A 461373-nucleotide genomic window follows, 5' to 3' on the forward strand; every position below is an offset into this window, starting at 1 on the left:
CCTTGGTGATGACCATGGCATCATACCAGGTATTGGTTCCCTGCTGCGGAGTATAATAGCCAAGCTCTGGATTTTCGCTTATAATATAGGAAGCATCTCCGGAATAAACAACCGCCATTGCCTTGTTTCCTGAAATCATGTTGTCGATCACATCATCACCTGCATAGATCGGATCCATGGTATCTCTCTGCCGGATCAGCCACTCATAAGCCTGCTGGATCTCATCAAGATTTTTTGTGTTCATGGAATACCCCAGCGCTTTCAGGGCGATCATAAAGGAATCCCTTTCGGAATCATACATATAAAGATCTCCCTTATATTTTTCATCGCAGAGAATATTCCAGCCCTCTTTGTCAAGATCCTCCTGAGAGACTACATTCTTATTATAAAGGATTCCTACAGTTCCCCAGAAATACGGACAGGAATAACGATTTCCCGGATCATAGTCCTTATTCTGTACCTCGGGAAGAAGATTTTTGCTGTTTGGGATCTTTTTCCAGTCAAGGGCCTGAAGATATTCCTCCTTGATCAGTCTTTCGATCATATAATCTGACGGAACCAGAACATCGTAGGTTTCACCACTGGCCAGCTTGGTGTACATCATCTCATTGGACTCGAAGGTTTCATATACAACAGTACAGTTATACTGCTTCTCAAATTTGTCCAGAAGACTCAGGTCCATATATTCTCCGGCATTATATACACGAAGCACGTGGTTTCCCTGGCTTACGAGCGTCCACTTTCCCAATACCAGAACAACCGCAGCAGCTGTGACAACCGCAACGATCCTTCTTTTTCTCGGATCCATTTTTTTCACGGTGGAGGCCTGAAGCTTCGGCATGATCAGATTTGCAAAAAGAAGCACCAGTACAATGACCACGATCACAATGGTAGAAAGGGCGTTGATGGTGGGATTGATGCGCTTTGTCATATTATATACAACAATGGATATATTTTTTACTCCGTTTCCGGAAACAAAGTAGGAAATTACGAAATCGTCAAAGGACATGGTAAAGGCCAGGAGCGCTCCCGCAAAAATCCCTTCTTTGATCATGGGCACGATAACCTTGGTAAGTGCCTGATATGGCGTTGCCCCAAGATCCATGGCTGCATTGGCAAGGTTCGGATCCAGGCTTCGTACCTTCGGATATACACTGGTGATCACATAGGGCGTACAGAATGCGATATGTGCCAGCAGCATGGTCAGATAGCCTTTCGTCATTCCCAGCGAAGAAAACAGCAGCATCAGACCAATCGCGGTTACGATCTCCGGATTCAGAATTGGAAAGTTATTGATGGTAAGGACCATCTCTTTCAGCACCTTTCTGGATTTTGAAAGTCCGATGGCTGTGATGGTTCCCAGCACTGTGGAAATAACAGTTGCCAGAATTGCCACTGTGACCGAAACATAAACTGCCTTACTGATCTCCATGTTGTTTATCAGCTCTCCGTACCAGCGCAGGGAAAATCCTGTAAATCTGGTCAGGGACTTGGATGAGTTAAAGGAAAAGATCATGGTCACAAGGATCGGCAGGTAAAAAAATGCCAGACACAGCACTACATATAATTTTGAAAATATGGTATTTTTTCTTTTCATCTCCTGCCTCCTTTAATCGTCCTGAGTATCCATCTTCTTCATCAGGCTCATAAAGATCAGGATGATCACTGCCAGGATCAGAGAGATGGCACTTCCGAAGTTCCAGTCACCTACAGAAATAAACTGTGACTCGATGAGATTACCGATCAGCATGTACTGGCCGCCGCCGAGAAGTTTCGGAATAACGAAGGTTGATATGGACAGAAGGAATACCATCATGATACCATTGACCACACCTGGCATGGAAAGCTTCCAGGTGATCCTCCAGAAGGTCTGGAAGGGATTGGCACCAAGGTCGTTGGCCGCTTCGATCAGTGACTTGTCCATTTTACTTAAGGATGTATGGATCGGAATGATCATAAAGGGCATAAAGTTACAGACAAGGCCCACGATAACGGAAAAATCTGTATACATCATGGTGATCGGTGAGATTCCCAGCATTTTCAGAAGGTTGTTCACCAGACCATTGTCAGAAAGAATGTTCATCCATGCATAGGTACGGAGAAGCATGTTGATCCACATGGGAATGGTGACCATAAGGATCAGAAAGCTCTGCACCTTTTCGGAATATTTGGAGATAATGTATGCCAGCGGATATCCGCAGACCAGGCAGATCAGTGTGGTCAGGATACCCAGTCGGAAGGATTTCAGGATAACACTTAAATATGTAGCTTCCAGAAATTTTGCAAAATTCGCCCATGTAAAATGCAGGGTCAGAACTTCATTTCCATCTGAGGTAAATGCATAAAGCACGATCAGGATCAATGGTACCACGATCAGGATCGAAGCCCAGATGATATACGGCTTGATCAGATGCTTGAACTGTTTCATTAGTATCCTCCCATTCTGCACATAACATGGATATCCTCAGGACCAAACTTCAGTCCCACTTCACGTCCCACTTCTGCATAATCGGTAGTATGCACCATGTATGTGCGAAGCTCCGTCTCGACCAGGATCTCATAATGCACGCCCTTGAACGTAATGTTCCGTACCATTCCTCTGATCTTGGCCTGATCCGGTTCCACAATATCCAGATCCTCCGGACGGAGAACAACCTCAATGGCTTCGTTGTCCTCAAATCCCTTATCTACACATTCAAACTGGAATCCGTCGAACTCCACAAGGAAATCCCTGATCATCGTTCCTTCTATAATATTGGACTCTCCGATAAAGCCGGCAACAAAACGGTTCTCCGGCTCATTATAGATATCTGTCGGGCTGCCGATCTGCTGGATCTCACCGTTGTTCATGACTACTACCGTATCAGACATGGAAAGTGCCTCCTCCTGGTCATGGGTAACATAGATAAAGGTGATCCCTACCTCTCTCTGGATCTTTTTCAGCTCGATCTGCATCTGCTTGCGGATCTTGGCATCCAGTGCACCGAGTGGCTCATCCAGCAGAAGAACCTTCGGCTCATTGACAAGAGCTCTGGCAATGGCAACTCGCTGCTGCTGTCCACCGGAAAGAAGTGTAACATCTCTTTTTTCGAAGCCTTCCAGCCCTACCATTTTCAGCATTCTTTTTACCTTCTGCTCAATAACAGATTTATCTACCTTTTTCAGATTCAGGCCGAAACCGATATTGTCCATAACATTGAGATGCGGAAACAATGCATATTTCTGGAATACCGTGTTGATCTCTCTTTTATATGGAGGCAGCTTGGAGATCTCAATTCCGTTAAACAGTACCTCTCCGCCGCTTGGCTCCTCAAAGCCGGCAATGATCCTTAAGGTTGTTGTCTTTCCACAGCCGCTGGGTCCCAGAAGCGTAAGGAATTCGTTTTCGTGAATGTCCAGATTAATGCCCCGGAGCACCTGCTGGTCATCAAAGTTTTTTGTGAGATTTTTTAACTCGATCAGTTTATTGCTCATCTTTTATATTCCCCTTCCCGCATTTTCCTGCGATCAGATATACTGCCAGTACCAGAAGGATCACTCCCAGCATTATGGTACAAAGTGCATTGATCTCCGGCGTAACGCCTGTTTTCATCTGTGTGTAAACTTTTATCGGCAGCGTGGATACACGTGGCCCGGTTACAAAAATACTGATCACCACATCGTCCATGGACATGGCAAAGGCCAGCAGAGAGCCGGATATAACAGCCGGCATGATCAGCGGCAGGGTAATGTCCCAGAAGGCCCGAAAGGAACCGGCGCCAAGATCTCTGGCTGCCTCTTCCAGGGACGGATCCATTCCCACAAGCCTTGCTTTTACCTCCATCAAAATATAGGGCACGCAGAAAACCGTGTGTCCGATCAGAAGTGTCAGCATTCCAAATGGCAGGTTCAGCATATAGAAAAATGCCATCAGTACCATTCCCAGAATGATCTCCGGGATCATCAGAGGCAGAATGGAAATATACTCCATCACCCCTTTTGTTTTCCAGTGGATCCTGGAAAGTCCTACAGCCCCCAGTGTTCCGATCACTGCAGATACCCCACAGCTGGACACCGCCAGGATCAGACTGTTTTTCAATGCCTGGATCAGATCCCTGTCCTGAAACAGTTCCTGATACCATTTCAGGGAAAAACCGGTAAAGCGCACCGGAAGTCTTGCTTCATTAAACGAAAATACCACTACCACACCAATGGGCAGATACATAAGGAAAAACAGAATCCCCAGATACAGTCCTGAAAGCTTTGAGTTCTTTTTCATCCGATTCCCTCCAGTTCCTTAACATTGGTAAGCTTCCGATATAATACGATCATCAGAGTTGTCAGTATCATCAGTACCACAGCCAGTGCTGCGGCAAAGGGCCAGTTATTGCCTCTTGTCATCTGCTCCTGGATCAGGCTTCCCACAAGTACGATCTTGTTTCCACCCAGGATATCCGCAATAAAAAACAGACCCATAGACGGAATAAATGTTAGTATCACTCCGGAAAGAAGTCCCGGCAAAGTCAGCTTAAAGGTGATGCTCCAGAAGGCCTTCCATCTGCTGGCTCCAAGATCTCTGGCAGCCTCCACAAGGGACCAGTCCAGCTTTTCCGCACTGGAATATACGGACAGTGCCATAAACGGCAGCAATACATAGATCATACCGATCACGATCGCCGGATAACTGTACAGGGTTTTTAAGGGCTCCTGGATGATGCCAAGCTTCATCAGCAGATAATTCAGAAGGCCCTTTTTCTGGAGAATGATGATCCAGCCATAAAGACGGATCAGGGAGTTCACCCAGAAAGGCAACATCAGGAAAAGCATGGCCAGCTTCTTTTTGCCCTCGGAAAGCTTTGCCATAAAGTATCCGAAGGGGTAGCCCACCAGACAGATGATCAAAGTGCTGGTGAGCGCAAGGCGGAAGGATCCCGTAAAGGTCTGCAGGTATACAGGCTCCAGGATCTGCTTGTAATTATCCAGAGTAAATTTCCAGTTCACGCCGTAGCCGCCGTCTGCTGTGGAAAAGCTCAGTGCAGCTACATACAGAAGAGGCAGTGCGACGAAGATCAGTGTAAAAAGATACAGCGGCAGGATCATCCATACGGAGCCTGCTCTGTGCTTACGCATGGGTACCTCCTGCACAGGGACCTGACTGATCCGGCAATACTTCTTCTGATCTTTCTTCCTGATCTACCAGCACTGCATCTGAAGGAAGAAAACAGCAGCGCACCTTTTCTCCTACACTGACATTTGTATCAATGCCGTAACGGCTTGCCACGATTTCCTGACCTTCCGAAGTTTTCAAAACAACACGGAGCTGGCCGCCGGCGAAGGTTTTTTCAACGACTTCGGCGGTTAAGCCATCGCAACTGTCATCTGTGTTTTTTTCTGCGGGCTCCTGTACACTCTTTTGTGTGTTTTCTGATGTGCAATTCGGCGTGCTTTGTTGTGCATTTTTTTTATTTTCCTCAAACCGGATATTTTCGCTTCTTACTGCGATGGTAACCTTTTCTCCTTTTTGTGGGAAATATCCTCTGTCAGATGTAGCTGCGGTGTCCATTGATACTTCTACTTTTCCGGCATCAGTTCTTACGGTGATCTGAGCGGAAGTACCGTCAGACTCCTCTTCCGCAATGCTTTCCACAATACCGGTCAGTATATTGGCATTTCCAACAAAGGTTGCCACATAGCTGGTCTTCGGATGATTATAGATCTCATCCGGCGTCCCGATCTGCTCAAAGCGTCCGTGGTTCATCACAGCGATCGTATCAGACATGTTGATAGCTTCTTCCTGATCGTGGGTGATATAGATAAAGGTGATCCCCAGCTTCTTCTGCAGGCGCTTCAGCTCGTGCTGCATGGCACGCCTCAGCTGCAGATCCAGTGCACCAAGGGGTTCGTCCAGAAGAAGTACCTCCGGATTGTTCACAAGTGCTCTGGCTATGGCCACACGCTGGCGCTGACCACCGGAAAGCTCCGACGGCTTACGCCTCTCAAAGCCCGGAAGCTGAACAAGCTCCAGCATTTCTTTGACTCTTCTGCTGATCTCCGCTTTCGATGTTTTTTTCAATTTCAGCCCATATCCAATGTTATCTGCTACATTCATATGGGGAAAAAGTGCATAATTCTGGAACACTGTGTTCACATTGCGCTGATTCGGTTCCAGGGATGTCACATCCTTTCCATCCAGAAAAACCTGGCCGGAATCTGGCTGTTCCAGGCCTGCAATGATCCGCAGTGTGGTGGTTTTTCCACAGCCGGAAGACCCCAGCAGAGTGACAAATTCTCCTTTTTTTGCTGTAAGACAGATGCTTTCCAGGACGTCCTCACCTTTCTGGAAGCTCTTTTTTATGTTTTTCAGTTCTAATGAAATTTCGGACATTTAGTTCTCCTTCTGTTTGCTATGATATCCGCACCCTGCATGGGACTTTCCTGATATAAGATTGCTTATTGTACTCTCGCAGGGGATTCTTCTGATCCAAGATTGCTTATTGTACCCCGCATGGGATTTCCTGATTCAAGATTGCTTATTGTATCCTCATAGGACTTCTCTGACTCGGTTAACTACTCATTTTCATGAAAATTATCTCGTATATACTGACAATAAGTTTCTTTATTAAATACAGGTTTAAATTCCCGACAGATTTTTTTTGCTTCTTTTGCCTGATCACAAAGAAGACGATACGTAGTCAGTGCCAGAAGCTTGGCTGGTTTGATATATGCCAGTTCTTCATCCATGATCTTAAAATCTGCTCCGTGAAGTTTTCCCGCAAATCCTCCGAATGTAAAATTCAGCACTGGAAACAGATGGGTCAGGTCTCCTACGTCGGTACAGGCGTTGTTAAAATCTGCCGGCTTTGAACATCGGTATGAAGCATCCAGAAGCTTTACGGATTCTTCCATCACTTTATCCGCACCTCTGTGCAGGATCGGCATATATCCCTGAAGCGGTTCTCTTTCGATCGTACCACCGAATGCATAGGCAGCTCCGTCATAGGCACGGTCCATTTTTTCCTGTGTTGCCCGGATCGCATCCAGAGACGCTGCACGGACTTTTGTTTCGATCACCGCTTCGTCCGGAACTACATTGATCACATCTCCGGCTTTTCGGATCACGTTGTGAAGACGCACATGGTCTTCCTCCCGGAAGGTTTCCCGCATCAGTCCCATCATCTGGATGGCACTGGAAGTAATACTTAATGCATTGACACCATCCCATGGATCAATGGCTGCATGTGCGGCTTTTCCTCTTACTGTCACCCGTTCTGCGGAAAATCCATTGCAGGCCGCATTCCCCAGGTAGAAGTCTTCCTCCACCTGCATCATGTGCACGTGAGTTGTCAGAATAATGTCAGAATGGTCAAATTCTCCAAGACGGATCAGTTCGCTTTTTCCGGATGCAGGAAAGCCGATTCCCTCTTTACGAAGCCATGCACGTTTATCTGCATCGATGTATTCTTCCGCCGGAACGGCAAAAAAAGATACGGACCCAGACAGAGAGGCTTGAACCTCCTCATTGGTCAGTGCCAATGCTGCGCCGATCATGGCTGCAATCTGTGCGTGGTGTCCGCATGCATGTGCTGTCCCGTTAACGGGATCAGCCATCGGATGCGACTTACATCCGATGGCGTCAAGTTCTCCGATAATAGTAACGTTCGGTCCGTCCTGTTCCATCCACTCAGCGCGAACCCCTGTGCGTGCAAGTCCCCCATGTACACGGAGTCCAAGGCCACGCAAAAAAGCCGCTACGTGTGCGGCTGTTCTCTCCTCATAAAACCCTGGTTCCGGATGACTCTGGATATCCTTCGCAAGAGCTATGATTTCTTCTCTATGTTCATCTATAGTCTGAATGATTTTTTCTTCAATATGATTCACGTTTCGTAACCTCCTTTTTCCGCAGGTTAAGCTATATGATATCATAAAACAGTTGGTTTGGAAATAGATATTTTTGGGAGATACTTCCATCACCAAAAACAACTAATCTGTCACATTCCAGTTTTTGTTTTAGCTGCAAAGCAGCCTGCGCTTTGGATGCTTTTTGCGGCATGATCTCCAGCCACTGCTCTCCTGTGTAGATAGTTTCATTTTTTTCTCAAAAGAGTTCCATCGAGATCTGATACGTATAATGTTTTCATAAATAAATCCTTTCGTTTTGCTATGGACTGTGAATAGAGAAACTTTTTTCAGTTTATAGGGAAATCGATGGTAAAGTATTTCTTTATTATAGCACAAAAAAAGTGGCTGTTTAAGCCACTTTTTTACGATTGTATATTCAAAACTACATACATGTTCTGTTGATGATCGTTAATCTTTTTTGAATCAATTTTAACCTGCGTACCGATTCACCTTTTTTCACGGGCTCGCAGCTAAAGCTGCATCGCCTGTTCTTTTGGCTACTCCAGCGGTGGTCATCTCACGACTCCGTCGTTCGATGTCATTTGCTTCGCAAATGTTCAGTCTGTACCATAAATGGTTCTCCACAAGCAAGCTTGTTCCGCCCCATTTCTGTTACATCCCGCCCGCTTCCTCGGCTTTTTGGTCAAGCCCTCACCCGATTAGTAACAGTCAGCTCCATGTGTTACCACACTTCCACCCCTGCCCTATCTACCTCGTCGTCTTCAAGGGGGTTTACTTCATAAGAATGGGATATCTCATCTTGAGGGGGGCTTCACGCTTAGATGCCTTCAGCGTTTATCCCTTCCGGACTTGGCTACCCGGCCATGGCTTTGGCAAGCCAACCGGTCCACCAGCGGTCCGTCCATCCCGGTCCTCTCGTACTAAGGACAGCTCCTCTCAGATATCCTGCGCCCACGCCGGATAGGGACCGAACTGTCTCACGACGTTCTGAACCCAGCTCGCGTACCGCTTTAATGGGCGAACAGCCCAACCCTTGGGACCTACTACAGCCCCAGGATGCGATGAGCCGACATCGAGGTGCCAAACCACTCCGTCGATGTGAACTCTTGGGAGTGATAAGCCTGTTATCCCCAGGGTAGCTTTTATCCGTTGAGCGATGGCATTCCCACTTAATACCACCGGATCACTAAGCCCTACTTTCGTACCTGCTCCACCCGTCGGTGTCGCAGTCAAGCTCCCTTCTGCCTTTGCACTCTTCGAATGGTTTCCGTCCATTCTGAGGGAACCTTTGGGCGCCTCCGATACCCTTTCGGAGGCGACCGCCCCAGTCAAACTCCCCGCCTGGCATTGTCCCACCGCCGGCTAACGGCGGCTGGTTAGAAGCCCAATATCACAAGGGTGGTATCCCAACAGCGGCTCCGCGGCAACTGACGCTACCGTTTCTCAGCCTCCCACCTATCCTGTACATGCAACACCGGACCCCAGTGCCAAACTGGAGTAAAGCTCCATGGGGTCTTTCCGTCCTGGCGCGGGTAGCCAGCATCTTCACTGGCACTTCAATTTCACCGGATGTATTGCCGAGACAGCGCTCAAATCATTACGCCTTTCGTGCGGGTCGGAACTTACCCGACAAGGAATTTCGCTACCTTAGGACCGTTATAGTTACGGCCGCCGTTTACTGGGGCTTAAATTCAAAGCTTCGCGTTACCGCTAACCTCTCCTCTTAACCTTCCAGCACCGGGCAGGCGTCAGCCCATATACCTCACCTTTCGGTTTCGCATAGACCTGTGTTTTTGCTAAACAGTTGCTTGAGCCTATTCTCTGCGGCCTGCTCCCGCAGGCACCCCTTCTCCCTAAGTTACGGGGCCATTTTGCCGAGTTCCTTGGCAATACTTCTTCCGCCGGCCTTAGGATTCTCTCCTCATCCACCTGTGTCGGTTTACGGTACGGGTACAATATGAACGATAGCGGCTTTTCTTGACGCATGGCTCACGGGCTTCGCTACTAAATTTCGCTCCACATCACGTCTTCCCATTGCATGGCGGATTTTCCTACCATACTGGTACCTCGCTTGTACCGGGCTTTCCATTCCCGGCTCCCGCTCTCCTTACGTGTCCCCACAGTTCTGTCATACTGCAGTACAGGAATATCAACCTGTTGTCCATCGGCTACGGCTCTCGCCCTCACCTTAGGTCCCGACTCACCCAGGGCAGATCAGCTTTACCCTGGAAACCTTGGATATTCGGCCTAGAGGATTCCCACCTCTATCTCGCTACTCATTCCGGCATTCTCTCTTCTATATAGTCCACAGCTCCTTACGGTACTGCTTCTTCCCATATACAATGCTCCTCTACCAATCTTTTCAGATTCCTTAGTTTCGGTGGCGCGTTTCAGCCCCGGACATTTTCGGCGCAGGACCTCTCGACCAGTGAGCTATTACGCACTCTTTGAATGTATGGCTGCTTCTGAGCCAACATCCTGGTTGTCTTCGAAATCCCACATCCTTTTCCACTTAACGCGCACTTTGGGACCTTAACTGTAGGTCTGGGCTCTTTCCCTTTTGACCGCCCAACTTATCTCGTGCAGTCTGACTCCCGGTGATATCTACACGGCATTCGGAGTTTGATATTCTTCGGTAGGCTTTGACGCCCCCTAGGAAATTCAGTGCTCTACCTCCGCAAGACTCACACCGAGGCTAGCCCTAAAGCTATTTCGAGGAGAACCAGCTATCTCCGGGTTCGATTGGAATTTCTCCCCTATCCACACCTCATCCCCACCCTTTTCAACGGATGTGGGTTCGGTCCTCCACTACCTCTTACGGCAGCTTCAACCTGGACATGGATAGATCACCCGGTTTCGGGTCTACTCCTACTGACTCTGGCCCTCTTAAGACTTGGTTTCCCTACGGCTCCACACCTGAAGTGCTTAACCTTGCCAGTAAGCGTAACTCGCCGGACCGTTCTACAAAAAGTACGCGGTCGTGCTCATAAGGCACTCCCACAGCTTGTAGACACAGGGTTTCAGGTTCTCTTTCACTCCCCTCCCGGGGTCCTTTTCACCTTTCCTTCACAGTACTATGCGCTATCGGTCACTAAGTAGTATTTAGCCTTAGGGGGTGGTCCCCCTTACTTCCCACAAGGTTCCTCGTGTCTCGTGGTACTCCGGATCCTGCTCAGTCAGCTCTGCTTTCACGTACGGGGCTTTCACCCTCTCCGGCCGGCTTTCCCAAAACCGTTCTGTTAACTTCGCTGAATCTTAAATGCAGTCCATGACCCCGGCATGCACGCACACCGGTTTAGGCTCCTCCGCGTTCGCTCGCCGCTACTTACGGAATCGATGTTTCTTTCTTTTCCTCCGGGTACTTAGATGTTTCAGTTCCCCGGGTTCCCTTCCATACGTTATGGATTGGCGTATGGATGCATGAGGTCTGCTCATGCGGGTTTCCCCATTCAGAGATCTCCGGATCACGGGATATTTGCTCCTCCCCGAAGCTTTTCGCAGCTTATCACGTCTTTCATCGGCTCTTAGTGCCAAGGCATCCGCCCTGTGCCCTTATTGCTTGACCTTTTGCCTTAGCATGCAAGTGGATCTTCCTGTGGATGATCTGCTTGCCGCTTAACATCACCCTAGCGTAGGTGATGCGGTCTCTTGATTCTCGTGTTACTACAGTAAGTGCTTTCTTCTCACGAAGTTTACACTCACGTTCGTAACGTATGTGTTTGATTACTCTGTTCATAACAGATAAATCGATGTCTTCCTATCTTTGCGTTTGCATTAATTTCTTAATACTTTGCGTTTAAGGATATTTGATTAACTTAATCAAATTTCATGTATGCAGTTTTCAAGGTACAATGCTGACTGATGTTTTATCAGCCATCTGAAAGGAAAATAGCTTTTTCTCTCAGATCACTGGTAAAACCAGCATCTATCTCATCAGGTTTCCCTGTTCTTCTTTTTTTGATCTGGCGCCCACCTGCTCTCCCACACCGTCTCCAGTGCAGTACCATCGGCCGATTGGGTCTTAACCGTCGTGTTCGGGATGGGAACGGGTGTGTCCCCCAACCGCATCGGCACCAGAAATCTTTCAGCTTGATAGCTAAACAGTAAAACACATTTCAATTACTCTACTTTTTCCTTAGAAAGGAGGTGATCCAGCCGCACCTTCCGATACGGCTACCTTGTTACGACTTCACCCCAGTCATCGGTCCCGCCTTCGGCAGCTCCTCCCTTGCGGTTAGGTCACTGACTTCGGGCGTTACTGACTCCCATGGTGTGACGGGCGGTGTGTACAAGACCCGGGAACGTATTCACCGCGGCATTCTGATCCGCGATTACTAGCGATTCCAGCTTCGTGTAGTCGGGTTGCAGACTACAGTCCGAACTGGGACGTTATTTTTGGGATTTGCCCACCCTCGCAGGTTCGCTTCCCTTTGTTTACGCCATTGTAGCACGTGTGTAGCCCAAATCATAAGGGGCATGATGATTTGACGTCATCCCCGCCTTCCTCCAGGTTATCCCTGGCAGTCTCCCCAGAGTGCCCACCTTAAATGCTGGCTACTGAGGATAGGGGTTGCGCTCGTTGCGGGACTTAACCCAACATCTCACGACACGAGCTGACGACAACCATGCACCACCTGTCACTTCTGCCCCGAAGGGAAGGAACGGTTAAGTTCCGGTCAGAAGGATGTCAAGACTTGGTAAGGTTCTTCGCGTTGCTTCGAATTAAACCACATGCTCCACCGCTTGTGCGGGTCCCCGTCAATTCCTTTGAGTTTCATTCTTGCGAACGTACTCCCCAGGTGGAATGCTTAATGCGTTTGCGGCGGCACCGAATGACTTCGTCACCCGACACCTAGCATTCATCGTTTACCGCGTGGACTACCAGGGTATCTAATCCTGTTTGCTCCCCACGCTTTCGAGCCTCAACGTCAGTTACCGTCCAGTAAGCCGCCTTCGCCACTGGTGTTCCTCCTAATATCTACGCATTTCACCGCTACACTAGGAATTCCGCTTACCTCTCCGGCACTCAAGACGGGCAGTTTCCAATGCAGTCCCGGGGTTGAGCCCCAGCCTTTCACATCAGACTTGTCCATCCGTCTACGCTCCCTTTACACCCAGTAAATCCGGATAACGCTTGCCCCCTACGTATTACCGCGGCTGCTGGCACGTAGTTAGCCGGGGCTTCTTAGTCAGGTACCGTCCTAATTCTTCCCTGCTGATAGAAGTTTACATACCGAGATACTTCTTCCTTCACGCGGCGTCGCTGCATCAGGGTTTCCCCCATTGTGCAATATTCCCCACTGCTGCCTCCCGTAGGAGTCTGGGCCGTGTCTCAGTCCCAATGTGGCCGTTCACCCTCTCAGGCCGGCTATGGATCGTCGCCTTGGTAGGCCGTTACCCTGCCAACCAGCTAATCCAACGCGGGTCCATCTTATACCACCGGAGTTTTTCACACCGAGCCATGCAGCTCTGTGCGCTTATGCGGTATTAGCAGTCATTTCTGACTGTTATCCCCCTGTATAAGGCAGGTTACCCACGCGTTACTCACCCGTCCGCCACTAGAAACCAGCTAGATCTGCCGAAGCTTCAATAAAAGGTTTCCCGTTCGACTTGCATGTGTTAAGCACGCCGCCAGCGTTCATCCTGAGCCAGGATCAAACTCTCTGATAAAATGTGTTAGCAATTCAGTGATGCTCGCATCAACTTAATTGCGACTCACACTGATTAAGCCAAAGGCTTAAGAAGTGTTTGATTCATTTACTCAAGACAACCGTTTGGCTATCTCTCGTTTTTACTGCTTTTGGTTTGTTTAAACCGTTCTTTAAATGTAAAGAAATTTTCGAGAATCGTATGTGTTTCACTGTTTAGTTATCAAGGTTTGTTGTGTCTGTCTCTCAGACAGCTCGTTTATTTTATCTCATCTCTTTTTGTTTGTCAAGCACTTTTTTGAGCTTTTTCAAACATTTTTGAGTTAAGATTTTGTTGTCGTTTCGTTGACGACTTGGATACTTTATCATATCTTCTGTCTTTTGTCAACTGTGAATTCTATTTTTCTGAAATTCTTTTTAATTGTTTGTTTTTTCGAAAACAATTATTTGCGACAGCTTGGTTATAATACCACTGGGAGTTATGCTTGTCAACCATAAATTTCAATTTTTTTAGATTTTCCTGGAAGTTTATTTTTATAGGACAATTTCTTTTCTGCTATCATTCATCCATTATGCTATTATCTTCCTGTTTATTATTTTATATGTGTTGTTTTTTAATAAGACTCTTCGCTGGATGACGCTACGCCGGTCGCATTTTCAATGCGGTAAGTGCGAGGGAAGGCGATCTCAGAGTTCCGCAGCCCGAACGCAATGCCATTTAGTTAGAACATAGTATTCCAAAAGATTGCAATGTATGGTAAAAAAGAATTATACATTGCAATCTTTTTTTATACAAAAGGAGGCTCGCTTATGAACTCTACTTTTGCTTCCAGTTATGAATTGCTCCTGTCTGCTATTTCTGAATTAGAACTTCAGAAGGATTCTTTTGTCCTTCACCCTGGCGTTGATTTTTCGAGAAAACGTAAGATTTCTTTTCGGGATACGATCCTCTCTCTTTTAACCATGCAGGGTGGCTCTCTTTCTACTACATCCCATGACTTTTTCCAGCACAGGCTTCCTGCTGATATCCCTTCTCTTTCCGCTATCCACCAGCAAAGGGCCAAGCTTCTTCCAGATGCCATGAATTACCTGTTTTATCATTTTACACAGAAACTTCCGGCAGGACATACTTATGATGGATTTCAGCTCCTGGCTTGTGACGGATCTGATCTGAACATCTGTTATGACCCTGCGGACAAAGAAAGCTGTAAACCTTCCGGCAATGGAAAAAGAGGCTCCAACCAGCTCCATCTCCATGCGCTGTATGATCTTTGTAATAAAAGATACACAGATATACGGATCGAAAAGACAATGGTCAGCAATGAATCCCGTGCCCTGGTACAGATGCTGGGAAATATCAGCACCCCTGCCAGAACGATCATACTGGCTGACCGGGGATATGAAACTTATCACGTTTTTGCCCATATCATGGCAAAAGGCCTGTCTTTTGTTATCCGTACAAAGGATATCTCCCGCAGGGGAGGGATCTCGTATGGTTTCCGGCTGCCTGACAGGGAACTGGACGAAGACCTGGATTTTTTTATCACACGGAGCACGGTACATTCAAAAAAAGATCCTGTCCACTATAAAAAACTTTCCTCAAGCTCCGTGTTTGATTTCCTGGATCTGGAAAAAGACGGAAAACAGGCAGTCTATCCTATGAGATTAAGAATGGTACGGTTTTTACTGGATACCGGTGGATACGAATGTATCGTTACGAATCTTGAAAGAGAAGCATTCCCTCCGTGGAGGATCAAGGAATTATACCATTTGAGATGGGGAATCGAAACATCATTCCGAAAATTAAAGTATAGCCTGGGGCTTTCCCAGCTTCATTCAAAAAAGGCGGGATACGTAGAACAGGAGATATACGCGCGCGTCATTCTGTATAATTTCTGTGAATCCGTTACCCCACATGTAAGTACTCATCAGAAAAAAACAAAATACGCTTACCAGGTGAACTTCACCATGGCTGTACATATCTGTAAAGCTTTCCTTCAAAAAAGCAGTCCTACGATCTCGCCTCATATCGAGACACTCCTGTTACGCTACCTGGTCCCGGTCAAGCCCGGCCGGAAATTTCCCCGTACCAAAAAGAGGAAAGGCTTTGTAAGCTTTGCATACCGAGTGTCCTAATATAAGAATACTATAACTTTTTTTGGATAAAAACACAAGTTATTTAAAGGATAAAAGTACGATTTCTACCCCAAAGGGGAAGTTTGCGTATTTTTTCCTCTCAAAGCACTCCAAATATCAAAACATTACAGAATGTAACATAAAGAATCATCTACAAAATGTTCTATCTAAATGGCATTGGCCCGAACGCCCTCCCTCGCGCTCCCACCCCGTTGGGCACGGAAAGAGTTCTGCGTTGTTGTGTGTGCTGCGTTGTTGACTTTTGTCTGTATGCTGCGGTACTCAGAATGGAACGTTGTGCCGATCTGGTTTCTGTATTCTTCGGTACTTATGGTGGTACGCTGTGCCGATCTGGTCCCTGTATTCCTCGATATTTATGGTGATACGCTGTGCCGGGCTGCGATCTGGTTCTGGGATTCTTCGGTACTTATGGTGGTACGCTGTGCCGATCTGGTTTCTGTATTCTGAATTCTTTGATGTTTCTTTGATGTTTGCTTCTGTCCCATGCTCTGGCTTTTTCCTGTCGGCTGGAAGCGTCAGCCAGAGGAAGGTGGCATCGGGCCGGGCTGCTGCGGAGGAGGGGTGATTACTACTTGGGCTGCGGGAGACGGCGTTATTGCGGCAGGGTCTGCTGTCTGAGCCGGAGGCGAGTTCTGACCCTGCCGCAATGCTTTTAGCCGTCTCACGGAGCCCTAGTAGTATCCCCCGACGTAGTCCCTGCCCGGAGCGATGCCACCTTCCTCTGGCGTCCCTCTCCATCCTTCTCACAAAACCTCAAAAGCATCCCCGACTGTATCCACCGAGCGATGCCACCTTCCTCTGGCGTCCCTCGACCACATCCATACACACAAAAAAAAGCCCGGCATCTTCATATTCCAAAGACACCGGACTCCCATCAGTCATATATAAGCTGGAAATGAGACTCGAACTCACGACCCCTTCATTACGAGTGAAGTGCTCTACCGACTGAGCTATTCCAGCTTGTGCTAAACACAACTGATATTATACCGTATTTTACAAAAAATGCAAGCACTTTTTCCTACAATCCACTCAAATCCTCTCCACCCCAATCACCCCCCAACCATATTCCCATTTAATTCACAAACCATCACTCATCCCCGGAAGCCCCCTTCCTGCGAGAAGCCACCCTTTTCACAACCTTTACCGCATCCTTTACAGCCACAGATTTTTCAACCACCGTCATTTTCGCCTTATCCATACGCTTTCCCCTGCTTTTCCCCACAGTCTTTTTCACATTTCCTTTCTTTACAGAGTTTTTCTTCACATCCCCCTTCTCCGGTGTACACCCAAATACCGCCACACCATAAGCCGGAAGCTTCAGCTTCAAAGAAAACTCCCTGTTATCACACTCCATATGAACAGCCGCTTTCGCCCGTGCGTTCACCACACCCTGTCCGCCAAACTTTTCACTGTCACTGTTGAAAATTTCCTTATATTTCCCCGCAAAAGGCACACCAACCCGGTAACTGTCATAAGATACCGGTGAAAAATTACACACCGCAAGAATCGTTTCTTCCGGCTTTTCCGTCTTACGAAGAAACGCAACCACATTCTCATCATAGCTGGTAAACTGGATCCACTCAAACCCATCCGAATTACCATCCATTGCATACAACGCCGGATGATTCCTGTAAAGTTCATTCAGATCATGCAGATACGCCCTCATTTCCGGCCCCACATCCCCATCCGGCGCAGTCATCTTCACACCCGGATGAAGCATCAGATAGCCATACGCAGCACGCAGCTGAGCATCCTTCTGCCTTGAAGATCCCGGAAGCTTCTCCAGAAACTCTTTTAACGTACCCACATCTCTCTTCCCCAGAGTCAGTACATAATGCTCACTATATGCATACATCATGGAAAGCGTCAGCTGATCATAATAATTTCGTCTGTCCAAAGGCTCTGCTTCCAGGTAAGAAAGAAGATCCTTTGTCCAGCCACCACTCCATTTATAGTCAAACCCCAGATGATCATTCTCCACACTGTCTGTAAGCTGCGGCCATAAACCATCCTCCTGTGCGATCAGAAGAATCCCCGGATACTGCTTCTTCACAATAGAATTCAGATGCTTCAGAAACTCCAGTGCCTGAAGATTCTCATTGGAACTATAAAGATTAGCCGTCCACTGTCCCGCCTCTCTTCCAAAATCCAGATACAGCATCGCATCTACATCATCCATCCGAAATCCGTCCACATGAAATTCATCCAGCCAGAAAAACGCATTGGAAATAAGAAAATCTTTGACCATAGGACTTCCGTAATTATAAAGCATGGTGCCCCACATCGGATGAACGGCCATAGCCGGATCCTGTACTTCATAAAGAGGAGTTCCGTCAAATTTCTCAAGCCCTGCATCAAACCGCGGAAACTGAGCCGGTGTCCAGTCCAGGATCACGCCAATCCCTGCCTGATGAAGATCCTCCACCAGTGTCCGGAAATCTGCCGCAGTCCCAAAACGGGTAGTCACAGCATAATACGCAGACGTAGAATATCCTCCTGAACTTCGGTCAAGATACTCCATCACCGGATGAAATTCTACATGCGTATAACCGGTTTCCTTCAGAAACTCCACCAGTTCACCACTGTTTTTCCACTCTGTTACATCCGTTTCATAAATGGAAACCGGAACTTCACGGCTGGCAAACCTTTCACGTTCTTTCATCCACGCTTCATCCTGCCATAAAAAATCCCCCAGCTCTGTTACAACAGAAATCACAGACGGCGCTCCCTGGGTTCCATTTCCGTAAGGATCAGACTTCCGCTGTACATTGCCGCCTTTGATCTTGATCTCATACTGGTAAGAGGCCCCTGCCTGTACACCTGGAACAAAAATCTCAAAAATTCCGGACATTGGCATCCGATGCATCGGAAGACGCCTTCCATCCCACCTGTCAAAATCACCGACCACACTGACACGGATTGCATTGGGTGCCCAGACAGCAAAATATGTTCCTTCTACCTCGCCACAGGTCCCCGGATGCGCTCCCAGCTTCTCATATGCCTTGTAATAGACACCGGCACAAAAAGCTCGTTCCTCCTCTTCCGTGATCTGGCATGGACATTCATACGCATCGTAAAAAGTCTCTTTCCTGCTTCCTCTTATCACACGGAAACGATATTCCGGAATCCTTTTCAGCGGAAGCATTACAGCATAATAACCAGCCTCATCTTCCAGGATCATCGGATAACTCTTTTCCCCTACAACAACCTCTGCAGCATCCGCTCCCGGAAAAAATCCCTGGATCAGAACGCCATCCTCTGTTACCCTTGGCTGCATCACATCACGAGGTGATGCCTCCTCCCCATAAACGATTGCCTCGATCCGGGGCCAATCCATATATTCATACGCTTTATCAGCCATAATCGTCTCCTCCATCGTATTTGTTGTTTTATAGACTAAGTTTACCACCATTTTACAGAAAAATAAAGATAACAGTTCTAATCTTCGCAAAAAATACCACAAGTAACCGGTAACAGAACAGAAAATAATTCGATTTGGTCCTTCCCAAAATCATGTGTAACGATTATAATTATGAAGCAGAATATGAAACAAATAACTTATCAGGAGGAATCATCAATGGAAAACAGACAGTATGATGTATCAGCTCTCGGCGAGCTTCTGATCGACTTCACAGAAAACGGTGACAGTTCCCAGGGAAACCCTACTTTCGAGGCAAACCCGGGCGGAGCTCCCTGTAACGTTCTTGCCATGCTGAACCGTCTTGGCAAAAAAACTGCATTTATCGGAAAGGTCGGAAACGACATGTTCGGCAAGCAGCTGAAGGCTGCCGTAGAAGAATGCGGCATTGATACCAGAAATCTTGTCATGGACGATGAAATTCACACTACCCTTGCTTTTGTACATACTTACCCGGACGGAGACCGTGATTTTTCTTTCTACCGTAATCCAGGTGCAGATATGATGCTGACAAAGGATGATGTAGATGCCGATCTGATCCGCAATTCCAGGATCTTCCATTTCGGCACGCTTTCTTCCACACATGAGGGTGTCCGTGAAGCAACCCGCTATGCTCTTGACGTGGCAAAAGAAGCCGGATGCATCATCACCTTTGACCCGAACTTACGCCCTCCACTCTGGAAGGATCTGAACGATGCCCGCAAAGAGATCGAATACGGCATGGAACGCTGTGATGTACTGAAGATTTCTGATAATGAAGTGAAATTTCTTTTTGACACAACAGATTATGATAAGGGTGCTGCCCTTATCGAAGAAAAATATCATATCCCGCTTGTGCTGATCACAATGGGAAAAGACGGAAGCCGCGCTTATTATCGCGGACGGAAGGTCGAGGCTGCTCCTTTCCTTCAGGAAAAAACCATTGAAACCACCGGTGCAGGAGACACCTTCTGTGCAAGCACCCTGAATTATGTGCTGGAACACGGTCTTGAGGATCTCACTGACGAAAACCTCGCAGAGCTGCTTACTTTTGCAAATGCAGCAGCTTCTCTCATCACAACAAAGAAGGGAGCACTCCGCGTAATGCCTGAAAGAGATGAAGTTCTTGACTTCATTGCATCCCGCAAGTAGTGTATGTTTTTCTTTTATTGAATTATTTTTTTGTTTATTGGCTCTGAAAAGCTGAGAAAACACCGCAGGGGGAGAAAGCACTCAAAGTTACGAAGCCCTTTTTTCTCCCCCTGCACCCCCCTCTTTCCGGGCACGTACCGCGGAAACGACGCTTCGCGCCTATCCGCCAATTGTTGTGTGTTCTACATATTTTCCCTGTTATATCATATATTTTTATTAATATCTTATCGTACAAAAATTTACAGCCAATACCGTCACATACCTACAACGGCCTCAAGACTTTTTCACTCTCAACAACCCCTTCAGGCCGTTCTCCTCCATCGGCTCAGACTTTCGTTCCCAGCACCGTCGCATACAGACACAAGTCAATAAAACTCCCGTCCTCCACAACCAAGCACTCCTAAAAAAAAGCCCGAGGGGTGTGCAGAGGGGCCGCGGCTTTGCGGCCCCTTTGCGGTTTTCCTTTTTCCTCAAAAAAATACTGCACGCCATTCGCCAAAAAAGCAAACGCCACACAGTATTTAAAAAAGAATATTTCTAACCTCTTGTTACTTTACTTAACAACACGCACCCTGTACATTCCCTCAATCTCCTTGAGTTCATCTAACGCCTTAGCAGACGCCGCACTCTCAAGATCAATAAGAGTATAGGCAAACTCCCCTTTACTCTTATTCGTCATATCCGCAATATTCAGTCCCTCAGATCCAAGGATCTTGGTAACCTGACTGATCATATTCGGTGTGTTGCTGTGCGCAAGAGAGATTCTTCCAACAGCCACACAGGTACCCATATCACAGTTCGGATAATTAACTGAATTTTTGATATTACCATTCTCAAGGTAATCGCGGATCTCCTTTACAGCCATCTCTGCACAGTTTTCTTCAGATTCCTCTGTAGACGCACCAAGATGCGGAGTTACCAGAATACCCTCGCGTCCTGCAACTGTCTCATTTGCAAAGTCAGTTACATACTTCTTAACCTTGCCACTCTCAACAGCCTCGATCAGCGCATCCTCATCAACAAGAAGATCTCTTGCAAAATTCAGAAGAACTACGCCATCCTTCATCTTATCGAAAGCTTCTTTGTTGATCATCTTCTTAGTGCTGTCAAGAAGCGGCACATGAATGGTGATATAATCGCACTGGCTGTAGATCTCATCCAGGCTCTTGCTGTGCTTGATGGTTCTGGACAGGTTCCATGCCGCATCAATAGAAAGATATGGGTCATAACCATATACTTCCATGCCAAGACCGCATGCTGCGTTTGCCACCATGGCTCCAATGGCTCCAAGACCGATGATACCAAGCTTTTTACCGCTGATCTCGCATCCTGCGAACTGTTTTTTCTGCTTCTCGGCAAGCTTGCCGATGTGCTCTTTATCTTTCTCCTGTGCAACCCACTCGATACCTCCTACGATATCTCTGGATGCAAGGAGCATACCTGCAAGTACCAGCTCTTTTACACCGTTTGCGTTGGCTCCAGGCGTGTTGAATACAACAACGCCCTTCTCTGCATACTCCTTAACCGGAATATTATTGACGCCTGCACCTGCACGTGCAACTGCACAAACGCTCTTCGGCAGCTCCATGTCGTGCATTTTTGCACTTCTTACAAGGATTGCATCACACTGGTCAGCGGTCTCTGTTTTTTTATAATTATCGCCAAAAAGTTTCAGACCTTTTTCAGCGATAGGATTCAGGCAATGATACTGGAACATTATGCATTCTCCTCCTCGAATTTTTTCATGAATGCAACCAGTGCCTCTACGCCGGCCTTTGGCATGGCATTGTAGATGCTGGCACGCATTCCGCCAACAGTACGGTGTCCTTTCAGGTTTACAAGTCCTGCTTCAGTTGCCTCTTTAACAAACTTGGCATCCATTTCCTTGTCACCGGTTACGAACGGTACATTCATAAGAGATCTGTCTTCCGGAACTACAGTTCCTTTGAACAGCTTGCTGGAATCCAGGTAATCATAAAGGATTTTTGCTTTTTCCTCATTGCGCTGTTTCATCACTTCCAGACCGCCCATCTTCTTCAGCCATTTAAATACTTTTCCGCATACATAGATGCAGTAAGCATTCGGCGTATTGTAAAGAGAGCCTGCGTCTGCATGTGTCTTATAAGTAAGCATGGTTGGGGTTCCCGGAAGAACATCCTCTGTGATCAGGTCCTCACGGATGATCACGATAACCATGCCTGCCGGTCCGATGTTCTTCTGAACACCGCCATAGATAATACCATATTTGCTTACATCCACCGGCTCAGACAGGAAGCAGGAGGATACATCTGCTACCAGAGTCTTACCTTTTGTGTTTGGAAGTTTTTTGAACTTTGTGCCGTAAATGGTGTTGTTCTCACAGATGTATACGTAGTCTGCATCCGGGCTGATCGGCAGATCACTGCAGTCCGGGATATAGCTGAAGGTTTTATCTTCAGAAGATGCGATCTTGTTTGCTTTTCCGTATTTCTGAGCTTCCTGATAAGCTTTTTTTGCCCACTGTCCTGTTACGATATAATCTGCGACCTTGTTTTTCATAAGGTTCATCGGGATCATGGCAAACTGCTGGGATGCTCCTCCCTGAAGGAAAAGTACCTTGTAGTTATCCGGAATGTTCATAAGCTCGCGGAGATCTTTCTCTGCAGTATCAATGATCTCCTGAAAAGCTGCACTTCTGTGGCTCATTTCCATAACAGACATTCCTGTGCCGTTATAATCCATCATCTCATCCGCTACTTCTTTGAGTACTTCCTCTGGAAGCACTGCCGGTCCGGCAGAAAAATTATACACTCTACTCATGTTTCTTCATATCCTCCTCGTCAAATACATCATCAAGGTTCGCACCAGCCGGTACCATCGGGAACACACTCAGATCCTGATCGATCCAGCAATCCAGAACGACAGGCCCCTCTGCTGCCAGTGCCAGCTTAAGTGCAGGCTCCACATCCTCCATCTTTGTCACACGAATGGCTTTTGCACCCAGCGCCTCTGATAATTTCACAAAATCAACGGCGTCATCCAGTACTGTGGAAGAGTATCTCTTTCCATAGAAGAGCGTCTGCCACTGACGCACCATTCCCAGTACATGATTGTTCATAACAATCTGGATCAGCTGTCTTCCACAGCGTGCAGCTGTTGCCAGCTCATTCATATTCATACGGAAGCATCCGTCACCTGCTATATTTACAACTGTTTTTTCCGGTCTGCCCATCTTCGCGCCAATTGCAGCGCCAAGGCCGTAGCCCATGGTTCCAAGGCCGCCGGAAGTAAGAAGAGTTCTCGGCTCTTTGTATTTATAATACTGCGCCGCCCACATCTGATGCTGTCCAACATCTGTGGAGATGATCGCATCACCGTTGGTCAGCTCATAAAGCTTCTCTATAATATACGGACCTGTAAGCTGTGTGTGATCATAATTCAGCGGATATTTTGATTTCAATTCCTGGATATGTGCGATCCACTCCGGATGTTCTTTCTTCGGAATTTCCTCCAGAAGGCGTTTCAGCACTTCCTTCACATCACCGATCACACTGGCATCCACTTTGATATTTTTATTGATCTCCGCAGCATCCACATCGATCTGAAGGATTTTTGCATTATGTGCAAAAGTTTTGGTATTTCCTGTTACACGGTCACTGAAGCGTGCACCGAGAACAATAAGAAGATCGCACTCTGTTACGCCAAGATCGGAAGCCTTGGTTCCGTGCATACCTACCATACCTGTATAGAGAGGATCTTCTCCCGGGAAGGTACCCTTGCCCATCAGAGTATCGCAGACAGGAGCCTGGATCCTGCGAGCCAGCTCACGTACTTCCTGGTCAGCACCGGAGATCACACATCCGCCGCCAACAAAAATAAACGGTTTCTCTGCCTCTCTGATCATGTCCAGTGCCTGATCAGTATCTTCTTTACGGATACTTTTGATCTCACGGTTAACCGTAGCCGGATGGCATGGCTCATATTCATATTTCATTCCTGTGATATCCTTCGGGACATCCACAAGCACCGGGCCGGGTCTTCCGCTTTTTGCAATATAAAATGCTCTTCTTAACGTATCTGCAAGATCTTCGATATTCTTTACGATGAAACTGTATTTTGTTACAGGCATTACGATACCTGCGATATCAACCTCCTGGAAAGAATCTCTTCCCAGGAGTGGTCTTCCTACGTTTGCAGTAATGGCTACCATCGGTACGGAATCCATGTATGCAGTCGCGATCCCTGTTACCAGGTTAGTTGCTCCTGGACCGGAGGTTGCCAGGCAGACACCTACCTTTCCGGTCGCTCTTGCATAACCGTCAGCAGCATGGGATGCACCCTGCTCGTGGGAGGTCAGCACATGTGTGATCTCATCTCTGTATTCATATAAGGCATCGTAAACATTCAGGATCGCGCCGCCCGGATATCCAAATACGGTATCAACGCCCTGTTCCTTCAGACATTCTACGATGATCTCTGCACCTGTAAGCTGCATATCTTTCGTTCCTCCTTATTTTGCTTTCGGTACTTCCAGGATCGCACCACGGTTTCCGGATGTTACCATGGAAGCGTATCTTGCCAGATATCCGGTTGTCACCTTCGGCTCTCTTGGCTGCCATTTTTCTCTTCTAGCCTGCATCTCTTCATCTGAAACCTTGATCTCCAGTTTCAGCTCCGGAATATTAATGCTGATGATATCGCCTTCCTCAACCAGTGCGATCGGGCCGCCTACTGCTGCCTCCGGTGATACGTGTCCGATAGCGGCTCCTCTGGATGCACCGCTGAAACGTCCGTCGGTGATCAGGGCTACGGAAGAACCAAGTCCCATTCCCACGATGGCAGATGTAGGGTTCAGCATCTCTCTCATTCCAGGGCCACCCTTTGGTCCCTCATAGCGGATAACCACAACATCTCCCTCTACGATCTTACCGCTCTTGATGGCAACAATTGCGTCATCCTCGCTGTCAAATACACGTGCAGGACCTTCATGTACCAGCATCTCCGGTACAACTGCAGAACGTTTTACAACACCACCATCCGGTGCAAGGTTTCCTTTCAGTACGGCAAGTCCGCCTGTCTTTGTATACGGATTGTCGATCGGGCGGATAACATCCGGATTCAGGTTTACACAGTTTTTGATATTCTCACCTACTGTTTTTCCGGTTACTGTCATACACTCTGTATGGAGAAGTCCCAGCTTGTTCAGCTCATTCATGACCGCATAGACACCACCGGCCTCATTAAGATCTTCCATGTAGGTCGGGCCTGCCGGTGCAAGGTGGCAAAGGTTCGGGGTCTTCTCACTGATCTCATTTGCAAAGCTGATATCAAAATCCATTCCGATCTCATGTGCGATAGCCGGAAGATGAAGCATACTGTTTGTGGAGCATCCAAGTGCCATATCTACTGTAAGCGCATTTAAAACTGCCTCTTTTGTCATAATGTCTCTTGGGCGGATGTTCCTTCTGTACATTTCCATTACCTGCATTCCTGCATGCTTTGCAAGACGGATACGTTCAGAGTATACTGCCGGGATGGTACCGTTTCCTTTCAGTCCCATACCGAGAACCTCTGTCAGGCAGTTCATGCTGTTTGCAGTGTACATACCGGAACATGATCCGCAGGTCGGGCAGGTTTTTTTCTCGAATTCTTCCAGATCATCTGCAGTGATGGTTCCTGCTGCATAGGAGCCTACTGCCTCAAACATACTGGAAAGACTGGTTTTGTGTCCTTTTACATGACCGGCAAGCATCGGGCCGCCGCTTACGAATACAGTAGGAACGTTGATCCTTGCTGCTGCCATCAGAAGGCCAGGTACGTTTTTGTCACAGTTGGGAACCATGACCAGAGCATCGAACTGATGAGCCAGTGCCATGGCCTCTGTGGAATCTGCGATCAGGTCACGTGTTACAAGGGAATACTTCATTCCAACGTGTCCCATTGCGATTCCGTCACATACTGCGATCGCGGGAAATACAACCGGTGTGCCGCCAGCCATTGCAACGCCGAGCTTTACAGCATTTACAATTTTGTCAAGGTTCATATGTCCCGGTACGATCTCGTTATAAGAACTTACGATTCCTACCAGTGGTTTGTCCATTTCTTCCTTTGTCATTCCAAGGGCATTGAACAGGGAACGATGTGGTGCCTGCTGTGTGCCTTTTCTTACGGTATCACTTTTCATTTTCAGGGTCTCTCCTTTTTATTCTTTACGATAGGATCCGGTATCTGTTTATAGACTTCCTCTTCCAGGTACCGGTTTTTTCTGTTCTGTTTCGTTTTCTTCTCTCTGTCCCGCTTTATTTATGCAATGGCATCTGCGATCAGATCGCCCATCTCTCTGGTTCCGACAAGCTTGCATCCGTCAGACATGATATCTCCTGTTCTGTAACCCTCTGTAAGAACCTTCTGTACTGCTGCTTCCACAGCATCTGCTTCTTTATCAAGATCCAGGGAATATCTCAGCATCATAGCAGCGGAAAGAATGGTTGCGATGGGGTTTGCCTTGTTCTGTCCTGCGATATCCGGTGCTGAACCGTGACTCGGCTCATAGAGCCCAAGCTTTGTCTCATTTAAGCTTGCGGAGGAAAGCATTCCGATGGAACCGGTCACCATACTTGCCTCATCAGAGAGGATATCTCCGAACATGTTTTCTGTAAGGATAACATCAAACTGCTTCGGATCACGTACCAGCTGCATTGCACAGTTATCAACCAGCATATGCTCCAGTGTTACATCCGGATAATCCTTTGCCACATCCTCCACTACACTTCTCCAGAGTCTGGAAGAATCAAGAACATTGGCTTTATCTACACTTGTAACCTTATTTCTTCTCTTACGTGCGATCTCAAATGCCTTAATGGCAATACGGCGGATCTCATTCTCATTATAAGAAAGAGTATCTACCGCTGTGCGGACTCCGTTCTCCTCAGTAGTCTTTCTTGCTCCGAAATAAAGACCTCCTGTAAGCTCTCTTACGATGATCATGTCAAAACCATCTCCGATGATCTCATCACGGAGCGGGCATGCATCACGAAGCTCATTGTAAAGATAAGCCGGACGAAGGTTTGCAAACAGGTTCAGCGCCTTACGGATCGCAAGAAGACCTGCCTCCGGGCGTTTGGACGGCTCCAGCTTGTACCACGGGGATGTCTTGGCATCACCGCCAATGGAACCCATCAGTACTGCATCCGAAGCTTTTGCCTGGGCAATGGCTTCCTCTGTAAGAGGTACTCCATGAGCATCAATGGATGCCCCTCCTAAAAGAACCTCTGTGTATGAAAATTTATGACTGTATTTCTCACATACTCTGTCTAAAACTTTTTTGGCCTCGGCAACAATCTCCGGACCGATTCCGTCTCCCGGAATCAGGGCAATCTTGTACTCCATTTTATTCACTCCTCCGATTTCCCCTGTGCTGTAAAATTTTAACGCACTGGTGTGGATAATTGTTATTATCATAACGCACTTTTCGACGGATTTCAACCTATTAAATAGATAAAGTTATTTCCGGAATGCAAAAAATAAACGGCAATTCCCTGTTTCTGCCGCCACAGAGACATACTTTCGCACACAGAAAAAAGAAAAACTGCCCTACCATTCCGGTACAGCAGTCTTTCTTTTTTTATCATATTCTGTTTTTCCTGATGATATTCTCAGAATTTCCCGCTGGAACCACCGAAGGTATCACCGGAAGATGAGGTATGGGTGCTGGAACCACCGTTACTGTCCTCATTTTTCGGTTTTGCGGATTTTGATACCGTACTGTAGAGGTAAAAATCATTACTTCTGGTCACATTCATACTGCCCTGCCGCACATAAGAAGCCGCCCGTTCCTGTTTTCGCACAGTTTTCAGCTTTCTTCTCATATTTCCGGTCACCAGTAATCCTGCCACAAGCCCCACAGCAAGAGCGATCAGCAGGTTTATCCCAACCTCAAAAGGCTCCTTCGGAAGATTTTCCACATCATATGGCTCTGCCTCATCTGCCTGCGTGATAAAATCATCGCATTCCGTGGCAAACTTATGAAACGCTTCGTTATAATCACCGTCACTTAAATAAGGCTTCACCTGATCCATAATGTAGGACTGTCCGGCATCCGTAAACACTTCTATCGCATATCCGTGTGTTGCAATGGCCCAGTTACGGTCTCCCATATCCAACAGGAATAAAATACCGTCACCATTTTCCCCCTGTCCATATCCATGGTCAATAAAATAATCCTCCGCATACGTCTGGGCTGTTTTTCCCTCAAGACTGTTAACGGTAACGACCACAACATCTACCTGATCCCGCTCACTGATCTCATCCAGAGTACTGCTCAGGCTCTCCTGCTGCTCTGCATCCAGAAGTCCCGCCTGGTCATCCAGACGGCTTACGGTGCCTGCCCATACCGGAAAAGCACATGCCAGACACAAAAGGATCGATATCAAAAATACAGATATTCTTTTTTTCATGGCATCCACCTCCCTACAAAGCCCAGATCAGATACAGGATAATATAAGTGATCACACCCACGACCCCCGTTGTTCCCAGGAACCATCGTGCAAAAGCGTTCTTGTCTGTAGGCAGATTTCCCACAAATTTCCCTGTCTGACCATTCATGGCAAATATGTAATTATCACCCTTCCACTTCGTCTGCAGGATCCATACGGGATATAACGCATATTTCGTTGTCCCGTTATGAAGCCGGATACTGGTATTCTCCGGTACCACACTGGCGTATCCTCTCACCGTATCCCGGAATGCAGCCTCTGTGCTTCGGCGGATACGCTCATTGGCACGTTCCTCACACTCGCTGGCTGTCACATCATATTTATCTGCAAAATATCCAGCCAGATACGCAGTCTGAAAATCCACCGCTTCTTTGAAATCAAAAGGCTCTATAGACTCCATCAGATCATTTTCCATACTGGCAGAGCCATCCACCGGTACATGATCAAAACCAAGAGAACCACTTCTGTGTACTGCATAATAGCTGGTCTCCGTATAATCATAATCACTATCGCTCCAGAACCGGGTCTTTGTTGCACGGTAACGGATATCTGCGTCTGCGTCTGTGTCATACAGCCAGAACGGAACGTAGATACCCTTAACCTCGCTGATATGATTCTCCGACTTAAACGCTTTCGGCAGAAGCCTCTTACCGGTAAGATGCTTTTTCAGCCTCTCCTTTGCCACTTTCTTGTCCAGCTTAAACGGGATCACATAATCCGGCTTCAGTGCACCGGACAGCTGCCCGGTCATTACCACCGGACTTCCGCAAAACGGGCAGGCCGTTGCTGCCGTATTGGCATCTCCCACGATCTCACCGCCGCAGGACTTGCACACATAGGTACGCAGCCCCTCACTCTCCCCGTCCTGCCATTCACTGCCGGCCTCATCCGACCAGCTCATATCCTCAGGCTGCTCTTCCTCCACAGTCTGGGCATATTCCGATAACGTCCCGACATCAAACTCCGTATCACAAAACGGACACTTCATCTTCTGCACAGAACTGTCAAACTCTATGGAGCCACCACAGCACGGACACTTAAACTCCTGCATCTTCGCCATATATTCACCTCACTTCATCATTCTGTATCCAACAACCGGCAGGAGTTACCCTGCATTTTGCTCCTGACCATCTCTCTTTCTGATCTATACTGCATCCTCCGGTCCGAACGGATCACCGCACTCCGGGCAGAATTTCGGTGGATTCTCCGGATCTGCCGGTTCCCATCCGCACCTGCTGCAGCGATACTGCATCTTCCTCTCCGGCTTCTTCGCTCCGCAGTTCATACAGAACTTTCCTTTATTCACCGTACCGCAGGAACAGGTCCAGCTGTCCTCCACCGGACGCGATGCACCACACTCCGGACAGAATTTCCCCGAAGAAACCGCACCACAGCTGCAGGTCCAGGAACCAGCCACAGCCCCTGCTCCGTTCCCTGCCGGCGAAACCGGCTGCGCTGCCTGCTGCTGTACACTCTGCTGCTGCGCCTGCTGCTTCTGCCCCATCTCAAACAACTGCTGCGCATTCAGACCACCTGCATTCGCAGCCATATCCATGCCCATAAAGCCAGTCATAGCCCCTGCTGAATTAGAAGCCGCAGCCTTCATAGCATCCGCCTGAGCCCCGGTCAGAGTAGCCGCAGCCATAGCAGGATCACGCATCATAGCCGTACGCTGAGCCTGCTTGATCATCTCGGCATCCTCATCCGGCAATGTCACAGAACCAAGTGCCACACTGACCACCTTAAGCCCACGAAGCTCCTCCCACTTGGCAGAAAGCACCTCATTCATGGCATTCTCCAGCTCCGTATTATGAGTCACGATCTGATTCGGACGCATCTCCAGCTCCGAAAGCCTTCCGAAAGCAGGCTGCAGCGCACTGATAAACTCCGCCTTCAGCTGTCCGTCCAGCTCCTCTCTGGTATACTCCCGCTCCACATTTCCACACACATTCGTATAAAAAAGAAGGGGATCCGCGATCCTGTAGGAATAAACACCATGACATCGCACAGCCACATCCACATCCAGCCCGATCCTGGAATCCACAACCCGGAACGGGATCGGATTAGCAGTACCAAACTTGTTATCCACAAGCTCCTTGGTATTAAAATAATACACCCTCTGATCCTTACCCGTATCACCGCCAAAAGCAAACCTCTTCCCGATCGTATCAAAGGTCTTCCTGATTCCGTCACCCAGACTACCTGAAAAAATACTCGGCTCCGTAGAGGCATCATACGTATACTCTCCCGGATCCGCACAAACCTCAACAACCTTTCCCTGCTCCACGATCATCATACACTGACCATCCGCCACAGCGATCCCGCTGCCGCTGGAAATAATATTATCACTCCCATGCTTATTGGAAGACCTGGAAGAAGACCTCTTCGTCCCCTTTACAACCATCACTTCTTTATCCATAGCCTCACAGTAAAAAAACTCCTTCCACTGATCCGCCAACGTACCACCCGCTGCACCCACAGCCGCTCTGATAAGACCCATAAATCCAACCCCTTTCTGAAAATTCATTCTTATTTACAATTTTACGATATTCCAAAGTCATCGTCACTCTCATTTCTGATAGTAACATCATTATTACACGAATATTACCAAAAATCCACTTATTTCTATACAATATTACAATTGTCATATTCCCATCACATCCACACAGTCCGTCTGCGCTGGCATCAAAGACTATTCTCCCATCACATCCGCAATTCTAGGCACATCCGCAATCCAGGCTGACAGCGCAGCGCCTCAGCCGTCCCCCCAACCAAACACAAACTCAGCCATTGCAGTCGTCCAGCGCAGCGCTGACGACCCACAACCAACCGTCAAACGACACTATTTCTCACCGGAAGCACCAGCCGGGGAAGGGGATGCTGGATGGCTCTGCTTCTGCAGGATGGGAGCTGATTCTTGGACGGCGGGAATCTGCGTTGTTTTTCAAAAGTCCGCTGTCTGAGCGGCAGCAGGCCGCGAGTTCGGACTTTTTAAAAACGCTTTTAGCAGATTTCCGGCGTCCTAGAAGCCAGCCCCCGACGAAGCCGCAGACCAGCCAGCATCCCCTTCCCCGGCGTCCCTTCATCCGTTCATCCCCCATCCAAACAAAAAAGGCACCACGTCACAAAAAAACGCAGTGCCTCTCTCATATTCAAGTTATTGCGAAAAAAGCATCAAGCAGAAGCCTGATCAGCCTTCTCAACCTCAGCAATCGCCTGCTTCCTCATAGGAATACGGCAATTCTTATTATTACCAAACTCAACAATAACATCTTCCTCAGTCATATCAATAACAACACCATAAAAACCACTGGTAGTAACAACACTGTCACCAACCTCCATGCTGTTCAACATAGTCTGAGTTCTCTTCTGTTCCTTCTTCTGCGGACGGATCATCATAAAATACATAATTCCAAACAGAACTACGATCCAGACAATACCAAGACCCGCGCTAAGTCCGCCAGCTGCCGCTGTAGATGATGCGATCATTTCAAATTCCTCCTGCTAAAAACAAATAATCTGCGGTACCCCCGCCGTTACTGACCTCTAAAAGTGTCACTTCGTACTATCATACACAAAAACCAAAAAACCTTCAAGAGTTTTCTTATAAAATCAAAGTAATTTACACAAATTTTATAAATAAAACTTACCGGTTCCCGTTGATTCTGCCTTCCTCAAAGCCTTCCAGACGCATCTTCTTATAAGCCGCAAAATTCCCTGCATCCAGCGCATCCCGGATCTCTTCCATCATATGATTATAGAAATACAGATTATGCAGAACACAAAGCCTCATGCCAAGCATCTCCTTCGCCTTCAGAAGATGACGGATATACGCTCTGCTGTAATGACGGCAGGTCGGGCACTGGCACTCCTCATCGATCGGTTTGGAATCCAGCTCATACTTTGCATTAAAAAGATTCATCTTGCCATGGTTGGTATACACGTGACCATGACGGCCGTTACGGCTGGGATATACACAGTCAAAAAAGTCAATACCACGCTCAACCCCCTCCAGGATATTGGCCGGGGTACCAACCCCCATAAGATACGTCGGCTTGTTCTGCGGCAAATGCGGAACCACCTCATCCAGGATCCGGTACATCTCCTCATGACTTTCACCAACTGCAAGGCCGCCCACTGCATAGCCGTCCAGATCCATCTCCGCGATAGCCTGGGCATGCTCAATACGGATATCTTCATAAACAGCCCCCTGGTTAATGCCAAAAAGAAGCTGGTTCTTGTTAATGGTATCCGGCAGACTGTTCAGACGAGCCATCTCATCCTTGCATCTTTTAAGCCAGCGTGTTGTACGCGCTACCGATTTCTGTACATAATCCCTGTCTGCCACACTGCTTGGGCACTCATCAAAGGCCATTGCAATGGTAGAGGCCAGATTTGACTGGATCTGCATGCTCTGCTCCGGTCCCATAAAAATCTTATGACCATCGATATGAGAGTTAAAATACACGCCCTCTTCCTTGATCTTACGAAGCTTCGCCAGCGAAAACACCTGGAATCCGCCGGAATCGGTAAGGATTGGTCTGTCCCAGTTCATAAATTCATGAAGACCTCCCAGCTGCTTTACCACCTTGTCGCCAGGGCGCACATGAAGATGATAGGTATTGGACAGCTCTACCTGTGTACCGATCTCATGAAGATCCACAGTGGAAACTGCGCCTTTAATTGCTGCAATTGTTCCTACATTCATAAAAACAGGAGTCTGGATCGTTCCATGGACCGTCTTAAACTCGCCCCTTTTCGCTCTTCCTTCTGTTGTGATCAGTTTATATTCTGCCATTTCATTTCCCTTCTAAAAACATTTTAAAGTTGTCTCTGCCCGGCATCTGCGTCGCAGATACAGCCATAACCAGCTGCCGATGCAAATAACTTTCAAAACTTTTAGTCAATATCATAACACATTTTTTTCTTTACGGCTACTGATTGTTAAACTTTTACATTGCCATTTTTTAAACGATATCGTATAATATAAAATATTCGCTTAAAAATCCTTTATAATAAGAAGAAACAACTCCCATCTGACAGAAATGTCAGAGTCGGGCAACCCCTATATAGATACAACGAGGAGGAAATCAATTTTTTATGAAGAAACACACACTTGGAATTGACATTGGTTCCACCACTGTTAAGATTGCGATCTTAGACGAAAACGATACGCTTATATTCTCCGACTATGAGAGACATTTTGCAAATATCCAGGAAACCCTTGCAGATCTTCTTCAGAAAGCTGAGGATCAGCTTGGTGAACTGACACTCTGTCCGGTCATTACAGGTTCCGGCGGACTGACACTTGCCAATCATCTGGAAGTACCTTTTGTACAGGAGGTTATCGCCGTATCCACTTCCCTGCAGAAGCTGGCACCAAAGACGGATGTTGCTATCGAGCTTGGAGGCGAGGATGCCAAGATCATCTATTTCGAAAACGGAAATGTAGAGCAGCGTATGAATGGCATCTGTGCCGGCGGTACCGGTTCCTTCATTGACCAGATGGCATCTCTGCTCCAGACCGATGCACCAGGTCTTAATGAATACGCCAAACATTACAAGGCACTTTATCCCATTGCGGCACGCTGCGGTGTTTTCGCAAAAACAGATATCCAGCCACTGATCAACGACGGAGCAACTAAGGAAGACCTTTCTGCCTCCATTTTCCAGGCAGTTGTCAACCAGACCATTTCCGGTCTTGCCTGCGGTAAACCGATCCGCGGACACGTTGCCTTCCTTGGCGGGCCTCTTCACTTCCTTTCTGAGCTGAAGACTGCTTTTATCCGAACCCTGAAGCTGGATGATGAACATATTATCGCACCGGACAACTCTCATCTGTTCGCAGCCATCGGCTCCGCCCTGAATGCAAAGCAGGATGTTACCGTTTCCCTGACTGAACTGAAGGAACGCATGCGGACCACCATCAAGCTGGATTTTGAGGTAGAACGTATGGAGCCGCTTTTTGCCACAGAGGACGACTACCAGGCTTTCCATGACCGTCAGAGTGCCTACAGGGTAAAAACCGGAGATCTTTCCACCTATAAGGGAAAATGCTTCCTGGGGATCGACGCCGGCTCTACCACAACAAAAACCGCGCTGGTAAGCGAAGACGGAACTCTTCTTTATTCCTTCTACAGCAGTAACAACGGAAACCCGCTGAAAACCACCATCAACTCCATCAAGGAGATTTACAGCCTTCTTCCGGAAGATGCAGAAATTGCTTTTTCCTGCTCCACCGGTTACGGCGAAGCCCTGATCAAAGCAGCACTTCTTCTTGACGAAGGTGAAGTCGAAACCGTTTCCCATTATTACGCAGCTGCTTTCTTTGATCCTGAAGTAGACTGCATCCTGGATATCGGCGGTCAGGATATGAAATGTATCAAGATCCGTAACCAGACTGTTGACAGTGTACAGCTCAACGAAGCATGTTCCTCAGGCTGCGGTTCCTTTATCGAAACCTTTGCAAAATCTCTGAACTACACAGTACAGGACTTTGCAAAAGCAGCTCTTTTTGCAAAACATCCCATTGATCTTGGAACACGCTGTACTGTATTTATGAATTCCAAAGTTAAGCAGGCCCAGAAGGAAGGCGCTGAGGTTTCCGATATCTCCGCTGGTCTTGCCTACTCCGTTATCAAAAACGCCCTCTACAAGGTTATCAAGGTTTCCGATGCTTCCGAGCTTGGCAGGCATATCGTTGTACAGGGTGGTACCTTCTATAATGACGCAGTTCTCCGCAGCTTTGAGAAGATTGCCAACTGCCAGGCCATCCGCCCGGATATCGCCGGGATCATGGGTGCCTTCGGTGCTGCTCTGATCGCAAGGGAGCGCTATCAGAAGGGTAAAAAAACCTCCATGCTTTCCATCGATCAGATCAACAGCCTCCAGTACACCACCTCCATGGCAAACTGCCGCGGATGTACCAACAACTGCCGTCTGACCATCAACAAATTCTCCGGCGGCCGTAAATACATCAGTGGGAACCGCTGTGAGCGCGGACTTGGAAAGGAAAAGAACAAGGATCATATCCCGAACCTTTTCGATTACAAATATAAGAGGCTCTTTTCCTATGAACCACTTTCCGCAGATAAGGCTACCCGTGGACAGGTTGGTATCCCACGTGTTCTGAATATGTTTGAAAATTACCCGTTCTGGTATACCTTCTTTACAGAGCTGAAATACCAGGTGGTACTTTCTCCTACTTCCACACGTAAGATCTACGAGCTGGGTATCGAATCCATCCCAAGTGAATCCGAATGCTACCCGGCCAAGCTTGCTCACGGACATGTCACATGGCTGATCCGTAACGGTGTGAAATTTATCTTCTACCCATGCATCCCTTACGAACGCAACGAGTTCCCGGATGCGGTCAACCATTATAACTGCCCGATCGTTACTTCCTATGCGGAAAATATCAAGAACAATGTGGACGAGCTCAGTGATCCATCCATCACTTTCCGCAACCCGTTCCTGGCATTTACTTCCGAGGATATCCTGACAAACCGCCTTGTGGAAGAATTCCAGGATATTCCTGCCGCCGAGGTCAAAGCTGCTGCCCATAAGGCCTGGGAAGAACTTGCAGCCGTACATACGGATATCCAGAAAAAGGGTGAAGAAACCCTGCAGTACCTGAAAGAAACCGGCCGCCGCGGAATCGTTCTTGCAGGCCGTCCATACCATATTGATCCGGAAATCCACCACGGTATCCCGGATATGATCAACAGCTACGGAATCGCCGTATTTACCGAAGACTCCGTTGCACACCTTGGACATCTGGAGCGTCCCATCCGTGTCAACGACCAGTGGATGTATCACTCCCGTCTCTACTCTGCCGCAAATTTTGTAAAAACAAGAGAGGATCTGGATCTGATCCAGCTGAATTCCTTCGGATGCGGACTTGATGCCGTTACCACCGATGAGGTTTATGAGATCCTGGATGGAAGTGACAAGATCTACACCTGCCTGAAGATCGATGAGGTCAACAACCTGGGTGCGGCAAGGATCCGTATCCGTTCCCTGATCGCCGCTATCCGTGCAAAACAGGCACAGAATAAAAAAAGGAACATCAAGCCGGCTTCCATTGAGAAGATATCCTTTACCAAGCAGATGCGTAAGGAGTACACCATTCTCTGCCCGCAGATGTCTCCATTCCACTTCGGAATCTTTGAGGCTGCTTTTAAGGCATCCGGCTATAACCTGGAAGTCCTCCCCAACGACAACAAGCATGCTGTTGATGTGGGGCTTAAATATGTAAACAACGATGCCTGCTATCCGTCCCTGATGGTTGTGGGACAGATCATGGATGCTCTTCTTTCCGGCAAATATGACCTGAACAAAACTGCAGTCATCATGTCTCAGACAGGCGGCGGCTGCCGTGCCTCCAACTATATCGCATTCATCCGCCGTGCTCTGAAAAAAGCCGGCATGGAACAGATTCCGGTTATCTCCCTCAACTTAAGCGGACTGGAGAGCAACCCTGGCTTTAAGCTGACACTACCGCTGATCAAGCGTATCGTTTACGGTGCCGTATTCGGTGATATCCTGATGAAATGCGTATATCGCATGCGTCCTTACGAGCTGGAAAAGGGTATCGTAAACCGTAAGCACAAGATCTGGGAGCAGCGCGTCATTGCCTTCGTAACAGGCAGCAGCGTCAGCCATGGTACCTTCAAAAAAATGTGCCGTGAGATGGTCCATGATTTTGATACGATCCCGATCTCCGATGAGAAAAAGCCTCGCGTTGGTATCGTAGGTGAGATCCTTGTCAAGTTCCTGCCTGCTGCCAACAACCACCTGGCAGATCTTCTGGAGGCTGAAGGGGCAGAATCGGTTGTTCCGGATCTTATCGACTTTATCTGCTACTGCTTCTACAACCAGAACTTCAAGGTTGAAAAGCTTGGATTCAAGAAATCCAAGGCAACCATCGCAAATCTTGGCCTCAGAGCCATCGACTGGCTGAGAAAAACAGCAAATGAGGCCCTGGAGCAGAGCCGCCACTTTACACCGGCCGCAGATATCCGTGATCTTGCAAAAATGGCTGCGCCCATCGTTTCTGCCGGAAATCAGACCGGTGAAGGATGGTTCCTGACCGGAGAGATGATGGAACTCATCCACGGCGGTGTCCCGAACATCGTCTGCATCCAGCCTTTTGGATGTCTGCCGAACCACATCGTAGGAAAAGGTGTCATCAAGGAAGTTCGCCGTGAGCATCCGGAAGCCAACATTGTTGCCATCGACTACGATCCAGGTGCCAGCGAAGTAAATCAGCTGAACAGGATCAAGCTTATGCTTTCCACAGCACAGAAGAATCTGCATAAAGACGATAAAAAAGACGCATAACAAGAAATGCAGGTTACAAACATCTTTTTCCCAAAAAACAAATTCAAAGCTGCACAGCCGCAGGATCCCTGCCGGCTGTGCAGCTCTTTTTATTTCAGATATGATTCCTGTCAGACAGATTTTTTCTCTGATCCATCACTCTTCACAGGAGGCTTTGCACGGAGCATCAAAGCTCGGGTTAAAGGCATAGAAATTTTTGGCATCCAGCTGCTCCTGCACGGATCTCAGTGCTTCACCGAAACGCTGGAAATGAACCACCTCTCTTGCCCGAAGGAAACGGATGGGATCTGCAACCTCCGGGATATTTTTCACCACCCGGAGGATATTATCGTAGGTGGAGCGTGCCTTCTGTTCTGCTGCCAGATCTTCAAACAGATCCGTGATCGGATCACCCTTACTCTGGAATTCGCAGGCATTAAAGGGCACTCCACCTGCAGCCTGCGGCCAGATTCCCACCGTGTGGTCAATATAATACGGCCCAAGCCCGCTGTTCTCGATTTCTTCCATAGAAAGATCCTTTGTCAGCTGATGGACAATGGTGGACACGATTTCCAAATGTGCCAGTTCTTCTGTTCCCACATCATTGAGCACTGCCGCGACCATCCGGTTCGGTGCGGTAAAACGCTGGGAAAGATACCGCATGGAAGCTCCTATTTCTCCGTCCGGCCCGCCATACTGGCTGGATATAAACTGTGCCAGCTTTGCGTTGGGCGTCTTGATATTTACAGGATACTGGAGTCTTTTTTCATAATTCCACATACCTTATCTGCACCCTCCTTCCTGTTCCCATGGAAACGGCTGTTCCATCCACTGCCATGACTTAAGATCGCTGTCGTTTCCGGTATCAATGGTCAGCGGTCCATAAAATTTTGCATATTTTTCCAGGAGCTCATTTCTTCTGACTGAAAGCTCACTGTAATATTCAAGAGCTCTTTTTTCTTTTGGATGCGTATCCAGAAAAAGGAGAAGATCGTCAATGGCAAAGCTTACCTGGTCAATAAACTGCAGCAGTTCTTTTTTGGAAGTACAATTTCCGGACATCATCGACTTCCTCCTCTCCTGCCGCAGAACGGCTTGCAAAGCTCAGGGAAAATAGTTCCGACCTGAAGAGCTTTTTTCAGCTCAAAGGTAGGCGCAAATTCCTGGTATGGCACATACGCCATTGCAGGAACCTGTTTTGCCATATCAGAAAATGATCGATCCGTCCGGCCTGCCATCCCGCTATTCATCCCACAGGTATACTGATATGGCCGGCAGCCCGAACGATTCATCTGAAATCGGTCCATAATCGAAATCCTTTCATTCATGATCACGCTATATTTTATGACCGTTTTTTAAACTTGTGAAAACAGGAATGTTCACTTTCCTTCACATATATCTATCTTTCTGCCATTTTTTTCTATATATACAGGAAAATATTACTGTTTAAAAATCAGATATACAGTGCTATAATATCCTTGCCTATCTTTACACGGATGGGCGCTTTTACTTATGATTTGTAGCCCTGACCGGCTATTGAAGGAGGAAATTATGCAGGTAATTATTGTAGGCTGCGGAAAAGTCGGTAGAAATCTTGCAGAGCAGCTTCAGGCAGAGGATATTGATATCACTCTTGTCGACGTTATTGCCGACAAGATCGATGATCTCTGCGAAAATATCGACGCCATGGGAATCGTCGGTAATGGTGCCAGCATCAATACTTTAATGGAGGCAGGCGTTGATACTGCAGATATCCTGATCGCTGTTACCGCTTCTGACGAGCTGAACCTTCTCTGCTGTCTGATCGCGCAGAAGGCCAACCACTGTCAGACCATCGCCCGCGTCCGTAACCCCATTTATGAAAAAGAAATCGGATTCATCAAAGAACGTCTTGGTGTTACCATGATCATTAACCCGGAGTTTGCCGCTGCCCAGGAAATTTCACGGCTTCTTCGTTTTCCATCTGCGATCAAGATCGACACCTTTGCACGTGGCCGTGTAGAACTTCTCAAGTTTAAAGTTCTCCCGGAATTCAAGCTGGATGGAATGAGCGTTTCCCAGATCTCAGATGCTTTCCGAAGTGATATTCTGGTCTGCGCGATTGAAAGCCGTGACAATGTATCCATTCCTGGTGGTGATCACATTATACACGACGGAGATATGGTTTCCATTCTGGCCTCTCCGCTTAATGCAGCGGCATTTTTCCGTAAGATCGGTCTCAAGACCAATCAGGTCAAAAACTGTATCATCGTAGGTGGCGGAACCATTTCCTATTATCTTGCCCATGCACTTCTGGATATGAAGATCGGTGTCAAGATCATCGAGCAGAACAAAAACCGCTGCGAGCACTTAAGCGAACTGCTTCCGGATGCAACTATCATCAATGGTGACGGAACGAACCGTTCTCTTCTTCTCGAAGAAGGACTTTCCGAGTCCGAATCCTTTGTCACACTGACGAATCTGGATGAGGAGAATGTGTTTCTTGCCCTCTTTGCCAAAAGCATCTCCGATGCCAAGCTGGTTGCCAAGGTCAACCGTCTGGAATTTGATGATGTCATCGACTCCCTGGATATCGGAAGTGTCATCTACCCGAAAAATATCACTGCTGATTATATCCTGCAGTATGTCCGCGCCACTCAGAACAGCATCGGCAGCAATGTAGAAACTCTTTATCATATTCTGGATGGCAATGCAGAAGCACTGGAATTTGCGATCCGTGAGGAATCTGCCGTAACTTATATCCCTCTTGCAGAGCTGAATCTCCGCAAGAATCTTCTGTTGGGATGCCTGAACCGCAACGGCCGCATCCGCATTCCCCGTGGTCAGGATATGATCCAGGTGGGAGATACCGTGATCATCGTAACCACTCACAAGGGGCTTCGCGACATCACAGATATACTTGAAAAATAGAGGTACTGACAAATGAATTATTCGATTATTATTTATATCCTGGGATGGATCATGAATGTGGAGGCTGTCTGTATGCTGGTTCCCGGCATCACCGCCCTTATCTACCGCGAAAAATCCGGTATTGCCTTCCTGATCACGATCCTGGCATGTCTGGCCATCGGTGTTCCTCTGGTCAGCCGCAAGCCCTCCAAAAAAGCATTCTACGCCCGTGAAGGTCTTGTTACCACTGCCTTAAGCTGGATCGTTCTCAGTATTGTCGGTGCTGTGCCTTTTGTACTCAGCGGAGCTATACCCGATCCGATCGATGCTTTTTTTGAGATCGTTTCCGGTTTTACCACAACCGGTTCCAGTATCCTTTCTGATCCGACACAGATGCCTTACTGCATCAACATCTGGAGATGCTTTTCCCACTGGATCGGCGGTATGGGGGTTCTGGTATTTATCCTGACACTGCTGCCCCTGGCAGGTGGCTATCATATGAACCTTATGAAGGCAGAAAGCCCCGGTCCTTCCGTAGGAAAGCTTCTTCCAAAAGTCCAGTCAACTGCCAAGATCCTGTACAAGATCTACATTGCGCTCACTGTTGCACTGATCATCCTCCTGGTTCTTGGAGGGATGCCTCTTTACGACAGTCTCTGTGCAGCATTTGGAACTGCCGGAACCGGTGGGTTCGGAATCAAACCCGACAGTATGGGAAGTTACAGCTTATATATTCAGATCGTCATCACTATCTTTATGATCCTGTTTGGCGTTAACTTCAATGTCTATTTTCTTCTTCTCACCAGGAAGTTTTCTCAGGCATTGAAATCTGAAGAGGTCCGCTGCTACTTCTTTGTGATCATCGCTTCTGCCCTGATGATCACTTTCAACGTCCGGCATCTGTTTGACAATGTGTGGGAAGCACTTCAACAGGCATTTTTCCAGGTTGGTTCTATTATCACTACCACCGGTTATGCCACTACGGATTTTAACCAGTGGCCTGCGGTATCCAGGACGATCCTGGTACTGCTTACCTTCTGTGGTGCCTGTGCCGGCAGTACAGGCGGCGGAATCAAGATTTCCCGTCTTCTGCTTCTTGCAAAATCCGTCCGCAAGGAACTGCATCTTTATCTGCATCCCAATGCAGTAAAAAAGATCAAAATGGACGGAAAAGCGGTGTCTCACGAAGTTATGCGTGCCACCAATATTTATATGATCGTTTATCTGATGATCATGGCTGCATCTATCTTTATCATCAGTTTTGATGAATTTGATCTTGTAACAAATTTCACAGCCGTAGTCACCACTTTAAACAATGTGGGTCCCGGTCTTTCCCTGATCGGTCCTACAGGAAACTTCGGGATCTTTTCTCCGCTGTCCAAGCTGGTCCTTTCTTTCGATATGCTGGCCGGCCGACTGGAGCTATTTCCGATCCTGATCCTTTTCCTTCGTGAAACCTGGAAGAAATTCTGATAAATATTCGTCATATTTTGCTATGTTTATGGCATAAATTGTTCTTTTCACATTTATTTCAAATGTTAGACACACTTTCTTCACATTTTTACTGTATATTGTAGACCATAGAAGGTGATGAACTTTCTATAATATTTTTCTTTTTCATACGCGCCGGTACGAAAGTACCGGCCTCCTTCCATTTATGGAGTATTTTTTTCCACTCCCTCATAATCGAAATCCGGAATAAAGCTTTCTGAAGCAGTTTCTCCTTCTTGGATAAATCCATTCTGAATCCCCATATCCACAGCAGCATCCAGAACTTTTTCATACTCTCTTTTTGTAACTTTCCGGTTTAATTCCTTAAATTCCACAAATTTTCTCACCGGCGTATACTGATTCATAATACTGATATAAATATCTTCCCCATAGGTTTCATGAAGATACCTCAGAGCCTTTATGGAATTTCCTGTATGTCCCGGCAGGATCAGATGACGGACAATGGTTCCTTTCCGGATGTATCCATCCTCTCCAAACTCACATTTCCCGGTCTGACGCACCATCTCTCCAATTGCAGCCTTTGCAGCCTGCACATAATCCGGCGCATAAGAAAATTTCTGTGCAAGCTCCGGATTCAGATATTTCAGATCCGGAAGATAAATGTCCACATATCCTTCCAGAAGCTTCAGGGTTTCTGTTTTTTCATACCCGCTGGAATTATACACCACCGGAATATCCAGCCCCTTCCTCCGGGCCATATCCAGGGCCTCTATGATCTGTGGTACATAGTGTGCCCCTGTTACCAGATTGATGTTTGCAGCTCCTTTTTCCTTCAGTTCCAGAAAAATCTCTCCAAGCCGTTCCACACTTACAGCCCGTCCCCTGCTCCCCATAGCAATATCATGATTCTGGCAGAAACAGCAGCGCAGCCCGCACCCGGAAAAGAACACTGCCCCGGAGCCTTTTGTTCCGGAGATACAGGGTTCCTCCCACATATGAAGTGCAGCCCTTGCCAGATAAATTCTCTCATCCATGCCACAGAAGCCTTTTTTCCCTGCACCCCGGTCTGCCAGGCATTCTCTTGGGCAAAGAGCACAAGCTGACATAATTTCTTCCGTACAGTGCGCGCTCCCTGCCATACTGCTGATTTTATTTTCATTCTCCACTTTCACTTTTCTCCTGATTTTTCTTCCATTATCGTTATTTTCTGTTATCTAGTACCAGTTTAGCACATCACGTCTGCTGCCAACAAGGCTTTCTCTGTTTACACTATATCCTTAATATAGTACAATGGATTTCATGGAATCTTAAGAATTTACCCCTTTCGTCTTAATTTCCGACTGCTATTCTAATAACATCAGGGAGGTACAAAAAAGTGGCTAACATACTTGTTTGCGATGACGACAAAGACATCGTGGAAGCTATCGAAATCTATCTTACGCAGGAAGGCTATCACATTCTGAAAGCCTATGACGGACAGGAAGCACTGGATATCCTGAACAGCGAAACTGTAGATCTGCTGATCATCGATGTGATGATGCCCCATCTCGACGGGATCCGGGCAACGGTCAAGATCCGGGAAAGCAATCCTCTGCCCATCATCATCCTGTCCGCAAAATCTGAAGACACGGACAAAATCCTGGGCCTTAACATCGGTGCAGATGACTATATCACCAAACCTTTCAATCCTCTGGAGCTGATCGCCAGGGTAAAATCCCAGCTGCGCCGGTACACACAGCTTGGCTCCGCTGCACCGGCAGCATCAGAACACATCTACACAACCGGAGGTCTTACGGTAAACGATGACAAAAAAGAGGTGCTGGTAGATGGAGAAGCGGTACGGATGACGCCCATCGAATATAATATCCTGCTTCTTCTCATGAAAAATCCCGGACGTGTTTTTTCCACCACACAAATCTACGAGAGCATCTGGAATGAAGATGCTCTGGCCGCGGATAACACGGTAGCTGTCCACGTCCGTCACATTCGCGAAAAGATTGAGATCAACCCCAGGGATCCCCGCTATCTGAAAGTTGTCTGGGGCCTGGGCTATAAAATCGAAAGACTGAGCCGGTGAGCCAGCCGGCCATGAAGTATCTGTACTTCAGAAAGGGGTATTATGAATAAAAATAAACATACGGAAAAAAAACGTTCATTTATGCGCATTCCTGCTCTTGTCCTTGCCCTTATCCTGCCTCTGATCATGGTCTTTTCAGCGGCACTGGTGATCCAGGCAGGTATGCAGATGGACTCTGCCGAGGATCTTAAAACAAAGGATTATTTCCAGACCTCTGCTTTTGCTGACAGCTTTTACTCAAAAGCTTCCACAATCCTGTCCGGAATTTCAGCCAAGGAAATCCTGGATAAAACAAACGAAGATGCATACATTGATCTCGAAGAGCTTTATAACGGAGATTCTCTCTCCTTCAAAAACACCTCCGGACTAGCCTATTCCTTCAATGATCTTAAGGAATGGAGCTCACAGACCATCCATTCCAATGATGACTGGATCGTCCTGGGCCTTACCACCCCGGAGGGTGAAACAAAATATATGTACTATTCCGATTTCAAAAAGGCTCTGGAAGACGGAACCCTGCAGCTAAATGCCAACTCCGGTGCCCTGAAATACGAGGGAATTTCCCAGAAAGACTGGACTGAGCGTATTCTTTCCTCTCTGAGCGCCGAATATGCAGACGGCGGCATACAGTCACAGGAACCTCTGAAAAACATCACAGACAAAAACGGAAACGTGGTTTACACAGATGTGGCAAATATGCTCACTCCGATCCTTGAAATCCCCTGTGCACCGGAAGGTTACGACAGTCTCCTGGATTACATGAATTCCACTTCATCCAAAACCAGGAATTTCAAAGGGAACCTGAACGATGCCTTTGAGCAGCTGGATAATGCCCGGGATCTTTTTTCCAGCTGGACAGAAGCTGCTCAGACACTGGATGAGTACAGCAGTGGTAATTCCAATATCCATTATGCCTATACGGATAACACCTCACAGAAAATCTTCACAAATACAGATGCAGCCTATACTTCCGACCTGACTGATATTTCCGGTTTTTCAGACAAAAAGCCTTACGTGTTCCTAAGTGTCAACGAAGCTGCCACAGATGAGAAAAATGCCCGGAATGGTCTTATGAATCTGAACCTTTCCGCTGCTGCAAACTCTTCTGTAGGAAGCTGGATCGATCTCCTTCGAAACTCCACATACGATGAAAACTGCAGTTTTCTTGCCTGGATCGATGATACCAGCCTTCCTGTACAGGATTCCATTAAAACTGACAGACAGCATTTCCTGACTTACCGTACTTTATTTATCCCGGCTGCTGTGATCACCATGATCAGTTTTCTGCTCTTTATCATAGATTTTATCTGGCTTACTGTCCACACCGGAAGAAGAAATTCCGATAGCAGTAATACAGACACGGCTCAGCCAGAACTGAACTTTTTTGACAGGATCTATACGGAAGCAGCAGCCGGACTTGTGTGTATCCCGGCACTTGTTGTATTGACCGCAGGACTTAGCATGCAAGCTTCCACCTATAACCTTGTCTCCTCCCTGATCATCCTGGGTATCACGATTCTCCTGATCACGTGCCTGTTCTGGATCGGCTATTTAAGCCTGATCCGCAGGATCAAAGCGCACACCCTGTGGAAAAACAGCCTGCTTCGCAAATGTCTGAAGCTTCCCCGTCTGTGTCTTTGTAAAGCCGGTAAACTGATCGATTTTTTCTCCAGGAATACCATAAGCAGAATACGTATGGTAGTGGGACTTGGCGTATTTCTATTCCTTGAATTTTTCTTCAGTGCCCTGCTCGCGGCATCTGATGGATGGTTCCTGATGTTTTTGCTTCTATTTCTTCTGGATCTGGGCGCGCTTTTCTGCGTCTACAAAATTGCTCTTGGGCGGGAACTCCTCCTTGATGGTCTGAAACGTATCACCGATGGAGAGCTCACTTACAAGATCCCGGAAAAGGAACTCCGTGGTGATCAGAAGGCAATGGCACAGTATATCAACCGCATTGGTGACGGGCTGGACGCTGCCGTGGAAAAAAGCCTCAAAGATGAGCGTATGAAAACCGAATTGATCACCAATGTCTCCCATGATCTGAAAACGCCGCTGACTTCCATCATCAATTACATTGATCTGCTGAAAAGGCTGAACCTCAAAGATCCGGAAGCACTGAAATATCTTGAGATCCTGGACTCAAAGGCACATCGTCTGAAAAGTCTGACCGAAGATGTAGTGGAAGCTTCCAAAGCCAGTAGCGGAAATCTTTCTCTGGAAATGACGGAACTGAACTTTGTGGAAATGCTTTACCAGGTGATGGGTGAATTCGAAGAACGGATGGAAAACAGACATCTGACCCTGATGACACATCTGCCTGATTCTCCTGCCATGATCTATGCCGATGGCAGACGGATGTGGCGTATCCTTGAAAATCTTTTCGGCAATATTCTGAAATATGCCATGGAGAACACAAGGGTCTATGCAGAAGTTCTTCTGGAAAAAGATCAAGTCATCTTTACCCTGAAAAATATTTCCGCACAGCCTCTGAACATTCCGGCTGAAGAACTGACCGAACGTTTCATCCGCGGCGATGTTGCCAGAAATACAGAAGGCAGCGGACTTGGATTATCCATCGCACAGAGCCTTACCCAGCTTCAAGGTGGCACCTTTAAACTTTATCTGGACGGTGACCTTTTCAAAGTCTGCTTAATTTTTCCACAGAAGATCTCTCCCACAGCCTTATCCGCACCGGAAGATCCTCATTCCGAAGCACATTCTTAACCATTCATAAAAAACAGCAGCGGAAGCCCTGATGATATGATGAATCAGGAGCCAGGCTGCTGTTTTTCTCTTATTTTTGTTCTCTTTTACACTTTAATGGTGATCTCACGGTCTGTCCGGTTATATTTATAATACCGGACTCCGGCTGCATCCAGCATTTTTTTGGATGCGATCACCGACGGAGTATCTGCATATTTATCACAGTCGTATACGATAGTCCTGATCCCTGCCTGGATAATAGCCTTGGCACATTCGTTGCAGGGAAACAGGGACACATAAAGCTTGGCACCTTCCAGACTTCCTCCCCGGTAGTTCAGGATGGCATTGAGCTCACTGTGTGTCACATAAAGATATTTGGTATCCAGCGGATCTCCTTCTCTTCCCCAGGGAAACTCATCATCGGAGCATCCCTTTGGAAATCCATTGTACCCCATTGACAGGATCTTGTTATCTTCACTTACGATACAGGCACCAACCTGTGAATGCGGATCCTTGGAACGCATACCGGAAAGCATGGCAACACCCATAAAATACTCATCCCAGGAAAGATATCCCTGTCGTTTCTGTCCTTTTTTATCCATACAGAATCCTCTTTTTCTATTGGTTTCTTACTGATCGATCAATCCTCGATCATGTTGATCCTTCTGATATGACGCTCATCCCCGGAAAAAGGTGTATCCAGGAATGTATCCACGATCTTCAGAGCAAGCCCCGGTCCTACTACACGACCGCCCATGGCCAGAATGTTGGCATCGTTATGAAGTCTTGTTGCCTCTGCAGTAAAGCAATCTGTACAAAGTGCAGCACGGATTCCCTTGAATTTATTAGCAGTGATGGAAATTCCGATACCTGTTCCGCAGATCAGGATTCCTTTCTCACACTCACCGTCCACGATCGCCTGGGCTACTTTCTTTCCATAAACAGGATAGTCTACAGATTCCGGACCAGTGCATCCAAAATCTTTGTACTCCAGTCCTCTCTCTTCCAGATGCTTCTTTACCTCCTGCATCAGCTCATAGCCGCCATGATCACATCCCAGTGCTATCATTTTCTTTCTCCTCCTCAACGTTGATAATTTTATGACCAGCCGCTTTCAGTAAGCGGTTCATGATCGCCTGTCCCATTCTTGGTGTAAAAAATGCCTCTGAATAAATGGCACTTACATTACAGCTGTCAAAATCACGCAGGACCTCGTACAGATGATGCGCGATGGTTTCTTCCTGCTCCCGGCTTCCGATACTCTTTACGATTCCATGTGAATATCGGCCTTTTGTTTCATCTGTTGCGATGATCCCCACCGTCAGTCCCTTCTCCTCAGCCTCTCCGGCTCTTTTTTCGATCTCCGCGATCACACCCTCTGTGGGTCCCTCCACAATGGCAAGATCTGCCTTTGGTGCATAATGACGGTATTTCATTCCCGGTGCTTTTGGATGGACCTTGCTGTCCGGTTTGATCAGCCCCTTATCCATCCTTACATCTCCAAGTGTTTCCCGGAGCATTTCCAGGGAAATATATCCCGGCCGCAGGACTACCGGTATGTTTTCTGTAAAATCTACGATCGTAGATTCCAGACCGATATTTACCTGTCCTCCATCAATGATCATATCAATGGCTTCTCCCAGATCCTCTGCCACATGTCCCGCTGTCGTAGGACTTGGTCTTCCGGAAGTATTGGCACTTGGCGCTGCCACATATCCGCCAGCCGCAAGGATCAGCTCCTGTGCGATAGGATCACTTGGAAAACGTACTGCCACACTGTCCAGTCCTCCGGTTGTTTCCTTTGGCACGATATCTGCCCTGGGAAGGATCATTGTCAGCGGACCCGGCCAGTATTTCTCAGCCAGTACTCTGGCTTTTTCAGGAACCTCCGTAACGATCTTATCCAGGTCACGGATATCTGCGATATGTACGATCAGCGGATTGTCCGAAGGTCTTCCCTTGGCTGCATAGATCTTCATCGATGCTTTCGGATCCAGGGCATTTCCTCCAAGACCGTATACAGTCTCTGTGGGAAATGCCACAAGCCCGCCGTTTTTCAGGATCTCGCCACCTCTGGCAATTGCCTTTCTGTCTATATTCTCCGCTGTCATAACTGCTATTTCTGCTTTCATTTTACGCTCCATTTACTGTCTGATATAAATCCCCTGCTCTTCAATAAAATCTTCCAGGTCCTGAAGGGCCTCCTGTGCCCAGGTTTCGGATTTCTGAAAAATCTCCGGAAAAAACATGTCTTTTACTATTTTTTTACCTGTTTCTGTTTTAAAGATCTTCTCTGCACTTTTCTTTATATGTTCTTTATCCAGTCCATCTTCAAAATAATTAACCAGAAAATCAGCTTCCACAAGGATCTGATAATCCAGCCCGTCAATATCCTTATAGGTATGATGATGTCCTACCAGATATTCCACTCTGCGGATCACCCTCTCCTGAAAGCCCAGTGCGGTAAGCATCTCTCTGGCAGCTGCCGGACCTTCTGCTTCCTGCGTCTTTCCATCAGAGCGTCCGTATTTTTCCATACCGACTTTGATCCCGATATCATGAACGAGAGCCGCAGCTTCCAGAACATACATCGTATCTTCATCCAGGCCCTCACTCTGGCCGATCAGCCTTGAAAGATCATGCACCTTCACAAAATGCTGGATATGCTTCGGATCCCCCTGATAATAATGGATCATTTCCATATAAAGTCTGTCGATTCTGTTCATAATATCCTCCTCTCTGCTGCCATCCTGCAACTGTCACTTTTTTCTGTATACTGCTCAGCAGAAATCTCCTGCTGAGCATATCCGTTAACAGATAGCTACATAATAGTTACATTATAGCGTTATTATGGAAAAAATGTCAATCCTGCTCCACTTTCACAATGTAGGTTCCTGACATATCATCTTCAAAGACAATGCTTCCCAGACTCTGAAGAACACTGTCATTAAGCCCTGTTCCGTATTTTTCTTTTTCCTGTCCTCCTACAAAGATATAGGAAATATCATAACGGCTGATCAGTTTTTTTACCGTCTCTGCATCTGTAGCTGTATAAATAGTCTGGATGTCCGCACTTTTTTCATTGAGGTCAGGTACATTATTTCTCCAGAGCCATTCATGCACATACCATCCCAGTACGGTCGGAAGCCCCGTAGATGCAGAAACTCTCTCATATCCGGTATAGCTGTCCCCGTTAGCCTCGAGCACCACAGGAGAGCCCTTGATATTCTGCTTCAGCCAGCGGATCGCCGACGCATCCTGAGGAAAATCCTGCTCAAGAAATGTAGTTGCATCCAGTCCCTGATACTCCGAAACCTTCCAGACATCCCCAAACCAGGAATGCACGGCATTTCCGAAATAGCCCACGGTCCAGAGCAGTACAAAAAGCCCCACACCTGAAAGGATCCGGATGATCTTCTGTCTGGATATCACCAGCATACGATAAATCCCATATCCCATTGTCATTCCGAAAAGTATATATGCCTGATACGTCAGCTTGAACATAGTATTGGCTCTGGCATTTCCATTTTCATAAATATCCCGCACATATACAAGCTCCGGGATCAAAACCAGTCCGATTGCACATAAGCCCATGATCACTGCAAAAAGATCCGGAACTGTGATCGCCTCCAGCAGCCTGTAAAGACTTTTATGCTTCAGTCCCTTCATTTTTTCTGTGATGACAGACAGGATCAGCAAAACAGTGAGGAGCACCGGAAGTCCCCAGAGGATCAGAAGCTGATACCACAGTGAATGATGCTGTGCCAGTGCCACCCCCTGTACCATCGTATCAAATTTCAATGTAAAGGGCAGGATCACCAGATAAGAGAGACCTATGATCTCCACTGCCTGTACGATCGTCACTGCCAGGATCCTGATTATCTTTCCCTCAAATCGTATGATATTTGCGATCAGGACAACTCCACCGGTCACTACAAAATAGATCACAAAATCCCAGTAATTGGTCCACTGGAACATGCCAAGAAAAACTGACGCCAGAAGGATATGCGGCATCAGAAGCTGTCTCAGCCAGAAAACACTGCGTTCCTGTTTTTCAGGCTCAGGCCCTCTTTTCCGGATCATTTTCAGCCATGCATAGAGCATTCCCACCAGAAATGTCACAAACATCACATTTACCACATGGGCATGAAGATCTCCCAGAACAAAGGAATAGCATGGGAATTCATGTATGGTCTTATCACTGTCATTCACCGGATTATACCCTATGTAACGAGTTGCATCCGGGAACCAGTAGCTGGCTGTTTCTGCCACTCCCTGTATCTTCCGGATCAGCGGCAGTACACAACGGTAGACGATATAATGTACATTTCCCGCGATAGATACTGCAATACCTGCAGTAACTCCTGCCAGTGGAGGAATATATTCCTTCTTTCCATCCAGTCGTCCATACAGCCTGTCCTTCGTCATCTGACGGACCAGGGAAAACGGATACACAAAGGCAAACGCTGCCACAAAGGTACGCATCAGATTATAAGTCACTTCCACTCTGCTTCCTGTAAGCTTCGTAAGAAACACTGCAAAATACTGCCCGCCATAGTAATAATTGATGGTTCCCTGTGAATACCAGAGATCACGTGCAGGAAGAGTTTTGCTCCGCATCATGGCCTCCATGAAGCCATAATCCATAAATTTCTCTGTTCCATATGCCTGTGGCCGGAATCCTGCCAGATAAGTCCACAGCAGAAAGATCCCAAAAAACAGAAGCTCCTCCCGAAAGATCAGCTGCATCTTTCCTGACGGATAACATTCAATGCCATGCTTCAGCTGAACATGAAAAATTACAGCACATAAAATGCCAACAGACACAGATACTCCTACACACACTGCTGCTGTAAAAGAAAGGATTCCCACCGCTACCAGAAGCCAGGTGAGAAATCCGGTAACCGCAATGGCAAGTACCTTTGAAAAAAGCCATCCCCGGTCTTCAAAACCACCAAAAAGCCTTCCTGTGACCGGCATTGCCACCATTCCCATGAACAGTGCAAGCAGCCACCAGGTCCAGAATGTCCATACATCTCCTCCCAGGAGATACGCAGAAAGTACTGTCAGGAGCACTGCTGCAGTCAGCTCCGGAAATAATTCTCTGATCTTTTTTTTCATCCTTCTGTTCCTCCTGTATCAGATCCTGCCCCGCAGACGGATAAAGTCCGCAAATGCCTGTCTTCCGATCTTTATGATCCGTTTCATGTTGATAGAATTTTTTCCGGCCTGTCTCGGTCGGAATGTGATGGGGATATATTCCACATAAAGATGATGTTTTTCATAGATCACGGTCATCAGCACATTGGAAAGGAAAAATCCGCCTGGGATACGCTTCAGTACTTTGGCGAGCTGTTTTCCATCCATCAGCCGATATGGCGTATTTGCATCTTTTACCCAGGTTCCAAAAATAAGGAAAAGCACAAGCCGCAGTATTCTTGTCACAAAAATCCTGGAAAGCCCATCCTCTCTCTTCTTCCGGTAACCGATAAGAAGCCCGCACTTTTGACGTTTTTCCCAGAACTGCCAGAATTCCTCCGGAAGTGTCTGGCCGTCTGAATCCGTCTGAAAAATATAATCGGCACCTTTTTCTACTGCGTAACGATATCCCCTGAGTATTGTTCCTCCATGTCCTTCATTCGGTTTATCGATTCCTATAAGACGGTCATAATTTTTCTGATAATTCTGTATTTTTTTGTAGGTAGCATCTTTGCTGCCATCATTCAGGATCACCAGGCGGCTGTCCCCGCCGATCCTCTCCACTACCGGATACCATTGCTCGATCACGGTCCCGATATTTTTTTCTTCATTATATGCCGGCATAATGATATATAAGCTGTCATGTTTCATAGATTCTTATTCTCCCATCCTCTGAGGTATACACCAGTGGATATGTCTCCCTGATGATATCCTCACGACATTCCTGCTGTTCAAATTCCATATCCTCCTCAAACAGGATATATGTGATCTTTTCCTGTTTTACGGTAGCTTTCAGTAGCTCTGGATCATCCGTGGTATATATGAGCACTGCCTGGCCGGCACGATAGCCCGTATCGTACCCTGCAGACCATGCATAATAAGGCCATCCGCAATACAGCATGGCACCGGACATGGTGACCTCGTTCATGGTATATTCCGGTGTCAGCAGAAGATCATTTTTCTTAAGATTTGCACTGAGCCAGTCCGTCAGGCTGCTTTCCATATTTACAGTCATCCTGTGTGCGGAATCGTTGTCTCTTAAGATGATCACGTAATCATAGATCCCCGTTGCACTAAGACAGATACAAAGGACCGCTGCCGCTGCGCGACCGGCCCATTTCTTCCAGCTGTTTTTCCCTGCAAGGAAAACACATCTTACGATCCATCCCCAGAAAACTGTCACAAAGGCATAGGAAATCATCACATATTTATGATTGACATTGATGTCCGGAGTCAGAGATACCAGAAATGCAAATGCCATTGGAAGCAAACAGCCCATCAGCACTGCCCGCTGACCTCTCTTCAGAAATACTGCTGCCACGATCATTCCCACAAAGAAAAATCCACTGATCTCCACCAGATACCAGAGTACACCGGAAATGCTTTTATTGTCTGCCAGAAAGCCCCAGTAAAAGGATGGACTCATAACACTTCCCGACACAAAGATCTTCGACTGCAGTTCCGAAAAAAGCACCGCCAGTCCGGCACAGATCACATAATCCAGCTTACCGTCAGAAAACACTGCCAGTCCGGCAAGGATCAGAAGTCCGCCGATCAGCGCAGCTCCGTTCCAGAAGGCAGTTAATCCCAGAAACAGTCCCAGAAGTATCGCCGTATCCACATTTCTGCAGATCCAGGCTTTTTTTGTAAAAAAACGGTTACGGACCCACAAAAATCCCTGCTCCTTGTGACTGCATCCGGCTTCCACCCAATCCATAAAGGTCCATACCGCTACAGCTGCCATCAGAAGGCCGAAAGCCAGATGACGCTGGTTCAGATATACATTGAAATTCCATAATCCCCAGTTTTCATTGGTAGTATAACCGATAAACGCCGTATTTTCTTCCAGAGTCCGTACAAGGTCCCCCGCCTGAAGATGTTCCCACAGATAACGCCAGAACGCTGTTCCGCTGCGGAAAAAAAAGAAAACAATGGCAGCTGCCCCGGCCCAGAAGCTTTTGAACATCCGGTAGCTGATCCCGTAAAGCACCATAAGAAATCCCGCCAGAGACAGGATACTTACCAGATTATATCCCAGATCAAGACGAAGGCCCAGATACTCCAGATTTCCTACAAGGAACTGGAACATAAAATGATATTTCACATCCTGCCCGCCATAATGCGGATACTGGGTAGGAAAATTATTTCCCCTTGAAAAAGATCGCATCATTGCCGTGTGGGGTGCATAATCTCCGTATACCGAAAAGCCGGAGTACAGAATGCCGTCTTTCATATGGAAAACATAAAACATCATCCAGATCACAAAAACTGTCAAAATGCCAAAAAGCAGAAGCTCTTTTTTCAGGATCCATTTTCTGCTGATCATCCGTTCGGATATCACAAACATTTTTTGCTGTTTTTTCTTTTTCCACCGGAAGATTCCCGAAAGCAGCAAGATATCTACCAGAAATACGATCAGATTTCCATAAAAAAGAGGATGCTCCGCCCCCGCGCATATGCTGAACATCCAGGAAAGAATATAGACTGCCCAGGTCAGCATCAGGATTCCCATCCCAAACGCTGCCGGCAGGACCACCCATATCCTGTTTCCTCTTTCAGTTGTTTGACGCGGAAACAGACATCCTGCCATTTCCATTCCTGTTAACATACATAATATAAGATAAATGATTCCAAGCATAGGATTCTCCTTAATTCACGTAAAGTATAGCAGAATCACCTTCCTATGAAAAGGCTATTCACATTTTTTTCAATTATTTTCGTTTTCCTTCTGTTTTTTCAGATATGTAACGATTCCATCAGCCACAGCCTCTGCTACCTTTCTCTGATACTTCTCTGTCTGAAGCAGGGCGGCTTCCTCCGGATTTGTAAGAAATCCACATTCTACGATATTGATCACCCCCGGACTTCTCTTCAGAAGATAATAGGTTCTGTTTTCTTTTGCCACCCGCGGCCGTGCAATGGAAAGCTTCCGGTTCATGTTTTCCTGGATCGCAAGTGCCAGTTCTTTTCCGCCTTCCGAATCCTCATAATAAAATACCTGCGGACCTTTTACTCCGGGGTCACTGTAGCTGTTCTGGTGGATACTCACAGAAAGCACCGGTTCATATTTCCGGATCTGTTCAATACGATTCTGCAGATCCTGTGCTTTCATATTTTTTGTACCATTTTCATAAAGACCTTTATCTTCTTCCCGGGTCATTACTACGGCAAGGCCTTTTTTTTCCAGGATCGTTTTTAGCTTCATGGCAATATCCAGATTGATTCCTTTTTCCTTCAGTCCACCGATTCCCACCATTCCGGAATCCACACCGCCATGACCGGCATCCACCAGGATCACCTGATCTGCTTTTATATTTCCGGATACATCTATAAGTCTGCCTGCAGTTTCTGCCGCTTCCCATGACAGAATATAAAAACAGACCAGCATAAGAACTGCCATTGCCAATTCTATGAAATGTTTTTTCAACACAAAACACCCCCGGCATATTTATTTTAATATATGTTGCCGGGAGTGTTTTTAGCATTGTGAAGATCACAATGTTTTCTTCTGTTTATGACAGGTTTTCTGTGATCACGCTCCAGATCCCGCTGTTCTCGAATCCAAGCTTCCACTCTGCCACACCTGCCAGTTTGTATTTTTTGATCAGTTTAACCTTTTCCGCAATAGACTTAGAGTCCTCCAGCCAGATCTGGTATGTGGCACCGTCCCCTTCATAGGTTCCGTAATTCTGACTTGTCTTCTTGTCCCAGTAAGTTTCTGCTCCGTTATCACTGATCGTCTGCTGTGCCTGATCCATACCGATGGCCTCACTTGTCAGTGCACCGCCATCTGTAGTCTTCCAGAGCCTTGTGTAGAACGGGATCGCAAGGATCGTCCGTTGAGCCGGTACTTCTGAAAGCGTATCCTTAACACCCTGTTCTACCCATGGCAAAGATGCCACGGAACCTGCGTCGGAGCCTACGTAATGCTCATCATAGCCCATAATGATCACATAATCTACAACCTTGCCCTGCTCCGCACGGTCATAATGACTGGTAAAATCTTCCGGAACCGGATTATCTACAGACAGTACCAAATTATTGGCGTGACACTGGATAGAAAGCTCTCTTAAAAACTGAAGGAAATGGATTCCTACTCCTTCGCTCAAAGATTCAAAATCAACATTGATTCCATCCATTCCTGCTTTCAGTGCATAAGTGATCAGCCGATTCTCCAGATTCTGCCTTGAACTGGTTTTTGAAAGAACTTCTTTGGTATTCATGTTCTCATTAAAATTATCCACCAGTCCCCATACCTTCAGTCCTTTTTCATGTGCCTGCATCACATACTCCCCAGATGCAAGGCTTGAAATATTTCCGGAGTTATCTGTTACAGAAAACCAGGTTGGAGAGATCACATTCACGCCTGTCATATTCTGTACCGCATCTGCGAAATAGCTGTTTGCATCTGTGCTGGTAACCTGGTGCCATACCAGGTTCACCGGCTCATCCATAGTAAGATATGTATAGGACTCTGTCTTAAAATCCCGTTTATAATCCGTTGTGTCCACAGCACTTACTTTTTTCTTCTGCACATAACCGATGTAACCGTCATCGGTTGCCACCTGATCCCACTCCTCACCTTCATTCATCAGCCGGAGAACTGTATTCTTCGCCAGCTTGGAAAGGATCGGCGCCTTGATCCCGCCCCGGTAACGGACCACGGTATCCTTCTTTGTGGTCACTGTCTCCACATTGGTAAATTTGTACTGTATCGCAACCCTTGCAGGATCCTGCTCTATATAAGAATCGATATCTGTATACTTTTTTACATAATCCAGTTTCAGATAAACCGTGTCATCCTTCAGCCACACGTTTCCGTCTGCCTTATCTGAAGCCGGTTCCTCTGTGAGCCTGGATGGTGTTGCATACAGTATCTTCTTGTTTTCGCTATCCCAGTAATATCTCTGATTCAAATATCCGTTCACTACATCCAGCGGAAGATATACATCTTCTCCTGAGATAAGTGCCTTCTCTTCCAGTTTCTCAGTTCCAAGTATCAACGCAGCCTCACCGTCTGCATTCTGGCCGTAGTATTCTGTCAGATCCATCTGTTTCCTGCTTGGTATAAGCTTATTAATCCCGTAAACAGCCCCTCCGGCAAGAGCGACCAGAACGATCAGCAGACCTACCACAAAGACCGGTATGTGTTTTTTTGTCATGTTTTTTTCCTTTCGGTATAAAATGTTATAATTTGTTCCATTATAACATATCTTGTCTACATTTCGTTATAAAAATCGACTTTTAATAATTTTTCACAATTTCTTTAGAATTTCGGTTCCCCGCATGGTATGCATGAGTGCAGGGGATGATCGTTATCCGGGGAACCGTTTTTTCTTATGTACGGTCATTCTTTGCGAATAAGATCAAAGCTTACACAGGCGATATGGCCGTCTTCATCTTCCGTATAATCCCGCATATAGACCCCGTTTTCCGCAATCTGACAGGCTTTTGCGATTTTTTTCGGAGTGCTTGGTGCTCCATTGAGATAAAGAGAAACTCCGTTCTCACGATAAAGCTCCAGCTCCCTTCGAAGGGGTTTTGCGGATTTCTTTTTTTCCTGTGATATATTTGGCGTATCCCGACCTCCTTTCCTGGTTAGATTTTCAGAAAACACCAGCAATGGTTCTCGAAAAGCTGCAACTTCCCTGTTAGGATGATACTTGTAATAAAATATAAATAATAAAATGGGGGGAAATTTCTCTGTGTACCGACAGACTCGCCGATGAATTTCACACAGAATCCTTATCTTCAGAAAAATATGACTTTAAGTTATCGTTACTGTCTTCTTGCTTCCGGGAGGAGACAGCTTTTCTGCTTTTCATTATACCTGATTTCCCTTCAGATGCAAGTCTTTTATAAAAGAATCAGAAATTTTCTTCTTTCTCCGGTTTCTACATCTTTACATCTTGTGTATAACTGTTATATAATACAGTATGTAAAAGATTAAATTTATTTACCTATAGGATGTGATCATATGAAAATAGAAAAAATCAATGAAAATCAGATCCGCTGTACCCTGACGAAAGAAGATCTGGACAGTCATCAGATCCGTATCAGCGAACTTGCATACGGTACCGAAAAAGCCAAACGTCTCTTTCGTGATATGATGCAGCAGGCACAGATACAATTTGGTTTTGAAGCAGATAATATTCCTCTGATGATCGAGGCTATTCCTGTCAATGCCGAAAGTATTATCCTCATTATCACTAAAGTGGAAGATCCTGAAGAACTGGATACACGTTTTTCCAAATTTGCACCCTTCAAGGGCAACAAACCTTCCGATACCGTAGAGATCGATGGCGCTGACAATATCATCGATATCTTCCAGAAGCTCTGTGAATCCAAGCTTAAGGATCTTTCACAGAAACCGGAAGAAAAAAGGGCGGAAACTTCCGCCTCTCAGGCAACAGAAACTCCGGATGCATCACAGCAGTCGGCTGAGAGTTCTGTAAAGCTTATACGCCTGTACTCTTTCCCGGGGCTGGATGATGTTATTGCCGCATCTCATGGTATGAATGGGTTCTTTACCGGTGATAATACTCTCTATCGTGAAGGAGAAGACGGTGTCTATCAGCTGGTACTTCATCAGTCAGACTGTACACCTGAAGAATTTAACAAGGTCTGCAATATCCTTTCCGAGTATGGCATCGGCCGCGCATTCACACCAGCCGGTGAAGCCTACCTCAGAGAGCACTGTGCACTGATTGCTGATCATGCACTTCAGAAGCTTCTGAATATCTGACAAACCAAATATCCTACAGACAAACAAACCGCTGTCGGAATGCGATCCATATGATCTGCATTTCCCGACAGCGGTCCTTTTGTTTCAGCAAAAAAGCTTCTGTTTATTACTCACCAAGAAAATCATTGATCTGAGCTACGAGGACATCTGCGTCCAGGCCATGGACCATTGCTGCTTCTTCCAGAGATTCCATCTGTGAAGACGGGCAGCCAAGACAATGCATTCCTGCTCTCATCAGGATCGGTGCGATATTCGGGTCTACAGTGAGCAGTTCTCCGATCAGCATGCTCTTTGTAACTTTTGCCATGATTGTATTCTCCTTTACTGTTTTATCGAAATATTTTCATTCCGTTCTGCTATTATAATACGAATCCGGAATGGAATCAACGGGTTACGGATTTTCAGTTTTGTTTATAAATTTATACTTGTATTCTTTATGCAGATATATTAAAATGTGGATAGAATCCCTGGTAGGGGATACATACAATACACAATTTAAAAGGAGGATATCAATTATGGCATATGTAATTTCTGACGAGTGCGTTAGCTGTGGAACATGTGAGGGTGAGTGCCCGAACGAGGCTATTTCTCAGGGAGACGAGCATTATGTAATCGACGCAGACGCTTGTGTTGACTGCGGAACATGCGCTGAGGCCTGTCCAGTTGGTGCTATCTCTGCTGAGTAATGCATCATTAGCTTGATAAGCTGCTATAATGAATGAGGCTGCCGGTTTACCGGCAGCCTTTTCTGTTTTTTTTATTCTTTTTTCCCTCACAGGAAGCTGCCGCTTCTCTTCTTGCCTGCTGCTGCCTGCGGATCGCTTCATCCAGAGAACGACACCGGTACTCTCCTTCTTTCTTTCTCTGCATTTCCTCACGGATCAGGCGTTCCATGATTTCCTGAAACTCCAGTATCTTATCGTTATCTGCTCCGCACTTCTCTGTATTCCCGGATTCCGTTTTTTCCATGAATTCCTTTTCAGATCCCGTTTTTTTCATTGGGATATCTTCAAGCTCAACAGCTTCTCCATCCAGGATCCTGATACCAGATTCTGAAAAATCCGGTGTATCTGTCTTTCTTACCTCCGGTGGGATCAGTGTACGGATTGCTTTCAACTGAAGTCCTTTACTTTTCAGCTCATTTATTTTAAGAAAAAGCTGGATATCAAACGGTGTATAATAGCGATGTCCCAGTTCATTGCGTCCGATCCGAAGCTCCAGTTCTTCCTCCCAGTAACGCAGGACATAAGATTTCACTCCGGTCAGTGTTACGGCCTGTCTGACTGTATATCTTTTTTCCATTGTGAACGCCCCCTTATATAGAGATTCACTGCTGCTGTCTACAGTATAACCCCTGAGATCAGGAAATAGCAAGAATAATCGGTTGACATAATTTTACCAAATATGACTCTTTGCCTATATCCATAGCATCCCGAACTCCACGATCACACAGACAAAAATACAAAAAGCCATCAGGATAACTGTAAGCTTTCATCCTGACAGCCTTTCATTTACCGTCTGCACGGCTCTATTTTTTCATATTTACAAACTGGGTATATCTCGGCAGCCATACCAGCTCCACAGTTCCGATAGGACCGTTTCTCTGCTTGGCTATGATAATTTCCGCAATGTCTTTCTTCTCGGTATCTTTGTGATAATAATCATCTCGATAGATAAACATGACCACATCCGCATCCTGCTCAATAGCTCCGGACTCTCGAAGATCCGAAAGCATTGGCCTGTGATCCGGTCTCTGTTCCACTGCACGGCTAAGCTGTGATAACGCAATTACCGGTACATCGATCTCTCTTGCCAACGCTTTCAGCGATCGTGAAATATCTGAAATTTCCTGCTGTCTGGAATCCGATTTTCCACTTCCGCTCATCAGCTGAAGATAATCGATCATGATGATCCCCAGATTATGCTCAAGCTTATATTTTCTGCATTTGGAACGGAGCTCCGCAATGGAGATTCCAGGTGTATCATCAATAATAAGATTGGAGCCACCGATAATATCCGCTCCTTCTACCAGCTTCGTCCAGTCCTCATCTTTCAGATTTCCGGTACGGAGATTCTGGGAATCCACGTGAGATTCCATAGCAAGAAGACGGTTTACCAGCTGCTCCTTGGACATCTCCAGACTGAAAATAGCCACGGTCACATCTTTACGAAACGCCATATACTGGGCAATATTCAATACAAAGGCAGTTTTTCCCATGGAAGGTCGGGCTGCGATCAGTACAAGATCGGACGCGTGCATACCGGAAGTCTTATAATCCAGATCCACAAATCCGGTCGGGATCCCGGTAACGGAGCCCTTCAGCTTGGAAGCCTTCTCAATATTGCTGACTGCATTCAACACAACCTGCTGGATCGGCACATAATCGCTGCCATTTGTTCTCTGCAAAATATTAAACAGCTTTTTCTCGGATTCCTCAAGTATGGTTTCCGTACTGTCCTTTTCCAGATAACAGGCATTGGCAACTTCTTCCGTAGTCCGTATCAGCCGACGGAGAACTGCCTTTTCGCTTACGATATTGGCATAATATTTCACATTGGCTGATGTAGGAACTGCTGCGATCAGATCACGGACATATTCCATACTGCTGATGTCCGGCGGAAGCTCTTTCTCCCTGAGACGATTCTGCAGAGTGATCAGATCTACCGGCTGTCCTTCATTACAGAGCTCCACCATGGCATCAAAAATGATGCCATATTGTTTTTGATAAAAATCATCACTGGTCAGGATCTCGGAAGCCACCAGGATCGCATCACGATCCAGGATCATGGATCCGATCACTGACTGCTCTGCCTCAATGCTGTGAGGCAGAATCCTCTTGATCAGTGCTTCTTCCATTGATTACGCCTCTTTTACCCAGACTTTGAGACTTCCGGTTACCTTCGGATGAAGTCGTACCGGAACATTGGTAACACCCAGGTTACGGATTGGATTCTCCAGCTGGAGCTTTTTCTTATCGATATCAAGATTCAGCTGTTTTTTGGCTGCCTCTGAGATTTCTTTTGAGGATACAGAACCGAATGTTCTTCCGCCTTCACCTACCTTCAGAGTAAGGATAACCTCCTTTGTGGAAAGCTCCTCTGCAAATGCCTTGGCAGCGTCCAGGTTTTCCTGGGCAACCTTTTCTTCATTTGCCTTACGGAGTTTCAGGTCATTGAGATTCTTGGATGTAGCTTCAACACCAAGCTTTTTTGGCAGGATCATGTTTCTTGCATATCCGTCACTTACATTTACGATCTGTCCCTTTTTACCCAGGGATTTAACATCTTCCAGAAGAATTACTTTCATTTCTATTTGTCCCCTTCCTGATATAACTGGTCTATAATTTCTTTCAGCATTCTTTCGGTCTCATCCAAGGTGTCTTTCACCTGTGCACCGGCAATATTCAGATGTCCGCCGCCGCCCATCCGTTCCATCATGACCTGTACATTCACTTCATCAATGGCTCTGGCACTGATGTAAACCTCATTATTATAGCTGGTAAGAACAAAAGATGCCTTGACTCCTGCGATATTGAGCAGCTCATTGGCCGCCTGTGCTCCTACAACGGTAGGACTTTCCAGACCTTCACTCGGACATCTTGCAATGGCAAAATAATCTCTGTAGATCTCCGCAGTACGAACTGCCTCCGCTCTCGCCTTATAGGAATCAATATTATCCCGGAGCATCTTACGTACACGTGTCACATCTGCTCCGCATCTGCGCAGGAATGCTGCTGCCTCAAAGGTACGCACACCCGCTCTTGTTGTAAAGTTGTTGGTATCGATCATGATACCCGCATAAATACAGTCCGCCTCAATACTGCGAAGCTTCAGCCCGTCTGCAAAATACTGCAGGATCTCTGCGATCATCTCGCAGCTTGAGGATGCATATGGCTCCACATAGGACAGAACTGCATTCTGGATCACCTCGCTGCCGCGGCGGTGATGATCCAATACCACAATGGTCTTTGTCATATAGAGAAGATCCTGGCATTCGGTATAGCTTGGCTTGTTGGTATCCACCACAATTACTACCGTATTGTTATCCACCAGTTCTTTGGCCTGATTACTGTCCACAAACATGGACGGCTCATAATCCGAATTCTCCATAAATCCACTCATCAGCGGCCGAATGGATGTGGTCGGATCATTGATCACAATATGCACCGGCTTACCAAGAGTCTTACCGGCACGGTAAATACCGATCCCAGCTCCCAGAGCATCCACATCTGTGATCTTGTGTCCCATAACCACCACTCGATCCTTGGTGCTCATAAATTCCTTCAGAGCCTGAGCCTTCACTCGTGCCTTCACTCGGGTTGATTTCTCCATCTGCTGTGCCTTGCCGCCAATGTAGGTAATATTATTTTCATTTTTGATCACTACCTGATCACCGCCACGGCCCAGTGCCATCTCAATGGCAATTCTGGCATATTCGTAATTCTGGATATACGTAGAAGCATTCAGACCGATTCCGATACTTAATGTCACAGCCATTTCATTTCCGATGTTAACCGTCTTAACCTCATCCAGGATATGAAAACGCTGTTCCTTCAGTGTTTCCAGTGAACTCTGGCGCATGATCAGAAGATATTTATCTTTCTCCAGTTTCTTCACAAGGCCGTCAAAGTTGTAAAAATACTTGGTGATCTTTCGGTCGATCAGTGCGATAAGCAGAGATCTTCTCACATCCTCCACGCTCTCCAGTGCTTCTTCATAATTATCCAGATAAGCCAGTGCTACAACAAGCTTGTTATCCTCATTTTTCTGGATGTATTCCTTAAGCTCTGTTTCATCATAAAGATACATGGCGATCAGACTGACATTCTGGGACATATTCTCCAGAATATCCGCATGGCTGACTACTTCACCCATAGTCACCCGCTGCATGGAAACCCGATAGATCCGATCCCCGAAATGTATACTCATCTCGGAAATTTCCGGTTCATCGGCTACAGGAAGCTTGTCCGGAGTAATATCCGGAAAAACTGTGCTGATATTTTTTTTATAAAACTGATCTCTCCCCGTGATCTCTGAAAAAATACGGTTGGACCAGATCATGCGGCCTTCCATATCCATAATGGCATAAGGAAGCGCCAGTTCTTCCAGCATCCGCTTTTCTACCACATCATACTGATTTGCAAATGCAATCATATCATTGATGATCAGCGGTTTGTGATATCGAAAAAGCTGTACTGCGATAAAAATATAGATCACAGTACCTACAGACACCAGAATTCCGGCCTTTACACTTACAATAAACACCAGCAGGTCCAGCAGCACGACCAGGACCGAAAGGTACAGCGGCCAGCGCATGAAGTGTTTCATAGGCCCATTGAATTTAACTTTGTTGTTCATTGCTTTTTCCTGTTCTTAATGTAATTTAACCCACAAGTTATTTAACATTATACCAGATTTCTTATTATAATTCCATAGCAATGATAAAATCTGTTTTGCTCATAAAAAAACAGGACCGCTGCCTCCAGATGACTGCTCATCTGTTTCGCAACGACCCCGTATAAGATCAGAATTAGTCCTGAACATATGGCATCAGGGACATATGACGTGCTCTCTTAACAGCAACTGTCAGTGCTCTCTGATGTTTCGCACAGTTACCTGTAATTCTTCTCGGGAGAATTTTACCTCTCTCGGAAACATACTTTCTTAACTTTGCTACATCCTTGTAATCGATCTCGTTATTCTCTTTACCGCAGAATACACAAACTTTTTTTCTTCTGCGTCCGCCTCTTCTCTTCATCGGAGAATCTGGTCTCTCGCCTCTATTGTAAGCCATGATTGTTTCCTCCTATCTTATTCGTCTCATCTGTCTTGATCAGATGTTCTAATTGAACGGCAGCTCCTCATCAATTCCATCTGGAATGTTCATGAAGCCGTCGGCGCTTGCTGCGCTCGGACTCGGCATAGACGTTGCAGGTGCTGCCTCTGTTCTCGGATGAGCTGCTGCATAGCTGTCGCTTGATGCTTTGCTCTCAGCAAATTCCTGATCCTCAACAACAACCTCTGTCGTATAAACCTTCTGTCCCTCACGGTTCGTATAGCTTCCTGTCTGGATACGTCCCGTAACTGCAATTTTCAGTCCCTGTCTGAAATACTTTTCCGCAAATTCTGCTGTACGTCCGAAAGAAACACAGCTGATAAAATCAGCACTTGCCTCTCCGTCACGACGGAATCTGCGATCAACTGCCAGTGTATATCTGGCGATTGCCAGGGCATTTTCTCCTGCGGAATATCTTACCTCAGGATCTCTTGTCAAGCGTCCCATTAATATTACTTTGTTCATCGTTCTACCTCTCTTATGATTTCACTTAACTGAACAGGTTCTTAATGGTGTTTTCGAAAATCCGCTGCAAAAATTATGCCTCTTTCTTGACAACCAGGTATCTTAATACATTGTCCATGATGCGGACATGTCTCTCGATCTCCGCCGGGCACTGAGAATCTGCTTCAAACTGAATAAAATAGTAGAAGCCTTCATGCATTTTCTGAATCTCGTAAGCTAATTTCTTCTTACCCCATTCTTCAACTTCTGTGATCACGCCGTTGTAACGTGTGATGTAGCCTTTTGCTTTCTCAACTACAGCGTCACGTGCTTCGTCCTCAAGCTTAGCGCTCACAACTAATGCTAACTCGTACTTGTTCATGCTTGTCTTAACCTCCTTATGGTCTTTTGGCCCTTTGCCTGTCAAAGAGCAAGGATATGAAATATATCACGGTTGTTGATTTTAACACATCTCTCCCGTGATGTAAAGCATAAATTTAATTTTTTTCAATTTTTTTCAAATCTCGTGTATTTTTCTCAACCAGCTTACGCGCCACCATGATCTGATGTCCGCAGCCCTTGCATTTCAGGCGGAAATCCGCTCCTACGCGAAGGATCTCCCATTCTTTACTGCCACAGGGATGAGCCTTCTTCAGTGTGACAATATCTCCAACTTCATAATTTAATCCCATTTGTTACTCCTCATTTTTATTTTTGCAGATCATCCCAGGTTCCCATATTTTCAGACTCTTATCTGAGAAAACACCTGCCCGATTGGTTCTTTAATAAGAAGATCCGCATATTTATCCCTCGGTGTCGGTGCCTTGTTGACCACCACCAGATGATTTCCCCGGAAATAATCGATCAGGCCTGCTGCCGGATATACCGCCAGAGAAGTTCCCCCGATGATCAGCACCTCCGCCTCCGAGATCACTCTTACTGATTCCTGGATCGTATAGTCATCCAGCCCTTCCTCATAAAGGACCACATCCGGCTTAATCATGCCACCGCAGCTACACCGCGGAACACCTTTCGATTCCTTCATATATTTAAAATCATAGAATTTCCCGCATTTCACACAATGATTTCGGTAAACGCTTCCGTGAAGCTCCAGGACCTTTTTACTTCCTGCCATCTGGTGAAGATTATCGATATTCTGAGTGATCACAGCCTTCAGCTTTCCTGTTTTCTCCATCTCCGCCAGCTTCAGATGTGCCGCATTCGGCTTTGCAGTATCACAAAGCATCTTATCTCTGTAAAATTTAAAGAATTCCTCAGGTTTTCGCATAAAAAATGTATGGCTTAAGATTGTTTCCGGCGGGTAATCATATTTCTGGTTATACAGTCCGTCCTGGCTTCGAAAATCCGGGATCCCGCTTTCTGTTGAAACACCTGCACCGCCGAAAAATACAATATTTCTGCTCTCATCAATGATCTTTTGTAATTTTTCTATCTCATTTCCCATATCATTTCCTCCCAAACTTATCCGCAAAAGCTCTACTGTGGGTTCACCGCATTCACTCTTTTTCCCTGTACCACAAAACGTGTTGCCTGATTGCCGGTACAGGTTGATAATGTAACGATCTTATCCTTCACATTGGCTTCACTTGCAGTGGCATCTGTTCTGATCTCCGAATTCTGGAACATTTTTTTCTCATATTCCAGAAACTCTTTGCCAGGTCCCTTAAATAAGGTATACGTATCGCTGTTCACAGAAGTCGTATACGCTGCAATGATCTCATACCGGTAATCTTTTTCCGGTGTGAGGATCCAGAAATATTTGCTGGCATTGTAAAGCGTCTCATCAGCTCTGTATTTTTTCAACATTCCAAACATGGAACCATTCTTCATGTTGTGTCCGTACACCAGGGTATTACAATCGCTGAAATCCCTTCTGTTCTCATAATCAATAAAGATCGTTCCCGCAAAATTATAATTTTTCTCATATGTCTGGTGCAGATAAAAATTATTATCCTCTCCCTGTACCACCGGATAACTGATCTCAGGCAATGCCTCCATATAGATCCAGCCGATCACATCCTCATTGATACTCCTGAGAGAATCAAAATCAACACGCACAGGTGCTACAGGCTGTTCATCCGGCTGATTCATCTCTTCCACCTGGTCCGGATCACGTTCTGTCACTGCCATTTCGGAAATGCTGTTATATTCATCGGTTCCTTTTTTATATTCTGTATAAATATGATAAAGGTTAAAAGCTGCATAACAGAAAATACAGATTGCCACGATCAGAACGATCGTCAGAATATGATCTCCAACTGTTTTTTTCTTTTTCACCTTGTTTTTCCTGCTCATAATCACACTCCTTTAAATCTGTCAGGATCATCTGGTTTCTGTATTTATTATAAATATCCCTCCGTTTTCTTGCAACCGTTTTGTTTTTGTCCTGTTTTATACAGAAAGAAGCCGCCTCGGAATGGGCATCCGAAGCGGCTTGTAAGGTATGTTCTATTTCAGAGCTGCTGTTATTTTCAGGCCAGTTCTTTTCCTGTAAGCATTTTGTATGCCTGGAGATATTTCTCGATAGTCTTGTCAACGATCTCCTGCGGAAGTGTCCAGTCGTTGTCCGGATTGGCTTTCAGCCAGTCACGTGCAAACTGTTTGTCAAAGGATGGCTGACCATGTCCTGGTTCATAGCCTTCTGCCGGCCAGAAACGGGAGCTGTCCGGTGTCAGCATCTCATCACCGATGACCATGTTTCCGTCCTCATCAAGACCAAACTCGAATTTTGTATCTGCAATGATGATTCCCTTGCTGAGTGCATACTCTGCACATTTTTTGTAAAGAGCAATGGTGTTGTCACGAAGCTTTTCTGCATACTCGCGTCCTTTTCCCGGGAAGTATTTCTCAAGATGATCGATACTCTGCTCAAAGGAAATATTCTCATCGTGATCACCGATCTCAGCCTTGGTAGATGGTGTGTAGATCGGTTCAGGCAGCTTGTCGGATTCCTTCAGTCCCTCCGGAAGCTTGATGCCGCATACAGTGCCGTTCTCCTTGTAGCTTGCCCAGCCGCTTCCTGTGATGTATCCACGTACGATACACTCAATCGGCAGCATGTTCAGTTTACGGCACATCATGGATTTTCCTTCGAATTTCTCCTGCTGAAAAAACTCCGGCATATCCTTGGTATCTACAGAGATCATGTGGTTCGGAAGAATGTCCTCAGTCATGTCAAACCAGAATTTGGACATCTGGGTCAGTACAGCACCTTTCTTTGTAACTTCGTTATTCAGAATTACGTCAAAGCAGCTGATACGGTCTGTTGCAACCATGATCAGACTGTCTCCATTGTCATAGATCTCACGTACTTTACCTTCTTTGATTGGTTTTAATTCCTGCATGTTCTCACACCTCATCATTCGGTTATTTGATTTTTGTTTTCGACACCGTTACCGTATCACCTCACAAGCCCTCCTGTCAAGATATCAGGCCCCTTTCAGTCATAAGTATTCGTTAAGGGATCATTCATATTTCTAATAGTGATGCACATTCCTCCTGAAGCTTTTTCTCCTGTTTCCGGTAAAGAAGCTTCTCACTGCAGGCAAAATAAGGATCACAGCCATACTCCCGGATAAAGGCCGCCGCATGACTGTTCCGGGTCAGTCCGGTGACAAAAAGCACCGTTTCCTGTCCGTCCCCGAAGCATTCCTTCATAAATGTAAATGCCTGTTCCAGCTCCCCGCTGATCTTTTTCGCACAGGCCTTTCTCTTCTCCGCCATTTCCGTAAAAAGCTGCCGGATCCGTTCAAAGCCAGCCTCTGTTTCTGTGACATGCTCCTTTCGGATAGTAAGGCTGAATTCCTCCAGAGTGCGGATCACAAGCTCTTCCGTAGTCTGCTGATCTGCGGTAAGAAGCTCCGCCTCCAGACGGACAGCCAGACTTTTCTTCTTCATATCTGTAAATTCATCCAGCGCTGTCATGTCCTTTTTATCCTGAAGAAAAGCTTTCAGATGCAGAAGTTCCTGATAAACAGCGCCTGTCTCACCATCCATCTTCTCATAGGTCAGAAAACTTCCGTTCAGACCGTCAAGCAGAAGCCCTGTCACAAGGAAGCGTTCCTCAAAGGAAGCATCCTTCGCCATTTTTACCTTCTTCTGCTGTTCCTCCTCCGGCATCTCTCCGGAAAGCAGGCGTCCCAGGCCATAGTCCTCTCCGTACTTCCGGTACAGCTGATAGCTGGCAAAAAAGCTTCTTGCGATCTCCTCTCTGCATAAATACTCCCCGACCAGATTCTCTGTGATCTCCACACCCAGCTCCTCATAAGCCTTCAGGATCTCAGACAGGTCTTCCCAGCCTCTTGCTGTCACGAAGAATTTCCCGTCCACTGTATTCTCCACAGAATAAAAATGATCCTTTTTCATACCGAGATAAGCCAGGATCGATCCGTGGATCTCCTTTTTCCAGGCATACTCCATCCACACCTCAAGATCTGCCTCAATATCCATCCTCCGCACACGGTCCAGTGTTACAATATCAAACTCCCGGACTGATTTATTATATTCCGGAGGATTTCCTGCTGCCGCGATCAGCCATCCTTCCGGCACGCTGTGGCTTCCGAAGGTCTTGTTCTGAAGGAACTGCAGCATGGTAGGCGCAAGTGTCTCGGAGACACAGTTGATCTCATCGATAAACAGGATTCCCTCCTTCTTTCCGGTACGTTCCATACAATCATACACAGAAGCAATGATCTCGCTTAAGGTATACTCTGTGATGCTGACCTCTTTTCCGTTGTAGCACCGGGTCACGATCCTTGGCAGTCCTACCGCACTCTGTCTTGTATGATGGGTAATGGTATAGGCTACCAGACCTACATTACATTCCTCTGCCACCTGCTCCATGATCGCTGTTTTCCCGATTCCTGGAGGCCCCATAAGCAGGATGGGACGCTGTCGGAGTTTGGGAAATGTATAGCGCCCGGCTGCATCCTTCCGGTTGTAAGCCAGTAAGGTATGTTTGATCTCTTCTTTTGCCTCTTTTATGTTCATGTTCTGTAACGCACTCCTTCCTGCTCTGCCACAAGCCGGATCGCCCAGGGCGGAACAAGCCCCATTTTTTCTGTTTTATGTAAAAATACAAAGGCCGTTTCATAATCCGGTTTGCTTCCTGGATATATCCCGTCCCCGTCTGTAAAATAGATCAGAGCCTTAAGACTGCGGATTTCTTTTTTCTCCTGCTGCTCCTTCACATACCGGAACACCGGCCGGAAATCTGTTCCGCCCCGGCCCTGTATGGTGATATTTTTGCTGTATTCCTTCCATTCTTCCTCGGAATGGATCACCTTAACATCCTGGATACAGCAGTCACACTGGATCAGGTACACCTTCATTTTATGGAAAAAATTCTCTTTTTCACTGAGAATGGAATACGTTTCTCCAAGGAATCTCCGCACAGTCTCTCCATCACAGGAGCCGGAAGTATCAATGGCGATCACCAGCTCCTCCAGACGGTTCACTTCCTTATATTCCAGCGGCTCGATCAGCGGAAGATTTCCATAATGCTCCATCCCGTAATTATAAAAAATATAATCAAAGCTTTCCGTATCCAGCTCCACCTCTTCCCGCAGCACAGAAAACTGACGGAGAAATTTTTTGTAATCGTACCTTCCGGAGCTTACCGTTCCTGCCTCTTCCTTCTGGTCCCCTTTCTGGCTTCCCCGCCGTTTCCGGTGATCCTGACGGTTTGCGGCAGTATAGGAAAGAAGCTTGTTCCATTTTTCCTTTGTTCTTTTTCCCTTTTCTCCTGTGCAGATATCCCACAGGGTGTGGTCATCAAAATGAAAGGCTTCCTCCAGTTCTTCCAGGTGAAACGGAAAAGCCTGTTCCTTCAGCTTCCGGCATATCTTTTCTGCGGAATCCGACCTGTCTCCCAGAATATGAAAAACCTTTTCACGGATTTTTTTCGCATCGCCGCCTGTCTCCAGAATCAGGATCTTTTCCCTGGAAATGATCTGTTCCACCGCAATATCACAGGCCAGGTTCCATAAGCGTCTGTCCTCCTGCTTCTCCCGAAAAAGGTGCAGATACAGACAGTGCAGCAGCATATGCAGATAACCTCTTCGCACTGCCTCCGGCTTTTTTACATAAAGCTTCAGAAGATATTCCGGGGAAAAAAGAAAAAAAACTCCATCTGTTCCAATGGTTCCGGTCTGCTCTGAGCCCTTCCCGGAAATGCAGGCAAAAGCACCGTCCAGATATGGAAAATAGTAGTACAGTTCGTTCCTTATATTTTCCAGGATATGTATTCCAAGCTCTTCCTGCCTCCGTTCCACCGAATCCGCCTCCATTCCCGATTTCCTGAAAAAATCACAGCTCGAATTTCTTCTCTTTAAATCCATAATTTGCTTTTTTCAAATGGAGAAGTCCCATCAGCGCTGCAGGTCTCCTCCACTCTTCAGCCAGTTTCAGGAACACCTCCAGCTCCTGTTCCCCAAACCATTCGTTCCCATAAAGCTTCTCGATCTTTTCCCATTCATCTTCCAGGATCAGGCGTTCCACAGCCGGACGGATCCTTTTCTTAAGATATGCTCCATAATGCGCGCGTTCCTCTTCCTCCACACCTTCCTCCAGAAAATATCCCCGCAGGGCAGCTGCCAGCCGCAGCGGCTCCTGCTTGGTACTTCCGAATTTCCGGTAAAGATGAATGGCCTCTTCTTTGGCATCCTCGTTCTCTGCCCTCATTTCAAGAGCAGTGGCAGCAACTTCCACATCTTTTTGAAAACGGCTTAATTCTGTCATAATGATCCCTCCTGTCTGCTGTCTGTTTATAGTGTTCGAGGAAATGCTTTTGTATGACATTATCATATCACGTACCGCTTTGTTTGAACATTATTTTTTGATAAAAAAGAAGCCGCCACTGCCTTTTTTCTGACAGTGACGGTCCGAAATTATTTTCTCAGATTCCCTTTTTATAAAGAATAAATGAATAGATCATTGGCACAAGGATGGCCAGCAAAATTACCGCAAAAACAATTTCCGTTTTCAGGAGCAGCGAATTCATAAGAAAAAGCAGCCCTGACAGGATCAGTATCCAGCCTGTCATACGGTTGGTACGGTTCCAGTTCTCCTCGCTGTTCAAGGTCCAGGGAAGCTTCACTCCCACTGTATAATTCTGTTTCACCTTATGAACGTAATTTCCGAGAATGATAAACATGCTCCCCACCATGATATTCACGATCACACCTATATCAATGTCCATACCCAGAGCAAGACCATAGATTGACATGCAGGTGATCACAGACACCACCGGAACCAGCCACAGGACCATGGTAAAAATACGCCTGTTGATATTTTTTCTCTTTGGATCATTGGCTGTAAAAAACACGCAAAACAGATGGATCAGCAAAAGCAGAAACGGAATTCCAAAAACTGCCATCGGCTTGCTGCTCCAGCCGTTGGCCAGATTATGCTGATCAAAATGTGTTGCGATCTTCTCCGGCAGACGGTTCCACAGCAGGATCCCTGCCAGTGACGGTGAGATCGTAAGGATACTCCCGGAGATCAGGGACATTTTATATTCCTTCAGAAACTCTTTTCTTTCTTCAACTTTCATCATTCTTTCCCCCTTTCAGATCACTGAGCCACAGAAGCAGCTCATCAACAACTGTGGTATTCAGTTCGTAATACACGAAATTCTTCACCTTCGTCTCCCACACAAGATCTGCTTTCTTCAAAATTTTCAGATGATAGGATATGGTTGCGCCTGTCATGTCAAAATGTCCTACGATCTCACCGGCTGACATTTTCCCGTTTTTCAGAAGCTGCAGGATTTCTCTCCGCACAGGATCCGAAAGCGCCTTGAAGGTTTCCGCAAACGCCATCGTGTATATCTTCCTCCTTTTGGATAGTATTTAGAAATATTTCTAAATAGAATATAACATTTTCGGATTTCCCAGTCAATAAGTATTTAGATTTTTTTCTAAATACTTACCTTTGTCATCTATAAAAAAATGAGGATACCGACCATCGCCTCTGCGACCTTACGATACCCTCATTCACCATCGATCAACCATTATTTATTTTTTCCCCTCTTAAACCTACCTCATGCAAAAACCAAGACTGGATGTGATCTCCGGCGCAAGCTCCGGCACATGTGCACAAAAATCCATCTCTCTGCCAAGGCCAATGGATGCAACTCCAAGAATGGATTTGCCATTTACTGTTCTGCTTCCCCTTTTCAGATCCACTGCAAACGGAAAATGCTCTGTCACATCAAGAAAACGGTTCACTTCATCCATGCTCTCAAACTGTACTTTTCTTACTGTCATCGTTTTTTCACCTCTTTTCTCTTCCTATACTATTATATTACTATGATATAACCATTTGCATAGAGTATTTTTTTTAGAAAAAAGGTGATTTTTTTAGATGTTATCTTCTCCTATTTCTGTTACAATATAAAAAACAACACACAGGAGGTATCAGAATGTCAAAAAAGAACCTTATCGCAGGACAATCCGGCGGACCGACCGCAGCTATCAACAGCAGTCTTTACGGTGTGGTATCGGAAGCACTTAAACATACAGAGGAGATCGACCACGTTTATGGTATGGTCAACGGCATTGAGGGATTTTTAAACGGAACAGTCCTTGATTTCCAGGAAGCACTTCCGGGAGAGCAGCTTCTCGCTCTTACCTGGACACCCGGCGCCTATCTCGGCTCCTGCCGTTACAAGCTTCCGGAATCCCTGGAGGATCCGGTTTATCCGAAGCTTTTTCAGAAATTCGAGGAGATGAACATCGGCTGGTTCTTTTATATCGGCGGCAACGATTCCATGGATACCGTCAGCAAGCTTTCCCGCTATGCTGAAAAGATCGGCAGCGACATCCGTATCCTCGGTGAGCCGAAGACCATTGATAACGACCTTGTAAACACCGACCATACTCCCGGATTCGGAAGTGCTGCCCGCTACGTAGCCTCCACCGTCCGTGAGATCACCCTGGACGCCTGTGTCTATGAGAAAAAATCCGTCACCATCATCGAGATCATGGGACGTCACGCAGGCTGGCTCACCGGAGCTGCTGCCCTTGCCCGTAAATACGTTGGAGACAATCCGCTTCTCATTTATCTTCCGGAAACCGATTTCGATGTAGATGAATTTCTCCAGAAAGTTCATGCTGCCTTCGAGAAAAACTGCAACGTCGTAGTCTGTGTATCTGAGGGAATCCATGATAAAGACGGCACTTTCATCTGCGAATACGACAGCGCTGCCGGAACCGACGCCTTCGGTCACAAGATGCTTGCTGGCTGCGGTAAATATCTTGAGAATCTTGTACGCAGCCGTCTTGGTGTCAAAGCCCGCTCCGTAGAGCTCAATGTAAGCCAGCGCTGCTCTGCAGCCATGCTCGCCGGAACAGACCAGCAAGAAGCCATCCTCGCCGGTGAATTTGGTGTACAGGCTGCCCTGAACGGCGAAACCGGAAAGATGATCGCATTTAAACGTCAGAGTGATTCTCCGTACTCCATGAAATGTACACTGGAGGATGTCAACGTTATCTGCAACGAAGAAAAGACGGTCCCTGTGGAATGGATCACAGAAGACGGCTCCGATGTCACAGAAGACTTTATCCGCTATGCCCGCCCGCTGATCCAGGGAACTGTAAATGTTCCGGTTGGTGAGGATGGACTGCCGGCGTTCGTGTATCGGAAATAAGATTTGTGGTAATGCGGATAAAAATATCCACATTTGCTGCGTAACTCTGTCCTGAGTAACTGTTTATCCGTCATTCGATAAAAAATGCACCGGGAATTCCTGATAGTTCCCGATGCATTTTCTTTATTTCTCTATATATTTTCTTTTTTATTTCTTACTGCGGTATGCTTCTGCCTCCCAGTGTGTGATAAAATATGTGATCTCATCAGTCATCTGCAGCGGGCCGCCAAAGCTCTCTGCATACACTGCAAGCTTGATTGCATCCTTTACCAGAAGCTGTGCCTTTGCTGCCTTTCCTTTGTCATCTTCCATGATAAATGCACCAACGCCCTGTACCAGGATCAGTCTTGGCTCTTTCTCATGCTCTGCCATAAATGCATCCAGCGCATTTTTCGCCTCATCAATATTTTCTACAAATAACGGATAAGGTCCGCAATATACAATATGATCCGGAGTAAACGGCTTCAGAAGAGGTGCCGCAGCAGTTTTATCTTTTACAAAATTATCCGCCTCCGCAGCCGGTACGACTTCCACCGCATGTCCGAGCAGACTGGAAAGCTTCTGTGCTGCCTGCTCTTTTTCAGGTGTAACCGCATCACTTACATCCGCAGTTCTCTTTACCTGCTTTTCCAGCTTTCCGATCACACCATCGAATAAAACGCCGATCTCCTCTACAGTATCAGCCGCAACAAAAATTCCGTGATTCTGAAGCAGAAGAACCTGCACGTCTTTTCCTGTTTCTTCTTTATAGGCATTCATTTTCTCGAAGCAGATACGGGCAAGTGTGTATCCCGGTTTGCAGATATCGATCCAGAGTACATCTTTTCCAAGAAGCTCTTCGCAAAGAGCCTTTGCGCCCTTTCCGCAGGTCAGTCCATTGATAAGTGTCGGATGAACATGCAGGACATACGTATAGGCAAACAGATTGTGGAGCAGTGCTTCCACGCTGGGACGTTTGGTTTTATCCTCATCGGTCACTGCCGCCATTACATCTGCAAGATATGCAGATTCACGCTTCACATCATCCGCCGGATATTCCGTTTTCATGATCTCATTCAGACGGGCTCTGTCCATTTTGACAAATTCCTCTGCCTTAATGGTAGCAAGCTGTGTACCGGATCCCTTTACATACAGTGTTGTATCGTCTTTTACAGAAGTATTACCGCCTCCTGCCAGAACATAGGCCGGATTGCTTCCGTAAGTGTTTGACATTTTTACCAAAGTTGAAAGCTCCATAAGTAAAATTCCTCCCTGTTGTGTCATTATATGATTTTTCCATATATTTATAGTACACGATACAAAGTGAATTATCTATATGAATATTTTTTCCAAAATTAGTACTTTCGTATCCTTTTATTATTTTTCCAAATGTAATATCTATGCATCTTGTGCATCTACTCTTTCCAAAGGAAATGATCTGTTTCTGCTTTTCATATTTTTTCCAGCTCTCATCCTCTCACGTCAGCAGTTCAAAGGTATGATACAGATCCACCTTCCCGTACCCCCACTCCGGGTTTGGGTACTGCATGTTTTCTTCTCTTCTTGCGCCTCTCTGCAGATAATATTTCACGCTGCTCCCGGTAAAAAACGGCTGGTTATCCCGTATGATCGCCCATTCAAACAGAAGTGCCGCGATACCGGCGGTCTGTGCGGCGGAGATACTGGTCCCGGAGTGGGTTCCAAAGCCGCCTCGTACCAGCGGCACTTTTACGTTAACGCCAGGAGCTGCCAGATGTGGAGTGATCATGCCATCTGGCGTATAGCCTCTGCCTGCTGCAATGTAGATGCTTCCGTCACGATGCTGGTAGGCAGTTGCCGTAATGCTGTTCCTGGCGTCTCCCGGCGCTGTCACCGTGGTATAGGGGGATGGTTCCAGAAAATAGGTATCCTGGGAGATCAGCCCTTCCACAGGAAGCCATATATGGAACTGTACGTTCTGGTGATTTCTTGCCTGGGTAAAAATTTTCCAGATACCGGACGCCGGATGGAAAAATCGGATATACACCAGGGAATATCCGGTCTGACGCTCGATCAGGATATAATTCACATACACCTTTGTTTCCACAAAAACAAATGACAGCTCCTGGGTTCTGGAACCGATGGAACTGCTGACTTCCAGTATCTCACCGGTTGGTGACTGGATGGAAAGCCCATAGATTTCCGGCGGTTCTCCCCAGAATTCCATGGTAAAGCCCTGCTCTCTTTCCGCCACACGGAGTTCTGTCACGATCTGTTCCCTTCCCTGAGAAAAAATCCCCGTACTGTGGTTTCTTGTATTTCCTTCGTTTCCTGCTGCCACAGATACGGATACCTGGGAAAAATTTGCCACATAGTCCACATACTGGCTTAACGCATTGGTCCCCAGATGCGCGCCCTGGCTGCTTCCGATCCCCAGGCAGATAGAAAGTGGCATCTTCAGTTTTTTGGCCTGGGAAATTGCAAAAGCAATGGCCATCATCACATCATTTTCCTGAAAAGCTTCTGCATCCGGAGGATAAAGATAAAAATTCCGGAGATATTGTTTTGCCGGCTTTACCTTGATGATGATCAGGGTTGCCTCCGGCGCTGCTCCGGTAAAATTTTCTCCGGGTACCATATTTCCGGCAGCAATACCTGCCAGTGCCGTGCCATGGCCGTTGGTATCTCTGGATGGCACGATGGCAAACGGCTCCTCGGAAGCCAGTGCCCGGTCGATATCCTCTTTCCGGAATAATTTGCCATATGGAACTTCTGTATCTGCTATATCATCCCCCGGCAAATTATCTGCATCTCCATTTTCAGCTTCCAACTCCCGTCCAGACTGATTTTGTTCTTCCTCTTCTATGGACTGATCCCATAAATAAGCGATTCTGGAGCCGCCTGCATTTCGAAACACTTCATTCTGATAATCAATCCCCGAATCGATCACCGCCACCGCAGTACCTTTTCCACGCAGCTTCAGATAAGGGTGATCGTGCAGCCTGTTGATCCCTGATTCCCCTGCTGCCTCCATATCCATGTAGGTATAGCATTTCGGGATCGAATTATAGGAAGTTCCCGTGACCTCGATCTTTCCCATACTTTCCAGCGGAACATAAAGAACCCCGAAAATTTCATTGATCGCCCGAAAAGATGTCCCCGGAAAAAGTTCCATAGTATCCTGGACATTCTGCATATATTTCACGATAAAATCCCCGAAGCGCTGACTCTGTGCCGGATTTTCCGTCTGCGCTCCGGGGATCTTATCCTCTGTTTTCATATTTGGTTCAAAATCTTCTTTTCTGAGCATGACAGGCCTGCTTTCGCCTTTTTCATAGATGTATGCAGCGAAAACCTGTCCTTATACCACTATTGTCCAACTTTTTCCTGATACATGGGACTTCCCTGATCCGTTTAAACACTGCTCTTGCTGTCTCTTTTTTTCCTGATCCGTATCAGCAGCACGATCCCCGCAATCCCTGTAAAAATACTGATAAACTGGGAAGTCGACAAAATTCCCACACTTCCACGGATAATATCCCCACGGAAAAACTCGATCACAAACCGTCCAATGCTATAAAAGATCAGATAACAGGCAGTGACCTGACCATCTTCTTTTTTGTTCCGTGCGATCAGCAACAACAAAAGGAAATGCAGAAAATCCAGTCCGCCGGAATACAACTGCGTCGGGATCAGCGCCACGTGATTGGGCGCATATTCGGAATTCTGAAATATCACAGAAAAAACACTCTCTGTCTCTTTTCCATAACAGCAGCCCGCCAGGAAACATCCGATCCGTCCAAATCCCTGGGCCAGTGCCACAGATGGCAGGATCACATCCGCATATTTAAAAAATACAAGCTTTCTGATCCTGCAATACAGAAGCCCCGTCAGTATCCCGCCGATGATACCGCCAAACACCACAAAACCGGAGCTTAAAGTTTCCATTATAAATCCCGGATCCTGAACAATTGATTTCCACTCTGTGATCCAGAAGAGAAGCTTTGCACAGAAAAATCCACCCACCAGGCACCACAGGATCATTGGAAAGATCTGTTCACTGTCAAGCTTCTGTTTTCCGGCTCTGTATTCTGCAGTCAGGCAGCCTGCCACAATTCCAATGGCGATCATCAGACCATAACCGTATACCGTAAATGGCCCGATGGTAAGAAGTTCATTTTTCATCGGTTTCCTCCTGTTATCTCATTCTTATTTCCGTCATGATCTTCGCTCCCGTATGCGGACAGAAAACACTCCATCAATGCAGCATTGGCCCGGTCATTCAAGGCGCTGTTTCCAGATTCTGCCACATCACATTCACCACAGATATCCACGCCCAGGATCCCCTCTGCACATATTTCTCTGACTCTCTTCAGACATTCCAGCATCGTATTCAGGCGCATATCCCCCTGGCTCCAGTTCGTGTCCGCATCATCCTTGCAGAGAACATCTTTATCCACAGAAATGTACAGCGGCAGCTTTCCCACATGCTTGCTTACAAACGCACACACCTGCGCCTCTTCCATTTCCAGAAGCTTCTCTCTGCTCAAGAATTCCACCTTTTCCTGAATCTCCGGTTCCACTCTGGAAAAAGCTTCCTCATCCGGGCCGATCAGGATCACCCTTTTAAGCAATGGAAGTTCCATAACAGAATCGTAGATCCATCCTCCGCAGGAAAGCAGACCTCCGAATGCCGGCGGCTGCATATCCGTGTGATTGTCAAATACAAGAAGCGAGAAAGGCTCCGATATCTTTTCCAGCCAGATCCTTGTCATATAGTGATAGTTTCCAGAATCAATAAAATGGATTCCTCCGGAAGAATAAGGGGCAATACGGCTGCGAATGGCATGCATCGCATCCTCATCACAGTAGCAGTTGGTTCCGGGAATGTCCCTGGCCTCCACCCGGGATACTTCTTTTCCCCTCCAGAACTGCTGATCCTCATATATTCCGGAAAAATCCATCATCAGTATCTTTATATTTTTATCTGTATTTTTCATGTGCACATCTTACCACGGAATGGCAGATGATGCAAGAGAAGGGTCAGTCCTTCCACTCTTCCAGTTCTTCATCGGAACCGTCCAGAAGATCCTTCAGGCTGCCGGTTTCCGCCTGGTCTTTGCCTACAGCCCAGAGCTTCATCTCCACATTCTCCGGTTCTTTTTCCCAGCGGGAATCCTCCTGCTTTTGCTCTTCTTCCGGTTCTGTGGATTCTTCTGTCTCTTTTCTGTCCGCAGAATATCCGTCTGCATCCTGCGCCAGCATAGCCGATGTAGTCTCTGCTGTAGTTTCTGTTGGATATTCTGTTTCCTTCCCACTCTGCTGCTCACCCGGCGCGTTTTCATCCTGGGTTCTTGTATCATTTGTCACATCCATATCTGCCGTTTCATTTACAGCATCTGAACTGTCCGCACCAGAATCTTCCTTCTCTGTCTCTGCTTTTTTTGCGATCTTTCGAAGCCCCAGCTTCATAATAATATAGAATACGATATCCGCAGCTCCGTCACACACCAGCACCCAGCCGGAAAAGATCAGCAGAGTCATGATCTTCGGAAATCTTCCAAACAGCATCACGATTCCAAGTGCAATGAAAACAAGACTTCCGATCAGAAGCACGCTCCATGCGCCGTTTCCTCCTTTTTTCAGAAGAAAGGCTCCTTTAAACTTCCACAGACTGTCAACCAGTACAAATGCGCTGAGCATCCATGGAAGCAGTTTGATCACGATAGACGGTGTCATAAAAAGAAACACCCCCAGCACAAAAACAACCACACCACTTAGAAGATCCATGATCGTAGCTTTCGCTCTTCCACGTATGTAAATATAGATATGATAAATGCCAGCTCCGATGAGGATCAGCCCGAATACTACTTTGCAGATCACGTCCACCGTCTGCGTGGGGATCAGGATCAGGCAAAGTCCCAGCAGTATATAAAATACTGAGGAGATGATCTCACCCTTCAGAATGTTGTTGATTTTTTCACCCATGTTCCTTCATACCTCCTCTGTTATTCCAACAGTATAGCTCTTTTCCACTGGTCAGTCCACCCTGAACCGTCAAAAAAATTTCTTTTTTCCAGAAAAATATTCTTATAATTCAATACAGCCCGAAGGACTTTTCCGGCGTCATTTCGCCTTGTTCCTTCAGGCTGTATTTTACTTTTTATGTTTCTTCTTTTTTGTCATAAGACCACCGATCCGTCCGGTTTCTTTTGCAGAAAGGCTTTTCCACCCGTCTTTGATCACTTTATCCAGAACTCCCATCTCATCGGCAATCTCGTATTTCAGTTTTTCCGCCTGGGAAAGCTTTCCCTCAAGATATGCTTTTACTTCTTTCTCTCTGTTCATCTTCCACACTCCTCATCTTTTTTATGGAGTATGGACGATTTCCGGAGAAATTATGCATTCTGAAAAATATGTCCGCCCTTTATGGGTACTGTCATTTTTAATCCGGGATAATGATCGCCGCAATGATATATGCCAGGATTCCGGCTCCGCCCATCAGCGTGATGATCACCCATACCAGCCGTACAAGAGTCGGATCGATATCAAAGTATTCCGCGATTCCGCCGCAGACACCACATAACATACGGTTTACTGATGATTTGTATAGTTTTTTGTTACTCATAATGCTTCCTCCTTTAGTCTTCTTCAAATTCAACCTGAACGTTTCCCATTCCGCAATCCAGTTTTATATTTTTCGTGGCACCTTCATTTGTGATCTGTTTATTTCCGGAAGTGATGGATGTTTCCAGAGAATCATCCACCTCCAGATTTCCAAGACCACATTTCAGCTCATAATTATACTCAGCAGCTTTTCCTGTAAGTGTAAGCTCCATATCTCCCATACCACAGCTTCCTTTTAAATTCTCCACCTGAAGTTCACTGATGTCGGCAGTTCCCACTCCGACTGTAAAATCTGCTTCCTTTATATCCAGGCTGCCGGAATTTTCAATGGTTCCGGCCCCCACATTTACTTCCATCTGTTCCGCTTTAAAATCACCATCCAGTTCGATGGTTCCGGCTCCCATCTGAAGTTTTATCTTCTGAAAGCTTAAGTTTTCCGGGCAAAAAATTTCTATGGAACGATTTCTCACTTTTTGATTGCTTGCAATTCTCAGACTACCGTTGTCATTGCTGATCTGAACGTGATTGTGATCCTTCCCTGAAACTTTCACCTGGACTTTATCCTCATTCCATGTTTTCAAAACCAGTTCTTCGCATCTCAGATCACAGGAAAGTTCTGACACAGCCGAAGCCTCATATACTTTCGTATATGCGGAACTGTCTGCACTGTCTGCCAGAATGCCCTTCTCATTTACCGCTCTCTCTGCAGCTGCCTGAAAATCATCCTCCTGCTCATCCATATCTTCCTCGGAATCTTCCACTTCCCAGCTGTCTTCATGATCCAGAACACGAAGCACCTGCGTGATTCCATGATTCAGAACACTCACATCTCCCATAGTCGCTCCCATGGCAGCTCCGCCGGCAGTAAGTCCCAGGCCTGCCACACCAAATACTGCTGCAAGGATCAGGATTACCTTCAGAAAATGTTTCATATTTTTTCCGCCTTTCTTCCATTCAGGAGATTGCTGCAGAATCCCGTAAATTTCCGCAGGATCACCGGCAGTATCTTACCTGTAAACCACACCGTCAGTGCCAGTAACAAAAGTCCAAGTGCCATCATCAGGCATCCAATGCCGATCGTCAGGATCCCGGCCGGCGGAAGAGACACCGCCATGGCAATTCCAACAACAATACACGCAGCTGCACCGATCACAAGGATGATCGATCCCGCTCCCGCAAAAAATGTCAGCAGGAAAGGCAGCAATACCAGTGTCACCAAAATCCCCAGTACTCCGCCAAATAATCCTTTTATCAGAGGAGCCGCAAAAACAAGAACGATCAGCGCAAGAATGATCCCTGCCTTATTCTGCTTTTTCTCTGCGTGATAGCCGCGCTGGGCACGTCTTTTCCTGCGGTCTTCGAAATTTTCTGTATTTCCCGTATCACGATGAGCCTCTCCCTGTCCATTTCCGTATACGGTTACTTCTGTATAATGGTCCGGCATTTCCCCGTTCTCTTTCACACGGGTATCCTGATATCCGTTCTCTGTGTATTCCCCGTAATCTTCACTGTTCTCCTGAAGATCTGCCTTAATGATCGCAGCAACCTTCCCCGGATTTCCCAGTTCCCGGATCACTTCTCCTTCATTCTCAGGACCTGCATCATCAAAATATCCTTCATAATATTCCAGTGCTTCCTGTCTCTCTGCCTCTGAAATATCGGAAAGCAGCCGTTCAAGCTGTTCCATAAACTGCTTTCTGTCCATAATTACACTCCCTCCTCAAACATCCTGGTGATCTTGGATGAATAGATCTCCCATTCACTTCTGTAAAGATTCAGCTGCGCTGCGCCCTTATCCGTCAGCTTATAATATTTCCGGTTCCTGCCTGCATATTCCATATTGTAGGCTTCCAGACATTCATCCTTCTGAAGCCTGCGAAGGACCGGATACAGCGTAGATTCTGAAACCTCCAGAACACTTCGCACATCCTGGGTGATCTTGTACCCGTAGGTACCGTCCTTCTCTCTGGAAATAACAGCCAGGACGATCGCATCCAGGAGGGCTGCTCCTGTATTAAATACCATCTGCTCACCTCTCTATGACCTGTAAAACGGACATTCCCATTCCGTCTTACTACATGCTGATGAACGCGATCACTTCACGATCCAACGCTCACATGATAAGTCATGTAATATTGTTCTGTGAATAATACTATATATCGTATAATATAGTTTTGTCAATAGTATTTAGAAAAATCCCTCTATACTTTATAATATTTTTCGGAAACCACTCTTTTCACACAATATCCGAAAGAGTCAAGTTTATATTATGGAGGAAATTATGACAGATTCAGATAAAATACAGACATTACCGCTTCCTTTTCTGGAGCGTATGAAAGAAATGCTGGGAGATGATTATGATGCTTTCCTGAAAAGCTACAAAAATCCCCGCACCTACGGTCTACGTGTAAACACCGCCAAGCTCTCCTGCCAGGATTTTCAGGCGCTTTCCCCTTTCCCTATCCGGCCGATCCCGTGGATCAATACCGGATACTTCTACGAGGAGGAAAGCCGCCCTGCACGATGTCCTTACTACCAGGCGGGTCTTTATTATCTCCAGGAACCAAGTGCCATGACACCGGCTTCCAGGCTTCCCATCGAACCTGGAGATTTTGTCCTGGATCTCTGCGCAGCTCCCGGAGGAAAAGCCACTGCCCTGGGTGCAGCCTTAAATGACACCGGATTTCTCCTTGCCAACGATATCAGTACTTCCAGAACCAGAGCCCTTCTTAGGAATCTGGAGCTTTTTGGCATGAAAAATATGCTCGTCACCGACGAAAAGCCCACCAAACTTGCCCAGCGTTTTCCTGCTTTCTTCAATAAGATCCTTCTGGACGCTCCATGCTCCGGGGAAGGCATGTTCCGAAAAGAGGAAGCCCTTGCCCGCGACTGGACACCGGAAAAATCTGCTGAGCTTTCTGATATCCAGAAAGACCTGGTCTTAAAAGCTGCCGATATGCTCCGTCCGGGCGGAATGCTGCTTTATTCCACCTGCACTTTTTCCCCATGTGAAGACGAAGAAGTGGTAGCCTATCTTCTCAGACAACGCCCGGATATGGAACTTATGGAAATGCCAGGATATGAAGGCTTCTCCAGCGGCCGCCCGGAATATGCCGGCACAGCAGACACTTCCGATTCCGAAATCGCGTTAAGCTTAAATGCATTTAATTCGGAAGAACTTCAAAAATGCGTCCGAATCTTTCCACACAAGATGGATGGCGAAGGTCATTTTCTCGCCCTGTTCCGCAAAAAAGGTGACTCTCTTCCACCCGTTTTCCGCTTTTCCGAAAAAGGACCGGACAAAAATACCCGGAAATGGCTGGAGGAATTTTTCTCTGAGGTCGGCCTGAAAACCATTGGCGGTCAGGAATTTGACTGGAACCGTGTGGAAGTCCGCAAAGATAAAGTATACTATCAGCTGCCCTTCCCGCTGGATCTCCGAGGAATCTCCTTTCTTCGAAACGGCCTCTATCTGGGTGATCTGAAGAAAAACCGTTTTGAGCCGTCTCAGCCTCTGGCGCTGGCTCTTCATAAAGGAGATGTGGAGGCAGTTATCTCCCTACCGGTTTCCGACGAGCGGCTTACCCGTTATCTTAAAGGCGAAACTCTTATGATCGAGCCGGAAGAGGCCGCTCACAAAAAAGGCTGGCACCTTCTCTGTGTGGACGGTTATCCTCTCGGCTTCGGAAAGCTTGTAAACGGGATCCTGAAAAACAAATATCCTGCTGGCTGGAGAGTGTAATCTCTCCGCCGCAGGATATCTGCCCACATTAACATATCATTTCATTTTCAGATCAGAGACTGAACGCTTCTCCAAGAGTAAACGAATAAACATACCGTTCCTTCACCTTCCGGCCTGTCATCCGTTCCAGCGCCTGGGCGTAATCCTCCAGCTGTACATGATAACGGTCGATCAGCTTCTGTTCTTCTCCACGTCTCACAAAATCCGTTTTATAATCCACCAGAACGATTTCTTCATCCTCTATAAAATACGCATCCATGATTCCCTGTACCAGAACATTTTCCTCACACTGCCACTGCGGATCAAGCTCCGAAGCTTTTCTTGCGATCACAAAAGGCTGCTCCCGGAACAGAAGTTTCTTCTCTGAAGCTGCTTTCATCCGCTGTCCGAGAGGTGTTTCCACAAAATTCCAGATATCCTTTACCCGGACCGACTCAGCCTCTTTTCTTTCCATCTTCCTGGCGTCAACCCATTCTCTCAGCTGTCTGCGGATCTCATCCCTGTTTGCTGTCTTCTGATAGTCCAGGCATTCCATTACACGATGATAAGCCGTTCCACGAAGTGCCCCTGTATACCCTTCCTCTTTCTTCTCCTCGATAAATCGGGGAACCAGCGGCTGGATCTCTTCTTCCGTCTCATAATCCACCGTTTCTTCCAGATCCTGCTCACTGTGGTAGCTTCGCTTTTTCAGTTCTGATACACTCACCTTCACAGGAAGATCTTCCAGATATTGATAGGGATATACAAAGGAAAAACGTCTCTGGATCTCCTCCCGGATCTCACTGTCAAAAACTCTGCCCGGATTCCAGTTCTCCAGTGTTTCCTTCTTCATTTCCCGCTCTGCCTGTTCCATAACCTCACTTTCTGTCAGTTCCCGTGCTGTGACCCGTGTAACTTTGAATTCTGCCGGATCTTTGTACAGAGGATTTGCGGTATTCATAAAGATGCCATATTCATGAAATAATGGTGCCATGCAGCGATGTCTTGCCAGTGCCGGAAGCACATAATCCCAGTAAGTCTTCCCGCCAAGCCTCCTTCCCAGAGAAAGCAATGGTTCCTCACTGTCCCTTAATGCGGACAATTTCCCCAATTCCGGATGCAGGGCTTCAATGGTTCCGCTGAAGATCAGTTTTTCCTTTGCACGTGTAAGCGCTACATAAAGTACTCTCAGCTCCTCTCCGAGGCTTTCCATCAGGAGCGCTCTCCGTATGATCTGCCTGCACAGGGATGGAGCGATGATCCTCTTCTCCGGCAGGATCGCATCCGCACCGATCCCCAGCTCCGGATGGATCAGGATACTTGCGTTCATATCCCGGAAATTAAAGCGTTTTCCCATTCCTGCTGCAAACACTACCGGAAACTCCAGTCCCTTGCTCTTATGGATCGTCATGATCTGTACCGCACTTTCCCCGGTTCCGGAAAGATTTACCTCCCCGTAATCCACCTGATACTGCTGAAGCTTCTGGATATATCTTACAAAATTAAAAAGGCCTCGATAGCTTGTCTTCTCATATTCCATTGCCTTTTCCACAAGCATGTTCAGGTTTGCATTCCTCTGTTCACCATTTGGCATTGCCTTTGCATGGTCTCCATATCCGGTACGTGCAAGTACCTCCAGGATCAGCTGATGGACCGGCGTGTAAGCCGCCTTATCACGAAGTGTATTCATGGTGTCCATAAAACAGGACAGCTTCTCTCCGAGGATTTTTTTGTTTTCCTCAAAACTCCCATGCTTTCTGTAGTCCTCCACAAACCTGCACACACATTCATAGATCATTCCTTCCGGATATGCGATCCGAAGCTCAGCCAGCTCTTCTGTGGTACATCCAACGATCGGTGAACGCAGTACGCCGGTCATGGGAATATCCTGCAGCGGATTATCCAGGATCCGGAGATAATTCAGCAGTGTCACAACCTCTGTTGCAGAAAAATATCCGGTTCTGGAGGCCGTATATACCGGTATCCCTCTTGCACTCAAAACCTCCCCGAAGGTTTCAGCCCAGCCTGAAGCAGATCGGAGCAGGATCACGATATCTCCATATTGAAGAGGTCGATACTCTCCCGTTTCCTTATCCAGCACCCGTTCATGCCCTACCATAGATTGGATACTTCCTGCAATGGCAAGGGCCTCCAGCTCTCTCTCATTCTCCGTTACTTCTTCATCCTCCTCTTCCAGCAGCGGACTGTATTTATCCACAAGAAGGATCTCTGTTTTTACAAATTCCGGATCCTGGCCTTCCGGAAAAGAAGCTCCGGGATACAGAGCTGCCGCCTCGTCGTAGGCAATTCCTCCCAGATCTTCCCCCATGATCTGCCGGAAAATAAAGTTGACACTTTCAAGGACTTCCGGTCTGCTTCGAAAATTTTTGTGCAGGTCGATCCGCTGTTCCGGACTGTCTTCCAGTGAATAGCTCTTATATTTTTCCATGAACAGTTCCGGACGGGCCAGACGAAAACGGTAGATGCTCTGCTTTACATCTCCTACCATAAAGATATTTTTGCGTTCATTGACCCAGCCGGAAACTGTCTGCATCAGGATCTCCTGGACCAGATTACTGTCCTGATACTCATCCAGCAGGACCTCATCATATTTTTCGGAAAGCTCTCTTGCCGCCTGGCTGGGCGTATAGGTTTCTCCTTCCTTTTTCAGAAGGATGTCCAGTGCAAAATGTTCCATATCCGAAAAATCCAGAACATTTTTTTCACGCTTCTTTGCCTGGAAACGTTCTGCAAAATCCTTTGTCAGCTTTACCAGCATCTCCAGCGGTGGTGCAGATGCTTCTGTCAGTTCCGTCAGCTCAGCCAGATTTCCGTAAAAATATCGGATTCCCAGTTCCTTCAGATTATCTTTTGCATCTTCGCGAAGAGCTTTTACCAGATTTTTCAGCTGCTCCGATACTCCCTCCATTTTTTTTGAGGAAAGTCTTGCAAACTTCAGATTCCGGAGATTCTGCGCTATCTCATCATAATCCCTTTTAACGGACAGTTGTTTTAACTGCCGGATCAGTATCATATCCTTTTCCAGAGCCTCCATATAAATCTCCGGTCCATCCTGGAGCTGACAGGTCTTCATTGCGGTTTCTGTAAGCTCTTCTGCTTCTTTCAGTGCACAGTCTGCAGCCTCCCACAGATATCGGAACCATTGCGTTCCCTCAAGACCTTTTTCCGGATCCAGATGATAATTCTCCACACAGCTGTCCAGCCATTTTTCGGGCCATGGATTACTCATCGCAGCATTATAAAGCTCCAGCACATGTTCCTTCAGTCCTTCATCCGTTTTTCCTGGCGCATAGCATTCCACAAATGCAGTAAAATCTGCCTTTCTTTCTGCATAATGATCCTCAAAAAGCTCCTTCAGCACATCTTCCTGCAAAAGCTTCAGTTCACCCTCATCTGCAGTCCGGTAACCCGGATCCAGTCCGATCAGATGAAAATAATTTCGGATCACATAGGCGCAAAAGCCGTCTATGGTAGTGATCTGTGCCGTATGGATCAACGTCATCTGTCTCTGCAGATGCTCATTATCCGGATCTTCAGCCAGTGCCTGATCCAGTCCACGTTCGATACGTTCCCGCATCTCTCCCGCTGCCGCCCTTGTAAATGTCATGATCAGAAGACGGTCAATGTCCACCGGTTTCAAAGGATCCATGATCTTACTTAAGATCCTCTGCACCAGCACTGCAGTTTTACCGGAACCGGCTGCTGCGCTGACCAGAATATTCCGGTCCCGGAGCGTGATGACCTTTTTCTGCTCTTCAGTCCATTTCACTGCCATTCTCTTCCTCTCCCTTCATGATCTTTTTCCACAGTGCATCTTCTTCTATGGACGACAGCCTGTGAAACTCATATCCCGGTATCTTCCTGTCGAAGCCGCACACAGTAAGATACGGACAATATGTGCAGGCATTCTTTTTTCCAAGTTCATAGGGTTCCACTGCCGCATTTCCATCCAGGATCGATTCCCTGATGTCACAGATCTTTCTCCGCACATACGCTCCCAGAGCATCAAACTGCTTCCTTGAGGCAACAGAAGATCTTTTGCTGAAGCTTCCGTCCCGGTTCAGGGATACCGGTATGGAGGCCATAGTGCTGTCGATTTTGGTACTCATATTATCATCTGCCTGTACAAGCCCGTTCATTTTCATTTTCTTCAGCATCTGCTCATTGATGCTTTCCATATCCGCATGGATCTTCTCCTGTATCATAGGATCCTTCACATTATAATAAAACACACCGGCCGGAACGATCTCACGATCCGGATACTTCCGTTTTTCCACCTGTAATGCTCCATCCAGATAGACCATCAGCTGAAGCTGAAGGCCATGATACAACGCCAGCAGATCAAACGAAGTATTTCCGGTTTTATAATCGATCACCTTCACATAGACCCGGTTGTTCTCCGGCTCTTCCATGATATCCACACGGTCGATCCTTCCGCCCTGAAACCTCACCTCAAATCCTTCCGGCCGGAATGCTCCATGCTTCAGCTGTTCCTGCAAAGCCCACACGGTACGCCGCAAAATACGTCTGGTCCGTTCGATCATATATTCATTTCTCGCACTGCTTTTAAGGATCGTATTTCCGTAATCTGCGGAAACCTGATCCAGACAGCTGTCTATGATACGGTTTCGCTCTTCTTCCGTAAGCTCTGCCCAGTCCAGTCCCTCTTTTCGGACTTCCGCCGCAAATTTTTCCAGTGCCATATGCATGACATTTCCCATATCCATAGCCCGGAACTCATACTCTGCACGTTCTGTAACCTTCAGGCCATACTGCAGAAAATGTGCAAATGCACAGGCCGCAAAACGCTCCAGCCGGGTAGCACTGTACGGGGAAATTTCTCCATAGAGGATCTTTGCCACTGTTTTTCCAATCTTGTCTGACGGTCGTTCTGAAAAAGATGCCTCTGTAAGTTTTTTTACAAGGATCCGGTATTCCGGGCTCTGAAGATACCAGCTGTACAGTTCCTGGAAGACCGCATTATCCTGGTAAGCTTCTCCTGCAAGCCCTCTCAGGAAATAATCCAGGCTGATTCCCGGAAGCTCCAGTAATTCCATAGGTTCCTGCATATCTCCGCACTGCCGGATCTCCATTTCCGGAAACATCTCCCGGATATTACTGACAAGAAAGGCCGGACTCAGGGCTTTTCCCTGGCTGTCGGACTGACAGAAGGACAGACAGAGCAGTTCTCTTGGCTTGGTCATGTTCAGATACAGATAAAATCGCTGCATGTTCATCAGTTCCTTTGGCCCCGGTGCAAGCTGGATCCCCTGATCTTTAAAAAATTCTCTGTCAATCTCCGTAAGCATTCCTCCACCGGATGTATTCTTCGGAATATTCCCTTCATTTACTCCCACAAAAAACAGTGCACGGATATCCTTCAGCCTGGTTCTCTCCATATCTCCCACAAGTACCTGGTCCATACTTGGCGGGATCAGAGCCACCTTGGCCTGGTTCAGTCCTGTTTCCAGAAGCTGACGGAAATCCTGGCGGTTCACGGTTTCCTCTCCAAGGATCTCCACCATATTATCCAGAAGTTCCATAACAATTCCGTAGATCTGGGCATATTCCTTTTCCATGGCCTTGTCGCCCTGTTCCTTGAATTTCAGTTCCTGATGCTTCAGTTTCTGCTGCACCTGGCTCCGCACTGCAAACTCGTAGAGAAAAGTACAGTATTCCCGCACCGTCTTTTTCCCACCTTTAAAGCTTAGCGCAAGCTCTCTGGTCTCATCTGCGAACCGCTGCCGGATCTCATTAAGCCTCTGAATGCTTTCCGGCGGCATTCCCCGGTAAATACGCACCCACACTTCATCCCATTTCTTAAATCCACGGATACCAAGAGCCAGCACATAATTCTCCAGAAGGTCTGCTTCCTCCCTGGTCACACAGGACATTCCGCACCGGAGATACCGGAATACACTCTCATAGGAAAAATCCTGCACTGCCATCTCAAGTGCTGCCCGGAAATATTCTACAGACGGATTCATCAGGACCGTATGCTTCTCATCAATGAAATACGGGATCCCTGCTGCTGTAAATACCTGCTTTGCAAGATTTCCATACTCCTCCAGGTTACCTGTGATCACGGCGATCTCACCGTAACGGCAGCCCTTTTCCCTTACAAGTCTGGCGATCCGGCGGGCAGTTTCTTCCATTTCCTTCTGCGGGTTCACTGCCGAAAACATGCAGATCTCATCCTGCGCTTTTTTATATATATTTTTTCGGTAACGGAAGATATTTTTTTCAAGGAAATGAAGGGCAGGTGCCTGGGAAAAGCGGGATTTTCCCACATCCTTCAAAAGAACCGGTGTCTCGATCTCCCTGGTCAGCTCCGAAAGCCCGTGGATCATCTGACGGCTCATATAAAAAAGCTGATAAGGTTTTCCTCTCATGCTCAGATTCTCATCCGCATCCATGGTCACCGTTACCATCACCTTCTCACAGACAGCAAGAAGTTCTCCCACAACACGCATCTGAATAGGCGTAAAACCGGTGTAACCATCCAGAAGGAGTACACTGTTTTTCATTTTTTCAGAAAACGGAAGAGCTTTTTCCAGCGCATCCATTACTTCTTCTCCTGTCATATAATGATCCTTCAGATATCCGGTAAATGCCTGGTAAAGAACAGCTACGTCTTTCAGCTTCATCTGAAGTAACGCTCTGTCACCGGAATCCTCGATCATCTCCTGGATCTCACTGTCCCGGATATCGTACTGCATAAACTCCGACAGGATAGACTTCACTTCATCCAGGTATCCCGCTTTACGCATCTGACCTCCCAGATAGGAAAGCTCCTTTCCATGCTGCTGTACCATCTTCTGCAGCACCATACTCTTACCGGTTTCTTCCAGAAGGATGCGGCTGTCTCCTCCAACTTCCTCCAGAACACGGTATGCAAGACGCTCAAAGCTCAGGATATCAATATTCAGGATTCCCCTGCCCGGACTCATCTCCACCAGTGTCTTCTGGGTCTGCATGGTAAACTGCTCCGGCACGATCACATAAAAAAGCTTCTCAGGATGCAGCCCTGCCTGTTCTATGATATTCTGATAAGCATAACAGGATTTTCCGCTTCCGGAACTTCCTATGATAAACTGTAATGACATCTTCATCCTCCCGATCACTTGCAGATTTTCAGTCATTCCGGCGCCATCCTGCGCCTGAAGTATTCCTATCATACCACAAATTCTGCTCCTATAGAACGGTCGTTCTCTATATTCTGAAATATCTGCCTGCTCTTTTCCTTATTTTTCCAGGCACAGTATCGGATAACCTGCGCACAGCTGTGGCATAAATCCTCCCTCCCGATAATAAACTATATAAAAAGCTTTGGGAGGCGTGCGCCATGAGTTCCAAAACCAGGATCATCGTCCTACATATGAAAGAGATCATTTACACAGCTGTCTTTCTGGCTCTCGCTGTTGTTCTGGCTGTCGTTCTTTTCTTCATGTTCGGTCCCGGAAAAAATGCCAGTCATACAGCCAGCGAAAAATCCCGCTACAAGCCGGGCGTCTATACCTCTTCCATCACCCTGAACGAGAATACCTTCGATGTGGAAGTTACTGTAAATGCTGACAGGATCAAGGCCATCCGTCTGGTGAATTTAAATGAAACCACAAAAGCTTCCTATCCTCTTATGGAACCGGTTCTGGATTCTTTGGCAAGTCAGATCTATTCCAGTCAGTCCCTGGAAGACATTCAGTATGCAGGAGACCGGAAATATACCTCCCAGGTACTCCTTTCAGCTATCACGGATGCAGTAAAAAAAGCGGAGAACACTTAAGCTCTCCGCTTTGCAATCTACGTTCAGATTTCAATCTTCTCCAGCACATCCTGCCAGATCCTTGCACTTGCATCACTTGGCATTCTGAGATCTCCTCTTGGAGAAAGTGCCACACTACCTACCTTCGGGCCATCCGGCAGACAGGAACGCTTGAACTGCTGGGCAAAAAATCTCCGATAGAAGGTTTTCAGCCATTTCAGGATCGTCTCTTTATCATAAATCCCCTCAAAGGTCAGGCAGGCAAGCCTGTAGATCTTATCCGGTGTAAATCCTGCACGCAGCATGTAATACAGATAAAAATCATGAAGCTCATAAGGTCCTACCAGATCCTCCGTCTTCTGGGCAATCTTGCCATCCTTAGGAGGAAGAAGCTCCGGGCTTACCGGAGTATCCAGGATATCCAGAAGAACCTCCTTCAGTTCCTCATCTCCGCAGGTATCCGCATAATAACGTACCAGATGACGTACCAGTGTCTTCGGGACAGAAGCATTCACACCATACATGGACATGTGATCGCCATTATAGGTTGCCCAGCCAAGAGCCAGCTCGGAAAGGTCTCCGGTACCCACAAGAACGCCGCCTTCCTTGTTTGCCGTATCCATCAGGATCTGAGTACGCTCACGTGCCTGGCTGTTCTCATACGTCACATCGTGGATCTCCGGATCATGTCCGATATCCCGGAAATGGATATTTACCGCCTCTTTAATATTTACCTCGGTAAGCCTTGCACCAAGGCAGCGGCTTAACTTGCAGGCATTCTGATAGGTTCTGTCTGTGGTTCCAAAGCATGGCATGGTCACACAGTGGATCTGTTCTCTCGGCATTCCCATCTGGTCAAAGGCACGTGCCATTACAAGAAGTGCCAGGGTAGAATCCAGTCCTCCGGAAAGTCCTACTACCGCACTCCTGCTGTGGATATGCTCCATACGTTTCTTAAGTCCCATAGCCTGGATGTTCAGGATCTCCTCGCAGCGCTCATCACGCTCTTCCTTCACAGACGGAACGAAGGGATACTGTGGATATTTTCTGGTAAGTCTTGTTTTCTCCTCTGCTACGGAAAAATCAACTCTTGTATGACTGCAGGTAGAAACTGCCCGATACGTGGACATTCTTCTTCTCTCATCAGCCAGTCTCTGCACATCGATCTCACTGTAAATGATGCCGTTCTCAAAGCGTCTGCTTTCCGCAAGCATGGAACCGTTCTCTGCGATCATATTCTGTCCGCCAAACACGAGATCCTGGGTAGACTCCCCTTCCCCTGCACTGGCATAAATATATCCGCAGATCAGTCGTGCTGACTGCCCGCTTATCAGAGTTCTCCGGTAGGAATCCTTACCTACCATCTCATCACTGGCAGAAAGATTAACGATGATATGCGCACCGTTGACGGCATGACGGATACTTGGCGGCGCAGGGACCCAGAGATCCTCACAAAGCTCTGCTGCAACGGTGAATTCCGGAAATTCCTTACATTCAAAGATCAGCTCTGTTCCAAAAGGAATTTCATCCCAGAACTCATCCTCCTCATTTTTCTCGCACTTCAGGAAGTCCACAAATTCCACATCTTCTTCCTCTGCACCTGCAAACTGTCTCTGCTCATAAAACTCATTATAATTCGGAATATGAGTCTTCGGCACAAATCCCACGATACGGCCATGATTCAGAGCTGCTGCCACATTATAGAGCTTGCCTCTGTGACGCAGCGGGAGTCCCACAAAGATCAGGGCGTCCGTCTCCCTTGTCTCCTCTGCAATATGCAGAAGCTCATCCCACGCACTGTCCAGAAGACATCTCTGGAGAAAAAGATCGTGACAGGTATATCCTGTGATACAAAATTCCGGAAATACCATCAGCTTGACATGTTCCTTTTCCATTTCATGAATGGCCCTCAGGATTTCCTCTCCGTTTGCCTTGCAGTCTGCAACGGTAACTCTCGGCGTTGCCGCTGCCACCTTGATAAAACCATGCTTCATTTTTTCTTCCTCCCGAGTTTTATCGCTTGCACTCTCTTATGATCCTCTTAAGATCTTCCACGGTAAAATTATAATTCTTATTGCAGAAATGGCAGTTCATCTCAATGTCCTTGCCTTCCTGGATCATCTCGTTAAGTTCTTTTCTTCCGATGCTGATCAGCGCTTTTTCCACACGCTCTCTGCAGCAGTTGCAATGGAACTGTGTAGGCAGTGTATCATTGATCTCTATGTCAAAGCCTTCCAGTACTTTTTCAAGAAGACTTTCCGGTGTGTGCCCCTGCTCCAGAAGATTGGTAACAGAATCGATCTTTGATACGTTTTCCTCAAGCTTTGCGATCACCTCTTCCTCTGCAAAAGGCATCAGCTGTACAATAAAGCCTCCCGCCTGACGGACTGTATTATCCTTATTCATCAGCACACCCAGTCCTACCGCAGACGGAACCTGCTCGCTGGTTGCAAAATAATAGGTGAGATCTTCTGCGATCTCGCTGGTCTGAAGAGCAACCTGTCCCACATATGGCTCTTTCAGTCCCATATCCTTGATCACATCCATAAAGCCTACGCCGACAGCTCCCGCAACATCCAGCTTGCCTTTGCTGTTTGCCGGGATACATACATCCGGATTCCCCACATAGCCCTTTACATTTCCGTGAGAATCTGCAGTTACTGTGATTCCCTGCAGTGGTCCGCCTGCATGGATCCGAAGTGTAAGGAGATCCTTTTCCCCTTTCATCATAGCTCCCATCATGGCACCGCCGGTAAGGAGACGTCCCAGTGCCGCTGTTGCCACCGGACTGGTGTTATGATTCTTTCTCGCTGTCTCCACCATATCGGTTGTAACAGCCGCAAATGCACGGATCTGGCTGTTTGCTGCTGTTGCTCTTACAATATAATCACTCATATAAAAAATTTCCTCCTTTATTTCTTGTCTGACGGAATTTCCTTTCCATGTTCTCTGGCCACAAAAGTCAGTCTTCCGCTGTCCGGCTTCGGTACCTCCCTGGTGTATGCGTCATAAACCGCCAGCGGGATCAGGCCTGCCTTTTCAAGAAGTTCCCTTACTTTCTCCGGATCATAGGCCTTCTGGTAATGAATTTCCTCGTCTCTCTCATAAAGACCATCTTCTCTCGGAAGAAACAGAGTCAGATCATACACATTGATCCCGGTCTCCTCATCAAATTCATTTTCCCAAATAAAGCTTCCCTCTTCCCGATTCTCTGCAATAGTCGTATTTCCAAGCATTTCCCGGTATTTATACGGGGTGTTCATATCAAATATGAAAATTCCATCCGGATCAAGATAATTGTTCACCAGTTTAAATACAGTAAGCAGATCCTTCTCCTCTGTGATGTAATTCATACAGTCACAGACGCTGACAACAGCACGTACCGTTCCATAAAGTTCAAACTCCCGCATATCCTGTTCCAGATAAAGGATCTCATGACCGGATTCTGCACGTTTTTCCATGGCTTCGCCAAGCATTTCCTCAGAGTTATCCACACCGATCATATCATAACCGGACTCAGCCAGAAGCTCTGTCATCACTCCGGTCCCACAGCCAAGTTCCAGCACGATCCCGTCTTCAATTCCGTATTCTTTAAGACTTCCTATAAGATATTCCGCCCATTTTTCATATTCCACATTGTCCATGAAAATGTCATAAACTCTGGCAAAATCACTGTATGCTTCCATAAAAACCTCCAAATATTTTCCGGGCGTTCCATCGCCCGCAGCGTTCACATTATACCATGTCTTCCTGTATAAGTATACGCCTCTGACATAATATGACACAAAAAATCCGGGACCGCAGCCACAAAAGCTGTGATCCCGGAATTCTTATCTAACCGAATCTCCTGCTGCTCCAGGCTTTACTGTACAGGCATATAGTATACGTCTGCAGCCTCACCGTGCCAGTAGAAGCTTGTTCCATCCTCTTCATATACATCACAGTCATACTGAGAAGAGAAGGTGAAACGGTTTCCTTCGTTATCCATCCATGCACCGTTTCCGTCCGGAACGATAACACGTGGTTTACCATCGGAGTTTCTGTAAATAGTTCTTGTCTCATCTGTGTTGCCAAGCTGCTCATCTGTAAATCCGCCATTTACGATAGCACCGGAGGAGCTGCTGTCAGTGGATGCAGTTCCATCGGAAGAACCGTCAGATGTACTGCTTCCGTCTGTAGATGTTCCGTCAGATGCTGCACTTCCGTCTGTAGATGTGCTTCCGTCGGCAGCTGTAGTTCCATCTGCTGCTCCGGCAGAAGAGGCTGCGGCATTACCATCTGCAGATGCACTTCCGTCAGAGGAAGCTGCGGCATTACCTTTACCGGCAGTCTTGGCTGCGGAACCATTTGCCGCACTCTTCAGAGTGGAATCACCAAGGATCGCAAAGCTGTCGACAGACTCCTGAACCTTTTTCAGAGCATCCTCTTTTTTAACAGATGCCACAATGCTGTAATACTCGCTGTCATTTACAAAGTATTTATTGATAGCATATACATAACCGTCACTCTTGGTCGTATCCTTATATTTCACAGTATAGGAATAAATGTTGATTCCGTCTTTCTGATCTGCCTTGTAATCCTGGATCTCAAAATCGGTTCCATTTACCATGTTCTCTGCCTGTGTCATGGAAACTGCCATATCCTGGGAGTTCGGGATCACTGCGGATTCCAGATCTGCGCCGGATCCGTGAAGGATCAGGATCCTGCCCTGGTCCGGAGACTCGAAGCTTACCATATCTGTCTCGTCGGACTTGTTGGTCCAGGTTGCATCCGGAAGCTTGATCGCTACGGATTTATCCTTGGATGTATAGGTTGTATTCTGTGCGTCTGCTGCAACAGTCGGTGTAACCTTCGCTTTTTTCGCCGGTGTCGGAGTAGGAGTAGACTCCACAACCACGCTGTCCTCTTTTCCTCTTCCGAAACTACATGCCGTCATGACACCAGAAAGAGCAACAGTCATAGCTAAAAGTGCAATAAATTTTTTATTCTTCATAGTATCCTCCTCATAATCATCATCAGTCACAAAGTGTGTCCGGAATATTCACTTCTGAACACACTCTTTGCTATAGTTTACGATTTTATTACAGCTTTGTCAATTGATTTCTCCCTATACTTTATGAATATCCTGCTCCGTACAGGATTTTTCTAACATTATAATCTTCCCGGATATATCTATCTTATTCTCTTCTTCTGCTGATCCTGTATTTCCCGTTTTACGCCTTCATTACGAAAGCTCTGTTTATTCCCCCATCAAGTAATCCTCCTGTTTTAATGACAAATATCCCAATTGAATCTGTCCCTTCTTTTTTTTCTATAATTGTGTCTTTATTCATGCACACTCATGTTGTAAAGTATACCCAACCAAAAATATATGAAAAGAGGACATCCATACATCGATGTTTTCAGGAAAGGATCTATCACTATGGAAAAAGCAGTTCAGACATCTCAGAGAACTGACCAGGAGCTTTCATCTGTTCAGTTTCTCACCATTACAGCCGCATTTATTGCACTGACTTATATCTTCACCGCATTTATTAATGTTAAGCTTCCGATCGCAGCCAACGGCGGACTGATCCACCTTGGAAATGTGCCGTTATTCATCGGTGCCATTTTATTTGGAAAGAAAACCGGAGCCATTGCCGGTGGGATCGGAATGGGTCTCTTTGACCTTCTCTCCGGATGGACCCTGTGGGCACCATTTACTCTGATTATTGTAGGGATCATGGGCTTCACAGTAGGTAAGCTCACAGAGGATCCCCGGCACCAGAACATGAAATGGTATGTGATCGCCATTGTCGCAGCCTGCGTGATCAAGGTTGCAGGATACTACCTTGCAGAGGTTATCATCTATGGAAATCCACTGGCACCGGTATCTTCCATCCCGGGAAACCTGGTCCAGATCGGTGTTGCAGCTGTCATCGTTCTCGTAGTGATCACACCATTAAACCTTGCAGCAAGAAAAACCGGATTAAAAAAACAGCTGTAACAGCTGCCGTAATTTGCGGAAATAATATAAAGATCAAGAGGTGAGCTTATGTATAAGATCATGACACCGGGACCTACACAGGTCGCAGAAAACGTCCGTCTGGCAAGAAGCATGGAATGCACAAATCCGGATCTGGACGAAGATTTTGTCGAATTTTATAAAGAAACCTGCGAGAAGATCAGCACTCTTCTCCATACCTCCAACGAAACCCTCATCTTAAGCGGTGAGGGTATCCTTGGACTGGAGGCTGCCATTGCTTCCATGACTGAGCCCGGAGATAAGGTTCTTGTTCTGGACAATGGTATCTACGGAAAAGGCTTTGCCGATTTTGTTTCCATGTACGGAGGCAGACCGGAGCTTTATACCAGAGATTATCAGAACACTCTCGATGTAAAGGAACTGGAAGCCTTCCTTGCGGATAACCATGACTACAAATACGCAACCGTAGTCCACGGCGATACTCCAAGTGGCATGCTTAACGATGTAGCTGCCATCTGCCCGCTTCTTAAAAAATACGGGATCCTTACCGTTGTAGATTCTGTCTCCGCTTCCTTCGGCGAGCCCCTGAACATTGATGCATGCCAGATCGATATCATGTGCGGCGGATCGCAGAAGGTGGTATCTGCACCTCCGGGACTTACCTTTGTTGTAGTCAGCAGCGATGCAAAAAAGGCAATGACTGAAAGAAAGACACCTATTGCTTCTTTCTATGCAAATCTCACAACCTTCGCACATTATTATGAAGAAAAATGGTTTCCATATACCATGCCGATCAGCGATATCTATGGCCTGCGGACTGCTATCGACAACATTGCCGATGATCCGGAAATCCTTACACGCCATGCAAAAATCGCTGAAGCCTCCCGAAAAGCCATTACAGGCGCAGGCCTGAAACTTTACCTGCACAGCGGATATTCCAGTACAGTTACTGTTTTTGAAGTACCGGAGGGCACAACAGCCGAAGCGATCCTTGAGGGAGTAAAAAAAGACTACAACATTATGCTGGCAGGCTCCTTCGATGTCCTGGCTGGCAAAGTGATCCGCATCGGACATATGGGAAACAACGCTGCATTCTATAATGTAAGAGAAGTTTTTGCAGCCCTGGACGGAACTTTACGCAGGCTTGGCGTTCCGCTTAAGGCTTCCATGGAGGATATCTTCTGCAAAAACATGCAGTAATTTCTGAGAGCTCTATAGTAAAAAGCACTGTAAGATGAATTCAACTTTTCATCTCGCAGTGCTTTTTTATAATTCCTATAATATTTTTCTTTATTCTTTTACCGCACCGGATGTCATACCACCTACAATGTATTTCTGGCCGATCATGTAAACAAGGATAACAGGGATACAGGTAAGTACGATATCAGCAAAAATGTAGTTCCAGTAACTCTTGTTCTTTCCGAAAAACTGATATACAGCCATTGTCATCGGGAATAGTTTACTCTTACTTGACAGATACAGAGGTGTAAGGAAATCACTCCATACTCCCATAAACTGAAGAATAAAACATGTCACCATAGTTGGCTTCAAAAGAGGCATGATAACCTTGAAAAACAGACTTAACGGACCTGCTCCATCAATAACGGCAGCCTCATCCAGCTCAACAGGAACTGAAATCACGAAATTTCGAATCGTAAATATACAAAATGGAATCATCGCGCTGGTGAACACCATAATAATACCGGCTCTTGTATCATTCAGGTGAAGTGTACTGAGTACACGTACCAGAGTTACATAGTTGACCGGGAAAAACAGTCCGCAGAGCACAAAATAGTACAGAAATACATTTAACTTTGTTCTCTTACGGCACATAACAAATGCAGCCATTGCACAAAGTACAACGCCAAGTGTTGTAGCGATCAGCGCATAAGAAAAGCTGTTCAGAAATCCCTGGATCAGACTTCCTTTTTCAATAACCTCAGAGTAGTTGGAAAATACCCACTCTGTAGGGAGTGCCAGACTCATTCTGGCTGCCTCTGCTTTTGTCTTAAAAGAGTTGATCAATACCATATAAAATGGAAGCACGACACATAAACAAAGCAGGATACATACAACATGTTTTAATATATTCTGAATTCTTTTTTTTGCCATTACTGCTGTACCTCCTGTTTACTTAATGTCTTAACAATAAATACACCTATGATTGCTGTAATTACAAGAAGAATAGTATTCAATGCTGAAGACATTCCATACTGTCCTCTGGAATAAAGCTGGAATGCATAAGTTGTAAGAACCTCTGTTGCATGTCCAGGGCCGCCGTTTGTAAGTACATAAACAATATCGAATACTTTCAGACCATATGTAACACCAAATACAAGGTTGATCATGATAGCACCACTCAGCATCGGAAGTGTCACATAACGAAGTCTCTGCCAGAAGTTTGCACCATCGATCTGTGCAGCCTCATAGTAAGATTTCGGAATCGTATTCAGACCTGCAAGAAAGATAGTCATAACATAACCAATACCTCGCCATGCATCTACGCCATAGATAGATTTCCATACAATAGCCAGATCAGACAGCCATTTCTGTTTGAAAATTCCAAGATGGAAAGCATCAAGAAGTGTGTTTAAAAGCCCGTTGTTATAATTCAGGATGGACTTAAATACAAGACCAATGATTACAAAAGGCAGAATAGACGGCAAATACAGCAATGTTCTGTAAACCCCTTTGCCTTTAAGTCCCTCCTGAAGCATAATCGCGATCAGAAGAGCCGGAATCAGCTTAACGATGTTTGAAATAATAGTAAACTTCAATGTATTGCCAATACCACTCAGATAATTCTTATCAGATGTAAAAATTTCCGCAAAATTCTGCAGTCCCACAAAATGAGTACCATTAAGAACACTTCTGGAGTTCCAGTCTGTAAAGGAGTAACCAACACCCATTACACTGGGAAGCAGGAAAAAAATGATATATAATGCCAGTGGCAGTATCAGAAACCACTGTGGATAGATTCTCTTCTTATTCACAGAAAGCACCTCCTGTTTTTAAGTTAAAACAGAGCCGGCAAATACCGGCTCTGCCTTCAAGTCAACTAGTTTTAAGTTCTGTTATTTATTTCCAGTTTTCATCACCTACAGTTTTTGCTGCCTCAGCACGGTTGGTATCCATGTTCTTGAGAACATCGTTCGCTTCCATCTCACCCTGGCAGAACGCAACCATATCCTGTCCAAACTGCATCCAGTAGTCGTTTGTATATTTTGTACCAGTCTGAAGTGTTACAACAGTCTTCTTGTCATCCGGAACTGTCTTGAGGAATTCCTGCTCCTCCGGCAGCCAGTGCTGCTCAAGCTTGTCATCGTTTACATCAAGGTTTGTGTATGCAGGAGAGTTATCAAGGATTTCCTGAAGGCTCTCTGTTGTTGTAACGAAGTTGAAGAATTCTTTTACAAGATCCTCATGCTCTGTTCCCTTGTAACCGAACATTGTCGGGCCTGAGTTGCTGCTTGGATACCAGGTGTTATCACCAAGTGGCTCAAGGAACATTCCAAACTCATCAGATGTGCCTGTATCTTCCTGAATCTGTTTGATAAAGCTGGAGTTTGCAAGTGCCATCGCACAGTTTCTGTCACCAAACTCATTGGAAATATTTGTACTGTCTGTTCCGATCCAGTCCTCACCGAAATATCCGGCATCAGAAAGTTCTTTGAACTGATTCAGAACTTCAAGCATTTTCTCATTGTCTGCAAATGTTGCTTTGTTTTCATTTAATGCGTCATAAAGACCAGGTGTTGCTTCTTCATAAACGCCACCAATCTGGAAGAATGCCAGCTGATGCTGCCATCCATCTGCACCAGGCATGAACCAAGGTGTGATTCCTGCATCCTGGATCTTACCGCAGAGTTCTTTCAGCTCATCATATGTTGTCGGTACTTCCCATCCGTTCTCTTCAAACAGTGTCTTGTTGTAAACCATTACATACTCCGGAGATGCGTTCCAGATCTGAAGTCCGTACAGTTTGTCATTGTATACGCAGGACTCTTTTCTTGTCTCCGGCATAACATTCTCCCAGGAAGCTCCTGTAAAGTCGATGCAGTATTTCTCAGGATCAACGATAGTAGACTCGATTGCAAACGGATTGGACTGGATCCAGAAGATGTCTGCACAGGAATCTGTAGCAAGCTTGGACTGAAGAAGATCTGAATACTGGTCAGCAGGAATTGTCTGAAGGTCTACGGTAACATCGTAGGTATCCTCAAAACGTTTAATTGTCTCATCGTAACGGTTATCCATCCATCCTGCTGAAACCAGGATGCTGAGCTCCTCACCTGCGAAATCGCTCTTTTCATCCGCTGCAGATACGTTCACTGCAAGTCCTGTCGTCATGGAAGCGATCATTGCTGCTGCACAGGCTACTGCCAGAAATCTCTTTCTTTTCATTATTGTTTCCTCCTTTTTGTTTGAACTTTAATTAATCGTTCGTTCCCTCATTTGATGATAACATTTTATCATCTGCTTTTTTCAAAAGCTATGGATATTCTCGCCTTGCATTTGTACTTTTTTCACATTTCATTATACTATTTTCATATTTATTTTATTGAACCTTACCCTCTTCCGTCAGGATAGCTTTTTCCTCCTTGTGCAAATTGATGCTGATCACTTTTCCACTGCATATTTCATCGTCTCTTCCAAATTCATATACTATCTTTACCGGTTTTCCTGGCCATGGATTTTCAATTTTACAGATATGGCCTTTATGGCTCAGTACTGTCACCTGTTCTATAACACCATTTTTCAAGCCGGCATCCACTTCAAATCCTCCCCATGCACGAAATCCTCTGAAATAAGCATTTGGATGATTTTTTCTTGGCCATACCGGGAAGATACGTATAATCCCTTCGTAACTCTGCATCATCATTTCCTGGATTGCATCCGTGACCGTATTCAGCTGCTCGATTCCATGTGGATTTTCTTTCAGAAATCCATTTGGAAGTCCTCTTTGAAGAATCATATCTTTCATTTCATTCCAGATAATATCAGGATCATACCCAACCCTCACTGCTGCTGTAAAAAACAGGCAGCTGAGATTAGAAGCATTAAATGCGCCCGCTTTATAAAAATGCTGATTTTTTTCAGGAACTGTACCTGTTTTTCTGCATTCTTTTTCATATTCATATTTTCCCAGGGCATTTTCTGCCATAGCATGGATATGGACAGTATTTCGAGCCACTTCAAGTTCTTCCGGAATGCTTCCAAGACCTATTGCACTGCCGGGATAAATCTGCATGATATTTCCCGGAAAATGAAATGACCATTTTCCTCCAATCCCCTCATCATAAAAAATTTCTTTATCCAGAAGTTCTTCCGGAAGCAGTTCTTCCAGTTTCACATCTACTTCTTTCCACAAAGTAGGATTATTCTGGATATCCCGAACTGTTCCCTTAGGATAAGGTGCCAGATTTTCCGATATTGTTCTCCATTTATCTCGTTTTTCCGCATCCAGATTCAGTGCTTCACTTATTCTTGGCATCCAGGAAAAAAATGTTTTCAGGTATCCCAGAGTATTTACCGGATCTTCCGGCTCTCCGTTTTCACGTATATTTTCCTCTGTACGTTCATGCATTCCATCCCCTGTCACATGATAAACACCATCTCTCAGAACAAGATCTTTTTCCCAGAAATCAGCAACTCCCCGAAGAAACGGATATACTTTTTCAGCATAATCCTCATCCTCCGTAATTCCATATCGAAAGATCATATTTAATGCACCATGAAGTGCCGGCGATTTCATATGTAAGATCAGAGCCTCGCTTACCATTCCATGTGGCCCCAGTCCCAGAGGATAATACAGCCCGTCATGCTTAAGAAGCCTTTTGCACATTTCATCTGATATTTCCATAAGCTTCAGATATGGTGCATCATGAGGATCAGACTGTGCAAAATGCCCGGAAACCATCAGATTCAGATATGGTGACTGATGATTGTAATTTATTTTATAATTTCCGTTCCAGGCCGGACGGTCAAATGTACTTATACCCAGAATATTCGGAGGATATTCCGGATCTCTCGACAGACTTGCAAGCATGTACTTTGACAGATAATATCTTTGCTCAATTATCGGATCATCCAGGGAAATTTCGGAAACACTCCAGAATTTTTTCCACCAGGCCAGATGTCTTTCACGGAGATCTTTGATATTTTCCCCGTTTATCCACCTTGCTCTGGAAAAAGCATATTCATACGGTCTGCTGCATTTTGCCCATGAACGCACTGGCAGGACAAAAATGGCTTTTTCTCCTTTTTTCAGCTTTTTACAGGTATTTCTGTCACGCATATCTATTTTATCAGGATTTTGTTCTTTCAGGAAACATCCCGCAAATCCGGCCTTAACAGGCATATCCACATAATCTGAAAACTGCCTGTATCCGCTAACGATTCCTCCGCCGATCTTCTTCACCTGAAGCGGTTTTCCGGTTACAAGTCCCACAAACATCCCATTCTGAATGTTATCCGATTCTCCATATCCCCATATATCTGCCGCGGTCTCACAGCCTTTTCCCAATTCATCAGGAAAATAAAAATCATACTCTATTTCCAGATCTTTTTCTGTTTCAAATTCTATTACGAGAATATTTTCAACTGCTGCAGCCCAGCTTTTCATGAAACATCGTTTTCCTTTTTTATCTGTCAGTGTCGTTACTGTTGTCGCTGTAGAAAACTGCTGCTCTGTATGCCACTGAGCTCCTTCCATTTCAGGAATATCAAATACCATTCTTCCTATTGGTCTGGGACTTCCTCCCCCTACTGCCGGATCACATTTTGCCACACTGTTGTCATGAAAAAATTCCCAGTTTGCCGCACTTTCCATTTGCCAGAAATCATTGGTGGAAAACCATAACTGCGGATATCTCGCATTTCCCGCCACTGCTGCCAGCAAGTCACCATTTCCCAGTATCGGTGCATCGATTTTTGTCCCTGCATTCTGCCAGATTTTCCATCTTCCACCTCCTGAAACATCCACATTACCATCCGGCACTGCCACGGGTGGTGTCAAAAAAACTGACTTATTCCTCTCTATCGTCATACTTATTATCACCTTTCTGCTGATTATTCTCATATTTTCATAACATTTTGGTAGTCTATCATCTGCCCTCTGTTATGTCTATAGATATTTCGTCCCTGTATTTGTATTTTTTTTATATTATTCTTCCGCTGTACGTATTCTATATATGAATTTTTATTTAATATCTCAAATTTCTCCTGTCATGATTTGTACTTTTATTACAAATATGCTATACTTTTGCCTGATATTTTATGCGATCTTTTAAAGGCAGCGGAAAGGAGCTTTTTATGAAAACACACAGTCTGCAATCAAAACTGTTCAGTGCCTATCTCGGTATGGCCTGCCTGATCCTTTTTTCTTTTGCTGTATTTTTTTATATATTTACATCCAATCAACTAAAAGAAAGTCAGCTCAGTGCCATGACTACACTAAATTCCACCTTTCAGACACAGACTGATTCCGCAATCCGGAATCTGGATACTGTTTCTGTAAATATTAATTACAGCAGCATATCAAAAACTATTCTGAATCAGACATTTGATCTTAATATATCCGATAAAATGCTTTCTGACATGTCCAATCTTTTTATCTCTTTAAGTGGAACAGAATTAAAGGCTGATCAGGTGAATTTATACGATTTTTCCGGATATGTACTTCAATCCGGTCTTTCCACCATGGTAAAAAAAACCGATGCTTCACAGAACGAATGGATTGAAACAGCTAAAAACTCTCACGGAAAAAAAGTAGTCACCGCACCTTACAGTACCTGTGTTTATACAAAATCAAACCGTTATCCCCAGTGGTTCATCTCCCTCTACCGTTCCTTCACCAACCAGTACGGCCGTGGTGTAGGTGTGATCGAGACAGCGAAACAATGTAAATCCATCTTCAAAAGCATTATCTCCTATGAGAAAAAAAATCGCGGAAATGCTGCCAGTGTATACGTTTTCAATGAGTCCGGCGATCTTATCTATCCTTATGATATCACCGAGGACAAGGCAGATAATATTTCCAGATACTACAGTCTTACAGACTCTGATCAGGATATTATCACTGTACAGAGTCCCATCACAGATCAGAAGGAATACGTCTCCAGACTGAATTCCGCATATACAGGCTACACTTATCTGACTATCCAGCCGGAATCTGTGATCCTTGCCCCTGCATACAAAATGCTGAAGATCCTTCTGGCTGTTGTTGCTGCTTTTCTTGCCGCAGCAGTAATCGTTTCCTACAGGCTTTCCCGCTCTGTAGTAAAACCGGTGAAACACCTGAAGCACATTATCCAGCGTATGGAACTGGACACTCTCGGCCAGGAAAAAGTCACTTCCTATCCGGTTTCCGTCAATGAACTGGAAGAACTGTATCAGGCATTCCAGCTGATGAGCGATAACCTGAAAGATTCCATGACTCAGCTTAACGAAGCCAAGGATCAGGAAATGAAAGCACGCAGCATGGCTTTGCAGAGTCAGATTAATCCTCATTTTTATTACAACTCTCTTTCCAGCATTATGGTGCTTGCAGAAAACGGAGATACGGATACCGTGGAAAAAATGTGCCGCAATCTTTCCAGGATCATGCGTTATATTACCAATACTGCTGAAACAACTGTAACACTCCGCGAAGAGCTTGATTATGTCCAGAAATATCTCTACTGCATGAAGGTCCGCTACCAGTCCAGTCTGAATTATTCCATTGATGTGGATGAATCTCTTCTGGATCAGCCGGTTCCGAAGCTGATCATCCAGCCTATTGTGGAAAACGCCATCAAATATGGTTCTGACTGCGAACCACCATGGACTATCACCATCAGCAGTACAATAAACCAAAACAGCTGGCAGATCGATGTCACAGACACAGGACCGGGATTCACTGAAAAAGCCAAGAAAAAAATAAATTCAGATATCATGAATGTCATTCGAAATCCCGGCATGCCTGCTTTGAAGATCAACGGTCTTGGCACTGTCAATGTATTTCTCCGCTGGAAACTCTTCTGCAAAGATGATATCATTTTCAGGTATGGAAATACGGCGGACGGCCACGGAATTGTTTCTATTGGACGGTATTTTCAGACATATGCGGAGGAATAATACTATGAACTATACTGTTATTGTGGCAGAAGATGAAGAACTTCTTCTGAATAATCTGGTACATAAGATTGAAAAAGCAGATCCTGATTTTCAGGTGATCGGCACAGCACAGACAGGTGCACAGGCCCTCTCGCTGGTGGAACAGATGAGCCCGGATGTGGTATTTACGGATATCAGGATGCCCGTCATGGACGGAATCGCCCTGCTCACCAGGATCCGTGATCAGTTTCCCTTTACGAAATTTGTGATCACCAGCGGATTTTCTGATTTTGAATACGCAAAAAAAGCCATCACGCTGAAGGTTTCTGATTACCTTCTGAAGCCTGTAGATCCGGACGAACTCCAAAATGTTCTCTTTAAGATCAAACAGGAACTTCAGATCAAACGTGATGACTACGAAACCGTATTCGCCCCAGGTGCTTCCTGCATGTCACCGGGACAGATTGCAGAGCTTCTCAAGAACTTCATGGTACAGAATTATGCAGAGGATATCAACCTGAACCTGATTGCAGGAACCATGAACTACAGTCCCAGCTACCTGACCAAAATCTTCTGTCAGGTCTATGACTGCACCCCTACCAAATATCTGATCAATCTCCGGATGAGCCATGCACAGAAGCTGCTGATCCATGAGCCTTCCCTTTCTGTAAAACAGATCGGTGAAATGTGCGGCTATCACGATCAGGGATATTTCAGCAGGATCTTTAAGAAACATACAGGAAAAAGCCCTCTGGAATATAAAGATGAGGGAGAGATCCAGCAGATCAGTTAATAAATTTTTCCAGGTATATATAAACAAAAAAGTCATTTCATGAAGTCCGGTTATGCTCTGTTCCCAAAGCATCCGGCTTCTGAAATGACTTTTTATATTTTATTTCACAACTTCATACATATACAATTCATGAAGAGCTCTCGTCGCCGCAATATATCTCGCCCGCTCCACGATCGGACTTCGGTCTTGCCCAGGAAATACAGAAAATACCTGATCAAACTCCAGACCCTTTGCCATGTAGAATGTTGTGACAGTCAGGCCTTTTTGGAAGTTTGTGCTGTCTCTGTGAAGAAGGGACAGACGCTCCTTGGTATCAAAGCCTTCTGCTTCCAGCTTCTCCTTCAGAATGTAGTAAGTTTCCCTTGCTTCATCTGCAGTTCTTGCGATCACTGCTGCTGTTTCATATGAAATAATATCTTCAACACCTTCATCTGCATTCTCAGCTATGACTGCCTGCTTCTCAAGCCGCAGCTCTCTCACTACGCTCTCCAGTGCCTCCTCAAGCCCCGGAAATTCTTTTTCCACAACAGGTTTTCCATGACGTTCAAAAAGCTCCACTTCCGTAATTCCCGCCAGTTTATTGGCATAAGACGCAATCTCAACAGTATTACGGTAGCTCTTGTCCATCACGATCCTGCGTATATCTTTTCCAAAGATCTTAGGCAGAAATGTCAGCACATCCTGTTGCTCGCCGTCCATAGTCTGTTCTCTGTCCCCAAGAATAGTCATCCTGCATTTAAAGAGTCTCTGAATGATCAGATACTGGATCATGGAATAATCCTGCATCTCATCCACGATCAGATGGCGCACACCGGAATCCTCCTGCTGGGTTTCCAGCCGGTATTTCAGATACAAAACCGGATACACATCCTCATAGCGCAGCTTTCTTTTTTCATACTGAACCTGCGGAAGAGAAGGAAAACCTTCCTGTTTCAGGAAACGGTTGTACAGCACATAGAGATCTCTTGTCTCATACATCCGGTAGAAACGGCTCTTCACAGCCTCCCTTTCCTCATCCGGAAGATCGAATCCCTTAAGAGTCTCCACCTCATCAATGAAATATTCTGCTACTGCATCCATTCTGGAAAGCAGCGGGATATCCATGAATTTAAAGTAAAAAAGCTCTATGATCTCCTGCTCTTTTTTGACCACGCCTCTGTGTTCCACATCACGGAAGTTCATAAGGCTGTCCTCAAGCTCCACCAGATATCCTTCCATACGATCCAGAAAATCCCGTGACAGTTTCTCTTTCAGAAGCTTCTCATCGCATAATCCTGCAATCTGACGCTCGATCAGATCATATCTGTCTTCACAGTCAGAAACAACTTTTTTCAGTCTCTTGTATGCAAAAAGGTCAAAGCTCATCTCCCGGATATTCTCCTCGCCAAGCTCCGGCAGGATATGGGAAATATAATCCGAGAACACCCCATTTGGTGAAAGCACCAGCACAGAAGAAGAGTTCAGATTTTTCCTGTCATGATACAGGAGATAGGCGATCCTGTGCAGGGCAATGGAAGTCTTTCCGCTTCCTGCTGCTCCCTGGATCACCATGATACGATCCGAAGTGTTTCGGATGATCGCATTCTGCTCCTTCTGGATCGTACGGATAATATTCTTCAGCTGTACATCACCATTGCTTCCAAGCTCTGCCTTCAGGATCTCATCGTCAATCTTCACATCACTCTCAAACTCATAGATCATTTTTCCACCGCGGATCTTGTACTGCCACTTGGCAGCAATATCCCCGTGGATCTCGCCAAGCGGAGCCTGGTAGGAAGCCGGTCCCTTGTCAAAATCATAGAACAGTCCGGACACAGGTGCTCTCCAGTCATAGATCAGCGGAGGTCCGCCGTTCTCCTCAGCCAGGTTCGCAATTCCGATATAAAATATCTCCGGCTCATCTTCTCCTTCATAGCAGAAATCCACCCTTCCGAAAAAAGGTGAATCCACCATCTTCCTGAATCTCCGACGCAGTTCGATTTTCTCATTGCTGGCATTGATCTCATGGAGAAGTGCCTGCTGGTTATCAAAATTTTCATATCCATACTGGTCCATCTCTGTATAGTTTTCCCAGTAGTATTCGTGCATACCTTCGATTTCTTTCTGCCCGACCTCTATGGATTCATCCAGCTGTGCGATCCTGTGTTTCAATGTCTCTGTCACATGTAAAAGGTATTCACGTCCGTTTTTTACCGCTGCCATAAGCCTTAATCCACCACTACAGCAGTTCCGCTTGCTGTTACCATCAGCATTCCATTATCTGCACCAAGCACTTCGTAGTCAATATCCACACCAATCACTGCATTAGCTCCCATTGCACCTGCACGCTGCTCCAGCTCTGCCAGGGCTTCTTTTCTGGCTTTCTGAAGTTCTTCCTCATAACCGGCGCTTCTGCCGCCAAAGAAATTCCGAAGACCTGCTCCAAGATCTTTCATGAAATTTACTCCTGTGATCACTTCTCCGAATGCGATTCCTTTATATTCACGGATTGCTCTTCCCTCTACAGATGGCGTTGTTGTTATGATCATGGTAAAATCCTCCCGTTTCTGTTGTTTTTTCTCAGGCATAAAAATGCCTTATTACAGAATTATACCCGAAAGCCGTCACGATGTATAGAGTAAAAAAAGGCTGCCCAAAGAGATGCCAGGCACCTTTTCAGACAGTCTTTCCTTATTATCGATTATTTTATTTTACAACTTCAGTCACGTAGGAAACTTCTTCCATTCCCGGATAACTTCCCTGACGCCCGCCAACAGTCAGAGTTCCTGTTTTATCATCCCAGGTAAGCTCTGTTGTTGCATAAGCACCGTTTTCAAAATTGTAGTTATTTCCCTCATCCTCATAAATAGTGAACTTGCAGTCTTCACCTGGATATACCATAAGTTTCACCGGCTCCTCAGGTTTCTGGGAAGCATATACAAGTCCCTCTGCAACAGGAAGGATACTTCCTGCTTTTATAAAGATCGGCATCCGGTCGATCGGAGCATCTACGGTTACGTACTGGCCGCCTTCATACTCCTTGTTTGTCCAGTAATCGTACCATTTCGTACCTGCCGGGAGATAGCATTTCCATGTTTTCTCTCTATGGAGCTCAGTACTCTCCGGTCCGTAATACATCGGCTCTGTAACAGCACAGATCAGAAGGGACGGTCCGAACATAAACTCATTCTCAACCTTGCGTGCTTCTTTATCCTCCGGGAAGTCAAAGAGAAGGCTTCTCATAATCGTATAATCATTAAAATGTACAGCACCTGCAAGGGAATAAATATACGGCATCAGATGATAACGGAGCTTGATAAACTTCTCGATGGCATCATAGAACATGGTTCCTTTTTCACCGAAGTTCCAGATTTCTCTTGGTGTATCAGTTCCATGGGAACGGAACATCGGAAGGAAGGTTCCCATCTCCAGCCATCTTGTATACAGCTCACAGTATCCTTTATCCTTCACGCCTTCGTTATATTTGCCCTGCCAGAACCATTTCGGCTCCGGATCTGTGTTGCAGCCGCATCCACGGTTCTGCCACTTATCAGCAACTGTAAAGAAAGCGCCGATATCCAGTGTCCAGTATGGATATCCGCTGAGTCCCATATTCAGGCCTTCCACGATCTGTGTCTTAAGATTATCCCAGGATGCACAGGTATCGCCTGACCACAGCATTGCAGAATATTTCTGGCCGGAAGCATAGCCGGAACGTGTCAGGTTAAGAACTCGTTTCTCTTCTGTAGTTTTTCTCTGATTCTCATAAATTCCCTTTGCATGCATCAGTGCAAAAGCATTGGCAACAGCAGGATCCAGATATTTCTTGTGCTCACCGCCGACAAGCTCATATCTTTCCCATGGCTCTCTCTTTGCTGCACCACTCCAGTCAGGACCGGAAAACGGTTCTGTGGAATCGCACCACCAGGAATCAAAACCCTGGTCAAAAAGTCCTTCCTGTGCCTGTTTCCAGTACATTTCTCTCGCTTCTTCATTAAAAGCATCATAAGTCGCATAATCATAAAGAAGATGACCAGTCTTAAAAAACTCTGTATGGTTCTTGCCGCCTGCATTCATATTCGGCCATACGGAAACCATGGTATGGGCATTCAGTTTGTGGATTTCCTCCGCACATTCTTTCATATCTCCGTAACGCTTCTGATCCAGGATCTTCTCGCCCCAGTTTCCAGGATTCCAGGTATTCCAGTCCTGTACCACACAGTCAAGCGGAACCCCGATCTCACGGTAGTGGCGAACGATCTCAAGAAGCTCTTTTGCCGTGTAATACTGCTCTTTGGACTGTACATAGCCATAAGCCCATTTCGGCAGCATCTGCGCCTTGCCTGTAAGATAACGGTAATCATGGATGATCTCATCCATAGTATGACCGCCCATAAAATAATAATCGATCTGATCTACAGTATCCAGAAACAGATAGGAATCTTTCAGATCATCATTAAAAGTCATAAGTGAACAGCAGTCAACAAGAATTCCATATCCTTCTGTGGAAACCAGAACAGGCATCGGGATACGCATGTTATGCTGATATAAGTACTGGCAGTGACCTCTGTAATTGTAAATACCTTCCTCTGCCTGGCCAAGCCCATGGATTTCCTCATCCTCTTTCCATGTGAAGAACAGTTTTCCACGATATGCTGTTCTTACTTTCTCAGATTTCAGATTCTGGATAAAATTTCTCTCACCGTCAACTGTCTTTACACGGTTGATGATCGGCTCCTCATCGCCTGTATTATAGTGGATCACATCTGTTTCAGTCAGTTCCGGTTTCTTCTGGGAAAGCCACTTGCTTCCGTCTGCATGCTTCCAGATGATATCACCGGATGCAGTGTTGATCTCTGCACAGACTTTCGCAGTTTTCACAATGATATTTCCTGCATTTTCCTCTGCTGAAAAATCAACCTCCGGGTATTCTTTTTTCTCAATGATCAGAGAATCCTGTGACTCTTTGATCTCTTTTCCGGAAACAATTACACGGATGATCTCCTCTGTCACCGGAACCACCCGGTATGTCAGCTTTCCTGCTTCAAACTGTACATAGCTATCTGTTTTAACCATAATTTCCCTTCTCCTTATCTGTCCGGTAAATCAGACATTAATATTCCGTTTCTGATATCGGAGCCTTTCTAATAAAAAAGCTCCGATATCAGGACAAAATTTCTTACTTTTATCCTAACATCGAAGCCTGATTTCCGTCTATGACTTATCCGCTCATGAATTTTAACTATTTTTACTGTTTCTTCTGCTTCTCATCTTTCGGCGGTTTCCCCACGTGTTTTTTGTAAAGTCTGTAAAAATTGGAAATATTATTAAATCCGCATTCCATGGCGATTTCCGTAACATTTTTATCTGTTTCCCGAAGAAGCTCACGCGCATGGTTGATCCTCATCCTTGTGACATAATCGCTGAAACTGATATTTGTCACCTTACGGAAATAAGAAGAAAAATAGTTGGAACTCATATATACGGAAAAAGCAACTTCTTCCAGAGTGATCTTCTCACAGTAATGATCATCTATGTAATTAAAAGCCTGCTCAAGACGCTTCATTGCATTTTTCTTCTCACGGAGCATTTCCCCGGACTTGCTCTCATCCTGATAAGCCCGGATCAGCATGGTAAGGATACGAAGTACATTCGCCTTGATCATCAGCGGATAGCCTTCTTTTTTCTGCTGCCATTCGTGATAGATCTCCCGGATACTGGAACGGATCTCTCCGCTTACCTCTTCTTCCCTGCCGATACGGTTCTTAAAATTACTTCCTCTCTCAACAAAAGGCTTCAGATATTCCGTATCAAAAATACTCAGCTTTTCGGCCACGAATTCCGGTGAAAAAATCATCACAAGAAGCTTCATGTCTCCACCGATCAGCTTCCATCCATGAGGCTCCACATTATTGAAGATGATAATATCATCTTCTTCCATTGTATATTCCTGCCCGTTTACAAAATAATTTCCCTTGCCCCCCAACACACAGGTGATCTCGAAATAGCTGTGCCAGTGATAACTTCCAGGCCGACTGTTCTCCGGTGTCAGTTCCACCTCTGAAATCTGAAAAGGAAATTCTTTGTCAAGGGGTATGTTGTCTCTCTCTAATCGCAAATTCTGCCTCCTGTAAACGCAGACACTGTCATCGCATCAGCTGTTTCCGGCAGGACCGGCAGCCTTTCCAGTGTCTTCTTACGCTCACAATATTATAGCAGATATTATTTTTCCATGCAATCTGTGATAGTTCGTTCTAACTCTTCCAGCTGATCTTCGTGCTTCCCATGGACAGCAATGCGGAAATAATCATTACCCTGAATTCCTTTTATCATATAGTAATCGCTGTCAATCTTAAAAAACGGCTGTTTCAGCATATCAAGATATGTGAATCCCCCCAATGGTCTCAGCTTCAGAATGAATTCCCGCTCTACCGGTTCATCCAGAAGATAATCCCAGGCAAACCAGCCGGATTCTGCACATTTTTCCCTGGAAGGCTGTTTTCCTATTATTTTCATAATCGTGTATTCCCCTTTCCTTTACAGGCAGATTTCCCGTGGATCTGCTGTCTGCCCTATATGACTGATTCCTATGATCGTTCTTCGTAATACATCCGTATAAATTTGCTCTGTAACTTGCCTGCTAAATATTCCGTACCACAGATGCTGCTATTTCCTTCGCAGCTCCTAAAAATTCCTTTATATCCTTCTCCTCCGTAAACCACGAAACACTTACTCTCACAGTTCCGCCCTCTTCTGTTCCCATTGCCTTATGGATCAATGGCGAACAGTGAAGCCCTGAACGGACAATGATCCCATATCCGCTTTCCAGAATATACGCGGCATCCGAAGCTTTCAGTCCCTGAAAATTCAGGCTCATCACAGGTCCTCTGCATACGTCATGGTTTCCGTAGATCCTTACACCCTCTATCTGTTCCAGACCACAATAAAGCATTTCCATCAGACGAGCTTCTTTTTCCATAATTGCCGCAAGTCCTGTCTGCTCAATAAACTCCGCCCCAGCCAGAAGTCCTGTGATTCCCGGCATGTTCTGAGTTCCTACTTCATACTCATAGTCTTTGTTCTCGTAGGTAAGCTGTGCGCTGTTTCTTCCGGTTCCTCCATATTTCAGTGGCTTCAGCTCAATTCCGCTCCTGACATAAAATCCGCCGGTTCCCTGAATTCCCATCAGGCTTTTGTGGCCTGTAAAAATAAGCGCATCTGCTTCCCATTTATCTGCATCAACAGGGATACAACCAGCACTCTGCGACACATCCACGATCAGGATCAGCCCATGTCTCTTTACAAATTCCCGGATCATCTCCATATCCTGCACACAGCCTGTCACGTTGGAACAGTGGTTCAGGATCAGCACACGGCTGTCCGGTCGTACTGCTGTTTCCAGGGCTTCTTTCGTCACTATCCCGTTTATCGTACACTTCACTACCAGCACCGGATGCTCTCTCAGCTGTTCCAGATTATATACCGGACGTAGCACACTGTTATGCTCTGTCTGCGTTACCAGGATGCTACTGCCTTTTTCACCGTAGTCCAGCCCCCCAAGGACTGTATTCATGCTTTCTGTTGCCCCTGATGTAAAAAATATTCGCTCTGTTTCCCTGATTCCAAGGAGCTGTCCCAGTTTTTCCCGGCAAAGTACTTCCACATCTTTTTTCATGATCGATCTGCCGCCCCGGAACTGCGAAGCAGGCGTGCCGCTAAGACACGCCTGCACAGCTTCCGAAACAGCAGGGGGCTTCGGCCAGGAAGTTGCCCCGTTGTTCAGATATATCATCCAATCATCCTTCCAGAATATTGAAGTTCATAATTTTTGCAATCTTCTTGATCATCTTTGTGTAATCACCGAAGATCAGCACCTGATGATGTCCGAATCCTGCAAGATTGTGCATGAATTCTCTTGCATCGTCCATCTGGATGTAGTAGAACGGACTGCAGTATGTATCTGCATATTCAGAACGGATAACCTTGCCTTTCTTGATGCACATGGTATCGCCTGCCGGATTGAAACGTCCAAGTGTGATATAATCATCATCGTTCTCTGTGAAGTCAACCTGCAGTTTTCCACCGAATCCCTGGCCTGTGAATGCCCAGAGTTTGTATGCCAGCGGTTTTGTTCCATAACCGTTCATCTGAAGAGCCGGTACTGCATGGTGGATGCGGAGAAGCTCGTCTGTCTCGTGGTTCGGGTTACCCATGAATGCCGGACGTTTTCCGGCATACTGCATGATCAGCATGGCCATCAGTGCATTAAGATCTTCCTCACATCCGCTTGGAATTCCCTCGTCTTTCATGATGGAATGGCACATACATGGTGTGAATTTACGGTTCTGCGGGATTTCTGTTGTACAGAGCTCATGACATGCGGTTGAGAAAGCGTTGCAGTCATAAATATCCATCATCTTTTTGGCAGCCAGATAATATTTCACGTCATTGATAAACCAGTCTGTGTTTACCTGTGTATCGGTAGATCCTGCAATGATCTTATCTGCAATCGGTTTTGCTTCCTCATCTGTGATCTCATCCATATATTTGAAAATGGATGTAAATGGAAGCTTCACCACTTCAACTCCGTAACGCTGACGAAGGATCTCCGGATCACGGATCAGACTCTGGATTCCGAATGTAGGCTGAGATCCTGCTGTCAGTACAAGCGCCCTTGTATTGCGAACTGCTTTTCTTACCCAGAGAATATGCATGATCTCATTCACATCCTGAAGATCCATACATACATATGCCTCTACTCCGATGGAACGGCAGTATGCTGCAAAATCAATTCCTTCGTTTCCGTTCTGCCAGATAACGACCGGCTTTCCGAAACGCTCAAGCTTAGGAATTCTCCATCCCATGCAGAGGAAGCAATCGATCTCATCAACATCCTCTCCGATTTTTGCAAAAAGGTCTTTATCTACAACAAAAGACTCATTATAGCGGACATCCACAGGCTCCGTGAATTCTACCTCATCAATAACCCCTTGTAATCCCTTAACTGAATTTTTGAATGCCTCATCAGCTGCTTTTGTCTCAGCTTCAACAGTCATATCCTCTTTATGTCCGGCACGACATGGTCCCTCCCAGAAATGTGTATGTGTCAGACAGCCAACCAGCGGTTTTACTACAAGTTTCATATCCATTGCTTTCTGTTTCATAATAAAAATACCTCTCTTCTCTTTAACATTCCGCATTTTCCGCATTATATAGTTTGTAGTTTTTCCACACACTCGATATATCCTATTATACTGTATGAATCATGGAATTCCTCTTTATTCTTCCGAACAGACTGTACTTTCTTACGATTTTTGTGCTATTTTTATATAATTTATATTATTATTCCTATCATTTTTATATGAATCACACAATATTTATTCACCACATTAACCTGAAAAAAATCCGCAAAAAAAGCACCGGAAACGTGGCCGATCCGTTTTTCGGATGGAAGTACATTTCCGGTGCTGTAATCCTGCCCAATACTCAGGTTATCTTATGCCTGAGCCTCTTTCAGCAAAGCAGACATTCGGAATCCGCTTCGCTACTTCCTCATGAACAAAAACAGGATTATGCCTGTTTTTGTTCAAACTGACTGTTATACAGATCCGCATAAAATCCCTTACGTGCCAGGAGCTCTTCATGATTTCCCTGCTCAATGATATCTCCATCCTTCATTACCAGGATCAGATCTGCATCCTTAATAGTAGACAATCTGTGGGCGATAACAAAGCTGGTCCTTCCCTTCATCAGGTTATCCATAGCCTTCTGGATCTGCATTTCTGTTCTTGTATCAACGGAAGATGTGGCCTCATCCAGGATCAGGATCTTATTGTCTGCCAGGATCGCTCTTGCAATGGTAAGCAGCTGCTTCTGCCCCTGAGAAACATTACTGGTCTCCTCATCCAGGACCATCTGATAGCCGCCGGGCTGCTGCATGATAAAGTTGTGGATATGAGCCGCTTTTGCTGCTGCGATCACCTCTTCATCCGTTGCGTCCAGTCTTCCGTAGCGGATATTTTCCATAATGGTTCCGGAAAACAGCCAGGTGTCCTGCAGCACCATTCCGAACATCTCACGGAGATTGCTGCGGTTGAAGTTCCGGATATCATGTCCGTCAACCTTGATGCTTCCGCCGTTTACATCATAAAAACGCATCAGCAGCTTTACGATCGTCGTTTTTCCTGCACCCGTAGGTCCTACAATGGCAATCTTCTGACCGTCATGCACATCTGCGGAAAAATCATTTACAATGATCTTATCCGGGTTATAACCGAATTTCACGTGCTCAAACTGTACATTTCCTTCCAGTCCCTCAATGGAATCCGGGTTCTCCGGCTGAAGTTCTTCCTCCGGCTCCTCCAGAAATTCAAATACTCTTTCAGAAGCTGCCGCCGAGGACTGCAGAAGGTTTGTAACCTGGGCGATCTGCTGAATCGGCTGTGTAAAGTTACGGATATACTGGAAGAAGGACTGGATATCTCCAACCTCTATAGTTCCTTTGATGGCAAAAATCCCTCCGAGAAGTGCCACCATCACATATCCTAAGTTGCCCACAAACTGCATGATCGGCATCATCATTCCGGAAAAGAACTGTGACTTCCATGCAGACTCATAAAGTTTCTGGTTGTCATGCTCAAATTCCTTCAGCACATCCTGCTCTTTATTGAATACTCTTACTACATCATGGCCGCCGAAATTCTCTTCCACCTGACCATTTACTTTTCCCAGATACTCCTGCTGTGCCTGGAAATATTTCTGGGAGCGTTTCATTACTTTATTAATGATAAGCATGGAAACCGGCAGGATCAGCACTGCTGCCAGTGTCATCCACACGTTTATGGAAAGCATCATGATAAACACACCGATCAGTGTTGTTACGGATGTGATCAGCTGTGTCATGCTCTGGTTGATGCTCATCTGCAGGGTATCCACATCATTTGTCACCCTGGAAAGGATCTCACCGTTTGTTCTGCTCTCGAAATAATTCATTGGCAGACGGTTGATCTTCTTTGAAATATCCTTTCGGAGATTGTATGTAACATCATTGGAGATCCCCGTCATGACAAATCCCTGGATCAGGGAAAAGCATGCACTTGCCACATACAGTCCCAAAGTCCACAGAAGGATCATTCCGATCTTACTGAAATCAATACCGCCTGTACCGTTTACCTTGGCAACCAGACCATTAAACAGCTCTGTGGTAGCTTTTCCAAGGATCTTCGGGCCTGCAATATTAAACGCTGTACCTGCCACTGCAAAGATAAACATCAGGATAAAACGGAATTTATATCTGCCCATATAGCCAAAGAGCTTTTTCATGGAGCCTTTGAAGTCCTTGGCCTTCTCTGTTGGCTGCATTCCGTGTCCGCCCATAGGGCCTCTTCTTCTCTGCTGACTCATGCCAATTCCTCCTCTGATAACTGACTCATGGCAATCTGGCGATATACCTCGCAGGACTTCATCAGCTCCTTATGGCTTCCGATCCCTGCCATATGTCCATCGTCCAGTACAAGGATCTTATCTGCATTTAAGATCGTACTGATACGCTGTGCCACGATAATGGTTGTTGCTTCTTTTGTATGTTCTTTCAGCGCTTTCCGAAGTGTACTGTCTGTTTTGAAATCCAGTGCGGAAAAGCTGTCATCAAAGATAAAGATCTCCGGATCTTTTGCGATAGCTCTCGCAATGGAAAGCCTCTGCTTCTGTCCACCGGAAACATTGCTTCCTCCCTGTGCGATCGGAGTCTTATATCGCTCCGGCTTGGTGTCGATAAACTCCGTAGCCTGTGCAACCCCTGCTGCTTTTTTCACTGCATCCTCCGAAATCTCTGTCTTTCCGTAACGGATATTGGAATCAATGGTTCCTGAGAAAAGTACACCCTTCTGCGGAACGTAACCGATCCTGTCACGGACATCCTTCTGTGTCATTTTCCGGACATCCACACCATCCACTTTCACAGATCCTTCTGTTGCATCATAGAAACGCGGGATCAGATTGATCAGTGTACTCTTACCGCTTCCTGTACTTCCGATGATCGCTACTGTCTCACCTTTTTCTGCCTTGAAGGAAATGTCCGTGATAACATTCTCTCCTGCCTCCGGATATGCGAAGCTTACATGATCAAATTCTACAGTACCCTTCACATCCTGGGAAGGCTGTACCGGATCCTCCGGATCCTGGACACTGACTTCTGTCTCAATTACCTCGTTGATACGGCGTGCAGATACATTTGCTCTCGGCAGCATGATAGACATTGCTGTGATCATCAAAAATGACATGATGATCTGCATTGCATACTGGATAAATGCCATAACATCACCAACCTGCATGCTTCCGCTGTCTACCGCATAAGAACCGCTGTAGATGGTCAGTACGGAAACTGCGTTCATGATCAGCATCATCACCGGCATCATAAATGTCATACAACGGTTTACAAAGAGGTTTGTCTTCGTCAGAGTGATATTTGCATCCTCAAAACGCTCCTCCTCGTGTTTTTCCCGGCTGAATGCACGGATAACCGGAATACCGGTAAGGATTTCTCTTGTTACCAGGTTCAGCTTATCTACCATGGTCTGCAAAGCTGTAAATTTCGGCATTGCGATCCTGAACAGAAGTCCCATAAATGCCATGATCAGTACAATGGCCACCCCAAGGATCCATGTCATGGAGGAATCTCTCTGAAGCACGCGGATCACACCACCGATTCCAAGGATCGGCGCGTAAAGCACGATACGGAACATCATAGCCATTACCTGCTGGATCTGCTGGATATCGTTCGTGCATCGTGTGATCAGGGATGCTGTTGAAAACTTATGGTACTCTCTGCTGGAAAAACCTATGACTTTGTTATAAACCAGTCCACGGAGATCATGTCCCATAGATGCAGCAACTCTGGACGAAAGAAATACCACACATACTGCAGCCATCATAGTGACCAGTGCCATCAGCACCATGCGGATACCTGTTGACTTCATGTAATCCATCTGTATGGCATCCACATCTTCACCCATAGCTTCATATTCTGCACGAACATAGGAAACACCTGCCTGTGTGATGATGGATTCCTGCATCTTGTCGATCTTTTCTCCGACCTGCTCCTTCACAGCAGCCAGAGCCTCTGCAGGCATCTGAGAAAGAGCCGCCAGTGGATCAATCCCTTCCGGGATTCCCATTTTTGCAAGAACTGCCTTTGATTCTTCACTGTCGGACGTCAGAGTAGAAACGATCACCATCGGTTTGCCGAAGATATCGTTGAGTTCTTCTCTGTCTTCTTTGGAGATTTTATCCTTTAATACCAGATCATCTCCCTCTTCCTCATAAAATCCATCCACAGTTTTCGCATCATCCTCTTCCATAAACAGCTTCAGACTGTCCATGGACGTCTTTCTGATCTTCTCAGGAACACTGTCTTCAATACCGTTCTGCTGAATTCCCACATTAATGATATTGGATGTGTAATTCGGCAGAGACAGATCACAGTATGCCTGAAGAAAAAGAAGCGCAATGATGAGCATGATGTAACCTGCAGATCGTTTCAGATATTTCATCAGTTTAATCACGTTTCTGTTCCTTCCTTTCTGTCATTTCATCCGGATGAAGCTTTTCTATGGCTTCCTCCGGCTGGATCTTTTCAATATTTGCAAGGATCTGCTCCAGAAATCTCCGAAGCAGGCACTGTTCTGCCTCACTGAAGCCTTCCAGCATCACTGCTTCATTTTTATGGATCCGCTCCAGTGCCTTTGCCTTGGTCTCTTTTCCTTTTTCTGTCAGGTAGATCCTGGTCACACGCTGGTCTTTTTCATCCGGCTTTTTATAAAGAAAGCCTGCCTTCTCCAGTCTCTGTACGGAAACATTTACCGTGGGCGGCTTGATATTCAGGATCTTCGCAAGCTCCCTCTGGCTTAAGCCATCCTTCTTGGCAACAAGTCCCAGGACCGGGATCTGTCCCGGATAAATGCCAAGCTCCTGCATCTGTCCAAAACATTTCGTCATAAAATGTCGGTCTACCTTCATAAACAGAGATAAAAAACTGCTCTGCCTTTCTTTCTCATCTTCCTCCTTACAAAACACGCTATCACTCCCCTCTCATCCGATCAGACACCTGCTCCCTGTTAATGATATACGAAGCAATGGTTATTTTCTTTTAATTAGTCGGCTAACTATATATAATATACATCTTCACAAAAAATGCAACTGGTTTTTGTGGATTTTACACTTTTTTAAGATTTATTGTTAATTTATCACAAATCAAATCTACTCTGATTAATTTGTTGAACTAACTATTTTATTGCATAAAAAAATACCCGGTTGGAATTTTCTTTTCCATAACGGGTATTTCTTGTGAATTCTATCTGTTCTTTATATTTCTTCTAACAGCACATCCACTTTACTCTGAAATTCCTCAAATTTACCAATATACTCATCAACAATGATATGACAGTATTTCTTCACGATAACTCCGTCATAATCATGCGCAAGCTGATTACGGACTTTCAGCATATCCATCCATTCATCTCCCTGGATCAGTTCTGCCTTAAATGATTCTCTCAAAACCTCTCTCGGTGATCCTGCAACAAAACCGGTCATTGCATAATACTGAACCAGAATATCTTTCATTACTTTCCAGCCAAGATCAAAGGTAATGCTAAATTTCGCACTTGTACCGCTTAATACAAAAGAATCTTCCATATCGCGTTGTTTCGCCTCAGTTAATGAAGCAAGAGAATTCCTAAAAGATTCATACCTCTTCGTAAATTTTTCGTCCATATTGCTCTATATCCTCCAACAACAACTGATTTTCACAGGTGTCCAGATCTACCAGATCTACCGTATATAAAGTCGGGATATCCTCGATTTCTTCCTGAAGTTTTTCCATATCATGAACTCCACATACAGCAATATCTATATCGCTCCTCTCCCGCGCAGTCTCCTTAGCTCTGGAACCAAAAAGAATCACCTTTGAAGCTCCATTTCTCCTGCATATCTCTATTATCTTCCGAAAAACTTCTTCTAATATCATCGTCACTATTTCCTGTTCCTGATTTTCTTATACAAACTGATTCACAGCCGGATCATAAGCATAATCAATCATATCAAGCTTATCCTCCAGGTCTTTCCGGTTAAGTCCTCTGTCCTCACAGAAAGCATCCAGGGATCTGTAAAAATCCCGCAGCTGTGTATTTACGTAACTTAAAAGCATTACCGGGTCCTTTGGTATCATAATCTGTTTCCATCCTTTTGTCTGATATTTATAAGCTGCTTCCGGACAGCCTGATGACTGTCACTTGCAAAACATTAAATTTACTATCTTACCATTATCCTTTTTTGTCAAGTGTCCAATTAAAGTTTTTTCCATATTTGAAAGAACTGCCAAATTCTGATTTTCATTCTAAAACGGATTTCTATCAGAACCGACAGTTCTTTTCACAGTCAATCTATCTGTAATTTTATGGAGTTATTTTTTACTTCGTGCTGACGGTAAACGCTCCGTCCTTCACATCCAGCACAATGGTATCTCCGGCATGTACATCACCGGAAAGGATCTTCTTGGCTGTCAGTGTCTCCACATAATTCTGGAGATAACGCTTCAGAGGACGCGCGCCGTAAACCGGATCATAACCGTTATCCACTACCATCTGTTTGGCAGCATCTGTAAGCTCCAGAGAAAGCTCCTGGTCAGCCAGACGGTCGCTGAGCTCTCTGACCATAAGATCTACGATCTTACCTACATTATCCTTGGTCAGCGGCTTGAACATGATGATCTCATCCAGACGGTTCAGAAATTCCGGACGGAAATGACCACGAAGATCATTCATAACCTGTTCCTGTGCCTCCGGTTTGATATCTCCCTTCTCGTCGATACCGTCAAGAAGGTACGGAGAACCAATGTTGGAAGTCATGATCAGGATTGTATTCTTAAAATCAACCGTACGTCCCTGTGAATCCGTGATACGTCCATCGTCCAGTACCTGCAGAAGTACATTGAATACATCCGGGTGAGCCTTCTCGATCTCATCAAAAAGAACAACACTGTACGGTTTTCTTCGAACGGCCTCTGTCAGCTGTCCGCCTTCCTCATATCCGACATATCCTGGAGGCGCTCCAATCAGACGGGACACGGAATATTTCTCCATGTACTCACTCATATCGATACGGACCATATTCTGTTCATCGTCAAACAGTGTGGCAGCCAGAGTCTTGGCAAGCTCTGTTTTACCAACACCGGTTGGTCCGAGGAACAGGAAGGAACCGATTGGCTTTGTGGGATCCTTGATTCCGGCTTTGGAACGAAGGATCGCATCTGTTACAAGACGAACACCCTCATCCTGTCCTACTACACGTTTGTGCAGCTCATCCTCAAGGCCCAGCAGCTTGGTTCTCTCACCTTCTGTCAGCTTGGTTACCGGAATACCGGTCCATCTGGAAATGATACGTGCGATCTCATCATCTGTGACAGCCTCATGTACCAGGCTTCTGTCACTCTCCTTAACCTGCTTCTCCTCAACCTCCAGCTGCTGCTGAAGCTTCGGCAGCTCGCCGTACTGCAGCTCTGCTGCTTTCTCCAGATCGTAATTCTGTTTTGCTTTCTGGATCTGTTTATTGATATCCTCGATCTGCTCACGTAATTTCTGAAGTTTCTCTACGGAATGCTTCTCATTATCCCACTGAGCTTTCTGGGTATTAAAAGTATCTCTCAGCTCTGCAAGTTCTTTCTGCAGATCAGCCAGACGCTCTTTACTTAAGTTGTCAGTTTCTTTTTTCAGGGCAGACTCTTCAATCTCCAGCTGCATGATCTTACGTCTCTGCTCATCCAGCTCTGTCGGCATGGAATCCAGCTCCGTCTTGATCAGCGCACAGGCTTCATCAACAAGGTCGATTGCCTTATCCGGGAGAAAACGGTCTGTAATGTATCTGTGTGAAAGTGTGGCAGCTGCAACCAATGCACTGTCTGTGATCTTAACACCGTGGAATACCTCATATCTTTCCTTCAGGCCACGGAGAATGGAAATGGTATCTTCCACTGTCGGCTCATTTACCATAACCGGCTGGAAACGACGGGCAAGTGCAGCATCCTTCTCAATGTACTGTCGGTACTCATCCAGAGTTGTTGCACCGATACAGTGCAGCTCACCTCTGGCAAGCATAGGCTTCAGCATGTTTCCTGCGTCCATGGCGCCGTCTGTCTTACCTGCACCCACGATCAGATGAAGCTCATCGATAAACAGAATGATCTGTCCTTCGCTCTTCTTCACTTCCTCAAGTACCGCTTTCAGACGTTCCTCAAACTCACCACGATACTTGGCACCTGCAACCAGCGCACCCATATCCAGGGCAAAAATCTTCTTATTCTTAAGACCTTCCGGTACATCTCCTGCCACAATACGCTGTGCCAGTCCCTCGATGGCTGCTGTTTTACCAACGCCAGGCTCACCGATGAGAACCGGGTTGTTCTTGGTCTTACGGGAAAGGATACGGATAATATTCCGGATCTCCATATCACGGCCGATCACCGGATCAAGCTTCTGGTTCTTCGCCTTCTCCACAAGATCCTCACCGTATTTATTCAAAGTATCATAGGTTGCCTCCGGGTTGTCACTGACAACTCTCTGGTTTCCCCTGACTGTAGATAATGCCTGAAGAAAACGCTCTCTGGTGATTCCGAATTCATTGAATAGCTTCTTCATGCTCGGGCTTGGATTCTTCAGCATGGAAAGAAAGAGATGCTCAACCGATACATACTCATCTCCCATAGCCTTCGCTTCGTCCTCTGCACTGACCAGTGCCTTGTTCAGATACTGACCAAATCGAAGCTCTCCACCGGAAACCTTAACTCTGGCATCCAGTGCCCTCTTAACTGTGTCAATAAAATATTCCTTCTGGATTTCCATCTTCTCGATCAGCTTGAGGATCAGGCTGTCCTCCTGTGTCAGCAATGCATACAGAAGGTGTTCCTCCTCAATCTCCTGATTGCCATATTCATAAGCAACCTTCTCAAGATCCTGGACAGCCTGTACGGATTTCTGTGTAAATTTACTGATATTCATAGGCTTTCCTCCTATTCTATGAAAAGCATTTTCAATATTCACATACCGGAAATGCTGTGCTTTTTTCTTGTTCTAGGAGAACTATAACACTATTTGTTAGCACTGTCAAGAGGTGAGTGCTAATATTTTTTATATTTTTTTGCAAACCCTTTAAAATCAATGGTTTGCAGTATCTTATTTCTTTTGAAATTGTGATTTTTTCTGTTTTGACACCAATTTGACACCAATTTTTGTTTTTTGGTGTCAAGCGTTTAACGCCATGCTATCCAGTCTTACGACGTGAAAAGTGGTTATCCCTCTTTCCGCACCATATAGGGAATGGCAGGTGTGATTTGCTAAGTTGAAGATAAAAATTTTTGAGTATAAAAAAAGCCCGCACAAAACTTGTTGTTTGTACGAGCTAAAATATTGATATATTCAATTATAAATTGTGTTTCGATAAATTGTATTTTGCTAAATAATCTTCTTAAAACGTTCCATAATGCAATCTTACCTTAATGATAAAACATTGGTTATCAACAATTTTAATATATGTACGGAAAAAGTTTGTATGTTTTTTCTCTATATAAGCTATATCCTTTGAAATATTTTTGTAAAACTGCTTCTTCAACATTTATTCTTATTTGATAGCAAACAAAGCTACAAATAGCAACTATCAATATAGCAGGGATATTCTTTAACGCAATACTCACGCCCAATAATGACAGAATACTTCCAGTGTAGGCAGGGTGGCGGACTAATTTATACATGCCATTTGTTATTAGCTGTTGTTCTTTACTAATCTGAACATTTAATGTAAATGCCTTTTTTAAAGTTAAAACAGCTTTTATACGAATACAAATCCCGACTGCTATAATTAACATACCAATTTTTGCAAAGTAAGCAGGCAACGTCAATTCTCTTATGTAAAATGGAGCTTTTTGACTGACACATAGAAAACTAATTATCAAACAAAATACCAAATTTAAATATAACAACCATTTCGTTCCTAAATCTCTAGTGTCAATTTTTTCAGTTCTATTTTGCTTTGAACGTGTATAAAAGAAAATAAATATTTCGGAAATAAGTAAACACATTAGCAACACATTAAATATATAATATTCAATAGCACTATTAAATTTTGTCATATCGCCCATTACTATTACCTCTTATTCCTTAATTTTAAAAAATTGTTTATTTCATCAGCTTGTCTTTTGGAAATATGATAAAAATAGCAATGAATAGCTATCATAATTAAAATATAGACACATGAATACCATGTAATGTTAATTGCACTAAACGCAAACCATTTACCTATAAATGCCACACCAATGGTTATTGGGTATAATATAATCATTTCAGCAATAAAGTGATGTATATATTTGCTAAAATCTATAAATGATAGAAGCCAATCGACAATCACTGACACCATAAGATAAACAAACACCTGCAAAATAAAGAAACAAAATCTGTCTTTAGAATATCCTACTATAATATTGCTTATTGTTGCATACAAAATAATAAATGTAAATGCCATAGAAAATGCAGGAAGATATGTCCTTAAAAATTTATTCATAATAGCCACTCCTTATCTTATCTCTTAGAATAGGAATATATTTTCTTGAAACAATCAGATTTTCTTCATTGTTAAGTTCTGCCAATAATCTGTGGTTAGGGTAAGGTTTAACACAGACCAGACAAGAAATATTCAATAAGGCTGTTTTGCTTATCCTTACAACATTTGACCTTATTAAATCTTGTTCAATAGCAGAAAGTGTCATTTTACATTCAAATATTTTGTGATGAGTGTACATAAATGTTTTTTTATCAACGGTTTCAAAATACAAGACTTCATTTAATGGTATCTGATACAGCTTTTTTTCAAAAATTCCTTGTATAAGATATTCCTGTTGACGGATATATTGAACAATCCGATTTAAAGGTTGTGTCATACTTGAATATCGTATATCTATTTCCGTTTCAGTCAAATCTTTTTTTTCCAATAGTTGCAGTTTCAATGTATTTCCCTCCATTACTTCGAGAGAAGTTTAATATTTCTCTAAAGCAATTGCAAGCACTTTAAGCTCAAATACCCTTAACAGCATTTAAAATACCCACATTCCACTTTGTTCAGTTACAGAGCATACACCGTATGACGCAAGCCTTGTTCATTATCCCACAATCTTCCAGTTGCTATCTTTATGTAGCACAAGCTCATACTGCGATACCTGTATCGCTTTTTTCTGATTATCAAGGAATTTCACAGCAACCTTGACTTTCACATTATCCCCGTCCTTTGTAAAGATAGGGTTTACCAATTCAGAATAAAGGTAGTCCCTGCCGATAGATTCAATCACATTTCCCGATACATAGTAGGCAAGCTCTTTTTCTGTCGCTGTCGGGTACAGCTTAAAGAATGTTTCCAGAAATGCGGTAGCGTCATTGACAGTATCAGCGTCTACACTTGCGTCTGTTTCTGGTGTCTTTGGCTCATAGTCTGATTTTTCGATTGCTGGTGCAAGGGTAGGGTTCTGAACGATTACCATATCCCCGTCAGCGTCCACATGGACTTTTACGGTATAGGTTGCTTTCACATTGCTTGTCTGTTCTCCCTCTTTTATCTGCTGATCTACTTCGTAGGTACTCTGGCAGTTCAAAGACAGCGTGTTCCGTTACAAGATAGCGTCTAATTTCCAATAAGTGAGAAGCATAGGCTTCAAAGTCAAAATAGTAGGCTTGACAGTCCTCGGACAGATGTTTGAACGTCGGGCCGCTCATCAGCTTTTGCCTTGCAACATCAATCATGCTTTTGCAGTCTGGATAAACGGTAATCACGTCCCTGCAAATATAAAGTGCTTCTAAATTCTCAAATACCGTAAGAAGTGCTGTATATTCTTCCTGCATATCACTTGAAAGCTGGTGGTACATAAAATCTAATTCGTTGAGCCGGTACACGCTTGTATGTTCGTGGACTTCATCAGCATAAGGCAACACCTTTTCGATAATACGGTAATCTTGACTTTCTGCACCGACACCTAACTTTTCTTCAAACTCGACAACATCTATCGGCAGGTCGAACCAGTATGATATTGTTTCTTCGCCAGTTGTTCCTTTCGTTTCCACCAGCACCCTTGTTTCCTGCATTGTTCCTCACGTCCTTTCTGTTGTTTCATCACTCCAATCTGAAATTCAGGTACGAAAAAAGCAGTCAATCCTAAGACTAACTGCTTTTTGTGTAAATATTTTGTTAGCACTAGAGAAAAATTCTCCAGTTGAATAATAGAAATTCTCCTAAAACTGCAAGAGTTAAATATACAATAGGTTCTAGTTTAGAAAGAGAAATAGATTTATGGTTAATATTTTTAAATAACCTTTTTGTCAATTTCCAAATAAAATATCCAATAACTGCCCCTAGCGTATTCATCATTAAATCATCAATATCTGTATTTCTCCGATTGAATAACTGGCAAAGTTCAATGGATAATGAAAAACCGAAGCCTATCATAAAAATTTTCAGAGGATTTCTGTATCGTTTCCAAATTAAAGGAATTAAAAAGCCCAGAGGTAAAAACATTATAATATTTAAAACATAAGTCATTATCCCCTCAGACTGAAACGGTAATAAATTGATTTCCTCTAATCTTATAATCTTATCATAATCTCCAATATCCCAAATACTACCTATACCTGCAACAGAGAACGTCAAGTAGATATATAACAGAAAAACATATACCCATACAAAATGAATTGCTTTGTTTTCTTGTTTTTTGTTTTGACGCTTGCAAATAATAAGCTGATATAAGGAACAAGGAACTATAATACATAGCAAAGCATAAATTGTAGATAACATAGTAATCGTCCTTTCACAGTAATTTTAAATAAAATGATACAGTAAAAATCTTAAAAAGCACGAAAGAATGTATTTTGTTTTTATGAAAGATTTTATGTTATCATATCATTTTTTGCTCTGCAATTAAAGATAATTTCAATATTTTATGCACCGATAATCTTATTGAACAGCTCTAACAGTACATCTTTCACACCGCCAGCATTGAATACCAAGCCGACAGCAATTAAGGCAACTACCAAGAAGCCGATAAGTTTGGAAAACTCACGCTTGAAACCGGGAGTTTGACAGTTGAATAATTAAAAATCACCCTGCAGGCCTTATAAAACCTGCATTTTTTATGTCAATTTTTACGTTTTTATATGTACTTGTTTGTAATAGTGTGGTATAATAAAAGAAAAAAGGATTTATTTATCATGTATATCGCAATCACAGGCAGTAAAAATAATAAAGATGTATATATTTATCGTTCTTTCCGCAAAGAAAACGGAAAAGCCTCTTCATGTATTTATAAAAAACTTGGGAAGTACAATGCCCTTCTGGAACAGTTTGATGGGAATGAAGACAAGTTGATGGTGTGGGCAAAGGAACAGGCAGCAAAAGAAACAGAACTTTATAAGCAGCATACCGGAAAAGTGTCTGTAGAGTTCTCCAAAGCGGCAACTATCCCTATGAATGAGCGTCGTTCTTTCAATGTTGGATATCTGTTTCTTCAGGAACTGTGCACTCAGCTCCGTTTAGACAAAGTCTGTCGAACAATCAAAAGCAGACATAAATTTAAATATGATCTGAATGCGATACTCACAGATCTCGTTTATGCCAGGATTCTTTCCCCAGCCAGCAAGCTAGCCAGCTATGAGTACTGTCAGTCTTTGTTGGAACCGCCTAAATACAGTCTCCAGGACGTATATCGTTCTCTTTCCGTGATTGCAGGGGAATCTGATTTTATACAGAGTGAACTTTATAAAAATACAAATTTCCTCTATCCAAGAAACGATCGTGTCCTTTATTATGACTGCACGAATTATTACTTTGAAATCGAAGAAGAAGATGATTTCCGACGCTATGGAAAAAGTAAAGAAAACCGTCCTAATCCAATCGTAACTATGGGATTGTTTATGGATGCAGACGGTCTTCCTCTTGCCTTCGACATCTTTCCGGGTAACCAGAACGAACAGACGACTTTGAAATCATTGGAGTCTAAAATCCTTCAAGATTTTAATTGTAGTGAATTCATTTACTGTTCGGATTCGGGACTTGGAAGTACATCCAACCGAAGATTCAATTCCTTAGGAAACCGTGCTTATATCATCACACATTCTTTGAAAAAAATGAAAAAAGAGGATCGTGAGATTGCTCTGAACCCGACTCAGTTCCGCAGGATCGGAGCGGATAAATTTATAGACATCCGTACGCTAGACGAATCAGATGAAGAAGTCTATAACACGATCTACTACAAGGAAGTACCAGTTGTTACAGGGGACATGGATGAGACTTTAATTGTCACTTATTCTCCTAAGTACAAAGCCTACCAGCGAAAGATCCGCACCCGACAAATTGAAAGGGCTGAACGGATAATCACAACACCTGGGTGCAAAAGAAAAGGGAAGAGCCAAAACGATCCTATGCGTTTCGTGAAAAAGACTTCCGTTACTACTGATGGTGAGATTGCTGAAAAACAAGTTTATGATCTTGATGAAGAACAGATCCAGAAAGAAGAAATGTATGATGGGTTTTATGCAGTTATCACAAACCTGGAAGGTGATGTTTCAGAGATCATAAGGATCAATAAACAACGTTGGGAAATCGAAGAAAACTTCCGGATCATGAAGACAGAATTCGAAGCAAGACCAATCTATGTCGGAAGAGAAGATCGGATAAAAGCCCATTTCATGACTTGTTACATCAGCCTTTTACTCTACCGTCTACTGGAAAAGAAACTTGGGAATCTTTATACAGCAGACCAGATATTGGAAACATTACGCTCTATGCAAATGACTCTGCTGAACACAGCGAGCGGATATATCCCCTCTTATACAAGAACCGAACTAACCGATGCCTTACATAAAATATTTGATTTTAGAACGGATCATGAATTCATTACTAAAGCAGATATGCGGACTCTCATCAAGAATACAAAACAGATAAAATCAAAGCAAGGATAATATAGTACATATCGCTGCAAAAAGAAAAACGGCCACAACACCCATATTTACTGGGTTTGTAGCCGTTTTGTCACCTTACAACTGTCAAAGATAGGATTATATTGCCTCTTTTTCAAAAAGTCAAACAAAATTTTTCTTACATTGCCGCAACCAACTTTCCCGCAGTAAGTGCAGCTCCATATGCAGCCTCTTCTTCATATTCAGGAATCTCCATCGGCATTTTGAACATTTCTTCTGCCAGTCTTCTCATCAGCGAGTTTCGGCGAATTCCGTTTCCGGAGCCAGTCAGGCGTGTGGCCTTTTTTCCGGTGAGCTGACACATCTGCTCATATTGCTCATGCAGTTCGTTAAGGATCCCACAGATCACACCGACTGTCAGTGCACTAGGATGAAAATTCTCTACACCGATTCCTGCGATCATGCCCCTGTGAGACGGATCACTTCTTGTCCCTGAAAAAGTTGTATCTACTTTCCATGCAGCTTCTTTTCCGTATTTTTCAATAAATTTTTCTGCCTGCTCCTGCATCCGGGAATACAGTCTTTCTTCAGTTTCTGCAGCTTCTCTGTAAAACTGTTCCAGCATCGCATACGCACGACCACCACACAGGGAAGCTCCCACGAGGATATAGCTGTTTTCGGTACAGGGGCGAAGCTCCACACTGCCGCTGCATTCTATAAACCTCTCTGTCACTAAGGAAACCTGGCTGCCGGTTCCTACATTCAGGAGCACAGTATCTTTAAGATCCCGGACGGAACCAAACAGACTCGCCTGATTGTCACCGATCGATCCCATTACCGGTACACCGGCTCTTGTTTCTCCGACTAAAAAATGTCCCTTTCTTACTTCCGGCAGATAAGAAGTATCTACGCCGGCCTGCTCCAGGGCTTCATACAGAAACTCCTGTTTTTGCAGGTCAAAGCAGCCCCAGCTTGCCGCCATGTCAAGTCCGATAACAGGGACAGTATTTTCACACAGCCGCATAGCAATATAATCACTGATCGTCGTCATCCTTACAGCATCCTTCGGGATCTGACCTTTATTCTGAAGATAAAAATGTGTCACTACACCATATCCGGACGCCGCCGCACCTACTCCCTGCAAAAGCTCTGCACAGGTTTTTCCGTTTTCCAGCGGAATCTCTCCACTTCCATCCTGCCAGGTATAGAGAGGACTCACTGCCTTACCGGAAGCATCCACATACAGCATTCCATGCATCTGCCCTGTAAACCCCATTCCATCTGGCAAGCCATTCTCCTTCTGCTGCTTTATAAGAAGCTCCCGGACGATCTCATAGATCCGTTCCGGATCCTGCAGCTTCTGTTCCGGCTTACTGCTCTGCAGAAAGGAATTATGCTCCACTGTTTCCCTTGCAAGCAGCTTTCCCGTTTCTGTGTCTGTCATTGCGACACTGACTGTTGTTGTGCCGATATCAATCCCCAGGATCTTCATCGTCTGTTTCCGTCCTTTTCTATGATTTTTACTATAGAAACTGTCATCATATGAGAGGATTATATTATCGTTTGAGGATTAATGCTATCTTTTTTGGTTTCCTGCTCAGGTTTCTCGATCCTGAGCATGCGATATCCGATTCCAATGTGCGTCTGGATATATTGTACACCGTTTTTTTCAGGCTCCAGTTTTTTCCGCAGTGTTGCCATAAAAACCCTGAGAGAAGCAACATCGTTTTCCGAGCAGCGTCCCCAGATCTGCTGAGTAATATATGTATGTGTCAATACTTTTCCAACATTACGGGATAAAAGGCAGAGCAGCTTATACTCAATGGGCGTCAAATGCAGTTCTCTGTCCTTCAGGAATGTGCAGCCAGCCGTGTAATCTATCTTTAATCCACCATTTTCAAAAACAGATGTTTCCGACTGTTTTCCTGACTGCGTTATGGCAAGCCGCCTTTGGCTGACACGGATACGCGCAAGTAATTCTTCTACTGAAAATGGTTTTGTGATATAATCATCTGCACCCGCATCCAGTGCCTCTATTTTGTCCATATCTTCACTTCTGGCACTGATCACAATGATAGGCATATTCGACCAGGTACGGATTTTCTTTATTACCTCTACTCCTTCCATATCAGGAAGGCCCAGATCCAGAAGAACGATATCCGGATTGTGTGATGAAGCCTCCAAAATGGCTGATGCCCCATTTTCTGCAGCCAGATATTTATAGTCATGTGTTTTTAATGTGGTAACGATCAGGTTCCGTATAGGTCTGTCATCCTCAACCACCAGAATTAATGTCTTATTCATTTAATGTCACCTCGCTTAATGGTAAAGTAAAAGTAAAATTACATCCATGCGGAGCATGATCTGAAAGAACCAGTGTTCCATCGTGGGCTTCTATGATAGAGCGGCAAAGTGCCAGGCCAAGCCCCAGACTCCGTTGGCTGTCTGCAACGGTTGTTTTCCCGGTATAAAACATCTCAAAAATATGCGGCTTCATTTCATCCGGAATTCCGGGGCCGTTATCTTCCACGCTTACCTGTGCTTTCCCGGCTTTTTTGACCCCCCGAATGCTGATGACAGAGCCTGACGGCGTATATTTTATCGCATTATCGATCAAATTTACCAGAACCTGTATAATAAGATGCACGTCCATACGTGTAAGGACAAGTTCTTCACAGTCCGCCACGATCTTATACGCATCATGCTTCCGGCTGATATGCCGAAGTGATTCTGCTATCACCTCATCCAAAAGCTGATCCGTAAATTTAAACTTCAATCTTCCATCATTGAGTCTGGTAATGGAAAGCAGATTTTCCACAACTCCGATCAGCCACTCTGAATCATCATGAATGTCCGTGTAGATCTGATACCTTGTAGCTTCATCCAGACGGTCACTGTTACTGAGAAGCATATCTGCATTTCCGGAAATAGAACAAAGCGGAGTACGCAGGTCATGGGAGATCGCCCGAAGAAGATCGCCACGCAGCTGCTCATTTTTTGCTAAAACCGCATTTCTCTCTTTTTCTATGGCATTTTGTACATTCTCCATTGCAAGTGCGCATTCATTTATTACAGACAGCAGGATGCCGTATTCAAAAGAGTCCAGTGTTTCTTTTTGCATCGGGATCCCAATTACGCCATAAACATTATTCCCGCTTCGAATTGCCAGATATAAGCATTTTGCCTGTGAGAAATACTGTGTGGATGCGCCGGCACGCTGTCTGTTTTCATAAGTCCATCTGGCCGCCTGTTGTTCTTCCTGTGTCAGAAAATTCTCTGTGCTTTCTTTTTCCCCGGAAAAAAGCTTTCCTTCTGATAAAGTTCCATTTTCCACAACATATGCTGTGATGCTGCGGTTTAACAGGCGTATCAGCTGTGTACAGGTAACTCCGAGGATTTCTGTCTCACTTTTTGCCTTTTGCAGCAGACGATCCGTATCAAACAGAACCTGTGTGCGAAAGGCAAGCTGTGAAGACAGCTTTGCATGCATTTTCAGCTTTGCCGCAAGGGTTCCTGTAAGTACGGACGAAATAAGCATTATGAAAAATGTCACCGGATATCCCACCGCATATGTCTTAAAAGACATCCTTGGCTCCATCAGGAAAAAGCAAAATAAGAATACACTTAAAAAGGAGCCGGCTACACTGCAAAGATAACCATCTGTCACGATCGAAGTGATCAATACGCCCAAAATGTATATCGTTACAATATTTGTATCTGTAAGATCCAGTTTCTGAAACAGCAGGCCGATCAAAGTGCATACTGCAAATATAAAAACCGTCAGCAAGTAATCTTTTGCAGACGGTTTTTCCACATAACATGTAAATGGCCGTTTCGGACAGGTTCTGTTTTTTACTGTATCCTCCATTTTCAAGCTCATTCTTTCATTCTCCTTCTGCTGCTGTTTTCTGGAATTATATCACGCAGCTGTTCTGTGGTCAAAATTTTTTCTTCATGGCAATGAGCTATATGCGGAAGCACTTCTGAAGAGCTCTGTATTCTCCTAATACCAGTAATTTATCGTTTTCTGCAAAACATGTTTCCGGTGAAATTGCAATACTGAATTCCTCTTCATTTTTTACTGCCAGAATATTAATATTGTAGCGTTTTCTGATGTCAAGTCCACCCACTGTTTTTCCAACCCATTCTTCCGGCACTTCCACTTCAAAAATTGCATGGGAAGCGTCCACCTCCATATAATCCAGTATATGATCATCTGTATAACGGATGGAGGCCCATTTTGCCACCTGCTTTTCCGGATAAACCACCTTATCGGCACCATTGCGTAAAAGAAATTTTTCCTGAACATCACGTTCTGCTCTGGATATCACCAATTTTGCCCCCAGTTCTTTTAGAAGGGATGTTGTTTCAAGAGAATTCTGAAAGCTATCTCCAATGGTCACAAAACAAATGTCGTAGTTTCCAATTCCAAGGGACTGTAAAAATTCAGCATTGGTGCTGTCACCAATCTGAGCATTCGTCACAAATGACAGTACTTTGTCCACTCTTTCTTCCTTCCAGTCAACTGCCATAACTTCATGCCCCAGCTGATTGAGCTGCATGGCGATATGTCTTCCAAACCTTCCAAGTCCAATAAGCAATACATTTTTCATAATATTATTTTTCTCCTTCTTATCCAACTGTGATTTTTTCCAGAGGGAGCTTTGCATTTCCCTTATTTCTTCCGGAAAATACCGCATAGATCAGGGTCAGACCACCTACACGTCCCAGATACATCAGTATGATCAACACGACTTGTGAAAAAACATGAAGTTCCGGTGTGATTCCCAGAGTCAGACCTACCGTACCAACAGCTGAAGCAGCTTCGTACAGACAATCTAAAAGCGGAAGGCCTTCGTACACACTGATCGCTATTCCGCCGCCAAAGAACAAGACAAAATATAACATGGCTATTGTCGCTGCATTTTTTATCACATGATATTCAAGTCTTCGCCCAAAAGCTCCTGCATTTTCCTGACTTCGAAATGTCGCAATTGCATTTAAAATAAGTACTGAAAAAGTTGTTGTTTTCATTCCACCTGCTGTAGATCCCGGTGAACCACCAATTAGCATTAACAATATCATAACTGCTTTTGATGCCTCACTCATCTCTGAAATGTTTATAGTATTAAATCCGGCAGTTCTTGTCGTTACCGATTGAAATGCTGCTGCCAGCAGGCGTTTTCCCATGGACAATTCTTTCAGATCGCAGACATAGAAAAACACCGACGGAAATAAAATCAGACATGCTGTAGTTATAAGAATGATCTTGCTTTGCATGCGGTAGCGTTTAAAGTTCAGTCTGTTTGTATAAATATCATCCCAGGTGAGAAAACCGATTCCACCTATAATGATCAGCAACATGATCACTACATTTATAAGTATATTTCCGGAATACTCTGTCAGTGATGGAAAAGAACCGGAGGCTGTTCCCAAAATGTCAAATCCGGCATTGCAGAAGGCAGAGATCGAATGAAAGACTGACATCCAGATTCCCTTTTTTCCATAATCTCCCATAAAAACCGGCAGCAGCAACACCGTCCCTGCAGCTTCGATCAAAAATGTTCCCCTCAAAATAAACCTTGTTAGTCTGACGATTCCTCCGACTTTTGGAGCTGAAATTGCATCCTGCATGGTGCTTCTTTGCATGAGGGATATTTTCTTTCCGGAAAGAAGGGAAACAGACGCAGCCACAGTCACTACTCCAAGCCCACCTGTTTGTATGAGTGCAAGAATGATCGTCTGGCCTGCCAGGGACCAGTAGCTTCCAGTGTCCTTTACCACAAGACCTGTAACACATACCGCCGAAGTGGCTGTAAAAAGTGCCTCATGAAACGGTGTGATCACTTTCTCCGCAGAAGAAAATGGAAGCATCAGCAGAACGGTTCCAAAAAGGATCACTCCTGCAAACCCCATGATAATCAGCTGAAAAGATGTCATATGTTTTTTCTTATATGATTTTTCCGGCATAAATGATCAGAACTCCTTATTAATAATCGTAACATTTCTATCCTCGTAACGCATTTTATTATATATAACTGCTTTCAAAGATAGTATAAAAGTCTCTGCTTCCGTATTAAGATTTTATAAAGATATGATATTGAAGTGAGAATTGAATCAAGGAAATTACCTGCTTTGATAAGTCCGAGCAATACCTTAATACTACAGTTTTTAATTGTAAACTTATATTATATTCATAGTTGACAATTAATATTTTTATGTGATAAAGTGATACCCGTACAAAAAAGCTCAAAAGGAAGGTATTGACATGAACACTGCAGCATGCGAAAAAGAAGCTCCATCGCTTTCCAGAGATGAAGCCATTGCAATTTTAGATACTCCGGACGAAGAACTTGAGGCACTGATCGACCGTGCCAGCAGTTTACGTTACAAATATAAGGGAAACCGGGTAAGCATCCACATCCTTACCAATGCCCGCAGCGGCAACTGTTCCCAGGATTGTGCCTACTGTGCCCAGTCATGTCGTTCCACTGCCGATATTGATAAATACAAATGGGTAGATGAAGACAAATTATATCAGGATAATGATTTCGTAAATGATTATCATTTATCCAGACACTGTATCGGACTGAGTGGTATGAAATTTACAGATAAAGAAATCGAGGAGCTGGCCCGCAGGATCCGCAAAATGAAAGAACAGGGAACCCATCTCTGCTGCTCCATAGGCTTTCTCACAGAGCACCAGGCAAAAATGCTCAAAGAGGCTGGTCTTGACCGGATCAACCATAACCTGAACAGCAGCCGTTCCTTTTATCATAATATCTGCAGTACACATACCTTTGACCAGCGTGTCCGGAACATCCATATGCTTCAGGGACTTGGTTTCGAGATCTGCAGCGGCGGTATCATTGGCATGGGTGAAAGCAAGGAAGACGTTGTTGACATGCTTCTGGAATTACGTGAGATCCAGCCGGAAGCACTGCCGATCAACTTTCTTCTTCCGATCAAGGGAACTCCTCTCGGAAATGCAGATATTTCCCAGCTGACAACAGAATACTGCATGAAAGTCCTCTGCCTGGCCAGACTTCTTGTACCTAAAGCAGATATCAGATGTGCTGCCGGAAGAGAAGTTTATTTCAAAGACGAAGAAAAAAAACTGCTCAGTGTAGTTGATTCTATTTTTGCTTCCGGTTATCTTACAGAAGGTGGCCAGGGAATCGAAGACACTCTCAAAGCCATTACGGATGCAGGATTCACCTATGAGATCGAATCTGCGTAAGCATCCTTCTGTACATATGATCTGTCATACACACTTACAGCATTTCATTGCTTACCCGAATCAGTAAATATATTACCTTTTTCAAAGGAGGCTCTTTCAAAATGAATCAGACAAATACTGTCTCTGCACCACGTACAAAAACCTACGAGATCACCATGACCGCTCTTATGGCAGCTGTCACCTGTATTCTTGCGCCGCTGTCCATTCCGATCGGTCCGGTTCCGATCTCATTTACCAATCTTGCCATCTACCTGTCCCTGTATCTTCTCGGATGGAAAAAAGGAACCATCAGCTATCTGATCTATCTTCTGCTTGGCCTTGTAGGTCTTCCGGTATTTTCCGGATTTACCGGCGGTCCTGCAAAGCTGGCCGGTCCTACAGGCGGATACATCATCGGCTTTATCGTTATGGCTGTTATTGCCGGACTGGTAATTGACAACTGCCATAAACCTCTGATCCAGCTCGTTGGTATGATCGCAGGAACAATTGTATGCTATCTTTTCGGAACTGTATGGTTCTGCATCGTTGCAGATTCCACTTTCAAAGCAGCTCTTGGAATCTGTGTAATTCCGTTTATCCCGGCAGATCTCATAAAAATGATCATCGCCATGATCATCGGACCAATGATAAAGAAACGAATCCGATAAGCTGAAGCTCTTTATCACGTTTCATTTTTCTTATCTGAGTTTTTTCTTCAGTTCCTGGATCAGTTCAAAATAATCTCTGTGCTTCATCTCAGGAAAAGCCTTAATGATTCTTCCCTGGCCGAATACGGTATGGTTTGTAATAGAGCTTGACAGCTCATCAAACTGTGCCTGAAGCTCCGCTTTCTTCATCCGAAGCATTTCGGCAGATTTTTCTCTCTGAGCCACAGTCGCTTCTCTGAGCTCTGCCTTAGCAAGAGCAACCTGAACCTTTCCCTCTCCCACCTTCTGTGCTGTATCAATGGTAGTTGTTGCCAGAGTATCACTGAGCTTATCGCTCACGATCCGCAGATCCGCACGTACCTTATCCAGTCGGGTAAGCTTCTTGTTCAGTCCGCGGATCACCGCTACTGTTACAATAAGATCTGCCAGATACACCGCATACAGAATTGCCATAACAACCCATTCCAGTGTGGAAGGTGTATGAGAAGCCTGACGCTCCACATACTTCTGAAAAACCTTTACGACCATCACAATGGCAAGTCCCCATATCAGGGAAAACTCAAGGCAGATATAGCCGTGAAAATTCAGCGGCTTATTGGAATAATCCCACCATCTCGCATGAAAGCATACATCCAGAAGCCATCCGGCAACCAGCTCTACTGCAGTTGCAAGAACGATTCCAAACAGAAAGATCATTCCCTCACTCATCTGATGTCCGCCGCTCTGAAGCGTATTAAGCAATGCAAACACGGAAAGTACACCAAATCCGTACACCGGGCATACCGGACCGTTGAGAAATCCCCGGTTTATAACTTTTCCCAAGGTTACTGCATGGAAGATAACTTCAACGACCCATCCTCCAAAAGAATAAACCAAAAAATACAGACATATCTGAAAATACGTCATCCCGAAAATCATCCTGTACTCCTCCTTTACAGCTGTCAAGATTCCGGCAGCTATTTCAGGGGTCAGTGCCATCACCTCTGCCGGGGTGATTCTGATTATATCATATCACCCCGGCATTTACATCCTTTTATCCTTCTGGAGCACTTCTTTTTTTCTATCATAGAGTAACGTTTTTATTGATCTATGTTTCTTTTAATAATGCTTTCTCATCCTTCAGACCAAATTTTCGTTCCACCAGTTCCTCAATAAACTGTGCAGTAGCATTCCATCCAAAAAGGCTGCTGTTCAGGAGAATATCACGGGTATGTCTGTCACCACGTTTTTTGCCGGTGATATACTCATGTCTTGCATGCTGGGATTTTTCTACATTTTCCCACTCTTCCTCTGCTTTATGCTGGTTTAAGCCACTCCTTTTCATAACTGCCGAAATTTCATCCTGCTTCGGCGCATAAATAAATACATTCATAACATCCGGGCTGTCTTTCAAAATGTAATCACTGCTTCGACCTACGATCACGCAGGAATTTTTTGCAAATTCATGGATTGCCTGGAACTGGGCATCAATAACACGGTTTGAAAGGTTTGCATAGCGGACACCGTAAGAAGTATCAAACGCATAACGGACACCGATCCTGGTATCTGCTTCTTCTACCAGACCTTTATCAACACCGATTTCCTGTACAACTTTGTCTACCAGATCACGGTCATAATACTCGATTCCGAAATAATCCGCAATCATACGTGCAATCTCCGGCCCACCGCTTCCACATTCGCAGCCAACAGTGATAACAAAATGTCTGTCCGGATATTTTGCATCCGGAAGTACCATCGGCTCTTCCGGGGCAGCTTTTGCTTCTTCTACAATAAAGATATCACGGCCATAGCACCGACAAAGCCACCAGCTTTTACTTTATAAGGTCTTTCCATATCCGGTCTCTTTTTCCTGAGGATGCAGAAAGAGATAGAAACAAACATATACGCAATAACACATCCGAAAGATGCCGCATCAACCAGCCATACCAGAACTCCTCTTCCGAAGAACGGAGCTACTACACATGCAACACCACACAGGATAATGGCAGCTTCCGGTGTTTTATTTTTTCCAAGCTTTCCAAACATTTTCGGGATCATCAAGGACTCACCCATAGAATAAAGAACACGACTTCCGCCCATGAGGAAAGAATTCCAGGAAGTAATAATTCCACATAAACCTCCGATGATCAGAACCTTCCCCATCAGCGATGACCGGAAAGCGATCTCAATAGCTTTTGCTGAAACCAAACCATTCTGCGAGTTCATTTCCTGTGCAATACTACTCTGAGGCATGATATAGCAGACTGCAAAGATGATCAGTAAATACCATGCTACTGCAAGGAAAATAGACAGAAGCATGATCTTTCCGATTTTTTTATAAGGCACATTGATTTCCTCAGCTGCCTGAGGAATAACATCAAAACCAATGAAAAGGAATGGTGTCATGCAGGCAACCTTGAATACACTTCCCAATGTATTTCCTGCGCCGCTTTCCCACATCTGTCCTGTGATATTTGATGCATCGCCGTTTACTGCTGAACCTACTACCAGAAGAATTCCGGCAATGGCAATGATCGCAGTCAGTACAGTCTGGAGAATTGCTGCTGTTTTTGCACCTTTGATATTGATGAACGTAATAAGAATCGCAACACCAACTCCAAGGATGATGGTTGTCAGATAGATATCCTTTCCTGCAATGGAATACAGGTATACCAGGCTCCTGAGTTGATAACCCAGCCCCATCCGATCATAGCACCAAAGGCAATGACCAGGATGTCCCAGGCTCCCATTACTTTGTCAAATTTTGATTTCTGTTCCATATAAAACCTCCTCTTTTCCCTCTCTTGTAAATCAAAAATCCGCTGTCCTTTTTCCTGCATCCTCGCAGCCAGAACAGCGGATTTATATTTTTCTTACATCAGACGGATCTTTCAGATCCGTATTTATCTTCTTTATGCTTCCAATGCTTCTTTCAGAGAAGCTTCAAATATCTCAAGACCCTTCTCCATCTGCTCATCGGTCATGGTAAGCGGTGCAAGGAAACGTACCACATTGCCTGCAGTTCCGCAGTTCTCAAGAAGGAGACCTTTCTGTATCGCATTCTGGATCAGTTTGGCGGTAAGCTCTGTTGCTGGCTCTTTTGTTTCTTTATCTTTTACAAGCTCGACACCGATCATTGCACCAAGGCCTCGTACATCACCGATCACCGGATATTTCTCTTGAAGCTCTTTGTAGCGTTTCATAACGGTCTCACCGATATGTCTTGCTTTCCCTGCATAATCATCACGTTTCATCACATCCATAACAGCCAGTGCTGCTGCACAGGATACCGGGTTTCCACAGAAGGTTCCTCCGATGGTTCCTGCTGGTGCCGCATCCATGATCTCGGCTCTTGCTGTGATCGCGGAGATCGGAAGTCCTGCGCCAAGGGATTTCGCAGTTGTGATGATATCCGGTGCTGCGCCTGCTTCTGCCCAGTACTCGGATGCATAATATTTACCTGTTCTGCAGTTACCACACTGAACCTCATCTGCGATCATCAGGATTCCGTTGTCATCGCAGATCTTGCGGACTGCTTTAACCCACTCGATGGGTGCCGGGATAAATCCACCTTCGCCCTGGAACGGTTCAACGATCATGCAGGCGATTTCACTTGCAGGTGCGCCCTCGTCAAAGATCCTCTGAAGCTCATCAATGTAATACTGGATTGCCTCTTCCTCTGTATATCCTTTTGGTGCACGGTATACATATGGATATGGTGCACGAAAGATTCCTGCCGGGAACGGTCCCATGCCAACTGCATAGGCTTTTTTTGCTGTCAGTGCCATGGTCAGGTTTGTTCTTCCGTGGAAAGCACCTGTGAAGCAGATCACACCGCTTCTTTTTGTGAATGCTTTTGCGATCTTGATGGCGTTCTCATCGCACTCTGCACCGGAGTTTGCGAAGTATGTTTTTTTCTTGTCACCTTTACATGGCATAATCTCGTTCAGTCTCTCTGCCAGTGTTACATAGCCATCATGTACATATACGTTGAAAATGGTATGGAAATATTTTTCCGTCTGTTTTTTTACTGCTTCGATCACTTCCGGATGAGAATATCCGATATTCAGGACTCCCACACCGCCGACCCAGTCGAGGAATTTATTTCCGTCCATATCTTCAAACATAGCTCCAGATCCCTGCTTGATGCAGATCGGATATGTTTTTCCGCAAAGTGCTTTCGGGATTGCCCCGTCTCTTCTGTCAAGAAGTTCTTTTGATTTCGGTCCCGGAACCTGTGCGGTTACGATCTCCGGTAATGCGGTTGCTAATTCTGCTGCTGTCATAATACTTCTCCTCCTTTATCTGGTCACGGTTTTTCTGCCTGCCGGACTCCTCTCGGAGTTCTCTTCGGAAGCAAAAAAACAGACGCCGGATGTATTATCATCCGACGCCTTTGTCGTTTATCTGCTATGTTGTTTTGTTTTTTGATTTAGGTAGATTATAGCATTTTCCGGTATGAAATCAATAGGCTTTATGTTGCATGTTTTTTGTGCACGGTGCACAACTTGCAATCTCAGTTTTTTCGCATATCCAATCCGTAGATTTCCCACTCACATTCTGGATTTTTACACCTGCTGTCTAAGATTTATTATTCTGCCAGCCACGGCTTCCCGGATTTCTGTTATCCACGATACCGATATCTCCAGATTAAAAATGCCAGCTTCAATTCCAGACAGGTATCCAACTTCTCAAGATCACAGTCCAGAATCTCCCGTATCTTTTTCAGCCTGTAATTTAATGTATTTCTGTGGAAAAACATCTCCTCCGCTGTCTTTTTTGCATTACAGCTGCAGTTCAGATAATTTTCCAGTGTTTCGCTTAATTTTCCATCGTTCAATTCATCTGCCTGCAACAGTTTTCCAAGTTTTTCTTCCACATAGGTATCCAGGATTCTGATATCATCCACATGAGAAAGCAATGTATAAATTCCCTGGTCCCTGTAAAAAAATATCTTCCCTTTCAAGCCGGAAACTTCTGCCGCCCGAAGTGCTGCGGAAGATTCGTTTCTGCTTTTTTTGATTTCGTCCAGATATGCCTTGCTGTTTCCAACACCGATTCGAAGATCCAGGCCATATTCCCGCTGTGCACGGTCTACAATCCCTGAAAAAATTTCCTTTATACAGCTTTCTGTTTCCTCTCTGTCCGGGATCAGTGCGAGGATAGAGCCTGCCTGGGGAAGGATTAGGATGTCCTGCTTTATGAAGCTGGAAAATTCAGCACGGAGCATCCGCTTCACATTTCTCCCTGCTGCCAGAGAATCATCGTCCTCCCACCCGCTTTCTGTGTTTTCGGAAGCAAACGCAAATTCCGCTACAAAAAAGCTGCCTTCAAGATCAATGTTCAGATATCTGGCCTGCGCCATTACCCGCTCCCTGCTTAAATGTTCTGCATCCAAAATGGACGAAAACAGCTGCTCTGCGGCGTTTCTGTCGTTCTCTTCCAGCACGAGTTTCCGGCAGATGATCTGAGAGAGATCGATCAACGGATACTTTTCCGACAGTTCAAACAATGGAAGATTTTTTTCTTCGCAGTATCTCATCAGCTCCTCGGAAATCTGACCTTCGTTGATTCCAAGTGCCGTGATTCCATGTTCATACATCTGGCGGATCAGTTCCAGAAGTTTCCGGCTGTCATCTGTGACACTTGGGTTTGTCAGAACTACAAATTCTCCTCCATGGATATAGCTTTCAATCCTGTATTCACTTTTGACGCACTGCAGGCAGTCTGCAAAATAGATCCATCGAACAGACTGCTCCAGACCGTTTTCCCCTGCTTTCAGCTTCAGAACTTCTGTAAGCTCCGGGATCTGCATCATATCTCTGCAATTCATAAAACACTACTCCTCCCACTGATGCTGCTTCATATCCACGCATCCATTTGCCTTAAATCCCACACCCTCATCTTCCAGAAGCATCTTCTGCTCTCTCCAGCCTGGTGCAGTACGCCCTGCATGGTTCACAACTCTGTGGCAGGGATACTTTCCGTAAAATTCTGCCATACCTAAGACTTTTCCTACAAGACGTGAATTTTTATCCCGCCCGATCAGACGTGCGATCTGTCCGTAGGAGGCCACTTTTCCTTCAGGTATCTCTTCCACCACGGACAGTATCTCGTAGATTAAATCTTCATCCAGTATTTTTCCCATAATTATTCCTCCGAAATCCTGCTGGCAATTTTCATAGCATGCTTTCATAAATAAAATATCTGTCTTTTCGTGGACGCCTGCACCAGACCGTCCTCTCAGCCTGAGTTTTACAGTGCAGTTCCTTTCTTTGGAACAAACAAACGGCTCATATCTGTATGTTCCAGCTTAAGAAGTGAAATTTTTTTGTCAATTCCTCCGGCGTATCCCGTTAAGCTTCCATTTGTTCCTACGACTCGATGGCAGGGAATGATAATGGAAATTTCATTATGTCCAACCGCACCGCCTACTGCCTGGGCGGACATATGGGAAGTGTTTTTCATCACTGCAATTCTGCGCGCAATTTCTCCATATGTGATCGTCTGTCCGTAGGGAATCTCCAGTAAAATCTGCCACACTGCCTTTCTGAATGTTGAACCGTTCGGATGAAGTGGTGGAGTAAAGTTCGGTTCTTCACCGGCGAAATATACATCCAGCCATTTTTTTGCTTCTGTGAGAATTTTCGTTTCCTGTGGAACATAATCTTCCGGAAGTGTATTTGCAAAATATTTCTGTCCTTCAAGCCACAGACCGGTAAGTCCGATTTCATCTGCGGCAAGTAAAATATCTCCGATTAGCGATTTATATTTGCATGTGTATACCATATTTTTCCCCACATTCATTTATCTCTACATTTTTTTCTATAGCATTCCTTTTAACTACACTATATTTTATCACCCCTGTAAAGAGATTGCATTATTATAGTATAAGAAAAAGCGGCAGAACCTCTATTTCTGCAGGTTCTACCGCTTTTTATCTGAATTCCCCTCAAAAACTAACTCTCTATACTTTATATCAGAACAGTCCTGTGATCTTACCGCTCTCGTCTACGTCGATCTTGGTTGCTGCCGGTACTTTCGGAAGGCCTGGCATGGTCATGATCTCACCTGTCAATGCAACAATAAAGCCTGCACCTGCGGAAATCTTAAGATTTCTTACTGTTACCTCGAAATCTGTCGGAGCACCAAGCTTTGTCTGGTCGTCTGTTAAGCTGTACTGGGTCTTAGCTACACAGATCGGGCAGTTGCCAAATCCAAGTGCCTCCAGCTGTTTCGCCTGCTTCTGGGCATTTGCTGTAAGAACCACTTTCTTTCCACCGTAAACCTTCTGTACAATCTGGTTCAGCTTATCCTCGATGGAGCCTTCCAGTTCATAAGCATATGTGAAGTCATTCGGCTCTTCAACAAGACGGATTACTTCCTCAGCGAGCTTGATTCCGCCTTCGCCACCTTTTGCCCATACCTCGGAAAGTGCTACGTTTACGCCAAGCTCCTTGCATTTTGCTTCCACAAAATCAAGCTCTGCCTTGGTATCGGTCGGAAATGCGTTAATAGCTACCACACATGGAAGCTTGTATACATTTTTGATATTGCTTACATGCTTCAGAAGGTTCGGGATACCTTTTTCAAGAGCCTCAAGGTTCTCATTGTTAAGATCTGCTTTTGCAACGCCACCATTATATTTCAGAGCACGTACGGTTGCTACGATAACAACGGCACTTGGTGTAAGACCTGCCATACGGCACTTGATATCCAGGAATTTCTCTGCTCCAAGGTCAGCACCGAATCCAGCCTCTGTGATGGCATAATCAGCAAGCTTCATAGCCATCTTTGTAGCGGTTACGGAGTTACATCCGTGAGCGATGTTTGCGAATGGTCCGCCGTGAACGATCGCCGGAACATGCTCCAGTGTCTGAACAAGGTTTGGTTTCAGGGCATCCTTCAGAAGTGCTGTCATAGCACCCTCTGCGTGGAGATCTCCTGCTGTTACCGGTTTCTGCTCAGCAACTTTGCCGTAAGTATATCCGATGATGATTCTGGAAAGTCTCTCTTTCAGATCCTTGATATCACTTGCCAGACAGAGAACTGCCATAATCTCAGATGCTACAGTGATGTCATATCCGTCTTCACGCGGCATACCGTTTGTTCTTCCGCCAAGTCCGTCTACTACATTACGAAGCTGACGGTCGTTCATATCCACGCAACGTCTCCATGTGATCTTTCTCGGGTCGATATTCAGCTCATTACCCTGGAAGATATGGTTGTCGATCATTGCTGCAAGAAGGTTGTTTGCCGCACCGATCGCATGAAAATCACCGGTAAAATGAAGGTTGATATCCTCCATCGGAACTACCTGTGCATAACCGCCGCCTGCCGCACCACCTTTGACACCGAATACCGGTCCCAGGGATGGCTCACGAAGAGCTACCATAACATTTTTTCCAAGTCTCTGCATTCCATCTGCAAGACCTACCGTTGTAGTTGTTTTTCCTTCCCCGGCCGGTGTCGGGTTGATAGCTGTTACAAGAATCAGTTTGCCGTCTTTTTTGTCTGTTTCTTTCAGGAGATTATAGTCGATCTTTGCTTTGTATTTACCATACTGCTCCAGATACTTGTCATCAATACCTGCTTTCTCCGCAATCTTGGTAATTGGCTCCATTGTGCACTCCTGTGCGATCTCGATGTCACTTTTGAATCCCATAATGTTCTCCTTTCTCCACAGCAACCGTCCGGATCTTTTTATCCCATAAAAAAGAGCAGTATCTGAATTTCTTCAAATACTGCCCAGACGGTCGACTCATCGAATCTCCGGCTCCCTCGTGGTTATCCCACAATTCCGTCAGTCACCGAAGACTTTATTAATTTGATGATTGAATACTAACATATTTATTAGTACTTGTCAAGAAATCGTCAAATTATTTTTTCACTTTTAAAGTGAGTTCAATCTAATTTTCTGAATCATTTCAGTTTTCCGTACTATTCATCAGATACTGAATGTTATAAGGAAAATTCTGTTTTTCGTCAATTCCATGATAATTTCCTCTTTGCCCAATCCGGAAATATGTCTTTACTTCCAAACGTACTGTTCACAATAACAACGGCACTTGATATCCGGAAATTCACTTTTAAAGTAATTCAGGTCTGATTTTTGCCTGCAAACCCACACCGGATCGCCTGTGTCGGACATATCTTTTTACATCTTCCACATCGGATGCATTCTGTACTGTTTGGATTTTCCGTCGGATCGACCTCCATCTGGCAGATATTTCTGCATTTTCCGCAGTGAACACATTTTTCTTTATCTACTCTGTAACGAAAAACGGAAACTTTATTAAATACCGAATAAAAAGCTCCCAGCGGACAGATATACTTACAGAATGGCCGGTATATCATAATTGATAAGATAATGGTGATCACCAGGATTGTATTTTTCCATATGTACAGCCAGCCTACTGCACTTCGCATGGATTTGTTCAGCAGCACCAGCGGGATACCTCCCTCCAGCGTTCCTGCCGGGCAGATCAGCTTGCAGAAATATGGTGCTCCCTGGCCCATGATATCTACTACAAACATGGGAAGTATGATCACAAATACAAGAAAGATCACATATTTCAGTTTTCGCAGAAGCTTATCTCCCCGAAATGTCCGGATCTTCTTTGGAAAAGGAATCTTGTTCAACAGATCCTGGATCAGTCCAAAGGGGCAGAGAAATCCGCACACCAGTCTTCCAAGCAGCGCTCCCACAAAGATCAGAAATCCAGCTACATAATATGCCATCTTGAAGTTCCAGCTTCCGATCACAGCCTGAAGGGAACCAATGGGACAGGCCCCTCTTGCCCCGGGGCAGGAATAACAGTTCAGCCCCGGAACACATACATTTTTCAGTTTTCCGGTATAGATCTTTCCAGTTATAAACCCTGATATGTGACTGTTTGTAAGGGCCGCCCACAATGCCTGGATCCCATGCCGCGGCCATTCATTTATTTTCATCTTCTTATTATCCAATGCCAATACACTCCATACAGATGTTGATCGCTTTTGTAAAAACTACAGACACCTCGCCCCTGCAGATTCCCAGTATCATCAGTAAAATTCCCAAAACCGCCAGAGCAGGTCCGATCCACCTGGATTCTGTTATTTTCCGAATCATTTTTTCACTCTCCGTAATGATCATCTTTTACTTTGAAACGTTTTTAAGCTCTTTTTCCACGATTTCCTTCCATTCGTCCAGTGTATGGCTTCCTGTATAGGTATCGCCTACAATGTTTCCATCTTTGTCAACAAAAAATGTTTCAGGAAATGCGGAAATCCCCTGCAGACGGCCATTCATCATAGTAGTATCCGGTATCAGGAACGGATATTTTGCTTTTGTTTTTTCCTGAAGAATGCCTGCTTTTTTTACAGCCTCCTCGTCCTGATTTCCCTTTTCATCTGTAGTATCAAGCACCACGCCTGCTACTCCGACGCCTTTATCTTTCATTTCTTTATAAAGCTCCTGAAGTTCCGGAATTTCTTTTACACATGGTGAACACCAGGTTGTAAAAACATTTACCAGCGTCAGGTCATAGTCACTGAATACTTTTTCTGTATATGTTTTTCCATCTATTCCTGTTGTTTCAAATTTTCCTACAGATTTTACATCCTCCGGGTTGACGCTGGTATCCTGTGGCTGGTCAAACACGGAAATATTCTGATACGGTGCCATTTCCGTAATGTCGGTTTTGATCTTTCCCAGCTCCTTTGTCAGCTTTTCATCTGCATCTTTGTTGGTGCTCAGATAATATTTGTATTTCCCGTCACTGCTGCTTCCAAGCTCTTTATGCTCTGTACAGCCAGTGATCTCATCCAGCTTTTTCTGTGAAGCTTCGTCATAAACGCCAATTGTGCCAATTCTGTCCAGACTTGCCACCCAGTCGTCATATCCTGTTCCCATCTTCTGTATTTCGGCGTTTTTCTGTTCCTCTGTCATTTTGCTCCAGCTTACATAAGCATATGTCACTGCATTGGTCTGATTCTCAAGATCTTCCGTGGTAAGCATTGCAATGCTCTGGTCCTTGATCTGCTTTAACAGCTCCTTCGAAAGCGAAAGCTTCAGTCCCAGAAACGGATATTCATAAGAATCCTGTGCCTTGCAGGTTACATCGGAAGGCTTAAATGTACCTGCTACCAGATCTGATGAAACTGCATCTCCATCCACCGCCATTGCCTCTCCGATATCTGCTGTTTCCGTGCTTTCCGCCGCTGTTACCGGTACGCTTCCAAATGCAGATATTCCTAATACCGCTGCTGCCATAAGTGCTGTTATTTTCTGTGTTCTTAATTTCATTGTTTATATTCTCCCTTCTGATATCACCGGCCCCTACCCGGAACCGGCGTATATTTTATATGTAAATTTTGTTCTCTGTAGCCTTACTATATCATCCCCTGTATAAAATCTCTGTTAAGAAACAAAAAAAATTTACAGGAATTTTATGCTATACATGATATAATAGATAACAAAGCAAAATCAACTGTTTTTTAGGAGAATTTATTATGCATATATTGATAATCGAAGATGAAAAGCAGCTCTGCCAGTCTATTGCGGAGGGACTTCGCATGGATGGCTATGAAGCGGACACATGTTTTGACGGGGAGGAAGGACTGGAATTATGTCTGGTGGAAAATTATGATCTCATCCTTCTTGATCTGAACCTTCCAGGCGTGGATGGGCTGGAAATCCTGCGCCAGTTTCGGGAATCCGATACCTCCACTCCCGTTTTGATCCTCTCTGCCAGAGGACAGATCCAGGACAAGGTTGAAGGGCTTGATCTCGGTGCCAATGACTATCTCACAAAGCCTTTTCATTTTGAAGAGCTGGAGGCACGGATCCGAAGTCTGACACGAAGAAAATTCATCCAGCAGGATGTGTGTCTGCAATGCGGACGTATCAGCTTTGATACCCGTACAAGAAAGGCCAGTGTCGATGGACTTCCCCTTTCTCTGACCCGAAAGGAAAGTTCTCTTCTGGAATATTTCCTTCTTCATCAGAACCGTATCATAAGCCCGGAAGAAATGATCGAGCATATCTGGGACGGAAGCGTCAACAGTCTCAGCAATTCCATTCGTGTCCACATTTCTTCTCTTCGAAAAAAGCTGCGCACGGCTCTCGGCTTTGATCCGATACAGAATAAAATCGGCCAGGGTTACATTTTAACGGAGGTTATACAATGAAAAAAATAACCGGAAAACTATCTCTTCAATGGCGTCTGACACTGATCACTGCACTGCTTATGACAGTCACCTGCATTCTGATGTATTTTTTTATCAGCCAGTCCGCAGTTGCCGGAATGGAGGATCTGGGAGATTACATGATACGGATCGATAACACAGATTCTGCTCCCATCACCTTTAATATGAATCCCTCCGTCTTATTTCCGGAGCTTTCCGATCAGCTGCAGTTAACCAAAAAACTGTTTCTCACCAAAGGACTCATGGTAACAGGGATCATCATCCTTCTCAGCAGCATCTGCACTTATTTTATCAGCCGTCAGGCATTACTTCCCCTGCGCAGACTCAGCCAGGAGGTAAACAAAATAGAGGTCCAGAACCTTTCAGAGGCTCTTGAAGTTCCTGCTACCAATGACGAGATTTCCCGCCTGACAATTTCATTTAACAAAATGCTCGCACGCCTGGATGAGGCATTTACTGCCCAGAAGCAGTTTTCTGCCAATGCAGCCCATGAGCTGAGGACTCCTCTTGCTGTTATCCAGACAAATCTGGAGGTCTTTGCCCGCAGGGAAGCACCTGCTTTAAAGGATTATCAGGAGATTTTTGCCATGCTCCAGGAACAGACCGGGCGACTTTCCCATCTGGCTGAAATCCTCCTGGATATGACCGGTGTACAGACTGTTGAACGTTCCGAAAGTATCTCTCTGGCAGCACTGACGGATGAGGTTTTCTGCGACCTTGCTTCCGTAGCGGAACAGAAAGAAGTTGAACTGATCCAGCAGGAGGGAGACTGCATCATTACCGGAAGCTATCTGCTGCTGTATCGCGCTGTGTACAATCTTGTGGAAAATGCGATCAAATACAATCACTCCGGTGGAAAAGTAACCGTAAATATCCACCTTTCCGGAGAAATAACAGATACATCCACATCTGTCAATTACGTCTTTCTTGAAGTCTCCGACACCGGAATCGGCATTCCTCCTGAATATCAGGAAAAAATCTTCACCCCGTTCTTCCGTGTGGACAAATCAAGAAGCCGCGCTATGGGAGGTGCCGGCCTGGGGCTTGCACTTGTCAGTGAAATTGTCAGACAGCATAACGGACAGGTAAAAGTACTGGAAAGCAGCAAAAAAGGCAGCATAATCGCAATTATGCTGCCAGTCTGAACATGTTTGTATTACATTTACTTTATTTGCTTCTGTTTCGCTTTCTCTCTCATAATGCTTCCCTGTACAGTGCCAGGATATCCTCCTGAACGGTTTTCTGAGGATTTACCGCAATGTTTCCACTTTTCATGGCATCCTCTGTCATCTGCGCAAAATACTCATCCGTAACCCCTGCGTCCGATAATTTCGCCGGGATCCCAACCTGGGCGTTCAGCTCACGGACTGCCTGCTCCAGCATTCCTTTTGAAAACTCAGACTCACATTTCTTTTCCGTGGAAATATAATTATAAATCTTCTGATATTTTCCGAAGGCTGCCTCTTCGTTATATTTCACGATATACGGAAACAGGATTCCGTTTGCAACACCGTGAGGTACATTGAAAAAAGCACTGACCGGATGGCTCATGGCATGGATATTTCCGAGTCTTGCCCAGGAAAAAGCAATCCCGGCAAACAGAGAGCCTGCAAGCATATCGGAAGCTGCTTCCAGATTGCTGCGGTCTGCCACGTAAGTGCGGATGCTCCGGCCGATCAGCTCCATTGCTTTTTCGCTCATGGCCTCGGAAAATGGGGATGCGTCCAGAGAAACGTAGGATTCCTCTGCGTGGATCAGCGCATCGATCCCGCAGGCAGCCGCCACGGAAGCCGGTGCGGAGGTGAGGAGCAGCGGATCCAGAAGTGCATAAGCCGGGATCAGCTTATAGGAAAATACTGTAAGCTTGTAATTTCGTCTGTGATCGGTAATAACAGAAAAAGCCGTAACCTCTGAACCGGTTCCGGCAGTTGTAGGAATGGCGATCAGCGGGATGATCTCCCCCGGAACCTTGTCTGCACCTTCATATTCTGTGATGCTGCCGCCGTATTTCGCCACAACGCCTACGGCTTTTGCCACATCCATAGGGGAACCGCCGCCAAGAGCAACAATAAAATCTGCCCCGCTTGCCCGGAATGCTTCTGCTGCACGTTCCACAGTCTCCACGGATGGATTTCCCTCTGTATCACAGAAGGTGCTGACTGCAATGCCGGCCTGTGTAAGGATTTCTTCACACTGCCCGACTACGCCAAGTCTGTTCAGTGTGGGGCCGGATATGATAAAGCCATGTTTTCCGCCAAGCTTCCCGGCTGCCCCGGGAAGCTCCTTTAATACACCTTCACCAAAAAGAATATTCTGTGGTACGGAAAATGTAAATCTTTTCATGCTGTCCATCTCCTCCGCTTATTCTGAAAGTGCTTTTACTGTCTCTTCAATGATGGCAGCCGCCTGATCGCAGTCTTCCTCTGTAATGATCAGCGGCGGTACCATACGGATGGTATGTGCTCCGATGGCCGTGATCAGGAGATGTCTGTCCATACAGCCATGCTTTACATCCACACCGGAAATAGTATCATCAAACTCCACACCTACCAGGAGCCCCTGTCCACGAACCTCTTTTACATGAGGGATCTTTGCAAGCTTTTCCATAAAATAGGCGCCCATTTTTGCTGCATTGCCTGCCAGATCTCTGTCGAGAAGTTCACCAACCTCGGCCAATGCCGCCGCACAGGAAACCGGATGTCCGCCGAAGGTTGTTCCGTGGGAACCAGGTGTGAACGCTTTTGCCACTTCCTCTGTAGCACAGATCGCGCCGATCGGCATACCGCCTCCAAGTGCCTTTGCCATGGACACGATATCCGGTTTGATCCCGTAATGCATATAGCTCATCACCTTACCGGTTCTGCACCAGCCTGTCTGGACCTCATCAATAAGAAGAAGCATATCATTCTCATCACAGAATTCCCGAAGTCCCTTCATAAATTCCATGGTCGCCGGATGAACACCGCCCTCGCCCTGTACAGGCTCTATCATAATGGCAATGGTATTTTCCGTGCAGGCATCCTTGAAAGCCTCAAGATCATTGTACGGTGCGTAGGAAAATCCGTAGGTCATGGGACCGAAGCCGACCTGGCATCCGTTTCCCGGCTGTCCGGTGGCGGACATGGCACCAAAGGTTCTTCCATGGAATCCCATTTTTGCAGTTACAATATGATAACGGTTCGGACCATATTTTTCGATTCCGTATTTTCTTGCCATTTTGATCATGGCCTCATTTGCCTCTGTACCGGAGTTCTGGAAAAAAATCTTATCCATTCCGATGGTTGTGCAGACCTTTTCAGCAAGAAGTGCCTGGGGAATGGTATACGGATAGTTGAAGGTATGCATCAGTGTCTGTGCCTGGTCTACAACCGCTTTTACTACCTTCTCATTGCAGCTTCCTGCGGAGTTTACTGCGATACCTGCATAAAAATCCAGATATTTTTCGCCCTTCTCATTGTAAATATACTGGTCTTTTGCACTTTCTGCCAGAAAACCCATTCTCTCATAGGTCTCGATCATGTATTTGTTTACTTTTTCCTTGATATCCTCAAATGTCAGTCCTGTTTCTTCCAGCTTCATTTCTTTTCCTCCCCTTTTGTGATCTGTTCTGACAAGATCTGTTCCCGTGTGATCAGACCCTTCATCACCAGATATTCTTCGATCATCTTTACGCATCCTGCAATTCCGACTTTTTCACTGTTCAGCGTCATATCGTAATTGACGGGATTAGTCCAGTAATTTCCTTTTGTATAATATTTATAATAGTCCGCCCTGTACTTATCTGTGTTCTCAATGGTGGCTGCTGCCACATCTGCGGATACCTTCATCCTCTGCATGGTCCGCTCCAGACAGAAGGCACGCGGCGCTTCGATATAGATACTTACCACATTTTCCCTGCCCTTCAGCACATAATCCGCGCATTTTCCGACGATCACGCAGGATTCCTGATCTGCCAGGTTTCTGATGATCTGTGACTGATACTCAAACAACCGGTCATCAGAAACAAATTTTTCATTTCTTGCAATGTACTGCCTGGATCTGGGCAGCCCTTTAAGGAATCCTGTAAATCCTCCGTTATTGCGGATACGCTCATTGATATCCAGGAAGAGCTTTTCATCCAGTCCGCTCATCTGGCTTGCCAGTGTCAGGATACGGTTTTCATAGCAGTGAATTCCCAGATCTTTTGCCAGCATGGAGGCGATTTCCTTTCCGCCGGTTCCAAAACCTCTGGCAAAGGTTACAATAAAATTTTCCATTTTATACTCCTTCCTATCCTGCCAGATAACGTCTCAAAAATTCTCTGGTACGGGCATTTTTAGGATTTTTAAACAGCTCTGCCGGAGGTGCATCCTCTACAATGTAACCCTGATCCATAAAAATCGTCCTGGTGGAAACATCTCTGGCAAATGCCATCTCATGAGTCACAATGATCATGGTAAGGCCTGTGGTCGCCAGCTCCTTCATAACATTTAAAACCTCGCCTACCATCTCCGGATCCAGTGCTGATGTAGGTTCATCAAAAAGCAGGACCTCCGGATTCATGCAGAGCGATCTTGCAATGGCAACCCTCTGCTTCTGTCCACCGGAAAGCTGTGTGGGATTTGCATTGATAAACGGTGCCATTCCTACCTGCTTCAGATGTGTAATCGCCCGGTCAAAGGCTTCTTCCTTTGACAGATGAAGGACTTTTCTTGTACAGAGCATACAGTTCTGGAGAACTGTCATATTGTTAAAGAGATTAAAGGACTGAAATACCATGCCGACCTTTGACCTATAATCATTGATCTCCTTCTGTACTGCTCCGATCTCTTTTCCATGATAGCGGATCTTTCCGCTGGTCTGGGTTTCCAGCTTGTTGATACAGCGAAGCAGAGTGGATTTTCCGGAACCGGAGGAACCAACGATACAGATGATCTCGCCCGGCCCCACGTTGAAGTCGATTTTTCGCAGTACCTCATGATTCCCGAATGCTTTACTTAATTCCTCAACGGATATGATTGCATCACCCATTATTTTTCCCTCCTTACGGATTTTCCATATATTCCACTGCCAGTGCGTAGTTCTCTGTTTTCTTCATCTTCTTTTCAAGGAATGTAAACAGACGGTTAAATACAAAGCAGAGTACAAAATAGATCACTGCAATAACAAGATAGGATTCAAAATATTTATAATAATTTCCACCTACAGTCTTTGCTGCCATAAACAGCTCCTGAACTGCGATAACATTCAGAACGGAAGTCATTTTCAGATTTGTAAGAAATGTATTTGCCATCTCAGGGATGATGTTTTTGAAGGCCTGCGGAAGCACTACATAGATCATGGTCTTCATAGGTGACATTCCCATGGCCCAGGCACCTTCCCTCTGTCCCATATCGATGGAACCGATGCCGGCTCTGACAGTTTCTGCCATGTAGGCTCCGGTGTTCAGTACCGTTACCATAACACCTGCAAACAATGGTGTAATATTCACATTTGCCTGACGGATACCATAATACAGGACCATTGCCTGAACGATCATTGGCGTATCCCGGAAAACCTCCACATAGATCCTGCAGATTGCCTTTAAGATTTTAAAAATTCCTTTTTTCAGAATGCTGTCGCCTTCATTGATACGGATATCCTGGATGATACCGATGATATAGCCCAGCAGGAAACCAAGAATGGTTCCTGCTACAGCTATATAGAGAGTCAGCCAGGTTCCTTCCAGAAACATACCGGAATATTTTTTCGCCAGAAATATCATCCATTCCAGGGAATTGGACGGATCTGTAATTGAAAAGCCTAACATATCTCCACCTCACTTGAACTAGTTCGCTGCCGGCTGCTGTGTCAGAACAGTATCCATCAGCTCATCCATTTTCTCTTTATCGTTCCAGCCGATGTCATCCATGGCACCCTGCAGCTTATCTCTCAGCTCTGTGTCATCTTTTCTTGTTGCAATGCAGACATTGACCATTTCATCATCATTTTTAAAGGTATCCTTCTCATCCAGATTGATGATCTTCAGATCCTTGTTTGTCAGGGCTGCTGATTCTGCTGTAGGAACATCTACAACGCAGACATCTGCAACTCCGTTGGAGATTGCCATAAAGCACTCGGAGGTTGTCTCATAGTTTCCGGACTGCTCTGCACCGTCGATCTGATCCAGAAGCGGTACCCATCCGGTTCCAAGCTGTGTGGTAACCTTGCAGCCTGTTCCTGCAAGATCGGAAAGGCCTTTGACATCGTCATATTTGCCGCCTGCCTTTACCACGATACAGTTATCTCTGTAATAATATGGTTCTGTAAAAGCATATGATTTTTCTCTTTCTGCCGTTTTTCCCATACCTGCGATGATACAGTCATAATCACCGGCATCCATGGAGATTCCGATGGAGGACCACTCAACCTTGTGGATCTCCAGCTTCATTCCAAGCTGCTCTGCAAGCTTCTGAGCTACTGCCACATCGTAGCCATATGTGTAATAATCACTGCCGTAAATAGGTTCTGCCTTGCTTCCGTCCGGGGTTGTATCTGTATCCTGGGTCCAGTTGAACGGTGCATATGCACATTCCATACCAACCCTTAACACATCCTTATCTGATTTGTCTGCTGCCCATGTGGAAGCTGCTGTAGATGCTAACATTGCTGCGGAAATAATACCTGTGATCACCATTTTGCCTAAAAGATTTTTTTTCATATTCGTTTCCTCCTCTTCTACATAGCTGGCACAAAACATATTTAACTGGTCGACCTGAACGTTTTCGCCTGTAAACAAAAAGGGCGCTGAAAGAAATTTTTCATTTCCTTCAACGCCTTTGTTGTTTGATAGACTTCATTATACTCAGGAGAAACTTTTCGTCAACTTTCATTTTGCACAAATTAGCTGTTTATTTTGCACAGTGTTGTATTTGTAGGAACCTGTTTTTCAGGAAAACATCAGCTGTTTGATCAGGATACAGTTTATCATATCCAGATATTCCATATAGTCATCCAGTTCAAAATCTATCAGCTCCTGGATCTTATTCAGCCGGTACTGCAGGGAATTTCTGTGAATAAAAAGTTCCTTCGCCGTTTTTCCGACGCTGAACCCGTTCATGTAATAGGCAAGCAGGGTATCCAGGAGAAACGTTCCGTTGGCATGATCATATTCCTCCAGCTTTCCCAGCCGTTCATTGCAATAATTCAGGATCTCATCATGGTTGTCGTTATTGAACAGATACTGATAAATTCCCATGGCTGTTGCACTTAAAACTTTCTTGTGCTTGGGATTTGGAAGTATGTCTTTTTTGGGGATCAGACGCTTTGCCTCCTGATAGCTGGTGCCAAAATCTGCCGGATTGGTATAGATACCGCCCAGGATACAGGTGCTTCGGATCGTTCCGTGAAACTGCGGACTGGCATCGATCTTCTGCAGAACCTTTTCCAGCTCATGTTCAATGCTTTTGTCTTTTTTTGCCTCAAAAAGAAGGACAAATTTGTTGAGAAACCGGAGGAACATGGGCTTTCCTTCCATTGTCATGACTTCCTGGTTCAGATAATTGGCATAATACTCGTAGATATGCTCATCCTGCTCCAGATTGATGCCGTACTTCCGATCAGCCACAATGATCCCTACTCTGCAGGGTGTGGTAAAGTTGATCCCGAACTGCTGGGAGATTTTTTCGATATAGCGGTCATTAATATCATAGCCAAACAGAAGATTGTAAAGATAATCTCCCATCCGCCTGTTCTGCATTTCATATTCCAGGATGATCTTTCCCACACTCTGGGCAATATCCACAAAAGAAGCTCCCTTCCACCGGATGTAAAACAGCGGGAGCTGAAGCGCATTGGCTTTGTCGATCATCTCCTTCGGGACGGGTTCTTTGTCATCGGTGATCGAAATCCCAAAGCCGGAAATTCCAAGCCCATACAGTTCTTCCATGGCTTTCCCGGCTTCTTTCAGGTCAAACCGGACATAGTCTACCACACACAGGGCAAAATTCCCCTGGTTCATATGCTCCTCAAAAGGCCGGGTCTGCACCATATAGGTCCATGTGACAGGTCTTGTGAGCCCCTCTTCTCCGGCGATCAGCTCCACTCCGTCCAGCTGCTGCTCCAGTATATCCTGACAGGTGATCATATGCATCAACTCCTTATTTTTGCAGTATTTCACACGCTCTCATCCATAAACAGGCAAATACGATATCTGATTTTCTCATCCTTCAGTTATCCTAGCAGAAATATCTGATTCCGGCAACTCAAAAAAAGCCTGGAAGAAATCAGCCACAGGCATTTTATTTCTTCCAGGCTTTTCTGTTTTCTGATTCTCAGTCAGCTGTCTTTGATCCGGCAGCTGATACAGCTCTGCATCCAGTTACATTCAGACTTATTCTGCCTGTGGTTTGCTTACCTGTGCTGTATCATTCTTTACTCCGGCAGATTTTTCGGCATGCTCTTTCACAAGATTCCGTCCAAGCAGAGTCAGGCATACAAATGCGATCACTGCCACGATCAGTACTCCTTTGATGCAGACGATCCTTCCCACTTTATCTGCCAGTGTCGGAAGCACCAGTCTTGCTCCCGCATTGACAATGGATCCAAGCATAACTGCGCTGACTGCCCCAATGATCAGAAAGGTTTTCTGCACGCCCTCTGCCTCCAGCAGCTTTCGGCTCAGCGGCGCCAGGAAAAATCCGCAAAGTCCGTTGGCAGTTACCACAACACCGGAAGCAAATCCGGTACGGTCCGGGAACCATCTCTGCACAGTTGCCAGGATCACCGTGTAGATCATTCCCTTTCCAAATCCCTGCATCACGCCATAGGACAGATACATAGGAAGCGGTGTGGGAACGATCAGAAATGCGGATGCCAGGATTCCTGCCGCAAAGATCCCGCCTCCGATCCATACAATCGTCTTTTCCTTAAAGCGGTTCTGCATCCTTCCGCCTACGATATTTCCGAATACAAAGGTGCTCAGTGCCAGATGTGTCAAATGCGTGTTAATTATGTTGTGTGTATGTTATCACACGCAGTCTTATTAATTATACGATATAAATTTGCAGCTTTTTCTGTTTTCTCGTTTTTGTCCAAATTTTCCTGTTATTTCTTTGCATATTATTCACAATGCCATTCTTTTAGGCACGCATGTGCACGCATATATTTTTTATTTAAAATACCGTCTTTATCTGTTTTTTCTATTTTATATTTCTTTATTTGTGCAAAAAGCACGCCATGTTGCAGACGTGCTTTCGTAATTTTCTATGATTTCTGTTTCTTATTTGATTATCTTCAGATCATATTCCCTGATTCCCAGGCCAATCTTTTCTGCCTGATCCAGAGTTGCCTTCCACTCAATATTCGGATTGGAATCCTTAAAGTGGTCATGGTGACAGTGCCATCCCGGCTCTGCCAGATGCTCTCCAAGCTGGCTGTTGGCGATCGGTGTTGCCTTCAGGCAGGCATCTGCACAGGCCTGATCCAGTGCAACCGGGTCAAAGCTTGCGAACATTCCGATATCCGGAAGGATCGGCGCATCATTTTCACCATGGCAGTCACAGTTAGGGCTGATATCCTGTACCAGTGCAATATGGAAATGGGGACGTCCGTGACAGACAGCCTGTGCATACTCTGCCATCTTGCGGTCAAGAAGCTCGTTTGCACTGCTATTCGGATTGTATACGGCATCATAGCTGCAGGCACCGATACAGCGGCCACAGCCTTTGCATTTATCGTAATCGATAACTGCTTTCTTGTTTACATATGTAATCGCATCACTTCCGCACTCTTTCGCACAACGGCGGCAGCCACGACAGACATCTTCATGAATGGCCGGCTTTCCGCTGGCATGCTGCTGCATTTTTCCGGCACGGCTTCCGCATCCCATACCGATATTCTTCAGAGCACCGCCAAAGCCGGTTGCCTCATGTCCCTTGAAATGGCTGAGACTGATAAAAATATCTGCGTCCATGATAGCATGTCCGATCAGGGCAGTTTTGCAGTATTCTCCGTTTACTACCGGAACTTCTACTTCATCGGTTCCTCGAACTCCGTCACCGATGATGATCTGGCATCCGGTTGTGATCGTGTTAAATCCGTTAAGATTTGCACAGTCCAGATGCTCCAGTGCATTCTTTCTGCTTCCCGGATAAAGAGTATTACAATCTGTCAGGAACGGCATTCCGCCCTGCTCCTTACAAAGATCTGCGACTACCCTTGCATAGTTCGGACGAAGGAATGCCATATTTCCAAGCTCTCCGAAATGCATCTTGATGGCTACGAATTTTCCATCCATATCGATATCTTTGATTCCTGCGGCAACACAGAGTTTTTTCAGTTTGTCCAGCTGGCTGGTTCCCACCGGACAACGAAAATCAGTGAAATAAACTGTTGATTTTTCCATTCTGGTTTTTCTCCTGCTGATTCTTTTTATGTAATTACATTTATTTAAACTCTACACGTTTTTTCTGTTTCTGTCAACGGATACTCGCATTCGTAAAACTCCATCTACTTCTCCCATATTCCTTTACAAAATCCTTCATCTTACCCCTGGAAAAGAACCTGGGAAAAATAACGGATCATTCCGTCGCTGGTCCAGCATAGCATTCCTGCAGCGTCTGCCATTTTCTGTGCATCCACACAGTAAGCGGACATGCAGGAATTATGTTTATAAGGTCCCGCACTCATGATCAGAAGATCCGTTATTCCCTCTTCTTTCATCTTCTCTGCCAGCTGTTCTGTCAGTTTGTTATGAGCAAGTTTTGCCTTTTTGTAGTCCATAAGGCCATCCTGCATTGTCTGGAGTATCAGCGTTTTTTCGTATTTCAGCGCATGCTCTTTCATCTCCTCTACAGTGCCGCTCTGTGGTGGACATGCCGGGTTTTTATCATAATTCCCGCAAAGATTGTCCTCGCAGAAAACCCGGTATTCCGGCACAAATACAAGCTGATCGGTACTTATGACCGCTGCATCGGAAAAACCAAGAGCTTTTGCTTCTTCAATAAGATTCATTTTTTCTCTCCTGTGTTTTTTTCTTTTATAGTGCCACATTTTATTTGTTTTTACAAGCTCTGGCTTTCACTCTGCCGCCAGGCGGATAAACTCCTCCATCTCTCTTGTCTTAAACTTGTTCTTATGGTAAAAGATCTGCCGGTACATGGATATCTCCACATCTTCCACATGTAAAAGGGCAATTCTTCCTTTCCGGATATCCCGCTCCACAGCCAGATAGGGAAGAAAGGAAAGTCCGTGGTTCTTTTCCAGCATGCGGATGATAAAAGCGGTATCGCTGATCTCCAGTACCGGTGACAGGGCCTGCTTCTTAAGCGCCAGCTGCTGCTCCAGAGCCTGCCGATAATTGGCATTCTTTTCCGTGAGAAAAAAAGGCTCTTCCAGAATATCCTCCATCTTCAGCGTCTTTCCCGCAAACTCCGAATCTGCAGAGGCAACAAATACTACCGGCTCCGCCTTCTCCATGACCTTCACCCAGTTCTGGTCCCACCTTGGGGTATCCAGTATATAAATAAGATCCAGCCCGTTATGCTCCATCATCCGTATCAGCTGCTCCGGTGTATCAATAGTCACCTGCATATTTACTTTCGGGTGAAACTCACGAAATTTGCTGAGAACAGCCGGAAGCTTTGCTGTGCAGAGAGATTCAATAGTCCCGATATGCAATGGATTTTTCAGTTCCGCATCGTCATTCATTGACTTTTTTGCTTTATTTACATCATATAAGATCCGGCTTGCATGCTCCATAAACTCTTTTCCGGACGGAGTAAGCACCACACGCTTTCCGGTTCTGTCAAAAAGTCTTGTTTCCAGCTCATTTTCCAGAAGACGGATCTGGACAGTGATCGCTGACTGGGTGTATCCCAAAACCTCTGCTGCCCTGGAAAAGCTCTGAAGCTGTGCTACATGTACAAACGTCTCCAACTGACGGATTTCCATGATTTTCTCCCTTTTACTATGAAATTTTTTCATCGTGATGATGAAATCTGTGAATTTGCCTTATTTTTATGTCAATGTTACAATACAATCACGAGGACGTCAATCGTATTTTTGTGCAAAATGAATAAATTCATACTTAGGAGGAAAGAATCCAAATGGAAAAGAAAAAAATCAAGATCGGGCTTGTGCCGAAGCTGATCATTGCCATCATCGTAGGTATCCTGTTCGGCCAGTTCCTTCCGGAAGGCTTCTGTCGCTTTGTTGTAACCCTTTCCGGATTTTTCAGTACCTTTCTGAAATTCGTCATCCCGCTGATGATCCTTGCCTATGTGACCATGGGTATTGCGGATCTTTCACAGGGTGCAGGGAAGCTTCTCCTGATCACAGTGGCTCTGTCTTATGGCTCCACTCTGATCGCAGGTTCCGCATCCTATCTGGTATCATCCAGCCTGTTCCCGCACTTTATGAGTGAAGGTGCGCTGGATCAGATCGCAGCTACCGCAGACGCATCCCTGACACCATTTTTCTCCATCACACTGGAGCCGGTCATGGATACTCTTTCTGCTGTTGCACTTGCCTTTGTCATGGGACTGTGCCTCTCTTCCATGCGTGGAAAAGAAATGGGAAACAGCCTTTATAACGGAATGAGTGACTTTTCCAAGATCATTGACAAGGTCCTTCATACCATTATCATCCCGCTGCTTCCGCTTTACATCTGCGGAACCTTCACAGATATGACTATTTCCGGAAAAACCTTTGCCATCTTAAGCATCCTCTGGAAGGTATTCCTTGTTGTTATCATCATGCACCTGATCTGCATTACGATCCAGTTTGTGATCGCAGGTACTGTCAGCAAAAAGAATCCTTTCACTCTGATCAAAAATCAGATCCCGGGATACACAACTGCTCTGGGAACCCAGTCTTCCGCAGCTACCATCCCGGTCAATCTGGAATGTGCCAAAAAGGACGGCGTGTGCGAGCAGATCCGCAACTTCGTAGTACCGCTCTGTGCAAACATCCACATGGCCGGTTCCATGATCACCATCACAGCCTGTGCTACTGCAGTCTGCCTTATGAACCAGCTGCCCATCAGTCTCGAGATCATCGTTCCGTTCATCATGACTCTCGGTGTTGCCATGGTTGCATCTCCCGGTGCTCCCGGTGGTTCCATCATGACTGCCCTTCCATTCCTTTACATGGTATTCGGAGCGGAAGCCGGTGATCCGGACGGTGCCATCTGTGCTATCATGGTTGCCCTTTACATTACCCAGGATTCCTTCGGAACTGCCTGCAATGTATCCGGTGACAACGCCATCGGCGTGATCGTTGACACCATTTATAAGAAATTTATTGCAAAAACACCACAGGAGAATTAAGCAAAATGTCTTTTATCAGTGTATTTGACGTTATGGGTCCCAACATGATCGGTCCTTCCAGTTCTCATACCGCAGGGGCTGCACGCATTGCTTTCCTTGCCCAGAAGATGATCACGCCGCCCCTGAAAAAAGTGGAATTCATCCTTTACGGTTCCTTCGCCAGAACATACAAGGGACACGGTACAGACCGTGCCCTCCTTGGCGGGATCATGGGCTTTTCCACAGATGACATGCGTATACGGAATTCTTTTGATATTGCCAGGGAACAGGGGATCGACTTTTCCTTTACTCCAAATGAAGCGGAAACCGATGTCCATCCCAACACTGTAGATATCCATATGGTCAATGAACAGGGACAGGAAATGACAGTCCGGGGGGAATCGCTGGGCGGCGGCAAGGTCCGCATTGTGGAGATCAACCACGTGAAAGTGGATTTCACCGGCGAATACAGTGCCATCATCGTGATCCATCAGGATACTCCCGGTGTTGTGGCCTACATCACCAGATGCTTAAGTGAACGTAACATTAACATTGCCTTCATGCGCCTCTTCCGTGAATCCAAAGGAACCACAGCCTATACGATCGTGGAATCCGACGGTCATCTCCCGGAAGATATCGTAGAAAGCATTCACCGGAACACCAACATCCATGATGTCATGGTTGTTCAGATGTAGGGAAAAGGAGGATGTGTTTTATGGATTTCAAAAATGCCAAGGAACTTCTTGCTCTCTGCCAGAAAAAAAAGCTTCCGATTTCCGAAGTAATGCGCCAGCGTGAGATCCTTCTCGGTGAAACCACTGCTGAAATCGTGGACCAGCGCATGGACCGTGTTCTGGAGATCATGAAGGATGCTGCTTTTTCCCCCATCAAAGATCCGGTGATATCTATGGGCGGACTGATCGGCGGTGAAGCCCGAAAGCTCTGCGAATTTCATAACCTGGGAAAAAGCCTGTGCGGAAATGTTCTCGGAAAGGGGATCACCTACGCTATGGCAACCCTTGAGACCAACGCTTCCATGGGACTTATCGTTGCCTCTCCTACTGCCGGCAGTGCCGGGATCGTTCCCGGAATGATGCTTGCTCTTCAGGAGGTCTACGGCTTTTCCGATAAAAAAATCCGCCAGGCACTATTTAATACAGGCGCGATCGGCTATCTTGCCATGCGTAATGCAACAGTTGCCGGTGCTGTTGGCGGATGTCAGGCTGAGGTCGGAATCGCTTCTGCAATGGCTGCTTCCGCTGCTGTTGAGCTTCTTGGCGGCACTCCGCTGCAGTGTACCTATGCGGCTTCCACCGTTCTTATGAATATGCTCGGTCTTGTATGTGACCCGGTAGGCGGCCTGGTGGAATATCCCTGCCAGAACCGTAATGCAGCCGGTGTCTCCAATGCCCTTATCGCAGCCGAAATGTCTTTGGCCGGTATCACCCAGTTCATCCCGCTGGATGAGATGATCGATGCCATGTATACCGTAGGCAAAAAGCTTCCTGCAGAGCTTCGTGAAACTGCTCTCGGCGGTTGTGCAGCCACACCGTCTGCCTGTGAGAAGTGTCATCTTTGTAGTTAACTAACACTAACAGAGTATAACACATAATAAACAGAGCTACGACCGAAACAACTCAAACAACAAAACGGAGAATTCCCGAACTTCTTTTTCCAGGAATTCTCCGTTTTCTTTTTTATAAATCCTAATTTATAATTTCATGTGTAAATATCTTTTATTTCTCCAGCAACGGGATATCTCCCACTCCATTCAGGATCAGTCTCGGTCTGTACGGGAACTTGTCTACAGTTTCTCTTGTGGATACACCGGAAAGTACAAGGACTGTGTCAAGACCTGTCTCAATACCGGCGATCACATCGGTATCCATACGGTCACCGATCATCACGGCTTCATTGGAATGTACGCCCAGGATACGAAGTCCGGTACGCATCATCAGAGGGTTTGGTTTGCCAACATAGTATGCCTGTTTGCCTGTAGTAGCTTCGATCGGTGCCACAAATGCACGGCAGGCCGGTGCGATCCCGCCTTCGATAGGGCCTGTGATGTCTGTGTTTGTTGCGATCAGCTTGGCTCCCTTGTTTACCAGGTTCATGGCACGTAAGATGTGCTCATAGCCGTATGTAGTAGTCTCACCTACAACCACATAATCCGGTGAAACATCGTCGATGGTGATCCCTGCGTCATACAATGCATTATAAAGACCATGATCTCCGATCACATAAGCGCTGCAGCCCGGAGCCTGGCTCTGGAGGAATTTCGCAGTTGCAAGTGCACTGGTATAAAAATGCTCTTCTCCGACATCCAGTCCCATGCGTAAAAGCTTCTCGTGAAGTTCTCGTGGTGAACGGCTGCTTGCGTTGGTAAGGAAGAGAAATCTCTTATCTTCCTTCTGAAGCCACTCCACAAATTCCTTTACTCCGTCAAGAAGCTTGTTCCCATGATAGATCACACCATCCATATCGCAGATAAATCCTTTTTTGGATCTTAATGTTTCCATAAATTCCTCCCTGTCTGATGCGGACATTTTACATCTCTGCTGTTTTCTATATATCAGATCTTCTCGATCTTATTTCTCAATTTCAGCATTCTGTAATCCAGATTTGCAATTTCTTCTGCATATTTTTTTAATTCTGATTCTATTTCCGCATTATCTCTTTTTTTATAATACAATTCATATTCTAACACAGACCAGTAATCCATTGCAATGGTCCGAAGCTGTATTTCCACCATTTCCTTCTGCTCGCCTTCTGCCGAATAGATGGGGACTTTCGCAATGAGATGCAGGCTTTTGTAGCCGTTTTTCTTTGGATTTCTGATATAGTCCTTGATCCGGATGATCTCGATATCTTTCTGCATTTCTAAGAATTCTGCCACCTGGTAAAGCTCATCCTCAAAAGGGCAGACCACACGGATGCCGATGAGATCCTTCAGGTTTTTCCTGGCTGTCTCAAAATCCGGTTCCAACCCCTTTTTCAAAAGCTTCGCATAAATACTTTCCGCACTTTTGATCCGACTGGTAGTCTGACTGATCACAGTACGTTTTTTCTGCCCGGAAAGCTCTGCATTGATCATTTTCAGTTTTGCCATAAGGATATCAATGGCAGCCTTACAGCGGAGGCGGTAGTCCGGATCCTTGATGTAACTTGCGATGGCTGCTGTTTTTTCTGCTGCCAGCTTCTGATTTTCTGGTTCTATTGTCTCCGGACCTCTGCTCTGATCTGACTTCTGAGCCGGAACATCCTTTTTGGGATTCTCCTCCTGCTCTTCTTGGTCCTGTCCGAATCCATCTTTAATGGATTTCTGTTTTTTTCTTATTTTTTTCTTTGATTTCTTTTTTGTCATGTCTGCCTTATCTATTATTTTTAGTTTTCGTGTACATCTTATATATTATACTGGCCACATGCTATTTTTCATCAAATCAACGTAAGACTATTGTTAAATCTGTGGTAAAAAAGTCCTCCGGAAAATCTCAAGATCATATCTCCTGATATCTCTGCGACTTCCCGAAGGACTCTTTCACACATAATTTACATATTAATAAAACAATTTACAGAAATTCCGACTGCAGCGCATCGTATCCGATCTCACCTGTACGGATACGAACAGCGTTACGGATCTCATAGCTGAAGATCTTTCCATCGCCGGGATCACCGGTAAACGCTGCTTTCTGCACAGCATCAATGACTTTGATCTCCCAGTCTTCCGATGATACCACGATTTCAAACTTGATCTTCGGTTTCAGAAATACATCGATCTTGGAACCACGGACATACTCTGTGTAACCACGCTGTGTTCCGCAGCCCATGATCTGGGTTACTGTAAAACCGTTAACCTGGATCTCATTTAACGCTGCTTTGACATCTTCCATTTTTTCTTCTCTTACGATTGCTTCTATTTTTATAAGCATACGATTTCCTCCATTTTCACACGATCATTGCCGGACAAATTCTTTTATCAGTCAAATCCATTAAATGACGGATATGCATTCTCGCCATGCTGGGATGCATCCAGCCCGACCATCTCTTCCTTCGGATCTACACGAAGCGGTGTAAAGATCCGCACGATCCCGATGCAGATCAGCGTTCCCACAATGGCAACCGCAATGGTGATCACAATACTCAATACCTGCGCCAGAAACAGACGATGATCTCCAAACACAAGGCCGTCCCATTTTGCAACAGAGTTAATGGAAGTTTTTCCGAAGAGACCTGTTGCGATTCCTCCCCAGATACCACCGATACCATGGCAGCCAAAAGCATCCAGGGCATCATCGATCTTCAGCTTCTGTTTCAGAAGGATCACAGTAAAGTAACAGATCGGGCTTACCAGGATCCCAATGATAAAGGATGCCCATACCGGTACGAAACCCGCTCCCGGTGTAATGGCTACCAGTCCGATAACAAGACCTGTGGATGCACCAACCAGTGTCGGTTTTCCCTCACGGATCACCTCGATCAGCATCCAGGTCAGCAGTGCGCAGGCAGAAGAAATACTGCTGGTCATAAAGGCATGTGCCGCAAGGCCGTCTGCCTTCAGCGCACTTCCTGCATTAAAGCCGAACCATCCGAACCACAACATGGCTGCCCCGAGAAATACAAACGGGATATTGTGCGTACGATAGGTTGCTTTTGCATAGCCTCGTCTCTGTCCAAGATAAATGGCAAGAACCAGTGCACTGACACCGGAACTGATATGTACCACATTTCCTCCTGCAAAGTCCACAGAGCCAATGGCTGCCAGAAATCCACCGTCTCCCCAGACCATATGTGCCATTGGATAATACACGATCAAAGACCAGATCGCAATAAAGAAAAACAGCGCCTTAAAACGCATTCTTCCAACCACGGCACCGGTGATCAGTGCCGGTGTGATCATGGCAAACATCATCTGGAACGCCACAAATACCAGATGCGGGATCGTATCCGCATAAGGTCCCGGCTCCCAGCCTACGCCATTCAGCGCAAACCAGCGAAAATCTCCGATAATCCCGCCATGATTTCCTCCAAATGCCAGCGAATATCCAAACAATGTCCACATAACTACGGACAGTCCCATGATCGCCCCACAGGCCATCATGGTATTTACCACATTTTTCCTGCGGACCAGTCCCCCGTAGAAAAACGCAAGCCCAGGTGTCATAAAGAACACAAAGGCTGTACAGATCAGCATAAAGCCGGTATCTCCTGCATTCATCATTCATTTCCTCCTCGATTCCCTCAATTATTCTGCAACGCAAAAAGCGCCTGGAAACTCAATTTCCAGACGCCTTTGTCATGTCAGTTAGCATAGCAGATAATTTGTGGGTTTTCAAGAGTTTTTTCGCTATTTTTCTGTTTTCTTACAGAATTACTATGTTTTATGTGGATATGAAATTTATTTTCGGCAATCTATCCGTTTATAAATATTGGAGAGATTTTATTTTATCTCTTACTGTACTATAACACGGATTATGCTCAGGATCAGCAGATGTGCCGGATAAAAAATATAGAAAAACCACTTGGAAAACTTCGGTGCTTTTTCGGATTTTTTGCCATTATAGAAGCACAGGATGATGATTCCTGATGCCACGATCCCTAATGCCGAAAGCAAAGCATGGATCATTGCCGGTCCGGCTGCCATTTTTTCCACATAGGAGCTGTAGTTAAACAGCACAAAAAGGACAGCACCGACTCCGTACGCTGTTATCATCCTCTTTCGATTCCCCCAGCCCCCATAAAACCAGAGGGTAAAAACCGGTGCCAGGATTGCCCAGTCCGAATAAATAGATAGTAAAAGAAGCAGGATCAGAAGAGGAATTCTCCATTTACTTGCCATCATCTTTTCCTGAACAACCAGGATCATAAAGCAGATAAACAGAGTAAAGATCATATTCAGCTGTGAATTCCCAAAGGCTATCATATAGGGAACCTGGGAGATTCCGGCAAAGATCAGAAGCCTTTCACCGTATTTTCTCCGGGAATGTGTATAGTAAAAACCTTCCACAAGAAAATAGCACATGGTAATGGCTGTGAAGTAGCCAATGTCTATAAACATTTCCCACAGGATCGTGTTTTCCGGCAGAAGCACGTTGGCGATATGGTTCAGAAGCATGGTAAAAATTGCCAGATATTTAATGGCATCCCGGGTCAGTCCCGGCTTTTCTGTTGTTGGCATGATCTTCTCCTTCTGTGCAGAAAAATTTTCAGACCTTTCACATCTTCTGCACAATATAATACATTTATCTTACACTGATTTTCTGACTCATACAACTTTTTTTGTTATTGCTGGTCACCAAAAGGACAGTTGCCTTTTTCGCAAGGTAAGCTTATACTGTAGAAAGCGTGCTGTATTTTATATGGCAAAACTTCTCAGCAAACGCTGTAAAACAATAAATTCGGAAAGGAATTATCGATCATGATCCAGGATATCGCACCACATACCTATCACAATGAGTACAAACCTGTGGCCCCGGATAAAGAAAGCCACATCCTCGCCTATGAAGAAGGAAAGATCCTTATGAAAAAAGCTGGTAAGACTATGACTCTTCCAAGCTTTGGAGAGCTGGAAGGAAAAGTTGAAAATCTCTATGAGAATTATATCTATCTCTTCTCCATTGACGAAGAGCATTTTTATCTGATCCCGGATCTTGACACCAGTCTCCTTCCTGGTTATCAGTTTGAGATCACAAGAGTTCTCCGCACAGCGGAGCCACAGTATCTGGCTTTCGCAGGAATCACCGGATATCAGCTCTTTCAGTGGTACAGCAAGCGCCGTTTCTGCGGTTGCTGCGGCAAACCGATGGTACATGATAAACATGAGCGCAAGATGATCTGCCCTGCCTGTGGGAACGGTGAATATCCGGTGCTTTCTCCGGCTGTGATCGTAGGCGTTACCAACGGTGACAAGCTGATCCTCTCCAAATATGAGGGCCGAAATCACACCCGCTACGCCATGATCGCAGGTTTTGCCGAGATTGGCGAGACCATCGAGGAGACTGTCCACCGTGAAGTTATGGAAGAGATCGGCGTAAAGGTCAAAAATCTCCGCTACTACAAGAGCCAGCCATGGTCCTTCTCCGGAACACTTCTGTTTGGCTTCTACTGTGACCTGGATGGCGACGACACTCTGACTGTAGACCACGATGAGCTTTCCATGGCCTCCTGGTTCAACCGGGAAGACATTCCGGATGAAGGAGATAATATCAGCCTTACCAAGGAGATGATGATGGCATTTAAGCATGGAAAAGCCTGAAGTATCGCTTGCCTGATTCCGTAAACAATTTTTCGCAACCAATTTCACAAAAAAACACCGGCCATTCATCTGTACCATGTCCTGTCCAGGCTGCCAGATCATCTCTGACATCTCAGCCCCAGTACATATTCCAATGAATGCCGGTGTTTTTATTTTCTATTTTTCTATTTTTCTTCCGAGCCGGGGCAATCTGCCTAAAACCGTTTTATTTCTCCGGTGTCAGATGCCAGATATCTCTGTTGTACTCTTCGATGGTTCTGTCTGAAGAGAAGTATCCTGCTTTTCCGATATTTACAAGCATTTTCTCTGCCCATGCGGTTCTGTCCTCATAATCGGACAGTGCCTGATCTTTCACCTTCGCATAATCCTCGAAGTCAAGAAGAGTCATGAACCAGTCTTTGCTTACGATCTCATGATGCAGTCTTCTTAAATGCTCCTCACTTCCAATGGAAAGAAGATCGTTTCCTACGATAAAGTCTACTGCACGACGGATGCGCTCGTCTTTCTCATAAAAATCTCTGGAGCAGTAATCAGCCTTTTCATAATGTTCGATAACCTGCTCACTGGACTCTCCGAAGATATAGATATTATCCTTGCCTACCAGCTGGCTGATCTCCACATTTGCACCATCCATGGTTCCCAGTGTTACAGCACCGTTGAGCATGAACTTCATGTTTCCTGTTCCGCTGGCCTCCTTTGAAGCAAGAGAGATCTGCTCGGAGATATCGCAGGCAGGGATCAGCTTCTCTGCTGCACTTACGTTGTAGTTTTCCACCATAACAACTTTCATGTACGGGGAAACCTCCGGATCATTGTTGATAAGCTCCTGTAAGCAGAGAAGCAGGTGGATAATATCCTTTGCGATAACGTATGCAGGAGCTGCCTTTGCACCGAAGATAAAGGTTACCGGGCGCTGCGGCTTCTCGCCTGCTTTGATCTTCAGGTAACGGTCAATGATGTAAAGTGCGTTCAGCTGCTGACGTTTGTACTCATGAAGACGTTTGATCTGGATATCATAAACACTGTGTGTGTTGATCTCTTCACCTGTGTTGGCTTTGATAAACTCCGCACATCTCTTCTTTGCATCCTGCTTGATCTTAAGGATATTTGCAAGAACGTCCTGATTTCCCTTGAAGCCAAGCATCTTGTCAAGCTCAAAGGAATCCTTGCGGAAGCCGTCACCGATCATGGATGTGATGTACTCTGTCAGCGGATGGTTGCAGTGAAGGAGCCATCTGCGGAAGGTGATTCCGTTTGTCTTGTTATTGAATTTCTCCGGATAGATCTCATAGAACTGATGAAGCTCTGTCTCCTTCAGGATATCGGTATGAAGGGATGCAACACCGTTGATGGAAAATCCGTAGTGGATGTCCATATGGGCCATGTGTACCAGGTCGTTCTTGTCGATGATGGCAAGATTTTCCTGCGGATATTTTGCTTTGATACGCTCGTCCAGCTTGCGGATGATCGGCATCAGATGCGGAACAACCTCCTCAAGATAGGAGATCGGCCATTTCTCAAGTGCCTCTGCAAGAATGGTATGGTTGGTATAAGCGCATACATGAGATACGATCTCGCATGCCTCCTCGAACTCGATTCCACGCTCTGTGAGGAGACGGATAAGCTCCGGAATTACCATACTCGGATGTGTATCGTTGATCTGGATCACTGCGTAATCGGCAAGGTCATGAAGATTGCAGCCTTTTGCTGTTGCCTCATCCAGAATCATCTGTGCCGCATTGCTTACCATGAAGTACTGCTGATAGATACGAAGCTTTCTTCCTGCATCATCGCTGTCATCCGGATACAGGAACAGTGTCAGGTTGTGGAGCAGATCCCTCTTATCAAAGGAGATTCCCTCGCCTACAATGCTCTCATCTGCAATATCAATATCAAAAAGGCGAAGCTTGATCGCTTTGTTCTCATAGCCTGCAACATCAATATCATACAGTGTGGATTTCAGCATAAAGCCCTTAAACGGCACGTAATAGGAAACGCCTGCATCTGTAAGCCAGCTCTCCGGCTGGATCCACGGATTCGGTGTCTCAAACTGAAGATGATCCTTAAACTCCTGTTTGAAAAGTCCTAGGTGATAATTAAGTCCGATTCCTTCTCCCGGAAGTCCCAGAGTTGCAATGGAATCCAGGAAACATGCTGCCAGACGGCCAAGTCCGCCGTTTCCGAGAGATGGCTCCGGCTCGATCTCCTCGATCATGGAAAGCTCTTTTCCGTTTTCTTTAAGATATTTCGCAACTTCATCATAAACGCCCAAATTGATCAGGTTGTTGGAAAGAAGCTTACCGATAAGGAACTCTGCGGAAATATAATAAATTTTCTTTTTTCCTTCCTGGTAGCCACGGCCCTTCAGCTGCTCCTTTGTCCAGGAGAGAAGTCCGTGATAGATTTCCTCGTTTGTACAATCTTTTACATTTTTGTTATATTTGTCTTCAAAAACTTTGCTTAATGTTTCCATTTTGATCTCCTTTCATGGATCTTGATGGGATGAAATATGTTTTTACAAGGTTGTTTGCTTTGTTTTTGATGATATTAGGATATCACGCATTTCTTTTCAAAAATATAACAATCCTGTCATGATATGCAAGATATTTGTCAGACTGTTTTTCACTTTTTACGGTAGCTCTGCATAAAAACGTAACCGATACATATGCGGTTGCTCCGGGAGCTTTCTCAGATCTGTCTCATACTCTTCCTGTACTTATGCGGTGAAACCTTATTGGACTGCTGAAATTTCTTTATAAAATAACTTGTACTGTTAAATCCCACCTGCATGGCGATCTCCGTCACAGGTGCATCGGAATGCGTAAGAAGATACTTCGCCTTCTCCATACGGAAGTCATTGATGTATTCCACCAGGGTTTTTCCCGTATACTGGCGGAAAAGCTTCATAAAATAATACTCACTGTAATTGGAAAGTCCGGAAAGCTCTGAAACGGTAAGATTCTCCTGGTAGTGAAGGCTGATATGATCCAGCACTTCCTTTACTGCTGCAAGGCTCTTGTTCTGCTCTGTGCTTACCGGGATAATATAATGCTTCGTCAGCATCTCATAAAAGAAATCAAAGAACAGCATTTTCAGCTTCACATAGAAATATGGCTTCTTCTCCGTATGACAGTCATGGATCTCCAGAAAAATTTCCCGCAGCTTCTCATATCCGGAATCTCCTTCTTCTATATGATGGCAGAATTCTGCCTTGTTTTCTATTAATGGTGATACCACACATTCCTGGCAGATATCTCCCGGCTGGCCTGCAAGGAAGCCCAGGCTGAAAACCACACTCTTATAATAAAGAGGCTTCTTAAGATCCGTGCGCATACTATGGAGAACTCCGCAGTTCACGATCAGGATATCCCCCTTTTTCAGGCGGATGCTCTCCCGGTTCAGTCTGGCAAAGCCACTGCCTTTTTCAATATACATGATCTCCATCTCACTGTGCCAGTGGTCATACAGTGCATGAAAGATCTCACAGTTCGCCATATAGGTTTCCACCGGCAGCTCAAAGGAACCGTGAGGGCTTAATTCTTTTAAATTATCATCCACTTCGGATACGTGAAGAGGATTTTTTGCGGATGTGTCTGTTTCTGGCATGATTTCCTCCGTGATCAATATCTATCCTGCGAACATTTGCCTTACGCTGGATATACAATCCTTGCATAATAATTCTGTTTGACTCCCTTAGTGTAAAGGATATTTACAACCATGACAATATTATATTTTCCTGTTTTCTTTTTTATGACGTTACGGTTACTCTGTTCTCAGCAACACGCTTCGCGATGCACTTCCATAAACGGCAACCTTGACTTTTCCCCTTCCAACTGCTATATATAATATTTAGAATAAAATAATTTGACTTTAAAAAGAACGAAAACTACCCAGTATGGACTGTGCAAAAGCCACAGCAGCCCGCATTGCCAAGCCACACCAGTCTCTTGCTCAGATGAAGGGAATCCTCTGTACCCGGTTCCTGTGCTGATGGATGCCGGCGAACTTGAAACACTGTATTACAGACTGATGCCTCCGGCAGGCAATTGCTAAAACAGCAATTGGCATAGAAAGATTTTTCGATATTTCGAATACAGTTTTTTCAGAAAGGACTACAATTCCATGGAAAAAGAACAGATCAACCAGCTTTTAGATAAACAGCGCCAGTACTTCTACTCCGGCGCAACTCTTGACCTTGATTTTCGCATCAGCGCCCTGAAACGTCTTCGCGCTTCCATCCGGAAACACGAAGATCAGATCCACGCCGCGCTGAAAAGGGATCTGGGAAAAAGTAATTTCGAAAGCTATATGTGTGAGACCGGACTGGTGCTCTCCGAGATCACACATATGCTGAAAAATATCCGCTCCTACGCAAAAGAACAGACCGTTCCAACTCCACTGGCACAGTTCCATTCCCGCAGTTTCCGCAAACCATCCCCCTACGGTGTGGTTCTCATTATGAGTCCGTGGAACTATCCGTTTCTTCTCACCATAGAACCACTGGTAGACGCCATTGCAGCCGGAAACACAGTCATCCTGAAACCAAGTGCCTACTCACCGGCAACAAGCGAAGTGATCCGTCTTCTCATCCATGAATGTTTCGATGAAAAATACGTTGCAACTGTCACAGGCGGACGTGCGGAAAACACACATCTTCTCAGTCTGCACTTTGATTACATCTTCTTCACGGGAAGCCAGTCTGTGGGAAAAGAGGTCATGAGAAAGGCTTCCGAACACCTCACACCAGTCACTCTGGAGCTGGGTGGAAAAAGCCCCTGCATCGTGGACAAAACAGCCAATCTCCGCCTTGCGGCAAAACGTATCGTATTCGGCAAGTTCCTGAACTGTGGCCAGACCTGCGTGGCTCCGGACTACATCTACTGTGATCCGGAGATCAAAGAAGCCCTGGTCGCAGAGCTTCGCAGACAGATCACACGCCAGTATGGAAAAGAACCACTGAAGAACCGGAATTATGGAAAGATCATCAACGAAAAGCATTTCGACCGTATCAACAGTCTGATCGATCCTTCCAGAACTGTCTGCGGCGGTGGTTCCAACCGTGAAACACTTCAGATCGAGCCGACGGTTCTTGATAACGTAACCTTCGAAGATCCGGTCATGCAGCAGGAAATATTCGGCCCGGTACTTCCGGTCCTCACCTATGACTCTCTCGGAGGTGCCGTAACAAAGATCAATTCCATGGCACATCCGCTGGCTCTTTATATCTTCACCGAAGATGAAAAAAATGCCCGGGAAGTTACTTCCCGATGTGGTTTCGGCGGTGGCTGTATCAACGATGTCCTCATACATCTGGCAACCAGCAATATGGGCTTCGGCGGCTTTGGGGAAAGCGGCATGGGCTCCTATCATGGCATCGACGGCTTCCGGACATTCTCTCATTATAAGAGTATTGTAGATAAAAAGACCTGGATCGATCTCCCTATGAGATATCAGAAATATCGGAAGATTTATGAGAAAATGGCACGGTTGTTTATGCGTTAGATATAAAGGGAGGGCGCTGCCTGAGGCATCGCCCTCCTGTTACTTTAGATTTTCTTATTATTTTTCCCAGATGATCTTTACCGGCATGATCCCGGTCAGTTCTTTGCTTTTTTCATCCGGCTGGCTGCAGCTTGCATAAATTTCAAATTTCTTTCCTTCTTCCATCCGTTTTCCTGTTTCATCTACTACGGTGAGTGCTTTTTCCCATATTGGGATTTCTATTTTCCGGCATTCTCCCGCCTTCAGGAATATCCGCTGAAAACCGGCCAGCATCGGATTGGGAATGGCATTTTTGCTGTCGATATTTTTTACATAGATCTGAACAACATCCTCTGTATCATATGCGCCGTTATTCTGCACTTCTACCTCCACGTTTATCTTCTGTCCACATGTTTTGACCTCTGCTTTATCTACTGCCACCTTACTGTACGTCAGACCATATCCAAAAGGAAACTGTGCTTTTCGTTCCATATAGCGATATGTTCTGCCTTTCATGGAATAATCGGTAAAATCCGGAAGTTCTTCCAGGCTTTCATAAAATGTCACCGGAAGTTTTCCTGATGGCGAGATTTCTCCAAACAGTACCTTTGCCGCTGCCTTCCCGCCCTGGCATCCAGGGTACCACAGCATCATGACGGCATCAAATTTCTCTGCCGCATATTTCAGATTAAGGTCACTTCCTGCCAGCAGACAGAATACTGCCGGTTTTCCGGTGTCTGCGATTGTTTCCATCAGTTCTCTTTGTACTCCGGGAAGTTCAATATCTTCTTTATCTCCCGATACATAGCTGTTTCCGGTGTCTCCCTCTTCTCCTTCCAGTGTCTCATCCAGTCCCATACATAAGATCACCACATCGCTGTTTTCCGCAACCACCTTTGCTTCCGCAATACGATCTCTGGTAAACGCAAGGTGCTCCGTCCGGTTCCGGAACAGATCACAGCCTCTGGAAGTAAGGATCCTTACATCGTCTCCCACATAATCCTGGATGCCTTCCTGTATGGTAATATACCTGGAAGCTGTCCCGTGATAATTGCCGATCAGCGCCTGTCTGCTGTCCGCATTTGGTCCGATGATCCCTATTGTTTTCAGTTTTTCTTTATCAAGCGGAAGAATCCCGTTATTTTTCAGCAGAACAAAGCTTTTTTCCGCTGCTTTCTCCGCTGCATCCAGATGCCTGGGAGATTCCACCTCCAGATAGGCGAGATTGTCATATTCGCTTCCATCAAACAACCCCAGCAGATACCTTGTGGTGAAAAGCCGCACTGCTGCCCGGGTTATGGTTTCTTCTGTGACAAGCCCCTTTTCGTATGCCTTCATAATGTGAAGATAGGTATTTCCACAATTCAGGTCACAGCCATTATTAATAGCCAGTGCTGCAGATTCAACGGCTGTATCCGTTACCATATGGTGTTCATGAAAATCACGGATTGCCCAGCAGTCTGATACAAAATGCCCCTGAAATTTCCACTCGCCTCTGAGTTTTTTCTGTAATGTGGGACTTCCGCAGCAGGGTTCCCCGTTTGTCCGGTTATAAGCTCCCATAACCGCTTCTACTTTCGCTTCTTTTACCAGACCTTCAAATGCCGGCAGATACGTTTCTTCCATATCTTTTGCGGATGCTTCCGCATCAAATTCATGACGGAGTGCCTCCGGCCCGGAATGTACTGCAAAATGTTTGGCACAGGCTGCTGCCTTCATTGTATCCCCATTTCCCTGAAGTGCTTTTACAAAGGAAACTCCCAGTTCTTTTGTAAGATACGGATCTTCCCCATAAGTTTCATGGCCTCTGCCCCATCGTGGATCACGGAAAATATTGACATTAGGAGACCAGAACGTCAATCCCTTATAAATATCTCTGTCACCGTTTACGGAATATGCATTATACTTTGCTCTGCCCTCTGTTGCCACGATACCGGCCATCTCTGCCACACTTTTCCGGTCAAAAGCAGCCGCCATTCCGATCGCCTGTGGAAAAACCGTTGCCTGCCCTGCTCTGGCAACACCGTGAAGTCCCTCATTCCACCAGTTATATGCCGGAATTCCCAATCTTTTTATTGCAGGTGCATCGTACCTTAACTGACTGGCTTTTTCCTCCAGAGTCATCCTGGCAACCAGCGCTTCTGCTTTCTTCTTTGCTTCTTCCCGATCCATCCCCAATTTCCTCCTCACCTTTTTTTATATCATCTATCATTTGGTCTCTGACTGTCAAGTAGATATTTCCTGCAATTTTTCCGGCCTCTGTTCAGAACAGAAAAAAAATCTGCTTTACCCTTTCTTTGGGATAAAGCAGATTTTTATTACACTTTGTGATCTGTGTTCCGATTTCAGCCGGGAACTTATCTGATCGCATCCTTCATCTCTTTCACATAAGCCTTCACCTTCGGCACGCAGTCTTTGCCGTAGGCACCACAGAGCTTCACGATCGCAGATCCTACAATGGCACCGTCTGACTGATCTGCCATTTTTTTTGCCTGCTCCGGTGTGGAGATTCCGAATCCTACTGCACATGGAATGTCTTTCTGGGCTTTTACCAGCTTCACCATAGCTCCGATATCTGTGGTAATGCTGGTACGCATTCCTGTTACACCAAGGGAAGATACGCAGTAAACAAAGCCTTCCGCCTCTTTTGCGATCATGGCGATCCGCTCATGGGAGGTCGGTGCGATCAGGGAGATCAGGTCAAGGCCGTACTGTTTGCACACAACATCAAACTCTTCTTTTTCCTCAAACGGAACATCCGGAAGGATCAGTCCATCCATTCCAACTTCCGCTGCTTTCTTGATAAAACGCTCTGTTCCGTAAGAAAATACTACGTTTGCGTAGGTCATGAATACCATTGGGATTTTTGTATTTTTACGGATTTTTTCTACCATTGCAAAAACTTTATCTGTAGTCACACCGCCTGCAAGTGCCCGGACATTAGCTTCCTGGATCACAGTTCCCTCTGCGGTAGGATCTGAGAACGGGATCCCCAGCTCGATCAGATCTGCTCCTGCTTCTTCCATTGCATAAACCAGCTGCTCTGTTACCTCCAGAGACGGATCTCCGCAGGTTAAAAAAGGAATAAATGCTTTTCCGTTTGCAAATGCTTCTGTAATTCTCTTATTCATGAATATCCTCCCCTCTGTAGCGGGCAATTGCCGCACAGTCCTTATCTCCACGTCCTGAAATGGTAACTACCATGATCTTGTCCTTTCCAAGTGTCGGTGCGATCTTTTTCGCATAGGCCACTGCGTGGGCACTTTCGATCGCAGGAATGATTCCTTCTGTTCTGGAAAGATATTCAAAAGCATCTACTGCTTCGTCATCTGTAACAGGAACGTACTCTGCTCTTCCGATATCATAAAGGTGTGCATGCTCCGGACCTACCCCCGGATAATCAAGACCTGCGGAGATGGAGTATACCGGTGCGATCTGTCCGTATTCATCCTGGCAGAAGTAAGATTTCATACCATGGAAGATTCCGAGACGACCGGTTGCGATGGTTGCCGCAGTCTCCGCAGTATTCACGCCACGTCCTGCTGCCTCACAGCCGATGAGACGAACGTCTTTGTCCTCAATGAAATTGTAGAAGGTTCCGATAGCATTGGAACCGCCGCCCACACAGGCCAGGACAACATCCGGAAGTCTTCCCTCTTTTTCCAGCATCTGTTCTTTGATCTCCTTGGAGATCACTGCCTGGAAATCACGTACGATAGTCGGGAACGGGTGCGGTCCCATAACAGATCCCAGTACATAATGGGTATCTGCAATACGGTTTGTCCACTCACGCATGGTCTCGGAAACGGCATCCTTTAAGGTTGCGGTTCCGCTTGTGACTGCATGGACCTTTGCTCCGAGAAGACGCATTTTGTAAACATTCAGTGCCTGACGTTCCGTGTCTTCTTTTCCCATGAATACCTCACATTCCATTCCCATCAGTGCTGCTGCAGTTGCAGTTGCAACACCGTGCTGGCCGGCTCCTGTCTCTGCGATGACACGGGTCTTGCCCATTTTTTTTGCCAGGAGCACCTGACCAAGTACGTTGTTGATCTTGTGGGCTCCTGTGTGGTTTAAGTCTTCTCTTTTCAGATAGATCCTGGCTCCGCCAAGGTCCTCGGTCATATGTGCCGCATAGTAAAGACGGGATGGTCTTCCTGCGTATTCATTGAGAAGCTCTGTGAGTTCTCGGTTGAATTCCGGATCGTTTTTGTAATGGTTGTATGCTTCCTCAAGCTCCAGAACGGCGTTCATCAGTGTTTCCGGGATGTACTGTCCGCCATGGATGCCGAATCTTCCTTTTGACATGTTATATTTCCTCCTTTATGTTTCTTACTGCGTATACTGCTTCTAATATTTTATCCGGGTCTTTGTGACCGTCGGTTTCTACACTGCTGCTTAAATCTACTGCCCAGGGGTGAAGCAGATGTATGGCCGATTCCAGATTTTCACAGCCCAGACCTCCTGCCAGAAACCAGGGACGTTTGATCGCCGGTACCAGACTCCAGTCGAAAGTTTCTCCTGTTCCTCCTGCTCCCTGATCCAGCAGAATATAGTCTGCTTCCGAACGGATCGCTTTCTTTATATCTGCTTCTGTTTTTATGGAAAAAGCCTTTATCAGAAGCTGGTCTGTCATGGTCTTAAGCTGTCTGATATAATTCTCGTCCTCCTGGCCGTGAAGCTGTGCCAGTGCGATGGTTCCTTCGTTTAAAAGCTGTGCGGGAAGCTCCACCGGTGCATTGACGAATACGCCTACCGGCAAAATGCTATCATCCAGCTCTTCCCGGAGAGCCTTCAATTGCTCCACAGTGACGTTTCTTCTGCTTTTTGGGAATTCTACAATGAATCCTGCAAAGTCCGGTTTAGCCTGGTTCACGGCCTGGATATCTTCCGGGTGGGTCAGGCCGCAGATCTTGATTCTGGTTCTGCTCCCATGTTTCAACGGTTGTTCTCTCATATTCAGCCAATCCTGCCCTTTCTGTCTGACCCTGCCTCTTCCTGTTTCGTTACTATTTGCTGCTGGTCAGCTCTGTTACTTATTTACTCTATTCTTTCGTTTGGCCTTTATACAAGCGCTCCACCATTCAGATTTTCCAATGCTGCTTTCTTATCCGGGCTTCGCATCAGGTTCTCACCGATCAGGACTGCACCTACCCGGTTTCTTTCCAGGATAACGATATCACCTGCGTTTTTGATTCCGCTCTCAGACACAAATACCACATTGTCCGGTGCCAGGTTTCGAAGACGGATGCTGTTATTCATATCAACCTTAAAGGTTTTCAGGTCACGGTTATTTACACCGACGATCTTTGCACCTGTCTTTAATGCTCTTGCCACTTCATTCTCGTCATGAGCTTCCACCAGTGCATCCATTCCCAGAGTTTCTGCAAGCTCTCGGTATTCCAGGAGTTCCTGGTCATTTAAGATAGCACAGATCAGAAGTACAGCCGCTGCGCCGAATGCTTTTGCCTGATAGATCATGTACTTATCCACCGTGAAGTCCTTCCGGAGGACCGGAATATCCACTGTTTCTGTGATCTCACGGAGATAAGTGTCACTTCCCATGAAATAAAATGGCTCTGTGAGGCAGGAGATCGCAGATGCACCTGCTGCCTCGTATTCTTTCGCAATTTCCAGATACGGAAATTCCGGTGCGATCAGCCCCTTGGAGGGGGAAGCTTTTTTTACTTCACAGATGTAGGACATACCCGGCTTTTTCAACGCTTTCAGAAAGGACGGCTGCTGTGGCGCTTTTTCTGCCAGGGTTTTCAGCTGATCCAGGGGAAACTGACGTTTTTCCTTCCGGATACGTTCTCTTGTTTTTTCTGCGATTTCCTCCAGAATGTTTTTTTCGCTCATTCTTTGTTTCTCTCCTTGATATTTCAACACTCATTTGGCAATTTCAAAAAGTCTGACAGATTAATGTTTCCGTTCATATCTCTTCCGATAGGGATTGCCGATTTCTCTTCTGCCGCTATTATTTTCAAATCTCGTTACTTAATTTGATAAATTCCGCAAGCTTGGCAGCAGCTGCACCACTGTCGATCAGGTTTTCAGCCATCTTCACGCCATCTTCTATAGTCTTCGCCTTTCCTGCGATATAAAGTGCTGCACCTGCGTTCATGCAGACCGCCTGACGCTTCGGGCCTTTTTCGGTTCCGTTTACAATGGCTTTTGTGATCTCTGCGTTCTCTGCCGGTGTGCCGCCTGCCAGATCTTCTTTGCTGCAGCGTGTATAGCCGAACTGCTCCGGTGTGATCTCATAGGACTGGAACCATCCGTCCTTGATCTCGCACACAGAAGTCGGTGCGCTCATGGAGATCTCATCCAGCTTATCCTGCCCGAAAACTACCATTCCGCGGTTCACGCCAAGCTTCATCATAACCTGTGCCAGCGGCTCTACCAGAGACTGGTCAAAGACTCCCATCAGCTCCATGTTTGCGCCTGCCGGGTTGCTTAATGGTCCGAGGATATTAAATACCGTGCGAATTCCCAGCTCTTTACGGATCGGTGCCACATATTTCATGGCAATATGATAATTCTGTGCGAACAGGAAACAGATGTTGATCTTTTTCAGGATCTCTGCACTTTTTTCCGGCGGGACGGTGATCTTTACGCCAAGTGCTTCCAGAACATCTGCTGCACCGCTCTTGGAAGATGCTGCACGGTTTCCGTGTTTTGCTACCGGAACGCCACCTGCTGCGATCACAAGAGAAGATGTCGTGGAAATATTAAAGGAATTTGCTCCGTCACCACCGGTTCCTACGATTTCCAGAACATTCATATCGTGGAGAAGCTTGATGCAGTGTGCACGCATTCCGGCTGCTGACGCAGTGATCTCATCAATAGTCTCTCCTTTCAGGGAAAGTGCAGTAAGGTAGGATGCCATCTGTACCGGTGTTGCCGCTCCGTCCATGATCTCATTCATTACGGCTTCTGCTTCGTCATATGTAAGATCTTCTTTTTTTGAAAGCTTGATGATTGCTTCTTTGATCATTGTTGTTTCCTCCTGTTCTGTAACGATTCTATCTTTTATGGATTGCTGTTCTCTGTCTTATCTGTCTCTGATAACCTTCATAAAGTTCTTGATCATTGTTTTTCCATCCGGTGTCATAACAGATTCCGGATGGAACTGTAATCCGAATATCGGATATTCTTTATGCTCCAGTGCCATCACCTCTCCGTCCTCAGACTCAGCGGTAACAACCAGTTCCTCCGGTAAGGTATCCCGGATAGCTGCCAGTGAGTGATATCTGGCTGCCGGAAAAGTTTCCGGAAGCCCTTCAAACATCCGGCTCTTTCCAACTTTATGTATCTCTTTCTGCTTTCCGTGCATCAGCTCTTTTGCGTAGGATACTGTCCCTCCGAAGGCTTCACAGATGGACTGATGTCCAAGACAGATGCCCAGGATCGGCAGCTTGTCTTTGAAATATTTTATGGATTCAATACAGATTCCCGCATCCTCCGGTTTTCCCGGACCAGGGGAAAGTATCAATGCCTTCGGCTTCATGGCCGCCAGCTCTTTGATGGTCACTTCATCATTTCTTACCACTTTGATATCCGGCTCCACAGAACCGATCAGTTGGTAAACATTGTAGGAAAAGCTATCATAATTATCGATCAGTACTATCATTCCAGTCCCTCCTGTGCAGTTTCGATTGCCTGTACAACGGCTCTTGCCTTGTTGCAGCACTCCTGAAATTCACTTTCCGGAATACTGTCTGCTACGATCCCTGCTCCTGACCGGATACAGATCTCACCGTTTTTCTTATAAACCAGGCGAATGGCAATACAGGTATCCAGGTTTCCGGCAAAATCCAGATATCCGATAGCACCGCCGTAAATGCCTCGCTTACTCTGTTCCAGTTCCTGGATGATCTGGCAGGCACGGAATTTCGGTGCTCCGGAAAGTGTTCCTGCCGGAAGGATGGCATCCACTGCATCCACCGCATCCCTGTCATCCCGGATCTGGCCGGTAACTGTAGAACCAATATGCATCACATGAGAAAAACGCTCGATGCACATATATTTTTCTACGTTCACGGTACCGATCTTACTGATCTTTCCGATATCATTTCGACCAAGATCCACCAGCATGTTATGCTCGGCACGTTCCTTCTCATCAGCCAGGAGTCCTTTTTCCAGCGCCAGGTCTTCTTCTTTTGTCTTGCCTCTTGGTCTTGTTCCTGCTAACGGAAAGGTACTCAACTCTGTGCCGGTAAGCTTTGCAAGTGTTTCCGGTGATGCTCCGGCGATCTCAATATCATCACTGGAAAAATAAAACATATATGGAGAAGGATTGGTAGCCCGAAGGACACGGTAAGTATCAAACAGGCTTCCCTCGGCTTTTGCTCTCATAGGATTGGAGAGGACTACCTGGAAAATATCTCCTTCGTGGATGTAATGCTTCGCTTTCTCAACCATCTCACAGTATTTTGCTTTCGGGAACTGCGGCTCAATGGAAGATTTCAGTTTCAAAGACGGAAATTCCTTCTGTTTTCCGTTTCGGATCAGATCTGTCATCTCTTCTAATTTTGCTTCCGCCTTCTGATAGGAATTTTCCGGATCATCCGTCATCACACCGGTGATCAGAAGCACCTTCTGTCTGTAATGGTCAAAGGCGATCACCTGGTCAAAAAGCATCAGATCCATGTCCCGGAAATCCTGTACTGTTTCGTCAGTAAGCTCCAGCTTCGGCTCGCTGTACTTGATGTAGTCGTAGGAAAAATATCCTACCAGACCTCCGGTAAAGGTCGGCATATTTTCCAGCACCGGGCTTTTGTATTCTTTCAGGATCTCCCGAATGGCATCTCCCGGATGCTTCACCTGCTGTACGGTTTTTTCTTCAGTTCCGTCCTCATGGATCCTGCGGGTCTGAAGCTTTCCGTCTGTACAGGTGATCTCCATGGATGGCTCATATCCCAGGAAGGAATAGCGTCCCCATACCTCTGTCTGGCTGGCACTTTCCAGAAGATAGCAATGTCTGCTGGCTGTGCGTAAGGTCCTCATGACTTCTACGGGTGTATAGCGGTCGGAATACAGCTCTCTGCATACAGGGATTCGCCGGTATTCGCCTGACTGTGCGAGTTCTTTGATTTTTTCTAATGTTGGATACATATACAGACCCTCCTGAGTTTTTCATTCCTTACCGGAGGACGGGACATTCGTGATCTGCATTCGCTGCTTGCTCATAAAATCAAGAAAAGCCCGTCTCCGACAGAATCTGGTTCTGTCAGGGACGAGCTCTAAATTCAAAATTACCCGCGGTGCCACCCTGATTCACGGTCTGACCCGTGCACTTGGCGGAATACCTTCATATTCCCGGCAACTGACGTATGCCCTCACGTCACAGAATACTTGATACCCGAAAATATCTTTCCCTGTGCCCTCTGCGGTCCATTTGATAAACTGCCTCTCGACCCGGCTCTCACCCTCCCGGACTCTCTGTGCGCGCATGAATATCTTTATCTCCGCTTCAACGGTTTAGTGGTTTACTCAATTAAATTTTTTCTATAAAATAGCACAGCTTTTCTGATATGTCAATACAAAAGTTGAAAAAAATATCATTTTGTTCTATAATTGTATAAAAGTAATTGTTATAAATATCACATAAGAAAGCTTCCTGTATACTTTAAATAGGGCAAGAGATTGACACAAAAAAATACCTCAAGTAAATTTGGATTATTACTGACTTGGCCGGTTGGTAAAATCCAGAGAATACAAGAGGTATCTAACATGAATCTTAAAGGCACAAAGAAGAAAAATCAAGTATCAAATGCAAATATTTTTGAACAGCAGGAGCTTCTGAAGAAAATCGAGGTGGTCAGAGAAAATTTAACAGCTTCAACCTGGCATGAGTTGGAAACCAAAGGGAAGTTCGATAAGAATGCAAAACTCAGTTTTATCTGTGATGACATGCTTATTTTAGGATGCGATGTAGGCAGTGAAACACACTATCTGAGGGCAATTGACACCAGAGGCAGAGAACTCAGTAAGTCCGCTTTTTCATTCAGCAATAATGCAGATGGATTTAGCAAGGCAAAGGAATGGGCAGTAAAGATAGCAGCCGAATACGATAAAAAACAGATTGTTCTTGGTCTTGAACCAACCGGCCATTACTGGTTCTGCCTTGCGACCTGGATGATCTCAAATGGGATCAGTGTAGTTCAGGTAAATCCGTATGCAGTAAAGCAGACAAAAGAACTTGAGGATAACAGCCAGCTGAAAGATGATACAAAAGATCCTAAGCTGATTGCAAATCTTGTAAAAGATGGAAACTTTGGAATGCCTTATCTTCCAGAGCAGCTTTATGCAGATCTGCGACGGTTATCCATGTTTCGTGATCAGCTGAATGAGGACAGGATCCGGTCGATCAACCGACTGCACCGGGAACTGAAAATATATTTTCCAGAGTACAAAGAAGCACTTGGAAAAACAGAAGGCACATTCAGCCTTGAACTGTTGAAGCAGGCACCATTTCCGGATGATCTGGCAGCTTTGAAAGAAGACGGAATCAGGCAGATCTGGCATAATGCGAAACTTAGAGGACGCGGGTATAGCAGAGCTGGAGAAATCTTGGAGTACGCCAAGGCGAGTGTTGGCATCCGTGAAGGAAAAGAAACAGGGAAACTGGTTGTACAGTGGTTTGTTCAAAAAATCCTGGAACTGGATGAGGAGCTTGCATTGATAGAAACGCAGATTAATCAGAAATGTCTGGAAATTCCCCATACGGATAAAGTTTTGGAGATATGTGGAATCGGGGAGAATACCCTATCCGGTATGGTGGCAGAAATGGGAGATATTTCCAGATTTGACGATGTAAAGGAGATCCAGAAATTAAGCGGACTTGGGCTTGTGGCAAGCAGTTCCGGCAAGCATAAGGGTGAAACCAGGATCAGTCACAGAGGGCGTAAGTGCCTCAGATATTGGCTGTTTCAGGCGGCAAAATCAGCTGTAGCACATGCGGAAGAATTCAAGAAATTGCATGTCTATTATACGACCAGGGAGCAGAATCCACTGAAAAAGATGCAGTCATTAATAGCAATCGCCTGCAAACTCCTCAGGATTATTTTTACGATTTTGAAGAAGGGAATCAAGTATGATCCCCGGAAGATGTTAAAAGATATCCGGCGGGAATCCAGGCAGGAAAGCCTGGCTGCATAAGAAGTATAAAGCAAAGCAGTATTCCAGAATCCTGCTGAGGTTCAGAAACTTCTGAAATTGAGCAGGGTTCTGGAAAAGAACCTGTTGACCCAGATCCATGGAACGTGGATCATAACGAAACGACTGGTTGAGAGATGCAGGGTAAGCGTCCGCGGGAAACCGCACCTTGCAGAATCATAAGGTCAGTAAGAATCAAACGACAAACAAGAGCTGTAGCTTGCGGTAGTTCACTCCATAGGGCACGACCCTGTTAGAAAGCTTGGCAAGCACTCGGTGTATGAACAGGTGGGACGAAGGAAGTTGGGACAGGATCCCATTAGACACGGAAGGTTCACCCTCATAGCTAACAGAGGATTATAGCCTTAAAAAGCCCCATTACCAGGACGCTTTATAAGCTATACCCTTTTATGGCTGTTCAGTACAGGATACGATGACTGTCGTACACCTTTAGCTCTGTTTTGAGAGGTAATATTTAAAGAAAAAGCCCGTAAAATCAATACTTTAGGGCTTGACATTATAGGAAGGAGTCTCACCAGAAAAACACTATGGCTGAAAGAAATACAAACACCTGGCTGGATACCCCCGATCCACAGGTTTTTATCAAAAATTCCGCAAAATTTAATGATCTGATGATGATGTATCGATGTACGGTCCGTGAGGTACGCACCAAGCTGGAAGTCCTCAACGATGAATTTTCATTGGAATATAAACGTAACCCGATCTCCTTCATCAAAACAAGGATCAAAAAGCCGGAAAGCATTTACAAAAAGCTCAAAAAGCTCGGCTATGAGTTTACTGCGGAGAATATTCAGAATCAGCTGAATGACGTGGCAGGCATCCGTGTTGTCTGTGCCTTTATCGATGATATCTACACCATTGCAGACCTGATCACCAGGCAGGATGACATTACCGTCATCCAGGTAAAGGACTATATCAAAAATCCAAAGCCAAACGGCTACCGCAGTTATCACATGATCGTGGAAATCCCCGTATTCTTCTCCAAGGGAAAAATTCCCATGCGTGCAGAGATCCAGATCCGTACCAACGGTATGGATTTCTGGGCAACTCTGGAGCATCAGCTGCGTTACAAGCAGAATATCGAAGAAATGGACGGTTATGAGGATGTCAGCAATGAACTGCTGAACTGCGCCCGCGCTGTGATCGATATGGATAACGAAATGCAGCGGATCAAAAACAAGATCGGACAATTCCATGATATTTAAAAAACAGGTGAGGCTGTTACAGCCTCACCTGTTCTTTCTCACTGTTTTTGACCCGGAACGCCCGTGGTGTCATGTGATAATGTTCCTTGAATACCCGATGAAAATAACTTTTATTTTCATAGCCTACAGCCGCAATGATGTCACTGACAGGCAGATCAGTTTCACACATCAGCTCTACAGCCTTGTTCAGACGTTTTCTCTGAAGAAGTTCCTTGAAATTAAACCCTGTGCTTTTCTTGATCATCTTACTGAGGACATGCATGGGAAGATGCAGACGACCACAAAGCTCCGTCAGCGTAGCAGTCCGGTATTTCTGTTCAATATAATCCAGTGTTGTCATAGAGATCATATTTTCGTACTGATTGGGCAGACGCATCTCCACATACTGCACCGATTCTATCAGATACATGAATATCAGGCCCATTGTGGTCTGATTGATCCGCTCTCTGTTCTCCTCACCGTTTACAAGAGAATAGATGATATTTTCCAGAAGATTCTGGATCTGCAGCACTTCCGCAACCTTAAAATGAAGATATTCCCCACGCTCTTCATCCTGTCGCAGGACATTCACCAGAAAATCTGCCAGCATATTGTCATTGCCCGCCATGGAATAGGCCACATCAAAAAACTCCGGCAGCACCATAAAATTGATCGCAATATCATTCTGCCCCGCTTTCAGAATCTCATGCTTCGTAAACTGATTGAGAAAAAGCAGCTCACCTTTGTTAACTATGACTTTTTTTCCGTCAATGATATTCGTCAGAGATCCCACACACACATACAGCACTTCCACAAAATTATGCCTGTGAGCCGGAAAATACACAAAACGGGTGTGTGTACGCACAGCGATCAGCCTGCCTTCTTTCAGCATCTTACGGCTGTCCACGGTAAAGTCCCGACCGGATGTGTAGAGATCTCTATCGACCTCTGCTTCTCCATCCAGGATTTTTCTCTCTTCCTCTGTGATCTTTCTCAGCTGATCCAGTAATGCCTGCTGCATGTGTTTTGCTCCTTCATCTGTTCATGGTTTTCTATTCTGCTGTCCTCATTTTAACACCGCAGCCATAAGAGTACAACCAGAATCAAAAGACTGAAATTTTTTCGGAAACCTTCTATACACCAAATTCAAATATACGAAACAAGGCGGAGTCCGAAGACTCCGCCTTGTCCCGAAAGGATTTATCATATGATTATACAGTCAGTCTGAGGATTGATTAGTACAGCTTAGCCATCTCCTCGATGTTGCTTGTATCGAATTTCAGAGGTGCACCAAGAACAACCTCTGTACCGCCGTCATCTGCCTCTGTTACTGTGTAGTCACCAAGATCACCAGCTGTGAATTTGTCATCTTTAGCACCTGTGATGTCACCGTTGATCAGAGCGATTGTTGTGTAAGCGCTGAGTTTTCCAAGGCCCTGCATATCCCACAGATAGAAGTATGGGCAGGAATGAGAATCATCATCACCTGTGTACTCCTGCATCTCGGATGGAAGTCCAAGTCCTGTCAGCTTGCAGGAAGATCCGTTATCCTGAAGATATTTAGCTGCTGCTGCGATACCAACTGTTGTAGGTGCGCAGATAACCTTCAGATCCTTGTAGTTCTGAAGAAGAGCTGCTGTCTGGTCTGTGGATTTCTGCGGCTCATCATCACCGTATACAACGTCTACAAGCTCAAGCTTGCTGTATTTGTCATCGCCTTCCATGATGGTCTTCATTGCATCGATCCATGCATTCTGGTTAGCGGACTGAGATGTAGCGGAAAGGATAGCGAACTGTCCTTCACCACCGGAAATATCAAGAACTGCATCCATAAGTGCCTGAGCAACTTCTTTTGTACCAGCCTGGTTTACGAAAATCTCACGGCTGTCTTTGTTCGGTGCGGAGTCGAAGGAAGATACCTTGATTCCCTCATCCATAGCTTCCTCAAGCTTAGCCTGAAGAGCGTTAACATCGTTAGCGGAGATACAGATTGCATCGAAGTCCTGGGAAATCAGGTTGTCAAGAACCTTGATCTGCGCATCAGCTGTAGCTGTCTCAGGATAAACGACCTGAACCTCGCCGCCTTCAGCCTCTACTGTCTCCTGGAAAGATTTCGCTGCGATCTCGAAGAATGCGTTACCGGCTGCTTTACCAACCAGAGCGATCTTTTTGTCTTTTGCGGAATCGCCAGCTGCTGCTTCTGTCTTAGTATCATCTTTTTTGTCATCTGCTGCGAGAACCGGGCAAACTGTACCAAGAACCATTGCTCCACAAAGGATTGCGCTAATTACCTTTTTTTTCATTGTTGTTCCTCCCTATAAGAATATAATGTTTTTATATGCTGCTGCCTCCGCTACACCAATGGAGGCAGCTAACAATCATATGGGTTTCAAAAGTGATATTTAGTTTTTCTTCATTGCGACTGCTTTTTTCACATCGCCGATGATATTCGGAAGAGCTACTGCTGCTACCAGAAGTACACCGATGATGAGAAGGATCACCTGTGCATTTACGTTCTTCTGTCCAAGTCCAACTCGTAAGCATACGATGATGAATGCAGAAATGATACCGCCGGCCAGGTTACCTTTACCACCTGTGGAGGAAATACCTCCGAATACTGCCATTGCAATGGCATCCATCTCAAATCCGTTACCGGTTGTTGTATTTGCACCGTAGGAAGAGGATACCAGGAATACTGCACAAAGTCCGGACATAAGTCCCATAACTGTGTAGATGATGAAACGGATCTTCTCTACGTGAACACCTGCGTAATAAGCTGCCACACGGTTTGTTCCGATCGCATATGTACGGCGTCCGAATGTGCTCTTTCCAAGAAAGATTGCAAAAAGTACACCAAGGATCAGCACCAGGAAAAGAATATATGGAATATTTCCAACCTTTCCACCGATAGCACGGAAGCCATCTGTGTTTGTGATTGCAATACTTCCGCCGGCTCCAAGTGTTACCTCAGCGATACCACGGAAGATGATCTGTGTTGCCAGTGTTACGATCATTGGAGGCAGCTCCTTGAAACGGGTAAGGATAAATCCGTTAACCGCACCACAGAGGGCACCAACAACCAGTGCTGTAAGTACTACTACAATGAACGGAGCGTTTGTGTTGCAGACCATACAGCTTAAGGTAGCGGAGAGACACACGATCGCACCTACGGAAATATCGATCTCGCCTAATACCAGGATGTACGCCATTGGAAACATCATGAATACCTCTGCAAGGTAAACCGGCATCTGACGAAGAACACTCTTCATATTATAAAACTCAGAAAATGATGCGCAGAAAATATTTACCAGGATAAAGAGAATGACCAGGATGCCTTCCCAACTGAATATGATGTGTTTCATCGGATTTTCCGGCACATTGTTAATACTTCTTCCAGATTTTCCAGCCATGATTTACATCTCCCTTCCCTTTAATGCGTTTTTATCTGCGATTCTCTGCAGAACAACGTTGATCACAACTACTACCAGGATGATAACACCCTTAATCATGTTCTGCCACAGTGAACTGATACCTACAAGCGGAAGAGCTTTTGCGATCGTTGCAAGGATAATGGAACCGAGGAATGCACCTACTACGGTTCCACGTCCACCGCTCATGCTTACACCACCGATAACGCAGGCTGCGATAACATCCATCTCACCGCCGTACTGCATATCAGGCATTGCAGAAGCATAAACAGATACCTGAAGTGCTCCGCCAAGACCTGCGAGGAATCCCATGATCACATATACAAGAAGGTTGATATTCTTTACATTGATACCGGAAACCTGTGCTGCGCTTGCATTACTTCCTACTGCGTAGATCCTTCGTCCTGTTCTTGTCCATTTCATAAAGAAGAAGAATACCACATAGCATACGAGGATCACCCAGATAACCTTGTTGATCCCAAGGAAGCTGGTTGTTGCAAAATTCTTAAACTCACCAAGAGCTGCGGCACTTGCCCACTCACCACCGTGTGAAACAAGATAACCCATTGCTCTGTAGATGTACATAAAGCCCATGGTTGCAATGATAGGCGGAACGTTTGCTCTTGAGATCACAAGACCTACAACCAGTCCGCAGGCAATACCGATCGCCATTGCAATGATGAAAGCAAGTAATGTACTTGTGATATGTCCGTATTTCAGGAGCATACCGATGGACATACCGGAAAGTGCCAGAGTTGACATGATGGAAATATCGATTCCGCCTACCAGCATGACACACAGCATACCAAGTGACATTACCATTGTTACTGCATTATTTTTCAGCATCTCCATGAGTGACTTCGGCGTAAGGAATGACGGGCTGATCACTGTGACAACGGCAAACAGCACGACCACAATAATTGCCAGCAGAGCCTCTCGGGAGCCTGTAATCTTCTTGATAACAGATTTCTTTTCCATTATTTAGTCCCCTTTCCAGTGCTCTTTTCCATGGACAGCTCAAGGATTCCTTCCTGTGTTGCCTCTCCCCTGTTCAGTTCACCTGTCTTACGGCCGTTGCACATAACGACGATACGGTCAGACATTCCAAGGATCTCAGGCATCTCGGAAGAGATCAGGATGATGGCATAGCCCTTCTTCGCAAGATCTCCCATGATCGCATAGATCTCGGCTTTTGCACCAACATCGACACCCTTTGTCGGCTCATCCATGATAACGACCTTCATTTCCTGAGCAAGTGCCTTGGCAACAACAACCTTCTGCTGGTTACCACCGGACAGTGAGCTTGCAGGCTGGAAAATATCAACAGCCTTGGTATCTACTTCTTCAAGAAGCTTCTTGGAAAGCTCTCTTTCTGATTTCTCGTCATTGAATCCGCATTTTGCATATTTGCTGATGATCGGAAGGGTTACGTTTCTTCCAAGGCCCCAGCTCATGACAAGGCCCTGCTTCTGTCTGTCCTCAGGAAGAAGGATGATACCTTTTTCCATTGCTTCGGAAGGAGTCTTGATATAAACCTCTTTTCCCTCAAGGAAAACCTTTCCTTCGTCCGGATGGGTGATTCCGCTTACAGCTTCCATAACCTCTGTACGTCCTGCACCGACCAGACCGGTAAGACCTACGATCTCGCCTGCACGTACATTGAAGGAAACATCCTTGAAAAATCCTGTTCTGGAAAGATGTTCGATACGAAGCATCTCATCTCCCAGCTTAACCTCCGGCTTCGGGAACAGATCATTGATCTCACGTCCAACCATTGCCTTGATCAGATCTGCGTTTGTGATCCCGTTTACATCATAGGTTCCGATATACTGAGAATCACGGAATACGGTAACTCTGGAAGCCAGACGGTACATATCCTCGAAACGGTGGGAAATAAAGATAATGGAAACGCCATTCTCTTTCAGCTTATCAACCAGTGTGTAAAGCTTCTCTGACTCGTTTCTGGTAAGTGCTGCTGTAGGCTCATCCAGAATGATGATCTTTGCATTTGTGGAAAGCGCTTTGGCGATCTCAACCATCTGCTGCTGTGCAACAGAAAGAGTTCCCATCTCAGCGGTTGCATCAAAATCTGCATCCAGCTCACCTAAGTACTTGTTCGCCTCCTGATTCATCTCTTTCCACTGGATCATATGGTGTTTGATGATCTCGTGACCCATAAAAATATTTTCTGCAACTGTAAGGTGCGGATATGATGTCGGATGCTGATATACGGCTGCAATACCTGCCTCCTGGGCATCCTTCGGACCCTTGAAGTCAACCTTCTGTCCGTTCAGGAACATCTCACCCTCTTCTGCTTTATGTACTCCGGTAATAACCTTGATAAACGTAGATTTACCAGCACCGTTCTCACCCATCAGTGCGTGAACCTCACCAGGCTTGAGCTGGAACTGTACATTATTCAGAGCTTTGACACCGGGGAATATCTTCGTAATACCTTTTAATTCAAGAACATATTCTGACACGGCTCTTTCTCCTCCCTTTCCTTTAATCTGATTATATTCTATCATCCGACCCACAGGTTGATAATGGGAATATTTTTGGATAAGGGTAAAATATTCTTCTTTTCCCTGTAAAATATTACTCATAAACCATTGTCCCATTCTCGTATTTCTATATACTTTATGCTATAATGATAACGCTGACGTTACAGTTTTCTGGGAATATAAACAGAGCTGTAAACGTCCGATTTACGAAGCTATAAAGCTATGCTCGATTGGAGAATTGTATATGAAATTACTGATCGTCGATGACGAAGAACTTACGCGTACCGGACTGATCTCATCTATCGACTGGGATTCTCTGGGGATCACCGAGATCCTTCAGGCAGATGATGGTGTGAACGGACTGGAAATGGCCAGACTGTATAAACCTGAGATCATTCTCTGCGATGTACGGATGCCGCGGATGACAGGCATTGCCATGCTGGAACGTCTGGAGAAATTCCTGCCGGACAGTATCCCTATCTTTATGAGCGGATATTCTGACAAAGAGTATCTGAAAGCTGCCATCAAACTAAAAGCCATCAATTACATCGAAAAGCCTCTGCATCCCGAGGAAGTACAGGCTGCAGTTCTGGAAGCGCAGACTCTTTACAAACAAAAGCTCCGCTCCCATCGTGGCGAAGCGATCCATTCTCAGGAAATCGCCACCCGGCTGGCACAGCAGCTGACTCTTCCACCTTCCGATAACAACAAAATTGCAGATCTCTGTCTGGAGCTGGGACAGCCGGAGCTTCTTGAGAACGGCATGAATTTTATCTCTGTGATCGTAAAGCTTAATGAATCTGTGGAGGCTTCCGGTATTTTCCTGGAAGATCTCCAGAACGACATTTCCTGTTTTCTGGAGCATTACCATCTGAAATGTCTTTTTGTGGAAAAAAGAGTTCAGTATCTGGTCCACCATATATATGGAAGGAATGCCCTTTCCCCGACTACCCTTTCCGCAGTGGGAAGCTATATTTCCAGACAATATGACACCTGCGGAAAGCATCTGATCGCAGCCGGAAATACCGTAACGGATATTTTCAGGGTTTATCAGTCCTACGCTTCTGCCGTGATCCTTCTGCAGAACTGTTTTTTCTTTCCGGAAAAAACATTTCTGACGGAAAATGCCATCCGCCTGCTTTCACCGAAGGGACCGGTTCCGGATTCCCTGCATTCACCGGAAAATACTTTTTCCAAATATCTCCTGGCCGGAGAAGAAGAACCCTGTTTTCAGTTTCTTGATGATCTTTTCCGGTATTATAGCTGCAATCACACATTTATGCCTAACCAGATTCGTGATCTTTATTACCAGCTATTTAATACACTTTCGGCTTCCCGTAAAAAAAATCAGCTGGAAACCGAACTTCATGAAAAGCAGGATCTGATCGTAGATACGTTAAACAACGCCTTCACCTACGAAGAGCTTCACAAAGCTCTGAAAGAAAAAACCGCCCAGTATTTTGAAGATGCGAAAAATTCCCAGCCGGAAAATTCCACGATCTTTATGATCAAGGATTATATCAGCCGGAACTATATGAACGATACACTTTCCGTAAAAGATATCAGCGGTCATGTATACCTTTCCGCATCTTATGTATGCACTTTTTTCAAAAGTGAGACCGGACAGACTCTCAATCAATATCTGACAGAATACCGAATGGAAAAGGCCAAGCAGCTGCTTTCCGATCCCAGATACAAGATTTCCGAGATTTCTTCCAAGGTAGGCTATACGGATGGCAATTACTTCGGAAAAAGCTTCAAAAAATACTCCGGCTTTTCCCCGTCTGAATACCGGGAGAAAATGTCATGAGGGCACTCTGGCGCCATTTCAAAAACGGCTACCTGAATTTAAACCTGCAGACAAAATTCACCATTGCCCTGATCAGCATTGTGGTAGTTCCTGCCTGTCTTACCGCCTTTCTTTTTTATGGACGACTTTATAGCATGGTGGTTTCCAATACCATCCGGCAGGAACAGGACGCCTCCGCAAAAACTGCACCTCTGATCGAACGGACTATGGATACGGTCCTCGCTACTACCCGGAATATTACAGGACAGAATTTTTTTCAGGAACTTTTTTATATGCCGGTCAGCGATTCAGCAAAACAGCTTGCAACATCTAACCATGCCACTGATTTTAAAAATGCCGTTCAGCGTCTGACCACAGATTCCATTGTTACCGATGTACAGATCTATGTGGATTTTCCTGATGATCTGAAGACACTGGATACTTATCCCAACACTGAGAATATCCTTGCTCCATTAAGTCAGGCGAAAGGTACCTACTGGTACGGTATCTTTCAGGGAAACCGGAACACCCAGGAAATGTTCTGTCCTTCCTTCTATCTTGGTCCCAGGGAAAAAAAGAATTATGGTGATATGGCATATATCTGCCCTTTAAGCCTTTATTATCACTCCACTGCCTATAAGGCTTATCTGGCAGTGTATTATTCCGATGACAAGCTTACTTCCATTCTTTCCGACAATCTATCTCTGGAAGGAAGTGTTTCATATATTGTAAACGAACGTGATGCCATTGTTGCTACCTCAGATCTGTCATTATCCGGAATCTACCAACTGGATTACGACACCATCAAGGCTTCCTTTATGTCTTCCAATAACTTCATTGAGCGAAACATTCTGGACACAAAGGTTTATGCAGGTTTTTACAGCATTTCCAATACGGACTGGTTTATGGTGACGGTCCTTCCTTCCCCGCCGCTGATCCATGAGAGCAACCGACTGATGATCCAGATCGTACTGATCTATGCAGTTTTTCTGGTTCTGGCACTTGTTTTTGCCAATGTACTGGCTCATTCCATTACCGGAAGACTTTCTTCTGTGATCCGGCAGATGCAGACCGTCCGCCACGGCCCGCCTACTCCTATGGAAAGTCCACAGGCACATGATGAGATCGGTAATCTTATCGATACCTACAACTATATGACTCGAAAAATGGAGGAACTGATGGAGAAGCAGGCTAAGGCTGCAGAAGATCTCCGGATCGCAGAATTCAATTCCCTCCAGGCACAGATCAATCCGCATTTTCTTTATAATACCATGGATATGATCAACTGGATGGCACTGCAGGGACAGACCGATGAGATCAGTCACGCAGTGCAAAGTCTTTCCCGTTTTTATAAGCTGACTCTGAGCCGCAAAAAAGGAATCTCTACCATTGCAAGGGAGCTGGAGCATGTAACCATCTACGTGCAGCTTCAGAATATGCGCTACCACGACAGCATTGAGCTGATCACGGATATCCCGGATGAGCTTTCAGAATACCAGATCCCGAAGCTGACTCTTCAGCCTGTTGTGGAAAATTCCATTCTTCACGGGATCCTGGAAAAAGAATCAAAATCCGGAACTATTGTTATTACCGGATGGATGGAAAATGAGGATATTGTTCTTCTGATTTCCGATGACGGTGTTGGGATTTCGCCGGAAATCCTGTCAACTATCCTTTCCGGAAAGGGAAAAAGCCAGTCCGGCGGCACAAATATCGCAGTTTATAACACCCACCGGCGTCTTCAGATTCTTTATGGAAAGAATTACGGACTTACTTATTCCAGCAAGCCTGGAGAGGGAACAGAGGTTGAGATCCGGTTCCCTGCACATCGTGAAAAGTAACTTATGTTCCAAAAAAATCTTTATTCAGAAATGAGGTATGACACTATATGAATACACAGCCAGAAGCTCTTTTATATAATTTTAACGACCCGGAACAGCTTCGCCAGATCCGCCGCTATCTGAACCGTCAGAAGGTTAAGACACGGATCGTCACTGCGCCGGAATTTCTTCATCCGCTGGGATATCTTTTTGAGATTCCGGGATTTCATCCCTCATCCCAGTTTAATCTGGGAAGCAATTTCAGTGATGAGATGATCGTGCTGAAGGATTTTTCCAGTGCACAGATGGATGGTTTTCTTGCTTTTTTCCGTGAAAACCAGATCCCGCCTGTTGCACTGAAGGCCATGCTCACACCGGTAACTCAGCACTGGTCTTCCGTCCAGCTGCACGATGAGCTTTCCAGGGAGCACACACTTATGCATAAAAAATAACTGCAAAACCAAAATCTGCCGAATCTGCATGCTGCATTTCCGGCAGATCTTTTTTATCTTATTTTTCCCACGGAAAAAGGAGACCGCTCCGCGCAGTCTCCTTTTTTGAATATGTTTTAGGTTGAATACATAAGAAAGAATTTATCTTGTCACGATATCTACCGGTACGTTAAAGATTTTTGCAACCTTCAGGATCGTATCGATGTGTCTTCCTGTAGCAGCTGCCATATGATGTGTCGGGCCAGCCTCGCTCCAACGGTTAACGAACTCTCTTGCTCCGCATGTGAAGCGTGTTCTCATGTTTGTATCACCGAAGGAAAGGATCGGTCCCTCCTCGTTTACGCCCTCAGCTACAACGAATTTGAAGTTTCCGTCTTTATCCTGAGTGATCGCAAGGTAGGTCACCGGACCTGTGTACGGATAGAACTGTGTCAGATATCCGCCGCCTGTTTTGCCATGGAATACTTTTACGATCTTCATGGTTGGCTTCTTGTCAGAGATGTCCGCGTCACCGCTTCCGGAATGTCCGATGATGCAGATGTCATCATTGAAGTCGATGGAGTACATCTCAGAAAGCTGACCTGTACCGGAAATTGTCTTTAAGATACTCATTGCCATGGCAACCTTCATGTCACCCTCTACCGCACATGCAGTACCCTGTTTGATCAGCATGGAGAATGCCGGGATCAGCATACTGTCAAGGACACCTGCTTTACCCTGTGCAAATCCGTCGTAATGAGAAGCGATCATTCCAAGATGCTCGTCTTTTACCCATTTCTCAAAAGCAACAACGTATTTGGCCATATCCCATACTTTCTCAATGGTGCCGCCGCCCTCAATATCGAATGTATCAAGGATATCCTGTGCTTTTGCACGGATTGCCTCCTCATCTGTAATATCATCAGCGATCGCCCACATCTTCTCCCAGTCGAACTGTTTTGTGTAGAGGAACATTCTGTTATAGAGGTTTGTCTCATCAATATACAGATCCATCATACCCGGGTATGGTCTTCCGATCTGTGCAATGTTAGTTTCACGGAATCTTCTTCTTACCTGAGCAGCCTTGCACCAGTCTTCGATCTCAGCCTGAACTGCAGGATCTCCGCCTTCTACAACGCCTGTGATAACCGCATGTCTCTTGCCTGCTCTCTCAAGGTCAGCAACTGCCTCGCCTACAGCACCGCATGCATAGCCTTCACCCAGCCAGGAGGCAATGTCAGTGTGCTCATAATCCAGCGCTTTGATCTTCTGAACGTTTACAAGAACAACCGGAACATCCAGATCACGGATCGCCGGAAGCATGTTGTAGGATGTTGCGTATGTCAGCATCTGAAGAAATACAAGGTCAACATCTGCTGCACGGAACTTATCTCCTGCCACCATTGCCTGCTCTTTTGTTGTCACCATTCCGCCGTCAACGATCTCTACTGTATCCGGGATCGTTTTCTTGAATGCGTCGTACTGTGCCTCAAATTCCGGCACCAGTGACGGAAACTGCGGAAGATATGCGCCTAAAGCAATTGAAAATACACCAACTTTTGCCTTTGTGTTAACTAACATAATAAGACCTCCAATAATTTATGCTTTGTATACTTTAATACCGAAGGACTCATGGATGGTTGTACGAGCCTCCTCGATCGTTTTAAACTCCTCGGCCTTCAGCATCTGTGCTGTGATATTACCGATTGCAGTAGCCTCACCAGGGCCTGCATGGATTTCTTTCTTTGTAGCTTTTGCAGTCAGCTCATTTAAGTATCCTGCATTGGAACCACCGCCTACGATATGGATACGGCTGTAGGTTCTTCCTGTCATCTCCTCGATTTCTTTTGCGATCTTAGCGTAGCAATCTGCAAGGCTTGTATAGATAACGGTTGCAATCTCGCCAAGAGTTTCCGGAACCTGCTGTCCTGTTCTGCGGCAGTAGTCCTGAACCTCTTTTGTCATGTTCTCAGGAGAAAGGAAGCACTCATCGTTTGCGTTTACTCTTGACGGGAAATCCTTAGCCTCCTCAGCCATCTCGCAGATCTGTGCAAAGCTGTACGCATCATCAAACTCATGACGTACAGACTGGATCATCCAGAGACCCATGATGTTCTTCAGATAACGGAAACGTCCTGCATATCCACCCTCGTTTGTGAAGTTCATCTCACAGCTCTTCTCAGAGCAGTCTGCTTCTTTTCTCTCGATTCCCATCAGAGACCATGTTCCGGAACTGATATAAATGAAATCGTCATCATTTGCAGGCACAGCCAGAACTGCAGACCCTGTATCATGTGTAGCCGGTGCTACAACCTCAAGATCAAAGCCAACTGCTTCCTTCACTGCGTCTGTTAAATGTCCGATGCTTGTGCTAGGCATGATCAGCTTCTGGAAGATCTTTCTTGGATATCCCAGCATATCGATCAGCTCATAATCCCAGTCCTTGGTTGTCGGGCATACAAGCTGTCCTGTGGTTGCCTCTGTGTACTCGCAAGTTTTTTCGCCTGTAAGAAGAAAATGGAAGTAGTCCGGTACATGAAGAAGTGTCTCAGCCTGCTCCAGATACTCAGGATGTTTCTTCTTCACTGCCATCAGCTGATATACTGTATTGTAGATCGCTTTCTGGATACCGGTTCTTGCATACAGGTCCTTCAGGGAAATTGTCTTATAAACTTCCTCGTCCATTCCCTCTGTACGATGATCACGATAGCCTACCGTGTTGCCAAGAACCTTGTCATCCTTGTCAAGAAGCACAAAGTCAACACCCCAGGTATCAACACCCATGCTTACCGGGATCTTGCCGATTTCTTTACATTTCTTAAGACCGTTTACGATCTCGTTGAAAAGACGGTCAAACTCCCAGCAGAGTTCTCCGTCTTTCTTGACCATACCGTTCTCAAAACGGTAGATTTCTTCCAGGATCATTTTTCCGTTTTCCATATGTCCCAGAATGTGACGTCCGCTGGATGCTCCGATATCTACTGCTAAATAATATGTTGCCATTTTTAAATCCTCCTCAATATGTAAGCTTCTGATCACTTTCATATCTGATGTTGTATTTATCATACATCAGGATCCTTCCGGTGATAAGAACCTCTTTTGTCAAAAAAAGTGTCTTTATTTGCCAATAATACAGCGATTATTTATGAACTACTGCATTATTTATTTAAAAAATCCGCTGACTGAATCAGCCAGCGGATCTCTTATTTCATACGTCCGTGAACGCAATCCGCGTTCATTATAACTTCACGATCTTATCAATTATATGATTTGATTAGTCATAAAGGTTAGGTGCGATATTCTCGTCTTCCATATTTGTTGCATCATACCAGTAACCCTCTGTAGGAACATCCTCAAGCTTCTGGCCGTTTGCTGCTGCTGTCAGAGCGTAGATTGCATAGTATCCCATCATAAGAGGAGACTGTGTAACAGCACCAACTAATGTGCCATCTTTAACAGCTGCTTTGATGATAGAACCAGCATCGAAACCAACACCGACCACATCGCCGTTTGCCGGGTCAGAACCAAGAACGTTAAGGTTAGCATTTGCTGCAAGAACACCCTCTGCGGAAACCTGGTTGGAACCGAAGATTGCGATACAGTTCTTCTGGGAAAGGATTGCCTGTGCCTCTGTGGAGCAGAGCTCTACAGTTGTCTGTGCCGGAACAGCTACCTGAATAACAACGTCAGCGTCTTTAGCGTCTGCGTCAGCACCCTCTGCTGCGTTTACATAGAACTCGTTGCCGCTTACTGCAACTGTCTTTCCATCAGCCTGAAGAAGCTCGATCATCTTGTTGATGAATCCTGTACCACGCTGCTGGATGTTCTGAGCTGTTGCATCCTGGTTAACCTCACCGATCACAACCTGTCCATCAGCATCTTTAACAACGTCTTTAATGCTGTTGTACATATTCTCAGCTGCTACTGCACCAGCCTGATTGTTATCTGTACAAACCTCGCATACTACAGATCCCTCTGGAGCATCAGCGATACCTGTATCGAATGTTACAACCGGGATTCCCTTTTCTGCACATGTCTTAAGTGCATCTGTAACGGAAGATGTATCACAAGCTGCAAGTCCTAATCCAACAGGATTGGAAGCGATAGCTGTGTTGATCATGTTAACCTGGTCAGCGATATCGGACTCACTGTTCGGTCCCTGTGGTTTATAAGTAACGCCCAGCTCCTTAGATGCTTTCTTCATACCTTCCTGAGCTGCATCCCAGTATGTGGACTGGAAAGATTTAACCATCATCGGGAACTCATAAGCTTCGTTTGCTTTCAGTCCGTCGAACTGTGCGGTAGGATCTTTAGCTGCTGTGGAATCTGCGGACTCCTCTGTTGCTGCATCTTCTTTCTCCTCAGCTGCAAAAGCTGCAGTTGCGCTCATGCTTGTTACCATTGCTGCACAGAGCATTAATGCCATAACCTTTTTTGCTTTCATATAATATTTCCTCCTTAAATATATTATATAGTTTTTTATGTTCATACGCCATTGCTACCCCTTGGCGTTTCACATCTTTGATTATCGGATACTGTTCACATTTCTCTGTGAACAGCACCCTTACTTATTATACCACACTTCTTAATATCAGTGTGCTGCTTTTTTCTCTTTCAGGATATCGATCAGAACGGCTACGATCAGAACGATACCGGTGATGATCTGCTGCCAGTTTGCCTGCAGGCCGATATATGGAAGACCTGTTTTCAGAAGCATGATGACGAAGATACCAACGAATGTACCGATCACGGAACCATATCCACCGGTAGCTGCTACACCACCAACGAATACACCACCGATAGCATCCATCTCAAGTCCGGCACCAGTACCAGGCTGTACAGTAGGTGTTACTGCTGCGTATGCGATCGCTGCAAGACCTGTAAACAGACCGCAGACAACGTATACCATTACGTGATAGAACTTTGTATTGATTCCGGAAAGGGCTGCTGCCTCTTTGTTGGAACCGATCGCAATTGTATAACGACCGAATTTGGTGTGGTTCAGGATGTACTCCATAAGAAGAACCAGAATGACCATCCACAGGAATCCAAGCGGATAACGGGAAGCACTTCTTCCTGTACCAACAGTTACTTTAAAGATTGTGTGGAACCATCCACCATCCTGTGTAAGTCCCGGCCAAGGTGTCGCACTGCAGAGAGATCCGGCACCACGGGTAATCATACAGGTACAAAGTGTTGCCAGGAATGGCGGCAGGTTCATAACACCGATCAGTACACCGTTCAGTGCACCGACTGCGATACCAAGAACAATACAGATCAGCATTGCCAGAGCTACCGGGCAATTGTTGTTTCTGATCAGGGTTCCGCCGATCAGTGCGTATGCTACCATACCAGTTCCGATTGACAGGTCAACACCACCAGTGATAAGCGGGAATGTAACTCCGATCGCCATAAGAAGATCGTAATATGAGAAATCCAGCATACTCAGGATCGTGGTGTACTGTCTGAATTCTTTACTCAAGCCTGAGAATATTGCACACAGGACAATGATAACGAGCAAAACAATAAATCTCTGATCACTTAAAATACTTTTTTTCTTCTTAGTCATGACTTTCCTCCTTAATCGATATTCCGTGTGGCCTTGTCCATGATGTTTTCCTGGGTTGCCTCGGAGATATCAATACATCCGGTAACTTTACCCTCACACATGATGATGATACGGTCACTCATTCGGAGAACTTCCGTCATCTCAGAAGAAATCATGATAATGGATTTGCCTTCTGCTGCCAGTCTGTTCATTAATTTGTAGATTTCGTTCTTGGCACCAACATCGATACCTCTTGTCGGCTCATCGAAAATAAGGATATCGCTGTCTCGTGTCAGCCATTTTGCAATAACAACCTTCTGCTGGTTACCACCGGAAAGGTTAACTACCAGCTGGTCTGTAGTAGGTGTCTTAGTTGCAAGTTCGTTTACATATTTCTCAGCAACTTTTTTCTCTTTTGCTTTGTTGATAAAGATACCATTGGTAAACTCTTCCATTGTTGCCAGTGTTGTATTCTCTGTTACAGATTTCTGTACAACACAGCCGTATCTTCTTCTGTCCTCTGACAGATAACCGATACCATATTTAACAGCATCCTGCGGGCTGTTGATGGTCACCTCATGAAGCTGACCGTCTTTACCCATAACGGAGATCTTACCACTCTGCTTCGGATCTGCCCCGAACAGTGCTCTGGCTGTTTCGGTACGTCCTGCACCCATCAGTCCTGAGAAGCCAAGGATCTCGCCTTTTCTCAGCTCAAAGCTTACATCCTGGACCATCTTGCCTGCGTTCAGATGCTCAACCTTCAGAACTACCGGTGCATCTGCCGGAACTGCACTCTCCTGCTTCGGATCCTCATAAATAACACGACCAACCATCATGTTGATGATATCTTCTTTTGTACTGTCTTTTGTGATGAGAGTTCCTACGTAACCACCATCTCGCATGACTGTTACACGGTCTGTGATGGTTTTGATCTCATCCATACGGTGTGAAATATACACGATACCAAGATTTTTCTTACGAAGGTCACGGATGATCTCGAACAGATCCGCGATCTCTTTCTCGGTAAGTGCTGCGGAAGGCTCATCGAAGATGATGACCTCAGCTTTATGAGAGATTGCTTTTGCGATCTCACACATCTGCTGTTTTCCGACTGTCAGGTTTTTCATCTTTTCCTTCGGATTGATCTCAATGTTCAGATCCTGGAAAAGCTTCTTTGAATCCTCGATCATCTTTTTGTCATCAATGCGGAAACCTTTTTTCGGCTCACGTCCGATGAAGATGTTCTGAGCAACGGTAAGATCACCTACCATGTTCAGCTCCTGATGTACGATTACAACGCCGGCATCCTGTGCCTCACGTGTATTGTGGAATTCTGTTTCCTGTCCTTTGTAAACGATGGAACCTGAATCCTTCTGATAAATACCGGTAAGAACCTTCATCAGTGTTGATTTACCGGCACCGTTTTCTCCCATAAGTGCATGTACTTCGCCGCGTTTTACTTCGAAATTAACGTGATCCAGAGCATGAACTCCAGGAAAGGACTTATCAATGTCCTTCATAGTTAAAATAACTTCACCCATTGTCGCATCCTCCCTCTAAGATCAGTTCTTTCTGCGTCTTGCAGAAACGTCGATATAAACTGCAACGATAACGATGATACCTGTGATGATCATCTGCTGTCCTTTACCAAGGCCAAATGCCATGATACCCTGCTGAAGAAGAGAGATGATAAATACGCCGATTACAGTACCGCCGATGGAAGCAAGTCCACCAACCATGGATGTACCACCCATAACGCAGCCTGCAATAGCCTCATTGTTGTACTGATCGCCATAACCAGGCTGAACAGTTGTGTATGTAGCTACAAAGAAGAGTGCTGCAATACCTACCAGGAATCCGCAGATCATATAAGCAAGCATTTCCCATTTCTTTGTGTTGACACCGGAAAGACGGACAGCCTCTTTGTTAGATCCAAGGCAGAGGATGTAACGTCCTGGTTTTGTGTTGTAAAGAACGATACCGCAGATAACTGCCATTACCAGGAAAATAACAATTCCTACAGGGAAGCCGTTTACGGAAACGATATTACGGAACCAGCCGTTTGCATCGCTAGCTGCCGGCCAGCTTACGGACTGTGTTTTTGTGAATACAGAAGCAATACCTTTTGCAATGTTCATGGATGCCATGGAAATAATGAATGGTGGCACTGACATGTAAGAAACCATCCAGCCATTGAAAATACCAAAGCAGAGACCGATCAGAATGCAAAGGATCATGGCAGCTGCACCTGGAACCTTGTAAGATGTCATGCAGTAACCGGATACCAGTGCACAGCAGAACATTACAGGTCCGATGGAGAAATCAATTCCTCCTGTAGCGATTACGAATGTAACGCCAAGTGACAAAAAGCCCAGGAAGTACACATAGTTCAAAGTAGACTTGATACTGTCAACAGCCGGAAACTTGTTTCCAAGAACTACTTTAAAAACCAGGAACATAAGAATCAGAACACAGACAAGAAGTATTCTGTTCAATCCGAGCTTCTTAACGATTGGATTTTGTTTTAAGTTTTCCAATTTTTACCCCTCCTCACGTTTTGCACGTATCTTGTGTTTTCTTGGTTATTATAATACCGTCAAAAATCAATAATTGTAATAGAATATCTTTCAAAAAAAGGTTAAATATTTACTGTATGGTAAATATTTAACCCTTTTTTTTGTGCATTTATGACTATTTACGATATAAGATCACCATATGTTTTTAACGTATTAAACGGAAAAAGCAGTTTTTCGATCTCACTGGTATACATATTGTCAGGAGTCACCAGCTGGCACCCGGAATTAATATTCTTCTTATAGTCTTCTCCACGCAGCATCTTAACAGTTTCCCGAACACCCATATACCCCATTTTAAATGCCTTCTGTACAACGATTCCCTGGAAGATTCCGTGTTCCATCAGCTGGACGGCCTCCTGTGAGCTGTCTACTCCCACCACCCTGATCCGATTCTCTGCTTTTGCTGCCTTTACTGCTCTTGCAGCACCTACAGAGGAATATTCATTCATTCCCGCGATCATCTTGAGATCCGGATATTTTTTCATCAGCTCTTTTGTAAGCTCATAGGACTTGTCATACCGAGAATCACAGTATACCACATCTACGATATTATCCTTCAGACTGCCAAGTCCTGTCCGGAAACCTTTTTCTCTTTCAACTGCCGTAGATACACCCTTTACATGTGAAACAATCGCAATCTGATCATCCGTTCCCACAAGATCCTTCGCAAACCTGCCAAGGATCTGTCCCGCTTCCAGATTATCGGTCGCAACGGTAAGATCCTGGACCTCTTCCTGTGTGTAGGAATCAATAAATGCGATATGTATTCCCTGTTCCTTTGCCTTCTTCAAAAGCTGGTCGGATTCAGTGAAGCTGGACGGCGAGATCAGGATCGCGTCCGGTTTTTCTTCTGTTGCCCTTTCGATCAGCTTGTTCTGCCCATCCACATCATTCTCTTCCTCAGGTGCCCATACGCGGATATCTGCATTATATTCCTTTGCAGCCATCTCCGCCCCCTGGATCAGTGATGTCCAGAAATCGTTGGTACCGTCCACAACCTTCGGAATATAGATCAGCGATAGTTTTCTCTCTTCTTCTACCTGTTTATAATAGACTATTCCGGCTACAAGCCCTGCCACAAGGCAGATGACCACTCCAAAAGTCAGGAGTTTTCTGTGTTTTTTCATATTGATTCCTCCTGTATTCCCGGAATGGTGATCGTGGCAGTGGTTCCGACACCTTTTTCACTTTCATAGGTGATCCCGTAATTTTCTCCATAATAAAGCTTCAGACGTTTCTGTACATTGTAAACACCCACACCATTGGAATGATAATTCACCTTATGCTTATCATAAATATGTGACAATGTTTCCTCATCCATACCTACACCGTTGTCGATCACCTGAAGAACTGCATTTCCGTCCTTCATAAAGCCTTTTACCTGCAAAAGTCCCTTACTCTCTTTATATTTCAGTCCATGATAGATGGCATTTTCAATGATCGGCTGGAGAACCAGCTTGATCAGAGGGATATTTAATATAGAAGGTTCTACATCGATCTCGAATTCCAGCTTGTCCTTGTAACGCATCTTCTGGATCGTAAGATAACCCTTGGCATACTCCACTTCCCTTGCAAGAGGAACCACTTCATCTTCATTACTGATGCTCTGACGAAGAAGACGCGCCAGGGATGCTGTCATCAGAACAACCTCTTCGTACTTTCTGCCCTCTGCCATCCAGATGATCGAATCCAGGGTATTGTAGAGAAAATGAGGATTGATCTGGGACTGAAGGGCCTTAAGCTCACTTTTTCTCTTTGCTTCCTGTTCCTTCACGTTCTGCTCCATAAGATCCTGTATCCTATGTGTCATCACATTGAAAGATTTCGTCAGGCTTCCGATCTCATTCTCTGAATCGATCTCCACATCTGCTCCGTCAAAATGCCCTTCCTGTACTCTGGACATGGAATCTCTGAGACGCTGAAGAGGATATGTAAGACTCTTTGCCAGAAATCTGGAAAAAAGCAGTGCCACGATCATCAGAAGTGCGGAAATAAGCACATAAATACTCTGTGCCTGATTGCTTTTGTGCAGAAGCTCGCCGACGCTCATACAGCCCACAACGGTCCATCCGGTTTTATTTGATCTGGAAATGGAATACAGCTTTCCTCTGTTTCCCTTTTCGGTACGCACCGTATCTTCTTTTGATTTCACGATCAGGTCGATATTCTCAGTCTGCAATTCATTGTAAAGCTGCTGCTGTTGGGGATGGTATACAATATTTCCGCTTTCATCCAGAATGAATGCGTATCCCTTTTTCCCGATCGTATTCTGATCACAAAGTTCACTGATGGCACTGTAATTCAGATCAATAAAAAAGACTCCCTCATTCTCACCACTGTTGGAAAAATTACGGATTCCCCTGCTTAAAGTGATCACCCACGGACGCTCTCCGCTGATGATATGCTGTACATGAGAAGATGTAAGAAGCGGGCCTTCCGGCTTCTGTAAAGCTTCCAGATACCACTCCTGGGTGGAAAGCTTCAGATCCGGATTCACAGACTGTTTGCCGTCGTTGATCAGCTTCCGTCCATTACTTCCAATGATCCCAAGATTTCGAATATCACTTCGGCCGTCCAGAATAGTCTTGAACTGATTGATCAGACGCTCTCTTGTTCCATCGTCCACATTTTCACCAAAAAGATATTGCTGTACATCCTCGTTACTGGAGATCATATAGGCTATATTTTCCATGTAATCAATATAGGAATCAATATTCTGATTCATCTGCTGCACGATATTCTGGGTGTAGACAGCAGAATTTTCAAAAATAGAATTGCGGGTATATCTCATGGAAACACCTGTTATGACCAGCACCGCACTTAAAAGCAGCACCGTCACTACCGCAAAGATCGCACTCTGGATACTCTTAAATTTTCCTATGATCTTTGCCGCAAACCGGATATCTCTCATTTACGTTTCTCCCTTGCATATTCTGTTGGTGTGCAGCCGGTCATTTTTTTGAAGGAGATCCCAAAATAATGGGGATCTGCAAATCCGACTTTCTCGGCAATTTCATAATTCTTCATAGTTGTATTCTCCAGAAGTTCCTTCGCCTTCTCCATGCGGGTACGGATCAGAACCTCTGTAAAAGTCTCTCCCGTAAGATCCTTAAAGATCGTACTGAAATAGCTTGTACTGATATTCAGATAGGAACAGATACTGTTCAGGCTTAAATCCGGATCCATATAATTCTTCTGGATATAATCCAGGGCAAGTCTGGCCTGACGCTGTCCGCTGGAGCTGTTTGCATCGGAAAGTGTCTGGAAAATCTCTCCGATATGATTCCTGACCAGTTCAACAGCACTGTCAAAAGAATTCTGCTCCGTAACCTGCTGCAGAAGTGCTTCTCTTTTGGAAAAAAGCCTGTTGTCCGGAACCATATCCTCACAGGTCTCATCTGCTGCACGGATGATCTGCTGAAGATACACGCAGGCACGACTCTTATCCACCCGCGCTTCCTTGATCTCAGAAGAGATCTGTTCCAGAATATGCCCAGCATCTTCCTTTTTACCCGCTTTCAGAGCAGCTGCCAGCTTCTCTACATAAGCTTTAATGGAAAGATTTTTTTCCTCCGGCTGTTCTTTCATATCAATAAGAAGGCTTCCTCCAAGAAGATAACGATATTCAATAGCTTTCTCTGCAAGTTCATGGGATGCACGAAGCTCCTGCTGAGTTCTGGCCCAGCTTCCCACACCGATAGAAATATCCAGCGACATCAGTTCCTTCAGCTTATCCTGGATCGTCCTGCAGATCTCCATGATCTTGTGTTCAAACTCTCTGGTACGGTTTCCCATGAAAAGAGCACCGACCTTGTTATTTCCGGCCTGATATGCCACTCCTGCTTTTTCTTTGCTGATGATCTCATCACTGATATTAAAAAGGACAAAAGACATCAGTGCACTCTCCTGGCGTTTCTCCGCAGTAAGCTGACTGCCGTCCGAATACAGATCCAGATCAAAAACGGCCACACGATAGCATGCTGCCTCAAGATCGATTCCCAGTGCAGCAAGCTCTTCCAGACTTTCCTGCCGTGTCTTGATATTATCCACAAAGCCCTGCAGCGCTCTGGAACGGATCACAATGGCGTTTTTCTGATAATTCTCGGAAGTCTGTGTCAGACGTTCCAGCTTCTCTTTTTCTTTTCTTTGCTGGTCCACCTTCTCCTTCATTTTTCCGATAACATTTCTGAGTTCCATGGCTGTCACCGGCTTCAGCATATATTCACTGACACCATACTGGATCGCCTTCTTGGCATACTCGAATTCTCCGAATCCGCTGAAGATCACGATCACGATATCCGGATAATTATCATGGAGAAAACGGCTCAGTTCCATACCATCCATATATGGCATAAGGATATCTGTAAGCACGATATCCACCGGATGGTTCTGTACAAATTCCGCTGCTGCTTTCCCGTTATCACAGTCTCCTACCAGCTCACAGTCCATTGCTTTCCAGTCAATATTCTCCCGGATCGCATCTCGAACAAGTATCTCATCATCTACCAGTAAAATACGATACATAATTTCTGTTGTCCCCCTCTGATCAGTTTCTGTTGTTTTTATTGCACATCCCCCTGACAGATCCTTCCCCCCGTCTCTGTCATTTTCATTGGTAAGATTACTGTCCTTTCTGTGAACAATAACTGTTAATTCTTTTTATATGTTAACATGTTTGGTTAAAATTTACAACGGAGTTTCTTAGTCCAAATTAAATACAAAGAAATCCCGCATCCAACATATGGAACACGGGATTTTCCTGCATATTTTTATTATTTTACGATAACGCCATCCTCGTCCCAGAGGTCATGCCAGTCCCTGGCACCATGCCACAGAAATACCTGTCCTTTTACAAGACGGTTGCCTTTTTCCAGAGTTGCGATGGTTGCCATTTCTTTCTCTGTAAGGGGATCCTCTGTGACACATTTCAGGTTGCTTGCATAGTTGTGCACAGAGAACGGAATGGAGATCTCGCCTCTCTGATGTGCCCATTTCAGAGCGATCAGAGCCGGATGAACACCATGTGCCTTTGCGATCGCCTGCATCTCCGGAACCTCCAGATCCGCAACATCCTCCGGGCAGATATCTCTCTCCGGTCTGCGTGGAGAACCGATTGGCATATAGCCTACCGGCTGAATGTTATGCTCTACCAGATAATCATAAAGCTCCTGCTGCTGGAAGCATACATGAAGCTCAAGCTCACAGGTTGCAGGTTTGATCTTCATAAGCGGAAGAACTGCCTCAAGCTTCGGAATGGTCATATTGGAAATACCGATGTAACGGATCTTTCCTTTTTCTACCAACGCCTCACACTGGCGGTATGTATCCATAAACTCCTCCACACTGAAGGGTTTGGAATCCGGATTTCTGGAATCCACATCACATCCCGGTGCATGATAGTTCGGGAATGGCCAGTGGATGAAATACATATCCACATAATCGCACTGAAGATCCTTAATGCTCTTATCACAGGCTTCCTCTACTCTTCTGTGCATGTCGTTCCATACCTTTGTCATGATAAAAAGATCCTTACGTTCTACAACACCTTCGTCAAAAGCGTCCTTAAATACCTGGCCGATCTCATGCTCGTTTCCGTAGCATGCGGCACAGTCAAACATACGGTAGCCACTGCGGATCGCGCCTGCAACAGCTGCGGATACATCTTCTGCGGATACACGGTCGGAACCGAATGTTCCCATTCCGACACACGGAACCTGCTCGCCGGAAGGAAGTGTCACTTTCGGCACAATTGCCGGATTGATAACTTCTGCCATCTTTACATCTCCTTTTTTATAAAATTTTTTTTATTATAAGCTTATCTTATAAACGCCTGATCTCGATCTTCGGAAGAAGAGCCTCCATATCCTCCATCACAAAGAATCCCGTTTCCTCACGCATGGCTGCCGCCGCTGAGATCGCACTGGCTCTTTGCAGAGTCTCTTCCAGGGAAAGTCCCTCACTTAATCCAAGGGCAAAGCCTGCGATCATGGAATCTCCACAGCCTACGGTATTTACCGCATCAATCTTCGGAACCACCGCACGGAAAATCCCTTCCTCTCCGACTGCCAGGGAACCATCTGCTCCAAGCGAGACCACCACGATCTCCACACCACCGGCATGGATGGCTTTCGCTGCTTCAATGATATCGTTGATATCGTCACAATGCTTGCCTGTCAGCATACGGATCTCATCAATATTAGGCTTGATCAGTGTCGGTGCTGCCTTGATCCCCTCTTCCAGAAGCTTGCCGCTGGTATCCAGGATCACCGGTTTTCCGGCGTCTTTCACAATCTTCACGAGGCGCGGGTAGGCACTTCCGTCAAGTCCCTTCGGCACGCTGCCGGACATTGCCACAACAGAAGCGTCTTTTACAAGCTGGCGGAATTTTTTCTCAAAGCCCTCAAAATCTGCCTCTGTCAGTGTAAATCCCGGCTCCAGGAATTCGGTCTGTACATGATTCACCTCATCCCAGATGTTGATACAGGAGCGGCTCTCTGCCTCCACATGGTAAAAAGCACTCTTAATGCCAAAGGGTTTCAGGGCAGCTTCTATATAATTGCCTGCGTGGCCGCCTGCAAAGCCGGTGGCAACCACTTCAGCACCGTAAATGGACGCCGGCTTGGAAACATTCAGTCCCTTTCCGCCGGGAACGTAGGTACATTCACGCACACGGTTCACTTCGCCCACTTTAAAATCATCCACTACATAACGCTTGTCAATGGCAGCGTTTAAGGTTACTGTCATGATCATATCAGTCTTCCTCATTGGAAAGAAGGATCTTTCCTTTTACAAGACCCGGTGTCTTGAACAGCTGGAAGGCCTCCTGTGCCTGGCTCATCGGGATTTTCTTATAGATGAAGCCCGGGTCAAACTTCAGCTGGCCGGTTGCAAAATAATGCGCCGTCAGCTCCCACTCACGTCCCGGATACGGGGCACTGTAGGACATCCAGGAACCGGTAAGCTTGAACTCCTTACGGTTCATGTTCTCCCACTCCTTCGGTGTAAAGGTAAGGTTTTCATGAGGAGTACCGATGAAGCATACATGTGCCTTGTTTGCCGCAAGCTCAAATGCCATATGCATGGTAGAAACCTGTCCGGCTGTCTCAAATACGAAGCCGTAGCCCTTTCCACCTGTAATGGCCATGGCTTTTTCCATATATCCCTCTTCCTTTGTGTTGATGATCTCATCTGCGCCGAGACGCTTTGCAAGAGCAAGTCTCTCATCGCTGATATCAAAGACCACTACCTTCTTGGAGCCGAAGATCTTTGTCCACTGCATGGTGAACATACCAACCGTACCGCCGCCAAGGATCGCCACATACTCACCGCCGTGGTAATCGTTCTGGAATACACCGTGGATAGCTACGGTTGCAGGCTCAAACATGGCTCCCTGCTCATATGGAACATTGTCTGCGAATGGTACTGCATTCTGCTCAGGAACCACTACATAATCTGCGTTTGCTCCCTGCTCTCTGGAACCGATGAAGCTGTAATGCTTGCAGAGAGAGAAATTACCCTTCTGACAGTCGTCACATTTCATACAGGGAAGAAGCGGTGCACCGGATACACGGTCGCCGACCTTCACCTTGGTAACGCCTTCTCCCACTTCCACCACATCGCCGGAAAATTCATGTCCAAGCACGATGGGATAAAAATGTACGCCGTGATTTAATACACGCGGGATATCAGATCCGCAGATCCCGGAATATCTTACCTTGATCTTCACATGGCCCGATGTTACCTGCGGTTCTTCCACTTCCTGATATTGAACATCCTCATTTGCTACTACTACTGCTGCTTTCATGATCACTTTTCCTCCTCATTTCTCATCATAGGTTCAAGAGATTTATAGAGATTTAAATAGGTTTTATAGGTTTTCTCATAAACGTCCCGGTTTTCCGGGTTCGGTTCATGTCTTCTTGTTTCCTTTACCGTAAGACGGATGGCCTCATCATAATCCTGATACATTCCAACACCAACACCTGCCAGAATCGCTGCACCAAGTGTTGTTGCCGTATCAGAGGACGGCACTACGATGGGTTTTCCTGTGATATCGGATTTGATCTGTGTCCAGAGAAGAGAATTTGCAGAGCCTCCCATTGCACGGAGAACTTCCACATCTGCTCCTGCTTCCTTTGCCACCTCAAGGTTGTGTTTCAGAGAAAGTGCTACGCCTTCCATACAGGCACGTACCATATGTCCCTTGGTCTTGGCAAAATCCAGTCCGTAGAATACGCCCTTCGCATTAGGATTCCAGATCGGGGAACGCTCACCGGACATATATGGAAGAAATACCACTCCGTCACTGCCTGGTGCGACCCTTTCCGCGATCTCATTGAGCTGATTCAGAGAAGAGCCTTTTTCCCCTGCTACAGAGCGCTCATAATCTGCAAACTCACGTTCAAACCAGCGCATGACACCACCACCTCCGGTGGTTCCTCCCTGAAGGAGCCACTGTCCCGGAACCACGTGATAGCCAAGGATCAGTCTGGGATCTGCCTTGTACTCATCCATGCAGATGCTCATTCCGCCGGCCTGTCCGCCCTGCTCCTGTGTCTCACCCGGATGGATCACTCCGGCTCCCAGTGTTCCGCATGCCGCATCCAGACCACCGGCAACAACCGGTGTTCCCACAGCAAGGCCGGATTCCTCCGCCGCCTTCTCTGTAACTGTTCCCACAACATGATCACAGGCACAGATCTCAGGAAGAAATTCCTTGGGAATCCCAAGCTTTCTGCACATATCCTCATCCCAGGCTGCCTTTCTCATGTCAAAGCAATGCAGGCCATAGCCCTGGGAAACATCCTGGCTCATCACACCCGTCAGCTTATATGCAATGTAGCTGTTAGACTGCAGGATCTTGTAGATCCTTTGGTACACCTCCGGGAGATTTTCTTTATACCAGAGGATCTTTGCAGTTGTGTAGGACGGCTGAAGGGAATTACCGGATACTTCAAAAATCTGCTCTGCCCCGATCTCTTCATTCAATCTGTCACAGATAGACTGTGCTCTGGTATCCATCCAGATCGGAGTGTTTGTCAGTACATTTCCGTCCTTATCCATGGCAATGGCTGACCAGCTCTGGCCGTCAATACCGATGCCTGCGATCTCCTCAGGTGCTATCCCCGCTTTTTGGATGGCCTTCTTTACCGCCTGACAGACAGCACTCCACCATTCTTCCGGATTCTGTTCTGCCCAGCCCTCCTTCGGATAGTAAACCGGATAATCGCCGTTGGCCGCAGCCACAACCGTTCCCGATTTTTCAAAAACCGCAACCTTACAGGCACTGGTGCCGATATCAATACCTAATAAATATGGTTTCATTATAGATTCTCCTTCTCGTCCAGCACACGGACGGATTTTCCCATGATGATCTCTGCGCCAAGCTTCTCCGTGATCGGTTCTGTTTCTTCACTTGCAGTCCCTTCCAGCCGTTTCAGCATGATCCCCGCCACTTCTCCGGCAATCCCCTGTGTAGGCTGTGCCACAATGGTAAGCTTGGGATTGCATGCTCTGGCAAACTGCAGATTGTCAAAACCGATCATAGACAGCTGTTCCGGGATCTTAAGCCCCAGCTCATTCATCCCGATCACCGTCCCCATGGTCATCTCATAGTTGGTAACAAACACAGCCGTCATATCCGGATTGTCCGCAACAAGCTTCTCAATTCCCTGCACACCGCCCTGAATGGTATAATCGCCGTGATAGATCAGAGATTCCCGTACCGGTATATTTTCTTTTTCGTATGCATTGCGGTACCCCTGGAGACGTTCCTGAGCTGTGGAAATTTCCTCCGGTCCGCCAATGATCCCGATCTTACGGTGTCCTGCCTGAAAAAAAACTCTCATTGCATCCTCAGCCGCCTTCTCGTTGTCTACAAGAACACTGTCACAGGAAAGCTCCCGGATCCTGCGGTCAATGAGTACGATGGGCTTTCCGGTTTTCTGGAATTTTTTCAGATGATTACCTTCCGCATCCACCGGCATGCTGATGATCCCGTCCACACGCTTCCGGCTTAAAAACTCCACTGCATCCCGCTCCAGTCTCTTATCGGTACGGCAGTCACAGACAATAGTCGCATATCCGTGACTCCTTAAGACATCTTCCATCCCTGTGATGATCTCCGCGCAAAAGGTATTGTTAAGCTCCGGGATCACCACGCCGATGGTCTTGGTAGCATTAGTCTTAAGCCCTCTGGCCACCTCATTGACCTCATAATGCAGCTCCTGAATGGCCTCCTCGATCTTTATTCTGTTTTTTTCTCTTACGTTTCCGCCGTTAAAATAAGAAGAAATCGTTGCGAGCCCAAGTCCGGTCCGCCTGGCAATATCTTTCATGGTTGCTGCCATACTGATCACTCCGTTTCTGTTTTTTTACAGAAGCTCATTCTGCCTTTCCATCACAGCCGCAAACCTTCATACGCGCCTCAACCAGCTCCTTCACTGCCTGGATCGCTTTCTTTCCGCAGGCCTTCGGATCGATGGTGTTCTCATTCTCTGCAAAGGTCTCCTTCACTGCCCTGGAATATGCAGCACGAAGCTCTGTTGCAAAGTTAACCTTGCAGATACCACGTTTTACACAGTCGCTGACATCCTTATCACTGAGTCCGGATGCCCCGTGAAGAACAAGGGGGATATCTACAACTTCACGGATCTCGCTTAAGCGTTCCTTGTCAAGAACCGGTGTTCCCACATAGAAACCATGTGCGGTTCCGATGGCAACTGCCAGGGAAGTAACACCTGTACGCTCCACGAATTCCTTCGCCTCCTGCGGGTCCGTGTTAGTGTCTGCCTCAGCCTCAAGATCATCCTCTTTACCACCAACCTTACCGAGCTCAGCCTCACATGGGATATCCAGGGCTGCTGCCACATCCGCAACTCTCCTGGTCTCTCTGATATTATCCTCAAAATCCAGCTTGGAACCATCGATCATCACAGAGGTATAGCCTGCATGCATTGCCTGCATCGCAAGCTCAAAGCTGCTGCCGTGGTCAAGATGAAGGCATACCGGAACGGAAGCCTTGGCTGCCTCTGCTGCTACGATCGCAGCGTAAGTCTCAACCGTACCATATTTAACAGTAGAAGGTGTTGTCTGGATCATAACCGGTGCTTTCAGCTCCTCAGCTGCCTGGATGATCGCCTTCACCATCTCCATATTCTCTGCGTTGAATGCTCCTACTGCATATCCGCCCTTCTGTGCCTTTAACAGCATTTCCTTCGATGTAACCAGTGGCATAATCTTCTCCTCCTTGGAATCATTGTGTTTGTTTTGTATTATTTTCTCATTTGGTTCAGAAACCGAAACGTTTCTGTTTGAGTTCATCATAGCGCTCCATACGTTTTCTGTCAACCATAAAATTTTCATCATTTACAGGAAAATATTCCCTTGAAAAGAATACCAACTACCGTTAGATTAATTAACAAGAGTTCTAAAGCCTGTGGCCGGGCAGGTCTGTCTGATACTACCGGCGTCATAACAGTTTCGGAAATCCATGTATCCTGTTCTGATCACCTGAACCTGATGCAGAAATTTCCGGAAATACTGTAAGTACACAATGATCTTAGGAGGATATGAACTATGTTAAAAGGAATTCCAGAAATCTTATCACCAGAATTACTGAAGGTTTTATGTGAGATGGGACACAGTGACCGTCTTGTTATCGCTGACGGAAACTTCCCTGTAGAATCCATGGGAAAAAATGCCATCACCATCCGTTGTGACGGACATGGCGTTCCGGAGATCCTGGATGCCATCCTGAAGCTCTTCCCGCTGGATACTTATGTAGAGCATCCGGTAAACCTGATGGAAGTAATGCCTGGCGATACTGTGGAGACACCGATCTGGGATACATATAAAGAAATCGTTTCCAAACATGACGAGCGTGGCGAAAAAGCCGTCGGAAACATTGAGCGTTTCGCATTCTATGACGAAGCAAAAACTGCATACTGCATCATCTCCACAAGTGAGAAAGCACTTTATGCCAACATCATGCTTCAGAAAGGCGTTGTGATCAACAACGACTGATTTTTTTTGAACTGCCTGATATAATCATATATAATACACATATTCAACCAAAACATAAAACGCCCGGATCTGGATTGAAACATTCCAGATCCGGGCATTTTATATTTTGACACGTTTATCTCTTTGCTGCTTTTGCGGCATATCCTCCGCAGAGTACTTTTCCACCGGAGGTTTTTATCCCTGCACGCACCGCATAGTAATACGTTGTTCCCTTTTTTGCGGTCTTATCCTCAAAGGAGGAGCTGCTGCCTCCGGAAACTGTACTGATCTTTTTCCATGAACCCTTTCCGGTCTTACGGTAAATCTGATAGCAATCTGCTTTCTTCTGCGCTTTCCAGCAGATCTTCAGCCCCCTGGAGGTCTTCCTGACACTGGATATCTTCTGAAGTTCCGGATAGGACAGGATATAGCTGCTTGCCTGATATCCTCCGAAAACTTTTTTTCCGTCTACATTCTTATAGGGCCTCACAGCATAAGCGTAGGAGGTGATTCCTTCAATCTCCGTGTCCTGCCAGGATAATACTTTGTTGTTCACGGTTCCGATCCGAACCCAGCTTTTCCCCTGGAGCTTCCGGCAGATATGATAGCCACTGGCTCCGGAAACCTTCTTCCAGGATACCCGGTTACATGGTCCGCTGACAGCTTCAGCCACTGCACGGGCCTTCCCCAGCTCCGCTTTTGCTGATAACGGCGAAGATGCGGCTCCATAAACAGTCTTCTTTCCGGAACGTACATAAGAAGCCCGGATTCGATACGTATAAGTGCTTCCTGTTTTCACTGCAGTATCCTGCCAGGTCACTACATCTGCTGTCACAGTTGCCATTTTTTTTGAATTTCCGCTTTCATCCCAGCGATAGATAGCATAACGATTGCAGCCGGGAACTGCTTTCCAGGAGATCCGTATCCTGTTAAATGCCTTGGAAACCAGTTTTACACCTGTTGTCTGACGAAGCTTCACCGTAACCTTACAGGCAGCCCGGATCCCCCTGGCATTTTTTCCGTAGCAGGTTATGGTTGCTGTTCCCGGATTTTTTGCAGTAACAACGCCGCTTCCATTTACAGCAGCCACACTGGTATCTGAGCTTTCCCAGACAATGCCGGAAGCATCCATCTCGGATCTGGTAGCCGAAGCATTCAGTGTTTTCTGATCTCCGGAATACAGACTTATCTCAGAGGAAGAAAGCTGCATCCTGGCCGCACTGCTCAGAGTCCTGGTATGCGCCTTGATCCTCGGCGTTACCGATGGATTAAATTCAACCGCATCCATCCAGGTATCCTCCGCGTTATATCGCAGAAAGCTCTGACCGGATACGATAGACGGAGAAAAGCTGCACCAGCCATAACTGACCTCTGCCTCCACACAGTATTTTATATATGTGCTTCCTGCATTTGTCACCACAATAGAATACAGACTGTTCTGGCTGAGCAGAACCTCCGGGATCTGAAAGGTCATAACCCCAGCCATCGGCTGACTGCAGGAAACCGGTGTGGAATATGCCGGTGTTCCACTGGTAGGGTCACTGGCATCCTTCAGATTTGTGTATACCTGCACAGTATAGGAATTATTGGCAGACATGGAGCTGAGAGTCACCTCGCCAAGCGATTCCGCTTTTCCGTTTCCTGCACTGGCACGAAAAACCGTAGACAGCTGTTCCCCTGCATACATGCGGATAGAACCAAGGCCCGACGTTCCGTCATAAAAATAATTGTTTCTATATTTCGGTGTATTGACAGCCGTAGCCGCAACCAGCTCACTGACAGACTTATCCTCATAGGACATATAAAAATATCCGGATTTTCCCCAGCCTGTACCCCAGCTGTTCTTGACGATCCAGGCTCCGTCTCCCTTTACCTTGGAAGATGCCCGGAAATTCTTTGCAGAATAATTGTCATCCCACCCCACCACTGTAACTACATGATTCACGTTCTTGGTGCTGGTAGGATAGGAATAGGCCGCTGTACTTGCATTGTAATAGGCATTCTGTGCATTATACATCACAGTAACTGAATTATTTGCAACCAGAAGCTTCTTCATGGCATTTACGGAATAATCGGAAAAATAGGCATTTTTCAGATAAGCAGCTGCATTGTACGCCTTGGATGCCGCCGGAGTCACACCGGTTTTCTGTGTATGCGTGGAATCTGTTGCCAGCGGCACATCCCCTTCTGTTGTCATTCCGGACCAGGTACTCAGAAACATGGAAGCCAGAAGATCATTTCCGCCCTCATGATAATCTGCGTTTCCTTTATCATCTGTTCCCATATGCTTATTGACATCCCCGTAGGTATTTCCAAGCGGGTCATTCTTTCTGTTTGCAAAAAAATACGCCAGATGCTCTTCCGACAGATCATAAGTTCCAAGGCCCTGGGTCAGAAACGAAGTTTCCAGAAGAGAGGCCATTCCAAATGCCCAGCACATACCGTAGGGCTCCTGATTCTTTACGGAACTGACATATCCCTGATCCGCTGCATTATAATAGGACGGATAGGCCGCAGCTCTTCCCATCGGTACCTCATCCACATCATTTCCGATCTCCACGGCGGTGGAATAAGAGGTCAGATTATCAAAGGGTGCCAGCTGTTCCTGCTCCTCTTCCTCCGTAAGCGGACGGCCCTTGATATATTCGATGCCGGACTCACCACTGTCTGAGGCATCCCCGAAGCTCTCCTCACCGTCACCAAAGGTATCCTCCTGGGAATTTGAAGACAATCCTTCTGATATTTCGGGAGTTTCTGTATCCTCCCTTGAACTCTGCAAGGCTATATCCTCGGAATCCCCGTCGGCTGCCTCTGCAATATCCTCTGTCTGTTCATCCGGGATACCGGTGTTCTCTGTGGTATTCCCTGTGGTGTTCTCTGTGGTATTCCCTTCTGCGGTCTCCGTCGTATCCTCTGCTTCCGCCGACTGCGTCTGTGTATCTTCTGACCATTCTTCATTGAAGCCTTCCGCAGAATCACTGTAGCCTCCCACGTCGGCTGCCATGACCGGAACCTGGCTGCCCGCAACTGCCACACACAGAAGAAGCGGCAGTAATTTCTTCCTGACAAGCTGTAATCTCTTCACAAAATTCTCCACTTTTCTTATATTGATCTGGTTTATCTGTTAACGTTTCTTCAAATGATAACCCAGAATTCCGATTACTGCAAGTGCTGTTGCGATCCCGATCCAGATAAACGGACTTTTATACCAGGAATTTTCTTCTTTAAAGGATGTCGCAGCTGTGCCATTGACCGGCTTGGTGACAGCTTCATCCGATTCCCCACCTTCTGTTGTTCCATCCGCTGCAGGCGGTCCCTGGACTTCGCCTCTCTGAGCCTGAGAACTCCCTGTGCTGGCCGTCCCTGCAGACGCTCCCTGTCCTTCGCCATTCTGAGCCTGAGAGCTGCCTGTATTGTCCGTCCCTGCAGACGTTCCCTGTCCTTCGCCATTCTGAACCTGAGAGCTGCCTGTATTGTCCGTCCCTGCTGCTTCCCCCTGAGTCTCGCCGGCTGCGGAATCCTGCGTATCGGATGCGTTTCCCTGATTCACTGCAGAAGTCTCTTTCTCCGTGCTCCCTGCGATTCCGGCCTTCGCCAGCTCCGCATCCTTTGAGGGCCGCAGCTCCTCCAGCGGCACATAACCGTATCTGCCATTATACTCTGTATATCCCCAGGTCTCACCATTCTTCTCTGTCTCCCCTTCGATATGCAGGACAGTACCATCCCTTACCGTCTTATCATTGAGCTTTTCACCTTTTCCGTCGGTGGACGGATAGATATCCACACCAACTCCACCGGAATCCACCGTCATATAATAATCTGTGGTATCTGCCGGAGCTTCCACCTTCACCACAACCGACTTGTCCGCATACACCGGAACACTCATACTCAGCACCAGCATTCCTGTCAGAAGCACACCTTTGCACCTTTTCATTGCTCTTTCCTCCCTCAAAAAATCTCACTGCCATTCTATGCATAAAATCCCCTTATATTTCTCTTTTGCCTTGGCTCCGAAATATAAGAGGATCTTATCATTAGTTATATCCAGTATCTTTTTTATGCAAGCTCCCGCTCACACATATCCAGCGCAGAAGCGATCACCGCATCCATGTCATAATATTTATATTCGCCAAGACGGCCGCCGAAGATCACCTTCGGTTCCTTCTCTGCAAGCTCCTTATACTGTCCGTAAAGCACTCCGTTCTTCTCATCATTGACCGGATAATACGGCTCATCTCCCGGCTTCCACTCAGAACTGTATTCCCGGCTGATCACCGTTATCGGAAGATCATTACCCTCCTCATCCTTTCCGAACTCAAACCATTTATGCTCGATGATACGGGTCCACGGAGTCTCCACATCCGTATAATTCACTGCTGCATTTCCCTGGAAATTAGGTTTATCCAGTGTCTCATTCTCAAAACGCACGGAACGATACTCCAGAGTACCCAGCTTATAGTCAAAATACGCGTCAATGGCACCTGTGTAGATCACTTTCTCCGCCATTGCATCGTACTGCTCTTTTTTCTCCAGATAATCCTCATTCAGCCGTACCTCGATACCGTCCAGCAGATTGGCAACCATCTTCGTATAACCACCCACCGGGATTCCCTGGTACAACGCATTGAAATAGTTATTGTCAAAGGTCAGACGCACCGGAAGCCTCTTGATGATAAAAGCAGGAAGCTCCGTACACGGACGTCCCCACTGCTTCTCCGTATAGCCCTTGATCAGCTTCTCATAAATATCCGTACCTACAAGGCTGATAGCCTGTTCCTCCAGATTCGAGGGTTCCGTGATCCCTGCAGCCTGCCGCTGCTCCTCGATCTTTGCCGCAGCCTCCTCCGGAGTCACCACGCCCCACATCCTGTTAAAGGTATACATATTAAACGGAAGACTGTACAGCTCCCCGTGATAATTGGCAACCGGACTGTTGGTAAAACGATTGAAGGTGGCAAACCGGGTGATATAATCCCAGACCTTCTTATTATTGGTATGGAAAATATGTGCACCGTATTTATGCACGTTGATTCCTTCCACCTTCTCTGTATATACATTTCCCGCAATATGCGGACGCTTGTCGATCACAAGCACTGACTTCCCGGCACGCTTCGCCTCCTGTGCAAAAACCGCACCGTAAAGACCGGCACCTACGATAAGATAATCGTACATTGATTTCATTCTCCCTGTTCTTTCATTGATACTGTTATTTTAACACCGGAAAAGGGCAGCTGGCAAGAAGCCACTGTAAAATCCCGGTAAATCTTATGTAAGAATGTTGTCTCCGCAAGCTACAAAAATGATAAAATATCAGATATCCGCTTCTCAAACACCCAAATGTATGATACCCTGTAACTGAATCAGATAATAAACTACTCTGATCACATAAACAGATCGAAGGTGGTGAAACCTATGGGTACAAAGGATACCATCACCAAAGATTACATGGCTGACAACCGCGTTTTTGCGGATGTGTTCAACCATATGCTGTACAAAGGAAAAAACGTCATAGACCCTGACACTCTTCATCCACTGGATACCACAGCTCTTGCTGTCCCCTACGGATCCGGCACTTCAGAAGTTCCTGTCCAGAAATTCCGGGACGAATTCAAATCTCTTAATGTTATGCATGATGATTCCAGGATCTACCTTCTCCTGGGGATTGAGAACCAGTCGGAAGCGCACTACGCAATGCCGGTCAAGAACATGGTCTATGATGCATTAGAATACGCAGGGCAGGTAGAAAATTCCGCCAGGTCCCACAGAGAAGCAAAGCAATGGCCTTCCACATCCGGAGAATATCTCACCGGTTTCTACAAGGATGACCAGCTCATCCCGGTCATAACCACGGTCGTGTACTTCGGTTCCGACACCTGGAACGCTCCCAGGAGCCTCCACGAAATGCTCTCTGTCCAGGACCCCGAAATTCTTTCCATGGTCCCGGATTACCGGATCAATCTCTTCTCACCTGCCGAGATAAAGGATGAAGAACTTGATAAACTCCAGAGTAATCTCAAAGAAGTCATGCTCTTCATCAAATATTCCAAAGATAAACGGAAGCTCCAGGAGCTTACCTCAAAGAGCCCCGGTTTCCGCTCACTCGAGCTCAAAGCAGCCCGGGTCATCGACTCCATAACCGGTATCAACTTACGTTTCACAGAAACAGAAGGGAGTGTTAATATGTGTCAGGCTGTTCAGGAAATGTGCGATGATGCACGTGCCGAAGGCCGTACTGCCGGACTTGCGGAAGGCCGCACAGAAGGCCTTCAGGAACAAGCTATGCTGACAGCACAGCGTATGCTTCAGGATCCAAGATTTTCCCCTGAAGACATCTCCAGATTTTCAGGCCTTTCTCTTGAGGACGTGCTGAAATTACAGAAGAAATAGTTCGTATTGAAAATGTTGAAAATGCTCAGATCCTTTGTGGGGGATCTGAGCATTTTGCTATTTTACAATACCAATATTACTTTATATCACAGAACTCTTAACTTCCTGTAAAATTAACTCTCGTCAGACGCAAACAGCACATTATGCGTAAGCGCCTCAAAAGTAAACGGTAGAACCTAAGTACCTTTTCATACCTGTAAACTCGTGCCATAATTATATTCAACAAAATCAAATAGTCAAAAAAGTTTAGTACTCAACTTTTTTAACTTGCTATGATCAGGAGGAATGTTATGGCTATACAAACCAGCCTTGTGGCTCAGCAGGTCAGACTCCAACAGTGGGCAGAGCAGATCCGCAACTGCCAAAGTCGACCGAAGGGAATGGATGTTGAAACCTGGTGTGCCCAGAATAATCTTACAAAAGCAAACTATTACTACCGTCTTCGTCGTGTCCGTGAAGTATGTCTGGAGCAGGTACAGGGGACGGCTGCTACTGCTTTTGTAGAATTACCAGTTCCAACGACTGCTTCAACCGAACTTCCCAAAATTCCGCAAACCGTTACTTCCGATGATACAGCTCCTTTAATACGAATTAAAAATACTAAGGGACTTTCAGCAGAAATATTTTCTGGTGTGTCACCGGAAATGCTGCGTCATCTTATAGGGGCATTCAGCCATGTTGAATGATGCGGATGCTTCCGGTTTCAAAAAAGTATATCTTGCCATGGGATTCACAGATCTCAGGCGCGGGATTGATGGCCTGGCAACAATCGTGCGTTTTCAGTTCAAACGTGATCCATATGATAAAAATACATTATTTTTGTTTTGTGGAAGAAGATCTGACCGTATCAAAGCTTTACTATGGGAAGGAGATGGATTCCTTCTTATGTACAAAAGGCTTGATAATGGTGCGTTCCGATGGCCGCGCTCTGCAGATGAAGCAATGTCTATCACTAAAGACCAGTATCGTATGTTGATGCAGGGACTTGAGATTGTTGCCCGGTATCCAATTGAAGAGTTAAAAGAAACGCCAAGTATCATATAGTTTGTGCAGAATGCTGAAAATAAAAAAGTCAAAAAGACATCTGAACAGAGGCTGTCCACTCAAACCTAAAGGTTGTCCACAAACAGGCAGACCAGGCAGGATGCATCAGCAAAGAGCTGGTTTGTCTGTTGTGGATAATACATCTGAAATGCTGTAAAACAACAGCTTTTCAGATGTATTATCCACCGTCATTATGCTGAAGAAGCTAATGACCGGAATTGGCGGTAATACAAAAAATCTGTTATAATCAGAACCAGTATAAAGACAGGAGTTCCGGTTATGGCATTTAAGTACACAGAAGAACAACTGAATAAACTTGACAAAGAATTGTTGATCCATCTATTCCTGGGAATGCAGGAACAGATGGAAGAACTGACAGGACAGACACAGTCATTAAATGATAAGATGCAGCTGATGATGGAACAACTGATCCTCTCCAAAAAGAACCGTTTCGGAAGATCCAGTGAAAAGATGTCCGATCCAGAACAGATTTGTTTTATGGAGGTTGATGGAACGATTGTGTTCTTTAATGAGGCAGAAGCTGTCTGTGACCTGGATGCACCAGAACCAGATGATCTGGAAGTGAAAATGCCAAAGAAGAAAAAACAGCCTGGAAAAAAAGCTGCCGACATAGCATCCCTTCCTGTCAACCGTATCGATCATTACATGAGCAAAGAGGAACTGACTGCTGAATTCGGTGAGAATGGATGGAAACAGCTTCCAGATGCAGTCTCAAGGTGCTATAAATTTGTTCCGGCCCGCGTCGAAATAGAAGAACATCATATCGGTGTGTATTCAAGCAAGCTTGATGAACATATGGTAAAGGCTCCTCATCCTCGGAATCTGCTTCGTGGAAGTCTTGTTTCACCGTCCCTCGCAGCAGCAATCATAAACGGTAAATATGTAAATGCGGTGCCGTTGTATCGTCTTGAAAAGGAATTCGAGCGGTATGGTCTTGCCATAACCAGACAGAACATGGCAAACTGGATGATCCGGCTGGGGGAAGAATATCTGGGAGTTTTGTATGACCATCTACATAAGCTTTTGTATGATTGTCACGTAATACAGGCCGATGAAACTCCGGTCCTCGTCAATAAAGACGGACGTTCTGCCGGAAGCAAGAGTTATATGTGGGTCTACCGGTCAGGGTTTATGTATCCGGAGCGTCAGATCGTCCTCTATGAATACCAGAAGACGCGTAATGCATCACATCCCAGAAATTTTTTAAAGGATTACACTGGGATCTGTGTTACGGATGGATACCAGGTATATCATACGCTTGAAAAAGAGCGTGAAGATCTGAGGATTGCCGGCTGCTGGGTTCACTGCAGACGTCGCTTCTATGACGCGTTAGAAGTCATCCCGAAAGCGCATCAGAAAGAATCTATCCTGCATCTGTTTATAAAACAGATACAAGCCATTTACCGGGAAGAAGGAAAACTAGCAGGTCTTTCATCAGAAGAAAGGCTTGCCCAGCGTCAGCTGGTGGTGAAACCACTAGTGGATGCTTTCTTTGCGTACCTAAAACAAAATGAGACTAAAGTTCCAAAAAGCGGAAAAACAAAGGAAGCTTTTACCTACGCTTTAAATCAGGAACGGTATCTTAGAGTGTTTCTGGACGATGGTGATGTTCCGATCGATAATAACGCCAGTGAACGTGCAATCCGAGGTTTCTGTATTGGAAAGAAGAACTGGGAGATGATTGATACGATCAACGGAGCAACAAGTTCAGCAATCATCTACAGTATCGCAGAAACAGCAAAAGCGAATGATCTGAAGCCTTATGCTTATTTTGAATATCTGCTGACAGAGATCCCAAAGCATGCAGAGGATAAAAGCACTGACTTTCTAACGGAACTTCTGCCATGGTCTGCGTCTTTGCCTGAACATATCCGGAAGCCTAAGAAAGCAGTTGAAAAATAATATGGCCGCTAAAAGCGGCCTGATATTTGTCAAGGTACTCAGGTTCTATCGTTTACCTCCAATTGATATATATATCCCTGTATAACATGAATAGTTTTAACCAACGCCGCAGATGTGTGTAAAATCTCACCATAACGATAAATACATATGTTGTCTTCCATCCAAACCACGATGTCGACCCTCTGGTGACTTTGGGATTTCGGTGCTCAATAGCTATCCCTGTTATCTTGCTGTCTACGCTTAGCCTGCAACGTTACCGCAACAGACTCAAGACTCGCTTCAAATGCTGTGGTTAGCAGCTTATTTGGTGTGGATTCCACCCACCGGACTATATACCCTTAGCTGGACGCACGGTCTGACCCCAAAATGTGGTCCCAATGAATGCGTGTAATCAAAAAAACAAAATCATTTTTTGACATGAAGTATCTCTAAAACCAATTTTACCGCTTGATTCTTCATTATTAAAAGTACAAGCATATAGGCAACAACAGAGGCAATTACTGAAAAAAATGTAGAAATTAATACTGAACTAATATATTTCTCTGTCATAGAACATATAATCCATATTGCCATGCAACCTATAGCAACGGAACCAATGTCCTTTTTAAGAAAACTAACCTTAAAATACTTTCTTCCATACCACCATGTTATAACCATTGACAATAACTCTGCAATAACCGTAGTAAATGCTGCAGCATTCTGATGGAATGTTGGAATAAGAATAAAATTCAATCCAATATTAACAAGTGCTGCAACGATCGTTGCCATCAAAACCTTATTTTCACTTCTATACGGTATTAAAATGCACGATGTATAAAACCAGCTAAAAATGCTAAAAAACAATGCAACGGAAAGAATCTTGAGCGAGATGTTTGCATCAACATATTCTTGTCCTGCGATAATAAAAACTATGTTTCTACTTAATGCGACCATTCCAACCATTGCTGGAACAACAATAACAACAAGTGCATTTAAAATTTGGTTTGCAGTTTTATTAAAATCGTCTATTTTTTTTTCTCCCAGATAAGCAGATAATCTCGGAATTGAAACAATAATAATTGCAGCCAACATTTGTTTTACAATAGTATAGATTTTGGTGGAAACAGAATACAATCCAACAGATTTATTTCCTGAAAGAAATCCAAGCATTGTAGTATCTGCATTCGTATATATTGTTGTTGCCACTGTTGTTGCAAACAAAACTAGTATTGGAGACAAATGCGTTAGAACTTTTGCATTAATAACAAGTCTTATCTTGCAATATTTTCTTCTCGAAATAGCATTGAGTATATTAGCACCACTGATTGATATAATTGTAATCCATACATAAGCAAACAAATCGCTACTATTCTTAACGAATGCAAACATAAGTATTAACGAAATACATTGAAACAGGATACCTCGAATTGTGATATATTTATAATCCTCATAAATTTGAAATATCCATTCACTTCCAACCAGTGTAAATATTATACTTATACTTAGTGCTGCCATTATTTTACTGTATTGACCAAATCTTGGAATCAATAAGATGCAGGCTCCTAAAATTAGATATGAAAGAACTGTCGAAATGAAATTAATTGAAAAAACTTCGGAAGCAAATAATGACATCTTTTCTTCATCGTCTCGATATCTTGCTCCCTCCCGGATAGCGTAAGTGCTAATTCCTAAACCTGCCAGCAATGAAAAGTAAGAAATAACAGATTGGCAGAAATTGTAAATTCCTATATTTTCAACATGAAGAACTCGCGATACATACGGAAATGTAATCAATGGAAAAATTACCTGACATGCTGTTCTAATCATGTTAAGTCCCGCATTGACACCAATAGATCTTTGGTTTTTCATTCTTTCTCAACTCCTTCCGTAATTTTTGCATAAATCGTCATTAATACACTACGTTATGTAATTGTCCTTTTAAACAGCTATCCAGTATATTTTACATATCATCCTTTTTATAAGCTGCTTTATCGACGAAAAAGAACGATATTGATTCATCAGCTTTATAAAATCCTTTTTATATTTTCTTTGTTCTTCTCTATTCAAACTTTTCCATGCCATCCGTGAGTACATCGTCACTAATGAACTCATGCTTTTATTTAATAGTTCTCGATCAACATAGTCTTATAAATGCCTATCGGATTACTTTTAATATATTTTGACCCCGCAAAACAATTCAATCTGTTCACATCTTCTACTATATCAAAAACAAAGTCTCCCTTTTGGAAAAGGCAGTTACAAACTTTTCCACCTCTTTCTATAAATGTTCTTGCCAATTCCACCAGATGCAGACTTCATTCGAGTTTTAGCGTCATATGCCCAACCTTGTTTCCAAATAATCGGTGAACGTAATTGCGGTAAGTTCTTTTGTTGACATACTTTCTCACACATACCGCAATTAATACATGTATCCTCATCAATCACTGCATTAAAAGCATCAATAGCATCAACAATGTGTATGGCTTTCTTCGCACATATATCTATGCAAGCCATACAGCCTGTGCATTGATTTTCATTACAAACTGTTTTCATATTATTTCCTATCTACTCATTGTATTTTACTCTTTACACATCATGTTACAATTTATTCATGTATAATGTTAGTATTGCGCATTTCATATTTTTTCCTCTTTCTTTGGACAATACATTTAAATAGTGTTTTACTATATACAAGTAAAAGAATCTGCACTTTTTCTTTAAATGTTAATTTAGGCATGCCAAAAGCCTTGATTCTGTCAAGCACAATCTTTTTAAATTGTTCAATATATTCCTCGCATTTCGGACTCGCCGAGCTCATATATGATTGCGCTATACATTCTTTAAAAATTCTACTTTGAATTGCCATACTCAATACTCTATTTTTCTTTATGAAATCAAGATTCTCCATCTTCTTAAGTGCCTGAATACTGCTAAATATTTTATCACTGTATTGACTATTTGTTACACTATTCGAATTAATGTAATAGGAGTATAACGAATCATTAAAAAAATCGATTCGTTTTGCCTTAATCATCACTTCAACATTAAACAATGTATCTTCATAGCAATGAATTCCTTCCACAAAATTAATATCACCAATGACTTCCTTTTTATAAAGCTTATCCCATACATGTCCCGTAAATCTAGCATTATGCATTTTCGTTAACTCTAAAATTGCCGCTTCTGAGGAAAAAACGGCTTCATATTCAGAGCCAAGGTATTTTGTAGGATTTACTACTTGATAATTGTCATATACAAACGAATAAGCGCAGACCACAATATCAGAATCTAAGGAACAGATTTTTGACACCATAACCTGATACATATTTTCAGAAATAAAATCATCCGCATCTACAAATCCTATATATTTACCTTTTGCAGCTCTCAAACCAATATTTCTCGCATAGGAAACGCCCTTTGATCCACCCGTCAACTTTATACAAACAATATTTGCGTGTTTATTTTTTAAATCTTGTAAAATATCATATGTTAAATCAGTCGAATTATCGTCGACTAATATTATCTCTATATCTCGATAATTCTGATTTAATATACTGTCAACGCAACGTTTTATAGTTCTTTCCCCATTATGTACTGGCACAATTACCGACACCAATCCCTCATTTATGCCAATATTCATTCGATTTTTCACTCTCCCTTAGTAGAATTTCTTCAAATCTATCAAAAGATTTTTTCCACTCAAATCTTTTACTTTCCTCATATCCATTTTCCGAAATTTTCTTTCGTAAAACACAATCAGATATTACTTTTTCAAGATTATTTTCAAGTGTATTTAAGTCATGTGCGTCAGATAACATTGCCGTATCTTCATGACGTCCAATATCTATTAAACAACCAACTCTATTTCCAACAATAGCGCATTTACATGCCATTGCCTCTATTACGGTAAGTCCCCATCCTTCCGACCAGCTTGGAAAAAGATATATATCTGATGTTGCATATAGCTCACGAAGTTCTGACTTCGAAGGAGAACAGTGAAACTCCGCATAACTTGGAATTCCATCAAATTTTCCAGTACCAAACATGATTAAACGAATCGGGTACTTATTTTTTAACCTTTCAAATACTTCAATTCCATCTTTCATTCCCTTCAAGTCAATAGGATGTGCTAAAAGTAAAACTTTGATTGTTTTATTATCATATTTCTTATCAAATCTTGGATAAAATTCATTTAAATCAATACCATTATATACAATATCAACTTTGCTTTGTTTAAACTGATTCACCATTAACTGCTTAAGCCATCCAGCAATAACTATCTGCTTCAATGGCAACTTATAAGATTCATCAACAACATCTTTATGGCCACTCCATGTTTCATAATGTTGAATAAAGTATACTTTTTTTCCTTTTTCTTTACTCAGATTTGCCACATCATACGCAGTCGGCCATGCAGTTGCAATGCTTATGTCCGCATCTCGAACTGTAAAATTGTTAATTCTATACACCAGTTTATATGGAGCTTTCAAGTCAAACCAATCTACCTTCCATTTACCTCGAATAATTCCTTTAGCCATAGATCTCACAAATTTTTCAACATACTTAATGCCAGTCATATCCATCGCATATGGAATAAATGGATAATAGATTTCAACATCATGTCCGCGACGGACTAATTCATTCGCATATGTAAAAGCAATTTTAATTCCTCCTGTTAATTCGACAAACGGCACTATAATATTAATTTTCATCTTCTACTCTTTTCCCTTCTCTAGCCAGAAACAATGTCCATAAGGCAAAACTTGAAATAAACATTGGATATAATAAGTTTGTTTCAAAGAAAGCTGCATATAATACTGTCAAAAGTGCAGCCGCTAAACATTTGTTGTACATGTTTTTTTGCACGATTTTCTTGCAAAAATGAATGACAAACCTTATCATAGGGACAAATAATACTATACATCCAATAACTCCTGTAGAGAGCAAAACATACAAGTAGAAATTGTCGACATATATTGAATCAAAAACAGAGTTTTTTAGTCCAAAATATCCTGAATCCACAAAGCCAAGGCCTGTTATCCAACTATTAAACTTTGTCAACAAAGGAATGTTATGTGTAAAATTAAAAAGTCTATTAGACTTTAATAACAGCGCAGATATATCCGCTGTCCACATAAAGCCAATGACTATTATTATCAATACTACCGCTTGTATAAATCTCCATATTTTTCCATTTTTCTCCCAACTAACTATAAACAAGTACATCCCGACAAACACAAGGGTAGATGTTATTGCATTTCTAGATCCAGTAGATAGCATCATTAGAATCGCTATACATGAAACAAGAATAATAAATATTTTTGCTGTTTTTCTCATTTTTCTTCTCTTATCATAATAGCTAGCAAGAAGTAGTCCCACAGACATAAGAAAAAACCAGCACAAGTTACCCGTTGCATTAAAATGATATAATCCGTAGCTAATTCTATATCTACTGTCTGCATCACTTGAAAACATATTTGATAAGTATTTTAATACTTCTAATCCATTAAAATCAATTATATATCGCCATAATAAAAACAGACCAATGATTATTATATTTGTGGAAATAAATTTATCTTTTGCACTATAGGTTTTGACAATTCTTGCACTTAGGAATACATTCGCATAAAAGACAATGCTTTCTCTCATATGACTATAAACTGCAATCTTATCTAATGCGCCTAGCCATCCATAAATTATGCCCCATAGAATCCAAACTGTAAAACCAATAATGATCCCTTTTTCATATTTACCAAATACACTTTTCTTAATATAAACATTTATAACAAGAAGACTTAAAAGGAACAAAATTGAAATGGGCGTATAAAAACTATGCTCCCAACCATTCACATAACTAGTTAGGCGACTTATTAGGAAAAAACAATATATAAACTCAAAAAAATTTATTTTATTCACCCTTATCTTCAATTACCTTATCTCCTCTCCAAGTAATATATGTGCAACAGATTTAACACACTATTCTTAAAATTATATTTCTGGACAATTCCAATTAATTCAAAACACAAATTCCTTAAGTCTTCAAAATTTCTTTTTTTCTTGTCCAGTAATTTTTGATTACTTCTTTCTCTTTTTTGCAAACTCAAGATAATTCCCAATTATTTTAGCCGGGACACCTGCCACGATTACGCCGTCGGGTATATCCTTAGTTACTACTGTCCCCCCCCACAATAACACGATTGCCAATACTTACCCCCGGCATGATCAGACTATTGGCACCAATCATGACATTATTTCCAATTGCAATACCCTTTTTATAGTAAGGATATTCTCCTGTTCCAATATCTCTTTCTAATTCCTTGTCATGTCCCAAAAGAGCATAAGACATATCATGCGTAATTAATTCAACACCTTTAGAAATAACAACATTGTCACCCATTGAAATTAATTTACTTTCTGACGGTATCGTAAACGGATGATAATAGCAGTTTTCACCGATATGTCCAAACAATCTGTTTTTGCGAATATATTCTGCTCTTGCAAATCCTTCTCTTTTCAGAAATAGTATCATCATAGACCATATACGACTCATATAAATATCCTCAATTCTTCTTGTATAACTCAGTTACCTTCTTTGCAATATCATCCCAAGAATATTTGGCTGCAATTTTCTGACGTCCAGCTTCTCCCATCTTTTCAAAACGCTCTTTCTCAGCCACTGCTCGTCCAATTGCCTTTTCAAGGCTCTTCACATCGTTTGGCTGACACAGATAACCTGTAACACCATCCTCTACAATCTCCATAAATGGTGCAATTGCAGTTGCAACTGCTGGCTTTCCATACGCATACACAAGTTGAATCACTCCACTTTGATATACATCAAGATACGGCATCATCGCAACATCACAGGCTGAATAATAAAATCCAACTTCATCGTCTGGAATAAATCGAATATCCGTTTTTAACTGGGAATCATTCAACCCATTTCTTTTTATAATTTCTTGATACGGTTTAAAATCATCCTTCCAAACACTGCCTGCAATAACCAAATATAAATCATTTCTATGCTGAGCTAACTGACCGAAAGCTTCTAGCAACACACCTACTCCCTTAACTTTTTTTATTTGACCAAAGAAGAGAAGAACCGTTTTATCAAGTGGAATATTCAAATGTCTTCGGGATTCTTCCATTCCATGTTTGTCCGCAAAGTCCAAAAAATGTCCGTGGGGAATAAAATTAACTTTATCACTATCTTCTGGAAACAGTTCATCAAACCGTTCGATATTTGTTTCTGCCTGAACAATAATTTGATTACATAAGCCGTATATTTTTTTATGGAATGTTAAATCATACTTTTTCTCATTAAAAGGAAGAATATCATGAACGCTAACAACTATCTTAATTCCATTATTTTTCAATTTTCTCAAAAAATAATAATCCACTGGTGAAAACTGAAACCATTGTACATGAACAACGTCAAAATGTTCAGATATTGCTTTTTTCACTATAAACTGATATGTTTCAACATAGTTAAGTAGCTTCTTTACTTTTCCAATATCTTTTCTAGAAGTCAAAAATTTATTAATACATTTGCACTGGCAATAATCATTATCTTTTTTATCATCGATGATGAGTTCCACTTCATTTCCGCATGCTTTCAAAGCATTTGCTAAACTATATGTATACTTATAATCGACCACAGCGATTTGACTTAATAACAAAACTTTCATTTTATTTCTCCTTGTGCTTTTCCTGTCTCACTCCGACTAAATGCTTTCACTCCGTCCCTAAAGTATTTAAAACTTTGCTCATTTTTTAAACAGCGAAATAAAAACTGCGTTGTACAATACAGATAGGCTGTCACTTTGTTTATGCCTTTAAAATGCATTTTGATCAAAGAATACTTATTGCGAACAGAATAGTATTGACTCATCGGTGATCCAGTTCCCGTACTAGAGCTCACCTTGTGATATATAACTGAATTTGGAACATATAAAATATCAAAACCCGATTCAATTATTCGATAGCAATAGTCAGCATCCTCTTCATAAAGGAAAAAGTCTTCATTTAGCATGCCAACCCTTCTAAGCACTTTTTGAGAAATACACAAACAACAACCACTCGCAAATGTCACCTTTTGAACCGATTCTTCTTTATTAATGTCTTTCTGATTAAAACAATAATGTTCACTTCGAGCAGTTCTTTTATCGAAACTACCGCCTGCATACCAAATTGTATCCGGTTGAGAATAATACAATATTTTAGATATAGCCGCACCGCATCTTGGATTACTTTCCATTGCATAAAGTAATTTACTTAAAAAATCAGGTTTAACCACAGTATCATTGTTAAGTAATAAGAAATAATCTGCATTCTTAGCATACTCAATTCCAATATTGTTCCCTGCTGAAAAACCGTTATTGTACTCTGATTCTAGTAAGTTAAACTTTGCAATTTTTTGAAATTTCTTTAGTCTGTTTACTGAATCATCAGTACTTTTATTATCTACTACAATGATCTCGTATGCAACATCCTCAATTGCGGAGAGACTTTTTATACATTCAATCGTGTCCTCTGCACCATTATAATTCACCAATATGATTGCTACCATTTTTTCTCTCACTCTACACAAGTTATATTTAATCTCCAAAAAATTCATCTTCAAGCATCAGGCATAGGCAGTGGTACACCGGCAGATGCAGCTCTTGAATCATATAAGTTTCAGTCTGCGGAACTTTAATGCACACATCACTCATCTGCTCCAGTTTGCTGCTTTTTGCTCCCGTAAGGCCAATGACTTTCATGCCCTTTGCATGAGCTGTCGTTGCTGCATATAGCACATTCTTACTATTACCACTCGTAGAAATGCCCAAAAACACATCTCCCTCTTTTCCATAGCCGTTTACCTGCTGTGCAAAACACAGAAGCGGCTCACAATCATTCATGTACGCAGTAGACAATGCCGGATGTCCATCCAACGCAATAGCAGGAAGTGCACCTTGCAGGTTTTCTGCCAGAACAGTTCCAAGCTCCTTATTTTCTTTAACAAGTTTACCTGCGAAATCCGCATCTGGTTTTCTGGGGAGTTTGAATCCTTTCATCAATTCTCCAACAATATGTTCTGCATCCGCAGCAGATCCACCATTTCCAGCAACCAGCAATTTACCGCCGTTCTTATATGATTCTGCAAGCAAAAAATATGCTTCTACAATTTCTTCCTTAACGGATTCTAGCGCAGGATATCTCTCACAGAGAATCACAATATGCTTCGCAATGTTTTCTTTCAGCCCTTTCACTTTCTTTTTCCTCTCAAACTTCAATCTTCACATCATGCGGCTAACAAATTCCTCTAACGACTTCACAGTTTCCGTCTGTCCATAATTTTCATCATTATCGCTCAAAAGCACAGTCTTGCATCCAGCATTACTACCAGCTTTAACATCATTTTCACCATCGCCAATCATCCATGACTGTGACAAATCAATGTTAAAATCTTCTGCCGCTTTGAATAACATTCCTGGCTTTGGTTTACGACAATCACATTCAATCTTCAATTCCGGACGTTCTCCCTCATACCCCTTATGAGGATGATGCGGGCAGTAATAAATTGCATCAAGGTATGCACCTTCTTTTCCAAGAAGTGTTTCCATCTTGTTGTGAATTTCTTCCAACTCTTCAAAGGAAACTTCGCCGCGAGCAATAACCGGCTGATTTGTCACGACAACAGCAAGATAACCGGATTCATTGATTTTACGGATTGCTGCTGCCACACCATCGATCAACTCGAACTCATCTATGTTTCTAAGGAACCCAACATACTTATTGATTGTTCCATCTCTATCAAGGAAGATCGCTTTCTGCTTATGCTTTAGATTCTTTGCCGAAATTCTTCCTTCTTTGCAGTCTTTACATACGGAATAATACCGATCTGGAGTGCCCATGTCTTTAACATACTCAGGACTGTCATAGCAGAACATCTTTCCCGTTCCTGCAAGCGTTTTTAACAACTGACGATCCAAATCGACTTTTACAGGCTTACCATCCTCGCCAATCTTCCCTACCGAATCGGCATCAATACCGGCCAGCTCTAATACTTCAGGATTGATAACATGTAATCCTGCATTCACACGATTTCTGTAGTACTGTGGCCGTGCATCTTCCTTGGCCAACCACTTTTCGACTGCGCCACTTTTATCCGCGATAATTAGTCCACTATCATATGGATGACTGTTCGGATGTGTAAAGAGCGTAACTGATCCACCGTGTTTCTGATGAAAAGCAACAAAACGGTTGAAATCCACATCAAACATTGCATCAGCATTCAAAAGGAGGAAATCCGATGTCAGCTTATCCTTAATTTTAAATAGAGCACCTGCATTGCCGAGTGGTTCTTTTTCAAAATAGTACTCAATATGTACGCCAAACGGCTTACCTGTTGCCGGAGAGTTTCCAGAACCATCACCAAAGTAATCCATAATGATATTTCCAAGGTGACTTACTGTCATGATAATGTCATTAAATCCTTGGTTTTTCAGACATTCAATTTCTCGTTCCAGCACTGAAATGCCTTCAATTTTTATCATCGGCTTTGGAATGTCACTCGCTACAGAAGAAATACGAGTTCCCTTCCCGCCTGCCATAATCACAACCTTCATGTCTTTAATCCTTCGGTATATAATCTTCTGGTGTATAATGAATCACACGAGTTCCACCATCCTCAAATTTGAACGGAATGTAGAGCAAGTCACGCATCGCCCAGCGAACAGCATCCTGTCGTTCCGGTTGTACATAAAATACAAGGAATCCACCACCGCCGGCACCAAGGAGTTTTCCACCCAAAGCGCCTGCGGCAATACCCTTTGCGTAAAGTTCATCAATGCTATTTGTGGACACCGCAGATCCTGTCTGGCGTTTCAGCTTCCATGTGTGGTCCAGCATTCTACCAAAATCGTCCAGATCATGTTCTTTATCCGTCAAGACTTTTTCTGCATCGTCCACAAGCGACAGCATTTCTTTTAACTGTGCCGTTTTATCGACTTTACCCGCAGCATTTGCTTTCTGCACATCGGAAGAAAAGCGAGTAAAGCCGGTAAAGAACATCATCAAATTCTGGTTAAGTTGTTTCTTTCTCTCTGGAGAGATAATCACAGGAAGAACTTCATAACCGTCCGCATTGAAGTTGATACGGTTAAGGCCTCCAAACGATGCTGCAATCTGATCCTGCCAGCCGCCCGCCTCCTGGCACAGATTCCGTTCCAGATAAATAGCTTCATCTGCCAATTTTTTCTTGTCGGCATATTTGCCTTTCAGAGCATAAAAGGCATTCAGCATTCCAACTGCAAAGGAACTTGATGTACCTAAGCCGGAACGTGCCGGAAGGTCTGCTTCATATGTAAGCCGAATTTCATACATATCCAGCATCTTCATCGCATTACGAATTGCTGGATGCTGAATATCGTCTATATTTGCCACACGTTCTGTCTTTGAGTAAGACAGCTCCGTAGAATAATCAAAGAAACGTGGCAGATGACGCACATTCACATAGCAATACTTGTCAAATGTGGTTGACAGAACTGCTCCACCGTGTTCCCTAAAAAAATTCTCCATATCTGTTCCACCGCCAAAAAAAGACATACGGAACGGCGTCTGTGTAATAATCATTTATTCGTACCTCGCTTACTTTGTGAATACTTCTTCATACTGCCCGCAGATCTTATCCCACGTATACTCTTCCGCCACACGCTTCTTAGCTCTCCGGCCCATCTCTGTAATTTCATCTGTACTCATCTGATCAGCCTTATCAATGAGCTTTGCAAGGCTCCCCGGCTTGCGACTCCAATAAAGCGCACAATCTTCTGCGACTTCTTTATTAAAGCCAACATCAACCAGAAGGTTCATATCTGTACTACCAAGAGCTTCAATCAGCGACGGATTCGTACCGCCAACCGTATGGCCGTGGAAATAAGCATATGCATTCTCACGAATCTTCTTCAGCAGTTCCTGATCGTAAACAGTGCCGACAAATTTGATTCTCTTATCGCTCTTGAAATGAAGTTTCTCTTCCAATTCATTCAAAAACTTGTCATTTACATTTGTGATAATGGCGAAGTTCTTTTTGCTCTTACTTTTCATGAACTCTCGAATCATAACTTCAAAAGAGTTCTCCGGTACAAAACGACCGACGACAAGGTAGTAGTCCTTTTTCGTCAGTCCTTTTTCTTTATACCAGTTCACCAGCTTCTCATCGTCATCAGCTAACTTACTAAGGGTCAAATCTGCGCCATACGCAATAAATGTGGTCTTCGGATTTCTGCCCTTGATGCCTTTGCCGTCATAGCACTCGTGGATATACTTCTCGATATTCACTGAGTCACAGATAGCAAGGTCACAGTATTTAACCATCATCTGCTCAGAAATCTTCCAGTATTTCTGAATCGGCGCAGACCATTTTGCTCTCATCCATTCGTGTCCGTCCGGATTCAGGTACACAGTACCACCCAGCTTATGGATTTCTTTATAGAAATGACCAGCAAAAGGTCCGATACGGCAAGCCATAATATAAACGATTGGATGCTTAATCCGATGTTCCTTTATGTACTTGCAGCAAGCTTTCAATGCTGCAACATCATAATAAATTGCCTGTGCAGGTCCAATCTGAGGAATATCTATCTTGAAACAATGTGCATTGTGGAATTCAAACTCATGATCATTGATTCTGGTCGCACCATCCACTTTTGTTTCATCCATGTAGCCGTCACCGTTAGCCTTACACGCCACATGATATTTAATATTTTTCTTGTTCTGGTGGTACTCTGTGAGCTTATAAACAAAAGTCTCGTATCCGCCATAAGCACCTAAGCTCTTAGCTCCTACCAGAAATACATGTTGTACTTCGTTTTCCCGCTGCATTCTTCCTACCCCTGCGTTCTTAAAATTTAAAAGTATCCTTCAATCCCAGCCACTTCTGATCCTTATCGCTCAGGTTCAGTGCAGTGCCATCTTCCAGCGTGTAGCCTTCTGCACTTGCGCTTCCCTTGTACTCACCATTCAGTTCCGGCCACTCGATGCCGATCTCCGGGTCGTTCCAAGCCATGCCGCCTTCGTCATTCGGATGCCAGAAGTCATTGACCTTGTAGCAGAACTCTGCCTCATCGCTCAGAACCAAGAAGCCGTGCGCAAAGCCCTCCGGGATAAGAAACTGTTTCTTGTTCTCAGCCGAAAGGGTCACACCATACCACTTGCCGTAGGTTTCAGAATTGCTTCTGAGGTCAACTGCAACATCAAACACAGTACCACGCACGGCGCGCACCAGCTTGCACTGCGGATACTGCTTCTGGAAATGCAGGCCACGCAGCACGCCCTTTGTGGACATAGACTGGTTGTCCTGCACAAAGTGGATGTTAATGCCAGCTTCCTTCATATCTTTTTCGTTATAGGCTTCCATGAAATAACCACGGGCATCACCATAAACAGCAGGTTCAATCACGCAAAGGCCTTCGATGCCACCTACATTTTTCTCAACTTTAATCTGTCCCATTTCTTCTATCTCCTCTTACTGATCAATCTCTTTCAGATAACGGCTCAGTGCATTCTGCCAAGTCGGAAGCGGAGTAAATCCAGCTTCCACCAGCTTACCCTTATCCAGACGGCTGTTAAACGGACGTGCTGCTTTACTCAGACCATACTCTTCCGTACTTACCGGAAGAACCTCTGTCTTATAACCAGCCTGACGGTAGATTTCTTTCGTGAAGTCATACCAGCTGATATAACCGCCCTCGTTGGTCGCATGGTAATAGCCGTATTTCCCGGTTTCATTCATATCAACGAGCAGTCGAGCCAAATCATATGTATAGGTCGGTGTGCCGATCTGGTCATTCACCACCCGAACAGTATCGTGTGTCTTTCCGACATTCAGCATGGTCTTGATAAAGTTCTTACCATTCAAACCAAATACCCATGCAATGCGGACAATGAAATACTTTTCCAGTGTCTGGCTGACTGCCAGTTCACCTTCCAGTTTCGTCTGGCCGTACACATTCAAAGGCTTGTAATCCTTGCAGTCCGGCTGCCAAGGCTCAGTGCCCTGACCATCGAACACATAATCCGTGCTGATATAGGTCATTTTGCAGTTCAGCTTCTTGCAGACATCTGCAATGTTCTGAGTACCGCCTGCATTGATGGCACGGACTTTCGCTACTTTATCATCATCCTCAGCCATATCAACATCAGTCCATGCGGCACAGTGAATCACGGCATCCGGATTAACTTCTGTAATTACTTTCTCAACAACGTTCTTATCGGTAATATCTAGAGCCACATACGGTGCTTTTGTTACCGCAGAATCATCTGACACGCCGCTGTAGTTCTCCTGAATATCAGAACCGACACCCTTATGACCACGCTTCAATAGCTCGTTCATCACATCATGTCCCAGCTGACCGCCAGCACCTGTTACAAAAAACTTCATGTTATTTCCTCCTGTTAGCGATTGCTGTACATTTTCTCGTAGTAGTTCTGATACTCGCCGCTGATGATGGTCTCCCACCACTCACGGTTATCGAGATACCACTGGATGGTCTTTTTGATGCCGTCCTCAAACTTGGTCTTCGGCAGCCAGCCCAGCTCGTTGTGAATCTTGGTCGGGTCGATAGCATAACGCATATCATGACCCTTACAGTCGCCAACATGAGTGATCAAGCTTTCCGGCTTGCCCAGTTCCTTGCAGATGATCTTCACGATCTCGATGTTCTGCTTCTCGTTGTGACCGCCGACATTGTAAACCTCACCAATGCGCCCCTTGTGGATAATCAGGTCGATGGCCTTACAGTGGTCTTCGACATACAACCAGTCACGGACGTTCAGTCCCTCGCCGTAAACAGGCAGTGGCTTGTCTGCCAGAGCATTGGCGATCATCAACGGAATCAGCTTCTCCGGGAAGTGATACGGGCCATAGTTGTTGGAGCAGCGAGAAATGGTTACAGGCAGACCGTAGGTACGGTGGTAAGCCAGAACCAGCAGGTCAGCGGCAGCCTTAGAGCTGCTGTACGGAGAGCTGGTGTGAATAGGAGTCTCCTCAGTAAAGAACAGGTCAGGACGATCCAGCGGAAGGTCACCATAAACCTCATCGGTAGAAACTTGATGATAACGCTGGATGTCGTACTTGCGGCATGCGTCCATCAGCACACTGGTACCGATGATGTTGGTCTGGAGGAAGATTCCCGGATCTTCGATGGAACGGTCAACATGAGATTCTGCCGCAAAATTCACCACAATGTCTGGATGCTCTTCTTCAAACAGTTTGTCCACAGCTTCGCGGTCACAGATATCTGCTTTCACGAAACGGAAATTCGGGTTGTCCATAACAGGTGCCAATGTGGACAGATTGCCTGCATAGGTCAGCTTGTCCAGACAGATGATCCGGTAATCCGAATACTTCTTCAGCATATGGAATACAAAGTTACTACCAATAAAACCAGCACCGCCGGTAACAATAATATTCATGATCTATTCTCCTCTACACTTTCCCTTTTTAATACAGATGCTCTTGATACTTGCCGTCCATGACATCCTTCATATACTGGCCGTACTGATTTTTCTTCATAACCTCATAGACTTTCATCAGTTCATCCTTGCTGATCCAGCCGTTCAAGTATGCAATTTCTTCCAAGCAGGCAATTTTACGATGCTGATGCTGCTCCACAGTCTTCACGAAGTTGGTAGCATCCACAAGGCTCTCGTGTGTACCTGTATCCAGCCAAGTAAAACCCTGACCCAGTAACTCCACATTCAGAAAACCATCTTCCAGATAGATGCGGTTCAGATCAGTAATTTCAAGCTCACCACGTGCAGAAGACTTCAGGTTCTTAGCAAACTTGACCACACGGTTATCATAGAAGTACAGGCCAGTTACGCAGTATTTGCTCTTCGGATGCTCCGGCTTTTCTTCAATAGAAATAGTCTTACCTGTCTTATCGAACTCAACGATGCCGAAACGCTCTGGATCGTCTACGTAGTAGCCAAACACTGTTGCACCCCTGCCGCTCTCAGCGTTTTCTACTGCAGCAGTCAATCTTTTCTTTAATCCGTGGCCCGCAAAGATATTGTCACCCAGCACCATAGCCACAGAATCATTACCAATAAAGTCGGCACCAATGATAAAGGCCTGTGCCAGTCCATCCGGAGAAGGCTGAACAGCATAGGTCAGGTTCACACCAAACTGGTGTCCATCACCCAGCAGGTTCTCAAAACGAGGAGTGTCCTGCGGTGTGGAAATAATCAAAATGTCACGAATGCCAGCGTTCATCAGAACAGACATCGGATAATAAATCATCGGTTTATCAAAAATAGGTAAGAGCTGTTTGCTCGTAACTTTCGTTAATGGATACAGACGAGTACCCGATCCACCTGCTAAAATAATGCCTTTCATAACATCTATTCCTACGTCTTTTAATCTCTAAAAAAATCTATCTACACATCCATATGGATGGTCTTTCTTTTTCCTCTTGCTGTCGTATTCAATTACCCCAGCAATCAAATCTTTTCTCGATATTTCGTCTATTTTCCTACATATCTTTATCCAGACAGGTTCACTCAACAAAATCAGTTGCATCTTTCACTACTTTTCACTGGCGTATATTTATTCGCCACACTCTTTTCTCTCTACATCAAAGTGTTAATCTGTTGAGTAGACCCGTTTTTCCGCACCCATTTCCCAAATTTTCCTATCCTACCGTTTTTGTAATAATCATACAAGCAAACCCATCATTCTTATTGCAACCTGCACAATGATTTATTCATTTTTTATGATGTCTACACGACAGAATATTAGTAATTTCCGTCCGTTACTCAACGCCACGCAGATAAATGCAGTTATCAATATTAACGTCCTACTACACAAAACATGATTTTCACAGTAAAATGCGGCGTATATTTATGCAAAAGCACTTATATTTGTATGTATATTCAACTCCACCATAGACCATCAGACCTCAACTGATTTTGTTGAGTAGACATTTGTAGGAGCAGCAATTACTACAAAGTCAGCATCGGCGTATGCGGTCTTAGCATCCAGAGTTGCAGTCAAGTTCAGTTCCTTCTCTGCAAGGTACTTTTCAACATAATCGTCCTGAATCGGAGACTTCCGGTTGTGGATCATCATTTCGACCTTCTCCGGAATGATATCCACAGCGGTCACATGATGATGCTGGGAAAGCAATGTGGCAATCGACAAGCCCACATAACCAGTGCCCGCAACGGCGATTTTGTAATTCTTCATGTTATTTACTCCTCCGTCCCTCATCGGGCATATCCTCTAATTTTTGCACCTATGTACACATCCTGTATTTCAGGATGGTATTTCATTTTCATAATCTCCTGTGTCATATCTCACAGTTCTATTAAAAATAACTTTGAATACACTCCCCAGCTTAAAGCCGGCACATTCTTCGCCGTGCCCACACCTTCTTCAGGTACACACACGACAGGCGGTATTCAACCCGGCGGTGTTTATCACTGATATACACCGTGTTTTGCTTTCGCTTTCTTTTTGTCAGCACGGCAAAGCCGATGCACTGACCTTATGACATCTGTTTTCTGACATGCCATAAGGTCAATCCACCTGCTCGCTTTTCATACTGATATTCTGCTCTGTTTCTTTTGTTCTTCCCTTCATGCCCCACGTCCAAACTGTGTCAGGCACTTTTTCCCGAGATTTCTCACAGCATTCAGATATCGGTTCGTCTGATGTCCATTAGCGCAGCAGCATAGTTCTGTTCTGGTGTCAGTCCGAATGATTTCTGCGCCGCATCTGGCACAGTTTGCGCTGATGCCGGTGGCGTGGACTTCGATAACGATGATTCCGTTTTTCCATGCTTTGTAGTCCAGATACTGGCGGATCCTGGTGCTTAAGTGGAGCGGGCCCCAGTTTCCTGAGCCTTTCATGACGTTTCTGGAATATTCCTGGTTATAACGTGGAAGTACGATCACAGAAACGTCCTGCTCTACGGCAAAACGTAAGATTTGGCTTGTGACCTGGTGTCCATAGTGTTCAGAAAGATGTTTCAGATGCATCCAGTATTTCTGATCAACTCTGCCTGTCTGTCTGCCTCCAGTTGCTTCCTGGGACTTCTGGATCTTTTCCAGAAGCTTTCTGCAATGGTGGCTGTATTCCTTTCCGCCTTTCCAGAACTTCACAGCGATCTCCTGACCGGTTCCGTCCAGAACAACGCCTGCTGCAAAGGCATCACTGTTTGTAAACTGAATACAGAGTATCCTGCATCCTGCCTGCATCCTCTGACGTACGGTTGCTGTATTTTCATTGTTCTGACGTACTGGAACATGCAGCATGTCATATTTGTATTCAAAAACTACGGATGGTGACATGAGTCTGGCGTTTTCCGGAAAGTCTCTGCCTGACAGCCGGCAATGCATCCAGGTCCATGTGGCTCCTGTCCAGACACGCAGTGTGATCTCTTTAGCAGAAAACTCCTGATACATTCCTTTGTAATAGGTAACTGCTGCATTTAGTTTCTCTGCTCTGCCGATCTTCTCATCCTGGGCAAAACGGCTGAGGTAGCTTTTGGCTGAAGCAATTCCCTCATTGGCTGCTGCTCTTCGAAAATACAGTGGAACCTTTTGCCAGGGGAGGGGATTTGATGGTATGCGTCCGCCTCGTCCCGGAATGCTCATGATCTCCAGCTCGCGTAAAGTCTGCTGGCTTCTCATTTCCCAGAGATCCGTATGATCCAGAAGCAGGTTGTAATAAAATTCAGCGATCCGGTTATAAAATTCCTGTGTGGTCCGCAGCCATTCCGGATGTCTGCACCAGAGATGCAGTCGCCAGGTTGTGATGCTGTAGCCGCTTTTTCCGGTCTTTTCTTTTTTGCCGGTTTCCGGTTCTTTCATTTTGGTTCTCCGTTTTTTGCAAAGAAAAATCATTATAATATAACTTATCTAAATTATTATTTTTTCCTATCGCTTATCATTTCCATAAGCGACAGGTGATTTTCTCTCAAATTGCATAGTTTTTGAATCTTAATCAATGATAGCATTGCACCCTGTCACTGTCAAGATACGAAAAATGCATCACTTTCGACCAAAAATGCAGGTTTTTTCGGTTGATTTTTTTATATACGACAAATTCTCCTTTTTTTCGCTTATTAGTGGTCACAAAAATGGTCAGACTTTTGCTATAATAATGCGAAAAGGAGACTACGATTATGCCTAGAAAAGGGGAAAATATCAGAAAAAGGAAAGACGGAAGATGGGAGGCGCGCTATGAAAAATGTCGTGACCAGAATGGACGGATCCAGTACGGATATCTGTATGGTCGTACATACGAGGCTGTAAAAAAGAAAAAGCTGACTGTTTTATGTCAGAATAATCTTCAAAACTCTCCGGGAAAGTGTTATGTATTTCGAAACCTCAGTGAAGAATGGATGTTATCCATGCGTTATGCTGTAAAGCTCAGCACCTATGCCTGCTACGAAACACTTCTTGATACACATATCCTTCCGGAATTTGGTGATATGCCGTTGAAATACATCTCTTCTGCTTCCGTATATGCCTTCTCTGAAAAGCTGAAACAGCAGGGGCTTTCGCCACGTACCATCAAAAATCTTCTGATCCTGTTCCACAGCATTTTACGCTATGGTGAAAAACAGGGGGATCTGAATCTTTCACAGCTTGAATTTCGGTATCCCAAAATAAATACCATTCCTTTTCAGCTTATTTCTCATGAACATCTCACAAAGCTGATCACAGTTCTCTCTGCTGAGGACTCAGAATTTCCCATCGGCATCCTGCTATGTATTTATACAGGGATCCGCGTTGGCGAGCTCAGCGGTATCCGGTGGGAAGATATTGATTTTGATAAAAAGCTGCTTCATATAAGACGAACGATCTCACGGATAAAAAATCTTGATTATTCTGGTGAATCTGATGAAGAACCCAAAACTGTTTTAATGATAGGTCCTCCTAAATCAGTCTCATCCATCAGGGATATTCCAATCCCTGATTTTTTATTGAAAAAAATGAAGCGGATTGCTGCTGAACCTGATTCATACCTGCTGACGGGTACGAATCGTAAATGTATGGAGCCCAGAAATATACAGCGTAAATTCCAGAAGCTCCTTCAGCAATGTGAAATCCCCAGTATCAACATTCATTCTCTCCGGCATGCTTTTGCCACCCGATGTACAGAGATGGGATTTGACAGCAAGACGCTTTCTGAAATTCTGGGACATTCGTCCGTCAAGATCACCATGGATATTTATGTGCACAGCAGCATAAAACAAAAACAGAAATTCATGGAAAAGCTGAACTATTAGCAGTCAGAATTATGGTCAAAGCAGGCCGGAAGTCCGCATTTATACGGGTTTCCGGCCTGCTTGTCGCTTATGGAAATGATAAGCGACTTTTTTGCCCTCAAAAAAAGCACCACGGCAGACATCCCTCCGGGACTGTCTGCCGTATTTTATATCGCTTTTATGTTTTTATGTAATTAAGCTTTCTGTTCCTTAAGCCTCATATCCATTAGGGTTCTGGCTCTGCCATCTCCAGGAGTCTGCACACATCTCGCGGATTCCGTTCTCTGCCTTCCAGCCAAGCTCTTTCTCAGCTTTGGTTGCATCGGAGTAGCAGGTTGCGATGTCGCCTGGGCGGCGTGGTTTGATCACATATGGGATCTTGACGCCGGTAGCTGCCTCAAAGTTCTTAACGATATCAAGAACACTGTAGCCTTTTCCGGTTCCAAGGTTGTAGATGCTTAATCCGGAATTGTCTTCCAGCTTCTTAAGGGCTTTTACATGGCCCTTGGCAAGGTCTACTACGTGGATGTAGTCACGGACACCTGTTCCATCCGGTGTATCGTAATCGTTTCCGAATACGCCAAGCTCTTTCAGCTTGCCTACTGCTACCTGTGTGATATATGGCATCAGGTTGTTCGGGATACCATTTGGATTCTCACCGATGGTTCCGCTCTTATGAGCACCGATCGGGTTGAAGTAACGAAGAAGAACTACGTTCCACTCCGGGTCTGCCTTCTGGATATCTGTAAGGATCTGCTCCAGCATGGATTTGGTCCAGCCATATGGGTTGGTACACTGTCCCTTCGGGCACTCCTCGGTGATCGGGATCATTGCCGGATCTCCGTATACGGTTGCTGAGGAAGAAAAAATAATATTTTTAACATTATGTTTTCTCATCACGTCTACAAGAGTAAGGGTTCCTGCGATATTGTTCTCATAATACTCCCACGGCTTGGCAACAGATTCACCAACTGCTTTCAGTCCTGCAAAATGAATACAGGAGTCGATCTCTTCTTTGTCAAAAACTTCATTTAATGCTTCGCGGTCCAGGATATCTGCTTTATAGAATTTCACCGGTTTGCCTGTGATCTTGGATACTCTGTCCAGAGCCTTCTCACTGGAATTGCATAAATTGTCAACTACTACAACATCATATCCTGCGCTCTGCAGCTCTACAACGGTATGACTTCCAATGTATCCTGCTCCACCTGTTACTAAAATTGCCATAGTTTTTCTCCTCCTCTATTGGATCTAACTGTTCCTGTTTATTTTAGCACTGTTCCTGTTTATTTTAGCACTGTTCCTTTGTTTCCACAATAGCAGAAAACCAGGTTTACTACCTAATCCCAGAGTCCCTGCGGATAAAGTCCCTGATCCTTCAGATTCTGGATCGCGGCTACCACTACCGGTTTGTCCTCTTTATAGGTCACTCCGTACCATTTATCCTGTGTGGTAAGGACCCTGACTGCTGCCTTTTTTTCCTGGAGGAGCTCGTCAACTACAAACGGAAGGAAATATTCGCATTTCAGAGGATTTTCCGGAATGCTCTTTTCAAGGAATACCGGGAAGCGTTTTACCAGCTCTTTCATAAATCCGCCGGTGAATCCCCACATGTTCATGGATACCGGAGTCTCTCCCGGGAGACTTGTCCAGGTTTTTCCATCGTCCTCTGTGTAGGCTGCTCCGCCGTCACGTTTCTCAATGTGTGTTCGCTCATTGATATCTGCAAGATATCCATTTTCATCTGTCTCACAGACACCTCTGGAAACGTAGCCATTGTCTGTCAGGGTATTCTCAAGACGGTAGCCTACCATCATATACTGGGCAGGTACGATGTCCTCCTTGGCCTGGATCAGGAAATCATACGCCATCTTAAAAGCATGGGTTCCATAATAATCATCTGCATTGATCACCACAAACGGTCCGTCGAGCTCTCCGGCACAGCTTAATACCGCATGTCCGGTTCCCCATGGCTTCACACGGCCTTCCGGAACCTGGAAGCCTTCCGGGATGTTGTTAAGATCCTGATGCACATAAACAATCTCCACCTTGTCACTTAAGCGGTCGCCGATGGCATCGCGGAAATCCTGTTCATTCTCTTTTTTTATGATGAATATCACTTTCTTAAAGCCTGCACGTACGGCATCATAAATGGAAAAATCCATGATGATATGACCTTCCTGATCTACAGGATCGATCTGTTTCAGTCCGCCATAGCGGCTTCCCATTCCTGCTGCCATTACTACCAGAACCGGCTCTTTCATAATTTTGTTCCTCCTGATTTTTAGAAATACAGGGATTTTTTCCCATACATATTTTAAGCCGGTCAGATTCTCATCCGACCGGCCTTTGAACCTTTTTTTATTATACTACACATCACCGTGAAATCCTACTGATTATTTTCAGTTTATTTTCGGTCAGAAGTATTCTCCGGGAAAACGATCTCCATCCTGGTTCCAACTCCCTGTTCACTTTCCACGTTAATCTGTGCATGATGAAGCGTTGCTCCATGCTTCACAATAGAAAGCCCCAGACCTGTTCCGCCGGTCTGCCTGGAATGGCTTTTGTCTACCCGGTAAAAGCGCTCAAAGATCCTTCCCTGTTCACTTTTCGGGATTCCGATTCCGTCATCTGCCACACAGTAGAACGGATGCCCTTTCCGGTTGCCTACCATGATTCGCACATGACCATTCTGTTCTGTATAGCGAACTGCATTGTCTGCAATATTAAAAAGCATCTCATAGAGTACATGGCGGACACCCTTGATCTTCTCTGTACTTCCGGCAAGCTCAAGGAAAATATTTTTCTTTCCGGCAAGATGTCTGAGATTATTTCTTACGTCTTCCGCAAGCTCATAAAGATCCACCTCTTCAAAAGGAACCTCACTGTTGCTTTCATCCAGTCTGGAAAGCTGGATGATATCCGCTACCAGATTGGAAAGTCTTATTGATTCATGGTAGATCCTTCCGGAAAATTCCTGTATATGATCTGCCGGAACCATGCCGTTCATCATAAGCTCCGCATAACCGGAAATGGACATCAGCGGGGTCTTCAACTCATGGGAAACATTTGCAGAAAATTCCTTCCGGATCTCCTCTGCCTCCTTCAGTTCTTTTACCTGCTGCCGGATCTGCCGGTTCTGTTCATCCACCCGCACAAGAAGGGGACGCAGCTCCTCATAGCACACATTGTTCAGCGGATGCTCCAGATCCAGATCGTTGACCGGACGGATCAGCTCTCTGGTCTGTCTCTGTGCAAAAACAAACTCCAGGATCAGTACCAGGAGCATCAGAAGTCCCAGCACAGCAAGACTTGAGATCCATGTGGAATATATGGAGTCTACGGTTTTTCCTACACGGAGCACGTTTCCGTCATCCAGCTTCACCGCATAATAAAAGGTCTTTTTTGCAAAGGTTTCTGAATAACGGATGCTTTCGCTTTTTCCATTTTTTTCTGCCTGTATAAATTCCGGACGATCACTGTGATTTGCCAGTTTTTTCGGAGAGGTCTCAGAATCGTAGAGAACGGTTCCGTCTTTACGGATGAGAGTCACACGACTTGAGGATACTGTCCGAAGCTTTTTTGTGAGAAAGGAATCTCCATACTCATCCATGGCAAGGCAGATATACTGCGCTTCCTCACGGACTCCCCGCTGCATGTATGTGTTTAATTTGCTGTAGGTGACCACACTTGCTGCCAGAAACGTGACAAGAACAGCAAAAATGATCATAATGCTTGTATGATGCAGAATTTTCTTTTTCATACATGATCTCCGATCCGGTATCCCACGCCACGCACTGTCTCGATCAGATTTCCGGCTTCCCCCAGCTTTTGTCGGAGAGTCCGTACATGAACATCTACAGTCCTTGTTTCTCCGTCAAAATCATAGCCCCACACATGGCACAGGATCTGGTTTCTGGACATGACCAGTCCTTTGTTCTCCATAAGATATTCCAGAAGCTCGAATTCCTTTCTGGTCAGCTCCTTCACCTCACCCTGATAGCTGACTTCGTGACGGGACACATTGACACGAAGACCCTTACAGTGCAGCTCCCTCTCTTCGCTCTGCCTTGCGCAGCGCCGAAGGACCGCTTTAACCCTAGCTACAAATTCCATCATCCCGAAGGGCTTGGTGATGTAATCATCTGCGCCGCCCTCCAGACCTTTTACCTTGTCAAACTCCGCTTCTTTGGCTGTGACCATGATCACCGGGATATCCCGGGTTCTGGTGTCACTTTTCAGTCGTTTCAAAATATTATACCCATCTTCACCCGGGAGCATGATGTCCAGCAGGATCAGTTCCGGCAGATTTTTTTTCATGGCTGTGTCAAGTTCTGCCCCGGTTTCAAAACCTTCTGCCTCAAAGCCTGTTGTCTCCAGGGTATAGACAAGAAGCTCTCTGATATTTCTCTCATCTTCCACACAGTAGATCATTCTATATCCTCTCTGTTCGTTTTTTTGCCGTTGGCACTTCACAATCGTCTGGTCTTTTTTGTTCCATGCCTTCAGTATAACTGCTTTCTTTTTACTGCACAAGCCCTGGCCGTCTGCTGATACAGATAACCAGGGCATAGCATTATTTCGATATCTTTTTATTGGCTGCCTGCCGCTGCCATCTGGGCTGCCGCCGGCTCATCCTTTATTTCCGGAAGCTGATACTGTCTCCGGATCACCTCCAGCTCACGGTAGAAGGTTTCATCCGGCCCATGTTTGATCTGCTTCAGGTGCTGATGTGTATCAAAAGCATCTTCATGAACCTGTGTCACACAGACACCGATATTGGAACAGTGATCTGCCACACGCTCCAGGCTGGTAGTCACATCGGACAGGATGAATCCCATTTCAATGGTACATTCTCCGGCGCGAAGTCTCTGGATATGCCGGTACTTCAGTTCCTTGCTGAGTTCATCGATCACTTCCTCCAGTGGCTCGATCTCTCTCGCAAGCTGCACATCCTGATTTTCGTAAACCTTGTAAGCAATATCTACAATGTCTTCCACCGCATGCTCCATGACACGTAACTCTTCCAGCGCCTTATCTGAAAACTTCAGGCCTTTTTCATAAAGCTCCTGTGCGGATTCCATGATGTTCACACCGTGATCGGAAATCCTCTCGAAATCACCGATACAGTGAAGCATGATGGAAACGCTGTGACTGTCATGAACGGAAAGATCCTTCTGGTTCAGTTTTACAAGATAGGTTCCAAGTTCATCCTCATAGCGGTCTACCTTTTTCTCTGCTTCTTCCACCAGAGCCTTTCCTTCTGCGCTGAAATTCTTCAGAAGGTCCAGGGCGGTAAACAGAGTTCTGTGAGAATCCTCTGCCATTTTTTTCGCTGCATTCCTGCTCTGCTCAACTGCAAATGCAGGTTTCTCCAAAAAACGGCTTTCCAGGATCATGAAATCCGGATCTGCTGCCACCTTTTCCTCCTCTTCCTTCCTGTCGCGGATAGTAAGACAGGCAAGCTTCTCCAGAGCCTTTCCAAACGGAAGAAGAACAAGAGTTGCCGTGATATTGAAGGTACTGTGCAGGATCGCGATCCCGGCCGGAGTCGCTGCCTGTTCCATGAATGAAAAATGTACTGCTGCATTTATCGCATAAAATACTGCCATGAACAGCATGGTTCCGATCAGATTGAAATACAGATGGATCATAGCCGCACGTTTTGCGTTTTTGCTGGCTCCGATGGCTGAAAGGATCGCAGTGATACAGGTACCGATATTCTGTCCCATGATAATAGGAAGTGCTGCACTGAACGGTACCATTCCAGTAAGACACAGCGCCTGGAGGATACCAACCGATGCGGAAGACGACTGGATGATCGCTGTCAGCACTGCTCCAGCCACAACTCCAAGGATCGGATTGGAGAATTTCACCAGCATTCCGGTAAACTCCGGTACCTCTGCAAGAGGTTCCACAGCTCCACTCATGGCATTCATTCCATACATCAGGATCGCAAAGCCTACAAAAATCGCTCCCACGTCCTTTTTCTTCTGGCTTTTTGTAAACATGATCAGAACCACGCCGATCAGTGCCAGAATCGGTGAAAATGACGTCGGCTTAAAAAGCTGGATAATAAAGTTGTCACTCTGGATACCTGTAAGACTTAAGATCCATGAGGTTACGGTAGTACCGATATTGGCACCCATGATGATTCCCACAGCCTGGGACAGCTTCATGATTCCCGAGTTTACAAAACCAACGACCATAACGGTAGTTGCCGAGGATGACTGGATCACTGCAGTCACACCCAGTCCAAGAAGAACGGCTCTGATGGGATTGGAGGTAAGTGTCTCCAGGATCCGCTCAAGCTTTCCGCCTGCAACCTTCGCAAGCCCATCTCCCATTAAGTTCATTCCATAAAGGAAAATAGCAAGGCCGCCAAGCAATGCCAGTACGCTGAAAAAGTCCATAATACTCTCCTTCACTTTCTCTTTTTGATATGTTTGATTTCCTTTTTTCTCATTTCAACGATTTTCATAATAGCGGCCTATTGTAAAATTTTCCCCACTGGAATGTAAAATCTGTGTAAAAAAATAAAACAGAGGATCCTGTTACGGGAAACCGATTTCCCGTCAGGATCTCTCTGTCCTATATATCGTTCAGAATCCGCGGATCTCCTCATCCTCAGATCCGGTCTTGTCGATGGATTTTATTACAAGGTAATAGCTGTAATCATCATTGACCTTTACTTCCACCCGGTCTCCTACACGATGACCGCGCAGTGCCTTGCCGATAGGCGATTCAATACTGATACGGTTTTCCATGGAATTTCCGCGGATGGAAGTAACCAGCTTGTACTTCTCCACCTCATTATCTTCTTCAAAAAGAACTTCCACGATATCATCCATTCCCACTTCGTCAGATCTGGAAGCATCGGATACAATGGATGCCGTCTTCAGCATCCTCTCCAGATAACGGATGCGGCTCTCGTTCTGATTCTTATGCTTCTTGGCTGCATAATACTCAAAGTTCTCACTTAAGTCTCCCTGGGCACGTGCCTCCTTGACCGCCTCAATGGCTTCCTTGCGTACTACCAGTTTACGGTGTTCGATCTCCTGCTCTATTTTTTCAACATCCTTGCGGGTAAGCTGTTCTCTCATTTCTCTGGCATCTCCTTTTCTTTATAACATTCAGACTGATCCTGGATCTGTTCTCCACTTCCTGTGAAGCTTCTGTCACAGATACAGGATTTCTGGAAGGTTACCGGAAATACCATAGCAGATACGCTCTGCTTTGTCAAACAGCGCATACCTGTTCTTCGGCTTCCTTCTGCTGGTGTACTCGCTGTTCAATATAATCTGCCATATGTGCTTTGGGGATATCCAGTAACATGGAAAATTCAGAATAGAGATGATCCTCTGCAAGCTTCAGATACCGCTCATCTGTAGCGGTTGTTTTTTTGCCATGAGATAATCTGGCCTGTTTTCTGACGTAGATCGTTTTGATGATCCGAAGAAGATCTCTGCATTCACAGGTACGGATGCATTTCTTGTAGCTATCCTCCCGGAATTTCTCATTCTCAATACTCAGTGTCTCAATGGATGGGATCTCATCGATAAGCCTCTCCGCTTCTTCCCTCGTAATGATTCCGCGAAGCACCTGCTTTCCACCTTCCACCGGTGTAAATATCTTCCCATCTGTCTCTCCTCCGGGCCTCAGTACATAATAAAGCTTCTCGCCGGAGGAACCATCCACCCTCATTGTGGTAACTCCTGTTACCTGGCAGATGCCGGTACGACCATACACAACATATTCGCCTGCTTCAAACATTTTTCCACTTCCTTTCATTTTTTTGCTTTTCTTTTGTTATCCTGGCGCTTATTGTGCTCTAATGAAAGCTCCCTGCCAGGTTATATATCCAGACAAGGAGCTTCTCACTGAGGATTCTATCCTTATTTTACTACTTTTCCCATTTATTTGCAAAAGAATTCAAAAAGCTTTTTTATTTTTGTGAAATATGCCCACAATGAGGGCATATATTTTTTGTTATAATTCTTCTTTTTTCTTTCTTCCCAGACGGATGTCTTCCATATGAGATTTCAGTTCCGGTGTCATACTGTCAAAGAGATAGGTTTTGCTGTTGTCCCTGCGCTCCTGCCATTCTTCTCTCATCTGCTGTTTTGCGGAAGCGATCTCATCTTTGAATCCGCGTGCTGAGATCCTGGCGGCTCCCTGTCCCATAATGATGATCTGCTCCAGTCCGTCTGATGTGGCAACTGTCACGTTATGTTTCCGTCCGATTTTATGGACAGTGCGTTCAATATACTGGTCTGCAGTTTCCGCTTCTTTTGTATAGACAACATGAATATTATGATACTGGAAGGTTTCCTCCGGATGGCCCTCCACACGGTAGGCATCAAATACCAGGATCAGGATGCAGCCCTTGATCCCCTGATAATCGCTTAATATATCCATTAACCTGGACTGTGCCGCATGAAAGTCTGCCTGTGCCAGATCTCTTAAATCCTCCCAGGCAAATATGATATTGCAGCCGTCCACCAGCAGATAGTCCTCTCTGTGGATGGCCGGACTGCTGTTTCTCCAGGCGCCGTGACCGGATTTTGCCGGAAGGCCGGAATCTGCTGCACCTTTGCCTCCCTTCCCGGAAAAGCTGCTTCCGCTTTCCGGATTTCCAAAGCTTCGGCTGTTACTGCTGTATTTCTTTGAGCTCACCGGACCAAAGGTTTTCTCAAAGATTGCCTTCAGTTCTTTTTCCTCTTCGTAGCTTCCATACATGGAGGTATATTTTCCACGGCCGGCATTGGCTGTTCTGTGATCCGGACTGTTTTTGGCTGTTCCCTGAACTGAACGCACTCCTGCAGAGCTGTTGTCGGAATCCTCATAGGCATCATTACTGTCCGGAAGCTGAGTTCCTTCCAGATGCATGTATTCTTCTACCTCATACCAGGGAACCACGAAGCCTGCTCCATGGGCACAGAATACAGAGCCTGTAGGATTCTCAAGATCTCTCTCGGAATCATATCCGATCTCCTCTGCGATCTGCTCCTGATCCTGACAGGGTTCATAGCCCTTCAGAGTACAGGTCAGATGACCTCTGCCTCTTGTGTAGGAAACTACCTGGCTCTGATAATCCCTCATTTTTGCCACCGGCGCACTTCCTGTGATCACCGACAGCTCTCCCTGGGTTTCCGGCCCCTGGAAGGTTCCCTGCATCCTCTGGATATCCGTCATGGCACGTCCTACATTTTCTGCCGGAACCTCAAGTCGGAAGCTGTAATAGGGTTCCAGAAGAAGTGTCTCCGCTTTCTTGAGGCCCTGGCGCACAGCACGGTAGGTCGCCTGCCGGAAATCTCCACCTTCCGTATGCTTCTGATGTGCCCGCCCGGTAAGAAGTGTGATCTGCATATCGGTGATGGGTGATCCGGTAAGGACTCCCAGATGCTCTTTTTCCTCCAGATGTGTCAGGATCAGCCGCTGCCAGTTCCGATCCAGCTGATCTTCATTTGCCGCAGTAAAAAACTGCAGTCCGCTTCCTCTCTCTCCCGGTTCCAGAAGAAGATGCACCTCCGCATAATGACGAAGCGGTTCAAAATGTCCCACGCCTTCCACCGGTGCGGCAATGGTTTCTTTGTATACGATATTACCGGTTCCAAATTCTACTGCCACATGAAAACGCTCCCAGATCAGATGCTTCAGAATCTCGATCTGTACCTCGCCCATCAGCATGGCGTGGATCTCTCCCAGCTGCTCATCCCACATGATATGAAGCTGCGGTTCTTCCTCCTCCAGCTCCTTCAGGCTTTTCAGCATCCTGTGGGCGTCACAGCCCTCCGGAAGGATGATCTGATAATTCAGTACCGGTTCCAGCACCGGCATGGCAGAATCCGCCTCAATGCCAAGTCCCTCTCCCGGATATGTTTCGGTAAGACCTGTAACTGCACAGACGGTTCCTGCCTCTGCCTCTTTGAGCATTTCAAATTTTGCACCGGAATAGATACGGATCTGATCCGCCTTTTCCTCCCAGATCTCCTCTGCCGGAATACCATTTCTTCCTGCATTGGTCAGCGTCTCCTTAACCTTCAGGCTGCCGCCGGTGATCTTCATATAAGTGAGACGGTTTCCCTGCTCATCTCTGGCGATCTTAAAGATCCTGGCTCCGAATTCTGCGGGATAGGACGGTACTGCCATGTAGGTCTCCATTCCATGGATAAAAGCATCTACGCCTTCCATCTTCAGGGCAGATCCAAAAAAGCATGGAAAAAGCTTTCGCTCCAGGATCAGCTCTGCCACGTCCTTTTTTGCGATCGTTCCTGTTTCCAGGAAGCTTTCCAGAAGGTTCTCCTCACACATGGCGATATTTTCCAGAAAATCATCCGTTCCATTTATTTTATCAGAAGCGCCCTGCGTTCCGGATATATTCTCTTTTTCTGCTTCACTGGCGTTGTCTTTCAGCTGCATTCCTTCAGCTGACGGAGATTTCCCGGAGTTATCCACAGGATTCTCCTTTTTCCCTGCTGCTTCTGCACCGGAGCATTCCAGTTCTCCACTAAAATCCACACAGCATCCGCTTAATTTCTTCTTCAGCTCCTCAAGAAGTCTTTCCCTGTCCGTTCCTTCCTGGTCCATTTTATTTACAAAAAGAAATGTTGGGATCTTATACTGTGTCAGCAGTCTCCACAATGTCTGTGTATGCCCTTGCACACCATCTGCGCCGTTGATCACCAGGATCGCATAATCCAGCACCTGCAGGGTACGCTCCATCTCAGCAGAAAAATCCACATGCCCCGGCGTATCCAGAAGTGTCACTTCCATATCCCCCATGGAAAAAACTGCCTGCTTTGAAAAAATGGTGATTCCTCTCTCCCTCTCAAGCTCATAGGTATCCAGATACGCATCCTTGTGATCGACTCTTCCGATCTTCCGGATCCTTCCGCATTTAAAAAGCAGGCCTTCCGATAATGTCGTCTTTCCTGCATCCACATGGGCAAGCACGCCCAGACTTATATGTCTGTGTTTTATATTCTGAGGTTTTTCTCCCATTGAAAATACCCCTTTCTGTTGTAATGATATCCAATATCATAACATAGAAAGGGGTATAAGTCGAATTTTGTTTCGGTCTGTGATTCAGGAATCCAGGTAGGCTTTCAGCTTCTCCAGATCCTTTTTCATATCTGCTCTTCCTGTCTGGTAGATCCGCTCCAGATTGCTCTCATCACGCTCGATCATCGCCGCCTGGATGGGACTGCTCGGACGGATGATATGAACGCTCCCCTCTTTTTCCAGAGAAGCCAGTTCCTCCAGTGTTTCATTATAATGGATATGCCGTTCCTCCAGATCTTTCAGAAAAGCCGGATATTTATGTAATACTGCTTTCAGAAAAAGCTGCATCTTCGGGTTTGCTTTTTTTCGGTACTTCACATCTCTGGTAAGCACCACTACGTTTTTTTCGTATCCCCGGGAAAGCATCCACTTAACCGGGATCGGATCAGACACACCACCGTCCAGAAGTCTCTTTCCCTCAAGCTTCACCGGTCGGGAGGCTACCGGGATCGATGCAGATGCGCGCATCCATTCAATATCCTCCACATCTCCGTTGGGACATTCATGATACACCGGTTTTCCTGTATCCAGGTCCGTACACACCACTGTAAATTTCATGGGATTTTCCGCGTAGGTCTGACGGTCAAAAATATCCAGCTTCCAGGGCAGTTCATAATATCCGAATTCCCGGCTGTATACATCTCCTGTGGTGATCCAGTTCCGAATGCTTGCAAGTCTTTTATCCTTGCAGTACTTTTTGTTATAGCGAAGAACTCTTCCGATCTGCCTGGACTTATAATTGCATCCAAAAACAGCTCCAGCCGATACGCCCACCGCACTGTCCGCATAAATCTCATTTTCCATCAGAACATCGATCACGCCGGCTGTATACAAGCCTCGCATACCGCCGCCCTCCATAACGATACTGAATTTTTTCAATTGTGTTTCTTCCATTTATTTGTCCTCTGTATTCTGTCTGGCAGACTCTGCTGCCCTTATGCTGTCATCTTTATGTCCCATTTATTGTACTTTTTGAATTATATCGGTCTTTTCTGCCATATATCTATATCCATTATCAGAATATCTTGGTTGTCCACTTGCTCATATCCCAGACTTCATTTACCACATCCTGGTAAAATTCCGGTTCATGGCAGATGAGAAGGATACTTCCGCGGTATTCCCGGAGAGCTTTTTTCAGCTCGTCTTTTGCATCTACATCCAGATGATTGGTAGGCTCGTCCAGAAGAAGAATATTGGTGTCACGGTTCACCAGCTTGCAAAGACGCACTTTTGCCTGCTCACCACCGCTTAAAACTCGTACCTGGCTCTCAATATGCTTGGTCGTCAGCCCGCATTTCGCCAGCGCGGAACGCACTTCATACTGGGAAAATGACGGAAATTCCTGCCAGAGTTCTTCGATACAGGTAGTTCGATTCTCACCTTTAACTTCCTGCTCAAAATATCCGATCTCAAGGTTCTCGCCCTGCTCCACGCTTCCGGAAAGAGGCTTGATCAGTCCGAGAAGGCTTCGAAGAAGTGTTGTTTTTCCTATTCCATTGGTTCCCACCAGTGCGATCTTCTGTCCTCGCTCCATAGTAAAATTCAGTGGCTTGGAAAGCGGCTCATCATAACCGATCACAAGGTCATGTGTCTCAAAAAGCATCTTTCCTGGTGTTCGGCCATAACGGAATTTGAACTCCGGCTTCGGCTTCTCTGCCGCCAGCTCGATCACATCCATCTTGTCCAGCTTTTTCTGGCGGGACATAGCCATGTTTCTTGTGGAAACACGGGCCTTATTCCTTGCCACGAAATCCTTCAGCTCACTGATCTCCTGCTGCTGTTTGCGGTAAGCAGCCTCCAGCTGTGCCTTCTTGACCGCATAGACCTCCTGGAAATGATCGTAATCTCCTACATAACGGTTCAGTTCCTGATTTTCCATATGATAGATAATGTTAACTACAGAATTCAGGAAGGGAATATCGTGGGAAATAAGGATAAAGGCATTCTCATAATCCAGAAGATATCTTTTCAGCCATGCAATATGCTCCTCATCCAGATAGTTGGTAGGCTCATCCAGAAGCAGGATATCAGGCTTCTCAAGAAGAAGCTTCGCAAGAAGTACCTTGGTTCTCTGTCCGCCGCTTAGATCCGTAACATCACGGTCAAGCCCAAGATCCAGAAGGCCCAGAGCTCTGGCAACCTCCTCCACTTTGGCATCGATCGCATAAAAATCGTGAAGTGTCAGTTCGTCCTGGATCGTTCCAAGCTCTTCCATCAGACCATCCATCTCGTCAGGATCTGCAGTTCCCAGCTTGTCGCAGATTTCGTTCATCCGTTCTTCTTTTTTGAGGAGAGGATCAAAAGCGGATTTCAGCACCTGGCCGATGGTCATCCCCTTTTCCAGAACTGCATGCTGATCCAGATAGCCTGCGTGGACATTTTTTGCCCACTCTACCCTGCCCTCATCCGGCATCAGTTTTCCGGTCACGATACTCATAAATGTGGACTTTCCTTCACCATTAGCGCCTACAAGTCCGATGTGTTCTCCCTTAAGAAGCCGGAAAGATACATCTTCGAAAATCGCTCTGTCTCCAAACCCGTGGGTCAGGTGTTCTACATTTAAAATACTCATTTGTTATATTCCTTTATCATTGTGGTTTTTCTGTTTTCCCGGAAGGGATTTTTAATAATGCTATAGTATTATACTTGATATTTTTCTCTGCTGTAAAGTCAAATCTCTGTATACACTGCGATCGGCTGACTGGCAGCTTTTTGTATTACCGGTTAAGCTGCTGAATACTATTGAATAATTTTCCATCTTCCTACCTCATTATCTTCTGTAAAAATCCTGATCTTATTTATTATGCCATCGGATCTCACCGTTTAATATGAGCGGATAACGGATCAGCTTGTCTGAATCAAGGTTTTCCGCATACATATCTACTGCGGTTATCTGGTGATTATCATATGTGGTATAATAATAGATTCCCTTTGTCGTGTTGCAGCATGAAGTATAGATCGTGATCTCATATGCGCCCTCTGATACCTCACAGCATCCCCGCTGCTGATCAACAGAGCCTAAAATATGGAAAAACTGGCTGACACTTTCGTTTTCCCCATCTCCGGATATTGCGTTTAATTTTGTAAATGCAACCTTTACAAATCTTGACTGGCTTGAAAGATCTCCCGGAATTCCCATTCCGCCCATTCCTCTGCTGTATGGATCCAGCTCCAGCACTCCTGCAAATGTACTTTCCGGCTGCTTTCTGGATACACCCGCATAATTGTTAAGTGCAAACATCTGACCGGGAAATGGAGGATTATTTGTAAGTACGCCAACAGGATTGTCATAGATGTGCATTCCGTCTTTCATGGATTCTACAACGATGCATTCCTCCCTGTCTGCGATCATCCAGTGAAGCTGTGCCGTTGGAAGCTGTTCACTGAAAGGTGTTCCCATAAGTTCCATATTGGAAAGCATCCTCCTTGCTTCAGCCACCGAAGCACACTGGGTAAGGATCCATGGAATAAATTCATATTGCGCCACCTGGACAAGATCTTTATCTGTCTCTGCCGCTTCCTCTGCATATGCCGCATTCCCCACAAAGTTAAGTCCTGCCATACCCAGTCCCTTTTCATTAGCCGCATCATAATAAAGCGGATAATCTCCTGCTACAAACGCCATTCCTATAAGAGCATAATGTATTTTTGCTTTTCCCGCATATCGGAAATCGAACTCATAATTTCTTGGGGTTATGGTCACCTCTTCCCCATAGGAAAACTCATAGTCAAGAGTTCTTCCCATATAAAAATCCTTTGTCTGATACGTTGCTGCTGTACACATAGATCTACACCTCTTCCTTACAATAATCCTGCAAACAATCTCATGAAAAGCTGTCCCAGACGAAGATATGCACTGCGTCCTGTACGGTATTGTTCTGTTACTTCCCGACATTCCTTCATTGTTTCTTCCAGGTCATTTCTTATAGATAACACAGCCGGACTGTCTGCCATAAAGCATCCGTTTTCAAAATGATGATAAAGACTTCTGTAATCCAGATTTATGGTTCCGCAGGTTGCCATACAGTCATCTGCCACGCTCATCTTGGCGTGACAGAAGCCAGGTGTCCACTCATAGATCCGCACTCCATTTTTAACCAGTCCATGATAAAAGGAACGTGTAACACTGTAAATCATTTTTTTATCCGGGATTCCCGGTGTAATGATCCTGACATCAATCCCCCGCTTTGCAGCAAGACACAGCGCATGTGTCATTTCATCCGTAATGATCAGATATGGCGTTATAAACCAGCAGTATTTTTCAGCTTTGTTGACCATGCTGATATAAACTTCCTCTCCTACCTGTTCATCATCCATTGGACTATCTGCATAAGGCTGTACAAATCCGTTCTGAGCTGCCTTATATTCTGATCTTATAAAATATTTGCTGAAATCCTCATTATTATTCCTGTCATTGGCTGCATTCCACATTTCAAGGAATGTTGCTGTCAGCGACTGAACTGCATCACCTTCAAGACGGATCCCGGTATCCTTCCATTGTCCGTAAGGATTGGTGTAATTAAAATATTCATTTGCCAGATTATAGCCGCCTGTGAAAGCTGCTTTTCCATCGATCACGGTTATTTTTCGATGATCACGGTTGTTCAGAAATACATTCAGTCCCGGCATAAACGGATTAAATACCCGGCAGTGGATTCCGATCTGCTCCATCTTTTTTACAAAATCCGTATTAATAAAGCCAATAGAGCCCATATCATCATAAAATACCCGCACTTCCACGCCTGCCTGTACACGCTCCTCCAGCACTTTCTGGATCTTTTTCCAGGCCTCTGCATCTTCTATCGCATGGTATTCCATAAAAATAAACTTTTCAGCCTTTGACAGTGCCGATAACTGTGCTTCTAATCCCTTTACCGCCTCATCATAATAAACAATATCCGTATTCTGGTATACGGGATAACCTGCATTTTTCCAAATATACTCACTGATATTTCCTGCTTTTGGGATTTTGTTTTTGATATTTTCCAGTTTTTCCCGATTATCCGGCAGAAGCGGCAGAAGCTTTCTGTCGATATCCGCATATCGTTCTCGCATTTTACGAGTTCCGCCATTTAATCCGATCAGCAGATACAGCGCTACTCCCATGATCGGAAACACAAGTATCAGAATGATCCACGGCATTTTCATGGAAGAGGTCTGGTCGGATGCATATAGTGCCAGAACCAGAATTCCTGCAAAGACTCTGGTCAGCAGATTAACGATCTCCGCATATTCATTCAGCCTTGTGATCACGATAATGATAAAAGCTGCTTCCAACAAAATACAAAGCACCGAAAAGCATAATCGAATGACACCGTTTTTCGTTTTTGCTCTGCCCTCCAGTGTATCCTGCTTCATAAAACCGCCCCTTTCTGCATGGAATGAGAATTTTCTGTTGTGCGTAAGCCTAACTGAATATTCCTGTTGCGTAATAAAATCAACAATTATCTTCTATACTGCAAACAGCGCAGCTCTGACCTGATAATTCCTTGTCCACTGTAATAAAAAATGAAATAAGAAGAAAGCCCTGGAAGCTGCAACTTCGAGGGCTTTTGATTTTTTTGTTATAAACACTTTAATTTTTTTTTGCCTGCGAGCATTATAACATATGCGATTTTTCTTCGCAATATACTCTGTATACTTTTTAAGATATTTTGTGCGGTGGTGCGGAGTATTTTCATGGGTTGCCCTCCTGTAAAAACGTATTTTCCGTTTTTATTTTCCGAATTGCTATTGACACTTCCTCAACAGCAACTGCTCTGTCTATTTTCTTCTTCCTGCTGCACTTCCTGCTCATGCAGCTGCTCTTTTTTCTGCCCGTCCCCTTTCAGGATTTCCTGCACATTCTCCTGTGCTCCAGGCCAATCCTGCATTTCCAATTTGATCTTCTCTTAAAAATCGCCCATACACCTTGTCCTGAATCAAAAGGGCTATTTTCCAGAACATTGTTCATCACTTATCCTCTCAGGGTTGCTCCATCTTCTTCCCATTCTCACATACCATAGCGTGGAACAGAATCATGTCGGACAGTTCATCTGCAAGTTGGATTTATCTCAAATAAACTGGACTTCCCCTCCGCAATCCCTTGTAGTTGCTGGCTTTAACGGCATACACGTTTGTGCTTTGTGCGAATCTTTTCTGACGAGCAGTTTCTACCAAGTTATTTTTCTATTTCTTCCTCGTTCCAAACCTCTTTTGCAAGGTTGAATACTGCCCATCCCTTTGGCCATCCTGCATAGAATGCTATGTGGGTGATAATCGCTGCGATTTCTTTCTGTGTTACTCCATGATCCTTTGCATTCTGTAAATGGAATTTTAAAGAAGAATCTGTAATTCCCTGTGCCATCAGTGCTACGACTGTGATAATGCTTCTTGTCTTTAAATCAATATCTTCGTTGTTCCAATTCTCTCCGAACAAAACATCATCGTTGAAATGTGCAAACTCCGGTGCAAATGTTCCCAGAGCATTTCTTCCTGCCGTCTGTGTGATCTTTGCCATGATATCAACCCTCCGTCTTTCTTATTTATGGTAATTTGTTGTACTCTTCTTCTGGTAAGAACTCCAGCCACTCATTGGAAGCTCCTTCTGCCGGAACCTCAACTGCCAGATGCTGGAACCAGCTGTCTTTCGCTGCTCCATGCCAGTGTTTTACTTCCGGTGGAATATTTACCACATCTCCAGCTTTCAGTTCACGGGCCGGTTTTCCTTCTTCCTGATACCATCCTCTTCCACCAGTAACCATAAGGATCTGACCACCCTTGTGATGGATGTGGTATGCATTGATTGTTCTTGGAGCGAAAGTAACCAGACCAACAGGTACTCTCTCTGTTGTAAGCATATTCAGATAACATTCACCTGTAAAATACTTTGCAAATGCTACATTTTCCTCACCGATTGGAAATACGTTGCCACCGCCTAAGTCTTTTTTCATCTGTTCGATATCCATGAAAATCTCCTCCTTGCGTTTTTATTTTATGGTACAACCTGAATCAAGCTTTAGGTCAATAGGTTTTGCAACTTTTTACATAAAGTTCACATTTTTCCTGTGACAGTTTGCATTTCAGATTCACTTTATTTCTTATCGTTTTTTATCATACACCCATATTGCTTCCTATGTCCAATACCCATTATTGTAGGTTGCTTAATGCCTTTTAAGCATAATCAAATTTTATATCACAATGCAAAACAGACCTGCCGCATCCTGGCAGATCCGCTTTGCATTGTGGTATAGCTTAAAGCTGTTTGATAAGATTTAATTTCCTTTTGGACAGTGCCTTTTTCAACTTTTGATTCTCTTTTTTCAGATTCTCATTCTCGCTCTTCAGCTTCTGTATCTGTTGCTATAGCAGATACATTGATTTCTATTATTTTATCTTGCTGTTCCGCATTCGACCTCGCACCCCCGGAACCATCCCTGCATTTCTTCTGGGAAAGGGGACACTACAGGTGGGCGGCTGGCCTGCCGCCACTCACAGATGTCCTGAGGGTCTTTCTGATTACAACCCGGAGTCCATCTTCCGCTCTTTGGCTGGTAACGTGTATCATTATCCCCCGTCCGTGATCCTGGCGAAAGGCTGCCACCGCCTTATTCACAGTTATGCTTCCTCGCTCCAAGTCTAAGAATCTTTACCCTATACTTAATCATGGCGCTCATGCTGTCACGCTTCTACGGTTGGGAACGTACCTGTAGTGCCGATATTCACTTGCCAAAGAACAGCCGAGAAATGTCCCTCTGCTTACTAGCCGATGGCAGTGTATTTTTTTATTCACTTCACAAAAAAATATTTTATCTTGCATCCCCGGATCTGTTTTTCTTCTTTGCCGGATTCTTCTGTTTTGCATCGTTCTTACGGCTTTCTTTCTGTTTTTTTGCTTCTTCCGGCGGCATCTTCATCACATGGAATTCTCCGTTAAACAGGGTGAAAACTTCCGGTGACTGATATTTTTCTTTAAACTTTTCAATCTGCTCCGGTGTCAGCGAAGTAAAATCGTCTTCTGTCAGTCCTACTACAAGGAATGTTCCGGCAATGGCATCATAGACCTGTCCTCGGTCATCGTACAATGCCCGATTTAACGGCAGCCCCTCAAATTTTCCATTGCCGTTTAAAAGAATTCCAACCTCATCCTCAAACGGATAGGTCATCTCAATGTCACCACCTACCGCCTACTGCAGATCCTCCAGCTCATTGGGGATGATCTTGACATAAGGTGTTTTCATCGGCTCGACTACCAGCACCGTCATCATTTCTTCCTGCATTTCGGACACTTCTTTCTCATCCATCGTATCAATCCTCCTGTCTGTTCGTTCTAATAGTCAGCCGATGAGAACCTTTTGTTTTATTCAAATTTCATGGACTTTTTGATCTTTTCCCGTAACCTCCGCAATCTTGTATAAACCGTCTGCTCCGGCAGTTCCATGTGATGACTGATCTCTTTTGGTGCATATCCCATCATCTTCAGGACAATCATCTGAAGAGTTTTCTTATCAGTTGATAACAGGATCTGAAGCAGTTCTTCATTCTCCACGGTATCCAGCAGAGCTTCCACGCTCTCCGGCTGGGACTCTTTCGTTTCTTTTTCTTCCAGGAGCAGTTCCATGCAGTCCAGAAGCGAGGTCTGGTGTTCCCGGAATCTCCGCTCTGCCTTGAAATTCTCCCAGTCATACTCCCGGAGCTTTTGGATCGTCTTTTCTTCCACACCCTGTTCACGCAGGATCTTCTCTTCCTCTGCTTTCCACTGGTTCCATCTATATTCTTCTTTTGCTTTATTGTAAGCCACTTATCTTTTCCTCCGATCTGAATTTTTGTGAGATCAAATCGGAGTGTGGCGGTGCTCTGGTCCGTTCTTCCTGTCTACAGGAATGCCCGGCATCTCTGCTGTCTCCCTGCAAACACGGATCTCCTTTGCAATCATATCTTTACAAAGGCACAGTGTATCGGATGCACCTGTCAGCTAACGGTCAGAAAACTGTCAATTGACGGTCAGTTTTTATCACCTTCTTTCCAGCACAAATAAAATAAGACGAACAATCTTTTTACGGATTATTCGCCTTACTGCTGTTCGTTTTCATTATTCAATTCAAATTTGTAACCTATATCCCTGACACTGACAATGCAATTCCCGGCACCGTCTTCAACGACATTCAACTTTTTTCTCAATCGCTTTACCAGACACCAGATGATATTTTTAATATCACCAACAGAATAATCTTTCCATACAAGCTGGTAAATCTGTTCAAATGTGTATACTCTCATCGGTGTCACCGCTAATAAGTATAAAAAATTATATTCTTGTCGTGTTAAATGTAACGCTACATTATTCCAAAATACTTTATGTTTCTTATGATCCATTACAAGTTTTCCCTTATTAATCATCGTTTCGGATTGCTTTTGAGTTATTTTTTGTTTATTATTTCGTCGTGCCAATGAAAAAATCTGCAGATCTACTTCTTCTATAGTGCTATTTATATCCATTACACAATCTGCACCAGCGTATATTAATTCTTTTTTCCATGACATACACAATAAAGAGGAAGCATCCGTCAAAATAATAATTGGTATCTGCGTTATTTTTCTAATAGCAGATATAATATTACTTATGTTCTCTTTATAAAGGATCACTCCTATTATAAGCACATCATAAGAAAATAAACTCAAATTATGCAGTAAAATTTGTAGATTTTCTGCATAATCTGAGTTTACCTCATTGAATAGTTTTCGATATGATTGATTGTCAAAATATGCTAATATTTTGTATTTTGTGTCTTTCATATTTCTATTTTAAAAAAGCAACACTTTCTATTTCTTCACAGGAAAATCATCAAATGTATTGTCAATTTTTTGTGAAGCAATCTCTCTCATCGCATGCTCTTTCAGTTTTTGAAAACTTTCATCACTGACTGCATGTTCCATACGACAAGCATCAACTTCTGCAATTTGTGGATTAACTCCAACGGATATAAGTTGATGAGTAAAAAAACAATGGCGTTCGTAAATTTTTTCAGCCATATCCCGGCCAAGTTCTGTCAGGTGCAGATAATGCTTTTCATCCATTGTCAAAAAACCGCCCTCTCGCAAAGTTCCTACTGCGTAACATACGCTGGGTTTTGAAACCTCCATGTACCGGGCAACATCCACCGAACGCACCATACCGAGCTTCTTTTGAAGTACCAATACAGCTTCCAGATAGTCCTCCCCAGATGCATGAATCTTCATCTTTAGTCATCCTCAAAGGCAAAGAACTTTTGCAACCGTTCCCGGCTTATTCTGTTCCATCCATCACTCCATAGCACTTTTCCGTTTTCTATAAAGACAAAGTAATTGCAGCACTCCGCAATCAGCTCCGGGTCATGAGTAACAATAAACAAGGTTTTCCCCAACGAACTCAATTCCCGCAAATTCTCTGCCACTTTTTTCATGTGCCGATAATCCAATCCGCTTGTAGGCTCGTCAAAAACAATAACCTGTTTATCAGACGCAATCGCGCTGGCAATCGCTACCCTCTGTTTCTGTCCGCCGGACAACGACATAGGATGGGCATCTCTAAATTCTGAAATGTTCAGACTTTCCATAATACTTTCTGCCTCATGCGCCACTTTTTCTTCATCTGAATTATCCAGACTAAGCAAGATTTCATCCATTACACTTTCCGTAAAAAGTTGGTGGTTTACGTCCTGCATAACCATATAGCAGGTCTTAATTCTCTGATTTGCCATATAAGTTTTTCCATTCATGCTCATACAGCCTTTTGCGGTTTTGAGCAATCCGCATAAATTGTTAGCAAAAGTCGTTTTCCCGGCTCCATTGTTGCCGACTACTCCAACCACCGAACCTTGCGGAATCATCAAATCTGATATATCCAGCACCTTCCGCTTTTTCTTCTTACCTCCTGAAGCATTTTTATAAGAAACTTCAAAGTCCCTGATATATAGCTGCTTTGTCGCACACACTGTGCTCTGCATTTTACTAAAATCTTCAGACTGTAAAGTTCTAAGACCCAGCGCGTGCAATTCGCCTGTAGATTTCTTTTTGAAGTCGGAGATGGAAAGGTTTTCTTTTATTTGCCCGCCCTGCATATATAGAACGCGATCTGCAATATCCATCAGGTAATACAGGCGATGTTCCGCAATCACAATCGTTTTCCCCTGTGCTTTCCATTTCCGCAATACATCTTTTAATTCTCTGATTGATTTAATATCCAAATTGGAAGATGGCTCGTCCAGTACAAATATATCCGGTTCCATTGCGGAAACGGACGCACAGGCAATTTTCTGTTTTTCGCCACCGGACAGTGCAAATAAGCTCCTATTCAGTAAATCTTCGATTTTTAACGCCCCTACCGTTTTTTCTATCCGCAAATTGATTTCGTCTGCGTCGATTGCCAAATTCTCACATCCAAATGCAATTTCACTGGTAGTATCCACTGTAAAAAATTGTGTCCTTGGATTTTGAAAAACAGAACCAACCACACCAGACAAAGCATAAAGGGATACATTTTTTACATCTATCCCTTCCACAATCGTCTGCCCGGTAAGCGTTCCTTCGTAATAATGCGGGATAAGCCCATTTATTAAACGTGTGAGTGTAGTCTTTCCGCAACCGGATTCTCCGCAGATCAAAACAACCTCTCCGTCATGGATAGTCAAATTTATATTTTCGATTTTTCCTTTTGAACTGCCTTGCTCATATTGAAAGGCTACATCCTTAAACTCTATCATTTCAGCCCTCCTAAAAAAGCAGGAACACCAACAGGGCAGCAGTAACAATAATCATAAGTGCAAAATCTTTCCAATGGAAACCGATCCTACAAATGCTTGTACGCTTTTTTCCGTTTCCTAATCCTCTTGTCAAAGCTGCCGCAGACAGGTCATTCCCTATTGTTACTACAGACATCATAAGAGGGACAATTCGATATTCTAATACTGCTTGTGGATTCTTGAAAAAATTTTTCCCCGTGATTCCTCTCATACGCATAGCGTTTCCAATAGATCCCGCTTCTTCGGAAATTGTAGGGAAGAACCGGAACATAACGGAAAACGGGATAATGAATGCTTCTGGTATATGCATACGCTGCATGGCAAGGACAAATTCACTAACCTTTGTAGTCGAGAGAAGATAATAGCCCATCATGGCGCTTGGAAACCATCGTGTTCCAAATTGAGCCAGCAGCGATATTATAATTGTTCCTATTAGTCCCATATACGGAACAAGAAATATGTTCACCATCCATGAAGCAACAAAAACAATCAGATAGATGATGGCAACCTTTTTCCTACTGCCCGAAAGCAGGAGGAAAAAGGGTACCAATGCCAGAATCGGCTTTAACCAGAAACTAATACCGTCCGTTTTTCCGTCAATCATTACAATACTGAATATTACCAGCATATATAGCTTTGTTCTTGGATCAAGCCAGAAACGTCGCTCCGAATCAACTGACAGTAATAATTCTGGTTTCATTATACAATGCCCGCCTTTACAAAATGCTTCTTCAAAATTGCCTTGCCCAAATACGCGCCGATCACTCCGCCAACAAGGCCTAAAACAATGACTACCGGCAGCATCCAGTTAGCGGTAAGGCCCATAACGGCGTTGATGTATTCATCCGTACCTCCTTTGCTTCTGTACGCCTCAAAGAAAGTATCTCTCATAATCCACATAGGCAGCATGGAGCCGATTACCCATTCGGTAAACACGCAATATCCCAGCACAGTATGTTTCCAGCTTTTATATTCGCCAGCCTTGAAGATTAAATCAGCAAGAAAACCGAATACGATTCCAAACGGAATCGAAATCCAGCTTTGTCCCATCAGAAAACAGAGGACGCTGACCAGCGTACCCATAATAGTAGCCGCGCCGAATTTCCCTGTCTTTGTCAGGAACAGCATGAACGGGATGCCGCCCAGTATTCCCAGCACCAACGGAATGATAACTGCAAAGATAGGGATGTACCCCAGCATACCCGTGATAAAGAACATCACAAAGTAGATGACAGTAAAGATACCGATGTTGATAAAGTCTTTTGCGTTCAATTTTTTCTTGTCCATTGTAGGAACTCCTTTCTTTTATGCAAGGCTGTCTGCCTTGATTTTCCAACCGATAGCTTTTTCTCTCATGCCAACAAAATCCGCGTAAATACCTGCTTGTTTGATAAGCTCATCATGCGTACCTTGCTGAGAGATTTTACCACGGTCGATAACGATGATTTGATCTGCATTTTTTACAGTTTTCAACCGATGAGCAATCATAATAATTGTTTTTCCCTGTGTCAGCGCCTCAATCGCTCTCTGAAGCTCGGCTTCATTTTCGGGATCAACATTTGCTGTGGCCTCGTCAAGAATAATGATGGGCGCATCTTTCATAATCGCTCTTGCAATAGAAATCCTCTGCTTTTCACCGCCGGAAATGGTTGCACCGCTTTCTCCGATTACCGTCTGGTAACCCTCCGGTAATGCTGAGATGAAGTCATGGCACCTTGCCGCCTTTGCTGCCTTTACGACATCTTCATGGGTGGCGTTAGGGCAGCCGAATTTGATATTGTTCTCAATCGTGTCAGGGAACAGATACACATTCTGGAATACCATGCTAATATTTTTCATCAGGCTGTCCAGCTTATAATCTTTGACATCAATGCCGCCGATACGGACGCTGCCGCTGTCAACATCCCAAAAACGTGCGATTAAATTTACCAGTGTTGTTTTTCCAGAACCTGACGGACCGACAATCGCCGTTGTGGTTCCTTGTGGAATTGTGAGCGATACATGGTCGATTACTTTTTTATCCCCATAGGAAAAACTCACATCCTGCATTTCAATGTCCAGCCGGTCTGGGGTCTGTTCTTTGCCGTCAATGTCAATCTGAGGACTTTGGTTGATTTCTTCCACACGGTCAATAGAAGCATCGATCATGGAAAGCATAAAGAACATTTCTCCCGCGCTTTCCAACTGGCTATATACCATGAACGCCGATACCAAAATGATCAGACAATATGTCAATTCCAGCGTGCCGTTTATGAAAAGAGCGATAGAGCAGAAAGCAGCAGCGGCACTGGCAATCCGAAGGACAACCTGCTCGGCAGCTATATAGGGAATCCGCTGTCTTTCAATAAGCTGGTTTTTCCTCTGTGTTTCGTCAATAGATTTTTCCAGTGTAGTATTTGATTGCTTTGCCATGTGGAACGCTCGCACAACGCTCATTCCCTGTATGTATTCCAGTACAGCGTCCATAAATTCTGTTTGTGCATCTAACCGTATGGGAGATAATCTTTTGGAGCAGCGCAGGAGCATTGTGTTAATTACCATGAACAAAATTACGCCAGTAAAAAAAATCAAACTGATCTTCCAGCTAAAATAGCTCATGGCAACAGAAAAGATACTTGCGTGGATTACACCAACCAAAGTCCGTACGATAACAGCAAAGGACATGCTTTCAAGGTCGCTCATAGTCGCTGTTGAAACGGATGTGAGGTTGCCCAGACTATGGCTATTGAAATAACCCATCGGCATATATTTCATACGGTTGCCAATTTGAATCCTCTTATCCTCACACATTCGGTAGCTGCCTTCGCCTTCTTTTCCATGCGCCAGATACCAGAAAATAGCGGTGCCGATTACACTGACCAGCATAATACCGAAGGCTAAAAGCGCAGTCTGTGCGGTGATATTATCATGGACTAATCCGTCCAGCACTACTAGAAGGGCAGCAAATTGCAGAGCCTCTAAAATGCACCGTATGATTTCATAAAAGAGTCCTAAATACCAGTTTCGGCTCTGGCGGCCCGCAAATTCAAAAAATTTTCTAAAAGAATGTATCATACTGTTTTCACCTCCTTTGCACCCATATGGGCTGTCCACATCGTATGATAAAGACTGCACTCTTTTAGTAATTCCTCATGCGTTCCCTTCGCTTGGATTGTCCCATCCTTTACAACAACGATCTGGTCGGCATCCGTTATTGTGGACAAGCGGTGAGCAATTACAATCAATGTTTTTCCCTTTGTCAATCGGCTGATGGCCTCCTGTATTACCGCTTCATTTTCTGGGTCAGTATAGGAAGTTGCTTCATCAAGAATCACAACCGGGGCGTTTTTTAGCATAGCTCTGGCAATCGCAATTCTCTGGCGTTCTCCACCGGACAAGTGCCCTCCGGCACCGCCAACCACGGTTTCATATCCATGTTCAAGATTCATAATAAACTCGTGGCAGCCGGAAGCCTTTGCAATCTGCTCCACTTCGGAATCGCTTGCCTCCGGTTTGCCCATACGGATATTGTTACGCACCGTGTCGTTAAACAGATAATTATCCTGCGATACATAGGAAATTAAATCGTTCAGTTGGTCGGTAGAAATTTCTTTTACGCTTTTACCACCAATCGTAATCAATCCCCCGGTCACATCCCAAAAGGACGCGATCAATTTTGCAATCGTTGATTTTCCGCTGCCGGACGGTCCTACAAAAGCTGTAATCTTTCCTTGGGGAATTGTCAGATTAATTCCTTTCAAGACCTCTTTTTCGTCGTATGCAAAATAGACATTTTCCAGAGAAATATCAAGGTTTGGCAAATCGTATTTTCCCTCTGGCCGGACAAGTTCCGGCTGGTTTAATATCCCGTCAATCTCGCCCATTACGGTGCCTATTTTTGCAATATCATCAGTAAAGAACATCGCGGCTACAAGCGGGCCTGCAATTCCCAATGACAGGACAATAACCGTAATAAAGGTAGCGGATGACAGGGAACCATTCATGTAAAACAGGCATCCAACTGGAAGTACACTGATCAGCGCCGCAGGCCATACACTCATCATAATTGCCGAATATTTTTGTGTGTCTTTCATCCAGTCTAAAATCAGGTCTGCGTTTGCATGAACGGCATCTGTAAATTTCTGATAGGAATTATCCGCCTGATTAAACGCCTTAATAACTTCAATACCGCCGATGTATTCTACCGTTGTTGCGCTCATGTGATTTCCGGCTTTTACAACTTCCCCATACTTCTTGGGATATTCTTTCATCATTCCCATGTAGCACATCATTCCAACAGGAATGGTAATCAACGATACTAACGCCATTCTCCAGTCCAGAATGAACAGATAAATGATGATTGCGATTGGTACGAGAAGATTTGAGGTCATTTCCGGAATTACATGAGCAAGGGGAACCTCTAACTGTTCAATTCGTTCCACCATGCCATTTTTTAGCTGCCCGGACGGAGTGTTGAGAATATAGCCCATCGGCACTTTGGTAAGTTTTGAGGCAATTTTCCTCCTTGCCTCGGACAGCACTGCAAAGGTTGCTTCATGGGATGCCCTTGTGGAAATCCCCATCAATATCGCTTTTAGGACAAAGCCACCGCCGGAAATCAAACACCACATCATATAAAATGATAAATCCCGATTCCCGGAGAGCAACTCAATCGTCATTCTGGCTGTTGCAAAATAGGGAACAATGCCAAAGGCAACTCCCAACACAGCAAGAACAACAGAAATGATGTAGCCCGTCTTATGCGGTCTTGCAAACTCTACAAGCCTGCCAAATGGATTGCCGCCCTGTGACTGATTCATATAAATCCCTCCTTCTGTTAGTTTTTGCTAACTTTTATTTAAAAAAAATAAGCCGATAATCTGTCATGTGATTTACACAAACAAATTATCGGCTCTGCGTCTTAGCGTCTGGCACTACTGATAATCGTATTTTCATGTTGTCAACATCTATCAAACATTCCTGTTTGCATTTGGGACAAAATATTGGAAAGTTCTTTAGTGAAGTATCTGCTCGTATCTTTGTCCGCGTTCTGCATTTACAAAAAGGGCAGTGTATCCATCCGTTTTCGTCCACACAAAAGTCTTTTGTTTTCTGCATTTTCTTCACACCTTCTTTCCTATTTTCGATAGTATTCTTTCCAGCCATTCCCATAAAAAGAGCGCAATTCATTGATATACTTCTTTGCTTCTTCCATCGGCATGTCATGGATTACTACCTCAAAGATGCCGGAGTAAAAAGCACTGGAAACAACGTGTAAAAATCCATCTGTAATGCGTCCCTCTGCCAGAGCTTTACTTCCAGCTTGAATCAAGAATTTTTTTGTGCAGCCCGTATCCAGTTCTACTAATCCTTCTAAAAAATCCTGATAGTAGTTTTCCGGTGCTCTGGTAATCAGCAGCTTAAATTCAGAAAAATACTCATAGATATATGCAATCACACCTTCAAAACCACGATCTGAATATTCCATGATTTTTTCATTCTGCTCGTGCTCCGTCAAAGAAGAAAAACCATTTAATGACTGCCGCAACAACTCTTTCAGCCCGTTAGCTGCTGGTTCCACAAGAAATCGGAATAATCCCTCTTTATCTGAATACCGCGTATATATTGTGCTGGTGCTGACACCAGCATTTTGGGCAATCGTCCGTATTGAAGCATCCGTATAGCCTTTTTCCAAAAATTCTTCTTTTGCGCAGGCAAGAATTTTCTCGTCAAATCCTTCAACCCTGCTCGCCATCTTTCATCTCCCCTTCTTATCAAAACATTGTTTTTAAAACGTCGTATCGAAAACACTGTTTTTATTATAGCAGAGAAGATTTATTTGTCAAGAGGCTACTTTTCTCTTTCTTGACACACCTTGAAATAGATATATAAACTGTTAATCGACTATCCAAAACCTCCGCTTCAAATTGTAGTATTACTCCAACGGCAAAATAGGTATAATCGCACCTTTTCATCGGTACAATAAGGTTATTCCTTTGCATAAACCGGAACGATACAATATTATTGAGGTGAACGATTATGCCGATTGATGATTTAACTGCTTTAGGGCAGAAAATGTGGGAAGCCCGAAAGAATAAAGAACTGACACAACAAGAACTTTCTGATCTGAGCCATGTTTCTGTAAAGCAAATCGCCAATATCGAAAAAGAAAAAATGAATCCTTCCTATTTGATTTTGAGAGCATTGACAAAAGTCTTGCACATCTCTTTAGATACGCTTATAAATCCAGATATTTCTCTGGAGGATAAAGGTATCAATCAGATAAAAATGCTTTATTCCAGCTGTCCGCCGAAAATGCGTGACACCCTGTTGCATCACACCCAGGAAACGGTGAAAGAACTGACAGAATTGTCCGAGAAATTTGAAACGAATTGAGCCAGTGAGTGAAATTTAACGATTCTCTCACTGGTTCTTTTCATTTTCGGAGAAAAGAGGCAAGCACAGCAAGCGAGTACCCGCTTGCAAATTTTGAGATTCTCAGGTCCCTTACCCGAAAATTCAAAATTGCTTGTTTGGATAGTCCCAAACCCTTATGAAGAACGGAGGCGGCGTATAAGGAACGGCGGCCTTGATGTTACTCAAAACCGCCGCAGTACCCTGAAAATCCATTATGGGCGCACGAAGCTACCTGCTCTGCAACGGTTTTTTTTCTTTCCCCGTCTGGCGGGGCAGGATCGCTTGGCTTATTCGGTTTATTCTTGCTCTTGTGCGGCTGCCTCTTTCAGCCGCGAAAAGCTCTCATCGCTGATGATGTGTTCAATCCGGCAGGCGTCGGCCTCCGCAGTTTTTGGGTCAACGCCTGCGGCGATGATAAGCTGCTCGGTAAAAAAGCAATGGCGCTCGTAGATTTTTTCGGCAACCTCGCGGCCCACATTGGTCAGATGGAGAAAGTGATCTTCGTCCATTGTAAGAAAGTCGCCGTCCCGCAAGGTAGCCACTGCATGGCACACGCTGGGCTTTGACACCTCCATGTGCCGGGCCACATCTACGGAGCGTACCATACCGAGTTTCTTTTGGAGAACAAGGATGGTTTCCAGGTAGTCCTCCCCGGACGGAGTTATTACTGGCTTCACAAACTCTTTTCGTTCTTGTTCCTGCTTTTTTTGCATTTCCGCAATCGCTTCACGGACAACTAAAGAAAAAAATATAGTGCGCCCCCTTTCTTTCTAATAGATGCTTTCTAAATGTTCCTCTCTGGGCACATGAAGTTTCATGATTACACGGCCCAGCCAAGGCTTTCCTGCTGAATATGGAACAGCTTATGATACAGACCGTTCTTCTTCATCAGCTCATCGTGGGTTCCATGCTCTACCAACCGTCCATTGTCAAGGACGAGGATTTGGTCTGCATCTACAACTGTACGGAGCCGGTGAGCAATCATAATGACCGTCTTACCCTCCACCAGTTTGGCAATCGCCTTTTGAACCAGGACTTCATTTTCCGGGTCAAGGGATGCTGTTGCCTCGTCAAGCAGAATAATGGGCGCATTTTTCAGCAATGCGCGGGCGATGGAAATACGCTGGCGCTCACCGCCGGAAAGAGTGCTGCCGTTCTCACCGAGGACCGTCTGATACCCGTCCGGCATTTCCCGGATAAATTCATCACAATAGGCGGCTTTGGCCGCGGCAATTACTTGATCGTCCGTTGCGTTTGGATTGCCAAGACGGATATTGTTCATAACCGTATCATTGAACAGGGTCACATCCTGGAACACGAAGGACATATAAGACATGAGACTTTCCGGCTCCATACTCTTAATGTCTTTTCCGCCCACGGTGATCTTTCCCTGCTGAACATCCCAAAACCGGGCAATCAGTTTGGAAATCGTGCTTTTACCGGAGCCGGACGGGCCAACAAGGGCAGTCACGCTCCCCTGGGGAATTTTACAAGAAACATCTTTGATGACATCTTCCTGATTGTAGGCAAAGGTCACATGGGAAAGCTCAATATCGCAGTTCGGGACAGTTTTTCCTTCACCGTCCATCGCAGGGGTAGTGAGCAGGGTACGCATACGACTTGTGACCACATTCAAATTCAGCAGTGAGGACAGGTTCGCCAGGATCGCCAGGATCGGTCCATAAATCCGTGTGACCATCAGCAGGAACATAAGCAGAGGAAGAAGCTCAATCTGTCCTTGTGTTAGAAGAATAGCGCCAACAAAAATCGTGATACCGATGCCAGCCTGCAAAATCATACTTGCACTGGACATGAACACGCCGACAGCCATCTCCACTTTGATGGCGATTTTTTTCATTGCTAACAGAGCTTTATCCAGCGCGCTGAAATGAGAACCGGACAGCCCGCAGGACTTGATGATCTTCATGCCTTCCAAGTATTCCTGTACCTGGTCAGAAGCATCCAGCTTTGCGTCAACCTGTTTTTCAAACAGCTTCTTTTGATGGTTCCGGCTGAGCCAGATAATGAGGAAGGCAATCGGAACCGTGATAAATACGTACAAAGCAAGCCGCCAGTCAAAGAAGGCCAGCAGGATGCAGGTCAGGGTCACCGTGATGCCGTTTGCAATCAGCGGAGGGATCGTGCTGCTGAGCAGGGATTCCATGCTGCTGCAATCTGCCATCATATTTGTGGTCAGTTCAGAAAGGTCCTTGGTGTTAAAGAAATTCATCGGAAGTTTCCGCAGATGCTCCGCAATCCGAAGCCGGGTCGTGTTCGACTCTTTATATGAGGCAATATAGGTTTTGCGGTAATCGTTTTTGGCAGCCAGAAATACCAGAATGGCCGAAACAATACCCGCGCCCCACAGCATCCAGATATGGTTCCACTGAATGGAGGCGCCATTGACAAAGGGAGTCAGAATTTCACTGAAAATCATAACAGTTACACAGAACGGAAGAAGCATAGCCAAGTTCGTCAATGTGCAGGCGAAGATTGCTTTTTTCAGATCTGCGTAACCTTTGTCTGATAAAAAGAGAGCTTTTTGTAATCTGCTCATAGTTACACCGCCTTTCCGCTGATTTTCCAGCCAATCGCTTCTGTATAGTGGTTCCACATTTGCGCATAGCGTCCGCCTGCGTCCACCAGCTCGTCATGTTTTCCTTCTTCGATCAGGTGCCCTTTCTCCATGACAATAATCTTATCTGCATTGCGGATCGTGGAGAGGCGGTGTGCGATGATGATAACTGTCTTACCCTGCATCAGCTTTTCAAAAGCTTTCTGGATCAGGTATTCATTCTCCGGGTCGCTGAACGCCGTTGCCTCATCCAGCACGATGATGGGCGAGTCCTTGATAATGGCCCGCGCAATGGCAATTCGCTGGCGCTCGCCGCCAGAGAGATGGATGCCTTTGGAGCCGACCACCGTATGATACCCGTTGGGCAGTTTGGAGATGAACTCGTGGCACTGCGCCGCTTTCGCCGCCGCAATCACTTGTTCCTCACTGGCCGAAGGATTGCCCATACGGATATTATCCAAGATGCTCTGCTTGAACAGGAAAGTATCCTGGAACACAAAGCTGACATGGCGCATCAGGTCATCCTCCGCCATATCGCGCACATCTACGCCGCCGATGGTAATGCTGCCGGAAGATACGTCCCAAAACCGAGAAATCAGATTGGCAATCGTACTCTTGCCGCCGCCGGACGGACCGACAATAGCTGTGATCTGTCCCTGTTTTGCTGAGAAAGATACATTTTCCAGGGCTTTCTCGGAAACATCCCCCGTGTAGGAAAAGCTGACATCGTGGAAAGCAACATCATCCCCAACAGGTTTCTTAGGATGAGATGTTTCCGGCATTTCAGGGATGTTCAGAATTTCATCCATCCGAGCCACATTCCCATCAATCTGCATGAACGATTCGGAGATATACATGATTTTGTTCAGTACACCGGAAATTGCGGGTACAAAGAGCAGATAGAAAATGAAGGTCATGGCAAACCCGGCAAAATCATCTGACCTGGAACCGATCAAAATCCCGACAGGTACAAGGATCAGATAAACATTATTGATGATTGTGGTGAAGGCGGGCATACAGTTCTGCCAGCCCAGGGAAAATTTCAGGACCCACTCTGTATATCCGGTAATCGCTTCTTTGAGCTTTTTGAAAGAAGATGCGGTCTGGTTGAACGCCTTTACAACCGACATTCCACGAACATACTCCACAGAAGCGTTGTTCATTTCTTCCAGGGCTTTTTGATATTTCCCCATATTCTCTTTCATCTCGCCACTGCCAAAGCCAATGAACTCCGCAACAAACGCCAGAATGATACCGACCAGAGAGGCAAGACCGAACCGCCAGTCAACGGCCAGCAGGATGATGACCATGACAATGGGAGCTGTAATAGAAGCGACAAAATCCGGGAACTGATGAGCAATAAAGCCCTCTACGCTTTCAATGTTTTCATCCATGATTTTCCGCAGACGTCCGCTGCCAATCGTCAGGTGATACCCAAGTGGAATTTTCGTAATATGGTCTGCAAAGAGAACCTTCAGCTCGTACAGCGTTCCGAACGCTGCCATGTGTGAACTAAAAATAGCCAGAAAGTACAGCAGGATATTCGCCACGATCCCGGCGAGCGCCAGCCAGCCATAATTCATGACCATCCCCATATCCAACTGATCCAAGTTCGGGAAAACACCGATAATCGAGCGGATCATAAAATAGACCGCTATGTACGGGATGAACGAAGCAATGGCCGCCAGTGACGAAAGAACCGCAGCTAAGAATACAAGGCCCTTTCTGTCAGCAGCCAATTCCATGCATCGTGCCAAACCCGTCTTTGGTTTTGCCTGTTTCGACTTTGCGTTTGACATAGCATTAACCCTCCTTAAAATTGAAAGTGGTGAGGTTGGCAATCTCTAACCTCACCACTCATTTTATCAACCTTTGAAATTGCCTGCTACTCCATAACTCTGTTCCACTGCCAAAAATAGCCCAAAGATACCATGGAGTTAGTCGCAACTATATTGCCCTTAGACAATGCCTGCCTTCTGGAAATGCTTTTTGAACACGCCTTTTGCAATCAAAGCGCCGACGATGCCTGCAACGAAGGTCACAACAGCGATGATGACTACCATTGTTCCATTCATAAAGCTATGCAGCTCCGTCAGATACTCGGCGCTGACACCATTCGACGTAGACATATCATCCACATAGCCGGTCATAATGACCATAGGGAGATAGGTTCCCAGCGCAAAGAACATCATATACACGGAATAGCCAATGGTATTCAGCCAGAAGCTCTTGTAGTGGCCGATACGGGCCAGAAGCTCCGCAATTACGGCACCAGCAATAAAACCGACGGCAACCGCCCAGCCTGCGCCAATCAGAAACTCAATCAGGCCGATCACCACACCGCTCAACAGAACGCTCCCGGCCTTTGGCACTTTAGCGCGCATCAGCATATAGATAATGCCTCCAGGAATTGCAGCAATGGCGCTTCCAAACGCGAAGGTCACCACGGTAGCTGCGGAGGCAAAGATGCACACCATTACTACGGCAAAGAACAGAACCGTAAAAATGCCCAGTGTAATATAGTCCTTTGCCTTCATTTTGTCGGACACGCCGACAGCTTTTGCTTGTTCACTCATATAGATAGCCCCTTTCTATTATTGGTATATAACTAAGATGAAGTCTTTTCGTCCATGCGAATGACACGGGAACAAATCTTCATCAGTAGTTCATTGTCATGGGAAATCACCAAGATGGCTTTCCCTCTTTTGGACAGCGCACTTAAAATTCCTGCAACACTCTCCATGTTTTTGTAGTCCAAGCCGCTTGTAGGCTCATCAAAAATAAGTACCTCTGCATCCCGAAGAGCCGCAACGCCGATAGCAGTGCGCTGCTTTTGCCCACCTGATAGGGACATTGGATGCCGCTCTTTATAAATCGTCAAATTCAGCTCATCCAGAATATCGTCTATTCTCTTTTCGTCTTTATCCTTCTGGTCAGATAATACCAGCAGTAGTTCCTGGTAAACGCTATCGGTAAACAGTTGATAGTCCGGGTCCTGCATGACAAGATATGCTTTCCTGATCCGCCGTTTGCTTGGGATCATACTGTTTTGGTATAGAACTTCTCCACGGAGTTCCTTCTGCAAGCCACATAAGGTCCTGGCTAAAGTTGATTTCCCACAGCCATTTTTTCCTACCACACCAACAATTTCTCCTGGGTAGACACGAAAATTCAGGTGCTGCGCCACGGGTTTCCCTTTCTCATATCCTATCGCAAGATCTTTAACTTCGACAGCCGGGGTATCGTTTCGAGATGGCATTGTTTCGGGAAGTTCTAACCTTGCAGGCGTATAGCTTCTAAGTCCCAGCGCCTTGATTTGCTCGGTACTGAGTAAAGCAAAATCACGGGCGGACCAAGATTGTTTCAGCTTACCATGTTCCATAAGGACAATGCGGTCTGCAATCCCATTCAAGAAGTAAAGGCGATGTTCGGATACAACAATCGTTTTTCCCTGCGCCTTAATCAGCAAAAGCAGCCGCCGTAGTTCTTGGATGGCATCTGGATCCAAGTTTGAGGAAGGCTCGTCCAAGACAAAAATATCAGGATTTAATGCGTAAACGCTGGCAAAGGCTATGGTCTGCTTTTGTCCGCCGGACAAGTCAAACAGGTTGCGATCCTTTAACTTTTCAATATGTAATTCCCGGATAGTCTGTTGGTAACGGTTCAACATCACTTGATAAGGCATCCCCTTATTTTCCATACCAAACACAATCTCGCTGTCCGTATCCAGGCTGAAGAATTGACTGCGCGGATTTTGGAAAACAGAGCCTATCTTGTCTGACAAATCGTGCGGTTGGATCGTGCGGGTATCAACTCCGTCAATGAGAACCGCCCCGGACATTTCCCCTTCGTAAAAGTGGGGAATAAGCGTATTTATCAACCTGGTCACACAAGTCTTTCCACATCCAGATTCGCCAGTGAGAACAACACACTCCCCCTTTTTAATCTGCAAATTGAAATCTTGCAGATTTTCCTGTTCAGCGCCGGAATATTGAAAAGATACATGGTCAATATCAATCATCATCATATCCTCCCATATATCTGGTATTTGCAGAAAAACAGCACAACGAAGGCAACAAGAAAGAAGCACAGTACCATCCAATCTTTAGCATGAACTTTTAGCTGAATGAACGAAGTTCGTTGTGCCGGATTATCAATGCCTCGTGTCACCGCAGAAGCAGATAATTCTTCTGCAATCGAAGCAGAGCGCATCACGATGGGGATAGCGATTGCCTCCAGAATGAGCACAGGGCGCGTGAATACATTTTTCCACGAAAGTGCGATGCCTCTTAACTTCATCGCGTCATAGATATTGTGGATCTCCTCACTGAAAGTAGGAAAAAAGCGCAATACCATAGCGAATGTAATGGTAATGCTCCGAGGAATTTTTAGCGAGTACATGGCCGCAATCAATTCGCTGACTTTCGTTGTAGCGATAAAGGTTGAGGCAAAGAGTACCACGGGTATCATCACCCGAATAAACAATGTGAAGATCGACAAAATAGTTTCGATGGCCTGGGGAAGGAAGGCGCAAAGCTGCTGTATGGCCGCAATTACCACATAAAAGATAAGGTATTTCAATACAATCTTTTTCTGCCCCATCAGGCACGAAAGGATACAGATAAAGAAAAAACACACGCTGCCAAGAATGAAATCCTTCAAGCCGAACACCATAAAGTTGATAAGAATGAATAACAACAACTTTATTCGTGTGTCTATAACAAGCACAAATCACCACCTCCTAAAAATGGGTTGATGTAGTTAGACAAAGCTAACTACATCAACCCATTATACACAGTCCCTCAATTTTTTCCGCTCCATTCCTTTGAGATGATGCAGAAAATAGCCCGTTCTTCCTATTTATTTTTTCGATAGTCCTTTGGTAACATCCCATACACAGATTGAAACGCTTTAGCAAATTTGCTGGCATTGCTATATCCGAGTTCTAAAGCTATATCCCCGATTTTCATTTTATCTTCCGAGAGCCACTGGGCTGCTAAATTCATTTTGTATTTTTTGAGATACGCATAGGGTGTGTCTCCGTAGATATGAGAAAAAACCAAATGAAAAACAGAGAGGTTTAAGTGTGCTTCCTTTGCCAACTGCTCCAGAGACACTTTTTCATCCAAATGGGAAATGAGGTATTCTCGTATCGCTTTTGTGGTCTGTATCTGTTTCTTATCAAAATACTTCAAATCGCACCCGTTAATCTGTGTCAACTGATCCATGTGGTATAGTAATTCGATAGCTTTGATTTTGAAATAGCCGATTGGCTCCGTCTCAGCAGCAGAATATAATTCTGAAAACAGATGCTTCAACTGCGCTGGGGTATCACTGACATACCACCGTGTTTCAAGTCCCAGCGTTGTTCCTATTTTATCAAGGTCAATAGGGATTGTCTGCATCATCCGGCGTGTTCCATCTGAAAGCGCCTGACGGTCAATGACGAGGCTGACGCCGTAATATTTTCCCAAAGGGAAAGAAAAGGAAACCGGCAAATGCTCTGTTGCCGCAACGCTAAAATAGCCCTCTGGCAAATACGATACAGTGTGGTTAGCAAATTCACATTCATACCGGCCGGTCTGGCAGTGCGTGATCTGAATAATATCTGGATTAAACTTTTGTGTTTCCATAGACTCATCTGATTCAAAATCGAGGAAACAAAGCTGTATTCCCTCAAACAGATTATAGTTTTTTACAATTCCCCGGCCTTTGCAGCCATAATCTACGACTACACGATCATCACTTTGCGCCAGAACTTTGGCCTGCATACCGTACCAGTCTTGATTGAAACTGGCATTTCCCATTATCCTCACTCCAATCAGTTAATTATAACTTACTGATTTTATAATAACACACGCCTGGACGAAATTCAAGAAAATAGCCCGTTCATGTTTTTACGAGTCCAGATTCGGGATAATACTGGCAAGCAATGCCTGTGTTAATACACACAGGCCCGCAGATAAGAAAATCCCTTTGTGGTTTTCCTCTCCGCTTGCTTGTTGAGAGCAGCGCCCCCAAGCCCCTTTGAACACAGAATATCATTCTGTGGCTGCGCGGTCTCCGTTCCACTCCGGTCGGCACTAAGCGGACATCCCCCGGATGTCCAGTGCCTGCGAACGCTTTTGACCAGGACCAGCTTACCGCTGGCCGTGGTCTTTTTCTTTTTCAACATCCTGTTCTACCTCCATTTCCAGCACTCGATCTACATTTGCCTTTGCCGTTAAAAGCTCCCGCATTTCCTCACGGGAACGCCGGTACTCGGCATAGGTCTTTTTCTTTTCTTCCAGCAATTTCGCGTACTCCGTCTGCAACTCTTTGACCTTGGGAAGCTTCTTGACTCCCATCTCATCAAAGGCATTCTTAGCAGCCTGGTGGAGCAGAATTTCTTCCTCATGTTCTTCCCGGAATTTCTTAGAGTAACCCGCCTTGCGGTATGCCACATAGACCTCACGGGTCTTGGCATAATTTACGATGTGAGTACGCAGAACAGCGATCTCTGCCATGCGCTTTTCAGCCACTTTGATCTGCGCTGAAAGATCATTGTGATGTGCCGTGGCAGCCGCAGCCTTTTCTTCCAAAACCGCATACTCCAGCAGATTGTTCTCTGACAGGTAATTCATGGTCTGCGACATTTGTTTCAGATTAAAAACTTTAGCCCATCGAGCATAGCCAGCACCTTTTCCAGCCGGCAATTTTGCCTGAATGTCCACCAGCAGATTGACCTTCGGCGGCTCTGCCTGTGTGACTGTTTTCTTTCGCGGGGTATGTGCTTTCTTCCCTAAGAGAACTGCCCGCAAATCTCCCAATCCATATCCTTCGCCCAGACTGTCCATGCGGGCGGCTTTCTCCCAACCAGAGAGTTTCAGTCGATACGATTTTCCGCGCTTTGAAACTTCACAACCATATTCTCGCAACAGCTTCAGCAGTTCTTCAACAGAGGCAGTTGCGGCAAATAGATACGATCACTCCTTTCTCAGCGGAACTGTGTTACACGCCCTCCGTGTCTACTTCATATACATCGCAGACCTCATCAGGCTTGAGTTTTAGTCTGGCAGACAAAAATGCTTCAATATCAAAGGTATTTCGCTTGTCTGCATCAGCTGTGTATTTGAAATTAGGGTGTCTGGTAATGTCATACTTGTCTGAAAGAAACGGACGCACACCGCGCAACTGCAAGATGCACTTGCCGCCATCCATAACTGCCAGCTCGTCCTGGCTCATCAGCTCTTTTCCCAATTTCTGATAGTTGAGCGAGTGGGAGGTCTCCCGTCCCCGGCTCTCTCCGGTGTTGTAAGTGTCTATGGTCTCCTTTCCCAGAACAGCCGCCAGCTCTTTCAGCGTTGTTGGCTCTTTGCCACCCAGGAAGATGGAAGTATCCATATTGCCGATGATGGTATCGGCATTATCTTTGTAAATTGCCTTGAGCTGGCTCTGTGCCTGCAACACCAGACAGGCAGAGATTTCACGGCTTCGGATGGTGGCCACCAGCTTTTCCAGCTTCGGAATCTGCCCGATGTTGGCACACTCATCAATCAGACAGCGCACATGAACCGGAAGCCTGCCGCCATACACATCATCGGCCTTTTCACAAAGCAGGTTGAATAACTGGGTGTAGCACATGGAAATGAGAAAGTTAAAACTGTCATCCGTATCACTCATAATGAGGAACAGAGCCGTTTTTCTGTCTCCCAGCGTATCCAGTTCCAACTCATCGTAGGATGTAACCTCGCGCAGCTCCGCAATATCAAATACGACAAGACGCGCACCGCAGGAAATCAAAATCGACTTAGCGGTTTTGCCCGAAACGAGTTGTCAAGGACTTTTTAATCAAATTCACAAAAAAGCCACAAAAAAAGTGCCAGAAGCAGATTTTAGCTCCTGACACTTTTGCGGATGGGTTATTTGCTCCTGCTTAACAGTTCGTCGCAAAGGTACGCATATTCCGGCAGTTGGCCGATATAGGGTTTCCAGCGCCGCTTAATCTCGGCCAGTTCCAGCGGATCGGCGTCCTCGAAGTCATGGTCGTTTCCGGTCATTCCAAAAACATCCAGTGCTATATCATTCAAGCACTCATAACAAAGGCCAGCAGCGGACTCTATCCAGTTGCCGGTATCAATATAGACTGGGTCGATAGATATTGCCAGCCACACATAGCCGACCTTGTCCGACCAAACCAAATCATAAGCAGTCATTTGTTGGATGTGTTTCTCGAACACTTTACGGACGCGCTCAATCTCATTTTTCTCTTTTTCTGTGTACAGCATTTTCATGTCCTCCTTAGATAAAAGTTTTGGTGCGTACCACCATCAGTTTAGCACAAGGCGGCTTCGTTTATCAGTCTGTCACATCTGCTGAATTTCCTTTTTGAGCATACGCTTGATTTTATCGCTCGGGCCATGCTGGCCCGATGTTACGGCCCCACAGGTATGAAAAAACGCCCGGACAGCAGAAAGCTATTCGAGCGCAAAAACTCCAATATTCACTTACAGAATGACAATTTTCGCACCGGCTGCCAGACGGGGCCTGTTCGTTGACTGGGCTTTTTTGACGGTAGTGAAATATCGTCTGAATTTGTCGGCGGTCAATGTGCTTCATGGCGGTTCCCTCCTAAAGCCGCCGTGTCAGCGTGTAGTCGTCACTCCTTTGTCGAGGGCATAAGAAACGGCGGCCTTGATGTACTCAAAACCGCCGCAGTCCTTGAAAATCCATTATGGGCGCACGAAGCTGCCTGCCCTGCAACGGTTTTTTTCTTTTCCCCGTTGGTCGGGGCAGGATCGCTTGGCTTATTCGGTTTTAGTTTTGCTCTTGTTCGGCTGCCTCTTTCAGCCGGTCAAAACTCTCATCGCTGATGATGTGTTCAATACGACAGGCATCGGCCTCCGCAGTTTTGGGGTCAACGCCTGCGGTGATAAGCTGCTCGGTAAAGAAGCAGTGACGCTCGTAGATTTTTTCGGCTACCTCGCGGCCCACATTGGTCAGATGGAGAAAGTGATCTTCGTCCATCATAAGAAAGCCGCCGTCCCGCAAGGTAGACACTGCATGGCACACGCTGGGCTTTGACATCTCCATGTGCCGGGCCACATCTACGGAGCATACCATACCGAGTTTCTTTTGGAGAACAAGGATGGTTTCCAGGTAGTCCTCCCCGGACGCATGAAGTTTGTTCTTGCTGCTCATTATGTTAATTTCCAGTTCTTTATAGAGTTTTCTTTTTCCCACATAGTCTTATAAAGAGATACGGTCTGCAATAATTCATCATGCTTTCCGCAGCCTTGCAATGCTCCGTCTGATAATACAAGTATTTGATCTGCATTTTGGATATAAGACAAGGTATGCGATACAAGGAAAACGGTCTTTCCTTTAATCATTTCTTCGATACCCTTTTGAATTATAACGGCATTTTCCGCATCTAGGCTGGAAAGAGCTTCATCTAAAAGGATAATTGGAGAATCTTTCAGAATTGCTCTTGCAATCGCAACTCTCTGGCGTTCACCGCCGGACAGACTTGCTCCGCCCTCATTGATAACCGTCTGATAACCCTGCGGAAGTTTTTCTATAAATTCGTGACAATGGGCTTTCTTTGCCGCTTCTATTACCTGTTTGTCCGTCGCATTTTGATTTCCCATGCGGATATTGTTCATCATCGTGTCTTGAAACAGATACACGTCCTGAAAAACAATGCTGACGTGACGGATTAAATCGCTATGCTCTAAAGTTGTCGTGTCCTGCCCGTTCAAAAGGATTCTCCCAGTTTCAGGAGTAAGAAACCCTGGAATTAGATTTAGCAAAGTAGATTTTCCACTTCCAGAGGGACCAACTAATGCGGTAATGGTTCCTGGCTTTGCTGAAAAACTTATATGATTTACAGCCGTGCGTTTGCCGTCATAGCTGAATGATACATCTTCAAACTGGACATCCGACTGTATATCTGTAAACGGCCTGTTCCCCTGTTTTACCTTTTCATCAGGTAAGTTATGTATCTCTGATATGTTGTCCAATGAAGCATTTGCAAGATTCATCATAGCAAAAGACCCCATGAGAGCTTCTAATGGACGGTAAAAGATAATGCCCATAATCGCAAAAAACAGATAAGTAGCAGGGGACAATGTGCCGGACTGAAACAGAGAGATACCAATTCCTAAACTCAAAAACAAACCTATATTCAAGCAAATTTTATAGGCCATATTCCAGTTTGTTAATGTGGATTCATAGCGATCAGATGCAGCGCAATATCCATCTACCTGTTTTTCTGCCAGTTTGCCAGAATGTTCCAGTTGGTATGCTTTAATTGTTTCCATACCTTGTACATATTCCAGCGTTGAATCAATCATAGCCACTTGACAGTTTTTCTTTTGCTCTCCACACTGTACCATACTTTTTTGAAAGCGTTGATACAAGAGATAGCCGGGTATAATTCCTACAAGGAGCAGCAAAGCCATTCTCCAATCTACAAGAAACAACATAAGATCGAAAATAACAGTCATAGCCATACTGGAAATAAAACCGGCGATAATCTCCATAATGTTCATTTCCACAAAGCCTAAATCCGTTGTGAACAGAGAAGTAAGTTGGCTGATCTTGTCTTTTGTAAAGTAATGAAGCGGGAAACGTTTAATTTTAGCCGCAATCGAAAGACGTTCATCCCGCATCATGGCATAAGATACCGGGCGCTGTTTTGCAATCGTAAAGTAATAAAAAACAAAATGCAGGACAGTATAGATCAGAAACATAAGGCTATACTGTATCAGTTTTTCCTTTGTAAACGAGCCGCCCAAAATATCTTTTATCGCAAGGAACAGCATGAAATATATCGCGCCCTCACAAATTGAGGTCAACGCCTGAAACAGCCACGCAAGATAAAGCTGCTTTTTGCGCTCGCCTGCAAGGTCTAAGAATTTCCGTATCATAGCAATCATGCGTTTACACCTCCCATTTTCCATTGATCGGATTTCTCAAAGGCCGCCCACATATCCCGATACGGGGAGCAACGGTTTATCAATTCATCATGTGTGCCGCAGTCAATCACTTCGCCCTGTTCCAGAACCACAATCGAATCAGCTTCCTTGATACTGGAAAGACGGTGCGCTATTACGAGTACGGTTTTTTCCTCAGATAATTTAGCCAGCGCTTTTTGCAGTAAATCTTCATTGTCGGCATCAATGTAAGCCGTTGCCTCGTCAAGAATCACAACCGGCGCATTTTTCAGAATCGCCCTTGCCAATGTGATTCTCTGTTTTTCGCCACCGCTCAACTTGGTTTCCTTGTCTATCACTGTGTCATAGCCCTTTGGAAGCCGCATAATAAAGTCGTGACATACGGCATCCTTTGCTGCCTGCATCATTTCTTCCTCCGTGGCCTCTGGGTTTCCCATCATAATGTTTTCCCGGATACTCTTTTTGAATAGGAACGTATTCTGGGTCACAAAGGAGATCTGGGACATCAGATCGGATAGCGGAATCTGGTTCAGCGGTACGCCTCCCAGGCAAATCTGTCCCTCGGTTATATCCCAAAACCGGCAGATCAGGCTGGCCGCCGTACTTTTACCGCTGCCGGAAACACCGACGAGCGCAGTTACTTTTCCGTCAGGAACAGTAAATGAGACATCTTTTAATACCGGCTGTCCTTCCCCATAGGAAAATGTAACGTGTTCAAACACAATCGTGTGGTCGGAAAGTTCTGCCTTCGAGGTCGTATCCGCCATTTCATCCAGCTTCAGAATTTCGTCTATCTTTTTTGCAACAGAAGCGTTCATGCCGATATAATCAAAGTTATTAGAAACAGTTTCCAACGGAATCAGCATGGCAAGCCCCATAAACAGATACATAATATAGCTGGCCGCTGTCACGCTGCCGGAGAGGTACATCAAACCGGCAAGTGGAAATAAGAACACAAGGTTGCTGTTTAAGTCGGCATGATTGAAAGCAACATATTTCAAGCAGCTTTGGAACCACTCTGTTACAACGGTGCTGTAAGTGCGGATGCTTTCTGACAGGCGGCCATAAGTGGATTCGTCGGCGGCAAATATCTTCAGTTCTTTCATACCGTTGACATATTCCACCGTCTTAACGCTGACGTCGGCAAACGCCTGATTAAATTCGTCCATTTTTTTCATCTGAACGATAATCATAAGAATACCGACAAGAATAAACAGAACGACCGGAATCAGCATGATACCGGCTACCCTAATGTCCAATATCGCCAGCAGGATTTCCATACATAGCGGTACAGCGAGACCAGAAATAATCTCTGGAATGTTATGGGCGTAAAATGTCTCCAACTGTTCCATATTGTCCATAATGATCGTTTTGACCTGCCCGGATGCCGTTGTTTTCACATAGCCCATTGGTAAACGGGCAATTTTACGGAACAGCTTTTTACGGGTTTCCCCCAATGTCTGGTAGGCTACCTTGTGAGAGATTTTTGTGCCGGTTCCAAACAGCAGATGTTTCAAAATGATTGCTGCGGCAATCAGGCACACATATTGAAAAAGATTCTCTGTCCGTTCATTCAGAAAACAGGTCACAATGCCCCAAACGCCCAAATAGGGCAGGATGCCGCACAAAACAGACAGGACGCAGCAGATTACCGCGCCGATCAGGCGACGCTTATTTTTCTTATCAATTAGTCCAAACAGAGCTTTTACATCACTCATTACAATTCATCTCCTCCTTGCGGAATAGTGAAATTCCAAAATCTGTCCGATACTCCATTTTGCCAACCAGGTATAGCAATAGTTCCATGACTTTAATACGCATAAGGTAATTGCGGTACTGTTCCGGCAGCAAGAGCAGTTCGGTAAAAATATGCTCCACGCTTTTTTTCGCCGGTGCTATAAAGCAACCGCCCGCTGTAAAAAGCCCTTGAAAATTCATGTCCTCGTCAAACGCGATTGTCCCCAGCATGATATTCAGGCTGTTTATGATCTGCGGCAGATAAGCCACCACTGAAACACCAACAAAAGGTTCTTCCCCAAAATCACAGCTTTTCAGGTGGCTTGCACCATTGAAAACAGAAATATAATGGTCGCTCATAACCATCTCCGGCTGGTTGCTGAACAGCATATTCACTCGCCCATGAAAGCAATAGGTGACTTCAATAAAACGATCTTTACATTGGATGTTCTTTTGAATTGGAGTTGTGATATGAACATTGCTATAAACAATTTCAGCACCAGGCATCACTTCAAAGCTCTGCATGGTGCCTTTCCCAAATTTTGGAGAAATTGTATATATCTTTGAATCCTTTTCAATGGAACAGTTACCGATCAGCTCATGGAAGAACAGGAGGTCATTTTCCATTCTCCTCAAGGTTCTGTCTCCTTTCCGACCGCAAGAAAAAATCGCGTAGTCGATGCAAATTGTCGTGGAAAAGCGGGTAATCTTCCTGCTGTTTTCCGTTATCTAAATGAATCACTCTTGTACAGGCTGCCGCTAAAAATTCGTAATCATGGGTTACAACAAAAATTACCTTTCCCATTTTAGAAAGCGTTTGAAATAACCCTGCAACCTGAATCATGCTGTCATAATCAAGTCCGCTAGTCGGTTCATCAAAAATTAAAACATCCTTACGGCATACCATACTGACTGCCACGGCCGCACGCTGCTTCTGGCCCCCGGAAAGTGTATTGGGATGATGCGTACGGTACTCATAAATACCAAGCCGTTCCATTGCCTGTTTTGCTGCGTCCAAATCAGGATGCTTAATTCCAAATACACATTCCTTTTCCAATGTATCAGCAAATAACTGATAGCTTACGTCCTGCATCACCATATAGGAATGTTTTAATCGGCTCTTTGCGTTCAGTTCTTTACCATCCCAAAGAATCTTTCCCGTACAGTTTGTGTGCAGACCGCATAGTGATCTGGAAAATGTAGATTTTCCGGCTCCGTTATGGCCGATAATTCCTATGATTTCTCCCGGTGCCGCACTCAAATTCAAATCGTCCAGAACCAGCTTTTTCTTATAGAACAAGGATAAGTTCCTGACTTCCAAAATCAGCCTTTGAGAATTTTCAGCAAAGACCCTTGGCTGTACCTTTGACAAATCTAAAGCGCGAAGTCCCATACTATGCCGCTGTTCTTCAGGAATAGAAAGAAACTGGCTTGGAGAAAACACAGCAGATATAGCCCCGTTTTCCATATACGCAATGCGGTCAACTAATTCCCTCAGATAATAAATCCTATGTTCTGCAATTAGAATGGTCTTGCCTTGTTTCTTTAGGAGCTCAAGTGTACGCCGCAAATCCTCAATGGCATCCATATCCAGATTGGACGATGGTTCATCTAACAAGTAAATACTCGGAGACATAGCATAGATGGACGCAAACGCCACCTTTTGTTTTTCACCGCCAGACAATTCAAATATGCTTCTTCCGGTCAGATGGGCTATATCCAATTCTGCAACTGTCTTTGAAATGCGTTCTTTCATTTTTTCCCTTGGATAAGTCAGATTTTCCATTCCAAAAGAAATTTCACTGTCTGTATCTACATTAAAAAATTGAGAGCGTGGATTTTGGAATACAGACCCCACATACTCGGACACTTCATATATGGGATAATCCTGTATATTTTTACCGTCAACATAGGTTGTGCCGGTGACTTCTCCCGGATAAAAGTATGGAATCAGGCCATTCACAAGACGGGTCAATGTGGTTTTCCCACAGCCGCTTCGCCCACACAACAGCACACACTCGCCTTTGTTGATTGTCAAATCAACATCGCGCAGTCCGCCATTTTGTAATGATTCCTGATAGGTAAAAGAAACCTTGTCAAAACGGATCATTAGCCTGCACCCCCTTTCAATTTCAGCCAGATTGACACTGACATAAACAAAGTGAACAGGATAAAGCATACGGCATCCGCAACACTAAAGTGGATTTCCTGCAAGCAGGTTCGGGGCTTCGGATTTTCCAGCCCCCTTGTAACAGCCGCCGCCGACAATTCATCCGCCACTTTCAGTGCTGACATCATCATCGGAACATAGATACATTCCACTGTTCGGGCCGGATGGGTCAGCAGACTTTTGACGGTTGGAGCTACATCGCGCATCCGCATGGCGTCGCTGATATAGCCCCAATCCTCATGCACCATAGGAAAATAGCGGAGCATGACCGTCAGAGGGATAACCATTGCTTTTGGCATATGAATACGGTTCATGGCCGCCATAAATTCATTTACCCTTGTCGTGCTGACTAAAATACCTCCGAGCATGGCACAAGGAAAGATTTTACGGATAAATACGGTAAATGTTACAATCGCAATCTGCAAAGTCCCTGTCAAATAATTTGTTCCAATGATATGCAGAACAACCATTCCCGCATAGACAGCAGCCATTCTTACCGTAAACCGCTTTGCTCCTACAAGGATGCCGAGAATCACAACGCATACAACCAGCGCAATCTCATAGAGTAAAGAGGGCGCAAGGAACAACGCAACATTTCCGACGATCAACAGATATAGTTTTGTGCGAGGGTCTAAATGTAATGTGGCAAGTGTGTCTTTTGTTTGCAGTTGCATCTCCATTACACTACTCCGGCCTTTTCAAAATGCTTTTTCAATAGTTTCTGGCCTACAAGACCACTGATAGCAGCACAGATCAACACGCCGATAATCATTGCCGGGAGCATCCAGTTTTGCGCGGTTGAAACCATTGTGTCCATATAGGTCTGTTCTGTCCCCTTTTCTACCAAATATTGCACATAGGCGTCGCGGTCAAACCAAAGCATACCGTAGGAGAAAACTGGGCTGAGAACAAAAATCATGTAGGACAACAGGTTACGCCCTTTGTTTCTAAAGTTCCCGGAACCGGCCAGCAGATCGGCCACAACGCCGAGAATACAATATGCCAAACACATAGACCAGTACATACCGAGTACGAACAGTACACCTCCTACCAAAATACCGGTGACAATGATTGGGCCATGCTTCGGCACCTTCGCCAGTATCAGCATATAAACCGGGCCGCACAGCAGCGCAATAGACAGCGGGCAAAGGAAAGTCAGTACAGGGAAGAACCCAAAGATAGCCTCGCCAATCATGGCGCATACCATGTACAAAGCAGCAAGGATGCCGGTGGTAATCAAATCACGCACAGACAGCCCTTTTTTCATTTGTTGTGAATTAGACATTTTCAACGTCCTCCTATTTATTATTTGCTGGCAGAAGCCTCATTGACCTACGCACAAAATCGTGATAGAATTGCTGTAGTTAGAGTCAGCTAACCAGCCAGTAATGTCATTCTACTCAGTGATTTTTTTGGTGTCAAATCCGGCAAAAAAGGTCAAAACAGGAGTTAAAAGTGGAAAAACAACCGGATATATCAGTGCTTTTTGTGGTTTTGCTGACAGCCTTTGCGACATTTTGGAGCATAAAAAAAGATACTGCGGATTATTCCGACTACATAAGAAACGGGGGTGAGCAGGATGCAGACCGATTCTACACAGGCCGCGCACGAATTAGGGGATGCTTCTTTTTATCTGCATGATTATCATTTTCGACAGGATAATCATAATGGAATCTGCACCTTGCAGCCGCAAAACAGACAAGGCTATGGAAATATCTATCAGGTTCAACCGACAGATGGATTATTCCTGTCAACCGGAAGCTGGATACCATACGCCTCAATGGAACGCAAATATGAAATCAATCAAAAGCTGGTGAAAATTTATTATTTGGAATCCGGCGGTGTTACCCTGATCCAGAATGGGCGGAAAGCCCAACCTATCACAGAGGGAATCCACCTTTATCTAAATAAGCCGTCACAGGGGCGAGTATTATATCAACCCAATATACCAATCAGCTATGCGTCAGTTTTGCTGTTTGAAGATTACATAGAGAAAAATCTGCAAGACCGTTTTACCCCGGACGATTTTGACTATGCAGAGGTTTATGATTGGAAAGCTTTTGATTATAATACCCCGGAAATTGGAACCCTGTTTTTGCAGATACGGGATAAACTGATTGCTGGCGAAACCTCCCGTCTTTACTACGAAAGCAAAGTAGGTGAACTGCTTTCTATTGTGGCAGGCAACTTTCATAAACAGCGACAGGAGATAGCATCTAAACACCAGTCTCTTTCCAAACAAGAGAAAAAGGCGCTGGAATCTGTACGTCTGGCTATTGAACAGAATATTTTGAACCCGCCAGAACTCTCGCAGCTTTGCAAAATAGCAGCAATGGGACAAACTAAACTTCGAGAATCCTTCAAAAAAATGTATGGTGTTCCTATTGGGACATACATTCGACAATCCAAAATGAAATATGCTTCACTGTTACTTAAAAAGAATGAATTATCAATTTCATCTATAGCCAAACATTTAGGGTATCAAAACGCAAGTAAATTTTCTAGCGCTTTTAAAAACTATTTTAATCAATCGCCTGAAATTTACCGAAAAAATAATTATAATATGCGTAAAGATTAGAATCACTTGCCATTTTTTTAGAATTTTTTTAATTATATTATCACAAAAAAGAGGCGCTAAGTTTGCACCTCTTTTTATTGTAAAATTCATACTCATTCTCTAATTTGTTTTTTTAAGGTAATCTAAACTATTGAAGACGCTCTAAAAATCAACATATTAATTTTCAAAGTATGCCGTATCCCATGATCGTTCCGTTATTGATATCATAGCTTCTCTTGTTCACGGCATCACTGGAGTTTCCCTCTACCGTATATACGGTACTTCCCTCAGTTTTCTCCACGATTCCCACATGGTCTGAGGTTCCGTCCCCGTTCCAGTCAAAGAAGATCAGGGTTCCGGGTGCTGGCGAGTATCCTCTGCTCTTCCATTTCCCCTTGCTCTGGAACCATGCGATTCCGTCATCGCACAGGGAGAACTTCGGCATCTTGCCGCTCTCGATCAGTCCTGCCTGATCCCCACACCAGCTGGCAAAGCAGACACACCACGCCACATGGCTGTCAAATCCATACCATGACCAGAACTTCTGGCCTCCCTGATTTCCAAGCTGGGTAAGTGCCACGGATACGATCTGGCCGTTGCCTCCAAACAGGCCGGCAAACAATCCGCCGCTGGAATAATACCGCAGGACGTGAGGGACATATTCTGGATCCCCATAGGCACTCCAGCCATGTGAAGCCGCCTGCTCGTTGGAAAACTGCAGGGCATTTTCGGCACTGTAACCGCCATACTTCCGTATCGCCCACGTGATGTATCCGTTGCCGTAGTTATACCCTTGCAGGGACAGCTCGTCCGCTGTCCGCCCCTCGCTGGGATAAGGGAAAATCCCTTTCACCTGGTAGCCAGAAAACAGGTCATTCGTTAAGCCTGTTCTCAAAGAAATTTATAAATTTTTTTCTGACCGCCTCCACACTTTGATAAACAGCCACTTTGGAGCAGCCGCACAGTACACCGATCTCTGCAAGGCTCAGCCCGTCAAGCGCATAGAGCAGGAACCGGCGGCGCTGGGCCTCGGTACAGGTGTCCAGAACAGCCATCAGCTCATGCAGCGTTTCCATGCGGCAAAGGTATTCCTCCGGCGTTTCGCCGTAGACCCCTACACCCTCGGTGGTAATGATGTACTCGTCAAACTCCCGGCCATCCCAATGCCGCCGCTGTTCATGGAACAGGTTCTCCGTTTTGTGATCGGCCCGGTCAAGAAATTCATAGACTTCCAGCGTAACCTCCACGGCCACAGCTTGTCCGTTATAATTGATGGTAACTTCCATCTGCCTTTCCTCCATTCAGATTTTTTTGGTAAATCTGAATGGGGCGGCGGAGAACGGCACTGGGGTCAGGGTCCGGGCCATGCTGGCCCGATGTTACGGCCCCACAGGTATGAAAAAACGCCCGGACAGCAGAAAGCTATTCGAGCGCAAAAACTCCAATATTCACTTACAGAATGACAATTTTCGCACCGGCTGCCAGACGGGGCCTGTTCGTTGACTGGGCTTTTTTTGACGGTAGTGAAATATCGTCTGAATTTGTCGGCGGTCAATGTGCTTCACGGCGGCTCCCTCCTAAAGCCGCCGTCCCGCAAGGTAGCCACTGCATGACACACGCTGGGCTTTGACACCTCCATGTGCCGGGCCACATCTACGGAGCGTACCATACCGAGTTTCTTTTGGAGAACAAGGATGGTTTCCAGGTAGTCCTCCCCGGACGCATGAAGTTTCATTAAGACCTCCCTTATGCAGATAATTTCTGTTCGGCGTTCCACATGGCCGCATACTTTCCGCCTTTCGCCAGCAATTCATCGTGAGTACCGGCTTCAGCAATCTTTCCGTCAGATACCACAAGGATCTGATCTGCATTTTTGACGATGGAAAGAGTATGAGCAATCATTACCACAGTCTTTTTCTCTTTCAGCAGATTGGCGATGGCCTGCTTTACTGCCAGCTCGTTCTCGATGTCAAGGGACGCCGTTGCTTCATCCAAAAGCAGGATCGGGCTGTTTTTCAGGATAGCGCGGGCGATGGAAATTCGCTGACGCTCACCGCCAGAGAGAAGGTTTCCGTTTTCACCGGTCGGCGTATCGTATCCCTTTTCCATCCTACGGATGAAGCCGTCACAATTAGCCTCCCGGCAGGCAGCTTCGATTTCCTCGTCCGTGACATTGGGACGAGCGTGCCGGATGTTCTCACGAATTGTATCGTCAAAGAGAAATACATCCTGGTCTACCATAGAGATTTGTTCCAGTACACGCTCTGCGGCCACATGGTTGATTGGTTTGCCGCCGATTGAAATGGTTCCTCCATTTGCCTCGTAGTATTTTGCAATCAGGTTCAGAATGGTGGATTTGCCGGAACCGGAGTCCCCGACAATGGCAGTGAGCTTCTGGTCTGGCACCGTAAAGGTGGCGTGTTTCAGCACCGGCTCTCCGGGTACATACGAGAAGTCCACATTATCAAAGGTAATTTCATGTGTGGCAGTATGAAGCGGCTCCATACTGCCGGTTTCTTCGGGTTCATTGACTACTGCCTGAATTTTTCGTTTAGAAATCATCATATTTTTGTAGCCAAACAAATCAACCGAGATTGTCATGTATAATTTGGCAAGCAGCATGGGCATCATGGCAACCATCAAATAATCTACGCCTGATACTATTCCCAACATCCACGGTTTTGAGGTCATGAGCATAACAGCAGGAAGCGAAAGCCATGTTAGCATGTTAAAAAAGAAAGATACAGGAATGCCAGTAGCCTCATATTTATAACTCACTTTGCTGTACTCCCTTAAAATATCTGTTGTCGTTTTATTCCTTGTTCCACTCATGCCGTAGGCTCTGAGCGTCTGGATACCATTTACATATTCTACAATGCTGCTGACAGCCTCCGCACAAACACTATTGCGTGCATTTCCATATTTTTTTACAATTCGGAAGGAAAGCCACATATTGGGAATAAACAGCAGGCTTATTGCAATTAAAATCAAGCCGGCAGGCAAATAAAGAAAACACACGAAAAGTATCAGCATTACGGACAGTGAAATGTTTTTCACAAGATTTCCTGTCCTATGTGTCAATATTTGTTCATAATTGGAAACATCACTTGTCATTGTGTTGACATACTGCCCAATCTGGCCTTGATGAAAGCGCGACAATGGAATTCGTTTGAATTTATCCCCTAAATAGAGACGGATTTGCCTGGATACAGCTCCGCCTCCAATTTGCCCTTGTGTATATCCAAATCCGTAGGCAATCAGCCGGACGGTAAAAAATCCAATGATCAAAAAAGTCAGGTTGTTCAAATGTTCTATTGTGACAGTATTGTTTAGGAGCATATTCAAAAGCAAATAAATTGCCATATAAACACAAGCTGAAAGAAGTCCCTCCAGCACAGTAAAGAACACCCCGATACCAAAGCGAACATTCTTTTTGAACGGATCATTTGCTTTCATACGAAATCACTCCTTTCATGGAATAGCTAACTTCTCTTGCCGCGTGATACCTTTCCCAAGCCCTCTGATAATAATGGTTCTCCTCTAACACTTCTTCATGTGTTCCAAAGGCCGTAATTGTATGATTTTCAACAACTGCCACTTTATCACACATCTTAATAGCGCCCAAACGATGAGCTACAATTAAGACAGTTTTCCCTTTACAGAGATTGGAAATTGCCATGTCAATCTCTACCTGATTTTCGGGATCGGCAGCACTTGTTGCCTCGTCCAGAATTAGAATAGGTGCATTTTTTAGAATTGCGCGGGCAATGGCAATCCTCTGCTTTTCTCCGCCGGAAAAGCGAGAACCGAAACTACCCACTTTCGTATCGTATCCATCCGGCAAAGACATGATAAAATCGTCAATCTGAGCCTCTTTTGCTGCCGCCCGCACTTCTTCCAGTGTGGCATTACTACCCATACGAATATTTTCCAGTACACTGTCACGGGTTAAAAAGGTCTTTTGAAATACGATGGAAATATTATTTAGCAACTTTTCATAGGCAATATCTTTGATGTTTTGACCGCCAATCAGCACTTCACCATCTGTAACATCATAAAAACGAGAAATCAATTCAATAACAGTGGTTTTTCCTGCTCCAGACGCACCTACGATTGCTACTTTTTCCCCTTCTGCAACATGAAGATCACAGTCTGTTAATACATCTATTTTCCCGTCATAGGAAAAACGAACTGATTTTAGAGTGACATCATGTGACTTTGGAAAATCGCCAACGCTATCAAAAATTGGCAAATCAAGAATTTGTTTCGCCTTTTTGACGCCGTTTAATGATTGTGCAAGTTCCATAGATAATTGCTGAAGAGGCAACAATTCCGATAAGTATAGAGAGCCAATATACGCAAACAACAGAAAAATGCTTGCTGTAATTGAACCATTCAAAAATAACCGCCCGCCAATGGGGATAATCAATGCCATTCCACATTCAAGAACAACAATAAATGCCGCATAGAATGGACCTGTCTTTCGTGATACTTTATTCCAGATACGATTTTCTTCTTCAATCGCACCGGAGAATTTTTGAAAAGAATGACGGCTCATGTTATAGGCTTTAATCAATTTCATGCCGTTGATATATTCGATGATTACAGAATTGAAGTTCGCCATTGCCTCCGTAACATGGGGCATCATTCCTGCCATAAAAGCAAAGCAGCCAACCATGATCATAAGTGTAATGCCCAGAGGTATTAAAGAGATCATTGCTAAAGGTACATTGATTGTCATGAGATAAATAAAAATCACAACCGGACCTGTCGCAAATCCGACCAATTCAGGAATATTATGAGCAAGGCAAAGTTCCAGTTTTTCTATATCTTCGTTCAGAACCGTTTTAATATCTCCAGTTCTGCGTTCATCCAAAGCTCCAAGCGGTACTTTTGATAAATGCTCTGTAATCATACACCGCACCCGAAATAAGGCTCCATAAGCGCCTTTATGAGAAAAAATGCCGGATAATCCTTGAAATACTTGCCGGATAATGACCGTTGCCGTAATTAGAACCGCGTTTTCGGAAATAACCTGAATAGAGCAGGTATCTGTCAAAAAGGCATCCATCAGTCTATAAATGCCGATATAGGGGCCAATCGCCAATAACCCACCTAAAAAAGCACAGATAACAGACGCAATTAGAAATCCTCTGTCCTTTTCCGCCCATTTGAGCAAGAGCAGAACAGGATTTTCTTTTTTAGTTTTCATCTTTCATCCCTCCCTAATCCCATGAGCGACAAAATGGTTGCTTCATTTTCCTGAGAAAGCAAAATATCATTTGTCATTGTATGATGGTCAAATCTAATTAACCGGGTACAAGTCTGGCAGACAAATTCATAATCATGCGTAACAACAAAAATAACTTTGTCTTTGGAGAGTTCCCGGATTAACCCACTAACCTGTTCCATGCTGTCATAATCCAGGCCAGAGGTCGGTTCATCGAATACAAGCACTTCTTTTCCGCATATCATGCTAACTGCTACAGCTACACGCTGCTTTTGCCCTCCTGAGAGAGTATTTGGATGACGGTCACGGACTGTAAGAAGTCCCAGTTCATCCAGGGTTTTTTCTACCAGTTCAGGCGAAGATCCCTGAATACCAAAAGAACACTCTGCCTCTACACTATCTGCAAAAAGTTCATAGTTCACATCCTGCATTACCATATAGGAGCGTTTCAGCCTCTCGTTTTCCTTTTGAGGTTGTTCCCGCCAATAAAAACAGCCCGTAAATTCTTTGTGCAGCCCACATAAAGTACGGAGAAAGGTTGTTTTTCCTGCACCATTAGGGCCTACAACACCGATAATATCTCCTTTTGACGCCTGTAAGGAAATATGCTCCAGCACAGGGTGCTTTTTATAGAATAGAGACACATCTTTCACAGTCAATATAGGCCGTAAGAAAGTTCTTTGATAGCTAATAGGATGAACATCCTGAATATCCGTAGTCCGCAGACCCATATGCTTTCTTGTTGCACCTGAAAGTGACCTAAACTCCTGTGGTGTATAAATCTTCTCAATTTTTCCATCTGCAAGATACACGATACGATCTGCTATATCCAGAAGATAGTAAAGCCTGTGTTCTGCTATCAGAATTGTTTTTCCTTGTTGCTTCAAAATGCGAAGATAGTTTTTCAAATCTCTAATAGAATCCCCATCTAAATTTGAAGATGGCTCGTCCAATAAAAATATATCCGGGTTCATGGCGTAAACTGAAGCAAAAGCAATCTTCTGCTTTTCTCCGCCGGAAAGTTCAAAAATATTTTTGCCCTGTAAATTGCGAATTTTTAAGGAGTCAAGGGTATATTCTAATCGCTGATGTAATTCATCCGGTGGAACAGCGATGTTTTCAATTCCAAAAGCAATCTCACTGTCCACATCTACATTGAAAAATTGCGTTCGGGGATTTTGAAACACCGATCCCACTTTCGTTGCAAGATAATACATGGGCATTCCTAAAATATTTTCGTCATCAATTTGTACATTACCGCTTAACTCGCCCGGAAAATAATTAGGGATTAATCCGTTTATTAGCTTTGTAAGAGTTGTTTTTCCACAGCCAGAGCGCCCGCAAAGCAGAACACACTCCCCGGTATGAACAATAAGGTTTATGTCCTTGACTCCAATCTCAGAGGAAATTGTTCCTTCATATATAAATTGAATATCTTGAAAATGGATCATATTGCACCCCCTCTCCCAATAAAGTTCACTACCATCATTACAGCAAAACAGCAGATGATTAAGAAATCCTGTATACGAAAACGGATCTGAATCAAACAGGTTCTCGCATGAGGATTTTCAATACCTCGTGTAACAGAAGCAATGGCAAGTTCGTCTGCTGCTTTAGATGCCGCCATAAGAAGCGGCGAATACAAGCACTCTATGGTCATGCCAGGATGGGAGATAAGCCCTTTCAGAGACGGAGATACATCTCGTAAGCGCATAGCGTCTTTGATAAAATGCCAATCCTCTCTGATTGTTGGAAGGTAGCGCAGCATAACCGCCAAAGGGATTACAACTTTTTTGGTAACATGAGCCTTGTTCATGGCGGATAAAAATTCATTTACTCTTGTCGTGGATACGGCAATTCCTGCCAACATTCCACAGGGATACACCTTGAAAACCAAGGACAGCCATGCTGTGAACATGGTATAAGCAGTTCCTGTTACATTTCCTAAATAGAGTGTAGTAAACAGATATAATGCTAAAAAAACTATTGTTCCGATTATGGAATATCTAACTTTCCCGCAGAGTATCCCCATAAATGCAATCAGCAAGATCAAAGCACATTCGTATGAGAGAGATGGGGCTGTTGTTGCAATAATCATGCTGATAATTAGCAGAAGCACTTTTGTCCGCGGATCAAAACATATATCCCATTTTCTTTTTCGTGTTTCGCTGGTCATGCTGTAATACCAGCCTTTTCAAATTGTTTTCTCAACAGTTTGCACCCAACAAGTCCACTCAACCATGCTATAAGTGCCGTCCCCACAATCATAATAACCAATACCCACCATGCGGCGGCATTGTTCATGGCATTGATATACTCTTGTGTTGTTCCATTCTGCAACATGGTACTTGCCCATCCTTCTGGATCAACAAAATAAGCAATATAGGTTCCCATTGGTCCAAAAGAATATACGATATAGGCCAGAATATTCAACTTTTTACTTCGATAGTTTTTGGTGCCTGCAATCATATCGGCAAGAAATGCACCAATTAAACCTCCAACGCACATTCCCCAGTGCATCCCCATGATAAGACTAAGCAGAGAAATAATGACCCCAATAATCGTCAATCCCCAACGCTTTGGCACTTTTGCAAGAAGAAGTAAAAATACTGGCCCCGGAAGCAAAGCGGCTCCGATGGAGAAATAAAAAGTAAGAGTCGGAGTGACAGCAAATAATACGCCCCCTATCATAGAGCAGACCATCAATAGCGCACCGAAAACGCCCATGACAATCAAATCTTTTACCGTCAGTCCATTCTCTCTTGTTTTGTCCTGTTTTGCTGTTGGCATAACTTAAACCTCCGATTTCTTTATAGTCGTTCATACCAATTGACTTTTTAGAAGCCTTCGTGGTATGATTTGATTAGTTGTTGCTAATCACGTTATCAATTATATAGAGCAGGGATTATTTATCCAATACCTTTGGTACATGAAAGCCCAAAGCGTATGAAAAAACGACCAAAGTGTATGAAATGAAGGTGGAAATATGTCTGATATTGAAAGTAGGTATCATACCAATTTGCTGGAATATGGCTTCAAAGAATTATCGACAACAAATGAACTGAGCGGAATTGGGAGATTATATTCAGTTCCAAAAGAATACGGTGAAGGCACATATTGGATATACAGCGAAAAAGATTTATACGACATCAAAATACATGATTTCTGCTTTCACAAAGACTCATTCTTTGATTTCGGTATTCCACAAGGCTGCTTGGGAATTTGTTACTATGAGTCCATATCTGGAGAAGAAATCTCTCCTTATCGCCGCTTAACTGCCGGTTGCGTAAAAAGTTTCATCGGAGGAATGGAGCCATGCAAAACACTAATACACAAAAATATCCCTGTGCGTTCTGTGGATATTGAGATTACACCAGCCTACTATGACCGCTATTTGAAAGAAAAATTTCCAAATGAATATATAGACCCACATGAAGCGTTCAGTAATATTGCATTAACTGACCGTTTCCCTGAGATGATACAAGTACTTCGCCAGATTGCAAATTACAAAGGGAATGGAATTGCGGCCAAACTGTTCTATGAAGGGAAAGTAATTGAAGCTATTTCACTCATTATGGAATACAATAGGCAGCAATCCAGCACACCCTCTGTCAAAATCTCTAACGCAGACCTTCGTGCTTTGGAAAATGGAGCTGCATATATCAACGATCATTTCAACTGTGATATTTCTGTCGATCAACTTTCCCATATTACTTGTATGGGTCGAACAAAACTCAAACTCGCATTTAAGGAAGTTTATGGCGTTTCTATCACGGAATATATTCAGCAGAGACGGTTAAGCCATGCGGAAACCTTGTTGTCATTAACAGATTTTACGATTGAACAGGTGGCTGCTGCCGTTGGTTACAACAATGCAGGGCGCTTTGCCAGTATGTTCAAAAAGAGTACAGGTGTCTATCCGGCGGAGTATAGGAAAATGGCACAGCGAAAGTAAAATGAGCGCCAGAGGGAACTCTGGCGCTCACATGATTATTGAAATATCAACTCTTGAAAAATAGTTTCCTCCACCTGCACTTTCAGCGTGTTCATCAGCCCCACCCAGCGCATGGGGTCACGGGCTTTCAGTTCCTCGGTGACGCCCGCCGCCTCCATCATACGGGGCAGCATGGCGTCCATTCGTTCATGTTCGTCCTCCTTTGCACTGTGATGGTTAAACTGCGGCGCCGGCCGGTAAGGTGGCCTTGCGCGGCTCCTGCCTGGGTAACTGGCTGATGGTGGTAAAAATGCCTTTCTCCATGTCCTCAGCCCGGATCGCGGCCTTTGCCGCCTCCACTTGGGCCTTGCGTATGGCGGTGTAGCGTTCTTCCCATTCCTTCTGCTTGCCGTTTGCCTTACGGCGTAAGTAGTTCTGGTGAAGCCGGTCTTTGCGCTCCTCCTTCTTCCGCAGTTCTTCCTGTTCCTCCGGGGTCAGGGGAACCGGCTGCAAGGCGGGCGGGATATACCGGCCCACAAAATTGAAATAGATTTCAACCTCCTGCGTGGTGTCCTGGCTGCCTTTGCGGGCGCGTTCATGGACAAGGATTTTCTCTACAAACCCGTTGAGCATGGTATTTGTCAGCGTGCCGAAATTTTCATACTTGTCAAGTCAGTACCACCAGCTCTGCTGGGGGTTTGAGATTGTTTCAATCATCTTTGGAAAGCAACATCCGAAAAGCAAGCACAACCGAAAACAGATCATTTTTTCCACATTCATATTTATTTCCATTCTGTGGAAGTTTCATTTTTTTATGTAATACAGTATCTGGAATATCATATCTGCTCTTATAGGAAAACAGTCATTCATTATGGGCACAGACATTTCTGTACAAAGTAAACACTTTCATATACTGGATCAGTTCTTTTTCACTTACATGCTCAAAATGTATACTGATTTTCGTTTTCATGCTGGTTGTCAGAAATGAATACATCTTTGACATCTGTCCAAACGTCAGGGTTTTCATAATGACCCACATCGGAACATTCCCATAGGTTTTTCTTTGATAAACCACATATTCGTGATCCGTGTTTTTCTTTGCTTCTCTGTCCAGTATGGCTATTAAACCAGCAATTTTCTTTTTGGTTGCTCCTGAATTATCATAATGTGCTGCATCCAGATAATCCTCTTGCCTCTCTGAATAAGTATCACAAAAATGATAGGAAATCAACGATCTCATTTTTTGCTCAAAATGACAGAGATACTGGAAAATCAATGCTCGAAGCTTTTCATCAAATTCATATAAAGCAACAATATCCTCAAAGGTTGTTCCTTCTCTGTATTTTCTTGTCATGGGATTGTAAAACAGATTTTTGTACCCGTCTATCAGGGCAAAATAACTGATATCTTCTAATTTAGACGTAGCGAATTTACAGTCAGTAATAACCATCCCTTTTCGCTCAATGAGATTCTTGATCTGTTCTTCATAATTCAAAAATGGTTTTATCGGTTTTAATGCTTTTTCTGTCATTTTTCACCTGCTGTAAAAATCTGCGTATACAGAAAAACGGAGGGCCCTCAGGTCCTCCGTCCGGTCGCAGGCATCGCAAGTTTCTGCAACCTGATCACTGACAAATATTTTAACACGGACCTTTATAAAAGGCAAGTGCTTTTTGCGAACATTTGTCACTATCTATTATATGCTTATTTTTATATCATATTCCCGTCTTTGGCTCCTGAAAATTTGTCTCACATTCTGCACTTTTCGGGTACTTACGAACACTTTTCGCCCCAGAATGCCCCGGAAACGGGCACGGCAAGGACGATGTTCCTGGCACCGCTCCATTCATACGAACACGATATGAGCGTTAAGACCTTATCACATATACCCTTCAGGTAATCATCCCCCGTTTCGAACACTTCCCTCCGCTTGGCTGCTTTTAAGTATTCCTGCACGGCCTCCGCATCAGGGAGTTGCTGCTGGAACGGGAACAGATCCCGGTCTGCTTTCTGCACTGTGACGATTTGGTATTCCTGAATGCCATCTTCTGTCTGAAGATAGGCAAAGGGATGCTCCTGATAATATGTTTCATCTGCATATAAGTCCAGATTTCCGAACATTGCCCCGCTTTTCATGTTGTGTCCGTATATGATGAGATTCCTGCTTTCGGACACTTTACAGTCTGCCTGTAAAAACAGGCTTCCGTTGATGTCATATTCCTTTTTGTAATTCCGTTTCAGGTAAAACTCCCCATTCTCCTGTTCGGACTGAAGCACTGGGTAATCAATCCCGGTGTCCGGTATTGTCAGCCATCCCTGCACATCCGGGTATTGTTCCCGAAGAGAAACAAGGTCTACCGCAGCCACCGGGCATTTTCTTCCAGCTGGTTGGTCTTTCTTTTCAGAGCCTGAGGCTCCCGGAGCTTCCAGCTCCGGGAAATTCCCTTTCAGCTCTGCCACCAGCTTTTTGTTCTCCATTGGGAGATATACCATGTGGTAAATCAGAAGCCCGGCACTTGTCAGCGTCACTGCAAGACAGATGATCTTGAAAAATCTCTGTAAGATTCCTGTCTTTATTTTTTTCTTCATCGTTCCTGTCCGGCTTTTCTCTGCTTCTTTGGCTGACTCTTCTGTGTCTTTCCCGGCACAGGCGGTTTCCTTGCTGCTTTCATCTTAACTTCCTGTAAAATTAACTCTCGCCAGACGTAAGCATCACATTATTCTTCGTCAAACTCATCTTCATCCCAGTCTGGATACTGTTGAATCCTACCTTTTGACTTAACAATGCGAGGCTTAAAATCCCCCTGAACTTCACTGATTTTTGACACCGTGATTGTGAACATCCAATCATCCCCGAAATCATAATGAAGTGTAAATTTCTGTCCTTTACAAAGCCCGACCTCATCCAGTGTGATATCTGCAGAAGGTTCGTCTCCCTCTGGATCTGATTGATATGCATATTCGCTGTACATACGATTATCCATACAAAATTCATACAAATGATCATCTATAAAATCAAATGATTCCAGAATGATCTGACATAATTGATTTAATGTGCTGCTACCGCAGATTTCGATATTCCGGTAAACATCACGTCCTCTGCCTGCAGGATATATCTTCATTGTATACTGGTTACTCATCATCCACCTCATTTCCAGATAAAAATCTCATTACTTCCTCAAAAGAACGTTCACTTCTGGCAAATGCTTCCATTAATTCCTTGCTGCGGAGTTCATCCCGTTTCTGCATCAGCTTCTCAAGCTTATCCAGTTCGTTCTCATACCTGTCTTTTGCTTTCGAAACTGCTTCCTTTTGTGACTCAATTTTTTCTTCTATCGGAACACTTCTTCTTGCCATCGTTCTTATCCTTCTTTCTCTATCTGCATCAGGTCTTCATTCATTGCAGCAGCCTGAGTCCTGATGTTTGCCGCCGTCATGTTAAACGCCTTCAGGATTTCTTTCTGCGTGGCCGTAACCGCATAATCAATGCGGTATCCCCGGTCGCTCTGGCGGATCAGTTCTATCTTTTCCAGTTCCCTGATTGCCGCCGGTACCGTCATATAGTTTTTCTTCCCACCCTTTTGCATCTGTTCCTTTAAACAGGTATAAAATCTGCTACGGATGATCAGTGCCACAAACTCTATAAATATCTTTGCCTGTATGGATTCACTTGTGTGTACACGGAAACTTTTGTTTCCAAGATAGGATTTATCCCCACGGAACAGCTTCTCCGACGCATCCCTGCTCTTGTACAGTTCCAGTGCCTGTGCAGCCGTCATTTTTTCTGATGTTATTATGACAAAGTATCCACAAAGCCGGATCTCTTCATTGATCACATCACGAAGTTCACGGCCATACATGAATTTTTCATCTTTCTTCCCCTTATTATAATAGATCAGGTCAAAGTATCTGGTAAAACCTCCGCTTTTGATCTCATACTTTGTGCCTTCATGCTTATCAAGGCATTCGGCCATTCGGTCAATCTTTGCTTCAACAGCCTCATGTTCCAGGCTTTTCTTTCTGTCACTATAAAAAATGTGGAAATAACGTTCCTTTTCGTCTGACGGATAAAGCTGTTTTTTTACGGTAATTCCGCTTACTTTATAATCCCGGATACTGTATTTCCGGTCTTCTTCAAAAGTTCCTTTTACTTCAAGGACAAGACTTTTTTCAAGTTCCTTCATCCCTTTCATCATAATGATAAACTCATATCCACACTTGTCCATGTAGTGTATGTTTTCTTTACTGAAATATCCTCTATCCAGGATAAAGCCAACATTCCGGTATCCATAACCGCCTGCTCTTTCCAGTGTATACTGCAGCTGTGACACATCCACAATACTTCCCGGATAATCTTCATAGTACAGCGGTTTTGCATTGGTTCCATCATAAGCAATAGAATAATTTATAACAGGCGCTCCCTTGTCTTCTTTGGGATGACCATACTCTACGAAATCAATATCACCTGCCTGACAGTTTTTATTTGTTGAATCGTAAGATATGTATATCTTTTGACGGTGATCCTGTTTCTCATTCCATCCATCGAGAAATGCCAGGCTTTGATCCCTGGTTATGCTGTTAATAAAATCGGAGACTTTTGTGTCACTGTAGATTTTCATCCGGTCTGTAAATAATGGATGGTTATACGCATAATCGGGATAATACTGTCCGGCATTGTTTTCTGCAATGATGGAATACACTGCCAAGTCCAGAAACAAACCGCTGTTCTTTCCAATGATATCTCCCAGCATTTCATCCAGGTGATACTCCGCTATAATCTTACGCAGTACAAAATAGGTACCAGCTCTGAGACACCCACTCCTGTAAGCACTGCCTTTTGTTTCCGGCAGTTCCTCAGCCGGGAAAAATTTCAAAAAGTTGGTGTTCGGATACATCAGCTCCGAATCATCCTCTGTACACTTTCCAATCGTCGTGTTCTTAGGGACAGTATACCCCTTTTTTGTATTGTAATTATGTTCATATGCATAGTAAATGTAAGTGGTTCCCTTAATTTTTTTACGAGTAATGCCAGCTGATTTAGTTGGTATTTTTACTTGAAAATCGAGATACATGGCGCCGCCTTTCAAGAGTTAATTACTTCTCTTTAATTTTACCACATTTATCAATTTTTTCAAGAAAAATAGCATTTTTTCGTTAAAAATAAGGACTTTTATCATCTTTTTTGCCTTTTAGAACACAAACGAAAGTTAACTATTACGGAAGTTCACATTTATGTATTCAATTGGACAGGTGGCAGAGATGTTCGGATTGCCTATCTCCACGCTGCGCTATTATGACAAGCAGGGACTTTTTCCGAACATGGAACGAGTATCCGGCATCCGCAAATTCGGTGACACGGAGATTGAAGCACCCCGGGTCATTGAATGTCTGAAAAAGGCTGGCATGGAGATCAAGGACATCCGGCAATTCATGGATTGGTGTGCAGAAGGGCCGTCCACCTATCCGCAACGCAAGGCACTGTTTGAGGAACAGCGGTCGCACATGGAGGCAGAGCTTGAGCAGATGAACCGCACTCTGGATATGCTGAAATTCAAATGCTGGTACTATGAGCAGGCACTCAAGGACGGCAGTGAGGACAGACTAAAGTCACTGATTCCCGACCACTTGCCGGACGGAATCCGAAAAGCATATGAAAACGCACATAGCTAACCTTTCCGTACTCCGCATCGTCTGATTTTGTCGATCTGCAAGCATCATATGCCCGGATGATTTTAATCTGCATTTCCGCAGATGGTTCCGATACTCTGATATTCCTGCTCATGGCCACACCTCCAATGGATCACGATATTCATAATCCTTTTTCCGGTCCAGATAGCCCAGTTGTTCCAACCGGATAGCTGCTGCTGATCTCGAAACACCAAAGGCACCACAGCTTCCGTCCGAGGACAGCTTTTGAAATGACATCTTCAGGTTCAGATAATCGGATGCAAACTGATCAATGGGTGTCGGAAGCGCGAATCTTGCCGGATCATCTACTTCGCTGCCGAAAAAGGACTTTTGAAAATCTCTTATCACTGCAACAGCGATTTCTTCTAATTTTTTCTGTGAAAGGATCATAGGCACTGCTCCTTTGCTTCAACGAACCATTTTTCATCTTCGTTGTACAGGAAACGCTCATGCCCACCGATCATGACTTGCAAAATACGTGGAATGAATAACGCCGGTACTGGATATCAAAATCCCGCACCGGCGTTATTCATTGTAATTATCTTAACATTTCCCAAATACACTCCAGTAATGTTAGTGCAAGGATAATGTTAATAACACGGAAATGCCGCAGATAAAACTTCTGAATCAGTACGCCCAAGCCAATCCAAGTACAGGTTGCAATCGTTCCGATCGTTGCAATAACCAGCTCAAAAAACAGCATGAAGCCTTTCAGAAACGATGCGGATTGCTCTGTGTTTTCTGAGGTCTTCTTACTGAAAGCAATATGAATCGCAAGCCACAGGATATAGGCTGCTCCGATGTACTTCATCACTTCCATTACATTTGGAAGCAAAGAATTAACCCCATATACGAAAATTGCGCATATGATTTGTACTACATAGTAGCCTGCAAAAATTCCAAAGAACAGCGGCTTTCCTTTTTTATCCAATGCGTCGTAAAACCCCTTGCTTCCGCTATGGGGATATAAGACGCGTCCATCGAATTTATGCAAGTAATTGAAGATGGACAAAATAGTAATTGTATTAACTAATAAACCATAGTATAATATAAATATGAACACAACATATAAATCAAACAACAATGTCGTTTATTCCTGTAAATACCATGTAGTATGGTGTCCAAAGTATAGACGAAAAGTATTAATTAATGGTGTGGACGTCCGGCTGAAGGAGCTGCTCACAGAGTATGCTGCAAATCTTTCTGTAGACATTCTGGAAATGGAGATCATGCCAGACCATGTTCATATGCTTTTGGAAGTAGATCCTCAGTTTGGCATCCACAAAGCTGTAAAGTCATTTAAAGGCTATACGTCCAGAATTTTAAGACAGGAATTTCCCTATCTTAAAACGAAAATGCCGACTCTCTGGACAAACAGCTATTTTGTATCGACGGTGGGCGGTGCTCCGCTGGAAACCGTAAAACAGTATATTGAAAACCAGAAAACATCGCAGAGACAAAAGGATAAGATGGGATAATGCAAAAAGGAATTAAATTTAGAATCTACCCGAACAGAGAACAGAAAAACTTCATCCATCAGACCCTGGGATGCTGCCGGTTCATCTACAACCGGGGACTTGCCATGCGTAAGGAAGGCTATGAAAATGGGGAAAAGATCGGCTATTCCCAGACTTCCGCCATGCTGACTGAACTGAAAAAGCAAGAGGAGTTTGCTTTTCTGAAAGCAGCAGATTCCATTGCATTACAGCAGTCTTTGCGGGATCTCGACCGGGGATTTGTGAATTTCTTTGAGAAACGGGCTTCCTATCCAACCTTCAAAAGTAAACATAACCGGTTCCAGTCATACAGAACGGTAAATCAAAAAGATAATATTCGTATTGTGGGAAGATATATCAAACTTCCGAAACTTGGATTTGTTAAAATACGGCAGTCGATGGAAGTGGAAAAGATTAATCACGTGATCATTGAGCACACACCGGCTGGAAAATATTTTGCGGTTTTAAATGTTGATTTTGAACCGGAACCACGCTCAAATGCTGGCGGAACGATAGGGATTGATGTCGGAATCAAAGCGTTCTACTCCGACAGTAATGGGAATACGGTATCAAATCCCAGATATCTGGAACGCTCAATGCGAAAACTCATAAGAGAACAGCGCAGGCTTTCCCGAAAACAAAAAGATTCCCATAACCGCGAGAAGCAGCGGATCAGGGTGGCAGGAGTGTATGAGAAAGTAACCAATCAGCGGAATGATTTCCTGCAGAAACAGTCAACGATGCTGGTGCGTGAAAACCAAACCATCTGTATTGAAGATCTGAATGTTAAGGGGATGATCCGGAATCATAAACTGTCAAAATCGATAGCGAGTGTTTCCTGGGCAAAATTTTTTGAAATGCTGGAATATAAAGCTGGCTGGTATGGAAATGAAATTCACAGAGTACCAACGATGTATCCGAGCAGTCAGACCTGCAGCTGTTGTGGCTACAGAAATCCACGGATAAAAAATCTGGGCATTCGTATCTGGGAGTGTCCCAAATGCCATGCGGTTCATGACCGGGATACGAATGCAAGTATCAATATTCTGAAAAAAGGACTGCAGATGCAGTCTGCATAAAGATAAAAACTGTACCGTAGGGCATACGGGAACAGTATAAATATAGCTTGTGGACACTGTGTAAGACATTGCAGTACCGTAAGGTGTTTGCCAATGCAGTAGTGGGAGAAGCAAGAATCCCCCTGCTTTAGCTGTGGGGAGTGTCAACAATAACCCCAAGTCATCAGATTCCATTCTCCGCCTTCACTCCGTGCAAGCCACCATGACCAAGTGTATTCTTCGTTAGCTTCCCATGCACCGCCACCTTTTTCCGGCGAACGGAAACTGCTTTCAAATGCAATACATTGCGTAAAGGCTTCTTTATTATCATCCGTTCTTAAATTGTTCATCCATTCAATGTTATCTGCATTGTTGCATTCTTCATCCGGCATATAAGAAAGGCTATGCAATTCACAGCCCTCAAACAAAGCGAACTGCTTTTTCATAATCTCAATGGCAGAGTCTATTTCTTCTTTTGAATAAACGGAAGATGCTCCATAATCAATTTCCACTTTTGATGTATCGCCGTTCTTTCCTCATCCGGCAAAGAGAAGAACCAGCACAATGCAAAGCATTACGGTTATAATCTTTTTCATAGTGAATACCTCCAAATACCGTTTTTTCGTTCTCTGCGACTTCCCGATAAACGGGAAGTTAATTGATACTATCATAAAATCTTTGCAACACGATTGCCAACTCTTCCGGAGCTTCTATGTTTGCTTCATGACCTGTTTTCATAAGTTCATGGAAGTTGGAATTGTTCAAATAATGGCAAAGTTCTTTTGCAGTTTTTTTGTTTGCATTGTCCTTCTCTCCACAAGCGATTAATACCGGACAAGACACCTTATGAAGTGAGTCGCTGAAATCTAATTCAGCCATCGTACCACATAGGTTAATAACATCTGCTTTTTTGAAGCCCATTTTATTGAATGCCGAATTCGGCATAAGATGAAACAACATATTCTGAACTTTTAATAATTTTTTTGGCATTTTATATTGTGCTGCAATTAATACGAGTGCCTTTACTTTATCCGGGTGGTCTATCGCATAATTAAGTGTCAAAACAGCTCCCAGAGAAAGCCCACATAAGACAATTTCTTCGTTCTCCTTGTCGCATTCTGATGAGAATGCTGAATATAATTCCTTATATGTAGCAGCTTTCTCTTCTAACATCTCTGATAAACTCAAACTGCGACTGCTTTTCGATACTTTCGTTTCTTTTATTACTCGATTCCAACTGTCTGGTTTTTGCCCTAGTCCATGCAAATATAAATACTTCATATATTGTCACCCTTCAAATTTATATTTCACGCTTTCTATCACTTTATATGTCTGTATCTGAAATATTCAGCCACAAACTTTATCGGGGATAGGCACTTGTGCCGCAAGGGGAAACTCCCCTTGTACGAAATCTCTGATTTCGCTGTATTTTCCGGATTGAGATTTCTCAAAACCGGGAGCAGCACCGCAGGTCGCACGATATAGGCAGATGAAATTGCATGTATAGAAGTGCGCTCTTAGCTTTGCTAAGAGATTTATGCCGTATCCGGCGTGTTATCTTTTTTCAATTTCTTTTTTCGACTTCTGAAGCATTCTGCCAGTTTTAATAATTTGACATGTCTGCTCTTGTTACTCATCATCTGTAAATTCCATCATCTCATCAACGGTGCAGTCCAGCTTCTTGCAAATCTTCTCAATCGTCTCCATTGATACATAATGATTTTTTCCCATCCTTGCAAGAATGTTTCCGCTGATCCCGGTAAGGTACTGCATCTCTATCCGCTTCATATTTTTATCTATGAGCATTTTCCATAACCTGTTATAACTTACGCCCATAAACTACCTCCATCTTTTCCTTTAAACATATTTTGATTATATCACGATTTCGTTAGGTTGAATACATTTAATTTTTGATATCTTCTGTAAAATGGAAAAGAGGGTACCCCGATAAAGGGCAGCCTCTCTACTCATTTATTCTGAATTAGTCAAATGGGATTTCACCTTCCGGTGCTTCCATGAATCCGTCCTTATCTGCTTTTGGTGTTCCTGATAAATCCACTCCGGCACCATTATCCTTGTTCTGGGCAAATTCATGTTCTTCGACAATCACATCTGTGGTGTAAATTGTTTTCCCGTCCTTGTCCTTATAATTGCCGGTGCTGATACGACCGCCGATCACAATTCTCATTCCCTTGTGAAGATATCTCTGTGCAAACTCTGCACTCTTTCCAAATGCGACTCAGGAAATAAAATCTGCTTCCTGTGCAATTATTGCTGAAATCGGTATTGATATGAAGCCGTTTAAAACTGCGGAACACATCTGCTCATGGGCCGGTCTGTGCCCAGGTAATAACGAAAGTGCTGGAAAACGAAAAAGCACCTCTGTCACAAAAGGCAATCCTTACATAAAAAGTATGCTCTGCGAAATTGCCTGGGTGATTGCAGGGAAACGCAACACTTATCTTTCGGCATGGTACTGGAGAATCAAACAGAAAAAAGGAGCCAAAAAAGCGATTGTCGCACTTGCCCGAAAACTTCTTGCCATCATCTACACAATGTTAAAACAAGGAACTCTATTTGACGAATCACTGTCTCTTTCTTTCCATATCCGATTGAATGACCTAGACGCTTTCACATACCCTTCATGTTCCGCATTATCTCTTCGCAAACAGCCATTATTTTCAATGTTTTCTGCCATAGACGGTCATTTCTCCTTTCTCGGTCATACTCAAGACTCCTACTGATTCGGTCCTTCACCTCTCGGCTGCTATGACCTCTGCTGACTTCTGTGCGTTCAGCATTGCTTTATGCAATGGTTACCTCTTTCAAGGCATACCGCACAGACCTCCCTAGGTACCACACGTTTCTTCCTCTCCATCCATCTGCCTCATTTATCATACATGATTCCGTGTAGTTATTGAGCTTCAATTTGTGCTGCAATCTTACCCTCATGCATGACCTCATATGAGATTTCTGTTCGTCAGACCAGAGATTTGCCCGTGAGTTAGTATGTTCCTCACATCCAGCTTCCTTCAGATTCCATCTCACGATGGACACCCTTGCCTTCGGCTATATCCTTCCCACTACCGGGCGGATTCGGGACTTTAACCCGTTAGAAACGTGCGCCGCTAGGCGCACAACGCAAAGAAACGGCGGCTCTGAAATCAAAGCCGCCGTTTCATAAGGTGCGTGAAAATATGTCTGCTGTACGACGGCTTTTTTTCTTTTGCCGTCGTCCGGCAGATTAACATATGAAACTATAATTCATTGATGGTTGCAGTTATCGACATATTACGGATCCGTTTTGCCGGAGTATACACAGCCGCAATTGCCGCAATCGAGACAAACAAAAGAATGACGCCCAAAGAGGTAATTGGAAACTGCCATACCGCAGATGGAAAATGTCCTGCAACAAGGAAATCATACAGCAGCTTGCTAAGCGGCAAGCCAATAGCACAGCCAACAACGCACCCCAAAACAGCATAGGTGAATGCTTCGCAAGCAATCATTTTTGTCATTTGCCGTTCATCCATTCCTACTGCACGCATAGCCCCGTATTGCTTCATTCTGGTAGACACACTCATTGAAATACTGTTGATGATATTCATTACCGTTACCAGTGCAATAATTGCCAAAAACGCATAAACGCAGAAAACAAAAGCCATATAAGTTCCCGTAGTACGCTCGCCACGTTTATCATAAAAACTATATGTTTTATCTACGGAATTTTGGATTGCCTGAACATTTTCATCCGTAATATTCCCTGCTGTCTGTATCAGCACAAGAGAATAATCATCATTTCCTGTTAAACGGATAAATGTTTCTCCGGAGGTAATCAATGTGAGTTTTCCGTTTGTCAATCCATCCTCACTAAAGGGGTCATTTTTTAACAATCCAGCTATGGTAAGGGTTTCATCCCCAATTTGAACGTTGTCGCCGATTTTCCATGTACTGTCCTGATCGGATGTTGCCAAAACAAAGTGACTGTCTCCATAAACTTTGGACAAATCACTCCCTCTTTTCAAAGCACCATCTTTTTTCAGACATTGCAAATCAAAATCATCATAAGAAATCAGATCTATTGTACCGGAAAATCCGGTATCGCCATTTAATCTGGCAGGAACATCAAACGCACTACGCCGCCCGTAAACCTCTCTCACTCCATTCATTTCACGGATGGATGTAAGCAGTTCCCGAGGAATCACATTACCGTCAGCACTTGCAATATCAATATCTGATGTAGCAGCTGACTGAGGTATCAAATAATCCACAAAATCGATCATAACGGAAAAACTCAAAAATAAGATGATGCTTAGTGCAAAAGAACCTGTCATCAGGAATAAATTTTTCTTCCCGGAGACCGCATGGTCGATACCGAGAAGCGCTTCAATCTTTCCGAATCCTGTATATTGGCAATGACGCATTGTTTTTCCATGGTCTGCATTTCCAGACACCGCTGTGATAGGAGATACCTTCGCGGCATGTTTCGCCGGAGCATTTGCGGCGATCAGTACAGTAATCAGTCCAACAAAGATACCGCAGACAATACCAGAAATACTGATACCAAAGAGGGGAATCTCAGAAAATTCTTCTCTGACTACAAAACGCAGTACCGCACACAGCCCCCATGTTGTAACAACCCCTAAAATAAGACCGATGGGTACAGCCGTTTTGCACCAGTTCAATGCCTCCAGACGAACAAACCGAATAATCTGCTGCTTACTCATACCAATGCAACGCATCATTCCAAAAAATTTAGTTCTCTGGGCAACGCTACTGTTCATACTGCTGGAAATCATCAAAACGCCTGCAACCAAAATCAACAGGAATAGAACAACCGCGACAGAAAGAAGGGTTTGTCCCATTGAACTGCCGAGCAAGTCTCCAATAGAGAAACCTCCATGCTTACCAACCAATCGAGCCTGTTCCATCCGAAAACCCATTTCTGCCATACTGAATACTGCTGTTACCATAAACACAGCAAATACAATGCAAAGCAGCGTCATACGATTTTGTCGGCGGTGAACTTTAGCGGAGATGGGAATAAGACTAAGATAGCTTTTCATTCACGGCACCTCCCAAAATCAGTCAAAGTGCCATCCGATACCTGTAATACCCGGTCTGCCGTTTGCGCAATACTGCGGTTGTGGGTAATCATAATAATGGTCTGCTCGTATTTTTTCGATGTTTCTTTGAGCAATGCTATGACCTCACTGCTGTTTTGTGAATCCAAATTTCCTGTTGGCTCATCTGCCAGAATCAAAGAAGGACGGGTAATCAATGCGCGGCCAATCGCCACTCTCTGCTGCTGGCCACCGGATAACTGGCTCGGCAAATGGTTACGGCGTTCTTTCAGATTAAGAACAGTAAGCAGTTCTTCCAGATATTTTTTGTCCGGCTTCTGATAGTCAAGCAGTACAGGAAAAATAATATTTTGCTCTACCGTAAGCTCTGGCACAAGGTTGAACGCCTGAAAAATAAATCCGATATTTCTGCGACGGAAGACGGTCAACTTCTTGTCGTTCATAGAAAAAATATCCTTGCCGTCAATCAATACCTTACCCGACGTAGGCGTGTCCAATGCGCCGATCATATTCAGCAACGTACTTTTACCAGAACCGGATTCTCCAACGATTGCCACATATTCTCCTTTGGGAACAGAAAAACTAACATCTTTCAAAGCCTTGACTGTGGTTTCTCCGCTGCCATAAGTTTTACAAATATTTTTGACTTCTAATAAGTTCATCGTGCATACACTTCTTTCTCAATGATTTTGCTGTCGTAAACGGGTAAACTTTCGTTCCTGTCTACGATGGAAAGAATAGCACCCTAATATTACTGTAGCCCTACAACCAGCCTACAATTTTGTAGGAATTGGGAAGTTCATTATAAAACTCGTTCCAATTCCTAATTCACTTTCTACTTCTATTAGGCCCCCATGAGCTTCGATAATCGCTTTTGCCAACGGCAGGCCAAGCCCGATCCCCTGTGTATCCTTTGAAAAACGGCTGCGATAAAACCTTTTGAAGATATGGTGTAAATCTTCTGGATGAATTCCACACCCGTTATCCTTTATTGTGATTTGAACAGCGGAGGGTAGTGCCGTCCATTTAATGTAAATGGTATCGCCCTTTCCTGTATGGTCAAGTGCATTTTTTACAATATTGCCAATCGCTTCGCCCAACCAATCACGGTCACAGAAAAGAGAAATATCATCTGCACCAGATAATACGATCTCTTTCTGTTCCTGCTTGGCCCGATATGCAAAGTGTAGCTCCAAATCCTGCATCATATCCGCTACATTTTCTATTTCCTTTTCAAATGCAATAGAACCAGCGTCCAACTCTGTGATTTTGAGAAGGTTTTTCACCAGCACTTCAATATGGTCCAACTCCTGCTCGGACAGATTAGCAAATTCTTTCACAGATGACACTTCTATATCCTCGTCCTGAAGCAGTCCGTTATAAATGTTCAGAGCCGTCAGTGGTGTTTTCAGTTGGTGTGAAATGTCGGAGATTGTATTTTTCAAAAACTCTTTCTCTCGTAACTCGTTATCTGCATGGGAATTTAACACTGCCGCTAAAGAATTGATGGAATGAAACAGTCGGTACAATTCGCCCTCATTGTCACATTCAATACGGGCATTGCGATCACCATCAAGATACGCATTGATTTGTAATATCGCCTGCTCCATGATCTGATTTTGCCGATTAAAATATACAAAGCAGACTGCCCATACAGCACCGCCAGCCAATAGAAAAAGGATTAGCAATAACAGAGAAAGCCGGCGATATGACAGCCATAGAAAAACCTCGGCTAAGAGAAATGTAACCCCCAAAACCAGTGAAAGCGAAAGAAATAGATTTTTGATTTCTTTATTTGCCAGTATCTTCATTCTGCACCTCACCCGATAATATTCCATTTATATCCCATACCTCGAACAGTCAGGAGCATTTGTGGTTCGCTTGGATTATCCTCGATCTTCATACGAAGCCGACGCATATAGACCGTAAGGGTACTACTGTCGATATAATTCCCGTCGCAATCCCATAGCTTATCTAAAATTTGTCCCTTTGTCAGCACCATGCTTGGGTTTCTCATAAACAGGCACAGTAGCTTGTATTCCGCGGCAGTCAAATCCAACAGCTCCCCATTTTTGAAAACCTGTCCTTGCAGCAAAAGAACTTTGATGCCATTCGACTGCAATTCTGTGTCTGCTGCTTGAAAAGAATTTGCACGTCGAAGTAAGGCGTTAATCCTTGAAACGAGAACCCCCAGTTTGAACGGTTTATGGATACCTCCGTTGTCTTTTATGTGGTTTGATAGACCCACATTCATTGTACAACGGAGGTTTTTAATTTGATACTACATTTATTGCCCCTTGCGTCCACAAGTCTCCCCAGCTCTGCTGGGGGTTTGAGATTGTTTCAATCAAAAGCCGGCATAGTACCTTCTAAAATATCAATTACATTTTTCTTAATTTCTTTATCTTCGATTGCTCCGGAAGTATATGTGATTTTATGAGTATCTTGTCCATTCGGCAACACACAATCTGTTCCGCATCACAAGCCACTGCTATATTAGGATTATGCGTTACTATAATAACCTGTCTTTTTTGCTTAGCTGCACAAATACATGGAACCAACTTATTATATACAGATTGATTGTCTAAGTTATCTTCTGGCTGGTCAATAATTATAGGTATTATCAACTTGGAGCTCCTATTGATTCTTGAAAAAAATACGCTTCATACAATACCACTTTCCAAAAATCTAAATATTCCTGTATCTGCATTTAATTCTGCCCTTGTTCCTATTGGAAAAATGGCATTATAGTTTCCATGTCCAAAATCTTCTGTCCATACAACCGGAATGTTATATTTGTTCCCAATACGTTCAAGAATTTCTTTAATTAAAGGCCGTGGATGCTTTGAATAATGTCCAAAAATAAGTCCTGAAGTTAAATCAAAAATCCCATCCTGTTCCAATGCTGTCAGGTATCGTGAAACTGCGGCTGGCTCAATGAATTTCTCATGGTCTTCGAGGAATAACAAATATTTCTTATTTTTTTCAAGAGAATAATATTTTGTGTTCTGTATTAAAGCATAATTACCAAGATACCCACCGATTAACTCCCCTTGTGCTGTACCTCCATGAATTTTTCTCCATGGTGTTGCAGACACATATTCTAGTGTTCCTGCCTGCAAACGTTGCATAAACGAATCTATATTATATTGTTCTGCTTCTACAAAGGTATGAATGGATTGTCCATAAAATGTAACTATTTTGCTTCGACTGTAAACTGCGCTCAGCAAAGTTGTACTATCGCTATAACTGCAAATAATTTTTACATGTTTGCGTATCTGTTCGTAATTGAGTAAAGGTAATAAATGAATACTGACCTCTCCCCCAGTAAACAAAATCATCTTTACATCTTCATCCAAAATCATTTCATTAAAGTCATCTGCCCTCTGTAAATCCGATCCTGCAAACCCCCACTCAGAAGAAAACAAATTTTTAGCATACTTTACACGATACCCCAACCCTTCCAGAACACTCCTTGACTTTTCCGCTTCTTCCTTCTGAATCATATAGCAAGGGGCAATAAATCCTATAGTATCTCCTTTATGCAGTTTTTGTGGCTTTATTAATTCCATCTCAAGCCCTCTCCTTTCTTCTATCTAAATAGGTGTTTCTATCGGACTCTAACATAGGCATTTGTCAAATGCCGAAACCCATTGATTTTACTGGGTTTTCTTACTTAATTTATACTTAATCCTGAATTATTCATCCAGTAGTTATTGACGGTGCTACATACCGCTTAGTTACAACATTTTCTGTACTTTTAACCTTTCACTCAAAAAGTGAAGCCAATTGCATAGAAAAAGGGCTTCAGATCTGTTAAAATTTAGGTGTCCAGGCTAAAACAATAACAAAGGAGAAGTCCCTATGCATGGTTTAAACGACACCGCTTTAGAAAGCAATAAGTACATGAAAATAAATTTTGACGGAGGCGATTTATCCTCCGATGCAGGTCTGCTTCTTATAAAAGAATTCGTCTGCAAACTTGGTTTTGACAAAATATTGAAATCTGAATTCAAAACCAATGATTCTGCCATGTTCCGTATTCATAAAAATCATGAGAACCTTTGGCAGATGGTATACCAGATTCTTGGTGCTTACTTTGAAGATGACTGTGTTGACAAACTTACCAACGATCCTGTATTAACGGCAATTCTCGGCAAGCAGGTCCCTGGCTTCACAGCCAACATTATCCCGCTTTTTTAACCGTATGGATGATTCCACACTTCGCCAGTTTTATGACATCATGCGGAAGGTCCGGAAGGTTGTCTATGCCATAGCTACAAAAGTGGTACATTCAGCAAGATATACGATATTCAAACTTTGCAGCAGCTGTCCATATAAAAGTGAATTCTATGAAACATTGGAAAACATCCGAAATTTACAGCCGAAGTTGGAATAGCAACAGCAATGAACCTTGACAGCCAAATACCTCACAATGGATCTTATAGGGATTTTCTGCCCTTTTCTAAGGTATCCGCTAAGGAATATGGTTGTTAAGTGGTTCAATAACAGAAAATGGAATTAATCTGTCAGGATTCTACTGGCATGAATAATTCAGGCTTAATTTATCTATCTAAAAATAATGGATACCAACATGCTACATAATGTCCACTACGATATTCTATGAGCTTAGGCTCTTCCTGCATACATTTTTCTGTTACAAATGGACACCGTGTAGAAAACCTGCAACCCTTTGGAATATTCATAGGACTTGGCGGTTCCCCCTTAATTCCCTCTTTGCTATCTATATTTTTTTCATTAATCACTGGTGTTGCCTTCATCAAAATATCCGTATACGGATGAAGAGGATTCTCAAACAACTCCTCCGTCGATGCTGTTTCCATCACTTTTCCGAGATACATAACTGCAACACGATCTGATATATACCTGACAACGGAAAGATCATGGGAAATGAATAGCATTGACAAATTCAGCTCTTCTTTCAGATCAACTAAAAGATTTATAATCTGAGCCTGAATAGATACATCCAACGCTGATATTGCTTCATCTGCAATCAAAATATCCGGCTTAACAATCAACGCCCTAGCAATACTTATGCGCTGCCTTTGTCCACCCGAAAACTGACTTGGATAAGAACTTAACGCTGATGCATTCATACCTACCATCTCAAGACATGATAATGCCACACTCTTTCGTTCAGATTTTTTACACAATTTGTGAACACTTAATATTTCATAAAACATCTGCTGGATTGTCATACATGGATTAAGAGATCCATACGGATCCTGAAACACCATTTGTATTTTCGTACCACAAAGATTGCCTTTGTTTTTTTTTGTATTAACAATTGACTTTCCTTTAAAATAAACATCTCCACTGTCAGCAGGATACAAATTCATAAGTACCTTAGCCAGACTACTCTTGCCACAACCACTTTCTCCTACAAGCCCGACAACCTCTCCCTCATATATATCCAAAGAAACACCATCTATGGCTCTTACAGTTGAGGGTTCTTCATGCTTTATCATCTGGAGTATTGTTTTTCTTGAAATAAAATATTTTTTTAAATCTTTAATCTCAAGGATTTTCTTTTGTTTCACTCAGCCTACCTCCTTACTTCTCCCTACATTTGTGTTAAGAAAATCTAGCTTACCAACCAAATGACAGCAACAGCTGTGCTTTTCTGTTATATAGCTTGGAACCGGCATCTCACTAATGCACTTATCCATACAATAAGGACATCTCTCCGCGAAAGGGCATCCCTGCAGTTCCACACTAAGATCCGGTGGATGCCCAGCAATTGGAACAAGTTTGCTTCCTTTCTTATCAGCAGAAGGGATCGACTGCATTAATCCATGTGTGTATGGATGCTGTGGATTAAGAAATAACTCTGAAGCTGGAGCTTTTTCAACAATCCTTCCTGCATACATAACAGCTATGGTATCACAAATTTGTGAAGCAACTCCCAGATTATGTGTAATCATAATTATTCCCATATGAAAATGATTTCGTATATCTAATAAAAGTTTCATAATCTGCTGTTGAATCGTCACATCAAGTGCAGTGGTTGGCTCATCTGCAATTAAAAGTTTAGGTTCAGATGCCAAAGCTATCGCAATCATTGCCCTTTGGCGCATTCCACCGCTAAACTGGTGAGGATATTCATAAATCCTTTTATCAGGAGATGGAATGTTAACAAGCCTGAGCAACTCAATAGCGCGTTTTTTTCTCTGTTCACGACTCGTACCTTTATTACGCAAAGTTTCCTGAATCTGCTCCCCAATCGTTGTTACGGGATTAAGTGTATTCATAGGCTCTTGAAATATCATACCAATCTCCCGGCCTCGAATTGTGCGCATGCCCCGCTCACTTTTTTTAACAATATCGTCACCCTTATAAATAATTTTGCCTTCAATAATTCTACCTCCAAAAGGAAGCAATTGTATGATAGAACGACAGGTAGCGCTTTTGCCTGATCCTGATTCCCCAACTAATCCAAGGATTTCTCCATACCCAACAGTGAATGAAACACCGTTTACAGCATGAATAACTTTTTTCTTTCCTGGAAAACATGTACGTAAATTTTGAACATCTAATAAAATATCACTCATTTTCGCTACCTCCGTCCATCGTTTGTTAATACTTTTGAAACTCCTTCTCCAAGAAGACTTAGTGAAGTGCCCATAACTGCCAGTGCCAAACCCGGAAATGCACAAATCCACCATGCATTTGTAATATACTGACGTCCTTCTGTGATAATTGCTCCCCATTCCGGAATCGGTGGTTGAACACCAAGTCCTAAAAAGCTCAATGAGGCTCCAACCAGCATACACAACATAATATCTGAAATTGCATACACAACTGCACTTCCAATTGTATTAGGTAAAATATGGCGAATCATGATACGTGCATCTGAATATCCAAGCACCTTGGCTGCATGTACATAATCCATGTTTTTTTCAGTCAGCACTTCACTTCTCACGAGTTTTGTATAGTCTCTCCAACCTACCAGCCAAACTGCAATATACAAGTTACTAATATTAGGACCAAGAATTGTTACAATAGCAATCACAAGAATCATAAAAGGAAAAGCTGTCATAATATCCTGAATACGCATTACAATAGCATCAAGAATTCCTCCATAATATCCGGCAAAAATACCAATCAGGCTACCTAAAACGAAAGGAACAATCATGGCTACAAACCCTATCATAAGATCCACCCGTGTACCATATACTACTCTTGCAAACAAATCGCGTCCATATCCGTCTGTCCCAAATACATGTTCCTCACAAGGTGCATGTAAAACATTTGTGAGATCCTGTGTATAAGGGTCAAATTTTGTAAACAACGATGGACAAATGGCCATTATCAATGCAATACCGAATAATGATATACCTATAATTATCCCCACATTTACTTTTTTACCATAATTTATTTTTTTCTTTAACATTTGTATACCTCCCTACTTCATACTAATTCTTGGATCAACGTACGAATAAGCAATATCCGTAAACAGAGTAATTACCAGAACAGCAAATGCATAAACCAGCACCGTTCCCTGCACCAGAATGTAATCTCTTCCGTTAATCGCATCCACTAGCATTTTTCCCAAACCAGGAAGAGCAAATACAGTTTCGATTACTACACTGCCTCCAAGAAGAGCCGTAACACGCATAGAGATAAGTGTCATTGTTGAAACCATAACATTTTTCATAACATATCTGTCACGGATTTTTCTCTGTGAAATACCTTTGGATCTTGCAAAATTCACATAATCTTTTGAAAGAAGTTTTTGCACCGCACTCTGTATGTTGCGACTCAGAAGGCCTACCGTTCCAATCGCTCCAGTAAATGCCGGAAGTAATATACTACGTACGTGCTCTGCCCAAGTATCTCCCCAGCCTCCTACAGGAACCCAGCCAAGTTTCAGTCCAAATAACATTAAAAGCAAAATACCAAACCAGAATTCTGGAAGTGATAACAGCACCAGTGCTACTGAAGAAATAGTATTACTCAATGCCTTATGTTGTGTTGTTCCAGCAATATATCCTAATGGTATTCCAATCAACATTGTAAACAGTGTACACATAATCGTATAAATAATTGTAACTGATGCTCTGTGCATAATTAATGTTATAACTGATTCTCGCAAACGAACAGACTGCCCAAAATCAAGATGTACCAGATTATTTATATAGATTAAATACTGTTTCCACATTGGCAAATCTAATCCCATTTTTATCTCCATAGCCCTTATCGCTTCCTCAGGAGCTTTTTCTCCTAATACTGTTATTGCAGGATTACCTGGTATTAGTCTGATGCCCCAGAAAATAATAACCGTGACAACAAAAAGTACAGGTATCATTTGAAAAATACGCATTATTATATACCTAAATTGTTTCAAATTTATTTCCCTCCTATGAATAAAGGGATTGCAATAAATCTGCAATCCCATAATATATTCTTGACATTTATACCAACTATTGATAATCAATCGTTAAATTATTCAGCTGATAATTTCCAAGAATTCCCTGTTCAAATCCAGAAACATTATCTCTCATTGCTACTGTTTCTGGAATTGTACACAATGGAACAATCAATGCTTCATCTGCCAATATTTCCTGAGCTTTATAATAATTTTGTTTTCTGTACTCATCATCATTTGTAGCTCCGGCTTCTTTTACCAATTTTTCAGCCTCTTCTTGCTCAGATCCATTCCATCCAAGATGCCAGCAGTCATAATTATCTTTTAAACAAAACATTTCCATGTTTTCTGATACATCCGTAATATCACTGGTAAAATAATTCAATAATACCTCAAAAGTAAGATTATTTCGTTCTTCACGTCGCGCTGCACTATCCATCTGGTCAATATTTAAAGTAACTCCAACCTTCTCCCACTGATCTTTCAAAATTGTTGCTTCCATGAGAGAACTTGCATCACCACTGGAAATAATCAAATTCAGTTCGAGGTCTGTCGCACCAGCCTCTTTCAGTAGTTCCTTTGCTTTTTCAGGATTATACTCATAGCTTGTTTGGTTTGGATTAAAATAAGCTGACGTAGGCCACACAATGGAAGGACAAATTGTTCCTATTCCGCCAAATACAGCTTTATTGATGTCCTCACGGTTTGTTGCATAATTCAATGCCTGGCGAATGCGTTTATCTTTCAGTTTATCATTAGTATAATTAAAAGAAACATATTCCACATGTGTTGTCGGATAATCTACTATTTTAATTTCTTTGGAATTTTCTGCACTCTCTCTCATCTGAGTAGATACACCTGTGATTACATCTACCTGTCCAGCCAGAAGTTGCATTAAGCGAGTATTGTCATCTGGAACTACAAGAAAATTCACTTCATCAGCCAGAGGATATCCAGACTCCCAGTAATTTGGGTTTTTCTTAAAGCACATCTTTTTTTCCGGCTCCCACGCTTCTAAGTAAAATGGACCTGTTCCAATTGGCTCTTTTGCCAGTGTATCTGAGTCTGTAGATGAATAGTACTCTTTGGGATATATTGCACACACAAAACTTGCAAGGCATGATAAAAGTGATCCCGAAGGATTGGTCAAAATAATGTCTATGGTATTGTCATCTACCACCTTTACTTCCTTTATACAGCTGATTAATGAACTCCATGCTCCATCACTCATAGATCTTTCGATACTATATTCACAATCTTCAGCTTTCAGTGGTGTACCATCACTGAATTTTACACCGTCTTTTAAATGAAATGTATAAGTCAGACCGTCTGGACTAATATCCCAGTCAGTTGCCAGACATGGCTCAATATTCTTACCATCAGTGGACGTCCGTACAAGGCCCTCAAATACCAGACCATCCATCCAAATATCAACGTTATCACCTGCGAAAATAGGATCCATTGTAACTGTATCACCACCACGGGCAATATTAATTACTGTCTCTGAATCATTACCTGGCTCATTCGATACATTTTTTGTCTGCTTGGAATCCTCTTGTTGTTTGGCAGAACTGTCTGACTGAGTACTTGCACATCCATACGTGGTTATTAACATTGCAACTGCCGTAAACAGAGCAATATTCTTTAATCCTTTGTTTCTCATTTTCAATTTTTTCCTCCACTTCTTTTTCATAATCACTCATGATTCCGAGATATTATTTTCCTTATCTTTTCTTAGCTTTTGTAAGTTTACATCTTACACTTTTTCTCAGCTATCTTTTTTCTGTAATTTTTCTGTTAACTATTTGTAAACATAAGAAATCAATATCCAAGTTTCTCGGAAAGCGTTCTTCTTCCTGATTTCTTTTTTTTACATTCTATGCTAATATCGATAATACTAAGCCCCTAAAAAACATAAACGGAATCGTTATAAAAAATCCAAAAAGAAAATAACTACTTATAATCACTACATAAATATCCATTTTGAGTAAAAAAGCTTCTTCCTAGAAATACCTTTTAACGTAAATAACTGAATCCCACTATTTTCACTATCCACATAATAAGAAAAAGTCACAAAAACCGGAATGAGAATTGGCAATACGACTGATACAAATATATCTAATCCTGTAATCCATATCGCTATAGATTGAATCCCAGGTTCTTTATACGGCAAATTATCTCATATGCAAAGGCACAAATAAATACAATGCAAATATCCATTCACATTCAGCAACAAAACTCTGTTCTTATCTTCTCTAATAGCTCAGACATAGGATAAAATTTCCCATGTCTGCTATAAATTCCTTCCCATTTCTTCGAATGTTTTTTCTTCATCACCCTTTTTTGCCTTCTTATCGTCCTTTATCCATAGATTTCTTTTTAACTGACCGTTTCGGGTGCTGTTTACCTTTCTGCTGATAGCGGTGCAGTTTTTCCAGTACGCTTGCTTTTTTCGGCTGTTCTAACGGATTTTCTTTCTTCTGCTCCGTCTGATTTTTCCATGCTCGCAGTTCTTCATTGTATTCCATAATTAGCGCTTCTGCCTTGTTATAAATTTCGCTCTTTGCCTTTAAATAGTCCTCGTAACTCTGACAGTTGCTTTTTCAAAGAAGAAATATCCTGCTGTGTGCGTTTTATCTCCCTTGACCGTCCCTGCAATTCATACATGATCTTCTGCATATCTTTCCACTCCTGCAAGTCAATCTTTGATACAGGTTTCGGCGGTAGTTTAAATTTGAAAATGACTTCCTGTAAAAGGTCTTTCGCACCTCGGATAATCTGACGGAACATATCCGGCAGCCAACCGTGTGTCCTAATAGATTGTAACGTTTTTTCTGTGATTTTTTCCTGTTTGATCTTCAAAATATCTTCTTCAGGAACGCCCTCGACTAATGCCACCTCAACTGTCCGATTCCATTCCTGCCTTGCCTCATTGTCTGCCTTTATCTCCTCTGCTTTCGGATTGTTCTTTCCGATTTTCTTGGTTGCCAGATATACGCCGCCCTGTTGGAATACGGATAGTTTTTCTGATTCCTCTTTTACATATCGGTTGATCGTATCGGTAAACAGTTCCTTGACTTCTTTGGTAAAGGCTTTGTTCTTAAACCATTCATCCTTTTTCGTGAAGACATGGCTTTCATAAATTTCGCCTTTGGGGATAATACTGCATCCCGCCCGAAGATTGCCCTGCTCGTCTAAAACCTCTTTCTTTGTGCGTCTATGCTTTCCCTGCTCATCATAAAACATATTTCGGGTAGCAATCTTTACTTCAGTCTGTTCCAACATTTTCCGTTCGCTGAATACCAGATGGATATGATAATTTGTCTTTGTCTTGTTATGATGAAGGGCTGCGCTGCACTCCACACCATATTTTCTATGAAAAGTTTCCGTAAAAAGCCTTACCACATCTTCAGCTCTGTACTGAACAAAACTTTCTGGAAGTGCTATGATAAACTCACGCCCTTCAATAATTTCCCTGCAAAACCACTCGCCTTAAAGTCCAACTGATGCTTTCTCTGGTGACATTACCCTACTTGTTGTAAATGCACGCCATATGAAAAATGTTCCTGGCAAAAAGACCGATATGCGGGATTCCGAATGGATTTCCACCTTGCTTCGCGCCGGACTTTTGAACAGAAGTTTTATTCCCGAAAAAAGAATTCGGGAATTCCGCGATCTAAATCGTTACCGTAAGAGTGTCATCCGCGATATTACATCACAGAAGAACAGGATTGAGAAATTTTTACAAAGTTCCGGCTTCCGTCTATCATCCTTTATTTCTGATATTTTTGGCGCTTCGGGTAGAAACATCATTCTGCATTTAATTGAACATGGGCAGATTGATAAAACTGCTTTAGATTCTTGTCTCAAAACCAAGACCAGAAACCGTATTGATGAAATTCTCATGTCCGTGAACGGAACACTGTCAGAACACCAAAAGGCATTTTTAAGGATTCTCATGACTCATTACGATTCTTTAAAGAAACATCTTGCTGAAATTGAAACGAGTCTCGAGGAAGATATGGCTCCATTTGCCCTGCAGATTGAGCAGTTGAATAGCATCTATGGAATAAGCACAACTGCTTCCTGTGCAATTATTGCTGAAATCGGTATTGATATGAAGCCGTTTAAAACTGCGGAACACATCTGCTCATGGGCCGGTCTGTGCCCAGGTAATAACGAAAGTGCTGGAAAACGAAAAAGCACCTCTGTCACAAAAGGCAATCCTTACATAAAAAGTATGCTCTGCGAAATTGCCTGGGTGATTGCAGGAAAACGCAACACTTATCTTTCGGCATGGTACTGGAGAATCAAACAGAAAAAAGGAGCAAAAAAAGCGATTGTCGCACTTGCCCGAAAACTTCTTGTCATCATCTACACAATGTTAAAACAAGGAACTCTATTTGACGAATCCTGTTTTGAAACAAGACGTAAGCACTGTGAACAAAAACAGCTTTCTCGTTATATACGGGAATTGGAAAAGCATGGTTATCATGTGGAAGCTCAAAGCTAGCCTTTCTTAAATACGATCAATATCTCACTACAGGCAGCCAATACTGTGACTGCTTTATAGTGATGCTTTCATAATTGTTGAAAACATTTGTTGTCAAGGTTCAGTTTTTTGCTACGAGTTTTATTTTCGTAGCAATGTACTGATGAAGGAGGAAAACTTGTCCTTCTTATTAACACTGACAAAAAAGGCAACAAACAGGCGCATCAAATGAAATTTTATCGAAAATATTTTACAAGCTGCTTTAATCCGCGGCGGATACTGTCTCGGACACGGCTTGGGTCTACACCTTCTACTTCGGCAATTTCATTTACCGTCATTCCCAAATAGTATCGGGCATAAATTCGCTTTGCCTGTTTCTCCGGCAGCTTCATCACAGCGGCATAGACCTGCTCCTGAAACTGTTTTTCCTCCAGAACTATCTCCGGTGTTTGCGGCTTCAACAACACTGCATTTTCAATGCCATTCTCGCAATCCAGAGAATACTGGGCCTTGTAGCGATACATCTTTCGCTCATACGCAGCCTCCGCACGTTCAGCTGCTCGAATAGTCTCCATTACTTCCTCTGTCACATCTATAAAAAAGTCTGTTGTATAAACATCAGGATAAAGTTCCCGAAGGTTAATTTTCTTCATTAATGTACCTCCATTTCGATTCACGGGTGATTGACGGGTGAATCGAATGGAGGCGGGGACCGACACCGGCAGACAATCGGATCATCTCCGAAAAAAAGGCAACAAAAAACGCCAGATTTCCGTGAGGGAAAACTGGCGCGCCAAGAACAGCCATTATTATACTGAATTACATGGAACGATAATGCCGATGCAATGTTATACTTGCCCGGAGGAGGAGCAATGCTTTTTTTAACTGATGTAGATCATGGGAGCTTTGAAAAAGCAAAAGAGACACGGCAAAATAACCTCCAATCGGCTACCGTGTCCCTGCAAGTCGTCATAGGATTGTGTAAACGCAAAGAAACGGCGGCTCTGATTTCTCAAAACCGCCGCCAAAGTAAGTAGAGTAAGCGCACAAAATCAACCTGCCCAGCTACGGTTTTTTTCTTTCCCCATTGGGCGGGGCAGGCTCTCGTCGTATATTGAAATAAAAAAGGACCGATAACCACAAGTGAATTTACCTTGTGTATTATCGGCTCTGCGTCTGTGCGTCTGGCTCTTGAACGATGAATAAATTTAGTTTTCTTACCGTAATCAGGGTTTCATGTTTGCATTTAGGACAATATAACGGAAAGTTTTCCAGTACTGTATCACCGCGGATTTTCAATCGCGTTTTGCTGCCGCAAAAGGGGCATAAAATCCATTCTATCTTCATGTTATCTTCCTCTGTGCTTGGCTTTCTTCTTTTCCTGCCGTATGGCAAACTGACGGTCTTTCTCAGCCTCTTTCTGCTCACGGCTCTTGGTTTTCCGTTCCAGCTTACATTGCTCATGCTGGAGTTTCAACGCCTGCTGTGCCTTTGTGCCAATGCCTTTATCTTGCAGTTGACTTTGAATTTCGCGCTGCATTTTTTTGGGATTGATTTTTCGCTCTATGGCTACTTCGGTCTGGATCGGGGGACTGAATTTCAATTTATGCCAATTCTTCAGCAGAAAATCATAGACCTCATAGTCTTTGGGCTCTGAACCAAAAGTGATTTTACATACCTCGTACTTACCGCTATCATTTCTTTCATATAGGCCGATCCAAAATGGAGCTTCAAACAGGATGGTCAAAGTGCTTTGGAGGACTGTGCTCATTCTTTTAAGAACTGCCCTTCAAAGTGATCCAGCCATTCCAAAAGGGCGCGATAGAGAAGCTGCTGCTGCTCAAAAATCGTTCTCCCAACCAAAGGAATGTCTGTAAATTCCCGCGCATAGCCCTCGTTGGATTCAGCCGAGGACTGTATGCTCTGGCGCAAAGCCGAAACCAGCTCCAACGCTTCGACCTTGTCCATCTTGTTCAAATTGGTAATGACCACATTGAAATCGAATAGCAAGGGTACTGGGCCAGCGACATAAGAGGCCATCAGCTCCTTGAAATACGCTCTGCCCTGATCGGTAATAGAATAAATGGCTTTATCCGCAAACTTATCGCCCTTGACAATATCGCTTTGCAGATAACCCTTTTCGCTCAACTGGAGAACCTTGCGATAAATAGAAGGTACGCTTATTTTTGTCCAGCGGGAAAAATGGTGGTACTCCACATCCTTTTGAATGTCATAGGCGCTTTGCGGTTTTTCCAATACAATACCAAGTATGACTAAATCGATTGACGACATAACTACACCTCCAACTTTTACTATTATCAATAGTACTATTGTTGATAGTAAAAGTCAAGGAGAAGTATCTTATATTTCCGAATTGGACATAGCCTGTTTTTCAGCCATAGACAATTCCCGATGAAGGTGTAACGCCATAAATACAGTGATTACTACGGAAATTACATCTGCGATGGGTTGGGCATATAGGATTCCGTTCATTCCCCATACCATAGGCAGCAGCAAAATGACAGGAACAAAGCAGACACCTTGTCTACATGCTCCCAAAAAGAAACCTGCCGCACCTTTACCCAAGGCAAGAAACAAAGAGGAGTAAACCGTGTAGAAACCAAAAAGAATGAATGTGATCCCATTTGCAAACAGTGATTTTTGACCCACTAAAATCATTTGATTATCTCCCTCAGTAAATTGAGAGATAATCTGCGTAGAAAAAACGGCCATCACCAAGCCTACGACTAAGCAGAAACTTGTAGACCAAATGATTGAGGTTTTGATTGCTTCGCGCAGGCGATCAAACTTCTTTGCCCCATAGCTGAATCCAGCAATAGGCTGGAACCCTTTCAGAAATCCAAAGACAACAAGAGTTCCCATAGAAGTAACTCGCGTAACCGCCCCCATGCCTGCAATGACCGAATCGCCATAATTGCTGGATGCGCGGTTAATTAGCGCAATCGAAAGACTTGTTAGCAGTTGGAACACCAAAGTGGGAACTCCAATTTTCAAAATTTCCGTTATCATTTGCCTCGTAGGAGAAAACTCTTTTATGCTGAACGAAAATACGCTTTTTTTGCGCAAAACATAGGTAAGATAAACAAGCGTGGATACCATTTGCGAAATTGCTGTGGCGATTGCTGCACCTTCTACTCCCATGTCCAAAGTATAAATGAAAAGAGGGTCTAATCCGATGTTCAATACGGCTCCCAATAGCAAGGCACACATGGTCGTTTTTGCTGCACCCTCGCTACTTACAATATTGTTCATTGTTACATTAAATACATTGAAAACACAGGACAGCACATAAATTCTTGCGTATGTCAAGGCATACGGCATAATTGTTTCCGTCGCGCCCAACATCACCAAAATTGGTTTAAGGAAAATCGCAGAAAGTAGGATGATAATAGCACCAATCAGAATACTGCTATACAATGCGGTGCTTGCCACTTTATCGGCGGTATCTTTATCTCCGCGTCCCAATAGTCTTGACAGATAAGATGCGGCTCCGTTACCGAACATAAGACCTAAACCAACCACGACTTGTCCCAACGGAAATACGACAGAAATAGCACCCATTTGACTTTTGCCCAAGCCACTCACAAAATAGGCATCCACCAGATTATAGAGTGCATTGATCAACATCCCAATCATAATCGGTATGCCGAGAGCCATCAGCGCTTTTGGGATAGGCGCACTACCCAAAAGCTCAAGTTTGTTGTTGCGTTCATTCATTGTTAATACTCCTTTCGCTTCTTTAAGTATAATTTATAGTAGTATAGATTATAGTATACTACCGTATAAAACATAGTACTATAATTTATAGTATATGTCAAGAGAAGTCAGGCGTTTTATCTTGACAAAGAGTATAAAATCTAATACTATAATTTATAGTAAATTTGACAGTATTCTTTCATGCAGAAAGCATAGTGAAAGGGTGTGATTCCACATGGCAACCATAGATTTAATCGTGTTGGGAATATTGAAAAAGGAGCCAATGAGCGCCTACGATATTCAAAAGTTAGTAGAATATAGAAACATATCCAAATGGGTAAAAATCAGCACTCCATCCATTTATAAAAAAGCCATTCAGTTAGAAGAAAAGGGGCTAATCCGAGGCGAAATCGTAAAGGAAGGGAAGATGCCAGAAAAAGCGATTTATTCCCTGACGGAAGCCGGAGAAGCAGAATTTGAACGGCTCATGTTTGAGATTTCTGGAAAACCTATTAACATTTTTCTGGACTTCAACGCTGTTATTGTGAATTTGGATTCCTTGCCACCTGAAAAACAAAAATCGTGCATAGCAGAAATTGAGGAAAATATTAGTACTTTAAAATCCTATCTGGAACATAATATACAGAAAAAAGAAAATGAACCCAGTATTCCCGCAACAGGTATGGCTGTTTTGCGTCAGCAGTATGTACTGGTGGAAGCAATCCAAGCATGGATTGCTTCATTAAAAAAGAATATTGGATAAACAGGCAAGTACAAATCTATAAGAAAACGCCAGATGCAGAGGTGATACGCCCCTGGATCTGGCGTTTTCTTAATAAGCGCACTTCAAATCGGTATAACCTTCTTATTAACACTGACAAAAAACAGGCGAATCAAATGAATTTTTATCAAAAATATTTTACAAGTTGCTTTAATCCACGGCGGATACTATCTCGGACACGGCTTTGGTCTACACCCTCTACTCCGGCAATTTCATTTACCGTCATTCCCAAATAGTATCGGGCATAAATCCGCTTTGCCTGTTTCTCCGGCAGCTTCATCACAGCGGCATAGACCTGCTCCTGAAACTGTTTTTCCTCCAGAAGCATCTCCGGTGTTTGCGGCTTCAATAGCACCGCATTTTCAATGCCATTCTCGCAATCCAGAGAATACTGTGCTTTATAACGATACATTTTTCGCTCATACGCAGCCTCCGCACGTTCAGCTGCTCGAATAGTCTCCATTACTTCCTCTGTCACATCTACAAAAAAGTCTGTTGTATAAATATCAGGATAAAGTTCCCGAAGGTTAATTTTCTTCATTATGTACCTCCATTTCGATTCACGGGTGATTGACGGGTGAATCGAATGGAGGCGGGGACCGACACCGGCAGACAATCGGATCATCTCCGAAAAAATGGCAACAAAAAACGCCAGGTTTCCGTGATGGAAAACTGACGCGCCAAGAGCAGCCACGATTGTACTTAATTACATGGAACGATAATGCCGATGCAATGTTATACTTGCCCGGAGGAGGAGAAATGCTTTTTTTAACTGATGTAGATCATGTGAGCTTTGAAAAAGCAAACGAGACACGGCAAAATAACCTCCAATCGGCTGCCGTGTCCCTGCAAGTCGTTATAGGTTTGTGTAAACGCAAAGAAACGGCGGCTCTGATTTCTCAAAACCGCCGCCAAAGTAAGTAGAGTAAGCGCACAAAATCAACCTGCCCAGCTACGGTTTTTTTCTTTCCCCATTGGGCGGGGCAGGCTCTCGTCGTATATTGAAATAAAAAAGGACCGATAACCACAAGTGAATTTACCTTGTGTATTATCGGCTCTGCGTCTGTGCGTCTGGCTCTGTGATAACTAACACTTTGAATTGTTTTACACGAATTAAAGTTTCTATTTTGCACTTTGGACAATACAAGGGAAAATTGTTAAGCACTGTATCATATCGTAACTTTATTCGCGTTTTATTCTTACATATAGGGCATAGAAGCCACTCAGCGTTGAGCAAATCTTTATCTCCTTATTTGTGCGATTTCTAAAATAAAATCGTTGTGTAAAACTACATACATCATAGAACAAATTTATCTTGCCTGTACTTGATGCCTTTGATAGATAACCATTCCGATAATGACTAGCAGAATCGCAAACACCACATACAGGAATGGCGCAATTTGAAAGTTTGTAAAATATTTTCCCCAAATGCAAATCAGTCTATCGTCCCACAGTTCAGTCTTGTTGAGTATGTTTGTTGGTAATAAGTCATACACTTGTGAAGCCAATCTAAACTGGTACGGTATATCGACCATCATAGTCAAAATCATAATCCCTACCGGAATTGCCATAACAGCAACATTGCTTTTCAATATCGCCGATAAAAGCATAATCAAACTGCCGTATACCATTGATATTACTATTAGATTAACGAGCAAGACTAAAACAGAACCGCCGACGCTTATATTCAATGATGATAATGGAAAGGCAAGTTGTAGTGCTGCATGAAATCCGTCTGTACCATACACTAAGAGGCTGGAAAAAAGCGTAGCGGCAAATAATATGATTGCCGAAGCTATGCTGAATGTCATTCCAGCTAAAATTTTTGAAATAAATAGTTGCTTTTTCCCATACTGGCTGCACAAAATGATTGCGTCTGTTTTTCTATAATACTCGATTGAGAACACATTAGAAAGACTGATTGTGATCAACAAAAGCAGCATATAGTTTATTGTATAAGCATACTCCCATACATTACTCCAACCATCTGTATACTCATAAATAAACGGCTCACTAATTTGAATTTCCTTGCTATTCCAATCATTGTATTCATCTTCGTTTAACATCTGATCTGCACGGTTATCAGAAATTAGTTTCTTTCGCATAGCATACAATTCGTTTGAATTTATGCTTAATGTCAAACTATCATCGTCTGTTATTTGTTGCACATACGAATAAATAGGAAAATATTTCTTCAAAACGCTACTTTCAGTATCGTCAGAACCGACTCCGATATCAATAGCAATTTGGTTGTTAGATGTAACTGCTTGACTTTTTGTGTGATCTTTGCTCTCGTTTGCACAATCTTCCTGCATTTCCCGCAGAAGCGTATCATCGATAGCCATTCCAGAAAGTTTCTCAGCGTTATCTTTGTTGAATTTCATAGCTTGATATGCACTGACAGATGTTTCTCCGTAATAAGACGATGATGTTACTAAGTCACTTACACTTAAAAACATAGACAGAGCAATCATAATCATGCCAACAATCCATACAAGTTTTCTGTTTGCAATCTTTTTTAATTCATAAGTATATAAAGTGCCGATATTATTCATCATTCTATCTCCTCAAATTGTTTCAGATAAAATTCTTCAAGATTTCCTGATTTATCTGTCCATTTTCCCTGGTAAATGAGTTGGCCTGATTTCATCATCAGAATATCATCCGCAATATGCTCAATATCAGATACAATATGCGTGGACAGCAATACAATGCTATCTTTACCCAAGTCTTTAATCAAGTCACGGAAGCGGACTCTTTCTTTCGGATCAAGACCCGCTGTTGGTTCATCTAAAACAAGTATTTTAGGCTGGTTAAGTAATGCCTGGGCAATCCCAAGTCTTTGTTTCATACCACCAGAATAAGTCTTAATTTTTTTCTTTGCGACATCGTGCAGAGAAACGAGTTTCAGAAGCTCAACTGTCTTTCGTCGCGCTTGTGGTTTTCTCATCCCTTTCAGTGCAGCCATATACAAAAGAAAGTCCTCCCCGGTGAACTCTGGATAATATCCAAAATCCTGGGGCAGATAACCGAGCATAGAGCGATACCTTTCCTCGCTTACATCAATACCATCAAAAGTAATCGTTCCGCTTGTAGGTTTCAAAATACCACAAACCATTCTCATAAGAGTTGTTTTTCCCGCACCATTCGCACCCAGTAATCCATAAATCCCAGTATTCAACCGCAAACTGATACGATCCACAGCAATTTTGTTTTGATATTGCTTTGTTAATCTGTCAATAGACAATTCCATGAGTATTCCTCCATTTGTTTTATCGTGTAATATATTTCGTGTGCCATTATCCCAATCAAGGAAAAAGCAAAGGCAAGCCACCAGCCAAAATAAGAAAGGGTATATATCACGCTTACCATATAGTGAAGCCCTACATTTATCCCGCACACTAATACAGCAACAGTCATACAGCCATAAATAGCTTCTCGACTATGGATATGTCGCGTTACCCACAGACTTAGATTTACAGTTAGTAAATACGGCACAACAATGTATGTTCCAGTTTGTATAAAAGAAAAGTTATTGCCAATCCAGCATAGCGGCACAAGGCAAGCAAGAATAATAAAATCAAGCACCCCCAAAATACTCATTCTTGCAAGCACCACACTTTTCAAGGAAAAGCGTGTGGACAATTCAAATTCACTCATTCCATAAGTTATGGAACGGTTATTCTCGGCAACGGCCAGCAATCCAAGAAATGGCACAATAGCAGATGTAATCCACAAAGTTTCATAGCCGATATGACAAGCACCTATTACCGAAGGGAACAAAAGTAGCAAGGAGGAAACACATGTTCTTTTTCTAAGATAGGCTGCTTGTATCAATATAAATTGCCACATACTAATTGGGGGTTGAGGAACTTTTTTTAGAAACTCAGCTTTTTTTTGTTCATCTAGTTCGGGGGTCTTAAATGCTTTTTGAATATTTCGTTTTAACTGACCATTCATCTATTAAACCCCTCCTTTCTTAGTTCTTGTTTTAACCATTTTAAAGATTTTGATAGCTTACGATAAATAGCAAATCGTGAGATACCCATAATAGAACAAATTGATGTAATAGACATTTCATTTACATAGCGCAAAAAAATTAGCTCCTGTTCTTCAAGTGGCATTTTTTGAATAATGGTTCGCAAAGTCAAATTATCTACCCATTCTTCGTAAGGATCATAAATGGCTTCATCTTGAAAATTTTCTAAGCTTTCAATGGCTTTTTTTCGAAATTCATCAATGCACAGATTTCTTGCAATCGTATATAAATAAGGTAAGTGTTTACTACTATCAAAATTTAATTCTTGTTTATAGAACCGAAGAAAAGTTTCTTGAGTAATGTCTTGTGCCAGTTGCTTATCATATATTTTGAAATAGCAATAGTGGTATATTTTATCGTATTGTTCTTCGATGTCCATGTATCACAAAACCTCCTTTCATAATGTTTAACGGATAAGTACCCCGGAATGTGCGGGCAAAATTTTGTTTTTTCATAAAATCCTAACTTACATTGTGACTCTCACGAATATTGGCATCAACATCAAATAGTGAAATTAAATAGTCATAAGTATGAAAATATAAATCGTTCAAATAATATCACATGAATTGTAAAATTACATTAGGTGATGTTATGAAGATAAAACAAGACAAACGACGATTTGATTTTCACGATATAGGGCTTGCCATCAAGCGGGCTCGGGAGGCCAGCGGGATGACACAGGAGCAACTGGCATATATTGTTGACCGGGCTCCCCGTACTATTATGTATAACGAAAATGACGGTCAGCACCCAAGCCTTAACACTTTTTATCAGATGGTCACAATGTTTGATATATCGGTAGATCAATACTTTTACCCGTCCAAAAATAAAGGAACCATACCTTAATAAAAATCTATTTGCAATGTTTAACTTCGGCATAATCATTCCTATTAGTCGGCATAATAAGGTCATTCCATCATATAAACCGGAACGATACAATATTATTGAGGTGAACGATTATGCCGATTGATGATTTAACTGCTTTGGGGCAAAAAATGCGGGAAGCCCGAAAGAAAAAAGACCTGACACAGCAGGAGCTTGCGGATCTGAGCCATGTTTCTGTAAAGCAAATCGCCAATATTGAAAAGGGGAAAATGAATCCTTCCTATTTAATTTTAAGAGCATTGGCAAAGGTTCTACACATCTCTTTAGATACGCTTATAAATCCAGATATTTCTCTGGAAGATGAAGGTGTCAATCAGATGAAAATACTTTATTCCAGCTGTCCGTCAGAAATGCGTGACACCCTATTGCATCACACCCAGGAAACGGTGAAAGAACTTACAGAGTTGTCCGAGAAATTTGAAACGAATTGAGCCAGTGAGTGAAATTTAACGATTCTCTCACTGGTTCTTTTCATTTTTGGAGAAAAGAGGCAAACAATGCCTGTGTTAATACACACAGGCCCGCAGAGAAGAAAATCCCTTTGTGATTTTCCTCTCTGCTTGCTTGTTGAGGGCAGCGCCCCAAGCCCCTTTGAACACAGAATTTCATTCTGTGGCTGCGCGGTCTCCGTTCCACTCCGGTCGGCACTAAACGGACATCCCCCGGATGTCCAGTGCCTGCGAACGCTTTTGACCAGGACCAGCTTACCGCTGGCCGTGGTCTTTTTCTTTTTCAACATCCTGTTCTACCTCCATTTTCAGCACTCGATCTACATTCACTTTTGCAGTCAAAAGCTCCCGCATTTCTTCGCGGAAACGCCGATACTCGGAATAAGTCTTTTTCTTTTCTTCCAGCAATTTTGCGTACTCTGTCTGTAACTCTTTGACCTTTGGCAGCTTCTTGACGCCCATCTCATCAAAGGCATTCTTAGCAGCCTGGTGGAGCAGAATTTCTTCCTCATGTTCCTCCCGGAATTTCTTAGAGTAACCCGCTTTGCGGTATGCCACATAGACCTCACGGGTCTTGGCATAATTTACGATGTGAGTACGCAGAACAGCGATCTCCGCCATGCGCTTTTCAGCCGCTTTGATCTGCGCCGAAAGATCATTGTGATGTGCCGTGGCAGCCGCAGCCTTTTCTTCCAAAACCGCATACTCCAGCAGATTGTTCTATGACAGGTAATTCATGGTCTGCGCCATTTGTTTCAGATTAAAAACTTTAGCCCATCGAGCATAGCCAGCACCTTTTCCAGCCTGCAATTTTGCCTGAATGTCCACCAGCAGATTGATCTTCGGCGGCTCTGCCTGTGTGACTGTTTTCTTTTGTGGGGTATGCGTTTTCTTCCCAGAAAGAACTGCCTGTAAATCTTCCAATCCATATCCTGCCCAAGCTGTCCATACGGGCTGCTTTCTCCCAACCGGGAGCTTCAGTCGATACGATTTTCCGCGCTTTGAAACTTCACAACCATACTCTTGCAACAGCTTCAGCAGTTCTTCAAAGTCAGCAGGACTTTGTGATAATGCGTTGTCAATCGCAACACGAAGCAGCTCTCGGTGAGAGGGCTTTGCCTGATCGCCCAGCCATTTGTTATAGCTCTTTCCGTGAGGTTTCGGATTCTCTACAATGGACAGTCCGTTTTCAATGCAGATTGTATCACTTAACCGGCGAACCGCCTTGGTGCTGCCCCAAAAGTTTCGGAATTTCCGGTCATATTCTAAGCTGACCGATGACCAGATAATGTGATTATGAATGTGCGACTTGCCTATGTGAGTGCAGACCACAAAGGCATGATTGCCTTTAGTAAAACGCTTTGCAAATTCTACGCCCAGTCGGTTTGCTTCTTCCGGGGTAATCTCACCAGGGCGGAAGGACTGGCGCACATGATAGGCGATCACATCATCTGTACCACGCACTCGTCCGGTAGCGGCAATGTACTGCCGCTTTGCCAGAAGGAACTCTGCATCCGCAGTCCGGCTGTCACACGCATAGCCGGTAATGAGCCTGCCGTTATCTGTTTTCTTTGGATTGGCCACATAGTCGATGATGTCACTGATCGCCCGACTCTCTGTGCGGCCTTTGCCGACATGAAGCGGCATGATTCTTGTAGTTGCCATAATAGAAGGCCCTCCTCTCATAAATATTTTTGTTTTCGCTGAACTCTTTGCTTCTATCGTTGCAATAACTTTCTCCGCTGGGTATAATAAAAAAGAACTTTCTACAACCTCAAAGGAGGGATTTCTATGATAGAACAGCTCATTGCTGAAGCAACAGAATGTGATTTCAAAGTTGCTCTCGAAATAAAAAAGCCAAAAAGCTGGTTAAAAAGTGTCAGTGCCTTTTCCAATGGAATCGGCGGCACTCTGTTTTTCGGAATCTCTGATGACCGGAAACCTATCGGCTTGTCCGATGTTCAAAAGGATGCTGAGGCGATCAGCCGCTTAATTAAAGAACGAATCACACCATTACCTCAGTTTATCTTAAAACCATTACAGGAAGATGGTAAAAATCTATTAGCTCTGGAGGTTTCTCCCGGCCGTAGCACCCCATATTATTACAAGGCAGACGGCGTGATGGAAGCATATATCCGTGTTGGAAACGAAAGTGTAATTGCACCGGATTACATTGTGAATGAATTGATCTTAAAGGGAACCAATCAGTCCTTTGATACCCTAACAACAGACGCGGTAAAAAAGGATTACAGCTTTACACTTCTGGAAGCAACCTATCTGGAACGGACCGGTCTCCGCTTTGAGCCATCCGATTATGTTTCCTTTGGTTTGACTGATAAAAATGGACTCCTGACCAATGCCGGAAAACTCATGACCGATCAGCACACGGTTTATAACTCTCGTATGTTCTGTACCCGGTGGAATGGCTTGGAAAAAGGCTCTATCTTTGATGATGCATTGGACGATAAAGAATACGAAGGGAATCTGATTTATCTACTGAAAAGCGGCAGTGAATTTATTCGCAATAATTCCAAAGTCCGTTTTGTCAAAGAGGCACAGTATCGTGTAGACAAGCCGGATTATGCTGAACGAGCTGTGACAGAGGCTCTTGTCAATGCGCTTATCCATCGTGATTATATTGTGCTTGGCAGCGAAATCCATATTGATATGTTTGATGATCGGGTGGAAATCACATCTCCGGGCGGTATGTTTGGCGGCGGCACAATTCAGGAATACGATATTTACAGTATCCGTTCCATGCGACGAAACCCTGTGATTGCTGACCTGTTCCACCGCATGAAGTACATGGAACGCCGTGGAAGTGGCCTACGCAAAATCGTCAGTGAAACTGAAAAGCTGCCTGGATACACAGCGGCATATAAGCCTGAATTTTCCTCAACAGCGACAGATTTCAGAGTCATCTTGAAAAATGTAAACTACAACATGTGCGGTGCTTCCGCACATGATACAGCACATGATGCCGCACATGATACATCTGTGATCAGCAAACAAAACTTGCTATTGGAATTTTGTGCAGACCCTAAAAGTCGAGATGAAATGCAAGCATATATTGATGTTTCCAGCCGTTCTCACTTCAGCAAATATTACCTCAAGCCTTTATTATCTTCTGGTAAACTTGAAATGATGTTTCCAGACAAACCCAAAAGCAAAAACCAGAAATACACTACCGTTCATTCCAAATAACCAAGAAGCAGGGCATTGGGTCTCATCTCCCATTGTCCTGCTTCTTTTCATTCCTGATTATATTCACATCATTTACCCATACATCCAATCCTGGATCGCAAATTTCAAATCTTGCACCTTACCTAACAGCCAGATCGCCGCAAGCGGCAATCCCATCGGGCTAATCAAAAAAGCTATAACCAGCAAAATCACACCATTCTGCGGGGAATAGGTAATAAGCACAGCCACGCCAAGCAGAGCAATTACCGTGCTGAGCAGACCAATCACCAGACCGGATATGTAGATCAGCCCCATGCAGAGCCAGACAAAAAGCGTCAACACCAAAATGACCGGTGCAGTTACAATCATCAGCAAGCATTTCAAAATCTTCATTCCAGTTCCTCCCTCCAACGCTCCAGATGCCGTTTGCACAGGGCATCCGCTTCTCTCTCATCATCTTCCGTCACTTCCCGTTTTCCTTTGGTCAGTTCAATCTCCAGATAAGTCCGGTAATCATCGGCTAAGAGGTCGAACAGTTCCTTGGGAGTATGACACACCTCGCCAGAGCAATAGTGAAAATCTTGGTCAAATTCAACTCTTACACATCCATGGCGGCTGATATAAACTTCTATGGTCTCGTCTGCGGTCAGGTAATCCGTAAAAATCTCCAGCACCTTTTCAAAGGTCAGCATCTGTTTTCACTCCTTTACTACGCTTCTTATTCTACTCATATTATCCGGTGCGGACAGGCAAAAGACAAGGATACAGACAAAAAGAAATAGCGGAGGAAGGTGCGGCGAAGAAACGCCGTTCCTCCCTCCGCAAATGGAGTATCTATCCCTGTTATGAAAGTTTGGAGAGTTTCTATGGAGAGGGTCACACCATCCAAGGCTCTGGTAATGTCCGGCTCTGTGCCATAATATTTTTTCAGTTCAGTCGTTTGCAAAATTCTCATAAAGAACACCATCCTTTCTTTTTGATAAACCCATTGTAACGACCAAACCTCACAGAAATGTCACAAGCCACAAAAAATTTCCGCTAAATTCGGCCCCAAATGTCACAAGTCTGTGACATTTCAATTTTTGGGGCGTGTCGGCGCTACTTTCGGAGCAGGAAAACAGAAAAGGTTGAGCCTTTCCCAACTTCCGATACAAGCTTCTTTCACAGAGTCTGATAATGGGATATAACGGTCACGGTCAGTTTTGGCTTCACGGATTGTAAGAATCCCATCTTCGAGATTTACATCCTTATAGCGAAGACCAACAACTTCAGACACACGAAGTCCACAGCCATAGAGAATACGAAATATCACAGGTAGCGCCAGATGCATGTTTCTTGCAACCTCCCGAGGTTCTGTTTCATCAGCGGCTTTTATCACAGATACTATCCCCTCTACCTTTTGCTTCCGTAGACATACGTTTCCACTTGTTAAGCATATCTTTGATTTCGGATTATTCTAACCTTGCTTACAGCGATTTGCAATATATTGACATTAGACCCTTTTCCCATTGGTGCTTCGGGATACTATGGTCTCAGCTGACTCCTAGGTATGAACTTTTTATCGCACGTACAAGTTGTACGCTACCTAGGCCTCCCAAGGTAAGACACAAGTCTTTCACCGCACGACCTCTGGATTTACTCTCTTGGCGTTACGTTTACCTTTTGGGCTTCGATTTGTTTCGCAATCTTTCCCGCCATTTAGTCTCATATCCAGTTTCTGTTCGTAGGCTCAACGGTTTTGCTACACCACTTCCTCACCCTAAACATTGCTGTCTTCGGCTTGTGGTTCGCTACACTTGGCGGTAAATACCTGTGACGGGACTTTCACCCGTAAGACTTGTGCCATGCCTGGCACACGAAAAAGCCGCCACTTCAAAATCATAAAGTGACGGCCCTTTCTAATGCCGGAATCTCTGAAACAAAAAAAGCACCCTGTTATTTGTTACTGAGTACCTGCATTAGAATCGTATTTAATTGTTCAGATTTGGTCAGATTATGCCAAACCCTCCAGCGAAAATCCGGTGTCTGAGAGTGCCAAAATCGCCCTCAAAAATACCCCCGAAATTGTTCTCTGGTTGTCCTATTTTTTAACCACTAAGGCCGTTTTTTGACCCCATTTTTGCCGGTTGTCCTATATTTAACCACTAAAAATTGGGTGAAAACGGCTCTCATTTGGTCAAATGAGGTCAAACTTTTGTCACCCGTTTAGGTATAAGAAAACCCCGGAAAGCCTTGATTTTCCGGGGTGTTTGAACCATTTTGATATAGTCTGAGCAGTCGATTATCGCTTGCTGAACTGCGGAGCGCGACGAGCTGCTTTGAGACCGTATTTCTTACGCTCTTTCATACGTGGATCACGTGTAAGGAATCCAGCAGCTTTAAGAGCTGGTCTGTAGTCTTTGTCTGCCTCAAGGAGTGCTCTGGAAAGACCATGACGGATTGCTCCAGCCTGTCCTGTGTATCCACCGCCGTGAACATTAACGATCACGTCGAATTTACCCTCTGTCTCTGTTAAAGCCAGTGGCTGACGAACGATAACCTTCAGAGTCTCAAGTCCGAAGTACTCATCGATGTCTCTTTTATTGATAGTGATTTTACCTGTTCCAGGTACCAGGTAAACTCTTGCGATTGATTTCTTTCTTCTTCCTGTTCCGTAGAATTTTGCGCTAGCCAATGTTTTCTACCTCCTATTAAAATGTTAAAACTTCAGGCTTCTGAGCCTCATGTTTGTGCTCTGGTCCTGCGTATACGAAAAGTTTCTTGTTCATAGCTCTTCCAAGAGGTCCTTTCGGAAGCATTCCCTTAACTGCGAGCTCGATAACCTTCTCAGGTTTCTTTGCTAACATTTCTTTTAATGTGGTTTCTTTCATTCCACCAACATAGTCGGAGTGGTTATAATAAATCTTCTGCTCAAGCTTCTTGCCTGTAACTTTGATCTTATCAGCGTTTACAACGATTACATAATCTCCTGTGTCAACGTGCGGTGTAAACTGAGGTTTGTTCTTTCCTCTTAAAACACTTGCAACACCGGATGCCAGACGTCCCAGAGTGCAACCCTCTGCGTCAACTACATACCATTTTCTTTCGATTTTATCCGGATTAGCCATATAAGTCTGCATGGTCCTACCTCCTGTTATTTATCAACGATAATGTTTCTCAAACCGCGGTACTTCCGCGAAAAAAAGTAAATGGAAACGCGGGTGCAAAATAAATCGCGGAAATGTCCGAAACCGCTGATAAAATGCCGTCGCCGGGGCTATTGGCTCAAGCATCTTCGCACTACGTCACATTGATTTATTATATTATAAGGCACCTTGCCTGTCAACTGTTTTTTCCTGTAATTTTCAACAAAATTCACGATATTTCCAATTCTCTTTTTTCTTAACGCTGATCACTGAGTCTTGTATTTATGCCTTCTTCCCACTGACCGGGATCAGGATCTTCAGTTCAAACCAGTTATCCCTCTGACCAGCCACTGTAGATCCACCATATTTCTCCACAATCGCGCAGATACTCTTCATACCATATCCATGAAGTCTCTTATCTTTTTTGTTTGTTACAGGCATACCGTTACGAAACTGAATCTTCTCATCACAGTAATTTTCTGTCCTGATCCGCACAAACTGTTTTTCCTTGGAAACATAAAGCCAGATAAGACGTTTTTCCTTTTCTTTCTGCCTGCTGACACTCTCAATAGCGTTGTCCAGCATATTTCCAAACAGTGCACTGATATCCATGTCATCCATGAACAAAAGACTCTGTCCTTCCATGATCACTTTCAGTTCGATCTCACGCTTCTGACACACCATGGACTTGTTGGTAAGAACTGCATCCAGGATCTGGTTGCCGGTCTTGTTCTGGGTTTCATAAACCTTGATCTCATGCTCCATTTTGTCAAGATATTCTTTCGTCTTTCCTGTATCTGCCTGGCTTCGCAGAAGATTGATCTGATGCTTCAGGTCATGATATTTCTGATTGACCACATCTATGCTCTCTCTGGAAAGCTGATAATTCTTATACTGCATCTCCATGATATTGCGAAGAGCATCTTTTTCCAGGCGGAGCTGTATCTCTTTTACCTGGATATGATAAGCATACAGCACAGCCATTCCACTTAAGTCTACCAAAGTACGGATGATAAAAATATCCATGGCAAAGCGTCCGCTGAACAGTCCGTTCTGATCCAGATAACTTAAATTACTCATTCCGAAAACAGCAGCCGCAATGATCACTACAACCAGAAGCTCCCGCTGGGTCACATTCAGCTCTTCAATATCTTTTTTAAGATAACGCTCAATAAGAAAAAGCAGCCCGAACAGTACCAGATAAACCACTGCCATGATCACCCACTGCCACACAAACCTGCACTCTGTCAACTCATGGATATAATAAAAAAACTGCCAGCACAGAGAAGCCGCAAACTCTCCGTTTATAAATGCTTTCACACAGAAAAATCCTGCTTCCCGCACTGTAAAACAATTACATATATAAATATACCCGTACATCAGTCCGATGATCACCACCATAGCCGGCAGGAACAATGCCTCTCCAACTCCATGGGTCCATGTCATAAATAACAAAAGGAGGGCAAACTGAACGCAGCTTACCACTCCCAGCTTCCATCCTCTTAATTTCTTCTCATTGGAGCCTGCGATCACAAGCCCTGACATGGCATAAGCTATGGCGTAGTAATAACCAGGTGTGTTCAACACCTCTCCTGCATTCATTTGCCCACCTCATTCAGATATTCATTTAACGCGTCAAAAAAAGGTTTCCGTCTGCTGCGGCTGACCTGAATCACATCGCCGTTTACGCACACATCACTTCCCACATAATTCTCCACATATTCCAGATTCACAAGATAACACCGGTTGCACCGGAAAAACTTCGCAGGATCAAACTGGCTGTCTGCGTCCTTCATAGTCCCCTTGGTGCTGTATTCCCCTTCTGTTGTATGATAGATCAGAAGATGATCCTGCACCTCCACGTAACAGATCTTCGCCACATCCAGCTTCTGTTTCCCACCCTTAAGAGAAATGGTGATATACTCCCTGGCAGATGTTTTTACACGGGAAAGAGTTCTTCCCATACTCTCAGAAAAAGAGAACCAGGAGATCGGCTTCAGCATGTAATCCAGTGCATTCACCTTATATCCCTGTATAGCATACTGAGGTGCATTGGTGATAAAAATGATCTCCACATCTTTATCAAGCTCCCGGATCTTCTCCGCTGCCTTCATTCCATTCATAAAAGTCATCTCAATATCCATAAGAAGCAAATCATAATCTGCGGAATATCCGGTAACAATATCCTCTCCGTCCTGGAATTCCTCTATGGAAAATTTCAGTTTCTGTTCTTTTTCGTATCTGTGAAGACAGTCCAGAAGTTCCCTTCTGTCCTGCTCACTGTCTTCCACTACCGCAATGCGGACCATCGCTGCCTTCACCCCCATGAAAACTACTTTTCACATGAGTTCAGTATACCAAGAAAGCAGCTCTGAAACAACAGAAAAATCCGTCATATTCTACGCAATCTTTACTTTTCTTCCCAGGTTCCGCCTGTTGCAAGTACTGCTGCTTTCTGATTCTCTTTGATAATCCTGTGATCTTCCTCGATATGCTTCTCCACATCCAGTCGGCTCATCATAAACACAATGATGGCAAAAGTGATCACTTCCATTCCAAGGAATGCAAAAGCAAGTACATTCTCTACCCCGCCCATCTGACGGTATACCACCTGCCCGGTATAATCTGCCACATTATTGATAATGTTAAGTGTGGACGGGTCACAGGCAACACCGGTATTGGTATATCCTGCAAATGTAAGAAGTCCGTTGATGATTCCTGTGCAGATTCCGGTAAGGCCTACCATGATCGATCCATAAACAGACATAGTAAAACCATCGCTTCGGAAACCGTTTTTTGCCTCCAGATGATCCAACACATCTGAAAGAAGTGCCATAGTCACGTACATGGCCGGGATACTTCCAATGCCCTTCAGGACCATACCAACACACACCAGAACAAAGCTGTGCACATCAATAAAACATACCAGGCCCCCGACAACAGAAAAGCAAAGTCCCAGCACAACTGCACGTTTTTTCCCAAGCTTGTTGGCGATAGGCCATGCCACAAACATTCCAACCGCAGTAGGGATTCCTCCGATCAGACCAAGAGTTGACATCATAGTTCCTGAAGTCTGTTCCGGATTGACAGAATTGATCACGCTATCAAACATCCATCTGGCATAGAAACTCATAGAACTGTTTTTTACCAGCTGTCCCATCTGGAATAGCAGAAAATAGAGAATAATGATCCACCAGTATTTGTTGCGAATACATCCCTGCACCTGTTTCTTTAACGGAATTTTTTCTTCCTTTATATTCAGGTTGATATTTTCCTCTGTGATACGCTCTCTTGTAAAATAATACTCCAGAAGAATGCCGAAGAAACAGAACAGGCACAGTACAATGGAAATGATCCTCCAGTGTGCATAGCTTGCAGCAACATCGATCTCACCATTCTCCGATACAAAAAGATAGCTCTGCAGAAGAACTGGCACAACAATGCTGGCCCCGATTCCTGCGGAAGCTACCATAGCCGCATTAGAAAAAGTTGCAAGCATGCCTCTCTGGGAAGAATCTCTGGTAGACAATGCGACCATGGAACTGTGTGCCGTGTAAAAGCATGGATATGCAAGGGCATAGTACAGGTTATAGGACACTGCAATCCAGATCATCTGAACTGCCCCGCTCTGGTTGGTGGGAGTCATAAACAAAAGGATCACTGCAACTACTACCATCGATGCAGACAACAGCATGTACGGTCTTGCTTTTCCCTGAGAAGTTCTTGTGTTATCGATCCATCTTCCGATAAGAAGATTTCCAAGTACAACGAAGATCACGGATACCACCGGCAGCATGGTCGCAAACACGCCGAATTTCGTCCAGCCAAGAATATCCACATAATAACGATTCAGATATGCACCAAAAATAGAGTTTGCAAGCATGGCACAGAACGGTGCCAGAAAATATCCGATGAGCATCTCCGGTATCTTTACATCGTCTGATTTTATTTTCGTGCGAAAAACCGGGCTTTCCACAATTTTTGTGATTTTCATAAGATATTTCCTCCTATTTCAGATCAAATGAGTGGAAATCAAAGAAGCCTTTTCCTTCATAGCAGAAAAACAGGGCTTCTTTTTTTCCAAGTCCGGCAAGCTTCGTGGAAAAACCTTTCCGCTTTCCGGATGCCTTCACCGGGATTTCTGCTACCGGCTTCTCATTTTCCCTGTTTCTTATATAAACGGTTCCGCTGGCATTTCCGCAGATATTGATACAAATTTCCTTTGTTTCAGACAGATCAAAATATTTATATCCCGCAACTGCTCCATCACACATATGTGCCACATACTGATCCTCACCGGATTCCCTGTCTCCGCCCTTCTGAGTAAGATAGGGATGACCAGCCTTCGGATGCTTAAGCATGCTTAAGAAACGGGTGCCTTTTTTTCCATATACATTGCAGGCAATATAGGAAGGATAATGTCCAATCCCATTTAACGGGCTTCTGTTTAAGCCGCAGGAAGTCATCTCTGCCTGATAGAATTTTCCATTCTTAAACTGGATCTCCTCTGCACAGGCCTGTCTGGAAGACTGCTTACGATTGCTGTGTCTGTGATAAAAAATGTAATATTTTCCATTGATCTCGATCAGGCTTCCATGGGTATTGCCTGTGGAGTTTTTCGCATGGTTTACATCATTTACCCCCGGAAGTCCGATATCACCGTTGCTGACCAGAATTCCTCCGTACTGAAAACCGCCGGTCGGGTAGTCGCTGACTGCATAGCAGAGCTCATGGCTGTTCAGGGAACTGTAAATAAAATAGTAGGTTCCGTTAAATTTACGCATGGAGCTCGCTTCAAGAAATGCGTGTCCTTCATATGGAGTTCCTTTGGATTCCTTCTCTCCTGCCACTCCAATGTAGCCAGGACCTTTTTTTACAGTGAGCATATCTGACGGATCCAGTTCAAAGCACATCGGTCCGTGTTCTGTAGGTTTGGAACCATCCAGAAGGATCGGGTTCCCCTGCAGTGCAAAACCGGTATAAAGATACAGCTTTCCGTCATCGTCCATAAAGATTGCCGGATCAAACTGGAAGGGTTCTCCTTTTTTTCCGATAGGAGTATTGTCCTTGTAATGCACATAACCGTAGAACTCATAATGCCCTGCCGGTTTGTCACAGACTGCAACAGAAATCATCTTGGTTCCGCCCATAAAATAATAAAGGTAAAAACGACCATCAGGCCCCTGCACCATATCAGGTGCAGCGAGGCCATTGGTCAGACGGATCCGCGGTGCCGCAGGATCCTGTTCTCTTTTATAGATACATCCTTCGTATTTCCAGTTGCCCAGGTCGTCCACCGGAGCTGACCAGCAGACGTAATCTCCCAGGCAGAAATTTAGTCCGTTAAACAGGTCATGGGAACCGTAAATATAAATCCTTCCATCTACGATATGCGGTTCCGCATCCGGTATATATTCGTAGCTTGGCAGATACGGGTTAAATGCCTGTTTTGTTTTCATTAAAATTCCTCCATATAACAATACGATTCTGTTTCTTTACGCTTCAGTTTTTCTTCTGTTAAGGAAGCCGGAGATAATAGCGATCACAAGTGCCAGTACATAAGCTACAACGGCCACCTCAAAGGAAACTGTCAGTTTTGCAAGGCCAACGCTGACGCTCTGGATATAAGATGCTGCGTTTTTTGCAAAAACAGCGGTCGCAACAGCTTCCAGAATCGCATAGATGATCGTCATGTTATCCCACATCGGGCGGTATCCTTTTGCCAGTGTCAGAATCATCTCCATAAGTCCTGCCACAACAGCAATCACGGTAAATACAACAATTACAGCTTCCAGATTATTTTTTTCAGTGCCATACATAATGTATCCGATCAGTGCAACCACAAGGGCGATCACAGAAAGTCCTGATACATAAATGCCGGCTGCTGCTTTTCCAAAAAATTCTTTGATACTCATCAGTTCTTCCTCCTACTGCTCTTTTCTGATCTTACGTACCTTACGGATGTAAAGTGCCAGGCACAGAACTGTCAGTACACCGAAGAGTACATCCACACCGATCAGGCCTTTCTGCCATACAGTAAGTACATAATCTACGCTTGTGCTGTCTGTTACACCATTCATAAGGTTACTGTTTACATACGCATAAAGTGTATAATGAAGAGATTCTTTGATCCGGTTCTGGATGGCAAGATCATTCTTCACAGTCCTGGCATTCAGATCACTGTAGGAATCCAGACTTGTATTAAGAAGAAGATCTGTTCCTGCCAGAAGTCCCTCTTCCCATCTCTGATAATCCTCAGAGGAAAGCATATCTGTATTCTCCCAGCCTTTGAATCCCCATTCATTTCTTACAACTTCTGTACTCAGGCCTTCGCTCATTCCAACCCATGTACAGCCGATACGGTTGTATGCGTTCATAAGACCCTGAGCCTGTCCTTTTACAAAGCTAATCTGGAAGCCACGGAGCTCGTTTTCACGAAGTGCCTGCTCATTTCCGAATGTAGCAACACCGCTTCTGTTTACTTCCTGGTTGTTAAATGCAAAATGCTTCGGTGCAAGGATACAGCCTTTTTCCTGCGCTTTCAGGATCTCGGCAGCTCCAAGTTGTCCTGTAAGAACACTGTCCTCGGAAAAATACTCCTGATTTCTTCCGCAGTACGGTGTGCGGTGCAGGTTCAGTCCCGGTGCATAAATGGTTGTGATATTGCTCCACAGGGAATCCTCTGCAAAAATATCTCCCTGCTCTGCTGCAAGATCTTTGTTAAAAGTTGCTGCAAGTGTAGGCTCTGTCGGGAATGTTCCACACTCATAGGATGCGTTCTCATCCTTGGATGAAACATAACACGGATCCTCAGACTCGCTTGATTTCCAGTATGTAGAAAGTGTTTTTCCGCCAAATGCGTCCAGGATTCCGTTCGGTCCGTCTGCATCGCATCCACCTACCAGATCAATGGAAGCGATCGGCTCAATACCGGAGCCTCCAAGCTGGATAAAGTTGCATGCCTCGTTCAGGCTGATCTGGCTGAGCAGCTGATCCCATTTTTCATCGTCATAGTCAAGACCTTTCAGATCGATAATATGAAGATCTCCGTCCTGTCCCCATTTCACCTCAGATGTGTCATCATCCTTGGAAACAGTATAGGTATCTCCTTTGATCAGCTTCTGCATATCTTCAGTAGCCTCAACACTGTCATAAGTTTTCGGCCAGGTTGCCTCCCAGTCATTTCTGGAAAGATAGGTAACTGTTCCCTCCTGGAAATTATTAAGATCTGCCTCATCAAACTGGTTGGTGATCTCATTTCCTGTTGCAGAAGACATTGCATAAGTAGTTGTATCAATACTATCCTCTTTATAGGACACTGCCAGTTCTTTATTTCCATCTGCATCCATGCCGTCTTCTGTTGTATAGCCTTTTGCAGCAAGGATATTGTTCAGTGCATCATGTGCACCGTTTCCAACTGCAAAATAATAATCACCGGCATCCATAATATAGGTCTTTGCTGTTGTATAATCATAACTTGCAAAGTATTCTTTCGGAGCTGTAACTTCCACAGTCTCAGACTCGCCCGGCTTCAGCTCTTTTGTTTTTTCAAAACCTACCAGCTGAACGGAAGCTTTCTCCACATTGTTTTCTTTGTCATAATCTGTGTAAGGAGTCTGTACATAAAGCTGTACAACGTCTTTGCCTGCCACATCTCCTGTATTTTTTACCTCAACGGAAACTGTTACGGAATCGCCCTCGTAGTCGAAATTTTTGATATTCTGTTCAAATGTTGTGTAGGAAAGTCCGTAGCCGAATCCATAGGAAACCTCATCGTCATAGTTCCAGGTACCATTGTCATTAGACGCTCCTGCTGAACTGTCTGCATTTCCCTGCTTCAGGACAGTATCCTCGTATCTTGTCTCATAGTATTTATATCCTGTGTAAATACCTTCGCTCGCTACCAGATAATTGGAACCACTGTAATTAGATGCTCCGAAATTATCATCTGTAGCGTTTGCGAAAGTATAGTTTCCGAAGTTCGCCATAGCCGGAGATGAAACAGAACTTACTGCATAAGTATCCGGCAGGTGTCCGGAAGGACTTACCTCACCTGTAAGAACGGATGCAACACCCTGAAGTCCTACAGTTCCCGGCTCACCGATCCAGAGGATACTGTCAATATCTTTGTCCTCTTTCAGTTCCTCGATTTCCATTGGATTGTCGGAGTTGATAAGAACGATGACCTTGTCAAAATTCTTCTTTGCTTCATTGATCATGTCACGCTCTACATCCTGAAGCCCAAGTGCCAGATGTGTTCCGTCACCATCCTGCACATTGTCTGTACTGGTTCCGAAATCATCTGCCTCACTGCCCTGACGTCCGATTACAACAACTGCTGCATCATTATAATCACTGTAGCTCTCACGTTCTGTATCTGTGTATTTCTCAACAGGAACCTCACCTGTACGGATGGTCTGTGCTTCCATCTCTGCACCTGTAAAGCCGAACCATGTCGGTGCAAGTGCCATACGCTTGTAATCCTTGCTCATCTTCTCATAGAAGCTCCACATGGTAGGATTTACCTGAATCCCCGCATTTTCAAAACAGTCCTTAAAACTCAGATCCTGTTTTGCAGGTGAACTGCTTCCTACTGTTCCGCCATATACCGGCGCATAGCTTGTCATTCCGAAAAGAGTTACCTTTGGGGATTTTTTAAGAGGAAGTGCCTGGTTGTCATTTTTCAGAAGCACCGTTCCCTCTTCCTGGATCTTTGTCATAACATCATTTCTGGCATTGACAAACTCTGCTGTGTTGTCATAATCTGACTTGTAATAATAGGCATCATCACTGTCGCTGGTCTCAGCGGAAACGGAAATGTTGGTCGTTCCCACATATTCATTGATTTTTGATGCCCACGCATTGGCAATAGTCGTTGTTCCAAGTGCCACCACCAGAAGCGAGGATGTGAGGCCTGTGAGACCACGCAGAGCCCTTGTGGATCGTTTGTTCTTCATCTTCTCTTTCCTCCCGAAGTTCTGTTTATCAGTTGTATGGAGTATAGCATTGAATTTTTATTCTTTTGCATTTTTACCGCCAATGGTAATTTTTTGAACGTAATCGGAATTTAATTTTGTATATTTTTACTATACATTATTTATATTGTACATATTTTTTGTATGATTTTTATGCATTTTTCACAATCGTAAAAAATTCTTATTCTACACTGACCCGTATTGCAGATTTTTATGAATGCAATTCATCCTGCGAGCTGTCTGTCCGCGCTCTTTATTTCTGTATCGGGACGGAGTAGCTGTATGTATTCTTCTCATCCTCAACACGGAGCATGGTGTTGCCGTTTTTCCCCACACGGATCACAGCCATCGCCTCCCCGTAATATGTCTTCGTGGTATCCTGTGCATAATTTCCTTCCACATAGGCACAGGCACTGCCAAGACCTTCTAAAATTCCGTTTTCTACAGAAATCTTAATCTCATGCTTTTCCATGGGTTTCCAGTTCCCCTGACTGTCCGTATACTGCAGCGGGATAAAAACAAGCTCGCCTGGCTTTGCTGTTTTCGTTTCCGGACGTATAGACAGAATTGTGTCATTCTCTGCTGTTTTCAATGTCTGCCGACCCAGCTCATGTCCATCTTCACCATAGGAAATCGCGGTGATCTCACCGTCATGATAAGTCACATTAAATTTTGTCCTGCATTTTTTTACTTTTTTCCGGCCTGCGGTTTTTCCGTTGATCCGGATCTCCACTTCTGCTGCCCGGGCAAAAACTTCCGCTTCTGTGTTCTCACCGTCACAGCCCCGCCAGGACCAGCTTTCTACTGCTTTCGTAAGTGCCCATCCTGTAAGCTGGAGTTTTTCCTTCTGATATACCGGTTTTACTGCAATAAAAGGCCCCTTCGCCTGTTCAAAAGCAACTCTTGTATAAGCAGCTCCGGCTCTTGGTTTTCCGAGAAGATCAATACGGCCGTTGTTTCCTGTCATTCTGGTATACGGTTCCACACCTTTATAATCCCTGTACTCTGCTGCACCATCTCCGGTTTCGCCAATATAATCCCATCCGGCCCATACGAAATCTCCGATGATCCGGTTGTTATTTTTTGCGATCTCCCAGAAATCATAAGCATCCTTGCAGAACGTTTCACTTCCCAGGATCAGTCGCTTCGAATATTTCTTTAGATCATGTTTATAGCGGAAGATCCCGTAATTATATCCCGCAATATCCATAGCAGCATAGGCATCCTTTGTCTTCCAGTCACATGGAGGAAGGGTAGCTCCTATTTTCATAAAATAATCTCCTGCAAGACAAGCCAGTGTGTTATAGAATTCACTTCCTACCGGCTTTTTCTTTTTTGAAGCTTCTTTTACCGCGTTTTCTGCAGTTTTTTCTGCTTTATCATCGCTGTATACACCAAGACCGATGGAGCTTAAGAAATTAAAGAAAATATTGATCCCACAGGTAACCGGTCTTGTGCCATCCAGTCTGTGGAGATATTCTGTCATACATCTGGTAAAAACGATTCCTTTTTTCTGTGCAGTCTCGGCAACCTCGTTTCCTGTGGAATACATGATCACTGACGGATGATTGAAATCTTTTTCCACCATATCCTTAAGATCCTGCTTCCACCAATCCTTCAGATCTGTTGCATAATCGTACTTTGTCTTGTGAATATACCAGACATCCACATACTCATCCATCATCAGCATTCCCTGACGGTCACAGGCATCCAGAAGTGCTTTAGAGCATGGATAATGGGAAGAACGGATTGCATTATATCCATTTTGCTTCAGAATGCGTACTTTTCTCTCTTCTGCTTCCGGAAACGCACAGGCTCCGAGAAGTCCGTTATCATGATGAACACAGGCTCCGCGTAAGATCTCTCTTTTTCCGTTTATGGTCATTCCCTCCTGCTCATTCCAGTGAAGGGTGCGCACACCAAAATGCTCTGTTACCTGATCGTTTCCAAATGTTGCATTTAGTATATACAGATGAGGCGAATCCGGACTCCAGAGCTTCGCATCCGGGATTCCCAGAAGAAATACTGCCTTCTGCTCTTGAATATTACTTTTGGAAGATATTCTCTTTTCCGATGTTTTTTCCCCGGAAACTACAATCTGTTCTCCATCCAGGATCTGAACTTTCACAGTTCCCGGAATTGATGTTTTCACCTCCACCTGAATCTGTGCCGGCTCCAGACTGACAGTCTGAATGCGTATGCCATTCACCGGAATATGCTCCTTTTCTCCAAGATAAAGGTTTACCGGACGGTAGATTCCTGTTCCGGAATACCACCGGCTGTTTGGCTGATCCGCATTTCTGGCGATCACACGGATGGTGTTCTCCGCTCCGTATTGCAGAAATTCATTCAGTTCCACATAAAAGTCCGTGTATCCATATGGACGGAACGCCGCTTTTTTTTCATTAATATAAATTTCCGCATTATGATATACACCTTCAAACTCCAGAACTGCCTTTTTATCCACATCTTCTGCCGGGACAAAAAAGTTCTTTGTGTATTCATAATCGCCGCCAATATACCAGCCGATATTTCCCTCGCCATGGCTTTCCTCACTGCGCAGTTCACTGCGCATGGCATCATGCGGAAGAGTTACTTTTTTCTCCGGCTCTTCCCTTGTAAGGCATCTGCAGGTCCAGTTTTCATTAAAATCTCTTTTTTCCATCGTTTATCCCTTTTCTCATACAGTAAAAAAGCCGGGCAGCACATTTTTCTGTGTTGTCCGGCTGCGTTCTCTCTGTAATAAACTATAACTGCTGCACCCTGAAAATGCAAACACAGTTGGCGGTCAAAACCTGACCGTTCACGGAGAGAAGGGTTTTGTTATGAATTATATAAGCTACAACATAAGGCTCTGCCTCCGGCGGTGTATGAATCAGCCCCATCACCGGATACAGGACCAGAAGGCTTACAATACTCAGAACAATGGTAAAGCTTCCTCCCGCACTCAGCGAAAGGAAGCTTTCTTTTCGAAGTTTTTCATAATTTTTCTGCCCGTAAAGTTCTGCAAAAATAATGGACATTCCATTACAGCCACCATTGAGGATAAAGATAATTTTCGTACCTTTTCAGAAAAACTCGATTCCCATCAGCGTCAACCCCTGAGCCGGAGCTGTGGGGCCTGCTGCCCCGCGGTCACAGGCTTTCAGGATCTTATCCATGCATTCCGGCGGATACTGACCGTTTCCGATCTCGATCAGGGTTCCGGAAATGATACGCACCATATTGTAAAGGAAACCTGTTCCTGAAATGCGGATGGTCACCATGTCACCATCTCTCCACACGTCCATGGAGGTCACGGTACGGATGGTGGTCTTCACCTGTGCACCGGAGCCGCAGAAGCTGGCAAAATCATGGCGTCCGATCAGATAAGATGTTGCTTCCTTCATCTTATCCACATCCAGTTTATAATGGTAAAAATAAGAGTACAAACGCTCCGTTGGCACCGGAAACTTCCGGTTCAGGATACGATATTCATATGTTTTTTCACTGTCACAGTAACGGGGATGAAAATCCGGCTCCACCTCCTCAGAAAGCTGGATACGGATATCCTCCGGAAGTCTCTGGTTCAGTGCATAGGAAAATTTTTCCCCGGGGATCCTGGATTCGGTATCAAACACCGCCACATTTCCAAGAGCGTGCACTCCTGCATCTGTACGGCTGGCACCGATGGTCTCGATCTTTTCCCCAAGCAGCTCACTTAAGGTATCGTTTAAAACGCCCTGAATGGTGATTCCATTTGGCTGTGTCTGCCAGCCTGAGTACTTGGTTCCATCATAAGCTACAACAAGTCCTACTCGTTTCATAAAATATATTCCCTCCTGATACAGACATCCCTGCAGTACTTTCTATCCCAAAACAGACATACCGTCCTGCAAAATGCCTGCCTGATCCGGTTACAGTTCCGCTGTGCAAAATGCAGCGCTTCGGACCGTTCCATATCTGAGTACCGGCAGGATTTGGCTACAGTCCCGCCATACGGAATGCAACACCCACCGCAAGATATGCCACAAGGATTCCATAGGCCGCATAATCTCTTTTTTCATAATGCAGCGGCTTCATCTGGGTTCTGTGCTCTCCACCATGGTAACACCTTGCTTCCATGGCCATTGCCAGATCATTGGCGCGGCGGAACGCCGAAATAAACAGCGGCACAAGAATGGGTACCATATTTTTCGCCTTCTGGATCAGGTTTCCGTTTTCGAAATCTGCCCCTCTGGCGATCTGTGCCTTCATGATTTTATCCGTCTCCTCCAGAAGGATCGGGATAAAGCGAAGGGCAATGGACATCATCATGGCGATCTCATGTACCGGCACCCGGATCTTGTTCAGCGGACGGAGCAGTCTCTCCAGACCATCTGTCAGCTGATTCGGCGTGGTAGTCAATGTCATGATGGAAGATCCGATCACAAGGTAAACAAGACGGATTGCCATTCTTCCTGCAAGAACAAGACCTTCCCTTGTGACCTTGATGATCCCGAAACGCCACAGCACTTCGCCAGGCGTCAGGATGATATTGAACACAACCGTGATCAGAAGGATCATAACGATGGCTTTCAGACCCTTGAACATGAATTTCACCGGAACCTTGGATATTGCGATCATGGCTACCAGAAATGCTGTTGCCACCGCATATCCGAGAAATGTATGGAACAGGAACACAGAGATCAGAAATCCCAGAGTTCCCAGAAATTTGGTCCGTGGGTCCAGTCTGTGAAGAACGGATTTGGCCGGATAATACTGGCCAATGGTAATATCTCTGATCATTTTTCCGCCCCTCCTTTGTTCAGTAATGGAGAGTTTGCCTGCGCAAGTGCGGCAAGGATACTGTCTCTGGCTTCCTCCACCGTTGTGGCATCTGCATCCACATGCAGCCCATGTTCCTTCAGCGCATGCATGATATAAGTGATCTGCGGTGCGGCAAGTCCCATGGTTTCCAGTTCCTTATAATGGGAAAAAACCTTCTTCGGCTCATCATCAAATACAGCTTCTCCGTGATTCATAACAATGAGGCGCTCCACGTATTTCGCAATATCCTCCATGCTGTGGGAAACCAGAACAATGGTTATCCCTCGCACCTTATGAAGCTCTGCGATCTGATCCAGGATATCATCCCTGCCCTTCGGGTCAAGCCCTGCTGTGGGCTCGTCCAGGATCAGGATCTTCGGGTTCATGGCAAGAACCCCTGCAATAGCTACCCTTTTTTTCTGGCCTCCGGAAAGCTCAAAGGGTGATTTCTTGAAATTGGACTCTTTTACTCCAACCTGAGTCAGAGCCTGCTTCGCTTCTTTCTCTGCTTCTTCCCTGGAAAGTCCCTGATTCATAGGTCCGAAGCATACATCCGAGATCACATCATTTTCAAACAGCTGATGCTCCGGGTACTGGAACACCAGACCAACCTCGCTGCGGAGCTGTTTCCGGTCATATTTCTCAGCCCACACATCTTCTCCGTTATACAGAACCTGGCCGGATGTTGGCTGTACCAGCGCATTCAGATGCTGGATCAGCGTGGATTTTCCGCTTCCTGTGTGTCCGATGATCCCGATAAACTGGCCGTCCGGGATCACAAGGCTGACATCCTTCAGCGCATGGCTCTCATAGGCTGTCCCGGGGCTGTAGGTATAGGTTACATTTTTTAATTCGATTGACATAATGCGCTTACCAGCTCCTCTGTAGTCAGTATTCCATCCGGAACATCCACGCCGGATTTCTTCAGTTCATATGCAAGAAGTGTTACCTGTGGTACATCCAGTCCATACGCCTTAAGGGTATCCACCTGGGAAAAGATCTCTTTGGGATTTCCCTGCATCACAACATTTCCGCTGTCCATGACATAAACACGGTCAGCATGGATCACTTCCTCCATGTAATGGGTGATCAGAATGACTGTTACCTTTTCCTTACGGTTCAGCTCCCGCACTGCCTCCAGGACTTCCTTTCTTCCGTTAGGATCCAGCATGGCGGTAGGCTCATCCAGAATGATGCACCGCGGGCGCATGGCCATCACGCCTGCAATAGCCACTCTCTGCTTCTGCCCTCCGGAAAGCTTGTTTGGGGACTGATAACGATAGGCTGTCATACCGACTTTTTCCAGGCTGTCATTCACCCGTTTCCAGATATCATCTGTAGGAACTCCCATATTTTCCGGACCAAAGCCTACATCCTCTTCCACAACGGTTCCTATGATCTGGTTATCCGGATTCTGAAATACCATTCCGGCCTTCTGGCGTACCTTCCAGAGTTTGGTCTCTCTGGCGGTATCGATCCCGTCCACCAGCATCGTTCCCTCTGTTGGGATCAGAAGCGCATTCATATGCTTCGCCAGTGTGGATTTTCCGGATCCGTTATGTCCCAGAACTGCCACAAATTCTCCTGCTTTAATGTCCAGGTCCACATCATTGACTGCACGCTGCATGTCTACCACATTGCCGTCATCATCGTATCTCTGATAGTCAAATCCCAGCTTAAGCGCCTTGATAATTCCCATCTTTTCTGCTCTCCTTAATCCTCTGTAGCTGCCGGTTCACCAAGGCCGGTCAACTCATCGATCAGTGCCCATATCTCGTCTCTTCCCTGCTTCGTCTCCGCAGAAAACGGAAGGATCTTTCCCTCTTTCGAAAGGCCCAGTCCGATGCGGATCTCCTTCAGGCTTTTTGCCACCTGGCTGCGTTTCAGCTTGTCAAGCTTGGTCGCGATGATCACCGGCTCATATCCGTTGTGACAGATCCAGTCATACATCTGCTTGTCATTGGCGGAAGGCTTGTGGCGGATATCCACCAGGAGAAAAACCGCACGGAGCTCTTTGGAATTATGAAGATAGGCCTCGATCATTTTTCCCCATTTTTCCTTCTCTGCCGCAGAAACCCTGGCGTAGCCGTAGCCCGGCAGGTCTACGAGATACATTGCTTCATTAATATTATAAAAATTGATCGTCTGTGTTTTTCCCGGCTGTGCGCTGGTTCTTGCCAGGGCCTTGCGGTTCATCAGACCATTGATCAGGGAGGATTTCCCTACATTTGATTTTCCCGCAAAAGCTACCTCCGGCCTTCCTGTGTCCGGGATCTTGCTTGTGATGCCGCAGACGATATCCAGCGATACGTTTTTGATTACCATTCGTTATTCCTCCCTTTTCTTTTAAAAGCCCTGACCTGAAGGTCAGGGCAGGGTTTTTCTGCTTTTTGTTTATGCAAGAGCTTCACCGAGAACTTCTTTCATGTTATCCACAAACCGGATATCCAGTCCCTGGATGATCTCTCTGTCCATCTCCTCGATATCCGGACGATTTTTTTCCGGAACAAGGACTTCCTTGATTCTGGCATATTTAGCTGCAAGCAGCTTCTCTTTCAGTCCGCCGATCGGAAGCACACGGCCTCTTAAGGTGATCTCACCGGTCATGGCAAGATCCGCACGTACCGGTTTTTCGATAATTGCAGACAGCATGGCAGTTGCCATTGTAATACCTGCGGATGGGCCATCCTTCGGAACGGCACCCTCCGGGATATGTACATGCATATCATGCTTCTGTAAAAATTCCGGATCGATCTCATATTGGTCAGAAACCGAACGGATATAGCTGATACCTGCCTGTGCAGATTCCTTCATCACATCTCCAAGCTGTCCGGTGAGAAGCAGCTCGCCTTTTCCGGGCATGATATTAACCTCGATCTGCAGGGTATCACCGCCTACCTGTGTCCATGCAAGACCGCGGGCGATCCCGATCTCATCCTTCTCATTGGCCATCAGATAGTTATATCGTTCTTTGCCAAGGAATCTGGAAATATTTCTGGATGTGACAACTACCTTATCCTTACCCTCTTCCATGATAGCACGTGCAGTTTTTCTGCAGATACGTCCGATGCTTCTCTCCAGAGAACGGACTCCTGCTTCCCTGGTATAGTTGTTGATCAGCTTGCCAAGAGCTGCCGGCTGGATCACCAGCTTGCCTTCCGGAATACCGTTGATCTCCATCTGCTTCGGGATCAGATGTTCCCTTGCGATATGTTCCTTCTCATTTTCCGTATATCCCGGGATTTCCATCAGCTCCATACGGTCAAGAAGAGGTCTCGGGATTCCCTGAACATCATTTGCAGTGGCAATAAACAGTACCTCGGAAAGATCCTGGGGAATCTCCACATAGTGATCATTGAACTTACTGTTCTGCTCCGGATCCAGAACCTCCAGAAGTGCTGCGGAGGTATCTCCTTTATAATCGCTGCTGGTCTTGTCAATCTCATCAAGAAGCATCAGCGGGTTGCTGACTCCGGCTTCCTTCAGTGCGACTGTGATCCTTCCCGGCATGGCACCGACGTAAGTCTTTCTGTGGCCACGGATCTCTGCCTCATCACGGACACCTCCAAGACAGATGCGGACGTATTTCTTGTTCATGGCATCTGCCACAGAACGTGCAATGGAAGTTTTTCCGGTTCCCGGGGGGCCCACCAGACAGAGGATCGGACTCTTTCCCTTGTGGGTCAGCTTACGTACAGCAAGAAATTCCATGATACGCTCTTTGACCTCTTTCAGTCCGTAATGACCCGCTTCCAAAACCTTCCATGCGTTCTCAAGATCCTCGGAATCCTCGGATTTCTTATTCCACGGAAGTGCAAGAACGGTTTCCAGATAGCCTCTCTGCACCGTTGCCTCTGCAGCACTGGCTGCCATTCCTTTAAAACGGCTGATCTCCTTGGAAATCTTCTCTTTTACTTCATCAGATGCATCCAGCTCCTTCAGCTGTTTTTTAAATTCATCGATATCATCAGCAGTATTCTCCTCGCCCAGCTCCTCACGGATGGTTTTCAGCTGTTCCCGGAGGATATACTCTCTCTGATTCTTGTCGATATTGGATTTCACCTTGCGCTGAAGATCTTTAGTGATATGGATCACCTCGATCTCGCTGCCAAGAAGCGCTCCAAGGATCTCATAACGGTCATTCAAAGACACTGCTTCCAGAAGCTTCTGCTGGTTCTGATACGCCATCGGAAGATTTACTGCGATCTGGTCGATGGTTTCCTGCACATCTTCGATGTTCATGATCTGGGTTACCAGATCCTTGCTTACTTTTCCGCTTTCTCTGCAGTATCTCTGAAAAAGCTCCCGGATGCTGCGAAGCATGGCGTCCTTTACCGGTTCCGGGTAATCCTCTTCCTGTGCCGTAACGATCTCGCATTCCGCCTTCAGATATGGTTCCTCCTGCTCCAGGCCCAGAACCTCTGCCCTGTCCAGTCCCTCTACCAGAACCCGGTAAAGATCCTGCGGAAGCTTCACCACCTGCTTGATATAAGCGACGGTTCCTACCTGATACAGATCCGTAAGTTCCGGTATTTCCACCTCAGGATCTTTCTGTGTCAGCAGAAAGATCTTCTGGTCATGGAGCATGGCGGCTTCCACGGCACGGATAGATTTTTCCCTGCTCACATCAAAATGTACGATCATATCCGGAAGGACTGTAGTCCCACGGAGAGCGATCATTGGCAATATATTGACCTGATTTGTCATTTATGTCATTCCCTTCATCAAGCTGTTTCCGGCTTGCCTTTCTTTCTCGAACGGGATGTTTTGCGTCCTGCTTTTTTTGCAGGAGCCTTGGCCTCCCCGTGGATGATCTCCGGCTCTCCGGTTCCCTCCACTGCCTCTTTTGTAACGATACACTTACGGATGGTGTCGTCCGATGGTGTCTTGTACATCAGATCCATCAGGGTATGCTCCATGATGGCACGAAGTCCTCTGGCACCTGTTTTTCTCTCAAGAGATTTCCGGGCAACTGTCTCAAGTGCTTCATCCTGGAACTCAAGCTGCACGCCATCCAGCTCAAAAAGCTTGTCGTACTGTTTTGTGAGGGAATTCTTAGGCTCCTTCAGAATACGGATCAGTGCTTCTTCATCCAGAGAATCCAAGGTTACCACGACCGGAACTCGTCCGATAAACTCCGGGATCAGACCGAATTTAATAAAGTCCTCCGGCATAACCTCCTTCAGAACTTCGCCCACATTGCGGTCTTCCTTCTCGGAAACCTCCGCTCCGAAACCAATGGATTTGGTATCCTGTCTTGCCTCGATGATCTTCTCCAGTCCGTCAAAGGCACCACCGCAAATGAACAGGATGTTTGTAGTATCGATCTGGATAAATTCCTGATGAGGATGCTTTCTTCCTCCCTGAGGAGGTACGCTTGCAACGGTTCCTTCCAGAATTTTCAGAAGTGCCTGCTGTACGCCCTCACCGGACACATCTCTGGTGATGGAGGTATTCTCGGATTTTCTTGTGATCTTATCGATCTCATCAATATAGATGATTCCGTACTGGGCACGCTCAATATCGTAATCGGCTGCCTGAATGATCTTCAGAAGAATGTTCTCAACATCCTCGCCAACATAGCCTGCCTCTGTGAGAGTAGTGGCATCTGCGATGGCAAAAGGAACATTCAGCAGTCTTGCCAGTGTCTGTGCAAGAAGTGTCTTACCGGAACCGGTCGGACCAAGCATCAGGATATTACTCTTCTGCAGCTCCACGTCCAGGTTTCTGGAAGCAAGAATTCTCTTGTAATGATTGTAAACAGCTACGGAAAGTGCCTTCTTGGCATCATCCTGTCCGATCACATACTCATCCAGGATACTGTGGATCTCTTCCGGTTTCAGAAGGTTGATCCCTGTTTCATAATCTGCCTCATGATCATACATACTGAATTCTTCTTCCATGATCTCGGAGCAGATCCCGATACATTCATCACAAATATATGCTCCATCCGGACCTGCGATCAGCTTGCGTACCTGATCTTCAGTCTTATGGCAAAAGGAGCATCTTACCTTTCCTTCTTTTACTTTATCTGCCATATCTTTTTGTTTCCTTTCTAAGCGTAAATGTCCGCCTCTCGCAGACATTTAAAATTCCTTTTTAAAGCAAGATAAGACTCCTGTGTCTTTACAGGAGTCTTTTCTTACGCATTATTTGTGGATCACAACACCGTCGATCAGGCCGTATGCCTTAGCTTCTTCCGCTGTCATATAGTTGTCACGGTCAGTATCTTTTTCCACAATCTCAAGAGGCTGTCCGGTATTCGCAGAAAGAATCTCGTTCAGCTTCTTTTTGGTTTTTGCGATCTGGTCAGCTACGATCTGGATCTCTGTAGCCTGCCCCTGTGCACCGCCTGATGGCTGATGGATCATGATCGTCGAATTCGGCAGTGCGTATCTTTTGCCTCTGGCACCGGAGGACAGGAGGAAAGCTCCCATGCTGGCTGCCATTCCAAGGCAGATCGTAGATACATCGCACTTGATATACTGCATTGTATCATAAATTGCCATTCCGGCAGTTACAGAACCACCCGGGCTGTTGATATAAAGCTGGATATCCTTGGAAGGATCTTCTGCTTCCAGGAAGAGAAGCTGCGCAACGATCAGGTTTGCACTGACATCGTTTACCTCTTCTCCAAGGAAAATGATTCGGTCCTTAAGAAGTCTTGAATAGATATCATAACTTCTTTCTCCTCTGCTGGTCTGCTCAATGACGTAAGGTACTAAACTCATTTTGCCCTCCATTTCCGAGGTTTCTTATGCCTCTACAGCTGCATCGGCAACTAATGTAACAGCTTTCTGAACAGCCATATCTTTCTTCATCTGCTCCATCTCGTTCTCACCGATGAGATCTTTTAATTTGTCTGCTTCCATCTTGTACATCTCTGCCATCTTGGAAATCTCTTCGTTAACCTCTTCCTCTGTTGGCTGGATGTTCTCTACCTCAGCGATCTTCTCAAGAACAAGTCTTGTCTGGATTCTCTTAAGCGCCTGTGGCTTCATGTCTTCCATCATCTTGTCAACGCTCTGGCCTGTGAACTGGAAGTACTGCTCCATGGAAAGACCCTGGGACTGCATTCTTCTTGCAAAATCGTCAAGCATCTGACGTGTCTGTGTCTCGATCATTGCCTCCGGAATATCCATCTGTGCATTCTCGATCACTTTATCTACTGCTGCGTCTTCTTTTGCACGACGTGCATCTTCTGCTTTCTTCTCTGTCAGGTTCTTCTTAACGTCTTCCTTGTACTCGGCAAGTGTATCAAACTCAGATACATCCTTAGCGAAGTCATCGTCAAGCTCCGGAAGCTCTTTTGCTTCGATCTTCTTAACATCGCACTGGAATACAGCTTCTTTGCCAGCCAGCTCTTTTGCCTGATACTCCTCCGGGAATGTAACCTTAACTTCTACGTGATCACCTGTGTTAGCACCAACAAGCTGCTCCTCGAATCCCGGGATGAAGGTGTTGGAACCAAGTGTCAGCGGATAGTCTGTGCCTTTACCGCCCTCGAATGCCTCACCGTCTACGAAGCCCTCGAAATCGATAGTTGCTGTATCGCCGTTCTGTGCTGCACGGTCCTCAACTGTGATGGTTCTGGAGTTTTTCTCCTGCTCTTTCTTAAGCTCAGCCTCAACTTCCTCGTCTGTTACCTCTGTCTCAGACTTCGGAACCTCAAGTCCTTTATAGTCACCAAGAGTTACCTCTGGTTTAGTAGCTACTTCTGCTGTAAAGATAAATGGTTTGCCAGGCTCAACCTGTGTTACATCGATCTTAGGCTGGGAAACGATCTCAAGATCACACTCAGCAAGTGCTTTGCTGTAATGCTCAGGGATCAGAGCGTTTGCAGCGTCCTCAAGGAATACTCCCTTTCCGTACATCTGCTCGATCATTTTTCTTGGAGCTTTTCCTTTACGGAATCCCGGAATGGAAATTCTGCCTTTTGCTTTCTGATATGCATTCTGCATTGCTTTGTCAAGATCCTCGGCGGAAACCTCGATTGTAAGTTTCGCCATGTTTTTCTCCATTTTCTCCACCTGTAAACTCATGTTTCTTGTTCCTCCTTAATCATATCGAGTAAATACCTTATATAAAATAGTTAACACTCGCATTATATATATTTACAGTCATTTCTGTAGTATAGCATAACCACTGTAAAAACGCCAGTATTTTTTTCAGTTTTCCATATGCCCCACAGGGCATTTCTCAGCTGCCCACGTCCTCAATGTTAAAGTAATTTTCTGTTTTTCTTATGCTGTTAAGACAATATGCAAAAATCCTTTTATAAGTTTTAGGCGTATAATGAACACCATCGTCTGTACCGTCTCCCGTATTGGATACAGTACCATATCCGGTCCGCATCAGATAATTGTAAACATCGATATAGTGGTACTGACTTCCAAGCTTACCGGCAAGACTGCTGTTAAAAGTCCGGATATCCTCACATCTACGATTCCGGGTACTTCCCCTTTCCCCTCCATTGATCGGATTCACAGACATATAATACAGACTGCAGTTTTTCATGGAAAGCTTTGTTCCCAGCTTTTTCATGTAATACCCGTACTGTGATATCTTATCATTCAGATCCTGTTTTCCGTTAATATCTCTGAGATCATTGACACCATGATTGAACACCACCGCGATCTTTGCGTATTTTTCATTTTTACGATATTTTTTCAGTTCTTTCAAAAGAGCCTGTTCGCCCGTTGACTTCAGCCAGTCCAGTTCTGTATTAGAACAGCATACAAAGCTGACATGGCTGTCCACATACTCCTTTCCAAACTGTTCGTACAGTACCTTCTGAAGACCATACGTCCTGGAATCTCCCACGAAGATGATCCTTTCGTAGTTTTCAGGATAATGAAAGCTGTTCCTGACCAGATCCGGTTCCTGATACCGACAGAATCTTACCGCATAGAGATGCATGGTCCCACTGACTGTGATCACCTGTCCGGCTTCATACCTTGGTGCGGTCTTCTGACCTGCCATGGTAGACCATCCAAGGAATGTATAATTCTCTGCATTGGCCATCACCGGCAGTTTCAGTTTTCCGCTTGGAGCCTGTATGATCTTGTAGATGTCTCCGTCATTCCTGTGCAGGATCAGTTTGGGATTTTTCTTCTTTTTTATCACTGCATAAAACGTTACATTTCTTTTTACAAAATATTTTTTTCCCGGCTTATATCTTGCCTCCGTTCCTCCTTTTTTCAGAGACCATCCTTCTGCCTGATATCCTGCAGGAACCTGCGGCACTTTGGGAATCGTGATCATGGAACCATATTTCCGTTTCTTTTCCAATTTTTTATATACAGCATAGGAAACTCCTCTGCCTGATTTGAAAGATACGGAATACACTTTTTTATACGCATTACCGGATATACCATCTGACCTGTCAAAGCCGGCTGCTGACACCAAATGTCCTGTGGCTGCCATCAGTATAATAAAAAGCGCCACTACCCACAGAAACTGTTTCATTTCTTTTTTCATGCTCTTACATACACCCCCGATTCAGCGATCTCTTCTGACTTTGCACTTCCCTCCAGCTGTCCGATCAGGGAAAGGCTGAAATCGATGGCTGTTCCAAAGCCTCTGCTGGTAGTTACATTTCCATCTACCACTACAGGCTCCAGAGATATTCTGGCACTTTTAAGCTGTTCCATAACAGATGGGTACGATGTAGCATTTCTGCCTTTCAGGAATCCAAGTCTCTCGAATACACCTGGTGCCGCACAGATAGCTGCTACCTTGCCGCCCTTCTGATAGAAATCTGTCAGAAGCTCAGTCAGCGGTTTATATTCCTCCAGATATTTTGTTCCCGGCATTCCTCCCGGAATTACAAGCATATCCGCATCGGAAAAATCACATTCTCCAAAGGTACGGTCTGTAAGAAGATCGATTCCATGAGAGGTTCTGATCTCTTTTGTCTCTTTGATAGATACTGTCTGGATGTCGATCCCGGCTCTTCTCATCAGATCTACCACGGTCAGTCCTTCAATATCTTCAAATCCGTCTGCGAAAAAAATATATACTTTACTCATGATCCTGTTCATCCTTTCTTTTATAAAATCCATAAATATTTTCTGTATTCCCCATTCCCTTCCATAATGCTTTTTCCATCTGAAAATGTCAAGAAATTTTAACAGATATCTCATTGCAAATCCTGTTTTTTTCCTGTAGACTGAACATAATATCTTTTCATTTCACAAACCCGGAGGTTTTTTATATGGAGATCGAACGTAAATTTCTGATCCGGAAGGATGACCTTCCGCAGGATCTGGCTTCCTATCCCTGCCACAGGATCGAGCAGGGGTATCTTTGCACTTCCCCTGTTGTCCGCATCCGCCGGCAGGATGATGACTATTTTCTTACTTACAAATCCAGGGGTCTCATGAGCCGTGAAGAATATAATCTTCCGCTCACCGCTGAAGCCTATGAGCATCTGAAGCCTAAAGCAGACGGTATCCTCATTACCAAGGACCGCTATGTGATCCCGGAAAAAGACGGACTTTTTATTGAACTGGATGTGTTCCACGGAGAATACGAGGGAGTTCTTCTGGCTGAGGTGGAATTTCCTACAGAGGAAGCCGCCAATGCCTACACTGCGCCGGACTGGTTCGGAGAAGATGTAACTTATTCCACCAGATATCATAACAGTACCATGAGCCAGAGCTGGCAGAGCGATTACTGTTCACTCCATTCTCAGTAACACGCTTCGCGGAATATTACCAATGAACAGTAACGCAGAGCGATCACTGACTGGTATCGTAAATCACACTTGTATTTCTTATTTCAGGTGCTATAATTAGTAATGCAGGCAGATATAGTTCATCGGTAGAACATCAGCTTCCCAAGCTGAGGAGGCGGGTTCGATTCCCGTTATCTGCTTTCATTGCCAAAGAGGGCACGCAGTCAGGCGTGTCCTTTTTTATAAATTTCAAGGAGGATTTTTGTTTATGAAGATTGGATTTATCGGATGTGGAAATATGGCCTCTGCCATGATCGGCGGTATTCTCCGTCAGGGGATCTTTTCAAAGGACGAGATCATTGTTTCCAACCTTACAGAAGAAGGCAGAGCGCGCAGTGAAAAAACTCTTGGTGTTGTCACCACTCTGGATAACAATGAAATCGTCAGATCTGCAAAAACTGTCGTTCTTGCAGTAAAGCCGCAGTTTTATGAGGAAGTTCTCACAGAGGTCCACGACAGTCTCACGACAGAGCACACCATCATCGGAATCGCTCCCGGCAAGACTCTTGCATGGCTGGAAGAAAAAGCCGGTCTTCCTCTGAAGGTTGTCCGTTTTATGCCTAATACTCCAGCACAGGTTGGGGCCGGAATGACTGCTGTATGTACCAATGACCGGGTTTCGGAAGACGAACTGGCAGAAATCCTTAAGATCACAGACAGCTTTGGCTGTACCGAAGTAATACCGGAGCGTCTGATGGACGCCGCAGGCGCTGTAGGCGGCTGTTCACCGGCTTATGTGTTTATGTTTATCGAAGCCATGGCAGATGCCGCTGTCAGCCAGGGAATGCCTCGTAAGCAGGCTTATAAATTTGCTTCCCAGACTGTTCTCGGCAGCGCAAAAATGGTTCTGAAAACCGGCAGACACCCGGGAGACCTGAAAGACATGGTCTGCTCACCGGCAGGAACTACCATTGAAGGTGTCCGCACCCTGGAAAAGAGCGGCTTCCGCAGTGCCGTATTCGAAGCGCTTACCGCAGCTGCTGAGAAGGGTAAGAAGTTATAATTTTCGAAAACAAAAACTCCGTGAGGTCTGCATTCACCCGGACCTTGCGGAGTTTTTCCATCTCATCTCTTTTATCCTCTGCCGACAACCCTACAGCAGCTCGATCAGCGCATCAATATCTTCCATTTTTGTTCCCCAGCTTGTGGCAAAACGGATCACTGTATGATCTTCATCATATTTTTCCCAGAAATCAAACTGAACTTCTTTGCCCAGTTCTTCTTTCTTTTTATTTTCCAGAACTACAAACTGCTGGTTCGTGGGAGAATCCAGGAAAAGCTGATATCCTTTTTCCTGAAGGGCTCTTTTCAGCTTCATAGCTGTTTCAATAGCATTTTTGCTGATCCTTGTATACAGATCATCGGTAAACAGTGTGTCAAACTGGATTCCCAGAAGACGGCCTTTTGCCAGAAGGGCTCCCTGCTGCTTCACCATAGTCATAAAGTGCTTCGGAGCTTTTTTCGTAAAGACCACTGCCTCACCGCAGAGTGCACCGACCTTGGTTCCGCCGATGTAGAACACATCTGTACATCTGGCGATATCCTCAAGTGTCACATCTGCTTCCGGACTTACCAGACCGTAGCCAAGTCTTGCTCCGTCCAGAAACAGCGGAAGCTCGTATTTATGGCATACCTCGGAAATTTCCTCCAGCTCTTTCTTCGTATAAAGTGTTCCGTACTCTGTCGGATGGGAAATATAAACCATTCCCGGAAATACCATATGGTCGTGACTTTCATCCCCATAAAAAGTTTCCACATAATCTGTGATACTTTCTGCTTTGATCTTTCCGTTTTCTGCCGGAAGTGTCAGTACCTTATGTCCTGTATACTCGATTGCTCCGGCCTCATGACAGCTTACGTGTCCGGTCTGCGCCGCAAGAACACCTTCATAACGGTTCAGGACAGAACCTATGATCGTGGCATTGGTCTGAGTTCCTCCCACCAGGAAAAACACATCTGCATCCGGGCAGCCACAGGCTTTACGGATCTTCTCCTTTGCAGAATCACAGTATTTGTCTGTGCCATAGCCGGAAAGCTTCTCCATATTGGTTTTCAGAAGCTTCTGGAGGATCGCCGGATGCGCTCCCTCGCAGTAATCGTTTACAAAAAATAACATTTTATTTTCTCCTCATCTGTATTTTCATTTTATTTGACCGTCTGTCCCGGAATGATCTTACAGGTAGAAAACGATTTGAATTTACAGGAAATCGCCCCCTTCATCTCCTGTTCCAGGAAAAGCATGGCCACATGCGCACGTTCCAGATGCTCCATCCGAAGTGTGGTAAGAAGGATATCTCCGGTAAGATAATCCGGGATCTCATCCACCCCCAGAAGAGAAATGTCTTCCGGAACCGAAATCTTCTTCTGCCGTAACGCACGCATCACGCCAATGGAAATCTGATAATTTTCCATGATAAAAGCATCCGGCAGTTCATGAGTATCCAGATATTTCAGTGTTGCCTCACATACCTCACTGGTAGTTTCTCCCAGCGGGTAAATAGACTCTTTTTCCAGCGGCAGGCCATTCTTCCGAAGTCCTGCACGGAATCCCGCACGCCTCTGCTGGAAATTAAAGATATCCTGGGTATTGGCCATATATTTGATATTCCGGCACCCTCTGGAAACCAGATAATCCACACAATCCCGGATTCCCTCCACCCCGCCGAAGGTAACGCAATGATATTCATTTCCAAGATCATTATCATAGATCACCATTGGCTTTTGGATTGCCCGAAACGGTGGAAACTGATCCGGCTGCATCTCCGTTGCATACAGGATCACACCTGCCACATTTTCCTCATTGGCCTCACGCACTACGCGCTCCACGTCTTCTTTTTTTGTGGAAGAAGCATAGGTCACACTGATGATACAGCCCATTCTTCTGGCTTCCTGTTCGAATATCGTCAGACTGTCCGGGCATACATCCAATTCAAAATCCTTGAGGAATCTGAGATCATTATCAATAAAAAGTACCTTGATGATATTTTTATTTTCTAATTCCTGCTTGTTTTTTTCTTCTTTTTGTCGTTCTGCTTCTCCTGTAACCTCTTCTATATAATCAAAAACCTTCCGCCGGGTTTTTTCACTGACTCCCGGTTTATTATTTAAAACCAGGGATACGGTTGCCTTGGAAAGATTAAGATTTCTTGCTATATCTGCTGCTTTGATTTTCATTCCGGTCCCTCTTAAATTTAACATCTTCTCCTTGATTTTAAACACTTTTCATCACCCTGTCAACACAAAGCAGGGAGCCGCCTCTTCGGCAGCTCCCCGTTATTATTTGACCTCACGTACACGTACAGCCATATATTCTCTTCCCGGCAGGTCGATCCGGAACTTGCCTTTAAAGATTCCTTTCTTCTCGATCGTCATGTTCCAGGTATCAATTACTTCTACCTCAAATTCTGTCTCATCATCAATATGATACTCGCGGAATGACGGACGCATGAAGCTGTAATAGAAAATATAATATTTAATATCCTGAAGACTGTTATCTACTGCGGCGCCAACCTCATCCCACTGATTTTCCAGTGGACGAAGACCCGGCGCCGGAGTTTCTTCCATAATTTTCTGGAGGAATTTAAATCTCTCGGGACTTTCTCCGTAAAGCTTTCCGCCATGAGACCACCAGAGGATTCCCTCGTCATTCATATAGGTTTCTCCGTGTCCCGGATATGCACCTCTGCAGAATGCTTCCCAGAAACGTCTTGTCATTTCTTTTCCGCTGATATTTCCCCAGCCGTGCTGGATATTTCCCTCATAAGCGATCTCATCCAGAACTACCGGTTTTTTGTAACGGATCCGCCACTCATTTACCATCTCGGAGGACTTGTAAAGATCCTGTCTCTGAATGCTGCAGTGAGTGATCCACGGTCTTGTATAATCATAGAAACTCTTGCAATTGTGAATGGAGCGAAGATGATTGTATACATCTTTTTCCTGGATGATGGACGCGTAACGCTCCCAGTCCTCAGTTGTCTTTTTCGGGAAAAGATCGTACTCATTGGCAAGTGACCACCATACGTTTCTGTATGCACTTACTCTGGCAATGAGATATTTCCAGTAAAGATCATCACACTCTGCACTCATTTCACTGAATCCCCATCTGTCATATGGATGCATCACAATGATGTCTGCCTGGATCCCCAGCTCCATCAGCTTCTTCACACAGTCATCGATATGCTGGAAATGTTTCACATTAAATCTCTTATGATCGAAGTTATTACCCTCTGCACAGCCAACATATTCCAGAAAGTTCTCAGATGTCAGTACCGAACTGTCCATCGGAGTTCCTTCATATGGATAGCTGATCGGCTCATTCAGGTTGTAGTCATAATGTTTCGGGAATACACAGAAACGGATCTTATTAAATGCACTGTCTGCCAGTGTCTCCAGTGTCTGTTTCTGAAGCTCCTCGCTCTGAAGTTCCCACACATAACAGGTTGTTCCGATGGAATAATAAGGTTTTCCATCTTCATATGCCATATGATAGGTGTAGGATACACGGACCGGTCCGTGATTGCACTCTGCTGCCGGTGTTACATGAAATGCACCCGTATACACTTCATCAGAAAAGCTTCCTTTGATCTCAAATGCATAATCACCTTCAAAGGATGGCATAAAACGTACGCGGTAGATTCCATCTCCATCATAGAAACCGTCTACGGTTTTTGTTTCTTCCTTGCTCTTAAAGGTTCCCTGAATTGTATAATCCGTAAACGGATTTCCCTCATGTCTGCCTGACATTTCTGCTTCAAAGGTTCCCCATTTTTCTACGGATCCTGTATATTTACAAGTACTCATAAGTCGCCCTCTTTCTTTCTGTATTCATGCGCAGGCTGCTGTTCACGATACCGCCATGCAGCAGCCTGTATCAAATATCATGATTTAACTGCTCCTGCCATACCTTCTACGAAATATCGCTGGAAGATCAGGTATACCACCATAACCGGGATAACGGAAACCAGCACACCTGCACACAGATAACCATAGTCCGTTCCGTGCTCGCCTACGAATGTCATAATACCAACCGGTACTGTTTTCATCGCTTTATCGTTGATGATAACGCTGGCCAACAGGTACTCGTTCCATGTAGAAAGGAAGTCTGTGATAAACAGTGTTGCAATGGCCGGTTTTGCGATCGGCAGGATGATCTTGTAGAAAAGCTGCCATTTATTACATCCGTCGATACATGCAGCCTCATCAATATCTTTCGGAATTCCCAGCATAAATCCTCGCATGATCAGGATACAGTAGGAAATACCAAATCCGATATAAACATAAAATAATCCGAAATATGTATTCAGAAGATTCAGTTTGCTGTAGATGATGTTGATCGGCACCAGTGCTGTCTGCATCGGAAGCATCATACCAATAAGGAAAAATACGAAGATACCCACACGGTGCTTGATATTCAGTCTTGTCAGCGCAAAGGAAGCCATGGCACCTACAAAAATACCAAGCGGTACCTTCAGGCAGGAAATGATCAGATCATTCTTCATATAAGTAAAAAGATTTCCCTTTGTAATGGCATTGGTAAAGTTATCCCAGGCAATTTCAGCAGGAAGCTGGAACAGACTCAGTCCGCTCATGAAATCCTTTTTATGTTTCAGTGCTGTTGCAACCAATGTAAAGATCGGAACGATCCAGATCAGTGCCAAAACGATCAGGAGTACGTACAGCAATATTTTTTTTGTGATTTTTTTTGTTTTTCCGTCCATTGTCTGCACCTCCTACTTTTCTTTCGCCGTAAAGGAAATATATGGAATGATCACCACAAGCATCATGACTACCATGACACAGGCAACTGCAGTTCCCATACCTACATTGTTGTACTGGAATGTCTGAGAATACATATAGGTTGCCAGAACCTGCGTGGAGTTATTTGGACCACCACCTGTAAGACCCTGTACAATATCGAAAACCTTCATAGCTGCTACGATCAGTGTTGCCAGAACCATGACAAAGGTCTCCTTCATAAGCGGTACGGTAACGCTGAAGAATTTACGGATCGGACCTGCTCCATCGATAGTAGCTGCCTCAAGAACATCCGGAGACACAGACTGAAGACCTGCCAGGAACAGGATCATCGGCTGTCCGATTCCCTGCCACAGTGCTGCCGCAAAGATTGCATACAGGCTCACCTTCGGATCAGAGATCCATGTCTGTTTGAAATTGATCCCAAGTACCTTGAAAAACTGATTGATAAATCCAATATTCGGATTATAGATCCATCTCCAGATGATCGCTACCGCGATCGGTGCGATAACGCAGGGAAAATAGAAAAATGCACGGAACACGGTACGTCCGCGGAACTGTTTGTTAAGAATGACTGCAAAGCCAAGAGAAACCGTCATCAGAAGTACGATCGTAAGTACGATCCAGATCAGGTTATTCTTCAACGCGATCATAAATGTTGCATCATTTGTAAAAAGATTGATATAGTTTGACAGACCTACGAATTCCTTCTCCGCAACACCGTTCCATTTAAACAAGCTGATAAACAGTGAATAAAATACCGGTACCACAATTACAGAAAGGTAGATCACTGCTGCCGGTATAAGAAACGCATATGCACCGAAATCAACTTTTCTTTTTTTCTTCATTCCGGATCACCTCCATTTTTGCTGAAAAAAGCGGCCAAAGCCTGCGCTCTGGCCGCTCCGTTATGCTTTTATGATTATTTAGCCTGATATTCCTCAATTGCCTTCTGGATGTTAGCTGCAGCTTCCTCTGCTGTCATCTCTCCATTTGCAACTGCATCCTGTGCATTGAAAAGAACATCTGCAACCTCTGTCGGGAATGCCTGGTCAGTGATGGTGAAGGTTCCGTTTGTATTGGATGTTTCAAGCATACCATCTACGTTAACCTGATCTGCCGGAGCTTTCTTTCCCTGTTTCGGAAGAGGTAAGTTGTAGTACTCACCGTACTGATCAACACTGTCATCACTGTAATAGTAATCCATGAATTTCACGCAGGCGTCAAGCTCCTCATCGGAAAGGTTCTTATTAAACTGTGTCATCTCTGCGAAAGAGGACATACGGTTACTTTCACCGGACGGGAATGCAAACACCCCATACTCATTGACATCAAGCTCATTCTGGATAAGCTGTCCGTCATACCACTGTCCCTGAAGATCCATTGCACACTCGCCGGAGCCCATTGCCATGATCGTATCATTCGGATCAAGGGTAAGGAAACCATCCGGGAAGTATCCTGCATCTACCCACTCTTTATATTTCTCGAAAGCCTGTACAACTGCCTCGCAATCCCAGCTCTCATCAAAGGAATTCAGCTTATCATGAAGCTCGGCACCTGCATAATGCTCAACCAGAAGCTCAAACCATCTCATTACGTGCCATCCGTTAAGTCCTGCTGTATCCATTGGTGTAACTCCATTGTCCTTCAGAGTCTTAAGAGCTGCTTCAAAATCCTCGAATGTTGTAGGAACTTCAATTCCGTTATCCTCAAAGATCTGTTTATTATAGTAAACACCAAGTGCATTGTAGCTTGTCGGATATCCGGAAAGCTTATTATCGAATGTACAGAGATTCAGTGCTGCATCTGTAAACTCATCATTCCATCCGTTATCCTTCGCATACTGTGTAAGATCATAGGTCTTATCATTGTCTACATAGAAGCTGCCAAGGCTGCCTCCCCAGTTAAACCACATACTTGGTAATGTGTCGGAAGAAGCTGCTACTTTGCAGGCATCTTTGATTCCGTCTGTGTCATAAAAGGAAGCGGTTACTTTAATATCCGGATTTTCCTCGTTGAATGCCTCTACGATAGGCTCAACTGCATTCTGTCTTGTGCTCAGTGTCCAGAATGAAACCTCTGTTGCTGCACTTACGGAAGAAGCCATTCCGAATACCATTGTTCCTGCAAGTACTGCTGCCATTACCTTTTTTAAATTCATACCATATCCTCCTTTTAAACTTTTTTCTATGAATTCGTTCAATTTTTGTTTGGCGTCTCTCGTTTTTATTAAGTTAAAGATAACATATCGTTTAGTTGTTTTCAACTATTTTTTATCTTTTCTATATTTATCATAATTTCAATCGATTGTTTTTGTGCATTTTTGCTATGTTTTTATTACATTCTATTTAACCTTATTTAAACTTTTTTAAATTATCGTAAGTTTTTTTGCACCATTTATGTTTAATAAATCATTTTCATCCATTTATAAAATACTATTTTGGAGATTTTCATCTAATATTTTCAGTCATTCAATAACATATTCTGATATTCTTTTTTTCTCATTTCACGTTTTATACATACAAAAACCTGCGGTTTTTATAAAATCCGCAGGTTTTTCTTATGATATTTAAACTTTTTAAACTTCTCTTTTTTAACTTTCACATGCTTTCTGTGCATACTCTGTCTGCACCAGATTTTCATACGCTGTACGATCCGTCAGCTCACCTGCATCTTCCAGGATATCCTGCAGAAGCTCAAAGCTGTCTTTTTCAAAGATTAGATTCTCTTTCCAGGTGTCCTGGTCATAATAACGTTTTACAATGGCAGTGATGGTTTCAAGATCTGTTTCCTTGAACTGCGGTGCGATCACTTCTGCGATTTCCTCCGGCGTATGACTCTGCACATAGTCCATTCCCTTCTGAAGTGCATCGGTAAATTTCTGGATGATCTCAGGATTTTCTTTCATGTAGCTTGATTTTGCACTGTAGGATGTATATGGTACATATCCGGATGCCTCTCCGAGAGATGCCACTACATAGCCCGCTCCTTCTTTTTCCAGAATAGTGGCAGATGGTTCGAATTCTACTGTATATGCCGCGGAATCATCACCTGTAAAAGCTGCTGCTGTGGAACCGAAATCAATACTCTGGTCGATGGTCAGATCCTTTTGCGGATCAATGCCGTTTTTCTTCAGTATATATTCAAATACCATTTCCGGCATTCCGCCTGTCGTCACTAATACCATGTAAATAATCATCTGCCAGCTGTTTCGCAGTGGTTTCTGCTGATACATCCGGCAGATAGTCTTTGGTAAGCTGCGTGATTTCTTCTTTTGACTTTACAATATTGTACGGCTTCAATGGATTATCTGTGGCTTCAAGAATTCCAAGTTCCTTCATCAGCTCAATATATGGAATGATACTCTGTTTTGTTTTCTTGAATCCCAGATCAGTAATATGCTCTGACAGATATTTTGCAGAAGAAAATCCACGTTCATCCTCAGCAATCAGTTTCATCACAATCGCAATCATGGTATTTTCTCTTCGGTTCATTTCATCAGCAGGACTGTAACTAATCAGATTAGACAAGCCGTATTTCAGTGTAATTTCCGGCATCCCGTCTTCGTCCACTACGATTTTTTCAATCAGAAGTTCAATATCTCTTCGGTCAAGGCTGCCTCCTGCAATGATTTTATCTACCACCTCAAGAGCATTTTTTAGTTTATCCTTTACATCAGGCGTTTCTATGGCAGTTTCATTCAGTTCTTTTATCTGCATTTCCAGACCATGAATCTGAGCAAATAAGTCTTTCTGCATAGAATCATACGTTTCATTGATTAAATCTTCATTTCCTGCAGCGACAGCCAGATCTTTTACTTTTTGGGTAAGCAGAACTTTCAGTTGACTTTTTCGCTCATTGATAGCTGTGTGCAGTTCCTGCCGTTTTTCCGCTATTGTTTTTTTCTCTGCTTCAAAATCCTTTAAATCATAGGTAGAAATAACTTCACAGAGAGCATTTCGACACATCTTGATATAAGTCAGAACATCTTCCATCAGATCATCTTCTTCAATTAAATGTGCCTTAGAGCAATAACGTCTGCCTTTGGTGTTATAAGTGGTACAGATGTAATATTTCCGTTCCTTGCTGGAAGTTTGGCGTTTAATTGGTGTAAGGCGGCTGCCACAGTCTTTACAGAACAGGCAACTGCCAAAAGGATTCGGAATCTCTGAGCCAAGCCAATGCCCCCGGCTTCCCCGATAATTGGTACGGTTACGTTTTTCCTTTAATTCCTGTACCAACGCAAAGGTAGCCTTATCAATAATTGCCGGGTGATGATTCTCAAAAATACATTGTTCTTCTTTTGGCACACGTTTATCTTTTCCATGAACCGTATTTCTTACACGTTTTTTCAAACGAAAAGTACCAATGTAAAAATCATTATCCAGTATCTCTTTTATCATAGCATCGGACCATTTAGAAGCTACCTGTCTTTTGGATAATCTGCCTTCTTCTATTTCACGTTCACGCTGTATCATAGATGGAGTAGGTGCCCCCTGTTCGGTCAGATATGTGGCAATCTTGCGGTAGCCGGAACCAGAAAGATATAAGTCATAAATTTGCTTAATATATTCCGCTTCTCTTGCTACGATTTCCAGACTGGTCTTATCTTTTTCATTGCGGCGATAACCAAACGGCGGTCTCGTAATCAGTGTTCCCTCTTTTTGCCTGGCTCCTATGGCACGTTTAATTTTCTTACTGGTGTCTTTGACATATCGCTCATTGAACCATGTCTTAATACCAATGATATCGTCACTGGAATCCATTGAATCATAATTATCGTCAATCACAATCAGATGTTTGCCACGCTCCTGAAATTCGTCCAGAAGCAGCAGAACCTTTGCATTATGTCTGCCAAGGCGTGAAAAGTCTTTGACATATATAGTATCAATATCTTTATCCATATCCATCATCATCTGTTGAAATCCCGGTCTGTCAAAAATATAGCCGGAGATACCATCATCTTCATACCAGCGGTCAATAACCACACCATGAGCTGCTGCATACTGGTTGATAATCAGCTTCTGATTTTCTATGGAAACATAATTCCTTTTATCATCGTCTCTGGAAAGACGGACATATCCTGCATTCATAGATGTTCCTTTCTTTAAATGTAAATATAATTATTATGCTCTATGTAATTATATTATATATTTAAAACTGGAAGATGTATATAGAAAAATCTTAAGATTATTAAAAACAGATAGTATTAGACATTTTTGTTGATTGCGGAAACAGGCAGAATTTGATACAATTTTAGAAATAACAATTTGAGGAGGAAATATGGCATCAAGCAAGGAATACTTAGAGTTTATTTTAGGGCAGCTATCTGAGTTAGAAGAAATTACTTATCGAGCTATGATGGGAGAATTCATTATTTATTATCGTAGCAAGATTGTAGGCGGTATCTATGATGATAGATTACTTGTTAAACCAGTAAAATCAGCAATTAGTTATATGCCGACAGCTCCGTATGAATTACCCTATGAGGGAGCAAAAGAGATGTTGTTGGTAGATGAAGTTGATAATAAGGAATTTTTGACAGGCTTGTTTCATGCAATGTATGATGAACTGCCAGCCCTAAAACCGAAAAAGAAGAAATAGACAACTTCCTGTTTTGGTAACTGATAAATCGGAATTTGTGGAGAGATTTCCTGAACTTTCCTTATTTTACAGGCTTTTCAGCCCATTAAATAGTGAAATGATATGTATTTTCCCTTATTTTTGCCCTTATGCGGAATCCGCAAGGGAAATAAGGGGAATTTTTGTCGCATTGCATATCAATAATTGGTTCAGTGAACCAATTTTGATTTAAGCATTGCTCGCTACTTTATCAAGAAGTCTTGCGGAATCCCGTTTTGCTTTTCTTGTTGAGTGAGCGTAAATATTCATTGTGGTACTGACATCAGAGTGTCCTAACAGTTCCTGTACATCTTTCGGTGCAGCCCCATTGGAAAGCAGATTGCTGGTGTAGGTGTGACGTAACTGGTGGAAATGGAAATCTTCAAATCCTTCCAGTTTCTTTGACACTGATCTGCATACAATGCCGAGTGTACTCGGCAGTTCCAGGGAGCCATCCGGTCGCAGGCAGACAAAGGAGATTTCTTTGTAATCTGCCGGGACTTCCTGTGTACCGTCAAGATGATAGTATTCATAATAGACCCTGTTTTTCACATGCACTTCTTTGTAGTAATTGCGGTGATAGAGTTCGCCATACTGCATCCGGTTTTTGAGCTGCTCTTTTCTGGTAGCTTTCAGTATTTCAGTCAGAGTATCTCCAAAATCAACAATTCTTACTTTTTTCCGTTTCGTTGGTCCAATAATGTTTTTGTGTTTCATGCCGTCGTAGCGGATACTGCGTTTTATGGTCAGGCATTGTTCTTCAAGGTTAATGTCCTGCCATGTAAGACCACAGGTTTCCCCGATACGGAGTCCAGCATAATACGCAATCTGAATCGGCAGAATGGCAGGTGGGTTTTTCTTTTCCAGATACTTGATAAGTCGCTCATAATCCTCGTGTGAAATCGGCTGTGTGCTTTCTTCCACTTCATCATCAGAAAAGAGGTCAACTTCCTCTGCCTGTCGTTTCAGCTTGATATATTGCATCGGATTGAAACTGATTAACTGTTTTGGAAATACTGCAAAACGGAATGACTGCTGTAACACTGCGGAAAAAGAATGGATATAATCTTTGCTGTATCCTTTTCTTACTTTCCCATCTGGAAACTCACCACCAAATGTAAGCAGGTCGAGGAAACCCTGTAAATGTTCGGCAGTAACTGTTTTCAGCTTTCGGTCTGCAATCGGGTGTTTCTTGATACATCGGATTGCACCAAGATAATTTTCCACTGTACCGTTGCTGAGTGTCCCAGTTTTCAGTTCTTCTTCTGCCCACATGTCCAGAAGTTCCCCTACGGTAAGATTATCTGCCTTTGCAACAAACTTCTTATCTTCGTAGTCTTCCAGTGCCTTGCGGAGAAGCTTTTCCGTCTCACTTTTACTTTCGGTTCCGGCATATTCTTTCTGAACCATTTTTCCGCTTGCGTCCTCTACATAGAAGCGATAGTACCATTTCTTTCCTTTTTTTCTAACAGATCCTTTTGCCATAATCGTATGTCTCCTTTCGATATCAGACAATCGGAACTGTTGAAATGCTTCTTGCGTGTAGGCATCTTATGGACAAGTCCATAAGCCAATTCGCCGCTCGTCAAATCTGTAAACAGCCTGACTCGCTTGTGCTCATTGTATCACAACTCCGGTTGCCTTACTATACCGATTCAGAATCGTCATACATAACTTCGGATAAAAGATTTGCAAGCCTTTGTTCTGCCGCTTCCGGTTTCTTTGAATAGAGCCTTACAACATCTGCCATATCGTTAAATGCGTTGACAGTATGTGTGATCTCCCTGAGAAACATAATCTCATTATATTCATCTTTCGATTCAAATCCCATTACTTTAGCAATGTCCACATCTTTAGTACTGCCTTTGTAATTTTTACAGGCGAACTGAAACGAATCCAGAAACAGTTCATATTGCTTTAACATTAACAGCAGTAAGTCTTTAGAAAAAGCGTCTTCTGTTTTATTAAGATCAAGAGGTAACTGTTTAAGAATATCGCCCATCACATCACGAATCTGCAATTCTTTCTTATCCGTAATATCAGTTTCATATTCATCGGTTTCCCCTTTGAGCCATTCAATCGATACATGAAGTGCTTCCGAAAGACCTTCCAGTACCATCTTTTTGGTATTGTCAATCGAACCATTCTCATAACGCAGGATTGTGGAAGCGGTAACTCCCATCTTCTCTGCGACATAAGGCTGTGTCAGATTTAATTCCAGACGGCGCTGTTTTGCCCTGCTGCCGATCAGCTTGCGTAGTTCTTTATCTTTCATGCTGATGTGCCTCCTTTTTCGGTATGTCATTACTATACCACGCAACAAAATATATTGCAATATGCAATTTTAAGAAAAGCAGCAAAATTTCATAATGCTTGACAAAGCAATATAAACACGCTATACTGACAGCACAAATGAAATTGCATAATGCAATTCGAAAGGAGGTGGTCATATGACGCAAAGAAAGATTGCCTTATCTATTGAGGAAGCTGCTGATTATACGGGAATTGGCAGGAACACCCTGCGAAAGTTGGTAGAGTGGAAGAAACTTCCGGTATTGAAGGTTGGGAGAAAAGTCCTGATCAAAACGGATATGCTGGAACTTTTTATGGAAGCCAACGAGGGCAGGGACTTGAGGGATAAGGGAAATGTGAAAGCAGTCACAAGAAACGGTTCAACTTAAAAAAGCGGTTCCCGAAGAAACCGCCAAAGGTTCTATCAGACCGGAGTCATGATATACCTACACGCAAGCAGATTATACCATGTACTTCGTCTGACAGACAACAGGAAACTTATGTTTGGAAAAAAAGAAAGGACGATGATATTTATGGCAAGATCAACAAAGAGTTATGAGGAGCGTATGCTCCAGTTGGAAAAGAAAGAACAGGAAAGCCTTGAGAAAGCAAAACAGTATGCAGCACAGAAACGGGAACTGAAGAAACGTCAGAAAGATGTGGAAACCAAAAAACGGACACACAGGCTCTGCCAGATTGGCGGTGCAGTGGAATCGGTACTGGGTTCTGCGATTGAGGAAGATGATATCCCAAAGCTGATCGGCTTCTTAAAAAGGCAGGAAGCAAATGGGAAATTCTTCTCAAAGGCAATGCAGAAAGAGCCAGTTGCAAATACGGAGGAAGTGTAATGCCGGAGGGAGTGGAGTTTCCATTCCCTTCATTGCTTTTTTATGAAGGGCGCACTTATGGACAACCAGAGGTCGTCCGTATAAGTTTGCCACAGGTGGCAACCGGTCTGTGCTTACGCTTGCCGGGCTCGTTCCGTCGGCGGGGCTTTCAGCCAGACCTGCTCATGCCGCAGGAGGCACTCTTCGCCAGAGGGGCACATTCCATGCAGGCTGTTATGCACAGGGCACTCTTACGCAGAGGGTGCTCCGGCAGATACCATTTTCTTTTAGGAAAAACGTTACCTGCCGGAAATCAAAGCCGGATACGGCAGAATGGGGGAAACGGAGCATGGCGATTTTTCATTATACAGTAAAGATTGTTGGACGCAGCAAAGGAAAATCCATCATATCGGCGTCTGCTTATCTCAATGGCGATGTGATGAAAAATGAAGAAACAGGCAGGATCAGCTACTATACTTCAAAAAAAGAAGTCGTTTATACCAGCCTGCTGATGTGTGAAAATGCACCACAGGAATGGCAGAATGTACCTGCTGAAAATATCAGACGGTTCCAGAAATCTGTCCGATATAAAAGGGCAGATAACCAAAATGCTGCACTGGAAAAATTCAAACTTACTTTTCAGAAGCAGCGTTTATGGAATGAAGTCTTGAGGATAGAAAAAAGTTCAGATGCACAACTCGGCAGGTCATTTGAGTTCTCACTTCCGAAAGAATGGAGCCGACAGGAACAGATTGATTATACAACTGAATATATTCAAAAGACCTTTGTAGATAAGGGAATGTGTGCGGATTGGAGTATCCACGATAAAGGAGATGGTAATCCCCATGTGCATTTACTGGTGACGATGCGACCATTCAATTCAGACCACTCATGGGGTAACAAAGAAATCAAGGATTGGGAGTTTGTCAGAGATGAAAATGGAAATATCGTGGTGGATGAATCCCATCCGGACTGGTGGCAGGATAAAAAGGACCCTGACCGTCATGGAATCCGAATCCCCGTACTTGATGAAAATGGAGTCCAGAAAGTCGGGACAAGGAACCGCAAACAGTGGAAACGTGTATTAACCGATGCTACCGGGTGGAACAATCCGAAAAATTGTGAGCTATGGCGGAGCGAATGGGCAAACGTCTGTAATGCACATTTGAAAACGGAAAATCACATTGACCACCGTTCTTATGCAAGGCAGGGAAAATTAGAGATACCGACGATCCATGAGGGCGCAGATGCCAGAAAAATTGACGAGAAATTTCAAAACGGACAGACATCCTCTACTTCATGGAAAGTAGAGGAAAACCAGATCATAAAAAGACAAAATGCACTGCTGGATAAAATACAGATTTCTTTTGGAAAAGTATCCAGTGCATTAACACAATGGAAGGAGCGATTGCGTGACATTAGAAGAAAGCCGGGAAGTCATTCCCATGATGGAGACAATGATAAACCAGATCGAGGAACAGCAGAATATTATGGCAGAGATGGTACAGGAATTGCAGGAACGGGACAGGCAGCTCCTGTCTTTTCAGGAGCAGAACCAGAGTTTAAAAAGCTTAAACAGCGAATTATCCAGGCTGCTAAATCTTTTGCCAGATACAGAAGAACTGCTCTCACAGATCGAGCAACAGAAAACCAGAATCGAACAGTTGGAAAACGAGAATCAGCAATGGCAGGAATTAACGCAGAAGCTGAACAACGAGAACAGCTTATTGCAGAAACAGAACAGCGAATTGCTGACCTTAAACAGCAGATAGAGAAAGCGAGGGAGATCGATGAGCGAATGCAGAAACTTAGAGAACGTCGGGCAGGTGGAAGAACTTCTGCTGATGACCGAACAGATGCAGGACGAACTGGATCAGAAAGACCAGACAATCCAGGAACTAAACAGGCAGCTAAGCGAATCGCTGACCTTGAACGAGAAATTGAACAGCGAAAACAGAGCCGAGAATATCGAAGCATTGCGGACAAGATTAAGGCAAACAGAGGAACGATTGACCAGCGAGACAGACAGCAGGAAAAGAGCCGACGCAGAAGCCGTGGCATGGAAATTTAAGTATGAAAAAGCAGAGCAGGAAAAACTTTATGCACAGACACACCAAAAGACGGTAGAGGTAGCTGTTGAGAAAAAAGTGCCTTATGAGAAATGTGAAAAATGTGACCGTACTGCTTACCGGAAAGCAAAAGAAAAATGCGATAGCCGTAAAAGCCAGTTAGAAAAGAAATATAAAAATATGACGATTGGTTATGAAAGTATCTTGTTTCTACTGGCATGGTACAGCATAACAACAACACTGTTTACTGCGATTCTTTCGCCGGTTTTCCTTAACGACTGTATCGTCTTTTTCGGTGCGTTAGGAAAAGGAATGGGAAGTTTATTTCGGGAGTTTGTGACAGGTGCAGACTCTTTCGGACAGTTAAGCAGTGGAATACCTAACAGTATTCTTTCCGGGATTGTGTATTGGCTGATTGCCGGTACTGTCATGGCAATTTTATTCGTAATAACCGGGTGGCTGATAATCGGGATTGGTTATCAGGTAGGAAAAATCTACCGGAAATATTGTTGGGATATCATCAGTATCGTGGTAGCGATAACGAGTACAGCTGTTGTAATTTACTTTGGAGAATGGATTAAAAACGCTAATCCGATAAATCTTATTGTATTGCTATTACTGTCGCATATTATTTATATTGGAATCAGATGTTATGTGAAAGACTGGATGGAAGAACGAGGATATTATTAAAAGAGGGCAGGGAAATTTCATAATCTTCTTGTCCTTAGTAAGGGACTATTGATTGTTTATATAAAGAAAAAGTATATAAATAAATCTTGACAATTAGTACGAACTCGGACTATAATATAAAAGTCCGGATTCGTACTAATTTAAGGAGGAAAAAGATGAGAAAAGATAATAATATGATAATACAGTTGCAACGATATTATGCTTTATGGAAAGAATGTACAGCAATGTATGAGGAATGGTCAAAGGATCAGGGACTGTCTTCAAATAGAGTTTTTGCTTTGTATTCATTTTATGAAAGTAATGGAAGATGCACGCAGAAAATGATAAGTGAAGAATGGAATATATCTAAGCAAACGGTAAATACGATACTAAAAGATTTTCAGAAAAAAGGATACATCAATATGGTATCTGATGATTCAGACAAGAGAAATAAGCTGATATGCCTCACAGAATCAGGAATGGAATATACGAAAGATATCATAGAAAAACTGCACTCAAAAGAAATATATGTAATCGAAAAAATGGGATTAGAGAATATAGAAAGTCTTAATGATAATACAGAACTGTTTATCAGACTTTTCAAGGAAGGAGATTGTAAGAAAAATGAATCATAAATCATTATTTTTTAAATATGTTATTCCATCTATTATAGCATTTGCATTATCAGGAATATATGCGATAGTGGATGGATATTTTGTAGGCAATACCATAGGAGATGCTGGACTTTCGGCTATTAATATTGCATATCCGATTGAGGCTTTGATTCAGGCTCTTGGAACAGGAATTGGTATGGGAGGAGCTGTTTATTACTCAATTAATGCAGCAGAAAAGAAAGGAAAACGGGCAGAAGAATTTATTGCTACAAGCTGGTGGCTTCTTGTAATAGTAAGTGTTATCAGTACCATAATTATTTACTCCTTTTCGTCTAAAATTTTAGGATTGCTTGGAGCAGATGGAATTATATTAACAAATGCGACAGATTATATCAAAATTATAGCACTTGGAGCAATATTGCAGATTCTTGGAACTGGAATGATGCTATTCATTAGAAATTATGGAAACTCTTTCTGGTCAATGTTTGCGATGGTTGGTGGATTCATAACCAATATTGTTCTGGATTTTATCTTTGTATGGATATATGAAATGGGCATGAAAGGTGCAGCCACAGCTACAATAGCCGGACAGGGTGTGACTGCAGCAATTGCAATCATATACGCATTATATAATAAAAAGTTTTATGTGTATGTATCCTTAAAAAATGTAAAAGAAATGTGTGGCGCTATATTCAGAGTAGGTCTTGCACCATTTGGGCTAGCATTGACTCCTAATATTTCATTGGTGTTTATAAACCGATTCTCCGCTTCTTATGGGGGAGAAAAAGCTATTGCAACTTATGCATGTGTATCCTATATTATCTGTATCATATATCTCATATTGCAGGGCGTAGGTGATGGAAGTCAACCTTTAATGAGCCGTTTTTATGGTGAGAAGGATCAAGAAAGCCTGAGAGGAGTTCAGAGAATGGCATACATTTTTGCAATAATTCTTACTGTTTGTGGTGGAATTATCATGTATGTAAACAGAGCAAATATTGGAGGGGTTTTCGGAGCTTCTTATGAAGTAAGTATTGAGATTTCTAAAATTGTACCTATATTTTTAGTGTCATTACCATTTGTTGCGATTACCAGAATAGCGACAGCTGGATTTTATGCTACTGAAAAAAGTGGATTGTCATACATTCTTACATTCATTGAACCAGTATTGATGCTGATATTTATGCTTGTTTTACCACCTTTATTTGGTGGACAGATTATGATATGGTGGAGTACGGTATTGGCACGTGTTTTTTCAGCGATTCTGGCATTCATACTAATAAAATATTGCGAAAAGGGAGATTTGCAATATGGAATACAGAAAATTTAACAATCAGATAGTAGCAAGAATAATCTAGGTTTATCTATTGTATTTTTAAGGACAGCCTCATAGCAATAGGGCTGTCCTTTTAAAATTATGAAGCTAATTTTTAATAAATTCTAGTAGATTTTGATTGGAATAATCATAACTCTAATGAATCTTCAGCATCTACCCACATCTGTAAATTCCCATCAAGATATAACCTTGCATATTCTAATGGCTCATCGATTGCAAGCGATGTCAAAGCACAATCAGATCCAGGTGTGGTTCTTAAATTTTTTTCTGCTTCCCAACAATCAATACGGAGTATATAGCCCGTATTAGTATATACATCAATGCTGTTGCACTGTGGATTGTATTCTGCAAATATTGTTCTCATCGTATCCCATCTCCTTATCATTTAATCAATCAGTAGTAGCAAAAATTAAGAAGCATTTCAATCAGTTCACCATGTCACTTTTATTTTGTGTTATACTGTCTTATAGATTTTTCTTGCCCTTGTATTTGCCCTTATCAGAGTGCATAAACACTGATGGGACGATATAACACAAGGGAAATAATAAGGGAAAGCTCACCTGCGACAAATCCAGTGTTTTCAAGGGGTTGCGAAGAATTTAATAATAAAATATAACAGTTATTAAATTTCTTAAAACAGGTGAAATCTCAATCGAAAGTTGTCAAGTTTTTCAAACAGCCTCATTGCACAGGAATGCCAAACAGATTATCCTTAAAGTAGGAGGTGGCAGAAATGGCAAACGAAGATAAAAAAGATTTTAATGCTATGTTGCACGATAATAAGGATATGCCCAAATTTCAAATTATTACAGACCAGAAAAGCATTGAAAAATATGGTGGCAGTAAAATGTATTTTGCACCGCCAATCGACTATGACAAAGTAATGAAAAAAATTCCGTATGGTAAAGTGATTACCGTCGGAAAAATACGAGAATACTTTGCAGAGTTAAGTGGTGCAGATTTTACAGAACCCATTACGGCAGGAATTTTTGTTTCTATTGTGGCATGGGCGAGTTATCAGCGTTCAGAAGATGAAACACCTTATTGGAGAACATTAAAAGCGAACGGAGAACTAAATGCTAAATACCCAAATGGTATTGAAGCACAAAAAGAAAAATTAGAAGCAGAAGGACACACCATTATTCAAAAAGGGCGTAAAAATGTACGATATTATGTAAAGGGCTATGAAAATTCCCTCTTTGATTTGAAGTAGGCTTTGGAACAATAGATGGTTACACTTATAAGGATTATTGGACAATTGATAGATAACTTCAGGTTTGTATAATTAAAGCACTGGTTAAATCACACATTATCCCAGTGATTTTTGACCAGTGCTTTAATACCATCATGAATATTAGTGTTTGAATCTCCATCCAGAAATGTGACAACCCGAAAGCCGATGTCAGCATATTTCTTGCGTTCCGCTTCAAATTCTTCCTGTGACGGAAAATCGTTACGCCAGAGATAATACGTTGGCTTACGCAAGGCTATCACATCCTTTCTGTTAACTTTTCTATGATTATCATATAAAAAATGGACAGTTTTCGTGTCTGTCCACTTTAAAATCAATTTACCGTTCACGATCTGAATGGGTTAATTGTCCTCTTTTTGCCAGTTCCAGTATTTCTGGTGGAATACGTCCCATCAGCTTCTGGAGATTTTCATAATCGGCTCTGAGTCTGGCATCATCCATTTTCTTTCGTATACTGCTGGACGTTGCTTCTTTTACCTGTCTGCTTAAATCCTGTGTCTGCCTTTTTAATGATACATTATCTGACTTTAAGGAACTAATCGTCTTATCATATTTCCGAACCTGCGTCTGAAAGTTCTCTATTGCAGGAAAAAATTTCTGCAATAGTTCCACAGCTTTATCTGTATTTTTACCAGCATTAAAAATATTTGTACTTTCCAACAGATCAGTGATTTGCTTAGCCTGCCGGGTAAGATGCGCTGCTTCTTTAAAAAGTCGTGGTGGAATATGTTCACGTCCGGTCATGCTGGCGGCTTCTCCACGTTCCAGATCTGGATATTTTTCTACCATGTGTTTCCAGAACTCGTCCTGCCACCAGGTCAGCTTTTTCTTATTTCCAAGAATCTCTTTTGCACAAAGTCTTCCATCCTGAGTTATCGGGACAAAAGAAAGGTGCATATGTGGAGTTTTCTCGTCCATATGCACCACAGCCGAAAGGATTGTCTCTGAATCCTGATATTTCTTTATAAATTCCAAAGCTGTTTGGAAATACGCTCTGATTTCACTCTTTTTCTTACCTTTGAAAAATTCTGGTGTAGCGGTAATTAGAACTTCAACAACACGTACACTGTCTTTGCGTGTCCAGCATCCGTATTCTTCAATCAGTCGCTTCGACTCTGCCCGGTACTTCCCGACTGGTTCAATCAAATGATAATTCAAATTTCCTCGACTGTTGTCTATATCCGGATTACTGGCATATTTTTCTTTTTTCCGTTCATTGTGAGCTTCAATATTGCTGATTTCAGGTCCTTTGTATTTTGCAAATCTTAAAATACCGTATTGTGCTTTTTGCATTTGTACTTCCTCCTTTCCCCAAAACAGGCTAACTGTCATATTATTTTGACAGCCAACCTGAAAAATATATAATGTGTAACTTACATTGAATTACTACGTACATACGTACCAGATTAATTTGTCCATTCTTTCGGTACGTACGTACACTGGGAATCGTCCATAAAACCATCTGTATAGGACGGCTTTGTAATAACCTTTACTCCCGTAAATCCCCATACTCGTCTCCCAGCAGAATTTTTTATTGTATTGCAATGTTCCAGATTATATTTTGCTTGAACAGCAATCATAGCATCTGAGAAACTACGATTTTTTAATGCAGTCATGGAATTTTCTTCACACCAGAGCCGATAGCTCTCATACAGTTCTTTGGAACTTGCACTTGCCTCTGCCTGAAAGCGAATATATCCTTCTGATTCTAAAAACTCCAGTACATTGTTATTGTCCCGTTTCACATTTTCACGATTCGCCTTAATACGGGGACTTTCTGTAAATTTAAAATTCTGACGGACTAACCGTTGTAGTCCTTTAAACGCCCAGAGAAAAATACTTTCGGCTTCCTTCTTCATTTTTTCTGCCAGATAAGGATCATCTACACGATCAGCAGGTTTCTCCTTTGCTGTCAGTACTAATTGCCTTCGGTAAAATCCATCACTACGGTCATACAATGCCTGTAAATCTCCATTGCTGAATGCAAGCAGTCTGGAAAAAAGCCACCCCTGATAACTTTGCTTTCCTTTACGCTCTAAGTCCATTTTCCCCTGAGCAGTAACAATGGATTTCACATAACTGGTCTGTTTTAGGGCTTCCATTCGCATATCATCATCTACACACAATAAAATATGCTCAAGGTCAGCTCTGGCAAAGCGGTTTTCAGAAATTTTACCGATACTTCCGTCTTTCATATTTGAGCCTAACAGGCTGTTCAGAACAGCACCAATCTGTGATTTACCCTCTCCGCCATTTCCTTTTATAATCATCATCCGTTGTCCCTTGTTGCTTGGAATCAGGCAATACCCTATGAATTCCTGTAAAGTTGGAATATCTTCCGGGTAGAGCAGTTGATCTAAAAATGACAGCCATGTAGAAGCTTCTGGTGTATCTGGATTATAATTGACTGGAAGACGCATTCGTACAATATCTGGTTTTTCAGGGATAAATGTGCCATCTATATATATCGTTCCATTTGCAAGATGGATTTTATTGGCTTCTGGTGGAAAATCCTCTATATAAGCTGCCAGTTTCATAACTTCTAAAATATTTGTCACTTTGCGTGGAACATTGTTAATGGCATAATGTTTCAGACTTTCAAATATTTCCCCACGAAGGGGCAGATCATCAGTGCCCCGCCCCTCTGGAGTAAAAAATGCATTGTTGGCAAAGAGTATTTTATGCGTATGGAGAAATTCTTCACAAAAGGCTGCTTCATTGATATTGGTTCCGTCAAACCAAACTGGATAATTACTAAGCTGCTTTTGCTTCTTCTGCATATACATCCTCCTCATCACGAGACCCTGAAAGATATTTCAAATCTTCCAGATAGCCTGTTTCTTTCATGGATTTTACAACTTCAAAGCCTTCTTCTTCATCTGCAAAGGTCAGATAATCTGCCAGATATTCGATATAACTCAGATTTTCACATGCTTCTTCAAATCGTTCGTCCATAGGTAAATCCGGTCGTTCTGGTGCATACAGTGCTTTCCATTTTTCCAGACGATGAAGATATTCGCATACCATTTTCTGGCATTCATGTAATTCTTTCTGTCTGCTTTTTGTTTCCATGTACTCGGGCTTTTTCAGAGCTGCTATTACTGGCGGATTATCTGGTGTAATACCAAAATCTACAGCAATTTTCTTGGCGGCTTCATAGTTACTCAGTCCGAATAGATTTGCAACAAACTGGATCACATCTCCGGTAGCACCACAGCCAAAGCAGTAGTAATAAGTTGTGTTTAGTTTCATACTTGGGTAATGGTCATTATGAAATGGGCAACAGATCATGTTGTTTCTTCCAATTTTCATGCCATAATATTCGGCAGCCTGTCCGACGGTTACAGTTTCTTTTATTGTTTCAAATAAACTCATTCTATTTTCCTCCTGATTTAAGTTTGAATTTAAAGCTGTGCCGTTTTATCCAGTTCCTTTCCTGACAGGCAACCCTTCTCGGCGCTGTGTCGTCTCTTTGTGAGCGCTCTTTTCTGATCAGAAAATCGTGGCGGTTTATAAAGTTCCGGAACGGTCATTTAGTTTTCAACGAATCATGAAAGCTTATCACAGCCTATAATGAAAATAGAGGATTGACCTCCACTACTTTTTTTACTTCCTGCCTTGTTTTACAATAGTTATTGACAGGATTAAGTTTGATTGTACCTTGGAGGATTTTCACCCCGTTTTTCAACGTAAATGTTTTGCCCTTGAGTACAGCATATTGTCGCATCTTTTACAGATAGCACGAGTAGCAAAGTCCATATTATCTCGGGCAAATCTCCTGTCAATTCTATTATAAAGGAGGCTGTCTGTATGAAAGATCTTTTAGAAATTTCCTGTGGTTTGGATATCCACAAAGAAAAAATTGTTGCATGTATCCTAACTGGTCCATTAGGTAAACCTACTCACTCTGAAATTCGTGAATTTACCACTTTAATTCCTGATATGCTTGCTTTACGAGACTGGATCATTTCTGAGAATTGCCATCATGTTGCAATGGAAAGCACTGGCATTTATTGGATTCCAATTTACGAAATATTAGAAGATGCTTTCTCTGGAGATATCACTTTATTAGTTGTTAATGCCCGCCATATGAAGAACGTTCCTGGCAAAAAAACTGATATGCGTGATTCTGAATGGATTTCTACATTACTACGTGCAGGACTCCTTAATGCAAGTTTTATTCCAGAAAAAAGGATTCGTGAATTTCGTGATTTAAACCGTTATCGCAAGAGTATTATCCGCGATATTACTTCCCAGAAAAACAGGGTTGAAAAATTCCTGCAGAGTTCCGGTTTTCGTCTGTCTTCTTTTATTTCTGATATTTTTGGTGCTTCCGGCAGAAACATTATTCTACATTTGATGGAACATGGACAGATTGATAAAATATCTTTGGATTCTTATCTCAAAACAAAAACCAGAAAACGCATTGATGAAATCCTCATGTCTGTAAATGGGACTCTTTCAGAACATCAAAAATCTTTCTTAAAAATCCTCATGTGTCATTATGATTCCATGAAAGAGCATCTTATTGAAATTGAAACTCATCTTCAGGAAGATATGCTTCCATTCGCTTTACAAATTGAACAGTTAAATACTATCTATGGAATAAGTACAACTGCTTCCTGTGCAATCATTGCCGAAATCGGTACAGATATGAAACCATTTAAAACTGCAGAACACATCTGTTCATGGGCCGGTCTGTGTCCCGGCAATAACGAGAGTGCCGGAAAAAGAAAAAGTACCTCTATCACAAAAGGCAATCCTTATATAAAAAGTATGCTTTGTGAGATTGCCTGGGTAATTGCCGGCAAACGAAACACATATCTTTCAGCCTGGTATTGGAGAATCAAGCAGAAAAAAGGAGCCAGAAAAGCCATTGTCGCTCTTGCTCGTAAATTACTTGTTATCATTTATACAATGCTAAAACAAGGCACTAATTTTGATGAAAACTGTTTTGAAGTCAGGCGCAAAAACTGTGAGCAAAAACAACTTTCCCGTTATATACGAGAATTAGAAAAACATGGCTATACGGTTGAAGCTCAAGTATAATCCATCTTTTGTACAAATCATATTTCACTGCTGGCAGCCATTATTATGACTGCTTTATAGTGATGCTTTCATAATTGTTGAAAACATTTGTTGTCAAGGTTCAAGTCTTGGCTGCGATTTTTATTTTCGTAGCAAGGTTCTGTCTGATCGATCATGACGACAGTTTAGCATGAAAAAATCGCACCCCTGATTTATTCACGTACAATGAAAATCAAGAATACGATTTGATAAAAAATTGCAAATCTGCACAGGCACAGATATAATGGAAGTAGTTTAGGAGATGACGAAACAATGGGGACATCTGATTTAATAGAAGATGAAACAAGTCTTGCATACCGATTGAGTAATTTGCGGAAAGACCATGATTTAAGCCAAAAACAGTTGGCTGATCAGCTTCATGTGACTCATTCACAAATCAGTCGTATTGAGAGCGGCGAAACAAAAAATCCTAATATAAGCATTGTAATAGATGCCGCTAGGTTTTTTCATGTTTCTACTGATTATCTGCTTGGAATCACTCAGATTACTTCACCCAAAAGTTATGATATATCGGAACTTGGACTGTCGGAAGAGGCGGTAACAAGACTGATTACCAGAAGAATAGATGTAGATATTTTAAACCGATTATTGGAACATGAACATTTTCCAAAATTATGTATTATGATTCGGAATTATTTTGATGATACCATTGCTGAGGGCATCATGGCACGAAATAAGGTGATTGATTTTGCTGTTGATCAACTGATTGATCTGATGACTGCAAAGCCATCAAAAAGAAAAGAGATTATAAAAGATAAGCAGTTTTTAAGTTCACAGAAAATAGGCGCGAATGAAGCAGACATTGAAAAAATCAAGATTCAGTTTATGGCAATATTACGTGATATTAAATCTGGTATACAGAAAAAAGAACCAACAAAAGCGGTTGCTACAGCCGAAGCCGTACAGATGATTCGGGACGCATTGCCGAATAAGCCAGCTTCCGATATTACAAGCACTGACTTAGCAAATGCAGTAGCTTTTTATATGGGGCAGACAACAGAGCTGAATGATGAAGGACTTGCAATGGTACAGAATTTGGCAAAATATATTTATGATAATAGCGTGCAAGAAAAGAATTCAGAGAATAGCTGACGTAAGCATGGATATACCTTTCTTCAAATGTGGCATCGTCTGAATAACAGCATCGTCATGCTAATATTCAGACTCAGTTCTGTACTTTCAGGTAACTCCTTTACGGAGTACCTTTCAGTACAGAATGCCGGAAATTGGAGATAATCGCAAGGATATAGAATTTCTTTCCGGCAGCCACAATTTCATAAAGGTATAACACACTAGACTTTCCTGTTGGAAAATCGTGTGCCAACAGGGATGCTACTCTCCCCTATTGGATGACCCAGAGTAACAAATATGAATATCAACACTTTCTCATTATAATAAAAAATACAAGCTTGGAGAATATATGGAACTTGACAAAAATAAATTACTAATAAAACAATTACCGCCAACAATTTATATAAAAAATTTTATAGATGGGCATCCAGCTAATTATGAAGATTTTTTAACGACATTTATCAATTCTTCAAAATTTGTCACTTATAAGGGCAATCAAGCATTTATTTTAAGAAAACATGAAGAGCAAAATCATGGAGAAGCCGACATTTTTAATTCTTTTTATGATTTAGATTTTAAAATTATGGTCGATACTAAATATATGGAAGCCAGACGCATGTTAAGCCCTACTATAACTGAATTTTGTCCTGGGGTAGTAGGAAAAGGTCCTTCACGATTAAAAGGAGAACGAAAAGTTTATGATATAATCAAGTGCTTTCGTTCTATGAATATAGACGATTTAATTAAAATAGAAAAAGGGCTCATTAAGCTTCCAGAAGGAAAAACAATAATACAGGTATTAAAAAAAGTCTCAGTAAATAAGAATATGTTATTGTTTTTACCATATGATTATTGTTTTGAAAATACTTCTACAAACGCAGAAGCTGCTAAGTTTATAATCGATTGTATTTCAGAAGATTTACAATGTTTGCTCGAATATAGACATTTAAAAGTATGTAAAGATACTTATCTTTCGTTTATATCAAAGGAATGCTTTGTTATTGCACAAGAAAAAGATAATGTGTTGCATTATTATGATATGATAAAGACAAGCCAAAGCAATTTATATACTTATCTATATGAAACCGGAAAAGCTTAATAATAGTACATAACAATAATCAGATTGAATACAATCTAAATAAAGATAATTTCTGATTGACTTTCTTAGTTATATCAGTTATATTATCTTTAGTGATCAGATTGCAGAAACTTGAGAAGCCTGCGATCGGGGGAGGGTGCCGAGGCCCCTCTCCTTTTTCTTTATCTGGAACATTTTGCAGCGAGGTACATATGAGCAAACCGTTTATTACATATACCGCACAAGTTGAAAAACTGAAAAATGAAAAAAATCTAGTTATTACAGATGATGATTTTGCGGTAGAATCCCTGCAGAATATCAGTTACTATGCATTAATTGGCGGATACAAACATCCTTTTATTGATATTCATACCCGCAAATACATTAATGAAGCATGTTTTGAAGATATAGTTGCTCTTTATGAATTTGATGAAGAGTTACGTGGAATATTCTTTAAATATTTATGTCGCGTAGAAAGAAAAATGCGTTCGTCCATTTCTTATTGTTATTCGGCAAATTAAACGCTGCCGTTTCCATCAGATTAAAACGGGTCTTTCAGAGCACCTAACGATGGGATGAAGCATATATTTTTGGACGCTTCAGGCACGTTATTTTATGAGAAAAAACCATCATGCAGATTATCTTACATGATGGTTTCTAAAGCTATCCGAGTTCACAGTCATTGATTGCCTGCATGACGGCATCGGCGGTTATGATATTTAAATTTGAGCTGTTTCCAACCAACAGACTTGCATTACACAGTTTGTTGATCATACGTGGGGTCCCATTCGCTGCATTGAGGATTGCTTCCAGTGCATTGTCTTCGAATACCGTTTGTGTGCATCCTGCGCCATTCAGCTTGGCAGTAACATAGGAATGTCCTTCTGCTTTTGTCATACCTTCCAGGTTATAATTCATGACAATCCTTTGGCGGAAAGGTTCGTGGATGCTCAGGCGCAGGGTGCTGTTGAGCTGTGGCAGACCAGAAAGAAGAACAACTGCCCGGTCTTTGGAATCCATTTCAAAGTTGAACAGCATTTTTAAGTCATTGAGCACTGCGTTTCCGATATAGTTCGCTTCATCTATGATAATGACAGGCGTCTGTCGTTTTTCAAGTACGAGACGGTTGATCTCATCCTGGATGATCTTGAAGTTATCGGTCTTGCGGAATGCAGGCTGGGCTCCGAGCTCAGTGGCAAGGTTCCGGTAAAAATCATTTACGGTCAGGGTGGAAAGACTGGAATACATCACTTTATAAAGGGAAGTGTTCAGTCCCGAAGCCCAGTTCCTGACTGCGGTGGTCTTTCCCCTTCCGGCGCTTCCGGTGAGGAGCCCGAAACCTTTTGTGGTAAGCAGGTAGTCCAGCCGGAACAGAACCTCCTTGTACTCCTGTGTTTCTACGAGGACTTCCTTTGAGTTTTTCAGGAAAGGATTGAATTCCAATCCGTATCTTGCAGTATAATCCATGCTCATTCGTCTCCTTTACATAAGTGTACTTTTTCTCTTTTTATCAATGCGTTTTCCGTTTTGTTCAGAAGTCGGATCGGGGTTAGTGTTCCATCCGATTCCACGATGAAGATCTCTTTCATATCCGGAGAATAGCGCAGACGGATGCGCTGCCGTGCAAAACGGTAATCAACTTCGTATTCAATCTGGTCGATGACGATCACACTGTCAGCAGATACCCGGCGTTCAATCTCCAGAAGGAAGTTTTGGGTGATGTCTTCCTCAGAAAGCCTGCGGATCTGTTCCGGTTCCGAAAAGAAGCGGTCCTGTGGGGACAGCCCGTGGAGGGAAGAATGGGGGGATTGGTTGTATCTCTGGACAAAAGCATGCAGGCTTCCCCTCAGTTCTTCCAGTGAATGGAAATCCCGCATATCAAGGGCTGCCATCCACTGATCCTTCATGGTCCGGAACCATCGCTCGATCTTGGCTTTTCCGGTAGGAGTGTATGGCTGGCAGTAACTGAGTGTTGTACCGATCCTTGCAGCCAGGAGTTCCATTTGTTTGTTCTTATAAGATTTCCCATTGTCAAAGTTGAAAACTTTGGGGCGCCCGTACTTTGCTATGGCTGATCTCATAACGGACATCAGATTGATAAAGTTATCATTGTAGAACACATCGATCCCGGTAATGAACCGGCTGGCATCATCGATCAGGGCAATGATATAGACCCGGTGTTTTTTTCCGTCCGAATCTGTAAGGCGGGGACCGACACTGCTGTCCCCGCACCAGACTTCGTTGATATGGGGGCGTTCATATCGGCGCATATCCTTGTTCGGTGTCTGCCGCAGTTCCGACTGAAGCCGTTTCACAAAGCGGCTGACGGTGGATTCGGATACCTGTCCGTTTATTACAGAGCCATCGGATTTCAGCTGCCTGTAAATAGCGGCCGCAGACATGCGTGGATAGTTGGTCTTGAAATACCGGATTCTCTCCTGAAGTTCTTCGTCAAGCTTGCGGCTCATGCCGGCATCTGAGCGCCCTTTCGGGACGAGACCTTCAAAACCATGGTTCTGATAGTCCAGATACCATTTTTCAATGGTGGCGGGAGCATAATGATGGAGCTTCCCGTCGGGTCCCATGAGTCCTTTTGCAGAAATTTCCGTGTAAAAAGCGGTCTTGCTTGGATAACGTTCATCAAGTCCTGCAATAATCGGTGCGATGGCGCCATAGCGCATCAGTGCGATTTCCTGTTGTTTTTCTTGTTTCATAGATTTCATCTGCCTCCTTTTTCTAAAGGATAAGGGATAAAACCAGACCTGTCGTGTAAGGTTATGTTGGCAGGATAAAAAGTTTATTGGAGGTTGATTTAATCTGCATGAACTGTCTGGAAAAGAGGGAAAAACATCCTGAAATCAGGCTGGGGATATCGGGGAGGTGAAGCCTCATGGAGAGCAACCGTTGCTTCCAATGTAAACGGTAGTTCCGGATGATGGATTTCAGGTTGTTTTCATCCACGAGGTACTGTTCTGCCAGTATGTTTTGGAATCCGGTCTCATGCTCATAAGCATGGATCAGACGGACGTGCAGAACCAGAGGGATCTGGGAATACGGGATCATGGATGAAAGTAACAGCGCATGGGTATGCCCACATGCTTTGCAGTACACACGAACAACAGAAAGGGAGATGATTCTGTCAGCAAGCTGGACACTGCGTTTATAAGAGCCATGGCGGATGAGACAGCCGGAGTGACCGCAGGTACATGAAATAAGGTTCAGATCGAGAGAATCCATTGTTTTATTGTAAAAATCCTGAGAAATAAGGTTGTAGTTTTCTGTATTAACTGTTATCATAGGTATGCATGAATGTAGCGTAAGCTATGTTTGGGTGAAAGCAGAAATCGAACTTTGGTCGGGGAGGTTTCTGCTTTTTATTTCGTGGTTACAAAACCATATGATAACACAAGAGGTCTCATGATAAAATAATCTGATGGAAAATACGTCAGATTCCTTTATACCAGGATCTCTTTTATTTTGCATGAAAAGTAAAAAATCGGTTTGTTATAGTGTGGCTGATAATATCTTATCACTTCTGTAAAAAACATGGAGAACGTCAAGAAGAATATCTTAACTCCAATAATTACGGCAATATTCCCAAAAATAAAAATGGAATTACTAAATTAATCAAAATGCTAGATATGATGGCTAATAAAAACAAGGATCATGAATATCTTGTTTACCAGCGTAACAAATATCATAATATTCCGTTATGGGTGATTATGAATACCCTTACGTTTGGTCAAATATCTAAAATGTTTGAATTTTTACCTCAAAATATGCAAGGAACAATTTGCCAGGATTTTGGAAATGTCAAGAAAAATGAAATGATAAAATATTTAAAGGTATTAACGCTGTACCGAAATGTATGTGCTCATAACGAAAGGTTGTTTTCCTATCACACATATATTGACATTCCAGATACATTGTTACATAAAAAATTAGGCATTTCCAAAAACGGTTCAAAATATGTATATGGAAAAAATGACTTGTTTAGTGTAGTCATTACTTTTCGTTATCTACTTCCAAAGACCGATTTTTTACTGTTTAAAAAGCAACTAGTGCATATTTTTGACCGATATGAAAAGCAGAATTCAAATTTGAAATTAAATGATCTTTTTGAATATATGGGTTTTCCGATTAACTGGAAAGAGATAACAAAATTTCGCAAAATATAAGTGGAGATATTAACAAAATATTTCCACTTATATTTAAAGCTATTCTATTTGTTGCGACTTCTTCGCACTATTCAATCCATCCACCCAATTACACAAAATCACAATCGTCTGATAATTTACATTGATATATGTACGCCGCCCTTACGACCGCCAAGAACCTTCTCTCCTTTCAGATCCTCCCATTTGAAATCAGGCATCTCTTCTCTTGCCACAAGGAAATTCCCCGCACGCTGGGTTAATTGTGCAAAATTTACGACAGGATCCGTGGCACCCTCCTGATAAGCATAAACAGATGCCTCTGCGCCCATAAATCCAATGTCTGCCTCACCGGAAATCACAGCAGTCATCGTTTTATCTGCTCCGAATCCCGTCACCAGTGTCAGATCCAGACCTTTCTCCTCAAAATATCCTTTCTCGATCGCAACATACTGGGGTGCATAGAAAACAGAATGTGCTACCTCATTTAAAGTGACTTTGCTCAATTTCTCCTCTTCCTTATCTTTCTTTGATGCAAAAACTGTCATCGGCAGCGCCGTCACCGTCAGCACGACTGCCACCGCCAATGCGATCCGTTTTTTATTTTTCATGCAGATACTCCTTTTTTGACTTCTGATTTTAGCATATGCCAGAAGGACCTGGAGGGTTCGGAACATCATACTGAAATGGAAAGGAATTGCCCCTCCCCCAAAAATATGATAAGGTGAAGCAAATAGAATTTTTCAGGAGGAGCATTCATATGAAATACGACTTCACTTCCATCATTGACCGGCATGGCAGAGATTCCATCGCAGTAGACGGCCTGAAGGGCGATGGTTTCTCTCCTGCCCCGCCGAAGGAGGGATTCGATGCCATCCCGATGTGGGTAGCAGACATGAACTTCCCTACTGTACCTACCATACAGCAGGCGATCATCGAACGGGCCAGTCACCCTACCTTCGGTTACTTTGAAGCCCCGCCGGAATATTATAAGGCCATCATCCGCTGGCAGGAAACACGCCACGGTGTCACCGGTCTGAAGCCCAGGCACATTGGCTACGAAAATGGCGTTCTGGGCGGAGTTATCAGTGCACTGAACTGCGTCTGCTCCCGCGGTGATAATGTCCTGATTCACAGCCCGACATACATAGGCTTCACCAAAAGTCTGAAAAACAACGGCTACGAGGCCGTACACGCTCCTCTGATAAAGGATGAAAACGGCATATGGAGAATGGATTATGCAGACATGGAAAAACAACTCCGTGAAAAGAAGATCCACGCTGCCATTCTCTGCAATCCACACAATCCCTGCGGACGCGTGTGGGAACGCCGGGAGCTGGAAAAAGCCATGGAGCTGTACCGAAAATATGATGTCTATGTCATCTCAGACGAGATCTGGTCTGACCTCATCCTGAATGGCCATAAGCATATCCCCAGCCAGCCAGTCTGTCAGCGAAGATGCCCGCCAGCGTACAGCGGCCTTCTACGCTCCATCCAAAACCTTTAATCTGGCAGGACTTGTTGGCAGCTATCACATTGTATACAACAGCTGGTGGCGGGATCGTATTTTGAAGGAGTCCAGTCTGAGCCATTATAATATGATGAATGTTCTGTCCATGCACGCTCTGCTTGGCGCTTATCAGCCTGAAGGCTATGAATGGACCGATGAACTATGCGAAGTACTAAGCGGAAATGTAAGCTTTGCCTGTGATTACATTGACCGGCACTTTAAGGGTGTCAACGTTTCCAGGCCGGAAGGCACCTACATGCTCTTTGCCGACTGCACCAACTGGTGTACTGCCCATGGCAAAACAATCGAAGATGTGGAAAAAGCCTGCTGGGATGTCGGCGTTGCCGTCCAGGACGGCAGGATGTTTTTCGGTCCCTGTCACCTGAGAATGAATCTGGCCTCACCCCGTTCCCGCATAGAAGAAGCCTTCCGCCGAATGGATCGGTACGTCTTCAACAGGTAAAAATCTACTCTGCCATTCATTACAATCTATGCTATAATAGAGCTCATAACATCAGCGTTCCATCCTGTCACTTTCCGGAACGCTGTAAACAGGAGGAAATCAATATGGATATTAAAGAGGAAATCCACGCATTATCAGAAGAAATGCTCACAAATCTTGGCAGACTGGTTGCCATTGACTCCCAGCTCGGTACCCCTTCCGAGGGAAAGCCATTTGGTGAGGGCCCTGCAAAAGCCCTGGAAGAGGGACTGAAGATTGCCGAAGAACTTGGCTTTAAAACCGTAAACCTGGATAACTACTGCGGTTATGCCGAAATGGGTGAGGGCGATGAGATCGTCGGCATCGCCGGTCATCTGGATATCGTTCCTGTAGGCGGAGACTGGACCTACGATCCGTTCCGCCTTACCCGTGAAGACGATCATGTATACGGCCGCGGGACCACTGATGACAAAGGCCCTATCCTGGAAGCGCTCTATGCCATGAAGCTTCTCCGCGACCACGGCGTGAAGCTGAACAAAAGAGTCCGCCTGATCATGGGCTGCAACGAGGAAACAGGTTCCAAATGTATGGATCACTACAATCAGGTAGCCGAAGAGCTTTCCTGCGGTTTCACACCGGATGCCAGCTTCCCGTGTATCCACGGTGAAAAAGGTCAGCTTGCCATGATCGCCTGCTCAAAAAACACCCGGATCATCTCCATGAACGGCGGTTTTGTATCCAATGCAATGTGTGACACCTGTACAACCATTGTTCCCGATGAGGACGGTCTGAAGGAAAAGCTGGAATCCGCACTTTCCCGGACGAAGCTCCAGGAATATAAGGTAACCGAAGAAAATGGTGAGCTCACCATCTACGCCAAAGGTATTCCGGCTCATGCCAGCACTCCCCATCTCGGTGTCAATGCTGCAGGAGTAACCTTTGAATGTCTGGCAAAAGCAGGCTTTGAAGATGACTTTGTGGAATTCTATAACTCCCATATCGGCACTGCATGTGACGGCTCCGGCATTGGTCTGAAATTTGCAGATGAATACGGCGATCTGACGTTATGCAACGGAATCGTAAAAACAGAAAACGGTGTCATTTCCTGTACCATCGATATCCGTGTTCCGGTAACTCTTAATGAGACCGATATCCGCAAAATGTGCCAAGACAGACTGGAAGATAAAAACGGTCGTATTGAGATCACAAAGGTTGTTGCCCCGTTATTCTTCCCAAGAGAATCTCCGCTGGTAAATGCTCTTTACAAAGCTTACACAGATGTGACCGGCGATACCGAACACAAACCAATGGTCATCGGAGGCGGCACTTACGCAAAATCCCTCAAAAATATCATAGCCTTCGGACCTGAAAAAGAGGGAATTGACTACCGTATCCACGGAGCCGATGAATTTATCCTGGTCTCCGGCATGGAAGAAGCGGTACTGATCTATATGGAAGCGATCAAAAATATGCTTGCGATCTGAAATCAGGAGGACAAGACATGAGTACAAAAGCTGAACACGCTACAAAATTACACGAGAATGGCTGTAACTGTGCACAGGCAGTTGCCTGTTCTTTCTGCCAGGAATTTGGCATCGATGAAAACGAGATGTTCCGTATTGCCGAGGGCTTCGGCCTTGGAATGGGTGTCATGGAAATGTGCGGTGCTCTTTCCGGTATGGCTATGATCATCGGACTTTCCAACAGCCGCGGAAATACCGAAGAAGGTTCCGGCTCCAAAGGTGACACTTACAAAAAGCTCCGCACCTATATCCAGAAATTCAAAGAAAAAAACGGCTCCTGTATCTGCCGTGAATTAAAAGGTGTGGAGACAGGCAAGGTTCTCTGCAGCTGCCCGCAGTGTATCACAGATGCGGTTGCTCTTACAGAAGAATATCTTGCGGAAAACAGATAATCTCATAAAATAAAACAGCAGAATTGTATATTCCCTGTAATCCCGGGACATACAGCTCTGCTGTTTTCTGTTCCTATTCGCTTTTCACTGTCAGCTCCTTCACCCATCTGTATTTCTTATAATTCAGGTACACAGCCGGAATCTTTACAAATTCATCCAGACTGATGAGCTTTCTGGTAAAAATACCGGGGCTCTTTTATTTTCCATTTATTTTTGCCCACGCCTCTTCGTCAAACTTACGGTCTTTAAAGTAATATGGCTTGTCCGCATCTGTGATTTCACGGATCACACGGCAGGGATTCCCGGCTGCACATACATTGTCCGGAATGTCTTTTGTCACCACGCTTCCCGCACCGATCACAACGTTGTTTCCGATCTTTACCCCCGGAAGGACACAGCAGCTTCCGCCGATCCACACATTATCCCCGATCGTAACCGGAATTCCGTACTCAAATGCAGAATTCCGGCTCTCCGGATGGATGGGGTGTCCGGCTGTGTAAATACTTACATTTGGTCCAAACATTACGTTATCTCCTATGGTGATCTTTCCTACATCCAGCATCACACAGTGAGTGTTGGCATAAAAATTCTCTCCGACTTCGATATGGCTTCCGTATTCGCAGTGGAACGGCGGCTCAAAATATACATTTTTCTTATGTTTGATTCCTGCACGCTCCAGACACTCCATACCTTTTTCCGGTTCAAAGGGCATTTTTTGTTCTGTCCCCTTCCAACTCATCTCATTCATATCGTCTTCCGGAATTTCGCCGGTGACACTCCAAACTGCTCCCGAAACAGATGATAAAAGTGGCTCACATTGGAAAATCCGCAGCACTCACAGATATCCAGGATCTCCCGGTCTGTCTGTGCCAGAAGATAAACTGCATATTTCAGACGCTCCTGGTTGATATACTGGGTAGGCGTTTTCCCACAGATCTGTTTCAGTAGCCTGCAGAGATGGCTTGGAGAGCAGGGAGCCAACTCGCACATTTTTTCGTAGCCTTCCTGGAGATTTTCAATCTTTGACATATTTAAGAGAAGCTCTGACAACCAGGAAGGCATCTGATTCCAGGGATCCTTTTCATCATAAGTGAAGAAATAATCCTCCAGAAGAAGTGCAATGACACACTGTGCATGATATCTTGCGTGCCGAGGATGGCTACTGTTTACCAACTTTCCCGCAGTATCCATTGCATCCAGAACCTTGCGAAAATTTCCCCCTTCCAGATGTACATAGGCAGGCATCTCACCATTTATCAGTTTATCCATCTTTTCCTCCTGCTCCAGAAACAGGGAAACATTTCGGAGCACCTGGGTAGAAAAGCCCAGATTCCGGACGCAGAAATTCTCCGAATGATAAAAGTTATAGCTGTGCATATCATTGGGGCGTATAAAAAACAGATCCCCCTTTCTTACTGTCTGTACGGAATCATTGATCATATGATAGGCCGTACCCTCTGAAATAATAAAAAGTTCATAATGAGTATGAGTATGTATTGGCACATGCTTGTAAATATCCGAAATCGTATAGGAAAGTCCGGACTCTCTGTTCAGCGGATACTGTTCTTTTCCAAATACCGGTATTTCCATCTTCTCTTCTCCTCCCCACTTTCTGATATCAATATACTACAAAAATCTGACAGCTGTAAACAAGAAACATAGTGTAAATTGTGATATTCTTTTACCGCATTGAAGAAGATTTTTCGTTGAAGAAGATTTCTCATTGAAAAAATTTTCTCTGATGCAGAAACTTACTCTTTATTTTTTCAGGGAGGACTTATTATCATGTCATCATCCAAATCTCGATTTTTTAATCCGGCTGTTGTAGGCCTGATCATGCTCAGCTTTTTCCTGGGTACCAGTGAATATACTGTGATCGGTATCCTGCCGGAAATTGCGGACGGATTCGGAATTTCACTAACTCAGGCCGGAAGCATTGTATCTCTGTTTGCCTTTGCCTATGGCCTTGGCACTCCGTTTCTGGCTGCCTATGTGGGAAAATACAACCGTTTTCGTATTACCATGTTGGGAATCTCACTGTTTGCACTCTGCAACCTGATCTGTGCCATTGCTGTCAATTACATGGTATTTCTGGTGTTCCGTATTCTTACGGCTGTGGTTTCCGGCACTGTGGTCTCCATCTCCATGACTTATGCGGAAGATGTTGCTTCCATCCCGGAGCATATCCCAGGTGTGATCGCAGGTGTCTTTTCAGGCTTCAGCGTTGCTTCTGTTGTGGGTGTGCCTATCGCTTCCACTATCACGCAAACTTTTGGCTGGCGTGCGGCTTTTATCACGATCTTCGTGGCATCCCTGGCTCTGCTGGCGCTTCTGTTTGTGAAGCTGCCGCGGCAGAACCGGCTGAAGGCCGGAAGTATTCTGGAACAGTTTAAGCTTTTTCTGGACAAAAGGATCTCCATTGGTTGTGCCATCGTTTTCCTGGCAGGTGCCTCCACTTACTGTTTCTACACTTATCTGACACCGATTTTCCAGCAGGAGCTTCATATTCCGGATTCCATGCTGAGCCTTGCGCTTCTGATCTTCGGTATTGCAGCGATCACCAGCAATGTAAGCTCCGGTCAAGTGGCAAACAAAACCGGCATCCGCATGCTGCCCCTGATCTACGTCATCCAAACTGTATGTCTGCTGCTTCTGCCTATTGCCACCCATAATCTGATAAGCGGAGGACTGGTACTGTTTATCCTCGGTGTTGTGATGTATCTTCTGAACTCACCACTTCAGATGCATTTTTTGAAGATCGCTACCAGAGAGCATCCTGCCTGTGTAAACCTGGCATCTTCTTTGATCTCGGTTTTCTTTAACTTCGGTATTGCAGCCGGTTCTGCCATAGGTGGAGTGATCGTAAAATATGCCGGACTTCGTTTTGTAGGGATCGGCGGTGCAGTTCCCGGCATCGGAGCGTTCATCTGTGCGATGATCCTGCTTCAGATCATGAAGCCTGGTGCGGATATCCGGTAAATAAAAATACAGCCAGGAAATTATCCAGATCTTATATCTGATATTCCTGACTGTATTTTATTCTCTCAATATTCTTCTGTTACTGATATGGTTTTATTTTTTATATTCTTTCAGTCCTATAAACCGGTCTTTCCTGTTTTCTATTTCATCTCGATTTTAAACAGCCTGGCCGCTTTTTCCTGTGGCGTCTTCACTACAAGATTTCCATTTTCGATCTTATATCCGCACATCTCTTCCTTCGGATAGATCACAGATACTCTGCGGACCTGCTCTGCATTTTCCAGCGGGATCACTGCTTCTGTTGTTCCCGGTGTCCATACCGAAAGATAGGTATTCTTCTCTGCTTTCACTCCGTAAGCAAGAACTTCAGATTTCAGAGTTCCAAAACCAAGCGGGAAGAACGGCACGCCGTCACGGACTTCCTCACGGATCTCCTTATACAGGGAGATTCCCTCCTTCATACGGTTCATGGAATTTTCGCCCAGCTTCCATACCATACCGCTGATATATGGGCGAAGAAGCATACCATTTACTACATTGTAGATCACATGCTCTTCTTCATCCTCATACGGATATACCCACATACCACCCTGCTCCGGAGTTACCGCACTGGCTACATTGGCAGCGATATTGGCATTGTAGAGATAATCTGTCTGATCACTGGTAGACTGCAGGCTTAAGATCTTCAGCATACCATAATCCATACGCTGTCCGCCGGAACCGCAGTTCTCCACAACAAGCTCCGGATGATCCCGGAAGATTTCCTCATACCACTGGTGAAGACATTCATAATGCTCACGGATGGCATCTGCACAGCTGTCACTGTTCAGATCACTTCCATATCCCATGGTTACGTTATAGTCCACTTTAAAGTACTCTACACCGTAATCATTGATCAGCCTGTCTACTACATCACGGCAATATTTCCGTACCTCCGGATTGCGGAAATCCAGCATATAGCGTTTATTGTCAATGTGGCGTTTTCCATGACGGCAGACAAACCAGTCATCCGGAAGCTTGTTTGCCAGCTCGCAGGCAACTCCCATAACCTCGATTTCCAGCCAGAATCCCATTTTCAGGCCTTTACTGTGTGCATGATCGCAGACTTCTTTCAGACCATTGGGGAATCTTCCGGATGCTTCTTTCCATTCCCCGACACGGTCCCACCAGAATCCGTCGTCATACCAGCCTGCATCCAGGCAGTAATATTCGCATCCGAGCTCTGCTGCCTTGTCAATGATGGAAAGCTCCCGCTCCGTTGTAGGGTCTCCCATCAGGCAGTTCATGTAATCATTAAATACCACGTTCAGCTTCTCATCGTCCGTATTCGGTCTGCGTACTTTTCTCCGATATCTGGTCAGTGCCGCTGCTGCCGGATTCAGGCCACCTTTTACAACAGCTGCCCCTGCCGGAACGGTTGTAAAGCTTTCTCCCGGTTTCAGATTCTTATACCAGCCATGCTCCTGCTCTGTGGCGCCGCTTAAGGCAAGATACAGATTTCCGCCCTGTGCAGAGCCATATTCTGCCAGCCACTGTCCGGAGCTTTCAATCTGGAAAATATACGTCTCCCCTGTTTCTCTGTCCTCGGCAATTCCCATGGGAAGATACTCACAGGTAGACCAGGTGCCCTTTCCACTGTAACAATAACGGTTCAGGCCATATCCCTGATGATTGAAGCCATCTACGACCATTCCGTTTAAATTCAGCGTTTCTGCATCGTATTTCTGCCACTGTGCCTCACAGCACCAGCTGTTAAACGGCACATAGATATCTGTTTTTTTATAATAAGGCTTCTCGCCGCCTCTGGAGATTCCCTGATACATAAAAGAAGAAACATAGGTCAGCCCCTGATCCTCGCTTCCCTCGTTGATGATCTCTGTCCAGGTCTGTACTGCCGGCACTCCGTCAAACAGGCGCATATGATATACTGCCTTCAGCTTTTCCGGGGAAATCATTACGATCTCCAGCTCTTTTCCACCGGCCTGTGCCTTCAGCTCATGGTTCTCATAAACAAAATCCACAGAGGACTGATTGATGTTGTTTTTGTAGGCATGCATGTTTAAGCTTCCTGTGCCGCTTCTGTGGATCTCAACAGCCGGATAACAGATATCCTCCTTCGGCTCCATGACTGCTTTTTTTACTTCCTGTGAAGAAAAATCTGCCAGCTCTACCACGCCGTTTTCCCGGATACGAAACTGGATATCCAGGCCATTCTCATGTAATTCGATCATTTTCATGTTTTCATTTTTATAGCTCATAGAAAATACCCTCCGTTTTTCTGATTCTGATCACAGTATAGTATCTGTTTTTTTATAAGGTGACAGGTATCATCCCCTGAATATAAAAATGCAATATATTGTCGTATTTATTTTTGCGTGATATACTGTTTGCTGACAGTAAAGAGTACAGTCAGTCAGACATGTAGGGCGATTTAATCGAATATCTGCATCTGTCCGACTAGCAATTTACAGCTGAAATATTTACATTCCGCTTCGCAGCATACTCAGGAGGTTTTTTCATGCCAGATATTTTCCAGGACTCTTCCCGATATTTCCATATTTCTGCTTTTTATGCTCTCTCCCTGCCTTATTATCATATGGAGCATCACACACATTCCAGCTATGAGATCATGTATATCACCTCCGGTTCCTGCCGGGTTTTCTGCCTGGATGGCACACAGGACACGGAATTCCCACTGAAATCCGGACAGTTTATCTTTATCCGGCCGGATGTACCTCACAGGCTGGAGATTCCGGATGGTTTTCCCTGCTCGATCCTGAATCTGGAATTTTCCCTTACTCCCGAAAAAAGTCCGGTTGCTCTGGAGCTTCTCCTGAAAAAGGATCCCGGATTTTCCCGGTTCTGGAATTTTCTGGAAGCCTCCCAGGGCTTCTGCTCCGGCGCGGATTCCCGCAGCTTCGGATACAGCCTGAAGGATCTGCTCACCTTTTTACAACAAAATTCCGGTCAGATACAAAAGGAAGAATTTCTCTTCTTTCTTCTTTTCAGCCGCATGCTTACAGAGCTTGCATTCTGCGCCCGCTCCAGCCGGAGCCCCCATCGAATCGGCTATCTGAAAAAAGCGCTCCGCTATATTGACGAGCATTATCTGGAAGACATTGATATTCCTGCCATCTCCGCATATGCAGGGATCAACAAATCCTACCTGCAGGCGCTCTTTACAGAAAAAAACGGCTGCACCATCAATACCTATATCAACCGCAAGCGTATGGAACAGGCCTCCTTTCTTCTGTGCAACAGTACTCTGCACATTACGGATATTGCCTTTTCTTCCGGATACAACAGCCGGCAGCATTTTGCACATACCTTCGAAAAATTTTATCATATGAGCCCCTCCAGGTACCGAAGCCTTCATACCCGGCCTCTCCGTTCGGATACCCAAAAGAAACGCTATCATATGACTGACGGACTGATGTTGGAAAGCGAACCCTTTCCTCAGGAATAAAACTTACTTCATACACCTACACCTTCAGGCTGATACCTGCGATCCACGTCTGAGCAGCCTAAAAAAACGGCCAGGTACGAAGCTCATATCTCTTCGATAACCTGGCCGGCTTTTTATATTTATTGTCAAGCGGATATTCGCAATCCTGCAGGGAACTTACTTGATTCGGTTAAAACTTTTCTATGGAAGCAGATTCTGCATACTCTTCAGGCTGATCGCCAGTGTGGAGGTATTATGCAGAAGTGCGGATGAAGTCGGCTGCAGGATACCTGCAACGCCACAGGCGATAAGACCTGCGTTAAAGGTAATAATAAAACGGTAATTGCGTCTGATACGCTTCATCAGTGCATTGCTGATCTCTTTCAGAACAACAAGCTCCTGAAGATCATCTGCACCTACAGTAATATCTGCGATCTCCCTGGCAATTTCAGCACCATCACTGATGGCGATACCGACATTGGCTGCGGAAAGTGCCGGAGAATCATTGATTCCGTCACCTACCATGATAACCTTTCTTCCGGCTGCCTTTTCTTTTTCTATGAAGTTGGCCTTATCCTCCGGAAGTACCTCGGAATAATATTCGTCCACTCCCACACGTCTGGCAATGGCTGCTGCTGTACGCTCACTGTCCCCTGTCATCATAACGATCTTGGAAATCCCTGCCCCGCGCAGTGCTTCTACAGAAGCTTTCGCCTCCTCACGAAGAGGATCTTCAATACAGATCACGGCTGCAAGACGTCCGTCAATGGCAAGATACAGATGGGAATACTCTTCCGGAATATTGTCGAATTTCTCCTGGCCATCCTCCGGGATCAGACATTTCTCATCTTCAAATACAAAGTGATAGCTTCCGATCACGGCCTTATGGTCTTCGATCGTAGTGGAAATTCCATGCGCTACTACATATTCAACCTTTGAATGCATCTCCTCATGGGCCAGATGCTTCTTCCTGGCAGCACTGACAACGGCCTTGGCCATGGAGTGTGGAAAATGCTCCTCCAGACATGCGGCGATACGCAGCATCTCCTCCGGATCATTGTTGTCAAAAGGAACCACATCCACAACGGTTGGCTTAGCCTTTGTCAGAGTTCCTGTCTTATCAAATACGATGGTATCTGCCTCAGCCATTGCTTCCAAATATTTACCGCCCTTAACTGTAGCCTTATGTGTACCGGCCTCACGGATCGCAGACAATACAGAGATCGGCATTGCAAGCTTAAGCGCGCAGGAGAAATCCACCATCAGGATCGCAAGAGCCTTGTTGGCATTTCTGGTAAGGAGATATGTAAGTGCTGTTCCTCCAAGAGTATAGGGAACCAGCTTATCTGCCAGATGCTCTGCCTTTCCCTCCAGAGAAGATTTCAGCTTCTCAGACTCCTCGATCATGGTAACGATCTTGTCATAGCGGCTGGAACCACCTACCGTCTTTACGCGGATGGTGATCTCACCTTCCTCCACAACAGTGCCTGCATAGGCAACGCTGCCCTCTTTCTTGCATACAGGTACAGACTCACCGGTAAGAGAAGCCTGGTTGACCATAGCCTCTCCATCTGTAACACTTCCGTCAAAAGGAATTACGTTACCCATACGTACAACAACCTCATCTCCCGGCTGGACCTCTCCGGACTCTACCAGGATCTCCTGATCCTCTCTCTTCAGCCATACCCTGCCAACATTCAGGGACATGGTTCTTGCAAGATCACCTACGGATTTCTTATGCGTCCACTCTTCCAGGATCTCTCCGATCCCAAGCAGGAACATGATGGAGCCTGCAGTACCGAAGTCCTGACGTAATACAGACACTCCAATTGCAGTGGCATCCAGGACCGGCACCTCGATCTTACGGTGAAGAAGTGTATCGATTCCCTTCCAGATATATTTCAGGGAAGTAGCTGTTGTATAAATGGCATTCAGCGGATATGGCAGAAAAAGCCTTCTTCCGTAATGGCAGATCACCTTGAAGATCAGCTTCTCCTGATATTCTGCATTCAGTGCTCTCCCTGAGCTCTGCAGCACCTGTGAAGGAACCTCTACATCCTGATAATGAAATTCGCTGATACCACGGATAACCGCAGCTCTGCTGCCCCGATAATTTACAACTGCGTCACAGGTTCTCTCGTATACCTTGGCAGAAACCACTCCATCAAGATTCTCGAGATAATACAACAGCGTATCTGCCTGCCCGTAGCTCATCCTCTTCTGAGCAAGATGGATACGAAGCCGGCCTCTTGTCTCATGTTTGATATAAAATTTCACGGAAAATCGCCTCTTTACTCAGCTGTCTCTTCTGCTGCTTCTTCTGTCTCTTCTGCTGTTTCTTTGAATGCATCCTCATCTGCAGTTTCCTCTGCTTCTGTCTCAACATCCTCTACAGCCTCTTCAGCTGCTGCTCTTTCCTCATTGATCTCCTTAGCTTCAGCGTAAATATCTTCAGCATTTTCCTGCAGATTCGTAGCTGTTTTCATGATGCAGTCCTTAGCTCTTAAAACGGCTGCTGTACATCCTGTGTAAAGCTTCTTCGCATCCTTGCTTGTGAGGATCTTGATTCCTGCTGTTCCGAAAAGAACGCCTGCTGCAAAAAGTCCTGATTTTTTGAATTTAAAGTCTGCCATAATAAGTATCCTCCTGATATATTTTTATTTTTTTGATTCCCGGTGAGGATTTTTTCATGTCCGCCCCGATATTTTCATTATTATAAAATGTCTGTAAAAAAAAGTCCAGTGCTTTTTGTGTGAATTTAACACAATTCATTAATTTTTCAATTATTTTTGCCTAACAGTTAATTTTTACTAATAGTTTAATCTGCCTAATTCTTAGTCTGTACAAACCTCTTCTTTCCTATTATATTGTGCCATAGCTTTTCCATGCTCACCCGGCCTCATGAACAGGCAGCAGCGCCAGGGTACGGATATTCTGTTCACTGATCTCCCCGCAGGCCCGAAGTCCTGCAAGGATCACTTCATTAAGCTTCTGTCCGGACAGATGGCATATCGTATCATCATCCAGTTCTACTGTGCAGGCGCCTTTTGTGCTGCATGCCACGCGATACATATTCTTTCGGCTGATAGCACCGATGGATTCCAGCGTATTGACCATACGATATACTGTGGCCACACCGATCTTCGGATCCAGTGCGGAAGCCCTGTAATAGATTTCCTTACAGCAGGAGCACTCTCCCTCCAGGATAATATCCAGAAGGATCTTTCTCTGTCTGGTGATGCGGAGGCCCCTCTCTTTCAGTTTCTCTATAATAAGATCCCTCTGCATTTCTGTATGTCGGTAGCATCCTGTTTTTTTCTCTTCTGTTTCGGCTTCTGCAATATGCATTTTGATCCCTCCTTTATTGAAAAAACTTTTCTTTTATCTAATAAGTTAGTATACTCCAACTTAGGTTAGTTGTAAATAACTCATTTGAACTTTTTTTTACATATTGAGAATTCTGCCTGAATACCGTATAATGTTTCGTGAACCTGTACATAGGAAACCGTCGTTTTGACAAAATGACGAAAAATCCCCTTTCGTTTTTTCGTCAGAATAACAAGAAACTGCCGGAAACTTTGTACGATTCAGCTCTAGCCCTTTTCCTTCATTTTCGATATACTGTTAACCAGCAAAGGAAATTACGAAAAAACAATATATTAATTTTGGAGGGAAATAACAATGGCAAGTTTATCATTATCTCACATTAATAAAACTTATCCGAACGGCTTCCAGGCAGTTAAAGATTTCAACCTGGAGATCGAAGACAAAGAATTCATCATCTTCGTAGGACCATCCGGATGTGGAAAATCTACAACACTTCGTATGATCGCAGGTCTTGAGGAGATCAGCGGTGGTACACTTAAGATCGGTGACAAAGTCATGAACGATGTTGAGCCTAAGGACCGTGATATCGCAATGGTATTCCAGAACTACGCTCTATATCCTCATATGACCGTTTATGATAACATGGCATTCGGACTTAAACTTCGTAAAGTTCCGAAGGACCAGATCGACAAGGCTGTTCGTGAAGCAGCAAGAATCCTTGACCTTGACAAGCTTCTTGATCGTAAACCGAAGGCTCTTTCCGGTGGTCAGAGACAGCGAGTTGCTATGGGACGTGCTATCGTTCGTAATCCTAAGGTATTCCTTATGGATGAGCCTCTTTCCAACCTGGATGCTAAGCTTCGTGTACAGATGCGTATCGAGATCTCCAAGATCCATCAGAGACTTGGCGCTACTATCATCTATGTAACACATGACCAGACAGAGGCTATGACACTTGGTACCAGAATCGTTGTTATGAAAGACGGTGTTGTTCAGCAGGTTGATACACCACAGAACCTGTATCAGAAACCAGGCAACCTCTTCGTTGCAGGATTCATGGGATCTCCGCAGATGAACTTCCTTGATGCTGTTATCTCCGAGAAAGGCGGCAATGTAGTTGCTACGATCGGTGGTGAGCATGAGGTTATCGTTCCGGCAGCTAAAGCTAAAGTCCTGAAAGACAAAGGCTATGTTGGAAAGAAAGTTGTTCTTGGTATCCGTCCTGAGGATATCCATGATTCTCAGATGTTCCTTGAGACATCTCCAAGCAAACCAATGAACTCCGTAGTTAAAGTTTACGAGCTTCTTGGTGCTGAAGTATTCCTGTACTTCGATGTTGACGGAACTCAGGTTACAGCACGAGTTGATCCTCGTACAACAGCTAAGACCGGTGATCCGATCAGATTTGCATTCGATATGGAGAAAGCTCACTTCTTCGACAAAGAGACAGAGCTTACTATCACAAACTAATTCTCGCCGAATCATAAAAACAGAATGTAACCCCGGGGGATATGATTTCCCGGGGTTTCTTTTTATTTCACTAGTTTTATTTCACATCAGAAAGGACGCTTTTTATGAAAATACAGCAAACAATTCAAAAATGTCTGGATGACTGGAACCGGATCAGCGGTCTTGATTTCTGTATTCTGGATGAAAATGACCAGATATACATTTCCACAGGGGACCGTCGACTTCCTTCTTCTGAAAAGCTTGCTCTGTTCCGGGAGGATCCTGCCTTATGCATCTCCAACCGCAGCTGCAGTCTGTACAAGCTGAACAACACACCTCAAAGCAATATGCTTCTGATCGTATGGGGCTCCGGAGAGCAGGCTTCTACCATCGGAGAGCTTGCTGTCTGCCAGGTAGAAAGTCTCCTCACTGCCTATACGGAAAAAACAGACAAGAACTCCTTTATGCAGAATCTTCTCCTGGACCGCTATTCCCAGGTAGAAGCTTTTAACAAGGCTGCCCGTCTTCATATCACACCTTCTGCCCGCCGTGCGGTATTTCTTGTGGAAACCAAACAGCACAAGGACGAAAATGCCCTGGCTACCATCCGCAACATCTTTTCTGCCCGTACACGGGATTTTATCACTGCACTGGATGATTCCGGCATCATCGTAGTACGTGAGCTTCAGAGCACCGAAAGCTACGAAGAGCTGGATGGTATCGCCTGCATGCTGGTGGATATGCTCAATACAGAGGCCATGACCTCTGCCTGGGTTTCCTACAGCAATGTTGCAGATGATATCATGGAGCTTTCCGATGCCTACAAGGAAGCCCGCACTGCTCTGGAGGTCGGCAAGATCTTTTATGCTGACAAAAACGTTTTCGGTTACAACCGTCTGGGCATCGGACGTCTGATCTATCAGCTTCCCACTCAGGTCTGCAACATGTTCGTAGGCGAGATCTTCGGAGAAGAATCCCTGGAATCTATTGACGACGAGACTCTCAATATCATCCGGACTTTCTTTGAAAATAACCTGAACCTTTCTGAAACCTCCAGACAGCTCTATGTGCACCGGAATACTCTGGTGTACCGTTTTGAAAAGCTGCAGAAGCGTTTTGGCCTGGATATCCGTACCTTTGAGGATGCACTGGCCTTCAAGCTTGCCATGATGGTGTCCGATTACATCACCTATTCCGGAAATCACGGAAAATAGCTTCTGCTCGTAAAAATCCATCAAAAATGCTGGAACACAAAAAAATCCCGGAAACAGCAGATAATGTCTGTTTCCGGGGTTTTCTTTATTTCAGCAGCATCAGATGCTCCGGTGGAAGATACAGATATTCCGGAAGATCTTTATCCGGATCCTCCGTAAAACTGTTTTTTGGACGCATCCACCATAATCCGGCAGCATTCTCTTCCGCTTTATTTCGGATCATATACTGATGTTCAAATGTAGTTTCTATGTATTGGTCTACCCGTACTGCCATACAATTCTCACCCGGCTTTGATTCCGGGCGGATCCAGTGGCCGCGGATCCCTACGTAAGTAATGTCCTCATCTACGTTTTCTTCGGTATGGAGCTTCATTTTCCAGTCCGCCGCATAGATCTCGTGAGATCCCAGCCTCTCCGCTCTGGAAAAATTCTTACAGCCGGTAAGCTGTGCTGCCTCCAGAAGTCCCGGTTTCTCAAACAGCTGCTTTGTCTCCCCGGTCACAAGGATCCTGCCTTCATGTACAATGGAAAGCTCCCTGCAGAATTTATAGGCCTCATCTCTGCTGTGTGTCACAAGGATCATATCTCCCGGATAGTCTTTGAGGAAATCCTGCATCTCCCGCTGGAGCACATCCTTCAGGTAACCGTCCAGTGCGGAAAACGGCTCATCCAGAAGAATAGCTTCCGGCTCTCCGATCATCATTCTGGCCAGTGCCACTCTCTGCTGCTGTCCGCCGGAAAGCTGCGAAGGCAGGCGCTTCTCCAATCCTTCCAGATGATATCGCCGGATCAGATCTGCCACCTTCTCCCGGGCGGAGGATTTTTCTCCACGGTAACCGCAGCGGATGTTCTGTTCCACTGTCATGGTTGGGAACAGCGCATAATTCTGAAACAGATATCCGATCCGTCGCTTCTGGGGCTTCAGATCGATCCCTGCTTCAGAATCGAAGACTGTTTTTCCATTGATGACGATCCTTCCCTTATCCGGTGTTTCAATCCCTGCGATGCAGCGTAAGGTCATGCTTTTTCCGCTGCCGGAAGCGCCAAGAAGCCCAATGGCTGCCGAACTGCCTTCAAAATCCACCTTCAGGGAAAAATCCCGGAAGTTTTTTTCGATATTTACTTTGACTGCCATCAGATCCACCTTCTTGTTTTCATGCCTTTTCCGGATACGATATTGATCAGCGCTACGATCACAAAAGAGAGCAGCACGATCACAACGACCCAGAAGCCTGCAGTTCCATAGTTTCCGGCTGCTGTCTCTGATGCAATGGCAACAGAAACTGTTCTGGTTTTTCCAAGGATATTTCCGGCAAGCATGGAGGTTGCGCCATATTCTCCGATGGCACGTGCAAATGCCAGCACTGTTCCGGAGGCGATCCCCGGTCCTGCCGCAGGCATGACTACCCGCCAGAAGATCCGGCTGTCGCTCATCCCCAGAGTCTGGCCTGCATGGATAAGATTTATATCCACCTGTTCAAAAGCAGCCCGAGCATTGCGGTACATCAGCGGAAATGCGATCACTGCCGCTGCGGACACACAGCCCTTCCAGGTCTGCACGATCTTAATATCAAAATTATCCAGAAGAAAGCTTCCGAAGGGCCTTTTCAGACTGAAGATCAGTAGCAGAAAAAATCCAGCCACTGTAGGAGGAAGTACCAGCGGAAGAGTAAGGATTCCGTCCAGTACTGCTCTGGCTCCCGGCTTCAGCTTCATGATCTTCCGGGCACAGAATATTCCCAGGAAAAAAGCGATCACTGTGGCTGCCAGACCTGTTTTTAAGGAAATCCACAGAGGACTCCAGTTTATTTCTCTCAAAAATTCTGTCATATTCCATTCCTGTGCCGGCATTTACTGTGTTTCAGTATTTACTGCCGGTTTTCTACATCATACTCATTTGGATGTGCTGTCTGCAGAAGCTTCTGTGGCATCCTCGGAATCCTCAGCCTCATATGCTGTAAATCCATAGTCCTCAAATACCTTGATCGCTGCGTCAGACTCTACATAATCAAGAAAAGCCTCTGCTGCCCTGGTATCGTCTTCCGATGCTTCCTTGTCCTCGATAAGTCCCACAGGATAAAGAACCGGCGTCTTAAGGCTGTCTGCCGGCGCCTCTGCGATGATATCTACTTTATCAGTAACAGACGCAGCATCTGTCGCATATACAACACCAACCTCATTGCTTCCTTCACTGACTGCTGCAAGTACATCCGTTACATTCTTGCACTCGTTGATCTCCATTTTGTTTACATCATCCAGGATTCCAAGATTGCTAAAGATCTCACGGGAGTACTGTCCCACCGGAACATCCTCTCCTGCAAGCGCCATATCCGCAGCGTCTGTGATATTCTCGAATCCTGTTACCTTTGTCTCTCCGTCCTTTGGTCTGATCAGAACGACTTTGTTCTCAAGAAGATCCTTAACGGTGTCTTCCTTTGTCAGTTTTTCCTCTGTGAGGGCATCCATCTGCTTATCTGCTGCTGAAAAGAAAAGATCACAGCGTGCACCTTCCTCGATCTGTGTCTGCAGTGTACCTGAGCTGTCTGCACTGTAATAGATCGTTACATTCGGATAAAGCTCATTGAAATCCTTCTTGATCTCCTCCATGGAATTGCTGAGGCTGGCAGCAATAAATGCATAAACCTCTCCCTTCAGGTTCTCATCACCGTTCGCTTCTGTGTCCGCCGCAAAAACAGTTCCGGTCATAAGGCCTGCTGTTAAAATTCCCGCGGTAAGGGCTGCTAAGATTTTTTTCTTCATCTTTTGTTTCTATCCTTTTCCGTTTCGTTCAGTTTTGTTTAGTTTTGAATTGTTTTGTTTAATTTTACCGAAAGGAAAGTTTCTTGTCAAGCTATAAGGCATTGCTGTTTTTCTCTACAAGTGCTATCATAAATACATAGTTGACAAGCCAGGCGGATGTTCACGATCCGCTTCGTTTCTTATCATGAGTGGCTTGCAGCACTCCTGATACGGACAAATCCCACACAAGGTTCATTGCTCTGCACAACGGAAGCAGAGAACTTGCCTGATCCGGTTCATTCAATATTCAAGAAAAGGAGAATTACTTATGAAACTCAGTGCACGTAATCAGTTAAAAGGAAAAATCATCAACATCAACCAGGGAGCTGTAAATTCCATCGTTTCCATCGATATCGGTGGTGGAAATATCATTACTGCTACCATCTCCTGTGCGGCGGTGGAAGAACTTGGACTGAAAGCCGGCTCTGATGCTTACGCAGTAATTAAGGCAACCAATGTTATGGTAGGTATCGATGAATAAAGTCTACACAGCACAGGAAGTTGCAGATAAACTAAAGATCAAAAAATCCACAGTATATGACCTGATCAAACGTGGAGAGCTTTCCTCCTCCAAAGTCGGCAAACAGCTGCGGGTCAGCGAGGAACAGCTGTCTCAGTATCTTAAGGGTTCGGAATGTTCTGCGTCTTCTGCTCAGTCTTATGATCACCAGCCGGAGAGTTCTCTTTTGAAAAGGGATTATCTTCTGCATTCCAGTGGACTGATCATCAGCGGACAGGCTTCTCCGGCTCTGGATCTTCTCCTGAATCAGCTTCCCACACACCCGGACAATCTGCCGGTTCTGCAGTCTCACATGAACACCTACAACGGACTGTATTCTCTCTATTTTGAAAAAGTCCACATCGCCTGTGCATCCGCCTCACCGGAAGATATCCATAGCCTTATACCCGGTATCCCACTGACTGTGATCTCTCTGTGTCAGTATCCCGTCGGCTTCTATGTAAAAAAAGAAAATCCCAAGAATATCCGGGGATTTTCTGATCTTACAAGGGCAGATATTATTTTTGCGAACCGCGAAAAAGGAAGCAGCCGTCGTATCCTTCTTGACCGTACACTTCTGTCTTCCGAAATTTCACCGGATTCCATATCCGGATATCGAAATGAGCTTGTTACCGATCACTCCACGGCTGCTGCAGTGGCTGGCGGACAGGCAGACATAGCTCTTGGCGAGGCCTGTGTAGCGAGAAGCTTTCCGGAGCTGGATTTTCTTCCTGTTTGCCAGGAATCACTCTTCCTGGTTATGCAGACCAAAAATCTGAGCACCCCCGGCTTTCAGGCCGTAGCGGAAACCATTGCCTCCGAACCTTTCCGCCGGTTCCTGTCCCTCCAGACCGGATATGATACAAGCCATACAGGAGAAATATTTTCTATCTGAGCCTGTTTCTACACAATAAAAATCCTGAATGCTAATATCTATCAGAAGCCCGGACATCTATTCTGTCCGGTAAAAAAGATATTTATCAGAATTCAGGATTTTTTATATTTTTACATAATCTGTTCTGCTTTCACGCAGATGTTCTGGATCAGGCGATTGTATCCGCTTACCTTTTTCAGCCATTCCAGCGCTATGGACACTGCCAGTGAAGCCAGCAGAAGCGTCAGTGTATTGGTCAGAAAATATCCACTCACATACACAAAAGAATATTGTCTTATAAATGTATGTATCAGAAATATATTCATGGAATGTTTTCCGAGGAACAATAAAATCTGTCGCACTCCCGGAAGGACATTAATAAATTCGCAGCAAAATGCCATAAATACAATTGGATACACACCCCAGTGGATCTCACTGTATACCGTCAGCGGCAAAATTCTGTACGCTTTATACAAAATAAACACCGCAAGAAGCTCCAGAAGAAATTTGAAAACATGCTTCATTCCAGCATTCCATATCTTAAACCATCGGTTAAACAGATCATACTTGGCTACACACATTCCCATGAGAAATACCGGTAAAAATGCATAAATACCCGTAATTCCCATAACCTTCATGGAAATTGTCCGTGGAAATGCCGCAACAGCCACAAGAATAAATACCAGATATTCTTCCTTTATCATAAACAGTGGCACGCAGATGATAAAAATGATCGCCGCGCTCATATACCACCAGGTTCCGTTCAGAGTAGAAGTTCCGAAAAGTTTCGCCAGGCCCAAAAAATCCAGCACCATTGCGCTAACACCTTTGGCAATATTTCCGTTTCCGAAATATCTGGTCACGGCATAGCCGTTATAAAGCTGTAAGATCACAACAGAAAGCCCCCATATGATCCAGAACCCTCCCATTGTTTTTATCAGTCTTTTGGCTGTCCACTTGCCAGGTGTAGAATTATTTTTTCTGTAACTGAGATACAGTCCGTATCCGGAAATAAATGCATAGATCGGTACACAGATCTTAAATGTTCTGCACAGATACATGATCCGATCTGCTGAAAACGGAGTGAAAACAACATTCAGCCCCTCAAATCTTTCTTGACTCAGATACATATGATGGAACAGCATCATAACAATGGCAATACCCTTTATCATCTGAGAATTATATCTATCGAACTTTATTGCCTGCTTTCCTTCCAAAATCCAACCTCCATATTACCGATTCTCGATGATCCTCTCATAAACTCGTTTGGAACAGTTACGGTCATTAAATGCAAAGGTCTCATCCATTCGTTTCCGATATTCCTCTTTCATCTGACAGCTGTCTGCTATATATTCGATGATCCGGTCCACAGTTCCGTCCAGTGTATGCTCCACCTCTCCGAAGCCATCTCTCTCATAGTCAAAGTATCCCTCTGTGTAGGAATGCGCGCCACTGAAAAAGCTGTCTCTGTCAAACTGGGAGTATACGATGGGTTTTCTCAAATATGCAAAATCAAAGGCAACCGAAGAATAGTCCGTGATCATCAGATCTGTCTGGGCAAAAATGTCCTTGTAGGAATAAGACGAATCCATAAATTTTACCCGTGGATCATGACGGAACATATGCAGACCGTCAATGGTATTTGGGTGAGGCATGAAGCAGATGGTATATCCGTATTTCTCTGCCGCTCCCAGAAGTCTTTCGTTGTTGAGAAGATCATCATAAAAATGGAAATATTCGCTTTCCTGAAATTTTTGTCCAAGCTGCCATACCCCTCTGGCATCGGTTCCTGAGGAAAGGCTTTTGCGCCAGGTAGGCATCACCGTCACATACTTGCGCTCATCATGAACCAGGCGGTCATAACGCGGCATTCCCGTAAGCCAGATATTTTTTTCCGGATAAAAATAGTCATAGGTAAAGGCAGAATCATATTCCGGCTTTGTGCTGACGATAAATCCGAAAAGATTACGGTTGTATTTGTTCAGCCACTTGGACTGGTTGTCTTTGGTCACACCATGCTGCAAAAATACCAGCTTTTTGTCATAGATGATATCGCGGTACAGATACTCCAGCTTTCCAAAAGGATTGATCACCGGTTTGTTAGCCTGGGAGGACAGTGAAAATTCATTCAGCAGGAACAGAAGCTTATGCTTCCAGGAGAAAGGCTCCACAACCTTTCCAAGCTTCTTCATTTCCACATAATCCTGTGTATCCTTGTTGACTACAAAGTACGGCTCCACCGAAGGGTCCGGATTGGCGCAGAGATAGCGGAACATCACTTCGCCGTTGTCATCTCCGCGTGTTGTACGATCGGAGATCAGCCAGATCTGCTTTTTCTGCTTCGCCTTCTGCATCTCGTGGAGCTTACGCACGAGAACTGCCTTTTTTCCGGCCTTTCCCTGGGAAAATATTGCTTTGGTGCGTTTTTTCTTCAGCTGTTTCTCTCTGCTCTGGCTGTATGGCTCTACCGTTACTTCATACTGATGGCCCAGAACCTTTGCATCTTCCTGATCCTCTCCACGGATCGTCTTGACTTTTTCGTTAAGATACAGAAGCTTATCCTCTATATGAAGAAAAAGCGGCAGCTTCTTTGTAAATGGCACATATTTTCCGTAGGAAATATTGTACATTTTATTTACCTGTCCATCGGTGCCTGTGCCCCAGCTGATAAACTCCCGGATCTCAGAAAGCGGGATGTCCACGATATACAGCTTCTCAATGGCACTTTCTTCTCTGCACCAGCCGGTTCTTTCCAGTGTATATTTCCATCTGGCTTCATAGGTATTCCCACCAGTCATCATATATGCACGGTTTGTCCTGCTCACAGGCTCCACAATGGAAAATTCACAGTGCATCTGGTCTTTTTCCGGCTGGAATATCTTGACACGGAGATTGTCATATATGGGATTCAGGATCGTGTCTGCCTGATCCGGAAATTTTTTGCATATATCCGGATAATATTTCCGGAGAAGATATACTTTGTTTGCCCTGCTGATATGAGGATTGGACATCACGATCTCCGGAAACTCCATCTGCTTCAGGAAGCTTTCGATGCCTTCCTCATATCTGCACTTTTTCTCTTCATCAAGCTCCTCGTTATCAAATATGATATCAGCTATTTTTGCGCTGTAATACAGCAGCACGTAATCTGCATTTTTTTCATGAACAGGATTTTCTTTTATTCTGCAGTCTGCGATCTTTCGGAAAAATTCCTGATAAAATACCTCCAGCTGGTCGCGATCCTGCAGCATATTCTTCCATTCATCCACCATAAGATGGTCTGCAAATATCTGCACATAGATATCTTCCCCTGAAGTCACTCCCAGACTCCGACAGCTTACAACGGACTGATATACCATGATCATCACATCCAGATACCAGATCTCCGGGCGGATTTCGGATACCCATTTCACCTGATCTGCGGCAAATGTGTAGGCGGCATACAGCTGATGCAGAAGATATACATTGTTATCCAGCGTTGTTTTTTCTGTGAAAAGGTCACAGTAATTATTATGCTCCCGCACATGGATATTTTCTTTTCCACGAATCTTTGTTATGACAACATCTCTGTTTTCTTCCTCAAAGCAGCGTCTGACCTCTACACTGGATTTTGCGGAAAAACGGATTCCAGCTTTTGCAAAAACAACATAGCTTCCGGCCACCTTATCCTTCAGCTCCGCCACAAGATCTCCGCATTCCAGTCCGTCAATATATATAAGATCCCTGTCATCCAGCATCTCCCGGAAACGGGAATCCTCCGGATTGAACTCTCCGTAGATCTTATCCAGCTCTTCGGCCTTGAGCTCTTTCTCCTTTTCTCCGGCTTCTTCCAGTTCCCGCATGTCCTGTTCATCAGGGATATCCATATCTCCTGCTGTGCGTACTGCAAGGATCTGTACCGTTCCTTCCGCTGTGACCTCACGTACATTTTTAAAGGTCCTATAAAGCTTTGCGGTGTCTTTTGCAAAAACAACTACTGAAAATTCATACTCCCTGTTCATATTGCTCCTTTTGTATCCTTACATTAAAATTTTTTCTCTTTCAGCCTTCTTTTCAGTTTGTCCGGTATTTGAGCATTGGCTATATATTCATAGATTCGTTTGCTGTTGTCATTGTCCCTGTAGGGAAGAAGCTCATCTCTTCTTCCTGAAAATTCCGGTTTTTCACGGAATCCGTTCCTCGCATATTCTCCGATAAGATCTACCAGCTGGTTCTGATCCCATGCCAGATCTCCGAAAACATCTTTTTTGTAGTCCATATAGCTTCCCTGGACTTTCTCATAGGTTTCCAGATCAAAGGGATAAAATATTACCGGTTTTTCCTGATAGTAGACATCCCAGGAAACAGAAGAATAATCGGTGATCAGCATATGACAGCTCATCAGAAGCTGATTCAGCGGCATAGTCCCAAATGGGATCAGACGGATATGCCTGTCTTCCACCTGAAAGCTCCGGATATGTTCCCGGAATTTCGGATGGATATAAAAGTTCAGCGTGATATTTTCCTTTTCCAGAAGAGTCTTAAGCCGCTCATCCTGCAGAAATGCTTTATAACGCTGATAGTATTCACTTTTTTGGAACTGGTCCTCGCTGATATCCTCCAGCCAGCTTCTCCATGTGGGCATCAGAAGGATCTCTTTATGAGCCGGATCCGACTTATCCTCCAGCACATCCCATCTGGAAAGCCCCGTGATGATGATCTCTTCATTATCGTATCCGAAATAATCATGAATGATCTTCTGCTCATAGCCTGAGGACACCACAAACAGTGCCATCTGATTGCCTCCGCCTTTATGGAAGGTCCTGTGGCATTGCTTAAAGCCCATCACACCATGCTGGAGAAATACGATGTTCTTCCGTGCCTGATACAGAACCTTGTAGATGCTGTTGGGCGAATCCCAGATGTAAAAATGCCGGATCGCATCGGTGGATATCAGGTACTGGGCAGCGCTGAGATAGATCATATACTTAAATGACATGAACTGGATCACATTGGCATCATACTCTTTTACAGCCTGATAATCCGGACATTTTTTATCTATTACATAAAAAATCCGACTTCTGTCCTTCTCCGGTGCATGCTCCATACAGTACCGGAAAAAATAGAGGCCGTTATCCTGTGCCATTGTACAGTATTTCTCGCAGATCAGCCATAATTTCTTATGATCCCAGTAAGGTTTCAGGATAAAATAGCAGAATAATGCAAGAAATTCTTTTGCTATAAATGCATAGCTGTCATATTTCGGATCATATTTCCGGTATTGGATGGTAAACTGCCTTGCTCCATTGACAAAGGGATAAACCATATGCCCATCCCCGGTTCTGGTCCATCTCGGAAAAAGGATCAGCTTAAGTTTAAGCTTTGAACTTAAGCCTCCCAGGATCGCATCCTCATAATTTCCTTTTCCTTCTTTATCCACAGATGCCACCACATCCCAGAATGCGGTTTCCATCGGATACTGTTCTACATTGATCTGTGCATGGTACACGATCGTATTTCCTTTTTTTGCTGTCTGCATTTCAAAAGGAAAGCTTGTATCCAGCACTGCATTTCGCTGTTTCAGCTTCAGGGAACGGATCCTTCCCCTGGATCCTTCCAGCTCAAAACAGATCTTTATGGTTCCTTTTGTCAGCGAAAATTTTCTGGTTTTTACCCTGATCTCCGCCGGAGCTTCCATTAACTGCTGCAATTTTTCACCACCTGTTACATTTCTTTGATCGCTTTGTAATTTCTTTCACAGTTCTTTGTATCCCACAGATCAAAATATTTTCCGTGTCTTTCCAGATAGATCGCTTCATTGGCAAATCCCTGTCCATGCAGACGGATCAGCCAGTCCGTTACCTCCTGTTCCGTTACACATACCGGACCGAAGCCATCTTTCCGGAAATCAAAATACCCGATCTGATGATGACTTTTCCGGAATTTTTCATTGTCAAACTGGTAGTAGACCAATGGCTTTTTCATGTAGGCAAAGTCCATAGCCACACTGGAAAAATCTGTCACCAGCACTGCGGACTCTTTAAGCAGTGTCTGCACATCGTACTCAGGCCAGGACGCCACTGTGATTTTCGGATGATCCACATGAAAATATTTCAGGAACCGGTGCATTTCCCTGTGCGGATAAAAGATGATCTGAAGATCATTCTCCTCAATATAGCGGATCATTCTCTCATCCTTAAGCAGTGCATCCCAGTAACGGTAATAATCGGTTTCCATGAATTTCTGTGCTTCCAGCTCATGATCAGAAGCTGAGATCTCATTGCGGATATACATCCGCCAGGTCGGCATGATCAGGATCTGGTTCTTTTTTACCTTCATATCATGAAGATGGTCAAAACGGCAAAGTCCCAGTTCCTGCACACAGCCCTCCGGATAACCGTACCGGTCGTTGACATATTTCCACTCATCATAGGTACTGGTAACAAAAAGGCTCATTTTTGTATGCGGATAGTACAGAAAACTAAGGTCTGCCGTAATGATCCCATGCTGCAGGAACGCCCGCTTGTTCCGGAGGATTCCGTAAACCTCCAGTACATAGCAGATCGCTGCATTTGGTTTTCCCATTTTCTGGGAGCTGATATTTTTTGATGCAGCCAGATAGTAGATCCAGTGACGGAAGCTTCCGTACTGGATCACCGGTCCCAGATCTTTTACCCGGGCATAATCCGGAGATTTTCTGTTGATGGCGTACACGGCATCCTCACTGGTATTTTCTCTCAGATATTTGTACAGCCAGAATCCGTTATCCCGGCATTCATTCTCTGTATCACAAAGAAGCCAGAGATCCCTGCGAAAAAATCTGTAGACCATCGCAATGGGAAATGCCAGAATAAACTTGATGATGTGAAGCAGATCCCCCGGTTTTACTCGTTTCAGTTTTTCAAGAAATGTCTGTTCCATGTTTCCCTCTGCTTACAGGATCCCGGTTTATTCCTCTGACCAGTCTCCGTTATCATCCCAGATAATCCCTCCGTCTCCGCTGTCATCTGTACTGTTGTCAAGAGAATCGTCACCGCTTCCGCTGTTGCTGCTGTCATCTACATAGTCGCCGCCGTCATCGCTTCCATCATCACTGCTGTCATCGCTTCCATCATCACTGCTGTCATCGCTTCCGTCATCACTGCTGTCATCGCTTCCGTCATCACTGTTGTCATCGCTTCCATCGCTGTTGTCGGAAGAAGTGTCCGTGATACCGGAAGAACTATCTGTCAGATCTGAAGCATCTGTGCTGTCTGCAGAATCACTGCTGTCCGCCACACTGTTATCCGTTTCCACATTTCCAATGGTGCTCTTCTCGCTCTTTTCACTGAGGCTTGTGTAGGTCAGGTATGCTTCTCCGTTATCAATCATCAGTTTTGCCTTTTCCATATCGCTCAGCTGTACACTGTAGATCTCATAGGCATTTCCGTCTCCGTCTACGATCTTCATATCATAGATGGCATTCTTTGCGGAATCCGAGGTGTAATACATCTGCACCTGCTCTGCAGCTTTGATGGTAGCCTCTGCAGGAACCAGATTTTTGCCCCACTCTTCCCCTCCTGCTGCACGGAGATAAATTTCACGGATTTCTCCCTTCGTGCTATTGGTAAGATAAACAAATTTTGCGGTGCTGGTCTTTACACCGATCAGCTTCGGTGCCGGTGTAGATGTAAGAAGTGGTGTGGATGTAGCCGGTGCTGCCGTAGGTGCAGCGGTTGGAACCGGTGTTGGTGTCACTTCTGCTGTTTCCTTTGAAGATTTTCCACATCCGGCCATACCAAGTGCCGTCACTGCTGTCAGTACGATCAAAAGCTTCTTATAGTTCATAATGATTACCTCCAGATTGCAATTTTATGCTAACAATGTTTTTCCAATGAAGTATCCGAGCACAAGGATACCAAGGATGATCCTGTACCAGCCGAATACTTTAAAATCGTGTTTCTTGATATATCCCATCAGGAATTTGATGGCAAGAACAGATACCACAAAGGATACCACAACACCTACGATCAGGATGATCAGCTCAGTGGAGCTGAAGGCAAAACCGAATTTGACCAGTTTCAGAAGACTTGCTCCGAACATAACCGGAATTGCCAGGAAAAAGGTAAATTCTGCTGCAACTGTACGGGATGTTCCTGCAAGGATTCCTCCGATAATGGTGGAGCCGGAACGAGATGTTCCCGGAATCACGGAAAGCACCTGGAAGCAGCCGATGATCAGCGCTGTCTTAAAGGAAAGCTCATCCAGTCTGGTGCAGGTTGGTCTGCGGCGTTTGTTGTAGTTCTCGATAACGATAAAAAGCACACCATAAACGATCAGCATGATGGCAACGACCACATAGTTGTAAAATTTCTTTTCAATAATGTCATTAAAAGGAAGAGCGATGATAATCGTCGGCAGACATGCTACCAGGATCTTAAACCAGAGGATCCACTTATCCTTATCACAGTATTTTTCTGCAAAAGTAAGGACAGTTCTGGGTACTGCCGGCTGTTTACGCAGTGCCATCTGTGTTTTCTTCGGGATTTTTCTTATGTAAAAAGGCCACAGCTTGTTCCAGTACAGTACAACAACTGCCAGGATCGCGCCAAGCTGGATCACCACCAGGAAAAATTCCATAAATGCCTCGGATACATTCAGCTTGATGAACTCATCCACAAGGATCATATGTCCGGTACTGCTGATCGGAAGCCACTCGGTGATTCCCTCCACAATACCGAGAAGGATAACCTTCAGTAATTCTATAAAAATCATATTAACTCCTTTCCAAAAGCAAGATAAGGACAGGGCCGGTATGTGAACGACGGCCCCGTCCTTATCAGTATATTACATATTTGACAATTCGTAAACTTTTAATTTTTTATTTCACAAAATTTACAGTTTTTTATCGATTGTCGATGGTGGCGATATCTACCAGAGTCAGGTGGTTCAGGTCTGTATTCTCAAGACTTGTGACCAGCGCCTCTGCAGTATCAAGGCTTGTAAGCACATTGACACCTGTCTCGATGGCATTACGACGGATCACGAAACCATCTTTCTGATGCTCAACACCCTGTGGCGGTGTGTCGATAACAACATCGATCTTGTGACCAAGGATCAGGTCCATCAGGTTCGGAGACGGCTGCTCCAGCTTGTTGGTACGTGTTACCTTGATTCCATTCTCATTCAGTACACTTGCAGTACCTCTTGTTGCAAAAATACGGTATCCCTGAGCCTCGAAACGTTTTGCGATCGGAATGATGTCCTTCTTATCCTCATCTTTTACAGTGATGATCATCTGTTTGTGCTTCGGAAGACGGATTCCGGCTCCGATGAAGGCTTTGTAAAGAGCCTCGTTAAAGGTTTTTGCAATACCAAGGCACTCACCTGTGGATTTCATCTCAGGTCCAAGGCTGATATCTGCACCTCTGATCTTCTCAAAGGAGAATACCGGCATCTTGATCGCAAAGTACTCTGCTTCCTTCTGAAGTCCCGGTGTATAGCCCAGCTCTTTGATCTTGCGGCCAAGGATGACTCTTGTTGCAAGAGGAACGATCGGAATTCCGGTTACCTTGCTGATGTACGGTACTGTACGGCTGGAACGCGGGTTAACCTCGATCACATATACATCCTCGCCTACAACGATGAACTGGATATTGATCATACCGATAACATGAAGTGCCTGTGCAAGACGACGTGTGTATTCGGTGATGGTCTCTTTTGCTTTCTGGCTGATGGTCTGTGCCGGGTATACGGAAATACTGTCTCCGGAGTGGATACCTGCACGCTCGATGTGCTCCATGATTCCAGGGATCAGGATGTCCTCACCGTCGCATACTGCATCGACCTCGATTTCTTTACCCATCAGGTACTTATCAACAAGGATTGGATGCTCCTGTGCGATCTGGTTGATGATTCCGATGTACTCTTCCACGTCCTCATCGCTGACAGCGATACGCATTCCCTGTCCTCCAAGTACATAGGACGGGCGGACAAGTACCGGATAACCCAGCCCATTGGCTGCTTTTTTCGCCTCTTCTGCTGTGAATACGGTATGTCCCTTCGGTCTCGGGATCTCACATTTCTCAAGGATAGCATCAAAAAGTTCTCTGTCCTCTGCAGCATCCACGTTCTCAGCAGATGTTCCGAGGATCTTAACGCCCATCTTGATCAGTGCCTCTGTAAGCTTGATGGCTGTCTGTCCACCGAACTGAACAACAGCTCCGTCCGGTTTCTCGATATTTACAACATTCTCAACATCCTCCGGTGTCAGCGGCTCAAAATACAGCTTATCTGCAATATCGAAATCTGTACTTACTGTCTCCGGGTTATTGTTGATGATGATCGTCTCATATCCTTCTTTCGCAAATGCCCATGTACAGTGTACAGAACAGAAGTCGAACTCGATACCCTGACCGATACGGATCGGGCCGGAACCAAGTACCAGGATCTTTTTCTTATCTTTTGTTTCTGCAGCTTCATTCTCTGTCTGCTCATCGCCATATACAGAATAATAGTATGGTGTCTCTGCCGCAAACTCTGCTGCGCAGGTATCAACCATCTTGTATGCCGCACGGATACCGTACTCTTTACGCAGGTCTTTGATCTCAGCTTCTGTCTTTCCTGTCAGGTCTGCGATGATGTAGTCCGGGAACTCCAGACGTTTTGCTTCCAGAAGAAGGTCTTTGTCCAGCTTCTGAGTTTTCAGAGCCTGCTCCATCTCAACAAGGATAGACAGCTTATCGATGAACCAGATGTCGATCTTTGTGATATCATGAAGCTTCTCCTGGGAAACATTTCGTCTCAGGGCTTCTGCGATCTTCCAGATACGGCGGTCATCCACAATGTTCAGCTCGTCCATCAGCTCCTCATCAGAAAGATGTGAGAAATCATAGGACATCAGACTGTCTACATGCTGCTCCAGGGAACGGATAGCCTTCATTAAAGCACCCTCAAAGTTATGGCAGATACTCATAACCTCACCGGTAGCCTTCATCTGTGTAGTCAGTGTACGTTTTGCTGTGATGAATTTGTCAAATGGCAGACGCGGGATCTTAACAACACAGTAATCCAGCATCGGCTCGAAGCTTGCATATGTTTTGCCTGTGATGGCGTTCGGGATCTCATCCAGTGTGTAACCCAGCGCGATCTTAGCTGCAACCTTGGCGATCGGATAACCGGTAGCCTTACTTGCAAGTGCAGAGGAACGGCTTACACGGGGGTTAACCTCGATAACGCAGTACTCAAAGCTCTCCGGATGAAGAGCGTACTGTACGTTACATCCACCTGTGATGCCAAGCTCTGTAATAATGTTAAGAGCAGATGTACGGAGCATCTGGTACTCTTTATCTCCTAAGGTCTGGGAAGGAGCAACTACGATGGAGTCACCGGTATGGACACCAACCGGGTCAATGTTCTCCATGTTGCAGACTGTGATGCAGTTTCCTGCGCTGTCTCGCATTACCTCGTACTCGATCTCTTTCCATCCGGCGATACATCTCTCTACAAGAACCTCGCCTACACGGGAAAGACGGAGACCATTCTCAAGGATCTCACGAAGCTCCGGCTCATTATGCGCGATACCGCCGCCGCTTCCGCCAAGTGTATATGCAGGACGGAGAACAACCGGATAACCGATAGTCTGAGTAAACGCAACACCGTCTTCTACAGTTGTTACGACCTTGGATGCTGCAACCGGCTCGCCGATCTTTTCCATTGTATCCTTAAATTCCTGACGGTCCTCAGCTTTACGGATCGTTGCTGCTGTGGTACCGATGAGACGTACATTGTGCTCTTTCAGGAAGCCCTTTTCCTCAAGCTCCATGGCAAGGTTCAGACCTGCCTGGCCGCCCAGTGTAGGAAGTACACTGTCCGGTTTCTCCTTGAGGATCAGCTGCTCTACGACCTCAACAGTCAGAGGCTCGATATAAACTCTGTCTGCGATGTCTTTATCTGTCATGATGGTAGCAGGATTGGAGTTTAAAAGTACAACCTCCATGCCCTCTTCCTTCAGGGAGCGGCATGCCTGGGTTCCTGCATAGTCAAACTCTGCTGCCTGGCCGATTATGATCGGGCCTGAGCCGATTACAAGTACTTTTTTTATGTCCTTATTCCTTGGCATTATTTCTCTCCTCCCATCATCTTCATGAATCTGTCAAAAAGGTAACTGGAATCCTGTGGTCCCGGGCATGCTTCCGGATGGAACTGTACAGTAAAGATGTTCTTTCCATTATATGCCATACCCTCGTTTGTCCCGTCGTTGACGTTTACAAATGCAGGATGTGCGATATTTTTCTCCTCAAGACCCTCTGCGTCTACAACGTAGCCATGGTTCTGGGAGGAAATATATACTCTTCCTGTCTCAAGGTCTTTAACCGGATGATTTCCGCCTCTGTGACCGTATTTCATCTTATGGGTATCTCCGCCCGTTGCAAGAGCCATAAGCTGATGTCCAAGGCAGATTGCAAAAATCGGCACATCAGAGTCATAGAGTTTTTTGATTTCTTTAATAATAGAAGTACATTCCTTCGGATCTCCAGGGCCGTTGCTGAGCATGATGCCGTCCGGATTGTCCCCAAGGATTTCTTCTGCGGATGTCAGAGCCGGGTAAATAGTAACCTGGCATCCTCTCTCATTCAGTGAGCGTGCAATGTTTTTCTTGGCGCCCAGATCAAGAAGGGCAACCTTCGGTCCTTTCCCCTTAAGCACTTCCTTTTCGCGGCAGGAAACCTTCTCTACCACTTTTCCTGTTGTATATGCTTTTAATCTGGGGATGATTGTATCCAGGTCATAGTCCTCATCAACTGTGATCATTCCGTTCATGGTTCCCTTCTCACGAAGGATCTTAGTCAGTGCTCTGGTATCAATTCCTGCGATTCCCGGAATGTCGTTTTTGCTCAGAAAATGCTGAATGGTGTCTACGCTTCTGAAGTTGCTGGGAACTCGTGATAATTCGCGTACAATAAATCCGTCAATCCACGGCTTCCTTGATTCCTGGTCATCATAACAGATTCCGTAGTTTCCGATCAGCGGATATGTCATACACACCGCCTGTCCTGCGTAAGAAGGATCTGTCATTACTTCCAGATAACCGGTCATGGAAGTGTTAAAGACAATTTCACTGATGACTTCCCTTGCAGAACCAATGCTGGTTCCTGTAAATACATGGCCATCTTCCAATATCAGAAATGCTTTCATACAATCTCCCTTTCTTTGTTCTCTTATTTTATCCTAAATCTTCAAGATTGTATCACAGGAATCGTCATTTTTCAACACCATATGCAAAAAAAATGTATAAAACTAACTCAAAATATTTTTTTTGAATTTTTTTAATTTTTTTGAATTTTTCTATTGACATTATCCAATTCCTGAGTTATTATAAGTGAGCAGTCGACGAGCGGAGCAAAACAAAGCGAAACAAGCCGGTTGAAAAATGCAGGAATGGCGGAATTGGCAGACGCGCAGGCTTCAGGTGCCTGTGGTCGCAAGATCGTGTGGGTTCAAGTCCCATTTCCTGCATTCTTTTTTATTTTATCCAAAATCAAAAAAACAGAAGCGCCCAACACCGGCACTTCTGTTTTTTTATTTATTTTTCTTTTTCAGAAAAGATCTCGCTCCCGCCCCAGAGAAGCGCACCTGTAAATATGAAAAGATCCGAAATATTAAATACGACCTTCTTAAGCTTCGGATTTTCCACATTCAGGCTCACATAATCCGTGACGTATCCCTTTCTGCGACGTTCCGTATAATTATTCAGACCGCCGCCCAGGATCATGGAAAGCCCAAGCTTGGATATGCGTGTGCCTTTTTCTCCGGAAGTACGTATATACTCCCAGATTGCACCGCCCAGCACCATAGATGCAAGATCTCTCAGGAATTCTTTATCTTTGTTTTTTAATATCCCAAGCATCATCCCGTGATTATGGCAGTTTCTTACGATCAGTCTGCCTCCCAGGCACTTTTCCTTCAGATCTTTCTTTTCCGATGTGTTGATTTTCTTCTTTATATAATAGTCTGTACCAAAGATTCCCGCCGTCAGTAAATTCCACAACATTATTCCCTCTCCTTATTTCTGTGGTCTGCATAATACTCAGGCAGGCTCCCACTGGGGAAAGCCTGCCTTATATGCTTATGGTTATTCTGTTTTTTCTTCTGTTGTTTCTGTATTTTCCGGATCAGCCGCAGGCCCCTCTGTTTCTGCAGATCCCACTTCCGTTCTTTCCTCTTCCAATTCCGGATCTGATCCTGATGTTTCTGTTTCTGACGCTTCTGCGGTTTCTGCTGTTTCTACTACTTCTGACGCTTCTACTGTCTCTTCCGGATCTGCTGCCACTTCTGTAGCTTCTGCGTTTTCTTCCGCTTCTGTCTCCGGTACTTCTGTCACCTCTGCCTCAGCAGCCTCTTCAAGCTCCTCATCTGCCTGCTCGATCACATCGGCAGCTTTCTCTTCCAGCTCCGCTGTAGGACACGCCGCTCCGCAATACGGACAGAAGCTGGCCTCCCGCATCACCGCCTTATGGCAGGCCGGGCAGAACTTCTCCCCTTTACTGGCAGCGATCGCATCTCTGTAGTGATCTGCCTCCAGCATGTGCTGGCTGATCTCCTCGCAGATAGCTCCCGTCTCACCGTCAACGGCTTCTCCCTGCTCATACCGTGTATAGATCATCTTTCCGATATCCATCATCAGCTTTTCGGTCATACGCTCCTGTGCAGAGAGCTTGTTACGGATCTTCTGGATCTCATAGAGATTCTCTGCTCTGGAGCTTAAGCCCTTTGCCTTTCTTGTCAGTGTGTTTCCCAGATCATCCCAAAAACTGCTTTTTGCCATATCTGTCACGCTCCTTTATATATTAAAAAATCTTCTTGTTTCTTATCCTTCCAGTGCCGGGATCTCCTGTCCACGCATAAGGATCTTCGGACCTCCGTTGCCCTGAATGTATCCCTCTGTGATCACGACCTCACCGATATTGTCGTCCTTCGGGATCTCATACATGATATCCAGCATATATTCCTCCAGGATAGCCCGGAGAGCTCTGGCTCCTGTATGGCGTTCCAATGCCTTACAGGCAATGGCATGTAAGGCACCGTCCTCAAACTCCAGTTTTACTTCATCCAGTGCCAGAAGCTTCTTGTACTGTTTCAGAATAGCATTCTTCGGCTCCTTGAGGATCTTCACAAGCATATCTTCCGTCAGCCCGTTCAGGGTAAAGATGATCGGAAGACGACCGATAAATTCCGGGATCATTCCAAATGCACGGAGATCATCTACCGTTACTTTCTCCAGCACATGCGGATCATCATCATATTTGTCCTTCAGATCTGCATAAAATCCGATAGACGCCTGTTTATTCAGTCTTTCTTTGATGATATTCTCAAGATCCGGGAACGCACCGCCACAGATAAACAGAATGTTCCTTGTATTTACAGTCACCATAGGTACCATGGCATTCTTGCTGGTAGCACCTACCGGAACTTCCACTTCACTTCCCTCCAGAAGTTTCAGAAGTCCCTGCTGGACAGCCTCTCCGCTGACATCTCTCTGGTTGGTATTCTTCTTCTTTGCGATCTTATCGATCTCATCGATGAAAATGATCCCGTGCTCTGCCTTCTCCACATCATTATCTGCAGCTGCAAGCAGCTTGGATACTACGCTCTCGATATCATCACCGATATAACCGGCCTCTGTAAGAGATGTGGCATCTGCAATGGCAAGCGGTACCTGAAGAAGTCTGGCAAGCATCTTCACCAGATAAGTCTTACCGCAGCCTGTAGGTCCGATCATCAGCATATTGGATTTCTCGATCTCAATATCATCCATGGTATCTGTGGCAACTCTCTTATAATGGTTGTATACACCTACAGACATTACCTTCTTGGCATATTCCTGTCCGATCACATATTCATCCAGAGTTGCTTTGATCTTATGTGGTGCAGGAATATCTTTGAGATCGATCACCGGCTTCGGAGTCTCTGATTTTTTCTTGATCTTCTTCGCCTGGTTTCCGGGATTCTGGAAACTGCCCAGATCGATCATGCTCACATTCGGCATGTTAAAAAGATCGGAATAATTTCCATTGTTCATCTGGGTGTTCATAGTATCAAAGCTTTTCTGCATGCAATCCGCACAGATATGTATATGATTGGGAAGGTCGATCATCTTCCCTGCCTGACTCTCCGGTCTGCGGCATAAAAAACAGAATTTCTCGTATTTCTGCTCCTGGTCATTGTCTTTATCATTATCAAACTGATCTGCCATAACATTTCCTTTCTGGTTTTATTATGCATATTATAGCACATAATCCGGCTGTATCAAATTAAGTTTTTATAAACCGGGGAGCTGCATAAGAACATGCAGCTCCCCGGTTTATAAATGGTTATCCTGTATTTTCTTTTATTTGTCAGAAGAGGGTTTGCTTCCGAGGGTCACTTCAACCGTCTGTTCCTTGTACTCTCCGCTGTTCGCTCTGGAGATCACCACTTCGATGGTTTCTCCTGCCTCATAATACTGCAGCTTATCAATAAGGTCATCCTTGCCGCTTACCTTCTGTCCATCCAGCTTCACAATGATATCGCCTTTTTTGATCCCTGCATTATCTGCTGCGCCACCTTCCGTTACCTCAGTAATAAAAGCACCTGCCGGCATATTATACATCTGGATGGCTTCTGTTGTAAGATCGGCAGCCTTGACTCCCATATATCCTACCTTGGAAGAATCTTCCACCTTATCCCTGGTTTCGCGGTTCATCAGTTCTTCCAGGATCGGCTCTGCCTTGGAGATCGGAATGGCATATCCCATGCCTTCCACCTGGCTGTCTGCATACTTGGCCGCATTGATACCGATCACTTCACCATTCATATTCAGAAGTGCACCGCCACTGTTTCCGGGATTGATCGCTGCATCAGTCTGGATCAGTCCGCTGGCTTCTCCGTCCTCTGTACTGATGCTTCTGTTAAGGGCACTTACCCATCCGGAGGTAACTGACTGGCCATAACCAAGTGCATTGCCAATGGCAACCACCTGCTCACCAACTACAAGATCGTCCGAGCTTCCCAGCTGCGCGATCTTGATCTCCTCCATGGTCTCATCCGGAATATCGGATTTCTCCACTGCCACCACTGCCAGATCATTCTCTTCATCGGTGCCTTTGATCTTGGCAGAAACTGCGTTATCCACGTCCACATCTCCATCGGAATCGGATCCGGTGCCGCCACTGCTTGCCATGGCCTGGGTTTCTTCTTCCGCTCCTACCACATCACTGCCTGCAAAGCACACGGTAAGGGTAGTCGCTCCGGATACCACATGGTTGTTAGTCGCAATGAGAAGCTCGCTGTCATTTTCTCCTACAATAATACCGGAACCACTTCCTGCACTCTGATACTGCCTCGTTCCATATCCGAAAAAGCTTGGGATCTCCTGCACACTGACAGATGTAATGGCAACGATAGAAGACATGGTTGCCTGGGCTACACCGGCCACTGTACCACTCTCTGCCACAATATCCTTCACAGCAGAATCCGCAGAGCTACTGTCAGTACTGTCCTCTGTTCCGGTAACTGTTTCTGTCTTTCCGATCGTTGTACTGCTGTCATTTCTTCTGTATTTATCTGCTGCAATATTCACGCCCTGAAAAACTGCTCCGGCTACCAGCCCAAAGATCACAGCCAGTGCCACCGCAGTGGCTGCTTTCTTTCCAAAGCTGGTGTTGCCTGAAAAATCTCTCTTTTTCCGCGGCTTTTTGGGCGGTATATTTCCACCGGCATAATTACCGGCCTGAGGCTGATGCACCTCATAATGTCCGTATTTCGTTTTTTCCTGCGAAGCGCCTTCACTCTGTCCGGCACCTGCATAACCGTCCTGTCTGCTCTCCTGCATCCTGCGGCCCTCAGAATAAGGATGCGTCAGCGGTTTCTGTTCTGCCGAAGCATTCTTATCCTCATCCGGCAAGCCTGTCCCCCATTTATTCTCTTCACTCATGCCTCTGGTGCTCCCTTCTATGTTATCTGATGCATGTATCTGTTGCTGCTCACTCCGTTCTCAGTAACATTTATTTCTCTTTTAAAAGACAGTTTAACAGGGAATTGTGTTTAAACTGTGATATCTCTTTTAAAAAACCGTGACCTGTTCTTATTTGTTCTTTTTCCAGTATTCCGGATTCATGGTGCAGGATCGGATCATTTTTTCAGAGAGCTTTTTGTATCGTTTTCCGAGAAAATATCCGGCGTATTTGGAAGCACTCTGCAAAAACAGTCCGGGGATCAGACATATGTGGCCTGTTTTCAGAAGATATGCCATGCTTTTTTTTACCAGCCGGATGCCCTCACCTTCGGAAGGCACTCCTTCAAAAACCTCCGGATGCTCCGCCTGGGAAACTCCCAGATCAAAATTCCTGTGGAACTGCTGCATACAGGTGTAATTGTGAGAATGATATACACGCGCTTCTGATACATAGGCAACTCCATAGCCTTTTTTTACCATCCAGCCTGCATAGATCATATCTTCATTAAAAATAGCATGCTCCGGAAATCCACCAATCTCATCATAGATCCTGTGATCATAAGCAGCACAGACGTTGGAGCAGAAATATGTTTTGATCCCGTAGGTCTGTACATCTTTTTCCGTTTTCAGGCAGGACTGTTCCGGATAATTGAAGGAACGGGTATATTTTTCCAGAAATCTGCAGTCCTTTTTGGGAAGCTGACGCGCGTAAGCGGCTCCTGCCTGTGGATTCTCCGCAAGGGCTCCTACCAGTGCTCCGATCAGTTCCCTGTCTGCCGGCATTGCATCCTGTGTCATAAATACAAGGATCTCCGCATCCGAAAGCTCCGCCGCCTGCCTTCTGGTACCGCCATGGTCAAATTCTTCTTTTGTAAGATGCCGGACTTCCACAAGCGGATATTCCTGTTCCCAGGTCTCTTTCCAGAATTTCTTTTCTGTATTCATGACAAGGATCTTATTGATAGGATATTTCTGTGCGCTGAGTCTTTCCAGCAGTTTTTCAAATTCTTCTCCCGGACGGTATGCCGGGATGATCACGTCTGTTTTTAATGTTTTCATATTTGTCTCCTGTCCAGAAAGGACCACCCGTTACTGGATGGTCCCTTCTGCTGGTTGCTTATTTTGATGTTTTATTCATTCTCCGAATCATCTTCTCCGTCGGTATAATCGCTATGATCCGTATCGGAATCGCCTCCGGAATAGTCCGTATCTGTACTGTAATCGTCTCCGGAGTAATCCGAATCATAATCTGTGTCTGTGCTGTAATCAGTATCATCACTTGTGTCCGTACTGCTGTAATCTGTGGATGTATCTCCCTGCCACGTGTACGAATCATCCGTTGCGTCATTTGGTGTATCTGTCACCGCAGGTGCAGTGTCCTGCACATCACCTCCGCCTGCGATATTTGTGATCTGGGCACTTCTGTTGAGTACATCCTGCGTCGGAGTGTAACTGGTGTCTCCATACAGAAACTGATGTATCTTCAGAACATTGGATTCCAGTGTGGTAGGTACGATAACGCTGCCGCTGCCCTTTACCTTGGCAAATTTATAATCGTTGGGGAAGCCTGTAGTTTCATCAATACTGTAGCCGATCATAGCCGGGATCATCTTCAGGATCTCTGTCTTGGAAACGGAAGTTTTGACCATCGGGAAAACCTGATCCATAATATCAAAGATAGTAGAAAGACCTGCCTTTTTTGCCTTGTCCACGATCATCTGGATCACTCGTCTCTGTCTCTCGGTACGCCCCATATCAAGACTTGCGGTATAACGGATACGGCAGTAGGAGGTAGCCTGCACGCCATTAAGATGATAGGTATCTACGATCGCTTCCTCATCCTCCGGCTTCGGATCCGGCAGTTCAACCGGTGTGTAGCTCTTTCCGGTTTCCTCTGATGTCTCCACACAGTAATTGTTCATATGAACGATCTCCGCATAGGAAAGAGGGATGTCCAGCCCTCCCAGGCAGTCTACCACAGTTACCAGTGCATCAAAATCAATAGCAACATAATCGGTGATATTCAGATCCAGGTTGGTATTCAGCATGGAAACCGCATTGGTCGGTCCACCAAGTGCATATGCCGAATTGGCTTTGGAATAGGTATCATCCTTTACATTGAGAAGGGTATCTCTATAGACAGACACAAGTTTGACTGCCTTCGTATCATTGTTGATACTCGCAATGATGATGGTATCACTGTTCTCTGTATTCAGCTTCTCATTCTTGCTTCTGTGGTCCAGTCCGAACAGTGCATAGGTGGTATATCCCGTCATCTGCGGTGCCTGATCATTAGTTACAATATCCTGGTCTGCAAGATCTGTTTCCTGGATGTCGATCTTATCCAGTTTGGCTGAGATCTGACCATAAACGAACAGACCTCCGATAAACAGGAGCAGTACGACGATCTCCAGGATAAATAAAATCTTCTTTCTTTTTTTCCGAGGTTTTGACATTTTTTCCTTTTCCCCTTTTTAGTATGCGTTCTTATTAATAAATCCTTTGAATATGGTAAGAAACATGATCTTTATATCAAATCCCACAGACCAGTTTTCGATATAATACAGATCACACTCTATCCTTTTTCTGATAGAAGTATCTCCACGATAGCCATTTACCTGTGCCCACCCGGTAAGACCCGGCCGCACCTGATGCTTGACCATATAACGTGGTATCTCCTCCCTAAACTTTTCTACAAAAAACGGCCGCTCCGGTCTTGGTCCCACAAGACTCATCTCACCCTTCAGAATGTTAAAAAGCTGTGGAAGCTCATCCAGACTGGTATGACGCATAAATTTACCGATTCCGGTAACTCTTGGATCGTTCTTTACTGTCCACGCCTTTTTTTCTTCTGATTCTTTCTGGATCTCCATGGAACGGAATTTATACATCCGGAAAGTCTGATTGTGAAGCCCGACACGTTCCTGCTTATAGATCAGCGGTCCCGGCGAAGTCAGCTTGATCAGCATACACAACACCAGCATCACCGGTGAGGACACAATGATCGCAACGATCGCGCCTGCAATATCCATAGATCTCTTGATCAGTGCATTAAACGTGTTGCTCAGGGGCACATACCGGATATTGATCACCGGAAGCCCGAGAATATCTTCTGTATATGGTTTGGTCGGAATAATATTATTATAATCCGGAATAAATTTTGTGTGCACGCCGGATTTTTCACAGAGTGCAACGATCTCTTCCAGACGATAATACTCACTTAAGCCCAGGGTAATGGCTATCTCATCCAGACGACTGGATGGAAGGATGATCATCAGATTGGCGATTCGACCGATCACCTTAACGCCCTTATAAGTAGTGCCTGCCGGCACATTGTCATCCAGTATGCCCCTGATCACGTATCCCCATTGCGGATTCTGCAGGATCCTGTCTACATATTCCTCGGCAGCACGGCTGTATCCTACCAGCAGCACCTGTTTCTGGTTCATTCCTTTTTTGCGCATATCCCGGAGAATGTAAAATATGACCATACGCACAAACCATTCCAGGACGATATTGATCACACAGAAAGAAACCAGAGTAAGACGGGAATAGTCCAGCTCTTTAAAATTGTAAAGTGCAAACATGATGATAAGGAGCCCTAACGCATTTGCCTTCACAATTCCGGCAAGTACGAGACGACGCCCCTGCATTCGCATCGGTGTATAAAGATCAAAGGCCTGATAAAGAAGTAAATATCCCGGAACAATGAATATCAGCATAAACATATATTCCTGGACTGTCTTGGACTGGACCGCCGAATGTTCAAAAATTCCCTGAAAACGGATCAACCAGGCCAGGGCATAGGAGGCCGCGATCACAAATACATCGATCAGCATATGGAGACGACTGAAATTTTTCTGGTTGTCTTTAATCAATTTCCGCCACCTCATTTAAGTTCATTGCTTTTATCTTATAATAGATGAAACTCAAAAGCAATAAAATCTTCCCTCCGAAATATAAAAATTCTGTGAAAATATGATGTCTTAACCGGCAAAACGCCTAAAAATGTTGATCCAGAGTTCAAACTGGAGCTGTATATAACGCGGAAGATTCTTCATGGAAAATCTGACTTTTTTGTTTTTGCGGCTGATCTGAAAGCCGTTTTTGATGCCTGCAAGGTACTCACGTCCGAATCCCTTGGACGCAAAAAACAGGATCTTCGCACCGAATCCCACCAGAAAAAACGGAAGGTTCAGCACGATCTGGAGAAACGGCATATTCTTATAGATAAGATAAATATTGTTTCTGGAAGAATACCGGATCTTAAACTGATTATATCTGGAGCCGCTGGTGCCGCTTCCTACATGATAAACCTTCGCTTTTGGAGCATACCAGTTCTGATAGCCGCAGATCCTGGCACGATAGCCGATATCCAGATCCTCCAGATAAGCAAAATGCTCCTCATCAAAATCTCCGATCCTGTCAATAAATTTCTTCCGGTAGATCGCAGCTCCCGCACAGGTGGAAAAAATCTTCTGCTCTCGGTCATAATGGCGGATATCCTTGCCTTTTCCCCTGGCAAAAGCCCAGCCAAGGGCACAGTAATAATTTCCGGCATCATCCATCTTGTCCCTGTCATGAAGCTGGATCATCTTTGCCTGACAGGAAAATGCCTTCTTATGTCTGCGCAGGGCAGCAACCATCTCCTCCAGGAAATCCGGTTCCGCTTCCGTATCATTGTTCAGAAGCAGCACATATGGGGAACGTGCCGCATGGATTCCTTCATTGACGGCTCTGCTGAAGCCGTAATTCTCCGGAAGCTGTATCATGTGTACCCATGGATATTCCGCCGAAACAAACGCACAGCTGCCATCAGTGGAACCATTATCCACTAGTATAACCTCAAAATTACGGATAGTCTGTCTTTCAAGACTGGAAAGAACACCATCCAGATATGCCATTCCGTTAAAGTTTGGTATGACTACTGATACTTCCTGCATTGCTTTATCCCTTCTTCTTTCCCATTCCCGGAAGGGGCTTCAGGGAATAATTCCATTTGGTTAAAGAAAGATTTTTGTTATAGTATGGATCTCCTTTTTTCAGGATATCCAGCCAGTGACAGCGCATGTATTCGATCTCCGTCTGGAAACGGCGGACCTTTTCCTCGCTGTCCTCAGTGCCTCTTGACTTGGATTCGTAATGATAGAGCTTCACATACGGATCATAGACGATCAGATGGCCGTGGCTTCGCACCTTCAGACAGAGATCCACATCATTAAACGCAACTGCAAGCTCTTCCGTAAAGCCTCCTGCCTCCAGAAAAACTTCCTTCTTCATCATCATACATGCTGCAGTCACACAGCTCATATCCTGCAGAAGAGAGGCTTTATGGAGATATCCGGTACGCTCTGCCGGCATATTCACAAACATGTTCCCGGCAATTCCGCCCATTCCCACCACGCAGCCTGCATGCTGAATGGTGTTATCCGGATAGATCAGCTTGACGCCAACTGCACCTGTTTCCTTACGCTGGCACACGCTCAGCATCTCTGACATCCAGTCCGGATCGATGACCTTTACGTCATTATTCAGGAAAAGCAGGTAATCTCCTTTGGCATGGCGCACCCCGAAATTGTTGATGGCAGAATAGTTGAAGCCTTTTTTCCAGCGGATCAGATGGACCCTGGGATCCTCCGAAAGCTTTCTGTAATATCGGAAGATCTCTTCGGAGCTGCTGTTATTCTCCACAACGATGATCTCGTAATTTTTGTAGGCAGTTTTTTCAAAAATGGATTCCACGCAGGCCTGAAGTGTTTCTTTCTCCTCACGGTTCGGAATGATAACAGAAACCAGAGGTTCTCCCTGCACCGGATACTTCACACGGTAAAATCCAAAATCCGGAGTATGCTCCACGGTTCCCGGAGTTCCGGTCCGTTTGAGATTCCCCTCAATGGCACGTCTGCCGGCTTCAAAAGCATACATCTTGCTTGCCGGATTATCTGCTGTGGAGGATTTGTGGGTCCTCCAGTGATAAAGGATCTCCGGTACATGGACCACTTCCCTTGCCTTCTCCACACAGCGGAAAATGAAATCATAGTCCTGGGCGCCGTCAAATTCCCGGCGGAATCCGCCCACTGTCTGCACTACGGAACGTCTTACCACCAGAAAATGGCAGATATAATTATTGGATCTTAAAAGATCCAGGTTAAAGTCCGGTTTCAGATGGGGCTGAAAATGTTCAGAAAGATCTGTCGTGACCTTATCCTCATCTGTATAGATCACATCCGCCTCCGGATGCTCCTCCAGTGCCGCCGCAATCTCATACAATGCATTAGGTGCCAGCAGATCATCATGATCCAGAAGTGCGATAAAATCACCCTCTGCCATGGCAAAAGCTGCGTTTGTATTTTCTGCAATGCCAAGATTCTCTTTCAGATCCTGATAGCGGATCCTCCTGTCCATCTCTGCATAGGATCTCAGCACAGTCTGCATGTCCGGATCCTCCGGGCTTCCGTTTGCCAGACACAGCTCCCAGTTCTCATATGTCTGTGCAAGGAGAGAGTCCAGCATCTGTCTTAAAAAACGCTCCGGTGTCAGATATGCAGGTACCACAATGCTGATCAGCGGCCCATCCGGAAATTTGCGTTTCCGCTGCTTCTCCAGTGTTTCCTCGTCAGGTCTGTATGCCTCATACCATGGTCCGTAAGGAACCTCTTCCGGTTCAAAACGCTCATGAAGCCGGATCCAGAACTCTTTCAGGCCATAATGCTTCAGGTATCTTAGGCCCTTCTGTACTGTATAGGGGGAAAGCTTCTTTATAAGTCTGTCCCATTGGATCTTTCCTGTAGAATCATCTTTACTCATATATTATCTCCGTATTACTCAGTTTGATGTTACTGTTCACTCTGTTCTCAGTAACAGTTTGATGAACATATTTTACCATTCCATCATTTTTTTTGCAAGGAAGAGAGGAAATGTGTTATACTGAGTTTACGTATGTATTGCTTACATAAGAATTATTTTTTATACAGGAGTACCATTTATCATGAAAAAATCAAGAATAACCACAGCGCTTCTGGCTATTGGGATCTCCGCTTCCATGGTGTTCCAGACTCCAGTTTTCGCCACAGAAGAAACCGCTGTTGCTGTATCCTCCGGTGTTACCACCAATGGGATCAGCGGATGGCCTCAGGGGCCTGAGATCACTTCCGCATCTGCTGTGATCATGGAAGATACTTCCGATACGATCCTCTATGCCAAGGATATGGACACCACGCTTTCTCCGGCCGGCGCAGTTAAGATCATGACCTGTCTTCTGGCACTGGAGAACAGCCAGCTTGACGATCAGGTTACCATGACAGAAACCGGTGTATCCGGTGTTACAGACGGAGGCGCTCATATTTCCTCACAGCTCGGAGAGGTATTTACCATGGAGCAGTGCCTTTACGCTCTGATGCTGGCCTCTGCCAATGACATTGCTCTCCAGGTCGCAGAACAGATCGGCGGATCTGTGGATGCCTTTGTCCAGAAAATGAACGACCGTGCCAAGGAGCTAGGATGTACCAATACGGTATTCACCAATCCTACCGGTCTCCCGGATGACAACCAGCATACCACAGCACATGATCTGGCTCTGATCATGCAGGCGGCTATCCGTAATGACAGCTTCCGCACCATCTCCGGAGCCACCTCCTATACGATCCCGGCTACCAATGTTTCCGGCGGTACCCGTAACCTGACGAGCTCTTTTGCCATGACAGATCCTGCATCCGCTTCCTATTATGAAGGATGTATCGGTGGTCGTGAAAGTACCACCACTGCTTCCGGAAGCGTTCTTGTCACAGCTGCACAGCGAAACGGTACTACTCTGATCGCAGTAGTCATGAACGGAGCGACCGGTCAGACAGCCACCGAAGCGATCTCACTTCTGGATTACGGTTTTTCCAATTTCCAGCTTCTGGATCTCAGCGAGGATGATTTTCACATCCTGTCCGGCGGCACTGTAATGGTTCCATCCGGTGCGACCGCAGACGACCTGACTACGGAAGATACGGAATCTGACGGTCAGATCTTACGCACCTATTCCTTTGGCGGAACTCAGGTGGGAACTGCAGTTGTCGAGGATTCCTCCCAGGAAAGCTCCTCCGATGTACTGGAAAATGATGAAAACATGGATTCTGCAAAAGCTTATTCCGAATCCAGATCCCAGATCCCGTATTTTGCCATTGGCGGTGTGGGCATCCTGCTCCTTATCCTTCTGCTGTGGCGCATGATCCGGATCATCCGTTCCTGATCTTGGTTCCCAGGCAAATATATTTCAGAATCAAAAAATCCCTCTTATGTACCGGTCATATCCGGATACATAGAAGGGATTTTTTTCTGCCATCTCACCATCTGGGTGTCAGCCATAAAACGGAACTACCAGGAAGATATAGCATAAAAACGGCGAAGCAGCCAGAAGTGCTGTCAGGACCCGGTATATCCACATTCTGATATTTTCTTTTTTTACAAAACGCTCAAGCAGACGGTTCCATCCGGCTGTCACAAAATACATGGCCGGATACAGTGCCGGCATGATATAACGTCCCTGTGCCTGGTTGTCACTATAATATACATAATACATAAACAGACCCACAGGGATCAGGATCAGAAGGATCAGCAGCAGATGAAAGATTCCTTTTCTGTCCCATTTATCGTACACGGTTATTGTTTTTATCTTCAGCTTTTCACTTCCTGCTGCTTTTCGTTCTTTTACCACAGTACGTTTCTTCGGATAAAATATTCCCAGCATGGTCAAAATACCAATCCCACCCATTCCAAAGAACAGGAAATATGCCTTGCTCACATTATAAGGCATATAAATCTGCATCAGACCAAAGGTTCCGATAAAGCTTACCAGTACTGTCAGCAGCCAGTTATGCTGCCAGCCCGGGTCCTGATACAGAAGGATATCCTTCCATGACCAGTTCAGTTTCTCCGGTGTGGGGTATCTGGACGGTCTGTAATCAACAGCCGCATATTTTTCCGCACACTGTGCACAGGCTTTTCTTCCAATAAGATCTCCGTCATAGAGAACGGCATTTCGTATAAACCACCAGCCGCATAAAGCAAAGGTTACTGCCGCGATCACGATCCCTCTCCGGAACAGAAATGCAACTCTCTGTTTTACCGGCTCTTCCCTGCACAGAAGGACTGTCAGGCAGAAAAACAGAAAGCTGCATAAAATCCATCCGTAGGCATTATAGTAGGACAGTGCACAGACCGCCATCCCAACAGCCAGAAGGATCGAATTTCTGAAGCTCCAGTCTCCCGCTTCCAGATGACAGGACCAGGAATACAGGATCATCGCCATGGATAAAAGCGCCAGGGAATCCGTGTTTACATAAGTTCCCAGAAACAATGCCTGCGGCATAAAGCCTGCCAGTGCGGCAAACAGCCATCTTCCCTCTTTCGGAAAAAGCTTTCCGGATGCTTTCACCACAAAATATACCGCTCCGGTCACAAAGAGCACATCTGCCATCCTCGCCGCATGGAGCAATCCGTCTGCAGAAGCATGGAACAGACCTGCGATCCCCATAAATACAGCAGATACCATATAGGAAAGGATCGGATAATAGGCATAGGAAATCCCCCATGTCGCATCACGGATGGTTGGCTCATCTCCAAGAGGCAGCTTTCCCGGATGCTCATGAAGATACTGTGCCACCATGTAGCGCATTTTTTCATCGGGGCCTGCCCCCAGGGGCTGCATGAACGCCCATGCAGTCAGGAGCAGAAATGCTGCCAGGACAAGAACCCCTGCCTGAGCTCTCTCATCCTTCCAGATTTTTTTCTTTTCCAAAATATAACCTCCTATATCCGCTTCAGAGAGAAATCCTGGCTCTCCAGTGTAAGGTTCGGATTATAGTAAGGATCTCCGTCACGGAGGATCTCCGGCCAGTGCTTCTCAAAGGAAGCGATCTCGCGGTTAAATCTTGCCACCTTCTCCGGTGTATCCTCAAGACCTCTGGATTTGGATTCATAGTGATAAAGCTCCGCATAAGGATTGTATACAACCAGATATCCGGCTTTTCCCAGACGGAGGCAGAAATCTATATCATTAAAGGCAACCTGAAATTCCTCACTTAATCCGTGAACCTTATCAAAGGCCTCACGCTTCACCATCATGCAGGCTGCGGTTACAGCACTGTAATCCTGGGCACAGATGATCCTGTGGCAGTATCCGGTAGCGTCTCTCTTCTGCTGCACAAAGCAGTGTCCCGCAATGCCGCCGAAGCCAACGACGACTCCTGCATGCTGTACGGTATCATCCTCATAATAGAGCCGTGCTCCTACAGCTCCCACATCCGGTCTCATACAGTATCCCAGAAGCTGCTCCAGACAGTCCGGGCTGATGATCTCCGTATCATTGTTGAGAAGAAGCAGATAGTCACCCTTAGCATGAGCAGCTCCGAAATTATTGATGGCAGAATAGTTAAAAATACCATCCCAGTACACCACATGGGCTTTCGGATTGGATGCTTCCAGCTCTTTATAGTAAGCAAAGGTCTCATCCTCCGTACTGTTGTTCTCCACGATCACATACTCATAATTGCGGTAAGTTGCCTTTTCTTCGATGGAATCAATACATCTCTTCAGATCATCGATGTGATCCTTGTTTGGGATGATGATGGAGATCAGCGGTTTTTCCTCCCAGAGGAATTTTGTACGGTAAAGTCCAAGATATTCACCCTTTTCGATTTCCACCGGAACTCCGAGTCTGTCATAATGAGCCTTGATGGCACGTGCTCCTGCATCAAAGGCATACATTTTGCTTTCCGGATTCTCTGCTGTGGAATCCTCATGGCATCTCCAGTGATAAAGGATCCTGGGGATATGATGGATCTGCTCTCTTCCCGCAGCTTCCACACAGCGGAACACAAAATCATAATCCTGTGCACCGTCAAATTCCTTTTTCAGCATTCCGATCTGATCCACGATCTCTTTTTTTACGACAAAAAGATGACAGATGTAGTTTACTGTACACAAAAGATCAATATTGAAGTCCGGTTTGAAATGCGGCTGAAAGAATTTGTGCCCGTCCATGGACATCTTATCTTCATCGGAATACAGAACCTTAAGCTCCGGATCCTCATTCAGCGCTTTCACACACCGGAACAAAGCGTCCGGAGTCAGCTCATCATCATGATCTGCAAACACGATAAAATCTCCTGTTGCCGCTTTCATGGCCGCATTGGTATTCTCTGCGATCTGAAGTGCCTGGTCGTTGCGGATCACACGGATCCTGTCATCACTTTTTTCCAGCCTGTTCAGATAATCGGTAAGAGGAGAATCTGCTCCGCTTCCGTCGGAAAGACAGAGTTCCCAGTTCCCGTAGGTCTGGGCTTCTATGGAATCTACCAGCTGCTGGAGATATTTTTCCGGTGTTTTGTAAAGCGGGATCACAATACTGAATTTTGGATTCCTGGAAAATTTCGTTTTTCTTTCTTCTGCAAGCTCTGCCTTGTCCGGCAGATGCTTCACGATCCATTTGGAATAATCCACCGGACGGTTTTTACGGTCCAGCACCTTTCCAAATACCTTTCCGGTAAGGGCTGCTGCCCCGTGAAGCTTCATGTAACGGCTTCCCTTACGGAAATATACCGCCGCTTTCTCCGCAAGGCGCTTCTGTGGCTGCAGATGTACCAGACGAAGCGTCCGCACATTGCCTGCCTCAAATACAATGTAGAATTCCTTCACACTGTCATAATGGAATTCAAAGAAAAAACCGCTCTTCTCATCGATCTCTGTTTCCTGGTACTGATTCTGTACATCCACACGTTTCAGTCTGGTGATCTCGCAGGGAATTTCCTTCCGGCTGCGATTCTCCAGTCGTATGGTCAGGGGGCTGTTAAAGGCTGCCCAGCCACGGACACGGCAGATCTTTTCCCCGGCTTCCACCTCGATGCTCTCAATAAAGTACTGCGGTTTTCCCTGTTTCCTGTAAAGCTGTGCTGCCGAAACAGAAAACCACCGGACACGTTTTTCACCCTTTACCGCATAAACAACAAGCTTCTTTTTGTCCTCCAGATCCGGCAGGCAGATTTCCATCTGCACACGTTCTCCGTTTACCAGATCCAGATCCTTAAAGCGCTCCAGGGCGCTGACACGCTCCTGGGCACTGATGGCTGCCGGAAGCTTTTCCCCGTCAAGAACGGCTTCCGGCTTATGATCCTTCGGCCAGGTTCCCTGAAGGTGATACAGAGAACTGTCCTTCAGGTCAAACCTGTCCTTTTCTACTTCGTATAGCTCTCGCTGCATAACAGTTCCTCCATTGCATCCTTTCCGGTATTTACTGTAAGGTAATGCTCCATAACCTTCTGATGTGCGGCCTCACCCATGGCTTTTCTGGTCTTCTCATCGGTAATCAGAGCTTCCAGAGCACTGACCCACTCTTCTTTTGTGGTGCACATCCAGCCATCTTTTCCATTTTCAACCACGTATTCCATCTCACAGTTACGACTCATGACACTTGGAACCTTTACAAGGGCAGCCTCTGTCCACTTATTCTCGGACTTACACCAGTGGAACAGGCTGTTCTCCAACGGCATCAGATTGATATCAAGCCCTGCGATCACGGCAGGCAGCTGTCTCCAGTCCATAAACGGAAGCTTCTCGATGCGGTTCTGCACCGGCTCCATTCCGGATTCATCCAGCACACCCACCAGTTTCAGATAAACCTCCGGGTGGCGCTCCATCACCTCCAGAAGTGCTGCCTCCACCTGGGCAAAATCCTGATCATGGGTTTTGGAACCGCTTAAATATCCGATATAAATCCGGTCTTTATCCTTGTCTGTCTGCTCCACAGCCTCGTGGGAAAGGATTTCCATCTCCATACTCATACAGTTGCGGTTGACCACCACCGGTTTTCCCGGAAATTCTTCCCGGATCTCTCCTGCCAGTGTCTTCGTGGATGTAAAATATCCGTCACAAAATCCCATACATCCATGGATACGGTCTGTAGTTGTGCGGAAGTCGCTGTACTCGCTTCCCTTCAGAAAATGCAGTCTGGAAATTTTTTCGTAATTAAATATCAGGTCATCTACATCATAGTAAACAGGAATCCCGGCTGCTTTCGCCCGGTTGGCAAGCAGTTCTGCTTCCATCAGTCTGCTGCAGCGGTACATCACAATTGCTGTATATTCCTCGATCTTTTCCTGCTCTGCCTGATCCATCTGGATAAACTTCGATGCATAGCCCTTAAGAATCAGCTGCTCCCGGAAATGCTCCACACGATATCTGGAAGCAAAGGAAATCTCCTCTCCTACGAAAAGGAACTTGCGGTTTTCCACAGGAAGTTCATTTCCGCCGAGAGTTTTCCACAGGGAAATCATCTCTTCCACAATATTCTCCGGCTGTTCATTTTTCAGGACAAGACCCCGGGCATAGCGTTTCACACGTTCCACAGGTGCACCTACCGGAAGTACAGCTACCGGAAATCCCATGGAAATGATCTCCGAGGTTGTGTAGGAGAAGGTCTCCGGCCATACGGACGGGATCAGGAACATATCAATATCCTGCTCCAGGGTAAGTCTTGGGATCTCCTCTCTTGTATATCTTCCTGTCTGGGAAAATACCGTACTTTCGATCTCTTCGTCGGAAGTACCGATCAGTCTCAGACGGATATTCAGTTCATTCTCTTCGATATATTCTGCCAGTGCCCTCACAACCTCCAGGCCTTTTTTGTAGCAAAGCACACCGATAAGACCAATGTTAAAGGTTTCTGTGATCTTCCCGGTTTTCTTCACCGCCGGAAGGTAATGAGGTGCATGTGGGATCACATGGAGATTGTATACATCCGGATAAGCACGCTTGAACAGCCTGGCCGTATCATCGGAAAACGCACGGATCTCATCACAATGGAGCAGGAATTCCCTGAATTTTGTGCGCCAGAGCGTTCCTGTCCCGTATTCTGTGCAGGCATTGCTGCGGTTATCCGGAATACATTTATCGCAGACCTCACAGGATGGAACGCCGCAGTATTTTCCCTCTGCATCGATCAGATTCACTGCCGGACAAAGGGCAAAGAAATCATGAAGAAGCATAAGAAGCTTCGCCCCCTGCTCTCTCTTAAGGCGCAGGATACGTTCCAGGGTTCCGTAAAGATTCTGATAGGTAACAAGCTCATTGATCCAGATCTCATCCACACGCATCAGCTCACCAAGGGCAGTTTCCAGATCATTTGCAAAAAATTCCATCTCATACTGCTTATACTGATACGTAAAGTAAAAACAGTTGCTCCCGATATCATAGCGGATGGTCACAAAACGATATCCCTCCCGCAGAGCCAGCCGCCTTTTCTCCACAAGATAAGCGGTGGCACCACCGCCAAGATCATGGTCAAAGGCCACAATGGTAGGCACATCCAGTTTCCTGTTGAGAAGCTTCATTTCCACGTAGAGTCTTACCGGACGAAGCGGATCTCTTCTGCAGTAATCCGCAGTATCCTTGTTGTAATCCGGATGCTTGCAGAGCAGCGCCTCACTGTGCTCTTTCAAAAGTCTCTGCTTTTCCTCAGACGGGAAGCTTCCACCATGCTTGTGATATACAAACAGGTTATCCACATGCACGTTCTCATAGCCTGCAGCTATGGCACGCTGGCACCAGTCATTCTCCTCACCGTAGCCTTTTCCGAAATTCTCCTCATCCAGAAGGCCAACCTCCTGGATTGCTTTCAGGTTCATACCCATGCAGAAGCCCACACCGGTAGGCATAGCCGGATACTGCGGACGGATCATGCGGAATTCATCATCGATCTCCCACAGCGGCATTCCCTCAAACAATTTGTTATCCCGGCAGAAATCCGGGAAGCTGCAGATGGTTCCGCAGGTGGTAAACGGTGTGGTGGTTGCAATATTTTCCTTTGCAA

At 44.5% G+C, this 461373-nt stretch carries 395 protein-coding genes, 3 tRNA genes, 3 rRNA genes, 21 pseudogenes and 1 riboswitch (2 of these 423 only partly in view); of the genes and pseudogenes, 80 read left to right on the forward strand and 342 right to left on the reverse strand.

Translation table 11 applies throughout. From position 1 onward, the window contains the following. From V9W66_RS03710 to V9W66_RS03755, 10 genes are all read right to left on the reverse strand, one after another. Window positions 1-1597 carry the 5' portion of an extracellular solute-binding protein gene (locus V9W66_RS03710; RefSeq protein WP_144094156.1) on the reverse strand. Its footprint begins 257 nt before the window's first position, so only the first 1597 of its 1854 coding nucleotides appear in the window; the start codon lies at window positions 1595-1597; its stop codon lies off the left edge, out of view. A 12-nt stretch (window positions 1598-1609) separates the two neighbouring features. Then, a complete protein-coding gene (locus V9W66_RS03715) occupies window positions 1610-2428 on the reverse strand; it encodes an ABC transporter permease (protein WP_015525682.1) in 819 nt (272 codons plus the stop codon). Beyond that, the gene (gene potA / locus V9W66_RS03720) at window positions 2428-3474 is read right to left on the reverse strand and encodes a spermidine/putrescine ABC transporter ATP-binding protein (RefSeq protein ID WP_144094157.1); all 1047 of its coding nucleotides are present in this window, start codon (window positions 3472-3474) and stop codon (window positions 2428-2430) included. The genes V9W66_RS03715 and potA overlap by 1 nt, the downstream gene beginning before the upstream one ends. Beyond that, the gene (locus V9W66_RS03725) at window positions 3464-4258 is read right to left on the reverse strand and encodes an ABC transporter permease (protein WP_144094158.1); all 795 of its coding nucleotides are present in this window, start codon (window positions 4256-4258) and stop codon (window positions 3464-3466) included. Before V9W66_RS03725 ends, potA begins: the two co-directional genes overlap by 11 nt. Further along, window positions 4255-5109 (reverse strand): ABC transporter permease, encoded by an 855-nt coding sequence (locus V9W66_RS03730; RefSeq protein WP_144094159.1) that lies wholly within the window; start codon window positions 5107-5109, stop codon window positions 4255-4257. The genes V9W66_RS03725 and V9W66_RS03730 overlap by 4 nt, the downstream gene beginning before the upstream one ends. After that, the gene (locus V9W66_RS03735) at window positions 5102-6364 is read right to left on the reverse strand and encodes an ABC transporter ATP-binding protein (RefSeq protein ID WP_144100284.1); all 1263 of its coding nucleotides are present in this window, start codon (window positions 6362-6364) and stop codon (window positions 5102-5104) included. Before V9W66_RS03735 ends, V9W66_RS03730 begins: the two co-directional genes overlap by 8 nt. Window positions 6365-6546: 182 nt before the next feature. Further along, window positions 6547-7857, reverse strand: a complete 1311-nt coding sequence (locus tag V9W66_RS03740) for an amidohydrolase (RefSeq protein WP_144094161.1) — start codon at window positions 7855-7857, stop codon at window positions 6547-6549. Between the two features lie 660 nt (window positions 7858-8517). Then, a 23S ribosomal RNA gene (locus tag V9W66_RS03745) occupies window positions 8518-11404 on the reverse strand. Window positions 11405-11799: 395 nt separating this feature from the next. After that, window positions 11800-11917: ribosomal RNA gene (gene rrf, locus V9W66_RS03750) — 5S ribosomal RNA — on the reverse strand. Window positions 11918-11978: 61 nt separating this feature from the next. Next, window positions 11979-13509 (reverse strand): 16S ribosomal RNA (locus V9W66_RS03755). Together the 16S, 23S and 5S rRNA genes form the textbook arrangement of a ribosomal RNA operon. Window positions 13510-14297: 788 nt before the next feature. Between V9W66_RS03755 and V9W66_RS03760 the strand changes: the two genes are divergently transcribed. After that, entirely contained in the window at window positions 14298-15623 is a 1326-nt protein-coding gene (locus tag V9W66_RS03760; RefSeq protein ID WP_186290058.1) for an IS4 family transposase, read from the forward strand. A gap of 297 nt (window positions 15624-15920) precedes the next feature. Then, a complete protein-coding gene (locus V9W66_RS03765) occupies window positions 15921-16091 on the forward strand; it encodes a hypothetical protein (protein ID WP_186290029.1) in 171 nt (56 codons plus the stop codon). Window positions 16092-16531: 440 nt separating this feature from the next. Here V9W66_RS03765 and V9W66_RS03770 read toward each other — a convergent pair. Together V9W66_RS03770 and glgB are read right to left on the reverse strand one after the other, a co-directional pair. Beyond that, window positions 16532-16604 (reverse strand) — tRNA-Thr (locus V9W66_RS03770). A 127-nt stretch (window positions 16605-16731) separates the two neighbouring features. After that, a complete protein-coding gene (glgB, locus tag V9W66_RS03775) occupies window positions 16732-19005 on the reverse strand; it encodes a 1,4-alpha-glucan branching enzyme (RefSeq protein ID WP_144092886.1) in 2274 nt (757 codons plus the stop codon). 216 nt (window positions 19006-19221) lie between these two features. On the opposite strand from glgB, the gene V9W66_RS03780 reads away from it, so the two are divergent. Further along, the gene (locus V9W66_RS03780; protein WP_144092888.1) at window positions 19222-20193 is read left to right on the forward strand and encodes a carbohydrate kinase family protein; all 972 of its coding nucleotides are present in this window, start codon (window positions 19222-19224) and stop codon (window positions 20191-20193) included. A gap of 553 nt (window positions 20194-20746) precedes the next feature. On the opposite strand, the gene V9W66_RS03785 is transcribed toward V9W66_RS03780, so the two are convergent. The 10 genes from V9W66_RS03785 to tgt form a co-directional block, all read right to left on the reverse strand. Further along, window positions 20747-21910: a phosphoglycerate dehydrogenase gene (locus V9W66_RS03785; protein ID WP_021651414.1), complete on the reverse strand. Its 1164-nt coding sequence runs from the start codon at window positions 21908-21910 to the stop codon at window positions 20747-20749. Continuing rightward, the gene (gene serC, locus V9W66_RS03790) at window positions 21910-22992 is read right to left on the reverse strand and encodes a 3-phosphoserine/phosphohydroxythreonine transaminase (protein WP_015527147.1); all 1083 of its coding nucleotides are present in this window, start codon (window positions 22990-22992) and stop codon (window positions 21910-21912) included. The genes V9W66_RS03785 and serC overlap by 1 nt, the downstream gene beginning before the upstream one ends. Continuing rightward, a complete protein-coding gene (gene ilvB, locus V9W66_RS03795) occupies window positions 22985-24667 on the reverse strand; it encodes a biosynthetic-type acetolactate synthase large subunit (protein WP_144092892.1) in 1683 nt (560 codons plus the stop codon). Before ilvB ends, serC begins: the two co-directional genes overlap by 8 nt. Window positions 24668-24682: 15 nt before the next feature. Then, complete coding sequence (gene ilvD, locus V9W66_RS03800) at window positions 24683-26356, reverse strand: dihydroxy-acid dehydratase (RefSeq protein ID WP_144092894.1); 1674 nt, start codon at window positions 26354-26356, stop codon at window positions 24683-24685. Between the two features lie 119 nt (window positions 26357-26475). Continuing rightward, entirely contained in the window at window positions 26476-27561 is a 1086-nt protein-coding gene (gene leuB, locus V9W66_RS03805; protein ID WP_144092896.1) for a 3-isopropylmalate dehydrogenase, read from the reverse strand. 266 nt (window positions 27562-27827) lie between these two features. Beyond that, window positions 27828-28628 (reverse strand): TPM domain-containing protein, encoded by an 801-nt coding sequence (locus V9W66_RS03810; protein ID WP_144092898.1) that lies wholly within the window; start codon window positions 28626-28628, stop codon window positions 27828-27830. A 13-nt stretch (window positions 28629-28641) separates the two neighbouring features. Next, complete coding sequence (locus V9W66_RS03815) at window positions 28642-29727, reverse strand: hypothetical protein (RefSeq protein WP_144092900.1); 1086 nt, start codon at window positions 29725-29727, stop codon at window positions 28642-28644. Window positions 29728-29811: 84 nt separating this feature from the next. Next, window positions 29812-31167, reverse strand: coding sequence for an SPFH domain-containing protein (locus tag V9W66_RS03820; RefSeq protein ID WP_144092902.1), 1356 nt, complete (start codon window positions 31165-31167; stop codon window positions 29812-29814). 674 nt (window positions 31168-31841) lie between these two features. After that, window positions 31842-32156, reverse strand: a complete 315-nt coding sequence (gene yajC / locus V9W66_RS03825; protein ID WP_015527154.1) for a preprotein translocase subunit YajC — start codon at window positions 32154-32156, stop codon at window positions 31842-31844. Window positions 32157-32313: 157 nt separating this feature from the next. Then, window positions 32314-33465, reverse strand: coding sequence for a tRNA guanosine(34) transglycosylase Tgt (gene tgt / locus V9W66_RS03830; RefSeq protein ID WP_015527155.1), 1152 nt, complete (start codon window positions 33463-33465; stop codon window positions 32314-32316). A 302-nt stretch (window positions 33466-33767) separates the two neighbouring features. Between tgt and V9W66_RS03835 the strand changes: the two genes are divergently transcribed. After that, on the forward strand, window positions 33768-38009 hold the full coding sequence (locus tag V9W66_RS03835; RefSeq protein WP_144092904.1) for a 2-hydroxyacyl-CoA dehydratase: 4242 nt from the start codon (window positions 33768-33770) through the stop codon (window positions 38007-38009). Window positions 38010-38144: 135 nt separating this feature from the next. Here the strand turns inward: V9W66_RS03835 and V9W66_RS03840 are convergent, their stop codons facing one another. The 3 genes from V9W66_RS03840 to V9W66_RS03850 are packed head-to-tail and all read right to left on the reverse strand — an operon-like array spanning window position 38145 to window position 39295. Then, window positions 38145-38768, reverse strand: a complete 624-nt coding sequence (locus V9W66_RS03840; protein ID WP_015527157.1) for a manganese catalase family protein — start codon at window positions 38766-38768, stop codon at window positions 38145-38147. Window positions 38769-38771: 3 nt separating this feature from the next. Next, complete coding sequence (locus V9W66_RS03845; RefSeq protein ID WP_144093515.1) at window positions 38772-39050, reverse strand: spore coat protein CotJB; 279 nt, start codon at window positions 39048-39050, stop codon at window positions 38772-38774. After that, a complete protein-coding gene (locus V9W66_RS03850) occupies window positions 39050-39295 on the reverse strand; it encodes a spore coat associated protein CotJA (protein ID WP_015527159.1) in 246 nt (81 codons plus the stop codon). Before V9W66_RS03850 ends, V9W66_RS03845 begins: the two co-directional genes overlap by 1 nt. Window positions 39296-39539: 244 nt before the next feature. Between V9W66_RS03850 and trkA the strand changes: the two genes are divergently transcribed. Both trkA and V9W66_RS03860 read left to right on the forward strand, forming a co-directional pair. Continuing rightward, window positions 39540-40898 (forward strand): Trk system potassium transporter TrkA, encoded by a 1359-nt coding sequence (gene trkA / locus V9W66_RS03855; protein WP_144093511.1) that lies wholly within the window; start codon window positions 39540-39542, stop codon window positions 40896-40898. Between the two features lie 12 nt (window positions 40899-40910). Then, complete coding sequence (locus V9W66_RS03860; protein ID WP_144093509.1) at window positions 40911-42350, forward strand: TrkH family potassium uptake protein; 1440 nt, start codon at window positions 40911-40913, stop codon at window positions 42348-42350. A gap of 182 nt (window positions 42351-42532) precedes the next feature. Here V9W66_RS03860 and V9W66_RS03865 read toward each other — a convergent pair whose 3' ends face one another. Then, entirely contained in the window at window positions 42533-43468 is a 936-nt protein-coding gene (locus tag V9W66_RS03865) for a radical SAM protein (protein ID WP_243121625.1), read from the reverse strand. A 236-nt stretch (window positions 43469-43704) separates the two neighbouring features. Here V9W66_RS03865 and V9W66_RS03870 point away from each other — a divergent pair, with 236 nt between their 5' ends. Beyond that, window positions 43705-44406 carry a response regulator transcription factor gene (locus V9W66_RS03870; protein ID WP_144093507.1) on the forward strand — a complete coding sequence of 234 codons (702 nt, stop codon included), beginning with the start codon at window positions 43705-43707 and terminating at the stop codon, window positions 44404-44406. Window positions 44407-44448: 42 nt separating this feature from the next. Next, window positions 44449-47133 carry a sensor histidine kinase gene (locus V9W66_RS03875; RefSeq protein WP_144100303.1) on the forward strand — a complete coding sequence of 895 codons (2685 nt, stop codon included), beginning with the start codon at window positions 44449-44451 and terminating at the stop codon, window positions 47131-47133. 86 nt (window positions 47134-47219) lie between these two features. Here the strand turns inward: V9W66_RS03875 and V9W66_RS03880 are convergent, their stop codons facing one another. The 10 genes from V9W66_RS03880 to V9W66_RS03925 all read right to left on the reverse strand — a co-directional run bounded on the left by V9W66_RS03880 (window position 47220) and on the right by V9W66_RS03925 (window position 57928). Continuing rightward, window positions 47220-47714 (reverse strand): deoxycytidylate deaminase, encoded by a 495-nt coding sequence (locus tag V9W66_RS03880; RefSeq protein WP_015527165.1) that lies wholly within the window; start codon window positions 47712-47714, stop codon window positions 47220-47222. Window positions 47715-47752: 38 nt separating this feature from the next. Continuing rightward, window positions 47753-48181 (reverse strand): ribose 5-phosphate isomerase B, encoded by a 429-nt coding sequence (rpiB, locus tag V9W66_RS03885; RefSeq protein WP_144093503.1) that lies wholly within the window; start codon window positions 48179-48181, stop codon window positions 47753-47755. Beyond that, a complete protein-coding gene (locus V9W66_RS03890; protein WP_144100301.1) occupies window positions 48162-49244 on the reverse strand; it encodes an L-threonylcarbamoyladenylate synthase in 1083 nt (360 codons plus the stop codon). Before V9W66_RS03890 ends, rpiB begins: the two co-directional genes overlap by 20 nt. 12 nt (window positions 49245-49256) lie before the next feature. Beyond that, window positions 49257-49838, reverse strand: coding sequence for an HD domain-containing protein (locus V9W66_RS03895; RefSeq protein WP_144092411.1), 582 nt, complete (start codon window positions 49836-49838; stop codon window positions 49257-49259). A gap of 136 nt (window positions 49839-49974) precedes the next feature. Continuing rightward, entirely contained in the window at window positions 49975-52233 is a 2259-nt protein-coding gene (locus V9W66_RS03900; RefSeq protein WP_144092409.1) for a DUF2298 domain-containing protein, read from the reverse strand. An 18-nt stretch (window positions 52234-52251) separates the two neighbouring features. Then, on the reverse strand, window positions 52252-52962 hold the full coding sequence (locus V9W66_RS03905; protein ID WP_144092407.1) for a glycosyltransferase family 2 protein: 711 nt from the start codon (window positions 52960-52962) through the stop codon (window positions 52252-52254). Then, window positions 52952-54949 carry a hypothetical protein gene (locus V9W66_RS03910; protein WP_144092405.1) on the reverse strand — a complete coding sequence of 666 codons (1998 nt, stop codon included), beginning with the start codon at window positions 54947-54949 and terminating at the stop codon, window positions 52952-52954. Before V9W66_RS03910 ends, V9W66_RS03905 begins: the two co-directional genes overlap by 11 nt. A gap of 69 nt (window positions 54950-55018) precedes the next feature. Further along, entirely contained in the window at window positions 55019-55741 is a 723-nt protein-coding gene (locus tag V9W66_RS03915; RefSeq protein WP_243121575.1) for an N-acetylmuramoyl-L-alanine amidase, read from the reverse strand. 82 nt (window positions 55742-55823) lie between these two features. After that, entirely contained in the window at window positions 55824-57473 is a 1650-nt protein-coding gene (locus tag V9W66_RS03920) for a glycosyl hydrolase family 18 protein (protein WP_144092403.1), read from the reverse strand. Between the two features lie 185 nt (window positions 57474-57658). Next, on the reverse strand, window positions 57659-57928 hold the full coding sequence (locus V9W66_RS03925; protein ID WP_021651392.1) for a hypothetical protein: 270 nt from the start codon (window positions 57926-57928) through the stop codon (window positions 57659-57661). Between the two features lie 360 nt (window positions 57929-58288). Here V9W66_RS03925 and V9W66_RS03930 point away from each other — a divergent pair, with 360 nt between their 5' ends. Continuing rightward, entirely contained in the window at window positions 58289-59056 is a 768-nt protein-coding gene (locus V9W66_RS03930; RefSeq protein ID WP_144092401.1) for an adaptor protein MecA, read from the forward strand. Between the two features lie 106 nt (window positions 59057-59162). On the opposite strand, the gene V9W66_RS03935 is transcribed toward V9W66_RS03930, so the two are convergent. Beyond that, the gene (locus V9W66_RS03935; protein ID WP_015527179.1) at window positions 59163-59363 is read right to left on the reverse strand and encodes a DUF1858 domain-containing protein; all 201 of its coding nucleotides are present in this window, start codon (window positions 59361-59363) and stop codon (window positions 59163-59165) included. A 208-nt stretch (window positions 59364-59571) separates the two neighbouring features. On the opposite strand from V9W66_RS03935, the gene V9W66_RS03940 reads away from it, so the two are divergent. Beyond that, on the forward strand, window positions 59572-59742 hold the full coding sequence (locus V9W66_RS03940) for a DUF362 domain-containing protein (RefSeq protein ID WP_015527180.1): 171 nt from the start codon (window positions 59572-59574) through the stop codon (window positions 59740-59742). Between the two features lie 46 nt (window positions 59743-59788). Here V9W66_RS03940 and V9W66_RS03945 read toward each other — a convergent pair whose 3' ends face one another. The 17 genes from V9W66_RS03945 to V9W66_RS04025 all read right to left on the reverse strand — a co-directional run bounded on the left by V9W66_RS03945 (window position 59789) and on the right by V9W66_RS04025 (window position 73624). After that, entirely contained in the window at window positions 59789-60358 is a 570-nt protein-coding gene (locus V9W66_RS03945; RefSeq protein WP_144092399.1) for a MerR family transcriptional regulator, read from the reverse strand. 226 nt (window positions 60359-60584) lie between these two features. Continuing rightward, the gene (gene dnaB / locus V9W66_RS03950; RefSeq protein ID WP_144092397.1) at window positions 60585-61913 is read right to left on the reverse strand and encodes a replicative DNA helicase; all 1329 of its coding nucleotides are present in this window, start codon (window positions 61911-61913) and stop codon (window positions 60585-60587) included. Between the two features lie 3 nt (window positions 61914-61916). Then, window positions 61917-62363, reverse strand: coding sequence for a 50S ribosomal protein L9 (rplI, locus tag V9W66_RS03955; RefSeq protein WP_015527184.1), 447 nt, complete (start codon window positions 62361-62363; stop codon window positions 61917-61919). Between the two features lie 2 nt (window positions 62364-62365). After that, window positions 62366-64414: a DHH family phosphoesterase gene (locus V9W66_RS03960; protein WP_144092395.1), complete on the reverse strand. Its 2049-nt coding sequence runs from the start codon at window positions 64412-64414 to the stop codon at window positions 62366-62368. A 172-nt stretch (window positions 64415-64586) separates the two neighbouring features. Then, window positions 64587-64850 (reverse strand): 30S ribosomal protein S18, encoded by a 264-nt coding sequence (gene rpsR, locus V9W66_RS03965; protein ID WP_021651398.1) that lies wholly within the window; start codon window positions 64848-64850, stop codon window positions 64587-64589. Window positions 64851-64898: 48 nt separating this feature from the next. Continuing rightward, entirely contained in the window at window positions 64899-65357 is a 459-nt protein-coding gene (locus tag V9W66_RS03970) for a single-stranded DNA-binding protein (protein WP_015527188.1), read from the reverse strand. A gap of 73 nt (window positions 65358-65430) precedes the next feature. Further along, window positions 65431-65718: a 30S ribosomal protein S6 gene (rpsF, locus tag V9W66_RS03975; protein ID WP_015527189.1), complete on the reverse strand. Its 288-nt coding sequence runs from the start codon at window positions 65716-65718 to the stop codon at window positions 65431-65433. 115 nt (window positions 65719-65833) lie between these two features. Beyond that, window positions 65834-66028 (reverse strand): DUF951 domain-containing protein, encoded by a 195-nt coding sequence (locus V9W66_RS03980; protein WP_022426426.1) that lies wholly within the window; start codon window positions 66026-66028, stop codon window positions 65834-65836. A gap of 50 nt (window positions 66029-66078) precedes the next feature. After that, entirely contained in the window at window positions 66079-66801 is a 723-nt protein-coding gene (locus V9W66_RS03985) for an NAD-dependent protein deacylase (RefSeq protein WP_144092393.1), read from the reverse strand. A gap of 32 nt (window positions 66802-66833) precedes the next feature. Further along, window positions 66834-67652 carry a class B sortase gene (gene srtB, locus V9W66_RS03990; protein WP_144092391.1) on the reverse strand — a complete coding sequence of 273 codons (819 nt, stop codon included), beginning with the start codon at window positions 67650-67652 and terminating at the stop codon, window positions 66834-66836. 176 nt (window positions 67653-67828) lie between these two features. After that, a complete protein-coding gene (locus V9W66_RS03995) occupies window positions 67829-68701 on the reverse strand; it encodes a phosphoribosylaminoimidazolesuccinocarboxamide synthase (protein WP_015527192.1) in 873 nt (290 codons plus the stop codon). A gap of 124 nt (window positions 68702-68825) precedes the next feature. Beyond that, on the reverse strand, window positions 68826-70346 hold the full coding sequence (locus tag V9W66_RS04000) for an ATP-binding protein (protein ID WP_144092389.1): 1521 nt from the start codon (window positions 70344-70346) through the stop codon (window positions 68826-68828). Continuing rightward, complete coding sequence (locus tag V9W66_RS04005) at window positions 70343-71629, reverse strand: vWA domain-containing protein (protein WP_243121574.1); 1287 nt, start codon at window positions 71627-71629, stop codon at window positions 70343-70345. The genes V9W66_RS04000 and V9W66_RS04005 overlap by 4 nt, the downstream gene beginning before the upstream one ends. 34 nt (window positions 71630-71663) lie before the next feature. Next, a complete protein-coding gene (locus V9W66_RS04010; protein WP_144092385.1) occupies window positions 71664-72095 on the reverse strand; it encodes a hypothetical protein in 432 nt (143 codons plus the stop codon). A gap of 157 nt (window positions 72096-72252) precedes the next feature. Further along, window positions 72253-72912: an SdpI family protein gene (locus tag V9W66_RS04015; protein WP_330575191.1), complete on the reverse strand. Its 660-nt coding sequence runs from the start codon at window positions 72910-72912 to the stop codon at window positions 72253-72255. Then, the gene (locus tag V9W66_RS04020; protein WP_144092383.1) at window positions 72899-73177 is read right to left on the reverse strand and encodes an autorepressor SdpR family transcription factor; all 279 of its coding nucleotides are present in this window, start codon (window positions 73175-73177) and stop codon (window positions 72899-72901) included. Before V9W66_RS04020 ends, V9W66_RS04015 begins: the two co-directional genes overlap by 14 nt. A 216-nt stretch (window positions 73178-73393) precedes the next feature. Then, window positions 73394-73624, reverse strand: coding sequence for an HPr family phosphocarrier protein (locus V9W66_RS04025; RefSeq protein ID WP_110103223.1), 231 nt, complete (start codon window positions 73622-73624; stop codon window positions 73394-73396). A 155-nt stretch (window positions 73625-73779) separates the two neighbouring features. Here V9W66_RS04025 and V9W66_RS04030 point away from each other — a divergent pair, with 155 nt between their 5' ends. Beyond that, window positions 73780-75006 (forward strand): 6-phosphofructokinase, encoded by a 1227-nt coding sequence (locus tag V9W66_RS04030; protein WP_144092381.1) that lies wholly within the window; start codon window positions 73780-73782, stop codon window positions 75004-75006. 147 nt (window positions 75007-75153) lie between these two features. Here the strand turns inward: V9W66_RS04030 and V9W66_RS04035 are convergent, their stop codons facing one another. From V9W66_RS04035 to V9W66_RS04080, 10 genes are all read right to left on the reverse strand, one after another. Then, window positions 75154-76242: a class II aldolase/adducin family protein gene (locus V9W66_RS04035; protein WP_144092379.1), complete on the reverse strand. Its 1089-nt coding sequence runs from the start codon at window positions 76240-76242 to the stop codon at window positions 75154-75156. Window positions 76243-76462: 220 nt separating this feature from the next. Next, on the reverse strand, window positions 76463-78274 hold the full coding sequence (locus V9W66_RS04040) for a S8 family peptidase (RefSeq protein ID WP_144092377.1): 1812 nt from the start codon (window positions 78272-78274) through the stop codon (window positions 76463-76465). A 104-nt stretch (window positions 78275-78378) separates the two neighbouring features. Continuing rightward, window positions 78379-79149: a prolipoprotein diacylglyceryl transferase gene (locus V9W66_RS04045; protein ID WP_144092375.1), complete on the reverse strand. Its 771-nt coding sequence runs from the start codon at window positions 79147-79149 to the stop codon at window positions 78379-78381. Beyond that, a complete protein-coding gene (locus tag V9W66_RS04050) occupies window positions 79146-79964 on the reverse strand; it encodes an arginase family protein (RefSeq protein ID WP_144092373.1) in 819 nt (272 codons plus the stop codon). Before V9W66_RS04050 ends, V9W66_RS04045 begins: the two co-directional genes overlap by 4 nt. Before the next feature lie 43 nt (window positions 79965-80007). After that, complete coding sequence (locus V9W66_RS04055) at window positions 80008-80952, reverse strand: DUF308 domain-containing protein (RefSeq protein WP_144092371.1); 945 nt, start codon at window positions 80950-80952, stop codon at window positions 80008-80010. A 168-nt stretch (window positions 80953-81120) separates the two neighbouring features. After that, window positions 81121-81312: a small, acid-soluble spore protein, alpha/beta type gene (locus tag V9W66_RS04060; protein WP_015527205.1), complete on the reverse strand. Its 192-nt coding sequence runs from the start codon at window positions 81310-81312 to the stop codon at window positions 81121-81123. 97 nt (window positions 81313-81409) lie between these two features. Next, window positions 81410-81592 carry a PspC domain-containing protein gene (locus V9W66_RS04065; protein WP_021977077.1) on the reverse strand — a complete coding sequence of 61 codons (183 nt, stop codon included), beginning with the start codon at window positions 81590-81592 and terminating at the stop codon, window positions 81410-81412. A 13-nt stretch (window positions 81593-81605) separates the two neighbouring features. Continuing rightward, complete coding sequence (locus V9W66_RS04070; protein ID WP_144092369.1) at window positions 81606-82523, reverse strand: DUF4097 family beta strand repeat-containing protein; 918 nt, start codon at window positions 82521-82523, stop codon at window positions 81606-81608. Continuing rightward, on the reverse strand, window positions 82520-83296 hold the full coding sequence (locus V9W66_RS04075; protein ID WP_144092367.1) for a DUF1700 domain-containing protein: 777 nt from the start codon (window positions 83294-83296) through the stop codon (window positions 82520-82522). The genes V9W66_RS04070 and V9W66_RS04075 overlap by 4 nt, the downstream gene beginning before the upstream one ends. A 2-nt stretch (window positions 83297-83298) precedes the next feature. After that, complete coding sequence (locus V9W66_RS04080) at window positions 83299-83616, reverse strand: PadR family transcriptional regulator (RefSeq protein WP_015527209.1); 318 nt, start codon at window positions 83614-83616, stop codon at window positions 83299-83301. A 256-nt stretch (window positions 83617-83872) separates the two neighbouring features. On the opposite strand from V9W66_RS04080, the gene V9W66_RS04085 reads away from it, so the two are divergent. Beyond that, window positions 83873-85333 (forward strand): RsmF rRNA methyltransferase first C-terminal domain-containing protein, encoded by a 1461-nt coding sequence (locus V9W66_RS04085; RefSeq protein ID WP_186289969.1) that lies wholly within the window; start codon window positions 83873-83875, stop codon window positions 85331-85333. 52 nt (window positions 85334-85385) lie between these two features. Here V9W66_RS04085 and addA read toward each other — a convergent pair whose 3' ends face one another. Both addA and addB read right to left on the reverse strand, forming a co-directional pair. Then, the gene (gene addA, locus V9W66_RS04090; RefSeq protein WP_144092365.1) at window positions 85386-89108 is read right to left on the reverse strand and encodes a helicase-exonuclease AddAB subunit AddA; all 3723 of its coding nucleotides are present in this window, start codon (window positions 89106-89108) and stop codon (window positions 85386-85388) included. Further along, window positions 89089-92511 (reverse strand): helicase-exonuclease AddAB subunit AddB, encoded by a 3423-nt coding sequence (gene addB / locus V9W66_RS04095; protein ID WP_330575190.1) that lies wholly within the window; start codon window positions 92509-92511, stop codon window positions 89089-89091. The genes addA and addB overlap by 20 nt, the downstream gene beginning before the upstream one ends. A gap of 167 nt (window positions 92512-92678) precedes the next feature. On the opposite strand from addB, the gene V9W66_RS04100 reads away from it, so the two are divergent. Continuing rightward, on the forward strand, window positions 92679-93116 hold the full coding sequence (locus V9W66_RS04100) for an FMN-binding protein (RefSeq protein ID WP_015527216.1): 438 nt from the start codon (window positions 92679-92681) through the stop codon (window positions 93114-93116). A 23-nt stretch (window positions 93117-93139) separates the two neighbouring features. On the opposite strand, the gene V9W66_RS04105 is transcribed toward V9W66_RS04100, so the two are convergent. From V9W66_RS04105 to V9W66_RS04120, 4 genes are all read right to left on the reverse strand, one after another. Then, window positions 93140-95089 carry an NAD(+) synthase gene (locus V9W66_RS04105; RefSeq protein WP_144092363.1) on the reverse strand — a complete coding sequence of 650 codons (1950 nt, stop codon included), beginning with the start codon at window positions 95087-95089 and terminating at the stop codon, window positions 93140-93142. A 19-nt stretch (window positions 95090-95108) separates the two neighbouring features. Next, window positions 95109-95990, reverse strand: coding sequence for an Hsp33 family molecular chaperone HslO (gene hslO, locus V9W66_RS04110; protein ID WP_015527218.1), 882 nt, complete (start codon window positions 95988-95990; stop codon window positions 95109-95111). A gap of 17 nt (window positions 95991-96007) precedes the next feature. Beyond that, window positions 96008-96781 (reverse strand): class I SAM-dependent DNA methyltransferase, encoded by a 774-nt coding sequence (locus V9W66_RS04115; protein ID WP_144092361.1) that lies wholly within the window; start codon window positions 96779-96781, stop codon window positions 96008-96010. Window positions 96782-96957: 176 nt separating this feature from the next. After that, window positions 96958-98088 (reverse strand): hypothetical protein, encoded by a 1131-nt coding sequence (locus V9W66_RS04120; protein ID WP_243121573.1) that lies wholly within the window; start codon window positions 98086-98088, stop codon window positions 96958-96960. A 429-nt stretch (window positions 98089-98517) separates the two neighbouring features. Here V9W66_RS04120 and V9W66_RS04125 point away from each other — a divergent pair, with 429 nt between their 5' ends. Then, the gene (locus V9W66_RS04125) at window positions 98518-99081 is read left to right on the forward strand and encodes an ECF transporter S component (protein ID WP_144092359.1); all 564 of its coding nucleotides are present in this window, start codon (window positions 98518-98520) and stop codon (window positions 99079-99081) included. 48 nt (window positions 99082-99129) lie between these two features. Continuing rightward, a complete protein-coding gene (locus V9W66_RS04130; protein WP_144092357.1) occupies window positions 99130-100260 on the forward strand; it encodes a pyridoxal-phosphate-dependent aminotransferase family protein in 1131 nt (376 codons plus the stop codon). 90 nt (window positions 100261-100350) lie between these two features. Here the strand turns inward: V9W66_RS04130 and V9W66_RS04135 are convergent, their stop codons facing one another. The 4 genes from V9W66_RS04135 to V9W66_RS04150 all read right to left on the reverse strand — a co-directional run bounded on the left by V9W66_RS04135 (window position 100351) and on the right by V9W66_RS04150 (window position 106108). Further along, the gene (locus V9W66_RS04135; protein ID WP_144092355.1) at window positions 100351-101172 is read right to left on the reverse strand and encodes a carbohydrate ABC transporter permease; all 822 of its coding nucleotides are present in this window, start codon (window positions 101170-101172) and stop codon (window positions 100351-100353) included. Beyond that, window positions 101172-102053, reverse strand: coding sequence for a carbohydrate ABC transporter permease (locus V9W66_RS04140; protein ID WP_243121572.1), 882 nt, complete (start codon window positions 102051-102053; stop codon window positions 101172-101174). The genes V9W66_RS04135 and V9W66_RS04140 overlap by 1 nt, the downstream gene beginning before the upstream one ends. An 85-nt stretch (window positions 102054-102138) precedes the next feature. Continuing rightward, window positions 102139-103464, reverse strand: a complete 1326-nt coding sequence (locus V9W66_RS04145; RefSeq protein ID WP_144092353.1) for an ABC transporter substrate-binding protein — start codon at window positions 103462-103464, stop codon at window positions 102139-102141. A 154-nt stretch (window positions 103465-103618) separates the two neighbouring features. After that, a complete protein-coding gene (locus V9W66_RS04150) occupies window positions 103619-106108 on the reverse strand; it encodes a glycosyl hydrolase family 95 catalytic domain-containing protein (protein WP_144092351.1) in 2490 nt (829 codons plus the stop codon). Window positions 106109-106374: 266 nt separating this feature from the next. Between V9W66_RS04150 and V9W66_RS04155 the strand changes: the two genes are divergently transcribed. Then, on the forward strand, window positions 106375-108177 hold the full coding sequence (locus tag V9W66_RS04155) for a sensor histidine kinase (RefSeq protein ID WP_186289968.1): 1803 nt from the start codon (window positions 106375-106377) through the stop codon (window positions 108175-108177). A gap of 4 nt (window positions 108178-108181) precedes the next feature. After that, window positions 108182-108949: a response regulator transcription factor gene (locus V9W66_RS04160; RefSeq protein WP_144092347.1), complete on the forward strand. Its 768-nt coding sequence runs from the start codon at window positions 108182-108184 to the stop codon at window positions 108947-108949. Between the two features lie 99 nt (window positions 108950-109048). Here V9W66_RS04160 and V9W66_RS04165 read toward each other — a convergent pair whose 3' ends face one another. The 21 genes and pseudogenes from V9W66_RS04165 to V9W66_RS04265 form a co-directional block, all read right to left on the reverse strand. Further along, complete coding sequence (locus tag V9W66_RS04165) at window positions 109049-111151, reverse strand: HelD family protein (protein WP_144100299.1); 2103 nt, start codon at window positions 111149-111151, stop codon at window positions 109049-109051. A 5-nt stretch (window positions 111152-111156) separates the two neighbouring features. Continuing rightward, the gene (locus V9W66_RS04170; RefSeq protein WP_119239040.1) at window positions 111157-111477 is read right to left on the reverse strand and encodes a putative heavy metal-binding protein; all 321 of its coding nucleotides are present in this window, start codon (window positions 111475-111477) and stop codon (window positions 111157-111159) included. Window positions 111478-111634: 157 nt separating this feature from the next. After that, window positions 111635-114004, reverse strand: coding sequence for a glycoside hydrolase family 31 protein (locus V9W66_RS04175; RefSeq protein WP_144092343.1), 2370 nt, complete (start codon window positions 114002-114004; stop codon window positions 111635-111637). 172 nt (window positions 114005-114176) lie between these two features. Beyond that, the gene (locus V9W66_RS04180) at window positions 114177-115046 is read right to left on the reverse strand and encodes an AraC family transcriptional regulator (protein ID WP_144092340.1); all 870 of its coding nucleotides are present in this window, start codon (window positions 115044-115046) and stop codon (window positions 114177-114179) included. A gap of 104 nt (window positions 115047-115150) precedes the next feature. Next, window positions 115151-115444, reverse strand: coding sequence for a hypothetical protein (locus V9W66_RS04185; RefSeq protein WP_110103239.1), 294 nt, complete (start codon window positions 115442-115444; stop codon window positions 115151-115153). A 124-nt stretch (window positions 115445-115568) separates the two neighbouring features. Then, window positions 115569-116720, reverse strand: coding sequence for an aminotransferase class V-fold PLP-dependent enzyme (locus V9W66_RS04190; RefSeq protein ID WP_144092338.1), 1152 nt, complete (start codon window positions 116718-116720; stop codon window positions 115569-115571). A gap of 4 nt (window positions 116721-116724) precedes the next feature. After that, complete coding sequence (locus V9W66_RS04195) at window positions 116725-118092, reverse strand: hypothetical protein (RefSeq protein ID WP_092068733.1); 1368 nt, start codon at window positions 118090-118092, stop codon at window positions 116725-116727. Window positions 118093-118498: 406 nt separating this feature from the next. After that, window positions 118499-120331, reverse strand: coding sequence for an ABC transporter ATP-binding protein (locus V9W66_RS04200; RefSeq protein ID WP_144092337.1), 1833 nt, complete (start codon window positions 120329-120331; stop codon window positions 118499-118501). Then, window positions 120328-122490 (reverse strand): ABC transporter ATP-binding protein, encoded by a 2163-nt coding sequence (locus V9W66_RS04205; RefSeq protein WP_144092335.1) that lies wholly within the window; start codon window positions 122488-122490, stop codon window positions 120328-120330. The genes V9W66_RS04200 and V9W66_RS04205 overlap by 4 nt, the downstream gene beginning before the upstream one ends. After that, a complete protein-coding gene (locus V9W66_RS04210) occupies window positions 122483-123001 on the reverse strand; it encodes a MarR family winged helix-turn-helix transcriptional regulator (RefSeq protein ID WP_243121571.1) in 519 nt (172 codons plus the stop codon). The genes V9W66_RS04205 and V9W66_RS04210 overlap by 8 nt, the downstream gene beginning before the upstream one ends. 288 nt (window positions 123002-123289) lie before the next feature. After that, window positions 123290-123697, reverse strand: a complete 408-nt coding sequence (locus V9W66_RS04215; RefSeq protein ID WP_144100297.1) for an HI0074 family nucleotidyltransferase substrate-binding subunit — start codon at window positions 123695-123697, stop codon at window positions 123290-123292. Then, window positions 123669-123950: a nucleotidyltransferase domain-containing protein gene (locus V9W66_RS04220; RefSeq protein WP_119239035.1), complete on the reverse strand. Its 282-nt coding sequence runs from the start codon at window positions 123948-123950 to the stop codon at window positions 123669-123671. Before V9W66_RS04220 ends, V9W66_RS04215 begins: the two co-directional genes overlap by 29 nt. Window positions 123951-123977: 27 nt before the next feature. Then, window positions 123978-124151, reverse strand: coding sequence for a DUF4250 domain-containing protein (locus V9W66_RS04225; RefSeq protein ID WP_119239034.1), 174 nt, complete (start codon window positions 124149-124151; stop codon window positions 123978-123980). A gap of 241 nt (window positions 124152-124392) precedes the next feature. Beyond that, on the reverse strand, window positions 124393-126975 hold the full coding sequence (gene clpB / locus V9W66_RS04230; RefSeq protein WP_144092331.1) for an ATP-dependent chaperone ClpB: 2583 nt from the start codon (window positions 126973-126975) through the stop codon (window positions 124393-124395). 524 nt (window positions 126976-127499) lie between these two features. Continuing rightward, the gene (locus V9W66_RS04235) at window positions 127500-128111 is read right to left on the reverse strand and encodes a methyltransferase family protein (RefSeq protein ID WP_144092329.1); all 612 of its coding nucleotides are present in this window, start codon (window positions 128109-128111) and stop codon (window positions 127500-127502) included. Between the two features lie 5 nt (window positions 128112-128116). Then, on the reverse strand, window positions 128117-128530 hold the full coding sequence (locus V9W66_RS04240; RefSeq protein WP_144092326.1) for a hypothetical protein: 414 nt from the start codon (window positions 128528-128530) through the stop codon (window positions 128117-128119). Beyond that, entirely contained in the window at window positions 128523-128972 is a 450-nt protein-coding gene (locus V9W66_RS04245; RefSeq protein WP_028087498.1) for a LytTR family DNA-binding domain-containing protein, read from the reverse strand. Before V9W66_RS04245 ends, V9W66_RS04240 begins: the two co-directional genes overlap by 8 nt. A gap of 153 nt (window positions 128973-129125) precedes the next feature. Next, window positions 129126-129599 (reverse strand): annotated as a pseudogene (locus tag V9W66_RS04250) (conjugal transfer protein); the annotation flags it as partial. Further along, window positions 129598-130044, reverse strand: a pseudogene (locus tag V9W66_RS04255) (antirestriction protein ArdA); the annotation flags it as partial. The pseudogenes V9W66_RS04255 and V9W66_RS04250, both read right to left, overlap by 2 nt. Beyond that, window positions 130017-130130 (reverse strand): annotated as a pseudogene (locus V9W66_RS04260) (conjugal transfer protein); the annotation flags it as partial. The pseudogenes V9W66_RS04260 and V9W66_RS04255, both read right to left, overlap by 28 nt. A gap of 77 nt (window positions 130131-130207) precedes the next feature. Then, window positions 130208-130804: a VanZ family protein gene (locus V9W66_RS04265; RefSeq protein WP_144092324.1), complete on the reverse strand. Its 597-nt coding sequence runs from the start codon at window positions 130802-130804 to the stop codon at window positions 130208-130210. Between the two features lie 413 nt (window positions 130805-131217). Between V9W66_RS04265 and V9W66_RS04270 the strand changes: the two genes are divergently transcribed. Further along, window positions 131218-132966: an IS1634 family transposase gene (locus V9W66_RS04270; RefSeq protein ID WP_439362812.1), complete on the forward strand. Its 1749-nt coding sequence runs from the start codon at window positions 131218-131220 to the stop codon at window positions 132964-132966. A gap of 136 nt (window positions 132967-133102) precedes the next feature. Here the strand turns inward: V9W66_RS04270 and V9W66_RS04275 are convergent, their stop codons facing one another. The 5 genes from V9W66_RS04275 to V9W66_RS04295 form a co-directional block, all read right to left on the reverse strand. Beyond that, window positions 133103-134416: a sedoheptulokinase gene (locus V9W66_RS04275; protein ID WP_144092450.1), complete on the reverse strand. Its 1314-nt coding sequence runs from the start codon at window positions 134414-134416 to the stop codon at window positions 133103-133105. Window positions 134417-134475: 59 nt separating this feature from the next. Beyond that, window positions 134476-135228: a response regulator gene (locus V9W66_RS04280; RefSeq protein WP_144092452.1), complete on the reverse strand. Its 753-nt coding sequence runs from the start codon at window positions 135226-135228 to the stop codon at window positions 134476-134478. Continuing rightward, window positions 135221-136792, reverse strand: coding sequence for a sensor histidine kinase (locus V9W66_RS04285; protein WP_420313814.1), 1572 nt, complete (start codon window positions 136790-136792; stop codon window positions 135221-135223). The genes V9W66_RS04280 and V9W66_RS04285 overlap by 8 nt, the downstream gene beginning before the upstream one ends. A 97-nt stretch (window positions 136793-136889) precedes the next feature. Next, on the reverse strand, window positions 136890-137537 hold the full coding sequence (locus tag V9W66_RS04290; RefSeq protein WP_144092455.1) for a potassium channel family protein: 648 nt from the start codon (window positions 137535-137537) through the stop codon (window positions 136890-136892). 19 nt (window positions 137538-137556) lie between these two features. Next, a complete protein-coding gene (locus V9W66_RS04295) occupies window positions 137557-138894 on the reverse strand; it encodes a TrkH family potassium uptake protein (protein ID WP_144092457.1) in 1338 nt (445 codons plus the stop codon). A gap of 298 nt (window positions 138895-139192) precedes the next feature. On the opposite strand from V9W66_RS04295, the gene bioB reads away from it, so the two are divergent. After that, window positions 139193-140164: a biotin synthase BioB gene (gene bioB / locus V9W66_RS04300; RefSeq protein ID WP_144092459.1), complete on the forward strand. Its 972-nt coding sequence runs from the start codon at window positions 139193-139195 to the stop codon at window positions 140162-140164. A 101-nt stretch (window positions 140165-140265) separates the two neighbouring features. Continuing rightward, window positions 140266-140811 (forward strand): biotin transporter BioY, encoded by a 546-nt coding sequence (locus V9W66_RS04305; protein ID WP_015527251.1) that lies wholly within the window; start codon window positions 140266-140268, stop codon window positions 140809-140811. Window positions 140812-140841: 30 nt separating this feature from the next. Here V9W66_RS04305 and V9W66_RS04310 read toward each other — a convergent pair whose 3' ends face one another. The 12 genes from V9W66_RS04310 to V9W66_RS04365 all read right to left on the reverse strand — a co-directional run bounded on the left by V9W66_RS04310 (window position 140842) and on the right by V9W66_RS04365 (window position 152080). Continuing rightward, window positions 140842-141729, reverse strand: coding sequence for a putative ABC transporter permease (locus tag V9W66_RS04310; RefSeq protein WP_144092461.1), 888 nt, complete (start codon window positions 141727-141729; stop codon window positions 140842-140844). Between the two features lie 169 nt (window positions 141730-141898). After that, on the reverse strand, window positions 141899-142546 hold the full coding sequence (locus tag V9W66_RS04315; protein WP_144092463.1) for an AAA family ATPase: 648 nt from the start codon (window positions 142544-142546) through the stop codon (window positions 141899-141901). A 29-nt stretch (window positions 142547-142575) separates the two neighbouring features. Continuing rightward, entirely contained in the window at window positions 142576-143493 is a 918-nt protein-coding gene (locus tag V9W66_RS04320; protein ID WP_243121576.1) for an APC family permease, read from the reverse strand. After that, window positions 143424-143570, reverse strand: coding sequence for a hypothetical protein (locus V9W66_RS04325; protein WP_243121577.1), 147 nt, complete (start codon window positions 143568-143570; stop codon window positions 143424-143426). Before V9W66_RS04325 ends, V9W66_RS04320 begins: the two co-directional genes overlap by 70 nt. A gap of 132 nt (window positions 143571-143702) precedes the next feature. Beyond that, window positions 143703-145076, reverse strand: coding sequence for an aspartate aminotransferase family protein (locus V9W66_RS04330; protein WP_144092465.1), 1374 nt, complete (start codon window positions 145074-145076; stop codon window positions 143703-143705). Between the two features lie 338 nt (window positions 145077-145414). After that, the gene (locus tag V9W66_RS04335; protein WP_144092467.1) at window positions 145415-146623 is read right to left on the reverse strand and encodes a PucR family transcriptional regulator; all 1209 of its coding nucleotides are present in this window, start codon (window positions 146621-146623) and stop codon (window positions 145415-145417) included. 6 nt (window positions 146624-146629) lie between these two features. Then, window positions 146630-146938: an MGMT family protein gene (locus V9W66_RS04340; protein ID WP_144092469.1), complete on the reverse strand. Its 309-nt coding sequence runs from the start codon at window positions 146936-146938 to the stop codon at window positions 146630-146632. Window positions 146939-147045: 107 nt separating this feature from the next. Continuing rightward, entirely contained in the window at window positions 147046-147579 is a 534-nt protein-coding gene (locus V9W66_RS04345) for a methylated-DNA--[protein]-cysteine S-methyltransferase (RefSeq protein ID WP_144092471.1), read from the reverse strand. A gap of 190 nt (window positions 147580-147769) precedes the next feature. Next, a complete protein-coding gene (locus tag V9W66_RS04350) occupies window positions 147770-149455 on the reverse strand; it encodes a formate--tetrahydrofolate ligase (RefSeq protein ID WP_092068491.1) in 1686 nt (561 codons plus the stop codon). A gap of 74 nt (window positions 149456-149529) precedes the next feature. Continuing rightward, window positions 149530-149611: riboswitch (ZMP/ZTP riboswitch) on the reverse strand. A gap of 278 nt (window positions 149612-149889) precedes the next feature. Then, window positions 149890-150744: a 4Fe-4S binding protein gene (locus V9W66_RS04355; protein ID WP_144092528.1), complete on the reverse strand. Its 855-nt coding sequence runs from the start codon at window positions 150742-150744 to the stop codon at window positions 149890-149892. Between the two features lie 7 nt (window positions 150745-150751). Further along, window positions 150752-150904 (reverse strand): CD1871A family CXXC motif-containing protein, encoded by a 153-nt coding sequence (locus V9W66_RS04360; RefSeq protein ID WP_092068499.1) that lies wholly within the window; start codon window positions 150902-150904, stop codon window positions 150752-150754. Window positions 150905-150931: 27 nt separating this feature from the next. Further along, window positions 150932-152080, reverse strand: coding sequence for a TlpA family protein disulfide reductase (locus V9W66_RS04365; RefSeq protein ID WP_144092473.1), 1149 nt, complete (start codon window positions 152078-152080; stop codon window positions 150932-150934). 206 nt (window positions 152081-152286) lie between these two features. On the opposite strand from V9W66_RS04365, the gene V9W66_RS04370 reads away from it, so the two are divergent. Continuing rightward, window positions 152287-152964 carry a response regulator transcription factor gene (locus V9W66_RS04370; protein ID WP_144092475.1) on the forward strand — a complete coding sequence of 226 codons (678 nt, stop codon included), beginning with the start codon at window positions 152287-152289 and terminating at the stop codon, window positions 152962-152964. Next, entirely contained in the window at window positions 152961-154127 is a 1167-nt protein-coding gene (locus V9W66_RS04375; RefSeq protein ID WP_144092477.1) for a sensor histidine kinase, read from the forward strand. The genes V9W66_RS04370 and V9W66_RS04375 overlap by 4 nt, the downstream gene beginning before the upstream one ends. Before the next feature lie 49 nt (window positions 154128-154176). Here the strand turns inward: V9W66_RS04375 and V9W66_RS04380 are convergent, their stop codons facing one another. The 11 genes from V9W66_RS04380 to V9W66_RS04430 form a co-directional block, all read right to left on the reverse strand. Beyond that, entirely contained in the window at window positions 154177-155325 is a 1149-nt protein-coding gene (locus tag V9W66_RS04380; RefSeq protein ID WP_144092479.1) for an iron-containing alcohol dehydrogenase, read from the reverse strand. A gap of 18 nt (window positions 155326-155343) precedes the next feature. Beyond that, window positions 155344-156561, reverse strand: coding sequence for an aspartate aminotransferase family protein (locus V9W66_RS04385; RefSeq protein WP_144092481.1), 1218 nt, complete (start codon window positions 156559-156561; stop codon window positions 155344-155346). Further along, window positions 156558-157238, reverse strand: a complete 681-nt coding sequence (locus V9W66_RS04390) for a cytidylate kinase-like family protein (protein WP_144092483.1) — start codon at window positions 157236-157238, stop codon at window positions 156558-156560. Before V9W66_RS04390 ends, V9W66_RS04385 begins: the two co-directional genes overlap by 4 nt. Before the next feature lie 13 nt (window positions 157239-157251). Beyond that, on the reverse strand, window positions 157252-157995 hold the full coding sequence (locus V9W66_RS04395; protein ID WP_279231191.1) for an amino acid ABC transporter ATP-binding protein: 744 nt from the start codon (window positions 157993-157995) through the stop codon (window positions 157252-157254). 10 nt (window positions 157996-158005) lie between these two features. Further along, window positions 158006-158770, reverse strand: a complete 765-nt coding sequence (locus tag V9W66_RS04400) for an amino acid ABC transporter permease (RefSeq protein ID WP_243121578.1) — start codon at window positions 158768-158770, stop codon at window positions 158006-158008. 18 nt (window positions 158771-158788) lie between these two features. Further along, window positions 158789-159661, reverse strand: a complete 873-nt coding sequence (locus V9W66_RS04405; RefSeq protein WP_144092487.1) for a transporter substrate-binding domain-containing protein — start codon at window positions 159659-159661, stop codon at window positions 158789-158791. Window positions 159662-159889: 228 nt separating this feature from the next. Next, window positions 159890-161086 carry a PucR family transcriptional regulator gene (locus V9W66_RS04410; protein ID WP_144092489.1) on the reverse strand — a complete coding sequence of 399 codons (1197 nt, stop codon included), beginning with the start codon at window positions 161084-161086 and terminating at the stop codon, window positions 159890-159892. Window positions 161087-161332: 246 nt separating this feature from the next. Continuing rightward, complete coding sequence (locus V9W66_RS04415) at window positions 161333-161938, reverse strand: MFS transporter (RefSeq protein ID WP_279231190.1); 606 nt, start codon at window positions 161936-161938, stop codon at window positions 161333-161335. A gap of 282 nt (window positions 161939-162220) precedes the next feature. Then, the gene (locus V9W66_RS04420) at window positions 162221-163345 is read right to left on the reverse strand and encodes a DUF362 domain-containing protein (protein ID WP_144092493.1); all 1125 of its coding nucleotides are present in this window, start codon (window positions 163343-163345) and stop codon (window positions 162221-162223) included. Between the two features lie 140 nt (window positions 163346-163485). Next, window positions 163486-163953: a DUF2284 domain-containing protein gene (locus V9W66_RS04425; RefSeq protein ID WP_144092495.1), complete on the reverse strand. Its 468-nt coding sequence runs from the start codon at window positions 163951-163953 to the stop codon at window positions 163486-163488. 66 nt (window positions 163954-164019) lie between these two features. Continuing rightward, window positions 164020-164892, reverse strand: coding sequence for a LysR family transcriptional regulator (locus V9W66_RS04430; protein WP_144092498.1), 873 nt, complete (start codon window positions 164890-164892; stop codon window positions 164020-164022). Window positions 164893-165047: 155 nt separating this feature from the next. Here V9W66_RS04430 and V9W66_RS04435 point away from each other — a divergent pair, with 155 nt between their 5' ends. The 3 genes from V9W66_RS04435 to sdaAA are packed head-to-tail and all read left to right on the forward strand — an operon-like array spanning window position 165048 to window position 167832. Then, window positions 165048-166268, forward strand: coding sequence for a dicarboxylate/amino acid:cation symporter (locus V9W66_RS04435; RefSeq protein WP_144092500.1), 1221 nt, complete (start codon window positions 165048-165050; stop codon window positions 166266-166268). A gap of 5 nt (window positions 166269-166273) precedes the next feature. Then, a complete protein-coding gene (gene sdaAB, locus V9W66_RS04440; RefSeq protein ID WP_015527273.1) occupies window positions 166274-166942 on the forward strand; it encodes an L-serine ammonia-lyase, iron-sulfur-dependent subunit beta in 669 nt (222 codons plus the stop codon). A gap of 20 nt (window positions 166943-166962) precedes the next feature. After that, window positions 166963-167832 carry an L-serine ammonia-lyase, iron-sulfur-dependent, subunit alpha gene (gene sdaAA / locus V9W66_RS04445; RefSeq protein WP_144092502.1) on the forward strand — a complete coding sequence of 290 codons (870 nt, stop codon included), beginning with the start codon at window positions 166963-166965 and terminating at the stop codon, window positions 167830-167832. 151 nt (window positions 167833-167983) lie between these two features. On the opposite strand, the gene V9W66_RS04450 is transcribed toward sdaAA, so the two are convergent. The 5 genes from V9W66_RS04450 to V9W66_RS04470 all read right to left on the reverse strand — a co-directional run bounded on the left by V9W66_RS04450 (window position 167984) and on the right by V9W66_RS04470 (window position 172422). Next, complete coding sequence (locus V9W66_RS04450) at window positions 167984-168766, reverse strand: HAD-IIA family hydrolase (RefSeq protein ID WP_144092504.1); 783 nt, start codon at window positions 168764-168766, stop codon at window positions 167984-167986. A 53-nt stretch (window positions 168767-168819) separates the two neighbouring features. Further along, window positions 168820-169611 carry a GTP pyrophosphokinase gene (locus V9W66_RS04455; RefSeq protein WP_243121579.1) on the reverse strand — a complete coding sequence of 264 codons (792 nt, stop codon included), beginning with the start codon at window positions 169609-169611 and terminating at the stop codon, window positions 168820-168822. A 205-nt stretch (window positions 169612-169816) separates the two neighbouring features. Next, complete coding sequence (locus V9W66_RS04460) at window positions 169817-170176, reverse strand: P-II family nitrogen regulator (protein WP_144092506.1); 360 nt, start codon at window positions 170174-170176, stop codon at window positions 169817-169819. A 47-nt stretch (window positions 170177-170223) separates the two neighbouring features. Next, window positions 170224-171462: an ammonium transporter gene (locus tag V9W66_RS04465; RefSeq protein ID WP_092068756.1), complete on the reverse strand. Its 1239-nt coding sequence runs from the start codon at window positions 171460-171462 to the stop codon at window positions 170224-170226. A 234-nt stretch (window positions 171463-171696) separates the two neighbouring features. Further along, window positions 171697-172422, reverse strand: coding sequence for a TraX family protein (locus tag V9W66_RS04470; protein ID WP_243121580.1), 726 nt, complete (start codon window positions 172420-172422; stop codon window positions 171697-171699). 240 nt (window positions 172423-172662) lie between these two features. Between V9W66_RS04470 and nudC the strand changes: the two genes are divergently transcribed. Continuing rightward, window positions 172663-173499: an NAD(+) diphosphatase gene (gene nudC / locus V9W66_RS04475; protein ID WP_144092508.1), complete on the forward strand. Its 837-nt coding sequence runs from the start codon at window positions 172663-172665 to the stop codon at window positions 173497-173499. Between the two features lie 205 nt (window positions 173500-173704). Here the strand turns inward: nudC and glgP are convergent, their stop codons facing one another. Both glgP and V9W66_RS04485 read right to left on the reverse strand, forming a co-directional pair. Further along, a complete protein-coding gene (gene glgP, locus V9W66_RS04480) occupies window positions 173705-175972 on the reverse strand; it encodes a glycogen/starch/alpha-glucan phosphorylase (protein ID WP_144092511.1) in 2268 nt (755 codons plus the stop codon). Window positions 175973-176187: 215 nt separating this feature from the next. Then, window positions 176188-177105 carry an AraC family transcriptional regulator gene (locus tag V9W66_RS04485; RefSeq protein ID WP_015527280.1) on the reverse strand — a complete coding sequence of 306 codons (918 nt, stop codon included), beginning with the start codon at window positions 177103-177105 and terminating at the stop codon, window positions 176188-176190. A 516-nt stretch (window positions 177106-177621) separates the two neighbouring features. Between V9W66_RS04485 and V9W66_RS04490 the strand changes: the two genes are divergently transcribed. Beyond that, entirely contained in the window at window positions 177622-179001 is a 1380-nt protein-coding gene (locus tag V9W66_RS04490; protein WP_144092513.1) for an aldehyde dehydrogenase, read from the forward strand. A gap of 57 nt (window positions 179002-179058) precedes the next feature. Here the strand turns inward: V9W66_RS04490 and V9W66_RS04495 are convergent, their stop codons facing one another. The 8 genes from V9W66_RS04495 to trpE all read right to left on the reverse strand — a co-directional run bounded on the left by V9W66_RS04495 (window position 179059) and on the right by trpE (window position 188097). Continuing rightward, window positions 179059-181152 carry a glycoside hydrolase family 3 C-terminal domain-containing protein gene (locus V9W66_RS04495; RefSeq protein ID WP_144092515.1) on the reverse strand — a complete coding sequence of 698 codons (2094 nt, stop codon included), beginning with the start codon at window positions 181150-181152 and terminating at the stop codon, window positions 179059-179061. Window positions 181153-181337: 185 nt separating this feature from the next. Next, window positions 181338-182111 (reverse strand): tryptophan synthase subunit alpha, encoded by a 774-nt coding sequence (trpA, locus tag V9W66_RS04500; RefSeq protein WP_144092517.1) that lies wholly within the window; start codon window positions 182109-182111, stop codon window positions 181338-181340. After that, window positions 182104-183288, reverse strand: coding sequence for a tryptophan synthase subunit beta (gene trpB / locus V9W66_RS04505; RefSeq protein WP_118753062.1), 1185 nt, complete (start codon window positions 183286-183288; stop codon window positions 182104-182106). The genes trpA and trpB overlap by 8 nt, the downstream gene beginning before the upstream one ends. A gap of 1 nt (window position 183289) precedes the next feature. Then, window positions 183290-183937 carry a phosphoribosylanthranilate isomerase gene (locus V9W66_RS04510; RefSeq protein WP_144092519.1) on the reverse strand — a complete coding sequence of 216 codons (648 nt, stop codon included), beginning with the start codon at window positions 183935-183937 and terminating at the stop codon, window positions 183290-183292. A 107-nt stretch (window positions 183938-184044) separates the two neighbouring features. Next, window positions 184045-184839, reverse strand: a complete 795-nt coding sequence (gene trpC, locus V9W66_RS04515; RefSeq protein WP_144092521.1) for an indole-3-glycerol phosphate synthase TrpC — start codon at window positions 184837-184839, stop codon at window positions 184045-184047. 124 nt (window positions 184840-184963) lie between these two features. Further along, complete coding sequence (trpD, locus tag V9W66_RS04520; RefSeq protein ID WP_144092523.1) at window positions 184964-185977, reverse strand: anthranilate phosphoribosyltransferase; 1014 nt, start codon at window positions 185975-185977, stop codon at window positions 184964-184966. Between the two features lie 57 nt (window positions 185978-186034). Then, window positions 186035-186613: an anthranilate synthase component II gene (locus V9W66_RS04525; protein WP_144092524.1), complete on the reverse strand. Its 579-nt coding sequence runs from the start codon at window positions 186611-186613 to the stop codon at window positions 186035-186037. Continuing rightward, window positions 186610-188097 carry an anthranilate synthase component I gene (gene trpE, locus V9W66_RS04530; RefSeq protein ID WP_144092526.1) on the reverse strand — a complete coding sequence of 496 codons (1488 nt, stop codon included), beginning with the start codon at window positions 188095-188097 and terminating at the stop codon, window positions 186610-186612. The genes V9W66_RS04525 and trpE overlap by 4 nt, the downstream gene beginning before the upstream one ends. 618 nt (window positions 188098-188715) lie before the next feature. On the opposite strand from trpE, the gene V9W66_RS04535 reads away from it, so the two are divergent. Together V9W66_RS04535 and V9W66_RS04540 are read left to right on the forward strand one after the other, a co-directional pair. After that, window positions 188716-190143, forward strand: coding sequence for an IS110 family transposase (locus tag V9W66_RS04535; protein WP_439362826.1), 1428 nt, complete (start codon window positions 188716-188718; stop codon window positions 190141-190143). A gap of 545 nt (window positions 190144-190688) precedes the next feature. Continuing rightward, window positions 190689-191366: a GTP pyrophosphokinase gene (locus V9W66_RS04540; RefSeq protein WP_144093277.1), complete on the forward strand. Its 678-nt coding sequence runs from the start codon at window positions 190689-190691 to the stop codon at window positions 191364-191366. A gap of 16 nt (window positions 191367-191382) precedes the next feature. Here the strand turns inward: V9W66_RS04540 and V9W66_RS04545 are convergent, their stop codons facing one another. From V9W66_RS04545 to V9W66_RS04565, 5 genes are all read right to left on the reverse strand, one after another. Continuing rightward, window positions 191383-192366 (reverse strand): AraC family transcriptional regulator, encoded by a 984-nt coding sequence (locus V9W66_RS04545; protein WP_144093275.1) that lies wholly within the window; start codon window positions 192364-192366, stop codon window positions 191383-191385. Between the two features lie 214 nt (window positions 192367-192580). Continuing rightward, window positions 192581-193648, reverse strand: coding sequence for a substrate-binding domain-containing protein (locus tag V9W66_RS04550; RefSeq protein ID WP_144093273.1), 1068 nt, complete (start codon window positions 193646-193648; stop codon window positions 192581-192583). Window positions 193649-193747: 99 nt separating this feature from the next. After that, window positions 193748-194755, reverse strand: coding sequence for an ABC transporter permease (locus V9W66_RS04555; RefSeq protein WP_092068559.1), 1008 nt, complete (start codon window positions 194753-194755; stop codon window positions 193748-193750). Between the two features lie 3 nt (window positions 194756-194758). Beyond that, window positions 194759-195751, reverse strand: a complete 993-nt coding sequence (locus V9W66_RS04560) for an ABC transporter permease (protein ID WP_144093271.1) — start codon at window positions 195749-195751, stop codon at window positions 194759-194761. Then, a complete protein-coding gene (locus tag V9W66_RS04565; protein WP_144093269.1) occupies window positions 195751-197256 on the reverse strand; it encodes a sugar ABC transporter ATP-binding protein in 1506 nt (501 codons plus the stop codon). Before V9W66_RS04565 ends, V9W66_RS04560 begins: the two co-directional genes overlap by 1 nt. 265 nt (window positions 197257-197521) lie before the next feature. On the opposite strand from V9W66_RS04565, the gene V9W66_RS04570 reads away from it, so the two are divergent. The 3 genes from V9W66_RS04570 to V9W66_RS04580 are packed head-to-tail and all read left to right on the forward strand — an operon-like array spanning window position 197522 to window position 201338. Next, window positions 197522-199087, forward strand: a complete 1566-nt coding sequence (locus tag V9W66_RS04570) for a response regulator transcription factor (RefSeq protein WP_144093267.1) — start codon at window positions 197522-197524, stop codon at window positions 199085-199087. Beyond that, window positions 199084-200907: a sensor histidine kinase gene (locus V9W66_RS04575; protein WP_144093265.1), complete on the forward strand. Its 1824-nt coding sequence runs from the start codon at window positions 199084-199086 to the stop codon at window positions 200905-200907. The genes V9W66_RS04570 and V9W66_RS04575 overlap by 4 nt, the downstream gene beginning before the upstream one ends. Window positions 200908-200954: 47 nt before the next feature. Beyond that, on the forward strand, window positions 200955-201338 hold the full coding sequence (locus V9W66_RS04580; protein WP_144093263.1) for a DUF3783 domain-containing protein: 384 nt from the start codon (window positions 200955-200957) through the stop codon (window positions 201336-201338). Between the two features lie 141 nt (window positions 201339-201479). Here V9W66_RS04580 and V9W66_RS04585 read toward each other — a convergent pair whose 3' ends face one another. The 15 genes from V9W66_RS04585 to V9W66_RS04655 form a co-directional block, all read right to left on the reverse strand. Continuing rightward, entirely contained in the window at window positions 201480-202898 is a 1419-nt protein-coding gene (locus V9W66_RS04585) for an arabinose isomerase (RefSeq protein ID WP_118368701.1), read from the reverse strand. An 18-nt stretch (window positions 202899-202916) separates the two neighbouring features. Then, the gene (gene rhaB / locus V9W66_RS04590) at window positions 202917-204320 is read right to left on the reverse strand and encodes a rhamnulokinase (RefSeq protein ID WP_015527297.1); all 1404 of its coding nucleotides are present in this window, start codon (window positions 204318-204320) and stop codon (window positions 202917-202919) included. 271 nt (window positions 204321-204591) lie between these two features. Then, complete coding sequence (locus V9W66_RS04595; RefSeq protein ID WP_144100510.1) at window positions 204592-205761, reverse strand: substrate-binding domain-containing protein; 1170 nt, start codon at window positions 205759-205761, stop codon at window positions 204592-204594. 147 nt (window positions 205762-205908) lie between these two features. Next, complete coding sequence (locus V9W66_RS04600; protein ID WP_144094071.1) at window positions 205909-206886, reverse strand: ABC transporter permease; 978 nt, start codon at window positions 206884-206886, stop codon at window positions 205909-205911. A gap of 11 nt (window positions 206887-206897) precedes the next feature. Next, complete coding sequence (locus tag V9W66_RS04605) at window positions 206898-208409, reverse strand: sugar ABC transporter ATP-binding protein (protein WP_114002274.1); 1512 nt, start codon at window positions 208407-208409, stop codon at window positions 206898-206900. A gap of 21 nt (window positions 208410-208430) precedes the next feature. After that, complete coding sequence (locus V9W66_RS04610) at window positions 208431-209405, reverse strand: ABC transporter permease (protein WP_144094070.1); 975 nt, start codon at window positions 209403-209405, stop codon at window positions 208431-208433. A 158-nt stretch (window positions 209406-209563) separates the two neighbouring features. Further along, a complete protein-coding gene (locus V9W66_RS04615; RefSeq protein WP_144094069.1) occupies window positions 209564-210571 on the reverse strand; it encodes a substrate-binding domain-containing protein in 1008 nt (335 codons plus the stop codon). After that, window positions 210568-212355 carry a cache domain-containing sensor histidine kinase gene (locus tag V9W66_RS04620; protein ID WP_439362833.1) on the reverse strand — a complete coding sequence of 596 codons (1788 nt, stop codon included), beginning with the start codon at window positions 212353-212355 and terminating at the stop codon, window positions 210568-210570. The genes V9W66_RS04615 and V9W66_RS04620 overlap by 4 nt, the downstream gene beginning before the upstream one ends. Next, window positions 212352-213968, reverse strand: coding sequence for a response regulator (locus V9W66_RS04625; protein WP_144093163.1), 1617 nt, complete (start codon window positions 213966-213968; stop codon window positions 212352-212354). Before V9W66_RS04625 ends, V9W66_RS04620 begins: the two co-directional genes overlap by 4 nt. A gap of 248 nt (window positions 213969-214216) precedes the next feature. Beyond that, complete coding sequence (locus V9W66_RS04630) at window positions 214217-215218, reverse strand: aldo/keto reductase (protein WP_015527305.1); 1002 nt, start codon at window positions 215216-215218, stop codon at window positions 214217-214219. A 46-nt stretch (window positions 215219-215264) separates the two neighbouring features. Next, a complete protein-coding gene (gene pfkB, locus V9W66_RS04635) occupies window positions 215265-216194 on the reverse strand; it encodes a 1-phosphofructokinase (protein ID WP_144093166.1) in 930 nt (309 codons plus the stop codon). Between the two features lies 1 nt (window position 216195). Beyond that, complete coding sequence (locus V9W66_RS04640; RefSeq protein WP_144093168.1) at window positions 216196-217248, reverse strand: galactitol-1-phosphate 5-dehydrogenase; 1053 nt, start codon at window positions 217246-217248, stop codon at window positions 216196-216198. Between the two features lie 2 nt (window positions 217249-217250). After that, a complete protein-coding gene (gene xylB, locus V9W66_RS04645) occupies window positions 217251-218768 on the reverse strand; it encodes a xylulokinase (RefSeq protein WP_144093170.1) in 1518 nt (505 codons plus the stop codon). Beyond that, entirely contained in the window at window positions 218768-219793 is a 1026-nt protein-coding gene (locus V9W66_RS04650; protein WP_144093172.1) for a LacI family DNA-binding transcriptional regulator, read from the reverse strand. The genes xylB and V9W66_RS04650 overlap by 1 nt, the downstream gene beginning before the upstream one ends. A gap of 34 nt (window positions 219794-219827) precedes the next feature. Then, window positions 219828-220679, reverse strand: a complete 852-nt coding sequence (locus tag V9W66_RS04655) for a class II fructose-bisphosphate aldolase (RefSeq protein ID WP_144093174.1) — start codon at window positions 220677-220679, stop codon at window positions 219828-219830. 342 nt (window positions 220680-221021) lie between these two features. Here V9W66_RS04655 and V9W66_RS04660 point away from each other — a divergent pair, with 342 nt between their 5' ends. Next, on the forward strand, window positions 221022-221468 hold the full coding sequence (locus tag V9W66_RS04660) for an RbsD/FucU family protein (RefSeq protein ID WP_118512862.1): 447 nt from the start codon (window positions 221022-221024) through the stop codon (window positions 221466-221468). A gap of 115 nt (window positions 221469-221583) precedes the next feature. Here the strand turns inward: V9W66_RS04660 and V9W66_RS04665 are convergent, their stop codons facing one another. The 3 genes from V9W66_RS04665 to glf form a co-directional block, all read right to left on the reverse strand. After that, window positions 221584-224532, reverse strand: coding sequence for a C1 family peptidase (locus tag V9W66_RS04665; RefSeq protein ID WP_144093176.1), 2949 nt, complete (start codon window positions 224530-224532; stop codon window positions 221584-221586). Between the two features lie 39 nt (window positions 224533-224571). Next, complete coding sequence (locus V9W66_RS04670; RefSeq protein ID WP_144093178.1) at window positions 224572-225381, reverse strand: hypothetical protein; 810 nt, start codon at window positions 225379-225381, stop codon at window positions 224572-224574. Between the two features lie 122 nt (window positions 225382-225503). Further along, window positions 225504-226619 carry a UDP-galactopyranose mutase gene (gene glf / locus V9W66_RS04675; RefSeq protein ID WP_144093180.1) on the reverse strand — a complete coding sequence of 372 codons (1116 nt, stop codon included), beginning with the start codon at window positions 226617-226619 and terminating at the stop codon, window positions 225504-225506. Window positions 226620-226859: 240 nt separating this feature from the next. On the opposite strand from glf, the gene V9W66_RS04680 reads away from it, so the two are divergent. The 4 genes from V9W66_RS04680 (at window position 226860) to tnpC (ending at window position 230801) form a co-directional block, all read left to right on the forward strand. Next, window positions 226860-227834: an Rpn family recombination-promoting nuclease/putative transposase gene (locus V9W66_RS04680; RefSeq protein ID WP_144093182.1), complete on the forward strand. Its 975-nt coding sequence runs from the start codon at window positions 226860-226862 to the stop codon at window positions 227832-227834. 290 nt (window positions 227835-228124) lie between these two features. Further along, the gene (gene tnpA / locus V9W66_RS04685; protein ID WP_118516239.1) at window positions 228125-228520 is read left to right on the forward strand and encodes an IS66 family insertion sequence element accessory protein TnpA; all 396 of its coding nucleotides are present in this window, start codon (window positions 228125-228127) and stop codon (window positions 228518-228520) included. Further along, a complete protein-coding gene (tnpB, locus tag V9W66_RS04690; protein WP_439362837.1) occupies window positions 228510-228878 on the forward strand; it encodes an IS66 family insertion sequence element accessory protein TnpB in 369 nt (122 codons plus the stop codon). Before tnpA (V9W66_RS04685) ends, tnpB (V9W66_RS04690) begins: the two co-directional genes overlap by 11 nt. 279 nt (window positions 228879-229157) lie before the next feature. Continuing rightward, a complete protein-coding gene (tnpC, locus tag V9W66_RS04695) occupies window positions 229158-230801 on the forward strand; it encodes an IS66 family transposase (RefSeq protein ID WP_302233058.1) in 1644 nt (547 codons plus the stop codon). 405 nt (window positions 230802-231206) lie between these two features. Here tnpC and V9W66_RS04700 read toward each other — a convergent pair whose 3' ends face one another. The 18 genes and pseudogenes from V9W66_RS04700 to V9W66_RS04785 form a co-directional block, all read right to left on the reverse strand. Further along, a complete protein-coding gene (locus tag V9W66_RS04700; RefSeq protein WP_144095467.1) occupies window positions 231207-232649 on the reverse strand; it encodes a flippase in 1443 nt (480 codons plus the stop codon). Window positions 232650-233036: 387 nt separating this feature from the next. Then, window positions 233037-233333 carry an NADH-quinone oxidoreductase subunit I gene (locus tag V9W66_RS04705; RefSeq protein ID WP_144095469.1) on the reverse strand — a complete coding sequence of 99 codons (297 nt, stop codon included), beginning with the start codon at window positions 233331-233333 and terminating at the stop codon, window positions 233037-233039. Between the two features lie 52 nt (window positions 233334-233385). Beyond that, window positions 233386-234420, reverse strand: coding sequence for a glycosyltransferase (locus tag V9W66_RS04710; RefSeq protein WP_144095471.1), 1035 nt, complete (start codon window positions 234418-234420; stop codon window positions 233386-233388). Further along, window positions 234401-235492: a glycosyltransferase family 4 protein gene (locus tag V9W66_RS04715; RefSeq protein ID WP_144095473.1), complete on the reverse strand. Its 1092-nt coding sequence runs from the start codon at window positions 235490-235492 to the stop codon at window positions 234401-234403. The genes V9W66_RS04710 and V9W66_RS04715 overlap by 20 nt, the downstream gene beginning before the upstream one ends. After that, a complete protein-coding gene (locus V9W66_RS04720) occupies window positions 235482-236708 on the reverse strand; it encodes an O-antigen ligase family protein (protein ID WP_144095475.1) in 1227 nt (408 codons plus the stop codon). The genes V9W66_RS04715 and V9W66_RS04720 overlap by 11 nt, the downstream gene beginning before the upstream one ends. Before the next feature lie 235 nt (window positions 236709-236943). Then, on the reverse strand, window positions 236944-237330 hold the full coding sequence (locus V9W66_RS04725) for an acyltransferase (RefSeq protein WP_144095582.1): 387 nt from the start codon (window positions 237328-237330) through the stop codon (window positions 236944-236946). 10 nt (window positions 237331-237340) lie between these two features. Next, window positions 237341-238468, reverse strand: a complete 1128-nt coding sequence (locus V9W66_RS04730) for a glycosyltransferase family 4 protein (protein ID WP_144095477.1) — start codon at window positions 238466-238468, stop codon at window positions 237341-237343. Next, on the reverse strand, window positions 238465-239349 hold the full coding sequence (locus V9W66_RS04735; protein WP_186292805.1) for a glycosyltransferase family 2 protein: 885 nt from the start codon (window positions 239347-239349) through the stop codon (window positions 238465-238467). The genes V9W66_RS04730 and V9W66_RS04735 overlap by 4 nt, the downstream gene beginning before the upstream one ends. Before the next feature lie 28 nt (window positions 239350-239377). Continuing rightward, the gene (locus tag V9W66_RS04740) at window positions 239378-240025 is read right to left on the reverse strand and encodes a D-sedoheptulose-7-phosphate isomerase (protein WP_186290115.1); all 648 of its coding nucleotides are present in this window, start codon (window positions 240023-240025) and stop codon (window positions 239378-239380) included. Window positions 240026-240061: 36 nt separating this feature from the next. Continuing rightward, on the reverse strand, window positions 240062-241393 hold the full coding sequence (gene gmhB / locus V9W66_RS04745) for a D-glycero-beta-D-manno-heptose 1,7-bisphosphate 7-phosphatase (protein ID WP_144095483.1): 1332 nt from the start codon (window positions 241391-241393) through the stop codon (window positions 240062-240064). Window positions 241394-241397: 4 nt separating this feature from the next. Beyond that, window positions 241398-242399 carry a GHMP family kinase ATP-binding protein gene (locus tag V9W66_RS04750; protein WP_144095485.1) on the reverse strand — a complete coding sequence of 334 codons (1002 nt, stop codon included), beginning with the start codon at window positions 242397-242399 and terminating at the stop codon, window positions 241398-241400. A 15-nt stretch (window positions 242400-242414) separates the two neighbouring features. Continuing rightward, on the reverse strand, window positions 242415-243647 hold the full coding sequence (cps2T, locus tag V9W66_RS04755; protein WP_144095487.1) for a beta 1-4 rhamnosyltransferase Cps2T: 1233 nt from the start codon (window positions 243645-243647) through the stop codon (window positions 242415-242417). A 19-nt stretch (window positions 243648-243666) separates the two neighbouring features. Further along, the gene (gene rfbC / locus V9W66_RS04760) at window positions 243667-244275 is read right to left on the reverse strand and encodes a dTDP-4-dehydrorhamnose 3,5-epimerase (protein ID WP_144095489.1); all 609 of its coding nucleotides are present in this window, start codon (window positions 244273-244275) and stop codon (window positions 243667-243669) included. A 15-nt stretch (window positions 244276-244290) separates the two neighbouring features. Then, window positions 244291-245205, reverse strand: coding sequence for a dTDP-4-dehydrorhamnose reductase (gene rfbD / locus V9W66_RS04765; protein WP_144095491.1), 915 nt, complete (start codon window positions 245203-245205; stop codon window positions 244291-244293). 14 nt (window positions 245206-245219) lie between these two features. Then, the gene (gene rfbB, locus V9W66_RS04770) at window positions 245220-246239 is read right to left on the reverse strand and encodes a dTDP-glucose 4,6-dehydratase (protein ID WP_144095493.1); all 1020 of its coding nucleotides are present in this window, start codon (window positions 246237-246239) and stop codon (window positions 245220-245222) included. A 28-nt stretch (window positions 246240-246267) separates the two neighbouring features. Then, window positions 246268-247164 carry a glucose-1-phosphate thymidylyltransferase RfbA gene (gene rfbA / locus V9W66_RS04775; protein ID WP_144095495.1) on the reverse strand — a complete coding sequence of 299 codons (897 nt, stop codon included), beginning with the start codon at window positions 247162-247164 and terminating at the stop codon, window positions 246268-246270. A gap of 567 nt (window positions 247165-247731) precedes the next feature. Then, window positions 247732-248013, reverse strand: a pseudogene (locus V9W66_RS04780) (3-hydroxyacyl-CoA dehydrogenase NAD-binding domain-containing protein); the annotation flags it as partial. 392 nt (window positions 248014-248405) lie between these two features. Then, window positions 248406-249641: a zinc ribbon domain-containing protein gene (locus tag V9W66_RS04785; protein WP_186290113.1), complete on the reverse strand. Its 1236-nt coding sequence runs from the start codon at window positions 249639-249641 to the stop codon at window positions 248406-248408. Window positions 249642-249955: 314 nt separating this feature from the next. Between V9W66_RS04785 and V9W66_RS04790 the strand changes: the two genes are divergently transcribed. After that, window positions 249956-251065: a tyrosine-type recombinase/integrase gene (locus V9W66_RS04790; protein WP_144095501.1), complete on the forward strand. Its 1110-nt coding sequence runs from the start codon at window positions 249956-249958 to the stop codon at window positions 251063-251065. A 189-nt stretch (window positions 251066-251254) separates the two neighbouring features. Here V9W66_RS04790 and galE read toward each other — a convergent pair whose 3' ends face one another. The 28 genes and pseudogenes from galE to V9W66_RS04930 form a co-directional block, all read right to left on the reverse strand. Further along, window positions 251255-252271: a UDP-glucose 4-epimerase GalE gene (gene galE, locus V9W66_RS04795; protein ID WP_015527335.1), complete on the reverse strand. Its 1017-nt coding sequence runs from the start codon at window positions 252269-252271 to the stop codon at window positions 251255-251257. Between the two features lie 113 nt (window positions 252272-252384). Continuing rightward, window positions 252385-253308 (reverse strand): sugar phosphate nucleotidyltransferase, encoded by a 924-nt coding sequence (locus V9W66_RS04800; RefSeq protein WP_144095503.1) that lies wholly within the window; start codon window positions 253306-253308, stop codon window positions 252385-252387. Between the two features lie 143 nt (window positions 253309-253451). Next, window positions 253452-254807: a sensor histidine kinase gene (locus V9W66_RS04805; protein WP_144095505.1), complete on the reverse strand. Its 1356-nt coding sequence runs from the start codon at window positions 254805-254807 to the stop codon at window positions 253452-253454. After that, entirely contained in the window at window positions 254804-255478 is a 675-nt protein-coding gene (locus V9W66_RS04810) for a winged helix-turn-helix domain-containing protein (RefSeq protein WP_118368681.1), read from the reverse strand. Before V9W66_RS04810 ends, V9W66_RS04805 begins: the two co-directional genes overlap by 4 nt. Window positions 255479-255636: 158 nt before the next feature. After that, entirely contained in the window at window positions 255637-257457 is a 1821-nt protein-coding gene (locus tag V9W66_RS04815) for a Na/Pi cotransporter family protein (protein WP_144095507.1), read from the reverse strand. A 189-nt stretch (window positions 257458-257646) separates the two neighbouring features. After that, complete coding sequence (gene greA, locus V9W66_RS04820; RefSeq protein WP_015527340.1) at window positions 257647-258147, reverse strand: transcription elongation factor GreA; 501 nt, start codon at window positions 258145-258147, stop codon at window positions 257647-257649. Continuing rightward, window positions 258144-258287 carry a hypothetical protein gene (locus V9W66_RS04825; RefSeq protein ID WP_158526432.1) on the reverse strand — a complete coding sequence of 48 codons (144 nt, stop codon included), beginning with the start codon at window positions 258285-258287 and terminating at the stop codon, window positions 258144-258146. The genes greA and V9W66_RS04825 overlap by 4 nt, the downstream gene beginning before the upstream one ends. Then, entirely contained in the window at window positions 258284-258817 is a 534-nt protein-coding gene (locus V9W66_RS04830) for a CarD family transcriptional regulator (protein WP_243121819.1), read from the reverse strand. Before V9W66_RS04830 ends, V9W66_RS04825 begins: the two co-directional genes overlap by 4 nt. A 216-nt stretch (window positions 258818-259033) precedes the next feature. Continuing rightward, a complete protein-coding gene (locus tag V9W66_RS04835) occupies window positions 259034-262048 on the reverse strand; it encodes a translation factor GTPase family protein (protein WP_144095511.1) in 3015 nt (1004 codons plus the stop codon). An 84-nt stretch (window positions 262049-262132) separates the two neighbouring features. Beyond that, a complete protein-coding gene (locus V9W66_RS04840; RefSeq protein ID WP_144095513.1) occupies window positions 262133-263002 on the reverse strand; it encodes a patatin-like phospholipase family protein in 870 nt (289 codons plus the stop codon). A 121-nt stretch (window positions 263003-263123) separates the two neighbouring features. Beyond that, window positions 263124-264680 carry an ABC-F family ATP-binding cassette domain-containing protein gene (locus tag V9W66_RS04845; protein WP_144095515.1) on the reverse strand — a complete coding sequence of 519 codons (1557 nt, stop codon included), beginning with the start codon at window positions 264678-264680 and terminating at the stop codon, window positions 263124-263126. Window positions 264681-264902: 222 nt separating this feature from the next. Beyond that, window positions 264903-265892 carry a choloylglycine hydrolase gene (bsh, locus tag V9W66_RS04850; protein WP_144095517.1) on the reverse strand — a complete coding sequence of 330 codons (990 nt, stop codon included), beginning with the start codon at window positions 265890-265892 and terminating at the stop codon, window positions 264903-264905. Window positions 265893-265909: 17 nt separating this feature from the next. Beyond that, a complete protein-coding gene (gene cls, locus V9W66_RS04855; protein ID WP_144095520.1) occupies window positions 265910-267466 on the reverse strand; it encodes a cardiolipin synthase in 1557 nt (518 codons plus the stop codon). Between the two features lie 386 nt (window positions 267467-267852). Then, window positions 267853-267987, reverse strand: coding sequence for a hypothetical protein (locus V9W66_RS04860; RefSeq protein ID WP_279231854.1), 135 nt, complete (start codon window positions 267985-267987; stop codon window positions 267853-267855). 281 nt (window positions 267988-268268) lie between these two features. Then, window positions 268269-268607 (reverse strand): carboxymuconolactone decarboxylase family protein, encoded by a 339-nt coding sequence (locus V9W66_RS04865; RefSeq protein ID WP_015513396.1) that lies wholly within the window; start codon window positions 268605-268607, stop codon window positions 268269-268271. Between the two features lie 25 nt (window positions 268608-268632). Then, a complete protein-coding gene (locus V9W66_RS04870; RefSeq protein ID WP_144095522.1) occupies window positions 268633-269055 on the reverse strand; it encodes a cupin domain-containing protein in 423 nt (140 codons plus the stop codon). An 840-nt stretch (window positions 269056-269895) separates the two neighbouring features. Continuing rightward, window positions 269896-270261: pseudogene (locus V9W66_RS04875) on the reverse strand (DUF3846 domain-containing protein); the annotation flags it as partial. 12 nt (window positions 270262-270273) lie between these two features. Further along, the gene (locus V9W66_RS04880; protein WP_243121821.1) at window positions 270274-270390 is read right to left on the reverse strand and encodes a DUF3846 domain-containing protein; all 117 of its coding nucleotides are present in this window, start codon (window positions 270388-270390) and stop codon (window positions 270274-270276) included. Window positions 270391-270446: 56 nt separating this feature from the next. Then, window positions 270447-270887 (reverse strand): ECF-type sigma factor, encoded by a 441-nt coding sequence (locus tag V9W66_RS04885; protein WP_144095524.1) that lies wholly within the window; start codon window positions 270885-270887, stop codon window positions 270447-270449. Between the two features lie 272 nt (window positions 270888-271159). After that, window positions 271160-271879 (reverse strand): winged helix-turn-helix transcriptional regulator, encoded by a 720-nt coding sequence (locus V9W66_RS04890; RefSeq protein WP_144095526.1) that lies wholly within the window; start codon window positions 271877-271879, stop codon window positions 271160-271162. Window positions 271880-271906: 27 nt separating this feature from the next. Next, window positions 271907-272323 (reverse strand): metal-dependent transcriptional regulator, encoded by a 417-nt coding sequence (locus tag V9W66_RS04895; protein WP_144095528.1) that lies wholly within the window; start codon window positions 272321-272323, stop codon window positions 271907-271909. Between the two features lie 2 nt (window positions 272324-272325). Beyond that, entirely contained in the window at window positions 272326-273825 is a 1500-nt protein-coding gene (locus tag V9W66_RS04900; protein WP_144095530.1) for an ABC transporter ATP-binding protein, read from the reverse strand. A 10-nt stretch (window positions 273826-273835) separates the two neighbouring features. Then, a complete protein-coding gene (locus tag V9W66_RS04905; protein ID WP_144095532.1) occupies window positions 273836-274564 on the reverse strand; it encodes an energy-coupling factor transporter transmembrane component T in 729 nt (242 codons plus the stop codon). Continuing rightward, on the reverse strand, window positions 274564-275151 hold the full coding sequence (locus V9W66_RS04910) for an MptD family putative ECF transporter S component (RefSeq protein WP_144095534.1): 588 nt from the start codon (window positions 275149-275151) through the stop codon (window positions 274564-274566). Before V9W66_RS04910 ends, V9W66_RS04905 begins: the two co-directional genes overlap by 1 nt. A gap of 18 nt (window positions 275152-275169) precedes the next feature. Beyond that, a complete protein-coding gene (locus V9W66_RS04915; RefSeq protein ID WP_144095536.1) occupies window positions 275170-276918 on the reverse strand; it encodes an ABC transporter ATP-binding protein in 1749 nt (582 codons plus the stop codon). Further along, window positions 276915-278663, reverse strand: a complete 1749-nt coding sequence (locus V9W66_RS04920; protein WP_144095538.1) for an ABC transporter ATP-binding protein — start codon at window positions 278661-278663, stop codon at window positions 276915-276917. The genes V9W66_RS04915 and V9W66_RS04920 overlap by 4 nt, the downstream gene beginning before the upstream one ends. 85 nt (window positions 278664-278748) lie before the next feature. Then, complete coding sequence (locus tag V9W66_RS04925; protein ID WP_334296083.1) at window positions 278749-279069, reverse strand: cysteine-rich KTR domain-containing protein; 321 nt, start codon at window positions 279067-279069, stop codon at window positions 278749-278751. Continuing rightward, a complete protein-coding gene (locus V9W66_RS04930) occupies window positions 278981-279598 on the reverse strand; it encodes a TetR/AcrR family transcriptional regulator (RefSeq protein ID WP_144095542.1) in 618 nt (205 codons plus the stop codon). The genes V9W66_RS04925 and V9W66_RS04930 overlap by 89 nt, the downstream gene beginning before the upstream one ends. A 284-nt stretch (window positions 279599-279882) precedes the next feature. On the opposite strand from V9W66_RS04930, the gene V9W66_RS04935 reads away from it, so the two are divergent. Continuing rightward, window positions 279883-280239: a helix-turn-helix transcriptional regulator gene (locus V9W66_RS04935; protein ID WP_144095544.1), complete on the forward strand. Its 357-nt coding sequence runs from the start codon at window positions 279883-279885 to the stop codon at window positions 280237-280239. 317 nt (window positions 280240-280556) lie between these two features. Here V9W66_RS04935 and V9W66_RS04940 read toward each other — a convergent pair whose 3' ends face one another. The 17 genes and pseudogenes from V9W66_RS04940 to V9W66_RS05020 all read right to left on the reverse strand — a co-directional run bounded on the left by V9W66_RS04940 (window position 280557) and on the right by V9W66_RS05020 (window position 298964). Then, window positions 280557-280973: a metal-dependent transcriptional regulator gene (locus tag V9W66_RS04940; protein WP_144095546.1), complete on the reverse strand. Its 417-nt coding sequence runs from the start codon at window positions 280971-280973 to the stop codon at window positions 280557-280559. 107 nt (window positions 280974-281080) lie between these two features. Continuing rightward, the gene (locus tag V9W66_RS04945) at window positions 281081-282817 is read right to left on the reverse strand and encodes an ABC transporter ATP-binding protein (protein WP_144095548.1); all 1737 of its coding nucleotides are present in this window, start codon (window positions 282815-282817) and stop codon (window positions 281081-281083) included. A 2-nt stretch (window positions 282818-282819) separates the two neighbouring features. Further along, the gene (locus V9W66_RS04950) at window positions 282820-284634 is read right to left on the reverse strand and encodes an ABC transporter ATP-binding protein (protein ID WP_144095550.1); all 1815 of its coding nucleotides are present in this window, start codon (window positions 284632-284634) and stop codon (window positions 282820-282822) included. Between the two features lie 159 nt (window positions 284635-284793). After that, window positions 284794-285411 carry an MptD family putative ECF transporter S component gene (locus tag V9W66_RS04955; RefSeq protein ID WP_058722589.1) on the reverse strand — a complete coding sequence of 206 codons (618 nt, stop codon included), beginning with the start codon at window positions 285409-285411 and terminating at the stop codon, window positions 284794-284796. Between the two features lie 32 nt (window positions 285412-285443). Next, complete coding sequence (locus V9W66_RS04960; protein ID WP_243121823.1) at window positions 285444-286862, reverse strand: ABC transporter ATP-binding protein; 1419 nt, start codon at window positions 286860-286862, stop codon at window positions 285444-285446. After that, the gene (locus V9W66_RS04965) at window positions 286859-287563 is read right to left on the reverse strand and encodes an energy-coupling factor transporter transmembrane component T (protein ID WP_058722591.1); all 705 of its coding nucleotides are present in this window, start codon (window positions 287561-287563) and stop codon (window positions 286859-286861) included. The genes V9W66_RS04960 and V9W66_RS04965 overlap by 4 nt, the downstream gene beginning before the upstream one ends. A 128-nt stretch (window positions 287564-287691) precedes the next feature. After that, window positions 287692-288642, reverse strand: a complete 951-nt coding sequence (locus tag V9W66_RS04970) for a helix-turn-helix domain-containing protein (RefSeq protein ID WP_058722592.1) — start codon at window positions 288640-288642, stop codon at window positions 287692-287694. 333 nt (window positions 288643-288975) lie between these two features. Further along, window positions 288976-289779, reverse strand: a pseudogene (locus V9W66_RS04975) (relaxase/mobilization nuclease domain-containing protein); the annotation flags it as partial. A 46-nt stretch (window positions 289780-289825) separates the two neighbouring features. Next, a pseudogene (locus V9W66_RS04980) lies at window positions 289826-290650 on the reverse strand (VirD4-like conjugal transfer protein, CD1115 family); the annotation flags it as partial. A gap of 86 nt (window positions 290651-290736) precedes the next feature. Beyond that, complete coding sequence (locus V9W66_RS04985; RefSeq protein WP_055195003.1) at window positions 290737-291102, reverse strand: hypothetical protein; 366 nt, start codon at window positions 291100-291102, stop codon at window positions 290737-290739. Between the two features lie 529 nt (window positions 291103-291631). Further along, window positions 291632-292015: a metal-dependent transcriptional regulator gene (locus V9W66_RS04990; RefSeq protein WP_144095558.1), complete on the reverse strand. Its 384-nt coding sequence runs from the start codon at window positions 292013-292015 to the stop codon at window positions 291632-291634. Beyond that, window positions 292015-293754 (reverse strand): ABC transporter ATP-binding protein, encoded by a 1740-nt coding sequence (locus V9W66_RS04995; RefSeq protein ID WP_186290114.1) that lies wholly within the window; start codon window positions 293752-293754, stop codon window positions 292015-292017. The genes V9W66_RS04990 and V9W66_RS04995 overlap by 1 nt, the downstream gene beginning before the upstream one ends. Beyond that, the gene (locus V9W66_RS05000; RefSeq protein WP_144095562.1) at window positions 293751-295490 is read right to left on the reverse strand and encodes an ABC transporter ATP-binding protein; all 1740 of its coding nucleotides are present in this window, start codon (window positions 295488-295490) and stop codon (window positions 293751-293753) included. Before V9W66_RS05000 ends, V9W66_RS04995 begins: the two co-directional genes overlap by 4 nt. After that, complete coding sequence (locus V9W66_RS05005) at window positions 295483-296034, reverse strand: hypothetical protein (RefSeq protein WP_144095564.1); 552 nt, start codon at window positions 296032-296034, stop codon at window positions 295483-295485. The genes V9W66_RS05000 and V9W66_RS05005 overlap by 8 nt, the downstream gene beginning before the upstream one ends. 91 nt (window positions 296035-296125) lie before the next feature. Further along, window positions 296126-297619, reverse strand: coding sequence for an ABC transporter ATP-binding protein (locus V9W66_RS05010; RefSeq protein ID WP_144095566.1), 1494 nt, complete (start codon window positions 297617-297619; stop codon window positions 296126-296128). After that, a complete protein-coding gene (locus V9W66_RS05015; RefSeq protein ID WP_050004278.1) occupies window positions 297619-298359 on the reverse strand; it encodes an energy-coupling factor transporter transmembrane component T in 741 nt (246 codons plus the stop codon). The genes V9W66_RS05010 and V9W66_RS05015 overlap by 1 nt, the downstream gene beginning before the upstream one ends. Next, window positions 298359-298964, reverse strand: coding sequence for an MptD family putative ECF transporter S component (locus V9W66_RS05020; RefSeq protein ID WP_015533385.1), 606 nt, complete (start codon window positions 298962-298964; stop codon window positions 298359-298361). Before V9W66_RS05020 ends, V9W66_RS05015 begins: the two co-directional genes overlap by 1 nt. 294 nt (window positions 298965-299258) lie before the next feature. Between V9W66_RS05020 and V9W66_RS05025 the strand changes: the two genes are divergently transcribed. After that, window positions 299259-300257 carry a helix-turn-helix transcriptional regulator gene (locus V9W66_RS05025; protein ID WP_117638850.1) on the forward strand — a complete coding sequence of 333 codons (999 nt, stop codon included), beginning with the start codon at window positions 299259-299261 and terminating at the stop codon, window positions 300255-300257. A 163-nt stretch (window positions 300258-300420) separates the two neighbouring features. On the opposite strand, the pseudogene V9W66_RS05030 reads toward V9W66_RS05025, so the two are convergent. The 8 genes and pseudogenes from V9W66_RS05030 to V9W66_RS05065 all read right to left on the reverse strand — a co-directional run. Continuing rightward, window positions 300421-301044: pseudogene (locus tag V9W66_RS05030) on the reverse strand (CHAP domain-containing protein); the annotation flags it as partial. A 64-nt stretch (window positions 301045-301108) separates the two neighbouring features. Further along, the gene (locus V9W66_RS05035) at window positions 301109-301522 is read right to left on the reverse strand and encodes an RNA polymerase sigma factor (protein ID WP_007860240.1); all 414 of its coding nucleotides are present in this window, start codon (window positions 301520-301522) and stop codon (window positions 301109-301111) included. A gap of 293 nt (window positions 301523-301815) precedes the next feature. Further along, window positions 301816-301971: pseudogene (locus V9W66_RS05040) on the reverse strand (metal-dependent transcriptional regulator); the annotation flags it as partial. An 11-nt stretch (window positions 301972-301982) separates the two neighbouring features. After that, a complete protein-coding gene (locus tag V9W66_RS05045; protein WP_144095568.1) occupies window positions 301983-303692 on the reverse strand; it encodes an ABC transporter ATP-binding protein in 1710 nt (569 codons plus the stop codon). Continuing rightward, a complete protein-coding gene (locus V9W66_RS05050) occupies window positions 303679-305448 on the reverse strand; it encodes an ABC transporter ATP-binding protein (RefSeq protein WP_144095570.1) in 1770 nt (589 codons plus the stop codon). Before V9W66_RS05050 ends, V9W66_RS05045 begins: the two co-directional genes overlap by 14 nt. Next, window positions 305445-306917 carry an ABC transporter ATP-binding protein gene (locus tag V9W66_RS05055; RefSeq protein ID WP_144095572.1) on the reverse strand — a complete coding sequence of 491 codons (1473 nt, stop codon included), beginning with the start codon at window positions 306915-306917 and terminating at the stop codon, window positions 305445-305447. The genes V9W66_RS05050 and V9W66_RS05055 overlap by 4 nt, the downstream gene beginning before the upstream one ends. Beyond that, window positions 306914-307642 carry an energy-coupling factor transporter transmembrane component T gene (locus V9W66_RS05060; protein WP_144095574.1) on the reverse strand — a complete coding sequence of 243 codons (729 nt, stop codon included), beginning with the start codon at window positions 307640-307642 and terminating at the stop codon, window positions 306914-306916. The genes V9W66_RS05055 and V9W66_RS05060 overlap by 4 nt, the downstream gene beginning before the upstream one ends. Beyond that, on the reverse strand, window positions 307639-308256 hold the full coding sequence (locus V9W66_RS05065; RefSeq protein ID WP_144095576.1) for an MptD family putative ECF transporter S component: 618 nt from the start codon (window positions 308254-308256) through the stop codon (window positions 307639-307641). The genes V9W66_RS05060 and V9W66_RS05065 overlap by 4 nt, the downstream gene beginning before the upstream one ends. Before the next feature lie 196 nt (window positions 308257-308452). Here V9W66_RS05065 and V9W66_RS05070 point away from each other — a divergent pair, with 196 nt between their 5' ends. Continuing rightward, on the forward strand, window positions 308453-309421 hold the full coding sequence (locus tag V9W66_RS05070; RefSeq protein ID WP_144100419.1) for a helix-turn-helix domain-containing protein: 969 nt from the start codon (window positions 308453-308455) through the stop codon (window positions 309419-309421). 35 nt (window positions 309422-309456) lie between these two features. Here V9W66_RS05070 and V9W66_RS05075 read toward each other — a convergent pair. The 7 genes and pseudogenes from V9W66_RS05075 to V9W66_RS05105 all read right to left on the reverse strand — a co-directional run. Then, window positions 309457-309609, reverse strand: a pseudogene (locus V9W66_RS05075) (TnpV protein); the annotation flags it as partial. A gap of 28 nt (window positions 309610-309637) precedes the next feature. Further along, window positions 309638-310072, reverse strand: a pseudogene (locus tag V9W66_RS05080) (DUF4368 domain-containing protein); the annotation flags it as partial. A 190-nt stretch (window positions 310073-310262) separates the two neighbouring features. Next, the gene (locus V9W66_RS05085) at window positions 310263-310931 is read right to left on the reverse strand and encodes an Abi family protein (RefSeq protein ID WP_439362857.1); all 669 of its coding nucleotides are present in this window, start codon (window positions 310929-310931) and stop codon (window positions 310263-310265) included. Window positions 310932-311173: 242 nt separating this feature from the next. After that, window positions 311174-311989 (reverse strand): class B sortase, encoded by an 816-nt coding sequence (locus V9W66_RS05090; protein WP_439362859.1) that lies wholly within the window; start codon window positions 311987-311989, stop codon window positions 311174-311176. 128 nt (window positions 311990-312117) lie between these two features. Beyond that, window positions 312118-312543, reverse strand: a complete 426-nt coding sequence (locus V9W66_RS05095) for a plasmid pRiA4b ORF-3 family protein (RefSeq protein ID WP_243121728.1) — start codon at window positions 312541-312543, stop codon at window positions 312118-312120. Next, on the reverse strand, window positions 312533-312757 hold the full coding sequence (locus V9W66_RS05100) for an ErpK protein (protein ID WP_144094119.1): 225 nt from the start codon (window positions 312755-312757) through the stop codon (window positions 312533-312535). The genes V9W66_RS05095 and V9W66_RS05100 overlap by 11 nt, the downstream gene beginning before the upstream one ends. A gap of 5 nt (window positions 312758-312762) precedes the next feature. Next, a complete protein-coding gene (locus tag V9W66_RS05105) occupies window positions 312763-314472 on the reverse strand; it encodes an IS1634 family transposase (RefSeq protein WP_144094118.1) in 1710 nt (569 codons plus the stop codon). A gap of 160 nt (window positions 314473-314632) precedes the next feature. Here V9W66_RS05105 and V9W66_RS05110 point away from each other — a divergent pair, with 160 nt between their 5' ends. Further along, complete coding sequence (locus V9W66_RS05110; protein WP_144094117.1) at window positions 314633-315070, forward strand: MerR family transcriptional regulator; 438 nt, start codon at window positions 314633-314635, stop codon at window positions 315068-315070. Window positions 315071-315178: 108 nt separating this feature from the next. Here the strand turns inward: V9W66_RS05110 and V9W66_RS05115 are convergent, their stop codons facing one another. Together V9W66_RS05115 and V9W66_RS05120 are read right to left on the reverse strand one after the other, a co-directional pair. Further along, window positions 315179-315478, reverse strand: coding sequence for a hypothetical protein (locus tag V9W66_RS05115; RefSeq protein WP_144094115.1), 300 nt, complete (start codon window positions 315476-315478; stop codon window positions 315179-315181). Window positions 315479-315626: 148 nt separating this feature from the next. After that, window positions 315627-316019, reverse strand: a complete 393-nt coding sequence (locus V9W66_RS05120; RefSeq protein ID WP_243121727.1) for a LysE family transporter — start codon at window positions 316017-316019, stop codon at window positions 315627-315629. 124 nt (window positions 316020-316143) lie between these two features. Here V9W66_RS05120 and tnpA (V9W66_RS05125) point away from each other — a divergent pair, with 124 nt between their 5' ends. Beyond that, on the forward strand, window positions 316144-316566 hold the full coding sequence (gene tnpA, locus V9W66_RS05125; RefSeq protein WP_059086115.1) for an IS200/IS605 family transposase: 423 nt from the start codon (window positions 316144-316146) through the stop codon (window positions 316564-316566). After that, window positions 316566-317663 carry an IS200/IS605 family element RNA-guided endonuclease TnpB gene (tnpB, locus tag V9W66_RS05130; RefSeq protein WP_439362862.1) on the forward strand — a complete coding sequence of 366 codons (1098 nt, stop codon included), beginning with the start codon at window positions 316566-316568 and terminating at the stop codon, window positions 317661-317663. The genes tnpA (V9W66_RS05125) and tnpB (V9W66_RS05130) overlap by 1 nt, the downstream gene beginning before the upstream one ends. Before the next feature lie 143 nt (window positions 317664-317806). Here tnpB (V9W66_RS05130) and V9W66_RS05135 read toward each other — a convergent pair whose 3' ends face one another. From V9W66_RS05135 to V9W66_RS05150, 4 genes and pseudogenes are all read right to left on the reverse strand, one after another. Beyond that, window positions 317807-318154, reverse strand: a complete 348-nt coding sequence (locus tag V9W66_RS05135; protein WP_243121816.1) for a hypothetical protein — start codon at window positions 318152-318154, stop codon at window positions 317807-317809. A gap of 142 nt (window positions 318155-318296) precedes the next feature. Next, a complete protein-coding gene (locus tag V9W66_RS05140; protein ID WP_144095257.1) occupies window positions 318297-318923 on the reverse strand; it encodes an alpha/beta fold hydrolase in 627 nt (208 codons plus the stop codon). A gap of 348 nt (window positions 318924-319271) precedes the next feature. Further along, entirely contained in the window at window positions 319272-319478 is a 207-nt protein-coding gene (locus tag V9W66_RS05145; RefSeq protein ID WP_144100605.1) for a helix-turn-helix domain-containing protein, read from the reverse strand. 145 nt (window positions 319479-319623) lie between these two features. Beyond that, window positions 319624-319869 (reverse strand): annotated as a pseudogene (locus V9W66_RS05150) (single-stranded DNA-binding protein); the annotation flags it as partial. A gap of 22 nt (window positions 319870-319891) precedes the next feature. Here V9W66_RS05150 and V9W66_RS05155 point away from each other — a divergent pair. After that, window positions 319892-320233 (forward strand): annotated as a pseudogene (locus V9W66_RS05155) (transposase); the annotation flags it as partial. Between the two features lie 666 nt (window positions 320234-320899). Here V9W66_RS05155 and V9W66_RS05160 read toward each other — a convergent pair. The 5 genes and pseudogenes from V9W66_RS05160 to V9W66_RS05180 form a co-directional block, all read right to left on the reverse strand. After that, the gene (locus tag V9W66_RS05160) at window positions 320900-322708 is read right to left on the reverse strand and encodes an ABC transporter permease (protein WP_144093767.1); all 1809 of its coding nucleotides are present in this window, start codon (window positions 322706-322708) and stop codon (window positions 320900-320902) included. Continuing rightward, window positions 322705-323388: an ABC transporter ATP-binding protein gene (locus tag V9W66_RS05165; RefSeq protein ID WP_014080200.1), complete on the reverse strand. Its 684-nt coding sequence runs from the start codon at window positions 323386-323388 to the stop codon at window positions 322705-322707. Before V9W66_RS05165 ends, V9W66_RS05160 begins: the two co-directional genes overlap by 4 nt. Window positions 323389-323499: 111 nt before the next feature. After that, window positions 323500-324537, reverse strand: a complete 1038-nt coding sequence (locus V9W66_RS05170) for a sensor histidine kinase (RefSeq protein ID WP_144093768.1) — start codon at window positions 324535-324537, stop codon at window positions 323500-323502. Between the two features lie 8 nt (window positions 324538-324545). After that, a pseudogene (locus V9W66_RS05175) lies at window positions 324546-324950 on the reverse strand (winged helix-turn-helix domain-containing protein); the annotation flags it as partial. A 439-nt stretch (window positions 324951-325389) separates the two neighbouring features. Continuing rightward, window positions 325390-326298, reverse strand: coding sequence for a S66 peptidase family protein (locus V9W66_RS05180; RefSeq protein ID WP_243121653.1), 909 nt, complete (start codon window positions 326296-326298; stop codon window positions 325390-325392). 292 nt (window positions 326299-326590) lie between these two features. On the opposite strand from V9W66_RS05180, the pseudogene V9W66_RS05185 reads away from it, so the two are divergent. Next, window positions 326591-327002: pseudogene (locus V9W66_RS05185) on the forward strand (transposase); the annotation flags it as partial. 289 nt (window positions 327003-327291) lie between these two features. Here the strand turns inward: V9W66_RS05185 and V9W66_RS05190 are convergent. The 7 genes from V9W66_RS05190 to V9W66_RS05220 form a co-directional block, all read right to left on the reverse strand. Beyond that, the gene (locus tag V9W66_RS05190; protein ID WP_207705779.1) at window positions 327292-328287 is read right to left on the reverse strand and encodes an ABC transporter ATP-binding protein; all 996 of its coding nucleotides are present in this window, start codon (window positions 328285-328287) and stop codon (window positions 327292-327294) included. Then, window positions 328288-329298 (reverse strand): ABC transporter ATP-binding protein, encoded by a 1011-nt coding sequence (locus tag V9W66_RS05195; RefSeq protein WP_144093771.1) that lies wholly within the window; start codon window positions 329296-329298, stop codon window positions 328288-328290. A 5-nt stretch (window positions 329299-329303) separates the two neighbouring features. Then, window positions 329304-330140: an ABC transporter permease gene (locus V9W66_RS05200; RefSeq protein ID WP_144093772.1), complete on the reverse strand. Its 837-nt coding sequence runs from the start codon at window positions 330138-330140 to the stop codon at window positions 329304-329306. A 12-nt stretch (window positions 330141-330152) separates the two neighbouring features. Then, window positions 330153-331094, reverse strand: a complete 942-nt coding sequence (locus V9W66_RS05205) for an ABC transporter permease (RefSeq protein WP_186290037.1) — start codon at window positions 331092-331094, stop codon at window positions 330153-330155. A gap of 76 nt (window positions 331095-331170) precedes the next feature. Further along, window positions 331171-332778: an ABC transporter substrate-binding protein gene (locus V9W66_RS05210; protein WP_186290038.1), complete on the reverse strand. Its 1608-nt coding sequence runs from the start codon at window positions 332776-332778 to the stop codon at window positions 331171-331173. A gap of 688 nt (window positions 332779-333466) precedes the next feature. Continuing rightward, window positions 333467-333643: a hypothetical protein gene (locus V9W66_RS05215; RefSeq protein WP_243121654.1), complete on the reverse strand. Its 177-nt coding sequence runs from the start codon at window positions 333641-333643 to the stop codon at window positions 333467-333469. Between the two features lie 19 nt (window positions 333644-333662). Then, window positions 333663-334520 (reverse strand): MobA/MobL family protein, encoded by an 858-nt coding sequence (locus V9W66_RS05220; RefSeq protein WP_243121655.1) that lies wholly within the window; start codon window positions 334518-334520, stop codon window positions 333663-333665. Window positions 334521-334623: 103 nt separating this feature from the next. Here V9W66_RS05220 and V9W66_RS05225 point away from each other — a divergent pair. Beyond that, window positions 334624-335628 (forward strand): annotated as a pseudogene (locus tag V9W66_RS05225) (IS110 family transposase); the annotation flags it as partial. Window positions 335629-335843: 215 nt separating this feature from the next. Here the strand turns inward: V9W66_RS05225 and V9W66_RS05230 are convergent. Next, window positions 335844-336260, reverse strand: a complete 417-nt coding sequence (locus tag V9W66_RS05230; protein ID WP_144096331.1) for a sigma-70 family RNA polymerase sigma factor — start codon at window positions 336258-336260, stop codon at window positions 335844-335846. A 219-nt stretch (window positions 336261-336479) separates the two neighbouring features. Between V9W66_RS05230 and V9W66_RS05235 the strand changes: the two genes are divergently transcribed. Then, window positions 336480-336644 carry a hypothetical protein gene (locus V9W66_RS05235; protein WP_186290134.1) on the forward strand — a complete coding sequence of 55 codons (165 nt, stop codon included), beginning with the start codon at window positions 336480-336482 and terminating at the stop codon, window positions 336642-336644. A 124-nt stretch (window positions 336645-336768) separates the two neighbouring features. Here V9W66_RS05235 and V9W66_RS05240 read toward each other — a convergent pair whose 3' ends face one another. The 4 genes from V9W66_RS05240 to V9W66_RS05255 all read right to left on the reverse strand — a co-directional run bounded on the left by V9W66_RS05240 (window position 336769) and on the right by V9W66_RS05255 (window position 339345). Then, entirely contained in the window at window positions 336769-336954 is a 186-nt protein-coding gene (locus V9W66_RS05240) for a cysteine-rich KTR domain-containing protein (RefSeq protein WP_144096329.1), read from the reverse strand. Window position 336955: 1 nt separating this feature from the next. Beyond that, window positions 336956-337378, reverse strand: coding sequence for a YjdF family protein (locus tag V9W66_RS05245; RefSeq protein WP_144096328.1), 423 nt, complete (start codon window positions 337376-337378; stop codon window positions 336956-336958). Continuing rightward, a complete protein-coding gene (locus V9W66_RS05250; RefSeq protein ID WP_117441392.1) occupies window positions 337375-337899 on the reverse strand; it encodes a PadR family transcriptional regulator in 525 nt (174 codons plus the stop codon). Before V9W66_RS05250 ends, V9W66_RS05245 begins: the two co-directional genes overlap by 4 nt. Before the next feature lie 69 nt (window positions 337900-337968). Beyond that, window positions 337969-339345, reverse strand: a complete 1377-nt coding sequence (locus V9W66_RS05255; RefSeq protein WP_117529597.1) for an MATE family efflux transporter — start codon at window positions 339343-339345, stop codon at window positions 337969-337971. A gap of 214 nt (window positions 339346-339559) precedes the next feature. On the opposite strand from V9W66_RS05255, the gene V9W66_RS05260 reads away from it, so the two are divergent. After that, window positions 339560-340087 carry a PadR family transcriptional regulator gene (locus V9W66_RS05260; protein ID WP_055056202.1) on the forward strand — a complete coding sequence of 176 codons (528 nt, stop codon included), beginning with the start codon at window positions 339560-339562 and terminating at the stop codon, window positions 340085-340087. Window positions 340088-340232: 145 nt separating this feature from the next. Here V9W66_RS05260 and V9W66_RS05265 read toward each other — a convergent pair whose 3' ends face one another. Next, window positions 340233-340646, reverse strand: coding sequence for a sigma-70 family RNA polymerase sigma factor (locus V9W66_RS05265; protein ID WP_144096326.1), 414 nt, complete (start codon window positions 340644-340646; stop codon window positions 340233-340235). Window positions 340647-340801: 155 nt separating this feature from the next. Between V9W66_RS05265 and V9W66_RS05270 the strand changes: the two genes are divergently transcribed. Then, a complete protein-coding gene (locus V9W66_RS05270; protein WP_186290135.1) occupies window positions 340802-341029 on the forward strand; it encodes a hypothetical protein in 228 nt (75 codons plus the stop codon). 124 nt (window positions 341030-341153) lie between these two features. On the opposite strand, the gene V9W66_RS05275 is transcribed toward V9W66_RS05270, so the two are convergent. The 5 genes from V9W66_RS05275 to V9W66_RS05295 all read right to left on the reverse strand — a co-directional run bounded on the left by V9W66_RS05275 (window position 341154) and on the right by V9W66_RS05295 (window position 344523). Next, a complete protein-coding gene (locus V9W66_RS05275; RefSeq protein WP_144096323.1) occupies window positions 341154-341342 on the reverse strand; it encodes a cysteine-rich KTR domain-containing protein in 189 nt (62 codons plus the stop codon). A 73-nt stretch (window positions 341343-341415) separates the two neighbouring features. Further along, on the reverse strand, window positions 341416-342663 hold the full coding sequence (locus V9W66_RS05280) for an ABC transporter permease subunit (RefSeq protein ID WP_144096321.1): 1248 nt from the start codon (window positions 342661-342663) through the stop codon (window positions 341416-341418). Then, window positions 342660-343358, reverse strand: a complete 699-nt coding sequence (locus V9W66_RS05285) for an ABC transporter ATP-binding protein (RefSeq protein ID WP_144096319.1) — start codon at window positions 343356-343358, stop codon at window positions 342660-342662. Before V9W66_RS05285 ends, V9W66_RS05280 begins: the two co-directional genes overlap by 4 nt. After that, window positions 343334-344065: a hypothetical protein gene (locus V9W66_RS05290; protein ID WP_144096317.1), complete on the reverse strand. Its 732-nt coding sequence runs from the start codon at window positions 344063-344065 to the stop codon at window positions 343334-343336. Before V9W66_RS05290 ends, V9W66_RS05285 begins: the two co-directional genes overlap by 25 nt. Next, window positions 344062-344523, reverse strand: coding sequence for an RNA polymerase sigma factor (locus tag V9W66_RS05295; RefSeq protein ID WP_144096315.1), 462 nt, complete (start codon window positions 344521-344523; stop codon window positions 344062-344064). The genes V9W66_RS05290 and V9W66_RS05295 overlap by 4 nt, the downstream gene beginning before the upstream one ends. Before the next feature lie 212 nt (window positions 344524-344735). Here V9W66_RS05295 and V9W66_RS05300 point away from each other — a divergent pair, with 212 nt between their 5' ends. Together V9W66_RS05300 and V9W66_RS05305 are read left to right on the forward strand one after the other, a co-directional pair. Next, window positions 344736-344990, forward strand: coding sequence for a helix-turn-helix transcriptional regulator (locus V9W66_RS05300; RefSeq protein ID WP_439362872.1), 255 nt, complete (start codon window positions 344736-344738; stop codon window positions 344988-344990). 113 nt (window positions 344991-345103) lie between these two features. Continuing rightward, a complete protein-coding gene (locus V9W66_RS05305) occupies window positions 345104-345460 on the forward strand; it encodes a helix-turn-helix domain-containing protein (RefSeq protein ID WP_144096310.1) in 357 nt (118 codons plus the stop codon). Window positions 345461-345733: 273 nt separating this feature from the next. Here V9W66_RS05305 and V9W66_RS05310 read toward each other — a convergent pair. Beyond that, window positions 345734-347143: pseudogene (locus V9W66_RS05310) on the reverse strand (relaxase/mobilization nuclease domain-containing protein). Window positions 347144-347269: 126 nt separating this feature from the next. Here V9W66_RS05310 and V9W66_RS05315 point away from each other — a divergent pair. After that, the gene (locus tag V9W66_RS05315) at window positions 347270-348682 is read left to right on the forward strand and encodes an ATP-binding protein (RefSeq protein ID WP_144096308.1); all 1413 of its coding nucleotides are present in this window, start codon (window positions 347270-347272) and stop codon (window positions 348680-348682) included. A 72-nt stretch (window positions 348683-348754) separates the two neighbouring features. On the opposite strand, the gene V9W66_RS05320 is transcribed toward V9W66_RS05315, so the two are convergent. The 25 genes and pseudogenes from V9W66_RS05320 to V9W66_RS05440 form a co-directional block, all read right to left on the reverse strand. Beyond that, window positions 348755-349054, reverse strand: a complete 300-nt coding sequence (locus V9W66_RS05320) for a CD1845 family protein (RefSeq protein ID WP_144096306.1) — start codon at window positions 349052-349054, stop codon at window positions 348755-348757. Continuing rightward, window positions 349051-349353: a hypothetical protein gene (locus V9W66_RS05325; RefSeq protein WP_144096304.1), complete on the reverse strand. Its 303-nt coding sequence runs from the start codon at window positions 349351-349353 to the stop codon at window positions 349051-349053. The genes V9W66_RS05320 and V9W66_RS05325 overlap by 4 nt, the downstream gene beginning before the upstream one ends. A 134-nt stretch (window positions 349354-349487) precedes the next feature. After that, window positions 349488-349616, reverse strand: a pseudogene (locus tag V9W66_RS05330) (ABC transporter ATP-binding protein); the annotation flags it as partial. 120 nt (window positions 349617-349736) lie between these two features. Beyond that, on the reverse strand, window positions 349737-350039 hold the full coding sequence (locus V9W66_RS05335) for a tyrosine-type recombinase/integrase (RefSeq protein WP_242978806.1): 303 nt from the start codon (window positions 350037-350039) through the stop codon (window positions 349737-349739). A gap of 903 nt (window positions 350040-350942) precedes the next feature. Then, complete coding sequence (gene rpsI / locus V9W66_RS05340) at window positions 350943-351335, reverse strand: 30S ribosomal protein S9 (protein ID WP_059086106.1); 393 nt, start codon at window positions 351333-351335, stop codon at window positions 350943-350945. A gap of 16 nt (window positions 351336-351351) precedes the next feature. Next, entirely contained in the window at window positions 351352-351780 is a 429-nt protein-coding gene (gene rplM, locus V9W66_RS05345) for a 50S ribosomal protein L13 (RefSeq protein ID WP_021650595.1), read from the reverse strand. A 288-nt stretch (window positions 351781-352068) separates the two neighbouring features. Next, entirely contained in the window at window positions 352069-353388 is a 1320-nt protein-coding gene (locus tag V9W66_RS05350) for a sensor histidine kinase (RefSeq protein WP_144096302.1), read from the reverse strand. After that, complete coding sequence (locus tag V9W66_RS05355; RefSeq protein WP_243121854.1) at window positions 353385-354113, reverse strand: LytR/AlgR family response regulator transcription factor; 729 nt, start codon at window positions 354111-354113, stop codon at window positions 353385-353387. Before V9W66_RS05355 ends, V9W66_RS05350 begins: the two co-directional genes overlap by 4 nt. An 83-nt stretch (window positions 354114-354196) precedes the next feature. Further along, window positions 354197-355780 (reverse strand): MFS transporter, encoded by a 1584-nt coding sequence (locus V9W66_RS05360; RefSeq protein ID WP_144096300.1) that lies wholly within the window; start codon window positions 355778-355780, stop codon window positions 354197-354199. Between the two features lie 13 nt (window positions 355781-355793). Continuing rightward, a complete protein-coding gene (locus V9W66_RS05365) occupies window positions 355794-357245 on the reverse strand; it encodes a family 43 glycosylhydrolase (protein ID WP_144096298.1) in 1452 nt (483 codons plus the stop codon). A 36-nt stretch (window positions 357246-357281) separates the two neighbouring features. Then, on the reverse strand, window positions 357282-357701 hold the full coding sequence (locus V9W66_RS05370; protein ID WP_144096296.1) for a hypothetical protein: 420 nt from the start codon (window positions 357699-357701) through the stop codon (window positions 357282-357284). A gap of 12 nt (window positions 357702-357713) precedes the next feature. Further along, window positions 357714-360743, reverse strand: a complete 3030-nt coding sequence (locus V9W66_RS05375) for a glycoside hydrolase family 3 C-terminal domain-containing protein (RefSeq protein ID WP_144096294.1) — start codon at window positions 360741-360743, stop codon at window positions 357714-357716. Window positions 360744-361014: 271 nt separating this feature from the next. After that, window positions 361015-363426 carry a glycoside hydrolase family 2 TIM barrel-domain containing protein gene (locus V9W66_RS05380; RefSeq protein WP_144100451.1) on the reverse strand — a complete coding sequence of 804 codons (2412 nt, stop codon included), beginning with the start codon at window positions 363424-363426 and terminating at the stop codon, window positions 361015-361017. 82 nt (window positions 363427-363508) lie between these two features. Continuing rightward, window positions 363509-363817, reverse strand: coding sequence for an MATE family efflux transporter (locus tag V9W66_RS05385; RefSeq protein WP_439362995.1), 309 nt, complete (start codon window positions 363815-363817; stop codon window positions 363509-363511). A gap of 12 nt (window positions 363818-363829) precedes the next feature. Continuing rightward, window positions 363830-364567, reverse strand: coding sequence for a tRNA pseudouridine(38-40) synthase TruA (gene truA / locus V9W66_RS05390; RefSeq protein ID WP_144096288.1), 738 nt, complete (start codon window positions 364565-364567; stop codon window positions 363830-363832). 157 nt (window positions 364568-364724) lie between these two features. Then, window positions 364725-365528, reverse strand: coding sequence for an energy-coupling factor transporter transmembrane component T family protein (locus tag V9W66_RS05395; RefSeq protein ID WP_144096286.1), 804 nt, complete (start codon window positions 365526-365528; stop codon window positions 364725-364727). Further along, the gene (locus V9W66_RS05400) at window positions 365525-366412 is read right to left on the reverse strand and encodes an energy-coupling factor transporter ATPase (RefSeq protein WP_015527360.1); all 888 of its coding nucleotides are present in this window, start codon (window positions 366410-366412) and stop codon (window positions 365525-365527) included. The genes V9W66_RS05395 and V9W66_RS05400 overlap by 4 nt, the downstream gene beginning before the upstream one ends. After that, window positions 366397-367248, reverse strand: coding sequence for an energy-coupling factor transporter ATPase (locus V9W66_RS05405; RefSeq protein ID WP_059086107.1), 852 nt, complete (start codon window positions 367246-367248; stop codon window positions 366397-366399). The genes V9W66_RS05400 and V9W66_RS05405 overlap by 16 nt, the downstream gene beginning before the upstream one ends. A gap of 14 nt (window positions 367249-367262) precedes the next feature. After that, complete coding sequence (gene yihA / locus V9W66_RS05410) at window positions 367263-367874, reverse strand: ribosome biogenesis GTP-binding protein YihA/YsxC (protein WP_144096284.1); 612 nt, start codon at window positions 367872-367874, stop codon at window positions 367263-367265. A 69-nt stretch (window positions 367875-367943) separates the two neighbouring features. Next, on the reverse strand, window positions 367944-370256 hold the full coding sequence (lon, locus tag V9W66_RS05415; protein ID WP_144096282.1) for an endopeptidase La: 2313 nt from the start codon (window positions 370254-370256) through the stop codon (window positions 367944-367946). A gap of 17 nt (window positions 370257-370273) precedes the next feature. Next, complete coding sequence (clpX, locus tag V9W66_RS05420; protein WP_022426169.1) at window positions 370274-371587, reverse strand: ATP-dependent Clp protease ATP-binding subunit ClpX; 1314 nt, start codon at window positions 371585-371587, stop codon at window positions 370274-370276. 111 nt (window positions 371588-371698) lie between these two features. Next, window positions 371699-372280, reverse strand: coding sequence for an ATP-dependent Clp endopeptidase proteolytic subunit ClpP (gene clpP, locus V9W66_RS05425; RefSeq protein ID WP_144096280.1), 582 nt, complete (start codon window positions 372278-372280; stop codon window positions 371699-371701). 24 nt (window positions 372281-372304) lie between these two features. After that, on the reverse strand, window positions 372305-373591 hold the full coding sequence (gene tig, locus V9W66_RS05430; RefSeq protein ID WP_015527366.1) for a trigger factor: 1287 nt from the start codon (window positions 373589-373591) through the stop codon (window positions 372305-372307). A 157-nt stretch (window positions 373592-373748) separates the two neighbouring features. Further along, on the reverse strand, window positions 373749-375029 hold the full coding sequence (locus V9W66_RS05435; protein ID WP_144096277.1) for an InlB B-repeat-containing protein: 1281 nt from the start codon (window positions 375027-375029) through the stop codon (window positions 373749-373751). Further along, window positions 375026-375583 (reverse strand): DJ-1 family glyoxalase III, encoded by a 558-nt coding sequence (locus V9W66_RS05440; RefSeq protein ID WP_144096335.1) that lies wholly within the window; start codon window positions 375581-375583, stop codon window positions 375026-375028. Before V9W66_RS05440 ends, V9W66_RS05435 begins: the two co-directional genes overlap by 4 nt. A 182-nt stretch (window positions 375584-375765) precedes the next feature. On the opposite strand from V9W66_RS05440, the gene V9W66_RS05445 reads away from it, so the two are divergent. The 3 genes from V9W66_RS05445 (at window position 375766) to proC (ending at window position 377290) form a co-directional block, all read left to right on the forward strand. Next, on the forward strand, window positions 375766-376248 hold the full coding sequence (locus tag V9W66_RS05445; protein WP_144096276.1) for a CYTH domain-containing protein: 483 nt from the start codon (window positions 375766-375768) through the stop codon (window positions 376246-376248). 108 nt (window positions 376249-376356) lie between these two features. Continuing rightward, a tRNA-Gly gene (locus V9W66_RS05450) sits at window positions 376357-376427 on the forward strand. A 68-nt stretch (window positions 376428-376495) separates the two neighbouring features. After that, window positions 376496-377290, forward strand: a complete 795-nt coding sequence (proC, locus tag V9W66_RS05455; RefSeq protein WP_144096274.1) for a pyrroline-5-carboxylate reductase — start codon at window positions 376496-376498, stop codon at window positions 377288-377290. Window positions 377291-377380: 90 nt separating this feature from the next. Here proC and V9W66_RS05460 read toward each other — a convergent pair whose 3' ends face one another. The 8 genes and pseudogenes from V9W66_RS05460 to V9W66_RS05495 all read right to left on the reverse strand — a co-directional run bounded on the left by V9W66_RS05460 (window position 377381) and on the right by V9W66_RS05495 (window position 387137). After that, window positions 377381-378403 carry a threonine aldolase family protein gene (locus tag V9W66_RS05460; RefSeq protein WP_144096272.1) on the reverse strand — a complete coding sequence of 341 codons (1023 nt, stop codon included), beginning with the start codon at window positions 378401-378403 and terminating at the stop codon, window positions 377381-377383. Window positions 378404-378432: 29 nt separating this feature from the next. Next, the gene (locus V9W66_RS05465) at window positions 378433-379461 is read right to left on the reverse strand and encodes a LacI family DNA-binding transcriptional regulator (protein ID WP_186292806.1); all 1029 of its coding nucleotides are present in this window, start codon (window positions 379459-379461) and stop codon (window positions 378433-378435) included. Window positions 379462-379563: 102 nt separating this feature from the next. Beyond that, on the reverse strand, window positions 379564-381090 hold the full coding sequence (locus V9W66_RS05470) for a DUF5605 domain-containing protein (RefSeq protein ID WP_144096268.1): 1527 nt from the start codon (window positions 381088-381090) through the stop codon (window positions 379564-379566). A 77-nt stretch (window positions 381091-381167) separates the two neighbouring features. Next, the gene (locus V9W66_RS05475; protein WP_144096266.1) at window positions 381168-382007 is read right to left on the reverse strand and encodes a carbohydrate ABC transporter permease; all 840 of its coding nucleotides are present in this window, start codon (window positions 382005-382007) and stop codon (window positions 381168-381170) included. Between the two features lie 12 nt (window positions 382008-382019). Further along, window positions 382020-382892 carry a carbohydrate ABC transporter permease gene (locus V9W66_RS05480; protein WP_144096263.1) on the reverse strand — a complete coding sequence of 291 codons (873 nt, stop codon included), beginning with the start codon at window positions 382890-382892 and terminating at the stop codon, window positions 382020-382022. A gap of 74 nt (window positions 382893-382966) precedes the next feature. Beyond that, window positions 382967-384205 (reverse strand): ABC transporter substrate-binding protein, encoded by a 1239-nt coding sequence (locus V9W66_RS05485; protein WP_144100446.1) that lies wholly within the window; start codon window positions 384203-384205, stop codon window positions 382967-382969. Window positions 384206-384637: 432 nt separating this feature from the next. Beyond that, a pseudogene (locus V9W66_RS05490) lies at window positions 384638-385213 on the reverse strand (ABC transporter substrate-binding protein); the annotation flags it as partial. Continuing rightward, a complete protein-coding gene (locus tag V9W66_RS05495) occupies window positions 385188-387137 on the reverse strand; it encodes a recombinase family protein (RefSeq protein WP_144096261.1) in 1950 nt (649 codons plus the stop codon). The pseudogene V9W66_RS05490 and the gene V9W66_RS05495, both read right to left, overlap by 26 nt. Window positions 387138-387327: 190 nt before the next feature. On the opposite strand from V9W66_RS05495, the gene V9W66_RS05500 reads away from it, so the two are divergent. Next, complete coding sequence (locus V9W66_RS05500; protein ID WP_144096259.1) at window positions 387328-387648, forward strand: TfoX/Sxy family protein; 321 nt, start codon at window positions 387328-387330, stop codon at window positions 387646-387648. Between the two features lie 207 nt (window positions 387649-387855). Here V9W66_RS05500 and V9W66_RS05505 read toward each other — a convergent pair whose 3' ends face one another. Both V9W66_RS05505 and V9W66_RS05510 read right to left on the reverse strand, forming a co-directional pair. Next, window positions 387856-389151: a tyrosine-type recombinase/integrase gene (locus V9W66_RS05505; protein ID WP_002578309.1), complete on the reverse strand. Its 1296-nt coding sequence runs from the start codon at window positions 389149-389151 to the stop codon at window positions 387856-387858. A gap of 160 nt (window positions 389152-389311) precedes the next feature. Next, window positions 389312-389941: a helix-turn-helix domain-containing protein gene (locus tag V9W66_RS05510; protein ID WP_002578308.1), complete on the reverse strand. Its 630-nt coding sequence runs from the start codon at window positions 389939-389941 to the stop codon at window positions 389312-389314. 175 nt (window positions 389942-390116) lie between these two features. On the opposite strand from V9W66_RS05510, the gene V9W66_RS05515 reads away from it, so the two are divergent. The 6 genes from V9W66_RS05515 (at window position 390117) to V9W66_RS05540 (ending at window position 395467) form a co-directional block, all read left to right on the forward strand. Continuing rightward, a complete protein-coding gene (locus V9W66_RS05515; RefSeq protein ID WP_002578307.1) occupies window positions 390117-390347 on the forward strand; it encodes a helix-turn-helix domain-containing protein in 231 nt (76 codons plus the stop codon). Between the two features lie 144 nt (window positions 390348-390491). Then, window positions 390492-390806 carry a DUF3847 domain-containing protein gene (locus V9W66_RS05520; RefSeq protein ID WP_002578306.1) on the forward strand — a complete coding sequence of 105 codons (315 nt, stop codon included), beginning with the start codon at window positions 390492-390494 and terminating at the stop codon, window positions 390804-390806. A gap of 328 nt (window positions 390807-391134) precedes the next feature. After that, window positions 391135-392856, forward strand: a complete 1722-nt coding sequence (locus V9W66_RS05525; protein ID WP_022621741.1) for a MobA/MobL family protein — start codon at window positions 391135-391137, stop codon at window positions 392854-392856. Then, window positions 392795-393544 (forward strand): DUF6040 family protein, encoded by a 750-nt coding sequence (locus V9W66_RS05530; protein WP_009243742.1) that lies wholly within the window; start codon window positions 392795-392797, stop codon window positions 393542-393544. The genes V9W66_RS05525 and V9W66_RS05530 overlap by 62 nt, the downstream gene beginning before the upstream one ends. Window positions 393545-393699: 155 nt before the next feature. Continuing rightward, on the forward strand, window positions 393700-394158 hold the full coding sequence (locus tag V9W66_RS05535) for a MarR family transcriptional regulator (protein ID WP_144100444.1): 459 nt from the start codon (window positions 393700-393702) through the stop codon (window positions 394156-394158). Beyond that, window positions 394148-395467 (forward strand): MATE family efflux transporter, encoded by a 1320-nt coding sequence (locus tag V9W66_RS05540; RefSeq protein ID WP_144096257.1) that lies wholly within the window; start codon window positions 394148-394150, stop codon window positions 395465-395467. The genes V9W66_RS05535 and V9W66_RS05540 overlap by 11 nt, the downstream gene beginning before the upstream one ends. A gap of 133 nt (window positions 395468-395600) precedes the next feature. On the opposite strand, the gene V9W66_RS05545 is transcribed toward V9W66_RS05540, so the two are convergent. Then, the gene (locus V9W66_RS05545; RefSeq protein WP_002578301.1) at window positions 395601-395837 is read right to left on the reverse strand and encodes a DUF6061 family protein; all 237 of its coding nucleotides are present in this window, start codon (window positions 395835-395837) and stop codon (window positions 395601-395603) included. A gap of 369 nt (window positions 395838-396206) precedes the next feature. On the opposite strand from V9W66_RS05545, the gene V9W66_RS05550 reads away from it, so the two are divergent. Further along, entirely contained in the window at window positions 396207-396686 is a 480-nt protein-coding gene (locus tag V9W66_RS05550) for an MGMT family protein (RefSeq protein WP_117998174.1), read from the forward strand. 89 nt (window positions 396687-396775) lie between these two features. Here V9W66_RS05550 and V9W66_RS05555 read toward each other — a convergent pair whose 3' ends face one another. From V9W66_RS05555 to V9W66_RS05570, 4 genes are all read right to left on the reverse strand, one after another. Beyond that, entirely contained in the window at window positions 396776-396967 is a 192-nt protein-coding gene (locus tag V9W66_RS05555) for a hypothetical protein (protein ID WP_044924790.1), read from the reverse strand. A 76-nt stretch (window positions 396968-397043) separates the two neighbouring features. Then, on the reverse strand, window positions 397044-398018 hold the full coding sequence (gene mobV / locus V9W66_RS05560; protein WP_144096252.1) for a MobV family relaxase: 975 nt from the start codon (window positions 398016-398018) through the stop codon (window positions 397044-397046). Between the two features lie 113 nt (window positions 398019-398131). Then, entirely contained in the window at window positions 398132-399505 is a 1374-nt protein-coding gene (locus tag V9W66_RS05565) for a DNA primase family protein (protein WP_330575473.1), read from the reverse strand. Then, window positions 399480-400100, reverse strand: a complete 621-nt coding sequence (locus V9W66_RS05570; RefSeq protein WP_144096247.1) for a CHC2 zinc finger domain-containing protein — start codon at window positions 400098-400100, stop codon at window positions 399480-399482. Before V9W66_RS05570 ends, V9W66_RS05565 begins: the two co-directional genes overlap by 26 nt. A gap of 435 nt (window positions 400101-400535) precedes the next feature. On the opposite strand from V9W66_RS05570, the gene V9W66_RS05575 reads away from it, so the two are divergent. The 4 genes from V9W66_RS05575 to V9W66_RS05590 all read left to right on the forward strand — a co-directional run bounded on the left by V9W66_RS05575 (window position 400536) and on the right by V9W66_RS05590 (window position 404483). Next, window positions 400536-401774, forward strand: coding sequence for an IS110 family transposase (locus V9W66_RS05575; protein WP_144094729.1), 1239 nt, complete (start codon window positions 400536-400538; stop codon window positions 401772-401774). A 291-nt stretch (window positions 401775-402065) separates the two neighbouring features. Further along, a complete protein-coding gene (locus V9W66_RS05580) occupies window positions 402066-402905 on the forward strand; it encodes a helix-turn-helix domain-containing protein (protein ID WP_144094098.1) in 840 nt (279 codons plus the stop codon). Between the two features lie 328 nt (window positions 402906-403233). Further along, the gene (locus tag V9W66_RS05585; protein ID WP_144094097.1) at window positions 403234-403983 is read left to right on the forward strand and encodes a hypothetical protein; all 750 of its coding nucleotides are present in this window, start codon (window positions 403234-403236) and stop codon (window positions 403981-403983) included. 191 nt (window positions 403984-404174) lie between these two features. After that, window positions 404175-404483, forward strand: a complete 309-nt coding sequence (locus V9W66_RS05590) for an Abi family protein (protein WP_243121723.1) — start codon at window positions 404175-404177, stop codon at window positions 404481-404483. Window positions 404484-404625: 142 nt separating this feature from the next. Here V9W66_RS05590 and V9W66_RS05595 read toward each other — a convergent pair whose 3' ends face one another. From V9W66_RS05595 to V9W66_RS05605, 3 genes are read right to left on the reverse strand one after another with little or no spacing between them, the layout of a single operon-like run. Then, on the reverse strand, window positions 404626-405429 hold the full coding sequence (locus V9W66_RS05595) for an ExeA family protein (RefSeq protein WP_243125600.1): 804 nt from the start codon (window positions 405427-405429) through the stop codon (window positions 404626-404628). Between the two features lie 2 nt (window positions 405430-405431). Then, window positions 405432-406685, reverse strand: coding sequence for a DDE-type integrase/transposase/recombinase (locus tag V9W66_RS05600; RefSeq protein ID WP_439362801.1), 1254 nt, complete (start codon window positions 406683-406685; stop codon window positions 405432-405434). Window positions 406686-406737: 52 nt separating this feature from the next. Continuing rightward, window positions 406738-407259: a hypothetical protein gene (locus V9W66_RS05605; RefSeq protein WP_242828381.1), complete on the reverse strand. Its 522-nt coding sequence runs from the start codon at window positions 407257-407259 to the stop codon at window positions 406738-406740. A 212-nt stretch (window positions 407260-407471) separates the two neighbouring features. Here V9W66_RS05605 and V9W66_RS05610 point away from each other — a divergent pair, with 212 nt between their 5' ends. Further along, window positions 407472-408140 (forward strand): Abi family protein, encoded by a 669-nt coding sequence (locus V9W66_RS05610; protein WP_243121784.1) that lies wholly within the window; start codon window positions 407472-407474, stop codon window positions 408138-408140. Between the two features lie 131 nt (window positions 408141-408271). Here V9W66_RS05610 and V9W66_RS05615 read toward each other — a convergent pair. Continuing rightward, a pseudogene (locus V9W66_RS05615) lies at window positions 408272-408664 on the reverse strand (ABC transporter substrate-binding protein); the annotation flags it as partial. Window positions 408665-408876: 212 nt separating this feature from the next. On the opposite strand from V9W66_RS05615, the pseudogene V9W66_RS05620 reads away from it, so the two are divergent. The 3 genes and pseudogenes from V9W66_RS05620 (at window position 408877) to V9W66_RS05630 (ending at window position 411983) form a co-directional block, all read left to right on the forward strand. Further along, window positions 408877-410089, forward strand: a pseudogene (locus tag V9W66_RS05620) (MalY/PatB family protein). Window positions 410090-410193: 104 nt separating this feature from the next. Continuing rightward, complete coding sequence (locus tag V9W66_RS05625) at window positions 410194-411552, forward strand: M20 family metallopeptidase (protein WP_144094733.1); 1359 nt, start codon at window positions 410194-410196, stop codon at window positions 411550-411552. 17 nt (window positions 411553-411569) lie between these two features. Further along, window positions 411570-411983 carry a C-GCAxxG-C-C family protein gene (locus V9W66_RS05630; RefSeq protein WP_022426236.1) on the forward strand — a complete coding sequence of 138 codons (414 nt, stop codon included), beginning with the start codon at window positions 411570-411572 and terminating at the stop codon, window positions 411981-411983. A 196-nt stretch (window positions 411984-412179) separates the two neighbouring features. Here V9W66_RS05630 and V9W66_RS05635 read toward each other — a convergent pair whose 3' ends face one another. Next, window positions 412180-412671, reverse strand: a complete 492-nt coding sequence (locus V9W66_RS05635) for a sugar O-acetyltransferase (RefSeq protein ID WP_243121786.1) — start codon at window positions 412669-412671, stop codon at window positions 412180-412182. 56 nt (window positions 412672-412727) lie between these two features. Further along, window positions 412728-413573: an AraC family transcriptional regulator gene (locus tag V9W66_RS05640; protein ID WP_144100514.1), complete on the reverse strand. Its 846-nt coding sequence runs from the start codon at window positions 413571-413573 to the stop codon at window positions 412728-412730. Window positions 413574-413768: 195 nt separating this feature from the next. Between V9W66_RS05640 and V9W66_RS05645 the strand changes: the two genes are divergently transcribed. After that, window positions 413769-414962 (forward strand): MFS transporter, encoded by a 1194-nt coding sequence (locus V9W66_RS05645; RefSeq protein WP_144094741.1) that lies wholly within the window; start codon window positions 413769-413771, stop codon window positions 414960-414962. A 140-nt stretch (window positions 414963-415102) separates the two neighbouring features. Here V9W66_RS05645 and V9W66_RS05650 read toward each other — a convergent pair whose 3' ends face one another. Continuing rightward, complete coding sequence (locus tag V9W66_RS05650) at window positions 415103-417220, reverse strand: glycoside hydrolase family 36 protein (RefSeq protein ID WP_144094743.1); 2118 nt, start codon at window positions 417218-417220, stop codon at window positions 415103-415105. Window positions 417221-417480: 260 nt separating this feature from the next. Between V9W66_RS05650 and V9W66_RS05655 the strand changes: the two genes are divergently transcribed. Then, complete coding sequence (locus V9W66_RS05655) at window positions 417481-418428, forward strand: AraC family transcriptional regulator (protein ID WP_144094745.1); 948 nt, start codon at window positions 417481-417483, stop codon at window positions 418426-418428. 180 nt (window positions 418429-418608) lie between these two features. Here the strand turns inward: V9W66_RS05655 and V9W66_RS05660 are convergent, their stop codons facing one another. The 3 genes from V9W66_RS05660 to V9W66_RS05670 all read right to left on the reverse strand — a co-directional run bounded on the left by V9W66_RS05660 (window position 418609) and on the right by V9W66_RS05670 (window position 421755). Continuing rightward, window positions 418609-420684: a heavy metal translocating P-type ATPase gene (locus V9W66_RS05660; RefSeq protein ID WP_144094747.1), complete on the reverse strand. Its 2076-nt coding sequence runs from the start codon at window positions 420682-420684 to the stop codon at window positions 418609-418611. 14 nt (window positions 420685-420698) lie between these two features. Further along, window positions 420699-421040, reverse strand: coding sequence for a DUF6110 family protein (locus tag V9W66_RS05665; protein WP_110102788.1), 342 nt, complete (start codon window positions 421038-421040; stop codon window positions 420699-420701). Between the two features lie 256 nt (window positions 421041-421296). After that, entirely contained in the window at window positions 421297-421755 is a 459-nt protein-coding gene (locus V9W66_RS05670; protein ID WP_144094749.1) for a transcriptional repressor, read from the reverse strand. A 333-nt stretch (window positions 421756-422088) separates the two neighbouring features. On the opposite strand from V9W66_RS05670, the gene V9W66_RS05675 reads away from it, so the two are divergent. Together V9W66_RS05675 and V9W66_RS05680 are read left to right on the forward strand one after the other, a co-directional pair. Further along, a complete protein-coding gene (locus V9W66_RS05675; RefSeq protein WP_015527387.1) occupies window positions 422089-423204 on the forward strand; it encodes an ABC transporter ATP-binding protein in 1116 nt (371 codons plus the stop codon). Window positions 423205-423308: 104 nt separating this feature from the next. Continuing rightward, window positions 423309-424397, forward strand: a complete 1089-nt coding sequence (locus V9W66_RS05680) for a PucR family transcriptional regulator (RefSeq protein ID WP_144094751.1) — start codon at window positions 423309-423311, stop codon at window positions 424395-424397. Window positions 424398-424482: 85 nt separating this feature from the next. Here V9W66_RS05680 and V9W66_RS05685 read toward each other — a convergent pair whose 3' ends face one another. The 3 genes from V9W66_RS05685 to modA all read right to left on the reverse strand — a co-directional run bounded on the left by V9W66_RS05685 (window position 424483) and on the right by modA (window position 427157). Beyond that, window positions 424483-425532, reverse strand: a complete 1050-nt coding sequence (locus V9W66_RS05685; protein ID WP_144094753.1) for a sulfate/molybdate ABC transporter ATP-binding protein — start codon at window positions 425530-425532, stop codon at window positions 424483-424485. Continuing rightward, entirely contained in the window at window positions 425532-426227 is a 696-nt protein-coding gene (gene modB / locus V9W66_RS05690) for a molybdate ABC transporter permease subunit (protein ID WP_144094756.1), read from the reverse strand. Before modB ends, V9W66_RS05685 begins: the two co-directional genes overlap by 1 nt. A 63-nt stretch (window positions 426228-426290) precedes the next feature. Beyond that, a complete protein-coding gene (gene modA / locus V9W66_RS05695) occupies window positions 426291-427157 on the reverse strand; it encodes a molybdate ABC transporter substrate-binding protein (RefSeq protein WP_144094758.1) in 867 nt (288 codons plus the stop codon). A gap of 307 nt (window positions 427158-427464) precedes the next feature. Between modA and V9W66_RS05700 the strand changes: the two genes are divergently transcribed. Continuing rightward, window positions 427465-427677, forward strand: a complete 213-nt coding sequence (locus tag V9W66_RS05700; RefSeq protein WP_144094760.1) for a TOBE domain-containing protein — start codon at window positions 427465-427467, stop codon at window positions 427675-427677. Beyond that, window positions 427670-428590 carry a substrate-binding domain-containing protein gene (locus V9W66_RS05705; RefSeq protein ID WP_144094762.1) on the forward strand — a complete coding sequence of 307 codons (921 nt, stop codon included), beginning with the start codon at window positions 427670-427672 and terminating at the stop codon, window positions 428588-428590. The genes V9W66_RS05700 and V9W66_RS05705 overlap by 8 nt, the downstream gene beginning before the upstream one ends. A gap of 110 nt (window positions 428591-428700) precedes the next feature. On the opposite strand, the gene V9W66_RS05710 is transcribed toward V9W66_RS05705, so the two are convergent. From V9W66_RS05710 to V9W66_RS05745, 8 genes are all read right to left on the reverse strand, one after another. Beyond that, the gene (locus V9W66_RS05710) at window positions 428701-429786 is read right to left on the reverse strand and encodes an acyltransferase family protein (RefSeq protein ID WP_144094764.1); all 1086 of its coding nucleotides are present in this window, start codon (window positions 429784-429786) and stop codon (window positions 428701-428703) included. Window positions 429787-429801: 15 nt separating this feature from the next. Then, the gene (locus V9W66_RS05715; protein WP_144094766.1) at window positions 429802-432570 is read right to left on the reverse strand and encodes a CDP-glycerol glycerophosphotransferase family protein; all 2769 of its coding nucleotides are present in this window, start codon (window positions 432568-432570) and stop codon (window positions 429802-429804) included. Window positions 432571-432593: 23 nt separating this feature from the next. Further along, window positions 432594-434258 (reverse strand): CDP-glycerol glycerophosphotransferase family protein, encoded by a 1665-nt coding sequence (locus V9W66_RS05720; RefSeq protein ID WP_144094769.1) that lies wholly within the window; start codon window positions 434256-434258, stop codon window positions 432594-432596. A gap of 14 nt (window positions 434259-434272) precedes the next feature. Next, window positions 434273-435469, reverse strand: coding sequence for a CDP-glycerol glycerophosphotransferase family protein (locus tag V9W66_RS05725; RefSeq protein WP_144094771.1), 1197 nt, complete (start codon window positions 435467-435469; stop codon window positions 434273-434275). A gap of 27 nt (window positions 435470-435496) precedes the next feature. Next, on the reverse strand, window positions 435497-436375 hold the full coding sequence (locus tag V9W66_RS05730; RefSeq protein WP_144094773.1) for a hypothetical protein: 879 nt from the start codon (window positions 436373-436375) through the stop codon (window positions 435497-435499). A gap of 24 nt (window positions 436376-436399) precedes the next feature. Beyond that, window positions 436400-437302, reverse strand: coding sequence for an undecaprenyl-diphosphate phosphatase (locus V9W66_RS05735; protein WP_144094775.1), 903 nt, complete (start codon window positions 437300-437302; stop codon window positions 436400-436402). A 130-nt stretch (window positions 437303-437432) separates the two neighbouring features. After that, window positions 437433-440648: a carbamoyl-phosphate synthase large subunit gene (gene carB, locus V9W66_RS05740; RefSeq protein ID WP_144094778.1), complete on the reverse strand. Its 3216-nt coding sequence runs from the start codon at window positions 440646-440648 to the stop codon at window positions 437433-437435. Continuing rightward, window positions 440648-441724, reverse strand: coding sequence for a carbamoyl phosphate synthase small subunit (locus tag V9W66_RS05745; RefSeq protein ID WP_144094780.1), 1077 nt, complete (start codon window positions 441722-441724; stop codon window positions 440648-440650). The genes carB and V9W66_RS05745 overlap by 1 nt, the downstream gene beginning before the upstream one ends. A gap of 237 nt (window positions 441725-441961) precedes the next feature. Between V9W66_RS05745 and V9W66_RS05750 the strand changes: the two genes are divergently transcribed. Beyond that, a tRNA-Leu gene (locus V9W66_RS05750) sits at window positions 441962-442045 on the forward strand. A 67-nt stretch (window positions 442046-442112) separates the two neighbouring features. Here V9W66_RS05750 and V9W66_RS05755 read toward each other — a convergent pair. The 9 genes from V9W66_RS05755 to V9W66_RS05795 form a co-directional block, all read right to left on the reverse strand. After that, window positions 442113-442580, reverse strand: a complete 468-nt coding sequence (locus tag V9W66_RS05755; RefSeq protein ID WP_144094782.1) for a signal peptidase II — start codon at window positions 442578-442580, stop codon at window positions 442113-442115. Window positions 442581-442661: 81 nt separating this feature from the next. Next, entirely contained in the window at window positions 442662-443354 is a 693-nt protein-coding gene (locus V9W66_RS05760; protein ID WP_144094784.1) for a zinc ribbon domain-containing protein, read from the reverse strand. 42 nt (window positions 443355-443396) lie between these two features. Beyond that, a complete protein-coding gene (gene clpX / locus V9W66_RS05765) occupies window positions 443397-444782 on the reverse strand; it encodes an ATP-dependent Clp protease ATP-binding subunit ClpX (protein WP_144094786.1) in 1386 nt (461 codons plus the stop codon). 135 nt (window positions 444783-444917) lie between these two features. Continuing rightward, window positions 444918-446501, reverse strand: a complete 1584-nt coding sequence (locus V9W66_RS05770) for a S1C family serine protease (RefSeq protein ID WP_144094788.1) — start codon at window positions 446499-446501, stop codon at window positions 444918-444920. Between the two features lie 150 nt (window positions 446502-446651). Then, window positions 446652-447581, reverse strand: a complete 930-nt coding sequence (locus tag V9W66_RS05775; protein ID WP_144094789.1) for a glycosyltransferase family 2 protein — start codon at window positions 447579-447581, stop codon at window positions 446652-446654. A 71-nt stretch (window positions 447582-447652) separates the two neighbouring features. Beyond that, window positions 447653-448978: an LCP family protein gene (locus V9W66_RS05780; protein WP_144094791.1), complete on the reverse strand. Its 1326-nt coding sequence runs from the start codon at window positions 448976-448978 to the stop codon at window positions 447653-447655. An 18-nt stretch (window positions 448979-448996) separates the two neighbouring features. Continuing rightward, window positions 448997-450400, reverse strand: a complete 1404-nt coding sequence (locus tag V9W66_RS05785; RefSeq protein ID WP_144094793.1) for an undecaprenyl-phosphate glucose phosphotransferase — start codon at window positions 450398-450400, stop codon at window positions 448997-448999. 108 nt (window positions 450401-450508) lie between these two features. Beyond that, the gene (locus V9W66_RS05790) at window positions 450509-451465 is read right to left on the reverse strand and encodes a glycosyltransferase family 2 protein (RefSeq protein ID WP_144094796.1); all 957 of its coding nucleotides are present in this window, start codon (window positions 451463-451465) and stop codon (window positions 450509-450511) included. Window positions 451466-451469: 4 nt separating this feature from the next. After that, window positions 451470-453329 carry a glycosyltransferase family 2 protein gene (locus tag V9W66_RS05795; RefSeq protein ID WP_144094798.1) on the reverse strand — a complete coding sequence of 620 codons (1860 nt, stop codon included), beginning with the start codon at window positions 453327-453329 and terminating at the stop codon, window positions 451470-451472. A 181-nt stretch (window positions 453330-453510) separates the two neighbouring features. Between V9W66_RS05795 and V9W66_RS05800 the strand changes: the two genes are divergently transcribed. Then, on the forward strand, window positions 453511-454758 hold the full coding sequence (locus tag V9W66_RS05800) for a D-alanyl-D-alanine carboxypeptidase family protein (protein WP_144094800.1): 1248 nt from the start codon (window positions 453511-453513) through the stop codon (window positions 454756-454758). 108 nt (window positions 454759-454866) lie between these two features. On the opposite strand, the gene V9W66_RS05805 is transcribed toward V9W66_RS05800, so the two are convergent. The 3 genes in view from V9W66_RS05805 to V9W66_RS05815 are tightly spaced (at most 11 nt apart) and all read right to left on the reverse strand, a layout consistent with a single transcriptional unit that may run on beyond the window. After that, the gene (locus tag V9W66_RS05805; protein WP_243121785.1) at window positions 454867-456306 is read right to left on the reverse strand and encodes an ArnT family glycosyltransferase; all 1440 of its coding nucleotides are present in this window, start codon (window positions 456304-456306) and stop codon (window positions 454867-454869) included. An 11-nt stretch (window positions 456307-456317) separates the two neighbouring features. Further along, window positions 456318-458765 carry a glycosyltransferase family 2 protein gene (locus tag V9W66_RS05810; RefSeq protein ID WP_144094802.1) on the reverse strand — a complete coding sequence of 816 codons (2448 nt, stop codon included), beginning with the start codon at window positions 458763-458765 and terminating at the stop codon, window positions 456318-456320. Next, window positions 458741-461373, reverse strand: the final stretch of a protein-coding gene (locus V9W66_RS05815) for a glycosyltransferase (RefSeq protein WP_144100516.1). It continues 3019 nt past the right edge of the window; 2633 of the gene's 5652 nt are visible here — the last part of the coding sequence; the start codon falls outside the window, past its right edge; it ends in the stop codon at window positions 458741-458743. Before V9W66_RS05815 ends, V9W66_RS05810 begins: the two co-directional genes overlap by 25 nt.

The organism is Blautia massiliensis (ex Durand et al. 2017) (assembly GCF_051861785.1).
Taxonomy (GTDB): domain Bacteria; phylum Bacillota; class Clostridia; order Lachnospirales; family Lachnospiraceae; genus Blautia_A; species Blautia_A luti_A.

Coding starts and splice junctions, on each gene's coding strand:
- V9W66_RS04355 (WP_144092528.1), bottom strand. CDS start 150,744: ATGAAAATAAATGAATGGCCGCGGCATGGGATCCAGGCATTGTGGGCG.
- V9W66_RS03820 (WP_144092902.1), bottom strand. CDS start 31,167: ATGGGTCTTATCAGAGCGGCTGTGGGTGCAGCGGGTGGTACGTTGGCG.
- rpiB (WP_144093503.1), bottom strand. CDS start 48,181: ATGATAGCACTGGGATGTGATCATGGCGGCTATGAGCTGATGCAGGAG.
- V9W66_RS04990 (WP_144095558.1), bottom strand. CDS start 292,015: ATGAGCAGCAAGAACAAACTTCATGCGTCCGGGGAGGACTACCTGGAA.
- V9W66_RS04750 (WP_144095485.1), bottom strand. CDS start 242,399: ATGATTATTACACAGACGCCGTTCCGTATGTCTTTTTTTGGCGGTGGA.
- V9W66_RS05670 (WP_144094749.1), bottom strand. CDS start 421,755: ATGCATATTGCAGAAGCCGAAACAGAAGAGAAAAAAACAGGATGCTAC.
- V9W66_RS05580 (WP_144094098.1), top strand. CDS start 402,066: ATGGGGACATCTGATTTAATAGAAGATGAAACAAGTCTTGCATACCGA.
- V9W66_RS03760 (WP_186290058.1), top strand. CDS start 14,298: ATGAACTCTACTTTTGCTTCCAGTTATGAATTGCTCCTGTCTGCTATT.
- glgB (WP_144092886.1), bottom strand. CDS start 19,005: ATGGCTGATAAAGCGTATGAATATATGGATTGGCCCCGGATCGAGGCA.
- V9W66_RS04075 (WP_144092367.1), bottom strand. CDS start 83,296: ATGGACAGAAAGCAGTTTATGGAACAGCTTGAACGGCTGCTTTCCGAT.
- sdaAA (WP_144092502.1), top strand. CDS start 166,963: ATGGATTTCAAAAATGCCAAGGAACTTCTTGCTCTCTGCCAGAAAAAA.
- V9W66_RS03735 (WP_144100284.1), bottom strand. CDS start 6,364: ATGTCCGAAATTTCATTAGAACTGAAAAACATAAAAAAGAGCTTCCAG.
- glgP (WP_144092511.1), bottom strand. CDS start 175,972: ATGGAAACATTAAGCAAAGTTTTTGAAGACAAATATAACAAAAATGTA.
- V9W66_RS05295 (WP_144096315.1), bottom strand. CDS start 344,523: ATGGACATCGAAGAACAATACGATAAAATATACCACTATTGCTATTTC.
- V9W66_RS05145 (WP_144100605.1), bottom strand. CDS start 319,478: ATGGGCGTAAGTTATAACAGGTTATGGAAAATGCTCATAGATAAAAAT.
- V9W66_RS04315 (WP_144092463.1), bottom strand. CDS start 142,546: ATGGTACTTCCGGATGCAAAATATCCGGACAGACATTTTGTTATCACT.
- V9W66_RS05170 (WP_144093768.1), bottom strand. CDS start 324,537: ATGAAGATACTGGCAAATAAAGAAATCAAAAATCTATTTCTTTCGCTT.
- potA (WP_144094157.1), bottom strand. CDS start 3,474: ATGAGCAATAAACTGATCGAGTTAAAAAATCTCACAAAAAACTTTGAT.
- V9W66_RS05400 (WP_015527360.1), bottom strand. CDS start 366,412: ATGTCAATCGAATTAAAAAATGTAACCTATACCTACAGCCCCGGGACA.
- V9W66_RS05795 (WP_144094798.1), bottom strand. CDS start 453,329: ATGAGTAAAGATGATTCTACAGGAAAGATCCAATGGGACAGACTTATA.
- V9W66_RS03890 (WP_144100301.1), bottom strand. CDS start 49,244: ATGAAAGCAGAAATAGCAGTTATGACAGCGGAGAATATAGACAGAAAG.
- V9W66_RS05020 (WP_015533385.1), bottom strand. CDS start 298,964: ATGTCTAATTCACAACAAATGAAAAAAGGGCTGTCTGTGCGTGATTTG.
- V9W66_RS05010 (WP_144095566.1), bottom strand. CDS start 297,619: ATGATCCGTTTTGACAAGGTTTCTTTTACCTATCAGGAATCATTACAA.
- V9W66_RS04430 (WP_144092498.1), bottom strand. CDS start 164,892: ATGGAAATCCGTCAGTTGGAGACGTTTGTACATGTAGCACAGCTTCAG.
- V9W66_RS05590 (WP_243121723.1), top strand. CDS start 404,175: ATGAGCAAACCGTTTATTACATATACCGCACAAGTTGAAAAACTGAAA.
- V9W66_RS04630 (WP_015527305.1), bottom strand. CDS start 215,218: ATGGCAGAAGTTATCAATCCGGCAATTGTGCCGAAAGTGACACTTCCT.
- V9W66_RS05180 (WP_243121653.1), bottom strand. CDS start 326,298: ATGGAATTAATAAAGCCACAAAAACTGCATAAAGGAGATACTATAGGA.
- V9W66_RS04420 (WP_144092493.1), bottom strand. CDS start 163,345: ATGGAAAAATCAACAGTTTATTTCACTGATTTTCGTTGTCCGGTGGGA.
- V9W66_RS04970 (WP_058722592.1), bottom strand. CDS start 288,642: ATGGGAAATGCCAGTTTCAATCAAGACTGGTACGGTATGCAGGCCAAA.
- proC (WP_144096274.1), top strand. CDS start 376,496: ATGAAGATTGGATTTATCGGATGTGGAAATATGGCCTCTGCCATGATC.
- V9W66_RS04865 (WP_015513396.1), bottom strand. CDS start 268,607: ATGGCAAAGATCACACAGACGGCAGGAAGAAATGCTCTGGGAACATTT.
- trpD (WP_144092523.1), bottom strand. CDS start 185,977: ATGATCAAAGAAGCAATCATCAAGCTTTCAAAAAAAGAAGATCTTACA.
- rplI (WP_015527184.1), bottom strand. CDS start 62,363: ATGAAAGTAATTCTTCTGGAAGATGTTAAATCCCTGGGTAAAAAGGGA.
- V9W66_RS04910 (WP_144095534.1), bottom strand. CDS start 275,151: ATGGACAAGAAAAAATTGAACGCAAAAGACTTTATCAACATCGGTATC.
- V9W66_RS05635 (WP_243121786.1), bottom strand. CDS start 412,671: ATGGAGTGTCTGGAGCGTGCAGGAATCAAACATAAGAAAAATGTATAT.
- V9W66_RS05215 (WP_243121654.1), bottom strand. CDS start 333,643: ATGGAATACAATGAAGAACTGCGAGCATGGAAAAATCAGACGGAGCAG.
- V9W66_RS05060 (WP_144095574.1), bottom strand. CDS start 307,642: ATGACCAGCGAAACACGAAAAAGAAAATGGGATATATGTTTTGATCCG.
- V9W66_RS05255 (WP_117529597.1), bottom strand. CDS start 339,345: ATGAATGAACGCAACAACAAACTTGAGCTTTTGGGTAGTGCGCCTATC.
- V9W66_RS04960 (WP_243121823.1), bottom strand. CDS start 286,862: ATGATGATGATTGATATTGACCATGTATCTTTTCAATATTCCGGCGCT.
- V9W66_RS04625 (WP_144093163.1), bottom strand. CDS start 213,968: ATGTATCGTATTTTACTGGTAGATGATGAGATACTTGTTCGAGATGCG.
- V9W66_RS05685 (WP_144094753.1), bottom strand. CDS start 425,532: ATGGCAGTCAAAGTAAATATCGAAAAAAACTTCCGGGATTTTTCCCTG.
- V9W66_RS03785 (WP_021651414.1), bottom strand. CDS start 21,910: ATGTTCCAGTATCATTGCCTGAATCCTATCGCTGAAAAAGGTCTGAAA.
- V9W66_RS04595 (WP_144100510.1), bottom strand. CDS start 205,761: ATGAAAGCAAAAAAGGTTATGGCATTAATGCTCTGTGCAGCAATGGTA.
- V9W66_RS04280 (WP_144092452.1), bottom strand. CDS start 135,228: ATGAATAAGACATTAATTCTGGTGGTTGAGGATGACAGACCTATACGG.
- V9W66_RS05625 (WP_144094733.1), top strand. CDS start 410,194: ATGGATATTAAAGAGGAAATCCACGCATTATCAGAAGAAATGCTCACA.
- rfbD (WP_144095491.1), bottom strand. CDS start 245,205: ATGAAGTTTTTTGTAACAGGTGCTGGCGGTCAGCTGGGACATGATGTG.
- V9W66_RS04940 (WP_144095546.1), bottom strand. CDS start 280,973: ATGCAAAAAAAGCAGGAACAAGAACGAAAAGAGTTTGTGAAGCCAGTA.
- V9W66_RS04030 (WP_144092381.1), top strand. CDS start 73,780: ATGTCAAAAAAGAACCTTATCGCAGGACAATCCGGCGGACCGACCGCA.
- xylB (WP_144093170.1), bottom strand. CDS start 218,768: ATGAAACCATATTTATTAGGTATTGATATCGGCACCAGTGCCTGTAAG.
- carB (WP_144094778.1), bottom strand. CDS start 440,648: ATGCCAAGGAATAAGGACATAAAAAAAGTACTTGTAATCGGCTCAGGC.
- V9W66_RS05300 (WP_439362872.1), top strand. CDS start 344,736: ATGAAGATAAAACAAGACAAACGACGATTTGATTTTCACGATATAGGG.
- V9W66_RS05350 (WP_144096302.1), bottom strand. CDS start 353,388: ATGAATGCAGGAGAGGTGTTGAACACACCTGGTTATTACTACGCCATA.
- rfbC (WP_144095489.1), bottom strand. CDS start 244,275: ATGGGACAGATTAAAGTTGAGAAAAATGTAGGTGGCATCGAAGGCCTT.
- V9W66_RS04215 (WP_144100297.1), bottom strand. CDS start 123,697: ATGGACGAAAAATTTACGAAGAGGTATGAATCTTTTAGGAATTCTCTT.
- V9W66_RS04200 (WP_144092337.1), bottom strand. CDS start 120,331: ATGAGTCAGCAGAGAAGAAGAGGCCCTATGGGCGGACACGGAATGCAG.
- V9W66_RS03840 (WP_015527157.1), bottom strand. CDS start 38,768: ATGTGGAATTATGAAAAAAGACTCCAGTATCCTGTAAATATCAAGACG.
- V9W66_RS05650 (WP_144094743.1), bottom strand. CDS start 417,220: ATGAGCTATAAAAATGAAAACATGAAAATGATCGAATTACATGAGAAT.
- V9W66_RS05065 (WP_144095576.1), bottom strand. CDS start 308,256: ATGCCAACAGCAAAACAGGACAAAACAAGAGAGAATGGACTGACGGTA.
- V9W66_RS04060 (WP_015527205.1), bottom strand. CDS start 81,312: ATGAACAGAGAGAAAGAAGTAAAAGCATATCTTGAGGGAAAGCTTTCC.
- V9W66_RS04710 (WP_144095471.1), bottom strand. CDS start 234,420: ATGAATATTGGCATAAATGAGGGATTGGTGTCGGTAATTGTGCCAGTA.
- V9W66_RS05315 (WP_144096308.1), top strand. CDS start 347,270: ATGATAGAACAGCTCATTGCTGAAGCAACAGAATGTGATTTCAAAGTT.
- V9W66_RS05005 (WP_144095564.1), bottom strand. CDS start 296,034: ATGCAGAGCTTTGAAGTGATGCCTGGTGCTGAAATTGTTTATAGCAAT.
- V9W66_RS04185 (WP_110103239.1), bottom strand. CDS start 115,444: ATGAAAATAATAGGAAAACAGCCTTCCAGGGAAAAATGTGCAGAATCC.
- V9W66_RS05655 (WP_144094745.1), top strand. CDS start 417,481: ATGCCAGATATTTTCCAGGACTCTTCCCGATATTTCCATATTTCTGCT.
- V9W66_RS04650 (WP_144093172.1), bottom strand. CDS start 219,793: ATGGCAGCAACCATGAAAGATATTGCCAGGCGGACCGGACTTGGGCTC.
- V9W66_RS03920 (WP_144092403.1), bottom strand. CDS start 57,473: ATGACAAAAAAACACATACCGGTCTTTGTGGTAGGTCTGCTGATCGTT.
- V9W66_RS05465 (WP_186292806.1), bottom strand. CDS start 379,461: ATGAAAATCAAAGCAGCAGATATAGCAAGAAATCTTAATCTTTCCAAG.
- hslO (WP_015527218.1), bottom strand. CDS start 95,990: ATGAGTGATTATATTGTAAGAGCAACAGCAGCAAACAGCCAGATCCGT.
- V9W66_RS04540 (WP_144093277.1), top strand. CDS start 190,689: ATGGCTGAAAGAAATACAAACACCTGGCTGGATACCCCCGATCCACAG.
- V9W66_RS05675 (WP_015527387.1), top strand. CDS start 422,089: ATGGCAAGTTTATCATTATCTCACATTAATAAAACTTATCCGAACGGC.
- dnaB (WP_144092397.1), bottom strand. CDS start 61,913: ATGGAAGAAGCACTGATCAAGAGGATTCTGCCTCACAGCATTGAGGCA.
- V9W66_RS05550 (WP_117998174.1), top strand. CDS start 396,207: ATGGCAAACGAAGATAAAAAAGATTTTAATGCTATGTTGCACGATAAT.
- V9W66_RS05730 (WP_144094773.1), bottom strand. CDS start 436,375: ATGAACTATAAGAAGCTTTTGATCGTACTGACAGCAGTGACGGCACTT.
- V9W66_RS03980 (WP_022426426.1), bottom strand. CDS start 66,028: ATGGGATTAAATTATGAAGTTGGAGATATTGTCACACTGAAGAAGGCT.
- addA (WP_144092365.1), bottom strand. CDS start 89,108: ATGGCAGTGAAATGGACTGAAGAGCAGAAAAAGGTCATCACGCTCCGG.
- modA (WP_144094758.1), bottom strand. CDS start 427,157: ATGAAGAAAAAAATCTTAGCAGCCCTTACCGCGGGAATTTTAACAGCA.
- V9W66_RS04380 (WP_144092479.1), bottom strand. CDS start 155,325: ATGAAAAGATTTACATTTTCCGTACCACAGAATATTCTTTTTGGTGAA.
- V9W66_RS04010 (WP_144092385.1), bottom strand. CDS start 72,095: ATGACAGAATTAAGCCGTTTTCAAAAAGATGTGGAAGTTGCTGCCACT.
- V9W66_RS05725 (WP_144094771.1), bottom strand. CDS start 435,469: ATGGAACAGACATTTCTTGAAAAACTGAAACGAGTAAAACCGGGGGAT.
- V9W66_RS05165 (WP_014080200.1), bottom strand. CDS start 323,388: ATGAACTTATTAGAAGTCAAAAATATTTGTAAAACTTATGGCAGCGGA.
- tnpB (WP_439362837.1), top strand. CDS start 228,510: ATGTTGAATGATGCGGATGCTTCCGGTTTCAAAAAAGTATATCTTGCC.
- V9W66_RS05495 (WP_144096261.1), bottom strand. CDS start 387,137: ATGAATGCAGGATATGTCCGTCTTTCCAGAGACGATGATAAAAGGAAT.
- V9W66_RS05665 (WP_110102788.1), bottom strand. CDS start 421,040: ATGGCAGACTTTAAATTCAAAAAATCAGGACTTTTTGCAGCAGGCGTT.
- V9W66_RS05085 (WP_439362857.1), bottom strand. CDS start 310,931: ATGACAGAAAAAGCATTAAAACCGATAAAACCATTTTTGAATTATGAA.
- V9W66_RS05505 (WP_002578309.1), bottom strand. CDS start 389,151: ATGGCAAAAGGATCTGTTAGAAAAAAAGGAAAGAAATGGTACTATCGC.
- V9W66_RS04105 (WP_144092363.1), bottom strand. CDS start 95,089: ATGAAGCATGGTTTTATCAAGGTGGCAGCGGCAACGCCGAGAGTTACC.
- V9W66_RS05525 (WP_022621741.1), top strand. CDS start 391,135: ATGGCGATTTTTCATTATACAGTAAAGATTGTTGGACGCAGCAAAGGA.
- V9W66_RS05755 (WP_144094782.1), bottom strand. CDS start 442,580: ATGTTGTGGAATTTACTGACGGCGGGAATCTTTGGTACAGACTATTAT.
- V9W66_RS05115 (WP_144094115.1), bottom strand. CDS start 315,478: ATGATCCTTTCACAGAAAAAATTAGAAGAAATCGCTGTTGCAGTGATA.
- V9W66_RS03780 (WP_144092888.1), top strand. CDS start 19,222: ATGGAAAACAGACAGTATGATGTATCAGCTCTCGGCGAGCTTCTGATC.
- V9W66_RS04655 (WP_144093174.1), bottom strand. CDS start 220,679: ATGCCACTGGTTACATCGAAGGAAATGCTGTTAAAGGCACAGAAGGGC.
- V9W66_RS04050 (WP_144092373.1), bottom strand. CDS start 79,964: ATGAAAAATACAGATAAAAATATAAAGATACTGATGATGGATTTTTCC.
- V9W66_RS04785 (WP_186290113.1), bottom strand. CDS start 249,641: ATGAAAGAACCGGAAACCGGCAAAAAAGAAAAGACCGGAAAAAGCGGC.
- tnpA (WP_059086115.1), top strand. CDS start 316,144: ATGAACACAACATATAAATCAAACAACAATGTCGTTTATTCCTGTAAA.
- V9W66_RS04365 (WP_144092473.1), bottom strand. CDS start 152,080: ATGAAATTAAGAACACAGAAAATAACAGCACTTATGGCAGCAGCGGTA.
- gmhB (WP_144095483.1), bottom strand. CDS start 241,393: ATGAAGGTTGTGATTATGGCAGGCGGGAAGGGAACTCGTATTTCTTCT.
- V9W66_RS04570 (WP_144093267.1), top strand. CDS start 197,522: ATGAAATTACTGATCGTCGATGACGAAGAACTTACGCGTACCGGACTG.
- V9W66_RS04045 (WP_144092375.1), bottom strand. CDS start 79,149: ATGAAAAATGAACTTCTTACCATCGGGCCATTTACGGTATACGGTTAT.
- V9W66_RS05100 (WP_144094119.1), bottom strand. CDS start 312,757: ATGGCAAGAAGAAGTGTTCCGATAGAAGAAAAAATTGAGTCACAAAAG.
- V9W66_RS05585 (WP_144094097.1), top strand. CDS start 403,234: ATGGAACTTGACAAAAATAAATTACTAATAAAACAATTACCGCCAACA.
- V9W66_RS04175 (WP_144092343.1), bottom strand. CDS start 114,004: ATGGTTAAAACAGATAGCTATGTACAGTTTGAAGCAGGAAAGCTGACA.
- V9W66_RS04615 (WP_144094069.1), bottom strand. CDS start 210,571: ATGAAAAAACACAGAAAACTCCTGACTTTTGGAGTGGTCATCTGCCTT.
- V9W66_RS04840 (WP_144095513.1), bottom strand. CDS start 263,002: ATGGAAGAAACACAATTGAAAAAATTCAGTATCGTTATGGAGGGCGGC.
- galE (WP_015527335.1), bottom strand. CDS start 252,271: ATGGCAATTTTAGTAACAGGTGGAGCAGGATACATTGGAAGTCATACC.
- V9W66_RS05325 (WP_144096304.1), bottom strand. CDS start 349,353: ATGCTGACCTTTGAAAAGGTGCTGGAGATTTTTACGGATTACCTGACC.
- V9W66_RS04730 (WP_144095477.1), bottom strand. CDS start 238,468: ATGAAAGTTTTGTTATTAAGTCAAATCGCTGTGGTCGATTATAAGTAT.
- V9W66_RS04080 (WP_015527209.1), bottom strand. CDS start 83,616: ATGGTATTTAATACAGGAGCAGCCCTCCTGGATGCGATCGTCCTGGCT.
- V9W66_RS05460 (WP_144096272.1), bottom strand. CDS start 378,403: ATGTTATTTTTTGTAAACGATTACTGCGAGGGAGCGCATCCGGCGATC.
- V9W66_RS05435 (WP_144096277.1), bottom strand. CDS start 375,029: ATGAAAAAAGAAATGAAACAGTTTCTGTGGGTAGTGGCGCTTTTTATT.
- V9W66_RS04190 (WP_144092338.1), bottom strand. CDS start 116,720: ATGATATATCTGAACAACGGGGCAACTTCCTGGCCGAAGCCCCCTGCT.
- V9W66_RS04950 (WP_144095550.1), bottom strand. CDS start 284,634: ATGTCAAACGCAAAGTCGAAACAGGCAAAACCAAAGACGGGTTTGGCA.
- V9W66_RS04660 (WP_118512862.1), top strand. CDS start 221,022: ATGTTAAAAGGAATTCCAGAAATCTTATCACCAGAATTACTGAAGGTT.
- V9W66_RS04830 (WP_243121819.1), bottom strand. CDS start 258,817: ATGTTTGAAGCAGGCGAATATGTTGTGTATGGTCGTACCGGCATCTGC.
- rfbB (WP_144095493.1), bottom strand. CDS start 246,239: ATGAATATTATTGTTACCGGCGGTGCTGGTTTTATTGGTAGTAACTTT.
- V9W66_RS03730 (WP_144094159.1), bottom strand. CDS start 5,109: ATGCGTAAGCACAGAGCAGGCTCCGTATGGATGATCCTGCCGCTGTAT.
- V9W66_RS04320 (WP_243121576.1), bottom strand. CDS start 143,493: ATGGGGCTGGGTTATCAACTCAGGAGCCTGGTATACCTGTATTCCATT.
- cps2T (WP_144095487.1), bottom strand. CDS start 243,647: ATGCAGCGGGAAAACGAAGTACAACATGTATTTCTGGTAGGAGCTAAG.
- V9W66_RS05105 (WP_144094118.1), bottom strand. CDS start 314,472: ATGTATCTCGATTTTCAAGTAAAAATACCAACTAAATCAGCTGGCATT.
- ilvD (WP_144092894.1), bottom strand. CDS start 26,356: ATGAAAAGTGATACCGTAAGAAAAGGCACACAGCAGGCACCACATCGT.
- V9W66_RS05355 (WP_243121854.1), bottom strand. CDS start 354,113: ATGGGGGTGAAGGCAGCGATGGTCCGCATTGCGGTAGTGGAAGACAGT.
- V9W66_RS04340 (WP_144092469.1), bottom strand. CDS start 146,938: ATGGGAAAAATACTGGATGAAGATTTAATCTACGAGATACTGTCCGTG.
- V9W66_RS04790 (WP_144095501.1), top strand. CDS start 249,956: ATGCCTAGAAAAGGGGAAAATATCAGAAAAAGGAAAGACGGAAGATGG.
- V9W66_RS05645 (WP_144094741.1), top strand. CDS start 413,769: ATGTCATCATCCAAATCTCGATTTTTTAATCCGGCTGTTGTAGGCCTG.
- V9W66_RS03970 (WP_015527188.1), bottom strand. CDS start 65,357: ATGAACAAAGTAATATTAATGGGACGCTTGACAAGAGATCCTGAGGTA.
- V9W66_RS03995 (WP_015527192.1), bottom strand. CDS start 68,701: ATGCAGGAATTAAAACCAATCAAAGAAGGTAAAGTACGTGAGATCTAT.
- mobV (WP_144096252.1), bottom strand. CDS start 398,018: ATGCAAAAAGCACAATACGGTATTTTAAGATTTGCAAAATACAAAGGA.
- tnpB (WP_439362862.1), top strand. CDS start 316,566: ATGCAAAAAGGAATTAAATTTAGAATCTACCCGAACAGAGAACAGAAA.
- V9W66_RS04375 (WP_144092477.1), top strand. CDS start 152,961: ATGAAAAAAATAACCGGAAAACTATCTCTTCAATGGCGTCTGACACTG.
- V9W66_RS03880 (WP_015527165.1), bottom strand. CDS start 47,714: ATGGATAAAAAAGGACAGAAACGACAGGGATATCTTTCCTGGGATGAG.
- V9W66_RS05520 (WP_002578306.1), top strand. CDS start 390,492: ATGGCAAGATCAACAAAGAGTTATGAGGAGCGTATGCTCCAGTTGGAA.
- V9W66_RS04600 (WP_144094071.1), bottom strand. CDS start 206,886: ATGACTAAGAAGAAAAAAAGTATTTTAAGTGATCAGAGATTTATTGTT.
- V9W66_RS05780 (WP_144094791.1), bottom strand. CDS start 448,978: ATGTCAAAACCTCGGAAAAAAAGAAAGAAGATTTTATTTATCCTGGAG.
- V9W66_RS04345 (WP_144092471.1), bottom strand. CDS start 147,579: ATGGTATACACATGCAAATATAAATCGCTAATCGGAGATATTTTACTT.
- V9W66_RS04350 (WP_092068491.1), bottom strand. CDS start 149,455: ATGGGATTCAAAAGTGACATCGAGATCGCACAGGAGTGCACAATGGAG.
- V9W66_RS04425 (WP_144092495.1), bottom strand. CDS start 163,953: ATGAATCTTATTGAAGAAGCAAAAGCTCTTGGTTTTTCCGATGCAGCG.
- V9W66_RS04335 (WP_144092467.1), bottom strand. CDS start 146,623: ATGAATTGCAGAGATATGATGCAGATCCCGGAGCTTACAGAAGTTCTG.
- V9W66_RS04680 (WP_144093182.1), top strand. CDS start 226,860: ATGGGTACAAAGGATACCATCACCAAAGATTACATGGCTGACAACCGC.
- V9W66_RS05405 (WP_059086107.1), bottom strand. CDS start 367,248: ATGGGAATTATCAAGGCGCTTAAGCTGGGATTTGACTATCAGAGATAC.
- V9W66_RS04945 (WP_144095548.1), bottom strand. CDS start 282,817: ATGAGCAGATTACAAAAAGCTCTCTTTTTATCAGACAAAGGTTACGCA.
- V9W66_RS05260 (WP_055056202.1), top strand. CDS start 339,560: ATGGCAACCATAGATTTAATCGTGTTGGGAATATTGAAAAAGGAGCCA.
- V9W66_RS04000 (WP_144092389.1), bottom strand. CDS start 70,346: ATGAACATAAAAGAGGCAAAAGAAGAGATCAAACATACCTTACTGGCT.
- V9W66_RS04510 (WP_144092519.1), bottom strand. CDS start 183,937: ATGAGAGAACAACCGTTGAAACATGGGAGCAGAACCAGAATCAAGATC.
- V9W66_RS04705 (WP_144095469.1), bottom strand. CDS start 233,333: ATGAAAACAGTTTGTAATGAAAATCAATGCACAGGCTGTATGGCTTGC.
- V9W66_RS04815 (WP_144095507.1), bottom strand. CDS start 257,457: ATGGACTTTTTCAGCGTACTGGCATTGCTTGGCGGCCTTGCTATTTTC.
- V9W66_RS05700 (WP_144094760.1), top strand. CDS start 427,465: ATGAAACTCAGTGCACGTAATCAGTTAAAAGGAAAAATCATCAACATC.
- V9W66_RS04240 (WP_144092326.1), bottom strand. CDS start 128,530: ATGAATAAATTTTTAAGGACATATCTTCCTGCATTTTCTATGGCATTT.
- V9W66_RS04125 (WP_144092359.1), top strand. CDS start 98,518: ATGGAAAAAGCAGTTCAGACATCTCAGAGAACTGACCAGGAGCTTTCA.
- cls (WP_144095520.1), bottom strand. CDS start 267,466: ATGAAGCAGGATACACTGGAGGGCAGAGCAAAAACGAAAAACGGTGTC.
- V9W66_RS04040 (WP_144092377.1), bottom strand. CDS start 78,274: ATGCTCAGAAAAGAAGATTTTGAACCAAATATGAAAACAGAGGATAAG.
- V9W66_RS04555 (WP_092068559.1), bottom strand. CDS start 194,755: ATGGCTGGAAAATCTGGAAGAAGTATTAACAATGTGCCGGAAAATCCG.
- V9W66_RS05285 (WP_144096319.1), bottom strand. CDS start 343,358: ATGGAATTGTCTATTGACAGATTAACAAAGCAATATCAAAACAAAATT.
- V9W66_RS04130 (WP_144092357.1), top strand. CDS start 99,130: ATGTATAAGATCATGACACCGGGACCTACACAGGTCGCAGAAAACGTC.
- V9W66_RS05630 (WP_022426236.1), top strand. CDS start 411,570: ATGAGTACAAAAGCTGAACACGCTACAAAATTACACGAGAATGGCTGT.
- V9W66_RS04870 (WP_144095522.1), bottom strand. CDS start 269,055: ATGGATATCGAACAGATGAAAAAAGACTTAGGCGGTGGCAACGTATTT.
- V9W66_RS04735 (WP_186292805.1), bottom strand. CDS start 239,349: ATGGTAGCAATCATATTGGTGAATTATAATGGTGCAGAGGACACGATT.
- V9W66_RS04020 (WP_144092383.1), bottom strand. CDS start 73,177: ATGGCGTTTGCGGAAACCTTCAAGGCGCTTTCGGATCCTGTGCGGAGA.
- V9W66_RS04035 (WP_144092379.1), bottom strand. CDS start 76,242: ATGGAGCTTTCAACTTTGGTAAAAATGTCAAACACTTACGGAAGCAAT.
- V9W66_RS05240 (WP_144096329.1), bottom strand. CDS start 336,954: ATGAAGATAGAATGGATTTTATGCCCCTTTTGCGGCAGCAAAACGCGA.
- bsh (WP_144095517.1), bottom strand. CDS start 265,892: ATGTGTACAGCAGCAACGTATCAGACAAAGGATTTTTATATGGGAAGA.
- V9W66_RS05090 (WP_439362859.1), bottom strand. CDS start 311,989: ATGAAGAAAAAAATAAAGACAGGAATCTTACAGAGATTTTTCAAGATC.
- V9W66_RS05195 (WP_144093771.1), bottom strand. CDS start 329,298: ATGAGTGATATTTTATTAGATGTTCAAAATTTACGTACATGTTTTCCA.
- tnpC (WP_302233058.1), top strand. CDS start 229,158: ATGGCATTTAAGTACACAGAAGAACAACTGAATAAACTTGACAAAGAA.
- rpsR (WP_021651398.1), bottom strand. CDS start 64,850: ATGGCTTACAATAGAGGCGAGAGACCAGATTCTCCGATGAAGAGAAGA.
- V9W66_RS05445 (WP_144096276.1), top strand. CDS start 375,766: ATGGAGATCGAACGTAAATTTCTGATCCGGAAGGATGACCTTCCGCAG.
- V9W66_RS05360 (WP_144096300.1), bottom strand. CDS start 355,780: ATGAAAATCACAAAAATTGTGGAAAGCCCGGTTTTTCGCACGAAAATA.
- srtB (WP_144092391.1), bottom strand. CDS start 67,652: ATGAGCAGGAAAAACAAGGTGAAAAAGAAAAAAACAGTTGGAGATCAT.
- V9W66_RS03905 (WP_144092407.1), bottom strand. CDS start 52,962: ATGAAACATGACAGCTTATATATCATTATGCCGGCATATAATGAAGAA.
- rfbA (WP_144095495.1), bottom strand. CDS start 247,164: ATGAAAGGCATTATTTTAGCAGGTGGATCGGGTACTCGTCTGTATCCA.
- V9W66_RS04165 (WP_144100299.1), bottom strand. CDS start 111,151: ATGGCAGCGGTAAAAAACGGACGTGAATACCTTTTACATGTGACAGAG.
- V9W66_RS04485 (WP_015527280.1), bottom strand. CDS start 177,105: ATGCCAGAAACAGACACATCCGCAAAAAATCCTCTTCACGTATCCGAA.
- clpP (WP_144096280.1), bottom strand. CDS start 372,280: ATGAGTTTAGTACCTTACGTCATTGAGCAGACCAGCAGAGGAGAAAGA.
- V9W66_RS04535 (WP_439362826.1), top strand. CDS start 188,716: ATGAATCTTAAAGGCACAAAGAAGAAAAATCAAGTATCAAATGCAAAT.
- V9W66_RS04915 (WP_144095536.1), bottom strand. CDS start 276,918: ATGATACATTCTTTTAGAAAATTTTTTGAATTTGCGGGCCGCCAGAGC.
- lon (WP_144096282.1), bottom strand. CDS start 370,256: ATGACAAATCAGGTCAATATATTGCCAATGATCGCTCTCCGTGGGACT.
- trkA (WP_144093511.1), top strand. CDS start 39,540: ATGCAGGTAATTATTGTAGGCTGCGGAAAAGTCGGTAGAAATCTTGCA.
- V9W66_RS04905 (WP_144095532.1), bottom strand. CDS start 274,564: ATGAAACCAGAATTATTACTGTCAGTTGATTCGGAGCGACGTTTCTGG.
- V9W66_RS04725 (WP_144095582.1), bottom strand. CDS start 237,330: ATGAGTCGTATATGGTCTATGATGATACTATTTCTGAAAAGAGAAGGA.
- V9W66_RS04460 (WP_144092506.1), bottom strand. CDS start 170,176: ATGCTTATAAAAATAGAAGCAATCGTAAGAGAAGAAAAAATGGAAGAT.
- V9W66_RS04225 (WP_119239034.1), bottom strand. CDS start 124,151: ATGATACCAAAGGACCCGGTAATGCTTTTAAGTTACGTAAATACACAG.
- V9W66_RS04265 (WP_144092324.1), bottom strand. CDS start 130,804: ATGTTATCTACAATTTATGCTTTGCTATGTATTATAGTTCCTTGTTCC.
- V9W66_RS04580 (WP_144093263.1), top strand. CDS start 200,955: ATGAATACACAGCCAGAAGCTCTTTTATATAATTTTAACGACCCGGAA.
- V9W66_RS05540 (WP_144096257.1), top strand. CDS start 394,148: ATGAATCATAAATCATTATTTTTTAAATATGTTATTCCATCTATTATA.
- V9W66_RS04920 (WP_144095538.1), bottom strand. CDS start 278,663: ATGAATCAGTCACAGGGCGGCAATCCATTTGGCAGGCTTGTAGAGTTT.
- nudC (WP_144092508.1), top strand. CDS start 172,663: ATGATCCAGGATATCGCACCACATACCTATCACAATGAGTACAAACCT.
- V9W66_RS03940 (WP_015527180.1), top strand. CDS start 59,572: ATGGCATATGTAATTTCTGACGAGTGCGTTAGCTGTGGAACATGTGAG.
- V9W66_RS04235 (WP_144092329.1), bottom strand. CDS start 128,111: ATGGGCGATATGACAAAATTTAATAGTGCTATTGAATATTATATATTT.
- V9W66_RS04305 (WP_015527251.1), top strand. CDS start 140,266: ATGAATCAGACAAATACTGTCTCTGCACCACGTACAAAAACCTACGAG.
- V9W66_RS05230 (WP_144096331.1), bottom strand. CDS start 336,260: ATGAAGAAAATTAACCTTCGGGAACTTTATCCTGATGTTTATACAACA.
- V9W66_RS05245 (WP_144096328.1), bottom strand. CDS start 337,378: ATGAGCACAGTCCTCCAAAGCACTTTGACCATCCTGTTTGAAGCTCCA.
- V9W66_RS04145 (WP_144092353.1), bottom strand. CDS start 103,464: ATGAAAAGAAAGAGATTTCTGGCAGTAGCCTGTGCAGCAGCAATGATC.
- V9W66_RS03985 (WP_144092393.1), bottom strand. CDS start 66,801: ATGGGAAATGAGATAGAAAAATTACAAAAGATCATTGATGAGAGCAGA.
- V9W66_RS04925 (WP_334296083.1), bottom strand. CDS start 279,069: ATGACATGCCGATGGAAGAAGCAAAGAAGTATATCAATGAATTGCGCT.
- V9W66_RS05500 (WP_144096259.1), top strand. CDS start 387,328: ATGGCATCAAGCAAGGAATACTTAGAGTTTATTTTAGGGCAGCTATCT.
- rpsF (WP_015527189.1), bottom strand. CDS start 65,718: ATGAACAAGTACGAGTTAGCATTAGTTGTGAGCGCTAAGCTTGAGGAC.
- V9W66_RS04115 (WP_144092361.1), bottom strand. CDS start 96,781: ATGGAAGCATACAGTGATTTTGCCAGAGTTTATGACATTTTCATGGAC.
- bioB (WP_144092459.1), top strand. CDS start 139,193: ATGAACACTGCAGCATGCGAAAAAGAAGCTCCATCGCTTTCCAGAGAT.
- V9W66_RS04810 (WP_118368681.1), bottom strand. CDS start 255,478: ATGATCTACTGTGTGGAAGATGAGAGAAATATCAGAGAGCTTCTTGTC.
- V9W66_RS05025 (WP_117638850.1), top strand. CDS start 299,259: ATGCAGACCGATTCTACACAGGCCGCGCACGAATTAGGGGATGCTTCT.
- V9W66_RS05800 (WP_144094800.1), top strand. CDS start 453,511: ATGAAAAAATCAAGAATAACCACAGCGCTTCTGGCTATTGGGATCTCC.
- V9W66_RS05015 (WP_050004278.1), bottom strand. CDS start 298,359: ATGGAGATGCAACTGCAAACAAAAGACACACTTGCCACATTACATTTA.
- tig (WP_015527366.1), bottom strand. CDS start 373,591: ATGAGTTTACAGGTGGAGAAAATGGAGAAAAACATGGCGAAACTTACA.
- glf (WP_144093180.1), bottom strand. CDS start 226,619: ATGTACGATTATCTTATCGTAGGTGCCGGTCTTTACGGTGCGGTTTTT.
- V9W66_RS03900 (WP_144092409.1), bottom strand. CDS start 52,233: ATGAAAAAAAAGATCAGAGAATTATTTCCGGAGCTGACTGCAGCAGTG.
- V9W66_RS03725 (WP_144094158.1), bottom strand. CDS start 4,258: ATGAAAAAGAACTCAAAGCTTTCAGGACTGTATCTGGGGATTCTGTTT.
- V9W66_RS04070 (WP_144092369.1), bottom strand. CDS start 82,523: ATGAAACATTTTCTGAAGGTAATCCTGATCCTTGCAGCAGTATTTGGT.
- V9W66_RS03835 (WP_144092904.1), top strand. CDS start 33,768: ATGAAGAAACACACACTTGGAATTGACATTGGTTCCACCACTGTTAAG.
- V9W66_RS04220 (WP_119239035.1), bottom strand. CDS start 123,950: ATGATATTAGAAGAAGTTTTTCGGAAGATAATAGAGATATGCAGGAGA.
- V9W66_RS04275 (WP_144092450.1), bottom strand. CDS start 134,416: ATGAAGATCCTGGGGATTGATATCGGCACAACAACAGTCAGTGTCGCA.
- tnpA (WP_118516239.1), top strand. CDS start 228,125: ATGGCTATACAAACCAGCCTTGTGGCTCAGCAGGTCAGACTCCAACAG.
- trpE (WP_144092526.1), bottom strand. CDS start 188,097: ATGTATCCAACATTAGAAAAAATCAAAGAACTCGCACAGTCAGGCGAA.
- V9W66_RS05640 (WP_144100514.1), bottom strand. CDS start 413,573: ATGGAAATACCGGTATTTGGAAAAGAACAGTATCCGCTGAACAGAGAG.
- V9W66_RS04290 (WP_144092455.1), bottom strand. CDS start 137,537: ATGAAAAATGTATTGCTTATTGGACTTGGAAGGTTTGGAAGACATATC.
- V9W66_RS03875 (WP_144100303.1), top strand. CDS start 44,449: ATGAATAAAAATAAACATACGGAAAAAAAACGTTCATTTATGCGCATT.
- V9W66_RS04465 (WP_092068756.1), bottom strand. CDS start 171,462: ATGAATGCAGGAGATACCGGCTTTATGCTGATCTGTACAGCCTTTGTG.
- V9W66_RS05600 (WP_439362801.1), bottom strand. CDS start 406,685: ATGAAATCTATGAAACAAGAAAAACAACAGGAAATCGCACTGATGCGC.
- V9W66_RS04450 (WP_144092504.1), bottom strand. CDS start 168,766: ATGGAAACATTAAGATCCAAAAAAGGATTTATCTGCGATATGGATGGT.
- trpB (WP_118753062.1), bottom strand. CDS start 183,288: ATGTCAAAAGGAAGATTCGGCATCCATGGCGGACAGTACATCCCGGAA.
- pfkB (WP_144093166.1), bottom strand. CDS start 216,194: ATGATCATGACAGTAACCTTAAACGCTGCCATTGACAAGCGTTATGTA.
- V9W66_RS04270 (WP_439362812.1), top strand. CDS start 131,218: ATGTATATCGCAATCACAGGCAGTAAAAATAATAAAGATGTATATATT.
- V9W66_RS05395 (WP_144096286.1), bottom strand. CDS start 365,528: ATGATCAGAGATATTACCATTGGCCAGTATTATCCGGCCAAATCCGTT.
- V9W66_RS04560 (WP_144093271.1), bottom strand. CDS start 195,751: ATGGAAAAGAAATCTGTTATCAAGAAGATTACAGGCTCCCGAGAGGCT.
- V9W66_RS04135 (WP_144092355.1), bottom strand. CDS start 101,172: ATGGCAAAAAAAAGAATTCAGAATATATTAAAACATGTTGTATGTATC.
- V9W66_RS05050 (WP_144095570.1), bottom strand. CDS start 305,448: ATGAAAACTAAAAAAGAAAATCCTGTTCTGCTCTTGCTCAAATGGGCG.
- V9W66_RS04100 (WP_015527216.1), top strand. CDS start 92,679: ATGAGTTCCAAAACCAGGATCATCGTCCTACATATGAAAGAGATCATT.
- V9W66_RS04400 (WP_243121578.1), bottom strand. CDS start 158,770: ATGTTAGGCTTTTCAATTACAGATCCGTCCAATTCCCTGGAATGGATG.
- V9W66_RS05200 (WP_144093772.1), bottom strand. CDS start 330,140: ATGTTAAAGAAAAAAATAAATTATGGTAAAAAAGTAAATGTGGGGATA.
- V9W66_RS05045 (WP_144095568.1), bottom strand. CDS start 303,692: ATGAAAGCAAATGATCCGTTCAAAAAGAATGTTCGCTTTGGTATCGGG.
- V9W66_RS04525 (WP_144092524.1), bottom strand. CDS start 186,613: ATGATAGTACTGATCGATAATTATGATAGCTTTTCCTACAATGTTTAC.
- V9W66_RS04585 (WP_118368701.1), bottom strand. CDS start 202,898: ATGTTAGTTAACACAAAGGCAAAAGTTGGTGTATTTTCAATTGCTTTA.
- V9W66_RS04160 (WP_144092347.1), top strand. CDS start 108,182: ATGAACTATACTGTTATTGTGGCAGAAGATGAAGAACTTCTTCTGAAT.
- V9W66_RS05480 (WP_144096263.1), bottom strand. CDS start 382,892: ATGAAGAAAAAAAGAAAAGTTGATTTCGGTGCATATGCGTTTCTTATA.
- V9W66_RS04295 (WP_144092457.1), bottom strand. CDS start 138,894: ATGCCGGAAAAATCATATAAGAAAAAACATATGACATCTTTTCAGCTG.
- V9W66_RS04155 (WP_186289968.1), top strand. CDS start 106,375: ATGAAAACACACAGTCTGCAATCAAAACTGTTCAGTGCCTATCTCGGT.
- V9W66_RS04670 (WP_144093178.1), bottom strand. CDS start 225,381: ATGAAAAGGTGCAAAGGTGTGCTTCTGACAGGAATGCTGGTGCTGAGT.
- addB (WP_330575190.1), bottom strand. CDS start 92,511: ATGATAGGAATACTTCAGGCGCAGGATGGCGCCGGAATGACTGAAAAT.
- V9W66_RS05770 (WP_144094788.1), bottom strand. CDS start 446,501: ATGAGTGAAGAGAATAAATGGGGGACAGGCTTGCCGGATGAGGATAAG.
- yihA (WP_144096284.1), bottom strand. CDS start 367,874: ATGGTAATCAAAAACGTATCGCTGGATATCGTCTGCGGCATCACAAGC.
- V9W66_RS05000 (WP_144095562.1), bottom strand. CDS start 295,490: ATGAGTGATGTAAAAGCTCTGTTTGGACTAATTGATAAGAAAAATAAG.
- V9W66_RS04055 (WP_144092371.1), bottom strand. CDS start 80,952: ATGGGTGAAAAAATCAACAACATTCTGAAGGGTGAGATCATCTCCTCA.
- V9W66_RS05575 (WP_144094729.1), top strand. CDS start 400,536: ATGAAAGATCTTTTAGAAATTTCCTGTGGTTTGGATATCCACAAAGAA.
- V9W66_RS05305 (WP_144096310.1), top strand. CDS start 345,104: ATGCCGATTGATGATTTAACTGCTTTGGGGCAAAAAATGCGGGAAGCC.
- V9W66_RS05265 (WP_144096326.1), bottom strand. CDS start 340,646: ATGAAGAAAATTAACCTTCGGGAACTTTATCCTGATATTTATACAACA.
- V9W66_RS04985 (WP_055195003.1), bottom strand. CDS start 291,102: ATGCTGTACACAGAAAAAGAGAAAAATGAGATTGAGCGCGTCCGTAAA.
- V9W66_RS04640 (WP_144093168.1), bottom strand. CDS start 217,248: ATGAAAGCAGCAGTAGTAGTAGCAAATGAGGATGTTCAATATCAGGAA.
- V9W66_RS04955 (WP_058722589.1), bottom strand. CDS start 285,411: ATGAGTGAACAAGCAAAAGCTGTCGGCGTGTCCGACAAAATGAAGGCA.
- V9W66_RS03860 (WP_144093509.1), top strand. CDS start 40,911: ATGAATTATTCGATTATTATTTATATCCTGGGATGGATCATGAATGTG.
- V9W66_RS04360 (WP_092068499.1), bottom strand. CDS start 150,904: ATGATTCGGAAAATAACAGAATCCAGGTGGATCGGACCTGCTCTGGCG.
- yajC (WP_015527154.1), bottom strand. CDS start 32,156: ATGATCGCATCATCTACAGCGGCAGCTGGCGGACTTAGCGCGGGTCTT.
- V9W66_RS04150 (WP_144092351.1), bottom strand. CDS start 106,108: ATGACGATAGAGAGGAATAAGTCAGTTTTTTTGACACCACCCGTGGCA.
- V9W66_RS04835 (WP_144095511.1), bottom strand. CDS start 262,048: ATGGGAGAAAAACCTCAGAATATAAAACACAGACATATAAGTCTGGGC.
- V9W66_RS04930 (WP_144095542.1), bottom strand. CDS start 279,598: ATGGCGAGCAGGGTTGAAGGATTTGACGAGAAAATTCTTGCCTGCGCA.
- V9W66_RS04435 (WP_144092500.1), top strand. CDS start 165,048: ATGGAAAAGAAAAAAATCAAGATCGGGCTTGTGCCGAAGCTGATCATT.
- V9W66_RS04025 (WP_110103223.1), bottom strand. CDS start 73,624: ATGACAGTAAGAAAAGTACAGTTTGAGAGCATGGATGAAGTGAACCGT.
- V9W66_RS04995 (WP_186290114.1), bottom strand. CDS start 293,754: ATGATTGCTATGATACGGAAATTCTTAGACCTTGCAGGCGAGCGCAAA.
- V9W66_RS04800 (WP_144095503.1), bottom strand. CDS start 253,308: ATGAAAGAGCCGGTTCTGGTAGTAATGGCAGCAGGAATGGGAAGCCGC.
- V9W66_RS05475 (WP_144096266.1), bottom strand. CDS start 382,007: ATGGACGGAAAAACAAAAAAAATCACAAAAAAAATATTGCTGTACGTA.
- V9W66_RS05235 (WP_186290134.1), top strand. CDS start 336,480: ATGCTTTTTTTAACTGATGTAGATCATGGGAGCTTTGAAAAAGCAAAA.
- V9W66_RS05515 (WP_002578307.1), top strand. CDS start 390,117: ATGACGCAAAGAAAGATTGCCTTATCTATTGAGGAAGCTGCTGATTAT.
- V9W66_RS04385 (WP_144092481.1), bottom strand. CDS start 156,561: ATGAAGCTGGAAGAAACAGGACTGACATTTGAGGATATCAAGGAAAAA.
- V9W66_RS03815 (WP_144092900.1), bottom strand. CDS start 29,727: ATGGCGAAGATGCAGGAGTTTAAGTGTCCGTGCTGTGGTGGCTCCATA.
- V9W66_RS03945 (WP_144092399.1), bottom strand. CDS start 60,358: ATGGAAAAAAGATATACAGTCAGACAGGCCGTAACACTGACCGGAGTG.
- V9W66_RS03850 (WP_015527159.1), bottom strand. CDS start 39,295: ATGGACCGATTTCAGATGAATCGTTCGGGCTGCCGGCCATATCAGTAT.
- V9W66_RS05140 (WP_144095257.1), bottom strand. CDS start 318,923: ATGAAGTATTTATATTTGCATGGACTAGGGCAAAAACCAGACAGTTGG.
- V9W66_RS05470 (WP_144096268.1), bottom strand. CDS start 381,090: ATGAGTACTTGTAAATATACAGGATCCGTAGAAAAATGGGGAACCTTT.
- V9W66_RS05715 (WP_144094766.1), bottom strand. CDS start 432,570: ATGAACAGGGAGTATGAATTTTCAGTAGTTGTTTTTGCAAAAGACACC.
- V9W66_RS04370 (WP_144092475.1), top strand. CDS start 152,287: ATGCATATATTGATAATCGAAGATGAAAAGCAGCTCTGCCAGTCTATT.
- V9W66_RS03810 (WP_144092898.1), bottom strand. CDS start 28,628: ATGAAAAAAAGAATATCTGTATTTTTGATATCGATCCTTTTGTGTCTG.
- rplM (WP_021650595.1), bottom strand. CDS start 351,780: ATGCAGACTTATATGGCTAATCCGGATAAAATCGAAAGAAAATGGTAT.
- V9W66_RS04410 (WP_144092489.1), bottom strand. CDS start 161,086: ATGATCACCTGTCAGGATATACTGGAGCAGCAGCTGGACGGAGTGGAG.
- tgt (WP_015527155.1), bottom strand. CDS start 33,465: ATGGCAGAATATAAACTGATCACAACAGAAGGAAGAGCGAAAAGGGGC.
- V9W66_RS05290 (WP_144096317.1), bottom strand. CDS start 344,065: ATGAATGGTCAGTTAAAACGAAATATTCAAAAAGCATTTAAGACCCCC.
- leuB (WP_144092896.1), bottom strand. CDS start 27,561: ATGGAGTACAAGATTGCCCTGATTCCGGGAGACGGAATCGGTCCGGAG.
- V9W66_RS04845 (WP_144095515.1), bottom strand. CDS start 264,680: ATGAGTATTTTAAATGTAGAACACCTGACCCACGGGTTTGGAGACAGA.
- greA (WP_015527340.1), bottom strand. CDS start 258,147: ATGAGAGAACAGCTTACCCGCAAGGATGTTGAAAAAATAGAGCAGGAG.
- V9W66_RS05705 (WP_144094762.1), top strand. CDS start 427,670: ATGAATAAAGTCTACACAGCACAGGAAGTTGCAGATAAACTAAAGATC.
- V9W66_RS04065 (WP_021977077.1), bottom strand. CDS start 81,592: ATGAGTAACAAAAAACTATACAAATCATCAGTAAACCGTATGTTATGT.
- V9W66_RS04895 (WP_144095528.1), bottom strand. CDS start 272,323: ATGAAGATTCATGCATCTGGGGAGGACTATCTGGAAGCTGTATTGGTA.
- V9W66_RS04310 (WP_144092461.1), bottom strand. CDS start 141,729: ATGATTTTCGGGATGACGTATTTTCAGATATGTCTGTATTTTTTGGTT.
- V9W66_RS05810 (WP_144094802.1), bottom strand. CDS start 458,765: ATGCAGCGAGAGCTATACGAAGTAGAAAAGGACAGGTTTGACCTGAAG.
- V9W66_RS04015 (WP_330575191.1), bottom strand. CDS start 72,912: ATGATGAAAGTTGAAGAAAGAAAAGAGTTTCTGAAGGAATATAAAATG.
- V9W66_RS04700 (WP_144095467.1), bottom strand. CDS start 232,649: ATGAAAAACCAAAGATCTATTGGTGTCAATGCGGGACTTAACATGATT.
- V9W66_RS05790 (WP_144094796.1), bottom strand. CDS start 451,465: ATGCAGGAAGTATCAGTAGTCATACCAAACTTTAACGGAATGGCATAT.
- V9W66_RS05680 (WP_144094751.1), top strand. CDS start 423,309: ATGAAAATACAGCAAACAATTCAAAAATGTCTGGATGACTGGAACCGG.
- V9W66_RS05605 (WP_242828381.1), bottom strand. CDS start 407,259: ATGATAACAGTTAATACAGAAAACTACAACCTTATTTCTCAGGATTTT.
- modB (WP_144094756.1), bottom strand. CDS start 426,227: ATGACAGAATTTTTGAGAGAAATAAACTGGAGTCCTCTGTGGATTTCC.
- V9W66_RS04455 (WP_243121579.1), bottom strand. CDS start 169,611: ATGACAAAAAAGAAATCAAAGAAAAAAATAAGAAAAAAACAGAAATCC.
- V9W66_RS04715 (WP_144095473.1), bottom strand. CDS start 235,492: ATGAAAATTAATATTATAGTGCCGTTTGTCGAATTAACAGGAGGAATT.
- V9W66_RS04575 (WP_144093265.1), top strand. CDS start 199,084: ATGAGGGCACTCTGGCGCCATTTCAAAAACGGCTACCTGAATTTAAAC.
- V9W66_RS03910 (WP_144092405.1), bottom strand. CDS start 54,949: ATGCTTGGAATCATTTATCTTATATTATGTATGTTAACAGGAATGGAA.
- V9W66_RS04805 (WP_144095505.1), bottom strand. CDS start 254,807: ATGAAAAAGAAAATTCTGCATCATACAAGCATTATGATCATTTTTGCT.
- trpA (WP_144092517.1), bottom strand. CDS start 182,111: ATGAATAAGAGAATTACAGAAGCATTTGCAAACGGAAAAGCATTTATT.
- V9W66_RS05735 (WP_144094775.1), bottom strand. CDS start 437,302: ATGATTTTTATAGAATTACTGAAGGTTATCCTTCTCGGTATTGTGGAG.
- V9W66_RS04325 (WP_243121577.1), bottom strand. CDS start 143,570: ATGGAACAGAAATCAAAATTTGACAAAGTAATGGGAGCCTGGGACATC.
- V9W66_RS05745 (WP_144094780.1), bottom strand. CDS start 441,724: ATGAAAGCATTTCTGATATTGGAAGATGGCCATGTATTTACAGGAACC.
- V9W66_RS04605 (WP_114002274.1), bottom strand. CDS start 208,409: ATGGGTGAAGTTATTTTAACTATGAAGGACATTGATAAGTCCTTTCCT.
- V9W66_RS04935 (WP_144095544.1), top strand. CDS start 279,883: ATGCCGATTGATGATTTAACTGCTTTAGGGCAGAAAATGTGGGAAGCC.
- ilvB (WP_144092892.1), bottom strand. CDS start 24,667: ATGCAGCTTACAGGTGCAGAGATCATCGTAGAATGTCTGAAGGAACAG.
- V9W66_RS04390 (WP_144092483.1), bottom strand. CDS start 157,238: ATGGAAAATTTTATTGTAACCTTTGCCAGAGGTTTTGGAACCGGCGGA.
- rhaB (WP_015527297.1), bottom strand. CDS start 204,320: ATGGCAACATATTATTTAGCAGTAGATATCGGAGCATCCAGCGGACGT.
- V9W66_RS04900 (WP_144095530.1), bottom strand. CDS start 273,825: ATGATAGAGTTTAAGGATGTAGCCTTTCAATATGAGCAAGGCAGTTCA.
- V9W66_RS04285 (WP_420313814.1), bottom strand. CDS start 136,792: ATGGAGGATACAGTAAAAAACAGAACCTGTCCGAAACGGCCATTTACA.
- V9W66_RS05210 (WP_186290038.1), bottom strand. CDS start 332,778: ATGAGAAACAAAGGATTAAAGAATATTGCTCTGTTTACGGCAGTTGCA.
- V9W66_RS03865 (WP_243121625.1), bottom strand. CDS start 43,468: ATGGCAGGGAGCGCGCACTGTACGGAAGAAATTATGTCAGCTTGTGCT.
- V9W66_RS05510 (WP_002578308.1), bottom strand. CDS start 389,941: ATGAAAGATAAAGAACTACGCAAGCTGATCGGCAGCAGGGCAAAACAG.
- V9W66_RS04890 (WP_144095526.1), bottom strand. CDS start 271,879: ATGAAAGACACAAAATACAAAATATTAGCATATTTTGACAATCAATCA.
- V9W66_RS03715 (WP_015525682.1), bottom strand. CDS start 2,428: ATGAAACAGTTCAAGCATCTGATCAAGCCGTATATCATCTGGGCTTCG.
- clpB (WP_144092331.1), bottom strand. CDS start 126,975: ATGAATATCAGTAAATTTACACAGAAATCCGTACAGGCTGTCCAGGAT.
- V9W66_RS04620 (WP_439362833.1), bottom strand. CDS start 212,355: ATGAGAGATATCCGGTTTGCGGCAAAGATCATAGGAAAATTTAAGAGT.
- V9W66_RS04405 (WP_144092487.1), bottom strand. CDS start 159,661: ATGAAAAAAAATCTTTTAGGCAAAATGGTGATCACAGGTATTATTTCC.
- V9W66_RS04550 (WP_144093273.1), bottom strand. CDS start 193,648: ATGAAAAAAAAGGTAATTAGCGCAATCCTTTGTGGAGCAATGGTTCTT.
- V9W66_RS05095 (WP_243121728.1), bottom strand. CDS start 312,543: ATGATGAGTAACCAGTATACAATGAAGATATATCCTGCAGGCAGAGGA.
- V9W66_RS04085 (WP_186289969.1), top strand. CDS start 83,873: ATGACAGATTCAGATAAAATACAGACATTACCGCTTCCTTTTCTGGAG.
- V9W66_RS04120 (WP_243121573.1), bottom strand. CDS start 98,088: ATGAAGAATAAAAAATTTATTGCACTTTTAGCTATGACTGTTGCTCTT.
- V9W66_RS05760 (WP_144094784.1), bottom strand. CDS start 443,354: ATGGCAAAAAGCAGTTTTTGGGATGATCTGGGAAACACACTGACAAGA.
- trpC (WP_144092521.1), bottom strand. CDS start 184,839: ATGAGCGAAAAAAACATTCTGGAGGAAATCGCAGAAAAAACAAGAGAA.
- serC (WP_015527147.1), bottom strand. CDS start 22,992: ATGAGTAGAGTGTATAATTTTTCTGCCGGACCGGCAGTGCTTCCAGAG.
- V9W66_RS05110 (WP_144094117.1), top strand. CDS start 314,633: ATGTATTCAATTGGACAGGTGGCAGAGATGTTCGGATTGCCTATCTCC.
- V9W66_RS05070 (WP_144100419.1), top strand. CDS start 308,453: ATGTCTGATATTGAAAGTAGGTATCATACCAATTTGCTGGAATATGGC.
- V9W66_RS05320 (WP_144096306.1), bottom strand. CDS start 349,054: ATGAAGATTTTGAAATGCTTGCTGATGATTGTAACTGCACCGGTCATT.
- V9W66_RS04490 (WP_144092513.1), top strand. CDS start 177,622: ATGGAAAAAGAACAGATCAACCAGCTTTTAGATAAACAGCGCCAGTAC.
- V9W66_RS04330 (WP_144092465.1), bottom strand. CDS start 145,076: ATGACAGCAGCAGAATTAGCAACCGCATTACCGGAGATCGTAACCGCA.
- V9W66_RS05160 (WP_144093767.1), bottom strand. CDS start 322,708: ATGAAAAGCTATCTTAGTCTTATTCCCATCTCCGCTAAAGTTCACCGC.
- V9W66_RS05380 (WP_144100451.1), bottom strand. CDS start 363,426: ATGGAAAAAAGAGATTTTAATGAAAACTGGACCTGCAGATGCCTTACA.
- V9W66_RS03935 (WP_015527179.1), bottom strand. CDS start 59,363: ATGGCAAAAGTTACAAAGAGCATGCTGATCGGAGAACTGCTCACTGTA.
- V9W66_RS03930 (WP_144092401.1), top strand. CDS start 58,289: ATGAAAATAGAAAAAATCAATGAAAATCAGATCCGCTGTACCCTGACG.
- V9W66_RS05775 (WP_144094789.1), bottom strand. CDS start 447,581: ATGAAAACATTAAAAACAGACGTGATCATCCCGGCATACCGTCCGGGA.
- V9W66_RS05485 (WP_144100446.1), bottom strand. CDS start 384,205: ATGAATTTAAAAAAGGTAATGGCAGCAGTACTTGCAGGAACAATGGTA.
- V9W66_RS04545 (WP_144093275.1), bottom strand. CDS start 192,366: ATGCAGCAGGCATTACTGGATCAGCTGAGAAAGATCACAGAGGAAGAG.
- V9W66_RS04880 (WP_243121821.1), bottom strand. CDS start 270,390: ATGGATGAGAAAGAAGTGTCCGAAATGCAGGAAGAAATGATGACGGTG.
- V9W66_RS03845 (WP_144093515.1), bottom strand. CDS start 39,050: ATGTCCGGAAATTGTACTTCCAAAAAAGAACTGCTGCAGTTTATTGAC.
- sdaAB (WP_015527273.1), top strand. CDS start 166,274: ATGTCTTTTATCAGTGTATTTGACGTTATGGGTCCCAACATGATCGGT.
- V9W66_RS05370 (WP_144096296.1), bottom strand. CDS start 357,701: ATGAGTATCAAAGAATTTTTTGGAAAAGCAGCAGCCGGCATTTATGTA.
- V9W66_RS05570 (WP_144096247.1), bottom strand. CDS start 400,100: ATGAGTTTATTTGAAACAATAAAAGAAACTGTAACCGTCGGACAGGCT.
- V9W66_RS05595 (WP_243125600.1), bottom strand. CDS start 405,429: ATGGATTATACTGCAAGATACGGATTGGAATTCAATCCTTTCCTGAAA.
- V9W66_RS05250 (WP_117441392.1), bottom strand. CDS start 337,899: ATGTCGTCAATCGATTTAGTCATACTTGGTATTGTATTGGAAAAACCG.
- clpX (WP_022426169.1), bottom strand. CDS start 371,587: ATGGCAGATAAAGTAAAAGAAGGAAAGGTAAGATGCTCCTTTTGCCAT.
- clpX (WP_144094786.1), bottom strand. CDS start 444,782: ATGGCAGATCAGTTTGATAATGATAAAGACAATGACCAGGAGCAGAAA.
- V9W66_RS05565 (WP_330575473.1), bottom strand. CDS start 399,505: ATGCAGAAGAAGCAAAAGCAGCTTAGTAATTATCCAGTTTGGTTTGAC.
- V9W66_RS05365 (WP_144096298.1), bottom strand. CDS start 357,245: ATGAAAACAAAACAGGCATTTAACCCGTATCTGCCAAGCTACGAATAT.
- V9W66_RS05375 (WP_144096294.1), bottom strand. CDS start 360,743: ATGAAGAACAAACGATCCACAAGGGCTCTGCGTGGTCTCACAGGCCTC.
- V9W66_RS04170 (WP_119239040.1), bottom strand. CDS start 111,477: ATGATCATAACAACAACGCCATCTGTAGAGGGAAGAGCAATCCGTGAA.
- V9W66_RS05535 (WP_144100444.1), top strand. CDS start 393,700: ATGAGAAAAGATAATAATATGATAATACAGTTGCAACGATATTATGCT.
- V9W66_RS03960 (WP_144092395.1), bottom strand. CDS start 64,414: ATGAACAACAAAGTTAAATTCAATGGGCCTATGAAACACTTCATGCGC.
- V9W66_RS05055 (WP_144095572.1), bottom strand. CDS start 306,917: ATGATCCATTTTCAAGATATTCAATTTATATATGAAGGAACAATTTCC.
- V9W66_RS05035 (WP_007860240.1), bottom strand. CDS start 301,522: ATGGAAGTTACCATCAATTATAACGGACAAGCTGTGGCCGTGGAGGTT.
- V9W66_RS04495 (WP_144092515.1), bottom strand. CDS start 181,152: ATGGATCGGGAAGAAGCAAAGAAGAAAGCAGAAGCGCTGGTTGCCAGG.
- truA (WP_144096288.1), bottom strand. CDS start 364,567: ATGAAACGAGTAGGACTTGTTGTAGCTTATGATGGAACCAAGTACTCA.
- V9W66_RS04195 (WP_092068733.1), bottom strand. CDS start 118,092: ATGAAACAGAAAGCAATGGATATGAAACTTGTAGTAAAACCGCTGGTT.
- V9W66_RS03895 (WP_144092411.1), bottom strand. CDS start 49,838: ATGAACAGAATCGACAGACTTTATATGGAAATGATCCATTATTATCAG.
- V9W66_RS05280 (WP_144096321.1), bottom strand. CDS start 342,663: ATGATGAATAATATCGGCACTTTATATACTTATGAATTAAAAAAGATT.
- V9W66_RS04470 (WP_243121580.1), bottom strand. CDS start 172,422: ATGCCAACAACAGAAAAGCCGGGACTGACCCGGGATGCCATTAAATAT.
- V9W66_RS05545 (WP_002578301.1), bottom strand. CDS start 395,837: ATGAGAACAATATTTGCAGAATACAATCCACAGTGCAACAGCATTGAT.